This is a genomic window from Beduinella massiliensis, from assembly GCF_900199405.1.
In the GTDB taxonomy this organism is placed as follows: Bacteria; Bacillota; Clostridia; order Christensenellales; family Aristaeellaceae; genus Beduinella; species Beduinella massiliensis.
Genome location: NZ_LT963430.1, coordinates 863,490 through 1,324,862, shown reverse-complemented (window position 1 = coordinate 1,324,862; position 461,373 = coordinate 863,490). Strand labels below are relative to the sequence as shown.

The following is a 461,373-nucleotide window of genomic DNA, read 5'->3' as shown; positions in this document are numbered from 1 at the left end:
CCGAGCCGGTGATGACGTTGACGTTAAAGTCCGTGTCGATCTCAAGCGCCGCGAGGATCACGAAATCCAGCTTGTTGACGAACGCGCCCTTGTTGGCCGGGTTCGCGTACTGACTGGTCGAAATCTCGTAGTGGTTCGGGTTCGTGTGTACGCTCTGCACGCTGGGCACGTCAAAGTCCTGCGCATCCACGATGCAGCCGACGAGCCCCTTCTCGAGCAAGTCCACCGCAGGCTGCGTGATCCCTCCGATGATCCAGCTGAGCTTGATTCCCTTTTCCACGAGCAGCGGCTCGAGGAATCGGTTCGCTGCCAGCGAAGGGCCGCCCGCGCCGGTCTGGAAGGAAAAGCCGTCCTTGAAGTAGGGCGTCGCCGCCATGACCTTGACGCAGTTTTCCGCCATCATCAGGTCGCGCGGGTCCTGCGACAGGCGGGCCGCCTGCGAAGCGATCTTCTTGGGGTTGCCGATCTCGTCCACGACGACGACGCAGTCCACGTCCACCGCCTCGATAGACGGCGGAAAGTTCGGGAAATCGACCAGCGTGTCGGTAATCACGACGACCTTGTCCGCATACTTGGCGTCCACCATCGCGTAGGAGAGCACGCCGCAGTCGCTCTTGCCGCCCTTGCCGCGCGCGTTGCCGTAGCAGTCCGCCGTCGGCGCGCCGATGAAAGCGACGTCGATGTGCACCTCGCCCGACTCGATCGCGCGCACGCGCGCGCCGTGGCTGCGCAGGATCGCCGGTGTCTTCAGCTTCCCATGCGAGACCACCTCGCCCATGCGCCCGCGGATGCCGCTGGTCTGAAGGCCCGTTACGATGCCCTGCTCGATGTAATCCGCCACCGGGTCGTGGGCCGTGCCCATCGAGGAAGCGGCGATGGTGATGTCCCTGATGCCCAGCTTCACGATCTCTTCCATCACCAGGTTCACGATGTAATCGCCATCGCGGAAGTGATGGTGGAAGGAAATCGTCATGCCGTCGCAAAGACCACAGTTTACGATAGCCTCGCGGATGGAAGAGACGATCTTGCTCTCCTGCGGGCGCTCGTAGCTTCGAACCTTCGGGCCGACCTTTTGATATTCCCGGCCGCTTTTCACGTTTGCGCCCTGAAAGACCTCCCTGCCGCCCGCGAGCAGCTCGTCCGGGATGTCGCGTTTCACTTTATTCAGCATCTCACAGATCCCCCTCATACACGCCGGAGGCCTTCGCCAGCTTGATCGTGCGCTCGGCGCCCTCCAGGAATGCGATGTCGATCATCTTGCCGTCCACCGTGAACACGCCGATGCCCTTTGCCTTGTTCTCGTATACGGCGCGCACGATCTTCTCCGCGCGCAAAATCTCCTTCTGCGTCGGGGTGAAGATTTCGTGGACGATCTTGATCTGCTTAGGGCTGATGAGCGACTTGCCGTCAAAGCCCATTTCCTTGTTCTGAATGACCTCCTGACGGAAGCCCTCCATGTCGTCCAGGTCGGTGAAGACCGTGTCGAAGCACTGCACGCCTGCCGCGCGCGCGGAGATGATCATCTGCGCGCGCCCGCCGATCATTTCAATGCCGGTCTTGGAGACGCCCGTCTGCAGGCAGCGGCGGTAATCGCCGCCCGAGATGGCGACGCCCAGCATGCGATCCGGCGCGGCCTTGCAGATTTCATAGGAGTTGATGATGCCCAGCGGGCTTTCCAGCGCGGACATGACCAGCGTGGAGCCGGGCTCTTTGCCAAACTCCTTTTCCGCAAGTTCGATGCGCTCCACCACGTCCCACACGTCCTGCGCGCGCTCCGTCTTGGCGATGCGGATGCCGTCGCAGCCCGCCGCCACGCAAACGCGGATGTCTTCCTTCCAGTGGGGCGTGTCCAGACCGTTGATGCGCACGATGCGCTCGGTGGCGCCGTAGTCGATCGTCGTCAGCGTGTGGTAAAGCGAGAAGCGCGCCGCGTCCTTCTGGTTTTCCGCCACGGCGTCCTCCAGGTCGAACATCAGGCTGTCGCAGCCATAAATGTATGCGTCCTTGATGAGGCTTGGCTTCTGCGCGGAAAGGAACATCATCGTACGGCGAAGCCGCTTTAAATTCGGATTCGGTGCCATTACCTGATCGCACCTCCCCACGGATAGCCCTCGGTCACGCCCGCGGCGCGATACACGGCGCACTCCACGCGCGCCTTGATCGTGCAGTCCAGCGCGCCCTTGTCCACCACGTCCACGCGCGCGTCCTTCACGCCCAGGGTGTCCAGCGTTTGGAGCACGGTCGCCTTGATCTGGCGTCCGTATTGGTTGATTACGCTCGAGCGCAGCGTCAGCTCGATGCCCGCGTCGCCCGGTTCGATGGAAATCTGAACGTCGCTGGATTCGAGCGTGCCTGCGACTGCCGGTTTCAATACCTGCATTCCATCAGCCTTCTTTCTCTATCACGTTTCAGCCGGTGCCCCGGCCTGCATTCCCGTTTGCGCCCACAAAAGAACCCGCATGGCGCATGGCATCGTCCATTACCTATGCGCCATGCGGGCGAGGGAGGGAGTATATGGCTGAAAGGAGCGCTGCGGCGCTCCCTGGAGCCCCGGAGTTTACGCCTTTGCGTCCGTCTGGCCGTCCTTGGAAGCCCTGTGCTTTTTGATCATCGGCATGACGACCGGCCAGAGCAGCATCACGACGCAGAAGATCATGATCGGGCCCGCGATCGGGCGGACGAACATGTCCTTCAGGCTGCCGCGCATCATCGTATAAGCGCGGGAGAAGTTGGATTCGCACATGCCGCCCAGCACAAGGCCGAGCACCAGCGCGGCGCTGTTGAAGTGGCAAACCTTGACGACGATGCCCAGTATGCCCGCGATGACCATGATCTGAACGTCCGCGATGCTCATCTGGGTCGCGTAGGAACCGATGACCGCCAGCATGATGATGATCGGCCCCAGGAAGGAATACGGAATGGAGAGGATCTGCGCGAACACCTTCGCGATGCCGATCGCGACGACGACCATGACGATGTTGGTGATGATCATGGAAGCGAACGTCGCGGAAAGATAGGTCGGCTGGTTCACGAGGAGCAGCGGCCCCAGCTGCACGCCCTTGAGGACGAGCGCGGACATCATGACCGCCGCGGCGTTGCCGCCCGGGATGCCCAAAGAGAGCAGCGGAACCATCGCGCCGCCGGTCGCGGCGTTGTTCGCCGCCTCAGAGGCCGCGACGCCGTCGATGATGCCGGTACCGAACTTTTCAGGGTGCTTGGAGACCTTGTTCTCCATCGTATAACACAGGAAGGAAGCGATCGTCGCGCCCGCGCCCGGCAGGATGCCGACCACGGTGCCCACGACGGAGCAGCGCGCCATCAGCCACTTGATGCCCCACAGCTCCTTGAAGGAGGGCATCTTCGTGTTGACCTTGCCGCCGCCGACGCCGTCCTTGGCGTTCAGGCGATCCTTCTTGTTCGTCTGCTTGAGCACCTCGGTTACGGCGAAGAGGCCGATCAGCACGGGGATCATCTCGACGCCCGCGAGCAGCTGCTTGCTGCCGAACGTCATGCGCTGCACGGCGTACATCTTATCCTGGCCGATACAGGCCAGCAGCAGGCCCAGCAGGCCGGAGATGACGGTTTTCAGAACGTTATCGCCGTCCAGGCAGGTGAGGATCGAAAGGCCCATGAAGGTCACGGCGAACAGGTCGCTCGGCCCGAACTGCAGCGCGGCCGCGGTCAGCGGCTGGCTGAGCAGGAACATGCACAGCGCGGAGAACAGGCCGCCGATGGCGGACGCGATCAGCGCCACGCCCAGCGCCTTGCCGGCCTCGCCGCGCTGCGCCATGGGATATCCATCGAACGTCGTCGGCGCGGAGGACGGCACGCCCGGAATCTTGAACAGGATGGCCGTGATCGAACCGCCGGTGATGGAAGAGCAGTAAATAGCGACCAGGAAGACGATCGCCGGGATCGGATCCATGGTATAGGTAAAGGTCAGGCCCAGCGCGACCGCCATCGTAGCGCTGACGCCGGGCAGCGCGCCGAAGATCGTGCCCAAAATGACCGCCAGGATGACCATGATGAACATTTGAGGTTGAAAGACGACGCTAAAGCCGGAAGCCAGAAGTTCCATCGTACTCATTTTCCAATCGCCTCCTTATGGAATCAACCCTTCGAGGAAGAGCGCGAAGTTGCGCAGGAAGGGAACGGTGCCGCGCGGCAGGTTGACGCTCAGAAGGCCGCTGAACACGATGTACAGCACGAGCGTGATGAGCACCGACGCGATCACGAGGCGCGCGTACTTGCGCTCGCCCAGCAGCAGGCCGTAGAAGAAAAGCACCAGCGCGCTGGTCACCATGAAGCCCAGCAGCTCCAGCACGAGCGAGGCGATGACCAGGATCACGATGCCCAGGAACATCTTGCTCTTGAAGAAGCCGGGAACGGAGGCGAAGAAATACTTGAGGGTGAAATCTTCCTTCCCCCTGTTCTTCTTGATGATCTTGTACATGTTGACCACCAGGCAGATCATGAGCAGAACGATGATGGTCTTCGGCCACACGTCCGGTTGAAGGGCGTAGGGGTTGTTGGCCACCTTGGCGGGCACGGGGGCCTCCAGCACGTGGGTGAAGAACGTAAAGCCCAGGAATAAGAACAGAAGAATGTTGACGATGAGTTCAAACAATGCGCTTCAACTCCCTCTTACAGGGGAAAGAGGGGTAAAATGCCCCTCTTTCCCGCTTGTATCGCATACAGATTTTATAAAGGGAACCTTACTCAGCGTAGTAGTCCTTGGTCAGCACGCCCTGCTCCTTGAGGTAATCGGAGAGCGCCTTGTACTCGGACTCGACGAACGCATCCAGTTCTTCGCCTTCGGCCGGGATTTTGCGCTCGTCATACGCGGCGGTGTGCAGGAAATCCTTCCACTCCTGGGATTCGCGCGCCTGCTGAATCGCGGCGACGAGGGCGTCGCAGGCTTCCTGCGGGGTGCCGGTCTTCGCGAAGATGCCGCGCCACGGGCCCATGTAGGAGTTGATGCCCAGCTCGCCGGAGCACTGCATGTCCGGGAACACGCTCATGCGGTTCTCGCACAGCGCCAGCAGCGGAACGATGTCGCCAGACTCGATCAGGCCGGAAATTTCGTCGGTGCCGCAGATGGAGAGGGCGCAGTGGCCGCCGACCAGCGCGGAGTTGACCTCAGAACCGGACGCATAGGAGACTTCCAGCAGGTTCATGCCCTCGATCGCCTGCGCGAGCGATGCGCCGTCCACGCCGGTCGCCGTCAGCATGCCGACGGTAACATCGTAGGGATTCGCCTTCACGTACTCGGAGAGCTCCTGCCAGTTGGTCACGCCGAACTGGTCGAGGCTCTTCTTGGAAGCGGCGATGATGTTGATCGAGTGCACCAGCACGCTCAGCGGCTTGAACTCGGTCTTGAAGTCCATAGAGGTCGTGCCCTGCATGTCCTGCATGAACAGGCTCTGCGTGCCGAGCATGAAGGTGTAGCCGTCGGCCGGCTGCTTGTAGGTGTACTCGACGCCGTTGACGCCGCCCGCGCCTTCCACGTTCACGACTTCGACCGGAACGCCGAGGATGCCGCTGAGCAGCTGCGCCATCGGGCGGATGGTGGAGTCAGCGCCGCCGCCGACGCCCCACGGACACACGATGTCGATCTTGCGCTCGAACTTCCAGTCCTCCGCGGACGCGGCCAGGCACATGGAAGCCATCATGACGAGTGCCAGTACGAGACATACCAGTTTCTTCATTGTTTGAGCCCTCCCATAAAATGTTTTATCTGGAACCGGCCGCTTTCCCTCGGACGCGCCGGCTGCCAAAACGAATGAAAACAGAGGCATAAGAGCTTATGCACAGCTCACAAAGAATTCTTGTATTTTTTACAATCTCATGATAATATAGAATTAGCCATAAAGCAAATACTCTTTGCATTATGGTTTGCATAAGGCAAAAATTATGATCTGCCCGCACGCGGCCCCAGAGTGAGGTATCTATGAATCTAAAGCATGCGTCCTACGTATTGGCCGTGCTGCGCGAGGGCAGCATTACCGCGGCTGCCAAAAAGCTATACGTCTCTCAGCCCTCCCTCAGCCAGACGATCAAGCAGGTCGAGCAAAACCTCGGCGCGCCGATCTTCGACCGGGCGACCGAGCCGCTCGCCCTCACCTACGCGGGCGAGCTGTACGTCAAGGCCGTCCAGCAGGTGATGACCATTTCCACCAACCTACAAAATGAAATTGAGGAAATGAAAAAGGAGACGCACGGGCGATTGCGCCTGGGCATCTCCATTCAGCGCGGGCTGCAGCTGCTCCCGCTCGTCATCCCGCCGTTCACCCGCAAGTACCCGCACGTCAAGATCGAGCTGATCGAGCACGGCTCGGACACGCTGGAGCGCCTCACCACCGAGGGCGAGTGCGACATCGCGCTCATCACCACCAACGAAAAGCCCAGCGCGCTGGAATACATTCTGCTGGAAACCGAACAGCTGGTGCTGATGGCCGACCGCTCCACAGACATCGCCCAGCGCATCCCGGACGGCACGCCCATCGACATCACCGAGGCGGCTTCCGAGCGCTTCGTCTGCCTCTGCCCCGGTCACAGCGTGCGCACGATTCAGGACAGGCTTTTCCAGCTGCACCAGATGAAGCCCTCCATCCTACTCGAATCCAACAGCCTGGAGGCATGCAAGAACGTCGCCGCCCGCGCGGGCGCGGTGATGATCTGCCCGTACGTCTACATCGCGGGGTCCCGCGACCTGCTTTACCGCGTGCACTGCTACCCCATCAAGAACAACGATTACGAACGCCACTTTTACCTCTGCTACCGCAGGGGGCTCTACTTCACGCGCTTCATGGAGGACTTTCTTTCCATCGTCCGCCAGCAGCTCGGCAAGTCCGTTTAAACACCGCGGCGCTCCCCGCTTTTGCAGGGAGCGCCGCTCTTTTGATTTTGAAACCAGTTCCCGCCCTGACTGCGCGCCTTCGGGGCTCATTCCTCCAGCAGGAAGTACAGCAGGAAGGTCACCGCCAGCAGATCCGCGCAGCCGCCCGGGCTGATGTTTTCCTCGATCAGCCTGCGGTCCATTGCCTCCACATCCGGGACATGCGCCGTCTGCGCCTCGCGCATAAGCGCCCGCGCCCGCGCAAGCCCTCCGCGGCGGATGACGTTGGAGTCCTCGGCGTTCGCCATCAGGGCGAGCAGCGCCGCGACGCCCGCGTCGTTCACGCTTCTTCCCGCCGCGAGCGCCGCGCGAAAGGCGGGCAGCGACGCCCGCGCTACGGAGGGAAAGCCCGCCGCCGCCTCGCCCCGCACGCCCGCAAGCCCGTGCTCCACATACAGGCGTTCCCCGAACGTGCGCGCGTTCTCCAGGGTCAGAGAGGACAGCTTTTTGCAGACGGCCTCGTGCGTCATCTCGCCGCAGAGGGCGAGCACGTCGTCCGCTTCGGCCCCTTCCAACTCCCCGGACCGTCTGCCGTACAGCATGCCCAGCGCCCCGCAGACGACGCCGAGGGAAAAGATCGCGCCCTTGTGCGTGTTTACGCCGCCCGTCGCCGCGAGCATCGCCCGCTCCGCGCGCGCTCCGCGCCGCTGCAGCGCCTCGAACACCTCCGCCGGGCGGCGGCTGTGCAGGCGTATTCCCTCGCGCGCGCAATTTTCAAAATAGGAAGGCAGCACCGCCGCGCTGTCCAGAAATGTAAAGAAGTCCATGTCCCGGTGCGCGCCGCTGTTCGCGCGATCCACCAGACCGGGCTTAGGCGTCACCGCCGCCTCGTACAGCAGCGCCCGCTGCGCGCTTTGTCCAACCCGGCGCGCATAGCGTGCCGACAAATCCTCGCGAATGATCTCCTCCGCGCGCGAAAAGAGCGCCTCCGCGCTGTGCGCGCGGCTCCGGGCGCACAGTGGCGCTTCCTCTCCGCACAGCAGGCAGCGCCGAACCGGCAGGCCCACGTCCGTACGGGAGAGCTTTTCCCCATCCAGCCCGATCACGTCCGCGTCGAGCAGGCGCCCGACCCGCGACGCGTCTTCCACTTCGCACATCAGGCGCTTGAGCAGCTGCACGCCGACCCCCGCGACGACAAAAAACGCCTCGAGCCCCGTAACCGCCCGCACCTGCTCCCGCGCGCGCACGTACCCCTCGCGCAGGATCTGGGCCTCGATTTCCTCCAGGGCGTTTTCAAACGCCCGCTCGATCTCCCGCGTCACCTTCACGGGGCCCGCGATGTTCATCGTCAGGCACACGAGCGGTGCGCCGTGCGCCCGCACAAGCCGCCTTTGCGCAGCGGCGCGCCCCTCCCGCGCCTCCATCATGTCCGCGACGCCGACCGGGCATCCGTATAGCCTCTCCTCCATCGCGCCGCCCCCTTTCATCCGCTTCTATAGGGATTGTAGCAAACGACCGCCGGGTTTGCAAGGCGCGTGCCCATGGCTTTTTGCCTATGTGCCCGATAACCGCTTTCCTATTCGCCATCGGCGTCAAAGCATGGTATACTGAAATAAACCGGCTTGCTGCCGGTTGCATTCCCGACGAAGATCTGCAAATCCCATGGCTCTGTGTCAGAGGCTTGACAAGGGGATTTGCATAACAAATGTACGCAGAAAGGTTGGAGCGCCCATGTACGAGCTTTCCCGCATCTACGACAGCGACAGGCGCGCGCGCCGCGAGATGGACGCTTTGCTCGAGCGCGAGGGAATTTCGCGCGATCAACACCTCGATTACACCGTCGGGCTTTACGACGAGGACGGCGAATTGGCCGCGACCGGCTCGTGTTTTCAGCAGACGCTGCGCTGCATGGCGGTGGATGGACGCCATCGCGGAGAGGGCCTGCTCGCCCAGATCGTCACGCACCTGATCGAGGTCGAGCACGAACGCGGTTACGACCACCTCTTCCTCTACACCAAGTGCGATGCCGCGCGCTTCTTTTCTGATCTGGGTTTTTCCGAAATCGCCCGGGTGGACGGCCGCGTCGTCTTCATGGAAAACCGGCGCGGCGCGTTTGCGCGCCACCTCGCCTCTCTCGCCCCGATGAAAATGCCCGGGGCGGCGGCGGTCGTGATGAACGCCAACCCCTTCACCCTCGGCCATCAATACCTGGTCGAGCGCGCGGCGGCGGAAAACCCCCGCGTCTTCCTCTTCGTCCTGTCGGAGGACGCGTCGCTCGTGCCGTTCGACGCACGCCTGTCCCTGGTGCGTTCCGGCACAGCGCACCTGAAAAACGTGACGGTGCTGCCCTCCGGGGCATACATGATCTCCAGCGCGACCTTTCCCTCCTACTTTCTAAAGGAAGCGGATCTGGTGACCCGCGCGCACGCACGGCTTGACGCGGCGGTCTTCGCGCGGATCGCCGCCGCGCTGGGGGTGACGCGCCGCTACGTGGGCGAAGAGCCCTTCTCCCATACGACACAATTATATAATGAAGCGCTGTGCGAGACGCTGCCCCCGGCGGGCGTCGAGTGCGTCGTCGTGCCGCGAAAGTCAGGGCCCGAAGGACCGATCAGCGCTTCCGGGGTGCGGCGGCTGATTCAATCCCAAGGCGTCCCCGCCATCCGTCCCTTCGTGCCCGACAGCACGTACGCGTTCTTTCAAAGCGAGGCGGGCCAACGCGTCGTTTCAGCAATTTGCGCGGCGGGCGACGTGACGCACCATTGAACTGAAAAAAAGCAAAAATTCCGCTTGACCTTCTCGCTACGTAAAGGTGTATCCTGAACGTGCAGGAAACAGGAATGGCTGCCAAGCGATAAAGGAGGAAACGCGGATGGAACTGAGCATACAGGCTTTCAGCCGTTTAGCCGGCGTCAGCGCGCGCACGCTGCGCTATTACGACGAAATCGGGCTCTTCACACCCCTGCGCGTCAATTCCTCCGGCTATCGAATATACGGCGACCATCAGTTGGAAGCGCTGCGCCGAATCGCCCTTTACCGCTCCTACGGCATGAGCCTGGAGGCGATCGCGCGGCTGCTGAACGCGCCGGACGCGGCGCTACGCGAAGCGCTTTCCAGCCAGCATGCGGCGCTCCTTGCGGAGCGCGCACGCCTTGACCGGATGATCGGCAGCCTGGAACAAATGCTCCTGCAGGAAGAAGGAACCAGCATGAACCGTGAAAAGATGATCGAAGAGAACGAAGCGCGTTACGGCGCGGAAATCAGGGAAAAATACGGAGATAATGCCGTGAACGCCAGCAATAAACGGCTGAAGGGCCTATCCGACGCGGACATTCAGCGCATGGAGCATCTGTCTGTTCAAATCGTCGAGCGCCTTCAAAACGCCGTTCGCACGGGCGTTTTGCCCGGCGGAGAAGAGGGGCGGGCCATCGCCGCCCTGCACCGGGAATGGCTCGGTTTTACCTGGCCTTCCTATACGCCGCAGGCGCACCTGGGCCTCGCGCAGATGTACGTCTCCGACCCGCGCTTCACCGCCTACTACGACAGGGAAGTCCCCGGATGCGCGGCATTCCTGCTGGAAGCCGTCGCGGCCCTCACAGAAGAATGAACCGTTTGGACGGTCCGCCGCAAGGTTGGCCGTCCTTTTTTTGCGGATTTTTGTCCTTTTCATGCGGAAAATACGGTTTTCGCCCCGGGCAAAATATGGTACACTGTTTCTAGCCTATCCATAAAGAAAAGCGAGGGAGTTTTCTTGAAGACGATTGAGTTTCCTTTTCAGGCGGCGGACCCCTTTCTCCTGCGGGATACCGACGGACGGTTCTACCTCTACTGCACCCGCGAGGACGGCGAAGGGGTCAGCGTGCGCCGTTCGGAAAATCTGACCGTTTGGGAGGATTTAGGAATCGCCATGGGCCCTTCGCGGTCGCGCTGGGGCGTGAGCTGCTTCTGGGCTCCGGAGTGCTATCGCATCCGCGGCCGCTATTACCTCTTTTACAGCGCGAACTGGCGCGAAAACCCGAATGAAGAAGAGGAAAACTTCCGCATCGGCGTCGCCGTATCGGACAAGCCGGAGGGGCCGTTTGAAGACATCTCGGACAAGCCGGTCTTCGATCCGGGCTACCCGATCATCGACGCGAACGTGTACGAAGAGGACGGGCGCTATTATCTCTACTATTCGCGCTGCTGCTACAAGCACCGCGTGGGCGAATGGGAAGAAAGCTGGATCTACGGCGTCGAGCTGCGGCCGGACTTTTCGGGCGTCATCGGCGAACCGAAGGCGCTCCTCCTGCCGGAGCAGGAATGGGAAAACCGTTCCGCCGCCTCGACCGGCCGCCGCTGGAACGAGGGCTCCTACCTCTTTAAGCGCGGCGATACGTACTACATCACCTACTCGGCCAATTTCTTCGGCGGCCCGGATTACGCGGTGGGCTATGCCACAGCCCAATCGCCGCTGGGGCCGTTCGTCAAGGCGCCCGAAAACCCCATTCTGGCGCGCGGCGGGCACGTCACCGGCACGGGCCACAGCTGCATGGCGAAGCTGGACGGCGAAGAAATGTGCATCGTCTATCACGGCCGCACGGAACAGACAGGCGACGCGCGCGTTGGCTTCCTGTCCCCCGTTCGCTTCGACGAGGCAGGGCGGCTGGTCGTCGAGCGCTAAAAGCAGGTTATCGTATTTAAAGAGATTTCGTAATCGCCAACAAGAAATATTATAGAAGTGATTGCTTACGGGTAACAATAAGAGGCACGAATTTATTTTTTCGTGCCCCTTATATTTTTATCTTCATGATTTGACCTGAGGGGAAACGTCACTCTACATCGTCGCGTTCAAGTGCCGCAATGGCCTCACATAGTTGATACATGACCGCTTTATGCTTTGGTGAACAGCCACCAATCAAACGCGATATGCCCATCACCGTCATATCTGGCGGAAGAGGCTCGTCGAACTCTTTGGGATCATATGTACCACGAAACATTTCTTCTATGGGGGTCGATAAAATCACGCAAATCTCGTATAGACGGTTTAAACTAGGTCGAACCTCTCCCCGTTCATATCGGCCATAGTAGTTTTGGGTGAGTCCCATGCTCGTCGCAACAGTCTCCTGTGTCAAGCCGCGACGGAGCCGAGCTTTTTGAATATTAACGCCTAGCTTTCTATACGATAGCATATACCCACCCCCTAAGCTTTACATTCATATTGTACAGGTAAGAATTTTGTAGCTCAATAAACCTATAAGTTACAGAAACACTTATAAGAGCGTATTTCATTCATCTATACAAGCGTATTGCCATGTATTTAAACCATGCAGATAGACATGGTTCCGTTAAAAAAAAGAAACGCCCGGAAGCGCTTCTCTATTTGACATAATCCTACGCCTTAGTGAAACGAGTTACGGAATCCACAATCTCCATAAGCAAATCCAATGTTTTCGCATCACAGCCCTGCATCATATTAATTATCCCGGCGATTTGATGATCTGCCATTGTCTCTCCATTTATTTCTGCTAATGGCACGTCTACCAACGCACCTTTTACTAATGCTTCCAGCGGAATGGCATATAGAGCACAAAGCTGTCCCAACATATCTAAAGAAATCGGTCGAGCTCCACGTTCAATATGTCCGTAATGCTTTGCGGAAATATCAAGCCGTTCGGCCACCGTCGCTTGCGTTAGCCCCGCCTTCTTACGTACTTGCCTAAGATGACTTCCTATTACCTTGTAAGATATAGGCACTTTTATCAGCCCTCTTTCAACTCAAATTGTAGCTGATTCTTCCTTTTATTCATACGCCGTAAAATACACCATATTCCTTTTTACGTCACTTTATGATATAATGCATAGCATAAATACGCCTATATAAGTTAAAATGTGCTTCATATAGGCGTAAAAGAAAGGTGGATGTCTCGTAAAACTATGATCGGAATCCTGTGACGATGAAGCAACCGAAGCCATAATCCATGCGACATGGCCTTATTCACCTGAATCCGAGTTCATTTCAAATTAAACTTTATTGGAGGTAGACACTATGACAGATGAAGAATATAACCTAATTATCGTCACCATAGCTATTGAACATAAACAACCGATTGAACAAGTTCTTAAAGATATGCAGGATGCGATCTGTGATATGTTCACTAACCCCCACAGAAGCCCAGAAACACAAGTGATTTTAGATAATGTAAAACGAAAAGAAGAAATCCCAACCGTGCGAGAGTTTATTGAATTCCTAGAGGAAGCAAAAAGAAGTGGTATCTTATCTACATCCGATACACTTAATTAAAATGGATATTAGGACAATAAAATCCCCCTTCTAAAATAAAGTATGGGATGTTTCAATTTCCTGCGTCTTTGTTGGAACCCAAAATCACTAATACTTTGTTAAATATTCCATACGAAAAGCAACTTATAAAATTCAAAAAAAATCTGCTAGTTTCATTTTTAAAGCCAGCAGATTCCTATCTTGCCCACATTTCTATGCTGTCGCCAAAATACTTGCATGCCGTCGCTTCAATGCTCAGCAAAAATTTCGTTTTCGAGCCCTCCCCTTCCCTTCGCAAGCTCCTGTAAGGATAAAAAGGAAAAGGGGCCGGAGGCTGAATAGCTCTCCGGTTCCCCCTGATCTTACGCGTGCGCCCTATCACCGGGCGAAACGCTCCCTATAATCCCGTGCGTCCAGGGCTTTGAAGGCAAAAAAATAATCTACTAGCTTTGTATCAAAAGCTAGTAGATTTTCTGGCGGAGAAGCCGGGATTTGAACCCGGGCTGCGCTTTCGCACACTACTCCCTTAGCAGGGGAGCCCCTTCGGCCTCTTGGGTACTTCTCCATGTCAAAAGCACGTATGCGATTTTCGGAAATGGCGGAGAGAGAGGGATTCGAACCCCCGGTACATTGCTGTATCACTGGTTTTCAAGACCAGCGCCATAAACCGCTCGGCCATCTCTCCAAGAGAATTGGAACCAGCGGAAATTATTATACCCTTTTTCGATGCTTTTGTCAATGCCGTTGATAAAATTCCCTGCAATCTTCCCTTTCGTTCACGCAGGGCCGGCCCAGCCCATAGGATATCAGGGGCTGCTTCGCCCAAATCGCCTGTGGAGGGATTGCCATGCAGGACATTCAATGCGATATTCACTATCGGGAAGGCTATCAAGACCCCGCGCCCTATCCCGAAATAACCGTTTTACAGCCCGATCCCTGCGCCGCCCAGCTTTTGATGGCGGACTATGCCGGGGGAACCAGCGAATTCACGGCGGTCAACCAGTACCTGTACCACCATAGCACGCTGAGGCAATATCCGGACGTAGCGGAAATGCTCGAAAAGACCGCCATCGTGGAAATGATGCACATGGAAAAGCTGGCGCAGGCGATTCTGCTGCTCGGCGAAAAGCCGGTCTATGGAACGTCCACGCCCTGGTGCGCAGACCGTGTCGCCTATGGAGAAACCCTGTGCGAGCGGCTGCACATGGACATTGCGTCCGAATACGCGGCGATTGCGCAGTATCAAAGGCACATCGAGCAAATCGCAGATCCCAACGTAAAGGCGCTGCTTGCCAGGATCATTCAGGACGAGCGCGTGCACATCAAGCTCTTTCAGGAAGCGATCGGACGCCATTTCTGCTAGGCACGCATTTTCCCGGCCCGCCCTCCGCATTTATGGAGGGCGGGCCCTTTCTTTCCGCTTTTTGGATGGCAAATTCCAGCCACATCCCGGAAGAAAGGTGGAAGACCCGGCGTTATATATTTGAAAGCGCGAAAGGGGGCCTCATATTATGAAATATCGTTTTTTACAAAAGCCAATCGCGTGGATAAGCGCGTTTCTGATGCTTCTTACTGTAATGCCCGCGATGGCGGACGAATGCCTGCACGACGTCTGCAAGCCCTACGTACCCGACGTCAGCACAGGACTCACGGACACGCAAAAGCACATATGTGAAGATTGCGGCGCGACCCTGCCGCACCAGTATCAAAACGGCGTCTGCACGATATGCGAATACGTCTGCCAGCACGACGTCATGATCGATTTCGGCGAGCAACACAAGTGTGCCTGCGGAAATATCGCCCAGGCGCATAGCTACCACAGTCTAGACGCAGACCACCACGCATGCGTGTGCGGCAGGACGGAATCGCATGTCTGGGACGACGGGGTCATCACCACCCCCGCGACCTGCGACCAGACCGGCGTCAGGACCTTTACCTGCTCCGTCTGCAACGCGCAGCGCACCGAAACCATCGCCGCCATCGGCGAGCACACCTGGGACGACGGGGTCATCACCACCCCCGCGACCTGCGACCAGACCGGCGTGAAGACATTTACCTGCTCCGTATGCAACGCGCAGAGCACCGAAACCATCCCCGCCACCGGCGTGCATTCCTGGGACGACGGCGTCATCACCACCCCCGCGACCTGCGACCAGACCGGCGTGAAGACATTTACCTGCTCCGTATGCAACGCGCAGAGCACCGAAACCATCCCCGCCACCGGCGTGCATTCCTGGGACGAGGGCGTCATCACCACCCCCGCGACCTGCGGCCAGACCGGCGTGAAGACATTTACCTGCTCCGTCTGCAACGCGCAGAGCACCGAAATCATCCCCGCCACCGGCGTGCATTCCTGGGACGAGGGCGTCATCACCGCCACCGCGACCTGCGACCAAACCGGCGTGAAGACATTTACCTGCTCCGTCTGCGGCGAGCAGCGCACCGAAACCATCCCCGCCACGGGCGAGCACGCCTGGGACGGCGGCGTCATCACCACCCCCGCGACCTGCGTCCAGACCGGCGTGAAGACATTTACCTGCTCCGTCTGCAAGAGCACGATCGAGGAAACGATCCCCGCGCCCGGCCACAAGTGGGATGCGGGCACCGTCACCAAGGCCGCCACCTGCAAGGAGCCCGGCGTGCGCAAATACACCTGCGCGGTCTGCGGGAGCACCCGGGATGAAGCCATCGCAGCGCTGCCGCACCGTTGGACGGGCCGGGTTACCGTCGCGCCCACCTGCACAGACGAGGGCTATACGACCGACTATTGCGCCGTCTGCGGCGCGTGGCGAGAATACGATCAGACGGAGCCGTTCGGCCACGACTTTGAGGACTGGCGCCTTACCCGCATGCCCACCACCGCAAATACCGGCCTGTGGGAACGCACATGCCGCGAATGCGACTACGTGCAGACCGCGACGGCCGCGAAGCTCGAGGCCTACGTCGCCTCCACGGGCATGACGCTGGACACCACGGACGCCGACACGCCCGCCTTCGGCGTCGTGCTGAACGCATCCGCCGCTTCTCTGCCGGGCGATACGGGCACATTCACGCTCATCCTCGATCTCGCGAGCGGACGCTGGCGCGACGCGGACGTGACGCTGAACGGCTACGGCGCGCTTTCCGGCGCGAACGTGTTCGTTCAAAGCGCCGTCATCGACCAAACGCGCCCCTCCCGGCTGACCGTGCAGATCGGCCACATGAACGTCGCAGGCGGGCTGGGGCAGCTCGCGCTTTCGCTGCATCCCGAAAGGAGCGCGCGCGTGAACGTCACGCTGGATGCGGAGGGGCAGCGCACGAAGCTGGGCGCGATTCGCCTGGCCGCCGCCGACGATTCCGCCGCTTCCGCGGAGACGGCGCGTCCCTGGACGCCCGGTAACCTGCCCGCCAGCACACAGACGGTCTTCATGACCCCCGGCAGCTCCGTGCTTTCGACGGACGGCGGCGCGGTCTGCGTCACCACGACCCCGCCCTATCTGGACGCGGCGACCGGCCAGGTCATGATCGCCCCCGCCGACCTCGCGTCGCTGGACGCAGCCTACGACCTGTTCAGCGACGGGTACACGATGTACATTCAACACGGCGGCGTGCTCGCCGCGTTCGTCGCCGGTTCCAACGCGGCCACGCGCGCGGGCCAGTCCGAAGCGCTGTCGGCCGTCCCGTTCATCAAGGGCGGCAAGCTCTTCGTCGCGGCAAGCGACCTGACGCGCCTGACCGGCATCAGGCTTCAGTCCGGCGCGGCGGCGGACCCGCAGAGCATCGCCTTCCGCGAGGATGCCTACACCCTGCGCATCGGCGAGACGATGACGCCCATCGTGCTACCCGGCATTCCGACGACCGGGTTTGACTGGACGCTCTCGCTCGCGTCCGGGCAGGCGCAGGGCGTCGCGCAGGTCGAGGGCAAGACGGTCACCGCGCTGGGCGCGGGCACCGTCACGCTGCGGGCGGCCTCCTTAAGCGGCGGACGCACCGCGAGCGTGCAGCTCACGGTCTCCGGCTACGCGCCGGGCTTCTCCACCTACCGCGTCACCTCCGGCACGGTCAACGTGCGGGCGGGCGCGGGCACCAACTACGCCAAGCTGGACACCTTGCAGCGCGGCGACGAGGTCACGGTGGTCGGCAAGACCGGCAACTGGGCGCGCATCGCCTACGGCGGCGCGCAGGCATTCGTATCGCTCTCCTATCTCAAGGAAGTAAAATAGTGAACATCAAGGACGGGGCGGCGCCGAACAGCGCCGCCCCGTCCTTTTGGCCTCTTAAATTGCGCGCAGGATAAACGAGAAGGAAAGCGGTTTGTCCGAAGGAATCAGGTACGCATCGTGCACCGGCGCGCCCCAGCTGTCGTCGCCGCCCACGCCCATGCGGAAGCCCGCGACGTCCAGCACCGTGTAATGCACGGGCGGCAGTTCGTCGGGATGAAAAGCGCTGTCGAGCTCCTGCGCGGTGTAGGGGATGGCGCTGACCTGCAGCGGCGCGTCCACCCTCTCCACGCGCACGCCGCGCCCGGCCTCGTCCGTCGCCTCCAGCCAGCGCACGTCCGTGCGGTTGCCGCACTCCTGCGGGCGGATGTAGGGCGTGCAGTTCGCCCTCGCCGTCGTCTCATAAACGCCCAGATGCGCGCCGCTCTCGCGGTCGATGTAGCATTCCTCCGGCCCCCTGCCGTAATAGCGCAAACGGGAAAAGCGCGCGGGCAGGCGCATCTGCAGGCCAAACTGCGGCATTTCCGGCAGCCCCCTCGCGCCCGGATAGTCGAGCTGCACGCGCACGCCGCCATCCGCGAGCACCGCGTAGGCCACCGTCACGTCAAAGTCCAGCGGCGCGGGCATCCGATAGACGTAGCGCACCGAGAGCAGGCCGTCCTCCTCGCTCGCCGCGGCGTCGGCAAGGCGCATGCCGTGGCTCGCCATCGTCCAGGCCGCGCAGCGGAAGGGCATGCCGTTGCCCCGGTCGTTGTCCGTCGGCGCGCGGTCGAAGTTCGGGCGCGGCGCGCGCGCGATGCGCTCCAGCCCGTCCTTCTTCAGCGAGATCAGACCGCCGTCCTGATAGGAAAGGAGCACGTCAAAGCCGGCGCCGTGCGCGCCCGCGTTGACGTCGCCCAGCGCGATGCGGTAATCCACCCCGGAACGCTCCGGCGCCTTCACGCCCTCGACCACGAAGACATGCTCGCCCGTCATCTGCTCAAAGCCCGCTTCGGCCCAAGGCGTCGCCTCGCGCAGGCAAAGGCCGCAGCGCAGCGCGTACTCGCCCGGCGCGAGGCCATCCGGCAGCGGAAGGACGAAGTACGCCGCCTCGCCCGCAGGCACGTCCATATCAAGCGTCCCCTGCGCCGCGCAAACGCCCTCCCGCAGCAGCGACCAGCGGAGCTCATACGCAGCCGTGGAGACGAACAGGTTCTGGTTCACCACGCGCACGCCGCGCCTGTCCGGCAGCAGTTTCACGTTCTGATAGAGGAACTTGACCTCCTGCATCTTGGGCGAAAGCGTGCGGTCCGCGAAGACGATGCCGTTCGTGCAGAAGTGATAATCCGTAGGCCGGTCGCCAAAGTCGCCGCCGTAGCAGAGCCTGCGCGCGCCGTTTCCATCCGTCGCCTCGATGCCCTGATCGATGAAATCCCAGATAAAGCCGCCCTGATACTGCGGGTATTTGTCCTCCAGCGCGGTGTACAGGTGCATGCCGCCGCAGGAGTTGCCCATCGCGTGCGTGTACTCGCAGTTGATAAAGGGCTTCTTCGGATGGCTCGAAAGGTACGCTTCGATGTCCGCAGGCTTGGCGTACATGCGGCTCTCCATGTCGCTGGTTTCGTCGTAGCTGCGGTCGTTGAACACGCCCTCGTAGTGCACCAAGCGCGTGGGGTCCGCCGCGCGGAAGTATTCGGACATGTTGTAGATGTCCCTGCCGCCGAAGCTCTCGTTGCCGCAGGACCAGATGAGCACGCTCGGATGATTCTTATCCCGCTCCAGCATGGACTTCGCGCGGTCCAGCACCGCCGCCTGCCAGTCCGGCCGGTCGCCCGGCACGACCCAGGAGGGCTCGATCCGCCCCATCTTCTGCCAGGAGCCGTGGCTTTCCAGGTTCGTTTCGTCGATCACGTACAGGCCGTAGCGGTCACACAAATCGTAGAAGCGGCTGTCGTTGGGGTAATGGCTGGTTCGCACGGCGTTGATGTTGTGCCGCTTCATGCAGCGCACGTCCCAGAGCATGTCCTCCATGGAAACGGCGCGGCCCGTGCGGCAGCTGAACTCGTGGCGGTCCACGCCCTTGAAGACGATCCGCTTCCCGTTCAGGCACATGAGGCCGTCCCTCATCTCAAAGCGCCTGAAGCCCGTGTTCGTCTCGCAGACCTCCGTCACCTCACCGCCGCGCGTCAGCGTGACGCGCACGCGGTACGTGTTCGGCTCCTCCGCGCTCCAGAGCTTCGGGCTTTCGACCGGGATGGCAAGCTCCATCTCCTCCGCGCAGTCCGCCTCGGCGGCGGGGCCGTCCAGCAGCTCCACGCGCGCGCGGGTACCGGCGGCTCCGTCGATCTTCATGCGAACGCGAAGGCTCGCCGCGCGATAATCCGCCGAAAGCTCGGAGGTCACGAACAGATCGCGCACGTGCGACGCGGGCTCAAGGCGCAGCCACACGTCGCGGAACAGCCCCGAGAAGCGCCAGAAATCCTGATCCTCCAGGTAGCTGCCCGTGCAGCGCTTGTACACCTCGACGCACACGCGGTTGACGCCCGCGCGCAGGCAATCGGTCACGTCGAAGGTGGCGGGCGTGAAGCTGTCCTCGCTGTAGCCCAGGAACGTGCCGTTCATCCAGGCGTACAGCGCGGATTCCGCCCCGTCGAAGCGCAGCACCACGCGTCCGTCCCGCGGCCAATCCTCAGGCACGGTGAAGTCGAGCGCGTAGCAGCCCACGGGGTTGTATTCCCTGTTGATTTCAGGCGGACGCAAAAACTCGTGCCCATCCCAGGGGTACTGGGTGTTGACGTAGTGCGGCCGGTCGTAGCCCTGAAGCTGAATGTGCGCGGGCACGGCGATGTCGTTCCAGCCGCTCACGTCGTACCCCGCCTCGTAAAAGCCCAACGGGCGAAGCTCCGGCCGCTCCGCGTAGCAGAACTTCCACGTGCCCGAGAGGCACTTTTGCAGGCTCGATTGCCCGCTGCGCGCCTCCTCCTCGCTCGCAAACACGGCATGATCGCTGCACGCCGCAAGGCGCCCGACGGCGAACGCCTCCGGATCGGCCAGATACGAAAGCGTATAGACGGGTCTATCCATCGCTCTTCCTCCTCGCAGATTTTTCCTGATACCAAGAGCATAGAGGATTTGCGATTTTCTGTCAAGAGCCGAACGCACGCGGGGCACAGGGTGCGGTGCGCCGTCCTGCAAACGACGGCGCAGAAGGCGAAAAGAAGGGAGCGCTTCGCCCCCTTCCAAGTATCGTCCTCTACTCCGCGCCGAGGGTTTCAACGACCGTGAGCCCACGGATGCGCCGTGCCGGGCCCCTCACCGCGAGCAGCGCGCTGAAGGTGACGAACGCCGCGATCAGGCCCAGCGGCCCCAGTGGCAAAGCCCATGGGGTTCCCCACTGGGCGGTGACCAGGTGCCTGTACAGAAACGCATGCACGGGCACCCCCAGCGCGCAGCCTGCTGCGCACCCGAAGAACGCGTAGACCGCTGCCTCCATGGTGACCATGCGGACGAGCTGCCCGACGCTCATGCCGACCGCGCGCATGACGCCGTAGGAGCGGATGCGGCCAGAAACGCTCATGGCGACGCTGTTGACGATGCCGATGACCGTGATCAGCGCGATGATGAAGAGGAAGCCGTACATGAACAGCGTCATCGCGTAATAAGCGCCCCGATTCTCCGCGTTGCTCGCCCGCCGGTCGGAGAACGTCCGGTTCGGCCCGGCGAGCGCGCGCAGGGCTTCGACGTCCGCGTCCGTCGCCCCGTGCCTCAGCTGCACGTCGATGATGGTATAATCCCGCTCCCCCGTGAGATTTTGAAATGCCCGTTCCGAACAGATGAGCTGATCGACGCCCTGCTCCCTGCCGAATGGGCTGTCGGAGAGCACGCCCGCCACCTTCACCCGCCGGTCGCCGCCGGGGAGCCGCAGCGTGAGCGAATCGCCCGCATGCGGGCCGCCCTCGCCGCTGTAGACGAAGAGCACCGCGTCCTCCGCCGCCCTTGCGGCCTCGACGCTGCCCTCCAGCAGCGAGTTCTCCGCCCAGGCGAACTGCGTATCTTCATAGGAGATCAAATGAACCTCCCCGTCGCCCCGCGCGCCGGTCGTCGGGATGTGATAAGCAAACTGGCGGCCGTAGGCGCGCCGCACAGCAGGGTTTTCCCGAATCCTCTCCGCCAGGCCCGCGGGGACGTCGCAGGCCTCGTCCGCGCTGACCACGGATACGTCGGGCGTCCAGGGCTGCAGCGGCCTGATCGCGTGGCGCATGAAGTCCATCGCCGCCGAAAAGGCGAGGAACAGCACGATGCTGAGCGCAAACGAGCCGGTCATCAGGATGAAATTCTTGCGGCTGGCGCGCGCGTGGTGCAATCCGAGCGCCAGATCGACCTTCAGAAAGCGCGTGTTCGCCGCGCGCCGCACGGGCTGCTCCTCGCTCGCGCCGCCGCTGACCGCGGTTCGCGGCGACACGCTGGCCGCGCGCCTGGCCGGCGCCCGCGCCGCGATCAATACCGAGAGCAGGCCCGACAGCACGCCGCAGACGATGCCGATGACGCTCACGTCCAGCACCGGCAGCTCCGCGAAGTAAAAGGGGCTGATGGCGCGAAGCGCAGCGCACAGCGCCCACACGACCAGCACGCTGCAAAGCGCGCCCGCGGGCACCGCCCGCGCGCACCAGCCCAGCGCCTCCCGCCGCACAAAGCGCATGATCTGCTTGGGCGTCGCGCCCAGGCAGCGCATCATGCCGAAGAATTCCGCGCGCTGGGCCACGTTGCTGTTCAAGCTGCTGGCGATCATCAGGACGCCGGCGAGGAGCACGAGCACGAAGAGGACCCCCGCCGCGACGTACAGACTCGTCATGTAGCTGTGCCCGCTCTGACCGTAAAGGCCCATGAGCTTTACGTTCTGCGCGCAGCGCTCGTCTTCAAGCTGGAACTGCTCCGTGATGTCCGCGATGGCCGAGCGCATGTTGCAATAAGGTAAAAACTGAACGAAGAACTGATCGGTGTATTCGCTCCCCGGGATGGCCTGACGGAGACCCTCCGTCGTTAAAATGAGGCCGACCTCGTCCGTCATGAGCAAACTGGAGGCATTTTCGATAAACCCGGTCACGGTGAAGACCGACTCTCCGCCCGGATGCGAAAGGCGCGCCTCGTCGCCGAGCGAAAAGCCCAGTACCTCCTTCGCGCTTTCGGTGAGCGCGACCTCGTCCTGATCCGCCGGGTACGCGCCCTCGACCACGCGCAGGCCGAGGATTTCCTGAAAGGGCGCTTCGTCCATGCCGACGATAGCCGCCCGCTTCCCCTTAACGACGTATGCCTCGCCGTCCACGACGGCGTAGCGTCCCGCGGCCGCGACCTCTGGGCGCGCGGCGATCATTCGCGCTTCCTCGTCCGAAATGCCCTCAAACGCGGCATGCCAGTTGCCATTGTCCTTGATCGCCTGCATCCGCTGGCTGCGCACCTCCATGTCCGCCATGCCGAAGATCGCGCTCACCAGAAACACGGACAGCGCGATGCACAGCAGCGTCATGCGGTTTTGCTTGCGGTGCACGCGCGCGGAAATGGGAATCAGGTCGAGGTAGCTCTTCATGCCCGCTCCCCTCCCAAATCCGTAAGCCTGCCGTCCGACACGCGCAGCACGCGGTCTACGCAGGAGGTCAGGTTCATGTTGTGGGTGATCATCAGGATGGTCTGCTGAAAGCGCCGTGACGCCTGGGTGAGCAGGTCGAGCACGTCCCGGCTGCTGCCCGTATCCAGGTTGCCCGTGGGCTCGTCCGCAAGGATCAGCGCCGGGCGGGTGATGAGCGCGCGCCCGATGGCCACGCGCTGCTGCTGCCCGCCGGAAAGCTGGCCCGGCAGGTGGCTGCGTCGATCCGTCAGCCCCAGCACGTCCAGCATTTCCTGCACCTGCCCCGCCTGCGCGCGCCTGCCGTCCAGCAGGAGCGGGAAGACGATGTTCTGTTCCACCGTCAGTTCCTGCACCAGATGGAACGACTGAAATACGAAGCCGATATGCCTGCGCCGGAAGATCGTGCGCTCCTGCTCCTTCATCGAAAACAGATCCTTGCCGTCCAGAAGAACCTTTCCCGCGGACGGCGCGTCCAGCGCGCCGATGCAGTTGAGCAGCGTGCTCTTGCCGGAGCCCGACTCGCCGACGACCGCCGCGAACTCGCCCTTTTGAAGGCTGAATGAAACGTCCTTCAGCGCGTCTACGTGCGCCTCCCCGCTGCCATACGTCTTGCACAGGTTTTGTACCTTTAAGATTTCCATGACCTCTGCCTCCTTACGCACAGCAGCTTACCATTTCCAGATGACGGACGCGTGAATTTCATCTTACGGATTCGTCAGGAAGGAGATCGTGAAGGCGCTGCCCCGCCCAGGCTCGCTTTCGACCGAGAGCAAACCGCCCTGCCCCTCCACGATCGCCCTGCACAGCGGCAGGCCCAGGCCTACGCCCTGCGCATCGATCCCGCTGCGGCTTCGGTAAAAGCGCTTGAAGATGTGGGGCAGCTCCTCCGGCGCAATCCCCTCGCCGTCGTCCAATACGCGGATGCGCAGCATTACCGGCGAGCGCTCCCACACGACGCGCACCGTGCCCCCCGGCCCCATGTGGTCGAGGGCGTTTTTGATCAGATTGCCGATGGCTTCGGCCGTCCACTGCGCGTCGCACAGCACCGTCTCGTCCGCCGGGCCGCTCAGCTCGATGCGCTTTTTCTCGTGCACGGCGCGCTGCATGAGTTCCTCCGCCGCGCGCCGCGCGAGCGATTCCACCCGGCAGACGGCGCGCTCAAAGGCGATGCCGCCCGCGTCGATGCGGGCGATCTTGAGCAGGGAAAGGATCAGTTCCTCCATGCGCGTAAGCGAAACCTGCGTCTTTACGCAGAAGGCCGTCACCGTTTCGGGGTCGTCGGGCTCCGCTTCGATGATCTCGCTGTACAGCCGCGCGGCGGCGAGCGGCGTCTTGATCTGGTGTGAAATGTCCGAAATGGTGCGCTGCAAAAACTCCTTGTTCCTCCGCTCCGTCTCCCCCTGCGCCTGAAGCGCCGTCGCCAGGGCGTCCACCGCCGCCATCAACCTGCCCAGCGCCCCTTCCTCCGCCTGCGGCAGACGGAGGGAAAAATCCGCGTCCGCATAACGGGCGACGATGCGCGCCGCGTCGCCCAGGCGGCGTTCCCTTCTCTGAAGCCAGGCCGCGCAAAGCGTCAGCAGCGCGGCGGAAAAGCCAGCAGCCAGCAGGAAAGCGCGCAGGGCGCCGCTCCGCGCGAGCGCTCGGACGTAAGGAATCAGGCACGCAGGCGTTTGAGGCGTGCGCCCGGCGCGCGACAGCAGCGCCTCGCCCGCCGCCGTCCCGCCCGTGTCCGCGAGGCTTACGGCGATCACGTCCGCCGGCACGCCCTGTTTCAGCAGCGCGCCCGCGATCTCCGCCTCGCGCTTGAAAAGCAGCGTCTGCGCCCGGCGCGCACCCCAAACGGCCGAAAGGCACGAAAGGGCCGTGAGCAGCGCGCATAAAAGTACCGTCAGCAAAAAGAAACGCCGAGCGGTTCTGTCCTCCCCCCAAATCATGCGTCCACCGCCTTAAACCGGTAACCCAGCCCGCGCTCGGTCAGCAGCCGCCGCGGGTGGGACGGGTCCTCCTCCAGCTTTTCGCGCAGCCTGCGCACGTAGACGGAGAGCGTGTTGTCGTCCACGAAGTCGCCGCCGCTGTCCCACAAGGCGCTTAAAATCGCCTGCCGCGAAACCACGCGGCCCGCCTCGCGCAGGAGCAGGCAGAGAAGCCGGTATTCGGCCACCGTGAGCTCCAGCGGCCTTCCGCGCACCGCCGCGCGGCAGGATGCGAGGTTCACGCTCACGTCGCCGCAGACGAGGCGGTCGCCCGCCGCGTACCCGCCGTCCGCGCGGCGCAGCAGCGCACGGATGCGCGCGCACAGCTCGCCAAATCGAAAGGGCTTTGTGACGTAGTCGTCGCCTCCGCAGTCCAGCCCGCGCATGACGCTGACCTCCTCGTCCGCGGCGGTCAAAAAGAGGATGGGCACGCCGTCGCCCCGGCCGCGCACCCACTCGCAGACGTCGAAGCCCGTGCCGTCCGGCAGCGACACGTCGAGCAGCAGCAGGCCATATTCCCCCTCTTTCAGCAGGCAAAGCGCCTGCGCGGCCGTTCGGGCGCAGGTCACCTCAAACCCGTCCTTTTTCAGCGCGTAGCACAGCCCGTCCAAAAGCGCCGCGTCGTCCTCCAGCAGCAGAATCGGCTTCAATCGGGATTCTCCTCTCCCCATGTAATGCCCCCATTATACCACCATTTTGACGTAAACAGCCACGCGGTTGCCCAGCTTACGAAAGTGTAAGAAAAAGGCGGACGCGCGCCGCGGCTGTCCGCTCGCATCGCCCGTCCGCCGGGAAAGCCTATTTCTTTCAGCAGGCGCTCCCTGTCAGCTCCGATTCCAGCACGTCGGCGAAGCGCTGCACGGCGGGCCCCAGCGACGAAAGCCACGCCTTCGTTCCCTCGTCGTCCCGATAACGTGCGGGCGCCTTCCTGATCTGAAGGGTTCGCAGCATTTCCTCCCGCACGGGGCACAATCCCTGCGCCAGCGACCATTCACCCGCCTCCGTCTTGGCGATGACGCGGCCAGTCCGCAGCGTATACAGTCCCCGTGCGATGTCCAGCAGCCAGCCGCAGGCGTAAAGGCTGTCGTTCGTCTGCACCGCGTACCGCCGAATCGTGCGCAGGTGCTCCGCTACCGCCTCTTTTAGCTGCGAATCGTCAGGCGCTTCAAGTACGTCCCGTACGTCCGTGCCGCAAACGAGCAGACCGTCGTGCAAAAGCTCATAGCGCGAAAAGGCATCGAAGCAATACCTGTCGGTCACGCGCTGCCCGCTCGTCCCCCAGTAGACCACCCGAGTGTATTTCTCGCTGCAAAACTCCTTCAGCGAAACGATAGCGCCTTCAAATAGCCTGTAGTACGGGTTTTGGGGCTCCTCCGCGAGCATCGTCTGGCGAAGGTTCACCAGCGCCAGCGCCTGTGCCTCCCCAACCGGCTCTTTCGTGAAGCACAGCATGTCGATATCGCTCCAGCCTGGCTTGAAGTCGCCCAGGACGACCGAACCGTACAGGTAAAATGCCGTAAGCTCGTCCCCCAGCAGGAGCAGAAGCCTGCGCTTCATCTCTTCGATTGCCTGATGCATGTTTTTCTCCTTTTTGCATCTCGTTTCAGCGCCCCAACTAAAGCTCGGCTTGCTGAACTGGAGCGCATGCGTCTTGATTTTTCTTCCATGGGCCCCTCGTCGGGCGCACGCGCAAAGCCGGGGAAGCCGCAGCCTCCCCGGACGCATGGTTACTTTAAGGGGTGCGCCTTGATGTACGCGAGCAGGTCGTCCACCGTCGTAAACGCGAGGCCCGTCACGGTGTCCGCGCAGCCGTAGTAGATCGCGATGCGGCCGGTCGCGGCGTCCTGCAGCGTCGCGCAGGGGAAGGTCACGTTGGGCACGTCGCCCACGCACTCGTAAAGCTCGCGCGGCCCCAGGATGTAATACGCGCCGCGCTCCTTCACGATCCAGGGCTTTTCGATATCCAGCAGCGCCGCGCCCACGCGGTACACGAAGCCGTTGCAGGTGTTGATGACGCCGTGATAGATGAGCAGCCAGCCCTCGTCCGTCTCGATGGGGATGGGGCCGGGGCCGATCTTTTTGGACTGCCACGCGGAGCGGTCGTCGCCGATGGTGCCCATCACGTAGCGATGCTTGCCCCAGAACGTGAGATCCGGGCTGAAGCTGACGAAGATGTCTCCGAACGGCGTATGCCCCGTGTCGGATGGGCGGCTGAGCATGGCGTACATGCCGCCGATCTTCCGCGGGAAGAGCACGCCGTTGCGGTTATAGGGCAGGAAGGCGTTCTCAAGCTGGTGGAACGTCTTAAAGTCCTCCGTCCAGGCGACGCCGATCGTCGGGCCGTGATAGCCGTTGCACCAGGTGACGTAATACCTGCCGTCCATGAAGCACACGCGCGGGTCGTAGCGGTATTCGCGCGCCGTCACGGCGGGGTCGCCCTCAAAGCGGATGGGCTCGTGGTCGATGTTCCAGTGCAGGCCATCCTTTGAAAAGCCCGCGAAGATGTCCATGCTGACCGACTTGGAATCGCAGCGGAACACGCCCGCGAAGCCTTCCCCAAAGGGAACGACGGCGCTGTTGAACACGCTGTTGCTGGACGGGATCGCGTCGCGCCCAATGATGGGGTTCCCGCTGTAGCGCCACACGGGATCCTGACAGCCCGCGGTACGCTCCTGCCATGGAATGTTCGGCAGGGCTGCGCCAATGATTTTCGCCATGGAATCACTCCTCTTTACATGCTGTTGTGACTCTATTATGACGCATCCGCGCGCCAAAATCGAGTGTTTTTTGCATTCTCTGCTTTTTTCCCCTCCCCTTTCATGCTACAATGGGAAAAGCAAAGGAAGGATGGGGACCCGCATGTTGAACAGCCAGAAGATTCGCGCCCTCGCGCCGGAGATGGACCCGCTGCGCATGGGCATGGGATGGACGGAGGACGACCTCGAAAAGCCCCAGGTGCTCGTGGAAAGCACGTTTGGCGACAGCCACCCGGGCAGCGCGCACCTGATGGAGCTGGTTCAGGAGGCGGCGCGCGGCATCGCGGACGGCGGCGCAAAGGCCGCGCGCTACTTTGCCACCGACATATGCGACGGCATGGCGCAGGGGCACGACGGCATCAACTACTCGCTCGCCCACCGCGACATGATCGCGAACATGATCGAAATCCACGCAAACGCCACGACGTTCGACGCGGGCGTTTTCATCGCCAGCTGCGACAAAGCCGTGCCCGCGCAGCTCATGGGCATCGGCCGGGTGAACATCCCCTCCGTCGTCGTCACGGGCGGCGTAATGGACGCGGGCCCCGACCTTTTGACGCTGGAGCAGATCGGCATGTACAGCGCCATGCGTCAGCGCGGCGAGATCACGGAGGAACAGCTCACGTACTACAAGCGCCATGCCTGCCCCAGCTGCGGCGCGTGCAGCTTCATGGGCACGGCCTCCACGATGCAGATCATGGCGGAGGCGCTGGGCCTGATGCTGCCCGGCACCGCGCTGATGCCCGCGACCTGCGGGGAACTGCGCGAGGCCGCGTATCAGGCGGGACGCCTCGCGGCGGACATGGCGCGGCGCGGCGTCACGGCGCGCCAGATCGTGACGCGCGAAAGCTTTGAAAACGCGATCATGGTGCACGCGGCCATCTCCGGCTCGACCAACAGCCTGCTGCACATCCCCGCCATCGCCCACGAGTTCGGCATCGACCTGGACGCAGAGGCCTTCGACCGCCTGCACCGCGGCGCGCACTACCTGCTGGACATCCGCCCTGCGGGCCGCTGGCCCGCGCAGTTTTTCTATTACGCGGGCGGCGTCCCCGCCGTGATGGAGGAGATTCGCTCCATGCTGCACCTGGACGTCATGACCGTTACCGGCAAGACGCTGGGCGAAAACCTGGAGGCGCTGCGCGCCAGCGGCTTCTACGGCCAATGCGAACGGTATTTGGCCCCCTGGAATCTGAAGCGAACGGACGTAATCCGTCCGTTCGACGACCCCATCGGCCGGGACGGCACCATCGCCATCCTACGGGGCAATCTCGCGCCCGAGGGCGCGGTCGTCAAGCACAGCGCCGTGCCCAGGGAGATGTTTCAGGCGACGCTGCGCGCGCGGCCCTTTGACAGCGAGGAAGAGGCCATCGCGGCGGTGCTTCGCCACGACATCCGCCCCGGCGACGCGGTCTTCATCCGCTACGAAGGGCCCAAGGGCAGCGGCATGCCGGAAATGTTTTACACCACGGAGGCGATTTCCTCCGATCCGGAGCTGGGCAGGTCCATCGCGCTCATCACCGACGGGCGCTTCTCCGGCGCGTCGAAGGGCCCCGCCATCGGCCACGTCAGCCCGGAGGCCGCCGCCGGCGGCCCCATCGCGCTCGTGGAGGAGGGCGACCTCATCCGTATCGACATCCCGAAGCGCGCGCTTTCCATCGTGGGCGCGCGGGGCGAGGCGCGCACGCCCGATGAAATGGAGCAGATTCTGGCGGAGCGCCGCGCGCGCTGGCAGCCGCGCGCGGCGAAGTATCAATCCGGCGTGCTGAAGCTCTTCTGCGAGCGCGCCGTGTCGCCCATGAAGGGCGGCTATATGGAATGAGTACGCCCCCGAACCCACGCGACGACCTCATCTTCGGTTCGATCTTCGGCGCCATCGGGCTCGCGCTGGCGATCACTCTTTATTCCGCTACGAAGGGCATTTCGAGGAGAGTATCGAGGACCGGCAACCCCGTCGCCGCCGCCATCCTCGCGCTCCCCCTCCTGGCCATCATCGTCCACTGGATTTCTTCCTATCGGAAAAAGCGTAACGCCTCGCTCGAATGGGTACAGCCCCCAAGCATGCCGGATGAAGAGCCGGAGGAAAGGCCGCCGATGCCATCGCTCGGCGTGCTGATCGAGAACATCGTCTTGCTCCTGCTCGCGTACGCCATACTGTTTCTCACCTGCCTGCCCGCTCAGCCAAACTGATAAATCCCCCGCGTTTTGGGCCCAGCCCGAAACGCGGGGGATTTTCATGCGCTTAAAAGACCAGATCCCCGGGCCGATAGCCCTCCGGCAGCTCTTCCTCGCTGACGAACCGGAAGCGCCCGTCGCGCAGCACCGGCAAAAAGACCTCGCAGGGGATTTTGGAAAACTCGCAGCCATAGCTGCTCGCGCCGAACCAGCCGCCCTCTTTTCCGCGCAGGTTCAGGTCGCGCGCGAACTTCGTGCGGTTCGAGCAGTCGTGCACCGCCAGATTCCAGCCCTCTTCGTCCGCGAGCCGCATGAGTTTAAGCGTCAGCTCCCGGCTCCAGATGGGCGAAATGTAGCCCAGCCGCGTGCAGTACAGGTTTTCGCCGTAGTAATTGTCGATGTTGTTTTCGTTCAGGTGCAGCTCCGCGCAGTTGATGAAGTCCAGCCCTGTGGCCAGGATCGCCTGCTTTTTTTGCAGGAAGGCGTCGAAGAATTCCGGCGTCATGGGCGTTTCGATGCCCACCTGCGGAATGTAGCGCTTGGCGGCGGCGATGCTTTCGATCACCCTGTCCGCACAGCCGGACGCGCCCAGGTTGAAGCGCAGCTCGTCCAGGCCCGCCTCGCCCAGCGCGCGCAGGTTCTCCTCGGTCGCAAGGGTACCGTTCGTATACAGGTGCTGGTGCACCCCCGCCGCCCTGAACCGGGAGATGATGCCGTAATACTTTTCAATCTCCATAAACGGCTCCAGGTAGACGTAGGAAATGCCGGTGGGCTTTGGGTGCACAGAGAGAAGCAGGTCGATGTCCTGCTCGTAAAACTTCGTGCCGCCGATCTCCCAGAGCCCCTCGCCGATCGGGGGCTGGCAGTCCATCTGGCCGTAGTCGTAGCAGAATTTGCAGGCAAGGTTGCATCGGTTTGTCTTGCGAATCGCGCTCAGTCCCGTGCCGAACAGGCACGAGCGGCAGCCCATCGGGAACCTGCGGTCGTCGCCCACGTAATACGTCCGGTTGCCGAGCGTCTTGAGGCCCTTGATCTCCCCCATCAGCTCCGCATGCCGGCGCTCGACCGCCGCCTCGATCTGCGCGAGGACTGCGTAGATGATTTCCTGCTGGCGCGTCAGGATTTCTTCCTCTTCCGGAAGCGCAGCAAAGAATTCAAACCACATCAGCGCGTCCTTCTTGGATATCTTCATGTCGTATCCTCCATCGGACGGACGAAAACCGTCCGCCTACAATTCTTTTATAGATATTGCATCGCCTGTACCGCTTTATAAAGGCTGTTCCTACAAGTTAAAAGCCATCTTCTTCGCGCCATCACTTTTTCTGCGCACGCCTTTCCGCGCGCCACGCCTGAATTTCGGCGAGCCGCTCGCCAAGGCGCGCCTCGTTCCCCTGCGCCGTGGGCACGTAGTAGCGCTTGCCCTCGAGGCTTTCGGGCAGGCACTGCATGAGAGCGATCTTTTCCTCGGTGTCGTGCGCGTAGACGTAGCCCTCACCGTAGTGCAGGTCTGCCATGAGCTGCGTCGGGGCGTTGCGGATCACCAGGGGCACGGGCTCCGCGAGCATATTCTGCGCGTCCTGTTTCGCGGTCTCGTAAGCCACGTAGCAGGCGTTGCTCTTGGGCGCGAGCGAGAGGTAGACCACCGCCTGCGTCAGGGCGAGCGTGCATTCCGGCATGCCGATCATGTGGCACGCCTGATAGGCGTCCACAGCGAGCGCGAGCGCGCGGCTGTCCGCAAGGCCTACGTCCTCGCTGGCGAAACGGATGACGCGCCGGGCGACGTAGAGCGGGTCCTCCCCCGCCTCCAGCATGCGCGACAGCCAGTAGACCGCCGCGTCCGGATCGCTGTTTCGCATGGATTTATGCAGCGCGGAAATCAGGTTGTAGTGTTCCTCGCCGTTCTTGTCGTAGAGCAGGGACTTGCGGCTGACGCACTGGGAAAGCGTCTCCTTCGTCACGAGGGTGGAGCCGTCGGCGCGCAGTTCGCCGTTGAGCACCGCCATCTCCAGCGTGCTCAGCGCGGCGCGCGCGTCGCCGTTTGCAAAAGCGGCGATGGCCGCGAGCTGCTCGTCCGAAATCTCCACGCGCTGGTTGCCAAACCCGCGCGGGTCGCGAAGCGCGCGGCGCAGCAGCTGCGCCAGGTCCGGGGCGGAAAGCGCCTGCAGCACGAACACCTTGCAGCGGGAAAGCAGCGCCGCGTTCACCTCAAAGGACGGATTTTCCGTCGTCGCGCCGATGAGGGTGATGCTGCCCTTTTCCACAAAGGGCAGGAAGGCGTCCTGCTGCGCCTTGTTGAAGCGATGAATCTCGTCCACGAAGAGCAGCGTGCGCAGGCCCATCGCGCGCGCGTTTTCCGCGCGCTGCATGACCTCCTTGATCTCCTTGATGCCGCTGGTGACCGCGCTGAAGTCCACGAAGTTTGCCTTCGTGCGCCCGGCGATAATGCGCGCCAGCGTCGTCTTGCCTACGCCCGGCGGCCCCCAGAAGATCATGGAAGAGACCTGATCCTGCTCGATCAGCTGGCGCAGCACGCGCCCCTTTCCGATCAGGTGCTGCTGGCCGACGAATTCGTCCAGCGTCTGCGGCCGCAGGCGGCTCGCGAGCGGCGCGCTGCTCTTGCGGTCGTCAAAAAAGGACTGCTGCTCCATCTCCGTCCCTCCATCCCTTCATCTTAACCACTTAAAGAGCGGGTTTCTGTACACGTTCACGTCCGTCTTCGGGCAGAGCTCCTGGCAGCAAAAGCAGCGGATGCACCTTTGCATGTCCACGCGCGGGCGCCGGTTCTCATCCATCGAGATGGCGTGCGCCGGGCAGGCGCGAAGGCATGTACCGCAGCCGTCGCAGCTTTTATGGGTAAAGACGGGCCGCGGTTTTAAAAATGCCGGTATGTGCCCAAGCCACCACGCGCCGGAGAGCACGCCGCGCTTTTGCATGGGGATATCGAAGTCCGAAACCGCCAGCTCCTCCACCCGCGCGCCGACGACCTCCGCCGCCCCCAAAAGGCCCCGCCGCCTCGCCGCGCGCAGGGTCGTCACCTGTTCTGGAGCGATGCCGATCAGTTCAGCCGCCACCGCATCCGCCGCGTGCGGGTCGGGCGATGCGAGGATCGCGCCCACATGGCGCGGCCTGCCGCCGGACGGCCCCTCGCCCTCCATGGCCTCCACCGCGTCCAGCACGGCGAGCGCAGGGCGCGCGCAGGCGCACAGATCCAAGAGCATGTCCGAAAAATCGTCCACGTCCGGGTATCGGGCATGGTATTCCGCCTTGATCGTGCCGGGCACGAGGCCGAACAGGTTTTTCACGCAGCCGGTCATACCCGTGAGCCCGTGCGTCTTGAGCTTGCCGACGGTGATGATCGCGTCCGCGCGCGCCGCGCAGGCGAGCAACTCCAGCGAACGCGCGGCGTGCCCCTCGGGATAAGCCCGCGTGACGCTCGAAAAATCGTCGTTCAGCTCCGCCAGCCCCTCGTCCGCGATCGCGCGCATGCCGCAGGCGTCGTATACGCCGCGCAGAGCCCCGAGCGTGAAGGGGCCGCCCGGACTGTCCGCGATGACGGGCTGCGCGCCCGCCGCCCGGATTTCGCGGCAAAGGGCGCGCACGACCTCCGGGTGCGTGGTAGTTGCGCGCTCGGGCGCGCGTTTCATCAGCAGGTTCGCCTTGACCAGCACGCGCATGCCGGGGGAAGCGAACGCAGCCATGCCGCCGAGGGAGGAAAGCGCCTCGCGCACCGCGCGCTCCACCCGCTCCCGCTCGTAGCTCTCACAGGGAATGAGCGAAACCTTCGTCATAGCGTCTCCCCCAGCGCCCAGCGGCGCACGGCGTAGGCCACGCCCGCCTCGTCGTTCGAAAGCGTCCGGTGTACGCAGAGCGCCTTGATGGCCTCCGTCGCGTTGCCCATGGCCGTGGAATGGCCCGCGAAGGCGAGCATCGGGCGGTCGTTTTCCTGATCTCCGATGGCCATCACCTCGTCCGCCGTCAGGTGCAGGTAGGCGCTGATCTCCGCGAGCGCGCTGCCCTTGTCGATGCCCGCGGGCATGATCTCTATGTTGTTGGCCCAGGAGCTGGTGACGTCTACGCCCGCGATGCGGGCGATCTGCGCGCCGGCCTCCACAAGGCGTTCGGGCCGCCGCTCCTCGATGGCGACGAGCTTGATGACGCCCTCGTCCGCCGCGCGGCGAAGGGCCTCCTCGCCGTAATCGATGCGCACGATGCCGCGCCGGGCGAGCTGGTGGCTCCACTGCTCCTGCCAGCCCTCGTTCTGCGCCGGGCGCACGGTGACGAGGTGCCCGTCCTGAAAGCCGTTGATGATGAGGTTATGCGCCATCAGCACGTCGATCACGCGCTGGGTGGTCTTCCCCGCAGGCAGGCCATGGCGGGCGATGACCTGTCCCTGCGGCAGCGGGGCGCTGAGCAGGCGCGCGCCGTTGCAGCCCGCGATCCAGCAGTTCAGCCCCGCACTGCGCGCGAACTGGCTGCCATCCTCCATCATGCGCCCCGAGCAAATGACGACGGCGATGCCCGCGCGCTCCGCCTCGCGAAGGGCCTCCGCATTCTCCTCCGGCAGTTCCTGTCTGCTGTTCAGCAGCGTGCCGTCCATATCGACGGCCACCATGCGTATCGGTTTCATGAAACAACCCTTTCATACGTGTAAGGAATCAATACAGAAAAACGGGAACACAGCTTCTGCATTCCCGTTTATTATAGGCGCTTTACCGCACAGATTCAACACCGTAAATTCACGCGCACCCGAAAATAAGCCGGCGTCCGCGCCGCAGGCGGCGCCTAAAACGGCGCGTCAACCTCAAACGCCCGTCCGTCCAGGTAGGAAAGCGCTCCCCCTGCGTGCAGCTCCATTCGCGTCGCCCAAAGCTGCTGGCCGCGAACGCGCGCGCTGCGGTTGACTTCCCGCAGACCGTACTTGTCGTCGCCCACGATCGGGCAGCCGATGAACGCGAGGTGCGCGCGTATCTGGTGCGTGCGGCCGGTGATCAGTTCGACCGAAAGGCGCGAAAAGCCCCCCTCCGTCTCGATCACCCGGTATCCCGTCACGATCTTCTGCGCGCCGGGAAGCGGGCGCTCCACGACGCGCACCCGCGCGCGCTCCGCATCCTTTAAAAGATAAGCCGTGAGCACCGCCTCGCGCGGCTTGGGGCAGCCTACGACGCGGCAGGTGTACGTCTTGCGAATCGTTCGCAGGCGAAACGCTTCCTCCGCCGCCTCCAGCGCCTGGACGTCCTTGGCGAGCAGCAGCAGGCCGCCGGTCTTGTTGTCCAGGCGGTGGCAGAGCGAGAGCGCCGCTCCATCCCCGCCTTGCGCCGCAAGGTACCGGCGCGCGCGCAAAAGCAGCGTATCCCCGCCGCCCTCATCCGCGTCCACGCTGAGGCCCTGCGGCTTGTTCACGAGCAGTACGCGCGCGTCCTCGTAAACGACGTCAAGCTGCGGCGCGGACGTCTTCAGCGCGGCCTTAGGCAGGTAGACGCGCAGCAAATCGCCGCCCGAAACCGCATCCTCCGCCCCCAGGCGCACGCCGAGGCGCTTCACGTCGCGGCGCTTTAAGCACTCCTTCAACGCCCAGGCGGGCACGTCCGGCAGCGCCCGTGTCAGGAAGGCCGCCAGCGGCACGGACGCCTGTCCCTTAGGTACCTCGATCTCCATCGCATGCTCCTTTTCAGGGGCCGATATCCCGCCCCCGCTGCCTCTTCGTCCACTGTTTGGGCGTTCACAAGGCGCGTCCGGTCACTGCAGCATCGCGGCCATCTGCGGCGCCTCGCATACCCAGCGCGGCACGGTGTCGAGCATCGTGTGCAGCGCGCGCATCATCGTGCCGCCCGGCATGACCGTCACCCTGCCCGCGAGCACTGCGCGCAGCGCCTCGATGTCCGCGCCCTGCTTGATGAGCATGCGCAGCTCCTGCGCGCACTCCTCCGCGTCCTCTCCCGGGCGCAGCGCGCCGGACAGCGCCTGCGCCATCGCCCGCTGGGCGCACTCCTCCTCCGGCAAAATGCCCTGCATGCCGCCTACGATCTGCTCCGCCGTGAACGTGCCCAGCTCTGGGCGCATCCCGCACAGCACGGGCCTGGGATCGTAGAGCGCGGGATGCAGCAGCAGCACGCCGTCCTCGTAGTCCATGCAGTCAAAGCTCGCCCACAAGTACTGCTGGGCGAGGTGCTGCGCCTCCTCGTCGTGCTCGTCCGCGAGCAGCACCTGCGTGCAGAAAAGGCGCTGGGGCGTGCGGTCGTCCAGCGCGCCCGCGATGTACAGCGCCGCCGATACCGTCGCCTCAAACGAGAAGAGCCGCATGCGCACACCCGCGTGCTCCGGCCTCGCCATCGCCGCCGCAAGCGGGGCCGCCAGCGTGTCGTCCAGGCGGCAGACGGGTCTGCCCTCCTGCGTGCCCACGTCCGCCCACAGCCGCAGCGAAAGCGCCTGCGCGGCGCAAAGCTCCTCGTAATCCGAAAGGAGCACGCAGCCGTCCAGGATGAGCAGGCGTTCCACCAGTGCGTGCTCGCCCGCGGAGAGGCAGTCCGCCTGCCGCTCCAGCGCGCGCAGCACCGCGCAGCGCGCCTCCTGCTCCTGCTGGGCGCGCAGCGGCTTTTTGTTAACGGCCTGCCAGCACTGCTCGATGGTGCGCCAAAGCTCCTGCGCGCTTCGCCCCTCAAATGCATCCCGGCGCACGGGCCGCATCGATGCGACCGCCCGCTCAAAGCGGCTCTTCTGCGCTCTTTCCAAGGTTCGCTCCGACCACTCCGCGTCGGGCATGTCTCCATTCCTGAACAAACAGCTTTCCCCCATTCCGCCCCGCCGCCCGTGAAGGAAGCGGCGTACGCCATATCCCTCCATGGGAAGTTTCGGCAGTTTTCCCCCCAGCGCGCGAAGGGGCTGCCCTGCGCCTCACGCAAAGCAGCCTCTTCCAATCTCTTTCGTGCTTACTCGACCGGTACGACCCAGCCCAGGGTATCCGGCTCCGTGCCGTACTGGATGCCCGTCAGGCGGTCGTAGAACTTCTGTGTGAGCGTGCCGATTTCGCCGCCGGAAATCTCGATCTCGCGGTCGTTCCACATCAGACGGCCAACCGGCGATACGACGGCCGCCGTGCCGGTGCCAAACGCCTCTTCCAGCTCGCCCCGTGCGGCTGCGTCGAAGACGTCCTGCACCGTGATGCGCCGCTCCTGCGTGGGCACGCCCATCTCCTGCGCGAGCTTGAGGATGCTGTCGCGCGTGATGCCGCCGAGGATGCTGCCGTTCAGCGGCGGTGTGACCAGCGCGTCCTTGAACTTAAAGAACATGTTCATGGAGCCGACCTCTTCGATGTACTTGTTCTCGCGACCGTCCAGCCAGAGCACCTGCGAATAACCCTTCTTTTCAGCCAGGTCGCCCGCGAGAATCGAGGCCGCGTAGTTGCCGCCCGTCTTTGTAAAGCCCACGCCGCCGCGCACCGCGCGCACGAGCTCGCTTTCCACGTAAATGCCGACCGGCGCGAGGCCGTTTTCGTAGTACGCGCCGCTGGGCGAACAGATGATGAAAAAACGGTAGGTGCGCGACGCGTGCACGCCGAGCATGATGTCGGTGGCGATCATCGTCGGGCGAATGTACAGCGAAGTGCCGGGCGTGGAAGGAACCCAGTCCGCGTCCGCCTTGAGCAGCTCCATCAAGCCCGCCATGGCCTGCTCGATCTCGATCTGAGGCATGCACAGGCGCTCCGCCGAACGGTTCATGCGCGCGAAGTTGTCGCGCGGGCGGAAGAGCTGCAGGCCGCCGTCCTTACGCCGGTAACACTTCATGCCCTCGAAAATCTCCTGGGAATAGTGGAACACGACCGTACCGGGATCCATCACGAACGGGCCGTAGGGCTTGACTTCCGGGTCGTGCCAGCCCTGCTCGGGGTTATAATCCATGACGAACATGTGATCCGTAAAGATCACACCAAAGCCGAGCTTCGATTCGTCCTGCGGTTTTTCCTTGGGGTGCTGCGTCAGCGTCACGCGTACCGGTACCATGACCATCCCTCCATGCTTCTTTGGCAGTGACAGCGCTTTATTGTTATCGCCGTCTATTGTACGCTCACCGCGCCCGCGCTGTCAAGTCGCAAAGCCTTCCAAATCGGCGCTCAGCCGATGCGCTCCATGCTGCGGGGCACGCACACGAGCAGGATGACGCCGCCTACGACGAACATCGCCATCACCGCGAGCACGCCGTAGTTGGCCACCCCCGTCGCCTGCGCCACGACGCCGAAGAGCGCCGGGCCCACCACGGCGGAAAACTTGCCGAACACGTCGAAGAAGCCGAAGAACTCATTGGAGCGCTCCTGCGGGATGATCTTGCCGAAAAAGCTCCTGGAAAGCGCCTGAATACCGCCCTGCGCCGTGCCCACCAGCACCGCGAGCACGAGAAAATCGCGAAGCGTCGCGAGCCTGAAGCCCACCACGCACACCAGCAGATAGGTCGCGATGCCCACCAGAATCATCGTGCGCGCGCCCAGGCGGCTCGCGAGCTTTCCATAGAGGATGGCGAACGGAAACGCGACGATCTGCACGATGAGCAGCACCAGCATCATGTCCATGCTGCCCAGATGGCACGAATCTCCAAACACCGTCGCCATGTGGATGATCGTACCCACGCCGTCGATGTAAAAGAAGTAGGCGATCAGGAACATCAGCACCGCGCGGTGGCCCGCGATGTCCCGAAGCGTGCGGCCCATTCGCTCAAACGTCTGATGAAAAAGATTGCCTTCCCGCTCGACGTAGAACCTCTGCTGCACGTTTTTCAGCATCGGCACGGTGAACCCCAGCCACCAGACGGCCGTCAGCAGAAACGAGAAGCGTGTGGCCAGCTCCGCCGAAATGCCGATTTTTTCTCCAAACTGGATGAGCAGCAGCGCTGCGACCAGCGGGATGGTCGAACCGCCGATGTAGCCCAGGCCATAGCCATAGGTGGAAACCTTGTCCATGCGCTCCGCGGTCGTCACGTCGTTCAGGAAGCCGTCGTAAAACACGCACGAGCCGTTAAAGCCCAGCGTGCTCAAGATGTAGAAGGCGAGCATCAGCTTCCAGTTTCCCGTAAATGCGAGCAGCGCCGTGCCCGCGACGCCCACCAGCAGAAAGAAGGTAAACAGCTTTTTCTTATATCCGCGCAGGTCGCCCAGCGCGCCTAAGAACGGCGCGCATACGGCACAAAGGAGCGTGCCGATGCTGGTGGCGTATCCCCAATACGCCGTCGCATCCACGTCCGCGACCCCGCTGCCCTTGGCGACGGTCTTGAAAAAGATCGGCAGAATGATGGCCGCGATGATGGCCGACTGTGCGGAGTTCGCCCAGTCGTAAAAAATCCAGCTTTTTTCCTCCCGGGTAAAGTGCTTCAACATGTGTTTTCTCTCCCCTTCTGTTCGTTAACCCCTTTCATTATACGGGATAAACGGACGGGGAGGAAGGAAATTTTGACAAAATCCGTGTAAAATCTACTCCGAACAGACAAAACGCGCGCGGAACGTTCCCGTTCCGCGCGCGCCCTCACAGCGCCCTGATAAACTTATAGGAGGTCCTTTGAAAGCCTTCCCGCTCGTAAAAGCGGTGCGCGCCTTCCCGCGCAAAATTCGAGGTGAGCTCCGCCAGGCAGGCGCCGTGCTCCCCCGCAAAGCGCAAGGCGTATGACAGCAGCGCCTTTCCGAACCCGCGGCCGCGGCAGGACGGGGCGACCACCAATTCCTGAATTTCTGCGATCAAGGCCGCATGGTGCAGTTGCGGTGCGATTCGAAGGTGGACATACCCCAGCGCTTCTTCGTCAAAGAGCAGAAAAATGTGATCGCCCCGTGCGCCCAGCAGGGAGCGGTATGTCTCGCAAAAGGTCTCTCTGGGAAGCGTCGCTTCTTCCAGCTCGCAGGTCAGGCGCCAGACCGCCTCTTCATCCTTTAAATGCGCCGGTTCGATTCTCATCCGCGTATACCCCTTCCGCCATTCGGCATCGCGTGGCTACAGCTCGAGCCGCTCCACCCGCTCCATCCCCAGCGCGCACAGCGCATCGACCGCCTCCTGCCAAAGGTCCGTCTCCGTAAGCCTTTTGGGGGCGTGGGCATCCACGCCGATGATCGCCCGGCACCCCATAGCGGCGGCGATTTCCCAGAACCTTTCGTGCGGATAGCCCTCGATGCCGCGCCTGCGCTGGGCCCGAAGCCCCGCAAGGTTATACTCGAGCGGCAGGCGCAGGGCGTTTGCCGCCTCGCACAGCGCGCGGGCGGCCGCGGCGCAGGTTCGGTCGAACGCGCCGTAGCCCAGCATGAACAGGTCCGGGTGCGCAAGGTAGGCAAAGAGCCCCGTCTCCATGCCCGCGACGGTTCGCTTGACGTACCTGCGAACGTCGCCTGCGTCGCGCGGGTAGCCGAAGTAGATGCCCGTCTCGTCGCTCAGGTCGTAGTGGCTGCCGAGAATCGCGTAGTCGACGCCCTTTGCCTGCATCGTATCGCGCAGCCAGGGAATGTAATCCGGGAAATACTCGCACTCCAAACCGAGCAGCACGTCGATTTGACCCACGTATGCCGCCCGCAGCGCGCGCACGCTCCTTACATACCCATCCAGTTCGCGCACGGTCATGCGCATGCCGGAGACAAAGTCCGTGCGGTACGGCCAGGGCGTATGATCGGCAAAGCCCAGGACGTCAAAGCCGCCCTCGATTGCCGCGCGCACGTAATCGTCGTCCCGCCCGCTCGCGTGCATACAGCGCGCGGTGTGGGTGTGATAGTTCGCCTTCATACCTTCCTCCCGGTCAGTTCCTCGAAAAGACGCACGCACCGTCCTTGTACGTCGAAAGCACCTGTATGCGGCGCATCTGCTCGCGCGGCGTCTTCAGAGGGTTTTCCGAAAGCACGACGAGGTCTGCGCGCTTGCCCGCCTCGATCGTGCCCTTCGTGTCCTCTTCAAAGTACTGGTATGCGGCGTTTCGCGTAAGCCCCAGCATCGCTTCCCAGGCGTCGAGCCGCTGATCCGCCCCCAGCGTGACGCCGCTGCGGGTTACGCGGTTCATGGCGCAGTAGAGCACGTCCACCATGTCCGGGGGCAGCACGGGCGTATCCATGTGCAGAGTAAACGGCAGTCCCGCCTCAAGCGCGGACTTTGCAGGGCTGATGCGCGCGGCGCGCTCCATGCCGAAGTTTTCGACGTGCGTATCGCCCCAATAGTACGTGTGCGCCACGAAAAAGCTGGGCAGGATACCCTTTTCTTTCATCCGGGGCAGTTGATCCACGCGCACGAGCTGCGCGTGGATCATCACGTCGCGGCAGTCCGTCGGCTCTTCGTGCGCCCGGATAAACTGCTCCGCCGCCGCGTCTCCGTTGCAGTGGCAGAGCAGCTGCGCGTGCGCGGCGTGCGCGCCCCTGACGAATGCCTTGACCTGCGCGTCATCGTAAATCGGATAGCCCGTGTATCCCGCCTCGCCAACGCTATAAGGTTTCGTCATCCAGGCCGTTCTTCCCTGCGGGGAGCCGTCCAAAAAAATCTTGTATCCGCCGATCTTGAGGCCATTTTGGTAGGTTCCAAAATACTCGGCGTTCCGGTGCAGCAGCTCAGGGCATTCCTTCATGTCTATGTACGCCACCACGTCCATCTTGAGCTTTGCGGCCTCCAGCACGTCCATCTCCTGCTCCTTGGCGATCCCCTCCTGCGCGGTGGTGATGCCATAGGACAGGTAGATTTCCTGCGCGCGAACCATCAGGCGCTCCATCTCCGCGCGGGACGCGCCCGGAATCCTGCCGCCAGCCGCCATGAAAGCCTTTTCCTCCAGATACCCGTCGGGCGTACACCCGTCTTCCTCGCGCCCGATGACGCCCCCGGGCGGGTTCGGCGTCTCCGGCCCCAGGCCCAACGCCTTGAGGGCCTGCGTGTTCGCCACGCCCATATGCCCGCTCGCGTGCGAGATGAGCACCGGGTTGTCCGGCAGCGCCGCGTCCAGCACCTTCCGGTTCGGATGCGCGTGTTCCTCCAGAAAATTGTGGTCATAGCTGAACCCGATAACCCAGGCGCCGGGCGCCGTGTTCATGCGCGTCTTGTAATCCAGCAGCATTTTCTGAATCTCCGCGAAGGAACGCGCCTGCGTCAGATTTACAAAGCGCAGGGAATTGGCGAAGTTGACGATGTGGCTATGGGAATCGATAAACGCCGGAATCAGGCAGCGCCCTTTCAGGTCGACCTCCTGCGCGCCCGGCGCGGCCTTTTCGCGCGCCTCCCGAAGCGTACCGACATGAGCAATATTTCCGCCGCGCACGAGCACAGCCTGCGGCGTCTCTCTCTCCGGTCCGCCGCCTGCCATGGTTACGATATCGCCGCCATAAAAAAGGACGTCCTGCATCCAAATAACCCCTTTCTTCGTCCTCGGATTTTTACCTATTGTAACACGGTTTATTCGCCTTTGCTGCAGGAAAGCGCCAAAATCAGAGCCGTGCGCGTCTCAAAACCGTGCTGTCCGCGTCTAAACCGCAGTGGACGCTCGAAAGAAAAAGCAGGCGAAGCGGCGGCTTGCGCCGCCCTTTCGCCTGCTCACAAAAACATGGCCTGCAGATACGTCTTGCCGCGCTCTGTCCTGAAGACGTTTGCCCCGGCCTTTTCCACCGCTTCCCGGCTCATGTTTTCTTCCAGTGCGTTCACGAGAAAGTCCGCTTCCACGAGGATCTGCAAATCTTCGTCCCGCTGCTCGCCGTAGGTATGGTGGTGCGCGATCAGGTAGCACACCCGCTCCACGAGCTCTGGGTCGTAATCCAGCCGGCCGAGGATTTTACGGGCCGCATCGGGGCCCTCTTCTTCCTGATATTCGCCCGCGCTGGAGCCGTACTTTTCAAGGCTGGGCCGGATTCCCACGTCGTGCATGATCGCGGCGATCTGCAAGATCTCCTGATCGCGCTCGTTTAGGCCCTCCGCCTCACCGATGACCTTGGCAAAGGCGTACACCTTCAGGAAATGGTGCACGCGGTGCGGCACGCCCCGCTCGTAATCCACCATTTGGGATACGATCGTTCCAATCGGATGTTTCATGCGCTCTCCTTTCCCCGCCCAGGGCGGTTCGAGCTGCCAACAGAAAGCCAAATGCATCCACTTCGGCTTTCGGGCGCAGTATAGCACAGGTTTGCAGATTTGAAAAGGGCATTCCTGCATTCTCGTCATCAAAGCGCCCGAACCGCCCGCATATTTAGGCAATTTTTCGGTTTTCTCCGCATCCTTTCCCTTATTTCCGGTCGAAATTTTTCTTTCCTTTTCCGCCCGCGCCCATTATAATAGAAAGAAATCCCGCCGCATAAGCATCAAAAGGAGGCAGCTTTATGGCCTTTTCCTTGCCCGTATACCGCGCGCCGGACTTTTCCGCGCCCGTGCTTTCTTCCGCGCCTGACGTTCAGACCGCCCCCGCCCCACGGGACGGCGTCGTGCCCGAGGGCTACCACGCGACGACGATCTTCCCCGAATACTTCCGCGTGGGCGGCGTCTTTACCCTCGCCCGGGAAAGCCGCATGGACTGCGTGGCCGTACTCGAGTCCGACGGCTCCATCGCGGTGCGCGAATTCCGCAACGTAAAGGCCGGGGACGCGGTCGTCCTGGGACGCACGGAGGACGGCAGCGAGGGCATTTTCGTGCACACGGACGGCTTTGCGGGCCCGCAGACGGGCGCTGCGGAGCCCTTCTCGTTTCGTCAAAACCGTTCGCGCGAGACGGCCTATTCCTGCGATTACGACCGCCTGTACGAGCTGCTGCGCTACGAGCGCGACCACGGAAGGATCCTCTGGGTGCTGGGGCCCGCCTGTTCGTTTGACTCCGACGCCAGAAACGCCATGGCCTCCCTGATCGATCGGGGGCTGTGCCATGGCCTGCTCGCGGGCAACGCCCTGGCCACGCACGACCTGGAGGGCGCGCTGCTCCGCACAGCCCTGGGGCAGGACATCTACACGCAGGTCGCCGCGCCCGGCGGGCACTATCACCACATCGATGTGCTCAACAAGGTGCGCGCCTGCGGTTCGATTCCCGCCTTTATTAAAACCTACGGCATCCGGGACGGCATCATGAACGCCTGCGTGCAGCGTGACGTCCCCTTCGTGCTGGCCGGCTCCATTCGAGACGACGGCCCCCTGCCTGAGGTATATGGCGACGTCTACCGCGCGCAGGACGCGATGCGCGCGCTGCTGCGCGAGGCCACGACCGTCATCTGCCTGGCGACGCAGCTTCACTCCATCGCTGCCGGCAACATGACGCCCTCCTTCCGCGTGGTGGACGGCGCGGTGCGGCCCGTATACCTCTACTGCGTGGACATTTCGGAATTCGTCGTGGGCAAGCTGCGCGACCGCGGCAGCCTGGCCGTCAAGACGTTCGTCGCCAACGCGCAGGACTTCCTCGTCAACGTCGAACGCGGCACGCGATGAACGGCCGTAAGGACAGTATATGCGATTCCCCGCACCCGGATGCCGGATGCGGGGAATTTCGTATCGCCGGGCGCTTACGCCTTCTTCCGTACGACGGGAATCCAGATTTCGCTCACGTAATCGTCCGCGTCCATGTCGCCCATCGAGTACCACTCGATGTTGACGCCCTCCGCCAGGTCGTACTCCGGATTATTCGGCAGCCATTCGGTGAAGATCTGCCGGTTCAGGCGCTGCAGCGAATCGGGCAGCGCGCCCACGCCCTTGAACTTCACCCAGGTGTGCGGCGCGATGGTGCGAAGCACGAACCCGTCCGGCACAGGCGTGCCCGGCTCGTAGAAGTTCCCGATCAGGTACGCAAAGTCGGTCTTGCCCGCCTCGTCGAGGCAGACGCCGAGGCAGCCCGGCACAACGCCATGCAACCCCCGCTTGCAGTACTCATCCCAATATTCAGGAATCTGCCCGAACGCGCTGTCGTAGGCAAAGCGCCGCTCCATGCCGACGACCGTGATCTCTCCCAGGTTTTCGATGCTGTAATCCATGATTTTACCTCCCGTCAACGTGACCTGTATTTGAAGGGGATTCAAATAGCGCAGCTGCGCCCGCGTCCGCTTCGCCGCCGAGGGCGTGATGCCGTGAAACCTGCGGAACGCCTTTTGAAAGCTCTCCGGCGTCTCGTAGCCATACCGCAGCGCCACGTCGAGCACCTTCGCGTTCGTGGCCTGAAGCTCCTGTCCCGCGGCCGAGAGGCGGCGCTGACGGACGTACTCCGATACGGTCATGTCCGTCATCATCGTAAACATCCGCTGCAGGTAAAACGGCGAGAAGGAGACCTGCCGGGCGATGACCGCGATGTCCAGGTCGTCCTGCAAATGCGCCTCCACGTAGCGAAGCATTTGATTGATACAGCGTATCCACTCCATTTGTTTCCCTCCCTTCACCGGTATCTTAACAGATGCCGACAGGCGTTTCCGGTCTTTCTCTGCGGCGTTTTGTCCGATCCCTCATATCAGGCTTCTTTCATAATCCCGAACGTAATAGCGGATGTTCGTCCGGCCGCGCGTGACGATCTCATGCCCTTCCTCCATGAGCAGCTTTCTCTGGCGCTCGATGCCGCCGGGGTACTTGGGGTTGAGTTCGCCGTTCGCCTTCAGCGTGCGCCAGTAGGGCGTCTTGTCCGCCGTCCTCTGCTCGCTCGCCCATGCGGCGATGGCGACGAATGCGCCTGCGGTGATGGGCTCCGTGAAGTCCGCGCCGTTTTCCCGGGCAAAGCGCTCACGGATGCGCCCCACGGTCGTCACCCTGCCGAACGGCACCTCGCGCATCGCCCGGTCGTAGGCCATGGGCGGCGCGAAGTACATGCGTTCTCCCCCATACCTTTGTATCGTCTTTTCGTCGGTCACGATCTGCATCCTGGGCATGCCCTTGTCCTCCCGGAGCATGGCGTTAAAGTCCTTTTGATCCTCGTTTGCCATTTGCTTTTCCCTCCTTGACGCAAGAATAGCGGTTTTTGCGCCGGGATGCAATGAGACGGTTCGGATTTCTTTTTGCACTCAGGAATCCTGCATCACCACAAACGAATCGAAGTAACGCTCCTGAAAGCAGACCTGCCTGAGAATTTCCGCTTCTTCAAACGACGAGCCCTCCGGCGCGACGACCCACTTGTCCTCCACGTCGTCCCTTCGGCAAATGACCGCGATCACGGGCCCTGTGAAGACCGCCACCGGCTCGCTTACGCCAAGGATGTACGCGTCCTGCCAATCCCCGTCCGGTGCCATGGTGCCCTCTACGTACCCGTAATTCACCGGATAGTACAGATCCGGGTGCTCCGGATGATACGTGCCCATGGGCCGGTCTACCGTCACGGTGACGATGCGTCCCAGCGCGCCCTTAACGGCATCGACCTGCATTTGACTCCCCCTTACCCGTATTTTCTATGCCCGCTCTGCGAGCGTCACGTGCACCGTGTCGCCCGGCTGCTTGCCGATGGCGGCGCGGATGTCCTTGCGAAGCCCGATGATATGCCCGTGCGTACCCATGCGCACCACGCTTCCGTCGTATGGGACGCCGTCAAACGTCGCGCGCACCTTGACACGCCCCCTTCCAAACGCCTCGCGCACGTCGAAGGGAATCTCCACATAAGCTCCGTCGATGCCCTCTACCTTTTGAATCACCGCGTCGAACACATAGGTCCGTCCGTTCATGAAAGCCCCGCCTCTTCATAAATTTCCGACGCATCCCTTGAAAGCGCGCGCACGTGCGCAAGATGCTCCCGCGCCGCGCGCGCCTCCCCCGCGTCGTAAGGATAGCCTGTCCGTCCGGCGATCTCCTCAGCCATACCGTCCACGAGATCGCACATCGTGAACGTCGCATTCCAGAGCGCCTGTTCTTCCGCCGCGGCGTAGGTTGAAAGATATGCCCGCCAGGTCTCTTCCGGCAAAAAGCGGCTCAGGTACTTGCCGGACTTGCCGGGGCTCACGGAAAAGCGCGTGTCCAGCCCCACCTTCCACGTGAGCAGCCGGGCGAGCATCGGGCGCACGTGCAGATTCAGCATGTCCATGACGTAGGACAGTTCGCCGCGCCACAGGCCCTTGGCTACGTTGTTCGTGCACCACCAGAATTCATTGCAGCAGCAGGCGAACTGCTCCGCCGTAAAGGGACGCACCCAGAAGGCCGCGTCCGTCTCGCGGCTTTGCTGCGGCAGGCATCCGTCCTTGTCCAGCAGGACGCGGAACGCCCCATCCCCTGCGATTTCCGCAAGCGCGCCCTTCCAGGTGCATACGTGCAAATCCAGCCGATTGCCGTCCGCAAGCTGCATCAGCCAGCCGTAGCAGTTTTCCACGTCCGACGGCGCGTCCGGGTTCTCCTCGGGATACTGCATGTATAGCCGCTCGCCGAAACGGTCGATCCAGCGCCGGTCCTCGCGAAAGGAGCGCGTCTCCCCCACGACGTAAATCACGTCGTAATCCTGAAATAGGTCGCGCGGCGCGTTGGGGTTCGTGCGCGAACCCTGCAAAAACGCAGCCCGAATGCGCGCATCCTCCTGTGCGGTCCGAACGATCAGGTCTAGCATCTGCTCCTCGTTTCGCATGGAAGCGCCTCCTTAGTCCATCCACTGTACAGGCTGCTCCCGCATGATCTCCGCATACCGAAAGCATGCCGGGTCGTGATCGTTGATCATGCCGCAGGCCTGCAGGTGAGAATAGACGGTGATGGAGCCCATGTACTTAAAGCCTCTGCGCTTCAGATCCTTGCTGATCGCGTCCGAAAGCTCGTTTCGCGCGGGCACGCCCTCCAGCCTGTGCGCGGGATATACCCGCATTTTCCCCTCCGTGAATCCCCAGAGGTAGCGGTCGAATGTGCCGAACTCCTGCGCAATGTGCGAAAAGCAACGCGCATTTCCGATTACCGCGCGAATTTTGGAGGCTGATCGGATCATACCCGGCTCCTCGAGGATGCGCAAGACGTCCTCTTCGTCAAAAGCAGCCACGCGCTCGAAGTCAAAATTCGCAAAGCACCTGGCGAAGACGGCGCGTTTTTTCAGCATCATCAGCCAGTTCAGCCCGCACTGCATGGATTCCATGAGCAAAAATTCAAAATGCTTGCGGTCGTCGTGTACGGGCGCGCCCCATTCCGCGTCGTGGTAAGCCTCCAGAATATCCCCATCGCGGCACCAGCCGCATTTTTCCCTCTTCTCCACCGCATATTCCTCCCGTCGTCTTTAAAAGCATTGTAGCATACCGCGCGCTTTTACGAAAGAACTTTCGCGCGCCGCATGGAGCAGCGCAAAATTGCTCGAATTTTTCTTTATACAAAAAATCCTGTCACAATCGGCGCATTCGCGCGTCTAATTCTTATGGAGGTGAAAAAAATGAACGATTTCCATCAAGACCTAACCCTCGCGGAGCAGGCAGCCTCGGGCGATCGTGAGGCGCTGGAGGTTCTGCTCTCCGGCGTGCAGGACCTGATCTTTAACCTTTCCCTGCGCATGCTGGGCACCGTGCAGGACGCGCAGGACGCCTCGCAGGAGATTCTGCTCAAGGTCATGACGCACCTGTCTTCCTACCGGGGGGAAAGCGCCTTTTCGACCTGGACCTTCCGCATCGCGGCCAATCACCTGCAAAGCTATCGCCGGTCGATGTTTTCGCAGCGCCCGCTCAGCTTTGAGGTGTACGGCTACGACATCGCCAACGGCCGCGCGCAGGACGTGCCCGACCTGACGCAGGGCGTGGATCACGCGCTGCTGGAGCGCGAGCTCAAGCTCTCCTGCACCAACGTCATGCTGCAATGCCTGGACGCGCCGAGCCGCCTCGTCTTCATTTTGGGCACGATGTTCCGGCTCGACAGCCGCGTCGCGGGCGAGGTCCTCGGCATGACGCCGGAGGCGTACCGGCAGAAGCTTTCTCGCGTACGCAGGAAGATGTCCGAATTTCTCGCAGGCTACTGCGGCCTTTCCGGCACGGGCATGTGCTCCTGTGCGCGCCGCGTAAACTACGCCATCGCCAGCCATCGCATCCGTCCGGACGCGCCGGAATACACCCAGATGGACGAACGCGGCGCGCTCATCGATTCCTTCACCGACGCCATGGAAGAGCTGGACGACGCTTCGCGCGTGTTTGCCTCGCTCCCCTGTTACCGCAGTGCTCCGCAGGTGCAAAAGTGGATCGAGGACCTGCTGCGCGGCGGGCAGTTTGAGACGATCCTAGACGCAAAAGCCTGAACCGTTTCTCGAAAGGATGACATGTATGTGCGATCATCAGATCCTTCCCTTTTTAATTGCCCTTAAGGAAAACAACAGCCTCGAATGGATGCATCAAAACAAGGCGTGGCAGCGCGAGGCCGCTTCGCAATTTGAGGCGCTGCTCCAAGGCATCGTCAGCGATCTCGCGAAGAGCGAACCGGCCCTTGCCTCGCTGAACGCCAAGGATCTCGTCTTCCGCATGAACCGCGATACCCGCTTTGGGCGCGACAAGTCGCCCTACACGCCCGCCTTTCGGGCGCATATCTCCCCCGCGGGCCGCGCGCCGGTGCCGGTCGGGTATTACCTGTGCATTGCGCCCGGCGCGAGCTTTCTGGGCGGCGGGCTCTTCGCCTCCATGTTTCAGGACGCGACGCGGCGCATCCGGGACGCCATCTGCGCAGACGGGGCCGAATTCGAGGCGATTTTGAAAACGCCCGATTTTGCGCGGCGCTTCACGCTTTCGGGCGAGCGGCTGAAGAACGTGCCGCGCGGCTACGACGCCGCGCACCCGCAGGCCGAGTACCTGAAGTTTAAAAGCTGGTACATCGAAGCTCCCATAAGCGACGAAGCCCTGTGCGACCTACACGCCTTCCGGGAACAGGCGGTGCAGGGTTTCCTCTGCATGCGCCCCTTTAACGCCTTTTTGAACGGCGCGCTGGACGGTTTTCAAATGCCGGAGCGCCCCTCCAGATAACCTCAGGTCCACAGAAGCTGTGGGCCTTCTGGTCATCGGCAAAGCCGACGGGGCTCGTGCAAAATGAAGGTTCATTCTGTACGGCGGTCACAAGGAATATTTTCCTCCGAAGATGCTGCACACTTGACTGCGGAAAACGCCCCGTCCGCCCTTTAAAGCCGGTCGATATGATTTTATATGAAGGGGAAGGTTCCCCTTTATGCATCTCCTCTCACACGACGATGCTTTACTGGTCGTCATCAGGTCCACAAAAGCTGTGGGCCTTGCTTTTTTCTATCTATTTTTTGTTGTTTTGGTTTTTCACTCTATCCTTTCTCTCAAAAATCAGTATAATAGGAGGCGTATTTTAAAGGCGGCCCGTTCGCCGCCCGGAAACAGCGATGGAGAGGAAGATGGAGGTAAAGAAAGGTGTACCAATGCAAATGGCTCTTCGGAATCATGGACAAGCGGTACCACAAGCGGCATCTGCTCGCGCTTCTGATCTCGGCCGTGACGAGCGTCATGTTGCTCATCAATCCCGCGCTGACCTCGAAGCTCGTGGACCAGGTCATCGTAGCCCAAAATCCGGAGCCGCTGCTGGGGCTGCTCATGGCAATGCTGGGCTTCAAGGTCCTTCGGGAGTGCCTGCGCTATTACATGGTCGTATCGCTTGAGACGACCTCGCAGAACACGCTGTTCAACCTGCGCCAAAGGCTGTTTGAAAAGCTGCAGTATCAAGACATGCATTTCTTCGGCCGCTACCGCACCGGCGACCTGATGACCCGCCTCACCGCGGACATGGACTGGTGCCGTCACTTTCTTTCCTTCATGGACTATCAGGTCGTGGACTGCGTCTTCATGTTCGTCTCCACCCTGATCTATTTCTTCATCGTGAGCTGGAAGCTGACGCTCGCGCTCTTTCTCGTCACGCCCCTGCTCATGCTCATCACCAAGCTGTACTCCAGCCGCGTGCGGCCGAAGTTCATGGACATGCGCGAGCGCCTTTCCGAGATGAACACCGCCGCGCAGGAGAACATCGCCGGCACGCGCGTCGTCAAGGCCTTCGCCCGCGAGGACTATGAAAGGGAGCGCTTTGACGCGCGCAGCAGCGCTTTTCGCGACGCGAACCTCGACATCAACAAGATGTGGCTCTCCTTTTACCCGTTCATCGAACTGCTCGCCAACCTCATGACGCTCATCACGCTGTTTCTGGGCGGATTCTTCATCATCCAGGGAGAGCTGACGCCCGGCGAGCTCACGATCTTCACCAGCCTGAGCTGGGCGCTCTCCAACCCCATGCGCAACCTGGGCAACCTCATCAACGACCTGCAGCGCTTCACCACCAGCGCGGACAAGGTCATGGAGGTTTACTTCTCAAAACCCGGCATTCAGAATAAGCCCGCCGTTCAAGACCGCCCTGCGGTGCAGGGGGGCGTGACGTTTAACCACGTCGGCCTCTCCTTTGGCAAGGTACCGGTCTTAAGGGACGTCAGCTTTCACGTAGACCCTGGCCAGACGCTGGCGATCATGGGGCCCACGGGCTCCGGCAAGACGACGCTCATACAGCTCCTGAGCCGCTTTTACGACGCGAGCAGCGGAAGCGTGCTCGTGGATGGGGTGAACGTAAAGGACTGGAAGCTCGACCAGCTCCGCCGGGCCATCGGCACCGCCACGCAGGACGTCTTCCTCTTTTCCGACACGGTGGAAGGCAACGTCGCCTTTGGCAATCAGGAGCTCACGCTGGACGAGGTCAAGGCCTTCGCCCGCTATGCCGACGCGGACGGGTTCGTGGAAAAAATGCCCGAAGGCTATGACACGATCGTCGGCGAGCGCGGTGTGGGGCTGTCGGGCGGCCAGCGTCAGCGCATTGCGCTGGCCCGCGCGCTGGCGATGCGGCCCGCGATCCTCGTCATGGACGACACCACCTCCGCCGTGGACATGGAGACGGAGCGCTATATTCAGGAGCAGCTGCGAAACCTCCCCTATGCCTGTACCAAGATCATCATCGCACAGCGCATCTCCTCTGTGCGTGACGCCGATTTGATTCTCGTCCTCAAGGACGGCGAAATCGTGCAGCGCGGCACGCACGAGGAGCTCTCGCGACAGCCAGGCTACTACTACGAAACCTACGCGCTGCAAAACGACCTGCCGGCGGACGCGCTGGCCCAGGAAAGGGGGATCTGCTGATGGCGCGCAATAAGTTTGACGTCGACGAAAATCTGGAATCGCCGTTCAGTTTTTCCCATCTGAAGCGCGCGATGAAGTACATCGGCAAGCACCGCGCCTACATGCTGCTCGCGCTCCTGCTCAGCGCCCTGGCCAGCGTATCCAGCCTTTTTGTGCCCAAGCTGATGGAATGGGTGCTGGACGACGCGGTGCCCAACAAGGACGTCGGGCTGCTGCTTCGCCTTGCGGGCGCGTTTACCGGCATCATCGCCGTCGTCATCCTCTTCACGACCGTGCGCTCGCGCATCATGGCGCACGTGAGCCAGGAGATCATCTACGACATCCGCAAGGACCTGTTCAGCCACCTGCAAAAGCTGCCCTTCAGCTATTACGACAGCCGCCCGGCAGGTAAAATTCTGGTGCGCGTCATCAACTACGTAAACTCGGTGAGCGACATCCTCTCCAACGGCATCATCAACGTGATCCTGGAGATCATCAACATCGTGTTTATCATCTGCTTCATGTACGCGACCAACGCCTTGCTCGCCACCATCATCGTAGCCGGACTGCCCTTCTTCGCCGCGGTCATCCTCTACCTCAAGCCGCGCCAGCGCCGGGCCTGGCAAAACCAGTCCAACAAGAACTCGAACTACAACGCCTACCTCGCAGAGAGCATCGACGGCGTCAAGGTTTCCCAGCTCTTCGTCCGCCAGGAGGAAAACATGTCCATCATGCGCAGGCTTTCCGAGGCCTGCCGCGCGGCCTGGATGAAGGCGATGTACATCAGCAACGCCGTATGGTTTTCCTCCGAGATCATCACGCAGATCGTCTTCACCGTGATGTACATCGCGGGCGTCTACTGGATGGGCGGGGCGATGGTTTCCTTCGGCGTCATCCTGGCGATGGGCCAGTACGTCAGCCGCTTCTGGCAGCCGATCACGAACCTGGCGAACATCTACAACTCCTTTATCAACAACATCGCCTATCTGGAGCGCATCTTTGAGACGATGGACGAACCCGTCACCGTGGACGACGCACCGGATGCTGAGCCCCTGCCGCCCATCACCGGCGAGGTGCGCTACGAGGACGTCACCTTCGGTTATGAGCCCGGCGTCAACGTGCTGGAAGACGTCAGCTTCCACATCCGCCCCGGCGAATCCATCGCTTTGGTGGGCCCGACCGGCGCGGGCAAAAGCACCGTCGTCAGCCTGCTCTGCCGCTTTTACAACCTCAGCGGCGGCAAAATCCTGCTCGCAGATCAGGAAGGCGCAGAGCACGACATCGCGCGCTGTACGCTGCATTCGCTGCGCAGTCAGCTCGGCATCATGCTGCAGGACAGCTTCATCTTCAGCGGCACGATTCTGGACAACATCCGCTACGGCAGGCTGGACGCGACGGACGAGGAGGTCGAGGCCGCGGCGAAGGCCGTGCGCGCGCACGACTTCATCGTGCAGATGGATCAAGGCTATCATACGGTGGTCGGAGAACGCGGCGGCAGCCTCAGCCAGGGACAAAAGCAGCTCATCGCCTTTGCGCGGACGCTCCTGTGTGACCCGCGCATCCTGATTCTGGACGAGGCGACCTCTTCCATCGACACGAAGACCGAGCGCCTGCTGCAGGAGGGCATTCAGACCCTTTTGAAGGGCCGCACCTCCTTCATCATCGCGCACCGTCTGTCCACGATCAAAAACTGCGACAAGATTTTCTACATCAGCGACAAGGGCATCCTGGAAGCTGGAAGTCACGACGAGCTCATGGCGCGCGGCGGGCTCTATTACGCGCTCTATACCGCGCAGATTCAGCAGCCCGCTTAAAACAGCAGGGGCCCGCGGAGAAACGAAATGTTTCCCGCGGGCCCCTTTGTAATCCCCTTTAGAGCTTAAAGCGCAGCTTCAGGCAGGCCTCGATCATGTCCACGCCCGTCTCAAAGGAAACCTTGCCGGTGTTGAGGCACAGGTCGTAGTGCTTGGCATCCTGCCAGTCAAGGCCGGTAAAAAAACGGTAGTATTCAGCGCGCCGCTTGTCGGTTCGGCGGATGCGCCGCTCCGCCTCCGTGGCGTCGATGCCCTCCACCTCCATGATGGAGGCGATGCGCTGATCCAGCGGCGCGTGCACGAAGACGTTGAGCACGTTGGGATGGTTGCGCAGGATGTAGTCCCCGCAGCGCCCGACGATGACGCAATTCTCGTCGTCCGCGATCTGCCGGATGACGCGCGCCTGATAGCGGAACAGGTTTTCATCGGAAATCTGGTCCTCCTGATCGGGCGGCGACGGCACAAATTTACCGTCATTAGCCATGCGCACGGCGCGGAACAGGTTAAAGCGGGTCATCTGCTCATCCCCACGGCTGAACACTTCTTCCCCGATGCCGCTGTCGATCGCGGCCAGCCTCAATATTTCCCGATCGTAAAGGCCGAAACCGAGGCGCTGGGCAAGCATCCGCCCGATACGGCTGCCGCCGCTGCCCAGTTCGCGCGCGATCGTGATTGCATACGTTTCCATAGAACCACCCTTCCTTTGGCATTTCCTGATTTCAGTATACACGATTTCAGCACAAGATACAACATACTTGCGCAGATTTTGTCCAATAAACACTGAAATTGCAGAACAAACCGCATCTCACGCGCTGTTATATCGCACGCGCTCCAGCTCGCCTTTCATCACGAACCCATGACCTTGAAGAAGCCGATGAACGGAAATACCGGCTCGAACGGCAAAGCAAAAGCCCGGCCGCAATAGCCGATGGGTCTGAAAGGAACAGCCCGCCGGTGGGCGGGCTGATGGGAGGGATACGGAGGAGCGGACGAGAGAGTACAGAGAGGTCGTCCTGAAGAACATCGCCTAGAACGTACTGACGGAACGGGTAGACCGGGATCGTCTGGACGAGGTAGTGGACCTCCTGGCGGAAACGGTGTGCTGCCTCAAGAAGGAAATCCGCATCGGCGGCGAGGACTTCCCCGCCACGACCTGTACGGTGACGGTTCTTCCCCTGGCCCGATTCCTCCCTTCCCAGGAACCAGACTGCTCAGTGTGGGGGAATGATATGTCCCCCTCAACTTGGCCGCTGTTAGGATAGGGCATTCCATCCGCAGAGGCTCAGAAGGTACTCTGGAGGGCAACTTCTACCTATTGTCGCCATTGAAGCGGTAGCCGACGCCCCACACGGTTTCTACGTAGCCGTCGCCGTCCGTGGCACCCAGCTTCTTGCGGAGCCGTTTTACCTGGTAGCGGACCGCCTCCTCGGTATCACAGCCGGCCTCTCTGGGCCACACGTTGTTGTAGAGCTGCTCCCGCGTCAGGACCTGTCCGGCATGTCTCATCAGGAAGGACAGCAGATCGAACTCCCGCCGGGTCAGATCCAGGCAAGGTACTCCATGGCCTCCACTGCGGAGAGCGTGTAGCGTGCCTCCAGTTCGCCACTCTGCTCCTGAAGCGCGTATTTGATGCGCTCGCAGTTGTGCAGATCGGCTCAATGATTAAAACTCGTACCATTCCTGGGTCCCCTTTTCTTGGTGTGTGCAACGGAAGGACTCCCCATCGCCTAGTCTAATACCAATCATGCTTTTCGCCCCGATCAAGGGCTTTGATCTGTGCCATCTCCTCGCCAGTGAGCGAGAAGTGATATAACTCCGTATTTTCCTGGATGTGGTCTGGATTGCTGGAGCCGGGAATGACCACCACACCTTTCTGTAAGTTCCACCGAAGGATAACTTGAGCCGAAGATACCCCGTGGACCTCAGCAATCGCGGAAATTACCGGGTCCCTCAACAGTTCCGTCGTATGACCCCGTCCACCCAGCGGATACCACCCCTGGACTACGATGCCCAAATCTTGAATAAACGGGATCACATCGTTTTCCTGATAATACGGGTGAATCTCATTCTGCACCAAGGCGGGAACGGTGTCCAATCGAGGAAGAAACTCGGTGAGTTCCTCTACATACCAGTTAGAAAGACCAATGGAACGAATCTTTCCGTCCGCTACAAACCGTTCCATTGTTTTATATGCCTTTACATCGTTGCCGTCAGGATGGTGAAGCAGCATCATATCTACATAACCGATGTTCAGTCTATCCAAACACGCCTGGATGGAAGTCTCCGGGTCGGCCATCTCGCTACCGGGATAGATTTTTGTGATGACGAAAACCTCTCCCCGCTGGATGATGCCTTCCTCTATGGATTCTCGAATCGCTTGCCCCACTTCTTCCTCGTTACCATAGGCAGAGGCAGTGTCAATCAGCCGCACACCGCTTTTGAGCGCAGACTTCACTGAATTAATGCAAGTTTCCCCATGGAGACTGTAAGTCCCCAACCCATTGATGGGCATTTCATACCCGCTGTTCAGCGTCACTGTTTTTGTGCTGAAGTCAAACGTACGGATATTTTCCGCACCCGCTTCTGCTTTTGGCAAGTCAAGCCCTCCGATCCATTCCTCTATCATACTACGCGAAGTACCGCCCGCAAATCGTCTGCCGGAGAGCCAATTTGCATCGGAGGCCAAGCCGTGGAGATTGGTATCGCTGGAACCGATTCCACTGGAATGGGAAGTGCAGAATGGCACAATGGTTTTCCCAGAGAAATCATAGCTTTCCAAAAAAGTGCTGATGATTTTGGGGGCTTGCCCATGCCAAATCGGATAGCCCAGCAGCACGACATCGTATTGCTCCATATCCTCGACACCGCCAGCAATCGCGGGACGGGCCGCTGAGTCCTCTTGCTCTTGGTCTGCACGTCCATTGGTGTAATATGCCAAGTCAGCGTCCGTATAAGGGATTTCCGGCACGATCTCATAGAGGTCTGAGTTCAAAGCCTCTGCGGCATACTTTGCCAAGGGCCGGGTGGTGCCGGTGGCAGAAAAGTAAGCCACCAACACACGGGATTTGCTGGAAACATCACCGTCCAGCCAGCGATATAACATCATAGCCGCCTCCGCACGGGTCACGTTTGTCTTGGGGTCAAAGCGATTTCCGGATTTTCCACGAATGATGCCGGATGCTCCGGCCCAGCTTACCGCTTCCTGCGCCCACTCCGAAATCGTGTTGGCATCAGAAAATTCCACTGTCTTTTTGATCGTGGATGGTGAGTTTTCATACCGCCATAGGATCGTCGCCATCTGTTCCCGCGTGACCGCATCGTTCACACCAAAAACACCGTTGTCATAGCCAGAGATAATGCCACTTTCAGATGCCCATACCACGGCATCGCTGTACCAGGTGTCGGCGGCAGTGTCGGTAAAGCCGGGAGCACTTCCAATTTCTGGGCTGTCCGCCATGCGATAAAGAACGACAGCCAGCATTGCCCGTGTCATTGGAGAATCCGGAGAAAATGTGGTGTCAGACGTGCCGCCCATGATACCGTGTTTACAGCAGTATGCAATGGCCTGCGCATACCCAGCATCATCTGTCACATCGGAAAATTCAGCCTTGCCGCCGGCACTTGATGTTGCAGCAAGTTTGACCGCCGAATTATCCTGCGGTTCCGTTTCTGATGCAGCTCCGCAAGCGATGGTTGTCGCCAGCACGATTGCCAGCAGGATAGTCCATAATCGTTTCAAGAATACTCCTCCTTACAGTGGATTTGTTTAAGTACCTGCGCTGGAACGCCTCCCACAACAGTCATTTCCGGCACGTTCTTCGTCGCCACCGCCCCGGCAGCCACCACTGCTCCGTCCCCAATCGTCACACCGGGGAGGACGACGGCTCCAGCCCCAATCCAAACGTTTTTCCCAATGCGAATGGGCGCCGGGAAGTTGTTGCCCCGCCGGGCGGGGTCAAGATCGTGATTGATGGTAGCCAGCACCACATTATGTCCGATCAAAACGCCATAACCAATGACGATTCCACCCTGATCTTGAAAGCGGCAGCCTGAATTGAAAAACACGTTCTTTCCTATAAAAGGGTTCTTGCCGCAATCCGTATAAAATGACGGGAACAGGCTGAAGCCGGGATCGATCGGCCTGCCGGTCAGCCGAGCCATGATGTCTCGTATTTCAGCGGGAGTTCGGTAACTGTTATTCAACTCGGCGGTGAGCCGCAGGGTCTCTTGAGAACGCTGGCACATCTGAGTTGGCGACGGCAGCCCGTCCGCTGTTCATATAGTCCAAAAAGGTTTGAAGATTCATGTCAACTTCCCCCACCTACGGAGCGTTCTCACTTTCATCGTGAATAACCTCCCAGATCAGTTTATCTCAACTTTTCGCAAAAGTCTTTCATAGCGTCCGAGATTTTGATTTGCTGCGGGCATACAGCCTCACAACTCCGACAACCGATACATGCAGCGGGGCGCTTTTCTTCCGGCACCGCCATAAGCGCCATCGGCGCGATAAAGCCGCCGCCGGTAAAGCAATGTTCATTGTATAGTCCCAGCAACGACGGTATATCCAGCCCTTTTGGACAATGGCTCACACAGTAATGGCAGGCGGTGCAAGGAAGTACAATCTTTCGTGTCAGATCTTTGGCAATGGAGAGCAGCGCAGCCATCTCGGATTCGTTCAGGGGCTTCTCCGCGGCAAAGGTCTGAACGTTCTGCTGGACCTGCGCAAAGTCCGACATACCCGAAAGAACCATAGTTACGCCGGGAATGGATTGCAGGAAACGAAAAGCCCAGGCGGGAATGCACTCTTGCGGGCGCAGGGTCTTGAGAATTGCTTCGGCCTGAGCATCCAGTGCAGCCAGTTTTCCGCCACGCAACGGCTCCATGACCCATATGGGAATGTGGTGCGTATTTAGCAGTTCGGCCTTTTCTTTTGCCCCTTGAAAATTCCAGTCCAAATAGTTCAGTTGCAGTTGCCCAAACTCCATGTGTGCTCCATACTGTTTTAAAAATCTTTGGATGACTGCGGTGCTGCCGTGTGCGGAAAAGCCCAGGTGCCGGATGCGTCCATTTTCTTTCTGCCGTAGTAAATACTCCATGATTTCATGCCGGGGATTCAAATAGGCATCGATGTTCATTTCACAGACATTGTGTAATAGGTAGAAGTCAAAGCACGAAACGCAACATTTTTCCAACTGCTTTTCAAAGATTGATTCCACTTTGTCCATGTTGGAAAGGTCATATCCGGGGAATTTAGTCGCGAGGTAAAACGATTCTCTTGGATATTTTCCAAGGAGCTTTCCCATAACAGTTTCGGAGTTCCCATCGTGGTAACTCCATGCGGTGTCGTAATAGTTGATACCCTGCTCCATCGCGTAAGCGACCATCTCACCGGCGGCCGTCTCGTCAATCACGGCCTCATCCTCGTTAATAACTGGCAATCGCATAGCCCCCAAACCCAAGGCGGAAAGACGCTTTTCTTGAAACTGTTTATAAATCATATATCCATCTCCTATTGCTTCTTTAAGGTATAAATCACGCAATCAAGACAGGCTCTCTCTCCTTATGACCACTTCTTCAAAAGACTGCCTTTGTGTATCCAAAGCGCCTGCAACAGTTTATCGGTTTCTTTCTGCTCGATAAATTTCATGCAATTTGCTATCATGTCGTCTCGTCGCTACATTCAGCAGCTCACAGATTTTGGAGCGAAATACCTCGTTTGTCCGATGCTTCTACCATATTTTCACCTCCAGTTCTAGCTTACAATGAACGAAGAGAAATGTAAAATACTTAGATTTGATTTCTAGTTATTCTTGTATCAAATATCTTCGTGTGATATACTGCTGCTTGGAGGTGTCATACAAACATGGAAATTCGCGTATTACGTTATTTTTTAGAAGTTGCAAGAGAAGGTAATATTACAAAAGCAGCCGCATTCCTTCACATTTCACAGCCGACCCTTTCCCGTCAGCTTAAGGATTTGGAGGATGAGTTGGGAAAAAAGCTCTTTGTGCGAAGCAATTACAGTATCAGGCTCACGGATGAGGGGATGCTGCTTCGCAAACGCGCAGAGGATATTTTGGATATGGTCGATAAAACGACCGATGAATTTAAGTCTCTAGACGAAATCACAGGGGGCGATATTCGGATTGGCTGTGCGGAATCTGAGAACTTCAAATACTTCGTCTACGCGGCGAAGTCTTTAAACGCGAAATACCCAAATATTCGTTATCATCTGTATAGTAGCGCCACTGACAGCGTGACTGATCGTCTGGAACGGGGACTTTTAGATTTTGCAATCATTGTGCAAAGCGTGGATCTGTCAAAATACAACTATCTTTCCGTTCCGTCTAATGATATATGGGGTGTTCTAATGAGGAAAGATGATCCTATGGCGGAAAGAGCACATATCCGGCTAGACGATCTGATCGGCAAACCTCTCATCTGCTCCCGGCAAAGCCTGACGGAAGAAATGCCAAAGTGGTTGGGGGAGGATTTGGATAAGCTCAATATCGTAGCCACCTATGACTTGTTGTTTAATGCATCCGTCATGGCAAGAGAGGGATTGGGGTATGTTCTGGGATTTAGCAACCTGATTTACACAGGCAAGGACAGCACCCTTTGCTTTAGGCCATTGGAACCACCTCTGGAATCTCCAATGCACATTATCTGGAAAAAATATCAGGTTTTTTCGCCAGTGGCCTCTCTTTTTCTAGAAGCAATACAGAAGCAATTTGGAATTGGAAAGTTCGACATAAAATAGATGCTTTCTAAATCAAATATGAGTGATAGATATTGATAGGTAATGTAATTATGAACAAACTGTAAATGAGAGCCGTGATGGGGTAATCTACTCACCCGCGTGGGCGAGCTTGCCACCTCCCACGAAATCGTGGAACGGCAGCGAAAAGCAGCGTGACAGTATCTACCATCACGCTGCTCGTCTTAAATTTTAAAAAAGTGGGTTACGGGCCCCCGGCTATAACCGCCGGGCTTCTAGTCCGCCTGCCTCGGGTGCGCTGCGCACAGCACGCCCACCCACGCCGCACCAGCCGTCTTGAGCGCGCGCACGCACTCCGCAGCTGTCGATCCCGTCGTCACCACGTCGTCCACGACAACCAGCCGCAGACCCGTGACGTCCATACAGGCACGAATGCTGCCCCTTACGTTTTCAGCGCGCTCGCTGGCGTCCAATTTGGCCTGTTCGTGCGTGCTGCGTTTTCGCTCCAGGGCGTCCACCACCTGTACACCGCGCGACTGCGCGATGCGCTCGCAGAGCAGCCGCGCCTGATTAAAGCCGCGCCAGCGTTCCCGCCGCTTATGCAGCGGTACGGGCACAAGCCCATCCACATCCCCCGGCAGCAGCCGGATCATCGGGTCGGCCAGCGCCACCGAAGCCGCGCGCACGCATTCAAACTTGTAGCGATGAATCGCGCCGCGCACAACCGGTTCATAGGGAAGCCCGCACGCCGTCCAGTCGGCGCCCTCGACCTGCGGGGCCTGCGCCGCAGGAAGCGCCGCCTCCCACGCATGCGCGCAGAGCGGGCACATTTCACCCCGCTCGATCGGATTTCCGCAGGCGATGCAGCGCGTCTCCATCGGAAACAGAAGGGAGAACAGCGCCGTCTTCCAATCCCGCAGCACGGCTCACTCCCCCTTCAGATCAGGCGAATCCCTACAGTTTTTCGCACACGCGCAGCTTCGCGCTGCGTGCGCGCGGATTGCGCGCCACTTCCTCCGGCGAGGGTTTTATGCCGCCGCCCGCCAACACGCGCACCAGCGGCTTCTTTCCGCAGGTACAGATCGGCGCCTTAGGCGGGCAGATGCAGGGATTCTGCAGCCTGCGCATCGTGTGCTTGACGATGCGGTCCTCAAGCGAGTGAAAGGTGATGACGCAAAGCCGCCCGCCGGGTACGAGCAGCGAGACGGCGTCCTCGATCACCCGTTCCAACGGGGCGAGCTCGTCGTTCACCGCGATGCGCAGCGCCTGAAAGGTGCGCCTGGCGCTGTGTCCCTCGTCCTGCATGCGAACCTTCTTGGGAATAGCCGCATCCACGCAGCGCACCAGATCGGCGGTGGTTTCAATCTGCGCCTGCGCGCGGTGCTCACAGATGATCTTTGCGATGCGCGCCGCCCATTTCTCCTCGCCGTAGTCCGAGATGATGCGGGACAGCTCCTGCTCCGTGCAGGAGTTCACGATGTCCCGCGCGGTGAGTTGCTGGCTTCTGTCCATGCGCATGTCCAGCGGCGCATTCTCGTGGTATGAGAATCCGCGCTCCGCCGTGTCCAGCTGATAGCTGCTCACGCCGAGATCCAGCAGCATGCCGTCGATTCCTCCGACGCCCCGCTCCTCGAGCAGTGCTTTCACGTCGTGGAAGTTTCCGCGAATCGCCGTAAAACAGGGCGACGCGCCCAAACGCTCCGTCGCCGCGGCGATGGCGTCCGCGTCCCTGTCGATGCCGTATAGATGCCCGTTCGGAGCGCAGGCGGCAAGGATGTGCCGCGAGTGCCCGCCGCCGCCCAGCGTTCCATCCACGTATACGCCGCCGTCCCGGGGCGAAAGCCATTCGAGCGTCTCGTCGAGCAGGACGCTCACGTGTTCAAAGGCCATGTTTTTCCTCCCCGCACAGCAGCGTGCGCAGCGTTCCGATCAGGTAAAGCGAGCCGGCGCAGACGATCACGTCGTCCGGCCCCGCAAGGCTTCGAGCGCTTTTCAGTGCGGTTTCAGCGTCCGTGCAAGCGGTTACTTCCCGTGCGCCTGCCTTTGCAAAGCAATCGGCCAGTTCCTGCGGCGGCATGGCGCGCGGCACGGGCGGCGGCGCGGTCACCACCGCGCGGGCGCGATCTCTGAGCAGGGCGCACATGCCGCTTACGTCCTTGTCCGCCAGCATCCCCGTCAGCAGCACCGTGTGCGCAGGGTCGAGATGGCGTCGCAGGTACGCGCACAGCACGCCCACGCCCTGCGGATTGTGAGCGCCGTCGAGCAGCACGTTTCCGATCCACTCCAGCCTGCCGGGCCAGCGCACGCAGGCCAGCCCCGCGCGCATAGCCGCTTCAGAAAGATCAAATCCAAGCGTCCGTAGCTTCAGCGCACACGAGAGCGCGCAGGCGGCGTTGTCCAACTGGTGCGCGCCCGGCAAAGCGAATTCCGCACCGTTCAGACAGAAGTCTCCCAGCGCAAAGCGGATGCGCTGCCCGTGCGCGCTCTCCAGCAGGCAAACGGCTTCCTTTCCGTCGAGAAACAGCGCGGGAGCGCCCACCCTCTCCGCAGTCGCCGCGATGACCCGCCGCGCGGATTCCTCCATATGAGAAACGACGACCGGCACGCCGGGCTTGAGGATACCCGCCTTTTCGCCGGCGATCGCCTCCAGCGTGTCCCCCAGGTACTGCATGTGATCCATGCCGATGGCGGTAATCGCGCAGAGCAGCGGCGTGATGACGTTCGTAGGGTCGAGCCTGCCGCCGAGTCCAACCTCGATCACCGCGATGTCCACGCGCGCCTGCGCAAACGCGCACAGCGCCAACGCCGTGCCGTATTCAAACTCGGTGACATGCACGCCTTCGCACGCAAGCTGCTCCACCACGGGCGCGGTACGCCGGACGAGGTCGGTCAGCGCAGCCTCCCCGATGGGCATGCCGCTCAGGCGGATGCGCTCGTTGTACGTCTGCAGATAGGGCGAGGTGTAAAGTCCCGTCCTGTAACCCGCCGCGCGCAGAATGGCTTCGAGCGTCGCGCAGGTCGAGCCCTTGCCGTTGGTACCCGCGACGTGCACCATTTTTAATTTATTTTGAGGAGGCCCTATTCTCGCAAGCAGCAGGTCCATGTTAGAAAGTCCCTGCTTTCTCGAATGCATAGAGAGACTGTGAATATATGCGACGGCATCTTCCATGCACACATCCTCATTTTTCATCGCTTTTGTTCCTTGTACCAGTCGTCATATGGGATCGGCTCAAGCACCACGTCCGAAGGCAGGTCGTAGAAATTTCTAAACCATACGTGCGAGAAATGATCAGGTGTCGATGCCCAATCATAGGTCGGATAGGGCAATTCTGGGTACCTTATCGTCTTTTCTCCTTGCGCGAGCTCTTGGCGTATAAATTCCACGCGCTCCTTTGAAATCATCGCATTGCGACCATAGAGTGAAAGCCAGAAAAAACATAACACACCTGCAACGGCCACCACCGGCAGTGCGAAATGCCTACACTGATGATCCAATTCGCTAGCACGCATGATTTCCAAAACAAAGGCGACTTCTAAGACAAGCATGGGGTAAAAACATCGCGCTCCAATCGGTGAAACAAAAAATAACGGTGCGCTCAAGCTAGCGATTGCAAGCAAAATCACCCCCATACGTAATTTATGTACGCGGTCTACTGGCAGCACAAAGGGCAATAGGAAAATCACGATTAAGCACAACGACCCCATCCAGTCCTGTACCAGCAGCGTATAAGAAAGAAATGGCTCCCACTCCGGGTATCTCGCACGCACCATTAGGTATGCCGGATAGGCAAAAAGAATGAGCAAAATAGACTTGCTCACCCATCTATGCGCTACCGTCATAGAGGTATAGCTGCGGCGTATGCTCATATCTACAATAATCGCTAACACGAAGAGCAAGGGCGCATTTTCATCCACCAAAAAACGCAGGTGATAATCATGATAAATCCATCTTACTTGATAGAAAACCTTACTCCATCCAGATGAAATCCCAAATATTGTGGTCCGATAAAAATCTTGATTCCCTGCAACCTTCGCGTATGCTCCATTCAAAAACATGAGCACCGCGCCAATCGTGCTTCCTACAAAAAAGCATAAAAGACTCCCGTCTACATGACGGAACTTTGCTTTTGTATAAATACACGCTATAAAGGAAAGCATGCATAGTGCAATTGTAATATTTTCCACCAGAAGTGCCCCAGCGACCCCACAAAGAGCATATGCTAAATGTGCATATCGTGTGTTTTTCTGTTCCTCCCTCAAGCAAAGAAATATCCGGTTTATCAACACAAGTAAAACCAACGCACCTGTGCCATAATTGCAAAAAGCGCTAACCCAACCGATGGATTGCTCCGCCATGGCCTGTGGCATAAGGAAAAAAAGAAGCGCGGAAATAATCGCCAAATACGTCTCCCCTCCTAAGAGCATGAAAGTCGCAAATAACACGCCTCCTATTACGAGTGTTTTTAAAAGCACGCTCCGAGTGAGTGCCAATACCAGCAGGTTACCTGCATAGCGTCCGTTGTATTCCTTGAAAAAGGTCAAAAACCGCTCTGCGCCGCCGCTCGATCCCCAATCCCAGTCATCATGAACATAAGGCACGAAGAAAGCGAGCAACAAGCATGCACCGAGTAATGCCAGAAGGAGCAATTTGCTCCTTCTGGCATGCGGTAGATCGTGCACTTCCACACCATTCACCTCACATGTTCCTGAGCCCCTCGATGCGCTCCTTGAGCGATTCGAGCATGCCCAGATTTACCTCGAGCTTGGCCTTTTCCTGTTCCACGAGCGCTGCGGGCGCCTTGCTTACGAAGCCGGGGTTTTGCAGCTTGCCCTGCGCGCGGGCGATCTCGCCCTCCAGGCCCTTGAGCTCCTTTTCCAAGCGGGCGATTTCTTTTTCGATGTCCACCAGATCGCCCAGCGGGATGTACAGCTCTGCCGCCGCGCTGACTGCCGATACGGTCTTTTCCGGCGCGGACCCGCCCGCCTCCAGGAGCGACAGCTCGCTCACCCAGGCCAGGCGCTTGAAGTACGGCTCCGCGTCCCGCAGCGCTTCTCGCCAGCCCTCGCGCGGGCTGAGGATGAGATGTGCGCGGCGACCGACGGCCACGTTCATCTCTGCGCGCAGGTTGCGCACCGCGCGGATGATATCCATGATGCCCTCCATCTGCGCGGCCTCTTCAGGATAGGTCTTCTCCTCGGGCTTGGGCCAGTCGGAGAGCATGATCGTCCCCTCGGTACCCGGCAGATAGCGATATACCGCGTCCGTCAAGAACGGCATAAAGGGATGCAGCAGCTTCAAAATGCCTGTCAGCACGTGAATCAGCACCGCGCAGGCCGTCTGCTTACCCTCGCCCTGCAGCCGCGCCTTCGCCAATTCGATGTACCAGTCGCAGAACTCCGCCCAGGCGAAGTCGTAGATTTTCTGCGCCGCAAGTCCCAGGTCGTAATCGTTCAGGTGCGCCGTTACTTCCTTCACGGTTTCGTCAAAACGCGTGAGAATCCACTTGTCGGGGAGCTCCAACGCCTTGCCGGAAAGCGATTCGTAACCGTCCAGGTTCATCATCACGAAGCGCGAGGCGTTCCAGATCTTATTGGCGAAATTGCGCGCGCTTTCCACCTTGTCCGTGGAAAAGCGCATGTCGTTTCCGGGCGACACGCCCATCACCAGTGAAAAGCGCAGCGCGTCCGCGCCGTATTGGTCGATGACCTCCAGCGGATCCACGCCGTTGCCCAGAGACTTTGACATCTTGCGGCCCTGCGCGTCTCGAACCAGCCCGTGAATCAGCACCGTGTGGAACGGCGTCTCCCCCATTTGCTCGATGCCGGAGAAGATCATGCGCGCCACCCAGAAGAAGATGATGTCATAGCCCGTCACCAGCACGTCCGTCGGATAGAAGTACTTGAGATCTTCCGTCTCATCCGGCCAGCCGAGCGTGGAAAACGGCCACAGCGCCGAGGAAAACCAGGTGTCGAGCACGTCCTCGTCCTGATGAAGGTGCGTGCAGCCGCACTTGGGGCAGACTGTGGGCGTCTCACGCGCCACGATGGTTTCGCCGCATTCATCGCAGTACCAGGCTGGGATGCGGTGTCCCCACCAAAGCTGACGCGAAATGCACCAGTCGCGGATGTTTTCCATCCAGTTGAAGTAGGTCTTATCAAACCGCTCAGGCACGAATTTCGTCTTTCCCTCGCGCACGGCGGCGATGGCGGGCTCTGCGAGTGGCTTCATCTTCACGAACCACTGGCGGCTCACCAGCGGCTCCACCGTCGTGTGGCAGCGGTAACAGGTACCCACGTTGTGGCTGTAATCCTCGACCTTGACGAGCAGCCCCAGCGCCTTCAGCTCTTCCACCACGGCCTTGCGGCAGTCCAGCGCCTTCATGCCCTGATACTTGCCAGCGTTCTCGTTCATGGTGCCGTCGTCGTTCATCACGCGAAGAATCTGCAGGTTGTGGCGCTGCGCCACCTCAAAGTCGTTCGGGTCGTGCGCCGGGGTCATCTTGACGGCGCCGGTTCCGAATTCCAAATCTACGTATTCGTCCGCCACGATCGGAATTTCGCGGTTCACGAGGGGAAGCGTCACGGTCTTGCCCACCATGTGCGTATAGCGGGGGTCGCTTGGGTTCACGGCCACGCCGGTATCGCCCAACATGGTTTCCGGACGGGTCGTCGCCACGACCACGTCACCGCTCGCGCCCGGATAGCGGATGTGCCAGATGTGCGACGCCTGTTCCTCAAACTCCACCTCCGCGTCCGAAAGCGCGGTTCTACACACCGGGCACCAGTTGATGATGCGCTCCCCGCGGTAGATGAGTCCCTTTTCGTACAGGCGGTTGAACACCTCCACCACGGCGCGGTTGCAGCCCTCGTCCATGGTAAAGCGCTCGCGCGACCAGTCGCACGACGCGCCCAACCGGCGGGTCTGGCGGGCAATGCGTCCGCCGTACTCGCGCTTCCAATCCCACACCTGCTCCAGGAACTTCTCCCGCCCCAGTTCTTCCTTGCTGATGCCCTGCTTACGCAGCTTTTCAACCACCTTCACCTCGGTCGCGATGGAGGCATGGTCGGTGCCGGGCAGCCACAGCGTCGCGTCGCCCAGCATGCGATGGTAGCGGGTCAGCGTATCCTGCATCACGCCGTCCATGGCGTGGCCCATGTGCAGCTGGCCGGTGATGTTGGGCGGGGGCATGACGATCGTAAACGGCTTTTTATCCGGATTTCTGTGCGCGGTAAAGCAGCCGTTTTCCTCCCACTCCTGATAGAGCCTGCCCTCGATCTCCTGCGGGCTGAACACCTTGTCCATTTCGATTTTCTTTTCCGTCTCCATAGAGATTGCTCCTTTTTATTTCATTTCGTGTTTCCCTGTCTGCGGGAAGCGACCGTAGCCCGGGCAGACCGTCTGCCAAAGCGCATATGCATCCCCCTTTCAGGCATCAAAAAAGTCCCTGCGTCCAAAGGACGGAGGGACTCCGTGGTACCACCTTATTTCGCGGCACACGCCGCCTCAAAGCTGTATCGGGCAGACCCGTGCAAGGTTACTTTTCTTCACCCCACAGCCCTCGGAAGCGACCTTCTGCGTTCGCATCCCCAAGCGGTCTTGCAGCCGGTGAACCGCTCTCTCTTCGGGGCCTCTGCGCGTACTCCTCTTCTTCGACGGGACATATGATGTATCGTCATTATAATGCCCGAAAGCGGGAATGTCAAGCGTTAAAGCGAGGCGATATACGCGTCTAGCGCGATCAAACGCTGCGAAAGCCATGATTCAATCCGTTCGATATGAAAAAAAGGTTTCTCGTGCGACCAGCGCTCCGCATCCCGAATGCCCGCGCCGCTTTCATCGAGCAACGCTCTTTTCTCTTCAATATAGCCCATGATCGAATCATTCGACCACGCGCCTAAGCGCAACTGACGCCAACGCGACTTAAGCATTTCCCTGCCCTCCGGGCACTCCGGCTCCGTTAGATAATCTAAAAGGCCCATGGGAAGAATCATGTCCGGCGTCACATCCACTGTGCAAACCTTGCCGTCATAACGGTGATCCTGCTGAAGCATCCCGGAATCATGTACGCAGAAGTTTAGCTGCATCGTCAGGTCAATATCCCAAGGCGTCATCCAGAGCCGTTCATCGACATCCTTCCAGTTTCGTTTTGAATAGTAAACATTTTTTGCATGCTCTGACGTATCTTTCGAATACAACAATTGATTAAAAAGCCACATATCTGCCGCATTTTGCACATCCCACATGTCGCTCACGTCGCCTTCTTCGAGATAGAGCTTATCCAGCATGCGTTTAATGCTTTGTGCTGCAAAAGGCCAATAACCGTTATAATCTTCCATCCCCGTCGGATAATTGATGCTCATGTAATGAAGAGTCTGCCTGCCCACGGCATACTTGGAAAAGGATGCAGGCGCAAGGTGATTAACTTGAAGGGCAAGCCGGATAAAATCAGGCATAAAGTCAGCATATTTAACTTCCAGGAGAGACCCCTCTACAGGAATGGAAAGCCCGTCACAATCAAAAGGGGCTTCGAAGCCATTTCCGCAGCGAATCTGCCGGTCGAGGGTAATGCGCACGTTTCCGGCAGGGTAGATGAATGGAACCCGCTGATAATCGATGATCACGCGTGGCCTGTAGCCACGCGCCGCCTGTGCGGCTGAAAACGAGCGGAGCAGCGCATCTCCACCACGCGGACTGCGTCCTTCCATCAGGGCTTCCAAGTCCGCCCTGCTGATTGCACAGCTTTCCTTTAATGTCATCGCGTTTCGTTTGCGCTTTCTTTCAAGGGAAATATAGCGATCGCTTCGGTTGTAAAACCGGATGCGCCATTTGCTACGATCACTGAGCCCATCCTGCACTTCTTTCAGGTGTGTATCGCCCGCATCGTCGAAATAAATACTTCGCACCTCATAGCTTCCGTCCCGTGTATGCGTGTCATATGCCAACAGGCCGGATAATCTCGCCTCCAGCACGAGCGCGTCCGCCGGGGACACGAGATATTTGAGTTCATAGCGGCGCACAGCCTTGCCCGCATCCGTCCGTACCGTCATATCGCTGCCTTCATTCCCGATTTCATATATATTTTATAATTATACCATATGCGCATGGAATTTTCAAATATCCATACCCCTTTTGACTTGAACTGGAATCAAGAAGCGCGCCCTTCCGCAATCAGGGCGCGCCAATCCCTCGAATTCTTTATCCCGCGACGATCGTCGCGACCGCCTGCGCGCTGATGCCCAGCCCCTCGCCCTCGAACCCGAGGCGCTCAGTCGTAGTCGCCTTGACGTTGACCGCGTCCTCCCCGACGCCAAGCACCTGCGAAAGGCGCAAACGCATCTGCGGGATGAAGTCCTTGAGCTTAGGGCGCTGCGCGACGATCGTGACGTCTACATTACCGGGACGGTAGCCGCGCTCCCCCACAAGGCGCACCACGTGCGAGAGCAGCTTCATCGAATCCGCGCCTGCGTAGGCGGGGTCTGTATCCGGAAAGTGACGGCCGATGTCGCCCAACGCCGCCGCGCCCAGCAGCGCGTCCATCAAGGCATGCGCCGCCACGTCCGCGTCGCTGTGGCCCAGCAAACCGCGCTCGTAGGGTACCTCCACGCCGCACAGGATGAGCCTGCGCCCCTCCACGAGCCGGTGCACGTCGTATCCCTGCCCTACGCGCACCGGCAGCGTTCCTTCGCCCCGCCTGCGCAGGATGGCCTCGCCCACATGCATGTCTTCCGGGGTCGTGAGCTTGATGTTCTCCACATCGCCCTCCACCAGATGCACCGCCTTTCCCATCTTTTCCAGCAGCGCCGCGTCGTCCGTCGCGCGGATTCCCCGCGAGCGGGCGGCCTCGTGCGCCGCTCGGATGTCCGCAAGCGGAAACGTCTGCGGCGTCTGCACCGCGCGAAGGTCCTCCCGCGGCGGCGTCTCCAACACGCAGCCCGAATTGTCCACGCGCTTGACCGTATCCTTGAGCATCACGGCGGCAACGCCGCTGCCGCACTCCCTGGCGCTCCTGATCGTCCTTTCAATTACATCCGGCGTCACAAACGGGCGCGCGCCGTCGTGGATGAGCACGATCTCTCCCTGCGCCCATTCGAGTCCGCGGCGCACGGATTCCTGTCGATCCATCCCGCCCGCCGTCACGTACGCGACGCGTTCCTCTAGGGAAAACGCAGAAAGCAGGCGATGGACGCTCGCCAGGTCTTCCTCCGCCGCCACGATGCCGATGCGCCCGATTTGCGGGCAGTCGGCAAACGCGCGCACCGTGCGCACGAGCACCGGCACGCCGAAAAGCGGCGCCAGCACCTTGTTGCGCCCAAGGCCCATGCGGACGCCCTTGCCCGCCGCGACGATGATCGCTTCATTCATACGCCATCACTCCGAAAGGATTTTGTACATGCCGCCCGCCTCAGCCTTGAGCGCGTGCTCGCTGACGGCCAGCACCTCATACCGCCCCAGCTTGTCGCCGAAGCGCACCTCCAGCACGTCCCCGACCTTGACCTCCGAGGAGGGCTTGGCGGGTTTTCCGTTGATCGTGACGCGCCCGCCATCGCCCGCTTCCTTCGCGACGGAGCGGCGCTTGATGATGCGCGAAACCTTTAAAAACTTATCCAGGCGCATAGGGTTTCCTCCTTTTCCCACGCAATGCGCGGCCCTTAAAAAAGGGGCTGCCGGTCTGGCAGCCCCTGCCGGTCGCCCGGCTCACGGTTTTGTTTACATGCTGACGATATCCTTGAGCGCTTTGCCCGCCTTGAAAGCCGGCGCCTTAGAGGCCGCGATCTCAATTTCCTCGCCGGTGCGCGGGTTGCGCGCCTTGCGGGCCGGACGCTCCTTGACTTCAAAAGAGCCAAAGCCGACGATGGCTACCTTCTCGCCGTCCTTCAGCGTCTCGCCGATCACGTCGATCACAGCGCTCACAGCAGCTTCCGCATCCTTGCGGGTCATGCCGGCCTTGGCCGCGACAGCCGCGCACAGTTCCGTCTTATTCATACAACAAAATCCTCCTTAAAATGCGAATCGTTGATTGGGGTTTAGGTTTCGAGAGCAAACGTTACTATATTCTCCGAAAATTCAGAAATCCCTTCCAGCTTTCCTTCTTTTTTCGAGGAAATATCACGTTTTCGGGCCAAAAAATCTCACTTTTCGCTTTCCTGCATCCAGCGTCTGTGCAGCTCGCCCCTTGAGAGCTCCTCCAGCCTGATCCCTTCCGTCTGCGCCTCCCGCTCCATCCGCTCAAAACGCGCAATAAAGCGCTCCGTTTCCGCGCGCAGGAGCAGTTCCGGCTGGCTTACGCATCCGCGCGCCGCCCCGGCCGCCGCAAAGAGCAGCCTGCCAAGCGCCTCGGAAGCGTCCTTGCCCTCGTCAAGCGCCTCCTGCGCATCCTCCAGTGCCCCGCGCAGGGCCCGAATTGCCTCCGCACCGCTGAGCGGGTCTACGCCCGCGCTGGCGGCCTTTCTGAGCACCTTATAGGCGTGCATCAGGGCAGGCAGATATCCGGGCACGTCGCGCAGGCTGTCGGTCAGCGTCTGCTGTCCTTTTTCGCGCCGCTTGACGGCCTCCCAGCCCGCGTCGCCTGAAGCGTCCTCTCCACCCTTTCCAAACAGCCGTTCATGGCGCGAAATCATCTTATTGCAGATGGCGGTCGCCACGTCGCCGAGGCCGAATTCCGCGTGCTCCGAGGCGATCTGCGCGTGAAAGACGACCTGCAGCAGGACGTCTCCCAGCTCGTCTGAGACGCGGTCAGGGTCGCCGCCGTCGATCGCGTCCACCGCCTCGTAGGCCTCCTCGATCAGGTATTGGCGCAGGCTCTCATGGGTCTGCGCGCGATCCCACGGACAGCCGTCGGGCGCGCGCAGGCGGCACATCACCTGCTCAAGATCGCGCACCGTATGCCGCGATCGTTCGGCATAGGGTACGGGCGGCACCAGCAACACGCAGGTATGGTCGTAAGCCGCCTGCCGGTCCAGCTCGCAAAGCGGAATGACGCTTATGCGCGCCGTATTCTCCTCGCCGGGCTGCGCAAAGAAAATCCTCTGCTCCGCCTCGTACAGCTCCATCAGCCAGAGTTTGACCTCGCTGGCAAGCACGCGTCCATCGATCTCGGTCACCATCAGGGGACGTTCCGGATCCGGCTCCAACGTCTCGATGGAAAGCGCCGTCGCCACGCAGAGGTTTTCCGTCTGCGCGCCCAGCGCCGCGCAGGAGGCCGCCGCATAAGACGCCAGCGTCACCCCCGGGACGATCTCAACGGCGATGTCGCCCTTGCAGGCCTGCGCGAGCGCGCGCACCGTCTGATCGCTGATGGGGTCGCTCACGCCGTAGACGAGACGGCCGCTTTCGCGCACCGCGTCCGCCAATCTGGCCGCCGCCCGCGCGCACAGCTCGTCGAAATCCTCGCATTCCTCGTACAGCGCATCGAGCGTCTCAAAGGCTACGTCCTTTTGCCGAAGCGCCTCCGCCACGCCGTGGCGCGCCGTGCGCAGAACTACGCGCTGTCCGCCCGTGAGCGCCTCCCATGCGGCAAGGGTTATCAGCCCGGCGCCGCCGGGGCCCAGCCCCACGACCGTGATGCGGTGCTTTTCCATAGGATCAATCCGCCTCTCTTCATTCGTCCAGATAATCGTCGATGAATCCGCGCCAGCTCGCCCCGGTCGCTTCCTGCATCGTGACCGTGAAGTCCTCGCGCGTGGCGATGCCGAATGCGTACTTGTCGATATACGTGCGCAGCGCCTCCAAAAAGCGCGCTTCGCCAAGCGCCTCGCGGATGCCGTGCAGCATGCCCGCCCCCTTCTGATAGACCAGCTGTACGTACTCCGCGCCCGAGGTGAAGCTCGTGATCGCGCTGCCTGCGGTGACGCCGATGGGATGTGTAATGCGCAGCGCAGGCTCGATGCGCTGCGCGTAGAGCGCGTCGAAAGCCTGCCTCCCGTACTCCTTGTCGTAATACATCAGCGTCATGTACTCGCAAAATGCCTCGTCCATCCAGGGCTCCTCGACCTGGTCCGAGCCGACGAGCATACCGAAGTACTGATGCGCCGTCTCGTGCGCCACCACACGCTCCAGAAGCTGCCGGTCTCCGCTGTACAGTGAATCGTCCAGCAGCATAAAGCCCGAATATTCCATGCCGCCGTAGCCGCCGATGTCCTTCTGAGCAAGGGTCAGCGTCGGGAAGGGATACGCGCCCAGCATCGCCTGAAGCTGTTCGAGCGCCGATATCGCGTATTCGAGCGCCGCTTCCGCATCCTTAGGCCGCAGGGCATACGAGGAGATCAGCACGTCCCCCACCCTCTGCTGCGCCAGGGCGTAACGCCTGCTCATGGAAAACGCCATGTCGCGCGCCGCAAGCGCCTCCGCCAGAACCCGCGTCTGCCCGTCCTTCGTCTCCGCCTCGCGCACCGCCCCGCCGGCCGATACCACAAAGCCCTCGGGCACGGTAAGGCTTAGCGTCCAGTTCGCGCACGCGCTGTAAAAGGGGTCGCCGACGGGCCCGTACTCGTCCAGCCGCCAGGCGCCGCGTTCGTAAATCGCCGCGATGGGGAAAGCGTTCGCGACGCTGACGACGCCGTTCGCCTCTCCCCAGCGATAGGCGAGCTTCGGAATTTCGACGCGATATTGCAGTTCAATCTGAGCCTGCCCGCCCGGAGCGAGCGCCGCCGGCACGCGCAGCGCGCTCTCATCCTCGCCCGCCACGGCCCACGCACAGGCCGCGCCGTTTACCTGTACGTCCTCGATAAAGATTTCACCGGGTTCAAATTCGTCCTTTCCGCCGGAGAGCACCGCCGGGGAGGTCTCTTCGCGTTTAAACGCGTTTGGGTACAGGTGAAAATAAACGCTGTCCAAATCGTCCTGCGAGCGGTTTTGGTACACGATGCGCTGCGTGCAAAGAAGCGTCCTCGCCTTTTCGTCGTAGACGGCCTCTACCTCGTAAACGTCCAAGCCGCGGGAGGCCTGCAGCAGCGCCTGCGACGCCTCCGGTGCCGCAAGCTCAGTCTTGGAGCGCACCATGCTTTTTCCGATCAGGACGCCCGCCACGCAGCCGGCCGCCGCCAGCGCCACAGCTAAGAGAAAAAATGCCCTTTTTCGCAATCGATCACCTCATTCGCGAGCCGCGCGGAAATTCCTCGCGCCCTTTTTCAAAGAACGCTGTAGCCTGCCGCATTCGTCCCGCGGGCCCTCGTCTCCTTATTATACACGACCCAGTGGCGATAAAACAGCCGACAAATTTTTTTCGCCGGATCGGGAACAAAACGCGACACGGTACGTCAAAAAGAATACCGGGACAAAAATCCCGCTCAATTCAAAAAGACATCAGGAGGTAACCCCTAATGAAAAAGTTTCTTGCAAAGCTCGCCGTTCTTTCCCTGCTCGTCGTGCCCGCGCTCAGCCTGGCCGCCGACGAACCCGCCGCGCCGCCCCTGCAGACGCAGCAGACCGCGCCCGTTTCCGAGGGGGCCGAGGTTCCGGAAACCGAGCTGACCGGCTCCGTCGTCTCCTTCGACGCGGGAAACGGCGAATTTCTGATCCTGACCGAGGCGCACGGCGAAGTGCTCGTTCGCTTCGAAGAGGGTGTCCTGCCCGTGGACAAGCTCTATCCCGGCCTCTCCGTCGTCGTGCAGACGAACGGCGTCATGACGATGAGCCTGCCGGGGCAGGTAAACGCGCTGGCCGTCGAGGTCGTGTACACCGAAGGCGTCTTCACGGGCTACGACGAAGCGGGGCGCATGCTGGTCGAAACCGAAGATGGCCCGCACGCCTTCGTCTTCGGGGATGACGGCGTCCTCGTAGACGGACTGCCGCTCCTGACCGAGGGCGCGCTCGTTCAGGTCTTCCACAGCGCCGCCTCCACCCGTTCGATTCCCCCGCAGAGCGCGGCGACCCTCGTGCGCGTGCTGGGCGAGGCGCAGGGCTGATTTATACTCCGCATTTAAAGGCCGGGCGGCCCGCACGAGGGTGCGGGCCGCCCGGCCTTTATGCGCGCTATACCTCCTGCTCACTCCGGCAGACGACCATGCTTTCCAGGCTCTTTTGTACGTCGACCTGCCAGATTTTCCGTTCCCCGCAAGCGTAAAGCGCCTTGATGCGCCAGTGGGGGTAGGAGACGTCCGCACCCTGCCCTTTCAGACGCATGCCTTCGTCCACCTCCAAAATCAGGGGTTCCCGCTGGGTGAGCACGCCGCAATCATACGCCCCGCAGCGAAGCATCACGGTCACCCCGTGCTCCGGCTTTTCCTCCCCGCCGCACAGCCGCGCGAGCGACACGACGGGCGTGATGCTGCCCATGCGATTGCACACCCCGCAATAATATTCCGGCAAAAAGGGCAGCGATGCGATGCGCACGTTTCTGACGCTCTCGATGACGTAGGGAAGCTCAACGCCGTAGAGCACGCCGTCAAACGGCAGGCAGAGCAGTCCCGTCTTTTTCAAGCTCTCCGTCATGCTTCTCCCCTTTCCATTGCCGCGCGAATCAGGTCCTCCGCGTCCATCAGCATGCAGATCGTACCGTCGCCCAGCACGCTCCCGCTCACGATGCCCTGCTGCTGCCGAAAACGCGGCCCGAAGAGCCTGGGCAGCGGCTTGCCGACGATGCGTTGCTTGCCGATCACGCGGTCCACCAGCAGACATGCCTCGCGCGACGCGCCCCGCATCGCGATCAGAATGTTCTCCTTCTCCCCGGCGGGCAGGCCGTAAAACGCAGCCGCCTCGACGACCGGCAGGCATTTGCCGTCCGTTAACCACAGCTTTCGCTTCCCCCGTACGTCGAGACGGCCGTCTTCCGGGTCGTATGCGTAAAACCGATCCACCTGATAGGCGGGCAGCGCAAATACGCAGGGGCCCACGGTGAACAGAAAGCTCTCGAGGATGGTCAGGCAAAGCGGCATGTGGATCGTAAAGCGCGTGCCCCTGCCCGCCTCGCTCTGCACGCGCAGGTGACCGCCCAAGGCCTCTATGCTTCGGCGGACGATGTCCAGCCCCACGCCCCGGCCGGAATATTCCGTGGGGTTTTCCTGCGTGGAAAATCCGGGAAGGAAGCAAAACTCGAGAATCTGCTCGTGTGTGTACTCGTCCTCCGGCCGGGTGAGCAGGCCCTTTTTGCGCGCCTTTTGGAGGATTCTTTCCTCGTCCATGCCGCGCCCGTCGTCACTCACCTCGATGAGAATTTTTCCGGAGTCGTTCTTCAGCCGGACGCTCACACTGCCCGCACGTGCCTTTCCCGCCGCCTCGCGTTCCAGCGGGGACTCGATCCCGTGGTCGATCGCGTTGCGCAGGAGATGCATCAACGGTTCAAACAAGCCGTCGATGACCTTTTTATCGACCTCAGCCTGCTGCCCCTCGATGCTGAAGGAAAGCTCCTTCTTTTCCTTCTTGCACATATCCCGAACAACTCGCCGCAGCTTCCCCTCCAACGTGCCGAAGGCGACCATCCGAATCGAAATGACCACCCGTTCAAGCTCCTTGAGGATGCGCTCCGCGTACAGGGTGTTTCCGTCCGTCTTAAAGGTGCCGTCGCGGTTGTCCCCCTCGTCCGTGAGCGCGGACGCGAGGATCATCAGCTCCTCGGTCAGGTTTTGCAGCGCGTCCAGTTTTTCCACGCGCACGCTGATGAAATTTCCCGTGGGCTGCGCGAGCCCGGGCTCCGCCGCGCGCGCACGCGCCTCCTCCGGAAAGTCCGCGACCGCCTCGCACGACTCCACGAAGAGCGCGCCCTGAAGCTGACGAATCACCGCATCCCGGTTCGCGGAGACAAAACGGATATAAAACCCCTCGCGCCGGATAAAGTCCGCCGTCGCCGTGTTTTTCTCTACGTCCGAAGGGTAGGTCTGTATGTCCGTGCAAAGCTGGCGAATCTGCCGCGCCGCCATGAACGCGCGGACGTTCTCCATCTTGCAGTCCTTTTCAAAGCGCAGGCGTACGGTGATCCGCTCGCCGCTGTTTACCTTTTCCAGCAGGGATGCGATGCGCGCGCGCAGTGCATCCCCCTCCCTGGGACGGTAATCCGCCTCCGGCATGCGCGCAAGCTCGGCCTTGATGAAGTCGCTCGCGTCAAAGAGCAGGGCGAACGTCTCCCTTTCTACCCCCTGCAAGCGTTTTTCATCCTCGCGGAAGATCGAGAAGAGGTCTTCCAGCCTGTGCGTCAATTCCGACAGCTCCGTAAGCCCCATCATGGCCGACGAGCTTTTCGTCGTATGCATGACCCGAAATATGCTGTTGATCTCCTCCCTGGAAAAGCGGCCCTTTTTCTCCGCCGCCATCAGGATGTTGTCCAGCTGCTCTAAAAGCTGGCTGGTCTCCAGCAGATAGACCTCCAGCATCGCGCCCATCTCTTCGTCAAAAAACGCCATGTCCGGTCCACCGCCTCCTCATGCTTTCTCCGGTTCGTAAAAGATGCAGCAGTTCTTTCCGCCGCGCTTTCCCCGGTAAAGCGCGCGGTCCGTATCCTCGACGTTCTGGCGGAGGCTTTCGCCCTTCCGGTACTCGCTGACCCCGAGCGTGACCGTGCAAAAGAACGTCACGTCGTGATGGGAAAAGGGGAATTCCCGAATTTCGCCGCGAATCCGTTCCGCGATGCGCATGGCCTCCGCCCGATCGGCATCGAGCAGCACGATGAGGAACTCCTCGCCGCCCCAGCGGACGACCTTGTGCTTTCGGCAGATGCTTTCCATGATGCTGGCGATGCATACCAGCACGGTGTCCCCCGCTTCATGCCCATACGTATCGTTGATCTGCTTGAAGTCGTCTACGTCGACCATGATGAGCGCGTCCCGGCGGGTGCTCTCGTGCAGCTCATTTTCCAGCTTTTCCACGACATAGTGGCGGTTGTAAAGCCCCGTCAGTTCGTCGCGGAACACCATGGAATTGAGCCGCTCCATCGTCGCGCGGAGCTCCTCGTTGAGCAGCTTGAGCTCATCCTTCTGCTTCTTGGTGTCCAGATGCGCCAGAACGCGGGACTTCATCTCCTCCGGCCGAAAAGGCTTCTTGATGTAGTCGCACGCGCCCATGGAAAATCCCCGAATGACGTCCGTCTCGCTGTCCTTGGAGGTAATAAAGACGATCGAGGCGTTGTTGTGATCCAGCTCTTTGATCCGCTCGAACAGCTCATACCCTTCCATGTCGGGCAGGATGATGTCCAGCAGGATCAAGTCGGGCTCGCAGCGCTTCATCATGTCCAGCGCCTCCCGGCCCGTATGGGACGTATGGACGACGACGCTCTTTTCTCCACGGAGCGCCGTCTCAATCTGCTGACAGATCAGCAGGCTGTCGTCCACCGCCAAAATCGTCCGCTTGCCGTCTTTGTCCATGCTTCAAACTGCTCCTTCTTCCCGCCGGCATTAAATGATCCGCTCGCCATGGCGCGCGGCCTTGACCTTCAAGAGTCCTGTTTCAGCAGAAAAAAATATGGTTCTACCGTAGTCCGCGCCGATATCCACCGCCACCACCGGGATGTTCAGCCGCAGCAGCTCCGCCAGGGCGGCGTCGCTATTTTTCTTCCCAATGCCTTCGCCCTTTGCGTAAAGCGTGCCGAACATCTCCGCGCCGCCGGCGAGCTTGGCCTGCAGCCGGCCCCGCATCGCGCCGCCGCGCTCCATCCGCTCGACCAGCGCAGCCAGGCCACTATCTGCAAATTTAAAGGGATTCTCGCAGCTTTTCGCCTTTCCGCTCGCAGGCAGCAGGACGTGCGCCATGCCGGCAATCCGCTTCCTGGCGTCGTACAGGCAAATCGCCACGCATGAGCCGAGCGCATAGGCGGCGAGGCTTTGCGGCGGCCCCGCCACGGCCGCCTGCGCGATGCCTACCGGTATGATTTCAGCGTCCATCTTCCACCCCGAGCGCCTTTAAGATGAACCGAACCGAATCGACGTCCGGCAGGAAGAGCACGTGGCTGACGATGGAATGCGCCCCCATGCGAAACCGGTTTTCGATGAACAGCAGTTCATCGCTGAGCGCCGCGAAGCGAATCATAGGCACGCTGAGGAGCGCCCCCGCCATGTCGCTGCACATGTCCGGCACAGAAACGTTCACCTTGACGTTCATCATCCCGGAAAGCGCGTTGATGTACGCGCAGCACATGATGTTGCCGATTTCGCATACGGCCGAACGCTCCATCTCGCTCAGGTGCATCACGTCCTCCGGCGCATCGCCCAAAACGCTCTTCAGCATCAGGCGGGTAAATTCCTCGCTCAGCAGGAACATGAAGACCCCGTTTAAGTCGCCTTCGATTTCGAGCAGGATGCCCGCCTGTACCGTCTCCGCGCCGCCCAGCAACGGGGGGATGTCGTGAAAGGGAAGAATTTGAATGGACGGAACGTCCGTATCGATCCGCTTGCCGGTCATCGCGGATAGGGCGGTCATGGCGTTGCCGGTTCCGATGTTGCCGATTTCCGCCAGCGCGTCCAGCGCAGCGGCACCGAGCGCCCACGCGTTCATGACGCACCCCCGCTTCTGCGATGAGGGAACGCCATTTCTACCGCCTTCAAAATCTGATCCGGCTTGAAGGGCTTGACGATGAAGCTCACCGCCCCTGCGGCGACGGCCTCCGCGATCATGTTCTCCTGTCCGATGGCGGAGCACATCACCACGCAGGCGTCCTCGTCGATCCCGCGTATCTCCTTGAGCGCCTCAATGCCGTTCATGCCCGGCATCGAGATGTCCATCAGAACCAGGCCGGGCCGCCCTTCCCGGTATTTCTCGACGGCCTCCGCCCCGCTTGCCGCCTCGATCACGTCCAGGTCCTGGGCGCCCTCAAGCGCCCTTCGGAGCATCGAGCGCATGAAAAGGGCGTCGTCTACGATCATGACGGTATCGTTTTTCATCGTTCAAACTCCTCCACCAATTTCTTCAACAGCTGCGCCTGCGCGGAAAGCTCCTCGCTCGCAGCGGCGCTTTCCTCGCTCGTCGCGGAATTTCCCTGCACGATCTCGGAGATCAGTTCGATGCTCCTGCGAATCTGGATGATCGAGTCCGCCTGATGTATCGAGGCGTCGGAGATGCGTTCGAGCATCGCGTTCATATCCCGTACGCCCTCCACGACCTTTTTGAGCGATTCGGTGGTCCGCGCCGCCGCCTGCGCGCCCTCGTCGACCGTGCGCGTCGTCTCCATGGCCAGCTCTGTCGTCATCTTGGAAGCCTCCGTCGTCTTGGAGGCGAGGTGACGCACCTCGCTCGCCACGACGGCGAACCCGCGTCCCGCATCGCCCGCGCGCGCCGCCTCCACAGCCGCGTTGAGCGCGAGGATGTTCGTCTGGAAGGCGATGTCCTCGATCTCTCTGACGATTTCCGTGATCCTGTTGGAGTCCGTCTTGATGCGCCCTATGATGACGTTCATATGCTCCATCTGTTCGTCGCTTTCGCCTACCCGTACGCCGACGCCGTCCGCCTTCTTGCTCGCGTTCACGGCGTCATCCGCGTTGGCACGCACGCCAGCCGAGATTTCGTTGATGCTTGCCGCCAGCTCTTCGACGGAGCTCGCCTGCTCCACAGCCCCCTGCGAGAGCACCTGCGCGCCGCTCGCCACCTGGTCCGCGCCGCTCGCCACCTGATCCGCGCTGCTCGCGATCTGCTCGATGGCGCTGCCAAGAAGCGAGGAAATGCGCTCGAGCGATTCGCCCAGGATGCGGAAATCCCCCTTGAACTCGCCACGGTAGCGGTATGTCAGCTTGCCGCTGCCCAGCGCCAGCATCCCCTCTGTGACCGCGGAGGTGTACTGCTTCAGCGTCGCGGCGGTCTTTCTGAGGCTGTCTGCCAAATCGCCCAGCTCGTCCTGGGATTCGTAGGAGATGTCGACCTCGAGGTTTCCGTTTTCCATTTCCTTGGACGCCGCCTTGAGCTCGCGGATCGGCTTCGTGATCATGCGGGTCAGCGTATACCAAAGCAGCGTCGTCGCCGCAACGACCAGGAGCGCAAGCGCCACCATCAGGCCGGTAGTCCGATAGGTGGACGCCCGGCTGTTTTCCCAGTATTTCGCGGCCGACTCCTTTGCATAGTCCTCCACCGCCTTGAGCGCCGTGCGCGCGGTCTTCGCGAGCGGCTCGTACTCCTTGCCGTACAGGACGATCGCTTCGTCCTTCTTTCCGTCCGCCAAAAGATTCAGCAGCTTATCGCGCACCGGAACGACCGCTTCCAGCGAAGCAATCGCCTGATTCAAAACCTCCTCGTTGGAAAATGTCCGTTGGAGATTTTTCACGCCGCTGTCGATCAGCTCCGCGTATTCTTTCGCCTCTTCCAAATACGCCTGTTCGTCCTGAATATAGACCGCCGAAGAAATGCTCAGGATATCCCGGCCAATTCCCTGAATAGCGGCCCGCATTCCCTGCGCGGAGCTGGTCGACTGATACGAATGCTGATAAAAGGTATCCATCGATTGCCAAATCTGATGAATGCCCCAGAGCGCGGCCGAAACCGTAAGCACATACAGCACGACGATCGCAAGAAAAGAAGTCAGCAGCTTCTTCCCGATCTTCATGTTTTTCATCCATTCCCGCTTCATTGCCACAATCTCCTTCAATTATGATTCCGTTTTCCGCATCTCTGACGGGAGGGCGAGCGCGTCAAATCTCCACTCTGCCGGTGCGGGAGAAATGAAGGATCGCCTGCGTCATCTGCGCGGGCGCAAGAGCGCCGAGCGCGCCGCCGGCCCGCAGCGCCTCGCTGGGCATGCTCTGCGCTGGGCAGCTTCGCGCCTCCTGTACGTATCCGATCCCGCCTGCCCGGCGAAGCAAAAGCAGCCCCGCAGCGCCGTCTCGGCCCATGCCCGTGAGCACCAGTCCCATCGCATCCTTCCCCGCCTGCGAGGCGAGGGAGGCGAACAGGCAGTCGGCCGCAGGGCACACGCCGTTGATCCGCGGGCCCGGGGCGCACCGCGCATAGTACCCGTCCGGCCGCCTTTCGACCGTCGTGTGCCGTTCGTCCGGCGCAAGATAGATCGTGCCGTCTACAATTTTTTCCGCGTCCCGCGCTTCCTTCACCCGCATGGCGCACAGCCCATCCAGGTAGTCCGCAAAGCGCGCGGGAAAACCGCGCGTCAGATGCTGCACCACCAGAATGCCGCAAGTGTCCGGCCCAAGGCCGTGCAGCACCGACAGCAACGCCGCCGGCCCGCCCATCGAAGCCGCGATGCCCACCAGCCTGCCGCTCGCGCGCTCAGGCCTGCCCATCCCCGGCCGTTCCGCAGGCCTTCCGCAGCCCATCTTGAGGCGGATGACCAGCGCCTTGCGAAAGAGCGCCGCGTCGTGCGCCGATTTTTCCGGCAGCGAAAGTCCTTCGCAGGCGACTTCGCCGAGCCATTCCGGCGCCTGTGAAAAGGTGCAGACCACCAGCGCTCCCGCCTGTGCAAGGCGCTGAACCTCTGCGCGCCGATCGGCCCAGAAGGCTTGCCCGCGCCCAGCGAAGATCCAGGCGTCGAATGCGCCTGCGGCCTCCGCGCTGCGCCGAAGCAACGGCTCCCCGATTCCGGGCTCCGGAGCGAGCGCAGCCCGGATCTCCCTTTCCAGCGCAGCCGATTCCGCAATCAGCGCACATCTAAGCTCCGACATCTTTTTCAGGCCTTTCTGTAGATCGCAGGGCAGATGTACGCAAAACGCTGCTCATCACGCGTGAGCAGCTCCGTATGGCCCACGAAGAGATAGCCGCCGTGCTTCAGGCTGGCATAGAGCCTTTCGGCGAGACGCCTGCGGGCCCCTTCTCCAAAGTAGATCATGACGTTACGGCAGAGAATCAGGTCGTACCGCTCCTGTCCTGCGCAAGGCGTCATCAGGTTCATCTTCTGAAAGGTTACGAGGCGCTTCACCTGTTCGCGGAGGTAAAACATCTCTCCCTCCTGCCTGCAATAGCTCTGCCGCCAACGTTCCGGCAGCCGTTCCAGCGCTCTGATCGGGTACTTCGCGGCCTTCGCCTTCTCAAGCGCCGCTTCCGAGATGTCCGTCGCCAATATTTCGCAGCGCGGAAGCGGCTGCCTCTGCGCCGCATCCAGCAGCGTCATGGCGAGGGTATAAGCCTCTTCCCCGCTGGCGCAGCCCGCGCTCCACGCGCGGAAGCAATCCGCCCCGCCCGAAACCTCCGGGAGAATTTGGTCTGTTAGAAACGTAAAATGACTGTCCTCTCGCATGAAGAACGTATAATTCGTCGTCAGGCGGTTCATCAGCGCCGCCTCCAGCCTGTCGGTTCTGTCCGCCCCGATGCCGTCCAGAAATGCGCTCAGCGTATCGATGCCCTGCTTGGCCATCTCCAGACCCAGGCGGCATTCGGCAAGCGTACGCTTTTTTCGCAGGTCGATGCCGTACCTTGTTTCCACGTACGATACGAGCCGATCAAATTCTCCATCAGTGAAATGCACCAAGCACCTCTTCCTCCGCCTCGCCGTCCATGTCGACTTCCTGCCCCAAATAACCGCAGAGCCCGCCTTTCGGGTTTTTGACCAGCACGGCGCAGCGGCACGGTTCTTCCGTCCGCTCCCCCGGCCAAAGCGCGGCGACCGGAAAGCCTTCGTAGATCAGCACGCCCGCGACGTCCGCCGGGGCTTTGGGCACCGGGGTCACGTCCGGATCCGGAAGGATCGTGACCAGACGCGATAGGTCGATCGGATACCAGGTACGCTCAACGCGTATGCGCAATGCCTTCCCCCTCCTCCTGTCGTAACACGGCGCCTTGCAGCAGCACTTCCATGTCCAGCAAAAAGACGGGCCGCCGATCCTCCGCAAGCCAGATTCCCGTCAAAAAGGTATTTTCCGCTCCGATTACCTCCGGCGGCATGCGCAGCATTTCATCTGCGCGGAGCGTCATGGGGTTCATTGCCTCCTCGACGAGCACACCGAAACGTCCCTGCGGCAAACGCAGCATGAGCGCGTATGCCTCCTCCGCCTTCGCCGGTATGCCCAGCAGGTCGCACAGCCTGTATACGCGCATTCCTTCCTTTTCCGGCGCATCGAAGAGCCGCCGCGCGGAGACGATGGATTCGATGGAGCCCACAGGCACTAAAAAAAGCCGGGGGGCTATCCGGACGCATAAAAACACCTGCCCGGCCTCTTCCGCCACGGCGCCCGACATCGCAATCAGCTCCATTTCCTGTTAACACCAGTATACATCAAAAGCAGTCCGTTCTCAAGTGTAACCGAACAATTCTATTTCCGAACACACGACGCTTGCGCACGCTGCCGCTTTGTGCATACAAAAAGCCGGATGGATCAAACCATCCGACTCCCGGCCATCGGCTTTCGCGATGGCCTCATGCAGAATGAAAGCTCCTTTTGCGCGAATGTGACGGGATCTGTTTTCTCCCGAAAAATTCTGTGGATTTTTCGGAGGAAAACGCCCCGCCCGGCTCGATTTACGACGCCCCTTGCGTTCCGATCACGAGAACTTCGCCAAGCGCCCCCGGCGCGTCCAGTTCGATTCGCAGGCTCTGTACGGCGGTCTTCTCAAAGTAAAGCGCCGCGCTCTCCCCCGGCTGGACGTCCTCGCCCAGCGTAAAGGGGGCTTCGTAAGCGCCGTTTACGACGACGCGCCCGCTGAGCGCACCGCCCGCCGGATAGAGCACGATCATGTCCGCGTCGACCGGCGTATCCCAGACGAGTTCCGCCTCAGCGCCCTTCCAGGCATAGGCTGCCGAGGCGGCGGAGACGCAGGTATCGCCGTCAATAAGCAGGCTGATGTCCTCCCCCTTCGCCTGCGGCGCGTGATTCACGAGCCCCAGCTGCGAAAGCGGCAACAGCTGCGGCGCGAGCGTCGGGCCGTTTATAAAAGCCGTGCCGTCCGCGTGGAAGCCCGCGCGGTCGACGCAGAGCTGGCGGTTGCCGGAAGGCGCAAGTGGGTAGGTGTGCGTGTGATAGGCTGTAAACAGTTCATCTCCCGACTCGAAGAAGCTGTTATGGCCGGGGCCTGAGACCAGCACCCGACCGTCCTCCTCCACATAGTCCAGAATCGGGTTGTTTTCCTGCTTCACATACGGCCCCAGCGGATGATCCGCGACCGCGACGCCCACGGAATACTCCTTGCCCGCAAAGTAGTTGGCGCTGTAATAGAGGTAATACCTTCCGTCCCGGCGCACGACCGCCGGGCCCTCGTTCCAGCGATAATCGCCGGACTGCGTCTCCCACTGTGCATCGGGCGCCGTCAGCGCCACCGGCTCGCCGACGGTAGAGAGCAGATCCTTGGCGAGCTCTACGCCATACAGGTGGCTCTCGTGGCGATCCTCCACCACATTTTCCGAACAGTCGCGCGAGTAGATCAGGTAGGGTATGCCCGCGTCGTCCACGATAAGCGTGGCGTCAATCGCCGCGTAGCCGAAGTCAAAGAGCGGCCGCTCCAGCGGGTCGGTATAAGGGCCCTGCGGCTCGTCCGCGAAGGCAATGCCGACGCGCAGGCTCTGGTTTTCCGCCCAGCGCGCGGTGTAAAGCATCACGTAGCGGCCGTCATAGGCATAAACCTCCGGCGCCCAGTAATCTCCCGCGGCCCAGGAGAGCTTTTTGAGCGCCTTTTCTTTCTCAAACGTCCTGAGGCCTTCGCTCCGCCAGACGTTAAAACCCATCACGCCGCCCGTCGCAAAGACGCAATATCCGTCCTGCGTGGGCAGTACGAATGGATCTCCGATGTCCTTTACGGGCAGCGGGTTTTGATAAAACCGCTCCGATGCCTCCGATACGTCCTTGAGGGGCAGCGGCTCATACGCCTCCGCGCGGACCGACGGTGCGAGCAGGCAGAGGGAAAGCGCTAGCAGCGAGGCGTTTCGTTTCACGTTCATGTTCATCACCTTCCACAATTTTTCAATGCGTTAAATTTTTCCGATCAAAGCGCAGAGCTTCCGCTTACTCCACGCCCGAAGGGCCGTGCGTTCCGCCCTGCCCCCTTTTTGTGCCTCGCCCGGCGAGCGACGCCACGAACGATAGCGCCAGCAGCAGCACCGCCGTCCAGCACAGCGCGCCCAGGGGCGACTGGATGGGCAGCGTAAAAGGGAGCACGCTCTTTCTGGAGAGCTGCGGCACGATGCCCCGCCCCGCCATCGCGAAGAGCACCAGGTTGCTCGAAACGAGGTAATAAAGCGAGCGGCCGCCGACGCCCGAAAGCGCGCCGCGCAGCACCTCGAGCGCGCGCGACAGCGCAGGCGCGCGCAGGGCGCAAAGCCCATACGAAAGCGCGCACAGCGCCGCTGTCCCCAGCGCGGGAAGCAATATCCAAGCCCAATGCGGTGGAAACCGGCTGGGCAGCCCCCCCAGCATGGCCGCGTAGGCCGCACCCGCAGCGCTCGCCGCTGCCGACAACGCGAGCAGCGCCATCCGTACGGCGCGCGAGGCGCCCGTAAACACGATGCCCGCCAGAAAGTACGGCGCGTACTGGACCACGGGGAAAAACGAAAACTGCGTGCCGCCTATCAGGAGCGCCGCCTGCGTGCTCGTCACGCGTTCATAAGGAATCAGGCAGCAGGCCACGCAAGCCGCGCCGGCCGCGAGCGCCAGGAGCGGCCGGCGCGCAAGGGCGCGCAGCCCGCCGAAGAGCACCGCCGTCAGCAGCATGAAGAGCGCAAAAGAAATCAGAAATTCAGACCAGCCGGGGATATCCGAGAGCGTCAGCACGCGCCGCACCGTACCCGCGGAAAACGCCTTGTTTTCGCGAAGCACCCGGTAGCCGATGCCGGAAAGGTAAAAGGCGCAGAGCGTGCGCGCGAACGTGCGCAGCATACCGGGCAGGGCCTTTAAATACGGCTTTTTGAGGTAGGCCAGCGCGACAGTCCGCCCGAAGAAAAAGACGAACGACGGGAACGCCAGCAGGTTGACGGCGTCGATCAGGCGGGACGCCAGCGCAAAGAGCTGCGTATCCGCAAAGAATTGCAGCACGTGGCAATAGACCATCAGGAGAACGAGCAGTCCCCTCCCCACGTCGATGGAGCGTTCGCGCATGCGTTCACCCCTTTACCGCCGCCTGCACGGAGATGCCCTGCAGGAAGTAACGCTGCGCCACGAGGTAGAGCAGCAGCGGCGGAACCATCGACACGATGCACGAGGCGATCATGTGCGCCCAATAGCCGTCGTATTGTCCCTGCAGCAGACGAAGGCCGGCGGTCAGCGTCTGATTGCGCACGTCGGTCATGACGATCGAGGGCCAGAGGAAGTCGTTCCACGCGCCGTTGAACGCGAACAGGCCCACCACGATCAGCACCGGCGCGATCGAAGGCACGATCACATGGAAAAACACCTTGAGGCTGCCCGCGCCGTCGATGGTCGCCGCCTCGTCCAGGTCCTTAGGCACGCCCTTGAGGAAATTGCGGATGAGGAAGATGTTGAACACGCCCGCAAGTCCCGGCCAGATCAGCGCATGCAGGTTGTTCACCCAGCCCAGCGCGTTGGCGATGCGGAACATCGGCAGTACCGACACGACGTTAGGGAACATGCTCATGTACATCAGCGTCCAGAAGATGGCGTTGCCGCCCTTAAAGGGCAGGCGCTCGTACGCATAGGCGGAAAGCGTGGTGACGATCAGCACGCCCGCCGTCTGCGCGATGGCGACGACGAACGAGTTCCTGAACATCGTGGTAATGCCCGAATACGTATTGATATGCCCCTGACCCGTGAAAAGCTCGATGTAGTTCTCCGTCGTCCACGTCTTGGGCCACAGGCGGGTCAAATAATCCCACGGCCCTTTGAGATTCGAAAACGAGGTGATAAACCCCGCATCCGTCTTGAAAGAGCTGAGAAGCGCGAACACCAGCGGAACGCACCACACGACGCCCAGCACAAGGAGAAAGCAGAACGCACCTGTCTTCGCCGCACGCGACTTCGGCATCGGAATTCACCGTCCTTCTAAAAAAGCGGCCCGCAGGCCGCCATGGGTTTCGCGGAGCGTCCGCTCCGCAGGGAAAACCGGGGGAAACATCCTGTCTCCCCCGATTGGCGCGCGCTGTTCCGGCGGGGTTCAGCCCTTGACGCCCGCCTGCACGGAAATGCCCTGCAGGAAGTACTTCTGCGCCACGAGGTAGAGCAGGAACGGCGGCATCATCGAAACCAGGCAGGAGGCGATCATGTGCGCCCACTTCTGCTCGTACTGGCCCATCAGCAGGCGAAGACCGGCGGTCAGCGTCTGGTTGTTGACGTCCGTCATGACGATGGTCGGCCACAGGAAGTCGTTCCACGCGCCGTTGAACGCGAACAGGCCGACGACGATCATGACCGGCAGGATGGAAGGCAGGATGATCTTTGTATAGACCTGAAGGCTGTTCGCGCCGTCGATGGTGGCGGCCTCGTCCAAAGCCTTGGGGATGCCCTTCATGAAGTTGCGGATGAGGAAGATGTTGAATACGCCCGCAAGTCCCGGCCAGATCAGCGCGTTCAGGTTGTTCACCCAGCCCAGCGCGTTCGCGATACGGAACATCGGCAGCAGGTTCACGACGTTGGGGAACATGCTCATGTACATCAGCGCCCAGAAGATGGCGTTGCCGCCCTTAAAATTGAGGCGCTCGTACGCATAGGCCGAAAGCGAAGTGATGATGAGCACGCCCGCCGTCTGCGCGATGGCGACGATGAACGAATTCTTGAACATCGCCAGCAGGTTCGCGGTCGTGTTGGTGCCCGCGCCGCCCACGAACATCTCGATGTAGTTGGCGACGGTCCACTGCCTCGGCCACAGGCGGGTGAGGTAATCGACCGGCCCCTTGACGTTGGCAAACGAGGTAATGAAGTCGGAATCGTACTTGAAGGAGTTGATGATCAGCCAGAAGATCGGCACGATCCACACGATGCCCAGCAGGAACAGGAAGATAAACGCGATCCGCTTTGCCAGTTTGTTTGCAGCCATGGTTTTCTCTCCCCTCCCTTATTCCGGCGCGTTCGCGCGCATGACGCGCATCTGTACGAAGGAGACCGCCATAATGCACACGCCCAGAATCAGCGCCATCGCTGCGGACATGCCGGCGACCTGCTTCTTGACGGCGTTTTCGTACACGTACATCAGCAGCACGGCGTTCGCCTCCTGGTTGTTAAAGCCCGTCAGGATGAGCGGCTGGCCGTAAATATTGAACTGCGCGACGACCGCCATGACGAAGGTGTACATCATCGGGTAGCGCATGCCAGGCAGCGTGACGTTCACGAACTTCTGCCATGCGTTCGCACCGTCCACCGCCGCCGCCTCGTACTGGTCGGTGGGGATGGAGGCCAGGGCGCTTTGATAGATGACCATCGTGCCGCCCGTACACCACCACACCGTAACCACGACGAGGACGATCCACGTGTAGGGCGGCGTAAACCAGTTTGCGGTGGAGCCAAGGAACTTGTTGACGATGCCGTAATCCACGTTGAACACGTACCGCCAAGTCAGGGTGACGGTCGTAATGGACATCAGGCTGGGCAGGTAGTACATCGCCTGATAAAACTTGTTGCCCCGGCAGCGCGTGTGCAGCGCCACAGCCAGCGACAGCGGCACGAGGATGCAGAAGGGCACGCAGTAAATGACGAACTTAATGGTGTTCCAAAGGCCGTTGCGAAGCTGCTTGTAGTAGGTGTTGCCCGAGTCAAACAGCAGCGTCCTGAAGTTGGAAAGACCCGTGAAGACCGGCTCGTTGAACAGATCCCACTTGGTAAAAGCGGCGTATACGCCGTAGATTGCGGGGGTGATGAAGAAGATGACGAAGAAGAACAGGTGCGGCCCGATGTAAGCGTAGGGCAGCAGGTCGCGCTTGAGCGCGCGGCGGGCGCTGTCCGTCTTGTAGGAGGGCTTGGCCACGATGGCGGTCAGGGCCGCGCAGGCGAGCGCGAAGTACGTCATCGGGTGAAAGTTCACGAAGATGCGCTCGACCTCGCGCTTTTTAAATTTGACGCCCAGCTCTTTCAGTTGTTCACTGATCGGCGTGTAGAGGGAAGGGTTGACCTTTTCCAGGGAAAAGAAGACCATAAAAAGGGCAAAGCATACACAGGAAATTCCGGCGAAGAGCATTCCGACGTTGTCCTGCTTGCGAAGCAGCGCGATCAACGCGCCGATCATGGCGCACAGGGAAAGCGGAATAAAAAGGATGCTCGCGCTCGACAGGGAAAAGAGCACCTTCGGCATCGACATTTCGACCGCAGCTGCCGTTTCCTTGACGGTCGTCGTCGCCGTCACGCCGGAAAAACAGAATAACACGATGAAAGCCAGCGCCAGCAGCGCCGCCACCTTGGAACGTGTCATCACGACACCTCTTTTCTGCTGAGTTCAAACAGGCACGTCATTTTCTGACCAGCGCAAGGCAGGGGCGAAACCCCTGCCTTGCGCGTGCTATAGCCTGAAATCGGTTTTACTGAGCCGCGATCGCGTCGTTGATCTCCTGCTCGACCTGCGCAAGCGCGTCGTCGATGGAGATGGTGTCGTCTACGAAGTCCCAGCCGACGCGGGAGATCGCCGTATCGAACAGGCCCCAGTACTGGTAGGAGTAGATCGCCAGCTCATCGGCGCGCTCCGGATCCGCGAGGAACGCCTGCGGCATATCCTTGAACTCGGCAACGTCGTTGATGGACAGGTGCGCCGGGCACTGGCCGGCATCCTTCGCCCAGGTCAGGGAGTTCTCGCCCATCCAGTTGATGAACTTGGCAACCGCCGCATCCTCTTCCTCGGTGCGGTTCTCGTCGACGAACTGCACGAAGTTGTGAGAGGAGGTCCAGCTCTTCGCGTTGGCCGGATCGTAGCAGACGCCCGGCAGCATGCCGAAGTTGATGCCCGCATCGACCGCCGCAGCCTTCATCCAGATGCCCTCGGTCCAGACCAGCAGCTCGCCGCCGTAGAACTTGGAGGAGTAGTCGGTGTTCTTGACGGTGGTGTAGCCGCCTTCCCACAGATCCTTCATGGTCTCAAAGACCTTCTTCATGTCGGCGTTGTTGATCGCGGGGGCGACGCCGTCCTCGGTCAGGCTGCCGTTGAGCTGCGCATAGTAGCCCAGCACCTGCGCACGCATCCAGCCCAGGTTGAAGATGTCGCCTTCCCAGCCGGCCGCACGGGCCTTGTCGCCCAGCGCCTTGATCTCGTCAAAGGTCAGGTAGCCGTCCTCGACGAACTCGTTGAGGTCGTACTTGTCGAACAGGTCCTTGTTGTAGTAGGTCACGTAGGAGTGCACGTCGAGCGGGATGCCGTAGTGCTCGCCGTCGATGTCGGAGCGCGCCCACGCCGCCGCGTTGTAGTTCTCCTGCTTCACGCCGTTCTCAGCCAGCATGTCCAGGTCGTAGGAGTAGAGCATTTCCTGCTCCACGAAGTTCGGGATGCGCTCGATGTGCACGATGGTCACATCCGGCACGCCGGTGCCCGTCTGCACGGTCATCGGGATCTTCTGATACAGGTCGTCCGCCGTCATCGGCGTGTGGTTGACGTGCACCTCGTCCTGCGAAGCGTTGAACGCATCGACCATGCCCTGCATCGTCGCGCCGTCAGCGCCTGTGAACACGGACCAGTAGTCGATTTCGACGGGCGCCGCCTGCGCGACGGGCGCCAGGCAGAGCACCATCAGCATCATGGACAGTGCGATTGCCAAAGACTTTTTCATTTGGGGTACCTCCTTTTATTTTCACCGCTCACCCGAGCGGCAGGGAGCTTCACAACGTGTACGATTTATGTCTACCGCCTGTCGGAACCATCTGGCGCATCCACGCGCCCGATGCTTCCGGCGGGCTTTTTCTTTTGGATGGCACAAATCGTACACTTTTTAGGTCTTCAGATGACCTGATTGGTGCGGCCCAACGGATTTCTGTTGAGCGAAGCGAAGCGCTTCACATCGACCTTGGGCCTGCGATCCGGGGTCAGCAGGCCGTTGATCTCCTGCATGACGTCGGTGAGCTGCGTGTAGCAGTAGCCCTGGCAGTAGGGAATCTCGCGGATGGCGTCGGTTACGCCCTTGAAGCGCTCGAAGAACTTCTCTTCGTCCGTCACCTTGCCGTGATACCCCCAGGTCTCCATTCCGCCCATCTCGCCCTGCAGGCCCACGTTCGTAAAGGCGATGCCGCCGTACTCCGTGACCATGAAGGCTTCCCGTCCGGTGGGCTGTTCGCCCTTCGCGTAGCAGGGGCGCCAGTCGCAGGCGTGGCGTTCGACCTCCTCGCGGTTCGCGAAGTGATCGGCCATGACCTCTTTTTCGGCCGCATAGTCGTGCAGCGCGCAGATGTCGGTTTCCACCTGCTCCCAGCCGTCGTTGGAGGAGCACAGGCGCGTGCCGTCGGCCGACTTGGTCATGTGATAGAGCATGCGCGCCGTGGCCTGCTGGCGCTTATCGTTGTAGATCAGGCGCACGCCCCAGCTCTCGTTGAGCGGAACCCACGCGATGATCGAGGGATGGTTGAAGTCGCGATCGATGAAATCGAGCAGCGTGTCCGCGAGGTTGTGCACCGTCTCATCCGTGAAGTCGTACGCGCTGGGCACCTCGCCCCAGACGAGCACGCCCATCTTGTCCGCCCAGTAGTAATAGCGCGGGTCTTCCAGCTTTTGATGCTTGCGCGCGCCGTTGTAGCCGAACTCCCTGGTATAGCGAAGATCCTGCTGAATCGCCTCGTCGCTGGGCGGGGTAATCAGCGAATCCGGCCAGTAGCCCTGATCGAGGATCAGCCGCTGATAGATGGGGCAGTTGTTGAGGTAGACCTTGCCGTCCCGCACCTCGATTTTACGCATGCCGAAGTAGGTGTCCACGCAGTCTACCGCTTCGCCGTCCTTCAAAACGCGCACCTTCAGGTCGTACAGCGCAGGGCTATTCGGGGCCCACAGGTGTACGGGATCCAGGTCGCCGCGCACGATCATGTCCACCGGCACGCGGGTGATGCGGTCGCTGGTATTCAGCCGGACGACGCGGCACACGCTGCCCTCGAAGGAGATCGTGAGCTCGAGCTCGAGCTCCCCGGCGGGAATCCTGTCCAGCGCGATTTCGGCCGTCATCATGTGCTGGTCGATATCCGGCGTCACATGAATCTGGCGCAGCGCGTATTCGCCCACCGCCTCCAGATAGACCGTCTGCCAGATGCCGCTCACCGGGGTATACCAGCAGCCCATCAGCCCCTCGCGCCAATACTGCTTGCCGCGCGGCTGCGTGCAGTCGGGGGCATCCTCGACCCGCACGCACAGGTCGTTTTCTCCGTCCTTCAGGGCGTTCGTGATGTCGATGGCAAACGGCGTGTAGCCGCCCTTATGCGCGCCGACCTGCTGGCCGTTTACGTATACCGCCGCCTCAAAGTCCACGGCGCCGAAGCGCAGCAGCACGCGGCGTCCCTTCATGTCTTGCGGAACCGTGAACGCGCGCCGGTACCAGAGGATCGGATGAATCGCGTCCGTCGGGCCGATGCCGCTCAGCTTGCTCTGATAGCAGAAGGGAACGACGATTTCCCCCTCAAGCTTTGTGCCGGGCTGCTGCCAGCCCGCGCGCACGCCTTCGTCGGCGTCGTCAAACGCAAACTGCCAGACGCCGTTCAGGTTCAGAAAGGTATCGCGCATGAAATCGGGCCTGGGATGCTCCGGGCGGGGGATATTGGGGTTGTGCTCTAAGGACATGATGCTTTCCTCCCACATATCGATTATGGAGAGCGAAGTCTTTGCTCCATAATTTTCAAAGTTAATAAATGATAGATTCGCTCACAAATCGCCATCAAATATGCTTTATCGGCAAAATCGCTCTAAAAAAAGCAGGTCGATTCCATGCACAAAGCATAGCATCGTCCCGCCCAGCTTGTCAATAGGTTTAATTTATTCCATTAAATTTGTATCAAATCGCAATTTCCATTCGTTTTTTTTGCTCTATTCGTCTTCAATGGAGCGCATGCGATAACCGACGCGCAGGACGATCGGCTGCTCAAAATCGCCAAAATGTTCACCGAACAGATTCATTCCGCCAATGTTTTGCGCGTCCTTCGGCACCTCTATACGGACAGAAACGTGGTCTGTCTCGTTCATCCGCAGGTCTTCCAGCGCAGTGCTTCCTATAGGTATGTTTTCCAGGTAGCTTCCTTCCTTGTCCACCCGCCACGTCTTGAGAAACCCATATTGCGTGGACAGCTCCGACCACCACGAGGGGGTCAGCCTGCCGTGGCGGCCTCCGCAGTCGCAGGGGCAGGTCCAGACGCCCAGACGCCGTCCGTTGATCGAGACGGCGATGTCCGACTTCCACGGGTCGCGGTACATGGGAGCCTCCGAACAGGCCTCAAAGGAGATCTCCATCCACTCCACGTCCATGGCGCCGATGCCCAGCACCGAAAAGCGGTATTCCAGATATCCCTGACGAAACCAGATGAGCTGCGCCCCAAAACGGTCGGGAAGGTAAAACGACGCGGGGTTATCCATCTCCCCGATATGCGTCTTCTCTCCCGCAAGCCCGCAGGTCGGCACGATGCCGCCCGCGACGCTGTAACCGCCGATGGGCATTTGCAGGGTGATGACGCTGATGTGCTGCTCCCCGACGGGATCGAGGTTGATGGAGATGGAGTCCAGCCTGCGGCTGCAAAGCTTCATCGACCCGCGAACGCCCGGCTGTACCTCGGACATGACGATGCCGGCCTCCTCCAGCGTCTTAACCGCGAGCGCCGCGGTGGACATTGGAATGCCGAGGGATTCCGCCAGCTCCCCCACGTTCATGCTGCGCTTGCTCAGCGCCTGCATGATCTGCAGGCGCACGGGCGAGGAGAGCGCGTGCGCGATCCTGCACAGCGCGTCCGGCCGGTCGATCGTCAGCTCCGCGTGCTTTCCCTGAAATTCCTCCATACCCGTCCCCCCAATCCTTCGATGGAACTGAGGTTCTCCAAATCCCGGCCAAAGTCCTGCTTTTACCTCGCCACACGCCTGCGCAGCCACGCGCAGAACGGCCCCAGCGGGATGCACAGCAGGAACCAGAGCATGCTGTACAGCGCACAAATCTGCCCGCGATAGTTAAAGCGGCGGCGCGAGTAGTCCCAGACGTTCATGTGCCAGCGCTCGTTCACGAGCAGGCCCACGAGCAGTTCCATGCCGGTAATCACCGCCGCGCCCAGCGCGCAGCGCAGCAGCATCGGCCTGTGGCGCAGCCTGCGGTTGATTTCGTAAATGACGCTGAAGCACACGCCCCCCGTAAGCGCCATCGACCAGTGCGTATGCCCGCGCCAGAGAATTTCCAGCATGCTGTATCCTGCGGCCCCCACCCCGAAGACGAGCAGGCGCTCGCGCGCTTTTTTTATGTTCATGAAAACCCCTCCCGCGCACAGTCTGCGCGGGAGGGCAAATTCACATGTGTGCCACTTTGATGCAGCGCCTCCGTATTTTACGCCCCGACCTCCGCATTTTTTCCACCCAGGCTGTCCCCTGCCAGCAGCGCGACCTCAACGCCGGCGGCGCAAGCACAAGGACAGCCATCGTGCGCTCTGGAACAATAGGCTCAAAGGGCGTCCGCCAGGAAAAAAACGTCCGTGCATGTGGATTTTTTCCATAGGTCGTGCAAAAAGAGTTTGCGCTAGCCGAGCACGCTTATCCTTTGCCTATTCTTTCCGCCTTTAGATGTTTCCTATTATAATAAATCGATGGTTTTTATGTCCATCCGTGGCAGATTTCGCACATCTATTAAAAACTGTAGGTTTGTCAAACATCTTGGACAGTGAAAGCAAGAAGGAACTCTCTAGGCGAAGCCCAAAGGAGAGGGCGCATCGGTCTGTTGTTGGTGCGAGCTTGGTGGGCAGCTAGCTGCCCACCAAAGTCATCGAGCGAGAAGAAAGAATGGGTATTGTAGAATAGCTTTTGGTCTTCTCTGTGACTGCGTTCAACCTTACCGTTGTGGCGAGGTGTGTATGGTTTTATGAGCTTATGCCGAATTCCCAGATCAGCAGCCGTTTTCTCAAACAGCGTTACCTGATTGCGTTTGCTGTTGGAAAAGCGGTTGGTGAATTCAAAGCCGTTGTCGGTCTGGACACACTCTACCCGGATACCCCGGCGGGCATACCACTTGAACAGCCTTTTGAGAAAGTCAGCGGAAGAATAGGTGGACTGCTCAGGGTAAGCGGCCAGGAAGCGCAGTCGGGTAAACTCATCCATGGCAGTGTACTGAAACAGGCGCAGCTCCGGGTCCGCGATACAGCGGCGGGGCACCACCTTCACATCCACCTGAACGCGCTGTCCAGGATAGGTCATCTGCTCATAAGGCTTGGGCCTATAAGCCGGCTTCTTCTCTACTTGTGGGAATAACCCTAGTTTCCGCATTACGCGGAAGAGGCTCTCCGGGCGGCGGGTATATCCCCGCCGACGTAAGCGGTGCCACAGTTCCACCATACCTAGTTTGGGATCTCTGCGGCGCATATCCCGGATCAGCTTCAGCTCTGCTTCGGTATGCTGGTTGGGATGACTGTGGGGACGTCGGGACTGGCAGGCCAGGGAGGCCATGCTCCCATCCCAGCGAGCTTTCCAGAAGTAGATATACGACCGGCTCTTGTTGTATTTCCGGCTGGCCCGGCTCACGCCGTATTTCACCGCATACTTCATCAGGGATTGCCGATATGCCATGTCCTGTGTTATACTCTTGCTCATGAAGGATGTGGCCCCCTCTCGTATAGTTGTTGTCCGCAACTCCAACTATAACCGATGAGGCCATATCCTTCATCCTTTTTTTCTTCTACTGTCCAATATGTATTGTACTCCTACAGGCAGATTTCGCACATCTATTAAAAACGGTCTTGCAATGGCAAGGAAAAAATGCTATAATAATTTCCGTTCGATGGCATGGGTCACTAGCTCAGCTGGTTAGAGCACTCGCCTGATAAGCGAGAGGTCGGTGGTTCGAGTCCACTGTGTCCCACCAAGAAAAGGGCGATCCGTCAGGGTCGCCTTTTTTGTCCTATCCGTTTTGGAAAATCGTGCCGGCGCAGGATAAAAGGGGCGCGCTTACGGGTACAGTATGCCTGATCGATATGGCAGGCAGAAAGCGAGGAAGAAAATTGGCAACGCGTGAAATCTATCTGGCCGGCGGATGCTTTTGGGGGCTTGAAAAGCTCATGCGTTCCCTGCCGGGCGTTACAGACGCCGTAAGCGGCTACGCAAACGGCCACACGGAAAACCCCACTTATCAAGATGTATGCGGCGGAACGACCGGGCACCGTGAAACGGTTCGCGTGGTTTACGATCCGGAAAAGACGAGCCTCGACGCCCTCCTCTTTGCCTACTTTTCCGTGATCGACCCAACCACCCCCAACAGGCAGGGCAACGACATAGGCACGCAGTATCAGACCGGCGTTTACACCGCCGACGAGGATTCCCACAGGACGGTAGAGCGCATCGTGGAGATCGAAAGGCAAAACCATGAAAGCTTTTGCGTGGAAATCGCACCGCTCTCGCGTTTCTATCCGGCGGAGGAATATCATCAGCGTTATCTGGAAAAGAACCCGAGCGGTTACTGCCACATCCTTCCCGGCGAAATAAGCTCCCTGTCAAAGAGCCGCGTAGATCCCGGCCGGTATGTCCGCCCGCCCCGCGAGGCGCTGAAGAAAAAGCTCACGCCCGAGCAATTCGCCGTGACGCAGCAGGGCGCTACCGAAGCGCCCTATCAAAACGCCTATTGGTCGCATCATGCCCGTGGGATCTACGTGGATGCAGCAACGGGCGAGCCGCTCTTTTCCTCTACGGACAAGTTCGACAGCGCCTGCGGCTGGCCTGCCTTTTCCGCACCCATCGATCCCGGCGTCGTCAGATACAAGGAAGACCGTTCTCACGGCATGCATCGGATCGAGGTGCGAAGCCGCGCGGGCGGCAGCCATCTGGGCCACGTGTTTAAGGGAGAAAGCGAGGCGCCGGGCGGCGTGCGTTTCTGCATCAACAGCGCCGCCCTGCGGTTCATCCCCTATGAAGAGATGGACGCGGCCGGCTATGGAAACCTGAAGGATCTGGTAAAATAGATGGAAAAGCAGCATTCCCCGCCCGATGGGCGGGGAAAATGTGTGTCCCGGCTCCCTATCCCCTTTTTCCAAGGTGGTGGATCAAAAAGTCGAGGCAGTCGATCCGTCTCTGGTTTTCATGCACCGCCTCCAGTAGCGCAGCCCGATGCCTTGAAAGAAGCGCCGTCAGTTCAGCCGTCCGCCGCTCACAGATCAGGTCCATGCACTGAGCGGCCGTCTCCTGGCAACACCCTGCGTCCACCAGATTTTGATATAGCTTCTCCCGGATGTCGGAAGCTTCCGCCATGCGCGTCCCTCTCTTTCGCTCATGCTGCACAGCCCATGCGAAAGGCCGCTCGCAGCGCGGGCTGGTCGTAATCACGAGAACCCGACTTTTCACCCGCAAAATTCCTTCCTTTCTTCAAACACCGGGCTCGCTTCCGTCCTGGCAGCCATTTCGCTCCAGAGCACGACTTGTCCGCGGGCGTTTGGATCGTCCAGGATGACCTGACCGACCGCCGGTGCGAAGATCGTGCCGCAAAGCGGGTTTTTGACGCTCTGAACCGGCGCCGTGAGGGTCGCTGAAACCTCGGACTTTTCAAAACAAAGGTCCGCATCTACCATCTCGCAGTCGATCAGCCTGAGATTCGTGCAGTAGCAAAACGGCTGCGTGCCGATGATCTTACAGTTGACGAGGGTGAGGCTGTCGGAGTACCAAGCCAGGTATTCTCCCCGGACTACGCTGTTTCGTACCGTCACGTTTTTCGCGTGCCAGAATGCGTCCTTCGTGTCCAGTTCGCAGTCTTCAAAGGTCGCATTTTGAACGTACTGAAAGGAGTACTTCCCGCGCAGACGCACGTCAACGAAGCGCATGTCCTCCGCGCGCATCATGAAATACTCGCTCTCCGCGGTGCAGCGGCGCATTTCTATTCCCCGCACCGACCAGCCGAATTCGGCGGAGCGGATGTCGCAGTCCGCCATGGCGACGTCGCTGCATTCGCGCAGCGCCTTGATTCCATGCAGCCTGCTCCCCTCGATGCGCACGCGTTCGGAATACCACAGCGCGGCGCGACAAAGAGGTGTCAGCTCCGTGCCGCTGATGTGAAGATCCCGGTCGTGCCAAAAGGGGTAGCGCAGGTTACAATAGCAATCTTCCGCGCGAATGCCGGTGCACTCCTTCAGCGCGCTTTCGCCGTCAGCCGGGCCGTCAAAGGCGCAATGCATAAGGTGAAGCTCCCGCTCGCCGTAGAGCGCCCGCTCCCCGTCAAATTTTTGATGCTCTATTCGCTTCAAGTCTCTTTCTCCTCCTTCTCTTTCCGCGTCCTGCTCCGAATCACCCCACTGCCGAAATTTCTACGGCTCCGTCGAGCGTCATGATCTCCTCCATCCCGCTGACGGCCTCGCCCAGCGCATACAGACCGGCGTTCCTTTCGAAATGCCCGTAGAACATCACCACGTCCCCCCACGGCGCGTAATACGCCAGCGTACCCTCCTGCCCCTCCGCCTGCGGCGTGTCTTCGGTGGAGAGCGCTTCCGGCGGATAAAAGATCTTTTCGTTGGTTCCGAAATCCTCCACCTGTACCGTCACCGGCAGCTGCGCATACAGCTCACGCGCGGCACGACCGTCGTTCAGCGCAAACACGATCACCGTGTCATCCTTTTTTACCTGAACCTTCATGGGAACCGCATCTATCCTTTCGGCTTCCTTTTCGGGGATTTCCGCCGCGCCGGCCGACGGACGCCGGGCGCCATCGCTTTCAGCGCAGCCGCACATAAAAACCAGCAGCGCGGCGATGCCGAAAAGCTTTACGACTCTTTTCAGTGCATTCATCTCGTAAAACCTCCTGTTTGCTTCTCGGGTTCAGTATAGCGCCGCCGCCATTAGATAGCAAATACTTATAGCAAATATCTATCTATGCTTTACAGTTATGAATTCCCCGTGCTATACTCGTCTGAACAGGAGGCGATGAGATGGAACTGCGCGTGTTGCAATACTTTCTCGCCGTGGCGAGGGAACAGAGCGTTTCTGGGGCGGCGGCATATCTGCACCTTTCCCAGCCGACGCTCTCGCGCCAGCTCAAGAATCTGGAGGACGAGCTCGGCAAGCAGCTCTTCCTTCGGGGAAACCGGAAAATCACGCTCACGGAGGAGGGCATGCTCCTGCGCAAGCGGGCGGAGGAGATCATGGATCTGGTTTGGAAGACGGAACGGGAGATCACCCTGAACGACGAGAGGGTCGCCGGCGACATCTACATCGGCGCGGGCGAAACGGACGCCATCCGCATCCTCGCGCGGGCCGCGGGCGCATTGCAGCGGGAGCACCCGCAAATTCGCGTCCACATCGCAAGCGGCGATTCCGCCGACGTGACCGAGGAGCTGGATAAGGGCCTGATCGACTTCGGCATCCTCCTTGATCCCAAAGATCTGTCCAAATACGACTACCTGCGCATCCCGGAAAAGGACGTCTGGGGCGTGCTCATGCGGCGGGATGCTCCGCTCGCCCAAAAGGATGCCATCCGGCCGGAGGACCTATGGGACAAGCCGCTCATCCTTTCCCGTCAGCACCGGGAGGGCAGCGCCCTTTCCCTCTGGCTGAACAGAAACGAGGCCGACCTGCGCATCGTGGCGACGTACAGCCTGCTGTACAACGGATCCATCCTGGTGGACGAGGGCATCGGCTACGCCATCACGCTGGACAAAATCCTCAACACCCAAGGGAGCAATCTGTGCTTCAGGCCGCTGACCCCCGCCCTGCAGGCGGAGCTTTGCATCGTCTGGAAAAAGTATCAGGTGTTCACCAAGGCAGCGGAGCTGTTTCTGCATGCGGTGCGCAAGAGCCTCCTGTCCTCCTGATCCGGACGAATTTGAGCTGCCCCCCGCGGCAATCCGACAAAAGCACGCCGCTGTATAAAGTTTTTACAATCGCGCTCCGGTGTTTAAAGTTTGAACACCGCCGATTTTCTGTCTATGGTGAAAGCCGTCCGCACGCTGTATCATACAGCCATACAAGGACTTCAACCAAAGATTCAAACCATAGACGGAGGGAAACATCATGTATTACAGCAATGGCAACTACGAAGCGTTCGCTCGTCCGGAGAAGCCGGAGGGCGTGGATCACAAGTCCGCCTATCTCGTCGGTTCGGGCCTCGCCGCTCTCTCGGCGGCGTGCTTCCTCGTGCGCGACGGCCAGATGAAGGGCGATCACATCCACATTCTGGAGGAGCTCGACCTGCCCGGCGGCGCCTGCGACGGCATCAACGATCCGCAGAAAGGCTTCATCATCCGCGGCGGCCGCGAGATGGAAAACCACTTTGAATGCCTGTGGGATCTCTTCCACTCGATTCCTTCCATCGAGAACCCTGAAAACTCCGTACTGGACGAGTATTACTGGCTCAACAAACACGATCCGAACTATTCCCTGCAGCGCGCGACGGTGAAGCGCGGACAGGACGCGCATACCGACGGCAAGTTCGGTCTGAGCGAAAAGGCTTCGATGGAAATCGTCCGTCTCTTCCTCACCAAAGACGAGGACCTGTACGACAAGAAGATCGAGGACGTGTTCACGGAAGAATTCTTCTCCTCCAACTTCTGGCTCTACTGGCGCACGATGTTCGCCTTCGAGGAGTGGCACAGCGCGCTGGAAATGAAGCTTTATATTCAGCGCTTCATCCATCACATCGGGGGCTTGCCCGACTTCTCCGCGCTCAAATTTACCAAGTACAATCAGTACGAATCCCTGATCCTTCCGATGGTGAAGTATCTGGAGGCGCACGACGTCGATTTCCAGTACGGCACGCAGGTAACGAACGTCCGGTTCGACATCGCACAGGGGCGGAAGGCCGCGCGGGAAATCGTCTGCGTAAGGAACGGAAAGGAGATGCGCATTCCGCTCACAGACGACGACCTCGTCTTCGTGACCAACGGCAGCTGCACGGAGAACTCCTCGCTGGGCGACAACGACCACGCGCCAGAACTGAAGACGCAGCCCGGCGAAGGCGGCTGCTGGCAGCTCTGGCGCAACATCGCCGCGCAGGATCCGTCGTTCGGCCACCCCGACAAGTTCTGCACGAACATCGAGGCGACCAACTGGGAATCCGCCACCGTCACAACGCTGGACGACCGCATCCCGCCCTATCTCGAAAAAATCTGTAAGCGCGATCCGTTCAGCGGCAAGGTCGTCACCGGCGGCATCGTCACGGCGAAGGACTCCTCCTGGCTGATGAGCTGGACGATCAACCGCCAGCCGCACTTCAAGGCGCAGCCCAAGGATCAGCTCGTCGTGTGGGTCTACGGCCTGTTCACCGACCGTCCGGGCGATTATATCAGGAAGCCCATGCGCGAGTGCACGGGCACGGAGATCACCGAGGAGTGGCTTTACCATGTCGGCGTGCCGGAGGACCAGATTCACGACATGGCCGTAAGCTCCGCCCGCTGCATCCCCTGCATGATGCCTTATATCACCGCGTTCTTCATGCCCCGCACTCAGGGCGACCGCCCGAAGGTCGTGCCGGAAGGCTGCGTGAACTTCGCCTTCATCGGACAGTTCGCGGATACCGTGCGCGACACCGTCTTCACCACCGAGTACTCCGTGCGCACGGCGATGGAGGCCGTCTACACGCTGCTGAACGTAGACCGCGGCGTGCCGGAGGTCTTCAACTCCTGCTACGACGTGCGCGTGCTGCTCGACTCCACAGCCAAGATGATGGACGGCAAAAAGCTGACCGACATGAAGCTGCCCTTTTTCACGGAGCTGGTGGGCAAGGCGGCGCTGCACAAGGTCAGCGGCACGGCCGTCGAGGACCTCATGCACCGGTATCACCTAATCTGACCGTCTCCCGTTTTTGCCCCGCACCGGACGCCGCAGGCCGTCCGATGCGGGGGCTTTTTGTCAATCCCGTACAATCTTCTCTTTATTTTGAAAAAATGGGCGGAAGATCTGCCCAGGTTGATTTTCATTTGATATAATAGGGGTATCCTGCATACAGTAAGATGATACCGAAAGGGTGGACTATGTGGGATTCCTGTTTAAGCTCGTTCGCGCATTTTTAAATACCGTCAAAAGGCCGCTCACACTCCGCTGCGCGCAGAGCCTTCCGCCCTGCGCTGCCTACGTGGTGCACCACCAGAACCTGCGCGGCCCCGTGCAGGTGATGCGCTCGTTGCCCGTGCCGCCTCGCCCCTGGGTGCTGCACGTGTTTTTTTCGTACGCGGAATGCTATCGCCAATACGCGGGCTACACCTTTTCAAAGCGCCTGCACTGGCCCCGGCTGCTCGCACGCGCCGTCTCCATACCGCTCTCCCTGTTCGTGTCGGCGCTGGTGAGGAGCTGCCGTGCCGTGCCCGTCTACCGCAGCCTTACCCACCTTCGCGATACGTTTCGTGACTCGCTCGATTCGCTGCTTCGAGGCGAAAGCGTGCTGATCGCGCCGGACGTCCACTACGAGGACGACGGCCCCCTGATGCGTGAAATGTACGAGGGTTTCCTGCAGCTCGCTCCGCTGTACCGAAAGCGCACGGGAAAACCGCTGCCCTTCGTGCCGCTCTATTGCAGCCCCGCGCGCGGGGAGCTGTTCGTGGGCGAGCCCATCTACTTCCAAGCGGACGCCCCCTTCAGCGAAGAGCGCGTGCGCGTAGCCAGGCAGCTGACCGACGCCATCAACAGCATGGCGATGGCCTGCGGGGACGTCAAGGAGTCCGCTGTGCGCGCAGCGCAATAAGGCGTGCGGCGTCCTTTCCCGGCTCCGAACGTCATCGTCCCTGACACATAAAAATCCAGGTCCCAGCATCGCGCAAGGGCCTGGTTTTTAAATTCGTCGTTTAGCGGCTGTCCGGAGCCTCCTCATCTTCAGGCGCAAAGAGCGTACAGCCCATCTCCCGAAATTGGACGATCTTTTCGCGCAGCACCTCTTCGCTCACGTCAAAGCGCGCCGAAAGGCACGTGAGGCAGTAAAAGACGCGCGCGCCGCGGTTGACGAGCTTTCGGGTGAGCGCAGCCTCGTCCCGGGTCAGCAACCGCCCGCAGCCGGCGCACCTATCCATCGCAGCGCGAAAGCCGACAGCGATAGAGGCGGCAGTCGTGGCCCGGCACGCGGACGCTGAATTCGTCGCGCTTCACGCCGAGCCGTTCGCCCGTAAAGACGTCGCGCGGCACGATGCCGATCCCCGACGGATAGGGCAAGCCGATATCCGAAAGCAGACAGGACAGCCGGGTCTCGTGCTCGGAGAGATTGAAGAACGCGAGCACGAACTCGCCCTTTGACAGGTGGCGGATAAACGTATAGGTGCACTCGTCCTCGCTGCGCCAGGGATATTCGCCGGGCTTCGCATCGGGATTGGGCAGCGTCACCCCGCCACAGCGCACCAGATACGGCGGGCGGCATTCCTCATCCTGATCGATGGCGATCAGCGCTTCGCTCTGCAGCAGCGCCCGGCACTCGCCGCTGAGCGTGCGCAGGTCGCACCCCATCATCAGCGGCACGCCGAAGAGGCACCAGAGCGAAAACTGCATGCGGTATTCCTCAAAGGTACAGGGAGCGCCCAGGCTGACGTTGCCCTTGCCGTACATGCCGACGGTGAGCATGTCCAGGTCGTTAAACCCGCCCGGAGCGCTCATGCACAGGTTCCCGATCTGCGACTTCGCGATGTCGGTAAAGGAGCGGAAGTTGTCCATGATGTCGCCCGTGGAGCGGTACATGTGCGCCCCGATGGAGCGCATCCAGCGCCAGGGTTCCTGCTGACCCCAGTTGCAGGCGGAATAGAGGATTTCGCGCCCGCTGGCCTTGAGCGCCATGCTCATGGTGTGGTAGCGCATCCTGCAATCGCCGTTCTGCGGAAAGTTGCAGAAGTCGTACTTCAGGAAGTCCACGCCCCACTGCGCGAACGTGCGCGCGTCCACGAACTCATGGTCAAAGCTGGAAGGATAGCCCGCGCAGGTGCGCACGCCCGCGCAGGAGTACATGCCGAACTTCAGCCCCTTTTGGTGCACGTAGTCCGCCACGGCCTTCATGCCGTGCGGAAACTTCGCCGGATCGGGCACGAGCAGGCCTTGTTCGCTCCGTTCGCGCAGGCTCCAGCAGTCGTCGATGACCAGGTATTCATATCCGGCTGCGCGGTATCCCTGCTCCACCAGGATGTCGGCGGTCCTGCAGATCAGCTCCTCGCTGATCTCCTCGCCAAATGTGTTCCACGAGTTCCAGCCCATAGGCGGCGTTTTTGCGAGCATCTCATTTCCTCCTCAAGACCTGTCGTATTCGTTTACCCGGCGCGGTACTGCTGGGGCGTCACCCCAGTCAGCGACTTGAAGACCTTGGCAAAGTACCTGCTGTCCGTAAAGCCGACGTCCGCGGCGATGTCGCTGACCTTGCGGCGGGTCGTGTGCAGCAGCGTCTTGGCTCTTTCGATCCTGAGCCGCTGCAGGTAGTGGGAAAAGCCGCACTGCATATTGCGCGCAAAGAGGGCCGACAGGTAGTTTGGATGCAGCTCCACCTGCTCCGCGACGCTTTGCAGCGAAATGGGTTCGCCGTAGTGCCTGCTCACGTACATCAGCGCCTGACGGATCGCTCCGTCCAGGCCGCCGTCCTCACGCTCCCGCCAGCGCTGCGCGAGCGCGAGCAGGGCGTGCGACAATTCCGCGCCCTTTTCGACGCGCACCTGCTCCGTCACGACGCCTTCGCTGCGCCGCTCCTGCGCGTATTCGCCGCAGGCCACAAAGAGCGCCGTATCCTCATTGAGCTCCGCGAGCCTTCTGCAAAGCAGGTAGCCGGTTTCCGCCGCGAGCGGGCAGGCGCCCGCGGCGGATCTGGCGACGATCAGCCAGCCTTCCGTCCGGCTCTTCATGCCGGTGAGCTCGTCGCGCAGCCTCTCTGACTCTCCGGCAAGGCCCGCGTTCCAAGCCGCCGAAAAGAGCTTGTCGTCGCGTTCGCGGCGCTGGTCGTACTCGGCCTTCCGCGCGCTTATCACCGACAGGATCTTGTCGCGCCGCATGGGCTTGAGCAAATAATCGCGCACGCCCTGCGCCATGGCCCGGCGCGCGTATTCAAACCGGTCGTACCCGCTGATGACCACCGCGGCGCAGGCGTCGTCGACCGCGCGGATGCGTTCGATCAGCTCCAGTCCGTCCATGTCCGGCATGACGATGTCCGTGACGATGAGATCCGCCGGGCAGACACGGTACTGCGCCCAGGCCGCCGCGCCGTCCGCCGCCGCGTCCACCTCCACGCCGGGAATCTCCCCGATGATCTTTGCAAGCCCCTGCCGTATGACGTTTTGGTCTTCCGCTATCAACACCCGCATGCGTCATTCCTCCCCGCCGTAGGGTATCTCAATCAGTACTTCCGTTCCGTACAGCCCGGAGAGGACGTTGACCGTCGCGCGGGCGTCGTAGAGCAGCTTGAGCCGCCGGCTGATGTTCGTCAGCGCGAGGCAGTCCTCGAAGGTAGCGAGCGGGTCAGCCGTATCCCGGCTAAGCGTCTGCGTGATCTCCCGCAGGCGCGATGGCGCGATAGGCTTTCCGTCGTTGCGCACACGGATGCAAACCCCGCATTCCACCCGGCGGACGCCCAAGTAGATGCGCAGCGGACGCCTCGGATCCATCCCGTGCAGGATCGCATTTTCCACCAGCGGCTGTAAAAGGAGCTTGGGCATGGGCATGCTGTTCAGCTCGGGGTCGGAATCGACGGTGAGCTGGATGCGCTCGTTGTTGACGAGGTTTTGCAGCTCCGCGTAAAGCCGGACGTTGTGCAGCTCCGCCTGCAGGGTGGTCTCGTGCTTGCCGGACAGGTTGTAGCGCATCAGCTCGCCCATCGCGGCGATCCCCTCGCTCAGCCGCTCGTTGTCGCCAAGCTCCGCCATCATGCAGAACGTCTCCAGCGTATTGTAGATGAAGTGGGGATTGATCTGCGATTGCAAGGCGCTCAGCTCCGCGTCCTTCTCCGCCATCTCCGCGAGCAGCACCTTGTTGAGCAGGGTATCGATGCGCCCCGCCATTTCGTTCATATGCCACGCCAGCGCGCCCAGCTCGTCGCGCGAATCCACCGGCAGGTCGATGTCGTAGCGGCCATGATACATGGCTTCCACCGCCTCCGTGATGCGCCGCACGCGCCTGGACATGCTGCCCGAAAGCACCCAAGTGAGCGCGAACAGCAACACGGTCAGCGGCGCCAGAATGCCGAAAAAGATGCGCAGGGCCGCCCCGCTTTCCGCCGTCAGCTCGGTGCGGTCCATCCACCGCAGGATCAGCACGTCCAATTCTTCCAGCGCAAGCGCCCGCAGCAATACCGCCTGACCGCCGATCTGCGTCTCGACGGTTCCTTCCTGCGCGGACCGCAGCCGCAAGACGTCCGGCGTTACCGAAAGCGGCGCACCGGCAAGGTCGATCGGCTCAAGGGTATCCGCACGCAGGCAGATGAAGCGTTCCTCCTCGCCCAACAGGTCACGCGCGTCGACCTCGAGCTCCATGACCGCGTCCTTCAAGAGCGGCGAAGAGAGGAACAGCGAAAATACGCTGGCCTCCCTGCCCCTGGAATACCGGTAATCCCGCGCGGCGTGCGCCCCTTCCCAACAGCTTGACGCCTCCGAAAGCCGCGCGCAGGCCTGCCGGTACCATTCCTCCTGCTCATACGCCCGTTTGGCGTGAAAGTGGCTGTCCTCCGTCACCGCCTCGCTGCCGATGAAAAAGCTGATGCGCATGGGGTTGGCAAACGCGTTGTCAAACCAGGAGAATGCGGCCTGCACGCGCTGGTTGTAGGCGATGATCAATTCGCTTTCGTCGAAGTACAGGCCGCTCACGTACTGGGTGATCTCGCTCAGCGTGATAAAGTTCCGGGCCGCCTCCTCCGTCTGCGCCGCGCGCCGGCGAATCTGCGCCGCATGCTCCTCGATTCTGTCGTTCAGCTCGTCGTCGATCTGCCTGCGGATGTTGCCGACCGTATAGGTGTACAGGAGGACGCCCGCCAGAAGGGTGGGCAGCAGCACGAGCGCCATGTACGAACAGCATAGCTTAAAGCGAATGCCCAGCGTCGGTGTCCGCGCCATGCTCCCCCTCCTGTCACGGATGCGATTTTCTATGGCCTTCAGTATAGCACGCAGGAGCGTTCAATGCAATTTGCGCCTACAGCGCGTTTCGGACGATATATTCGCGCCAAATGGAGCGCAGGTAATCGCTCTGCGCGCGCGTCATCCGCTCGTGCGACGATTCGGTTTCCGTGAGGAAGTACAGGGAGGGCACCCCCAAGTACGGCTGCAGCTGCGTGTATCGGATCCACTCGTCGATGACCGTCGGCGACGCGTTGTCGCAGTCGAGCAGCTCCCAGCCCGCGATGCGGGCGATACGGGCGCGCTCGCGCATCATTTCGGGCAGATCGCGCGTCGCGAACCAGATGTCGTTGAGCCGCAGCATGTCGGAGGACTCGCGGAAGAGCGGGTTGGGCGTCTGCGTCTCCAGCAGCGCGTCCGGCTTGACGGCGTGCAGCGCGTCGTGCACGACGTACTGAAACCGGCGCACCAGCTCGATGCCGTGCAGGACGCCGTAGTTTTCGATGCCGGGGCGGTCGCCGGTGCGCCCGATCCAGTCCTCCTTGAAGCCGTCGATGTCCGTCTCCCGCACCAGCCGCATGACGCCCTCGCGCACGAAGGCGTCGTACCCCTCGATGCCCGGCACCGCGAACAGGGAATTGCCCTCCGCGTCCTTCGCGCAGAACTCCTCCGGCACGCCCTCCGCCTGATAAGCCGGGATCCACAGCAGCACGCGGCGTCCCTTTTCGTGCTGGCGGCGCACGAAGCCGGGCATGTCCGGCCATTTTTCTTTGTCGACCTCAAACGTACCGTATTCCTTCTGCCACTTGTCGTCCACCACGATCGTGCCGTACGGCACGCCGCGCGCGTCCAGCTCCTTTGCCCAGGCTTCATAATTTTCCTGCGTCGCGCGATCGCAGGGTTCCTCCCCCGCCGGACACAGCGCCGTCTGCTCGGCCCAGCCGCAGAAGATCGGCCGCCTGTGCCAGGGGGCCTCCGGGAAGCGGAAATCCGTGCCGTAGCCGCGCTCATCGACCCAGCCGACGTAGCGTTCCAGGCAGGCAAAGGGGCTGTAACCGAAGACCAGCACAGCCTCGGGCGAGGCAAAGGTTCCCTCCGCGCGCGTATAGCCCATGTATTGCACGTGAAAGGAAGCGCCGAACTTCAGGCAGCCCGAGTATTCCAGGCCGCCAAACCTGTATGCGCCGGGCTTCGCGCCGATGCCCAGGCCCATCGCCGCTTCGTCCTGGTGAAACGCAAAGCACAGCGGCGCGGGCGAAAACAGGCCGTAATACCGCTCGATGTTGACGTAATCCGCGTGGCCGACATTTTCGCTGCGGCCTACGCCCACAAAGCCGGGCTGGGAAATGTCAAACTCCGTAACATTGGCGAGGTTCGGATTGAACGTGTGGTAGTGCGGCACGAGGAAGGCGGCGTTCGTATGGTACCCGTCGGAATCGCCGGCATCGTACAAACCGGGCCGCCCGCTGGAAAAGAAGTAGCAGCGCCCCAGCGCCTCGTTCCCCTCCGCCTCGTGATGATAGGTGACGCGCCCCGGTTCAAAGCGCCAGACAAAGCGCCGCGCCTTCCAGACGTTGCTTTCTGCCGTGAGTTCTACGCGCAGCGCGCCGCCCTCCCGCTCCAGCGAAGAGATTCGCACCCGCGACAGCTTTTCCTTGACCTGCGGCGTGTCGAGCGTGCTCACCATCGCCAGCTCCGCCATGGGGCGTCCGTCGAACGAAAACGCAGCTACCGGCACAGCGGCTCGGACGATGCGCGCCCCGTACGTGGCGCCCCTTAGCACAAACCCTTCCTCATTCTCGATAAAGCGCATGGCATTTCCTCCAAAAGAGCCGCCGCCCCGAGGCGTTTGGGGGCGGCGGCCGTCGATTGTACGTTACTTCCCCATCTTTTTCAGGTTTGCCTGGTACTTCTCGGTGAGCGCGGCCTCGTACGTGGCAAGCCCAAGCTCTTCCGCCTTCTTGACGTATTCCTGGTACTCCGCCTCCGCGGCTTCGACGTCCTGCGCAAAGACGATCTTCACGCAGCTCGTCTTGAAGAGCGTGTCGAGCTTGCTCTTGATGACGCCCGCGTCCGAATCCACCGCCGGCGTGATGCTGGCGAATTCCGGCTTGTAGACGATGTGGTCCGCGTACATTTCGTTGTAGGACGCGTACTCCTCGTCGCCGGGAATCCAGAAGTTGATGCCGTTCCACAGGCCGGACGCAGCGAACCAATAGGTGCTCAGGCCGTTCGACTTCTCAATGCCGTCCCAGTCCGCCTGTTTGGCGGCGTAGTACTCGGCGAACGCGGTGGGCTTTCCGTTCTCCTCAAGGAAGTAGTGCGGTCCCTTGCTCGTATCTCCGCTGTAGGTCTCGCCGTCCTCCGCCTTGTTGCCCCAGAAGAGCGCGGCGTGTCCGTCGTAGCTGGCCAGGTAGGAGAGGAACTGCGCGCGGCGCGCCAGCCCCTTGGGCTCGGCGGAGACAAAGGTGGCGTTCCAGCCGTTGCCCGTGCGCGTCTGCTGATAGGAGTCAAAGGGCGGCAGGATTTCGTAGACGGTATCGGGGTTGTCGTCGGGCACCTTCTTGCCGTCGCCGATCGTCCAGGTGTAAAGGACGCAATCGCCGGAGGCTACCTTGGTCTGGTTCACGTCCTTGGTATCGATGAAGGAATCGCGCGTAAGCAGACCTTTGGCGGCCAGCTCGTGCAGGAACATCAGCGCGTCGTGGAACTGAGGCGAGCGCAGCTTGTGCGAAAGCGTGCCGTCCTCATTTTCAACGTAGCTGGGGATGCCGAACTGGTAACCCGTCACGCTGAGCGACTCGCTTAAACTGCTGGACAGGCCGCAGTCCCCCGCGTAAAAGCCGATCTTGTCCGGGTGCAGCGCCTGAATTTTTTCCAGCGCTTCGATAAACGCCTCCGGCGTGGTCATGTCGGGGCTTCCGATCTCCTCGTAGTAGTCCTTGCGGATCGTCCAAACCGGCTGGTTGGAACCGACGAGCGCGTTGTATGCCTTCGCCCATTCCTGATACTTCGCGCCCTCGATGGAGGTCGTAAAGGCGTAGGTCTTGCCGTCCTGCCAGCGATAGTTGGTAAACACCTCCGCGTCGGCGTTCGCAATCAGTTCCGGCGCGTACTGCTCGGCCAGCGTCTCCAGATCGATCACCAGGCCGGACTCGATCAGCGTGTCGTACAGCGGGCAGTTCATGTCCATGCAGATGAAATCCGGAATGTCGCCGGATGCGATCATCAGCATGAGCTTCTGGTTGTCGTCCGCGACAGGCTTGGTGATCTTGAGCGTGACGCCGGTTTCGTCCGTCACGCGCCGCGCGGCGTCGTCGTTCCAGGAGCTTCCGTACCAGGAGTAGTTGACGAAGATTTCCAGCTCCGTCGCGGACCTGTCGGCCTCCCAGCTCTTGGGGTTCCCGTTTTCAAGCCATTCGTCCGTCGGTTCCGCGGCGCAAAGGGTCGCGGCCGAAAGCGCCATGACCAGCGCGAGCACCAGGGTCAGCAGTTTCTTCATGAGTTCTTTCCTCCTTGTCCAATTTTCACGGGCATCACACCGCCCGCAGGATGCTGGCTCACTCCTTGACCGACCCGATCATCATGCCCTTAATGAAGTACTTCTGCACAAACGGGTAGAGGATGGTGATCGGCATGACCGATACGATCAGCGTCGCATAACGCACGGATTCCAGCGTGACGGAGGGACGCACCTGCAGCTGGCTGTAAAGCCGCGCCAGCTTCTGCTGTGCCTCCGCCTCGTTCATCAGCCGCAGCAGCGTCGCGGGCATGGTCATGAGTTCCTCGTCCAGGATGTAATAGGCGGGCGCGTACCAGTCGTTCCAGTAATTGACGCCGACGAACAGCGCGACGGTGGCGATGATGGGCGGCGAAAGCGGAAGGATGACCTTCCTAAAGACCGTGAAGTGCGAGGCGCCGTCGATGCGCGCCGACTCCACCAGCGATTCGGGCAGCTGCCTGAAAAACGACATCATCAGGATCATGTTGTAAAACGAGAACATGCCCGGCAGAATGTAGACCCAGAACGTGTTGATCAGCTTCAGGTTCTTGTAAAGCAGGTATGTCGGAATGATGCCGCCGCCTACGTACATGGTGATGATGCCCAGCGCGACGTACAATTTCCGAAACATCAGTTCGCGCCGTGAAAGCGCGTAGGCGGTCATGGCGGTGAAGAGCACGTGCAGAACCGAGCCGCAGAGGGTGCGGGCGACCGTCATGAAAAAGGCGCGCAGCAGGGTATCCTCCCGAAAGACGATCCTGTAGTTTTCCAGCGAGAACACGCGCGGCCAAAGATAAATGCCGCCCTTCATGGCATCCTTTCCGTCATTGAGCGAGTTGATCAGGCAGTAGTAGATCGGATAGAGCGACACGATCGTCACGACGACGCACACCACCAGCGCGGCGGTATTGATGACGTGATCTTCCGCGGTTTTATGGATGGCATTCTTGTTTTTCATGGCGCGCTCCCTCTCAGAACAGGCTGGCATCCGTGAGCTTGCCCACGACGGTATTCGCCGTCACCAGCAGCACGACGGAAATCAGCGATTGAAACATGTTGATCGCGGTCGAGAACGAGAAGCGCATGAGGCTCATGCCCATGTCGAGCACGTAGTGGTTGAGCACGTAGCTCGTCTCGTGGTTAAAGCCGTTGCCCAGCATGTAGGACTGGTCGAAGTTGGAGCCGACCGGCCCGCCAGAAAGCAGGCTGCCGAAGTTCAGGATGAACAGCATCAGCATCGTCCAGGAGATGGATGGAAACGTGATGTGCAGGATGCGCTGCAGCCGCGTAGCTCCGTCGATCGTCGCCGCCTCGTACAGCTCCGGGTTGATGCCGGAAATCGCCGCCAGGTAGATGATGGCGTTCCAGCCCGTCTCCTTCCACAGGTCCAGGCAGACGGCGACGCTCCAAAACAGCTTCGGGTTGTCCAGAAAACCGATTCGCTCCATGCTGTGCAGGGCGAGCTCGCGGTTGACCACGCCCGAGGGGCCCAGCAGGATCAGCGCCATGGAAGCGACGATGACGTAGGAAAGAAAGTGCGGCAGATAGCTCGCCGTCTGCGTCAGCTTCTTAAAGCGCGCGAACGGCAATTCGTTGAGCAGGATGGCGAAGAGGATCGGCGCGAAGTACGTAAAGGCAAACTTGTAGCCGCTCATGCACAGCGTATTTTTGAGCGACATCCAGAACGTCTCGTCCGCCCAGAATTCGCGGAAGTGCTTGAGCCCAACCCACGCGCTTCCCGAGACGCCCTTGAGAATCTTGTAATCCTGAAAGGCAATGACGTTGCCCAGAATCGGCACATAGCAGAAGAGCAGCAGGAACAGCATTGCCGGGATCGCCATGATCTGCAGTTCCCATTGGCGGCAAAAGCGCTTGAAGCCCGATTTCCTGCGTACCGCCTCTTTCACCACCATATCTCTCATTCCCCCGTCCTTTTTGCACATTATAACAACATACGCCCGCATTTTCTATGCCATAAAACTAATAATTGGTGCACATTCTTAAGATCTCCGCCAAAGCAAAAAGTCGGACCGCCAAAGCGGCCCGACCCAGACTATAACCCGATTTCGCGCCGGGGTCATCCCTTGACCGATCCCAGCGAAATGCCCGACACGAAGAAGCGCTGCATGAAGGGGTAGAAGATCGCGATGGGCAGCGCGGCCACGACGATCTTCGCGGCGTTGAACGTCTTCAGCGAGGTCAGCGCCGCCAGCTCTTCCTCTGTCATGGAGGAGGAGGTGATGACGATGTTCGTGTTCGTCAGCGTCTGTATGTAGGTCTGCAGCGGAATTTTGCTCGGGGAATTGATGAGCAGCAGGCCGTCGAAAAAGTTGTTCCAATGGCCCACGATGCTGAACACCGTCACGGTCGCGATGGCGGGCATCGCCAGCGGCACGTAGATGCGCGTCATCATTTGGAACTGCCCCACGCCGTCGATCGTCGCGGCCTCCTTGATGGCGGCCGGCTCGTTTCTAAAGAAGTTCATGAGCAGGATCATGTTGTAGACGGGCAGCCCGCCGGGAAGGACGAGCGCCCAAATGCTGTCGATCAGGCCGGTAGACTTGATGACAAAGTACCAGGGAACGATGCCCGCCCCGAAGAGCATCGCAAAGACAAAGACCCAGATATACACGCGGCGTGCCGGGAACTGCTTCGTCTCCAGCGACAGCGGGTAAGCACAGCAGATCGTCAGGGCGAAGTTGATCAGGCCGCCCAGCACCACGCGCTGCACGGAAATCCACATGGCCTGCATGAACTTCGCATCCTGAAGGAGCGTCTTGTAGGGCGTGACCGTCAGCTCTACCGGCCAGATGTAGACGCGCCCCGCCAGCGCGGCCGTCTTGCTGCTCAGGGACAGGGAGATGATGTGCAGCAGCGGCAGAAGACACAGCAGCCCCATGAGCACCATGAGCAGGAGCACCGCCGTATCGAACACCGTATTTTCCAGCGACTTATACCTTCTCGTCATTCAGGCCCATTCCTTTCGCCGCCGCGTCAGAACAGCCGGTACCCGGCCACGCGGTCCGCAATGAAGTAGGAGAACGTAATCATGATGAAGCTTACGGCGGACTTGAGCAGGCCCACCGCCGTGGCCATCGAGTACTGCGCGTTGATGAAGCTCATCCGGTATACGTACGTATCGATAATGTCGCCCGATTCGTAGACGACCGGGCTGTACATGTTATAGACCTGATCAAAGCCTGCGTTCAGGATATTGGAAAGGTTCAGCGTCGCCACCAGCACGATGGTCACCAGAATGCCGGGCAGCGTGATGTGCCATATCTTAGCCAGGCGGCTCGCCCCGTCGATGTCCGCCGCCTCGTACAGCTCGGGATTGATGCCGGCGAGCGCCGCGATGAAGATGATCGAGCCGTAGCCGAATTCTTTCCAGACGTCCGTGCCGATCAGCAGCGCGCGAAACCACGCGTTGGAGCCCAGAAAATTGACGTTCTCGGACGCGATGCCCAGCCTGATCAGCACGGTATTGACGAGCCCGCTGTCGCCGAAGATGTTCTTAAAAATTGTCGCCAGGATTACCCAGGACAGGAAGTGCGGCAGAAAGCAGATCGTCTGCACGCCCTTTTTAATCCCATTGCCGCGCGCCTCGTGCAGCAGGATCGCAAAGAAGATGGAAACGGCGAGCGAAAGCACCAGCTTGAGCGAAGCGATGATGAGAGAATTGCGGAAGATCTTATAGGTATCCTTGAGCTTAAACATGTACTGAAAATTTTCAAGCCCGATCCACTTGGAGCGCGAAAAGCCGAGGATCGGCTTGAAATCCTGAAAAGCGATGACGTTTCCAAAAAACGGAATAATCGTATAGATGACGACGACGAGCAGCCCCGGAAGGATGAGCAGGTGATACGGCCACGTTTCGCGCAGCGTGACCCTCCGGCGCCTTGGTTGAAGATTCAGCATTCTACGTCCCCCTGTCAGGCAAGGTTGTCCCCCGGGCGCATGGGTCCGCCCGCGCCCCGCCGAAAGGCGCGGGGCGCGGCGCGGACATTCCGTCTAATTCCGTTTACTTGGAGGCGATGTATTCCTCCACCTCGGCCGTGATCGTGTCGCCGCCGATGCTCTTCCACTCGCTGACGAAGGAATCCCATTCGTCCAGGCTCGCCTCGCCGATCATGACCTTGAGGAAGTATTCCTCCTCCAGCGTCTCCATCGCGGTCCACAGGCGTTCCATCGAGGGCGTATCCGCGTAGCACGCCTCCGGGAAGCGTTCGATCATATCGCTGTTGCGCTGCACTTCCCAGGCGCCCGTCGCCCAGCCCCAGGCGTTCGCGGTCGCGAGGTTCGTCTCAAACGCGGCGCGCAGGCCCTTGTCCATGACCGTCGTGTAGCCGTTGTACCAGGTCTTGCCGTCGCCGCACTGGTCGTCGTAATCCATTTCGCCCGCGATGACCTTCATCACGTCCGCGATCTGGTTCTCCTTGGCGTCGAAGTCACAGTGCAGCACGTTGATCGGATAGTAATGCCAGGAGAAATTGGAGTCCATGCCGTTCGGACGCACGCCCTCGGCCTGGGCCTGATCCAGGTCGTACTGATAGTTGATCGTCTTGACGACGGCTTCCTTGACAGCCTCCGAGCAGCCCTTTTTGACGACGACGTAGGTGTTCGTCGGGTTCTTGTCGCAGACCGTCAGCTTGCCCTCCGCGTTCAGCGGGGCCAGCATCGGGATGAGGGAGACGGAATCGGGCATGCCCTCCAGAATGCTCACGACCGGCCACTGGCCGCACCACCAGGCGCCGAAGAACATGCCGCACTGGCCGTTCGCTATCAGTTCATAGCACTGGTCGCCATCCGTCACGGCCAGGGAAGCGTTGAGCACGCCATCCTGAACCAGCCCGTTGATCGCGGCGAGCGCGTCGCGGCACGCGTCCGTAACGGAGCCGTAGACGACGTTGCCCGCTTCATCCTTAATCCACTGCTTGGGGTACGCGCCGAAGTAATTGAACAGCGCGTTGACCTGCCATGCGCCGCCGTTCGGCTGATAGTAATCCGAGCTCACCGCGATGCCGGTGGTCACGTTGCCGCCGGGGTTCTTCTCGCGGAACGTCTTGGCGACGTTCACCACGTCATCCCAGGTCTGCGGCTGGGAGAGGCCGCACTCCTCCAGCCAGTCTCCGCGAACCCATAGGACGGGAATCGCGTCCATGCCGGGGCAGATATCGCCGATGCCCATGAGCTTCCCGTCAAAGGTGCCCAGCGCCTCGGTCAGTCCGTTCGTCGAATCGAAGCACTTGCGAAGGCTCGGCGAGGCGTAGGTTGCGAAGGCCTCGGTCATATCCTCGAGCGCATCCGCTTCCACCAGCTGAACGAGCTGGGTGTAGGAGACGTTCATCACGTCCGGGATGTCGCCGGAGGCGATCGCCATGTTCACCTTCGTCGTGTAGGTGGACGTGTCCACGGAGAAGGCGTACTGATAATCGACGTTCAGGTTCTTCTCCAGATAGCGCACGATGTAGTTATCCTCTGAGTTCTCGCCCGCGTCGTAAACCACGTTCGCGCTTTCCTCACGCCCAATGGTGATGACGACCGGGTCCCCCTCGGCCACCGGTCCATAAGGATCGACCGGAGTCTCCGCCGTGCCGAAGGCCGCCGCAGACAGCAGGAGCGCGAGGGAGAGGAAGCATGCCAATGCCTTTTTCATATCTTTTCCTCCTTGATGATCGTAAGACGCTTTTCGCGTTCAAGCGCCGCGCGGGCCCGCCGCAGCGCTTGAGTACCATGTTTTCATTGTATCCGCCGTCCGACGCGTTTTAAATATCAAGTTCTTAACCTTCGTGTCGCATTCTTATTCACCTTGCATAGGATCCCGCCGTCGTTTTGGAAAATAGGTTATAATAAAGCACGCCATTCCACCTGCAAGAGAGGAGGCCGTGCATGTATACAATCCTGATCGTAGATGACTGCCCCGCCGAAATCGAATGCATTCTCTATCTCATCCGCCGCTACGCCCTGCCGCTGGAAGCGGCGACGGCGTCGGACGGGCAGACGGCCTACGCACTGCTGCGCCGGCGGCACTTCGACATCCTGTTTACCGACATCAAAATGCCGCTGATGGACGGCATCTCGCTTTCCGGGAAGGCCAAGGAGCTCTATCCAGACCTGCGCGTCATCCTCTTCAGCGGGTACAACGACTTTATCGACGCGAAAAACGCGATCTCGATCGGGGTGACGGAGTACCTCATGAAGCCCGTAGACCCCGAGGAGTTCAACAGAACCCTGCAGACGACGATCGACACGATTGCCTCCGCCCGCGCGCGCAGCCGCGACGCGCTGTTCGTCCGCCGCCACATGCTCTACCTCGCCCTGAGCCGCGACGCGGAAACGCCGCCGCCCGCGCAGGAGCGCGCCTTCGTCGAGCCGTACGGGCTCATGCTGATGCTTAAGTTCGACACGGACTTCTTTAGCGGCGAGGGCGAAAATTTTGAATCCAGGCTCGGCCGCTTTCTCTCCTCCCCCTGCGACTTCATCAGCCTGTATCCGGAGCAGGGGCTGATCCTCCTCCGCCGTCCGCTGACTGAACCCGACGCGCAGGGGACGGACGCGCTCGCCGAGCGCGCGAAGCGGTTCGTCCGTGAGGCATACGGCAGGGAGTGCGTCGCCGCCTGTGAACGCATAGACGGCGCAGGCGACTTTTTGCCCGCCTATCAGCGCCTGGAGGCGCGGACGGAGCGCAGCCTTTCCGCGCCCCCGGAGAGCGCGAGCCCGGAGCTGCCCATGGAGCAAATGCTGGAATCCATCCGTCAGGGCGACATCCTGCTGTTCCGAGACCTGTTCGACGGGTTCCTCTCCCGTTTTTCCGGAGCAAACGCCCCTTCGAACCTGTACACGAAGTTCTGTGTGACGCAGCTCATTACGGAGCTGCACCGTCAAAAGGGTGACAGCTTTCGGGAGAGCGAGCTGGTCGAGCGCGTCTTTGCCTGCGCCGACGTGGAGACGCTCCGCTCGCTCGTCTACGACGCGCTGCGAACGGCCGAGGCGAACGCGGACATGCTCTCCAACCAGAAGGTGGAGGCCATCAAACGCTACATCTATCAGCACTTCTGCGAGGATATCAGCCTGGACGCGCTGGCCTCCGCCTTTTATTTCAGCCCGAATTACCTCTGCCGTCTCTTTAAGCAGGAGACGGGCTGCTCGCCCGGCAAGTTTCTGCATGACTACCGCATGAAAAAGGCGCAGGAGCTTTTGGAAAGCTCACAGATGAAGGTCAGCCACGTCTCGCACGCCGTGGGCTATAAGAGCACCTCGTATTTTTGCCAGCGCTTCCGCGACCGCTTCGGCGTCAGCCCGGAGCTCTACCGGCAAAACGCCCTGCGCCTTCAAAACGCACGGGGACAGGAAGGGAAAAACGAACCATGAAACGCCTTTTTCAATCGCTCGGCCGCCGGTTTCGCCGCCTGCGCATCAAGCGGAAGGTCCTGCTCGTCTACCTCACCGTCGGCTTCCTGCCCTTCGCGCTCTTCACGATCTTCCTGTACGGCCATACGCGGCACCTCATCATCGACAGCGAATACGGCGTGCGCCAAAGCGCGCTCAACCAGGCGGTGCAGGCGGTTGACGCCACGCTGGAGATGTACAACACCATGTCCAACTACATGTTCAACGAGCCCAGCGTGCTTTCCGCGCTCAACCGAACCTATGGGGACGACTACTACGCCATGTACGAAAGCTATCGCGATGTCATCACGCCCGTCTTCAACACACACGCCGCCCTCTATCCCGACCTGAAGCGCATCACCATCTACACGAGCTGCGACATCCTGCCCTACAATACCTACGTGCGCGATAAATCGCTGCTCGAAAGCGCCGGCTGGTTCATGCCGCTTACCGTCGACTATTCCCCGCAGTGGATCACGCTCACACAAGACACACAGACGCGGCTGGTCTGTATCCGCAGGATCGGCATGCCCTCACGCTACCAGTACGTCAACTATCTGTACCTGGAAGTCGACTATGAGCGCACATTCGAACCGCTCATCAACCTTTTGCAAAACGGCGCGGACATCCTGATCGCGGACGAAGACGGCCGCCTGCTCTTTTCGCATCCCTCGCAGGACGGGTCGCTCTCCTACGACACTTCCGCCCTGCTCGCGAGCGGCGCGGACGACGGGCGCGACGTCATCCGCGCCCCGCTGAACGCGACCGGCTGGACGCTGTACTACGTCAGCGGTTCCGACGCGCTGTTCCGTACGGTCACGAGCGCGACGGGGACGATGTACCTCGTCACGTGGATACTGATGATCTTCCTTGGGTGTGCGGCCCTCGCGTTCATCTCCTCGCTGCTCAACCCCATTGAAAAACTGACACAGACCATCCGCGAGATCGACCAGGGTAACATGCAGATCAGCGTATCGACCACGCGCACGGACGAGATCGGGCTGCTGGTGCATTCCTTCAACGACATGATGGCCCGTATCCGCCAGTTGGTGGAAATCACGTACAAAAATGAGCTGGAGAACAAGGAATACGCGCAGCGGTTGCTGCGCGCGCAGATCAATCCCCACTTCCTGTACAACTCGCTCTCGCTCATCAACAGCAAGGCGATCATGGCGCAGCAGCGGGAAATCAGCGAGATGGCCATGCTGCTGGGCAAGTTCTACCGTTCGGCGCTCAACCAGGGGCGCGAGGTGACGACCGTGCGCAACGAACTGGAAAACATCCGCTCCTACATCAGCCTGCAGCAGATGCTCTCCAACGGCTTTTTCAGGGCACAGGTCGACGTGGACGACGTGCTGCTCACCCTTAAAATTCCCAACTTTATTTTACAGCCCATCGTGGAAAACGCGATCGACCACGGCCTGCGCAACAGCCCAAAGGACGACCGCCTGCTGAGGCTTCGCATTACGCTCATGGAAGACATGCTCTGCTTCATCGTCGAGGACAACGGGATCGGCATGGACTCGCAGACGTTGAAGGCGCTGTTCGACCGGCATACGAACGGCTACGGCCTGCGCAACGTCGACGACCGCCTGCGCCTGATCTACGGCGAGCGATATGAAATGCGGATTGAAAGCGTGCAGGACTGCGGCACGACCGCGACGCTGACGATGCCTGCCTACTTCTTTCCCTGAACCGGGCACGTAAAAAGCGCCCCGATCCTGCCGGGGCGCCCAGAGCATCGACAAAATAACGGAATATCAGAGAGGATGCATGAAGGGGAGACTTCCCCTTCATATGGAATCGTATCGACCGGCTTTGCCGGTCGGGCGGGGCGTTGCGCTGATCAACGGCTGAGCTGAATGCGCACGCGCGCGACGCTCGCCGCAGGGAGCGTGAGCGCCGTGCCCTCCGCGATCTCCATCCGCTCCGTGCGCGGGACGACCGCCTCGGGCTCCTCAAACGTGTTGCAGGAAGCGGGCGTCCTGCCCGAAAGCACGCTCACGTCTGCGCTTCCGGCGACACTGCCGTAGAGGCCGTGCAGGCTGACCTGCTGCGACCGCGCCACGTCGAGGTTTGCCAGCGTCAGCGTGAGATACCCGTCCTTCAAAGACGCGGAAACGGACAGCGTTTCCAGCGGGCGGAAGCCCTCGCGCTCGAGGCAGGGCAGATCCGTATGCACACAAAGCTGCCGCGCATCCTGGTGATCCTTAAAAAGGTCGAACACATGGTAGTTCGGCGTCTCCACGAAATGCTCCCCGCCCGCCAGATAAAGCGAATGCAGGTTGTTGCAAAGCTGCGCGACGTTCGCCATGTCCACCACGTCGCAGCGGTTGTTGAAAATGTTGAGCGTAACGGCCGCCACCAGTGCGTCGCGCATCGTGCTCTGCTGCTCGAATAGGTTGTAGCCCCTGCTCGGCCCGGAGCCGTCGCGGTGCCAGCTTCCCCACTCATCCACGACCAGCTTGACCTTCCGCTCAGGGTCGAACTCGTCCATCGCCGCCCGGTGGTCGTCGATGATCTGCTGCATGAACGCGGCTTTAAAAAGCTGCTCGTACCACTCGTCCTCCGTAAAGTGCAGCGGATCGGTGCGGCTGCCCTGGTTCGTGTAGTAGTGGATGCTCATGCCGTACGTCTCCACCTCGTGCCAGCGCCGCGCGCTCCACTCACGCATGAGCCTGCGCGTCCATTCCACGTCGTGTCCGTTCGCGCCGCAGAGGATGAAGCGCAGGTTCTCCGTGCCCAGGCTGCGCAGGATCGTGGTGTAGCGGATGTACTCCCGCGCGCACATCTCCGGCGTCATCTGCCCGCCGCCGCCCCAGTTCTCGTTGCCGATGCCCCAGAAGCGCACGTCGAAGGGCTCCGGCGCGCCGTTTTGCGCGCGTTCGTCGGCGAGCGTCGTTTCTCCCTGGGGAAAATTGCAGTATTCGATCCAGTCGCGGATGTGTAGGGGCGTGGTGGACGTCATGTTCGCCGCGAAGTAGGGCTCCGCGCCCGTCAGGCGGCAGAAGTCCATGAATTCGTGCGTGCCCACCTGATTCGTCTCTACCCGTTTGTCGCAGTAATACCACCAGTTCACGCGCCGCGGACGCTGCGCGCGCGGGCCGACGCCGTCGCGCCAGTCGTAGGTTTCCGCGAAGCATCCGCCCGGCCAGCGCAGCACCGGCGGGTTGAGCTTCTTAAAGCTATCCACGAGCGCCTTGCGAAAACCGCGTACGTTCTCTATGCCGCTGTCCTCTCCGACCCAGAGCCCGTCGTAAAAGACGCCGCCGATGTGCTCGGAAAAGTGTCCGTAAAGATTTCTGTTGATTTTTCCGCGTGATTCCTTAAAATTAATCGTGATGCGGTTCATAATGTTCCTCCTTCGTTCCGCTTGAAATCGTCGGCTTTATTATAACGACACGGGCCGCCGGGAGGAAAGCAAAAATCCGCGGCGCACCGGACAAAACATGCCCTTTTGATCCCGAACCGGAGGTGATCCCATGCCCCTGTATCAGCTCGACAATTCCACCGCGCCCGGCCACGTGCGCGTCGATCTGTACGATAATTTTTCCTTTGTGCCGCACCTGCACAAGGACTTCGAGTTCGTCTACGTCCTGGAGGGGACGCTGGACGTGTGTCTGCGGGCGCGCACGGAGACGGCGGCTGCGGGCGATTTGGCGCTCATCTTCCCCAACGAAATCCACGCCTACGCGACGCCGGAGCGCTCCCGATCGCTGGTATGCGTCTTCTCCGGGGACTACGTGGGGGCCTTTGTGCGCGAGGTCGCGGGCAAGCAGGGAGAGCGCAGCGTGTTTCAGACCACGCCCGGCCTTCGCGCCTTCCTGGAAGAATGCTATCTGGGGCCGAATGCGGCGGACAAATTCAGCCTGAAAGCGTCCTTTTACGCCATCTGTGCGCAGTACCTCAGGCAGGTCCCCCTCGCAACCGGTGCCGGGCGCCACGACGGCCTGCTCTGCCAGCTGCTCGCCTACGTCGAGGAGCGCTTTCGGGACGACATCTCCCTGGGCAGCGCAGCCGCCGCCATCGGCTACAGCCCCAACTACCTCTCCCGCTTCTTTCACGCGGCGGTCGGCATGCACTTTCGCCGCTATCTCAACCAGTACCGCGTGCAGTACGCCTGCCAGCTTCTGGAGGAGAACGCGTACAGCGTCACGCAGATCGCCCTGGAATGCGGCTTTCAGAACATCCGCAGCTTCAACCGAGCCTTTTTGGAGATCATGGGCTATCCGCCGACGCGCCACGCCCGCCAGGCGGCGCCCGAGCGCTGAAGCACCCCGCGCTTTCGTGCCTTTTTTATCATTCCCCTTCCGTTTTTGGGCGTTTATCTTGCTTTCATGCCGTATTCAGGATATAATAATGTATTATTTTAAGCCAATCGCCCCGCCATCCGCGGATTAGAGGAGGAACCCCCATGCCGGAAGAAGCAAAGGAACGCTCCAATTTTATCTGGGATCTGGTCGAAGAAGACCTCGCCGCCGGGAAAAACGGCGGCCGCGTGAAGACGCGCTTCCCGCCTGAACCGAACGGCTACCTGCATATCGGCCACGTGAAGGCGCTGTGCGTCGACTTCATGACGGCCGAGCGCTTCGGCGGCAAGTGCAACCTGCGCTTTGACGACACCAACCCCACCAAGGAAGACGTCGAATACGTCGACGCCATCATGGACGACATCCACTGGCTCGGCTTCGATTGGGACGAGCTGCACTACGCTTCCGAGCAGTATCAGCAGATCTACGAGCTCGCGCTCGACCTCATCCGCCGCGGCATCGCCTACGTGGACGATCTGTCGCAGGAGGAGATGCGCGCCTACCGCGGCACGCTGACCGAGCCAGGCAAAAATTCGCCGTACCGCGACCGCAGCGTCGAGGAGAACATGGACCTGTTCCTGCGCATGAAGGCGGGCGAGTTCCCGGAGGGCTCCCGCGTGCTGCGCGCGAAGATCGACATGGCCTCCCCCAACATCATCATGCGCGACCCGACGCTCTATCGCATCCTGTACAAGAAGCACCACCGCACGGGCAATGAATGGTGCATCTACCCGATGTACGACTTCGCGCATCCCATCGGCGACGCGCTGGAGGGCATCACGCACTCCCTCTGCTCGCTCGAATATGAAATCCACCGTCCGCTGTACGACTGGGTTGTGAACGTCTGCGGCTTTAAGAATCCGCCGCGTCAGATCGAGTTTGCCCGCCTGAACCTGACGGATACCGTCATGAGCAAGCGCTACCTGCGCAAGCTGGTCGAGGAAGGCTACGTCTCCGGCTGGGACGACCCGCGCATGCCCACCCTGCACGCGATGCGCCGCCGCGGCTACACCCGCAGCGCGGTGCGCGACTTCATCGACCGCGTCGGCGTGAGCAAGGCGGATTCCACCGTGGATGTGGCGCTGCTCGAGCACTGCGTGCGCGAGGACCTGAACGAACACGCGCGCCGCGCGATGGCGGTCGTGCGCCCGCTGAAGGTCGTGCTCGACAACTGGCCCGAAGACAGGGTGGACGCGCTGACCATGGAAAATCACCCGCAGCACCCGGAGATGGGTTCGCATACGGTGGACTTCACGCGCGAGCTGTACATCGAGCAGGAGGACTTCATGGAAAATCCCCCCAAGAAGTTCTTCCGCCTCTTCCCCGGCGGCGAGGTGCGCCTCAAGGGGGCCTACATCGTGAAGTGCGAGTCCTTTGAAAAGGACGCGGAAGGCAACGTCACCTGCGTGCACTGCTCCGTCGATATGGACAGCCGTTCCGGCTGCGAGGGCGCGAACCGCAAGGTCAAGGGCACGCTGCACTGGGTCAGCGCGGCGAAGGGCCTCCCGTTCGAGGCCCGGCTGTACGACACGCTGCTCAGCAGCGAGGAAGGCATCGGCGAGGACGCAGAAGGCGCGGAGGATACGGCGGTGGACAAGAAGGACTTCATCTCCCGCCTGAATCCCCGTTCGCTGGAGGTGCTTAACGGCTTCATGGAGCCTTCCCTGAAGGACGCCGCAGTCGGCGACACGTTCCAGTTCCTGCGCGTCGGCTACTTCTGCAAGGACAAGGATTCCACGGACGAGATGCCGGTCTTTAACCGCGTCGTCGGCCTCAAGGACAGCTTTAAAATTACAAAATGATATTGGGGGCTGCGCGCGCCCAAACTCCTGCGTTTCAGGGCATTGCCCTTCCAAAATCCCTTCCCCGCGCCCCGGCGCGGAGAGGGGATTTTGAAGGGATGTATCCCTACCGCAGAGGGATTGGGGAGGCAGTATCCCCCAAGGAGGTTTTTTGCGATGGAAGTCAGAACGCGATTTGCGCCCAGCCCCACGGGCTATCTGCACCTGGGCGGCCTGCGCACGGCGCTTTACACCTACCTGTTCGCCAAGAAGTACGGCGGCAAGTTCATCCTGCGCATCGAGGATACGGATCAGGAGCGCGAGGTGCCCGGCGCGGTCGACCTCATTTACAAGTCCCTGCGCTCGGCGGGCCTTGACTACGACGAGGGCCCGGACGTCGGCGGCGATTACGGCCCCTATATCCAGACCCAGCGGCGCGACCTCTACCCCAAGTACGCTTGGGAGCTGGTCGAACGCGGCGGCGCATACCCGTGCTTTTGTACCAGGGAAGACATCGACGCTGCACGCAAGGAGGCCGAGGCCAAGGGGGAAACCTACAAGTACGACAAGCGCTGCATGCACATCCCGCTGGAGGAGGCCAAGCGCCGCATCGCGGCGGGCGAGCCCTATGTCATTCGCCAGAACGTGCCCACGACCGGCAAGGCTTCCTTTGACGACATCCTCTACGGTCACGTGGAGGTCGATTGCGACACGCTGGACGACAACGTGCTCATCAAGGCGGACGGCCTGCCGACCTACAACTTTGCCAACGTCATCGACGATCACCTGATGCACATCACGCACGTCATGCGCGGCACGGAATACCTCTCCTCCGCGCCCAAATACAACCTGCTTTACGAGGCGTTTGGCTGGACGCCGCCGATTTACGTGCACCTGCCCGTCGTCATGAAGGACGCCTCGCGCAAGCTGTCCAAGCGCTACGGCGACCCGTCGTTTGAGGATCTGCTTGAAATGGGCTATTTGAAGGACGCGATCATCAACTTCATCGCCCTGCTCGGCTGGAGCCCCAAGGACACGGACAACGAATTCTTCACGCTGGACGAGTTGGTGAAGGCCTTCGACGAGCACGGCCTCAACAAGAGCCCCTCGATCTTCGACATGACCAAGCTCACCTGGTTCAACGCCGAGTACATGCGAAAGCTCCCCTTTGAGACGTACTACGAAAAGGCGCTGCCCTGGCTCTGCAAGGCGCTCGACCCCGAAAAGTTCGACCTGCGCCGCCTCGCAGAGCTGCTCCAGAGCCGCACCGAGGTGCTGAACCGCCTGCCGGAGATGGTGGATTTCCTCGCCGCGATGCCGGATTACGACGTCGCCCTTTACACGCACAAAAAGATGAAGACCAACCCCGAGGTCGCCGTGAAGGCGCTGGAGCTGGCAAAGCCTGTGCTGGAAGGCATCTCTGATTGGAGCGAGGCCTCGCTGCACGACGCCGTGATGGCCGCTATACCCGAAAGCGGCATGAAGAACGGCCAGGTGCTCTGGCCGCTGCGCATCGCGATCACGGGCCGCGAATCCACCCCCGGCGGCGCGTTCGAGATGGCCTATCTGCTAGGCAAGGACGAAACGCTGCGCCGGCTGGACGCTTCGCTGGAAAAACTGAAAAACGCGTAAAGCACGCCATGGGGCTGCTGCGCAAGCAGTGGACTGTATCCGGTTGAACGGACAGGAAAATAAAAGGATATTGTAGAATTACGCAACCTTACGCGGCGTTGCTCCTGATTTCATAGGGAGTAAGGCCGTATTTCAGGTTAATGCGTTCGAAGTTGTAGAAGTGGACATATTGTGCAACCAACTCCTCTACCTCTGCGCGAGTAGAATAATGGGCACGATAAAGGCATTCCGATTTAAGCGTTCCGAAGAAATTCTCCATAGCAGCATTGTCGTATGGACAACCGGGACTGGACATAGAGGGTTGAAAGTGATATTCTTTGCTTAGGTCGAAGTATGCTTCGGAGGTGTATTGAGACCCTTGGTCACTGTGGAGCGCGAGTCCATCAGTGACCTTCTCTGTTATCATAGCGTCTCGGATCGTCTGAGTAACCAGCGATGCGGCCATGTCGCCACCAATGCGATAGGCCAACACCATTCGACCACAAAGGTCAATCACCGCACACATATACAGCATTCCCTGTGGTGTGGGGATATAGGTGATATCTGTTGACCAGAAACGATTGGGCCGTTGCTGTTCAAAGGCACGCTGCAATAGGTTTGGGTATTTGTACACGTTTTGCTGATGTTGAGTATATCTTCTTTGCCGCCGAATCTGTGCAAGCAGATTGGTCTTGCGCATGACGCGCAGAAGTGCTTTAAGATTTACATTTTTTCTTTTCTTCCGCTGGATCCAGAGACGAACACGGCGGATGCCGTAGGTCTGGTTGCACTGCTGTTGACATTCCACAATCAGATCGACCAACCACTGATCTTTCGGCGTCTTTTCTTGCTTTTTACGCCAAGCATAATACCCACTTCGGGAAACTTCAAATACTTCACACATTGTGACGATAGGATAAATGTTGCGAAAACGTTCTATAACTCGATATTTCAATTTCACCTTCTTCCAACTTCTAACAGAAAATTTCGCAGCAGTTCCACCTGCATACGCAGTTTTACCAATTCATTATTCTGCTGGATTTCCTCGTTCTCCGGCATTTTACGCGGACGGCCTTTAGGGCGAGGTACATCGCCCTTTGCGATTAATCGTTCTCTACGGTTTTCTCGATTGACTAGTTGCTCAACCTGTTTCTTCGTTAGCCCAAGGCTGGCTCCGATTTCACGATTCGTTTCGCCCGTGATTTTCCGCTCGCGTATTGTTTCAATAAGGCCTTGTACCTTCGTGTATTTTTGCCTCATACAATAAACCTCCTGTCGTAGTTTGCTTCTTACATTCTACAACAGGAGGTCTCTTATTTCATTGTCCGTTTATCGGGATACAGTCCATTTTCTGTATTATACCTCCCTAAGACCCTCTTCAGGCGCAGCATCCCCGCTTATTCGACCCGCATCTGAATTCGATTTTCTTCCCGAGGACGTACTGTTGCGAAGCGGGCAAATTTGCGGTACAATGACCAAAACAAACCGGCATGCTGCCGGTTGCATCATCGACGAAGATCCGCAAATCCCATGGCTCTCTGCCCGAGGCCGATGCTTGTCAAGGGGATTTACATAACAAAGAACGGGAGGTCTTTACATGCTCTTTGAAAAGGGAGACAAAATCGTCTTCATCGGCGATTCCATCTCCGACTTCGACCGCAAGCGCCCTGTCGGCGAGGGGCTCTTCAACGCCTGGGGCACCAGCTACGTGGCGGATGTCGGCGCGACGCTCACCTGCATGTACCCGGAGCTGCATATTCGCGTGGTCAACATGGGCGTCAGCGGCAATCAGGTGCGCGACCTTGAGGCGAGATGGCAGACGGATGTGCTGGACCTTGCGCCCGATTGGGTCAGCGTGCTCATCGGCATCAACGACGTCTGGCGTCAATTCGATTCCCCCCTGCAGGCGGAAGAGCACGTATCGCCCGAGGAATACGAGCGCGCCTATGAACGCCTGATCGAGCGCACCCTGCCCCACGTCAAGGGCATGATCCTGATGACGCCTTACTTCATGGAGCCAAACCGCGCCGACCCCATGCGCGCGCGGATGGACGCGTACGGCGAGATCGTACGGCGTCTCGCGCAGCGGCACGGGCTCGTCTTCGTCGACCTGCAGAGCGCCTGGGACGCGCTCTTTGCCCACATGCATCCCTGCGCCATCGCCTGGGATCGCATCCATCCCAACCAGACGGGGCATATGTACATCGCCAGGCAGTTTCTGAAGGCGGTCGGCGCGGAGCGATAGCGCCCACGGCCTTGCTTTATAATTCAATCCAGTACCGCTGAATAATAATCCTACTGTATCAGTAATTTCTTTTTCCAATATGCCACCATTCTTTATAATCGTTTTTTGCGACGCTTCATTATTTTTATCACAGGTTAATAAAATGCTGTTTTCGCCAAACTTACGGCAGATAGGCAAAATCAATTTAAGCATTTCAGATGCATACCCTTTCTGGCGTTCTGATGGACGGACACTATACCCAATATTCCCCCCATATATTGAAAAGAAAGTCAGATAAAGGGTGGCGAAAATCAATTATACCGGCAACATGGCTATCGTGCTGTCTTACAGCTAAAAACACTTCAGAAGGGACATATTCGTCTCTATATTTCGCTTTTAATCTATCTTCAAAATCTATCCATTCCTCAAACGAATCTTGACCTGCCGGAGCAGAGATTTTTGCTTGTCGGGACTTCCCAAATCCTTGTTTTTGGCTTCGCTAATCATACGTTTGAAAGGATGGAAACTGCCCGCTCGACACAAGATTTCTCTGAAAAAGCGAAAAAATAAGAGAGCCTTCGATTTTAAAAAAGTTCTTGAAAATCATTTTAATTCGGGTTACCATTTGTATAGGCATCGATGTACTTTATACGAATGGAGATACTATTTTGAAGTTTTATATCAGTACAACGCAAGAAAACATACTGTCCTTAAAAGTGATCTATATGAGAAGAACCGGCGCGTATGGTATCGAGAATTATAAATTGATGGACACATTTAAGAAATGGGTCCAAGAGAATAATTTATACAACGAAGATACAGTAATTTATGCAATACCTATGGACGACCCTGAAAAAGTAATGCCTTGTCATTGCCGTTACGATGTTTGTATCAACAAACCCAAAAATCAAACCTTTATACAAAATCAAATCGAATGCAGAGATTTAGAAAGCGGCAAATATTTAATTTTTCTAATTCCCCACACAGCAGATATAGTCCAAACTGCGTGGCAAATGTGTTTTTCTGAATTGGAGAAACTGGGGTACTCGTTGGATGAAGGCAGGCCCATAATGGAACGCTATAAGAAAAGGCTTGTAGATAAACATTATTGTGAATTGTGCATGCCCATTCTATAATCTAATATTTTTTGAAAAATTTGCTGAACGACGGTAAAAGAAAAAAGCCGCCGTTCAGCAGCCATATCTTACGCTACTTTAAAATGGCGGCTTTGGCTTCAAAGCCGTTCAGTCTGTCAAAGAAGGCGGTGCCGCAGTTTTTTTTTAATCTGCAACACCGCCTTCATTTTTAGCAACACCTGTTTGTCAGTTGTTCAGTTTAATTTGTTTCGGATACTTCCTTATCGGCGTTCATCAGAACCGCGCCCTTATCTTTCTTCCGCTCTGTTTGACGGCTTTAAATCGCCCTCGCGACCAGCTCGCCCATCCGCCTGCAGCCAACCTTTTCGCAGCCCTCGGACCAGATGTCGCCGGTGCGATAGCCCGCGTCGAGCACCTTTTCGACCGCCGCCTCGACCGCCGCCGCCTCTTCCTCCAGGCCGAGGGAATGGCGCAGCAGCATCGCCGCAGAGAGGATCGTGCCCAGCGGGTTGGCGATGTCCTTGCCCGCAATGTCGGGCGCGGAGCCGTGAATGGGCTCGTACAGCCCGCGCGTGCCCTCGCCCAGGCTGGCGGAGGGCATCATGCCCAGGCTGCCGGCGATGGCGGCGCTCTCGTCGGAAAGGATGTCGCCGAACAGGTTGCCCGTTATCATCACGTCAAACTGCGCGGGACGCAATATCAGCTGCATCGCCGCATTGTCCACGTACATGTAGGTCACCTCGACCTGCGGATATTCCTTCGCCATCTCCTGCACGGTCTCGCGCCACAGGCGGGAGCACTCGAGCACGTTCGCCTTATCGACGCTGCAAAGGCGGCGCTTGCGCTTCATGGCGTTTTCAAATCCGATGCGCGCAAGGCGGCTGATTTCCTGCTTGGAATAGGCCATCTCATCCGTCGCGTAGGCCCTGTCCTCCGAGCGGTGGCGCTTGCCGAAGTAGATGTCGCCGGTGAGCTCGCGCAGCATCAGGATGTCGATCGGCTCGCTGACGATGTCGGGCCTGAGCGGGCAGGCGGCCGCAAGCTGGCGATGGATCGTGCAGGGGCGCAGGTTTGCGAAAACGCCCATTCCCTTGCGCAGCGCGAGCAGGCCCTTTTCCGGCCTGCGGGCAGGCTCCACGCCGTCCCACTTCGGGCCGCCGACCGCGCCCATGAGCACCGCATCCGCTGTGTTACAGGCGCTGAGCGCCTCGTCGGTCAGCGGCACGCCGCACGCGTCGATGGATGCGCCGCCCAACAACTGGGGATTGAAGACAAAGCCGTGGTGATACTTTGCCGCGACGGCTTGCAGCACGCTTACGGCCTGATCCACGATCTCCGGTCCGATGCCGTCGCCCTTGAGCAACACGATTTTTGCCTGCATTTTACTTCTCCTCCAGCTGACGGCGCACGAACGGCACGAGGCCGCCCGCTTCGATGATGCCCTGCATGAAGGGCGGGAAGGGCGCGGCGGTGAACGTCCGGCCGCTCGCGACGTCGGTCATGACGCCCGTGTCGAGGTCTACGCTCACCTCGCTGCCGTCGGCAATAGCCGCGGCAGCCTCCGGGCATTCGACGATGGGAAGGCCGATGTTGATCGCGTTGCGGTAGAAGATGCGCGCGAAGGAATCCGCGATGACGCATTGAATGCCCGCCGCCTTGATCGCCAGCGGCGCGTGCTCGCGCGAGGAGCCGCAGCCGAAATTCCGGCCCGCGACCATAATCCTGCGCGTCTTCGCTTTCTGATGGAAGTCCGCGTCGATGTCCTCCATGCAGTGCCTGGCCAGCTCCGTGGGGTCGGTGGTGTTGAGGTAGCGCGCGGGAATGATGACGTCGGTATCGACGTGATCGCCGTACTTGATGACGGCGGATTGCATTTTCATGTTGAGCCCCTCCTTACTTCACTTCATCCGGCGTGGCGACGCGGCCCATGATGGCCGAAGCGGCGGCGACGGCGGGCGACGCGAGGATGACCTCGCTGCCCGTGTGTCCCATGCGGCCCACGAAGTTGCGGTTCGTCGTGGAAACGCAGCGCTCTCCATCCGCGAGCACGCCGCAGTGGCCGCCCAGACACGGGCCGCAGGTCGGCATGGTGAAGATCGCGCCCGCGTCCACGAAGACGTCGACCAACCCCTCCCCAATCGCCTGCTTGACGACCTGCTGCGTGCCGGGAATCACGATGCAGCGCACGCGGTCGGAAACCTGCCGGCCCTTGAGGATGGAAGCGGCGACGCGCAGATCCTCGATGCGGCCGTTGGTGCAGGAACCGATGACCGCCTGATCGATCATGAGCGCCGCGCATTCCGCAGCGGGCTTCGTGTTGGAGGGGAGGTGCGGCAGCGCGACGGTCAGCGGCACCTGCGAAAGGTCGATGACGACCTCCTTCGCGTACTCCGCGTCCGGGTCCGCTTCTACTGCGTGCCACGTGCGCGTCACGCGGTCCTGGAGATAGGCGCGCGTCAGGTCGTCGACCGGGAAGATGCCGTTCTTCGCGCCCGCCTCGATCGCCATGTTCGAAATGGTGAGGCGGCCCTCCATGGAGATCTCGTGCACGCCCTCGCCGGCGAATTCCAGCGACATGTAGCGCGCGCCGTCCACGCCGATCTCGCCGATCAGGTAGAGGATGACATCCTTGCCGCTGACGTAGGGGTTGAGCTTGCCGGTGAGCGTCACCTTTACGGCCTCCGGCACCTTGAACCATGCCTCGCCGGTCGCCATGCCGGCCGCCATGTCCGTGGAGCCGACGCCCGTGGACATGCAGCCCAGCGCGCCGTAGGTGCAGGTATGGCTGTCCGCGCCGATGATGACCTCGCCCGGCGCGCAAAGGCCCTGCTCCGGCAGCAGCGCGTGCTCGATGCCGGCCTTGCCGACCTCGAAGTAATGGACGATCTGCTGTTCGCGCGCAAAGGCGCGCATGTCCTTCGCCATCTGGGCGGACTTGATGTCCTTGTTCGGCGCGAAGTGATCCGGCACCAGCGCGATCTTCGCGGGGTCAAAGACCTTCTTGGCGCCCATCTTCTTAAATTCGTTGATGGCGACCGGCGCCGTGATGTCGTTGCCGAGCACGAGATCGAGCTTGCACATCAGCAGCTCGCCCGCCTTGCAGCTCTCGACGCCCGCGGCGCGCGCAAGGATTTTCTGTGTCATGGTCATGCCCATGAGGAAATCGCCTCCTGCTTCGTGTATTGATGATAACAAAAAATCCCTGCCTCTGCATGCGCAGGGGCAAGGATTGTCATCGCTTACGGTACCACCCTGATTCGGTTCATCGCGCGGAACACGTCCGTTTGGTAAAACCCTCGACGCCTTCACGCGGCCATTCGTCCCGCCTTACTTCGTTCACGCGGGCAGCTCGGGAGTGAGTTATGCGCGCAGCCTCCGCACCGGCTCGCAGCCCCGCCGGCTCTCTGAAGCGTTTTCGCCGCGCCTTGTCTCCTTCATCGCCTTTAAAATATCGGATTGGTGCCTATTGTACACCACCGCAGCGGCTCTGTCAAGCGCGGATTACGCGCGGCAGGCGTATTTTGCGCCCCGCTCACGTGTCCTTTCGCGCACTGTGCTGGATACCGCCCGCAGCTTGCGGATTCCATTTGGGGATGTACCACGCAGGCACGACCCTGCGCATGTGATCGTACCACCCCAGCACATCCTGCGCCTGCCTCCGCATCACGTCGATCTCGCCCTGACCGAAGGGGATCGCCCAATAGATGGAGCCAAGCGTGTTGTTCGCGATGTAAAGCGCGAGCAGCCGCCAAAACAGCTCCGGCGGCTCCCCGCCAAAATACCCCTCCACCATGCCGCTGGCGAAGAGCGGGCTGCGCTGCGCGCACCAGACGATGCGGATGAATTCCTCCCATGGGTCTCCGAAATCAGAACGGTTGAAGTCGATGATTTGAAGCCGCCCCTGGCGGTCGATCATCATGTTGCCGATGTGGTAATCTCCGTGCTGATAGCACTGCGGCCTGCCCGATAGCAGCGGGCGATTGGCTTCGATGTACGCGAGCATCTGTGCGTCTCCCTCAATGCGCAGCCCGCAGGCCCAATAGCCCTCGATCTTCCGGTCGATCTTCCGGTTAAATCGGAGGCTCCATTCCGGCTGACCTGTCGGCGCTGGGATCGTGTGAATGATCCTCAATATTTCGCCCGCCTGCAGCCCGTATGCGTACTGCTGCGTCTGCGAAAGGCGCGGGATCGTCTCTTCCGCCTCGTCGCCGTCGATCCAGCTTTGCACGGAGTACACGGCATCGCCGAAGCGCCCAAAGGCGATCGGCTGGCACATGGGCACCCCCAGCGCGGCGATCCGCTGCATCAGCTCAAATTCATTCCTTTTCGCCTCAAACTGTCCCCCATCCGACAGTTTGAGCAAAACATGCGTGCCGTCGGCGCGGCTCGCGCGGTATTTCCTGTCGCTCGACCAGCCTTTTAAGATCGGCTGCACTTCAACGATCGCGAATGCATCCCGAAAGCGCGCCTTGAGCTTCTCGTCCATGTTCCCCTCCTTATGCAAAACGGTACAAAGCAAAGACGGTACGGTCTTTCGGCCATACCATCTTTTATCTCGATTTACGGCGTCCGCGCTTACAGGATGTAGCGCTTCAAATCCTGCGCCACCGCGGCTTCGCCCAGGTGTTCGCGCACGTAATCGCCGTTGATGTAGACGTCCACGTCCGGCATGTCGCCGCCCGCGTTGAAGGAGATGTCCTCCAGCAGCTGCTCAAAGATCGTATGCAGCCTGCGCGCGCCGATGTCCTCGTTCGTCTCGTTGGCGACGAAGGCTGCCAGCGCCAGCGCCTCCAGCGCGCTCTCGTCGAAGTGCAGGTGCACGTGATCGACCGCGAGCAGCGCCTCGTACTGCTTGGTGAGCGCGTTGTCCGTCTGTGTCAGGATGCGCTTCATGTCGTCCTGTGAAAGCGACCTGAGCGAAACGCGCACGGGGAAGCGGCCCTGCAGCTCAGGGATGAGATCGGTAACCTTCGCCACGTGGAACGCGCCCGCCGCGATGAAGAGCATGAAGTCGGTCTTGACCGGCCCATATTTGGTGTTGACGGTGGAGCCCTCCACGATGGGCAGAATGTCGCGCTGCACGCCCTCGCGCGAGACGTCCGGGCCGTGCCCGCCCGCCGAGCGTCCGGCGATCTTGTCGATCTCATCGATGAAGACGATGCCGTCCTGCTCCGCACGGCGCAGCGCTTCCTCGGTGACAGCATCCATGTCGATGAGGTTCTGTTCCTCCTCGGCGGTCAAAATGCGGCGCGCCTCGGAGACCTTCATGCGGCGCATCTTGGTCTTCTTGGGCATAAAGCCGCCCATCATATCCCCGATGTTGACGCTCGCGCCGTTGATCTCCACGTTCTGCGGCGCGTCCTCGACCTCGACCTCGATTTCGAGATTTTCCAGCTCGCCGCGCATGAGCTGCCCGCGCAGGTCGTCGCGCTGGGTGGCGATGCGCTGCTGCTCCTCCGGAGGCACTTCCGGCTCCTTCGGCTTGTTGCCCAGCAGCAGGTCGATGGGGTTGGTCGGCTTCTTCTTGGGGTGGAGGATGATGTTCAGAATGCGGTCCTCCGCCAGAACGGTCGCCCGCGTCTTCACCTTCTCCGCCGCCTGATCCTTGACGATGCGGATGGACGCCTCCACCAGGTCGCGCACGATGGATTCCACGTCGCGGCCCACGTAGCCCACCTCGGTGAATTTGGTCGCCTCCACCTTGACGAACGGCGCGTCCACCAGCTTGGCCAGGCGGCGGGCGATTTCGGTCTTGCCTACGCCCGTCGGGCCGATCATCAGGATGTTCTTAGGGGTGACCTCCTCGCGCATCTCCTCCGGGAGCTGCGCACGGCGGTAACGGTTGCGCAGCGCGACCGCCACGGCGCGCTTGGCCTCGTCCTGGCCGATGATGAATCGATCGAGCTCGCGCACGATCTCCTTGGGTGTAAGCTGCATATGCTCCTCCTCTGCGGGATCGAGGCGCGATGCGGCGCTCCGCCTCTCACGCCCCGCGCAAAAGCCGTAGCCCTGCGCCTCTCCGCTTCAACGTTTCAAATAAAGTCAGACGTCCTCGACGATGACGTTGTGGTTCGTGTACACGCAGATGTCCGCCGCGATGTGCAGCGCCTTTTCCGCGATGTCGTGCGCGGAAAGCTCCGTGTTCTCGCACAGCGCGCGCGCCGCCGCCATCGCAAAGTTTCCACCGGAGCCGACCGCCGCCACGCCGTCGTCGGGCACGATCACCTCGCCCGTGCCGGAAACGATCATCAGGTCGTCCCCGCCCGCGACGATCAGCATCGCGTCCAGCTTTCGCATCGCCTTGTCGCTGCGCCACTCCTGCGCCAGCTCCACCGCCGCGCGCTCCAGGTTGCCGCCGAACTGCGTCAGCTTTTCCTCAAAGCGCTCGCAAAGCGAAAAAGCGTCGGCCACCGAGCCCGCAAAGCCCGTGACGACCTTGCCGCCGAAGATACGGCGCACCTTATGCGCTGTCGCCTTAAAAATCGTATGTTCGCCCATCGTCACCTGACCGTCGCCCGCGATGGCGATGTGCCCGTTCTTCTTGACGGCGCAGATGGTGGTGCCTCTCATCTCTACCAATTTCGTAACCTCCTGTCGCGGTCCGTACGGGGCCGCTTCCCTTATTATAACGGAATGCGCCGGTCAGCGCAATGTGCTTGCGGCTGACCGGCGCGTTTTTCCTGATCTGGATGCCCTGAGCCTTAGACCGGACCGGACGGTTCTGCGTAAAAATCGCCCCGCAGCGGGTTGGAACGCAGCGCCTCGATCACGTTCAGCGCGCGGACGGCCACCTGCGCGTAGCGCTCCTGCTTGCCCTTCACGCGCCGCTCCAGCGGGTCGATCAGCCCGAAGTTCGCGTTCATCGGCTGAAAGCCGCCGCCAGCAGCGGAGACATAATGCGCCATCGCCCCGATCGCGGTCAGGCGCGTGAAGTCCACGGGCGCCTCCCCCCGAAGCTTTCTCGCCAGCGACAGGCCCGCAACCAGTCCCGAGGCCGCGCTCTCCACGTAGCCCTCCACGCCGGTCATCTGGCCCGCGAAGTAGACGCCGGGCCTTTGAAGCATTTCGTAATGGTCATCCAAAAAACCCGGCGAGTGCAGGAAGGTGTTGCGGTGCATTACGCCGTAGCGTGCGAATTCCGCGTGCTCCAGCCCCGGAATCATCGAAAAGACGCGGCGCTGCTCGCCCCACTTGAGGCGCGTCTGGAAACCGACGATGTTGTACAGCGTCGCCGCCGCGTCGTCCTGACGCAGCTGCACCACCGCGAAGGGCTCCCGCCCCGTGCGCGGGTCTGGAAGGCCCACGGGCTTCATCGGGCCGAAGGCCATCACCATGCGTCCGCGTCGGGCCATCGTCTCGATGGGCATGCAGCCCTCGAACACCTTGGCGTCGTCAAACCCGTGCACGTCGGCGCCCTCGGCGGCGATCAGCGCTTCGTAAAAGGCGTCGTATTCCTCGCGCGTCATGGGGCAGTTGAGGTAATCGTCCCCGCGCCCGTACCGGCTGGCACGGTATATCCGGTCCATGTCGAGCGATTCCTGCATCACGATGGGGGCGGCCGCGTCAAAAAAGTTGAGCGTCTCAAGTCCAGGCAAAGCGGCGATTTTTTCCGAGAGCGCGTCCGAGGTCAGCGGGCCCGTGGCGACGATACAGGGCGGCTGCGGGATGTCGGTCACCTCGCGGCAGACGATCTCTACCCGCTCGCATGCGGCGAGCGCCTTGGTGACGAAGCCGGAAAAGGCTTCGCGGTCCACCGCGAGCGCGCCGCCCGCAGGCACGCGCGAGGCGTCCGCCGCGCGCAGGATGAGGGAATCGAGCTGACGCATTTCCTCCTTGAGCAGCCCCACCGCGTTGGTGAGCGCGTCGCCGCGCAGGGAGTTGGAGCACACCAGCTCCGCAAAGCCCGCCGCGTGGTGGGCGGGCGTGTACTTTTCGGGCTTCATCTCCACGAGGGTGACCGCGACGCCCCGTTTTTGCAGCTGCCAGGCCGCCTCGCAGCCCGCCAGGCCCGCGCCTACGACCGTTGCCCTCATTCGTCCGTCTCCTGCCCCTCTTCCGGCGCCTGCACCTCGACGCGGTGGCGGCAGGTCTCGCTCGCGCAGATGTGCCACATCTCGCCTTTGCGTCCGCGCTTGAGCGTCATATAGCTGCCGCAGACCGGGCATTTCTCCTTGACCGGCATATCCCAGGAGACGAAGTCGCACTCCGGGTAGTGCTCGCAGCCGTAGAACTTGCGCCCCCGCCGCGATGTCTTTTCCAGCAGCTTGCCGCCGCACTTGGGACAAGGCGCCTCGATCTCGATCTGAAGGGCTTTGGTGTTGCGGCAGTCCGGGAAGTTGGGGCAGGCGAGGAACTTGCCGTAGCGCCCGAGCTTATAGACCATCATCGCGCCGCATTTGTCGCACACGACGTCGGAAACCTCGTCCTTGACCTTGACCTTCTCGATCTTCTGCTCGGCGTTTTCGAGCGTCTTTTCAAAGGGGCCGTAGAAGCGCTCGATGACCTCTTTCCAGGGCATCTCGCCCTCCTCCACCTCGTCGAGCTGTTCCTCCATACCCGCGGTGAACTGGATGTCCACGATGTCCTTAAAGTATTCCTTCATCATCTCGGTGACCATCGTGCCCAGCTCCGTCGGGTACAATCGCTTTTTTTCGCGCGTGACGTAGCCCCGGGCGATGATCGTGGAGATCGTCGGCGCGTAGGTCGACGGACGGCCGATGCCCTTTTCCTCCAGTGCGCGCACGAGCGAGGCTTCGGTGTAGCGCGCGGGCGGCTGCGTGAAGTGCTGCTCCGCGTCCGTCTCCACGATCTCCACCGGATCGCCCACGCTGGCCGCGATCTGGGTATTGTCCACAGCCTCCTGCGCCTCGTCCTGTCCCTCTTCATAGACGGCGGTAAAGCCAGCGAACTTGAGGTGCTCGCCGTAAAAGCGCAGGCCCACGCCCTCGCTTTCCATCTCCATCGTCAGCGTCTCATAGACGGCGGGCGCCATCTGGCTGGCGACGAAGCGCAGGTAGACGAGCCGGTACAGGTTGTACTGATCCTTGGAAAGCGAGGCCTTGACCTCCTCCGGATGGCGGGAGACCAGCGTCGGGCGGATGGCCTCGTGCGCGTCCTGAGCGCCCGCGCGTCCCTTGTAGACGTTGGGCTTCTCCGGCAGGTACGTATCGCCCCAGCGGCCCGCGATCATCTCGCGGACGTCCGCGATGGCCTCCTCCGACACGCGCACGGAATCCGTACGGATGTAGGAAATAAGGCCCTGCGTGCCTTCGCCCTCCAGGTCTACGCCCTCGTAAAGCTGCTGGGCGATCTGCATGGTCTTAGCGGTGGTGAAGCCCAGCTTGCGCGAGGCCTCCTGCTGCAGGTTCGAGGTGGTGAACGGCGCGGCGGGGTTCTTGCGCCGCTCGCTGGCGCGGACGCTCTTCACCTCAAAGCGCGCATGCTCCACGCGCGCCTTCGCGGCGGCGGCCTCCTGCTCGCTGTGCAGCTCCGCCTTTTTGCCGTCCAGCGACGTAAGACGCACGTGAAACTTCTGCCGTCCGAGCTGAGCCTTCGCGTTCACGTCCCAGTATTCCTCGGGGATGAACGAATCGATCTCCTGCTCGCGGTCCACGATCATGCGCGTGGCAACGGACTGCACGCGGCCCGCCGAAAGTCCCTTTTTGATCTTCATCCAAAGGAGCGGGCTGATCTTGTAGCCGACCAGCCGATCCAGCACGCGGCGCGCCTGCTGAGCGTTCACCAGCTCCATGTTGATCGGCCTCGGGGACTTCATGGCATTTTTGACCGCCTTGTCCGTAATTTCATGAAATTCCACGCGGCAGGGCTCGGACGGATCGATGCCCAGCACGTTTGAAAGGTGCCACGAGATCGCTTCTCCCTCGCGGTCAGGGTCAGTCGCGAGGTAAATTCGAGTCGCGTTCTTCGCTTCCTTGCGGATTTTATCCAAAATTTCACCGCGCCCGCGGATGGTGATGTACTTGGGCTCGAAGTCATTTTCCACATCCACGCCCATCTGCGACTTGGGCAGGTCGCGCACGTGGCCCTGGGACGCCTCCACCTTGTACGTGCGTCCCAGGAACTTGCCGATGGTGCGCGCCTTCGCGGGCGATTCGACGATGACGAGTTTATAGTTCAAATCGAGAACCCTCCAGTGGGATTGTTATTTATCGGTCCAGGGCGTACATGCACCCCGGCAACTGCTTCATTATTTCCTTTATTTCCATCGTTGTCAAGAGCATATTTAATTTATCCGGCGCAAAACCGGTCTGCAGGAGCAGTTCGTCGAACGAAAGCGGCTCGTTTTTGAGCAGCTCTACGACCTTCTGCTCGTCCACGTCCAGCGTAGGCGTGAGCTTCCCGCCGAAGGTATCGGTGAGGAAGGAAAGCTGCGTATCCGGCATCTCCCAGCGCTGGCGGCTGAGGATGTCCTGCGCGCTGCGCGCCATCGACGCGCCCTCCGTCAGCATCTGCAGGGGCATCTCGCTCATCGGCGCGTCCACCGGCCCCGGCATCGCGTACACATCTCGCCCCTGTTCGAGCGCGAGGTGCGCCGTGATCATCGCGCCGGACCCGCGCGCCGCCTCCGTCACCAGCACCGCCGCGCTGATGCCGCTGATGATGCGGTTGCGCCGCGGGAAATTCTGAGGGATCGGCTCCGTACCCGGCGCAAACTCGGAGACGATCGACCCGCCGTTCTCGATCACGCGCGCAAAGAGCGCGGCGTTCTCCGGCGGGTAGACGATGTCCGCCCCGCAGCCGAGCACTGCGATCGTGCGCCCGCCGCCCGCAAGGCAGCCCACGTGCGCCGCCGTGTCCGTGCCGCGCGCCATGCCGGATACGACCGTGACGCCCGCCTGCGAAAGCTCCCGGCCAAAACGCTCCGCCTGCCGGAGGCCATAGCGCGTGGCCCGGCGCGAACCGACGACCGCGACCGTGCGCATGTCGGACAGGTCGGCCCTGCCGCGCACGAAGAGCACCGGCGGCGGATCCCCGATGTGCGAAAGCAGCGGCGGGTATTCCGCCTCGCCCAGGCACACGATCTGCATGCCGCTACGCTGCATTTTTTCCATCATTGCAGAAAAATACGCGCGGTTGCGCGCGGCGGCCATCTCGGGATAAGCGCGGTCCCCCAAAATGCCGCGGGCTCTCTCGTCGAACTCGCCGTATACGCGCTCCGCGCTGCCGTACAGCGCGAGCAGCCTGCGAAAACGCGTGGGCGTCACGCCCGGCACGCACGCCATCCAAGCCCAAAATGCCTTTTCCCGCTGCTCCATATCATCCGCCCCAATACTCTTCGTCGATGCTGCGATAGCGCACGGCCCTGCGAAGCTGACCCGCTTTCATTGATCGTAACATATTATCATATGTCCCTTTAAAAGACAAGGCCGACGGAAGGCTGTTCTGCGTGGGGTATCGTAAACGTTTTATTTTATGGACTATGCCTCACGCGAGGCAATGCTCCTGGCCGAAACGCTTGCGTTTGCCGTCTGGCTGAAACCAGACTATGTAAACGTTTCGGCCATAATCTCGATCAGCTTTTCTTCCGCACGGTTCATAGCGTGATCACGGCGAAACAAAACGCCAACCTTCTGTACGGTCTGGCTGGTATCCAAGGAAAGGTAAGTAATCGCCTGTTCCAGATTCATGTGGCGTAAAGGCAAAGAGGGCAAAATTGCGATGCCCGCGCCGGACGCTACGGCCTGATACAGCGGGCTGGTAAGCTGTGTGTGCAAAAGAACCGGCGGATGAATTCTGTTTGCGGCAAAATAATTTTTCGCATATCTACCGCTATAGGATGTGTTGCGCGGCATTAAAAAGCATTCCGCGGCGAGATAGTTTGCCGAAATAACCGGATACGTACTGTCCGTTCTCGTCTGGGCGAAGCGTTCGAGCGAATGGCCCTTCGGCACCGCCAGTACCATCTCCTGTTTGCCAATAACGCGATACCCCAACAATGACGCGTATTCTTCCGTCACGATACCAAGCGCGAGGGGCCAGCGCTCATCGAGAAGCCCGTTTAAAATGCTATGTTGGGATGTAGGCTGTGAAATCACCGAAATGGGATAAGCCCGCCTGGAGAGCTCCGGTACAACCTGCCCTGTCACGAAACCCGAATAAATCATCGGATAAGCCAACAAAATTTCCTGTGCCCCGGAGCTTCGATGCAGCGTGTTATAGAAATCTTCGTTCATGCGTACAAGCCTTTTTGCATTTTCTAAATACAATTCGCCTGCCGGAGTGGGAACCATACCTTTCCCTCCGCGTTCAAAAAGCGTAACGCCCAGCTCCATCTCGACATTTTGCAGCAAACGGCTGAGAGCTGGCTGAGAGATATAGAGGCTCTGCGCCGCTCGAACGATGCTTTTTTCTTTCGCGATGGCAAGCAAATATTCATACTCTCGAAGCCTAATGGGAATCCCCTCCAGTTTACACCGCAAAATGAAACCGTTACCTTTATGATAATAAAAAGAATTTGTGAAGTCAACCCGAACCATGCGCTTTCCGGCATTGCTTTTTCCTTATACACGCCATAACAAATACACCGTTCCATTTTGCACAGTTATAACAAATTTGCATAGATGCAATGTCTTTTTGATATTTGCTCTTTGTGCCGCTGCATGGTAAGATGCCTGTAAACAGGAAACCTGAAAAACGGCACAAAAAGAAGTACAGGAGGTTTCAAAATGAGCGAAAAAATGACAAGAAGAACTTTTTTAAAGGCTTCTGCAGCAGGGGCGCTGGGCATGGCGGCGTTGGGCGCATCTACAGCGCTCACCGCCGAAGACAAGGCGGCGGCTCCGGAATCCCCGGTCACTCCGGGCGATGAATCCAGCAAGAAAATTTCCGTACCCGGAACAGCCGGTGTTTTAAACCGCAAACTGCTGGGAAAGAAGTCCTGGAACGACCCCAACCTGCAGATGAAAGTCCGCTGGAGCGGCGTAAACTTTTATGAGTTCGTTTTACCCAACGGAAAGACCATCGTCATGGATCCGTACTTTGACGATCCCGACAACGATCATAACGAGTTTAAGTACACGCCAACCCATTTGCCCGGCGGTGAATGGGTACACGGAGCAGATTACGTTCTTTTGACTCATGGTCACTTCGACCACACGGGAGAATTGCCGTCTGTCCTGGAAAAATACCCGCAGGCACACGTAGTAGCGCCGGAGAACGGCCTGCCCTCCATCATCTGGGCGCACCAAAATAAAATCAACTACTCCGGCCACTACTTTGATGCAGCTGGCGCACATGATAAGTTTGTTTTTAATGGTTTCACACTGGAAACTTGTCGCTCCAACCACAATGTCAGCAAAAAACCGGTTTCCGATACGCTGGAACCGGAAAAGTATTTGAAGCAAGACGGTACGATGGATTTTTATGAGCTCTATCGCTGGATTTATGAACGCGAAATTATGAACATGAAGATCACCACAGACGAAGGTTTCACAATCCTGATCTGGAACTCTGAAATGCAAGCGGACGGCCTTGGCTTTGAATCTCGTTCCTATTTCTATAAAGACGTCAATCCCGACCTTTTCATGTATCAGGTTGCGGGTGCGAGCTTTGACTATGACCGGCGAAATCCGAACTGCAAACACATGGGCGAATGGATTGCCTCCGTTAAGTGCAGGACCGCAATCCCAGAGCATCAACAGCATTTCTCCTACGACGAATTAGACGCCATTGCCAGCGAATTCAGCGACATCTGCAACGCGCAGAGCGTCGGCACATCATTCCTGACGCCCGAAACAGGCGTCTGGTACGGGTTCAGCAAGGATATGGATGGAAACGTAAGCATCTGTCTGGTCGAAGAGGCCTAGTACAGCGAGGCCCTCCGGGCTGCCACACAAAAACAAAACCCTTTCCTCGCAATATGGCCGCAAGCCATGAAGCGTTGAAAGGGTTTTAACGATTCGCTCGGAACGCACTTTAAAGGAGGTTATGCATGGGGTCATGCGAATGAAGCGCGTCATCCACCCCAATACTTTTCGTCGATGCTGCGATAGCGCACGGCCTCCGCGATGTGCGAGGCGGCGATGTCGGTGCCCGCAAGGTCCGCGATGGTGCGCGCGACCTTGAGCACGCGGCTGTAGGCGCGCATGGACAGCTTGTACTTCTGCACCGCGCTGTGCAGGAGTGCCTTTGCGTCCGCGCTAAGCGGGCAGTAACGTTCGAGCTGCCCGGCGGACAGCTGCGCGTTGCAGCCGATCCCCTCGTCCGCATACCGCTCGCCCTGCCGCTTTCTCGCCGCCTCCACCCGCACGCGCACAGCGGCTGAGCTTTCCTCCGCCGCACCGCCCGCGATGTCCGATACGGGCACGGAGGTGATCTCCAGCTGCATGTCGATGCGATCCAGCAGCGGCCCGGACACGCGGTCCAGATACCTGCGAATCTCGTGCTGCGTGCAGCGGCACTGCTGATCCTCCGAACCGTAGTGCCCGCAGGGACAGGGATTCATCGCCGCCACCAGCATCACCCGCGCTGGGTAACGCGCCTGGGCCGCCACGCGCACCACGGAGACAAAGCCGTCCTCCAGCGGCTGACGCATCGCCTCCAGCGCGGCGCGGTTGTACTCCGGAAGCTCGTCCAGAAAAAGCACGCCGCCCGAGGCCAGGCTGATTTCGCCCGGGCGCGCCTTGGGGCCTCCGCCCACCAGCGCGGCGGCGGAGGCGGTGTGATGCGGCGCGCGGAACGGGCGCTCGCGCAGCAGTCCCTCGCCCGGCGCAAGCTGGCCCGCGGCCGAATGGATGCGCGTAGCCTCCAGCGCCTCTTCAAACGTCATGTCCGGCAAAATGCCCGGCAGGCAGCGCGCGAGCATCGTCTTGCCCGCGCCCGGCGGCCCGACCATCAGCACGTTGTGCCCGCCCGCCGCAGCGATTTCCAGGGCGCGCTTGGCGCTGCGCTGGCCGCGCACGGCGGACAGATCCTGCGCGGGCCTGCGCTCCGTGAGCAGCCGCTCGTAGGGCACAGGCACGATCGGCTCGATCCGCTTCGCGTCCGTCACGTGATCGACCGCCTGACGCAGCGACTCCACCGGGACGATGCGGATGCCGTCCACGCAGGCGACCTCCTGCGCGTTCTGCGCGGGGATCATCGCCTCTCGGTAACCCAAGGCCCGCGCGCCGATCACCATCGGCAGCACGCCGCGTACCTGCGTCACCTGCCCGCCCAGCGCGAGCTCACCCAGCACCACGCGCCCCGAAAGGCCCGCGCCGTCGATCTGGCCGGAAGCGGCGAGCAGCGCAAGCGCGATGGACAGATCATAAGCCGGCCCCTCCTTCTTCACGTCCGCCGGAGCCAGGTTGACCGTCGTGCGCGCGACGGGGAACGTAAAAGCCGACTGCTGCATCGCCGCGCGCACGCGCTCCCGCGCCTCGCGCACGGCGGCGTCCGGCAGGCCGACCAGCTCGAACATTGGCAGTCCGTCCGCGACGTAGGCCTCCACCGTCACGGGAAAGCCGTCGATGCCGCTCAGACCAAAGCTCTGTACTTGCGATAGCACGCGCGTCCCTCCCCCCGCCCCTGACGGGACGTCTTCATCTTCGGACATTGTACATCATGCCCGCGCCTTTCCGCAAGGGGAACGCACTCCTGCCCGCTTATCGAAACGCAAAACGTTTACTCCTCAGCCATTCGGGAAAGAAATCCTCGGCGTATCTTACAGCTCCTTTCGCTTATTTCCCATATATTTACCGTTCTTTTTTCAATCGCTCAGTTAGTGCATGAATCAGCGATAGAAAACTATAATCTTTAAAGATGCCAAATCTATGAAAAGAAATGGACAGTGCTGATATCTACCTCTGTGGTGGAACCCATATACGATTCGATAGTTAATATTTCACAATGTGCTCGCGTGATATGCACGAATCGAGAATACCGCGAACCAATTCATCTTTGAATAACTCATATATATTCCCATTATATAATTTGTCAAAATACTCCTTCAATGCGTAGAAAGCTTTCCATTTATCCACTGTATATTCGTTGAAACCATGCCGCAATGCAACGTCAACAAGACGAATATCCATTAGTACTACACCTGTAGGTAGCGAAATTGCATCACACAGTTGGATCAGTTTATCAAATTGATCATACTCAGCTGTCTTTAGATATGAATCAATAAAGCCCAGCTCTTCCTCGGTACAGTCTCGCTTTCCTGAAAACGATTTTACTTCTTTGATTGGATATGAATGTGTTAAACAAATTCGCGCTATGTCATCATATCCTTTTTCCATCATTAAACTATATCCAGCTACTGCATGATGGAGAGCGCGGACACCTTCAAATCGCCCTATATCATGTAATAAACCGCACACATATGCTTTGTCAGAATCCATATTGCAAGCAATAGCAATTCGTTCAGCTGCAGCAGCGACAGTTTTACAATGCTGCACCCACCGACCAGGGTTCAACGCACTGGCCCACTTGACCAATTCTATAGCCTCAACGCGCGACGGATACTTTTTTCTACCGATCATTATACTCACCCTTTCTCATCGTATAACCAAAGCATACCTATCTTTTCTCTCTTGAGAATTATCACCCCTCTTACTATGTTTAAATAGACATCTCAAAAGTATGGATAGCAGGAAGTCTGCTGAGGTCGTATACTGGTGGATCGATCGTAAATAACGCTCCGCCGCCTGCATGCGCAGCACCCCCACGGCCAAAGCCGAGGGGGGTGCATTTTTAGTACCAGAGCCAGTTTTTAAACCAGGCGGCAGCCTCCATCCAGGTACGGGAAACGGTGAGGCCGGAAATCGCCGGGTAGAAGAGCACGAACAGCGCCGCCGCGAGGGCCAGATGCAGACCGATCACCGCGTAGCCCGTCTCTTTTTGCTTCCACTTTATCGTCCGCCATACCTGCGCGGTACACAGGATGATGAACGGCACGCTCGGGAAGTAATGGTAGATGAACGTCGAGCGCGGCACCAGCACCCAAGGCAGGTATTGCGACAGAAAGCCGACGGCGAGGAAGGGCAGCGCCCGATCCACCGGGCGATCGTCCCCGTAGCCGATGAGCGGCGAGATGCCCTTCTTTAAGAACGTGCGCGCGAGCACGAACAGCACCGCCGCCAGGCCCGCCCACCAGACGGCGGGGTTGCCCATCGCGTAGATGACCGAGGCCGTGCCCGGCGCCTTGAAGGGCGCGTCGTAGTACCACATCGGCTTCATGATGAGCGGCCACTGCCACCACGGGGACTTGAAGAAGTGGTCGTCCACCAGCTTGCTGTGGTAGCTGTACATCGACACCTGCGTATCCCAGATGCGCTTTAAGGTCACCGGGCCATCCGGAGAGAGCTGCGGGATGTAGCACAGGCAGTACACCAAAAGCGGCAGCGCGATGAAGAAGACGAAGCACAGGGCGACGGTGATGAGCGCATAGCGCGGGAAGGCGTCCGCCGCCTGTTTCAGGCGCTCATCCTCCCTTTCATGCGCGCGCGCCCACCGCGCCTGACGCCAGAGCTGATAGAGCCGAATGAAGAACAGCAGCGCCAGCCCTGCCGCCGCGTACATGCCGGTCCACTTGCTGGAGACGGCCAGCGCCATGAAGACGCCCGAAAGCCCCAGCGGTATGAGCGTGCGCGTGAACCGCTGATGGTAAAAGCTCATCTGCGTCCAGCGCAGCATGCAAAGGTACATCGCCATGATGAACAGCACCACGAAGGTGTCGATGGTCGCAATGCGCGTCTGCGTGAAGTGCATGCAGTCCAGCGCCAGAAGGGCCGTCGCGTAAAACGCCGGGGCGGTGCGCCGGAAGAGCTGCTTGCCCAGCAGGTACATCACCGGCAGCATCAGGATGCCCGACACCGTGCCCGCAAAGCGCCAGCCGAAGGGCGTCATGCCGAAAAGATGGATGCACAGCGCCATCAGCAGCTTGCCCAGCGGCGGATGCGTCCATTCGAACGTATGCAGCCCGTTCAGATGCTCGTAGCCCGTGCGCGCGTGATAAATCTCGTCGAAGTACGTGCCGTTCAGGTAAGAGGGCAGATCCGGCACGGTATCCTGCTCGTCGATGAGCAGGGCCGCGTCCTGCGCGCGCCCCTCCACCCCGCCGGTGTGGCTCACGCCTGACACGGGCAGCACCGCGTGATCCGCAGCATTCAGGAATCCGACCTCCCCCATCACCGCGCCCGCCGCCTGCAGGGTCAGCCGTACGTATCGGCCCGTAAAGGTCTGCATCTCGCCCGTCCACTTCGTCTCGTCTTCCGAGTTGACGTAGGGCTTGCAGTGGGCGATCCACAGGAAGCATTCGCCCTCGTTCATGAGTTCCTCGTCCGTCCAGTTCTCGCCGTCCTCGCTCACGCTGATCGTGTAAGACGGATCGGAGATGCCCACGTAGACGTAGACGTTAAAGTCCTCACGCCTTTCGCCCAGGTCGAAGACGACCTGCTCGCCCGCCGCGCTGGAACGCCACATCGTCTGCGGCGCTTTGGTGGAGCCGAGGTTCACAAAGGCCACCGCCGCGTAGGCCAGCGTGACGCCGAGCATCAGCGCCCAGTCACGCCTGCGCATGTGCAGCCTCGCGTCGGGCGCCTTGAGCAGCGCGTCCCGCATGCGCGCATCCTCGGGCGATTCCTCCGGAGGCTCCTCGCCCTCCTCCAGCTCGCCGTCTTTCCCTGCATCCTCCAAAGGAGCGGGTTCCATCGCCCGATCCCGCACGCAGTGATCCCAGGCTGTCCATACTTGCACGCACAGCGCCGCCAGATTGACCGCGCCCAGCAGATAGCCCACCCACTCGTTAGGGGCAATCAAGTGCTCAAAGGCGAGCACCATGCCGGCATTGACCGCAAGCGCCGCGGAATACGCGCCGAACACCAGCAGCGTGCGTTTGTCGGGACGCAGGGCGTAGGCCATCAGCAGCAGAATCAGCACCGGCATGAGGTAGCGCTCGTGCATCTTCGGCCCCAGCACGTACAGCGCCGAGAGCAGCAGCGCGCTCACCTCGAACAAGCCGTCGCCGCGCCGATCCTTGAGATACAGAAAGACGGATAAGAGTATGGAGAACGCCATCAGCGCCCAGCCCAGCGCGCTGTAGGACAGGCCCAGGGGCGAGGCCGCCGCCGCGTCCTTCCAGTTTCCGCCGAGCAGGAACATCAGATTGCCCGTGGAGAGCGTCGCATAATTGTAGGAGCCCAACGTCCCCGCGTACTTCTGAATCAGCCAGTCCGCCGGCTGGTTCAGGGAAAACGGCAGGACGATCGCCGCGAAGCACACGAGCGAAAGCAGCGCGCCCATGCCCAGAGAGCGCAGCGTCCGCCGGTCTCCCTCTTTGCAGGCGACAGCGATCGCCTTTACGATCACCACGACGCCCAGAGGCGCCAGCATCAGCGCCTGCGGCTTGGTGAGACAGGCGGCGATATAGACCGGCAGCGACGCATGCCACTTGCGCTCCGCCGCGAAGAAGAGCGTGAGCAGCAGCAGCAGCGCCAGCACGGAATCCACCTGTCCCCAGCACGCGCTGACGATCACCGTCGCAGGGTTAAAGGCGTACAGGCCCGAGAGGATCAGCGCGGCGCGGCTGTCCACGCTGCGGCGCACGCGGAAGGTCGCCGTGGGGCCATCCGCCCCCTCCACCTGCACGACGGTCTTGACGCCCTGCGCCAGCCGGTAGAGCACCGCCGCGCCCGCGATGTCGCAGGCGACCGGCACGAATTTGAGCAGCATTTCCGTCGCCGCGCTGCTGTAGGGCAGGTGAAACACCTTCATCAGCAGGCCGTTTACGAGCAGCACGAGCAGGTATCCCGGCGGATAGTCGCAGAAGTAGTCCGGCGAATAGAAGTTTGCCGGACCCAGCTCCGCCATGCGCAGCGACCACGCGGAAAAGCAGCCCATATCCACGCCGTAGCCGGGCACCAGGCCCGAAAGCACGAGCCGAATCAGGGCCGCCATCGCGAGCAGGACGACGAGCGCGTTCAGCGTCTGCCCCCCTCCACGCTTTCTGCGAAGCGAGCGCATCGATAGGGCGAGCGCCAGGACGTAGAGGAGCGAAACGACAAACAACATGGCGATCATGAAGCCCGCCGGTACCGACGAATCCTCTATCTCTGTTTCGGGCTCAGGCGTCGCCAAATCGACGTATCCGGCCCCGGCGGGCACGCTGTCTACCTCGATCAGCGAGACGTCGTCAAACCAGGCCCGGCCCGTGTTTTCCGAGCCGTAGCCGCCCACGCGCGCCATGACGGTGACTTCCTTTTGCCCCTTGCCCGTGCGCGCGTACAGTTCCAGCAGCACCCATTCGCCATCCGTGTCGTGGACGTCGGGCGACGTGCCGTACACGTCCGCAAACGACACGTTCGCGCCCTTACGCCCCTCGCCGCACTCCTCCGCCTTGACCCAGGCGGAAAGCCTGTAATACGTCTGCGGCTTCACCTTCACGGTCTGTTCCAGGCGGGCGTCGTTTGCCTGCACGTTTTCAACCAACGCAGAGCGCTCGCCCGTATGCGCGTCCGCAGAGGACTCGATGTACGTCGCGCCCGCGCTCGTCACCCACATGCCTTTGATCCACCCGGCGGGCAGCGCGCCGCTCATCTGTTCAAAGCCGCCGTTTGAAAGGAGGTTGTCTTCCGCGAGCGCGCCCGCCCCGATGCAAAGCAGGAGCAGGCACGTTAAGAAGAACACCCCGAGACGGTCTATCGCTTTTCGCATGGTTCAACCTCCCAATGCTGCGGTTATACCCGTATATGAACGCAAAGCAATCCCAAAAACATCCCGATCAGGGCGCGAAATCGAACGCCGCCGGGATGTGATGGACGGCTCCTGCCTGGATTTCCACCACGTCGAAGCGCACGGGCACGTCCACGCTGCCCCTGGAGACAAGGTATGAAAGCGCGGCCCGCGAGATGTGCGCGCGCTTTCGCGCGTCCACCGCCTCCCGCCCCAATCCCATGTGCGCGTCCGTGCGCAGCTTGACCTCCACGAAGACGAGGTAGCGCCCGTCGCGCATGACGAGGTCGATCTCCGCGCCAGCGGCACGTACGTTGCGCGCGACCTCGGTCATGCCGTGCGCCACGAGATAGGCGAGGGCCTGTTCCTCGCCGAGCGTTCCCTGCGCGCGGCGGTTCATGCCTGCGCCTCCCCGCGCGCGCAGCGGCTGACGTCCACGAAGTGGCCGATAAAGCTGCGCCGGTGCTCCGGACAGGGGCCGAACGCCTTCAGCGCCTCGATGTGCGCCTTTGTGCCATAGCCCTTGTGCTTCTGAAATCCGTACTGCGGGTAGCGCTCGTCCAGCTCGCGCATCATACGGTCGCGCGTCACCTTGGCGACGATCGACGCCGCCGCGATGGAATAGCACAGCGCGTCTCCGTGCACGATGCCGCGCACCTCGCCCGAAAGGTCGATCTGATCCACCGCGTCGATCAGGAACAGGTCGCACGGCGCTCCCTGCGCCGCGCGCTGCATCGCGCGCTTCGTCGCCCGCAAGATGTTCATTTCGTCGATCTCCTCCGCCGTAGCGATGCCTACGCCGACGAAGAGCGCCGTCTCCCGAATGCTTTCAAAGAGCGCCTCGCGCTTTTTTTCCGAAAGCTTCTTGGAATCGTCCACGCCCAGCAGCAGGGGCGCCCCCGGCATCACCACGCAGGCCGTCGCCACCGGACCGGCCAGCGGCCCGCGCCCAGCCTCGTCGATGCCCGCGAAGGCGCGGCCTGCCTGCCAGAGCTGCGCGTCAATCTGCGTGATCTCCTGAAGGCGTTCCTTCGGGTCCTTTCGCATCCGCCGTATCCTCCTTCGCCTGCTCTTTCGCACGGTCCGTCGGGCCTGCCTTGGCGCGCGGCGGACGCTCCAGCGTCATGCGGCCGAGCTTGCCCGCGCGGAACTCATCCAATATGACCGACGCGCCGCGGTCCGTATCCAGCACGCCGCCCGGCAGCAGCCAGCCGCGCCCGCGGCAGGCGTTTTCCAGCAGCGCGAGCCCGCCCTCGCAGGGTTCCTTCAGGCGAAAGCGCTGCATCGCAGCCTCCGGCGCGCTGTCCATCAGGTCCTCCAGCAGGTGGATCGCCAGCATCTGGTGATCCACCACCTGGTCGCGGATGGTGCCGATGTAGCAAAGCCTGCGCGCCGCCGTCTGGTCGTCCAGACGCGGCCAGAGCAGGCCGGGCGTGTCGAGCAACTCCAGATAAGGCGTAACGCGAACCCACTGGTTGGCCCTCGTCACGCCGGGGCGATCCCCCGTCTTGGCGATGGCGCCGCCGTGCAAGCGGTTGATGAACGTGGACTTGCCGACGTTGGGCACGCCCACGACCATCACGCGCACCGTCTTCTTGACGCCGCGCGCCGCCTGGCGCTCGACCTCCGGGCGCACGGCGCGCTCGATGCGGGCAAATACGTCCTTAGCCCTGCCCGACACGGAGGAATAGGCCATGGCCTCTACGCCCTGTCGCGCAAAATAGGAAAGCCAGGCGCTGGTGAGCCCCGGCTCCGCCAGATCGGACTTATTCAGTATCAGAATGCGCTTTTTGCTCCTGCAAAGCGCGTCCAGATCCGGGTTGCGGCTGGCGTGCGGCATGCGCGCGTCGCACAGCTCCACCACCGCGTCCACGCGGGACAGTTGCTCGCTCAGCAGCCGCCGGGCGCGCGCCATGTGCCCCGGATACCAGTTGATGGGCATGGGTCTGCCTCCTTTCACGCCCCGCTTTGGAGGCGATCCCCATAATAATCACAAAAGGCCGCAAGCACACATGCCTGCAGCCCCTTGAATGCGGAGTCTTATCTTTCCTTGATCTTCGCCGCCTTGCCGGACAGACCACGCAGATAGTACAGCTTGGCACGACGAACCTTGCCGCGGCGGATGACCTCGATGCGGTCGACGCGCGGCGAATGCAGCGGGAAGGTACGCTCCACGCCGATGCCGTAAGAAACGCGGCGGACGGTGAAGGTCTCGCGGACGCTGCCGTTGCGCTTGGCCATGACCGTTCCTTCAAACGCCTGAAGGCGCTCGCGGCTTCCTTCCACGACCTTGACGTACACGCGGACGGTGTCGCCAACGCGGAAGTCAGGCCGATCGGTACGGAGCTGCTCACGCTCAATCGAACGGATGATTTCGCTCATTGTCAGTTCTCCTTTCCTCATAGACGTTCGTGTTCGCACAAAAAAGCAGGCGAACAGAGGACCGCCCGTTTAGCACTCGGTCATTATACCATACGCCCCGGCCGTTGACAAGCCTTTTTTGCGGGCAATGCCCGCATTCGCTTCCGAACAGCCGTCTTCCCATCACAGCCTGCTCACGCAGCCTTACGGGCGCTGGCCCATGCCGCCCTCCAGCGTCAGGGTCTCGCCCGACATGTACTTGAAATCCGGTGATCCCAGCAGCACGCAGACGCGGCCGATGTCCTTCTCCGGGTCGCCGAAGCGCCCCATCGGCACGGCCTTCAGGTTCTTTTCATAGGCCTCGGGATAGGCCTCCCTGAAGTTCTCGAGCTGTGAGGTCATGGCCAGCGGGCAGACGACGTTGACGTTGATGTTGTCCTTTCCCCACTCCGTCGCCGCCACGCGCGACATGCCGCGGATGCCCTCCTTTGCCGCCGCATAGGAGCTCTGCCCCTGATTGCCGAACAGGCCCGCGCCGGACGCGAAGTTGATGACCGAGCCCTGCGTCTCCTTGAGATAGGGGTAGCACTCCCGCATGTAATAGAAGGTCGCGTACAGGCCCGAATAGATGCCCAGGTCGAAGTGATCCTTCGACTGGATCGCCAGCGGGATGCCAGAGGCGGAGGCCTGCGCGTTGTTGATGAGCACGTCGATCCGCCCGAAGGTCTCGGCGGTCTGCTTGACCACCTGCTTGACCTTGTCCTCGGAATCGTCGTCCGGGGTGACGTCCGCCTGCAGCGCCAGCACCTTGATGTCATACAGGCGTTCGAGCTCCTCCTTGGCGTCCAGCAGCTTCTGCTCGTTGCGCCCGGTGAGCGTGAGGTTCGCGCCCTCCTTGGCGTAGGCCACGGCGATGCCGTAACCGATGGACTTCGCCTTGCCGCCGCCGGTGATGATGGCGACCTTGCCGTCAAAAATACCCATTTCAAAACATCTCCTTTGCTTGGTGCAGTGATTATTGGAAACAGCGTCTTTCCTTATACATCGCTATATTCTAACCCGCCGACAAGACGGGAGGAAAAAGGAATTTTCATCCCGCGCGTCGAAGGGAGGACAGCATCGAAAACAACAGGAGGAAAAAAGCATGCTCTCCCTACGTCTGCGCACCGTCCCCTACGCCGCCGTCGGCGACCTCTACGCGCGCATTGCACGCGACTTTCCCATCCCCGCGGAGCGTCCGCCGCTCTCCACATTCCGCCGCTACCTCAGGACCGGCGCGGCGGAGGCGTTCGACGTGCTGCAAGAGGGCAGGAGCGTCGCCTACGCCGTATGCACGTGGGGCGAAGACAGCGTGCTCTGCTCGTTTCTGGCGGTGGAGCCCGAATGCCGCGCCATGGGCGTGGGAAGCGCGGTGCTTGCGCGCCTGTGCGCCTTTTACGAGGGCTCGGACGCGCTCATCGTGGAGGTAGAACAGCCCCAGCTTGCCGAGAGCGAGGAGGACCGGCGGCAGCGCGAAAAGCGCATCGCCTTTTATGAGCGCGCGGGGTTCTCGCTCGCGCAGGGGATCGATTACACCATCTGGGGGATTCCCATGTACCTGATGGCGCGGCCGCTGCGCCCGGACGCAGAGCCGGAGGAGGCGCTTCCCCGGGAGATGCGCTCCGTCTATCAAAAGCTCTTTCCTCCAAAGCTCATGTACAAGATGGCGATCTCGCCCAAGAGCTGATCCTCACAAAAGCCCCAGCCAGCGCAGCAGGTAGATACAGTCCAGAAACCCCTGATGGTAGATGTGCTCGTCGTCGAACGTCATCACGTGCACCTTGGCCGCGTCGTAGCGGTCGATGAGCTGCGCGTCCTCGCCCAGCCTTTGGCCGATCCTGCGGTAAAGCTCCTCGCATTCGCGTTGGGCGCGCAGATAGCGGGGGGTTTTTGCGGTTGTTTCGATACGCCATGCGGGTACAGGCGTTCAGGCAGCAGGACCTGAAATAATCCTCGAAGGAGCGGTAATAGTCCGACATTTCGCATCCCCCTCAATTTCATGTCACCATCATACACGTTAGTCCGTACATTTAACGGTGCATTATTTTAGAAATATGAACGGTATTACGTGTGCGTTTTATACAGGTTTATATTTTTAGGAGGAAGTCACCATGCCAGTTTCAGATGCCCGTAAGCGTGCCAACGCAAAATATGACGCGAAAACCTATGACCGGCTTACCTGCAAGATCAAAAAAAGCGATACGCTCCTGCTTCGGGAGCATGTCGCAAAGCGCGGCGAAACCATCAACGGCTTTCTGCTTCGCGCCATCAAGGAAACGATGGCGCGTGACGACAAAGCGCAGCGCGGCGAATAGGTCGCTTTATTTTGCCGTCAGACAGACCGGCGCGGGCACGGCGAGGCGGGAGGCGACCCTCCACCCCGCCGCCGTCCGCCGCAGGCAGGTCACCTCGTTTGACCTCTGACAAGCGCAGAGCAGGCAATCTTCGCCGACCGCCAGCAGGTCGCGGGGATACGCGCCGCCGCAGGAATAGACGCCTTCGCGCACGGGCAAGCCCTGCGCGTCGAGCCGAAACACGGATACGCTGTCGTGACCCCGATTGGAGACGAAGAGCCGGCCATCCGGCCCCTGCCGCAGGGCGGCGGCCCAGCTCTCCCCCGCGTCCTCTGGCAGGCAGGGCTGCGCATCCGCGAGCGAATAGCCGCCCCTGCCGTCCGGCAGGAGCGTGAACAGCTCGCTCGTCAGCTCGCTCACCACGAACAAGCCGCCGTCCGGGCGAAACAGAAGATGACGCGGGCCGCTGCCCGAGGGCAGCGGGACGGGCGAGCGCTCGATCCACGTGCGCGCGTCGTAACGGCGCACCCGGTCGGCCCCCAAGTCGCAGCAAAAGAGCGCATCCCCGTCAAACGCGCAAAAATGCGCGTGCGCGCACTCCTGCCGCGCTTCGTTCGGCCCCTTCGCCGCATAGCGCAGCGACGCCACGGGCGCATGCAGCGCGCCGTCCACCGCGAGCGCATAGACGCTTACCGTGCCGTCCCCATAATTGGCCACGGCCAGGAAGCGCCCGTCTTCGCTTCGTGCGAGGTGACAGGGCGCGCCGCCGCCGGAGGGAAGCGCCTCCCGCCGGAGAAGGCGGCCGCTCTTGTCAATGGAAAAGCGCGCCACGCCGCCGCCCGGCACGCCCGCAAACGTCGGGCATTCGCAGACCGCGTAAAGGCTTTCCCCATCGGGCGCGCGCAGCAGATAGGAGGGATCCGGCGCCGCCCCCGCCGCCCGCAGCCCGGTGAGCGCGCCGGTGGATGGATCGAGCGCCGCCTGGTAAATGCCCTGCGAGGCGGTGCCCGACGTGTACGTACCGATCCAAATCTTCATGCGTTCACCACGTTCTGCGGCCTGCCCGCGATAAAGGCGCGCAGGTTTTCCGCGCAAACGTTCATGAGGCGGCGGCGCGCCTCGATCGGCGCCCAGGCGAAGTGGGGCGTGATGACGCAGTTCGGCGCGCCCAGCAGCGGACAGTCCGGCGCCATGGGCTCCCGGCAGAGCACGTCCAGCCCCGCGCCCGCCATCTTGCCGCTGTCCAGCGCGTCGCGCAAATCCTGCTCGACGATGAGCGGCCCGCGCGCCGTGTTGAGCAGCAGCACGCCGTCCTTCATGCGCGCGATGCTCTCCCGATTGATGATTCCCTTCGTCTCCGGAAACAGCGGGCAGTGCAGCGAAATCACGTCGCTCCTTTCAAGCAGCGCCTCAAAGGACACGCATTCAGGCTCCCGGGGCGTGCGCGTATAGGCGATCACGTCCATCCCCATCGCCCGGGCGATGCCTGCGACGGCTCGGCCGATGCTGCCATAGCCGACAATGCCCATCGTCTTGCCCGCAAGCTCTATCAGCGGCGTATCCCAGAACGTGAAGCAATCGCTTCTGACCCAGCGCCCCGCGTGCACCGCGTCGCTGTGGCTGCCCACGTGATGGCACAGCTCCAGCAGCAGCGCGAACGTAAACTGCGCGACCGACTGCGTGCTGTAGGCGGGCACGTTGCACACGTCGATGCCGCGCTCCCGTGCGGCCTGAACGTCCACGACGTTGTAGCCCGTCGCGATGACGCCGATGAACCGAAGCTTCGGCGCCTGCGAGATGATTTCGCGATCCAGGATCACCTTATTGGTAAAGACCGCCTCCGCGTCCCCGATGCGGGCGAGCGCCTCCGACTGCGGGGTGGCGTCGTAGACCGTCAGCTCCCCCTGGGACGTAAAGGCGTCCCAGCTCAGGTCGCCGGGGTTGGCCGCGTAGCCGTCCAAAACGACGATTTTCATGGTGGGTTCCTCCCTGTCTTTTGATTGAACCCATTGTAGCACGATCGTCCCTTTGCGGGAAGGGGCTTCTTCGCCCGCAGAGCAGGACACCGCCGCATGGTATCCCGGTACTGTCCGGCGATTCACCGGCCCGCGCTAAGCGTTTCAGGGAGAAAACCCAGTTGGAAGGAAAGGTAGGTATGAAAATGGAAAACAGGATCCTGCTGGTTGACGATGAAAAGGACATCGCGAACCTGCTGGAAAAGGTGCTGCGAAGAGAAGGTTTCTGCTCCGTTCAAAAGGCGTTCACCGGCGCGGAGGCTCTGGCTGCTTGCCGGACGTTTCAGCCGGACGTAGTCGTGCTGGACATCATGCTGCCCGACGTCGACGGGCTCGAAGTTTGCAGGCAAATACGCACCTTTTCCTATTGCTCCATCTTATTCCTTTCCTCCAAAAACGACGATGTAGATAAGATCCTGGGCCTTTCGTGCGGCGGCGACGACTACATCACCAAACCTTTCAGCCCGCGCGAGGTTGTATTCCGCATCAAGGCTCAGCTCCGCCGTCAGCAATATCCGGCTGCCGCCTCCGGGGAGGCTCGAACCCTTTTGACCGCCGGGCCGCTTTCGGTGGATCGGGATAGCTGCCGCGCCTATAAAGACGGAGCAGAACTCGCCCTGACCGGACGCGAGTTCCTGCTGCTCTCCTACCTCATGGAGAACGCGGACAAAATCATCAGCAAGGAGCGGATATACGAGCAGGTATGGGGCGAATACGCCGTCGTCTGCGATAACACCATCATGGTTCATATTCGGCATTTGCGGGAAAAAATCGAGGACACGCCCTCCAGCCCGCGGCAGCTTATCACGGTGAAGGGCCTGGGTTACAAGCTCAAAAGGCGGGTTGATTAAATGAAGCGGTCGGGCTACCTGAGCATATTCCACATCTACCTGATCTTCTTTGTGTCCTCGCTCTGCGTCCTCCTACTGGCAGGTTGGCTGCTCTTTGGAACGTTCGCGGTGGAATTGCCCGATGGTCGGGTCGTACGGAGCGATTGGCCCAGGGTGTTCGCAGAGGACTTTAAGGGACAGATTCTCTTTGTCGATGAGGTGCCGCAGATTAAGCCGGAAGGAATAGACCTGCTGCAAGCCTCTAAAGCCGGCATTCAGATTCTGGACGCTTCCGGCAGCGAGGTGTTCCGTTACCAGACGCCGGAGGGAGCCCCCAGCGCATATACCGGCCCGGAGCTGTTGCGGCTTTGTAAGGATGGGCGGCTGAACGGCGATCCGCTATCCGCCTTTTCCGGTTCGGTTTGCGCCGGGGAAAAGGAATTTGTGTACCTGATGTTTTTCCCCATAGGGGTATCCGGCGTCACGATGTACGTCAACGAGAGCCGTTTTTCCGGCGGAAAGGCCATTGTTTTACCCATCGTTTCCGTGTTGGTCGCAGCGGTTCTTTTGTCGGGCGTCCTGTACGGCTTTTTTATAACCGGGACCATGAAGCGCCTGGTGAGCGCCATTGAAGACATCGCCTCCCGGCGCTACACGCCTGTTCAGCGGCACGGTGTCTTTCAGGACCTGTACGGCAGCTTCAATGCGCTGGACGAAAAAATCAGGGCCAGCGAACATCTACGGGAGCAGACTGAAAAGCTGCGCAATGAATGGATCGCCAACATAACGCACGACCTGAAAACGCCGCTCTCCCCGATCAAAGGGTATGCGGAGATCCTAAAGGAAAACGGCGGCGAAGACCAGAAACAGCGCATCCGTTATGGGGAGATCGTCCTGAAAAACGTTTCCTATATGGAAAGGCTGATCGACGACCTGAAGCTGACCTATCAGCTGAAGAACGGCATGCTTCCGCTGAATCGGGAAAAAAGAAATATCGTGCGCTTTCTCAGGGAGCTGGCGATCGACATATTGAACTCCCCGGATTATGAAAAGCGCACCATTCACTTTGAAAGCAACGCAGAGGACATTCCCTTTTCTTTCGACCAGACGCTTTTGACCAGAGCCTTCCGCAATTTAATCATCAATGCCTTTGTACACGGAGACGAGGCCACAGAAGTGATCCTGCGCGTATCTGCAACGGAAACCGCGCTCACCCTTCAGGTCGCTGACAACGGAAAAGGCATCGACGCCGAAACCCTCGACCATCTCTTTGACCGTTACTATCGGGGCGCGGACACCCGGCAAAAGCCGGAAGGAACCGGGTTGGGGTTGGCGATCGCCAGGGATATCCTCGAGCTTCACGGCGGCACGCTCTGTGTTTTCAGCACGCCTGCGGTCGGGACTACGTTTGAGATCCATTTTCCAGGCGTTAAGGTTCATTAAGGTTACCTGAAAGCTGAATTAAGGTCGACAGTCTATCATGAACATCGTGATAGCTGTCGACCTTTTTTTGATATGAGGAGGTGATATCCATGAAAGCGAGGTTAAAAAAGGCACTCCCCTGCTTCATTGCAGCGGCGGCCGCGTTCATACTCGAATTTGTTCTCGTAGCGTTTCTGCTGCGGCCGCAGCCTTTACAGGTTGGAACCGCCGATCTGGGCACGGCAGCCGACGGCGAATACATCGGTGTATGCCAAAACAAAATTCTCTTCGCCGTCGTACAAGTCGAGATTCACGACCACAAAATATCCGGCATTGAGGTCATGGAGCATAAGGCATCGTACAGGAAGCAGGCCGAACAAATAGCCGAAGCGGTTCGCGCAAAGCAATCGCTTCAGGTCGATTCGGTCTCCGGCGCGACGCTCACCAGCCGCACCGTGCTAAAGGCAATCGAAAACGCATTGCATGGGGCTGAAAGGCCCGACGACGGAAAGCAGGTGTCTGATTGAAAATCCTTTTCAAGTACATTTTTACGAACATTCGGGAAAAAAAGACGAGAACCGCCGTGATGCTGCTGTCTATCGTCCTCTCGGCGTCCCTGCTGTTGGTATCGTTCTCCATTGGCGCGTCGTACGAAAGCGCCCAGCGGAAAATGGCGCGCGGCATGGCCGGAAGCGCTACGCTTTCCATCACCGCCGCCGAAGGACGGATCGACGCCGGCGTCCTCCCGGAATTGCCCCAGATTCACACCAGCGCCGGCATCCTGAAGGAATCCGCGCTCTACCATGAAAACGGCTACTATGAAACCATCGATCTGGTCGCATGCGACCTGTCCCAGCTCGCCAGGATCAACCCGCCCCGCCTGGCAAACGGCGAAGAAATCACAGATTTTTCCGGCTATCAGGTGATCCTGCCCGACCGCTTTGCGTCCAAGTACGGCATTCAGCAGGGGGATACCGTTATCCTGCAAGTCGGCGGAGAACCCGTATCCCTAGAGGTTGCCGGTATCGCCGCGTATGATACGGTTTTCCTTCGTCATACAAGAGGCGCGACGGTTCTGATCCCTCTCTCCACGCTCTTTGAGCTGTCAGGTGAAACGGAAGGATACACGGAAATTCTGGTCGAACCCACCAAAGGAACCACAACCGCCGCGCTAAAGGAAACGTTGACGTCGGCGCTGCCGGCCTACGCATACCACGTAGCCGAGGTGGTAAACGAAGCGCAGATCGCTTCAGACGCCCGGCAAAAATCCATGCCCTTCTTCCTGATCAGTTTTTTCTCGCTGACCATGAGCGTCTTTATCATTTACAGCAGCTACAAGGTCATCACCTTAGACCGTCTGCCGGCCATCGGCACATTCCGAAGCGTCGGCGCGACGCAAAAGGCGGTCACCCGTATTCTGCTGTCGGAAAGCATGCTCTACGGCATTCTGGGCAGCCTTCTTGGCCTTCCAGCGGGCGCATGGGCTTTAAAGCTGATCCTTCGAGGCATGGGACAATCCCTCTCGCAGGGAATTGAAATTCCCATCATCCTCTCCCCGCTCGGGGTAGCCCTCTCGGTTACCGTCGCGGTGAGCGTATCCCTGCTTTCCGCCTGGCTGCCGGTGCGCAGGGCGAGCCGCTTGCCGGTAAAAGACGTTGTTTTGGGCCATGTTGAAGAAAGGTCCGTTCCCAGACCTATTATCATCGGCGCCGGAGCGATGCTTTTCGGGCTTTCCATCGCGCTTCCGAAGCTGGCGTCCGAAAAAGCGCTGTACCCGGCAGGCGGTCTTTCCCTGCTCGGACTGATCGCCGCCACCCTGTTCATCGTTCCTTCCCTGACAAACCTGGCTTCCAAAGGGTTGGAAAGGCTTTATGGCGCGCTTCTGGGAAACGAGGGGCGGCTGGCCGCCCGAAACATGCGCGACAACAAAAACACCGCCCAAAACATTACGCTGCTGTTCATCAGCATTTCCGCCGTGATCGCCATCACCGTGGTGGGAAACTTCGTAACCACGTATATCACCGACGTGTTTCAAGGCGCGGAACTGCAGGGCTTTGCGGACGGGCACATGGAGCCGGACTTTGTAAAGCAGGTTCAGGAGATAGACGGAATTGAAACGGTGCTTCCCCTCCATGTGTATAAAAACCAGATGCAGGCAAATGGGAAGACCCTGAGCCGGTTGGAGGCGACCGACAACCTTGCCGCGTACTGTTCTATGCTGGCGCTCAACTTTACGGAAAGGAACATGAAAGAAGAGGCGATCGCGGCCTTTTCCAATGAGCGCGCCCTCCTGTTAAGCGAGGATTGCATGAAGCGCATGCAATTCTCCGTGGGAGATACGCTGGCGCTGACCTGTGGCGGCGGACAATACGCCTACCGGATCGTAGGCAGCTTCAAGTCGAGAGCTACAGACGTAGAGGCGGTGATCGCCGCCTCTTACGCGGTCTCCGACTTCGGCGCAAGCGCTTACGACTTTCTTGCCTATACCGCGGCAGACGCGGACGCGGTCATGGTACAGATTCGCGCTTTGTTTGGCGACACCTCAAACTGGAGCCGGACGGTGGCGGAGTTTAACGCGGACGCGCTTTCTACCGTAGGGGCGTTTTTACAACCCATGCACAGCATGACCTACTTCATTTTGCTTCTGGCGGCCGTGGGCGTCGTCAACAACCTGCTTATCCAATACCTGCAAAGGCGGCGCAGCATCGCCATGTACAAGTCGGTAGGCCTTTCCGACCGGCAAAATATCAAGATCAGCCTGATCGAAGGCTTCTCGTCGGGCCTGATCGGCGCAGTTCTTGCCATCTTCGTTTCGTATATGGAGATTCAGACGATTTTCCTCGTGGCGGGCCCCAAAGTTTCCATGGTGCCAAAGCTTGACGGGGCCGTATTCCTAAAAGCGGGCGTCATGGGCGTCTTCGTTACGCTGCTCGGCTCAATGGTTCCTATTATGAAGAGCCGCCGTATGAAACTGGCGGAGGAAATCAAGTTTGAATGACGTAAATTGAGGAGGAGCTCAAATGAAACAGGAAATCGGTCCGGCCGCCGTCGAGGCCAAACACATCGTCAAGGACTTTCATCTGGGCGGCGCTACGACAAAGGTACTCAAGGATATTTCGCTTAAAATCATGCAGGGGGAATTCGTCTCGATCATGGGGCCATCCGGTTCTGGAAAGAGCACTCTGCTCTATATCCTCGGCGGGCTGGATGTCCCCACCTGCGGGCACGTCCTCCTAAACGGAATGGACATATCCCGGCTCGACGACGAAAGGATGAGCCGTATCAGGCGCCAAAAGATCGGTTTTGTCTTTCAGTTTTACAATCTCATTCCGAATCTGAACGTCGAAGAAAACGTCCTGCTGCCGCTGCTGTTGGACGGCAAAAAGATGGGGGGATACCAAAAGCGGCTCAACGACATTTTAGAGGTCGTCGGCCTGTCCGATCGCCGAAAGCATACGCCCCGCGAACTATCCGGCGGTCAGCAGCAACGCGTGGCCATCGCCCGCGCCCTGATCGCGGGGCCGGAAATCCTCTTTGCCGACGAACCCACCGGAAACCTAGACAGCAGGACCGGCGCTGAGATCATGCGCCTGCTGCGGGAAATTCATCAAAGCGGCGGCCAGACGATCCTCATGGTCACGCATTCCCCGGAGGCCGCAAAGAGCAGCAGCCGCGTCATCACGGTACAGGACGGCGTCCTCCTCTAAGCATCGCCCTTCCGTTTTGCCGCTTAAAGAAATCCCGCTTTTCGCATCCACGATTACGCAAGCGGCCCGCCGCGAGCTTTTGCTCGCGGCGGGCCTTGCTATTTTACTTCCACAGCATCGGGTCGGTGCCGCGCAGCTTGGCGATGGCCTCCACGAAGAAGTAATCGCCGTAGGTGATGTTCGTCTCCTGCCCCGCGCCGTCCTCGTGATAGGCGGCGGTGCAGCGCGTCAGGATGCCCTGGCACCGATCCGACCAGTCGGCGCAGCTCTCGCAAAGCGCGCGGAGCATGCGCACGGCGGCGTCCCGGTACATCGCCTGCTCGTGTTCGCCTACGCAGTCCGCCAACTCCAGCAGGCCGCAGGCAGCGCAGGCGCTGGCGATGTTGTCGAGCTTTTGCGGTTCCTTGGGCTGACGGAAATCGCAGTCGATCAGTCCGTCCGCGCGGATGTTGGAGATGAAGTAGTGCGCCACGCGCTTGGCCGTATCCAGATAGCGCGCGTCTCCCGTGTGCAGGTAGCTGATGACGAACCCGTAAAGCGCCCAAGACTGGCCACGCGACCACGAGGAGCCCGCACAGTAGCCCTGGCCGCCCGGCGCGTCGAGCATCTCGCCCGTCTCCGGGTCGAAGATGACGATGTGGTTGCACGAACCGTCGGGCCGCACAAAGCAGCGCATGGTCGTGTCGGCGTGCGTGCGCGCGATCTTGAGAAAACGCGGATCGCCCGTCTGCTCGTGCGCCCAGTAAAGCAGCGCCAAATTCATCATACAGTCCACGATCGCCCAGCCCTCGCGTCCCTTCTGCCCCCAGGCGCGGATAAAGCCCGTGGGGTTAAAGCGCCCGGCGAGAATCGTCGCCGCGTGCAGCGTATCGCGCCGCGCCTCGTCGCTGCCGGTCAGCTTATAGTCCGCGCCGGACGAGAGCAAGTACATGAAGCCCACGTCGTGGTTGAGCAGCTCGAAGCTCATCAGCTCCTTCTGCAGCAGCTTTTCCACCCGGCGCGCCTCCCGCAGGAAACGTTCGTCCTTCGTACCCGCGTAGAGCTGCCACATGAGCGCGGGCCAGAAGCCGTTCGTCCACCAGCTGTCGCCGTCAAAGGGCGAGGCGATCCAGGTTCCGTTTTCGCTCTTATAGGGGATCAGCTCCATGCGCGCCGCCAGCTCGCTGGAAGCCGTAAACTTTCCGACGATCTTCTCCCAGGCCTCGTCAATCCACTGCTGCATACGTCAAAACCTCCTGTGGCATGTCCGCCCACTTTTGTTCTCCATCGACCACCGCGCCGAGCACGGCGCTCACCAGCACCGTCTCCCCCGCCGGAACGTCCGCCGCAAGCGAAGGAAGCAGCGTGCGCGGGTAGAGCAGGTTGGTGTTGGGCTCCGGCTGGGTGACCTGCGCCGCCCCAAAGCCGCGCAGCGCGCGCACGCCGCTCACGCCCCAGGGGGCCTTCACGACCGCAAAATCCTTCCCCGTCTCTTCCTGCGGGCGCACCCTGCCGTCCTCGCGGCGAATGGCGAAGCCACCCTCCGCCACCTTCAGCGGCCGGTCGGTCACGATGCGCTGCACGCGCACGTGCCAGTCGCCCATCGGGATCACCCTCGTGGAAACCGTGACGCCCGCAAACGGACGCCAGGTCGAGCGCACCTCCGTCTCCGTCAGCTCGAAAGCATCGCAGCCGTAGCGCGCGTGGTAGCTCACGCCGTCCTCGCTGACCGCCAGCATGCTGTCAAACGCGCCGCACTTGTAGAGCTTGGCGCTCTTGGGCACGCTGAACGCGAAGGCCGTGGAGTAAACGAACTTCTCGTACTTGGCCTCGTCGTGCGCGTGCTCCTTGCAGTGCTGCCCCGCGGTAAACGCCTGCACGTGCAGGTTTTGCTCGTCGCGCACGATCAGCATGCGCGCCATCTCCTCCAGAAGCTTCCGGGGCGGCGTGTAGGGCCGCTCCTCGCTTTTCCAGAAAGGATGATCCCCCGGCAGCATCAGCGGGGCGAACGACTTCATCGCCCAATAGGCCGAGCCGAAGGCGTTGTATCCCTCGCCCATGATGAGGTTCGGGTAACCGTAGCCGATGGTCAGCACGCCGTCGCGCGTGAAGATCGGCCGCTTCAGCCACCAGCGCATATTTTGCAGCAGGATGTGCTTGATCTCGCCCATACCAAGCCCCGGCGCCTCCACGCCCGCGGCGGCCATGGCCGCGAAGAATGCGCTTTGCGCGAAGCGGTAGGTCAGGCTGCGGCCGAACGGCAGCGCCGCGCCGTCGGCTGAAAACCAGGCCGCAAACTGCGGAGCGAACAGGCGCGCGCGATCCTTAAAGCGCTCCGCGCGCTCGGGGTCGCGATCCTTCATCGCGATGGCATAGATCAGCCCGTAGTAATGAAACGCCCAGGGCGTGTAGTAGTCGCGCTGCGTCTCGTAATCGTAGTACCAGCCCTGTCCCTCGTAATGGCTTTCCACCAGGGCGAGGTCCTCGTCCAGCCGCGCCCGATCGTAGGGCCTGCCGCAGAGCATGAAGCCGCAGTTCACCAGCACGCGGAAGAAGCGCCAGTTGTTCTTCGGCATGTCGTGCGCGTTGATCTGCCCAAGCCAGCGGCAGACGTCGTCCTGCGCCTTCGGGGGCAGATCGCCCAGGAAGCGCTCCGGCACGAGGCAGAGCGCCATGCCCATGACCGCCATCTCGACCATGCGCTGGTCGAAGGGGCCGATGTCGCCCCAGTATTCTGGGTGCGCGGGATCGGTGCCGTTCTTCAGCCCCTCGCGCCACCGCTTCCACAGCGGCTCAGCCGCCGGGCTTTTCGAAACGAGCATGGGCACGATCGCCCAAAGCGGGCGCGAGAACGCCTCCATCTCCGCGATGTCCGCGGGATAGACGGCGCCCGTCTCGCCCAGGTTCAGCCGCGCGCAGCCCTCGCTCAGCAGCGGCTCGAGCGGGGCGAGCATGTCAAGCGCAGCGCGTTCAAAGTCCGAACGCGTAATCAGCGGGTTGTTTTGAATGTCCATCTTCAGGGCCTCCTCGAAAAAGTGAACGACGCCTCGTGACGCGGCGCGGCCGCCGAACGGACGGTCAGCCGGTAAAAGCTTCCGGGGAAGTTTCCCGCCATGCGCGCGTCCGTCACGGGGATTTCTTCATATTGTATGTCGCAGCCCGACGGAACCGAGAGCGCGAGCTTTCCGAAGGCCACGGCGTCCTTTGAAACCCTGGGCTCCTGGCGCAGCATGAAAACCCAGGTGACGGCCTGCGCGCTCGACAGCTCCATGGCGTCGGTCAGCGTGAACGCATCCTCCGTAAGGGTACAACGGCGATGCAGGCGCAAAGCCCCCGCCTCCTCCGGGTAGGCGGCCGCGATGTCCATCTCCATGCCGCCCTGCAAAAAGCGGACGTCCCGCGCGCAATGCGTCCGGCCCGCCGCCTGCTCGTATTCTCCGATCAGCGGCAGGTTGTGGTTCTTGCTGCGCGTGTTGAAGAGCGTGTAGCGCTCCAGCCCGAACGTCTGCGCCGTGTAGACCATGTTGCCCACGTCCACGACCGCCGGTTCTCCGTCCACGTAGAGCAGGAACGCGCCCACGTCGTTGTGGTTGTGGTTTTCTGCGTTGTGGCCGCCCTTCATCGCGCCAAACAGGCCGCCGCGCCGCCCGGCCCAGACCTGAAGGTCCGGCAGGCACACGTCCGCCTCCGCCTCCGGGGGCTTCGCCTCCCCCACAGGGCGGAACAGCTTGCACAGCACGCGGTAGGTTTCCGGCGTGTCCACGGGCAGCACACGCGGATCCTCATGGGCGATCTGGGCGCCCAGCGCCCTGAGCGCCTCGTCCTTCGTGTACTCGCCGTAGCGGTAGACGCGCTCTCCGTCCAGCATGGGCCGCGCGTCGCAGTCCGCGAAGTTCAGGTAGTACGGCCCGGCGATGTGCGCCCTGAGCGGGAACGCGCCGATGGCGTGAATGTGGGCGTCGTCAAAGAAGCTTACGCGCCCGCCCGTCGCGTCCATCACGTGCTCCAGGCAGCAAAGCAGCGCCCCGCCCGCCATGTTCCAATAGCCCGCGCCCTCGTCGCACCCGCCGTCCGGCGGCATCACGCGAAGGTAGCTGTCCAGCATGCGCAGTCCGCGCGAAAGCCCCTCGGCCAGCCGACGGTCGTCCGTCTCCCAAAGGCGCATCGCATCCATGACGTTGGAAACGATCCACGGCGTCCAGTTGTTCACGTCGCTGCGGATCATGCCCATCCACCAGAAGTCGTCCCTATACATAAAGGGCTCAAAGATGCGCCGCTCCGTCTCGTCCTGCGCGCGGCGGACGAGCAGGGGCGACACGCCGTCCAGCGCGTCCCTAAGCAGAAAGCAGACCCACGCGACCGTGGAGGCCGTCTGCGCGGCAAACAGGTCGATGTAGGGGTTCTTCGCGTCCGGCAGGGGGCGCTCCTTCTGCGGGCGCATGCCCGGGTGATCCGAGCCGTTGTGCGCGCTGATGCCCCAGAACGTCTCCTCGCAGATACAGAAGAGGCCGTCCACCACGTCGTCCAGGTAGCGCCCCTCCCGCGTCAGGCACTCGGCCAGCGCGCAGCAGAGCAGGTGGCGCCGGCGCTCGAAGTACGGGCGCTCGTACGCCTGACGCGAACCGTCGCGCACAAAGGCGAGGAACTGCGTGGCGGTAAGCATCGGATAGCCCGCGCCCAGAAACGCGTCCGCCGCCGCGAGAATCTCTTCTCGCGCAGCCGGCGAGACGCGCGCCCACGCCGCCCGGTCGGCGGCCGCGGGAAAGGAAATGCGCTCCCCCCGGGAGGCAAGGAGCGCATGCAGAGGATGAAGTTTTAGATATTCGTCAAACATGGCATCAGCCCTTCAGGCCGGTCGTCGCGATACCCTCGATGAAGTAGCGCTGCAGGAACAGGAAGACGACGGTGACCGGGACCAGGGAGCACAGCGACGCGGCCATGATCAGGTTGTAATCGGCCGTGTACGCCTGGATGAAGCGGCGCAGGCCGACCTGGATGGTCTTGTTGAGATCGCTGGTCAGGTAGATCAGGGGGCCCATGTAGTCGTTCCAGGTGTTGACGAACGTAAAGATGCACAGCGTCGCGATGGCGGGCTTGGCCAGCGGCAGCACGATGCGCGCCCAGATGCCGTACTCGCTCAGGCCGTCGATACGGGCCGCCTCGCTCAGCTCGTTGGGAATGCCCAGGTAGAACTGGCGCATCAGGAACACGCCGAACGCGGAAAACGACTGGAGCACCACCAGCGACCACAGCGTGTCGTACAGGCCGATGTTGCGCATCATGATGAACTGCGGCACCATGTAGACCTGCCACGGCACCGCGATGGTGCCGATGTAGCACATGAACAGCAGGTCGCGTCCCTTGAACTGCATCTTCGCAAAGGCGTACGCCGCGAAGGAGGAGGTCAGAATCTGCATGAAGGTGACGACAATCGCGACGACGGCGGTGTTCTTAAAGTACGTGAGCAGCGGCACCTTCTGCCAGATTTCCACGTAGTTTTCGAAGCGGAAGGTTTCGGGAATCCAGTGCATGGGGATGGTGAACACGTCCGTACTCGTCTTGAGCGAGGAGGAAATCATCCACACGAACGGAACCAGGGCGACGATCAGGAAAAAGATCAGGAACGCGTAGAGCACGATGCGGCCGACGACCTTTCCGGCCGTCAGCGGAGCGGAAGACTTTTTCTTGGCAGCTACAGCAGTCATGTGAGCTTCCTCCTTTCTTACATGTAATTGACCCATTTTTTCTCAGCCCGGAACTGAACGAACGTGACCAGCAGCACGATGGCCAGCAGCACCATGGAGACCGCGCTGGCGACGCCGTACTGCGCGGTGGTCGCGATGTTCGGCCCGCCGAAGCTGAGCTCGTAGATGTAGGTGACCAGCATCTTCGTCGCACGCCCAGGACCGCCCTCGGTCATGATAGCGACGACGTCGTAAATCTTGAAGCAGGAGATGACCATCATGATGGACACGAAGAACGTGGTCGGGGTCAGCATCGGCATGGTCACCTTCCAGAACTTCTGCCAGCCGTTCGCGCCGTCCATCGTAGCGGCCTCGTACAGCTCGCCCGGCACGCCCTGCAGGCCCGCCAGGTACATGACCATGTAGTAGCCCGCGTTGCGCCAGACGCTGACGATGATGATCGACCAGATCGCCAGGTCGCGGCTCTGCGTCCAGCTCTTGCCGACGTTGATGCCGATCGCGCCGAGAATCTGGTTGACGGGGCCGGTCTTCATGAGCAGGAAGTTCCAGCACACGCAGATCGCGACCAGGGAGGCGACGTACGGGAAGAAGAACGCCGCGCGGAAGAAGTTCGCGCCCTTGACCGCCTTGTTGAGCACCAGCGCGAGGCCCAGCGCAAACGCGATGGTCAGCGGCACGGTGGCGAGGGTGTAGCACACCGTGTTCTTGAGCGCGATGCCGAGGTTCGAGCGCGTGAAGCTGAAATTCTTGAAGATGGTGCGGAAGTTATCCAGCCCCGCGAAGGTGATCTGATCCACCGCGCCGCCGTTCCAGTTCAGGAAGGCGAGGATGATCGAGAAGATGACCGGAATGAACGTGAAGACCAGGAATCCGATGAAGTTGGGCGCCAGGAATGAATAGGCGATCAACGTGTTGCGTTTTTCAAGCCTGCTCATCTTGTGCTGTTTGGGCGCTGCGCTCTGTGCCATCTCGTTTGCCTCCTTGTCCTTTTTGATAGGATGTTCAAGACGGGTGCCTTTCGGCCCGTTCGTCTCAAAATAGGCGCGCCGCGCGTACCCATTTTCAGGCGAACGGACGCAAAGAGAGGGGGAGGGACGACATTCGCCCTCCCCCTTCATGCCGGATTACTCGCCCAGCACTTCCGCGACGCGGTCTTCCATCTCCTGGATGCCCTCGTCCACGGACAGTTCACGGGACATGATGAGCGTATGCTCTTCGTTGACGATCGTCTTGATCTCGCTGACGCCGTCGCCGATCGGCCACTCGAGCGCGATGTTGGTCGGCAGCAGCGCGGCCTTGCTGGCGTCGTCCTGCGGGAAGCCGTCGGCGGAAGCCATGACCTCCGCAACCGCGTCGCTCACGTAAGCGGGGCGGGTGCCGGTGGCGGCGACGACCTTCGCGCCTTCCTCAGAGCACAGCCAGGAGATGAAGTCCCACGCGGCATCCTGGTTCGCGCTCTTGGCGTTGATGGCAACGCCCGTCGGGGAACCGAAGGAAGAACCGGCGGCCACGCCGTCCAGGTGCGGAACAGCGGTGATGCCGAAGTCAAAGTTCGCGGTGCCGTCCTTCTGATAGCCGATCAGCGTGGAGACGTACCAGTAGCCCATGGGCAGCATGGCGATGTTGCCCTTGGCGAAGGCGCCGGAGTAGTGCAGGTTGGCAGCCTTCACTTCGTCGTAAGGCATGCAGGCGCCCGCGTCTTCCAGATCCATGTACAGGTTGTAGAAGTACTTGAGGTCTTCGTAGTCGCCGTCGGCCAGCGTGTTCACGCCGTCGCACACCGCCCAGTTCGCGACCGCGGAAAGCCAGGTGTGGTAGTGCGTGCCGTAGTTGCCCTTGTCGGCGTCGGTCATCTTCTTGGCGAGCTCAGCGTACTCGTCCCACGTCATGTCGTTGGTGGGATAGGCGACGCCAGCCTCGTCGAAGAGGTTCTTGTTGTAGAACATGACCCAGAAGTCCGCGCGGAACGGCAGCGCGTAGTAGGCGCCCGTCGCCGGATCCGTGTAGCACTTGTCCATGCCGGCATACTTGGTCATGTCGTAGCCGGTAGAAGCGATCTTCTCGTCGAGGTTGACCGCGAAGCCGGCGTTGAGCCAGTTCTGCAGGTCGGACAGTTCCTTGACGATCATGATGTCCGAATCGTCGCCGCCGGACAGCATCGTGGAAACCTTGGTGTTGTAGTCCTGCGAAGCGATGTCGATCCACTCGATCTTCACGTTCGGGTTCGCGGCCTCATAGCCGGTCTTGATCGCCTCGTAGTACGGGGTCGTCGCCACGTCCCAGCAGGTGACCTTCAGGGTGACGGTGTCGTCCGCCAGCACCATGGAAGGCACCAGAGATGCCACCATCATCAGGGACATGAGCAGAGCAAGAAGCTTTTTCATGGTTGAGTTCCTCCTATTATTATTTCACGGATGCTCCCATCCGTTGGGCACAAAACGTAAAGGTTTTATGACAGGCCTTCGCCACGCATTCAGACCGCCTTCGAGCGGTTTTTTTTGCTTTCCGCACTGCCCGCAGGCGCCTTGGTTCCTCCTGCGCAAAACCTTTGCCATTTGCGTCAAAATCCGGAATTTCTGTAAGCCCTTACTATTTTATCAAAAGCAATTATCGTTTCTCGATCTGATAGAATTATAGGCATTGTCCCATTCCATGTCAAGTATGTGCTGCAAATTTTCCTCAATTTCTATAAAAAATTTTAAAAGCTGGCTATTTTTCTGTTTTTCGGTTGCCTAAGTTTTTTAAAATGACAAAACTTTCAGCGCGCCATTGTAAGCGCTTACGGATTGTGATATACTCTATATAGCGTATTGGTTTCCCCACAAAAGAGAAGGGGCAGGATGCATCCGCCGCCCTTTCGGTACGGGTACACGCAAGAAGGAGGCGGTCATTATGGCAGGCGAACAGGCGACCATTTACGACATCGCGCAGGAAGCGGGCGTATCCATCGCTACCGTTTCCCGCGTGCTGAGCGGGGCGAAGGGGGTCAGCGCCAGAACGAAGGAGCGCGTGACCGAGGTCATGTTACGGCGAAACTACCGCCCCAGTTCCATCGCCCGCGGGCTGTATCAGCGCAAGTCGCGCCTGCTGGGCATCGTCATCCCCAGCGTCGGCCATCCCTATTATGCGGAGCTGTTCGACGCGGCGACGCAGGAGGCCTCGCGCGGCGGCTACGCGCTGGTAACGTACTATACGCCCCTGGGCGCAGGCATCCCGGACGGCCTCGTCGACCGGCTGATCGAGCAGCGGCTCGACGGCGCGCTGCTGGTAGGCGGCATCGTCGAGGGCGCGCCGAGCGAGGGCGTCGTGCGCGAGCTGTCGCGCCTGCAAAGCGCCATGCCCATCGTCACAATCTGTCCGCCCATCGAGGGGCTGCACTGTATCACCATCAGCAGCGACCTCTCCTCCAGCGTGCGGCTGAGCCTGAGCCACCTGTACGGCCTGGGCCACCGGCGCATCGCCTTTCTGGGCGGTTCGCACGAGGTGCGCTCCTCCGGCGAGCGCGAGCGAAGCTTTCTTTGCGAAATGGCGCGCCTGGGCCTTTCGGTCGTCAGCGAATACCGCCACGAGGCGGGCTACGCCCCGGAAGACGGCGAGCTGGGCGTGCTCAAGCTGCTCTCCCGCCTGCCCAAGGAGCAGTGGCCGACCGCGCTGATCGCGATCAACGACCTGGTCGCGCTGGGGGCGCTGCGCCAGCTTCGGCGCATGGGCCTTCGCGTGCCGGAGGACATGGCCCTCATCGGATGCGACAACCAGTTCTTCACGCCCTATACCGATCCGCCGCTCACCACGGTGGATCTGCACCCCGCCGACCACGGCCGCAGCGCCATTCAGGAGCTGATCGGTGCGCAGGGCGGCGAGCCCATCGTCTTTTCGCAGATTCGGGAGGCTTCCCTCGTCGTGCGCGAAAGCTGCGGCGCGCGCCTCGGGCCGCGCGCGCTCGGCTGATACAGCCTCATCTTAACGCAAAAGCGCGCAGAATTCCTTGCATTGTTTTATTGAAATATTGCATCTCTTTACTTTCTTTGTCTGTTTTTCATGGTATAATGGAGCAAAGCAAAGGAGGGTTGCACATGGATATCCGCGCCACCCTCTCTGCCCGCGCGTCCGCGCCGCAGCTGGAGCGCTTTACGGAGCCCATCCGCAGCCACCACATGCTGACGGCGGGCGGGCAGTCCATCGCCTACCACATGCACGACGTCTACGAATGTCACCTCTTTCTCGGCGGAGACGCCGACTTTTACGTGGAGGATCGAAAGTTTCACCTCGTCCGCGGCAACCTGATCGTGCTCAACAGCTTTCAGCTCCACCGCTACGTCGTCTCCGGCGGCGAACCTTACGAGCGCGTCGCTACCCACTTTCAGCCCGAGTTGGTGCGCAGCGTCTGCACGCAGGAAACGGACCTGCTCGCCTGCTTTTCGCGCGACCTCAACGCCGAGGGCAACATCCTCTGCCTCAAAGGGCGCGCGCTGGACGACTACCTCTCCCTCACGGACCAGCTGCACACCGCCCTCGCTTCCTCGGACTACGGCGGCGACGTGCTCGCGTTCACCTACCTCGTGCAGATGCTGGTGCTCATCAACCATGCCTTCAGCGCCTCCACCTACGAAGGGCGCAGCACGATGCCGGAGCTCTCACAGGGCGTAATGCAGTACATCAATCAGAACCTTACCCGCGCGCTCACGCTCGACGAAATCGCGGGGCACTTCTTTCTCAACAAATCGTACCTCAGCCGCCGTTTCAAGGAAGAAACCCACTGTTCCTTGCAGAACTACATCATCTTAAAGCGCATCGCGCTGGCCAAATCGCTGCTGTGCGACGGGCGCAGCGTATCGGAAGCCTGCACGCTTTCGGGCTTCAACGACTATGCAAACTTCATCCGCTGCTTCAAAAAGCACACGCAGATGCCGCCAGGACGGTATAAGGCCGCGATGGCAAAAAAATAGCGCCGCCGGCGCAACGCAAAAGAGGGATTTATCGTCCATGCAGAAAGTCGCCGCTTTTTTTCGACGCGAGGCAGTCTTGGCGATCGCGCTCTCGCTCGCCCTGCTCTCCCTGTTCATCACGCCCCCGGACGCGCTCTACGCAGGTTACGTCGATCTGAACGTCCTGATGATGCTCTTTTGCCTGATGACCGTCGTCTCCGGCCTTCAGCGCTGCGGAGCGTTCCGCGCCCTGGCCGGGCGCATCGTGAAACGCGCGCGCGGCACGCGCGGCCTTTGTCTGATGCTGGTGCTTGCGTGCTTCTTTTCCAGCATGCTGGTCACGAACGACGTAGCGCTCATCACATTCGTGCCGCTGACGCTGCTTTTGCTCTCCTTTTCCGGTGAGCGCTGCCTGCTGCGCGCCGTCGTCCTGGAGACGGTCGCCGCGAACCTGGGCAGCATGGCCACGCCCATCGGCAACCCGCAAAACCTCTTTCTTTATACGCGTTACAGCCTGCGCGCGAGCGAGTTCTTCCGCACCGTGCTGCCGCTGGCCCTTTTGAGCCTGCTGTCGTGCGCTCTTCTCTGTCTCCTCGTGCCCGACCGCCGCGTGTCGTTTTCGCAGGGCGGGGAAGAGACGCCTCTGAACCGAAAGCTTCTTTTGTTTCACGGCGCCCTCTTCGCGCTCTGTCTGCTCTGCGTGCTCAAGCTCCTGCCGGTAGCCGCCTGTTTCGCCGCCGTCGCCCTGCTGACGCTGCTGTTCGACCGGCAGGCGCTTTTCGGGGTGGATTACGCGCTGCTGATGACGTTTGTCTGCTTTTTCGTGTTCGTGGGCAACGTGGGGCGCGTGCCCGCCGTGTCGCAGGCGCTTTCCGGGGCCATGGCCGGGCGCGAGACGACCGTTTCCGCGCTCTGCTCGCAGGTCGTCAGCAACGTACCGGCCGCCATCCTGCTCGCTCCGTTCACCGAGGACGCGGCGGCGCTGCTGCGCGGTGTCAACATCGGCGGGCTCGGCACGCCCATCGCCTCGCTCGCCAGCCTGATTTCCCTGAAATTCTACCTGCGAAGGACGGAACGGCAGACCGGGCGCTACCTTCTGTTCTTTTCCGCCGTCAACTTCGGCTTGCTCCTGTTTCTGCTCCTGCTCTGCGGCGCGCTTTACCCCGCCGCATGACCCTGCGGCCGCGTCAGCGCCGCGATAAATTCCGCCGCCACGCGCGAAGGCGCGCGCTCCTGAGGCCAGACCACGCAAATCTGGGTTCTGAGCGCCGCCTCCGCAAACGGGCGGCTTTTGATATCCGTGCTGTCGACCAGCGAAAGCGCGCAGCGCGGGACGACCGCCACCCCCAGCCCCGCATGCGCCCATTGCAGGGCCGTGCGCGCGTCGTCGCTGTAGCAGCGCACATTGAGCAGCGCGCCCTCCGCCCGGCTCGTCTCCTCCAGCAGGCGCTCAAACCGCCGGTAGATCGTGAGCGGCCACCGCTGTGCGTCCAGCAGCGTCACCGTCTCGCCCGCGGGGATGCCAAAATCCTCCGCGGCGAGCCACGCGGCGATCATGGGCTCCTCCTCGAAGGCGACGACGGAAAGCCCCTCGCGCGCAAACGGCGTGCGCACGACGCCCACGTCGACCAGCCCCTGACGCAGCAGCTCCATGACGCCGAACGTGTTCTGCTCATAGATCTTAAAACGGACGTCCGGGCTCTCCTCGATAAAGCGGCGCATGCCCCCGCGCATGAGCAGCCCGCCGGAGGAGGAGATCATCCCGATGCGAAGCTCCGGACCGCTTTCTCCCGCAAGCGTGCAAAGCTCGCCGCGCGTCGTCTCCGTCAGCTCCAGAATCTGCCGCGCCCGCTCGTACAAGTGCCTGCCCGCCTCGGTCAGGGTGCACCTTCGCGGGCCGCGCTGCACGAGCCGCACCCCTAGTTCCTCCTCCAGCGCGCGAAGCTGATGGCTGAGCGGGGGTTGGGCGATGTGGAGCTGCGCCGCCGCCCCGGTGATGCTGCCCGCCTCGGCGATGGCGGTGAAGTATTCGAGCTGCTTGAGGTTCATACCGCGCCTCCCATATTTTATCCGTATAGTTCGCATATGAATTGTATATTTTTATTATAGCAGGCTTTGTGCTACAATACCACCGGAGCTGAAAATCCCGCTGCTCCGCCGCGGGCGCGCTCCCCCTAAAGCATTATCATAAGGAAGAAGGGCTTTCGTGAATCTCATCCGGCGTTATTTTCCCCGTTACCGGCGGGACATCCTGCTGGGCCAGTCGTTTAAGCTGGTCGAGGCGGTATTGGAGCTGTTCCTGCCGCTGGTGATGGCCAGCCTCATCGACGAGGGCGTGAAGACCGGCGAGCGGTCCGTGATCTTCGCGCGCGGCGCGCAGATGCTGCTGATCGCCCTGATCGGCCTCGCGACGGCGCTCGTGTGCCAGGTCGTGGCCTCCCGCGCCTCGCAGAACTTCGGCACGGAGCTGCGCGGCGACGTATTCCGTCACCTGAATACGCTCTCGCACGCGGACGTCGACCGGTTCGGCACGGCCTCGCTCATCACGCGCATCACAGCGGACGTGAACCAGCTGCAATACGCGCTGGCGATGCTCATCCGCCTCGTCGTGCGCGCGCCGTTTTTGTGCGTGGGGTCCATCGTGATGGCGATGTGCCTGAACCTTCAGCTCTCCGCGGTCTTTCTCGTCATCACGCCGTTGATCGCGCTGACGCTCTACCTCGTGATGAAGCGGAGCATTCCGTTCTTTTCGCAGATGCAAAGGAAGCTGGACAGGATCGCCCGCATCAGCCGCGAGAATCTGGAGGGCGCTCGCGTCGTGCGCGCCTTTTCCCGGCAGGAGCACGAGCGCGCGCGCTTTGCCGAGGCCGCCGACGACTACACGGACACGGCGGTGCGCGTCGGGCGTCTCTCCGCGCTGCTCAACCCTGCCACCTCCGTGGTGATGAACTTCGGCATCCTCGCGATTTTATGGCTCGGCGGCGCGCAGGTGCAGCGGGGCATCCTATCGCAGGGCGTGGTCATCGCCTTTATCAGCTACGTGACGCAAATCGCCCTGCAAATCGTCGTCGTCGCGAACCTCGTGACGACGTTCACCAAGGCGGGCGCGTCCCTTGCGCGCGTGCAGGAGGTGCTTTCCGCTGAGCCGTCCCTGCAGGATGCGGGCAGCGACGGCGAGACAGCGGGCGCGGACGCGGTCGAATTCGACGGCGTCTCCTTCCGCTATCCCGGCGGCGGGGAGGACGCGCTGTGCGGCGTCTGTCTTCGCGTGCCCTCCGGATGGACGGTCGGCGTCATCGGCGGCACGGGCTCCGGCAAGTCCACGCTCGCCTCGCTCATCCCCCGCTTTTATGACGCGACCGCGGGGAGCGTGCGCGTCTTCGGCACGGACGTCTCGCGCTATCCCCTCCCGAGGCTCCGCGGGATGATCGGCTTCGTGCCGCAGGCGGCGGCGCTGATCGGCGGCAGCGTGCGCAAGAACCTGCTGATGGGCAAGCAGGATGCCACGGACGAGGAAATCTGGCATGCCCTCGACATCGCGCAGTCCCGCGCCTTCGTGGAACGCCTGCCGGGCCGACTCGATTACCTCGTCGAGGAGGGCGGCAAGAACCTGTCCGGCGGACAGAAGCAGCGCCTCACCATCGCCCGCGCGCTTTTGCGCCGCCCGCGCATCCTGATCCTCGACGACAGCGCCAGCGCGCTCGACTTTCAGACGGACGCAGCGCTCCGCCGCGCCATTCACGAGGACACGCAAGACATGACCGTCTTCATCGTCTCGCAGCGGGCGAGCGCGATTCGCCAGGCGGATCTGATCGTCGTGCTCGACGACGGGCGCGTCGCCGGCCAGGGCACGCACGCCGCGCTCATGGAAAGCTGCGAAATCTACCGTGAAATCTGCCTGTCCCAGCTAAGCTCCGACGAGGCGGCGGGATAAGCGCCCCGCAATTTACCGGCACATCGCGAAAAGGAGTAAATCGATCCAATGAAAAAAGCTGTGCTTTTGCGCCTCTGGCGCTACATCCAGGGCAGCCGGGGCCTGCTCGCCGCCGCGCTCGTAAGCGCCGCCGTCAGCGTCGCCCTATCCCTCGCGGGCCCGCTGCTCGTGGGCCGGGGCGTAGATCTGCTGACCGGCGCGGGGCAGGTGGACTTCGGCGCACTTGGCAGGCTCACGCTCGCCCTCGTCGGGCTTTACGTGCTCGCTGCGGCGGCCACGTGGCTGCTGGGCTACTTCAACAACGCCGTCAGCTACCGCACGGTGCGCGCGTTGCGCACCGACGCCTTTGAAAAGCTGCACCGCCTGCCGCTGTCCTACATCGACCGCACGGCGCACGGCGATACCGTGGCGCGCATCGTCGCGGACGCGGAATCCGTCTCCGACGGGCTGCTGCAGGGCATGACGAATCTGTTTACCGGCGTCGCCACCATTCTGGGTACGCTGATCTTCATGCTCTCCCTGAACCCCTGGGTCACGCTCGCGGTCATCCTCATCACGCCCCTTTCCATCGCCGTCGCAGCGCTGATCACCCGCCGCTCGCACAGGCTGTTCCGCGAACAGGCGCAGACGCAGGGCGAGCTCAGCGGCTACGTAAACGAGATGATCGGCAATCAGAAGCTCGTGCGAACCTTCGGCTACGAGGCGCGCGCGCAGGAGGAGTTCGGGGAGATCAACGAGCGGCTCCGCAGGTGCGGCTTCCAGGCGCAGGTGTTCTCCGCGCTCATCAACCCCTGCACCCGCTTTGTCAATAACGGCGTCTACGTCGCGGTCGGCGTGGCGGGCGGGCTGATCTCGCTCGCGGCCGGCGGCCTCACGATCGGCGGGCTCTCGGCCTTCCTCACCTACGCGAACCAGTACACCAAGCCCTTTAACGAGATCAGCGGCGTGCTTGCGCAGATTCAGACGGCGATCTCCGCGGCGCAACGCCTCTTTAACCTGCTGGACGAGGAAGAGCAAAGCCCGGATGCGCAGGGACTGCCCGCCGTCCGAGGCGCGCGGGGCGAGGTCGCGTTTCAGGATGTCACGTTCGGCTACGTGCCGGAGCGCACGCTCATCCGCGGCATGAACCTCACGGTGCACGCCGGGCAGCACGTCGCCATCGTCGGGCCGACGGGCGCGGGCAAGACCACCCTGGTGAACCTGCTCATGCGCTTTTACGAGCTGAGCGGCGGCACGATCCGCATCGACGGACGCGACATACGCGACATGACGCGCGGAGATCTGCGCGGCCTCTTCGGCATGGTGCTGCAGGAAAGCTGGCTGTTCGGCGGTACGATCCGCGAAAACATCGCCTACGGCAAGCCCGACGCGACGATGGAGGAAGTCGTCACGGCCGCCAAGGCCGCGCACGCGCACAGCTTCATCAAGCGCCTGCCGCAGGGCTACGACACCCCCGTCACCGAGAGCGGCGCGAACCTGTCGCAGGGGCAGCGCCAGCTGCTGTGCATCGCGCGCGTGATGCTCTGCGACCCGCCGCTGCTCATCCTCGACGAGGCGACGAGCTCCATCGACACGCGCACCGAACAGCGCATCCAGAAGGCCTTCGACGCGATGACGCAGGGCCGCACCAGCTTCATCGTAGCCCACCGCCTCTCCACCATCCGCGACGCGGACGTGATCCTCGTGATGAACGAGGGCGACATCGTGGAGCAGGGCCGCCACGACGAGCTGCTGCAAGAGGGCGGCTTCTACGCGAAGCTTTACAACAGCCAATTCGCCAAGACGGCGTGAGGCGCCCCATTCAAAAGAACGAAGAAGGGTGCATCCCGATGCGGCGGATACCCGCAAAAACGCGGCTTCGGTAAGCGGGCGTATTGTCAACGAGACGGTACGCCCGTTTTGCTGCGTGCCTTTAAGTAAGACACTGCATTATGTAAATGAAAACGAATCGCTTACCAGCCAGGACTTCGCCGCTTCCATATCCGTGCTGAAACAGAGCTGTTCCGCCTTCAGGAAAGCTGCCCGATTCAGGGCTTTGCGCAGTTGACGCAGGCTCTTCTCGTCGCTGGATATCGCCAGTTTAACGATACGGGGGCTCAGCCTTTGAAGATGCTCCGCGACTTTTTGCGCCAAATCCTGCGTCAGATTCGTTTCGTACAGGTCGATGAGAATTCTGCGCCGTTCCGGCGATTTGAGAAGAAAGGCCTCTTCTTCGTTCATCATCGACAGCAGGGCGTCCGTTTTGTCCAGATATCCGCCATAATGGATTCCATGAAAGTAACCGCCCTTATCGTAATACGGGCTCAGCGCGCCGCTCGGAGATTTTGTCAGCATATCGTTACCTCTCGGCTCGTCAAACAAGCCATTCCTTCGCCCTTTCGGCGTCTTGAAAGTACGCCCGGGGAAGGGTTGTGCGTGCAAGGTTCCGCCCCAAAATACGGTCAAATCTTCGTCTCGTCAGCCCATGCACTCCGACAAACGCAATTTTATCGATGCGTTCCTCGAATTTGGAAATGCTTTCGCCTATCGATTCCATCGTACGCCCATCGAGATCGTTTTCGTCCAGGTTATACCAAACTTTAAACTTTGCATGGGTGGGTCTTTGTAAAAAGAACGTTTCAATCTCCGACAGACGCTTCAGCAAAGCCTGCATGTTCGCCTGATATCCATCCAGATGACAGCAGCAAATTTCGCAGTTGCGACAGGAAAGAAGGACGATCGGCCTTGGGGATTCAATAACCTTCACCGTTTTCCTCCCCCTCGATCAAATTGGGCAGCGGTCTTTGCATACGGATATGCCGGCACCATTGGATCGTTTTCTGCGTAATGCAGATTCCGTAGTATAGGGTCGAGAGCTTATCGTAAAAGCAGCCGCGGTTTTCCATTCTGCTGTATTGTCTTTCCAAATCCTTCAGCCTTACCAGGTAATTCCTGTTGTTGATTTCGTATTCGAGGAGCTGCCGCTCCCGCACTTCCGGCGGGAGCCTATCAAAAAAATAGACCTTTGCCAAATGGGTATTCGTACCCTCGAATAGATCCATCGGGGCGGAGAGCCAATCAAAGAATCGGTGCCGTCCCTCCGGCGTAATATGATAAAATATCTTTCGCCTGCCGCCCTGCGGTTTTTCCGATGTCGTGAATAGCCCTTTTTCCGTCAGCCTTTTGAGAGCGGGGTACAGACTGCCAAAGCTCGCCTTATAAAAAACCCCGATACCGTTTTCTATCGCCTTTTTGATGTCGTATCCGGTCAAATCCTCTTCCAGCGCCATGCCTAAGGCAATGAATTCAAGCATGCAACCCGTGATACGGCAAAACGGCATGGCCGAAGCGGCCATGCCCACCAAAGAATATGGATTTGCCTTCGCAGGGGCGCGCCTAACGCGCGCCCAGCCGTTCGATCACCAGCTCGTCGTACCCTGTCTGCGGGTCAAACGCAGCGGAAAAGCGCAGGTCCTCCAGCTCCAGCAGAACGATCTCCGCCGTGGTGTTGACGAGGCACCCCTCTACCAGATGACCGCCCAGGGTAGCAAGGTCTTCCCGGCTGAACGAAGCGTGCAGGTGCGTGCGCTCTGCCGAAACCGTGCCCGTCAGAGAGACGATCTCCAGGTCCGCGTCAACCTCGCGGATCGTGACGCCGCTGGCGTCGCGCAGCCGCGCGCGGGTCACGCAGCCGACGCCGCTGAGCACGCAGCCCGCGCGGATTTGACGCGCGCGGGCATAGTCCGCGATGCCGCAAAGCAGATCCTGTCCGCGTTTTAAGCGAAAAGCGTGGGTCTTCAAGCTTCCATGCCCCCTCAATCCAAAGACTGCGTCCATTGTACCACGAAACCCGGCGCGCGTCCCTGTGCTTTTCACGCGCCGTATGCTATAATAAGGCAGAACTTTGCAGGAGGTAACCGCATGTATCAGACCCTGCTCGACGTTTTCAGGGAGCTGCCCCCGCCCTATGCGACGAACGGCCTCCCCTTTTGGGACGACGACCACATTTCAAAGAGCATGCTCGAAGCGCACCTGAACCCCGATACGGACGGCGCCTCCCGCAGGCCCGGCTTTATCGAAAAATCCGTCCGCTGGATCGCCGCGCTCTGCCCGCCCGAAGGCGGGAAACGGCTGATCGATCTGGGCTGCGGGCCGGGACTGTACGCGGAGCGCTTCTGCCGCGCGGGCTTTCGCGTCACAGGGGTGGATTTTTCGCGCCGCTCCATCGCCTACGCAGTCGCGAGCGCGGCGAGGAATTGTCTGCCGGTCCGCTACCTCTGCCAAAGCTATCTGAACCTCGAATTTGATACCTGCTTCGACGTGGCGACGCTCATCTACTGCGACTACGGCGTGCTGGCGCCGGACTGCCGCAGCGCGCTGCTGCAAAGGGTGCGCCGTGCGCTGCGGGCCGGGGGCACTCTGATTCTGGACGGCTTTACCCCTCGGGAAGCCTCGTTTTTCAAGGAAGGCCAGCAAATCACGTATGAGCCGGGCGGATTTTGGAGCCCTGAGCCCTACGCCTGCCTTCGCCGGAACGTCCTCTACCCCGAGACGGGCAATTCTCTGGAGCAGTACGTCGTCGTCACGGCGGAGGATCTGCGCTGCTATAACCTCTGGAATCAGTATTTCAGCCCGGCCTCGCTCCTACGGGAGCTGCATGACGCCGGCTTCACCCAGGTCGAGCTCTACGGAGACGTGTGCGGCACGCCGCTGTCCCAGGAATCGCGCACGCTCTGCGCGGTGGCGCGATGAGGTGCAGGGGTCAGCCCCGCAAAGCCGTGGCCTCTTTGTTGCGCTTGCTCTCGCCGACGGCTTGCCAGCTGTCTTTCTTTTCATCTTGATCCGCTTTCTTGTCCTTGTTGCGGGCATACTCTTTCTCTTCTCAATATCATACAAAAAAGACTACACTGAACGAATTTCTCAGAAAGGTCATGCGCTCCCCCTTAGCTCATTTCCCCGTCATTCTTTTCGTTCATTGTAGTCTTTTCCCGATCCTTTAACCCCATGACAATGTCGTCGCAGGCCCCATGCCCGCTTTTTATCTTGCAGTTCTTTCCCGCATCATCCCTTGACAGCGCCCATTACAAGACCCTTAACAAAATACTTTTGTAACCAAGGATAGAGAATCAAAACGGGAATCGTTGCAACTACAACTTTAGCGCAGTTGAACGTCAGACTGGAAATTCTCATCTTGGCTTCAATTGCCTCTGGCGACAATCCAACCAAAGCCGCAGTGTTCATTTCCGCAGACAATGCATAAATATAGGTTTGCAGCGGAAGCTTTGAAGACGTATTAATATAAATTCGTCCGGAAAAATAATCATTCCAATGGCCAACGATGCACAGAAGCGAAATTGTTGCAATAGAAGGCGTTGAAAGCGGAATGATAATCCGCATCAACGTATTGAAGGGGTTGGATCCATCAATCAACGCTGCCTCTTCAATCTCATGCGGTAGGCCCTTCATATAATTCATCAATACAATGATGTTATATGCCTGAACGGCCCACGGAAGGGTTAGCGCCCATATGGTATCCAGCAATCCTAAGGTCTTAATCCAAATATATGTTGCCACCATGCCACCGTTAAACAACATAGTGAATACCAAAAGCCACATATAAATATCATGTGCGCGAAAGACCGCTTTCTGTCTAGAAAGAGCATAAGCCATCGGTACGCTAAACGTGAGATGAAGGCTGATTCCTATCAAAACACGAACGACGGATACGCCAAAGGAGACAAAAAACTGGCGGTCATTCAACATTTCCTTATAAGCCGCCAATGTGAAATTCACCGGCCAAAAATACACATGTCCTGCTGCCGCGCTCGTTTTATCGCTGAAGGAAACAGCCACGGTATTGAGCAGGGGAATCAAGCAGAGCAGCGAAAAGAGCGCAAGCAAAATATATACGCTTACATCAAAGGTAGATATACGCTTCTTCATTGCTGTTGCCCCCTAAAAGATCTTATATCCGGAGAATTTATTTGCCAACTGGTAGCTCAGCACAATCAGCACAAAGCTCACGGCAGATTTTGCCAGACTGACAGCAGCAGACATGCTGTATTTTAAATCAACGAGACCTATACGGTATATATACGTGTCGATGATATCACCCGTTGAATATACCAATTCAGAATACATATTAAAAACTTGATCAAATCCTCCATCCAAAACGCCTTTCAACGAAAGCGTTGTCATCAGAATCACAGTTGGCGTAATGCTTGGCAACGTCAGATAGCGAATTTTCTGAAACCTGTTTGCACCATCAATATCTGCCGCTTCGTACATATTCTGACTGATGTTGGTCATTGCCGACAGATAAATGATGGCTGTATAGCCAAAGTTTTTCCAGGTGTCTGTCAGAATCAGCAAGATACGAAACGACGATGCTTTGACCATCCAGATTTCCGCTTCTGCGCCAAGGAGACCGATGAACTGATTGAAAAGTCCATTTAAGGAAAAGAAATTTGTAAAAATCACACCCAAGATAACCCATGAAAGAAAATTCGGCAGGTAACAAATCGTTTGAACCGACCTTTTGATTCGGCGGTTTCCACATTCATTGAGTATCACAGCAAAGAAAACCGGTACGATGATTCCCAGAATAATTTTTAAAACGGCAATAATCAGCGTATTGACAACAGCCTGGCGGAACCCCGACATCATCATCAATTTGCGGAAATTCTGCATTCCTACCCACTGCGATCCAAATATGCCCTTCGATGGTTTGAAATTCTGAAAAGCCATCACAGCACCGTACATTGGAATAAAATTAAACAATATCAGCATGATCAATCCGGGCAAGACCATCGCGTGATAGAAGCGCTCATATTTTCGTATAAGCATCCCATATCCTTCTTTCTAATGCTAGTAATGAAACAAAGGCGCCACGCAAGTCACATGGCGCCTTGGCAGCCCATATTATTCCATCATAGCACGAACCTCAGCCGTGATTAAGTCGCCACCTTCGTTCTTCCATCTCTTGATAAACTCATCGTAGGCGTCAACTGCCTTCTCACCGATGATGATCTGTTGCAGGTAGGTGGATTCTAACGTCTCAAGGTTCGACCAGAAGTCAGCCATGGACTCAGTACGCGCAGTGAATGCCTGATCAACCTCTACAACATTTTCGCCAGCAATCTGCTCGCAGACATAATAGTATGCGTAGGTATACCAGAAAACACTGCTGGGCTCAGCGTCGTAGGGCTCATCCTTCAGGAATGCGTCCACCAAATAGATCAGCCAATCCAGATCGTAGGGCTTCGACAGCTCGCCGGTCTCCTGATATTCCAAAATACCATAATAGGTATCGATGATCTCGTCGGCAGCAATCAAATTAAACAGGCCAAAGGGATAGTACGCTTCCCACTGAACGCCCTGTACGTTATAGGCAGAATAGATCTCCTTGCCAAACTCTCCGTGCTTATCCGCAACATAGTTCACAACTTCCATGACTGCCGCTAGGTTTTCGCAATCCTTGCTGACACACAGGATAGAGTTCCAGATGGGATTCATCACGAGATTGAAATGACCCTCTTCATTCAACGGCGCTGCCAGAATTCTCACGTCTGCGCCTTCCACATTCATCAGCTCGGAGATACCGATGGAGAACCACGCGTTGGCGATTGCGGTGCCGCTCTCTCCGGAAGCGAACATCGCCTTGTTTGAATCGCTGTCAGAGGTCATAAACTCAGGATTGATGAGACCTTCCGCATACCAGCGCTGAAGAACCGTCAGAAGTTCCTTCATTTTCGGATTCACGGAACCATAGGAAATCTCGCCATCCTCGCCCTTCATCCAGTAGCCGGGATAAAGATCAAAGGCAGCTGCAAGATTGGAGATATCGTTAAAGGTGCCAGACATAACATTGCCAATCAGTAGTCCCTTGCTACTCTTCTTGTCGCGGAAGGCAATCAGTACATTCTCCAACTCCTCAATGGTCTTCGGCTGCTCAAGACCCAGTTCATCCAGCCAATCCTGGCGAATCCATAGATAGGATTCACTGCCATAGTAGTTGCTTCCCTGTGGGAGACCGAACATCTGACCGTCCTCATTGGTCAGTGCCGTCAGGGGCTTATCGTTAAAGGTCTCGTACAGGTGACGTACGTAGTCGCTGGCGTACTCCTCATACACTCCGCGCAGATCGGCGAGCATGTCATTGTCGACCAGCTCCAGATAGAGATTGTAGTGGGAGCTGTCAATAACAAACACGTCTGGCAGATCTCCGGCGCTGATGCTCAAGGCCAACTTCGTATAGTAGTCATCAGAAACCCAATCTGCTTGAACATCGATATTAAATTTCTCCAGAATGGTGCGGGTCGCCAAATTGTTCTCGGTAGAATCCTGCGGATCCGGCCAATTCGCGGTACTCTGTTCTTTGCCCACGGTGATTGTCACGGTATCCTCAAATCGAAAATAGCCCTCATCAAGCTCCTGTGTGGCCGACTCTGCAGATGCTACAACGCCCAGCATCATCATCAGCGCCAAAACTACAGATATGATCTTCCTCAGGTGTTTCATGGTAAACCCTCCTTTTTGTTTTTTACTAACAGCAATAGCTGCCAATAAATCCATTATGCGAATACGACGTCCGTCCTCCGAGCAGCAACTGTCATGATCTCGCGAATGGAGCGTTCCGAATTCCACAGCATTTCGCCGCCCAGCACAACCACATACCACAGCGCTTCCTCAAACATACCATCCTCCACGAGGAAGGTCACGCTGGCCTGGCCATTGCAGCCATCTGCCAGCTGTTTGACGATCCTGCGGCAATAGTCACCGTTGACCAGCCAATCGCTCTGGCGGAAATGCCAGAAGCGTCTCTGTGTCGCAGTTCTTCCATCCCGAAAGCCCTTGTCTGCGCAGCCCAGCATAAAAGGCCCCGTTTTGTATTCAAACTTCGTCCAGTCCAGATTCATCATGCCCTTTAGCACAGCGCCATACTCGCCGCTGGTGCGATGATGGATGATCTCATCGGTAAATGCCTGAGTTTCCTCATAACCGTCGATTTTACCTGCAGAATAGGCATAGGGGAACGCTCCGCAGTCCTCCCAGATAATATCAACTCGGGGATCTGTTTTTGCGATGACGTCCATGCGATGACAGACAGAGGTCGCGTGCAGGCCAAACTGAATCTTTAGATGCGGATATAGCTTTAGAAGCGCGTCGGAAATATAGTTCACCCATTTAACCGCTTCCTCTGCGATCACCAGGCCATCCTTCATGTCTTCCGTAGTTTCGGTAAATGTTTGGAAATAAACCCCATCCCCCCCCATATCTGCATAGTGATCCCGATATTCAGAAATGACAACGTCCTTCCAGTGCTCCATCGCACCATCTGCCGAAATATCAATATCCACGCCCCACGCCCATGAGAAGCCCCAAATTACCTCAACACAGTTTCGATGTGCGTATTCTACGAATGCCTGACCATTAACTGGCGGTTCATCATTCCAGATAATCGCCTGATTCATTTTCAGCTTCAACATATTGTCCAAATAGCCACGATAATTATAGATCGGATGTCCCCACGTCCACAATCCACGCTTGCTCAGCTTCGGCGCATCCGTCTCATCGATTTCCGGGAGATGCATCACCCTTTCGTTACCGCACGTCGCGTCCAGAATCCGGAGAAAATCCAAGCCCGACTGTTGCGTCAGATCATAATCCGCTTTTGCCAGATACTGATAGATGAAATCAACGCAGCCATACAAAAGGCCGGAAGCATCGCCGCCAACAATGACTGCAACCTGCTTGCCCGGTTGCCACGGACTATCCTTTACACAGAGACGATATCCCTGCTCCGGAATCTTCTGTTCGCCAAGCAGTTGAACGATCAGAGGGTTATCATTGCCCACGCCAATCAAAATCGAATTGCCTACAACGGACTTCTGCCCTGCCCGCACAAATTCAGGCGTATATTCATTGATATAACAGGAAAGACCTTCTGCCAGAAGCTCCAATGCGCGAGCCGGCATTTCTCCCGTGCCCCCATAGTAAACCGACCAGCGATCTTCAACCTGTACAACCTTCTTTTCAAACATAGAACCGCCCACTTTCTCTTAAATATGCGTCGCAATCCAGGATGCTTCCGGCGTTCTTTTTTGCTCACGCCTTAAAAGGTTCACGTTCTGCTCTTAACGAGCGGGCTTTATGGCGTCGGCGAAGCGGCGGGTAATCTCGCGCGGGCGTGTGATGGCCGTGCCCACGACGCAGGCGAAGACGCCCTGCTCCATCGCTTTCTTCAATTCATCCGGAGACCAGATGCCGCCTTCCCCGATCACGGGAATCGAAAGCGCCAGGGACAGCCTGCGCATCAATTCAAAGTCCGGCAGAACCCGGTCCTTCGTATCCGCCGTATAGCCGGACAGCGTGGTGCTCACCAGGTCGAAGCCGAGCCTCTGCGCGTTCAGCCCCTCCTCGAAGGTGGCGATGTCCGCCATGAAGAGCTGCTCCGGATACTTCGCGCGCACCTGCGGAAAGAGCGCCTCTATGGTGAGCCCGCCTGTATGCGGACGATCCGTCGCGTCCATGGCGATGATTTCACAGCCCGCCTCGCAAAGGGCGTCCACCTCGCAAAGCGTCGGCGTAATGTATACCGGACTGTCCGGCGAAACGCACTTCGTAAGCCCGATGATGGGCAGGTCCACCTCACGCCGGATCTGCAGGATGTCTTCCGGCGTATTCGCCCGGATGCCGCACGCGCCGCCCAGCATCGCCGCATAGGCCATGCGGCCCATGATTATAGAACTGTGCAGCGGCTCATCCGAAAGAGCCTGACAGGAAACCACCAATCCCCCCTTGATTTGGGAAAGGACGGCCTGTTTTTTGTCCATACTGCTCATTTTTATCACGCCTTTCCCCCTCATTATACCAAATCGTTTTTCTTTTTCAAGTAGTTTTAAAAAATATTTTTACTTTTTTAAAATAAAAAGAAAATCCCGTCCTTTTATAGATACGGAATTTTCTTTTTGTCCAAACGGATGATGTGTATTCAGATTAATATAGCTTGCTCGTGATCGCGTCGGCCGTGGCGGCCTTGCTCTGCGTGGAGGTTTCATAGGTGCGCTTGAAGTACTCGACGTAGAGCACATCGAGCAAAAAGAGCTGCGACATCTTCGCGGACATCGAGCCGCCCTGCAGCGGCCCCTCGTTCGCGCCGCACAGAAGCCTGAGGTCGCACAGGGCGCTCAGGGGCGAACGGGTAAAGCGGGTGATGCCGATGACCTTTGCCCCGCCCGCCCGGGCCTTGCTGACCACGTCGAGCGTGTCCTTCGTCGCCCCGGAATAGGAAAAGGCGATCGCCAGATCCTCCGGGCCCATCAATGCGGCGCTCATTGCCTGCAAATGCAGGTCGATGGTCATGTGCGCCTTGCTGGTAATGCGCATGAAGCGGCTCTGCGCCTCCAGCGCCGCGACCATCGAACCGCCCACGCCGAAGAAGTAGATGCTCTTGGCCTGGATCATCCAGTCGACCGCCGTGCTGATGTCCTCCTTGCGGATCAGGCGGTAGGTTTCGTTGAGCGCGCCGACGTTGGTGGAAAGCACCTTCTGCACCACCACGTCCAGCGAATCCTTAAAGCCAACCGCGCCGGTCATCTGGGTTGCCGCGGCGTCCTCCGAGCCGGAGGCCAGCGCCTGCGCCAGCGCCATCTTGAAGTCCTGATAGCCCTTCTTGTCCAGGTCGCGGCAGAAGCGGAAGACGCTCGTGTCCCCTACGCCGCAGGCATCCGCCAGATCGGTGATCGACATATACACCACCTGATCCGGCTTCTCCAGCACCAAATCCGCCACGCGTTTTTCCGCCTTGGTAAACTGATTGTAGCGCGTATGAATTTCCGTAAAAATATCGTTCGTCATTTGCTGCCCTCCAGCGCGCTCAGCGCCAACACAAACGCCCCGTACACCCCCGCCTGATTGCCGAGCTGCGCGCCCGCCAGCTTGACGCCGCGGTAGCTCTCCATCAGGCGCGGGTACAGCAGGCTCTCCACCGCGCGCAGGACGGCGCGCTGGCTCATCACGCCGCCGCCCAGCACGATCAGCGCGGGATTGAAGATGTGCGTCAGCGAGACGAGCCCGAAGACCACCTCGTGCACCCACGCGGACACCGCATCCGCCAGGTCCGGACGGCTGGAGACCCGCGCGAAAAGATCGCGCCCGTCCTCGATTTCCGGCTCGACCGCGCGCGCCGCGCGCAGCAGCGCCGTGGTAGAGGCGTATTGCTCGTAGCAGCCGCGCTGCCCACAGGCGCAGGGCAGGCCCTCCGGGTGCGTCAGGATGTGCCCCACCTCGCCCGCGACGCCGTCTGCACCGCCGTAAATTCGTCCATCCAGGACGATCGCGCCGCCCACGCCTGTGCCGTAGGTCAGGCATAAAAAGTCGCGCGTCCCCCGGCCCGCGCCGAAGTGCGCCTCGCCCAGCGCGGCGGCGTTTACGTCGTTTTCGACCGCCACCGGCACCCCTGTGTAGGCATGGAGGCGTTCGCCCACGGGCGTGCCGGTGAAGTTCGGCACATTGTCGTTGGCGAAGACGATGCGCCCCGTCCGTGCGTCCACCTGCCCGGTGGTGGAGACGCCCAGCGCGTCGTATCCGTCGTATCCATCGATGACAGCCTGGGCGCGCGCCATCAGGTACGGACCGCCCCGTTTGCCCTCGGAGGGCGCCTCCGCCTCCCGAAGGATATGCCCCGCCCCGTCCAGCAGGGCGGACTTGATGGCCGTCCCGCCGATATCGAGCGCCAAAATACGCATATCGCCGCCTCCTGTCGCTTTTCTGTCCCCATTATATCCGTTTTGCTCTTGCCAATCAAGAAAAAATTTCTTTTTGTGATTATCAAAAGAAAAAGTCCTTCCGGAACAAGACCGGAAGGACGGACACGCCCTCTTAAAATTCCTTTTTCTCGATAAAGCGCACGGAAATCCGATAGGAGGCGATGCCGATGACAACGAGTACCGCGACCGCCAGCACGCAAATCAGAGCCCATGGGGCGCTCGAAACCGCCTCCGCCTGCGGCATTGACGGCAGCACGCCCGCCAGGCCGACCACGAGAATCGTGGGAATCAGCATCGCCAGCGTCATAAAGACGCGCGCCCTTTCCACCGGAAAGCGGAACATCAGCGGCAGCGTCAGGCAGATCATGAATCCCATGATGAGCCCGCACCCCAGCGCCGCGCCCAGTACCTCCGCTACCTGCGAACCGCCGGTCAGAGCCGTCACGATCAGCGCGACCGCCGCCGAAAGCAGCACGCCCAGCGCCAAAAGGCCGAAGCTGAGCAGGTACTTCGCCCGCACGAGCGCGCGACGCGGCATCGGCAGCGCGGCCGCATAAGCAGGCCATTTCACCGCTTCGTCGTAGCTGAAGCTGGAAATCGCCGTCATCAGGCAGAGCATCGAAACCAGCCCCACCAATACCGGCGCGTTGTTCCGAAAGAGCACCAGGTAGAGCAGCACGATCACCAGCGAGGACTTCGCCTGTCTGCCCGCCACGATCATATCCTTCAGCAAGAGCCCCTTCATACCGCTTCCCCCCTTACGATCAGCAGCATCATTTCCTCGATGCTCACGCCCTCCACAACCCAGTTCGGATGCCGCCGCGCCACCGACCTGCGGTCTTTTACCAGCACCGTGCAGCCGTGCTTCTCCCGGCGCACGCGAAGCGCCTCGCCGCCCTGCAGCTCCGTCAGCTGCGAGGCGCTCACGCGCGCTACGCCCATGGCGTCCATCAGGTCGTCGCGCGTCGCGGAAAGGACGATATGCCCCTCGTGCAGAAAGGTGACCGCATCCGCGATCTTGTCCAGGTCGCTGGTGATGTGCGTCGAGAAGAGCACCGCGTTTTCCTCATCCTCCACGTACTGCTGCAGGATGTCCAGCAGCTCGTCGCGCGCCACAGGATCGAGACCGCCGGTCGGCTCGTCCAGAACGAGCAGCCGGGGGCGTCGTGCCATCGCCGCGGCGATGGAAAGCTTCATGCGCATGCCCTTGGAAAAATCCTTAATCTGCTTTTTCGGGTCGATGCCAAACTGCCCGATCAGCGCGCCGAACAGCGCGCTATCCCACTGCGGGCAGAGCGCCGCCATCGTTCGCCGCACGTCCCCCGCGCTCATGCCCGTATGAAAGCAGCATTCGTCGGGCACGTAGCCCACCTGCGCCCGCGCCTGATACGCGCCGAAGGACGCCTCCCTCCCCAGGATCTCGATGCGGCCCCCGTCCGGGCGCACGAGCCCCAAAATCGCCTTGATCGTCGTCGTCTTGCCCGCGCCGTTTTCCCCGACCAATCCCATGATCGTTCCGGACTCCATCCTGAACCCTACGTCCTTCAGGGAAAACGTGCCGTATCGCTTGCACAGGCCCTCGATGCGAAGTGCATCCGCCATGGCTTCATTCCTCCTCGCTACGCGGCTTTTCAGCCTTCCTCTTCATATAAGATATTGAGCAGCTCCTCGACCTCCCGGCGGGTGATGCCGCCCATGCGCGCCGTTTCTACGGCGCAGCTGAGGGATTCCTCCACCAGGCGCAGGTGCTCCTCGCGGATGAGCTCGGCGTTCTTGCCCGCGACAAAGCTGCCCTTTCCGGCGACTGTTTCGATGAATCCGTCGCGCTCCAGGTCCTGATACGCGCGCTTGGTCGTGATTACGCTGATGCGGAGATCTCTTGCCAGCACGCGCATGCTGGGCAGCAGCTCCCCCGGTGGCAGTTCGCCCGACGCGATCATCCGCTTGATCTGCGAGGTGATCTGCTCGTAGATCGGCTTGTCGCTCGAGTGCGAAAGGATGATCTCCATTTACGCTCCTCCGTTCGTATCTATCGTATATATCGTGTATGCACAGTATACTTGAAGTATACGCAGATGTCAAGGCACACACACAATTTTCTTTGCTTCCAACTTATAACAATTCAAACCGCGTTTTTTGTAGGAAAATCAAGGATTTTTTCATGTGAGGTTTCATGAAAATAGCAGATTATTTTACAAAAGTGATGCATCCCGCTTAGGTTTACCGAATATTTTGCACATAGATTATTGATTTTTTTACGCCATTGTGCTAATATCAATCTATCGTAGCAAGGCGGGCAGGTGAAATGCCCGCAAGAAGGAGGAATGATGCGCGCATCCAAGCCGCACTGATACCGTACCTTTTGCGCCGGACGCAAAAAAAGAACCGGCGGAAGCACTGGTCGCCATGAAAGCGTCCAGGGGGCCCGCCGGGTATGGTGTCAACTATTCTACATCTTTTGTGCCCAACGGGTTGGAAAATCCGTTGAATAAAAAAGGAGGTAACCTTATGCGCAAAATCCTCTCTATCGTCCTCACGCTCGCGATGGTGTTCTCCCTGAGCTCCTTCGCATTTGCAGAGGAAATGACCGACGTCGGCACGCCCCGCGCTGAGACGCTCATCGTCGAAATGCAGAGCCCGACCGACACTCCCGGCCAATTCAACCCCTACATGCAGGGCACCCAGATGGGTTCCGGCATCCATCAGCTCATGATGAGCCATCTTTGGGAAATGGACACCGTTAAAGGCGAGCAGTTCGGCGAGATCGCCGAAGGCATGCCCGTCTCCAACGAAGACTTCACCGAGCACACCGTGAAGATCCGCCAGGGCATCAAGTGGTCCGACGGCGTCGACCTCACCGCGAAGGACGTCGCCTTCACCGTCAACATGATCCTGACGAACCCCGGTATCGCTCAGAGCGCGTACTTCAACACCGTGTTCGCGTCCTGCGAGGCGGTCGATGATTACACCGTGAAGTTCGTGACGAAGGAATCCTTCCCCCGCCTGACGCTCAAGTTCGGCGTCACGATCTGGGGCACCGACCTTCGTATCGTTCCCGAGCACGTCTATTCCAAGGTGGACGACGTCACCACGTTCAAGGACGAAGCGCCCGTCGTCGCTGGCCCGTACACCGTGAATTCCTACGACCCGCTGGGCAAGTGGATTCTGTACGAAAAGCGCGCTGACTGGCAAAGCAGCACCGTCGGCGTCGTGACCGGCATGGAGCCCACGGCCAAGTACGTGCTCTTCAAGGCGCTGGGCGACTCCACCACCAAGCAGATGATGATGATCAACAACGAAGTCGACATCCTCTGCGAAGTCACCCCCGAAGAGCTCGAGGTCATGACCAGCGCGAACGACAAGATCGCCTGCTGGTACAAGGACTTCCCGTACGCTACGTCTGACGACCCGTGCTCCAAGGGCCTGTCCTTCTCCATCGGCAAGGGCGCGCCGTACGACAGCGCCGACTTCCGCTGGGGCATCGCGATGGCCATGAACTTCGACGAAATCTCCATGAACATCTTCGACGGCGTCGGCCGCGCGAGCTGCCTGCCGATCCTGACGGCCACCAGCGCCATGCAGGAACTGTACTACAAGCCCCTGCAGTCCTGGCTCGAGGAGTTTGAACTCGACCTGGGCGACGGCACGACCGTGAAGCCGTTTGACAGCGGATACGCCGAGCGCATGGCCGCTACGCTGACCGCGCAGGGCTATGACATCCCCACCGACAAGGACGCGCTGGTCGACATGTTCGGCATCGGCTGCTGGAAGTACGATCCGGAAGCCGCCACCAAGCTGCTGACCAAGGCCGGCCTTGAGAAGAAGGACGACGGCTGGTACTTCGGCGGCGCTCCCTTCTCCATCGAGCTGTCCTACATCGCCGACAGCGAAGCGCAGGCTGGCCGCGGCACGCAGGCCGCGTACGACCAGCTGACCAAGTTCGGCCTCAACTGCACGCTGACGAGCAAGAGCTCCGCCGTGTGGAGCGCCGACGGCGAGACCGGCAACTACGAAATCGGCGGCTACTGGCCGACCGGCGGTATCACCAAGGACATCTACTCCCAGATCAACGGCTGGGACGCCGACCTGATCGTGCCGCTGGGCGAGCGCGGATCCGGCCAGGGCACCCGCTGGAACAACCAGGTAGCGACGGACGCGATCCACGAGATGGCGAAGCTGTCTCCGGACGACGAGAAGACCTATGAGCTGGCCATGACCTTCCTGAAGGAAGCTGTCAAGGATATGCCGTTCATCGGCTTCCACTCCGGCGTCAAGTTCGTTCCCACCAACAGCACCAACTGGGAAGGCTACCCCTGCGCCGAGGATCCCTACAATGGTCCGTGGTGGTGGTGGAGCTGCTTCAAGTACATCGTGCCGCACATCACGCCGGTCGCGAAGTAAGCTTGAAGTCCCCTGTCTGAAGGTTTAAAGCCTTGACGGCACGCGCCGCCCGACGCGGCGGCGCGTGCTTTCTTCTATCCAAATTCCTCTACCCTGCTATTCTGCGCGCAGTCACCTCCCCTTCGGAGTATCTGCGCCGATCTCTACGGCAGATTCCCCATGAACCGCCTAAAATTCGTGTAAGCGAAGGGGTGTGACCCTGTGAAATTTTGGAAGTATTTAGGCCTTCGTCTCCTGACGTGGGCGCTGACCATCTGGATTGGCGTTACTTTCATCTTTTTTATCCCGCGCATGTTCCCCTCCGACCCGGTTGAGAACATGATCGGCCAGATGCAGGCGCGTTCCGGCCAGATGGACCCTGAGCAAAAGGAAGCGCTGAGAAAATCCCTGCGCGTGCAGTTCGGCCTGGAAGGCTCGCTGCTCGAGCAGTACGGCTCGTTTTTATGGAAGGGCCTTCTGCACTTTGACTTCGGCCCCAGCCTGATGAGCTATCCGACAGATACGGGTACGATCATCTGGCAATACCTCCCCTATACCGTCGGCCTATCGCTGACATCCACGCTATTGGCGTGGATCATCGGCAATATCATAGGCCTTCTGGCTGGCTTTAGAAAGAACAAGCGTTCCTCCAAGATTCTGGAGGGCATCGCGATTTGTATTTACCCCATTCCTTACTTCATCGTCGCTCTGGTGCTGCAGATCTTCTTCGCCTTCATCCTGAAATGGTTCCCCCTGCAGTCTACGTTCAACATGGGAGGCAGCTTCGGCACGTTCTTCGCCTCGCTCATCAAGGCCTCCACGTTGCCCGCGGTTTCCCTGCTGCTGGTCGGCACCGGTTGGTGGATCATTTCCATGAAGTCGCTCGCCGGCACCACCGCGGAGGAAGATTTCGTCCTCTACGCGCGCTACCGCGGCCTGTCTGAAGGAAAGATCGGCAAGAGTTATGTCTTCCGCAACTCGATCCTGACGCAGATCACCGCGCTGGCCATGAGCCTGGGCGGCGTGTTCAACGGCTCGATCATGACCGAGATCATCTTCGGCTATCCGGGCGTCGGCAAGCTGATCCAGAACGCGATTTTACAGTCCGACTACAACATGATCCTGGGTTGTATCACCATCTCGATTGTCGCCATTTCCACGGCTACGCTGATCGCTGACCTCGTCTATCCGTTCATCGATCCGCGCATCCGTTATAGCTGAGAAAGGAGGAACGGCAAACATGAAAAAATTCTGGAAAAATGCGAATCTAAGCCTAAAAGCCGGGTTGATCATGACCGCGTTCTTCTTCTTCATCGGCTTTGTCGTCTACTTCATTCCCCATACCAGCCCCTTCGCCTTTAATACATACCCCAAGAAGCTCCTGCCCAGCGCGGAGCACTGGCTGGGCACCACCTCTCTGGGACAGGACGTCCTGTGGCTGCTGATCGAGTCCATCCATAACTCGCTGGTCATCGGCCTGATCGTCGCCACCATCGGCACGGTCGTCGGCGTGTTCGTCGGCCTCATCGCCGGCTTCTCCGGCGGCACGCTCGACCGCGTGCTCATGGTCGTCACCGATACCTTCGTCGTCATCCCCTCCCTGCCGATCCTGATCCTCATGACCTCGCTCATGAAGGGCTCGGCCACCGTGGTGATGATGGCCCTGGTGCTGGCGATGTTCGCCTGGGCCTGGCCGAGCCGCCAGATCCGCTCGATGGCGCTGACGCTCAAGGAGCGCGATTTCATCCACACCGCGAAGTTTTCCGGCGAAAGCTCGGTACAGATCGTCGCGACGGAGATTCTGCCCTACGCGCTGAGCTGGTCGCTTTCCAACTTCATGAACGCAACGCTTTCCGCCATCGCCTCCGAGTCCAGCCTGGCGGTTCTGGGCCTCTCGCCCGCGAACCTGATTTCCCTGGGCAACATGATTCAGTGGGCCCGCGACCGCAACGCCATCATGGCCCGGCAGTGGTTCTGGATCGGCTCTCCGATCGTCGCGACCGTGCTGCTCTTCATCGGCCTGTTCCTGCTGATCACCGGCTACAACGACTATATGTCCATGAAGAGAGGTAGATAAAGATGCTGAAAATCGATCATCTTTCCGCCTCCTATAAGACCATCGACGGCAACGTACACGTCGTCAAAGACGTGAACTTCGAAATTTACGACAACGAAATTTTCGGCATCGCCGGCGAATCGGGATGCGGCAAGTCCACCCTGCTCAAAACCCTGTACGACATCATCGAGTTCCCGCTGGAGATCGACTCCGGCAAGGTCGTCCTCAGCGGCGAGAAGAACGGCAGGCCCTTCTCCTACGAGTCGGGCGAGATCCGCAAGTCCTGGTGGAACAACATCTCTTATGTGCCCCAGGCCGCGCAGAGCGTTCTGAACCCGATCACCCGCCTCAAGAGCCAGTTCCTCGATTCCATCCCCAAGGAAGACCGCAAGAACGAGACCGAGGAGCAGACTCTGAAGCGCGTGGGCAAGTACCTCGAAGAGCTGGGGCTCTCGTCCGACATTCTGGAGGCCTTCCCCTTCCAGCTTTCCGGCGGCATGCGCCAGCGCGTCATCATCGCGCTCGCGACGTTCATGTCTCCGAACGTGGTGCTCGCGGACGAGCCGACCACAGCGCTGGACGTCGTGGTGCAGCGCGGCATCCTGATGATGCTCATGCGATTGCAGCGCCAGTTCAAGAACACGCTGGTGCTCGTCAGCCACGACATGGGCGTGCATTACCAGATCACGAACCGCATGGGCATCATGTACTCCGGCAGCTTCGTGGAGCTGGGCAAGACGGACGACATCTTCAACGACCCGATCCACCCCTACACGCAAATGCTGATCGGCGCGCTCCCGCGCGTGGGCGACAAGAGCCAGAAGGTCGGCATTCCCGGCCGTCCGCCGGCCCTGAAGAACCCGCCGCCCGGATGCCGCTTCGCGCCCCGCTGCCCCAAGGCGACGGACAAGTGCCGCGAATTGGTACCCGAGTTCCGCGAGATCAAACCCGGCCGCTATGCGGCCTGCCATTTGCTCAATCCGGAGGTGAAATGACATGGCCGAAAAGCTGCTGGAAATCAACAACGTCAGCAAAATCTTCCGCATCGGCGGCATGCTGATGGGCAAAAAGCTCGTCGCGATCGACGACGTCTCGCTCGACATCGAAGCGGGCGAGCCGGTCATCCTCTCCATCGTCGGCGAGTCCGGCTGCGGCAAGTCCACGCTCTGCAAGATGATCCTGCGCCTGTACCAGCCGGACATGGGCGACATCAAGCTTTTGGGCAACTCCTACGCCGACAAGAAGGCGTACCATCCCAAGCAGTTTAAGCTGGACGTTCAGCCGATCTTCCAAAACCCCTATGAGTCCTTTTCCGCCCGCAAGACGGTGGACACCTACCTGTTCAACACCGCGCTTCGCCTGGGCATCAGCAAAAACCACGAGGAAGCTGAAAAGCTGGTCGACGAAACGCTGCGCAGCGTCGGCATGTCGCTGGCGGTCGTCAAGGGCAAGTACCCGACGCAGTTCTCCGGCGGCGAGCTTCAGCGCGTCTCCATCGCGCGCGCGCTCATCACCCGTCCGAAGCTGATTATCGCCGACGAGCCCGTCGCCGCGATCGACGCGTCGATGAAGATGAACATCGTCAACCTCTTTAAGGAGCTCAAGGACAAATACAAGGTTTCCTTCATCTACATCACGCACGACCTCTCGACCGCTTACTACGTGTCGGACTACATTGCCACGCTCTACCGTGGCGGTCTGATCGAATACGGACCGGCCAAAGAGATCATGGACGATCCGGCGCACCCGTACACGGAGCTGCTGATGAACGCGGTGCCGCGCGTGGGCGACAAGTGGAGCGAAGAGCTCGTCATGCCGGACATGGAAGACAAGGAGTATTCGATCACCTACTGCAAGTTCGCGCCCCGCTGCCCCTACGCGACGGACGAATGCCGCCAGAAGCGGCCCGACATGGTGCACTTGAATGCGCGGCGCAAGGTGCTGTGCTTCCATCCGCTGGTCAAGCCGGATTAACCGGAATCTCCTGGGCGTCCGCCCCTTGAACGACGAGGCCCTGAACGGCCTGCCTAAAGCTATCGGGAACAGGCTCGCCTGTCCCCGATTTTCTTTTCACAGCCGCCTTTTTTCCGAAGGAAAACGCATAGAAAGAACGAACCTATTAAAGGATTCACGGTGCGTTTCACAAACAATCCGTACGCCCCCTTCCGTTTGAAGGGAGAGACACAGAAAGGATGATCGTTTTGGTACCGCATTATGACATTTCCCAGATTCGCATCGGCACCTGCCTGCCCGGCCCGTTCGCGGAGCAATGGGGGCCGCATATGGCGGACATCGGCTTTGAAACGCTGTCGGTAAACTTCCACATGGAGTATAACGGCGTAAACATCGAGGAGCAGGGACCGCGCATGAAGGCGATGGCCGAGGAAAAGGGCATCGAAATCACCACGCTTGGCTATTACTGCAACGCCATTCAGTACGAGGAGCACAAGAAGAACCTGGAACGCGCGATCGACGCGGCGCATCTCTACGGCGCGAAGACCGTCTCCACCTTCGCGGGCGCTTACGAGGGCAAGCCCGTGGACGAATCCTTCAAGAAGTTCGGCGAGGTCTTCCGCGATCTGGCCAAGCGCGCAGAGGATCGCGGCGTTCGCCTGGCGATCGAGAACTGCCCCATGGGCGGCACCTGGGACCGCCCGACCTGCAACATCGGATTTAACCCCCGCGCGTGGGAGCGCATGTTCGACGAGGTCAAGAGCGACGCGCTCGGCCTCGAGTGGGAGCCCGCGCACCAGATGATTCAGCTGATCGACCCTATCGCCCAGCTTCGCAAGTGGGTGAAGAAGGTCTACCACGTGCATGGTAAGGACGCGAGCGTCGACCGCCGCGCCGTCGCCGATTACGGCGTGCTGTGCGACACCGACTGGTACGCCCCCGAGCGCACGCCCGGCTTTGGCGACAGCGACTGGCGCGATATCATCTACATCCTGCACGTGGGCGGCTACGCCGGCGACATCTGCGTGGAGGGCTACCATGACCCGATCTACAAGAAGGATTGGGAGATGACCGCGCAGAAGCACTCGCTCGCTTATCTCAAATGGTGCCGCGGCGGCGACTTTACCCCGAATCCCTGGGAAAAGTAACGCATTACGGGGGGATTCCAGGGAACCTCAACCCTTTGAACGCCCCTGTGAATCCCCTTCCAACCCATATGACGGACGGAGGAATTACCCACCATGAAATACATGCACTCCGAATGGAAAGGACGCCTGAACCATTGGCTGGAAACGCTGCGCCAGGATCTTTACCTGCCGCTCGGCCCCATCGAGGTCGAATCCTTCCTCACGATGGATCACCTGACGCCTGAGGAAGCCGCCAAAGGCACCTTCTCCCCCATGCCCCACGGGACGAGGTGGGGCCATACCTACGAGTACTGCTGGATGCACAGCCGCATCACCCTGCCCGAAGAGGCGGCGGGCAAGCGCGTCCTCATGAACCTCACGACCGGCGGCGAGACGACCGTCTTCGTAGACGGGCGCTCCTTCGGCACCTACCGCGCCGACTGGGTATCGACCCCGCACCACTTCATGGTCGATAACTTTCTGACGCCCTGCGGTGAGGCGGGCCGCACCTATGACCTGCTGCTCGAAGCCTACGCGGGCCACTTCTGGCCGCAAAGCCCGCTCGGTGGCTGCGCGACCGGTCCCGTGCTCCCCGGCGCCTATCAGGATCCAAAGGTCGAGGGCCAGCGCGCGACGCTGGGCGACATGACCTACGGCATCTGGAACGAAGACGCCTATCAGCTCTACATGGACGTGGACACGCTCTATCAGCTCGTGGATCAGCTCGATCCCGAGAGCCTGCGCGCGGACAAGGTCGCGCACGCACTGGAGCAGTTTACGCTCATCGTGGACTTTGAGCAGCCGCTGGAAGGCCGCATTGCGAGCTATAAGGCCGCGCGCGAAGCGATTCGTCCCGCGCTTGAGGCGGAAAACGGTTCCACCGCGCCCGTCTTCTACGCGATCGGCAACGCGCACCTGGACCTCGCGTGGCTGTGGCCCATGGCCGAAACCCACCGCAAGACATCGCGCACATTCGCCGCGCAGCTTCGCCTGATTGAGGAATATCCGGAATACAAGTTCCTGCAAAGCCAGCCCGCCAGCTACGTGATGTGCCGCGAGCACTACCCGGAGCTCTACGCGCGCATCAAGGAGGCCATCAAGGGCGGCCAGTGGATCGCGGAGGGCGCGATGTGGGTCGAGCCCGACACCAACATGACCAGCGGCGAATCGCTCGTGCGCCAGGTGCTGCACGGCAAGCGCTTCTTCAAGGAAGAGTTCGGCATCGACAGCGTCATCCTGTGGCTGCCCGATACCTTCGGCTACTCCGCAGCGCTGCCGCAGATTCTGAAAAACTGCGGCGTCAAGTACCTCGTAACGCAGAAGATCTTCTGGTCCTACAACGAGGGCGACCAGTTCCCCTACCACTACTTCACCTGGCAGGGCGCGGACGGCTCCGAAATCGACACCTTCCTGCCCACCAGCTACACCTACCGCACCGATCCCAAGGAGCTGTGCGAAACTTGGGGCAAGCGCGTTCAAAAGCGCGGCCTCGATGCCTTCCTGCTGCCCTACGGCTACGGCGACGGCGGCGGCGGCCCCTGCCGCGACCACATCGAGTACGCCCTGCGCGAAAAGAATCTGGAGGGTATGCCCAAGGTTCGCATGGAGACGCCCACCAAGTTCTTCGAGGACATGGAAGCGGACGGCGGCCCGCAGCACACCTACGTAGGCGAGCTGTACTTCTCCGCGCACCGCGGCGTATTCACCTCTCAGGCGGCCATCAAGCGCGGCAACCGCAAGTGTGAAATCGCGCTGCGGGAGGCCGAGATGTGGGCGACCATGGCGATGCTGGCGGGCGGCGAATACCCGCTTGCGCGCATGGACGCCGCCTGGAAGCGCCTGCTGCTCAACCAGTTCCACGACATCCTGCCCGGCTCCTCCATCGCCCGCGTGTACGTCGAGGCGCGCAAGGATCACGCCTGGATACAGGAGGAAGCCGCGGCCGTGCAGCAGGACGCGCTCACCGCGCTTGCCAAGGGCGAAGGCGTAACCGTCTTCAACTCCCTGTCGTTCGCGCGCGAGGGCCTGGTCCGTCTGCCCGATGCCTTTGCAACCGGCGCGCAGACCGCCGATGGCGAAGCCGTGCCCGTCCAGAAGGACGCAGAGGGCGTTCTGGCGCTCGTTGCGGTGCCCGCCTGCGGCTGCGTATCTCTGCTGCCCGCGAAGGCTGAAAAGGCCGCGCAGGCCGTCACCGCGCAGCTCACGCAAGACGGCGCGGTTCTGGAAAACGAACAGGTACGCGCGGAGTTGAACGCGCGCGGCGAGGTCGTGTCCTTCGTGGACAAGCAGACCGGCCGCGAATTCGCCTCCGGCGCGATGAACCGCCTGCTCATGTACAAGGACGTGCCGCGCCTGTTCGACGCGTGGGACATCGACTCCAACTACATCCTCCAGCCCGTCGAAATCGACGAGCCGGTGACGCTGACGGTCAAGGAAGCGGGCGGCCTGCGAGCGGTGATTCACCTCGAGCGCAAGGTGCTCTCCTCCAGCTTTGCGCAGGACATCGTGCTGGATGCGGGCAGCCGCCGCCTGGACTTCGTGACGGACGTAGACTGGAACGAGCTGCATCGTCTGCTCAAGGTCGCGTTCCCGGTGGCCGTACAGGCGACGGAGGCGATCAACGAAATCCAGTTCGGCTACATGACGCACCCGACGCACCGTTCCCGTCTGTACGACAGCGACCGCTTCGAGGTCTGCAACCAGCGCTACAGCGCCCTGTGCGACCAGAGCCACGGCGCTGCGGTGCTCAACGACTGCAAGTACGGCATCAGCCAGAGCGGGAACGAGCTGCAGCTCACGCTGCTGCGCGCCGCAGCCTGCCCGGAGATGCGCGCTGACAACGGCAGGCACACCTTCACCTACTCCTTCACCGGCTGGGAGGGCAGCTTCCTGACTTCCCCGGTCGTGCAGGAGGCCTACGACCTGAACGTGCCCATGCAGGTGGCTGCGGGTACGTGCCCGGCCTTCAGCGCCTTCGTGCTGGACGAGCCGAACGTCTTCATCGACACCGTAAAGCCTGCCGAGGACGGCAGCGGCGACGTCATCGTCCGCCTGTACGAGGCCAAGAAGGCTGACACCTCCTGCGTGCTGGGCGTGAACATCCCCGCGGCGAAGGTCTGGGCCTGCGACATGCTGGAAAACAAGCAAAGCGAGCTCCCGCTGGAAAGCGGCTGCGTGAAGCTGCACTTTAACACGTTCGAGGTGAAGACCCTCAGGCTCTCGAAGTAATCCGGCGTGACGTACGCCGCGCAAACCCAACAAAAAAACGGCGCTCCCATGGGGAGTACCGTTTTTTTGATTACGGGTTTTCGTATTCCTCGACCTCGATGGATTCCAGCAGCGCGCGCGCGTAGCGCTCGCTTAGGTACTTCGAGGAGTAAAAGGCTTTGGCGCCATTCGAGGCCTGCACCACGCCGATGTCCTCGTACTCCTTCTCAAACGTCATGCGCGCGGCCGCGCCGAGCAGCTCGTCGCGCGTAAAGCGGAAGGGCGTATCCTCCAGCTTGGAAAACTGCGTGGGCCGGGGATACAGCTTGCAGTCAGAACGGGTGATGCTCGCGATGGTGTAGAGGAGATCCTTCTCCTGAATCATCGTGTCCAGCTCCGCGTAATGCCGGGTCATCAGAGTGGCCTCGTAGTAATACGTATCCTTTTTCCCCTGAATATCGGCGATGTTCTGCAGCTCCGCCGGCATTTCTTCGGTGCCCAGCTTGGCAAGAAGAGCGCTCATTTCTTCCTTGCCGACGCCTTCGGGCGGCTGAAGCAGAAGCTGCTTTTTCGCCGTGACCTGCGACTGTATGGTACGCGCGCGCAGGTGCTCATAAAGCGCCTGCGCGCCGTTTGTTCCCTCTTCCTGAGCGGGGGATTCCTCGGAAACCGCCTGTTCTTCGGAAGAGGACTGCTTTTCGTCCATTACGGAAGCAGATTGAGCGCAGCCAGATCGTCCGCCACGTCGCTAAGCTCGAACTTTTCAAGCGTCTCACGCGTAGGCGCGCCGGTCTTCGGATCCCAGCCAAACTGCTCGTAGAACATCGTCAGAGCGTTCTGCCAGTCCTCGCGCTCCAGCTTCACGGTGCCCTCGGTGAAGGGCTCAAAGTCCGGATCCATGTCGAAGATGAAGGAGGCCACCACGTCGTGGTTGTTGCGCATGTCGGTGGTGCCCGCCGTCTTGACGGTCATGGCGCGGTGCAGCTGGATGCAGCGCTCAACGGCGTGATCCAACGACTCCTCGGTCCAATTCTCGCCCGTGATGGCGCTCATGTACTGCGCCTCCACGCTCAGGTCACCCTTGTAGCCGCGCTCCTTGCGGGGCGAGAAGGTCATCGGCCATACCCAGTTGCACAGGGTAAAGCTGTCATGCAGCACCTGGCGCATGATGCCGAACTTGGCAAAGCGCGCCTTGTTCTCATTCATGGGCGTATACTTCTTGGGCGCATCCAGACAGCCCTCGCCGAAGATATCCTCGACGATGTTCTTCTGAATTTGATAGGGCAGGCCGGACCCGGTGATATTCACGATGGTATGGCACATGCCGTCGCGGTTGTAGATGACGTTCGTCAGCAGGCCGACCTGCGCCGCGCACTCGTTGCCATGGTGGCGCTTCGCGCCGATGACGCCCCACAGGCCGATCTCCTGAGAGTTCAGGTAGTCGTCGCCCAGGATGTCGTGGTACTTCTGATCGACGTAGTACGCGCCCTGCGCCAGGTTGTACATGGAATGGTTCGGATCGAGCAGGCAGGCCACGATGTCGTTGAGGAAGGTCAGGTCGCCCGTATCGCGCTTAGACCAATCGATCGCGTTAAACTCTTCCTCGGTGACGATCTGGCGAAGCAGCTTGTAGTCGTCCTTGAAGAAGTAGCCCAGCGTCGCGGCCAGTTCTCCGTAGTTGTCCCACAGGCCCATGTCGTCAGACAGGATCGCCGCGTAGACGTTGCCCATCAGCTTTCCGTCGCCCTCACGCTCCATGTCGGGCACGTTGCTGACCAGGCCCGCAAAGCCGCTGCCGCGGTTGCCCAGGCAGGTGTTGGCGTGGTTGCCCACGACGCCCGTCATCTCTTCCATCTTGGGCAGGTACAGCCCGCCGTAGCAGCGAATCGGGCACATCGTGCAGCCGGACATTTTCACCGTGTAGGGTTCGGCGATCGCGCCGTGATCCTTGACGGCCTTCTGGCAGCGATAGCCGACCAGCGTCGGCTGGCCGGGCGCGGATTCGCCGGTGTCGACGGGGCCGCCCTCCGCCGCGCCCCAGGTCAGGCCCGGATGGCCCGTCCAGCGGGTGGAGGAATTCTCGTATTCGGACCAGGACTGCGCGACGGTCGGCACCACGTGGTTGTTATTGGAGCCGATCAGATCGCTCATCACGTAGTTGTTCAGCTCAAGCACCTTCTTGGGCTCGGCGACCTGGATGCCCTTCGTGCCGTAGAAGGCGATGGCCTTGAGCTTCTTGGAGCCAAAGATCTTGCCCAGTCCGCCGCCGCCGCAGTGGCCGATGCCCGTCATGACGCAGGAGAGGTTCACCATCGCCTCGCCCGCCGGGCCGATGGATACGACGTTCGTCCCCTGCTCGGTCTCGGAGACGATCGTCGCGGTGGTGTCCTCCGTACCCTTGCCCCACAGGTGGGCAGCGTCGCGCACCTCGATCTTGTCGTCGTTCACGTAGATGTAGACGGGCTTGTCGCTCGCGCCTTCGATGATCACGGCGTCATAGCCGCAAACCTTCATCGCCACGGCGGTGTCGCCGCCCATGTGCGCGTCGACGATCGCGTTGTACTTGGTGAAGGGGGAAAGGGTCGAAATGGTCGTGCGGCCGCTGCACGGAGCGCTGGAGCCCGTGTTCGGGCCAACCGCAAAGACGATCTTGTTTTCAGGCGAGACGGGATCCGTACCGGCCGGAACCTCGTCGTAAATAATGCGGTTGGCCATGCCCTTGCCGCCGATATAAGCAAAGTATTTCTCGCTGCTTTCGATCGCGTAAGAACCGTCCGTCAGGTTCACGCGCAGCAGATTACCCATCCATCCGTTCATGAATTAAACCTCCTCTATCGATTACAGCGCAGCGGCTACGTCTTCCCACGGGATCATGCGCAGCGCGCTGGTCGGACACCCGGCGACGCAGGCGCCGCAGCTGATGCACTTGGTGGACTTTTTCTTTTCCACGTCGATGCGGGGCATGTGCCACGGGCAGGCTTCCACGCAGGCGCCGCAGCCCACGCACTTTTCCTCGTCGATGACGCGCGCACCGGTGTCGGGGTCCGCGGAAATCGCCTGCATCGGGCAGACCTTTACGCAGGCGGGGTCTGCGCACTGCTTGCAGGTGTCGGGCGCAAAGCCCCACGTGCCGAACACGCCGTCGCCGTGCTTGTAATCCTCGCCCGGGCCCTTTGCGCCAAAGTTGACGTTCTGGCGCACACGGATGCGGGCCATGTAGGGATGGATGTCTCCGTCATTGGCCAGGGTGCAGTTCGCCTCGCAGCGCTGGCAGCCCGTGCACTTTGCGCGGTTGGCAACCAGCAGGAAGTCCGGCGTGGCGATGGTTTCGACCATCCCCGCGTCCGCCTGCGCCTGCGTGCAGCCCAGCACGGAGAGCATGCTGCTGGAAAGAGCGACGCCAGCCAACCCCTTGCCGGAGAGCTTCAGGAACTGACGGCGGGTAAACGCGCGATCCAACAGTGTCTTCTTGTTTTCAGACATAACCTTGTTCCTCCTTACCGTATCTGGTCAACAAAAAACGCCCGAAAAACCCACTCCGCACGCTAACGCGGGGTCGCGATTTTTCAGGCTCCTTCGCAAAGGCAGGCAGGGGGATCGCTCCCCGCACCCAATGGCCTGTGAAGCCGCAGGGGTTTCGCAGGCTCGGAGCGTTTTATGTCCTGTTCATTATATCACGAAGTTCGTTTGGATTCAACGCATCTCCAATCGGTTATTCTCCACAAATGCACATTTTTCGCCTAATCATGCGATATACCCGGCGCATAATCCCTCCGTTTTCCGCATTGCTGTGCAATTCCTGTTCGATATTTGACAATCACCCCTGCCCGCTGCCGCCCGATATAAAAATCTCCGCACCCTTTCGGATGCGGAGATTCGAGAAAAGGACTTACTTCGTCACGACCACGTCGGTCAGGATCACCTTACCGTTCGCGTTGAAGCGTACGTTGGTGCAGACGCTGTCGCTGAACAGCGTCACGCTGTTGGCGTGATACAGCGGAATGATGCCGCAGTCGTCGAGTACCAGCGTCTTTTCCGCGTCGTGCAGCAGCTGCATGCGCTCCGCGCGGTCGATGGTCGTCAAAGACTTCGTGTACGCGGTGTCAAACGCCTCGGAACTGTAGCGGCCCGCGTTGATGAAGTTGCCCGTCACGAAGATCGAGAGCATGTTGCTCGCGTCCATGTAGTCGGCGCCCCACGCCTGCGGGGTGATGTCGAAGTCACCATTGTCGCGCAGGGTGGTCATCGTCGCCTTCTCGATGGGCGACAGGGTGACCGTCAGGCCCAGTTCCTCTTCCCAGGTCGCCTGCAGATACTCGAAGATCGTGGTGTAGTCCGCGCTGTTGTTGGCGTAGCTGCATTCGATAACCGGGAAGCCCGCGCCGTCCGGATAGCCGGCCTCCGCCAGCAGCGCCTTGGCCTGCTCCACGTCCGTGGCAAACAGGTCGCCGCCCTCGGAGCGGAAGTCCGCCTCATCCGTGCTGCCCGGGAAGCCCGAACCCACGTAAGAGACCGCAGGCGTCTTGGTGCCCAGCAGCAGGACGTTCGCGAGGAAGTCGCGGTCGATGACCAGCGAGAGCGCCTTGCGCACGCGCGGATCGCTCAGGCCATCCTTCTGGGTGTTGACCAGCAGGAAGTTGGTGGACAGCGCCGGGACGGAGTGATAGTAGCCGTCGGTCATCAGGCGCTCGGTTTCCTCGGAAGGATAGGTCATGATCATGTCCACCTCGCCGCTCTCCAGGAGCTGCAGGGTGGTGTTGCTGTCGTCGATCAGCTTGACGACCAGCTTGTCCAGCTTCACGCCGTCCTTGCCATAGTAGGTGGGGTTCTTTTCGAGCACGATCTCCTGATCCTCATCGCAGGCGGTCATGATCATCGGTCCATTGGTGATGGAGCGCGAAACGTCCCACGCCCAGTAGCCGGTGCCGTCCTCCACCACCATGTCCGCGCGGAGCGGGAAGAAGGTGGTGTAGCAGAGGATCGCGTCAAAGAACGTGCAGACGTCCTCGAGTTGAATCTCCAGCGTGTAGTCGTCCACGGCCTTCACGCCCAGCTCGGAAACGTCCATCTCCTTGTTGGCGATTTTAGTGCCGTTTTTGAGGAACTGGCCGTAGTCGAACATGTAGATGCTGGAAACCTCCGGGTTCACCAGGCGCTGCATGCTGTACACGTAGTCAGCCGCGGTGACCGGCTTGCCGTCGGACCAGACCGCGTCCTCGCGCAGGTGGTAGGTCCAGGTGAGGCCGTCTTCGGACTTGTCCACACTCGTGGCGCCCGCCAGCTCAAAGCCGGTCTCCGTCACGCGGTAGAGCCCCTCGTACATCTGGTTTTGCAGCAGCGCGCCGGTAGAGCCGGCATTCCAGTGGAGGTCCAGGTTGGGTTGGGTTTCCATGGCGAGGGTCAGCACGTTTTCGCCCTCCGCGAGCGCGGCCGCGGGCATCAGCGAAAACAGGAGCATGGCTGCCACGACGAGGCTGAGTAGTCTACGCATACGATTTCCTCCTGTAATTGTTTTTATTTTACGCGGCAACGCCGCATAAAATCAGTCGATCTGCGCGAAACGGTGACAAGCGACCTTGTGGCCGTCTCCCACGTCCTGCACCCTGGGCGCCTCCATGCGGCATTGCTCGGTCGCGTAGCGGCAGCGGGTGGAAAACACGCAGCCCGCGGGCGGGTTGATGGGACTCGGCACGTCGCCCTGCAAGATCTCGCGCTTTCTCGCGCGGCTCACCTTGGGATCGGGCACGGGAATCGCGCTGAGCAGCGCGCGGGTATAGGGATGCAGCGGGTGCGCGTACAGGTCCTCCGACCTGTTGATCTCCATCACGTGGCCCAGGTACATGACCACCACGTGCTGGGAGATGTGGCGCACTACGGAAAGATCGTGTGCGATGAACAGATACGCCATGCCGAGCTGCTGCTGCAGGTCCATCAGCATGTTGATGATCTGCGCCTGGATGGAGATGTCCAGCGCGGAGACGGGCTCGTCGAGCACCATGAACTCCGGCTTGATGACCATCGCGCGGGCGATGGAGATGCGCTGGCGCTGGCCGCCCGAAAACTCATGCGGGAATCGGGTGAGCTGCTCGCTGTTGAGCCCGACGAGGCGAATCTGCTCGTGAATGCGCTCGGAGCGCTCCTTTCGGTTCATCTTGGGGAACTGAATGTCCAGCGGCTCCCCCACGATGTCCCCCACGCTCATGCGCGGGTCGAGCGAGGAATAGGGATCCTGAAACACCATCTGCATGCGGCTGCGGTAAGGCGCCATGTCGCAGGTCGTGATGTCGTCGCTGTCAAAGAAAATTTTACCGCCGCTCGGGTCATGAAAGCGCATGATCGTGCGTCCAATGGTGGACTTGCCGCAGCCCGACTCGCCCACCAGACCCACGGTTTCCCCCTTGAGGACGTGCAGGCTGACGCCGTCCACCGCCTTGACGAACTGCGTCCTGCCGCCCTCCTTGACTTCAAAGTACGTCTTCAAGTCCTGAAGCTCGAGGATGGCATCGCTCACAGGGCCTCCCTCCTCTCTTCCGTCTTCGCCAGCGCCGACAGCCAGCAGCGGGAGACGTGCCCCGCGCCCACGTCGAACAGCTCCGGCCGCCGCGTCAGGCAAAGCTTCATGCACTTGTCACAGCGCGACGCGAAAGCGCAGCCCGCGGGCAGCATCATCAGATCCACTGGCGAGCCTGTGATGGGCTCAAGCCGCTTCATGCCCATGTTCTGCGCGGCCTCCGGCAGACAGCGCAGCAGCCCTTGCGTGTAAGGGTGCGCCGTCTCGTAAAACAGGTCGTCCACGGGCGCGGACTCCATCACCTGACTGCCGTACATCACGTTGACGCGGTCGCAAAGGTCCGAGACGATGCCGAGGTCGTGCGTAATCATGATGATGGCCGTCTTGACCTCTTTTTGCAGGTCGCGCATGAGCTCCAGAATCTGCGCCTGTATGGTCACGTCCAGCGCCGTGGTCGGCTCGTCCGCAATCAGGATCGAGGGGTTGCAGGCGAGCGCCATGGCAATCATCACGCGTTGGCGCATGCCGCCGGAAAATTCGTGCGGATACTGCTTGACGCGGGTAGCGGGCTGCGGAATGCTGACCATGTCGAGCAGCTCGATCGCGCGTCTGCGCGCGTCCTCCCCCTTGAGCCCCATGTGCAGCGTCAGCGTCTCTTCCAGCTGGTTGCCCACCGTGTACAGCGGATTCAGGGAGGTCATAGGATCCTGAAAGATCATGGCGATGTCCTTGCCCCGAATTTTGTTGAACTCCTTGGTTCTGATCTTCATGATGTCGCGGCCCTTGAGCCGGATGGTGCCCGTCACGCGCGCGGTATCGGGCAAAAGGCGCATGATGGCGTTCGCCGTTACCGACTTGCCGGAGCCGGACTCGCCCACAATGCCGAGGATTTCTCCCTCGCGAAGCGTAAAAGATACATGGCTGACCGCGTGCACGATGCCCGAGGGCGTATGGAACTCCACGCTCATGTCCTCCACCTGAAGGAGATATTCGGAATCTCGCATATCTGCATCCTCCTGTTCTATGGCGTTTTCCGGTGATCACTTGCGCATCCGCGGGTCCAGCGCGTCGCGCAGGGCGTCGCCCAGCACGTTAAAGCACAGGATGATGAGGCTGATGAGCACGGCGGGATATACCATGTTCATGGGATAGCTGATGATGCCGTTGAGCGCATCGTTCGCCATGGAACCCAGCGAGGGAACCGGCGCGGAGACGCCCAGACCGATGAAGCTCAGGAAGGATTCGGTCATGATCGCGCTGGGCACCACGCCCGTGGCGCTGATGATGATGACGCCGATGGAATTGGGCAGCAGATGCTTGGCGATGACCCACCTGGACCTCGCGCCCATGGCCTCGGCCGCGAGCACGTATTCCTGCGTACGGTTCATCAACAGCGCGCCGCGAACCGAACGCGCCATGCCCAGCCAATTAAAGAGGGCCAATACGATGAAGATCGAGATAAGCCCCGAACCCAGCGAAGCCAGCGCGACGAATTTGCCGCTGCCCAGCATGGCCTTGAGGGGGTCGCGCATCACGACGGAAAGCAGGATGATGATGAGCATGGAAGGAATCGTCATCATCAGGTCGACGAAGCGCATCATCAAGTTGTCGCACCAGCCGCCCACGTAGGCCGCGATGCCGCCGTAAGTGATGCCGATCAGGCAGACCAGCAGCATCGTCACCACGCCGACGAGCAAGGAGATGCGCGTGCCGTACATGACGCGCACGAAGATGTCGCGCCCCAGCTTATCCGTGCCGAGGGGATGGGAAAAGGAAGGGCCCTGGCGCACGTCGCGAGACTGCGCTTTGTAGGTATAGGGCGAGACAATGGGGCCGAACACGGCGAGCAGCACGATGACGATCAGCAAAAACAGCATGAACATCGCCAGCTTGTTGCGCGCGAAGCGGCGCATCGCGTCCTTCCAGTAGGAGACGGACGGGCGCATCTGGTCGATGGATTCCTTCTCCTCCGCGGTCGCGGGCTGAATCTCCTCTGCGGAGATGTTGTACTTCTTCATCATTTCCGGGTTTAGTTGCATATCGCTTGCATCTCCTCTCTTGCGCGGGCGCTTACATCTTGATGCGGGGATCGATGACACCGTAAAGCAGGTCCACCACGTAGTTGCAGGCGATCAGCAGCGCCGCGAAAAAGATCGTGGTGCCCATGATGAGCGGATAATCGCGCGCGGTGATCGAGGAGATGAAGTACTTGCCGATGCCGTTGATCGCGAACACCTTCTCCACCACGAACGAACCGGTCAGGATGCCCGCGATGATCGGCCCCAGCGCGGTGACCACGGGGATGATGGCGTTGCGCAGCGCGTGCTTGAACATGATCTTGAACGTCGACAGGCCCTTGGCGCGCGCAGTCTTGATGTAATCCTGCCCGATGACGTCCAGCATGGTCGTGCGCGTCAGGCGGCCGAGGTTGAACATCGGGTAGATCGCCATGCCGAAGACGGGCATGATGTAGGACTTCCACCCCTCCAGATACGCCAGAGGCAGCAGCTTGAGCCAGACGCCGAAGATCAGCATCAGCGCGATCGTCATGATGAAGCTGGGCACCGACACGAACAGGGACGAGGTGAAGATGAAGATGCGGTCGAAGACGGAGCCGTGCTTCATCGACGCCAGCACACCCAGCGGAATGCCCAGCAGCACCGCGATGAGCAGGGCGATCAGCCCGATCCGGCAGGAGAGCGGGAAGTGGCTGGCGATGACAGAGGTGACCGACTCGCCCGACTTCACCACCATGGAAAAGCCCATGTCCCCAACGAAAAGATCCCGCAGGTAATGGACGTACTGCGTCAGCAGCGGCTGGTCGTAGCCGTACTTGGCGAGCAGGCGGGCCGTGATCTCCGGGTTGACGTTTTCACCCAGAAACGGACCGCCAGGCACCGTCTGCATCAGGAAAAATGTGAGCGTGATGACGAGGAACAACGTCACCAGCGAGGTAATGAGGCGCCGTAAGGCGTATCGGAGCATAACCCATCCCACCTTCTGTCTGAAATATAAAAGCTGGCCGAACGCCCGCGCACGCGGTCGTTCGGGCTTCTTTTTATCCTTTTCGGCGCGCCTTGCGCTGCTGCCTTGAATGGGATACGATTTGAGCCTCTCGCTCCGTCGGAACCATTGGGCGTATCCATTGCGCCTGTTGCTTCCGGCGGTGCTTTCTTTATGGATGGCAAAAAACGTATATTTTTTATGTCCTGATGTTTTTCTGCGCGAACTTCCGTTTGAATCCCGGGAGCGGGCCAGTCCCGCTTGAGGCGGTTCTCAGTTCTGATTCAAATGCTTTTCTACATTCTAACGAAAAGTCATCAAAAAATCAATGCAATTCGTCCACATAAGTTGATAAAAAGCAAAATTCATCGTAAAAGTTGCACATTTTGGGCTCATTTTGCGCTTGGGCACCCCATTGTATCCCATTTTTATCCTTTCTGAGCAGGCCGTCCGTCCAAAACGAAAAAGGCACAGAACGCTCGGTTCTGTGCCTTTTTCGTTTCAGCGCGCGTGTCGATTACTCGCCCGCGAGCTTCTTGTACATCGCCAGACGCTGTGCAGCGTCCTTCTCGTTCTGCTCGAACAGAGCTTCCGCCTTGTCCGGGAACAGCTTGGCCAGGGAGGCGTAGCGCACCTCGCCCTTCAGGAAGTCCTGATAGGACTCCGTCGGGTCCTTGCTGTCCACGGTCATCGGGTTCTTGCCCTCTTCCGCCAGAGCGGGGTTGTAGCGGTACAGCGGCCAGTAGCCGGCCTTGACCGCCTTCTTGATTTCCTCCTGCGCATGGCCCATGTTGATGCCATGGTTGATGCAGGGCGCGTAGGCGATGACCAGGGACGGGCCATGATAGGCTTCCGCCTCGTTCAGCGCCTTGACCAGCTGCGCCGGGTCCGCGCTCATGGCGACGGTCGCGACGTAGACATAGCCGTAGGACATGGCCATCATGCCCAGGTCCTTCTTACGGGTCTTCTTGCCGGACGCCGCGAACTTCGCGATCGAGCCGGTCGGCGTGGACTTGGAGGACTGTCCGCCGGTGTTGGAGTACACCTCGGTGTCCAGCACGAGGATGTTGACGTCCTCGCCCTGCGCCAGCACGTGATCGACTCCGCCGTATCCGATGTCGTAAGCCCAGCCGTCGCCGCCGAAGATCCACTGGCTCTTCTTGGTCAGCATGTCGGCGCTGTCGATGACCTCGCGCGCCAGCTTGCAGGCGTCGCAGTCGCAGATCTTGCCGTTCTCGATCCACTTGGCCTCATACTCGGTGCCGGTCAGGTCGATGCCGGCCTTGCAGGCCGCCAGCAGCTTGTCGCCGGCCTTGCGGGAGCCTTCGGCGTCGTCCATGTTCTCCAGCCACTCGGCGCCCGCTTCCTTGATGTCGGCGGCGCACCACTCGACGGCGATCAGCTTGCGGACGGTATCCGCCAGCTTCGCGCGGCGCTGGTTGGTGGCGAGGTTCATGCCAAAGCCGAACTCGGCGTTGTCCTCAAAGAGGCTGTTCGCCCAGGCCGGGCCCTGGCCCTTGTCGTTCACGGTGTAGGGGCAGGTCGGAGCGCTGCCGCCGTAGATGGAGGAGCAGCCCGTGGCGTTGGCGATCAGCATGCGGTCGCCGAACAGCTGGGTCACCAGCTTGACGTACGGCGTCTCGCCGCAGCCCGCGCACGCGCCGGAGAACTCGAATAGGGGCTTGAGGAACTGGCTGCCCTTGACGGTCTTCTTGTTGACGCTCGCCGGATCCACTTCGGGCAGCGTCTGCGCGAACTCCCAATTCGCCTCTTCCGCGATCTGGGTGTGCAGCGGCACCATTTCAAGCGCCTTTTCCTTGGCCGGGCAAACGTCCACGCAGTTGCCGCAGCCGGTGCAGTCCATCGGGGAAATCTGAATGCGGAAGAGCTTGCCTGCGAATTCCTTGCCGATCGCCTTCTTGGCGGCGAAGGAGTCGGGGCGCTCGGCGTTCTCGTCCACCAGGTACGGACGGATGACGGCGTGCGGGCAGACCAGCGAGCACTGGTTGCACTGGATGCACTTGTCGATGTTCCACTTCGGAACCTTCACGGCGATGCCGCGCTTCTCGTACTTGGTCGTACCGGTCGGTACGACGCCAGCCGGGTTGAACGCGGAGACGGGTAGCTTGTCGCCCTCCTGCGCGAGGATCGGAGCGATGACTTCGTCGAAGTGCTGCGTCGTGTTCTTGATCTTGATGGCCTCGGCACCGGTCGCGGCGTTCGCCCACTCGGCGGGCACCTTGACTTCCTTCAGGCCCGAGATCGCGATGTCGATCGCGTCCCAGTTCTTCTGGACGATCGCGTCGCCCTTCTTGCCGTAGGTCTTCTTGGCGTACTGCTTCATGTACTTGTCGGCGTCCTCGTAGGGGATGACGTCGGCCAGCTTGAAGAACGCGGCCTGCATGATCGTGTTGATGCGGTTGCCCATGCCCACCTTCGCGGCCAGGTCGATCGCGTCGATCGTGTAAAGCTTGATGTTCTTCTTGGCGAGCAGCTGCTTCATGGAAGCGGGCAGCTCGGCGTCGAGCTCCTCCGCGGACCACGGGCAGTTGAGCAGGAACGTGCCGCCGTCCTTCAGGGAGGACACCATGTCGTACTTCGTCACGTAGGACGGGTTATGGCAGGCGGTGAAGTCCGCAGCGTCGATGAGGTACGGGGACTGAATCGGCTTCTTGCCAAAGCGCAGATGGGAAACCGTCAGGCCGCCCGACTTCTTGGAGTCGTATGCGAAATACGCCTGCGCGTACAGATCGGTGTGGTCGCCGATGATCTTGATGGAGTTCTTGTTCGCGCCGACGGTGCCGTCAGAACCCAGGCCGTAGAACTTGCAGCAGATGGAGCCTTCCGGCGCCGCGTTGAACTGCTCGCCCACCGGCAGGGAGGTGCCCGTCACGTCGTCCACGATGCCGACGGTGAAGTGGTTCTTGCACTCGCCGGACAGGTTGTCGAAGACCGCCTTGACATGGGTCGGCGTGAACTCCTTGGAGCCCAGGCCGTAACGGCCGCCGACGACTTCGATGTCCTTCTTGCCCGCCTCGGCCAGCGCGGCGCACACGTCCAGGTAGAGCGGCTCGCCCAGGGAGCCGGACTCCTTCGTGCGGTCCAGCACGGCGATCTTCTTACAGGTCGCGGGGATCGCCTTCACGAAGTGCTCGACGGAGAACGGACGGTAGAGGTGAACCTTGATGAGGCCGACCTTCTGGCCCATGGAGCACAGCTTGGTGACCGCCTCGTCCGCGACGTCGCAGCCGGAGCCCATCGCCACGGTGACGTACTCCGCGTCGGGCGCGCCCACATAGTCGAACAGGTTGTAATGACGGCCGGTCAGTTCGCCGACCTGCTTCATGACTTCCTCGACGATGGCGGGGGTGGCGTTGTAGTACTTGTTCGCAGCCTCACGGCCCTGGAAGTAGATGTCGGGGTTCTGCGCGGTGCCCGCCTGATGCGGATGCTCCGGATTCAGCGCGCGGGCGCGGAACTCGGCCACCTTGTCCCACGGCATGAGCTTCGCCATCTCGTCGTAGTCGATTCCGTCGATCTTCTGGATCTCGTGAGAGGTGCGGAAGCCGTCGAAGAAGTGCAGGAACGGCACGGAGGACTTCAGCGTGGCCACGTGCGCGACCAGCGCCATGTCCATAGCCTCCTGAACGGAGTTGGACGCAAGCATCGCAAAACCGGTCTGGCGGCAGCTCATGACGTCGCTGTGATCGCCGAAGATGGACAGCGCATGGTAAGCCAACGCGCGCGCGCTCACGTGGAACACGGCCGGCAGCAGCTCACCGGAGATCTTGTACATATTCGGGATCATCAGCAGCAGGCCCTGGGACGCGGTAAACGTCGTCGTCAGCGCGCCAGCCGCCAAAGAGCCGTGAACAGCGCCCGCGGCGCCCGCCTCAGACTGCATCTCCGCCACGTGGACGGTCTGCCCGAAGAGGTTTTCGCGATCGTGCGCCGCCCACTCATCCGCAACTTCCGCCATAGGGGAAGAAGGGGTAATCGGGTAGATCGCTGCCACGTCGCTGAACGCATAAGCGACATGGCTGACGGCGGTATTGCCGTCAACGGTCATTTTTGTGGCCATGGGAATTACCTCCTTATGTAAGTCAAGGATACGCAACTTGGCAGGGGTATACGTCTCCGCATACCCTCATCGGTTATATTATAAGGGTGTAAAAAAGCCCTGTCAACCGATTCCGGGGAGAATCCTCCTTCTATTTGTCTTTTTTTAAGCAAAATCTTTTAGCGCGTCAGATATATTTCATAAAGCTGCGGGAAAGCGGCTGAGGACGCTGTGCCCCCGCTGCGCCCAGCGTTTCCCCTCATTTCCGCAAGCCTCGGCGCTGCCGCAAAAAACGCGCAAAAAAAGACGGAGCATTTTCTCCGTCCCCGGCCATCGGCAAAGCTGATGGCCTCGTGCAAAATGAATGACCATTTCGCACGAATGCCACGGGAGGTTTTTCTCCGCAAATGCTGCGCATTTGCGTGCAGCGAGCGAAGCGAGTAGGGCCGAGGACAGCGCGAAGCGCTCCGCAGACCCGTACCCTGCGTCCGAAGGGGGCAGGGCGCAGCAGGCAAAGCCGGTCGATACGATTCCATAGGAAGGGGAAGTCTCCCCTTCATGCATCCCTTCCCGCATAACGGTGCTTTGTCGATGATCTGAGATTCCCCGTTCTTTTTTCTTTACCACGCCGGCGGCTCCCAGCGAACCGCCTCGCCCGTCGTCAGGCTCTTCCTTACGTCGATCAGCCGCTGGTTGCGGCTGCCGCAAAAGCGCAGCTCCAGCGAACGCTCCCGGAGGATGAACGGCCCGTCCACGAGCACGTCCGTCTCCGAAAGCAGCGCCATCCGGTCCGGGTCGCCCTCCGCGAGCAGCTTTTCAAAGACGTACCCCGTATACGTCCACACGTTCTTGCCCAGCGCGTGCGCGGCGCGCGCGATTTCATGGCAGGCGGCCGCCTGCAAAAAGGGCTCGCCGCCCGAAAGGGTGAGCCCCGATTCCAGCGGGTTTTCGCGCAGCCCGGCTATGATCTTTTCCGTATCCACGACGCGCCCGCCCGCCGGGTCGTGCGTCTCCGGATTGTGGCACCCGGCGCAGCCGTGCGGGCAGCCCTGGGTGAACACGGTCAGGCGGATGCCCGGCCCGTCCACGATCGAATCGGACGTGGTACCCGCGATGCGAATCTCCATGCAGCATTCCCCCTCTAATCCGTCCAGCCAAACGCGAGGGGCGAAGGCCTGCGCCCCCGCCCCCTGCGAATCCTCAAATGCCGTGCTTTACGCGGTCGCGTTCCTCGGCGCGCTTGCCGTTGTTGAAGCGCTCCAGCGTGCCCACCAGGTAACCCGTGATGCGGCGGATGCGTTCAAAGTGCACCTCTTCCTCCGCGCGGCCGCAGCAGGGGCAGGTATCGCCGATGATGCCGTTAAAGCCGCAGACCGGATCGCGGTCTATCGGGTGGTTGATCGAGCCGTAGCCGATGCCCGCGTCGTGCATACAGCGCACGACCGCCTCGAAGGCGTCCAGGTTCTGCGTGGGGTCGCCGTCCATCTCGACGTAGCTGATATGGCCCGCGTTGGTGAGCTCGTGATAGGGCGCTTCCAGGCGGATCTTGTCAAAGGCGCTGATCGGGTAGTAAACCGGAATGTGGAAGCTGTTGGTGTAGTATTCGCGGTCCGTGACGCCGGGGATGGAGCCGTAGCGCTCGCGGTCCATCTTGACGAAGCGGCCGGAAAGCCCCTCCGCGGGGGTGGCGATCAGGGTGTAATTCATGTGGGTCTTCTGGCTCTCGTCGTCCATGCGCCTGCGCATGTGGCCGATGATTTCAAGGCCCAGGTTCTGCGCCGCCATGCTCTCGCCGTGGTGCTTGCCCAGCAGCGCCTTGAGCGTCTCCGCCAGACCAATAAAGCCGATAGAAAGGGTGCCGTGCTTCAAAACCTCGCGCACCTCGTCGTCCCAGCCGAGCTTTTCGCTGTCCATCCAGACGTGTTCGCCCATCAGGAAAGGAAAGTTCTTCACGCGCTTGCGCGCCTGAATCTCAAAGCGCTCGTTGAGCTGGCCGATCACCAGGTCGATGCGCTCGTCCAGCAGCTTGAAGAAGCGCTCGACGTCCCCGTGCGTCTCGATCGCCAGGCGCGGCAGGTTGATCGATGTGAACGACAGGTTGCCGCGGCGGTTGCACACCTCACGCGTCGGGTCGTAGACGTTGCCGATCACGCGCGTGCGGCAGCCCATGTAGGCGATTTCCGTCTCCGGATGGCCGGGCTTGTAATATTTGAGGTTGAAGGGCGCGTCCACAAACGAAAAATTCGGGAACAGCCGCTTGGCGCTCGTCTTGATCGCCTGGCGGTACAGGTCGTAGTTGGGCTCGCCAGGGTTGTAGTTGACGCCCTCCTTCACGCGGAAGATCTGGATCGGGAAGATCGGCGTCTCGCCGCCGCCCAGGCCGTTTTCCGTCGCGGTCAGCAGATTTCGGATGGCCATGCGCGCCTCTGGGGACGTATCCATGCCGTAGTTGATGGAGGAGAAGGGCGTCTGCGCGCCCGCGCGGGAATGCATGGTGTTCAGGTTATGGATGAACGCCTCCATCGCCTGGAAGGTGCGGCGGTCGGTATCCTCCCATGCGCGGTGCTGCGCGAAGTCCGCGATGCGGCGGGCGGTCGCCTCGTCGGTCTTCTGCAGCAGCAGCGCGTGCTCCGCCGTGTCGTACGCCTCCGTGCGCTCCAGGGTGGGCTCAAGCCCCTGCTCCTTGAGCGCCTTCAGCATCGCGCGCGCGGTGTCGTCCCCGTTCGCGTCGTCCGCGAGCAGCTCCAGCGCGCCGGACAGGCGCGCGCGGTAGGTCTTGACGAACGTCTTGTGGACGCCCGGCGCCATGCCGTAATCGAAGTTGACGATCGACTGGCCGCCGTGCTGGTCGTTCTGATTGGACTGGATCGCGATGCAGGCGAGCGCGGAATAGCTCTGAATGTCCTGCGGCTCGCGCAGGACGCCGTGTCCGGTGGAGAAGCCGCCCTTGAACAGCTCGACGATGTCGATCTGCGTGCAGGTGGTCGTCAGCGTCAGAAAGTCCAGATCGTGGATGTGGATGTCGCCCTCGCGGTGCGCCTTCGCGTGCTCGGGGTTGAGCACGTACATGTCGTAGAACATCTTCGCGCCTTCGGAGCCGTACTTGAGCATCGTACCCATCGCGGTGTCGCCGTTGACGTTCGCGTTTTCGCGCTTGATGTCCGACTCCGAGGCGTCCTTAAACGTGATGTCCTCGAAGATCTTCATCAGGCGCGTGTTCATTTCGCGCGCGCGGCTGCGCTCCGCGCGGTAGAGGATGTACGCCTTGGCCGTTCGCACGTAGCCGTTTTCGATCAGCTTCTTTTCGACCATGTCCTGTACGTCCTCTACGGTCGGCACGTCGATGTCCTCGTCGCGGTCGAGCTCCGCGACGACCTGGCGCGTCAATTCCTGCGCCGTATCGCGCCCTTTCGCGCTCCCCGTCGCCGCAAACGCCTTCAGGATCGCATCCTCGATCTTCTCCGCTTCAAAAGGAACCTGCCGCCCGTCGCGCTTCTTGATGGTATCCGTCATTGCCCGCATCCTCCTTATGGTCTATCCCCCAGTGCCCGATAGCACAATTTGTATTCTCAAGCAAAAGCAGCACAACATCTTGTATATTCCGCCGTTTCGCAACGCTCCCCATTATATCAGCACGGCGCGGGATATTCAAGGGGAACACACAGAGAAAACGCGCTTTTTTCCTTTGCATGAAACTCCATCCAGATTGGCAGACTGAAGAAAGCGAGGCAAGGGAGGCGGGGACGATGGCGCAAAACGCCTATAAATGGAAGATCGGCGCGTATTATGCAGCGGAGTACGCCGCCTCAAGCGCGTGGAACGGCTTTGTGACGCTCTACTACGCCGCGCGCGGCATGGACGTGGGCCAGGTGAGCCTGCTCATGGCGTCCGGCCCGCTGGTGGCGCTCGCCGCCCTGCCGCTCACCGGCTACGCAGCCGACCGCGCCCCCAGCCGCAACGCCGTGCACCGGCTGCTGTTCGCCTGCTGCGCCGCGTGCAGCCTGCTCTTTCTGCGGGCGGAAGGTTTCTGGACGCTGCTGCTGTACACCTGCCTGTTCTCCTTCTTTTCCACCTGCATCGCGCCCATGGGCGAAACGGTGACGCTCAGCTACCTGCATCGGGAAGGACTGCCCTTCGGCCGTCTGCGCATGGCGGGCACGCTCTCCTACGCGCTTTGCAGCTATGCGCTGGGCGCGCTGCTGGATGGAAGCATCGAGCGCTTCGTCCCCATCGTGTGCGCCGCCTACGCGCTGGGTGGGCTCTGCAGCCTGCTGCTGCCCTCCGTGCCCACGGGGGAGCACAAAAAGCGCCCGCGCTTTCTTTCCCTTCTCAAAAAGAAGGAGCTGCGGACGCTGCTCGCCTTCGCGCTCTGCCTTCAGGCGGCGCAGGGGGTGTTTTATACGCTGTACGGCCTGCTCATGACACAGACGCTCGGCGGCTCGCGGGCGGACGTGGGGCTGGGCACGCTCGTGGGCACGCTCGCGGAGGTTCCCTTCCTGCTCTTCGCGGACAGACTGCTCCGCCGCTTCGGGGCGCCCCGTCTGCTGATCGCCTCCGCCGCAGGGCTTAGCCTGCGCTTTCTCGTGATGGGCCTCATCCCCTCCCGCGGCGCGGCCATCGCCTCGCAGGCCCTTTGCGCGTGCGGCATCATCGTCTGCGCGTTCGCCATGGCGCAATACGTGAGCCTCTCCGTGCCCCGCGACAGCGCTGCCTCCGGCCAGATGCTGCTCTACGTCGCCACCTACGCCGTGGCCCGGGCGCTGGGCAGCCTGATTTCCTTTGCGCTCAGCCGCTTTGTGTCGCTGCCCGCGTCCTTTCTTTGCTGCGCGGGGCTGTGCGCGCTTGCGCTCGCCCTCTTTTTTCGCGCGCTGCTGCGCCTGCCGGGGCTGCCAAACGAAGAAGCGTAGAAGCGCAAAAACCGCCCGCCGCTGCGCGGTGGACGGTTCGTTTCGCGGTGTTAAACCAGACGCAGGCCGTTTTGCGCCTGCTCATTGTGGTAGCGCTCCAGCAGTGCCTTGATGCGGTTCCAGGGGTTGAGCAGACCGGAAAGCGTGCGGTCGTGGTTGAGGGTCGCGATGATGTAGGCGATGTACTTGGACATGTCCGCCTCCACGAACCAGGGCGCCTTCAGCAGCTCCGGCGTGCGGTAGGTCAGGTTCGTCGCCATGATCTTGGTGATGATTCCCTCTTCATAGGCACGGTTGAACGCGTCGATGCCGTTGGTGAACAGCGCAAAGGTGCCCGCGGCGTAAATGCGCCTTGCCCTGCGGGCTTTGAGCTCGTGCGCGAGGTCGAGGATCGACTCGCCGCTGGAGATGATGTCGTCGGCCACGAAGACGTCCTTGCCCTCGACCGACTCGCCCAGGTACTCGTGCGCGATGATCGGGTTGCGCCCGTCCACCACGCGCGTATAGTCGCGCCGCTTGTAGAACATGCCCAGGTTCAGCCCCAGCGCGGAGGAATAGTAAATGTTTCGCTGGATCGCGCCCTCGTCCGGGGAGATGACGATCATGTGATCCTTGTCCAGCTGCAGGTCCTTTTCGCTGCGCAGCAGCGCCTTGAGCATCTGGTAGGTGGGCATCACGCTCTCAAAGCCGGAGAGCGGAATCGCGTTTTGCACGCGGGGATCGTGCGCGTCAAAGGTGATGATGTTTTCCACGCCCATGTGCGTCAGCTCCTGCAGCATCAGCGCGCAGTCCATCGACTCGCGCGAGGAGCGCCGGTGCTGGCGTCCTTCGTACAGCATGGGCATGATGACGTTGATGCGCTTGGCCTTGCCGCCCGCCGCCGCGATGATGCGCTTGAGGTCGGCAAAGTGCTCGTCGGGCGTCATCGGCACTTCGCGCCCGTACATCTTGTAGGTGCAGTTGTAGGCGCCCATGTCCATCAGGATGTACAGGTCATAGCCGCGCACGCTGCTCTTGAGCATGCCCTTGCCCTCGCCGGTGCCAAAGCGCGGGCAGTTCGCCTCGATTAAGAATCCGCTGTTTTCGTATCCGGGGAAGCTGTGAAGCAGTTCGCTCTCGTCGTCGGCCTGCTGCCAACGCATCAGGTAGTCGTTCACGACGGCGCCCATCTCTTCTGTGCCGCGCATGGCGATGATGCCGAGCGGCGCGATCGGGCGGGTGGGAAATCTCTCGGTAGCGACATCGCGAAGCGATTCTGTCATGCTAGTATACCATCCTCTTCGGCGCTGGAAGGCCAGCGCAATGCTTTTAGAACCGTAACCCCGTTTATTATACAGCATTCGACATTTTTTTTAAATGGGTATTTGCCGCAAAACTGTACATTAATGAAATCTTGCTCTTTTTGCAGCGGCGGTTTTAGGATGGCTATACGAAGCCCTTTTTTATGCCTGCGGTTTTTTACAAATTCCGTTCAAACTTTCGAGGCCATCATGGTATAATAGAAGGAGAGCCGGCCCGCGCCATCAAGGCTCCGCGCATTCGTCGCCCCGCCTCGGCGGAACGCAAACGCGCCATCCATCACCCGACAAGGAGGGCTTCTTCTTTGAAACGCATCGTGCTTACCGGCGGCGGCACGGCCGGTCACGTGACGCCCAACCTCGCGCTCATCCCCTTCCTGCAAAAGGACGGATGGGATGTTCACTACATCGGCACAAAGGAAGGCATCGAGCGCTCGCTCGTAGAACCCCTTGCGGGCGTTACCTATCACGCGGTAAAGAGCGGCAAACTGCGCCGCTACTTCGACGTGAAAAACCTCACCGATCCGTTCCGCGTCGTCGCCGGTGCTTTTCAGGCCCAGAGCCTCCTGGGCAGGCTGCGCCCGAACATCGTGTTCGCCAAAGGCGGTTTCGTGAGCGTGCCCGTCGTCTACGGTGCGGCGCTGCACCGCATCCCCGTGCTCATCCACGAGAGCGACATCACGCCCGGGCTTGCCAACAAGCTCTCCGCGCCGTTTGCCAGCGCGGTGCTCACCACCTTTCCGGAAGCGGCAAAGGCCATGGGCGAAAAGGGCGTCTGCACCGGCACGCCGCTGCGCCGCCAGCTCTTCGAGGGCAGACGCGAACGCGGGCTCTCGCTGTGCGGCTTCAGCGCCTCCCGCCCCGTGCTGATGATGGTCGGCGGCAGCCTGGGCGCGCAGAGCGTCAACAAGGTGCTCCGCGAGGCCCTTCCAAAGCTGCTTGCGCATTATCAGGTGCTGCACGTATGCGGCAAGGGCAATCTCGCCCCGGAGCTCGAGGGCAGGGCGGGCTACCGCCAGTTTGAATACCTGCAAGGCGAGCTGCCCGACGCGTTTGCCTGCGCGGACATGGTGCTCTCGCGCGCCGGTTCCAACTCGCTTTCGGAGATTCTCGCGCTGGGCAAGCCCGCGCTGCTCGTCCCCTATCCGGCCACCGCCAGCCGCGGCGACCAGATTCTCAACGCCCATTCCCTCGCGGCGCGCGGTCTGGCACACGTCATCGCGCAGGAAGATCTGAACGCCGAAAGCCTCGTGCGCGAGCTCTCCGCGCTGTGGGCGGATCGCGCCGCGCTCACGAAAGCGATGCGCGCGCTGCCCGACGCCGACGGTACGGCGCAGGTGCTTGCCCAAATCGAACGCTTCGCACGCCCCTCCACGGAGGGCTGATCGCCTCTGCATTTTCAAAAGAAGGGAGCCGGTATTCATGGTACAAAAGACCGAATGGGCGCTGTCCTCCACGGATGGCGTCAGCACCCTGCACGCCATCACCTGGCGTCCGGAAGGCCCCGTCCGCGCCATCCTCCTGATCGCGCACGGCATGGTCGAATACATCGACCGCTACGACGATTTCGCCCGTTATCTCTGCATGAGGGGCTTTCTCGTCAGCGGCCACGACCACCTCGGCCATGGCAAGAGCGTCGCCAGCGAGGCGGATCTCGGCTATTTCGCGGACAAAAACGGCTTTAACTGCCTGATCGAGGACGTGCACCGCCATCGCGAGCGCGTCGCGTCAGAACATCCGGGCGTGCCCGTCTTCGTGCTGGGGCACTCCATGGGCTCGTTCGTGATCCGCAACTACATCCAACGCCACGCGGAGGGATTGAGCGGCGCCGTCGTAATGGGGACGGGCAACCAGCCGCGCATTGCCGCGCTCGCGGGGCGCGCCGTCTCCGGCTTCCTGATGAAGACGAAGGGGCCGCGCTACCGCAGCCCCTTCGTAGACAGCCTGGCCCTCGGCGGCCTCAACAAGCCCTTTAAGCCCGCGCGCACCAAGAACGACTTCATCAGCAGCGACCCGCAGGTGGTGGACCGCTACTGCGCGGATCCCCTCTGCTCCTTCACGTTCACCGTCAGCGCCTACCACGACATGTTCGGCGGCATGCTGAACCTCAGCGACCGGAGCCGCCTGGCGGGCATGCCTCGCACGCTGCCTGTGCTGCTCGCCTCCGGCGGACAGGATCCTTTGGGCGACATGGGCAAGGGCATCGAAAAGCTCTGCGGCGCCTACAGGGAGCTGGGCATGCAGGACGTGACGCTGCGCCTGTACCCCGGAGACCGCCACGAAATCCTCAACGAGCGCGACCGCGAAACTGTGTATGCGGACGTGGCCGCCTGGCTCGAAAGCAAGCTCGTCCCCCAGGCGTCCATTTCATGACGTACAGCGCCCCCGTCAACGGCACATGCTGCGCCGCTGACGGGGGCGCTGTTCTTTGCGGGCGATGCCGTGGGCCGCGTCAGGCCTTTGCCATGTCCGCCGCCATTTCCTCGACCAGGGCGGCGCTCCGCTTGGCCGCCGCGCGTTCAAACGTGGGATAATCCATCTGCGCGCTGTCGTCCGCCTTGTCCGAAATCGCGCGGATGACGACGAAGGGCAGGCCGTTGACCCTCGCCGCGTGCGCGATGGCCGCGCCCTCCATCTCCGTGCACAGGCCCTCAAACGCCTGCGCAATGAACGCCTTGCGCTCCTTGTCCGCGATGAACTGGTCGCCGCTGACGACGCGCCCCGTCTTCACCCGCACGTCCGCCGCCGCGCGCAGGCAGGCCGCCCGCGCGCAGGCGATCATCCCTTCGTCCGCCTCGAATGAAAGCGTGCCCATCCCGGGCATGACGCCGATCGGATACCCCAGCGCCGTCACGTCCACGTCGTGATAGAGCGCGTCGGTGGAAATCACGAGATCGCCGATGTCAAGCTCCGCGTCGAGCGAACCGGCCACGCCCGTGTTGATCACGTGGGTCACGCCAAAAAGATCGCAGAGAACCTGCACGCACAGCCCCGCGTTGACCTTGCCGATGCCGCACTGCACCACCACCGCGGGCAGGCCCCGCAGCTTCCCCTCATAAAACGTCATGGCGGCGCGCCGCACCGCGCGGACGTCCGAAAGCGCCTCCCGCAATGTATCGATTTCCAGCTCCATCGCGCCGATGATGCCCAGCTTAATCATTTGTCAAACCTCACTTCGCGTCCGCACGCGGACACTTCAATTTTACAGGGTCGATTCGCTTCTCGCGCAGGCGCGCGCGCATTGCGCGCTGCACCAGCGTGTAAATGACGGAGGTCGTGGGCACCGCGATCAGCATGCCCAGAATGCCCATCAGGCTGCCGCCGAGCGTCACGGCGAGCAGCACCCAGATCGCGGGCAGGCCGACCGCCGAGGCCGAAACCACGCGCGGATAAATCAGGTTGCCCTCGATCTGCTGGAGCACGAGGATAAAGAGCACGAACCAGACCGCCTGCATGGGGTTGACCACCAGGATCAGGAACGCGCCCACGACCGTGGACAGCAGCGCGCCGAAGATCGGAATCAGCGCGGTAATCCACAGCATGACCGAAATCGGCAGCGCGTATGGGAAGCGGAAGATCGTCATGCCGACGAAGCACAGGCCGCCCAGAATGGTCGCTTCCGTGCACTGCACGGTGACGAAGCTGAAGAACGTGTCGTGCGTGAGCGAGGCCACGGAGATGATCTGATCCACGCGGCGCTCCGGCAAAAAGGCGTAGAGCATCTGCTTGCACTGGCGGCCGAGCTTTTCCTTCTGCACCGAGACGTAAATCGCGAACACCGCCGTGAGGAACGCGCTGAACACGCCGTTGAAAATCGTCGTCGCCGCGCCCACCGACGAGGAAAGCGCCACCCCCGCGATGCCCTTCAGCCAGGCGACGAGCGTGTTGACGATGTTGTTCCAGCTGGGAAGCACGCTGTTTACGATCTCCTGGTACTCCGGGTAGCCCGCGAGGTAGACGTTCAGCTGTTCAAACCATTCCTGCGTCTTGGGCAGGTAGGTCATGATGCTGTCCGCGAGCAGGCCCACCGCGTTGATGAGCTGCGGAATGACCATCAGCAGCACGAAGACGATCAGGGCCACGATCAGGGCGATGGAAGCGATCAGGCTCACGGGGCGCACCCAGCGCGCGCCGGGCCTCACCAGCGGCCGCCCCTTGATGCGAACGCGCTTTAAAAAGCGCTCGATCAGCTCGATGGGCACGCTGAGGACGAACGCGACCGCAAGCCCGATCAGGAAGGGCGAGGCCAGGTTCATCAGGTACTGCCCCGCGCGCACGACGGCGGGCAGATTCTGCACGCCCCAGAACAGCACGATCGCAAACGACGAGAGCAACAGGATCTTTTTGATGTTCTTTGAGTTCAGCTCCAAACCGGCATCCTCCTCAAACCCCTTTTGCAGGGCACGCGCCCTTGGCGGCGCGACAATCTATTGTACGGGCGCGTTCCGGACTCATGACAGCATCCCCCACGCCCTGAGCACGTCCAGCTTTTGCTGCATCAGCAGCCTTGCGTCCACCATGCCTTCCTCGTAGGCGGCCCGCAGCTTTCCCTTGTCCTTTTCAAACCGGTCGATGGCCAGCGGCTGCCCCGGCGCCACGACCAGTGCCGTGCCCGCCCTCTCCAGCTCGAACAGCCGCGCCCGCTGGCCGTTGTAGACCTCGCTGCGCCGGTCGAGCGCGCCGATCATCTCCGGCATGGAGCGCAGCAGCTTCTGATACGCCGCGCGCATGGGCTCGGGCTTCTTTTCGTAGCCTCGGTCGCGCGTGAGCACCACGACGACCCGCTCACACCCATCCGCGAGCGCCTTTTCAAAGGGAATCGGGTCGGTCGTGCCCCCGTCCAGATACGCACCGCCGAGATAATGCACCACGGGCGAGAACATGGGGATGGAAGACGACGCGCGGAGCACCGTGGAATCGTGGTTGATGTACGACTTGTTGAAATAGGCGGGGCGCCCGGTCTTCACGTCCGTGACGCCCGCGACAAACTCCGTGGGCGAGCGCAGGAACGCCTCGTAATCGAACGGATCCAGCCTATTGGCGATTTCCTCGAACAGAAACTTCATGCCGAAAAGCGAGCGTTCCCGGATAAAATTCTGAAAGCTCAGGTAGCGCTTGTCGTCGATGTAATTCAGGTTGATACGGACCGAACGCCCGCGCTGCCCGGATACGAACGACACCCCGTTGTTCGCCCCCGCTGAAACGCCGACGACGTAATCCACGCGCAGGCCCGCGTCCATCATCGCGTCGAGCACGCCGCTGGTGTACACGCCACGCATGCCGCCGCCTTCGAGCACAAGCCCCGTCTTCATTTTCAATACCTTCCTCTCTTTTGCGCAAAGCCGCAAAATGCATTCCCTGTTATTATACACGCTCTCTGCGCTAAAATGCGAGGGGGTTACGCATAAAAAGTCGTTTATACGGTTCTAAAATGACGCGTTATCGGTTGATTCGCGCGCGCGCGTGCGGTATGATGGGGGCAGACACAAATGCCGGAGGGATACGAATGCGAGAAATACACGTTCAGCAAATCGAGGATACCCTGTACGCCCTGTGCCGCAGCGCCTGCTGCGAAATCGGAGACGACGTACTCGCCCTGCTAGAGGATGGGCTGCGCCGCGAGCGCTCGCCTTTTGGGCGGGACATCCTGCGCCAGCTCATCGAAAACGACCGTCTGGCCTGCGAAAGGCAGATGCCCATCTGTCAGGACACGGGCATGGCCGTCGTCTTTCTGGACGTCGGTCAGGACGTGCACCTGACCGGCGGCGACCTGACGGAGGCGGTGAACGCGGGCGTTCGGCGCGCCTACCGGGACGGCTGCTTTCGCAATTCCGTGCTGACCCCGCTCGAGCGCGTGAACACCGGCGACAACACGCCCGCCGTGCTGCACGTGCGCATTCTCCCGGGGGAACAGGTGCACATCACCGTCGCGCCCAAGGGATTCGGCAGCGAAAACATGAGCCGTCTGGGCATGCTGACCCCCTCGCAGGGACGGGAAGGCGTCCTGGACTTCGTCGTGGAGACGGTGCGCCTCGCGGGCGCGAACCCCTGTCCGCCGGTGGTGGTGGGCGTGGGCATCGGCGGCACGGCGGAAAGCTGCATGCTGCTGGCGAAGCGCCAGCTCACGCGAAGTGTCGGCGCGCCGAGCCTAGATCCGAACCTCGCGGAAATGGAGCGGGAGCTGCTCGCGCGCATCAACCGGCTGGGCATCGGTCCGCAGGGGCTGGGCGGCGACGTGACGGCGCTGGCCGTGCACGTCGCCCAGACGCCCACGCACATCGCGGGGCTGCCGGTCGCGGTCAACATGCAATGCCACGCGGCGCGTCACAAGGAAGCTACGCTTTAAACGCGCCGTCCTCATCCTCACGCAGAAAGGAAGTCTTTTCATGCCCATTTCCATCACCGCGCCTTTCGACCGGAAGGCCCTGAAAGCCCTGCGGGCGGGCGACAGCGTGCTGCTTTCGGGGACGATCCTTACCGGACGCGACGCCGCGCACAAGCGCCTCATCGCCCTTTTGGACGAGGGAAAGCCCCTGCCCGTCGATCTGGCGGATCAAGCGATCTACTATGCGGGCCCCTGCCCGCCCAAGCCCGGCGACGTCATCGGTTCGTGCGGGCCCACCACAAGCGGGCGCATGGACGCCTACGCCCCCCGCCTGCTCGACCTGGGGCTGGCGGCGATGATCGGTAAGGGCTTTCGCAGGCCCCAGGTCGTGGAAGCCATCAAACGAAACGGAGCGGTGTACTTCGCCGCGACGGGCGGGGCGGGCGCGCTCATCGCGCAGTGCGTAAAGGAAGCGCGCGTGCTCGCCTTTGAGGATCTGGGCACGGAGGCCGTCCGCGCGCTCAGCGTTGAAAACCTGCCGCTCATCGTCGCCATCGACAGCGAAGGAACCGATCTGTATCAGGCGGGCCCCGCCAAATACGCCGCGCCGTAAGCTTTTTATCATCACATAAGGGTCCCGCGGAGAGGATAAACCTGCCGCGGGGCCCGTTTTCAGCCAGAAATTCCGGGAAGTTCTTCCTATCTAAAATAGGCGCTTTCCTGAAACTGTTCAAACGGCATGAAGGGGCCCCGGCATCTTTGTCGTTTTATTTTTCTTTATGCGCTTGACGCGGCCTTACCCGCGGCAGTACAATAGGTCGAACAATCATAAGGGAGGCATCATCAATGTTCGTTGTGTTCTTTATGATGTGGGTGATCTTCAACGGACAGTGGACCACCGAAATTGCCCTTCTGGGGCTTTTTCTTTGCGCCGCGCTGTACCTGTTCACGTGGAAGTTCATGGGCTACGGCCCCCGGCAGGAGTGGCGCGCGCTGAGGCGCATGCCGCGTGTGCTTTCCTACGCGTGGACGCTTCTCGTTGAGATTTTCAAGGCGAACATCCACGTCATGCACTTCATCCTCACCCCCAAGTACGAGGTGGAGCCGGAGCTCGTGGGCTTCAGGACGAAGCTTCAGTCCGACACCTCGCGCGCGGCTCTGGCGGATTCCATCACCCTGACCCCGGGCACGATCACCGTGCAGGTCGAAGGGGACAGGTTCCTCGTGCACTGCCTGGACAAGTCGCTGGGAGAAGGGCTTGAAGACTCGGACTTCGAGCGCCGCCTGCTTGAATTGGAGGGGAAGCGCTGATGGAAAGCTGTTATCAGATTCTGTATAACGCCGCCTTCGTGGTGCTGGGCATCCTGCTGTTCCTGTGCCTGATCCGGTCCATACGCGGGCCGCGCATCGCGGACCGCATCGTCGCGGTCAACATGATCTGCACCATCGTCACGATCATCATCTGCGTGCTGGCCCTGGCGATGGGCGAGGGATATCTGGTGGACGTCGCGCTGATTTACACGATGCTGGGCTTCCTGGCCGTCGTGCTGCTCACCAAGGTCTACATGGGCGTCTACCTCGAAAAGAAGCAGAAAGAGGCAAAGGAGGCGAAGGGCGATGCTTGAGGTGCTGCGCTTTTCCGTTTCCGCCGCCCTGATGACCTGCGGGCTGCTGGTGCTGTGCGTGGGCGTCTTCGGCGTGTTCCGCTTTCAATACGTGCTCAACCGCATGCACGCCGCCGCCATGAACGACACGATGGGCATTCTCTTCGTGCTGCTCTCCCTCATCGTGGCCGAGGGCGCGACCTTCACGTCGCTCAAGCTCGTGCTCGTCATCCTGATGCTGTGGATCACGAGCCCCGTGTCCAGCCACCTGGTCTGCCGCCTGGAGGTCACCACCAACGAAAAGCTCGAAAAGGAAATGGAGGTGCACAGGTAATGGAATTTCTAAACATCCTTCTTCTCGTGTTCATCATCGTGTGCGCCGTTTCGGTGAGCCTGACGAAGAACCTGCTCACCTCGCTTATCATCTTCATGTCACAGAGCCTGGCGATGTCCATCATCTGGATCCTGCTGCAATCCCCGGACCTGGCCATCACCGAGGCGGCGGTCGGCGCGGGCGTCACCAGCCTGCTGATGTTCGTCACGCTCAAGAAAATTCACGCCATCGACACCGAAAAGGAAGCGGAAGGGGGCGAGCATCGTGGCGAAGCTGAGAAATGATTACGAAAACACGCCGTTCGCCCGCTTCATGCGCTGGGTTCGCCGGGGCGGTTCGCGCCTTGAAAGCGAAATGGAGCAGGATCTGACCGAGGCCGCGCCGGACAACTCGCTGCTCTCCAGCGAATCCATCGCCGAGATGGAAAACGCCTACGACGCGCGCCAGGACGCCGCGCGTGAAAAGGAACGGGCGATGCTGGAGCAGATGCACGGCTGGACCCGCACGCGGGGCCGCAAGCTGGTGAACACGCTGTACGCGCTGCTCTCCGTCGTCATCTGCCTTTCCATCATCTACGTGCTGCTGGGCACGGTCGCCGACCTGCCGCACTTCGGCGACGAGCACAACCCCATCAACAATGAAGTTTCCGGGCGCTACATCGAGCGCGGCATTCAGGAAACGGGCGCCGTCAACATCGTGACGGGCATGATCCTCGACTACCGCGCCTTCGATACCCTGGGCGAGAGCCACGTGCTCTTCATCGCCGCCTGCAGCGTGCTGATCCTTCTGCGCGTGACGCAGGAAAAGAAGCGCGACGGCAGCATGTCGCAGGAAAAGCAGGACGCCGAAATCGACGACCGCGTCTACGAGCCCAAGAACGACATCATCCTGCAAAAGGCAGCGACGATCCTCGTGCCTCTGATCCTGCTCTTCGGCATTTACATCATCTTAAACGGCCATTTGTCGCCGGGCGGCGGCTTCTCCGGCGGCGCCGTCATGGGCGCCGGCCTGATCCTGTACCTGAATGCATTTGGATTTGAGAAGACGGAGCGCTTCTTCACGTTCAAAACCTTTAAGACCGTCTCTTTCTGCGCGCTGGCATTCTACGCGCTGGCCAAGAGCTACTCCTTCTTCACCGGCGCCAATCACCTTGAAAGCGGCATCCCGCTGGGCACGCCCGGCGCCATCCTCTCCTCCGGCCTGATTCTGCCTCTGAACATCGCGGTGGGCATGGTCGTATGCTGCACCATGTATGCGTTCTACACGCTCTTCCGGAAGGGGGATATGTGATGCTTCAAAACCTTCTGACCAACTACGAAGAGGCCGCGGCCATCATCCTGTTCGGCATCGGCATCACGACGCTGCTGCTGCAGCGCAACATGATCAAGAAGATCATCGGCTTTTCCATGATGGACAGCGCCATCTACCTGTTCCTGGCCGCCAAGGGCTTCATCGCGGGCCGCGGCGCGCCCATCATGGTGGACGGCGTGCAGTCCGTCGAGGCGTACATCAACCCCATCCCCAGCGGCCTGGTGCTGACCGGCATCGTCGTTTCCGTCTCCGTCAGCGCGCTCATGCTCGCGCTCACCGTGCGCCTGTACCGCCGCTATCACTCGCTGGACATCGACGAAATTACCAGCATGATGCGAAAGGAGGAACCGTAACGTGGCGTTTTGGCAGAACATCCCCTTCTTCAGCATCCTGATCGCGCTGGCTTCGGCCTCCTTTACCTCGATCATGCCCGCAAAGGCGGCGCGCCGCACGGCCATCGCCGTCACGAGCGTCGTCCTCGGCCTCTCCGGCCTGCTGATCGGCTTCATGTACGTGAACGGCGGAAGCTACACGTTCATGATGGGCCACTTTCCCGCGCCGTGGGGCAATGAAATCCGCGCGGGCCTTCTGGAGGCTGTGACGGCCTTCGTCTTTGCGCTCATCATGCTCATCTCCCTGCTCGGCGGCCTTTCCAAGGTCGAGGAGCACGTGGAGGAATCCAAGCAGAACCTGTACTTCATCATGTGCGAGCTGCTGCTCACCGCGCTGCTCGCCCAGATCTACACCAACGACCTTTTCACCGCCTACGTCTTCGTCGAAATCATGACCATCGCCGCGTGCTCGCTGATCACCGCCCGCACCAAGGGGCGCACGCTCGTCGCCGCCACGCGCTACATGGTCATGAACCTGCTGGGCAGCGGCCTCTTCCTGCTGGGGCTGACGCTGCTTTACGACCTGACGGGGCATCTGCTCATGGAAAACATCCACGAGCAGGTGGTGATCCTCTCCGAGACGGGCCTTTACCACCAGCCGCTCACCGTCGTGATCGCCCTGATGTGCCTGGGCCTTGCGATCAAGAGCGCGCTGTTCCCGTTCCACACCTGGCTGCCGGACGCCTACGGCTACACCACGCCCGCCTCCAGCGCGATGCTCTCCAGTCTCGTGAGCAAGGGCTACATCTTCCTGCTCATCAAGGTCATGTACCGCGTCATCGGGCTGGACGTCATCCGCGAGTCGGGGATCGACAACATCCTGCTCGTCTTCGCGCTGGTCGGCGTGGTGATGGGCTCGGTTTCCGCGATCAAGGAAAAGGACATCCGCCGCATGATCTCCTACTCCTCCGTCGCGCAGATCGGCTACATCTTCATGGGCATCGGCCTGGGGTCCGAGGCGGGCATCGTCGCCGCCATCTTCCACATCTTTGCGCACGCCGCCGCGAAATCCATGCTCTTCCTCTCCGCCGGCGGCCTGTGCGAGGTTTCCGGCGAACGCCGCATGTTCCGCGACCTGCGCGGCAGCGCGTATCGCAACCCCATCGCGGGCGTCGCCTTTGTCGTAGGCGCGTTCTCCATGGTCGGCATCCCGTTCTTCGGCGGCTTCATGTCCAAGCTTTGCTTCGCCTCCGCGGCGATGCAGGCGGGCGGCATGCGCATGATTCTGGTGCTGCTCGTGCTGGCCATCAGCACGGCGCTCAACACCCTGTACTTCCTGCGCACCGTCATTACGATCTACCGCCCGGCGATCCGCGAATACCCGGAGGCCAAGGACTTCAGGCCCCGCACCTCGTTCGCCTTCGCGATGGTCGTCTCCATCGGCGTGAACATCGCGCTGGGCGTTTGCTCGCAGCCGGTGCTGAACGCGATCACCCAGGGGCTTGCCCATTTCGGCTGATAGGGCCGCTGAAGAAGGAGTGTTATCCCATGCAAGGCGATCTTACGCTGCTGCTTCCCGTGGCGGTTCCGCTCGCCGCAGGGCTCATCGTGTGCTTTTTCAAGGCGCTCGATACCCGGCGCGCGCGAAACCTCTTTACGGGCGCGGCGCTCGCTGCGACGATGCTGTGCACGCTGCCGGCCTTATTCCGGGGCGAGACGCAGTTGACGCTGTTTTACCTGACCGACACCATCCCCGTCCTCCTGAAGGCGGACGGCATCGCCAAGCTGTTCACGGCGCTGATCGCGTTCGTGTGGGCGATGGTCGGCTTCTACTCGTTTGAATACATGGCGCACGAGCAAAACGAGCGCCGGTTCTACGCCTTTTACCTGCTCACGCTCGCGGCGCTGATGGGGCTTTCGCTTTCGGGCACGATCGTGACGCTGTACATGTTCTACGAGGCGATGACCCTGCTTTCCCTTCCGCTGGTGCTGCACACGCAGACCAAGGAAGCTATCGCAGCGGGCATTAAGTACCTCATCTACTCCGTGTTCGGCGCCTCGCTGGCGCTGCTGGGCATCTTCTTTTTGCAGTTTTACTGCACCGGCCTCACCTTTACCCCCGGCGGGGCGCTGGACATGGCGAGGGTCGCCGGCCACGAGCCGCTGCTGCTGCTCGTCGTGATGCTCATGATCCTGGGATTTGGCGTCAAGGCGGGCATGTTCCCGATGCACGCGTGGCTTCCGACCGCGCACCCGGTCGCCCCCTCCCCCGCGAGCGCCGTGCTCTCGGGCGTCATCACCAAGGCGGGCGTGCTGGGCATCCTGCGCGTCGTCTTCTTCCTGGTGGGCCCGGATTTCCTGCGCGGCACCTGGGTGCAGGGCCTGTCGATGGGTCTCGCCCTCGTCACCGTCTTTCTGGGCTCGATGCTCGCCTTCAAGGAGAGCCTGCTCAAAAAGCGGCTGGCCTACTCCACGGTCAGCCAGGTTTCCTACGTGCTCTTCGGCCTCTTCACGCTCACCCCGCTGGGCTTCGTAGGCGCGCTGCTGCACGTGGTGTGCCATTCGCTGATCAAGAACACGCTGTTCATGGGCGCGGGCGCGATCATCGAAAAGACCGGCAAGACGAGCGCGGACGAGCTGACCGGCATCGGCAAGCAGATGCCCATCGTCATCTGGTGCTTCACGCTGGTCTCCGTCGCGCTCATCGGCATCCCGCCGACGGGCGGCTTCGTAAGCAAGTGGTACCTGGCGAACGGTTCTCTCTCGATGGGCGCGGGCGTGTACGCCTGGCTCGGCCCGGTCGTGCTGCTGGTCAGCGCCCTGCTCACCGCGGGCTATCTGCTGCCCATCTCGACCCGCGGATTCTTTCCGGGCGACAAGGCTGACCTGGCGGCGCTTCCCAAGGCTGAGCCGACCGCGCTCATGACGGTTCCGATGATCGCGCTCACGGCGCTCGCCGTACTGATCGGCATGTTCCCGGGCACGTTCATCTCCTTCTTCCTGTCCATCGCGGGCAGCGTCCTGTAAGCGAAAGAGAGGAAGTAAACGTATGACATTGATGCTTTGCACCTTTTTGCTGCCGCTGATCGGCGGCGCGGTTCTTCCCCTGCTTCACCTGGAGGATCGAAAGCGCCGCTCCATCTACGTGCAGGTCGTGACCACCCTCACCTCGCTGATGGCGCTTGGACTGCTCCTTCGCCGCCCGGAGGGAACGCTCACGCTCTTTCACATGACCGACGAGCTCTCCCTCGCCCTGCGTCTTGACGGCGCGGGCAGCGTGTTCATGGGCCTGATCGCCTTTCTCTGGCCGCTGGCGACGCTTTACGCGTTCGAGTACATGGCCCATGAGGAGCACGAGACGTCCTTTTTCGCCTTCTACACCATGACCTACGGGGTGACGCTGTGCATCACCATGGCGGCGAACCTCTTTTCCCTCTACGTGTTCTACGAGTGCCTGACACTCATCACCCTGCCGCTGGTCACGCACAAGATGGACGCCAAGTCCGCGCTCGCAGGCCGGCGCTATCTGGTCTATTCCATCAGCGGCGCGGCGCTCGCCTTCATCGGCCTGGTGTTCATCATGACGTTCGGCACGAGCACGGCCTTCCAGTACGGCGGCGTGCTGACAGCGGAGGCCATCGCGGGCCGCGAGCAGCTGCTGCGCCTGGTGTTCCTGCTCGCCTTCATCGGTTTCGGCACCAAGGCCGCCATGTTCCCGATGCACGCCTGGCTCCCCCTCGCCTCCGTCGCGCCCACGCCGGTCACGGCGCTGCTGCACGCGGTCGCGGTCGTCAATACCGGCGCGTTCGCCTGCATCCGCCTGATCTACTACAGCTTCGGCACGGAGCTGCTCTTCGGCACCTGGGCGCAGGCGGTCGCGATCCTGCTGGCCGCGTTCACCATCGTCTACGGCTCCGCCATGGCCGTGCGCGAGCAGCACTTCAAGCGCCGCCTCGCCTTCTCCACGGTCAGCAACCTCAGCTACATCCTGCTGGGCGCGGCGCTGATGACCCCAGCAGGCCTCGTCGGCAGCCTCACGCACCTTTGCTTCCACGGCCTGATGAAGATCACCCTCTTCTACTGCGCAGGCGCGGTGCTGGTGAAGACCGGCAAGGAATACGTACAGGACCTGCGCGGCTATTACAAAGTCATGCCCTTCACCATGGGCGTGTACACCCTCGCGGCGCTGGCGCTGGTGGGCGTGCCGCCGATGGTCGGCTTCATCAGCAAGTGGAACCTGCTGACGGCCTCTGTGACCAGCGGCCTCACGCCCGGCTACATCGGCGCGGCTGCGCTGATCGTCTCCGCGGTGCTGACGGCGGTTTACCTGCTCTACGTGGTCGTAACCGCGGCCTTTTCCCCGCTCGCGGAGGGCAGCATGGCCCTCGCCGGGGAGCGCCGCGACCCCAGCTGGCTCATGAAGGGACCGCTGCTCGTGCTGTGCGCGGCCATCGTGCTGCTGGGCCTGTTCTCTACGCCGCTCGTCCACTACTTTGAGGCCGTCGCCGGCGGCCTGCTGTAAGGAGGAGGATCGATCATGAACCTGCTTTTACCCGTGCTCGTCTTCTTCCCGATGGCGGGCGCCTTGGCCTCCTACCTCGCGGGACGGCGCGACAAGCACCTGCGCGACGTGCTCTGCTGCGCCTTCACGGTGGCGGAGTTCGCCGCGGCGGCGCTGCTTCTGCTCAGCGTCCTGCGCGGGGCTTCCTACGCTTTTCGTTGGGAGGGCTTCTGCGCGATGGGCCTCACCTTCCGCCTGGACGGATTCCGCGCGCTTTACGGCGCCATCGCCGCCTTCATGTGGATGATGACGACGCTGTTCTCGCCGGAGTACTTCAAGCACTACCATAACCGCAACCGCTACTATCTGTTCACCTTGCTCACGCTGGGCGCGACGATGGGCGTGTTCCTCTCCGACGACCTGTTCACCACCTTCGTGTTCTTCGAGGTGATGTCGCTCACCTCCTATGCCTGGGTCGCGCACGACGAGCGCGCGGAGTCCCTGCGCGCGGCGGAGACGTACCTGTACATCGCGGTCATCGGCGGCCTGGTGACGCTGATGGGCCTGTTCCTGCTCTACAGCAAGCTCGGCACGCTCGCCTTTGACGGCATGCGCGCTGAGGCCGCTGCGATGCAGGACCGCTCCCCGCTCTACCTCGCGGGCGCGCTCACGTTCTTCGGCTTCGCGGCCAAGGCCGGCATGTTCCCGCTGCACATCTGGCTGCCCAAGGCGCACGCCGTGGCCCCGGCCCCGGCCAGCGCCCTGCTTTCCGGCATCCTGACGAAGACGGGCCTGTTCGGCATCCTCGCGGTGAGCTGCAACCTCTTCCTGCACGACGCCCCCTGGGGCGACGCCGTCCTCTTCTTTGGCTGCGTCACCATGTTCCTGGGCGCGCTGCTGGCGCTGTTCTCCGTAAACCTCAAGCGCACGCTGGCCTGCTCCTCGATGTCGCAGATCGGGTTTATCCTCGTGGGCGTGGGCATGCAGGGGTTGTTGGGCCCGCATAACGCCCTTGCCGTGCAGGGTACGGTGCTGCACATGGTGAATCACTCGCTCATCAAGCTGACGCTCTTCCTGTGCGCAGGCGTGGTCTTCATGAACCTGCACAAGCTGGAGCTGAACGACATCCGCGGCTTCGGGCGCGGCAAGCCCCTGCTGCACGCGGCGTTCCTGCTGGGCGCGCTGGGGATCGCGGGCGTCCCGCTCTTCAACGGCTACATCAGCAAGTCCCTGCTGCACGAGAGCATCCTCGAGTACGTCGCTCTGCTCGGCGAGGCTGGGGCGGCCGCGGGCCTGTACCGCTTCGTGGAAATCCTCTTCGTCGTCACCGGCGGTATGACGCTCGCGTACATGACCAAGCTGTACGTCGCCCTCTTCTGGGAGAAGAACGACACGAGCCAGGCCCAGTTCGACGCGCTGAACGGCAAGTACATGAACCGGCTGTCCGCGTTCGCGCTGTGCGGCTCCGCCGTGCTGCTGCCGCTGCTGGGCATGCTGCCGGACGTGTTCATGACCCGCATCGCGGTCCTCGCGCAGGGATTCCTGGGCGGCGTATCGCCGGAGCACGCGGTCGCCTACTTCTCCTCCGAAAACCTCATGGGCGCGCTCAAGTCCATCGTCATCGGCGCTGTCCTGTACGCGCTCATCCGCGCCTTCCTGATGCAAAAGGAAAAACGCTCGCGCGCCTACGTCAACCGCTGGCCCGCGAAGCTCGACCTGGAGGAAGCCGTGTACCGGCCTCTGCTGACCAAGGTGCTGCCGAACCCCGTGCTGGTCGCCCTGACCCGCGCGCTGGACGAGCTCACCGACTCCGTCATCATCGCCCTGCGCCATACGTTCCTGGGCAAGACGAAGAAGCACAAGCCCGTACCCGTCGGCACGCATCTCACCTACGCCCTGGGCTCCCTCCTCAACGGCTTTGTCTGGGTGCTCAACCGCACGGTCTACCATCGCCGCCCGATCAGGACGGACTTCACCGTCGCCCTGGCGGCCGGGTTGGAAGAGGTGCAAAGCGGCGGGCGGCTCATCACCCGCAGCGTCTCCTTCGGCCTGCTGCTGCTTTGCATCGGCATGTACCTGACGTTCACCTACCTGATGACGCTTTAAGGCAAGGCGCCCGCGTGCGCCTTCCGCCCAGCGATCCGGTTCCGCGCCTGCTCCGGCAGGCCGGGGCCGGATTGCTTTTTTTATCCAAAAACGCCGCCGGTTTTTTCATTTCCTTCGTCTTTGGTTCTTTCAAAGCGCTCTATGCCATATATTTCGTCGCATAACGGCGGATTTCTTGCAAAACGTCCACCATGGTGCTATAATGCGTTTGATTTGAAGTGTTGGAAAAGAGGTATCGTATGAAGCAAAAAAAGGGAAAAGTCCGTTTCTGCGTGGCGGTCGCCCTTCTGCTGACGGCCCTGCTTGCATCCAGCCTGCTCACCGGCTCCGGGGGCGGACAGACTGAATCCATCAAGACGGTCATGCGGGACGCAGTGCTGCACGAGGAGAACCGCATCGGCCTCTTCGGCGTTCTGGAGGTCAACCCCGCGGTCATCTCCGATTTCGTGCTGACGGGCCTGTTGCTGGGCGTGGCGGCGCTGCTGCGTCTCTTCGCGATTCCACGCTTTCGCTACGTACCGGGCAGGCTGCAGGTCGTCCTGGAAGAGCTGGTGTCGTTCTTTCATCGCCTCGCCAAGGGCAACAGCCCGCATCGCTACCGCTTCCTCGGCGCGTACATCTTCGGGGCGGGCGTATACATCTTCTTCGGCACGCTGTTTGAGCTGTTCGGCATCCAGGCCGTCACCACGGCCGGACGCTCGATCTCGCTGCCCGCCCCCCTGTCCGACATCAACGCCGCGATCGCGCTCGGTTTTTTGTCCTACGCCGTGATCCTGACCGGCGGACTGATCAGCAACGGCCTGCGCGGCGTCGGGCAGACGCTCAAGGACTTCTCGCTGCCCATCTCCATGAGCTTCCGCCTTTTCGGCGCGCTGCTCAGCGGACTGCTCGTGTCGGAGCTCGTGTACTACTCCATCTCGCTCAGCTTCGTGCTGCCCGTGGTGGTGGCCGTGCTCTTCACCCTTCTGCACGCGCTCATTCAGACCTACGTGCTGACGATGCTGACGTCTCTCTTCTATGGCGAGGTCACCGAGCCTCACGTCCCCAAGGCCAACAAAGCCGGAAGCGCAGCCAAGCCCGCGCCTGCGGCGGCACAATCATAAACGGAGGAATGATACGATGAAAAAGTCCATTCAAAAGCCCCTTTGCAGGATCATGCTCTGCCTGACGGTAGCCCTTCTTCTGACGATGCTCGTGTGCCCGGCCCTGGCCGAGGACGTTCTTCCCGCCGGCGCGCAGGATATGCTCTCCTCCGCCAAGGCGCTCAGCGCCGCGATCGCCATCGGCCTTGCGGCGGGCGCGGGCGCCATCGCCATGGGCATATCGATCGGCAAGTCGGTGGACGCGATCTCCCGCCAGCCCGAAGCCGAGGGCAGCATCCGCACGAACCTGATGCTGGGACTCGTCTTCGTGGAAACGGCGATCATCTACGCCCTGATCGTCGCCATCCTCATCATCTTCGTTCTGTAAGCGCGGCCGGTCCGCCGCGCGCCCCGAATACCGGCGGGCGCATCGGGCGATCGAAGCCCGATAGAGCGCCCGCGCGCAGTCTGCCCGGCCGACACGATTCCCGATTGTGGAGAAAGGGAATGGGCGCTTTCGGACGCCCATTGTACAAGGTGAACCTATGCCCCTTAACATCAATTTTCAGCAGATTCTGCTGCATCTGTTCAACTTCGTCCTTCTCGCCTCCGGGCTCTACCTGCTGCTCTATAAGCCCGTGCTCGCCTTCATGCAAAAGCGGCAGGATCACTACGCGGAGCTAGACCGCCAGAGCGCGGAAAAGGAGGCCGCCGCCCAGGCGGTCCTCAGCGAATACGAAAAACGGCTTGAGACGGCGGACGAAGAAATCAAGCAGCGCGCCGCGGCCGCAAACCAGCAGCTCGACGCAAGCAGGCAGGAAAGCCTGCTCCGCGCGAAGGAGCAGGCCGACAGGCTGCTTTCCGACGCCCGCGCGGCCGCTCAGCAGGAGCGGGCGGCCATCCTGAAGGGCGCCCAGAAGGACATCGCCGAGCTGGTCGTCTCCGCGGCGGAAAAGCTCTCCCAAAAGGAGCTCGATCTCGAAAGCGAGCGGGCGCTGTACGACCGCTTCTTGGAAGCGGCACAGGAGGATGAGCAGTTATGACGGACAAAACCCCGGTTGAACGGCTCACCGCGCGGCTCCTGTGCGTCACCCCGCCCGACGCCGCGCAGGAAGAGCGGATGCGCCGGTTTCTTTCGCAGAAGTACGGCGCGGAGGTCGCCCTCTCGATCGAGATCGACCCCTCCCTGCGAAGCGGCTTCCGCCTCAGCGCCGGCGGCGAGGTCTACGACTGGAGCGCCGAAGGACGCCTTCAGCAATTCAGGGAAAGCGTGGAGCAGCGCGCGCTTCACGGCCTGCAAGACGGCAGCATCATCCCGCTGCTCAAATCCGGCATTCAGGAGTTCAAGCTGCTCGCCACCAGCAGCGAAATCGGCACGGTGCTCTCCGTGGGCGACGGCATCGCCGTGGTGGAAGGGCTGGAGCACGCCGCCTACGGCGAAATTCTGCTCTTCGAGTGCGGCGTGAAGGGCATGGTGCAAGACCTGCGCCGGCACGAAACCGGCTGCATCCTGTTCGGCGACGACGAGGAGATCGAGGCCGGCAGCCGCGTCGCCCGAACGGGCAAGACCGCGGGCGTCCCCGTCGGCGAAGGCTTTCTCGGCCGCGTGGTGGACGCGCTGGGCCGCCCCATCGACGGCGGGCCGGAAGTAAAGCCCAGCGGCTACCGCCCCATCGAGGAACCCGCGCCGGGCATCATCGAAAGAAAGAGCGTCGATACGCCGCTGGAAACGGGCCTGCTCGCCATCGACGCGATGTTCCCCATCGGCCGCGGTCAGCGCGAGCTCATCATCGGCGACCGGCAGACGGGCAAGACGGCCATCGCGCTGGACGCCATCCTCAACCAAAAGGGCAAGAACGTCCTGTGCATCTACGTCGCCATCGGCCAGAAAGCCAGCTCCGTCGCCCAGCTCGTGGAAAACCTACGCAAGCGCGGCGCGCTCGATTACTGCATCGTCGTCAGCGCCACGGCGGGCGAGGAAGACACTATGCAGTACATCGCGCCCTATGCGGGCTGCGCGATGGCGGAATACTTCATGCACGAGGGCCGCGACGTGCTGATCGTCTACGACGATCTGTCCAAGCACGCCATCGCCTACCGCGCGATGAGCCTGCTGCTCGAGCGCGCCCCCGGCCGCGAGGCTTATCCCGGCGACGTCTTCTACCTGCATTCCCGCCTGCTGGAGCGCTCGGCCCACCTGAGCGACGCGCTGGGCGGCGGCAGCATGACCGCGCTGCCGATCGTGGAGACGCAGGCAGGCGACGTGTCGGCCTACATCCCCACGAACATCATCTCCATCACGGACGGCCAGATCTTCCTGGAAAGCGACCTGTTCTTCGCGGGCCAGCGTCCGGCGGTCAACGTGGGCCTTTCCGTATCGCGCGTGGGCGGCGCGGCGCAGACAAAGGCCATGAAGCGGGCGACGGGCGCGCTGCGTCTGGACCTCGCGCAATACCGGGAGATGGAGGTCTTCACCCAGTTTTCCAGCGACCTGGACGAGAACACCCGGGAACAGCTGCGCTACGGCCAGGGGCTGATGCGCATGCTGCGCCAGAAGCAGTACCATCCGCTGAGCCAGCATGCGCAGGTCATCGTGCTGGTCTGCGCCATGGAGCGCCTGTTCCTGAACGTGCCCGACGCCCGCATCGCCGCCTTCAGGGACGCGATGCTGGAGCACTTCGAGCAGGAGCACCCCAGCCTGTGCACGGGGCTGGAGGAGGACAGGACGCTGACGGACGAGAGAAAGCAGCAGATCCTCAGCATCGCGGGCGACTTCCTCGACAAGAACGCCGCCCGCTTCGGGAGGAATTAAAATGCCCAGCGCCAAGGAGATAAAGACCCGTATCGCCAGCATTCAGGATACGCAGAAGATCACCAACGCCATGTACCTGATTTCCTCCACCAAGCTGCGCAAGGCGCGGAACGAGCTGAGCCGCACGCGCCCCTATTTCGAGGCGCTGCAGGGCGAGATCAAGCGCATCTTCCGCACGGTTCCGGACGTGGTCAGCCCCTACTTCTACCCGCCTGCTGGCGCGCCAAAGCTGGAAGGGACCTACGCCTGCCTCGTCATCACGGCGGATCGCGGCATGGCGGGCGCCTACAACCACAACGTCATCAAGGCGGCGCAGGCGATGCTCTCCGCCCACCCCGATACCAAGCTCTTCGTGGTGGGCGAATACGGCCGCCAGCACTTTCTGCAAAGCCATACGCCCATCGAGCAAAGCTTCCTCTACCCCGCGCAGAACCCCACGCTGCACAGAGCGCGCGAAATCTGCGACGTCCTGCTCGAGCGCTACGAAAGCGGCGAGTTTCAAAAGCTCTACATCCTCTTCACGGACATGAAAAGCAGCCTTGCCGCCGAACCCATCAGCACGCGCCTTCTGCCCTTTCACCGGGGGGATTTCTCCTCCGCGGACGGCGCGCCGGGCGTCAGCTTTGAGTTTACCCCCAGCATCGGCGTTGTGCTCAGCCACGTGATTCAAAGCTACGTCACGGGATTCATCTACAGCGCCTTGGTGGACAGCTTCTGCGCCGAGCAGAACGCCCGCATGACGGCCATGAGCTCGGCGGGTGAAAACGCGGACAAGATGCTCTCCGCGCTTTCGATTCAGTACAACCGCGTTCGCCAGGCCTCCATCACGCAGGAGATCACCGAGGTGGCCGCCGGGGCGAAGGCCCAGAAAAGAAAGAGGGTGCAAAAGTGCTAGGCACTGGAAAGATCGTGCAGGTCTCCGGCCCCGTCGTGGACGCGGAGTTTGAGACGGGCCGCTTGCCCAGGATCCGCGAGGCGCTGCGCGTCACGGTAGGCGGCGAAAAGCGGGTCATGGAAGTGGCCCAGCATCTGGATGAAACGACGGTCCGCTGCATCATGCTGGCCCCGAGCGAGGGGCTGACGCGCGGCATGGACGTGGAGGCGCTGGGGCAGGGCATCAGCGTACCCGTGGGCGATCAGACCCTGGGACGCATGTTCAACGTGCTGGGCGATCCCATCGACGGCGGCGCGCCGGTTCCGGCGGACGCGGAGCGCTGGTGCATCCATCGCAAGGCTCCCTCCTTTGAAGAGCAGAGCCCGGTGGTCAGCATCCTGGAAACCGGCATCAAGGTCATCGACCTGCTGGAGCCCTACGCCAAGGGCGGCAAAATCGGCCTGTTTGGCGGCGCGGGCGTCGGCAAGACGGTGCTCATTCAGGAGCTCATCCGCAACGTCGCCTCCGAGCACGGCGGCTACTCCATCTTCACCGGCGTCGGCGAGCGCAGCCGCGAGGGAAACGACCTTTGGAACGAAATGCTGGAAAGCGGCGTCATCGAGAAGACCGCCCTCGTGTTCGGACAGATGAACGAAGCGCCCGGCGTGCGCATGCGGGTGGCCCTCTCCGGCCTCACCATGTCCGAGTACTTCCGGGACGTGCAGCACAAGGACGTGCTGCTCTTCATCGACAACATCTTCCGCTTCGTGCAGGCCGGATCGGAGGTCTCCACGCTGCTGGGCCGCATGCCCTCCGCCGTGGGCTACCAGCCGACGCTGGCGACCGAGATGGGCCAACTGCAGGAGCGCATCGCCTCCACCAAGGAGGGCTCGGTCACTTCCGTGCAGGCGGTCTACGTGCCCGCCGACGACCTGACCGACCCCGCGCCCGCGCAGACGTTCACCCACCTGGACGCAACCACCGTGCTCAGCCGCAAAATCTCCGAGCAGGGCATCTACCCGGCGGTGGACCCGCTCGCCTCCACCTCGCGCATTCTGGAGGCGGACGTCGTCGGCCAGGAGCACTACGACACCGCGCGCGCCGTGCAGGAGATCTTGCAGAAGTACAGCGACCTGCAGGACATCATCGCCATCCTCGGCATCGAGGAATTGAGCGAGGAGGACCGCCTGACGGTCGCCCGCGCCCGCAAGATTCAGCGCTTCCTCTCCCAGCCCTTCCACGTGGCGGAAAAGTTCACCGGCATCAAGGGCGTCTACGTGCCGCTGAAGGATACCATCCGCAGCTTTCAGGCGATCCTCTCCGGCGACATGGACGCATACCCCGAGCAGGCGTTCTACAACGTCGGCGCGATCGAGGACGTGATCGAGAAAGCAGGCAAGGAGCGTTAAGATGGAGAGCTTTCACGTAGACATTCTCGCCGCCGCCTGCTCGTTTTACGCGGGCCCCTGCGTTTCGCTGGTCGTGCCCACGCCTGACGGCAAGCGCGGCGTTCAGGCGAACCACTGCAACATGATCGCCGCCATCACGCCCGGCGAGCTGAGCTACACGCTGCCCGGCGAGCGCCCACGCCTCGCTGCCGTGTCCTCCGGCCTCATCAAGATCGAGGACGGCCGGGTGCTGGTGCTGGTGGAGACCGCGGAGCGCCCCGAGGACATCGACAAAAACCGGGCCCAGCGGGTCGCGGACGTCGCGCGCGAAGCCATGCTTCAAAAGATGAGCCGCCGCGAATACCTGGAGACGCAGGCGCAGCTCGCCCGTTCGATCAACCGCCTGCGCGTCAAGCACCACGCGGAACAGCTGAACGACTGACGGCAGAGCCGCCCCTTCTCCCCAAATACGACAGGCCCGCCTGCGAATGCGCTCGCAGGCGGGCCTCTTTATTTGCGTTGACCTTTTCAGCTCCCGCTGCTGTTGTAGCGGCGAAGGCCCCGTTTCCACATGCGGCCCGACAGGAACACGAGCAGCAGCGCCACGGCCGGCGAGAGCATGCACAGCCACTGGGGCGCGTCGGGCTTTCTGAGCAGCATGGCCGCGGGATAGAAGTTCAGGAACGCGACGGGCAGGACGGCGGTGACCAGCACGCGGAAGGCCGTCCCGAAGATCGTAATCGGGTACTTTTGAATGAGCAGGTAAATGTGCGTCACGATGGAGCGAAGCGCGCTCGCCTTCGTCGACCAGAACGCGACGCAGGCGACGATGAACTGGATGCACACGATGATGACGCCGCCGGAGACGATGAAGACAAAGAGCCACAGGAAGTCGAGCGGCGTCCAGCGCAGCCCCAGCGCCGCAAGCCCGCTCGCCACGAGCAGCGCGCCCATGATCGTATCGCACAGGCCCGTATAACGGATTTCCCCGCCGACGAGCTGCACAAAGGGGCTCACGGGCCGAAGCAGATACTTGTCAAACGCGCCGGTGACGATCTCCGTCTGCAAATTGCTCAGGTTCTTGAAGAAGATCGAGTAGAGGCTCCAGCAGATCATACACAGGCCGTAGAGCACCATCAGATCTCCCACGCCCCAGTTGCCGATGGTTTCAAAGCGCCAGGAAAGGACGCCAAGCTGCACGAGGTTCGCGCTGTTGAGGATGACCACGCCCACCAGGCTCATCCAGAAGTCGGCGCGGTACTGCATCATGCTGCGCAGGGTCATGCGAATCAGCGAAAGATAAATTCTCAAATTGAACCGCTTGCTCTTCATGGCTCAACCTCCCTGCACGCTCAGGCGCCTGTAAACCCGGCTCCACGCCGCGCGGCCGAGCGCCAGCAGCAGCGCGACCCAAAATGCCTGCAGCAGCACGCTCCCCAGCGCCGCTTGCCGGCCGCAGGCGCCGGTGTAGATGTTGAGCGGCGTTTCAAAGATGCAGCGGAAGGGAAGCGCTTCGCAGACCGCCTGCATCCAGGTTGGGTAGAGCCAGATGGGGATCAGCTTGCCCGACAGCAGGCCGAGCAGCCCGCCGTAGGCCATCGTGATGTTTCGGATGTCCGTCGTGAGAAAGCAGATCATTCCGAGCAGAAAGTTGAGCGAAAACAGGATGAGATAGCTGAGAACGCAGCTTAAAAGGAACGCAAGCGCGTGAAAGGCGCTGACCGGAAGCTGCATGCCGAAAAACACGACCGCGATCCCCCAGCCCGGCAGCACGAGGCCGAGCATGCCGAAGAGGGTGGCGCTGGCGTCGCGGAGGAGAATCTGGCTTTGAAAGTGCACGGGGCGCAGCAGGTCGGTATCGATCCTGCCCGTCCTGATCTGCTGGGCGATATAAAGGTGCGGGGCGCTTTCCATGGCGGAGGGGTAGAAGACCATGTCGAGCGCCACGGCCATCATCGCATAGGTGACCATCGAGGGAAGGTCGCGGCCGACGATCGCCGGGTTCTGGGCGTACAGCGCGGCCCACAGGCAGCGGATGCCGTACATGGCGATCAGTCCGTAGCAAAGCTTGAGCAGGAAGTCCGTCCGATAAAGAGCCCCTGCGCGCGCCTCTTTTTTGAGGAATGCGGCGAAGCATCTCATGCGCTCTCACCGCTTTTCCCCGCTCCCTCGGCGTAGATGTCGCGCACGATCTGCTCGATGTCCGCCTCCACGATCGTGAGGTCGCGGATCGTCGCCGCGCTTTCGTTTACCCGCGCGATGATCTCGCCCACGGAAAGGTCCTGCTGGTTGAACGTGACGGCGAGCTGCGAGGGCCCGAGGGGCTCGACGCGGGTGCCCGGCAGCGTCAGGCTGGGTCGCTCCCCCGCAAACTGAATTTTTACGGTTCTCTCCTGCCCGTACCGCCTGCGCAGGCCGTCTATGTCCCCATCGTAGATGATTCGGCCGCTGCTGATGACGATGACCCGGTTGACCAGCTTTTCCATGTCCACCATGTCGTGCGTGGTCAGCAGCGTGGTGACGCCGCTCTCCCTGTTGATCTTCAGGATGAACTCGCGCAGGCGCTCCTTGGCGACGACGTCCACGCCGATCGTCGGCTCATCCAGAAAGAGCGTCTGCGGGTTGTGCATCAGCGCGGCGGCGAGGTCGGCCCGCATGCGCTGCCCCAGGCTGAGCTGGCGCACCGGCTGGTTGAGGAAGGAAGCGAGGTCGAGCAGGTCTACAAATGTGTCCAGGTTCTTTTTAAAGCGCTGGTCGTCCACCTGGTACATCTCCTTCAAGATGCGCAGGCTGTCGATGACCGGCACGTCCCACCAAAGCGACGTCTTCTGGCCAAACACGACCCCGATGTTCTTCAAGTGTGCCTCGCGGTCGACGTGCGGTATCAGCCCGTTCACCCGAACCTCGCCCGACGTCGGCACGAGAATGCCCGAAAGCATCTTGATGGTCGTCGACTTGCCCGCGCCGTTCTGGCCGATGTAGCCGACGATCTCGCCGTCCTCGATGGAAAAGTCGATCGCGTCCACAGCGCGCTTTTCCTCGTATTCGGTGTGAAAAAGCGACCGGATCGCGGAAAATCTTCCTTCCGCCGGCCGCGCGATGCGGTAGGTCTTCGTCAGCGCCGTGGCCTGAATCATCTGCTTTTCCTCTCCCGCGCGGCCCCCAAGCGCGCGCAGGCTTCCCTTTCTTTTCTTTTGCGATCAGCCGATATGAAACATGCCTTGGGGAACGTCATTTGCAGCAGCTGTCGCAGCGCTCCAGCTTATTGAACGGCGCTTCCCGGCGCAGCGCGCCCGGCAGCGTCCGCAGCGGCAGGTAGGCCTTGTCCACGGTCGGGCAGGCCGGGTCCTCGTGATAGCGCCTGCCGCCCTTCGGGTTGTAATACACCGTCGGCAGCGAGGCGTCCTCGTCCCGCCTGCGGCAAAGCTCACAGGCCGTAAGGCCGCTGTAGGGCTTCTTCTTCAGGTCGCTCAGGGAAAACTTCGTCAACGGCAGGTACCGCTCGTCCACAGCCGAGCACGCCGCCGCGGTATGAAAGCACCGTCCGCCGTTGGCGTTGTAGTACAGGGTCACGTTCTTTTTCCCCGCGCAGCGCGCGCAGGGCGTAAGCGACGCGTACTTCTTCTGCCCTATGTCGATCGCCGGAAAGGACGAGAGCGGCAGGTAAGCCTTGTCCACGTTCCCGCAGTTCGCAGTCGTGTGATAGTTCTTGCCGCCCTCCGCGTTGTAGTACAGCGTGGGCGCCGCGCCTTCCAGGACGCACCGGCACGGCTCGAGCTGGTTATAGGGCGCCGCATTCAGCTTGGACGCGCCAAATGAACGCATGGGCAGGTACCTATCCTCCACGGTTTCGCACTGCGGGTCCGCGTGATAGCGCTTGCCGCCCTTGGAATTGTAGTACAGCGTCGTCTCCGCCCGCGCAAACGCGGGGATCAGCAGTGCGAGCATCATCAAAAGCGCCGTCCATCTCTTCATCCGTCATCCTCCGTCCGTGTTTCGTCCATCGCCGCCCGAAAACCCCATCGGGGAAAGAGGCGGAAAAAGCATGCGCTTTTTCCGCGCGGGAGAAATTTACTTCTGCTTAGACCAGCGTTCCTTCAGCAGGGGCATGAAGAGGCCCCCCTGCACGGCGCGGGCGATGAAGGCGCAGAAGCGCCCCGTCTTCGTGTCGTACCAGTCGCTGAAGGGGACGCGCGTGGACGTCGTGGCGAGATAATGCGCAATCGGTGTGCTGAACGTCTCGACCGCCCGCTCGTCATCCGCCATCGCCGCCGCCCAGAGAATCCAGTCGGACTTGGTGTAGTCCGCGCGCGAATCCAGGGGCACGCCGTACTCGTTCTGCTCCTTTAAGTAGCGGGCGGTCTCCGCCCTGTAGAAGTCCGCGCCGAACAGGCCGAAGCCGAACAGCACGTCCCACACGGCGTTGTACTTGAGGCTCCAGCCCCTGCCGTCGAGCGTGAGGGCGGTTCCCTCCGGCGTGCGGGCGCGCGCGAGCACGCTCTGCGCCATCTCACGGCTCGCCCGCCGGTACCTTTCGGCCTTTTCGCCGTCGCCCAGGCGCTCCATCATGTACCCATAGGCCGCCAGCCCGCACACCGCCTTGATCGCGAGGTTCACGTTGTGCGCCAGATGTCCGGCGAAGTCGTCCGTGCAAAGCTGCTCGCCCGGGTCCGCGCCGTAGCGTTCCAGGTAGCTCACCCATTTTTCCAACGTGGGCAGGTACGCACGCACCAGCGCGCTGTCCCCGTCCGCGCGCATCGCCGCCGCCAGCATGAGGATCATGTTGCCGCATTCCTCGACCGGCATCTGATAGCGCAGGTCGTACAGGTTCTCTTCGCCGTCGTCCAGGTACAGCGGCGGGTAGACGTCGCCGTTTTGGATCGGGTCGGTGAGCCCCATGCCGAACGCATCCTGCCGCAGGCCGTACACCTGGCCCGTCGCATACGGATAACGCCCGACGTCGTGCGGCGCAAAGTCGTCCTTCCACGCGGGCAGGGTGGCAAAGCGCAGGATCGGCCTGCACAGCGCGCGCACGAGCTCCGGCGCGTACAGCAGAAAGAGCGGGCACGAGGGATAGCTGATGTCCACCGTCCCGATGCAGCCGTTGGAATCGTTCTCCTTGGAAAGGAGCACGAGGTTGCCCTCGCGGTCCGCGATCAGCTTGTGCGCGGCGATGCTCTGGCGGTAAGCGGCCGCGACGAGCGTGGCGTATGCCTCGCCGCCGACGCGGCGCGCGTCCGCCAGCAGCTGCGCGTCTAGCGCGCCGCAGCGCGCGCCGATCGCATCCCAATCCTGCCAGCACGCGTGCAGCGCCTGAAGGATCGTCCTGCCGCTTCGCGCGTAGTATGCCTTGGCGGTGAAGTCGAAGTAGCGGATGGCGTCCACGTCGTCGTAGCCGAGCAGCAGCCGCGCTGTCTGCTCTGCCCCCTCCACCCGCATCGTGCGCGTGAAGGTGAGGGCCCAGTGGCCGCCGATGCGCGCAAAGGCCGTGCCCTCGTCGGCGGCGAGGTAGGCGTAGCCCCAGTCGATCGTGATGTGGTCGCCCGAGTGACACAGGACGTTCTGGCGCTTCTTGCCCATATAGGCCACGTGCAAATCGTCGCTCCGATAGTCCTTGCCGACCATGGGCTCGGGCGCTTCGCCCTCGCGGCAGATTTCGTCGTGCAGCTCAAAGCGCACGGAAACCTCGTGCGCTCCGCCGTCCCTGCTCTCGGCGGCGAGCGTGACGAACGTGACCGGCGTGCTCATCAGATCCGGATCGTCCAGCAGCAGCGGCGCGCAAAACTCCGCGCGAATGCCGGCGCCGCCGGCCTCAAAGGCGTAGCGCGTCCGCGTGGGGGTGACCTCGATGGCCTCGACCCGCGCTTCCTCCGCGTCCGTGCGCCCGATCAGGGCGTAGCTCGCGCCGTCCACGCTGGCGCTCAGCACCAGGCGCTTGCGCTGACCCGCCCAGTGCCGGGTGTCCTCCCGCGCGGGCTGGTCCGTGCAGCTCCAGATGGAGACGTATGGGTCGCTCGTCACCAACGGGTAGGCGGGCAAATGCGTCCCTTGTTGCATGAATAAGTCCTCCTCTTTTATCAGCCTGAAAAGATGGCCGCACAATACATTCGCCGTAGCCCCGGCATTTCCTGCCGGAGCAGGCTTTACAGGAACGCGCTCCTTTCAGGAGAGCCATTTGCGCAGCATGCCGCTCAGCGCGTCCGGGTCGATGGGCTTCGACATGTGTCCGTTCATCCCTGCGCGCAGCGCGGCCTGCACGTCCTCGGCAAAGGCGTTCGCGGTCATGGCGATGATCGGAATGTCCGCGGCGTCCGGCCGGTCCAGCGCCCGGATGCGGCGGACCGCCTCGTAGCCGTCCATCCGGGGCATTTGAATGTCCATCAGGATCAGGTCGTACGTCCCCACCGGGGAGGACGCCACCCGCTCGACCGCCTCCACGCCGTCGTGCGCGCAGTCGATGCTGACGCCCAGCACGCCGATCATCTCCAGCGCGATCTCCCGGTTCAGCTCGTTGTCCTCCACCAGCAGAATCCGCTTGTCCAAAAGCTTCGCATTCCCGCCTTCCGCCGCCTGGGCGGGGTCATCCCCCGCTTTCAGCGCGCGCAGCACGCGGCACAGCCTGCCCCGGTACAAGGGAGCGGGCACGAACGGGGTAAGCCCCTGCGTTCCTTCCCCGGCCTCAACGTCCTCCGAAAAGAAGATCACCTGCGGCGCGTCCGCTCCCGACGCTTCCCTGACCCGGCGTGCGGCCCCCCCCCCCTCCCGGGGCCGCCCGGCCCCCCGCCCAAGCCGGTAGCCCTTCCCCCCCCGCCCCGCACGCAGCGCCCTCCCCCCCCCCTCCCCCCCCCCGCCCGCGCCGTCCCGCCCCCTCCCCCCCGCCCACACTCACTCCCCGCCCCCTGGACCCCCCGCCCGCGCGCAGCACGCGCCCCAGCCTGCCCCGGTACAAGGGAGCGGGCACAACCGGGGTAACCCCCTGCGTCCCTCCCCCGGCCTCAACGCCCCCCAAAAAGAAGATCCCCGGCGGCGCGCCCGCCCCCGACGCTTCCCTGCCCCGGCGTGCGGCTCCCCCCGCGCCCGGGGGCCGCCGGTCCACGAGCGCAAGCCGGTAGCCATTGCCCGCGCGCCGCGCGCGAAGCGCCATCGCCTCCGCCTCCCCGGCGCTGCCGGCGCTGTCCGGCCGCATGCCCAGCGACGATAACACCTGCACGACGTCGGCAAGCTCCTCCTTTTCCCCGCTGACGGCCAGCGCGCGGGCCAGATGCCACGCTTCGGGCAGCGCCTTTTCCCGCTCCTGCTGAAGCGGAAAATCCAGCGTTACCGTGAACACCGAACCCGCGCCGGGCGCGCTCTTCACGTCGATGCTGCCCGCCATGCCGTCCACGATGTTCTTGGTGATCGCCATGCCCAGCCCGGTTCCCATGATTTTGCGGGATGCCTGATCCTGCCCGCGCTCAAAGGGCAGGAAAAGACGCCTGAGCAGCTCCTCGTCCATGCCCAGGCCCGTATCCCGGCAGGAAAAGCGATAGCTGCCGTATCCCGCCTTTTGCGCGGGGAGCTGCGTCACCTCCACGCGAACGCTGCCGCCCTTCGGGGTGTACTTGACGGCGTTGCTGAGGACGTTGAGATAGACCTGGCGCACGCGCAGCGGGTCGCCCTCGACGCCTTCATCCAGCAGGCCGTGCATAGACGCCCTGAGGTCGACGCCTGCCTCCCGCGCCTGCGGGTACATCAGCTCCATGCATTCACAGAAGAGCTCCGCGATGTCGAACGGCTCCGAACGGAGCGCCAGCTTGCCGCTTTCGATCTTGGACATATCCAGCACGTCGTTGATGAGCCTGAGCAGATGGCTGCTGGATAGTTCGATCTTGCGCAGGCAGTCCAGCAGGCGTTCCGGCTCCCCGATGTGCTCCTTGGCGATCGACGTCATGCCGACGATGGCGTTCATGGGCGTGCGGATGTCGTGGGACATGTTGCTGAGAAATTCGCTCTTCGCCGCGTTGGCCGCATTCGCGCTGTCCAGCGCGCTTTGCAGCAGGCGGCGGTTTTGCTCCTCGTCGCGCTTTCGCTCTTCGATGTCGCGCAGCAGCAGGATGGCGAGCCGCTCCTCCGTGAACGGATCCTCCACGTGCACGGCCTGCTGCAGGATCCAGTGGTACTGTCCGTCGCCCAGCAGCGCGCGCGCCTCCAGAAAGACCTCGCTGCGCCCGCCGCCGAGCGCCGCCTTTAACGTATCCGGCGCAAAGCGGCCGCAGAATTCCTCCCGGTAGTCCGCGTGCAGGCGAGAAAGCAGCTCTTCGTAGACCTGTGAATACCGCTTGTCCTCCGGCAGATGGAGGGAAAGGGAACCGTCGTCGTACAGGACGCTGACCGTGTCGCGCGTCAGGTTGACGCTCATGATCAGCGGGTACGCGCTGGAGATGGCGCTGATGAGAAAGCGGCGCTCCAGCAGCCGCCCGCGCTTTTCCTCCTCCTCCGCCAGCTTTTCCTTGGTCACGTCGTGGAACGTGGCGATCATCGCCGGGTTGCCGTCCTCGTCGCGGACGCTCTCCACGATGACGGCGGACCAGAAGCAGCTCCCATCCGGGCGGAGCATCCGATTGGTAAACGTGGCCTTGCGCGCCCTTTTCGCGGCGTCGGCAAAGGCGTCCTCCGTCATCCGCACGTCGTCCGGGTGCAGCACCTCCGAGAGGGCGCGCCCTCTGACGGCGTCGTTCGCGGCCTCCGGCGGATAGCCCAGCAGGCGGAGGCCCTCGGCGTTGAGCTGCAAAAACCGATACGGCGCTTCGGGGGTCAGCAGCGCGATGCCCTCGGGGATCGAGTTGTACAGGTGGCCGATATAGCTGGTCCTGCTGGCGATCTTGCGCTGGGAAAGGCTGCTGCTGTACAGGTAAATACCCGCCAGCAGCCCAATGCCCGCGATGACGCAAAGCATCAGCAGCAGCGTGCGCAGGAGAATGTTGCGCGTCTGCGCCAGCACGACATCCCTGGGAATGATGGAAATCACGTACCAGTCCGAATTCAGGCCGATGGGCGCATAGCAGAAGACCGTGGGCTCGCCGTTGTAGGTAAAAACTGCCCAGCCCGTCTCGCCCGCCGCCAGGGATTCTCGGAACTGCGAAAGAAGCTGCCCGTCGTTCTCCCGCGCAGGGAGCATGTCGAACAGGTTCTGCACCGTCTTATTGCTGTTCGGGTGCGCGGAGCGCATCAGCACCTCGCCGTGCTGATCGACGATGTAGGAAAAGCCCGCCGCGTCGTAAAAGGAGAGGGAGAACGTGTCGGCCACGTCCTTTACCTCGTATTCGCGCAGGAGGAATCCTCCCTTGCCGTCCCCAAGGCGGACGCGCTGAAAAATCTGAAACACGTTTACCCCGGTGACGCTGCTGATGTGCGGGTTCAGAATGCCGGACTGCCTGCCCGCCTTCAGGAGCATTTCACGGGCCGCCTCGTCCGGCCCGGGCTCCGCCGGCAGGCAGGTGCCGTCCGCCATGTACAGCGACGCGTTCCCGCCCGTCTCGCCGTAGGCGCGCAGGGATTGGGTGATGATTTCCTCCTCATCAGAGGACACGGAGCGCAGGTAGCGCGAAATCGTGCCCAGCGACTGAAAGTCCGCCTGAAGCTGAATCTTGAGCGCGTCACGGCCCTGACGGGTGCTCTCCTTGATCGTCTCGATGGACTGGTTCCAAAGCTGTTCCTGCACGCTCGCCACGAACGCATAGGTGACGAGCGAAAGCAGCGCGGCGACCATCAGCGCCGCCAACAGCATCTTTCTACCTCTCGGCCCCATCACCGCGCCCCCTCTTCCGCCTGATACGCATCCAGAAAGTCCATGATCTCCTCCACCGTTTCACCGGAAAGGAGCCTTTGCGACGCCTCGGCCGTGAGGTTCCAGATCGGAATGTCCAGCAGGCTGTCCGAGCCGATCACCGTGCGGCCTGCCCAGTACGCCTCCAGCAGCGGCTGAATCTCCTTCAGCGCGGCGGGGCTTCCGCTCTTCAGCGGGCTGAGCGACGACTGGTTTTCCGCGAACTTCGTGATGTTCTCGCTGCGGGTGAAGTATTCGACAAAGCGAAGCGCGGCCTCCCGGTTCGGGCTGTGCGCGTTCACGCTCAGGCGCGTATCCGCGTTGACGACCAGCACGACGCCATCCGTCAGCGCCGGATAGGGGATCACCGTGAATTCAAACGGGGGATTCATGCTCTTCACGCGTCCCGCCGCCCAGCCGCCGGTCAGCATGAAGGGCGACTCGCCCTTTGCGAATTCCGCGAGATCGTCCGACGTCTTTTGGGTCACGAGCGCCTTCTGCGCGTCCACGTATCCCTTTTCAATGAGCTGCGACGCAAGGGCGAAGCCCGGCCGCAGATAGCTGCTCAGGCGCTCCTCCCCGCTGTTGATCCGCCCAAACGCCTCCGCCTGCCGCCCCGCCGCGTAGACGTCCCAAAATCCCAGGCCGATCGCCAGGGTCTTGAGCGAGATGTCGTCGTTGATGATCAAGGGCAGGATGCCCGCCCGGCGGAACCGCTCGCAGGCGTCGAGCCATTCTGCAAGCGTCCGCGGAACCTCCAGCTGCTGCGCCTTCAAAAGGTCCAGATTGCAGTAAAGGCCGAACGCGGAAACCGTCGTCGGCACCCAGTAAATCGCTCCGTCCTCCCCGCGCATCTGACCGAGGACGCTGTCCGAAAAGCGATCGATCGATTCAAGCCCCGACAGGTCCGCGAGCTGCCCCGCCTCCGAGAGCAGGAGCACCGCGTCGTGGTTGACCATCATCACGTCGTCGCCTCGCCCGGAGGCCATCCGCTTGCTCAGCGCCTCAAAATAGCCGTTTCCCTTGAGGCTTTCATAGGTCACCTGCACGTCCGGGTTCTCCCGCATGAATCCGCTCAGGATTTCTTCGACGACGGCGACGTTCTCCGGCTCGTACTTGTTGCCGAAAAAGGTGATCCTCGCCTTTGGCCGCTCGTCCTCCCGGTAGCGGACGAGGCTGTTCTTCTCTCGCGCGCAGCCGCAGAGGACGGCCGCCATGCACAGCAGGAGCGCGCACAGCGCGCGCGCCTTCGGAGCTTTCATTCTCGCCTCATCCTCTCTTGCGGAAACGTGCGCCCGCACAAAGCTCCGTTTATTTTAGCATCTATGTTATCGGAATGCAAGAAAGGGACGTCATCGATCTAGATAAATAAATCTGTTTCGCGGCAGGAGAAAGCGCGCGCCGCGTTGAATGGTACAGATTCCCCCGATTATCATGGACAAGGAGGCCGTATGAAGGACATCGTCATTCGCGGTGCGCGCGAGGGCAACTTGAAAAACATCGACCTGACCCTGCCGCGCGGCAAGTTCATCGCGCTCACGGGGCTTTCGGGCTCCGGGAAGTCGACGCTCGCCATCGACCTGCTCTTCAACGAATGCCAGCGCCAGTATCTGGAGGCCATGGGCATGCAGGGCATCCGCAGGCCGGACGTGGACAGCGTCAGCGGCGCGTCGCCCGCCCTCTGCATCGCGCAGGGCGCCTATGCCCAAAATCCCCGTTCCTCCGTGGGCACGGTGACGGGCATCTACACCGAGCTGCGCATGCTCTTTGAAAAGCTGCACCGGCGCGCCTGCCCCCTATGCGGGGCCGAAATCGACGCCGACGCCTGCCGGGAAGAGACGCTGGGTCATGGCGAGGACTTTCAGGACTTCATGTACTGCTCCGTCTGCGGCGGACGGATGGACAAGCTCACCCGCACCGACTTCTCCTTCAACACGCGCAGAGGGGCCTGCCCCGCCTGCCAGGGGCTGGGCAAGACGCTGCGCATCGACGAAGCGCTCGTGCTGCACGCGGAGCGCTCGCTGGAAGAGGGGGCGATCGACTTCTGGCGTCAGCGCTACGGCGACTTCGAGCGGGAAGCCTACTACCACGCCCTGCAGTGCCGCGGCCTTCCCGTCCCCCGGAACAGGCCGGTCGAAACCTTCACGCCCGCGCAGCGCGCGCTGCTGCTTTACGGCAGCGACAGCGAACCCTTCCGCGCTTTCTTCCCGGGGGAAAAGCCGCCTAAGACCGCGGCGGAGGGCAAGTTCCCGGGCGCGTTCACCACGCTGACGCGAAGGCTGAGCGAACAGGGTGGCGACGGCGGCACGGCGGGCGCCTACTTTCAGCAGGCCCCCTGCCCCGAATGCGACGGCGAACGGCTCGCCCCGCTGCCCCGCAGCGTGACGGTCGCGGGCCGCCGGCTTGCGGAGCTTTCCGCGATGCAGCTGTGCGACCTCGCGGATTGGCTGCGCCGTCTGGAGGCCTCGCTCACGCCCGCGCAGCGCGCGTTGGTCGCGCCGTACCTGCCGGATCTGCAGACGAAGATCGCGCGCATCGTCCGCCTGGGGCTGGGCTATCTCACGTCCGACCGCCAAACGCTGACGCTCTCCGGCGGCGAAGCCCAGCGCATCCGCCTGGCCGCGACGCTGGACAGCACCATGACCGGCCTGATCTACGTGCTCGACGAGCCCACCGTCGGCCTGCATCCGCGCGACACGGACGGCCTGCTTCAAATTCTGCGGAGCCTGCGCGATCAGGAAAACACCCTGCTCGTCATCGAGCACGACCCGGACGTCGTCCGCGCGGCGGACTGGGTGATCGACATCGGCCCCGGCAGCGGCCGCTTTGGCGGGCGCATCGTCGGTCAGGGCACGCCCGAAGCGCTGAAGGGCCAGAGCGCGTCTGTCACCGGGCGCTATCTCGCCGCCCCCGCCCCGATCCCATCGGCCGAGCGAAGCGCCGGAACGGGAGAAATCCGCATCCGCGGCGCGGGCCTTCACAACCTGAAGCGCGTGGACGTCCGCATCCCCACCGGCTGCCTCACGAGCGTCACGGGCGTCTCCGGCTCGGGCAAGTCCTCGCTCGTCTTCGGCGTGCTGGGGCGAGGCGAGGACGAACGCGCGCAGGTAGAGGGCCTTTCGGCCTTTTCGCGCGTCGTCACAATCGACCAGGCGCAGGCTCCGCGCATGCGCCGCTCCAACGTCGCGACGTTCACCGGGCTCTACGACGCGCTGCGCAGGCGTTTCGCCGCCCTGCCGGAGGCGCGGGCGCTGGGCCTTCACGCGGGCTCGTTCTCGTTCAACGCGAAGGGCGGGCGCTGCGAACGGTGCGAGGGCATGGGGACGGTCACGAGCAACCTGCTCTTCTTCGAGGACGCGGAAGTTCCCTGTCCGGAATGCCACGGCCGCCGGTTTCAGGAATCCGTGCTCTCCGTCAGGCTAGACGGGCGCAGCATCGACGACGCGCTGAACCTCTCCGTAGAGGAAGCGGCGGCGGCCTTTTCGGACGTCCCGGCCATGCAAAAGACCCTGGCGCTCCTGGCGGACGTAGGGCTCGGCTACCTCACGCTCGGTCAGGCGCTGCCCACGCTCTCCGGCGGCGAGGCGCAGCGCCTGAAGCTGGCGCGAGACCTGCTTTCGGGCGCCGGAAAGCAGAGCCTTTACCTGATCGACGAGCCCACGACGGGGCTGCATCCGCTGGACGTCGAAAACTTTCTGCGGCTGCTGCGCCGCCTTGCAGACGCGGGGAATACCCTCGTCGTGGTGGAGCACAACCTGCAGGTCATCGCCGCCTCCGACTATGTGATCGACCTGGGGCCGGACGGAGGCGACGCGGGCGGCGAGGTGATCGCCTGCGGCACGCCGGAAGAAATCTGCTCCTGCCCGCGTTCCTTTACCGGGCGCTATCTGAAGAGCTACCTGGCGGGCTGATGCGCCGCCAAATGAACGGAGGAAACGACATGTACCAGAACCGATACGACGACCCGGAATTCTTTGAAAAGTATAGCCAGATGGGCCGCTCCCGGCAGGGGCTTGCGGGCGCAGGCGAATGGGAGACCCTGCGCCCCCTGCTGCCTGACTTTGCGGACAAGCGCGTGCTCGATCTGGGCTGCGGCTACGGCTGGCACTGCATCTACGCGATGGAGCACGGCGCCAGGCGCTGCGTGGGCGTGGACATTTCCGAAAAAATGCTCGCCGTCGCGCGGGAGAAGACGCCTTTTCCGGCGGTCGAATACGTGCGCATGCCCATCGAGGAGATCGACTTTCCCCCGGAAAGCTTTGACGTGGCGCTCAGCTCGCTCGCGCTGCACTACGTGGCGGACTTTCATCAGGTAGCGCGAAGGGTGAACGCCTGCCTTGCGCCGGGCGCGAGCTTCGTCTTTTCCTGCGAGCACCCCATCTTCACCGCGCAGGGCCCGCAGGACTGGGCTTACGACGAGGCGGGAAACATCCAGCACTTCCCGGTGGACGATTACTTTTACGAGGGCGCGCGCGACGCCGTCTTTCTGGGCGAGCACGTGCGCAAGTACCACAAGACGCTGACGACCTATCTGGACGGGCTGCTCACGAACGGCTTTGAAGTCACGCGGGTCGTGGAGCCCAAGCCGCCGGAGCAAATGCTGGATCTCCCCGGCATGAAGGACGAAATGCGCCGTCCGATGATGCTGATCGTCTGCGCGCGCAGGAAATGACCGCAGGGGGCTCCGCCGCAGACACGGCATATCGCGGGCAGAAGGCCCTGCTGCACGCGCTTCTCCGCTTTTCAGGAGGAAACAGTCAGCAAACAAAAGACGAGGTTCAGGAACCCTTCCGGGCGCCTACCCTCGTCTTTTTTATGCTCTTTTGCGGCGGTGCCCTGATTTTTCCGTATCCGGCATGACGTCAAGGGCGAAACACCCGCTTCAGTTTCCGCGATACTGGCTCAGCTTCACGCGGTAGTTGTACAGGTCGCTCGAGTGATGGGCAAAGCAGTCGTCCAGGTCCTTGAGCATCTTCTCCGCCTCGTCCAGGGTGTTGAGGAACATGTCGCGCGCCTGCGCGTCCGCGCGCTCCACCGTCTCCCGCGCGCGCTGGTTGGCCTGGCGCATGATCTCCGTGTTCTCCACGAGCTCGCGCGCGTGCTGCTCGGCCTCCGCGATGCGGGCGCTGGCCTCCTGCTCGGAATCCGCGCGCGTCTTGGCGGCGTAGGCGTCGGCGTCGGCATGCGCCTGCTGCGCATAGGCGTCGGCCTCGGCGCGCACGCGCTCGTCGTAGCGGTCGGCGTCGTCCGACTTCTGCTGGGCCAGCGCGTCCGCGTCGGCCACGCGGGCGTGCGCCTTGTTTTCCGCCTCGGTGATGATGTTGTTCGCCTTGCGGTTGGCCTCGGTGAGGATGCGCTGTTCCTCGCGCAGCAGGTTCTGACAGTTCTTGATGTCGTCCGGCACGTCCGACCGAATCTTTGCGCACAGGTCGAGCAGGTAGTCCTTGTCCACCAGGAAAAGGTTGGACAAAAGGCCCTTCTTGCTGCTGGATATCTCCTGCTCCAGTTCGTCGATCGCGTCATAAATCTTGAGTTCAGCGTCCATCGGATTCCCTCCTCTTTGCGGCAAGCGCTGCTTGCACGTCCTTAAGGATGCATGGCGGCAAAAACGCGCTTACATCGCCGCCAAACGTCGCTATCTCGCGCACACCGCTCGAGCTGATGTACGCGTGCTCCGGCTTCGTCATCATGAAGAGCGTCTCCACGCCGGGGCAGAGCTGCCCATTCATCTGCGCCATCTGAAACTCGTACTCGAAGTCGCTGACCGCGCGAAGCCCCCGGATGATGACCGACGCGCCCACCTGCCGCGCGTAATCCACCAGCAGACCGTAAAACTGCTCCACGCGCACGCCCGGAATGTGCGCGCACGCGCGCTCGATAAATTCCAGCCGTTTTTCCACCGGGAACGCGCCCTGCTTGCTCGGGTTGTGCAGCACCGCCACCACGACGGTGTCGTACAGCCGTGCCGCGCGCTCGATGATATCCAGATGACCGACCGTCAGCGGATCAAAGCTGCCGGGGTAAAGCGCGATGCTCATGGCGTTTCTTCCTCCTGCCGCCTTCGCACGAAGGTGACCTCCGTGTCGCCGTAGCGGCGCGTGTCCGCCGCCTCAAGTCCGTCCGCAAGCGCCGGCGGAAGGCCGCGCCGGTGCTCCACCACGATCAGGCCGTCCTCCGCAAGCGCCCCCGCCGCAAGCAGCGCGGCGCACATCTCGCCCGTGTTTTCCATGCGGTAGGGCGGGTCCATGAACACCAGGTCGAACGCCCGATCCGAAAGGCGCGCAATCGCCGCGCGCCAGTCGCAGGAAAGCACCTCGCACTGCGTCTCCATGCGGAGCGCGGCGACGTTTTTTTTGACGCACTGTACCGCGGCGCGGCCGCTGTCTACGAATACCGCGCCCTGCGCACCCCGGCTGACCGCCTCCAGCCCCAGCGCGCCCGACCCCGCGAAGAGATCGAGCACACGGGCCTCCGGCACCCGCGCGCGCAGGATGTTAAAGAGCGATTCGCGCACGTAATCCTGCGTGGGGCGCGTATCCATGCCCTGCGGCGCGCAAATCGTGCGCCCGCGGGCGCTGCCGCTGATGATCCGCAAAGCTTCCTCCTGTGCAGTTCCCGAAAAGATCGGGCTCGATTGAGGAGCACAATCCTCTTTCTTTATTATATCAGGATTTCCGAGTTTTAACAACGCGTCAGATTAATTGTTCCGGGCCCTTGCGTTCCTTCGCCCGGCGCGCGGCCTGCTCGCGCTTCTTGTTGCGCTTGATCTTCTTGAGCTGTGCCTTCTTCGCCTGCTCGTTGTAGGCAATGCGCTTTTTGTGCAGCGCCGGGCCGCGCAGGTAGCCCAGCACATAGCCCAGCGGGAAGACCAGCAGCAGCGCCGGGCCCAGCCGGTCGATCAGGTAGCCGTAATACGTGACCGCGTCACCCAGCGGCAGCAGGTAGAGCATGTTGCAGGCCCTGACCAGAATGCGCAGGTAATCTGCGAGGCCCGCTCCCGCGCTCTGTCCATAGTAGCTGAGCGGCGCGTAGATGTCCGCACGGTAGGCGTAGGCGCTCGCCCAGGAGGGCAGGTCCTGCAGCGTATACGTGTAGGGCTCCGCGGCCGCCGCGACGACCAGCGCGCACAAAACGAAGGGCGCCGCGCCCAGCGCCGCCGCCGCCAGGCCCTTGAGCGGGGTAAAGCACTTTGTTTTTTCTTCCTTCGTCGGCTGATAGCCCTCCAGCGTGCGCTTGCCGAGCATCGCCCCGAAGGTCACGTCGCGCTCGCCCTGCCCGCCGCCGCTCGAAAACTGCATCAGGAAGCAGCCCACGATGACGGCGCAGGAGATCAGCATGCGCAGGTAGAAGTTGCCGATCATCGAGAGCACCTGCAGCAGCAGCCCCAGCACCGCGACGAGCACGATCGACCCCGCCACGCGTCCCGCCATCGACAGGAGGTTTTTGCCTCCGATGCGCCCCCGAACCTTCGTCTCTTTTTCGTTCACCTTTGGTTCCTCCGTTATCTTTCATTGTCCCGCCGGCATCGAACGATTCCGCCGGGATGTACCACATATGCCATCGGCGCGTCATGCGCGAGCGCCGGAAGCGCATCCATCAACTGAAAATCATAGCCAATGCCCGCCGCAGCGCCGCGAAGCGCCGGCAGATAGCGGTCGTAATACCCGCCGCCCTGACCCACGCGGTCGCCCGCCGGGCTGAACGCGACGCCCGGCACCAGCGCGAGATCAATCGCCCCCGGCGCGAAGACGGACGCGTCCTCCCCCGGCTCGGGGATGCCGTAACCGCTTTGGAGAAGCCCGCTAAGCGACGTGACGCGGCGCGCCGTCATCACGCCGCCCGCTTCGCAGCGGGGAAGCAGCAGCGTCTTGCCCGACGAAAGCGCGTCCCCGATCAGCTCCGCGAGGTCCAGTTCTCCGCGCACCGCCGCGTAGGCGAGCACGGTCCCCGCCCGCCTGTAGACGTCCCACGCGCAAAGGAGGCGGCAGACCTCGCGCGAGGCCCGCTCCCGCTCCTGCGCTGTCATCGTTTCGCGCCGGGCCTTGACAGCGCGGCGGATCGACTGCTTGTCCATCATCTGTACACGCGCGGCACGCGTCCTGACGGCGCGAGCAGGATTTCATAGCTGATCGTATCGGCCCATGCGGCCAGCTCGTCCGCGGTGATGCACGCTTCACCCTGCGCGCCCATCAGCACCACCTCGTCGCCCGCCGCGCAGCCGGGGATGTCCGTCACGTCCACCATGATTTGATCCATGCACACGCGCCCCACGACCTGCGCGCGCCGGCCGCGCACGAGCACCTGCGCCTTGCCGGAAAACGCCCGGCGATAGCCGTCCGCATAGCCGACAGGCACGGTCATCACGCGCATGGGCCGCTCCGCCGTGAACGTGCCGCCGTAGCTGATGCGCGCGCCCGCGGGCAGGTCCTTCACGTACACCGCGCGCGTCACCCAGCGCATCGCCTGCCTGACGCCCGCGATGTCCGGCGAGGGAACGCAGCCGTAGAGCGTGATGCCCCCGCGCACCATGTCGTAGTGCGCCTGCGGGTAGCGGAAGATGCCCGCGCTGTTGCATGCGTGGCGCACGATGGGATCCGGGTGCACCGCCGCGATGGCCGCGGTCATCTCCTCAAAGCGGGCGATCTGCGAAAGCGTGTCCGTAGCGTCCGGCTCGTCCGCCGTAGCGAAATGGGTAAACGCCCCCGTGAGCTGCACGCCCGGGGCTGCGTCCGCCGCAAGGGCCAGGCGCGCCGCGTCCGCCGCGCTCCTTACGCCGATGCGCGACATGCCCGTATCGAGCTTCACGTGCACCTGTGCGGGAACGCCCAGCCGGCAGGCCGCCTGGGACAGCGCGTCGATCGTTCCGGCGTCAAAGACCGTCTGCGTCAAGCGATTGCGAACCACCGCCTCCGCCGCCTCCGGCTCGATGCCGCCCAGCACCAGGATGGGCGCCGCGATGCCCGCGGAGCGAAGCTGTTCTCCCTCCTCCGGAATCGCCACGGCCAGCATGGAAGCGCCCGCTTCCAGCGCCGCGCGGGAAACCGCCAGCGCGCCGTGTCCATAGGCGTCCGCCTTTACGACCGCCAGCAGGCGCGTACCGCCCGAAAGCCTGGCGCGCATCACGCCTGCGTTATGACGGATCGCGCCCAGATCTATTTCCACATAGTTCGTTCTGTACATCTTCGCTTACGCCTCTGTCCTGTATGGGTTGCCCTTTATTATACCCTATCGCGCCTTAATTGAAAAGGCCCGCTTTCCTTTTCCAGCGCCGTCCCCGTCCGCCCGGAGCCCTGCTTTCTCGTCCCGGTCAGTCGCCGCGCGCACCAGCAGCGCGCACAGGAACACCGCGCAGGCCCCTCCGAGCAGCGGATACCCCCGGCCGATCAGCCGATCGAAGCCCAGCGCCCCGCACAGCACGCAGCAGGCGGCGCACACAGCGTCGCATGCGCGCGCGGGCAGGCGCAGGCTGCCCCGCAGCGCGCGCATGGCCGCCGTCAGCGTGGAAAGCACCGCCAGCCCCAGCACCGCGGCGCACAGCGCGTAGCCCACCCTGCCCAGCCGCATCGAAAGGGCGACGAAGGGCAGCGCGCTTCGCTCGACCGAAGCGCCATGGCGCAGGAGCACGGCGTTGGCGAGCCCCGTCAAAAGCGCCAGCAGCGCCGTCAGCAGCGCGGCCTCCCGCCTGCACGCGGCAGGGCTCAGGCGCTTTCCCGCCTCGCACAATATGCCCGCCGTCATCCCCATGTTGAGCGCGCCGTAAAGCAGGCCCAGCGCGGGCGCGGCGGCGTGTCCGCTGCGAAGGCGCAGGGCCTCCTCCTGCGCGGGCAGGGGAAGCAGCAAGATCAGCATCGTGAGGAAGAGCGGCAGCAGCAGGCGGCCCATCAGCTCCAGCAGCTTCAGGTCGCGGTGCGAACACAGGACGCCCAGCAGCACGGCGGCGGCAAAGCCGAGGGGGTACGCGCCGCGCACCGGCAGGACGAGCGCCGTCAGCTCCGCAAATGCGGCGGTCATCGCCCCGCCGGTCAGCGCCATCAGCACGCCGTACAGAAAGCCCGCCGCGCGTCCCGCCAGCGGCCCGCCATAAGCCCGGCAGAGCCCCGAAAACGAATCCGCCCGGCAGCGGCCCGCCGCGCGCATCACGAAATACGCGCAGACGCCCATAAACGCGCAGGCGACGGCAGCGCCCGCCCAGCCCATGGCGCCGTAGCGCGTAAAAAAGCGCAGCACCTCGCGTCCGGACGCAAACCCCGCCCCGACGATCGCCCCCAGCAGCGCCAGCGCCGTACCGCCCTTTTGCATGGCAATTCACCTCGGGCCAGCCTATGCCGGGGAAGGGCCAAATAGAAGCCGCGAGCGGGGCCTGCGGCGGATATCCGCGCCGCGCGGCTTCACGCGGCCCGCTGCACGCGCGGTCTCCCGAAACAAAACAGGCCGCGCCAGGACGCATCCCGGCGCGGCAGGCTGTCATCTGATGAAGTTCGTGCGCAGCTTCGGTTCCTGCTCCGGCTCGGGCACGCCCGCGGCGCGGCCCGCCTCGATGCACCGCAGAAGCCAGGCCATGTTGCGCCCCAGGGTGCGCAGGGTCTGAAGCCCCTCCAGGTCCTGCTTCACCTCCTCCGGCGTGTTGCCGTGTACCATGTTCCAGTACTGCGAGGAGACGATGGGCATCTGCGAGATGGTGAAGTACTTGTTCAGCTGGTCAAACGCCGCGCTCGCGCCGCCCCTGCGGCAGCTCACGACCGCCGCGCCGGGCTTGCGCGCAAAGCCCCTGCCCGCGTAAAAGAAGCGGTCGAGGAACGACGTCGCCATGCCGGAGGCCGCCGCGTAATGCACGGGCGACCCGAAGACGAAGCCGTCCGCCTCCTCTGCGAGGGCGAGCGCCTCGTTTACGCGGTCGTCGCCGAACACGCAGCGTCCCCCGCCCGCCCGCGCGCAGCCGCCGCAGCCGATACAGCCGCGAACCGGCTGTTTGCCGACGTGGAAGATCTGCGTGTCCACGCCCGCCCGGTTCAGCTCGCCCGCCACCTCGCACAGCGCCGTATAGGTGCAGCCCTTTTCATTGGGGCTGCCGTTGATGAGCAATACCTTCATCTTTTTCAACCTCCTGCCTGGTCTTCTGAGGATGTTATGTGCGCCCGACCGCAGGCATGCGCGCCCGGCGGCCCTTCTTCTTTTCATTATACCACGTCCCTGCCTCCGGCGCATACAAAAAGGCGGCAGGACCTTGCCCCGCCGCCCGGTTTCATCCCTGCAGTCCTCTGGACTGGCGCTCCATGTCCTCGACGACGATGTCGTAAATCTCGCCCAGCGAGGCGCAGTACTCCAGCACCTTCCACGGCTCGTTCGTGTGATAATGAACCTTGATGAGCTCCTCGTCGCCCACGGCGAGCAGGCAGTCCCCCCGAAAGTTCTCGTCGAAATAGGCGCCGATCGCCTCTTCGCTGAGCCCCTTTCCTTCGATCAGGAGCTGCGTGTCGTATCGAAATTCCAGCATGACGTTCTCCCTCTTGCAAAACAGATTTCGCCCGCTTTAAGCAAGCCCCGCAGGCGACGCCAGCAAACGGCGCCGGCGTTCACTGCGGCTGCTTTAGTATACCACAAACCCCGGGCGGGGAGTACATTCTTTTGCCGCGCGTCCCCTTTCGTCAGACAGCGCCCAGGAACGCCCGCATCTGGGGGCATGCGCCCGACCCCATCACCCGCTCCGGCGCGCCCTCGTCCACGACCACGCCGCCCTCCATGAAGATCACGCGGTCCGCCACCTCGCGCGCGAAGCTCATCTCGTGGGTGACGACGATCATCGTGCGGTGCTCGCGCGCCAGGTCGCGCATGACACCCAGCACCTCCTGCGTGAGGCGCGGGTCGAGCGCGCTGGTGGGCTCGTCGAAGCAGAGGATGTCCGGCTCCAGCGCGAGCGCGCGGGCGATGGCCACGCGCTGCTGCTGCCCGCCGGAGAGCTGGCAGGGGTATTGATCCACCTTTTCGGAGAGGCCGACCTTCTCCAAAAGCGCCCGCGCGTTCTCCTGCGCCTCGCGGCGGCTGCGGCCCAGCACGTGCACCTGCGCCTCGGTGAGGTTGCGCAGCACCGAAAAGTGCGGGAAGAGGTTGAACTGCTGAAAAACCATGCCCATCCTGCGCAGGATGCGGCGAATCTCACGCTCGGGCGGATACTGCGCGCGCCCGTTCGCGGCGCTTCGCACCAGCGCGTCCCCGGCGATGGTGATGTTTCCGCCGTCCACCACCTCCAGATGGTTCAGGCAGCGCAAAAAGGTGGACTTGCCGCTGCCCGACGGGCCCACGATCGCCACGACCTCGCCCTTTTCCACGCGGGCGTCGATCCCCTTCAGCACCGCCTGCCCGTTAAAACCCTTCCATACGCCCTCGGCGCGAAGCATGTGCAAGCCCCCTTTAACGGTAATAGTCGAGCTTCTTTTCCGTCCACTGAAAGAAGCAGGTGACCAGAAAGTTCATCAGCAGGTAAAAGGCGCCCGCCACGAAGAGCGGCTCGATGGACGCCGTGCGCGACGCCTCGTTCTTCGCCGCGCGGAACAGCTCGCCCACCGCGATGACCGTCGCCAGCGACGTGTCCTTCACCAAGGTGATGACCTCGTTGCTGACCGGCTGCAAAATACGCTTGACCGCCTGCGGCAGGATGATGCGCAGGAACGTCTGCGCGCGGGTGAAGCCCAGCACCTTGCCCGCCTCGTACTGCCCCTGCGGGATGGACTGAATGCCCCCGCGGTAAATCTCCGCGAAGTAGGCCGCGTAGTTGAGCGAGAACGCGACGATGGTGGAGACGAACCGGTCGATGTTGACGCCCAGCAGCCCCGGCAGGATGAAGTGCACGGTGATGATTTGCAGCATCAGAGGCGTTCCGCGCATCACGAGGATGTAAAACGCCACCGGTCCGGAGAGCACGCGCCGCCTGGACATGCGCCCCAGCGCCACGAGCAGCCCCAGCGGCAGGGAGAAGAGCAGCGTCCAAAAGAAGATGGAAAGCGTCGTGCCCATGCCGTCCGTCAGCACGGCGAGCAGCTTTTGCAGCTTCTGCGGGTCGGTGAAATAGACCAAGTGAAGAAACCCCTTTCGTCCGGACGCGGGAAATGGGGGCTCGCAGCCCCCATCCCCTGAAAACGCGCCTTACTTTCCGACCAGCGTGATGTCCTCGCCGAACCATTCGGTGGAAATCGCGGCCAGCGAACCGTCCGCCGCCATCTCCTCCAGCGCGCCGTTGACCGCCGCCACCAGCGCGGCGTCGCCCTTGCGCATGCCGATGGCGAACTGCTCCGCCGCCAGCGTCTCGTCGAGCAGGCGATAAGCGCCTTCCTTCTGGCCCATGTAGTAGCCCGCCACGATCACGTCGATGAGCACGCAGTCGCACCCGCCGCCGTCCAAATCCATCATCGCCATCATGAAGTCGTCAAACTCCAGCACGTCGCCCAGCGTATCCGCGAAGCTCTGGTTCGCGCTCAGCGCGTCCACGCCGGAGGAGCCCGCCTGTACGGCCAGCGTCTTGCCCGCGAGGTCCGCAAGCGTCTTAACCGGCGAATCCGCCTTCACGACGATCACCTGCGTGTTGTTCAGGTACGGCTCCGAAAAGTCCATCTGCGCGATGCGCTCCTCCGTCATCGTAAGCCCGTTCCAGATGCAGTCGATCGCGCCGGAGGAAAGCTCCACTTCCTTCGTGCTCCAATCGACCGGCTGCACCTTGAGCTCAACGCCCAGGCGCTTTGAAACCTCCGCCGCCACGTCGATGTCGAAGCCCACGATCTCGCCGTTCTCGTCGCGGTAGCCCATCGGGGGGAAGGCGTCGTCCAGCCCCAGCACGAACTCGCCCTTGTCCAGCACCTTTTGCAGCGAGGCGTCCTCCGCCAGCGCGGCGGTGCAGGCGACGATCATCGTCAGGCTCATCAGCAGGGCAATCCACTTTTTCATTGCGTTCAATCCCCTTTATTAATTTAGCGTAGTAAAGTGTTATTAGTATACCGCTGTCCTCCGCTCCTGTCAAGGGGGATTTCGGGCCTAAAAACATCCAAGATTCCCCGGAAAAGCTGTGCGTTTTGCGCAAAGGAAAAGAGGCCGCAAGGCGCGGCCCCTTTCACATGTCGCGGTTTAATTTCCGTCCTGCGTTTCGACCGTCAGGCCGAACGCCTCCTGCAGGAAGAGCGCGGGCACGAACAGCGTGCCGCCGTCCACGATGGGCTCCGCCTCCTGCGAGGGCACGTACAGCTTGCCCTCCACGAGCACCATCACCGGCGAACCGCCGTCCAGCGAGTAGGAGATAGCCGTTTCGCGGGGCGGGTCGCCCGGCACGGTGAAGGACATGCCCTCCGGCGTCTTCTCAACCTGCCACCCGGCCTGACGGGCGAGCTCCTCCGCCGGTAGGTACCAGTTGCCGTCCGCGTCGCGCGCGGGCGTCACCTCGATCGCGCCGCCGCTGAGCGACACCTTCGCGTCCATATCCAGCGTCAAGAGCTTTAACTCCGGAACCGCCGTAGGCATCGGCGTGGGGCTCGGCGTCGGCTCCGGCGTCGGGCTCGGTGTCGGCGTCGCCGTAGGCTTCGGCGTCGCCGTGGGTTTGGGCGTCGCCGTAGGCTTCGGCGTCGGGCTCGGCGTCGAGGTCGGCACGACAATCGCCGCCTGCGAGAACACCCAGGTCAGCGTGTCCTTGCCCGCGATGCCGTCGTCCTTGAGGTCGTGCTTGCGCTGAAACTTCTTTACCGCGCGCAGCGTGTTGATGCCGAACTTGCCGTCCGCCTTGTCCTCCAGATAGCCCAGCTCTCTGAGCCGCTCCTGCAGGCGCTGCACGTCCTCGCCCTCGTCGCCGCGCCGAAGCGAGCGCGTCATGCCGCCGGGCAGCAGCGTCGCCTCCGGAACGGGCGTCGTCTCCGAGGCGCGCGTCGCCCCCGGGACGAACGTCGTCTCCGGGACGAGCGTCGTCCCCGGGACGGGCGTCGCCGCCGTCTGTGGCGCCGCCTCCGGCGTTGCGGTCATGGCGGCCGCCGTCGGGATCGCGTCCCCTTCCCCAAGGTTGGGCTCGGCAGAGGCTGCCGGCAGGCCGGTCACCGCCATCGCCGCCGTCAGCAGATAAGCAGCCAATGTGCGTACAGGTTCCATCGTATCCCCTCCCCTATCGGGTTTTCTCTTTTTAATGGTAACGCAGGAAGAGGCGATTTTCATCCATTCCCCTGCTCAGGCAAAAAATTCCGTCATCTTTTCCGGCTTCTCCACCCAGAAGCCCTGAATGCCCGCCTCCATCGCCGCCTCCACGTTCACGCGCGTGTCGTCCAGGAACAGCGAGCGCGCCGGGTCGAGGCTGCACCGTTCGATCAGCTCGCGGTAGATTTCCGGCTCCGGCTTGAGCAGGTGCAGGTAGCACGATACCACGTAGCCGTCGAAGAGCGAAAAGAAGTCGTGGTTCTGCAGCAGCCATTCAAAACCCGGCTGATGGTAGTTGGAAAGGACGTAGGTGCGCTTGCCCTTTTCCCTGCAGCGGCGCAGCGCCGCCACGCCCTCGGGGATCGGGGTCTTGAGCTCCATCCATCGCGCAAAGATCAGCTCGATCTTCGGGCGCAAATCCGCCCGGCCCTGCGACATGCGCTCCACCGCCTGTTCGTAGGTCGCGGTGCCCCGGTCCAGGTCCAGCCAGTGCGAAGACTCGAACACCCTGCGCAGCAGCTCCGCCTTGAGCGGCTCGTCCTCCCCAAAGAGCACGTCCAGCACGTGATGGGGGCTGAAGTACATCAGCACGTTGCCGATGTCGAACACCACGCTGTCGATCTCGTCCCACGGCATGGTCTGAAAGCTTTCGTCTATAAACCGCATTTTCTTCCTCCTTACGCGCGCAGCTCGTCTTCGATCTTGCGCCAGGTTTCTTCGTGGACCGGCACGCCATGGGCGCTGTTGCGCTCGATCGTGCTTTGCATGTTCTGGCCCGGATAGCGCACCGGCGCGCCGCCCGGCACCGGCGTGGAGGACTGGATGTCCGCAATGGCCGCGTCCAGCAGCGCGTCCACCTCGTCCTTCGCCAGCAGCTCCCGGAAATTTACGGCGATGAAGACCTGCGACAGCCCGCGCTCGTCGGAAGGGTCCCTGCTGATCGCGCTCACCGTGCGGCCCATCGACAGCGCGCCCGCCATCAGGTCGAGCGCGATGGACATCGCGGAGCCCTTCCAATAGCCGGTCGGCAGGATGCGGCGCGTGCGCAGGATCGCCTGCGGGTCGCGGGTCAGGTTGCCCGCCTCGTCAAAGCCGCCGTCGATGGGCAGCTCCTCGCCGGAAAGGGCCGCGACCTCCAGCTTGCCGTAGGCGAACTGGCTCATCGCCATGTCCACCACGACCGGGCCCTTCTCCCGCGGGATGGCGAGCACGATGGGGTTGTTGCCCAGGTGCGCGTCCACGGCGCCCCAGGCGGGCATATTCGCCGTCGTATTGGTGAAGAGGATGCCCGCGACGCCCGCGCGCGCGGCCTGCCAGCCGTAGCGGCCGGGCCGCATCCAGTGGTTGCTGCGGCGCACCGACACGCAGGCGATGCCGTGCGTACGGCTCAGCTCGATGGCCCGCGCCATCGCGTCCTCCGCGATGAGCGGCCCCGCGCCGAAGTGGCCGTCCCATACCTCCATGCCCCCCAGGCTCGCCACGCACTCCGGCACGGCGTCCCTGTCCACGGTGCCCTCCCGCACGTTTTTCAAAAAGCGCGGGAAGCGGTTGACGCCGTGCGAATAGACGCCCTCCAGCGAATTGCGCGCGAACACGTCCGCCAGGCGCGCCGCGCGCGCGCCGTCAAAGCCCGCCTTTTCCAGCGCAAGCCGCAGCGTCGTCAGGATCTCGTCAAAAGGGATGTACAGCATAGAACCCCTCCGCAGTTTTTTACAATTATAGCACGCGCGGACGCGAATGCGCAAACAATCGCGCGAAATACGCCGTTTGCGGCGACGGCGCTTTATCGCTCCCCGCCTGCTTCTTTCAGAACGTGATGACGGCGGATAAACGCACACATACGCAAGAAAAATGTCCGTTCTTTTTTCAATTTTCGCGTTTTTTCCACGCCTATGACAAAATTCAGCCACAATTCAGCGGTACAATAACACCATCGAAAGCGAGAGCTTCCCCATATCCTCCCGCTTCGATACCCCCAAACCCGCCAGCGGCCCGCACACACCGCCGGCAGGGTGCATACCCTTTTCTTCTCCCCCTCCTCATCACACAACCCCAAAACGAAAACGCCCCGCATCTGCTGCACACCAGATGCGGGGGTTTTCGTTTTTTTCATGCCGCGCAGGGGTCAGCCGCCAAAGAACAGCGCGTCAAAGTCCTGCCCCGCCGCGACCGCGTCCAGCAGCGAAAGCAGCCCCTCCCTGCCGTTTCGTTCGATAAACGCGGACACCTCGTGCCCGGCGAGGCAGTATCGGGCCCGCCGGTCGTCCGTCGTTCCTGAAAAGAAGGTCTCGGCGCCGCCGTATTCAGAAAGCTGCGGCACGTTCCTGCCGCCGTCGGTGAGCGCGAGCCACGCCGCCTCGGTATACGGCTCCCGATAGTCGTTTTGCACGGCGAGCCCCTCGTCAAACCAGACGGGCACCCGCGCCTCGGAGGAACGCCCGCCCGCGTAGAGGCGCCAGTGCGTCTCCGCATGGGTCATCTCGTGCGCCAGCACGTCCACGTTCAAAAACTCCGAGGAGACCGCCGTGTAGGAGCGCACGCCGCCCAGCACGACGGTCATCGTGTCGTGGTCGCCGCCCAGCCGCCCGATCTTGGCCGGGTCGTCGCAGACGATCAGCACGGGCGCGCTCCTGACCTCCCCGAAGAAGTCCTGAACGCGCTCCTGCGCTTCCGCTATCTGAGATAAAAGCTGCTGCGTGTCCCCCGTCCAGCCCCTGTCCACGTACGTCCGCTCCCCGACCTTTGAAAAGCCGTGGATCGGGACGGACATGCGATATCCGGTCGGCGTGAACCAGAAGAGGTAAACCGCAAGCGCAGCCGTCAGCAAGACGAGCAGCCCCGCCGCGCACAGCGCGATCCTTTTGCCCTTTTTCATCGTGTTCCCACTCCCTCCAGCCGCGCGGTAATCTCGCCCGCCTCGAGCGGGCGGCCAAAGTAATAGCCCTGAATGCAATCCAGATGCATGTCCTTGAGGAACTCGACCTCCGCCGCTTCCTCCACGCCCTCCAGGCACACCCGGATGTTCGCCTCGTGGCAGATCGCCACCACGAAGGAAATGAACGTCGCGTCGAACCGGCTGTTCAGGATGCCCTTCACGAAGCCCCGGTCGATCTTCACGATGTCCACCGGCGTGCGCTTGAGGATTTCGAGCGAGGAATACCCGGTGCCGAAGTCGTCCATCGCCACGCGGATGCCCATGGCGCGCATCTGTTTGAAGGCGCTTTCAAAGATATTGAGGTTTTGCACGGTGCAGCTCTCGGTCAGCTCCAGAATCAGGTTTTCGCAGGGGAAGTCCTCCGTCCGGACGATCTCCGTCAGGTCGCGCAAGAAGCGCTTCTCCATCATCTGCAGCGCGGAGATGTTCACGCTCACCGTGAAATCGCTTTTCAGGGTGACCCACCCCCGGGCCGCGCGCAGGGCGGTTCTCAGCGCCCACAGGCCCGCGCCGTAGATCATGCCCTGTTCCTCCAGAATGGGGATGAACTCCACGGGCGAGACGTTCTCGCCGGTGACGTCCTGCCAGCGCATCAGCGCCTCCACGCCGACGATTTCGCCCGTGCTCCCGTCCACCTGGGGCTGATAGGCCAGGCGGAAGCCCCGGTAGCTCTGCGAGATGGCTTCGCGCAGCCTGCGCATGAGCTCCAGCGCGCGCACCTTGCCCCGGAGAATCTCGTCGGAGAAGATTTCCAGGCGGTTGCGTCCGTGGCTCTTCGCGTATTGCAGGGCGTAGTCCGCGTATTGATACAGTTCGTCCGCCGCCGCGCCGTCGCCGGGGTATTCCGCGTATCCGGCGGAGACCTCCACGGCCAGCTTGCTCTGCTTCCACTCCTGCATCAGCACCAGGCGCTCCTGCACCCTGCGGAACAGCCGCGCCGCGCCCGTCCGCGAATCGTTGTCCATCAGGATGCCCAGGCGGTCGTTGTCCAGCCGGTAGAGGCTCGCGTTGTCCGGCAGCAGCGCCTGAACGCTCTGCGCCAGCGTGCGCAGCACGCGGTCGCCGAAGGCGCGTCCGTACATCTCGTTGATGTTGCGAAAGCCGTCCACGTCCAGCACGAGGATGCCGAGCTGCTCGATGCTTTCCTCCTGCACGCCCCGCTGCACCGCCGCGAGAAATTCGCTGTGGTTGAGCAGCTGGGTCAGCGGGTCGATCTTGTTTTGCCGGCCGAGCTGGGTCATGATGCCCGCGAAGAGGCAGGGCTCCCCGTATTCGTCCCGCATGAGCTGGCCCCGGCACCGCAGCCAGACGTATTCGCCGCCGCGGTTGCGCGCGCGGAACTCCACGGAGTGCGAATCCCGCTTGTTCTCCCCGATTTCCATGTTGGATTTATAAAAGCGATCCCAGTCGTCCGGGTGGACGATCCGCTTCCAGCAGGGCAGCGGGTTTTCCACAAATTCTCCCGGCAGGTCGAATTGCCGCACCTGCGCGGGCGAGTAGCGGAACACCCCCGTCTTCATGTCGCACAGGTAGACGTAATCGTCCGTGCTGCGCTCCAGCGCCTCGTAAAGCATGCCGGTCGGGTAGTTCATCGTGCGCCCGGCGGTCTTGTCCGTGCGGAAGACGTTCTCGTCCCTGTCCAGCAGCACGGTCTTGCGCCTGCGCAGCTTTTCCTCGTACATCCGCTCGTCCGCGCGGGCAATCAGCTCGCTCGCGCGGCAGACGCCCTTGGCCCCGCAGCTCGAAACCCCAAAGGAAAAGGAGAAGTCGTAGGGCTTGCCGTGCATGGCGCGAAGCTGCTCCACCTCCCGGCGCCACGCGCGCATCAGGCGGGCGGCCTCCTTTTCGGGCATGTCCATCATCACCAGCACGAATTCGTCCCCGCTGAGGCGGAAGAGATAATCCTGCCCCTGCAGGTGGCCCTTGAGCACGGCGCAGGTCTGCCGCAGCAGGAAATCCCCCTCCGCATGGCCGTAGCGGTCGTTCACGGCCTTCAGGTTATCCACATCCAGCAGCGCGATCAGGCAGGTATGCGCCCCCGCGAGCCCCGCCAGGCGTTCGGAGAGCATGGCCTTGCCCCGGCTGCGGTTGAAGACGGCGCAGAGGGCGTCCTTCGTCGCGTACTCGCTCAGCTGCAGCAGGTTCGTGACATCGTACGCCTGCTGCATGTGCACGAAGCCGTCCTGCCAGGGCACCAGGCTGTCGTACCGGTCGAAGACCTTTCCGGCGACCGCGCTGTGATCCCGCCAACAGACGATGCGCGCCCGCTCCCCGCCTAGGCTGGGGATTTTGCAAAAGCTGCACGGCCCGGTCTGGCCCTCCTGCAAAACCTGCCAGCAGATTTTGCCTTCCGGGTTCTCAAGCCCATAGTCTTCCTTCATTTTCCGGTTCATGAACAGAATTTCATGGGTTTGTACGTCCGTCATGTAGACGCCCGCCTGCATCTGGTCGAGGATATCCCCGAATCTATCCTTCATATAAGGCCCTCCCGACGCCGGAAGGCGCGCCGCCCGTTGCCTTGAACGTCCCAGGCACGGGGGACGGCGCCCCAAACTGTGCTAAGTATAACATCTTCAAAACCGCTTGGCAACCACTTCCTAATTCCGCGGGAGGCATGAACCGCCCCGCCGCCGAAGCGAAAAAGGGCGGGGAAGCCTTAGCGCTCTCCCCCGCCCTCTGGCCATCGACACAGTCGATGGCCTCGTGCAAAATGAAGATTCATTTTGCACGAATGTCACGGGTGATGTTTTCCTCCGCAAATGCTACGCATTTGACTACGGAAAACGCCCCGCCCGACCGGCAAAGCCGGTCGATACGATTCCATATGAAGGGGAAGCTTCCCCTTCATGCATCCCCTTTTACAAGACGATACTTTGTTGATAGTCTGAGGGCGGGGAAGCCTTAGCGCTCTCCCCCGCCCTTTCGTTTCTACCGGTCGTTTACGCGCAGATGCAGCTGTCCTCACAGACGATGAAGAGCCGGGGCCTCGCCCCAAGCAGGGCCTCGATGCGCCGCAGGTTGCGGGCGTCGTCCTCGCTTGGGCTCAGGTTTCCTTCGGGATGGTTGGAGACGAGCACCGCGCTCGTGCCCTCGGGCGCCGAGAGCGCCTCCGGCAGGCCGGCAAACGAATCGAACTGCTCAAAGCCTGCGGGTACGCCCCGCGCGTCCACCCAGACCACGGCGGAAACCTGCGTATAGATCCGGCCAAACAGCCAGACCGCGAACGACTCCACGTCTTTTGCTTTTATCTCCATATTAGTTGATCGCCTTTGCGCTGCTGGAGTAGTAGACCTGCGTCTTATACCCTTTACTGTTTTCGCATACAAACGTCGCTTTTACCCGATAGATTTCGCCCGCAACACCCTGGCAGGTACGGGTAAAAGTGTGTTCAATAGTGCTATGACCTACGCTGCCCGACTGTTCGTCCCCGACATTCTGGAATACGCCGTCCACCTTCTTCTGAAGCTGATACGTAGTTACACCAAGTGTACTGGACGTTTCCACGCCCGTCGTGCTGAAGCGCACGGACAGCTTGCCGCCCGCCTTAGGCGTGATGCCCACGGAATAAGAGGAGAAGTATTCGCTGGCGCGCGGCATAATCTCCGCTTCGGCAACCGCGGCAAACGTGAATGCGCCGGTCAAAACCACGGCGAGCAAAAGAGCAAGAATTCTTTTCATGATGATTCTCCTAACATTATTTTCGCAATTTCCAGCAGTCGATCCTCCGGGGCTTTTCCCCAGATGTCTACGTGGACTTCGTCTTGGCTCCAACGGACGGTATTGACCTCAAAATTCGGAGCGACTGCCAGCCGGACGCCGCCGATCCACGTTTCGGTGACCTCCAGCTCGTCGCTTTCATACAGATAATCGATGGACGAATCCTTTGAGCGCTGCCGAATGCCGCGGACGTATACCGTGTCGGAAGCTTCGCCGCCCAATGTGACCGTGTAGCTGCAAAATACACCGTCGTCGTTCATCGTCGCCGTTTCAAAGGCATACCGCTGAAACAGCCGCGCATAGCCTTCCGGGTAGATGTCCACCGCTTGCAGAAACGCTTCTGCGCTGTCAAAGGAAGCCACCGTGTTTTCCTCCTCTTCCAGCCAGACGCCCTCCGCTACCGCGGCCATCTCCGCCCCCTTGGACATGGACAGCGAATCCCCGGCGTTGCGGCTCTCGTAGGAAAACAGCTCGCTGAAAGCGGAAAAGAACTGCAAGACCGATTCGATCTGAAAGGCACGCGCCGCGCCGAGCGAGGCCCCGCCCACGAGCAGCAGGCAGGCCGCCGCCGCCGCCGTCCGGGCAATCCAGCGTCGGGCAGGCACGGCGCGCTTGCCGCGCACCCTGCGCTTGATCCGCCGAAGCATCCGCGCGCAGTCCCTGTCGGGGTTCTCGGGATAAAAACCCTGAATGGCCGCCTCGATGACGGATACGTCCATCTCGCCGACGTCCTTTTCCAGTTCCTCGTAAAGCTTTCGATCAGCCTCCTTCGCCAGTTCGAACTCGTTGTGCACATCCGGGTTCGTACTCGTACTCATGATTGAGAGCTCCCTTCACTTATATTATGTCGAATTACGCCGTTTTCGGACAGCTTATTAATATTTCCCCGCAACTTTTGATTCAGTCGCGAAATTCGTCTGGCGATGGTGTCCGTGCGCTTGCCCTCTTTCGCCGCGATCTGCGCGGGCGACAGGCCGCGGGCGTATACGTCCTGATAGAGCTCGTAGTCCTTTTCGGGGAGCTTGTCCACCGCCCGGCACAGCATGTCCCGGCAGGCGACGATCTCGTCGATCACCAGGTCGTCCGCGATGTCCTCGTAGCTTTCCAGCGGGACGCCTGCCTTTTGCCGGCTCTCCTTGTGATGGTAGTTCAAGAACGTCAGGAACACGGTTCGATAAACCCATGCCGCCTGATTCGGGTGCGTTCGTACCGTCTCCGCCTTGCGATATGCGACGAGAAAGAACTCCTGCGCAATGTCTTCCGCGTCCCGCGTCGGTCTGGAGGCCGATTGCAGCAGCCTGGCTGCGAGTGCCTTGACGTACGGGTATTTCTGATAGGCAAACTCGTCGAACCAACGAAGCGTATCCTTGCCCTGATGCGGCTCCATTTCATCGTTCCCCTGCTTTCGTATAAGATATATGGGATTATACAGCAGGACACAAAGGTAGGGCAAATGTTTCCTTACAGCCGCAGAGCATCTTTTTTCTCCTCGGCAAAAAATACTTCTTTTGGTATAAAACTATCATGATTTTACGTCTTTTATGAGCATGCGCGGACGGAAGAAGGTCAATGCCGGGAAGCCTTACGGGGAGACCGGCAGCCGCCGCACGGGAAGGAGCCACGCTCCACGAAAAAATCCCTTGCCGACGCTGCGCACGTCGTCGCAAACGGATCATTTCCCCTGGATACGGGCGCGCAGAGCCCCGCTTGGAAGAGATAGGTGACTTATCAGGACATATATCGACATAAATTAGCGTATACAGGAATTTTTCGACTATGCTAATGGCAATAAAATACGAAAGAGGGTGCCATGCATATGAGAAACTCCTACGCAACCGCCGTATCGCTCGGCGGCAACACCTCGAAATGCGGCTACAGCTATCTCGCCTCATCCGGTGAAATCATCGTAGGCCTGGGATACTTTCCGCGCAACGAGCTGAACGAAAAAGTTTACAAGCCGGTGGCGGCCATATACCGCACGAAGCCGCACCTGGTTGCCCGAGAAATCGCACGCGCCGTGGAAGAGATATGGGAACACGGCGACCGCGAAAGGCTGCGGGATGTGCTGGGGCACAAAATCATCGACAAGCCCACGCCTGCCGAGGTCATGCAGGCGCTGGCGAACTACATTGCGGAGGGCGAGAGGGTCATCATGTGATTTAAGTGAAGTCTTTTTGGATTTGCTTTGCTGCTCCTCGCCGGCGAAATCGTGTTATTCATGAGCCGGCAATAAGAAAAAGGCGGTGTTGCAGATTAAAAAAATCTGCGGCACCGCCTTTGGACTGTATCCGGTTGAACGGACAGGAAAATAAAAGGATATTGTAGAATTACGCAACCTAACGCGGCCTTGCACCTGATTTCATAGGGAGTAAGGCCGTATTTCAGGTTAATGCGTTCGAAGTTGTAGAAGTGGACATATTGTGCAACCAACTCCTCTACCTCTGCGCGAGTAGAATAATGGGCACGATAAAGGCATTCCGATTTAAGCGTTCCGAAGAAATTCTCCATAGCGGCATTGTCGTATGGACATCCGGGACTGGACATAGAGGGTTGAAAGTGATATTCTTTGCTTAGGTCGAAGTATGCATCGGAGGTGTATTGAGACCCTTGGTCACTGGGGAGTGCGAGTCCATCGGTGACCTTCTCTGTTATCATAGCGTCTCGGATCGTCTGAGTAACCAGCGATGCGGCCATGTCGCCACCCATGCGATAGGCCAACACCATTCGACCACAAAGGTCAATCACCGCACACATATACAGCATTCCCTGTGGTGTGGGGATATAGGTGATATCTGTTGACCAGAAACGATTGGGTTGTTGCTGTTCAAAGGCACGCTGCAATAGGTTTGGGTATTTGTACACGTTTTGCTGATGTTGAGTATATCTTCTTTGCCGCCGAATCTGTGCAAGCAGATTGGTCTTGCGCATGACGCGCAGAAGTGCTTTCAGATTTACATTTTTTCTTTTCTTCCGCTGGATCCAGAGACGAACACGGCGGATGCCGTAGGTCTGGTTGCACTGCTGTTGACATTCCACAATCAGATCGACCAACCACTGATCTTTCGGCGTCTTTTCTTGCTTTTTACGCCAGGCATAATACCCACTTCGGGAAACTTCAAATACTTCACACATTGTGACGATAGGATAAATGTTGCGAAAACGTTCTATAACTCGATATTTCAATTTCACCTCCTTCCAACTTCTAACAGAAAATTTCGCAGCAGTTCCACCTGCATACGCAGTTTTACCAATTCATTATTCTGCTGGATTTCCCCGTTCTCCGGCATTTTACGCGGACGGCCTTTAAGGCGAGGTACATCGCCCTGTGCGATTAATCGTTCTCTACGGTTTTCTCGATTGACTAGTTGCTCAACCTGTTTCTTTGTTAGCCCAAGGCTGGCTCCGATTTCACGATTCGTTTCGCCCGTGATTTTCCGCTCGCGTATTGTTTCAATAAGGCCTTGTACCTTCGTGTATTTTTGCCTCATACAATAAACCTCCTGTCGTAGTTTGCTTCTTACATTCTACAACAGGAGGTCTCTTATTTCATTGTCCGTTTATCGGGATACAGTCCAACGGAGACTTGTGGACAAAAACCACAAATCCCCGTTTGCTTTCACAAGGGGCGGGAGGGTATATGAACCCCTCGTCCTACATCCTTAATTAGGATTTGCCCATTTTAGGTAAAAAGCAAAAAATGGGTCTGTAATAGTGAGTAAGTTATCTTCCTTTTGCCAGTCAATGACTGGGGTTGATGAACTATCAGAATAGGAAATCCTCGCAATCTTATCTAAAACCCTAGTGACTTCATTTTTCTGAGGTGGCGCTTCATCAAGTATATTTTTTATGTTATTTCGTAGTTCCTCATACCTAATGCTCTCAACGCCAGGTTTAATATTTTTCAAACTTTCCATTACCACTCCATATATATCTGTTTTAGTCCCTGTTTTCAATAATCTCTGCTTTCTATCTGATCTTGCTCTGGGACCACGTTTTAACTTATCAAACATTGGTCTTCCAGAATTATCCGCCAAGTTATGATAAATATTAACCATATCAAAGTCTACAGGAATTGACATTTCGGGGATGCAGGCTTCTAATATTTCAAAGTGTTTGCATAGCGTATTACAAAATTCTTGCATTAAAAAAGGGCTACCATAGGCGGCATCTGCCATCCCTGAAATAATTTCATCTGGCACAATAATATTAAGCTTCTCGAATCCTACTGTGGCAATATCCATAAGTTCGCGTTTTTCCCAAGTTGGCATACTTATTGTACTTATACGACCTGTCATTTCGCGTTCGACTTCAACAGTATCGTATTTCCTATTTGGTATTGCAATAAATATTACTGGAAGCCCATGCATAATAGGAGACTTGACAGCTCTTACTATATTTTTTTGTAGCCGCTTATCAAGATAGTGAAAATCATCCACAATGAGAGGTATTCTTTCCTGCTGTAAATCACGTAAAGCAACAATTTTATTGCTAGATGTTCTACGTTTTATATGTACTGTCTCATTTACAGATGTATGGTTAGTGTGAATATTGGACTTCCCTTTAACAACAGCAATGCTTCCCTCTATACCGCCATCCGCTCCGTTTTCAATAGCTGAACTTTCGCTTTCTTGATCTTCTAATTCGGTAAATTCTTTTAATTGCTCAACTATCAGTTCCCAAAATGAATTTTCGTCATTTACTGTCCCACAATCAATCCAAACAGAATTATCTCTTGGAAAGATTTTATCTACAAGAACCGTTTTCCCTGTTTTAGTCGGGCCAGTAATCACAAGTAGTTTCGATAAATTATCGTCCACTTCTCGAACCCGCTCTTCTAGCTTATGATTTTTACGAGGATTATAAGTTATGCGCGGAAACCCTCCAGCAACAAAGACATCATTAGTTCTTAAACGCTTTTTAATTTTTTTTAACATTACGCTGTCCCTCCTATTTTTCTATCGCTTTTTCTCCCGATTTTTTCCGGAACTTTTAGCTTCTTAGATTTTTGCAGCACCCGTATCAACACCTCAAATTCAACTTCGGTCAACTTGGTGTAGTCGATGCTCAACCGCCTGCAATATAAAATCGCTTGCCGCTTTTGAGAAGTACCCTCAATACTGGAAACGAACTCTATGTCTCTTTTCCATTCCTCAACAAAATCATCTTCCGGGGCGTTGGTGCTGTCACCTCTGTGGGCTTCCTTTATATCTGCAATAATGTCGTCTATATCGCTATGGACGATATTAGTAAAATACTCGTCCTTGTTGATGTGCGAATCGTTAAAAATACGCAAGTGACGGTCGTTATCGCCGGGATTGTATTTCTTCTCAAGCATACCTTTCGCCAGATTAACATATGCGTTTAGGTTTTTTAGCTGCATAGCGGCAATACCGTCCACATAAATTTCAATATCTGTCAGCAGCTTTACAAAATCCTTGTGTGCTGCCATCTCACAGAGCAAGCGGGTATTGATATGCCCGTTTTTTAAAGTTCAATCATATCGTCACTCAAATGCAGGTCTGCAAGATCGGCGTTTGAGTGACTTTTAATTTCCGTCATTCCCAGCCGGTAATCAGTAGACACACCATAGAATTTTGCCAGCGTCACAATGCTGGTGTGGCTAACATCTTTGTATTCATCTGTTTCGTACTGGCCTAAAGCGGAGCGGGATATGCCTGTCTGCTCCGCAAGCTGTTCAAGGTTCAGCCCCCGGCTTGTCCGCAAGTCCTTTAGTTTCTCCTGTATGGCCAAAGCCACATTCATTCGCACCACCTCTTTCCGTCCTTCATTATACCACAATCTTTTCCATAAACGTGGAAATTTTTATTTTTCAGCCCGATTTCCAACCTTATGGATATACGGGATAGGCGAGCAAAAAAGTATACACTTAATTTATCGGCCGATGGGAAACACCAACATGGAGGACAGGCAATGGCAAAACAAATGGCACCGGGGCAGCGGCGCAAAGCCAACGCCCTGATACGGAAAACCTGATTCAACTACGATAATGGCAACTGCATTGCCCTTGACGATGGGGAGGAATGTGTCTGCGTCCAGAGCATTTCCTATTCCCTTATCTGCAAGTGGTTTGTAAACACTGTACTTCCTGCGGACAAAGCGTTGCACGCCGAAATTATGGGCGAAGTAGTGAACCGCTGCGCCGTCTGCGGGGCGGCGGTTGTTCCCAACTCCAACCGGGCGAAATACTGCAAAAGCTGCGCCCGCAAGGTACATAGGTGGCAAAAGAACGAAAGTGATCGCCGTAAACGGACACAGTCGGACAAATTAGAATTCTTTGCCCGGTTCCTCGTACCGGAAATACGCAAGTTTTACGAGAGCGAACAGGGGCAAAAGGAATTTGCCGAGCGGCAGGAACAACAAAACGAACATAAGGCAGAATGACAAAAAGAGCGATTAAGGCACAAAACCTTGACCGCTCTTTTCTGTTGGTCTTACAGCCACACCGTTACGGCAAAGCCGCCTTTGAAAAAGTAGGTGTTCGTGTAATGTCCATTTGGTGGAGGTGAGGAGAATCGAACTCCTGTCCGAAAACCCTTCAAAGAGATTTTCTCCGAGCGCAGCCTATAATTTAGGATTCCCCCCGCCGCACGCCCATAGGCAGGCTTGCGGCCTCGGTAGCTTCATCATGTGAATCTCGCGGCAAAGCTTAGGCGGATTCATTGCCCGTCAATTGACGCCGGATTCCAAGGGGACGGGGCCCCTGGGCCGACGCGCGGCATTAAGCCGCGAAAGCGTATTCGCTATTGTCAGTTAATGTTTAATTCCCCGTTTTAACGTGGCCAGGGTCCACGGCTCGCTTACCTCATCTCCAGATCCCCGTCGAAACCAGTACACCCCCATGAAAAAGGATTTTGAATTTCACTCGCCGCGCCCGTTGTTTTTGAGCGCGCGGTCGATGTCGCGCTTCGCGTCGCGCTGCGCCATGTCGTCACGCTTGTCATGCAGCTTCTTGCCGCGGCAGAGCCCCAGCTCCATCTTCATGCGCCCGTCCTTGAGATAGACGGAAAGCGGCACCAGCGTGTAGCCCTGGCGCTGCACCAGCCCTGCCAGGCGGCGAATCTCCGCCCTGTGCATCAGCAGCTTCTTGGGCCTGAGCGGGTCGGTGTTGAAGATGTTCCCCTGCTCGTAGGGGCTGATGTGCATGCCGCTGACGATCATTTCCCCGTCCTTCACGGCGGCGAAGCTCTCCTTGAGATTGACGCGCCCCTGACGCATGGACTTGACCTCCGTGCCGTGCAGCGCGATGCCGCACTCGAAGGCCTCCTCCACGAAGTACTCGTGGCGCGCCTTGCGGTTCTGCGCGACGGGCTTGATGCCCTTCTGACGTGCCATCCGGGCACCTCCCTTCAAATCCGGTATCCATTATAACATACCCCGGCGGAAAAATGCACCCCTTTTTTGCATCCAGGCGGCATATCCGGCGTCGAATCCCCCGGGCGCTGCATTTTCCTAAAGGTTTTCGGGCATTTTTCTTCAAAGGTCTTGCGTTTTGGGACGGACGCGAATACAATGCTACATGTCTATTTTTAAGACCTGAAAGGAATTTTTCGCGATGTTTCGTTTCAAGCGACTCCAACTGAGCTATCAGCAGATGATCGCGCTGGGCTTTCTGGGGTTGATCCTGCTGGGCGCCGTGCTGCTCATGCTGCCGTTCTCCTCCCGCTCCTTCTCCTGGACCGATCCCCTCAGCGCGCTGTTCACGGCGACGAGCGCCGTGTGCGTCACGGGCCTCGTGGTTCTGGACACGGCGACGCACTGGTCCGTCTTCGGCCAGCTCGTGCTGTTGGTGCTCATCCAGATCGGCGGCCTCGGACTCATGACCGTGGCGACGCTCTTCTCCTTCGCCCTGCGGCGCAAGATCGGACTGGCGGAGCGCAGCCTCCTTCAGGAGAGCGTCGCGAGCCTTTCCATCGGCGGCGTGGTACGCCTTACCCGGCGCATCCTGCTGGGCACGCTGATCTTCGAGGGCGCGGGCGCGCTGCTGCTCTCCCTGCGCTTCGTGCCGCGCTACGGGCTGCTGTCCGGCGTGTACATGAGCATCTTCCACGCGATTTCCGCCTTTTGCAACGCGGGCTTCGACCTGCTGGGCCGCCCGGACGCGCTCTACATCTCCCTGACGGAGTACGTCTCCGACCCGCTCGTCACCCTTACGATCAGCGCGCTCATCCTCATCGGCGGCCTCGGCTTCATCGTCTGGGACGACCTGGCCAAGCATCGGCTGCACTGGCGGCGCTACTTCCTGCACACGAAGATCGTGCTGATCTCCACCGCCGCGCTGGTTCTTTTGCCGACCGTGCTCTTCCTCATCATGGAGCGCACGGACACCATGCAGGGCATGGGCGTGGGGGAAAGCCTGCTGGCCAGCCTGTTCTCCGCCATCACGCCGCGCACCGCGGGCTTTAACACGGTGGATACCGCGCTGCTGGGCGACGGGTCCAAGCTGCTGACGATGGTGCTCATGTTCATCGGCGGCAGTCCCGGGTCCACGGCGGGCGGCATCAAGACGACGACGATGGCCGTGCTGCTGCTTTCCGCCGCCGCGACGCTGCGCCATACGCACGACACCAGCGTGCTGGGCCGCAGGCTCGATCAGGACGTGGTGCACAGGGCGTCCTCGGTCGCGACGGTTTACCTGGGCATGGTCGTCGCGGCGACGCTGCTGATCTGCATGCTCCAGCCGGAGCTGCTGCTGCCGGACGTGCTCTTTGAGGTCTTCTCCGCGGTGGATACGGTCGGCATGTCGACCGGCATCACCCGCGCGCTCTCCCCCGTCTCCCGCCTGGTCGTCATGGTGCTGATGTACTGCGGGCGCGTCGGCAGCCTGACGTTCGCGCTCATCTTTACCGAGCGCAGGCGCCCCCCGGCGGTGCAGCAGCCGGTGGAAAAGATACTCGTGGGTTAACCCCGAAAGGATGAGGAAAAGATGAAATCGATATTGGTCATCGGCATGGGGCGCTTTGGGCGCCACCTGAGCCGTAAGCTGATGGAGCTTGGCAATGAAGTCATGGTCGTGGACGAGGACGAAGAGATCATCTCCGAGCTCATGCACGACGTCACCAGCGCGCAGATCGGCGACTGCACCAAGGAAGAGGTGCTCCGCTCGCTGGGCGTGACGAACTTCGACCTCTGCTTCGTCTGCATCGGGTCGGACTTTCAGGCGAGCCTGGAGGTCACCGCGCTGCTCAAGGAGCTGGGCGCGCGCCGCGTGCTCGCCAAGGCGAGCCGGGACATCCACGCGAAGTTCCTACTGCGAAACGGCGCGGACGAGGTCGTCTACCCGGAGCGCGACATGGCCGAACGCCTGGCGGTTCGGGTGAGCGCGAACAACGTGTTCGACTACATCGAGCTGACGCCCGAATTTTCCATCTACGAGATCCCGCCGATGGACGCGTGGCTGGGCAAGACCATCGTGCAGTGCAACGTGCGCACGAAGTACCACATCTCCATCCTCGCCGTCAAGCAAAACGGCGAGACGACCCTGCTTCCCCCCGCGGATCACCTGTTCACCCCCAGCGAGCATCTGATGGTGATCGGCAAGCACGAGGACATTCAGCGGGTATTGAAGAGGATATAACGAAAGCGCCCCCGGCGGTACGCAGGAACCGCCGGGGGTCATTTATGCCTTGGCCGCCGCGACGATGGGCTCCACCGCCGCCCTGTCCGTCCAGTCCATGCGCTTGCCGTACGTCTCCTGTATGAGGCGGAGCTCCTCCGTCGGCTCCTTCATCCTGCCGATTGCCGCGTGCATCCCTGCCATCATGAGGCGGTGCAGCGGGCTCAGGCGCGCGTAGTCCATCGCGCCGCGCAGGTGAAAAAAGGCGATGCGCCTTTGCATGTCCGGGCTGAAATTCTGCGCCCGTACCTGTTCGAGCGTGGGCGACTCCGGCGCGGCCATGCCCACCGTGAACACGATCAGCCGTTTCCCGTCCAGCAGCGTCTCGTGCTTCGTGAGCGCCTTCACGCCGCGAATGGCGCTCGCATACAGGGAGCCGCCGAAGATCACCGTGTCGTAGTCAGAAAAACGCTGCTGCTTCCACTGCTTTACGTTCACCGCCTCGCAGCCGAGCCTCTGCGCGATCTCCCTCGCGTAGCGCTCCGTCGTGCCATAGCGGCTTGCGTACAAAACCACCGTCCTGCCCATGTTCATTCCTCCTCCGCCTGCCTGTACGCCTGACGCAGCCGCAGGGCCTGCTCCCCCAGCCGCAGCAGGCCGCTGCGCATCGTCTCGATCTCCGCCTCCGTCAGCACGCCCATGAAGGCGCGCAGGAACGCGTCGTTCTTTTGCCCGTTCTGCCGCTCGTAGTCGTCCGCCTTCTTCAGCACCTCGATGCGAAGCGCCCGTGCGTCGCGCGCGTCGCGCTTGAGCGCGATGAAACCCTTCTTCGCCAGCTTTTCCGCGATCGCCTTCGCGTTCTGGCGCGACGTGCCCATCGCCTCTGCGAGCTGGGTCAGCGTCGGCGGCTCTTCAAAGAACATCCTCAGGTTCAGCAGCATGAACCACTGCCTCGTCGTGAGCTCCCCCAGGCACTGTCCGCTGTCCCCGATGGCCTCCAGCCGCGTCCCCACCAGAAATAGCAGCCCAAACACCTGATAGGCCGGCTCCACGCCGCAAAGGTGTTCTTCCATGTTCATGCGCAGCCCTCCAATACGTAATACATTGCGTTATTGCGCATTATATTACGTATTCTTCCGGATGTCAAGGTCTGAATTGAGGGTCGATTTTTAGGGCGCGATGGTTTATAATGAAAAAATCATCGAATACGAGGAGGGATTTCACTTGAAAACCCCTGAAATACTGGCCCGCGAGGCGCGCGCGGCGTCCATCCCGCTGGCGGCGCTGGACGCGAAGACGCGAGACGGCGCGCTGCTCGCGATGGCCGAGGCGCTCACCTGCCAGCGCGAGGAGATCTTCGCGGCCAACCGCGAGGACATGGCCCGCGCGAAAGAAGAGGGGCTCGCCGCGCCGCTGCTCGCCCGGCTGCGCTTCGACGAAAAGAAGCTTTCGGGCGTGGTCGAGGGCCTGCGTTCGCTGGCGTCGCTGCCCGACCCGCTGGGCGCGACGCAGATGGCGACGGAGCTCTCCCCCGGGCTGGAGCTCTACCGCGTCTCCTGCCCCATCGGCGTGATCGGGGTGATCTTTGAGTCGCGCCCCGACGCGCTGGTGCAGATCTCCGCGCTCTGCCTCAAGAGCGGAAACGCGGCGCTGCTCAAGGGCGGGCGCGAAGCCCTGCGCACCAACCGCGCGCTCTTCGGGGCGCTGTACGGGGCGGCGGTCCGCGCGGGCGTGCCGGAGGGGGCGCTGGCGCTGCTGGAGACGCGCGAGGACGTGGGCGCGCTGCTCTCGCTGGACGAATCCATCGATCTCATCATTCCGCGCGGCTCGAACGCCTTCGTGCGCTACATCAAGGATCACAGCCGCATCCCCGTGATGGGCCACGCGGACGGCCTGTGCCACGTATACGTGGACGCCGCGGCAGACGTGCAGATGGCGGTGGACATCGCGGTCGATTCCAAGGCGCAGAGCGTGGCGGTCTGCAACGCCTGCGAGACGCTGCTGGTGCACCGGGACGTCGCGGGGGCTTTCCTGCCCAGGCTGGCCCCGGCGATGGCGGCAGCGGGCGTGCGGCTGCGCGGCTGCGCGCGCACGCAGGCGCTCATCGCCTGCGAGGCGGCGACGGAGGAGGACTGGCGGACGGAGTACCTCGATTACGAGCTCTCCGTGCGCGTGGTGGATTCGCTGGACGAGGCCATCGCGCACGTCAACACCTACGGCTCCGGCCACACGGACTGCATCGTGACCGGCGACGAAGCCGCCGCACGGCGATTCATGGCGCTGGTCGATTCGGCGGGCGTCTATCAGAACTGCTCCACGCGCTTTGCCGACGGCTTCCGCTACGGCTTCGGCGCGGAGGTGGGCATCGCCACCGGCAAGGTGCACGCGCGCGGCCCCATGGGGCTCGAGGGGCTCTGCATCTACAAGTACAAGCTGATCGGCAGCGGGCAGACCGTCCGCCCCTTTGCCGGGGGCGAGGCCGCCTTTACGCACCGCCCGCTTCTCAAGGACTGCCCGTACTGATAAGCCGCTGCGCGCGAAGTGGAGGGAAACAGCCATGAACATCGGCATGCCGACCCTTTTGGAGACGGAAAACCTTGCGGACTGCGTCGCCCTGTGCCGGGCGCTCGACCTGCAATTCATAGAACTGAACGGCAACTTTCCGTCCTACCTGCCCGCGCGGCTGGACGCGGCCGCGCTCCTGGCCGTGACGGAGGCGGGCGGCCCCTACTTTACCCTGCACGCGGACGGTTTTTTGAACCCGCTGGACTTCGACGCGGAGATCGCCGCCGCCTACCGCCGCTCCCTTTGCCACTCGCTGCGCCTGGCAAAGGCGATCGGCGCGCCGGTCGTCAACCTTCATCTGCCCCGGGGTGACTTCATCACCCTGCCCGACCGGCGCGTCTTCCTCTACGCGCGCTACGGAGCCGAATACCGCCGTGCGCTGCTGGAGACGCGGGCGCTTTGCGAGGACGAGCTCGCGGGCGGCCCGGTACGGGTCTGCATCGAAAACACGGAGGGCTGGCAGCCCCACGAGCAGGAGGCCGTAGCGCTGCTGCTGGAAAGCCCGTGCTTTGCGCTGACGATGGACACGGGGCACCTGCACGCCGCCGGCGGCGGGGACGAAGCCTTTTTCGCCGCGCACCGCGGACGCCTGATGCACATGCACCTGCACGACGCCCTGGGCCGCCGCAACCATCTGGCGCTCGGAGACGGCGAAATCGACCTGCCCGCGCGCGTCGCGCTGGCGCAGGACTGTGGCTGCCGCGTCGTGCTGGAGACGAAGACCGTCGCCGCGCTGCGGCATTCCGTCCCGGCGCTCCGCGCGCTGCTGAACGAGGAGGGGACGCGCCATGCTGCCGTCGATTGAACTGCGCACCGTCGTGCTGGACTGCCGGGACGCGCACGAGCTGGGCGCGTTTTACAGCCGTCTGCTCGGCTGGCCGGTCGCCTGTGAGGAAGCGGACTGGGTGCTCCTGCGCAGCCCCGTGCCCGGCGGCGCGGGCCTCGCCTTTCAAGCGGAGCCGGACTATGCGCCGCCCGTCTGGCCGGAGGTTTCCGGCAAGCCGCAGAAGATGGAGCATATCGACTTTCGTGTTCAGGATCTTGACGCGGCCTGCGCGCACGCGCTCGCCTGCGGGGCGCGCCTCTCACCGAACCAGTATCTCAAGGGTGTGCGCGTCTTCTTCGATCCCGCTGGACACCCCTTTTGCCTGTTCACGGACGCTTAGAACACCGCAAACAAAACGAGGCCGGGGAGCGCCGCCCCCGAACCTCGCTCAAGGAATTTCGCTTTCTAAGAATTCGCCGTTTAATTCGCTTCGGACGCCTGAAGAAGCATGTCGTAGAGCATGCCCTTTCGCAGCGGGGCTGCGTCGCCGCCCAGCGCGTCCACCAGCGCATACGCAAAGGCAAGCGCCGTCGCCGGGCCCCGGCTGGTAATCAGGTTCCCGTCGCGCACCACCAGCTCCTGCCGATAGTCGGCGTCTGCGAAGAGCGCTTCGTAGCCCGGATACGAGGTGAGCCTGCGGCCCTTTGAAACGCCCGCCCTTTGCAGCACCATCGGCGCGGCGCAGATGGCGGCGACGAACTTGCCCGCGCCATCAAAGCGGCGCACCAGCTCGATCACGCGCGCGTCGTCGCGCAGGTTCGTCGCGCCCGGCAGTCCGCCGGGCAGCACCACCATGTCGTAATCGTCCATGGCGCCTTCCAGCGTGCGATCCGCCAGCACGGCAATTCCGTGCGAACCGGTCACCTGCGCGCCCGTGACGCCCACCGCGTCGCATTCAAACCCCGCGCGCCGAAGCACGTCCACCGTGAGCAGCGCCTCGCCCTCTTCAAACCCCTCCGCCAGCAAAACGGCGATCCTTTTCATGTAGATTCCCTCCCTGTCAGGTCGTCAGTTTCCGTATGATTCCGTTATAACGCATTTTGGGCGCGTTGTAAATTTAAAATTCAACTCAGATTCAGTCGGAGGACGAACCGATGAAAAAATGGCTCCAGGAAGACTGGCGGTTTGAAATCACCGTGGTCGCCGGCCGGGCGGAGGATTGCCGCATGGGCCTTGAAAAGGGCGACCATTTTGCGTGCGGATACGAATGTCCCGCCGGTTTTTGCCCCAAGACGATGGCCCTGCTGCACACCTATTGCGAGATCGCGCGGTGCGGGGGCGATTACCGGCTGCGCGGCAGCGGGACGCGCGGCGAAATCGATTTTCCCTGCGCGGATCACTGTATCACCTTTCACCTCAAGGCGATTCCGCTGCGCGGCCAAACGAAATAGGCGCGGCCGCCCACCCATTTCCAGCCCCGCGCCGTCCCGAGATATGGTATCATGAACCCCATGGAGGTTGAAAGCATGCGAATCGACATCCCGGACTTCGACATTCGAAAGACCGCCGAAAGCGGCCAGTGCTTCCGCATCCGCCCGCTTGGGCAGGATAGCGCCTACAGCATCGTCGCGGGCGGGCGCTATCTGGAGGTGCGGCCCCTCGGCGGGGAGGCGTTCGACCTCTCCTGCACGCCCCGCGAGTGGGAGGCTTTCTGGCGCGCCTACTTCGACATGGACACGGATTACGCCGGGGTGCTTCGCCGCATCGACCCGGACGACGCCTTTCTCTGCGCGGCGGCGCGCTACGGGCGCGGCATCCGCATTCTGCGTCAGGACGCCTTTGAGACGACCGTCTGCTTCATCATCTCCCAGCGCAAGAACATCAAGGCCATCGAAAAGTCGGTGGACGCGCTGTGCGAACGCTTCGGGGAGCCGCTGCCCGCTCCGCACGGCGGTCTGCGCGCCTTCCCCGCGCCGGAGCGGCTCGCGTGCCTCACGGAGGCGGACCTTGCGGACTGCTCGCTGGGCTATCGCGACAAGTACGTGCTTTCCGCCGCGCGGGCGTTCACAGACGGCGGCCTCTCGCACCGCCGCCTCGCCGCCATGGGGTTTGAAAAGGCGCGGGAGGCGCTCCTTTCCATCAACGGGGTCGGCGTAAAGGTCGCAAACTGCATCCTGCTCTTCGCGCTGCACGACGTGGATGCCTTCCCGGTGGACGTGTGGATCGCGCGCGTGCTGGAGCGCGAATACGGCGGCGCCTTCCCGCTGGGCCGCTATGAAGGCTGCGCGGGGATCGTGCAGCAGTACATGTTTTATTACGCGCGGGGCGAAAAGTATGCGCGCGCCGCCGGAGAGGGCGCAGCGCGAAAAGAAAAGCTATAAACTGTGTTCAAACGGTTCTTTCCCGCGTGGGTTTGCTTTATGATGGGAGGCAGATGCTCGCGGGCGATGTCGGGGGAGACATGCGGCGTATGCCTGCGTGTCTCCCCCTTCTCTATGATCGCGTGAACGTTCTCCCAAACACTGAAACGGAGGTGTACTCCCCATGCTCTGGCCCATTCTCTCCATCGCCGTCTCCCTCGCCGCGCTCCTCGTCGCCGCCTTTTTCTATCGCTGGGTCAAGGCGCTGCCGGTCGAAGGCGGCCGCCTTCACCAGGCCGGCAGGCTCATTCAGGACGGCGCGTTTACGTTCCTGCGCCGGGAATACCGCATCCTCGCAGGCTTTTGCCTGGGTGTGGCACTGCTGATCTTCCTCGTCTTCCCTGTACCGCTCTGGCAGGGCGGCAGCCCGATGCCGAACCTTTCGATGGCCCTTGCGTACCTGCTGGGGTCTGCCCTCTCCGCCTGCGCGGGGGCCGTGGGCATCAGCATCGCCTCGCTGGCCAACGTGCGCGCGGCCACCGCCGCCCGCAAGGGGCTCGCCCCCGCGTTCATGGCGGGCTTTCGCGGCGGCGCGGTGATGGGCCTCGCGGTCGTGGCCACTTCTCTGCTGGGCGCGGCGGCGCTCTACCTCGTCACGCGCAGCACCGACGCGGTGATGGCCTTCAGCTTCGGCGCAAGCTCCCTGGCGCTGTTCGCCAAGGCGGGCGGCGGCATCTTCACCAAGACCGCCGACATCGCGGCCGACCTCACCGGCAAGGTGGAGCTGGGCATTCCGGAGGATGACCCGCGCAACCCCGCCGTCATTGCGGACAACGTCGGAGACAACGTGGGCGACGTCGCGGGCATGGGCGCGGACCTCTTCGACAGCAACGTCGCCTCCATGGCCGCGGCGATGATCATCGCGCTGCCGCTGGGACGCATCGACCTGATCTTCTGCTACGGCGCGCTGGGCCTGCTCGCCTCCATCTTCGGCGTGCTGCTCTGCCGCGTCAGGGAGGGCGGGAACCCCAGCCGCGCGCTGAATGGCGGCACCTACGTCACCTGCGGCACGTTCGCGCTGCTGACCGGCTTCGCCTCGCTGCTGTGCGGCTACAGCCTGCGCATCTGGGGCGCGGCGATCGTGGGCATGGCGGCGGGCGTGCTGATCGGTCTCACCAGCGAGTTCTTCACGGGGGACGACAAGAAGCCCGTGGCCCGCGTGGCGGAGTCGTGCAAGAGCGGCCCGGCGTTTACCATCCTCTCCGGCTTTTCCTACGGCCTGATCAGCACGCTCCCCTCCATGGCAGGCATCGGGCTGGCGGCACTCGCGGCCTATAAGCTGTGCGAGCCGCTCGGCGGCAATTACCCCATGCTCGGCATCGCCATGGCGGCCATCGGCATGCTGGCCATCGTCGGCATGATCATCTCCAGCGACGCCTACGGCCCGATCGTGGACAATGCGCGCGGCGTCGCGGAGATGGGCGGCCTGGGCGACGACGTGCTCGCGATCACCGACAAGCTGGACGCCGCCGGGAATACCTCCAAGGCCATCACCAAGGGCTTTGCCATCGGCGCGGCGGGTCTCACGGTCATCGCGCTGCTGGGCGCTTTCAAGGAGACGGTCGAGGCGGCGGGCGCGCAGGTGACGTTCAATCTGATGAACCCGCTGGTCTTCTTCGGCGCGCTGGTGGGCGCGGCGATTCCGGCGCTGTTTTCCGCAATGCTGATTCTGGGGGTCAACCGCAATTCGCAGAAGATGGTCGCGGAAATCCATCGCCAGTTTCGCACCATCCCCGGCCTGCGCGAGGGGCGGGCGCAGCCGGATTACGGCCGGTGCATCGACATCGCGACCGTCGGAGCGATCGGGGAGCTGATTCCTGCGGGCATGATGGCGATCTTCGCGACGCTGGCGGTCGGTTTCATCGGCGGCGTGGAGGCCGTCGGCGGCTACCTCACCGGCAACATCGTGACCGGCTTGCTGCTGGCGATGCTGATGAGCAACGCGGGCGGGCTTTGGGACAACGCGAAGAAGTACATCGAAGCCGGGCACTGCGGCGGCAAGGGCAGCGACGCGCACAAGGCCGCCGTCATCGGAGACACGGTGGGCGATCCCTTCAAGGACACCGCCGGCCCCTCGCTCAACACGCAGATCACGGTCGTCTCGCTGGTTTCCTCGTTGGCCGCGGCACTCTTCGCCGCCTCGTCCCTGATTCGCTGACGCGCAGACCGAAGAGACCTCCCGAACCGGCGCATCCCATAGGCCGAGCGCGGCCCCGGACAGGCGATGTCCGGGGCCGCTGCTTTCTGCGCAATGTAAGATCGTGCTGTGCGTATTGTTTCCGTCATTGCCCGGCGTTTGCGCGTTCCCGCCACATCAGCGCCATCTCACGGTTCTTTGGAACGCCCAATCCGCTTTCGTAGAGGATGGCGAGATTTTCCATCGCGTTCGTATTGCCCAGCTCCGCCGCCTGCTCGTATAATTCCGCGGCTTTGGCGTAATCCTGCGCCACGCCTTTGCCCTGGTGATAAAAATAACCTAAATTGTTGATCGCAGACGCATGACCCAGCTCTGCCGCCTGTTCATACCAGCTTTTCGCCGTCTCATAGCTCTGCTCTACGCCCAGTCCCTCTTCATAAAACCATCCCAGACGGAACATTGCGCTATCAATCCCCTGCTCTGCCGCCTGCTCGTACCAGCTCCGTGCTGTTTCATAGTTCTGTTCTGCGCCCCGTCCGTCTTCATAGAACCCCCCAAGGTAGTACATGGCCAGGCCGTACCCCTGCCCGGCCGCCTGCTCATACCAGCTTCGCGCCATCTCGTAGCTCTGCGCTACGCCCTGCCCCTCTTCATAAAACAGGCCCATACAGATCATCGCATAGCCGCTCCCCTGCTGAGCCGCCTGCTCATACCAGCTTCGCGCCGTCTCGTAGCTCTGCTCCACGCCCTGCCCGGCTTCGTAAAACCATCCGATATTCTCCATCGCGCCCACATTCCCCAGCTCCGCCGCGCGTTCATACAACTCGGCCGCGGTCGCGTAATCCTGCGTTACGCCCAGCCCGTCTTCATAAAGCCGGGCCAAATTGAACATTCCGTATGTGTTCCCCAGCGCCGCGGCCTTTTCATACCATGTACGCGCCGCGGCAAAGTCCGTCTCCACGCCGTGGCCATCCTCATAAACAACTCCCAGGTTATTCATTGCGTCGTCGTGGCCCAGCGCCGCGGCCTTTTCATACCATGTGCGCGCCGTCTCGTAGTTTTGTTCGACGTATTTGCCCGCTTCGTACATCCAGCCCAGATTGTACATCGCGTGGGTGCTTCCCTGTGCTGCGGCGCATTCATACCAGTACGTTCCCGCCTCGACGTTCTGCTCGACGCGGGAGTCGTACACATACGCCCACCCCAATGCCTCCATCGCGTCGATATCGCCCAACTTCGCCCCCTCTTCGTACCAGCGAAGTGCCTGGGCCACATCCGTCTCTACCCCATAGCCTTTTTCATAGATTCGTCCAAGCTCGTACATCGCGCCCGCATGTCCCTGCGCCGCCGCAATTTCAAAGCATTCCTTCGCCTTGACGTGGTTCACCGTCACGCCGACGCCGTATTCATAGCTGTATCCCTGTTCGTACAGCTTCTGCGCCGATTCCGCTTCGGCCGTCTGCTCCCCGGGCGTGGCATCCCCCGCCGCATGCTCCTGCTCGTACGCCTCAAGCGCCCTCTCAAGGCGCATTCCCAGATCGCCGACCTGCTCCAGAAAGTCCCCGGCTCCGCGCTCCGCGTGCGCGGCGAAGCCGGGCGCGGCGCACAGCGTGAGCGCCGCAAGGGCGGCTGCAAGCGTCCGCAGTTTTCGATTGTAACCCGTGCTTTTCTTCATGAGTTTTCCCTCCCCATGCCGGTCCGGCGCCGCGCTTATCGCGAACGTCAGCCTTATATAATTGTTATTTTTATTTTACCATGTGCTTCCGGCAAAGGCAAGCGCGCCCTGGCCGTATAAGGGCTTCCCTCTCCGAGGCGCGTTTCATTTGGGGGCTTGACAAATAGTCAGTGCTGAGTATAATATAGTCAGCACTGACTACGAGGGAGGGCGAGGTATGATTCCCCTGTACATCCTGGGCATGCTGCTGCGCTACGGCCCGCAGCACGGCTATCAGATCAAAAAGCTGCTCGCGGAACAGTTGGCGGACTTTACGGACATCAAGCTGCCGACAATTTACTATCATCTGGAAAAGATGGAGGCCTCCGGCCTCATCACCGCCGAGCAGGTGAAGGAGGGCGTGCGTCCGGAAAAACGGGTGTACGCCGTGAGCGGCGCGGGACAGGACGCCTTTGCGCGGCTGCTCGCGCAGACGCTGGACATGCGCTACCGCCCGACGTTCGAGGCGGATTCGGCCTTTTTCTTCTCGGACAGCCTCGATGGCGCCGCGCTCGTGCGCGCGCTGCGCGCGCACGCACAGCGGCTTGAGGCGTCGCTCGCGCGCATCGCTGCCCACCGGGCCGAGGTCGTATCGCCGCTGCCGCCGGACATGCGCACGGCAGCGGACCTCATCTTCGAGCACCACGCGCTGCACTATCAGGCGGAGCTGCGGTGGGCGCAGGAATCCATTCAAAGATTGGAGGAGACGGAGCATGACGAGACCCAGGGTCATTGAGACGAACGAGGGCATTCAAAGCGAGATCACGGCGGCCACATTCGACGTATTCGCGCGCTTCATGCGGGACAAGGGCTGGAACGGGGTGGACAGCATGGTCGCCTCGGGCATCGCGGGCGGCGACATCCTCGAAATCGGGCCCGGCCCCGGCTACGTCGGGCTGGAGCTGTGCAGGAAGGTGGATGCCCGCTCCCTCACCGGCTGTGAAATCAGCCCGGCCATGCTGCGCCTGGCGGAAAAGAACGCGGCGGATTGCGGCTTCCCCGCCTCCTACGTTCAGGCCAACGCCATGCAGATGCCCTTCGCGGACGCCTCCTTCGACTGCGTCATCTCCAACGGCTCCCTGCATGAATGGGAAGAACCGGAGCGCGTCCTCGACGAAATCCACCGCGTGCTGCGGCCCAGCGGACGCTTTTGCATCACCGACCTGCGCCGGGACGCGGCGCTGTGGAAGGTGGCGATGGTCTACCTGAGCACGCGGCCCAAAGAGATGCGCCCCGGACTGATGACCTCGCTGCACGCCGCCTACACGAAGGCGGAAATTGAGGGCATCCTGCGTCGTTCGGCGCTCGCGGGCGCCGCCGTGAAGGAGGAATTCTTTGGGCTGTGCATCAGCGGCGCGAAGAACCGGTAAGACAAGAAGAGGGCATGACGGCTTCAAAAGCTCCGTCATGCCCTCTTCCCTATCCCCGCAGCCGCGCGGCCAGGCGGCGCTTCCACCTGCACGCCGGGAAGTCCCCTCCGCCGTGCCCGCGCCGATAGAGGCCCGCGACCATCAGCACGATGTAAAGCCCCGCCGCCATGCCGTTGATGAAGCAGGCCGCGTCGCCCTTGATCTCCCGCGTCAGGAAGTACACGATGCTCAGCAGCGCGCCCGCGCGCAGAAAACCGTTCGTCTCCGTGCGATTGCACATGTTCACCCCTCCTAAAACCGGTTCCTGTAGTAGACCTTGAAACCCGCCTTGAGCAGCGCCATGCCGGCGAGCGTTAAGAGAAGCGTCGCAGAGACGGTCAGGTTGAAATAGCCCGCGATGCAGCCCGCCGCGCCGACGGCGCCCATGGCAAGGTTGTAAGCGAAGCCCCCCATCTTATCGAGGATGAAGCGGCGGCGCTCGTCCTTTTCCTGCACGTACAGCTTGCGGCGCGCTTCCTCGTTCCTCAGTGCGCGCAAGGCGAGGATCAGCTGCCGCAAAAGCAGGATGCTGAGCCCCGCGAAGATGCCGGATTGGAACCCGCGCACCATGCCCAGGGTGTGGTCGTCCACGCCCGGCATGTCGGCGCGAAACAGCGGCGCGACGACGGAGGCCGCAACGAAGAGTACGAGCAGCGCGGCGTAAAGCGCCACGCGGCGCCTGAGAATGCCCTTAAATGCTTCCATCTTTCATATCCTCCACTTCCGAAAAGTCGAATACCTCTTCGATCGTCAGCCCAAAGTAGCGCGCGATCTTATAGGCCAGCACCAGCGAGGCGGTGTACTTCCCGCACTCCAGCGAGGTGATGGTCTGCCTCGTGACGCCCACGATCTGGGCCAGCTCCTCCTGCGAAAGCTTTTTCTTCTTCCGCAGCTCGGGGATGCGCGTCTTCATCCGTTCCCCTCCTTTTTTGCAATGCATGCTTTGCATTTTTAGTATAGCTCGCTTTGCACATTATGTCAAGCAAACTTTGCAAAAAAGTCTCTAACAAAAGAACCCCGATAAAATTTTGCCCGTCATACGCCCAATTTTTGTCCTTCTCAGCTCTCAACAACGATAGGTTTTACACGTATTCTATATTCGTTTAGTGTATAATCTTCGCCGGCAACACCTATTTCACGTCGCATGAAACAAAAAAAGAATGAGCCGATGTGTTTATAGGAACTTTGTTCCAAAACACACCGGCCCGTTCTCAGAGTACCTTCTACACCTCTTTAAGCCATCACGAAACACATTTCAACCCACGAATTAGTTTCTCAAGACTAACTCGACTTGACTATTCTATTATACAATATAGGCGCAAATCTATTATACAATATAGTTGCAAATATTTCAATCATTTTTTCGTGTTACGTGAGAAGCTTCAAGAATGTTTAAGTTATAAAGAAATATATTTATTATACCGCTTGCATTCAGAATAAAAATATGATATTATTTCCACTAGGGGAAGCAGAGATACGAAAAAAGCCAAATTGGAATGTCAGTTCCAATTTGGCTCGCAGATTGCCCGACAAATTCGAGCCTAAAGACATATTAATTATAATAAAAATAGCACGTTTTGTCAAGCCTTCTGCAACAGCTGTACGGAAAGGTGGGATTATTTACGACAGTACAGTTCTGCTTCTCCTTATATTAATGAATAAGAAGGAGACAAAAACATGTATTATTCGACGAAAATCAAAATGATGCCCGGTTGTGGGAACTCAAACAACGCGCAGGAGATCGACCAAATCTACGTCGCGGGGAACGGCTGGAACGACTTTTATCCCAAGGGTCAGCTGCACGACTATCTCAAGCGAGCCCCCGGGACAATCTGCGTCGACATTTACCCCTACCCCGAGCTGCTTCCAGCGACCAGCTCGCGGGGCGAAAAATACGTCCGTTCGGAATCTAACGATTCCCCCTATGACAACCTTTTAAGATTGCCGCGCGTTTAACCCGTAAAAGCTGCAAGGCCGCTCGTGCCTTGCAGCCTTTTTCATGGACGTTTCGGTTTATCCTTCGGATTGTGAACTCTTTGTGTACTTTTTGCCCGCCCCTTGACGCGCCGAATGGATTGTGCTAAATTAGTTAGCGTGCTAATTAAAATTGCACGACAAGGAGAGGTCCCGATGGAACAATACCCCCACATCAGCCTGATGATTAAAATTCTGCACCACGCGTTCGCGCGCAGGCTGAACCACAACATGGAGGAAGTCGGCCTGACGAAGGCCCAGTGCGACGTGCTGGGCTATCTGCATCGGCATGCGGACGAACCCGTCTATCCCATCCATCTGGAGCGCGAGCTGCACCTCAAACGCCCGACGGTGACGGGGCTCGTCAAACGCCTGGAGGAAAAGGACTTCGTGCGCTGCGTGCCCAGCCCCACCGACAAGCGCTACAAGGAGCTGCACCTCACGGAAAAGAGCCATGCACACCACGAGCAGGTGCTGCGCTTCATCGAGGAGCAGGAAGAAATCCTGCTGCGCGGGCTGGACGGGGCCGACCGGGAGACGCTTCGTCACCTGCTCACCATCCTGCTGCATAACATGCAGGCGGAGTAATTTTTTCTTCAAATGATTAGCATGCTACGTATTTTTTTAGGAGGGTTCTATGGTCAAGACGCTGATGGCACAAGTCAAGGAATACAAGAAAGCCTCCCTTGTGACGCCGGTTTTCATGGTGCTCGAGGTGCTCATGGAAATTCTGATCCCAACGCTGATGGCGCTGCTGATCGACAACGGCGTAAGCACGGGGAACGTGCGCTACGTGTGCATCGTGGGCGGCATCATGGTCGTGATGGCCGTGCTGTCGCTCGTGTTCGGCGTGCTCGCGGGGCGCTACGCCGCCAAGGCGAGCTCGGGCTTTGCGCGAAACCTGCGCAAGGGCATGTTTGAAAACATCCAGTCCTTTTCCTTTCAGAACATCGACAAGTATTCGACCGCGGGCCTCGTCACCCGCATGACGACGGACGTGACGAACCTGCAAAATTCCTACCAGATGATCCTGCGCATGTGCTTTCGCGCGCCGATCACGATGATCCTCGCCTTCGTGATGTGCGTTCGCATCAGCCCGCGCCTTTCGATGATCTTCGTGGTGGCCATCGCCTTTCTGGCGGTCTGCCTGTACTTCATCATCGGGCGCTCGCACTCGCTCTTCCGTCAGATGTTCAAGAAGTACGACGCGCTCAACGCCAGCGTGCAGGAGAACGTCAGCGCCATCCGCGTGGTGAAGGCCTACGTGCGCGAGGATCACGAAAACAGGAAATTCGACCGCGCCTGCGGCGACGTGTACGACCTGTCGGTCGGCGCGGAGAAGCTGCTGGTGCTCAACAGCCCGCTGATGCAGTTCACGGTCTATACCTGCATCCTGCTCATCTCCTGGCTGGGCGCGCACATGATCGTCGGCGGCACGCTCACCACGGGCGAGCTGATGAGCCTTTTCACCTACACGATGAACATCCTGATGAGCCTGATGATGGTCTCGATGATCTTCGTCATGCTGGCGATGTCCCGCGCCTCCGGCGACCGCGTGGCGGAGGTGCTGACAGAACGTTCCAACCTCACGAACCCGCAGGAACCGGTCCTTGAGGTAAAGGACGGTTCCATCGACTTCGACCACGTCCGCTTTTCCTACAAGCAGGAGGGCAAGCCGATCTTTGACGACCTCTCGTTTTCCATACGCTCCGGCCAGACGGTGGGCATCCTGGGCGGCACGGGCAGCGCGAAGTCCACGCTGGTGCAGCTCATCCCCCGGCTCTACGACGTAAGCGCAGGCAGCGTCCGCGTCGGCGGGCTGGACGTGCGAAGGTACGACATCGAAACGCTGCGCGCAGAGGTGGCGATGGTGCTGCAAAAGAACGTGCTCTTTTCCGGCACAATCCGGGATAACCTGCGCTGGGGCGACAAGGATGCCTCCGACGAGGAGATCGAGCGGGTCTGCCGCCTCGCGCAGGCGGACGAGTTCATCCAGACCTTCCCGGACAAGTACGACACCCACATCGAGCAGGGCGGCACGAACGTCTCCGGCGGACAGAAGCAGCGCCTGTGCATCGCCCGCGCGCTGCTGATGAAGCCCAAAATTCTCATACTGGACGACTCCACCAGCGCCGTGGACACGCGCACCGACAGCCTCATCCGCGAGGCGCTGCGCACGGAGCTGCCGGGCACGACGAAGATCATCATCGCCCAGCGCATCGCCTCCGTGATGGACGCCGATCAGATTCTCGTGCTGAACGACGGACGCATCGAGGACATGGGCTCGCACGAGGAGCTCATGCGCACGAGCGAGATTTACCGCGACGTCTACGAATCGCAGATGAAGGGCATCGAGGCGGGCGCAGCCGGCAGCGAAGCGAAGGAAGGGGGCGATCTGCAATGATGGGACCTCGCAAGGGCCCGCGCGGGCCGCGTCCGAAGGTAGAAAACCCGGGCCGCATCCTGAAGCGCCTGTTCTCCATCCTCTTTGCGCATTACAAGCTGCAATGCTTCCTGGTGCTGCTGCTGATCGCCGCGGGCTCGCTGGCGAACGTGGCGGGCAACCTCTTCCTCAAGACGCTGATCGACAGCTATATCACCCCGTTCCTGTCGCAGGCCACGCCAAACTTTGCGCCGCTGCTGCGCGCGCTGCTCCTCATGGCCTGCATCTACTACCTGGGCGCGCTTTCGACCTACGGCTATAACCGCATCATGGTCAGCGTCACGCAGGGCACCATGCGCAACATCCGCGAGGACCTGTTCCGCCACATGGAGAGCCTGCCCATCCGCTACTTCGACACGCATTCCCACGGCGACATCATGTCCATCTACACCAACGACATCGACACCCTGCGCCAGATGATCAGCCAGAGCCTGCCGCAGCTCGTCTCCTCCGTCATCACGGTGGTGAGCGTTTTCATTTCGATGATCGCGCTGAACATCCCGCTGACGATCGTGATGCTGGTGATGGTGGCGATCATGATCCGCGTGACGGGCTTCGTCACGGGCAAATCCGGCCGCTACTTCGTCGATCAGCAGAAGAACCTCGGCGCGGTCAACGGCTACATCGAGGAGATGATGGAAGGTCAGAAGGTCGTCAAGGTCTTCTGCCACGAGGACGCGAGCATCGAGCAGTTCAATCAGCTCAACGACGCCCTCTTTGAAAGCGCGGACAACGCCAACCGCTACGCGAACATCCTCGGCCCGATCAACAACAACCTCGGCCACATCAGCTACGTCGTCACCGCCATGCTCGGCTCGGTGCTCGCCATTTTCGGCGTAGGCGGCTTTACGCTGGGCGGTCTGGCCGCGTTCCTGCAATTCAACCGCAGCTTTGTGCAGCCAATCTCGCAGATTTCCCAGCAGATCAACTCCGTGGTGATGGCGCTGGCGGGCGCGGACCGCATCTTCCGCGTGATGGACGAACCCTCCGAGACGGACGAGGGCTACGTCGAGCTCATCAACGCCACCAAGGACGCGGACGGCTCGCTGCACGAAGCAGACCGGCGCACGGGCCTATGGGCCTGGAAGCACTACCACAAGGCGGACGGCACGGTGACCTACGTGGAGCAGCGCGGCGACGTGGTGCTGGACGGCGTGGATTTCGGTTACACGCCGGACAAGATCGTGCTGCACGACATCCGGCTCTACGCGCGGCCCGGCCAGAAGATCGCCTTCGTCGGCGCGACGGGCGCGGGCAAGACCACGATCACCAACCTGCTGAACCGCTTTTACGACATTCAGGACGGCAAGATCCGCTACGACGGCATCAACATCGAAAAGATCAAAAAGCCGGACCTGCGCCGCTCGCTGGGCATCGTCCTTCAGGACACGCACCTTTTCACCGGCACGGTCGCGGACAACATCCGCTACGGCAAGCTGGACGCCACGGACGAGGAGGTCCGCGCGGCGGCGGAGCTGGCGGGCGCCTCCTTCTTCATCGAGCACCTGCCGGAGGGGTACAACACCCTGCTCACCGGCGACGGCGCAAACCTCTCGCAGGGCCAGCGCCAGCTCCTCGCCATCGCCCGGGCCGCGGTCGCCGACCCGCCCGTGCTCATTCTGGACGAGGCGACCAGCTCCATCGACACGCGCACCGAGCGCATCGTGCAGGAGGGCATGGACCGTCTGATGAAGGGCCGCACGGTCTTCGTCATCGCGCACCGGCTTTCCACCGTGCGCAATTCCGACGCGATCATGGTGCTCGACCAGGGCCGCATCATCGAGCGCGGCACGCATGACGAGCTGATCGCCAAAAAAGGCCGCTACTACCAGCTCTACACCGGCAAGTTCGAGCTCGACTGAGCGGGCGGTTAGGGAATGGGTTACCATAGATTCTCTTTCGATCCAGATATTATCATTCTTTGTGCGTATAAGAAACAGGTTACGCGCTGCGCTGGGCCCAGAGGGGTCAGGGGGGATTCCGATTTCCCCCCTTAGACCCCTCTGGACTCCCCTAACCTCCTTGAAACGGCCACTCTCGGGGGCCTCACGGCCCCCTGGCGTGGAGCCGCCCCCATGGGCCCCCGCGCACGGGGGAAGTGTCCTATGAGGGGCGAAGGGGCCCTCTATACCGCGGCATTTAGCGAAATCGGACCCTTGCCGATGATACGCCGCGAGGGACGGCGGACGATCAGTGCGCGTTCACGGAGGGATGCCGACCGCGTAGCGGTCATTCAGGGCATCCCGTAGTTTTAGCGCACCGCCCGACGTCCCCGCTTTAGCGGCAAGGGCCCGATTTCGCGCGCCGCGCGGCCTCTTTTGGTTCTTTTCAGCAGAGAAAAGAACCTCCGTACCCTGTTCCTCATACCCACACGGCAACGGTTAATAATAAAAGTCCGCAACGCGGAAACGAACCCCCCGTACCCCCTTCCTAATTTTCACAAGCAGTCAGGACATGCTTTCCTTAAAGCACGTCTCGGCTGCTTTCCACTTCTTCCGCTCATTCACTTTCCGCTTTTCCGATCAACCCGTCCCGTTCTGTAAAGACCTCGACGAGCATCAGCGCGCCCAACCGAAAGCCGATACAAAAAGAGTCCGTACTGGACAGGCTGCTAAGCTGATTTCGCGCACCATTGAGATCGTCGAGGTGTTTGCTCCCCTCCGCATTCAGCATTGCGCGGAGCGAGCGGTCCGCTTCTATCCAACGTTTAACAGCCTGATCGCAATTCGTTCCATCCTCAAAGTATTTTGTCGCGAACACAAGCTGATCGTTTGCGAGCGCCTCTAATATCTTTCCCATTCCTGTATCCCTCTTTCGCGTTTATGTCATTGTTATAGTAAACGCTAAGGACAGGTAAGCCAATCACCTGAAACCCTGTTTCTAACCTTAAACCTTATAAACATAAAAATTTATCTTGAAACGCATAAAGGAGAACAGGGGCCGTTAAAAGAATTTTACTCCATCCTTTAAACCAAAAATCCCCGTGTATAACAGGAGGCCCCATGCAGCGCATCACGTATCTGCTCGATTCCTTGAAAAGCCTGTACACCGACGCGCTCGGCGAAAACCTCGTCGGGCTCTACGTGCACGGCTCGCTCGCCTTCGGCTGCTTTGAATGGGCGCGCAGCGACGTGGACTTCATCGCCGTCGTCCGGCGGCCGCTGGCGGCCGAAACCAAGCTGCGCCTGCTGGACGCGCTCGTTGCGCTGCTGCCGGATTCCCCGCCGAAGGGGCTGGAGATGAGCGTCGTGCTCGAATGCGCCTGCCGCCCCTTCGTCTACCCCACGCCCTACGAGCTGCACTTTTCAAACGACTGGATCGGCCGCTGGCGGGCGGACCCGCTCGCGCTCTGCGACACGGAGGGCCGGACGGACAGGGATCTCGCGGCGCACTTCACCGTGCTCCGCGCGGCGGGCCTCGTGCTTTGCGGCGCGCCCATCGCGGAGGTCTTTTCGCCCGTGCCCCGCGCGGACTATCTGGACAGCGTCCTGCTGGACGTCGGAAGCGCCCGCGAGGACGTGCGGGAGAATTACGCCTACGTCGTGCTCAACCTCTGCCGCGCGCTGGCATACCTTCAGACGGGGGACGTCCTGTCCAAGCAGGCGGGCGGGCGATGGGCGCTTGACGCCCTGCCGCGCTGGCAGGGCGTCGTGCGCCCCGCGCTCTCGTGGTACGCGGGCGCGCCCCTGAATGCGCCCGAGGAAAAGGAAAGCGCCGCCTTCTGCGAGGAGATGCTCTCGCGGATTCAGGCGGCGTAAAGGGCGGGAACGTCAAAAGACCTCCCCTGCCAATGGCAGGGGAGGCAGCGCATCAACAAAGTAGCGGAATGTCAGAGAGGATGCATGAAGGGGAAACTTCCCCTTCATATGAAATCGTATCGACCGGCTTTGCCGGTCGGGCGGGGCGTTTTCCGTTGACGCCCTGCGCCCAAAGGGCGCAGGGTACGGTCCTGCGGAGCGCTCCGCGCTGTCCTCGGCCCTACTCGCTTCGCTCGCTGCACGTCAATGCCCAGCATTTGCGGAGGAAAACATCACCCGTGACATTCGTGCAAAATGAGCATTCATTTTGCACGAGGCCATAGACTTTGTCGATGGCCAGCCTCCCCTGCCAATGGCAGGGGAGGCTGTGGAGGTAGGGTTAAGCCTTACGGATTCTTCACCTGATAGACGATCTCCACCTGGGCGCTGACGGTCAGCTCGCCGCCCTGAATGCTCGTGCCCGCGTCCGCCGCCGCCTCGGTCACCATGTCCATGGCGTTCATGTAGCCGCGTCCCGAGCTCATGCCGATGCCGCCGACCTCGTTCACCTCGCGGATGACGTCCAGCCGCAGGCCGGAGGCGTCCGCGAGCAGCGCCGCCTTTTCCTTCGCGGCCTCGACGGCCTTCTTCAGCGCCTCGCGGTACAGCTCGCTGCGATTGCTCACGTCGAAGTTGATGCCATACATCTCGTTCGCGCCGGCCTTCACCGCCGCGTCGATCACGCTCTCCAGCAGGGAGAAGTCTTCCAGCGCGATGGTGACGGTGTTGGACACCTGATAGCCCACGAGCGTGGACTTGCCGCTGAGGGAGGAATACTCCGACTGGGGGTAGATCGAGTAGTTGCTGGTGACGATCTTGTTGTCCTGGACGCCCAGCGCCTTCACGGCGTCGAGGATCGCGTTCACCTTCGCGTTCGCGCTGCGCTGTGCCTCCGCGACGTCCTGCGCGGTTTCGCTCACGCCCACGGAGATGCTCGCGCGGTCGGGTACGGCCGTGACCGCCGCGCTGCCCGTGACGCTGAGCGTGCCCGTCGCCGCGGTCAGCTCATCCACGCTCTGCTTGGCACCGGCCAGCAGGGCGTCCCAGGGGTTTGTGGCCTCGGGCGTCGGGTCGGGCAGCGAAACGGGGGGCGTCGCGTCCTCCGCGCAGGCCGTCAGCGCGACGAAGAGCATGAGGGACAGGGCCAGTACCATCGAAAGCAGCTTTTTCATTGAAGTCATTCCTTTCTCTTGTTCCGCCTGATCAGGCGAAGGATCATCCCGGCAAGTCCTGCAAAGGCAAGCGCGCCCAGCGCCCAGGGAAGGACGATTCCCGCAAAGGCCGCGAGGTCCTGCACAAACGCGCGCGGCCTCGCCCCCTCCGCCTGTGCCTCCTCCGGTTCGGGGAGGGGCGCGCCCTGCGCCGCGTCGCCCGGCGCCATGCGCGAGAGCATCGGCATTTGGGGCACGGCGTCCTCGTCCGGCGCGTCTTTCAGCGCGGCGGCCTCGTTCGGCTGATCGCCCGCGTCCGGCAGGCTCTGCACCCGCTCCACGCCCTCCGGGGCGGCGGGGTAGGCGATGGGCAGGCGCCCCGCGCGCCACAGAGCCGTTCCGCCAAGGAGCACCATGACCGCCGCCGCCGCTGCCGCCGCGCCCTGAACGAGGGAGCGCGCGCGGCCCCGCTTTCGCCTGAAGGCATCGGCGCGCACCTGCCGCCGCCAGCCCTCCGCAAAGTCCGCGGGCACCTCGATCTCGTCGTTCATCCCCTGAAATTCCCGGTGCATCTCCTCCATCGCGAGAAGCATTTTGGCGCACGCGGGGCACTTGGCGGCGTGCTCGCGCATCGCCTGCTCCTCGCCGGGGCTGAGCTCGCCGTCCGGCCATCGGGAAAGCAGGGAAGTAAAGGCTTCACAGTCCACGCTTCTTTTCCCCCTTTCCTTCACTTCTTTGAACGCGCCCCGCGCCGAAAAGTTCCGGGCTTTGGGTCAAAAATTCACAAAGCTTTTCGCGCGCCCTGTGAATGCGCGACTTGACCGTGCCCACGTTCACGCCCAGCGCCTGCGCCACGTCCTCGTAGCGCTCGCCCTGCACGTCGCGCAATATCAGCGCGGCGCGTAAATCGTCCGGCAGGCGCTGCATCCCCTCGCGCACCTGTTCCGCCCGCGCGCGCCGCAGCAGCGCCTCCGACGGCTCGTCCACGCCGCTCGTAGGCGCAAAGCCGTCCTCCATCATCGCCTCCAGCGATTCCTGCGCGCGCACGCGGCGCTTGCGCAGCGCGTCCAGGCAGGCGCTGGTGGTAATTTTATAAATCCACGTGGAGAGGCTCGCGCGCTCGCGATAATCCGGCAGCGCGCGCCAGAGGCGCACCATCGCGTCCTGCGCCGCGTCGCGCGCGTCCTCCGCGTTTCCCATCATTCGCAGCGCCAGCGCGTAAACCCGCTTTTCGTAGGGCGTAATTAGCCGTTCAAATGCGTCCGGGTCTCCCCGCTGCGCCCGGCTCAGCAGCTTGCTTTCTTCCTGCATGCCGTTCCTCCCGCTCATCTGCTTCTATATCCGGCCATCGGCCAGGTCGATTGCCCCTCTGTTCTGTTCCGTATGAATTAACGCGCGCGAAGCGCCGCTTCATCCCGAACGCCCGATATTTGCACGGCGCGCCGGGGTATGCTATAATCGCTTACAAAGATTCACAGGAGGCATCATGCAAAAACAATCTCACACGCTGCGCTGCTTTTTCACCGGCATCGCCGCCTGCGTGCTGCCGTTCGCGCTGCTGCCGCCGCTGTGCGCCCTGCTGCCGCAGCCGCTGCTTGCCGCCTCGACGTTCGCGCTCTGCTATCTATTATGCCCCGTTTTGAGCGCCGTCGTTCCCTACCGCATCGCGCGGTGTGCCATAGCGCCCATCGCCGTCTGGCCCTGGCCGCTGCTCGGCTATCTGCTCCTGCCCCTTTACGGCCTGCGGCCTTCCTTCCCGATGCTCTTCGCCTGCGCGCTGATCGCGCTCGTCTCCGGCGTGTGCGGCGACGAGGTGCGCAGCCTTCGCGACAAAAAGAAAGGAAAAAAACGATGAAGCTCTCGTCCATTCTCCGGCGCATCCCGTCGGTTCTCGCCTGGACGCTGCTCGCCGCGGCGTGCGTCTGCACGTTCTACCTCGTCGTCGTCATGGGCGAGGCGCCGGAGCTGAGCCGCGCGGCGCAGGAGAACGCGCAGGCGACGGCGGCGCCTCGCTTCGACCCCCGCCCGCTGGACGGCGCCGTAAGCCCGCAGAACGCGGCCGCGTACTTCCCCGCCGAGCTGCTTTCGCTCCCGCTCGAGGAGCCGCTCGGCGCAAACGCCGAGGACGTAAAGGCGGGAACCGACACCTGCCGCGTGGTTACGCTCACCTACGAGGCGCGCGGCGGCGTGCCGGTGCGCTGCGTGAGCGCATGGCCCGCGGCCTACCTCACCACGCTCCCCCAGGCGGGCTATGCGCCCGACGCAGCCGCAGGCATGCGGCTTCGCGGGCTGGACGCCGTGCACCTTTCCGGCCAAAACGACGAGGGCGCGCTCGTCGTACGCACGGGCGACGTCGTCTACGCGCTCTTCGGCCCGGACGAGCAGACCGCCCTGTACGCGCTGGGCGAGGAGACCTTCGCGCGCTGACGCGCGCCCTTCGGCGGACGCGGGCCGCCTGCCGTCGGAAAACCGACAGGGAAGGCGTGATAAACGCATGCCCTTCAAGCGGGGGAAGACCGTTTTTCACAGCATTTTTTCCAGAATGCGGGGAGCGGGTTGCCGATCGCATTCAGCGCTTTCTCGCTATAGCGCAGTTCCCTTCAAGCAATGATTTTTTTGTCACGAGCGCCCGGCCCCAAAGCATCTTTGCCCGCCGTCCCGCCCGGCCCGTAAAAATCCGGGGGCTTTGTGCAAATTCCCTCTAAAAAGGATTGTACAGGATCCTCGGCCCGTTTTCAACTTCATTCAGAAAGGCGTCCATGGAGGCCCGCCGATAAAAAATATCGCAAAATGGAGACGTCTTCCTCGCAGGCGTGTTATAATGAAAGCAATCGCGCGGAGGGCCGCGCGTCACCTCACAGGAGGAATGCACATGAAGGAAAGCATCGCCTTTTTAAACGGAACGTTTTTGCCCATCGAGGAAGCCAAGGTCCCCATTCTGGATCGGGGCTTTTACTTTGGCGACGGCGTGTACGACGTCGTCATGGCCTTCAACCACGTGCCCTTCGCGCTGGGCGACCATCTGGATCGCTTTGAAAATTCCGCGCGCCAGCTTGAAATCGAGTGCCCCTATGACCGCGACGTGCTCGCCCGGCTCATCGAAGAGGGCATCTCGCAGGTGGAGGGGGACGAGCTGATCGTCTACTTCCAGCTCACGCGCGGCGCGGCTCCCCGCCGCCACGTCTTCCCGCCCAAGGGAACGCCCGCGACGTTCGTGATGACCGTGCGCCCGCACAGCTTTAGCGCGCGGGACTATCAGGAAGGGCTGCGCTCCGCGCTCTTCGAGGATTTCCGCTGGGGCCGGTGCGACATCAAGACGCTCAACCTGATTCCCAACACCTACTGCATGCAGAAGGCCGCGGAGGCGGGCTGCGACGACGCGATCTTCGCGCGCGACGGCCTCGTCACCGAATGCGCCGCCTCGACGATGTACGCCGTGCGCGGGGGAACGATCCTCACCCACCCGCTGACCTGCGAAATCCTGCCCGGCACGACGAGAAAGCACATTCTGGAGCTCGCGCGGGCGCTCTCCATCCCGGTGGAAGAACGCGCGTTTACGACGGAGGAGCTCTTTACGGCCGACGAGGCCTTCTGCTCCGACGTCACCCACCGCCCCGCGCCCGTCGTCAGCGTGGATGGACGCCCTATCGCGGACGGACGCCCCGGCCCCGTGACGCGCGCCCTGCAGCGGGCGTACCACGAGCGCCTCGTCGCGGCCTGCGGGCCCACCTATTTTGACGAGTACATTTTATGAGTGAAGGAGTCTCCTTATGGATCAGCAGTTTGTGCAGGCGGCGGTAGACGAAACCGTGCGCCTGCTTGAAATCGGAAGCCCCACGGGTTACACCCGAAACGTCACCGACCACCTGCTTGAATCGCTTACAGCGCTCGGTTTTTCGCCCGTGCGCACGCGCAAGGGCTGCGTCGTCTGCTGCCTCGGCGGCGAGGGCTCGCCCCTGACGCTCGCCGCGCACGTGGATACCTTGGGCCTCATGGTGCGCGAGATCAAGGCCGACGGACGCCTGCGCTTCACGCGCATCGGCGGCCCCTCGCTCAACGCCGTGGAGACGGAAAATGTCACCGTCGTCACGCGGGACGGGCGCCGCTACACCGGCGTCGTGCAGGCGGACAACGCCTCCACCCACGTCAACCACGAGCTGCCCGATCAGAAGCGCGACGACAAGAAGATGGAAATCCTGCTCGACGAGCTGGTCTCCACGGCGCAGGACGTGCGCGCGCTCGGCATCGAGGTGGGCGATTACGCGCTGCTCGACCCGCGCGTTCGGGTAACCCCCTCCGGCTTTATCCGCAGCCGCTTTCTGGACGACAAGCTCAGCGCGGGCATGCTGCTCGCCCTCGCGCACGCCGTCTCGGCGGGCGCGGTGCGTCCGGCGCGCAAGACCAGCATCTTCTTCTCCGTCTACGAGGAGGTCGGACACGGCGCCTCCAGCGGCATCCCGCAGGACACCGAGGACCTGCTCGTGGTCGACATGGGCTGCGTGGGCGACGGCCTTTCCTGCCGGGAGACGCAGGTCTCGATCTGCGCCAAGGACAGCGCGGGGCCCTACGACTACGAGATGACCGGCGAGCTCGTCGCGCTGGCCCGTGCAAACGGCCTGGACTACGCGGTGGACGTCTATCCCTTCTACTCCTCCGACGCGGCGACCTCGCTTTCCGCCGGGCACGACATGCGCTTCGCCCTCATCGGCGCGGGCGTGTACGCCTCGCACGGCTACGAGCGCAGCCACGTCCTGGGCGTTCAAAACACGCTGCGCCTCATCGAGGCATACATACAAAAGTAAACGGCTCCCCGCGGGATGCCCCGCATGGGCGGCAGAAGGAGGCCAGCGTCATGAATATTCGCAGCGGCGATGCCCTGCAAACGGTTCGGGCGTTTTTCGACGCCTATTTGAACCGGCGCGATCCCGACCTGACCGCCGGTTATCTCACGCAGGACGTCCAGTGGCTGGGCACCGGCGGCCACGAAATCGCCTGGAACCGCGACGATGCGATCCGCGCGCTGCGCGAGGAGGTGGCGCAGGCGCCGGATGCCTGCCGCTTTGTCTTCACGCGCGCGGAGGATCACGTGCTCGCCGCGCAGTGCGCCGTGTGCCTGTGCACGCTGGACGTGTGGCAGGGCGCCATGCTCGTATCCGTGCGCGTAAACGCCACCTGCGTCATGCAGGACGCCGACTGCCGCATCGCCTCGATCCACGCCTCCATGCCCTGCGACGACCAGGCGGACGGCGAATACTTCCCCGTCCGCGGCAAGGGCGAGGCCTATTCGGACTTTGAGGCGCGCGTAAGCCGCCGCGCCGTGGACCTGCTGGGACGCGGCATACCCGGCGGGCTCATCGGCGTGTACGTCTCCGAGGGCTATCCGCTTTACACCATCAACAACCGGATGCTCGGCTATCTGGGCTACAATTACGAGGAATTCGTGGCGGCGACGGACGGCCAGGTGCTTGCCAGCGTGCACCCGGACGACCGCGCGCTCTTCAGCCAGTGCGTTTCGGGCGCGGACGACCGCGACGTGCGTTACCGCATGCTGAAGAAGGACGGCTCCGCCATGTGGGTCAGCGGCATTAGCAAGATGGGCGTAGACGAGGATGGACGCCGGCTGTCGCTCAGCGTCATCCGCGACGTATCCGACGAGATGCTGTACGAGGAGCTCCTGCAGCGCGAGGTGCGCGAAAAGGAAGAACAGGCCCGCCGCTACAACCATCTGTTTGATTCGGTCCTCTGCGGCATCGTGCAATACAAGCTCCTGCCTGGCGGCCGGATGCTCTTTCGCGACGCCAACCAGGAGGCCATCCGTATTTTCGGCTACACCCCGGAATCCTTCTGGGCCAAGAAAGACTGGTACATGCCGGATCTTATCTCGCCGTCTGACCGCGAGCGCATCCTGCGTGAGGTGGAAGCGCTGAAGGAAATCGGCGACACCTTCCCGTTTGACTATCAGCTGCAGCGCAGGGATCACACCGCGCTGTGGATCATCGGCCAGGCGGAGCTCGTCGCGGACCCCAGCGGCGGCACGATGGTGCAAAGCGTATACATCGACATCAACGAGGGCCGCCGCGCGCAGGTACAGACCCGCCGCCTGGCGGGGCAGGTGCGCGAGGGGCGCGAGCTGCTGCGCCTTGCGCTGGAGCACACCTCCACCTTCGAGTTTTACTACGACCCCATGCGTTCGGAGCTGCGCATTCCCGCGCGCGCCTGCTCCCATTTCGGCTGCGGCGAAAGCTTCACGGGCCCCGCGCAGGCCTTTGCCGACGCCTATGTATCGCCCGGCTGCCGCGCCGGTTTTTTGCACATGCTGGAGCGCATCCGTTCCGGCGAACGGACGGCGGGCTGCGTCTATCAGTACGCGCCGGGCGGGCTCTGGTGCCGCGCGACGGTTTCCGCCGTGCGCTCGGACGGCAGCGCCTCCGCGGTGGGCATCTTCGAGGACATCACCCGCGAGCGCGAAATGGAGCTGCTGCTGGACGCCACGCGCTCGCACGACCCGCTGACCGGCGCTTTCCTGCGGGAGCCCGGGGTCAAGGCGATTCAGGAGGCGCTGCTCGCGCGCGACCCGGAGGAGCCCATGGCCCTGATGCTCGTGGACATGGACGACTTCGACGCGCTCAACGCCCGCGAGGGGCGCGTATTCGCAGACGCGATCCTGCAGGACGTCGCCTCCATCCTGCGCGACGAAGGCGGGGAGCGCGCGCTCATCGCCCGCATGGGCGGCGACGAATTCATGATGCTGGTGCCCGGCATCGGACGCACCCGTGCCAAGGTCGTCGGCCCGCGCATCGCCTCGCGCATCCAGATGCTCTACCCCGCGGCGGAGGGCGAGGCGCCCATCATCTCGGCCAGCATCGGCATGTGCTCTGCCGAGGTGACCGGCGAATACGGCGGCCTGTACCGCTGCGCCGAAAGCGCGCTGCTGTACGTGAAGGACCACTGCCGCGGGCGCGCCGTCTGCTACCTCGACTCCTCCAGCGAGATGGGCACCGCGCTCACCCACATCTATCCCAGCGAGCACCTATTCAACGAAATCGACGAGCGCCCCGCGCCGGACGACGGCAGCATGCTGGACTTCGCGCTGGAGCTGCTGGGCAAGGCCCGCCGTCTGGACGACGCGGTCTACCTGCTGCTCACGCGCCTGGGCACCCGTTACGGGCTGGACCGCGTCTCCGTCACGGAGGTCGACCCCGAATACCTGCGCGTGCTCGTGGCCTATCAGTGGGCGCGGCGCAGCGAGGACCTGCAAAGCGGCCAGACCTTCTACCTGTCGTCGGAAACCTACGCGGAGGTCGCCTCGCTCTACGTCAAGGACGGCGTGTGCACGGAATCCATCCGCGGCCGCCGCCCGCTCGCCTCGTGCCTGAGCGCTGCGATCTGGGACCGCGGCTCCTATGCGGGCGCGCTGTGCTTTGAAAGCAGCCAGGAGGACTACCCCTGGACGCAGGAACAGATCCGGCTCGTGCGCGAGCTGTCGCGCATCATCGCTTCCTTCGTGATGAAGGCGCGCGCGGACGCCGTCAGCCAGGCGAAGACGGACTTCCTCTCGCGCATGTCGCACGAGATCCGCACGCCGATGAACGCGATTTCCGGCATGACGACCATCGCCAAGGCGGTCGTAAACGACCCCGCGCAGACGCTCAAATGCCTGGAAAAGATCGAATCGGCCAACGCCTATCTGCTGACGCTCATCGGCGACGTGCTGGACATGTCCCGCATCGAGAGCGGCAAATTGCAGCTGAACCTCGAGCAGACCGACCTGGCCGCGCAGCTTTCGAGCCTGCGATCGCTCCTGGGCGCGCAGGCGCAGGTCAAGGGCGTCGCGCTCGAGTTCGTGGACGGCTTCTCGCCCCTCTCCCCCCTCTCGCTGGACGCGCTGCGCCTGAACCAGGTGCTCATCAACATCATCGGCAACGCGATCAAGTTTACGGACGCCGGCGGCCGCGTCACCGTGCACGTCTGTCGCGAGGGGCCGCAGACGGGGACGCGCGTGTTCCTGCGCTTTTCCGTGCGCGACACGGGCATCGGCATCAGCCCCGACGCGCAGGAGCGAATCTTCAACACCTTTGAACAGGGCGGCAAAAACACGGCCGCCCGCTACGGCGGCACGGGGCTCGGACTCGCTATTTCCAGCCAGCTCGTCAAGATGATGGGCGGGGAGCTGCGGGTCGTCAGCGAACTGGGCAAGGGCTCTGAATTCTTCTTTACGCTCGGCTTCGACCTCTGCCAGGGAGACGCCGCGCCCGCTTCCCATCCCGAAAAGGCGAAGAAGGAGCCGGTATCGCTCCAGGGCAAGCGCCTGCTCGTGGTCGAGGACAACGCGCTCAACCGCGAGATCGCGGTGACCCTGCTGGGCATGAACGGCTTTCTGACCGAGGAAGCGGTGGACGGCGCGCAGGCGGTGCGCGCCTTTGAGGCGAGCGCCCCGGGCTACTTTGACGCGGTGCTGATGGACATCCGCATGCCCGTCATGGACGGCCTGGAGGCCACCCGGCGCATCCGCACCCTGAACCGCCCGGACGCCCAGCAGGTGCCCATCATCGCCATGACGGCCAACGCCTTTGACGACGACAGCCGCAAGTCCCTTGAATCCGGCATGAACGGCCACCTCACCAAGCCCCTGGATCTGGACGCGCTGCTCGCCATGCTGCGCACGTGCCTTTCCTGAGACGGATGGCGCGAAGTCCCCTCACGAAGTCCCTTCATAGTAGAAGACGCCCGTTTGCCGATTCACCGGCATGCGGGCGTCTTCTATATGCCGCCAAGGCTCCCGCGCCGCGCATCCTGCCACGCCAGCGGTCTGACGCCCGGATGCTTCGACGTCCACTTTCCCCCTTTGCCGATATATATTTATCGATATTCCATAATTGCATTCTATACGCCGCGAGCCGCTCACGGGCCGGAATCGACCGCTCGCCCGCGAACGCTTGCGTTTGCCTGCCGTTCCGGTATACTGTAGGGGAAGACGAGGAGAGGCGGGGCGCTCATGAAAATAAGGCTGCACATCGACCCAAAGTATGACGAGCCGGAGGTCGTCATCTGCGCGGGCGAAAGGTCGCCCGACGTCCTTTGCCTGAAGGAATCGATCGAAAACACGCTGTCGGCCACGGTCACGGGCTACGCGGAGGGCGAAACGACCGTGATGCGCTGCGACGAGGTCGCGCGCTTTTACGCGGAGCGCGACCGGGTGTACGCCCAGCGTGGGGCAAGAGCCTACGCGCTGCGCGAAAAGCTCTACGAACTGGAGGAGCGGCTCGACCCGGCGCGCTTCGTGCGCATCTCCCGGTTTGAAATCGTCAACCTGCGGCGGATCGTCAAGCTGGATACGAGCCTGACCGGCACGATCCGCGTGCAGATGGAGGGCGGCATTCAGACCTACGTGTCGCGCCGCAACGTCGCCCGCATCAAGCGGACGCTGGGCATTTGAAGAAGGAGGGTTTCTCATGCTGAAAAAAGCGCTTGCGCGCGCGGGCTGCTCCATGGCGGTGACGAGCCTCTGCAGCGTCGTGACGCTCGTCGTCATCGAGCTTTGCGTGCAACGAGAAGGGTTTGTGCCGCTTCTGCCCGATTTTCTCGCTCATTTTTCCTCGCTCTCGCTCGCGCTGGGGGTCTATCACCTGCTCGTGGGGCTCATCGGCGCGGCCTTCGGCGGCTTTTCCGTGCTTTTCGAGGTGGAGCGCTGGAGTTTTTTGCGGCAGGGCGCGCTGCACTTCCTGCTGACGACGGCGGTATGGCTGCCCATCAGCGCGGCGCTCTGGGGCTTGGGACGCGCGCCGGGCGCGCTTCTTTCCATGCTGCTCAGCTTCACCGCGACCTACGGGGTAACGTGGTTTATGAACTACCGGCGCTGCCGGGAATCCGTGCGGCGCATCAACGAACGGCTCGCGGCGCTGCGCGCGCAGGATGGGGCCGAAAGAGACGAAGGGGTGTAGGAAGATGGACGTATTGCAGGTAGAGGGGCTTTGCAAGCGCTACGAGCGCTTTGCGCTGAGGGACGTCTCCTTTCGCGTGCCGGAGGGGCACATCATGGGATTCATCGGGCGCAACGGCGCGGGCAAGACCACGACGCTGAAGTGTCTGCTGGGGCAGGCGCGCCCGGATGCCGGCGCGGTGCGTTTCTTCGGGAAGGCGTACCCCGAGCACGAGCTTTTCATCAAGCAGCGCATCGCCTTCGTCTCGGGCGGTATCCGCTTTTACCCCCGCAGGACGCTTCGCACGCTGACGCAGGTGACGCGCCGGTTTTACCCCGCGTGGGACGTCGACGCTTACGCGCGGTTGATGGAGCGCTTCCGCCTGGACGAGTGCAAGCGGGCCGACGAGCTCTCGGAGGGCATGAAGGTCAAGTACCTGCTCGCCCTCGCGCTTTCGCACCGCGCGAGGCTGCTGCTGCTGGACGAACCCACCAGCGGCCTGGATCCCGTCTCCCGCGACGAGCTGCTGGACATCTTTCTGCGCCTCGCCGGGGAGGAGGGCGTGACGATCCTCTTTTCCACGCACATCACGTCCGACCTGGACAAGTGCGCGGATGACATCCTCTACATGCGGGAGGGCGAGGCCATCGCCTGCGAGCCGACAGCGTCGTTCACTTCGCGCTACCTGCGGGTTCAGGGGCCGCAGCACGTCCTCGCGTCCCCCTTCTCCGATTTGCTGATCGGCTGCCGCGCGCACGCCGGGCGCTTTCAGGCGCTGCTGCCCCGGCAGGGCGGGACGGCGCCGCTGCCCGAAGCCGTGCAGACCGCGCCCGCGACGCTGGAAGACATCATGGTCTGCCTGGAAAGGAGGGAGCGCGATGCTTAGCAATCTGCTGTACAAGGAATGGAAGCTGGTGGCGCTGCCCGTCGTCTACGTGTTCTTTTCGTTTTGCCTGATGCTGTTCATTCCCGGTTATCCGTACACGGTCTGCTTTTTTTACACCTGCCTTGCGATCTTTATGTCCGTGCAGACGGCGCGTGAAAACCGCGACGTGCTTTATACCATCGCCCTGCCGGTCCGAAAGCGGGATATCGTTCGGGCGCGCTATCTGCTGGTGATCTCCATCGAGCTTTTGCAGATTCTGCTATGCGTACCCATGGCAATCCTGCGCGGGACCGCGTTTCCCTATGAAAATCCGGTGGGCATCGAGCCGGACGTCGCCTTTTTCGGCCTCGCGTTTTTCATCTTTGCCGCGTTCAACGCCGTGTTCCTCTCTGCCTACTTCAGCGACGTGCAAAAGGTCGGTGTCGCCTTCGTCAAATCCGCCGTCGCCGTCTTCGCCGTCCTCCTGCTGGGGGAGGGCAGCGTGCACGCGGCGCGCGCCCTGACCGGCGGCTGCTTCTGGGATTCCATGCGCGCGGTCGACCAGCTGCGCCAAATCCCCATCCTCCTTGCGGGCATCGCGGTCTTTTCGCTGTGCGGCCTTTGGCGTTACCGCGTGGACGCGCGAAACTTCGAGGCGCAGGACCTGTAACCGCCCGCGCTTTACAAATGCCTGCCCGCGTGTTATCCTGTGCGTATCACGCGGAAAGGAGGACGTTCCATGATCCTGTGCATCGTTTTTGCTCCATGCAGAGCCTGATTCCGGACGAATCATGCATGGAGCCCTGAAACGCAGCCCTTCGTCCGACAGGCTTTGCATCCCCCGCCGTTTATCCAATGAAAAGGGAGGAGCAAAGTCTCATGAAATCAAATTCAACCCCGTCTGAAATGCGTCCGTTCCTGACGCTCTGGCTGACGCAGTCGCTCTCAACGCTCGGCAGCTCGATGACCGGCTTCGCGCTGGTGCTCTGGTCCTACCAGCAGCAGGGCTCGGCTCTCGGAACCGCCCTGCTGTCCGTCTGCACCTACGCCCCCTATGTGCTGGTCAGCATCTTCGCCGGGACGCTCAGCGACCGGCTGGACAAGAAGAAGACCCTGATCGTCTGCGACCTGCTCGCGGCGCTCTCCACGCTCTGCGTGCTGGCGCTCCTTTTGACCGGCAGGCTGCGCGTCGGCCACCTGTACGCGCTGAGCGCGCTCGGCGGCCTCATGAACACGGTGCAGCAGCCTGCCTCCGAGGTGACGGTCAGCCTGCTGACGCCCAGGCGGCACGTGCAGCGCGTCAGCTCCCTGCAGGCGCTTTCCAACTCCCTGGTCACGGTCGTGACGCCCATGGCGGCCACGGCGCTCTACACCCTGCTGGGGCTGAACGCGGTCATCGTCTTCGACCTTTGCACCTGTGCCGTCGCGGTGCTGACCCTTGCGCTGTTCATCCGCATCCCCCGCGCCCCGCGGGGAGAGGGAGCGGGAGAATCGCTGCTCGCATCCGCCAGAAGCGGCCTGTCGTACCTGCGAAGGAATCGCGGCATCCTCGACCTCATCCTGCTGCTATCCTGCATCAACTTGGCGGCCTCGATGTACAACGCGGCCCTGCCCGCCCTGATCCTGCCCCGCGCGGGCGAGGCGGCCCTGGGCGCCGTCAACACCGTCTCCGGCCTCGCCATGCTGGCGGGAAGCGCGCTCATGACGCTGCTGCCCGCGCCGAAGAGCCGCGTGCGCGTCATCTTCAATGCGCTGCTGTTTTCCATGAGCACGGAAAACCTGCTGCTCGCGCTGGGCCGCTCGCCCGCGCTGTGGTGCCTGGGCGCGGCGCTGGGGTGGGTCGTCATCCCCGCGATGAACGCGAACATGAACGCGCTGCTGCGCACGATCATCCCGCTGAACATGCAGGGGCGCGTATACGCCGCCCGCAACACGCTGCAGTTCTTCACCATTCCGCTGGGCTATCTGCTCGGCGGCTGGCTGGTCGACCGCGTGGCCGAGCCGCTGATGGCGTCGCTTGCCCCGGGTCATCCGCTTTACGCGCTGCTGGGCGCGGGCAAGGGCGCGGGCGCGTCGCTGGTCTTCCTCGCCCTGGCGATTTTCGGGATGCTGCCCTGCCTGCTTTTCCGGCGCGACCGGCACATCTGGGCGCTGGAGCCAAAGGACGGTGAAGCCTCCCCCTGAACGGACGTCCTGATATAGATACGGGCGCGCGCCGCAAATGCGGCGCGCGCCCTAGCTTGTCGAAGAACCCTGCTTTCTCGCTTCCTGAAAGCAGGGTTCTTCGGCAGGCTGAGGCCATCGACTTTGCCGATAGCCAGAAGGACTGCCGTGCGGCAGTCCTTCTTCGTACGTTCCAGAGGCCTGAACCGCTCCGTCAATATTGCAGGAAGTACGAGCTCACGTAGCCCGTGGATCCCCCGATGTTCACGCGCGTCCAGTCCACGCCGGATTCCACCACCGTCACCTGCGTGCCCACGGTATAGACCCCCAACACCTTCGCGTACAGGCTCGGCGCGGAGCGGAAGTTGACGATCGACCCGCCGTTGGGGTTCACCAGCGTCGCGGTGCGGCGGATGGCCTCCACCCCGGAATTGCCCGTGAGGCGGATGTACTTGGCCATCATGTACCCCCGCTGCGAGCCCACCAGCACCTCGTGCCAGGTCGTGCCCTTGGAGAGCACCTTCACCAGCGTGCCGTTCCCGTAATAGCCCAGCACCTTCGCGTCCAGCGAGGGCTGCTGGCGCAGGTTCAGCACCTGGGTGGACTTGGGATTGTTGACCACGCCGTAATAGACGGTCATGTTCTGCGTGCTGTCGTAGCTGGAGGAGCTGGTCAGGTACTGCGCGGACATGAAGCCGATCGTCCCGCCGATGCGCACCTTGTGCCAGTTTTTCCCCTTGACGAGGATTTCCACCGTCGTGCCCGGCTGCCAGGAGGAGAGCCAGGGCGCGTCCTTGCTCGGACCGCCGCGCAGGTTGACGCTGTTGCCGTTCGGCGTGGCGATGGTGGCGTAGGCGACCGGGGAAACGTCCCCCAGGCGCACCAGATCCGACACCATGAAGCCCGTAAGCCCGTCCACGCGCACCTGATACCAGCCCGTGTTCTGCGACAGGATGTCCACGCGCGTACCGCTGTTGTAGCGGGCGAGCACGTCCGCGCTCAGCGAGGGGGTCTTGCGCAGGTTGACGTAGCCGTCCGGATTGTCGACCGTGCCGTAGCTCCCGCCCGGCGTCGTGTCCTCGCTGATATAGCTGCCGCTCATGTAGCCCGTCGCGCCGTCCTCGACCTCCACGAAATACCAGGAACCGGTCTTGGAGATCAGCTCCACCCAGGTGCCGGGCGGATATTGCCCCAGCCGGTCCGAACCCGCGTGCGGCTCCGCGCGCAGGTTGAGCCGGCCGCCGCGGATGACGCCGTACGATTCGGCGAGGCCCGCCAGCGGCAGCAGGCAGCAGGCCGCCGTCAGTGCCGCCGCAAGCGTGTATTTCCATGTCCGCATGTTCTTTCCCCCATCATTCGATCGCCATGCCCGCCCGGGCGGCGTTTCCTTTGCATTCATTAAACGTGCGAGGGCGCTTCTTTGTTCCCTTGCAGCGTCTCGTTTTTTTCGTCCTGCCCGTCCGCCGCCGCGAGCGCCGGACGCAGCGCGAAGCGCCCCGTCGTCAGGCTGAACCAGGCGCCGGGGGCCGGTTCCTGCACCGCCCGTCCCTCCGCCTCGCGCCAGACGCATGCGCGCAGGCTGTCGACATGGCGCTGCACCATCGCGATGTAGGGCGGCACCGGCCGCCCCTCGCCCTGCGTGATGCCGTGGGGGCTGAGCGTCACCTCTCCGAAGGCCTTCGTAAAGGCCTCCGGCCCGATCTCGCCCACGAGGTCCATGATCTCCCGCTCCAGCGTTTGAACCCGCTCCTCGTCGAGGTTTTGATCCGTGACCCCCCGGTAGGAAAGCGTGAGCTGGCGCTCGAACAGGCGCATGATGTCCGTCGCGGTGAGGCCGAGGCTGGCCATCGCGGGGGTCAGGTACTTGAGCCCCGCGTTCAGCGCGCCGAGCGTCCGCTCGGCCATGCGCTGGTCGGGCATGTTCTGCATGGCGCGGCAAAGCGCCGTCACGCCCTCCATGATCGTGGGCGTATCGACCATGGCGCCCATCAGCCGCCGGGCGCGCTCGCGCGCGTAAGCCGCGTCCTCATCGGGCGAGCAGCCGTAGTAGGCGCTTCTGAACGCCTCGTCGGGCACGAAGACCATGTCTACGCCCAGGCGCATGTACGCCCCCATGCGCGGCACGAAGTCCTCCGCGTTCACGACGTTGTAGATGGGATAGGCATCCGGCGCGCCCGCGAAGCCAAGGCCCGCCACCGTCGGCGCTGCGAACGTGTAGCCCAGCAGGTTCTCCGCCATCGCCCCCTGCTCCTCCATCAGCAGGTGTACGTAAGCCTGCGCGGAGGCACCGCCCTGCGAGTGCCCGCACACGAGCAGGCGCACCGGGCTGTCCTCCGTCGCGCAAAGGTTCACCGCGTCCAGCAGCGTCAGCTTCTCCCGTCCCAGCGCGTGGGCCACCTGGGGGTAGGAGATGCGCTCCGCGTTCTCCATGAGCTGCCGGGCGACCTGCGAGAAGCCCTCGTGCAGGCCGTTTTTGCACGTCATCTTCAGGTTGGTGACCCAGTCGTAAAACTTTCTGCTGGTGCCCATGAAGCTGATGGCGATCACGAAGCGCCCGTCCGACGCCTCGTGCGCCATGGTGACGACCTTGCCCGTATCCGTCGCGACGAGCTGACGCACGCCGCGCAGCACGTCGCCCAGCGAAAAGCGCATCGCCCCGCGCGCCTTCTTCATGCGGATGCCCCGGCGGATGGCCTGCGCGGGACGCCATTCTCCATAGCGCCCGTCGATCGCGTCGAACAGGCGGTTTTCCGCCTGAAACGTGCAATCCATCCAGCCCGCGTCAAAAAAGCGTTCGACCTCCAGGTCGTACGTCGCGGCCGCCATCTCCGCGCTGAGGCGCAAAAGCACGGGATCGAAGGGCGGCATCGCGCGCCCCCAGGCGTTCTTTTGGGGCGGCGAGAAGACCCCTTCCACCGCCGCCAGATTAACGCGCGTCAATTTCCCGCGCACGATATGCCTGCGCCGCGTCATTGCATCATCCTCTTCACGCTTTATCCTCTGCCGCGGCTGTTGCCGAAGCCGCTTGTCGCATCTTCGCTTATTATAGCATATCGCGCGCCGCTTTACAAAGCACAGCGCATTGACAAACCCGGCCCGATTTTGTAGTATGTGTAAGATACTTTTTCCGGGGGAGGGAACCCTTTGTCCGCATTCGCGCTGCGCCTCGTCGCGCTTCTTTGCATGGCGCTGGACCAGCTGGGCCTCGTGCTGCTTCCGGGCGTCTCCCTCTTGCGCGCCGTGGGCCGCCTGGCCCTGCCGCTCTACTGCTTTCTGCTCTGTGAGGGATACCGCCATACCCGCAGCCTGCGCCGCTACGGCCTGCGCCTTTTCCTGCTTGCGCTCCTCAGCGAGGTGCCGTTTGACCTCGTGCACTTCGACGCGCTCTTTTCGCCCGCGGGGCAAAACGTGGTCTTTACATTATGCCTTTCCCTGCTTGCCCTATGCTGCTACGACGCGCTGATCGTGAAAAAGCCCCTGCTCTGCGCCGCCAGCGTGCTGCTCTGCTGCATGGCGGCCATGCTGCTGCGCTCGGATTACGCGGCCTACGGCGTGCTGCTGACGCTTTGCTTCCACGTCTTCGCGGACAGCCCCGTGCGCAGGGCGGCGGGCTTTGCGGCGCTGCTTTCGGCTTACCTGCTGCAGCTCTACGCCGCTGGCGCCCCGGCGTCCTTTTTGCTGCTCTCGCCCTGCGCGCTACTCGCCCTGCTGCCGATCTCGTTGTACAACGGCCGTCCCGGCGTAAAGCGGCTTCGCTTCGCTTTTTACGCCGCCTACCCGCTCGGCCTGCTCGCGCTCTACCTCATCCGCCACTTTCGGTTGATTCCGCCGTATTGGTACTTGTGACACGCCTGTCATCTTTCCGTATATATTACCAATATATGACGAAAGCTTTACTTTTTCGTATTCATTCGCTATAATGCCTCTCAAAAGCGCGCCCCGCGGGGGCGCGTGCAGGAGGGATAGCGAATTGAACCTGAAACAACAGACGGGCGCGGCGCTGCTCACGCTCACGATGCTGCTGGCATCGCCGGCCTCGGCGGCCCGCCTGCTCTATACCGGCACAAGGGGCGAAGACGTGCGCGCGGTGCAGCTCCAGCTCATCGACCTGGGCTACGCCCCGGGGACGGCGGACGGCATCTTCGGCAGCCGCACCAAGCAAGCCGTTTCCGCCTTTCAGCAAAAGGCCGGGCTCAAGGCCGACGGCGTGGTCGGCCCCAAGACATTTGACAAGCTGGAGAAGGCCGCGGGCGGTTCAGGCGGCGGCGAAGGGGACGCGCCCGCCGTCACCCCGGCGCCCACCCAGGCGCCATCCGGCGGCGGTCCCTCCTCCAGCGGGGCGTACCGCAACCTGAAGTACGGCAGCAAGGGCGAGGACGTGTCGCGCGTGCAGCGCCAGCTCAAGGCCCTGGGCTACTTCAGCGCCTCGGTCACGGGCGGGTATTACAGCGTCACGCGCGACGCCGTGCGCGCCTTTCAGCGCGACTACGGCCTCTCCGCGGACGGCGTGGCCGGGCGCAACACGCAGACAAAGCTCGATTCGCTCGTGCGCGCGGACGGCACGATCCTCGGCGGCTCAGGCGATGATACCGGTTCAGGCGGCGCGCCCGCGCCCACCCCGACGCCGGGCCCCACGCCCAAGCCGACGCAGAAGCCGTCCGCGAACGCCACGCCCTATCCGACGCTGCGCAAGGGCGCGACCGGCGACGACGTGCTGATGCTGCAAAGCAAACTCAAGGAGCTGGGCTACTACACGGGCGTGGTAAACGGCACCTACGACAGCGCGACGGTCACCGCGGTAAAGGCGTTCCAGAAGAACAACAACACCGGCGTGGACGGCGTGGCGGGCGCGGCGACGCTGCGCATCCTCTACGAGCGCGACCCCGTGCGCGCGGACGAAGCGCCCAAGCCCGTGCCCACCGTGGCCCCCGGCGTCGGGGAGATGCAGGGGCCCGCCTCCTCCTCCGTGGAGCTCGCCCACTGGTTTGACGACGTGAAGCAGAACTACAAAAACGGCCAGAGGCTGACGGTCTACGACCCGTCTACCGGCCTTGGCTGGAAGCTCAAAATTTACGCGATGGGCCGCCACGCGGACTGCGAGCCCCTGACCGCCGAGGACACGGCGATCATGTACAAGGCCTTCGGCAACCAGAACACCTGGACGCCCAAGCCGGTCTACGTGAACATGCCCGACGGCCGCTGGATTCTCGCCACGACGCACAACGTCGCGCATCTGACCGGCTCCATCCAGGATAACGACTTCGACGGGCACCTGTGCGTGCACTTCTACCGCGACATGGAGGAGTGCCAGCAAAACGACCCGAATTACGGCGTTACCCATCAAAAGGCGATCCGCGACGCCTGGTCCAGGCTGCACCCCTGACGCAGCCTGGCACGCGGGGGCCTGGAGCGGGCGGGCGCAAAGCCCGCCCGCTCTCCTCCCTCACACGGCATCGCGCCTCTTTAGCGGACCCCAAAAGGGACGGAAACCGGGCTTCACCCCGGTACCGTCCCTTTTCAGCATTCCGTTTTTCCTTCTAAACGCATCGGCCCCCGCTTCGCCGCCTACCGCCGGAGCTTTTCGAGAAAACCCTCGAGCTGATCCACTTCTTCCTGTGTGAAATCGGAAAGCAGCCGCTCGCAGTAGCTCCAGAACGCCGCGCGAATCTCCTGCGCCAGCGCGAGGCCGTGATCCGTCAGGAACACGCGTACACAGCGCCGGTTTTCCGGATCGGCGCGCCGCTCGATGAGGCCGCACGCTTCCATGTCGCTGAGCATTCCGCTCATGGTCGAGCGGGACGCGCCGTAAATTTCGGCCAGCTCCTGCTGGATCATGCCGGGGTGGTCGATAAGGTAATGCAGCATCGTGCAGTGCGTGGCGCGCACGCCCAGCTTTAAAAGCTGTTCGCTCTCCACCCGGTAAAACTGACGGATCTCGTCCGCAAAGGCGACAAAGCGCTGCGGCGAATGAACCTTCGGCATCGACGGTACCTCCTTTGTACGCGATCGCGGAGAGCGTCCTCCGGCAAGGAATACGCCGCACGCGGCGCTTCCCGTGGGCCCCCTTCACCTTGCCCGGCCGCGCCGGGACATCCTTCTCTCAGTATATCCTCTTTACCGCCCTTTTGCAAGCGCGTCCAGGCCTGCGCTTTCCCGCACCATCACGTGCTCGCCGTGTATATCGCGCTCGCCGTTTCGCGCAAAGCCGAAGCGTTCGTACAGCCGCTCTGCGATCCGGTTTCCCTCCACCACGCTCAGGTAGATGCGCTGGCAGCCGTACTCCGCCTCGATGCGCGAGAGCAGCGGCCCCAAGCACGCCTTCGCCAGCCCCTGCCCCTGCCGGGGCGCGTCGATGAGGAACCGGTCGAGCCACACGCGGTCTTCGCGCGCCCAATGGCCGTACATCGCAAAGCCCACAGCCTCGTCCTCGCAGCGCAGCAGCACGGGCCGCCAGCACGCGACCTGTTCCGCCTCGCGCAGGCACTCCGCCACAGGCTCCACCGTGCCCTCCTGTCCGGGGCCGACGCCCATCGCGAGCGCCTGCGCCCGATTTTGCGCCGTCACCGGCACGATTTCAATTTCCACCGTCTCGCTCCCTTTCTATATCGCCTGAGGATTCGGCCTAAAAGCGCGATTTCCTGCCGCGTACGCCGCTCCCGGTCAAATATGAACTTTCTGTGAATGCCTTGACACCAGATGACTACCGTGATAGTATATCCCTCGTAAGCTTACTATTCCAATAGTCTGAGAGGTGCTCTATGAAAACCAAATGCCTTTGCCTCCTTCTGTGCGTGCTCACGCTGTTTTCCACCGCCGCGCTGGCCGCGCCAGGCGACGCGCAGTTCTACTCCGATTCCTCCGATGGCGAGGCGCTGACCGGCTGGCAGGGCGGGGCCCTCGTGCTCACGTCCAAGGGGCTTGAACGGATCGGCGCCGACGGCAGCTCGGCCCTGCTCTTCCCCGCGCCGAAGGAACTGGGCGGCGGCTACGACGCGCTGATCTACGGCGACGGCACGACGCTTTACGCGCTCGATAAGACGACCGGCGCGCTCTACACCTGGGATCTGACGACCGGCGGTCTGACCCTCCTGTGCCAGCTCGACTGGGACGGCCTGGGCATGACGATGGACGGCTACACCTTCGCGGCAGAGGTTTCCTCGCTGCTCGTCGCGGACGGCAGCGCCACGCTGCTGCTGACGGGCGACGATTACCTGACCGCCTCGCTCCTGCGCTTCGACCTCGCAACCGGCGCGCGCACCGCGACCGGCGTGAAGCGCCTGGTCAGCGTGACGCCCTATCAGGACGGAAAGCTGCTCGGCTCCACCTACGACCCGTACGCGGCCGAGGGCAGCAGAAGCCGCCTGATGGTGATCGACCCCGCGGCCGGAAGGGCCGAGGACGTGGGCCCGCTGCCGGACAACGCCGCAGGCCTCATCTACGACGCGGCGAACGGCTATTTCTATTGTCTGAGCGCGAGCGAGCTGCATCGCGGCCGCGTCGGGGAGATGACGGAGTGCGTGGCCTACATTCCCTCCAACGCCCCCTACGTCAGCCTGACCTCCGCAGACCGCCAGCCGCAGACCGCGATTTTGGAGGGCGGCCTCTTCGCCTCTCTGGACTACGGCGTGCTGACGGTGCGCAACGCGGACCCGCAGTACAAGCCCAGCCGCACGCTGCGCATCAGCGGCGGCAGCTCGGACAGCGCCTACCGCGCGTTCGTCCGGGAGCATCCGGAGGTTCCTGTGCTCTTCACGCCGGTTCTCAGCTCCGCGGACGATGTGATGCGCGCGATGGTCGGCGGCGACGGTGCGGACCTGTACGTGCTGCCGGTCAGCAGCTCGCTGTACGCTCCGCTGATTGAGAAGGGCTATCTGGCCGACCTGACGCAGAACGAGACCGTCCGTTCGCTGGTGGAGCGGATGTATCCCGCCCTCGCCGAGGGCCTGATGCAGGACGGCAAGATCTACGCCATGCCCTCCACGATATACGCGCAGACCCTGGGCTACAGCCCTTATGTGCTCGAACAGCTCGGCCTCACAGAGGACGACCTGCCGAAGACGCTGCCGGAGTTCCTCGAATTCGTGGGCCGCTGGGACGACGAATTTGCGGAGGAGCACCCCTCGCTTTCCCTGTTCACGGACACGCTCGACATGTCTGAGGCCAAGCTGCTCTTCTTCGACCGGATGCTCTCGCAGTACGAGGCGATGCTCAGGCTCCGCGGCGAGGAAATCACATTCGATACCCCCCTCTTCCGCGAGCTGCTGGCCGCGCTGGAAAGCGCGAACCTGCCGGAGCTGGCCGAATCCATCTTCGACGTAACCTCGGGCGTGTCCCGCTCTTACACGATCTTCGACGATTCCGCCAAGCCCACCGCCCTGTTCGACTTCTACTACTCGGCCTACCTCATGGATTACAACCTCGACCAGGGCTACAAGCCGCTGCTGCTGCCCCTCGCAGAGGACGCGCCCGCGCTGCTGGAAGCGTACATGGAGGTGTACGTCGTGAACGCCTCCAGCAAAAACGCGGACCTCGCCCTCTCCTACCTGGAGACGGTCGCAGGCAACCTGGGCGACGGCCTCGAGCGCACGCTGCTGCCGGACGTGAACGACCCGGTTGAAAACCCGAACATGCTGGAAAACATCCGGGAGGGCGAGGCGTCCCTCAAGGAGGCGGAGGAGCGCGGCGACGAGGAAAGCGCGGCGGTGCTGCGCGAACAGCTCGCCTACACCCGGAAATATCGCTACGCCATCTCCCCTGAAGACATCGAAGCGTACCGCAGCATCGCGGATAAGCTGACGCTCTCCCCCGTCAGCGCGATCGGGAGCGATTACGCGCAGGATTTGCTCAAGCGCTACCTGACCGGCCAGATCGACGCGGACGGCTTTATCCGCCAGCTGCAGCAGAAGCTGCGCATGGCGCAGTTGGAACAGATCGGGTAACTCAAAAGGAGTTCCGGCAGGAAACCGCCGGAGCCCCTTTTTATCTCGCCCGTCATGCGTGCGACAGCGCCGGAAAACGCACGCCCTCAGGCAGCCGGAATCCGCGCACGAAAAGCGTCGTGTCCTCCTCCCGCAGCGGCCTTTGGGCCATCCCCTCCGCCGCATTGGGCGTAAAGCCGAGCCGCACCCGCTCGCCGTCCGCCCGCGCGAGACAGGCCGCCGCCTCCCGCACCGAAAGCCCCTCGCCGTAAAGGGCGCTGAGCTCGAGGGCGTCCTCCGCGAAGTCCGCGACCGCGATCTGCCCGCTCTCAAGCTCGTAGACGCAGTCGCGCATGAATCCGGCGGCGTAGAACATGCCCAGCGCGGCGGGATGTGAAAGCGACAGCCGCGCCTGCTCCCCGCCCGTGCGCATCGCCCATGCCACGCGCTGCACCTGCGCCGGGTCGTCCATGGAGAGCTTGCGCGCGCCGCCCGTGCGCCGCCCGGCCGCGAAGCTGTACGCCGTTTCCTGCGCGCGTTCAAAGCCGAACCTGGGATAAAAAGTCCAGCACGCTGTCGTTTGCAAAGAGGTAGACGCCGTCAAAGCGTCCCGCGCAGCGCTTTAGCGCCGCCTCCATCAGCGCGCGCGACAGCCCGCGTCCGCGCGCGCTGCGCGCCGTCATCACCGTGCCGATCTGCGCGAGGCGCAGCGCCCCGCCGTCCAGCCGAAACGTCAGCTCGCTCACGGAGACGTTCGCCACCGCTTCATCCCCTTCAAAGAACGTAAAGGGAATGTAGGTTCCGTCCGCGAACCCGCCGCGATACCAGGCTTCAAAGTCGAACCCGTAAATCGCCCGCGTCAGCGCGTTCAGGCCCGCGCGCAGGCGGCCGTCCTCAAGATACCCGATTTCAAGGCGCATGCGCTTTTCACTTCCGATCACAGGGCGTCCCGCCCTTTTTATGGCTCTCGTGGTAGGCGCGGCAGGCCGCGCAGTCGCCGAAGCGCGCGCAGGACAGCCGCCTGCACGGGCACGCGAGGTTAAGGCCGCGCTCCACGGCCGATTCGCCCAGCACGGGAATGCCGTTTTTCATCAGCAGCGCGGCGGTCACGCCGTCCCCCTCCGTCAGCGTGCCGGAAAACGCGCCGTCGTAGACGCGGCCCCGTCCGCAGGAGGGGCTTCGCTCCTTGAGCACCGCCAGCGTGCAGCCCAGCTGCCTGCAAAGCGCGAGCGCCTGCTCTGCGCCCGCGCGGTAGGCCTGCGTCACGTCCTGCCCATCCTTTGTCACCACGCCCTTCCCGCGCCGCTCGGCAGGCATGCGCGGGGTGCAAAGGCCGCCCAGCTGCTCAGGGCACACGGGAATCAGCGTGTGCTCCTTAGAAAGCGCGATGACCGCCTCGTTCGGGCAGGCCTTGCCGTCGTAGCGGCAGGGGACGCCCAACAGGCACATGCTGACGAGAATCTTCAAAGAAACTGCTCCTTTCCAGGGTGGTCTTCGATCATTATACCATCTTCCCGCCTTTTCAGCGCATGCCGAACGGATTTATTTCCGCCGGTCCGGCGCCTCCTGCTTTTTTAGAACGCCATTTAGATTTTTTACATCGCATTGGTAAGAATTGCGCATAGCTTCTTTATGGTCTTTTGCGGTATAATGCTAAGCGGTGGGAGTTGTTTTATTCTCATCGCAGGCCCCATCCCCCGGCCTGCGGAAAGAGGAGGTTTTAGCAGATGAACGATGAAAAAAACACGCGCCCCGATATCGCCGTATCCGGAAAGGAGAACGGCTCCGCGATCGACGACGCCCTGGAATATCATCCGGAGGACATCGACCTGATGATCGCGCGCATGGACGGCCGTGCCTCTTGACGCACAAAAGAATCCATCGGGGGAGGGCAAACGCCCTCCTTTCTCTTTTTGAAAAAGGTGCGGCCGCACGCTTCGGCTCGGAAGGCGGCGGCCTCCCGGGCCGCTTGCGTCAAATCCGGGCCACGCCGCTCTCCCGCGCCGCCTGGGCGACCGCCTCCGCGACCGCCTTGCCCACGCGCGGATCGAAAGCCTTGGGCAAAATGTACTCCGCCGTGCGCTCCGCGTCCGACACCAGCGCGGCGATGGCGTGCGACGCCGCCATCTTCATTTCGTCGTTGATGTCCCGCGCGCGCACGTCCAGCGCGCCGCGGAAGATGCCCGGGAACGCCAGCACGTTGTTGATCTGGTTCGGGTAGTCGCTGCGGCCCGTGCCCACGACCGCCGCGCCCGCGCGCTTCGCCTCGTCCGGGAAGATTTCCGGCACGGGGTTGGCCATCGGGAAGACGATGGCCCCCGCGTTCATCGAGGCGACCATCTCCGCGCTGACGACGCCCGGCGCGCTCACGCCGATGAACACGTCCGCGCCGCGCATCGCGTCCGCCAGCGTGCCGGTCAGGCGCGCGGGGTTCGTGATGCGGCTCATCTGCTCCTGCGCGGGATTCAGCCCTTCCATGCCCTCCGCGATCACGCCGCAGCGATCCACCATCGTGAGGTCTTTCACGCCCAGCTTCAGCAGGTGCCGCCCGATGGCGATGCCCGCCGAGCCCGCGCCGTTGATGACGGCGCGCACCTGGCCGATTTCCTTCTTCACGACCTTGAGCGCGTTCAGCAGCGCGGCGGCCACGACGATGCCCGTGCCGTGCTGGTCGTCGTGGAAAACCGGGATGTCGCAGATTTCCTTGAGCCTGCGCTCGATTTCAAAGCAGCGCGGCGCGGCGATGTCCTCCAGGTTGATGCCGCCGAAACTGCCGGAGATCAGGTAGACCGTGCGCACGATCTCGTCCACGTCCTTGGAGCGCACGCAGATGGGGAACGCGTCCACCCCCGCGAACGCCTTGAACAGCGCGCACTTGCCCTCCATGACGGGCATGCCCGCCTCGGGGCCGATATCCCCAAGGCCCAGCACCGCCGTGCCGTCCGTCACCACGGCGACCAGGTTGTGCCTGCCGGTGAGCGTGAAGGACTTGACGTAGTCGTCGCGGATCGCCAGGCAGGGCTCCGCCACGCCGGGGGTGTAGGCAAGAGACAGGTCTTCGCTGTTTTCAACCTTGCAGCGGGGCACGATTTCCAGCTTGCCCGCCCATTCGTAGTGCTTCTCAAGCGCGCGCGCTTTGATGTCCATGAGGGCGCATCTCCTTTGCATATCACGTTCGGAATCTGTTTCCGTATCAGTATACCGCATTTGATGCCGCATGCGCAAGGGATGCCGGGTCAGCGGAGGCGGACTGACCGCTCCGCTTCTTTTTTCCCGCAACCTTGACACCCCGCGTGCATATTGCTATAATCATCTAAACAAAATATCCCATGAGGGAGTAGTTCCGCGCCGAACTGGCGTGCGGCAGGTCAACATCGCGCTTGCGGGCATCCCCGTGGGCTGGCTTGTCGAAAGAATGAGACTCATGCCGGCTCTCAGCCGTGCAGGGGTCTTTTGTTTTTGCACCAGCTCACCTTTGAGAAAGGGGTATTACATCATGCGTTATGAAATCCAGGAAGCAAAGGACGTGCTCGCGGAGCTTTCCACCGGCCAGGACGGTCTTTCGCCGGATGAGGCCGCGCGCCGCTTTGCGCAAAACGGCCCCAACAAGCTGGCGGAACAGAAAAAGCCCTCGCTGCTCGTCCGCTTCCTCTCCCAGCTGCGGGATCCCATGACCCTCATCCTGCTCGCGGCGGCGGCCGTCTCCGGCTTTACCGCCGCCTACGCCCACGAATCGTTTGCGGACGTGGTCATCATCCTCGCGGTCGTCATCATCAACGCCCTGCTCGGCGTCATTCAGGAGAGCAAGGCCGAGCAGGCCATCGAAGCCCTGCAGGAGATGGCGGCCGCCCAGAGCCGCGTGCGCCGCGGCGGCGAGGTCGTGACCCTCGCCAGCAGCGAGCTGGTGTGCGGCGACATCGTGCTGCTCGAAGCGGGCGACGCCGTGCCCGCCGACGCGCGCATCCTCGAAAGCGCGAGCCTCAAGGTCGAGGAAGCCGCGCTGACAGGCGAATCGGTGCCCGTGGAAAAGCAGGAAGGCGCGCTTAAAGCGGAGGACGGGCGGGACATCCCGCTCGGCGACCGGCGCAACATGGCCTACATGGGCTCCACCGTCGTCTACGGCCGCGGCGTCGCGGTCGTCACCGGCACGGGCATGGGCACGGAGATGGGCAAAATCGCGGGCGCGCTGCAGGACGCGAAGGACGAACGCACGCCCCTTCAGCTGCGCCTTTCGCAGCTCAGCCGCATCCTCTCCCTCGCCGTGCTGGGCATCTGCGCGTTCATCTTCGGGCTGGGCGTGTGGCGCGCCTGGCCGATCGCGGAGGCCGCCGCCCTGATCGACACGTTCATGGTCGCCGTCAGCCTCGCCGTCGCCGCGATTCCGGAGGGCCTGGCGACGGTCGTGACGATCGTGCTCTCCATCGGCGTGACGCGCATGTCCAGGCGCAACGCCATCATCCGCCGCCTCACCGCCGTGGAAACGCTCGGCTGCGCGCAGGTCGTCTGTTCGGACAAGACGGGCACGCTCACGCAAAACCGCATGACCGTCGTGGAACACGCGGGCGCGGACGAGGACGCCACCGCGCGGGCGATGGCGCTCTGCTCCGACGCGCGGCTCGACGCGCACGGCGCCGCCCAGGGCGAGCCGACGGAGGCCGCGCTGGTTCAGTGGGCGGCGAACCGCGGCCTTCAAAAGCACGAGCTCGAAACCGCCGCCCCGCGCGTGATGGAAGCGCCCTTTGACTCCGGGCGCAAGATGATGTCCACCGTGCACGAGGCGGACGGCGCCTTCGTGCAGTACACCAAGGGCGCGCCGGACGCGCTGCTCTCCCGCTGCACGCATGCGATGCGCGGCGGCGAGCGCGTTCCCCTGACCGACGAACTGCGCGGCGAAATTCTTGCGCAGAACAAGGCCTTTGCCGACCGCGCCCTGCGCGTGCTGGCCGCCGCCGAGCGCCGCCACGAAAGCCGCCCGGACGACGCGTCGCCGGAGGCGCTGGAGCGGGAACTCACGTTTCTGGGCCTCGCGGGCATGATCGACCCCATCCGCCCGGAGGCGGCGGAGGCTGTCGCGCGCTGCCGGACGGCTGGCATCCGCCCCGTGATGATCACGGGCGACCACAAGGACACCGCCGTGGCCATCGCGCGGGAACTGGGCATCCTGCATTCGCCGGACGAGGCGATCACCGGCGCGCAGCTCGACGAGATCCCCGACGAACAGCTCTCAAAGGACATCGAGCGCTACAGCGTCTACGCGCGCGTGCAGCCGGAGCACAAGGTGCGCATCGTGAACGCCTGGCGCGCGCTCGGGCGCGTCACCGCCATGACGGGCGACGGCGTCAACGACGCGCCCTCCATCAAGGCGGCGGACATCGGCGTCGGCATGGGCATCACGGGCACGGACGTCACCAAGAACGTCGCGGATATGGTGCTGACGGACGACAACTTCGCCACCATCGTCACCGCGGTGGAAGAGGGGCGGCGCATCTACGACAACATCCGCAAGTCCATCCAGTTCCTGCTTTCCTCCAACCTCAGCGAGGTGGTGGGCATCTTCGTGGCGACGCTGCTGGGCTTCACGCTGCTGCGGCCCGTGCATTTGCTGTGGATCAACCTGATCACCGACACGTTCCCCGCGCTGGCGCTGGGCATGGAGCGCGCGGAGGACGACATCATGCAGCGCCCGCCGCGCGATCCGAAGGAGGGCGTCCTCGCCGGGGGACTTGGCATTGGCGCGCTCTATCAGGGCGTGCTCGTCGCCGCCATCACGCTTTCGGCTTACCTGATCGGCCACTTCATGGAGTCGGGCCAGTGGGCGTTCGTCAACAGCCCCGACGGCATGACCATGGCGTTCCTCACCCTGTCCATGGCGGAGATCTTCCACGCGTTCAACATGCGCTCGCAGCACAGGTCCGTCTTTGCCCTGAAGAGCCACAACCTCGTGCTCTGGGGGGCGATGGCGCTCTCCCTGCTGCTGACGACCGCCGTGATCTACGTGCCCTTCCTCTCGAACGCCTTCGGTTTTGAACACATCTCCCTCGCCGAATACGGCGTGGCGCTGGGCCTCGCGTTCCTCGTGATCCCGGTGGTGGAGCTCGTGAAGCTCGCGCAAAGAAAGCGGGCGGAAAAGAAAAACTGATCTTTTTATGAGACGAAATCAGGCCCGCAAAGTTTGTGGCTTTGCGGGCCTGATAAGGCTATGCTTTCATTTGGGGAGCATAGCCTTCGTTTTTTGCGCGCGATTACTCCGCGTTCAACCCCAGGTTGTAAACGGCCGTCATGATACTGGCCAGGTCGCCCAGCGCTTCGCCGGTCTGCGCGGGCACCACGCGGAGCACCCGGCGGCTGTGGCAGAGCGCTTCCCGCTCCAGCACGCGCTCCATCGACGGGCGCAGGAGCTCCTGCGCCCGCACGAAGATGCTGCCGATTACGACGCACTCCGGGTTCAGCAGGTCGCACAGCAGGGCGATTCCCTGCCCGAGGCGGGCGCCGACCTGCGCGTAAATCGCCCGGGCGGCCTCGCTTCCACCCTTTGCCGCCTCCGCGAGGCTCCTGGCCGTGATGGCCAAGATGCGCTCCTCGTCCGGCGCGAAGTCAAGCGGAGCCCCGCCCGCGGCGGCCTCTCTCGCCGCCGCCTGCGCCAGACGGGCGATGCCGCCGCCGCTGCAAAAGCCCTCAAATGATCCGGCCTTGCCAAAGCCGATGGGGCCGTCGTCCGAAAGCCGGATATGCCCGACCTCCCCCGCCATGTCGCTGGCGCCGATCAGCAGCCGTCCGCCGGCGATGATGCCCGCGCCCATGCCCGTGCCCATGGTGAGGAACACCATATCCTGCGTGCCGCGCCCCGCGCCGAGTTTCCACTCGGTGAGCGCGCAGGCGTTCGCGTCGTTCATGATGAAGGCCGGGAGGCCGTACCGCTCGCGCAGCATCCGCGGCAGATAGATTTCATCCCAGCCCGGCAGGTTGGGCGGCGAGAGAATGACCCCGCGACGGCTGTCGAGCGGTCCGCCGCAGCTCACGCCGATGCCCGCGGGTTCGACCTGCCGGTTGCGCGCGGCAAGCCGCTCGATTCCTTCGCAGAGCTTCTCGTACACCGCAGAAAACCCGCCCTTTTTCGGCGTGTCAAACTGCTCGCGCTCCAGGATTCGGATTTCGCCTTCTACGGATGCAATCAGCACCGCGCACTTCGTCCCGCCGATGTCCAGACCGATGATGCCTTTCATGCTTTACGACGCCCCTCCAAAGAATTCTTCCTCCAGCATCTGGCAGAGCAGATGATATACGACCTGATGGATCTCCTGCACCTTGTAGGTTTCCTCCTGCAGCGCGTGAATGACCGCGTCGCACAGCGCATCCGCCGGGCCCTCCCTGCTGCCCGTCAGGGCGACCGTCCGCACGCCCAGCGCCCGGGCTACGCGAAGCGCATGGAGCACGCTTCTGGAGCCGCCGGAGGTCGTAAGGCCCACGAGCACGTCCCCGGGCTTTCCGTAACCCAGCACCTGCTGGGCAAAGCAGAAGTCCGCCGATACGTCGTTGCAGTAGGCGGTAAAAAGCGCCGTCTGGCTCACGAGGGAGATCGCTTCGATCGGCGATTGCAGGTGCCTTTCCAGGTCCTCCGCCTCTTCCGGGCACAGCGCGGCCAGCCTCTCGCGCACGGGCGCGGGCAGCGGCCGCGGGAGGCGAAAGCTCTTCATCAGCTCCCCGACGATATGCTCGCTGTCCGCCGCGCTGCCGCCGTTTCCGCACACCAGGACCTTGCCGCCCCCGGCGACGCAATCGCTCAGCAGGCCATAGGCTGCGTCAATCGACGCGCGCAGGGGCGCGAGCTCCGGGCGTGCGGCGATGCGTTCTTCCACCAGGAGCGCGCACGCTTCATTCATCATGTGTCCTCATCCTTCCTGCCTCAGGCGCGCCATTCCATGAAGTCGACGCGCGCGCAGTCCTTCGACGGGTCGTCCGGCAGGAGGAGCGTGACGATCTCCCAGGGCTTCAGGCGCACGGGCACGCTCCTCGCGCCGACCTCCAGCGTCGTATCCTCTGCCCGGCCCTCCGCCTCGTAGAGCCGCACGATCATGCCATCCCCCTCCTCCGCGCGCTTCAGGGCCGTCAGGATCACGTGATCCGAGTGCAGCGCGGCAAACGAACGCGCGCGCGGCAGGTCCCCGGGGTGGAACGTCTCGATCAGGTGCTCGGCGGGCTGGTTCAGCTCCAGCGCCCGGCGCACGACGCCGCTCTCCCGCCAGGTCTGAAGGTGCGGCAGGAGGCGATACGTAAAGCTCTGCTCGCCCTGATCGACGACCTGCACGTCCTCCTCCGGCGAAAGCTGATAGGGATCGTGGTGCGCGTAGACCGGGCTTCTGAGCACGGTAAAGCCCACCTTGTTCAGCCGGACGGAGGCGCTGTACTTTCCGTCGTTCAGGATGCCCAGCCCGGCGATCCGCCGGTCGTCCCAGGAGACCTGGCCGCTCACGTCCAGCCACTTCTGATACGCCTCCTCCGACCCGTTCGCCTCGCGGCTCTTGACGCCGAAGGGCACCTCGTAGACCGCGCGCGGCTGCGCCTGGTTGAGCGTGAAGTACAGCTTGAGCGCCCGGCGCCGCTCCTGCCAGTTGACGCGGACGCGGACCTCGATGGTCTCCAGCCCCTCCGTCATCACGAAGTCCTGACGCACGGACGAGCGGCCGTAGCGCGACGTGACGCGCAGCACCCTGCGCACGGGCCCGTCCTCCACCAGGCGGATGCTCTCGGGCTCGAAGGCGCCGATCTCGCGGTCGAAGAAGAGGTTCCCGTGCGCCCAGGTGTCCGTGGGGTCATCCAGCACCGTGGGCACGGCGGACACCCCGCTCAGGAATTCCAGCCTGCTCTGCTTGTCGTAAAGCGAGGCGAGCCCGCCGGTCTTCTCGTCGAAGGCAAGCCGGTACCGGCTGTTTTCGATCTTCAGGCAGGGCGCGCCTTGGATCACCCTGGGGCTGCTCCCCTCCACCTTGCGCAGGCTGTACACGCGGTAGCCCATCGGCGGGAGCTCCGCCACGAACGTCACGCGGAAGACGCCGTTGACCTTGACGTCCGACGGGATCATCTGGCACTCGACTTTTGCGCCCGCGTCGTCCTCCACGCTGATCGTGTAAGGTGTCTGCTGACCGTGAAAACGCCCCTCGATCTCGACGTTCTCGCGCACGGGCCAGGGGTGCGGGTTCATCACGAATGCCGGCAGCGTGTCCTCGTCCTTCGGAATCTCCACACGCCAGCTCAGCGCCTGCATTCCCTGGTTCATCGCCCGGCCGGCGATCGACCGCGCCTCCCCGAACGCGTCCTGCGCGTCCGCGTAGGCCCGGCTGAGGGCCGTTCCGGCAAGGGTGTCGTGAAACTGGTTGAACAGCACGTCCTTCCAGCCGCGCTCAAACGCGCGGCATTCGGGCATCAGGCCCTGCATGAAGGCGATCGTGCTGATCTTTTCGGCCTTCAGCAGCAGGTTTTCCGCGCTGCGGTTCATGCGCTTCACGCCGGAGTGCACGCTGTAGCAGCCCGGTGCGTGGTGCTGCAGGTCGTCGTGCACCACCGGCAGCTCGACGCCGCCCGCCCGCACCTCGGCAAAGAAGGCCGCCGGGTCCGAAAAGGCGATTTCCTCCCCCGCCTCCTGACGCGCGAGGATCGTCCGGATGTTTTCGATGGTCGGCCCGCCGCCGTGGTTGCCCACCCCGTAAAAGCACATCATCCTGTCCGCGGACGCGGGCATTTCCAGCCTGCACGCGTCGATGTGCCCCTCCAGGTCGCGATACGCGCAGTATTCAAACGGAAGCTGAAACGCGGTCACGCGCGATCCGTCGTCGCTCTCCCAGGTGAACAGGCGGGAGGGCAGGTATTTTTCATGCGGCCCCGGCCGCATGAACACGTACGAATCCATCCCCGCGCAACGCAGCATCTGCGGCAGCGTGCCGCAATGGCCGAAGCTGTCGATGGTGTAGCCAACCGTGCAGGTCTTGCCGAACTTCTCCTGAAAGTACCGCTGCGAGATCAGCGCGTGGCGCGCGAACGACTCGTCGCAGGGGATGTTGCAGTCCGGCTCCACATACCACCCGCCGACGATGGCCCAGCGCCCCTCCCGCACCCTGCGGCGAATCTCCTCGAACATGGCGGGGTCGCTGTGCTCCACCCACTCGTACAGCGCCGCGGAGCTCGCGGTAAACACGAAGCCGTCAAATTCGTTCATGCGGTCGAGCGCCGAGCGGAACGTCGCCTTGACCTCCTGCAGGCCCTCGCGCCAGTCCCAGAGCCACACGGGATCGATATGTCCGTTTCCGATCATGTGCATGGTATTCATCGCGAAATCCTCCCTTATCCTTTATTCGCCCCGCTGAGCGCGAAGCCCTGCGACATGTAATTCTGCGCCAGGAAGTACAGCATGAACGAGGGCAGCATGTACAGGATGGAATACGCCGCGAGCGGGCCGAACTCGAGCTGCCCGTAGTAGCCGAAAAAGCTGTAGATCTTGACCGACGCCGGAATCTTCGACGGCGATTGCAGCAGGATGTACGGCGCAAAGAAGCTGCCCCAGCTGTTGATGAACGTGTAGATGCCCACCGTGCACAGCCCCGGAATCATCAGGGGCAGCACCACGCGGCGGATGCACTGGGGCGTGCTCGCCCCGTCCACGCGCGCCGCCTCCTCCAGCTCGACCGGCACGTTGTCCATGAAGTTCTTCATCATCCACACCGCGTAGGGCAGCGAGGTCGCGGCCATGAAAAGCATCGTGCCGGGCAGCGAATCGACGAGGTTCAGGCGGATGAAGAGGTGGTAGGTAGGCACCATGACCGCAGAGATCGGAAGCGAGGTCATGAACAGGAGCACCAGCAAAAAGTGCTGGTTGAATTTGAGGCTGTAGCGCGAAAGCGGGTAGGCCGCGCAGACCGCGCAGAAGACCACGATCAGCATCTGCCCGCCGGAGAGCAGCAGGCCGTTCAGGAACGCGCGCAGGATGCTGCCGTCCGTCAGGACCCGAACGAAGTTGTCCAGCGTAAGCCGATCCGGGATTTTGACCGCCTGCGTGGGCTTGGGCGTCACGGAGGCGAGCACCACCCACAGCAGCGGCAGCAGAAAGGCCGCCGCCACGACCGTCAGCGCGACGTAGCTCGCGGCGCCGGTGATCTGCGCCCTCTTCAATTTCTTCTTCATCACGACGCCCTCCTCCTTTCCCGCGGCTTTCTTTCGCCCTGCAGCAGCTTCAGGTAGCACAGGCTCAATACGATGCCGATGCCCAGGATGATCATGGAAATGGCCGTCCCATAGCCCAGCTGGTAGTTGATGAACGCTTCCTGATACATCAGGATGGAAAGCGTCGTCGTCTTGTTGGAGGGGCCGCCCGCCGTCATGGTGTAGATCAGCGAAAAGACGCCGAGCGTCGCTAGGGTGATGAGCACCAGATTCGTCGCGATCGTGTTCTTGATGAGCGGAATCTTGATGCGCACAAGCTGCGTCAGCGGCGAGGCGCCGTCCACGCGCGCGGCCTCCAGCAGCTCGTCCGGGATGTTGTCCAGCGCGGCCTGATACATCATCATCGAATACGCGCAGCCCTTCCAGATATTCGCGATGATCACGCTGGCCATCGGGAACGTGACCAGCCACGAGATGGGCTTGAAGCCGAGCGCCCTGATGATCGTGTTGAGCGTCCCCTTGTCCGCGAAGAAGGCGGAAAAGCAGATCGCGCAGATGACCTCCGGCGTCACCCAGCCGACGATCACGCTGAGCCCGGCAAAGCGCCTGAACCCGACGGGCTTGTGCTGCATCATGCTCGCGAGCAGGAAGCCGAAGACCATCTGCCCCAGGATCGCGGAAAAGAACAGGAAGATGAACGTGTTCTTCATCGCGATGATGAACTTCGGGTTCTGGAACATGTTGGCGAAGTTGCGGAATCCGACGAATTCAAACGCCTTGGACGCGGAGCCCGTCAGCGTCAGGTTGGTCATTGAATAGCCGACCGTCATAAAAATCGGGATGATGAAGAGCGTGCCGAGCAGCACGAGCGTCGGGAACAAAAAGAGCAGCGTCCGAAAGCCCTGCGATTGATACCACTTCGGCCTTGACGCCTTCCAGGTCTGCGTCATGCGGATTTCCCCCTTCTAGCAAGCGTCTCGTCCCTGCCGCAGGACTGCCATGAAAAGGGGGAGCGGAGGATCTCCGCTCCCCAAAGAGCGTCTCGCGTCAGGTCTTTCAGCGCACGATCACGTTTTCCTCGCCCACCACGCGCTGCATCTCGCTGATGTACTGGTTCAGCGCCTGTTCCACGTTCATGGAACCGGTCGCGATGCTCTCGCACATCTCCTGAATGAGCGTGGAAACCGCAGGATAGTTGTCGTACGTGGGGCGGAAGTGCGTGAACTCCAGGTACGTCGTCGTCAGGTCATAGATGCTGTGTTCCATGGAGGTGTAAGACGGGTCGGCCGCCACGTCCATGCGCGGGGTCATGTCGCCGCTGAGCTGGTTGTTTTCAAGCAGCCCTTCCTTGCTCGCGCAGAAGGCGATGAAGTCCCAGCCCAGATCCTTCTCGTCGCCGTTCTTGCACAGCGCGAGCGTCCAGCCGCCGGACATGGTCGTGTAGCCGGGCTCCTGCCCGAACTGTGTCGGCACCGCCGCGACGCCGATCTCCTCCATCGCCTCCGGCCAGGGGAAGTTGCCCGTCGCGCGCCAGTTGCCGGGCACCCAGCTGCCGTCGATGCCGAATCCCAGGTGCGCGTTCATGCGGATGTCGGAATTGAGGATGTCCTCCACGCGGGAGTTGCTCGCCAGGCTGAAGGGGGTGACCAGCTCCTCGTCCACCGCGGCCTTGAGGAACGTCAGCACGTCGCCGATCGCCTTCTTATCGACCAGCCACTTGCCCTCCTTCGCGTCGTAGAGCTCCACGCCCGTGCCGCTCATCAGGGTCTGGAACGTGCGCATGGAGGTCTGCTCGCCCGTCACCTTGCTCAGATAGAGGAACATGGGGTAGGTTTCCTCGTCCCCCAGCGCCTTGATGGCGCGGGCCGCGTCGAGCATTTCGGCCCAGTCCTTGGGCTGCCAGGGCAGCTCCTTGCCGATCTTCTGCATCAGGGTCTTGCTGTAGTAGAGCACCTGCACGTCCGTAGAGGTGGGAATGCCGTAGACGCTGCCGTCCTCGCCGTAGCCGCCGGCCTTGACCGCCTCTACAAACTGATCCCAATCCGCCCAGTTGGCCACGCGATCGTCCAGCTTCTCCAGATAGCCGGCGGCCGCGTCGGAATTGACCATGAACCCGTCCTCCGTGATGACGTCCGGGCTCGTCTCCGGAGACATCATCATCATGCTCATCTTGGTGTACATGTCGCCGGACGTCGAGGAAATCGGGATGAGCTCCACCTTCACGTCCGGGTGCTGCTCCATGTACTTTTCCGCCATGACCGGAATCCATCGGTTCGTCTCGGAACACGCGACCTGCAGGGTGCTGCCCTCCGCCTGCGCAAAAGAGACCATGCCGAGGCACAGCGCACATACGACGACCCACGTCAACAGTTTTTTCATCTTTCTTTCCTCCCTATCGGTTTGTTGTCTTATTTGGCATGTAACAAAAGAAGCTATCTCCGTCCCCCTTTCATCTGCGGATATTCTGATGATTTACAGGAGCCTCCGCTTGTGCACGTCGGCCAATTACCCCAAATTCTCCGCGTATTTTTGTCGTTTCCGTCCTTTTGTCGCTATTGTATCATGTCGCAAGAAAATAATCAATACATTTATTTCATTTCCGCAAATATTTTGCTCATTTGTATATATTGTCATGTCTTGCAGACGCAAAAAAACCGGACGCGCATCCGCACGTCCGGTTTCCTACCGTCTTCCTTACTGCGCATCCAGCCTGCGAACGGTTCCGCAATCGACGAGGTCCGCATCCACCAGTACGCGGTGCAGCTCCCGATCCCCCTCGCACATCCGCAGCACCAGCTCCATCGCGGTCGCGCAAAGCGCGTCCGCCCGCTGGCAGATGTGCGTAAACTGCCTCTTTCCCGGGTGGCACTGAATCGGGCGGTCGAAGCAGAGCATCGACATGTCCTGCGGAATCCGCATGCCCAGCCGCTCCAGCGCGGCCTTCGCGAGCAGCGCCAGGTTGTACCCAAAGCAATACAGCACGGTCATCCGCGGGTTTGCCCGCACAAAGGCGGCGATCTTTTCGACGTCCTGCTCATAGCCGCCCTGCATTCCGTCGAGCGAATTGACCGTATCCAGCCACGCCACGCCGCCCATCGACGCGTCGGAGCCCATGCAGGCGTCCATCACCCCCAGCGAGCGCTCCGAGGGCGCGGAAAGCTGGTCCCGGTTGGCGCAGATGATGCCGATGTCGCGGTGCCCCTGGGCGATCAGGTATTCCATGCCCTTCCGGGCCGCACGGCGGTGATCCGTGCACACGCTGGACACGGAAACCGCCTTGACCGTCGTGTCCAGCAGGACGACGGGGTAATTGTCGAGCACGAGCGAGAGCAGCTCGTTGCTGTAGGCCTTGTGATAGCTCGGCGATATGATCAGGCCGTCGAAACCGTTCTGGCGAAACTCCTGAATCAGCTTTCCTTCGTTGAGGTAGTTGCCGTCCGAAATCCGGCAGGAAAGGACCGTATGCCGGTTGCAGGTCTTTTCCATGCCCGCGAAGAGCAGCACGTTGAAGTCGTTGAGCAGGTTGGGCAAAATCAGGCCGATATGGCGCACCCGGGACGCCTCCGGGGGTTTTTTATCCTCGGGACGCGCCCGCACGAACGACCCCCGCCCGGCGATCCGCTCCACGATGCCCTCCTTGACCAGCATGTCCAGGCTCTTTTTGACCGTGATGCGGCTGACGCCGTAGCGCGCGACCAGCTCCATCTCCGTGGGCAATGCGTCTCCAATCCCGTAAAAGCCGCTGCGGATTTGTTCCGAAAGCTCCTCATATATCTTCTGATAGAGCGTCATGCTGCGCACCTCATTTGTTGTATTTGATATATCAAATACATTATATCGCATCCGGCGCTTTCTGTCCACCTCTTTCCCGCCGCGCGGGCATCCGCCATCACGCCAAATAGGCGTGGCAGACACCACGCCGAAAGACTCCCGCCGATAAGCCCCGTCAGAGCAGCGTCTCCCCCACCTCGAACAGCTCCGCGGGCACGTCCCTAGAGTAGCGCGCGACCTTTTTTAAAATCTCTTCCGCGCGCTCGCCCCGCACGGGCACGGGCTGAAAGTCCTGCTCGTCGCCCGTCGCGTCGGAAATGCGGCAGGGTATGAGCTTGATGGAGGTGAGGCGTGCGCCTTCCTCCGCCTTTTCCGCGGTGATCTGCACGATCATCGTATCCCAGTCCGGCGGGTCGATGTTTCCGCCGAAGCAGAAGTTCCCCAGGCTGTAAAAGATCGGCACGCCCTTGTAGATCTCGATCCCCTGCAGGATGTGCGGGTGGTGCCCCACGATCACGTCTGCGCCGCCCTGCACGAGCTTGTGCGCGATGCGCTTTTGCTCGATGTTCTGTTCCTTTTCGTACTCGATGCCCCAATGCAGGGAGACGATCACCAGGTCGCACCCGTCCTTCTTCGCCTGCCGGATTTCCCCAAGCAGCCCCGAGAGGCTGTCCAGCTTGGGGGCCGCGCGGCCGAACAGCGCGACGCGGAGCTCGCCGCCCACCTCTACGTAAGCGGGCCGTTTGGTGCCGCAGTAGACGATGTCCTGCGCGTCCAGCGCGCGCAGCGTGTCCTCATACCCCGCCACGCCGTAGTCGTGCGAGTGGTTGTTGGCGGTATTCACCGCCTCGACACCCCCCAGCGGCAAAATTTCCGCATATGACGGCGGCGCGGAGAACACGCACCGCTTGTCGGCCCCCCGCCGCCCGGTCGTAAAGGCGTTTTCCAGGTTCACCAGCGTCAGGTCGTCCGCCTCGAAGATGTCCTTCACGGCGAGAAAGGGCCAGTCGAAGCCCTCTTTTTCGACGCGCTTCACGAAGTGCTCCGCCCGCCCCTCCAGGCCGCGGTTCGTGCCCAGCGTGCAGTCTCCCGCAAACGAGATGCGCACCTGCGCCCGCGCCATGCAGGGCGCAAGCAGCAGGCAAAGCGCGAGCAGCAGCCCCCGCAGGGCGTCCTGCCGTCCCCTCCCCGTCCATCGCATGCGGCGATCCCTCCTCCGGCACTTTGCTTTCTACCCATAAGATGTAAAAGAAGGCCAAAAAGTTTCATCTTTCGCGCCTTTATTTTTATTTACACCGATGGACAGCCGCCCTCGGGTTTGTTATTATGAGCGATATCCTGCACGATGGGAGGAAAACCATGCGAAAGGAAACCTTTTCGACGGTGCTGAAAGGCGTCTGTGTCGGCGGCTCGATGACCGTACCGGGCGTCAGCGGCGGCTCCATGGCCATGATTCTGGGGATATACGACCGGCTGATCTCCTCGGTCAGCTCGCTTTCAAAGGATTTCAGGGGGAATCTTTCGTTTCTCCTGCGCTTCCTGCTGGGTAGCGCGCTGGGCATGGCGCTCTTCGCCCATCCCCTGCTCCTGCTCATCCAGCGTTACCCGCGTCCTATGCTCTTCTTCTTCATCGGCGCGGTGGCGGGCGGCGTGCCGATGATCCTTCAAAAAGCGCAGGTACGCTCGCCGGGTGCGCAGACCGTGCTCTGCCCGCTCGCAGGGGCCGCCTGTGTGCTGGCGCTCTCGCTCTTGCCGGAGGGCCTCTTTCAGGCGCAGGCAGGGCTCGCGGGGCTGCTGCTCGAGGTCGCGGCCGGCGCCGTCGCGCTGGTTCTGCCGGGCATCAGCGTGTCGTACATGCTGCTCATGATGGGGCTGTACGACCGGGTGCTCCAAAACATCGCGGCCTTTAACGTACCGGCGCTGCTGCCGCTGGCGGCTGGCCTCGTCCTCGGCATCCTCGCGACCACCCGCACGCTGGAGCGCGCGATGAACCAGGCCCCCCGGCCGACCTACCTGCTGATCCTCGGCTTCGTCCTGGGCTCCGTGGCAGAGGTCTTCCCGGGGCTTCCCGTGGGCGCCGCGGAGTGGGTGATCTGCCCGCTGATGGCTGCGGGCGGCTACTGCGCCATCGATTTGATCGCGCGCGGAAGCGAAGCGAGGGCGCAGGGCGGCGCGAAACGAGACCCCATCGCCTGACAGGGCGGCAGCCCACGACAGAAAACACCCCGAAGGCATGCGTCAGGCCTCCGGGGTGTTTTTCGTCCGTTCGCTTGGGGCGGCTGGGTTCAGCAGCTCTGAAGCAGGGCAGGTTCGGACCGATGCGCCGCGCGCACCGCCTCCCTGCAGCGCGCGAGCAGCTCCCCCACGCCCTCCCAGCGCAGCGCTTCGGCGTTCTGGCGCAGCTTTTCCTCCTGCAGATGCGCCAAAATGACCAGCCCATAGTAGAGCTGCGGGTCGGAATCCCGCTGCTTTAAGACCTTTTTGAGGAACTCGCTCGTCGCGACATACCCGCGAAGAAGCCGGCGTGTCGCCGCCTCGCGCCTGTACGGGAAGACCACGAGGTTAAAGAGCAGCGCCACCGCGATCCCCGCCAGGACGTAGCCCAGCCGGACGAGCGAAACCCAGCCCACCGGGCCCCAGCCAAAAGCGCCCACGAACACAGCGCCGCCCAACGCGCCCACGGTCGAGCAGGTAAAAGTGGCCGAATAGTCCGTAAAGTAGAACGAGAGGTAGCCGGAGGCCATCATCACCAGCGTTCGCCCCAGGGCCGAAGGCACCAGCGAGAAGACCGCCACGCTGAGCGCTCCGCCGGCGAGTGTGGCGAGCAGCCGCTTTTTCGCTTTGGCCCCCACGTCGTCCGCGTAGGGAAGGGACACGGACGCGACCGTAAAGAGCAGCCACTTTCCATGCGGAAGCGAAAGCTGCTGCACCAGCAGCGTGCAAAGCGCGAGCAGGCAGGAGACGCGCAGCGCGTACGCCACGCGCACCGGGCTGACGTGCAGCGCCGCCTTGAGGCGGACTGACAGGGAAAGCGGCGTCCCGGCATAGCGCCTGCGCCGCTCCGGCTGCGTCATGGCCAGCAGCTTTTCCCGTGCGTAGTCGAGACAGCGGCAAAGCCGCTCCGCCTCGGTGTTCCCCGGCGCGCCGAACGCCTCGCGGCGGACGGCGGGGATGTCCGCCGCCTCCCGCAGGAGGTAGGCCCGAAAGCGCGAAAGGGTGTCCGAGACGCCGGACAGAAGCTCCCTCCGTTCCGGCGTCGGCGGCCCCTGTAATTCGCAGAGCAGCAGGACGACGTTTTCAAGCCCCCGTCCGGCGTCGATCATCGCAAAATCGGCGTCGGAGATGCACAATGCCCGCTTGCGGCGGTCGTAGACGATCCGGCTGAGCCTGCACAGGCTGGCGCGCAGCCCCTCCGGGTCCCTGGGGACGTCCGCGCCGCTATGCAGCGCGTCGACGCAGGCCTGCGCCCGGTCGATCATGGAGACGAGCACGTCCTGCGCGGTCTCCGCCACGCGATGCCTTCCGTTGACCCACTGATAGAGGATGATGCTCACGGCCCCCACGAACACGCCCAGAAGGCGCTTGGGGAGCTGCACGGGCGCGACGGGCGAGATGAACACCAGAAAAAGATAGGATAGGATGTAGGGAAAGTACAGGTGGCTCACGTATTCGTAGGTAAAGGCATAGAGGATCAGGAAGAGAACGGCGAAGTTTAGCGGCAGCGCGAGCAGCGGCGGCGCGCTTGCGACAAAGCAGGCGGCCGCGGCCATCAAAAAGAGAACCGCCGTCTGGATGCACAGATGCCGCAGCGGCGTGGCGGTCAGGTCGCGCACCATCGAGGCGGACATCATGATCGTGAAGATGACGCCGACGATCGAGTTTTCCGCGCCGAAAACCTTCTGAAAGAGATTGACGAATACGAGGATGAAGATAAAGTTACACGTCGCATGCAGGAAATTCTTCTGAATGCTGCTTTTCATGCGGCCTATGATTTGCCGTGCCTTTTCCAAACGAAAACGCCCCTTTCTTTCCCTTCATTATAGCATGCGCAATCTGAAAATCAACAACGGTCTGTTTTACGGAATTTTGCAAAGGTTCCCCGACGCGATTTGACAGCACTTCTTCAAATCCTGCAAAGAAGGCGCGGCGTCGCTCCAGGGGCGCGTGGACGGCTTGACAAAGCCCGCATTTTCCATTAAAGTAGTGAAAAGCCGAACAGATAGCGAACACCGGCCAAAAGAGTGACGGGGAGGTCATTTCGCCATGGAGGACGAGCTCAAGATCAAGATGTACGCCTTTATGCTGGACTGCAGGGAACCACAGGAACTGGCAAAGTTCTACGCGGCGCTGCTTGGATGGGACATTCCGTTCTGCGACGGGGACTGGGCGTGCGTCGGCGCCCCGGGCGCGCAGCAGGGCGCGTACCCCGGCATCCTGTTTCAGCGAAACGACGCGTATCAGCCGCCCGTGTGGCCGGACGAAGCAGGCGCGCAACAGCAGATGGCGCACCTGGATCTCGCGGTCAACGACCTGGAAAAGGCCGTCGAGCACGCGCTCCGCTGCGGCGCGAGCGTCGCGCAGACGCAGTTTACCGACGACTGGCGGGTCATGCTCGACCCCGCCGGGCATCCCTTCTGCCTGTGCCCGATGAAAGCCGTCATCGAAAGCGAGCACTTCGCGCTGCTGTAACATTCATCCCATACGCAAAGAGACGGCCCGCATCCCGCGGGCCGTCTCTTTGCTGAAAGCTTTCGCGCGCTCAGTACTCCTTTCTTTCCAAAAGACGCGCGGACAAAAGGAAAGAGCCGCCGAACGCGAGCGCGGCGAGCACCGCGAAGAGCGCGATCAGCGCGTAAAAGCGCAGGTCGCTCATGTGGTCGGGCTCGCTGAGCGCATTGGCGAGAAGGCTGTAGGCGGCGATCAGACCGACCGCCGCCGCAAGCGAGATTAGGAGCGCCGCGTCGCTGCGCTCCGCGCCCAATGCGTAGTGCAGCGGAAAAAAGCACGCGCCCATGAGCAGGCAGCCGCAGAAACCGAACGCCGTCATGGACCAGAAGTCCCGCAGCCCCGGATAAAAGTACAGGTTGCCGTGCAGCAGCACCGTCGCCCCGGTAAATGCGACCGCGAGCGCCGTACCGCAAAGCGCGGACGCAAGGAAGCCCGCATAGTGCGAAAAGGCGATCTGCCGCCGACGGACGGGCAGCGTCAGCAGATAGCGGGCCCACTTGCCCTCCCGGCGCAGCGGGGCCACGTACGCGCTGGAAAGCGCCGTCGCCGAAAGGAGCAGCAACGCGCCCAGCAGCGTTTCGTTCCCGCTGACGCAAAGGCCTGCGCCCAGCGCGAGAAGCAGCGCCGCGATGATCTTTCCGTTTCCAAGGCACGCGTAAAAGTCGTTTTTCAAAAGACCGTTCATCGTTTTTCCCCCCTCGTGAGCAGCAGCAGAATTTCGTCGATGTCCGCCGCGTCCGCGACGACGCCCGGATACCTGCGCACGGCGGCCTCGCGATCGCGGACGAGCACGTCCGTCTGGTAGTCCCGTCTCCGGCTGGCGAGCACGTCTCCCGGGTCGAGCGCCGCGAACTGCTCCGCTCCGCAGCGAAGCACCCCATAGCGGTAGAGCAGCTCGTCCTTGCGCTCCGTGAGCAGCACCCGCCCGCCGTGAATGAACACGACGTAGTCCGCGATGCGCTCAAGGTCGCTGGTGATGTGCGAGGACATCAGGATGGCGTGCGTCTCGTCCTGCACGAAATCGAGCAGCGTATCCAGCATCTCGTCGCGCAGGATGGGATCGAGCCCGCCGGTCGCCTCGTCCAGAATCAGCAGCTCCGGGTGGTGCGACAGCGCCGCCGCGATCGAGAGCTTCATCGCCATGCCCCGGGAGTACGCGCCGATCCTGCGCTTCGGGGGAAGGCCCAGCGCCTGAAGCTGCGCGCGGTACAGGGCGTCGTCCCAGCGCGCATACGTGCCGCGCAGGATCTCGCCCAGCGTCTGCGCCGTGAGGTAGCCGGGCAGGGTGTCCCCGTCGTACACGACGCCGATGCGTTCGCGCAGCGCGGTGTCCGCGTCCGTCATCTCCTGCCCGAAGAGGCGCACCGTGCCGCCATCCCTTCGCAGCGTGCCGAGGATGCAGCCGATCGTCGTCGTCTTCCCCGCGCCGTTCGCCCCCACAAAACCCACGATCGCGCCGTAGGGCACCGAAAAGGACACGCCGTCCAGCAAAAAGCCGTCCCGGTAATGCTTGCGCACGCCCTCAAGTTCGAGTATGGAATCCATCTTAGTCCTCCTCATTGTAAAAAATGGTGAGCAGCTCGCAGAGCTTTTCAGGCTCAATGCCGCTCTCGCGCCCGATTTGGGCCGCCGCACGCAGGTGTTCCTCCGCCTGCCGCTGGCGCTCTTCCTGGTAGAAGTCCAGATTTTGTCTGGCGATGAAGCTGCCGCGCCCCACCGTCGTCTCGATAAAGCCGTCCCGCTGCAAGTCCTCGTACGCCCGCTGCACGGTGATGACGCTGATGTGCAGCGACTTAGCCAGCGCGCGCATGGAGGGAATCGCATCGCCCGCGCGCAGCTTGCCGCTCATGACCATCGCCTTGATCTGCGCTGCGATCTGCTCGTAGATGGGCTTTCCGCTGTTGCTGATGATGATGTCCAAAGCGCACCCGTCCCCCGCTCCATATTGTACTTATTGTACATGTACATTATAGTCATTCATTCGCGTCTGTCAACCCCTAAAGCGCGGCGGACGCCGTTTATTTTATTTGCCCTCCTCCGCGCGCGGTGCTATACTGAAAGCAACGGCGGTTCCAGAGCGGGCCGCGCGAAGGGCGGTGAATCCATGCTGGGGCACATCGGTTTTTCCTATGTGGGCCTCCTCTTCCTGCTCGCGCTGATCGTACCCAACCTGCTCTGGGCCAGGCACCCGCCGAAGGGCTACAGCCCTGCGGGCGAAAACCGGGGACTCCTGTGCTTCGAGCGGGCAGGCGAGGTGTCCGTGAGCTGCATCTGCGTGTGTTTTTCGGACTTCACCCCGCGCGTTCTCTCGCCCTGGACCGCCTGGCTCGCGGCCGCCATCCTGCTCATGCTCCTCTACGAGCTCTGGTGGGTTCGCTACTTTCGCGGCGGGTGCACGCTTTCGGACTTTTACGGCGGCTTTCTTCGCATCCCCGTCGCGGGCGCCACGCTTCCCGTCGCCGCATTCCTCCTGCTCGGCATCTACGGACGGGTGATCTGGCTGCTGCTCGCCACCGTCATTCTGGGCATCGGGCACATCGGAATCCATTTGCAGCATCGCAGGGAGCTGCTTTCGTGACGGAGCGAATGCCCCCGCGCTGCCGCAGGGCGTGCGCCTGCAGGACGCCGCGCGCCGCCCCGGCTTAAAACGCGCCTTCGAAGCGGGAAGCCCGCTTCGCCCTCCGGGGCGATTTCGGCCGCCCGCGCGGTCAAAGCCTGCACGACCTCTTTTACGACGAGATCCGGAAGGTCAGCTTCCGGTGAAACACAAACGACGGGAGGCATCTGTATGGAGCAATCCGACCTGTGTTACCTGGCCGTCCCCCTGCCGGAGGACATCGCCCGCCTCAAGGCCTACGGGGACCTGGAGCGCATGCGCCGCGTGATCGACATGCGGCTGTCGAAGGAGATCCCCGAGGCGCTGCGCAAGCGCCTGCTGCTCGAAAAGGAGGCCGTGCGCCTGCTGCCCGAGTGCTACCCCTACACGCAGCACCAGGCGGAGCTGCTGATGGATGCGACCTTCAGCGGCTTTCGGCCGGAGGAGCTCGACCGCCTGCGCGACGAGGACGCGGCGGACTGGGCTTACCTTAACGGCGAGCTGCGCTACAAGGACGACTTCGTCGACAACCTCATCAAGACGCGCCCGGAGCTCGCCGGCCGCGTGAAGGACGCGAAGTTTCAGCGCTCGCATCGGCGCGGCGTACAGCTTCTCGACGACACACTCTCCCGCATGAAGGCGCGCGGCGAGCTCCATTACCGCATCCATCTGCGCACCAGCCTGCACATCCTGCCCGCGTTCGAGCGTCCAGGCGAGCGCGTTCGCGTGCACATGCCCCTGCCCGTCGCCTATGCGCAGGTGAAAAACCTGCGTCTGCTCGCCCTCTCGCCCGATCCCGCCTACGTCGCGCCGGAGGACTACCCGCAGCGGACGGCCTGCTTTGAGGGCATCTACCCGGCGGGCCAGGTCTTCAGCGCCGAATACGTCTTTGAAAACCACGTGCGCTACGTGCGTCCCGACCCCGTCGCCGCGCTCTCGGCTCAGCCGACCTTTTACACCGAGGAACAGCCCCCGCACGTGCGTTTCACCCCCTACATCCGCGCGCTCACGCAGGAGGTCGTCGGCGGCGCGCAGAGCCCCATCGTCAAGGCGCGGCGCATCTACGACTTCATCACCATGAAGGTGATGTACTCCTTCATGCGTCCCTACATCACCATGGAAAACATTCCAGAGTTCGCCGCCTCCCGCCTCAAGGGGGATTGCGGCGTGCAGGCGCTGCTCTTCATCACGATGTGCCGGTGCGCCGGGGTGCCCGCACGCTGGCAGGCCGGGCTGTACGCGACGCCCCTCAGCGTGGGCAACCATGACTGGGCGCAGTTCTACGCCGCGCCCTACGGCTGGCTGTTTGCGGACTGCTCGTTCGGCGGCACCGCCTACCGCGCGGGCGACATGGAGCGCTGGAACTTCTACTTCGGCAACCTCGATCCCTTCCGCGTGCCGCTCAATTCGGACTTTCAGCATGCCTTTTATCCCCCGCGCACGCACCTTCGCGCCGACCCCTACGACAGCCAGAGCGGCGAGGTCGAATATGCGTGCGGCGGGCTCACCCATTCGCAGTTCGAGGCGAGGCGCGAAATGATCTCCATTCAGGAGGTGCCGCCGCAATCCTAAGCCGCCTAACCAATCGGGCCTGAAGACAAATCAGGCGGCCCGCCGTACATTTTAACCTGTATCTAATGACAGCAGCCTGCAAAGCGCGTATCATGTACCCATCCGGATGCAAGAGCATCCAGACGAGTTGGAAGGATGGAGAACATGACGAAAAAACTGCTTTGCATGCTGCTTTCTCTTATGCTGGCGCTCGGCACGGTGCCGGCGCTCGCCACCGGCATCGTGATCGGCGGCGGCGCGCCCGCGGCCGAGGAAACGTCCGCACCGCAGGCGGCGGTACCGCAGGCGGCGGAACCGCAAGCGTCGGAACCGCAGGCGGCGGAACCGCAAGCGTCGGAACCGCAGGCGGCCGGCGCCCCGCTCGCCGTAGAACCCGCCGAAAACGGCGACGTGCTGCTGCCGGGCGCCGCTTCGCCCGTCGCCGCGGGCGGCACGCTCTACTTCACCCTGGACGGGTTCGTCTATTCCTACGCCCCGGGCGAGGCGCAGGCGCAGCCCCTCTTCAAGCTGTCGTCGGAATCGACCCAGCTGCTCGGCGGTGACGAGCTGTGGGGCCTCGACATGCTGACCGGCGCCGCGGGCCCCCTCGCGGACGGCGCGATCGACCAGAAGGTGCAGCTCGACTGGAGCGCGATGGTCGCGGGCGGCCAGCTGCAGTACCTGGTCTACGGCGTGTGCAATACCGCGGACGCCGTCTACATGATCGCCTACAACCAGTCCAACCCCGTCAGCACGGATTCGCAGCTTCTGCGCTTCGACCTGACGACGGGCGAAATGACGATCAACAAGCTGATGTACGCGCTGGAGATCGCGCCCTATAAGGACGGCAAAATCCTGCTGATGTGGCAGGACATTCAGCGCGTCTCCGACAGCGGCGGAACGGACCTGGGCATCGTCATCGACGAGGTGGACGCGGAGGGAGCCCTCGGCGACACCGTCGCCGCTAACCTCGGCCAGCAGATGGGCGGCATCGCTTACGACGCCGTGAGCGATACCGTCTACCTCTCCGGCGCGGGCGAGGTGAAGCGCGTGGAGGCGGACGGCTCGCTTCAGACCGTTTCCTACGCGCCCGTGACCTCGAGCATGACGCGCCCTGCCGCCGTCGTAAACGGCCTGTACGCCGTCTCCTCCGAGGAAGGCGTGCTGCTGCGCGCGCCCGGCGAGACGCAGGACGGCCAGAAGCTGACCCTCCTCGGCGGCACGATGGACGATACCGCGCGCGCCTTCATGCAGGAGACGGGCGTGGCGCTCTCCTTCGACAGCTCCACAATGCTGACCGGCAGCGAGGCCGTGCGCAACGACATGCTCTCCGGCGCGTCGAACGTGGACATCTACGTGCTCAACGTGCTGCTGGGCGTGGACACGCTGATGAACAAGGGGTATCTCGCCCCCATCGAATCCGAAGCGCTGACGGCGGACGTGCAGAACATGTATCCGCAGATCGCCGAAGCGCTCATGCTGGACGGCAAGCTCTACGCCTACCCCCAGCAGTTCCAGCTCGTCTCCTGGGCGGTGAACGAGGACGCCTGGAAGGAAGTCGGCTGGGACGAAGAGGTGCCGGTGACGTTCAGCCAGCTGTTCTCTCAGCTCGACCTGTGGAACAGCGAATACGCCGAGAAGTTCCCGGATTACAACTACATGCAGCTCTACCTGGGCGGCGTGCAGCTGCTGTCCAACGCGCTGACGCAGTACGCCCTCATGTACGCCAAGGAGGGTGAGCCGCTCAAGTTCGACAGCCAGGAATTCATCGACATCCTCGATCAGATCGAGAGCATGGACATCGACATGAACTACACGGAGGAAATCACGCCTGAGCTCATGGAGGAGATCACCGCCGTGCTGATGCGCGAATCCCTGATCGAATCGCTGACGACCGACGTGCTGACCGTCTCGGACGACGCGGAACCGCTCAAGCGCCCGATCGCGCCGATGGTCTTCACCGAAGGGGAGACCCCGGCCATTCAGGCGAGCCTGGTGGTCTACGTGCTCAACCCGAACAGCCCGAATCTCGACCTCGCCGCGCAGTTCCTGGAGTACGCCGCCGCACACCCCTCCGACCGCATGCGCGTGTCCCTCTACCCGGGCAATGACGAACCCGCCCGCCCGAAGGACTACGAGAAGACCGTCGCGGAGATACAGAAGGAAATCGACGCGCTGACCGCGCAGCTTGAGACCGCAGAGGACGCGGACAAGGCCGACCTGACGGCGAAGATCGACCAGAACAAGGCGCAGCTCGACGCGCTCGACAAGACCTACTGGGCCGTAAGCCCGGACGGCATCCGCTACTACCGCGAGTTTGCGCCCTACATGACGCTGGGCCTGAACGCGTCCTTCATGTTCAACATGGAAAACCAGGCCGCGACCCAGGAGCTGAACACCCTGCTCGTGCGCTACATGGACGGCCAGCTTTCCGCCGACCAGCTCGTCAAGGAGCTGGATAAGAAGCTCGAAATGATGTACCTGGAGACGAACTGATCGAACTGTCTACATTGAACAGACGAAGCCGCGCTGCCGCTTATGCGGCGGCGCGGCGCTGTCATTTATAACGAAGAAAAGCTGCGCGCGGACACAACCCGCGCGCAGCTTTTCGATGGATTCAGAAAACTTCTTACTTGCTCTCTTCCGGGCGCTCTTCCTTGCCCTTGAGCGTGATGACGACGTGACGGTTGGGTTCCTCGCCCTCGCTGTGCGTCGTGACGTTCGGGTGGTTTTGCAGCGAGGCGTGCAGCACGCGCCGCTCGTAGGGGTTCATCGGCTCCAGGACGACCTTGCGGCCCGTCTTCACGGCGCGCTGCGCCATGCGCGCCGCCAGCCGGCGCAGGGATTCCTCGCGTTTGGCGCGGTAGTTCTCGGTGTCCAGCGTGACGCGGATGTAGCCCTCGCGGCCCTTGTTCACCTGCAGGCTCGCCAGATACTGCAGCGCGTCCAGCGTCTCGCCCCGCCTGCCGATCAAAATGCCCAGCGTGTCGCCCACCATGCGCACGTACAGGCTGCCGTCCTCGTTCTTGTCCACGTATACGCTGACGGGCACGCCCATCAGGTTCGTCACGTCCATCAGGAACTTCTGCGCGCGGCCCTCCGGCGTCTGCGGGTCGTGCATCACCGGCGGTTCGCTGGGCAGCTCGGCCTCCTTGCGCATGACCGGCTCGGGACGCTGCGCGGCCCCCTCCGGCCGGGGTGCGCGCGGGCCGCGTCCGCGCTGTCCGCGCGGCCTGTCCGCGCTGCGCGGCCGCTCTGCGGATTCGCTCCTTGCGGCGGGTTCCGCCTTCGCCGCAGACTCCGCCTTCGCGGCGGGTTCCGCCTTCGGCGCGGGCTCCGCCCTCGGTGCGGGTTCCGCCTTCGCCGCGGGTTCCGCCTTCGCGACGGACTCCGCCCTCGGTGCGGGTTCTGCCCTCGGTGCGGGCTCCGCCTTCGGCGCGGGCTCCGGACGAGCCGGACGCTGACGGCGCTGCTGCTGCGGGTTGAGCGTGAGGGAACTCAGGATGTCGGACATGCCGTCGTCCTCGTCCTCCTCGCGCTTCACCGTCAGGCGGACGCGGGCAGGCTTGGATCCGAACAGACCGAACAGGCCCTTGGCTCCCTCGTCGAGCACTTCCACTTTGACGTCCGACAGCGTACAGCCGAGCTGTTTTAAGCCCTCGCTGATCGCCTCCTCGGTGGTTTTGGCCGAGAACTCACGCGTGGTCATTTGATGCCGACCTCCTCAGCAATGGCGGCCTTGCGGTCCTGCCATTCAAAATACTTGGCAAAGGCAATCTGCTGAACCATGGCAAAGACGTTGGAGAACACCCAGTACAGCGCGAACGCGGCGCTGGACGTGGTACAGAAGATCAGCGACATGATCGCGAACATCCAGGTCATCATGTTCATGTTCGGCTGCCCCTGGGCCGCGGGCTGCGCGTTTTGCTGGCCGGTGATCTTCGTCATGCCGATCTGGGAGACGATGGCCAGCGCGGGCAGGATGAACAGGCCGTTGAAATCCTTGAACACCGTCAGGCGGAAGAGGATGAAGTTCAGGTTAGCCAGCGACGGCGAGAGGGCCGCGACGTGCGGGGCGTAATCGGCCGAGGCGATAAACGGCGCGACGACAGTTTTCATAAAAGTATCGAGCGCTTCTTTGTTGGCAAGGTTCAGCGCCTCCGGAATCACGCCCTGCGTGAACAGGCGCTGGCTGACCGCGTTCCACGTCTCCAGGGCGACGCCCTGCAGGCTGGTCATATCCGGCAGCACCGTGGCGAACGGCGTGTCGGGCATCCACAGGTTCTTGATCCACAGGAAGGGCTGCGCGAGCGCGCTCACGTCCATGGCGGGATTGGCCTTAAAGGTCAGGAACTGGCGCACCAGCTCCTCGTTGGCGATGGTGCGCATCGCGTAGAACATGGCGAACAGGATCGGCATGGAGATCAGCATCGGCAGACAGCCGGAGAGCGGGTTGATCTTCTCCTTGGCGTACAGCTCCTGCATCTTCTGGTTGTACTTTTCCTGGTCGGCTCCGTACTTCTTCTTGAGGGCCTCCAGCTTGGGGTTCAGGTCGGACATGCGCTTCATGGAGCGGCGGCTCTTGAGGTCAAGGGGCGTCAGGCACAGCTTTACCAGCAGCGTAAAGACGATGATCGACCATCCGTAGTCGGGGATGATCTTGTAAATCACCTGAATGATCGACAGCAGCAGACCGTTGAATACGTTCATGCGGGGGTAATCCTCCCTTAGTTCAATCTGTTCATCAAAAGTCCCGGGGCGCGGGAGCATCCCGCGCGCTCCGAGGGGAAAGCATTTTCAGGGGACGGGATCGTACCCGCCCGGATGGAAGGGGTGGCACTTGAGCAGCCTGCGCACCGCCAGGTACGTCCCCTTGAGCGCGCCGTACTTTTCGATCGCCTGGCGCGCATACTCGGAACACGTCGGCACGAAGCGGCACGACGGCGGCAACCCTGGGCTGATTCTCCGCTGGTAGAACCGGATCAGCCACAGCAGGATACGTTTCATTTTGCTTCCTCGCGATACAGGCCCTGCTTTCTGAGCAGGTAACACATCGAGCGCTGCAGATGCGCGAAGTCCGCCCTGGCGGCGGCTTCGCGGGCGACAAAGACGTACTGCCCGCACTTCAGGTTGGGAATCTGCGGGGAGAATGCCTCCCGCAGCCTGCGCTTTACGCGGTTGCGCACGACGGCTTTCCCGACCTTCTTGCTGACGGAAAAGCCGACCTGCAGCTTGGAACCGCGCACGAACAGCAGCACGAGCTCACGGCAGGCATAGGACTTCCCGCGCCGGTAGACGAACTGGAACTGGCTGTTCTTTCTCAGGCTGTACATTCGTTTCATAACAGCCCTCCCAGACGCCGCAAACGAGCGGCGCATTCGATTTCGCGGCGCCGACGACGCCGTTTGCATAATAAAAAGGGCCGCGCCGCTTGCGCAGATGTCAACGCTTGCGACGGGCCGGGCAGATGCGCCGGGTGAAACCGGCGCCGCCGCCCCATGCGCGTGGAGCGCACGGGGGCGGAATGCAAAGTTACCGGGCGCGCAAAATCAGACGGTGAGCTTCGCGCGGCCACGACGACGGCGGGCAGCGAGAACGCGGCGGCCGTTCTTCGTGGACATACGGGCGCGGAAACCATGCACCTTCGCGCGCTGGCGCGTCTTGGGCTGATACGTTCTGAACATAGGATCTTCCACTCCTTCTATCATAATCAGCGAATCTATATTTGGACTCGCGCCGCCGGTACGGCGCTCGAACCCACAATAAGCTATTTAAGTATACAGGTCTTGCGGCTCCCTGTCAAGCAAATCTCGCGTTCCTGTTGCGGAAAATTGATGAAAACGCGCAGATGCGTACATTTTCATTTCACCGCTCCACCTTGGGCATCGTCGTGATTCTTGACAAGCATTCGCCCTTGCCTTATGATGAATTGCAGTCCATACAAAAGGAAGGTGAACAGCCCATGCGCAAAAGCTTTTCCGCGCACGCCGCGCAGGCGCTCTTCGCAGTGCTGGGCGTTCTCTTTTTCTTTCTGGCGGCGGCGTCCCTTGCCGCCTCGTGCCGTCTCGATACGTCGGACCCGCTTCACTACCTCTACGAATACACCGTCTATCGCTGGGACCCCGTCTGGCTGAACGTGCTGTTCATCGGCGCCGTGGCGGGGATGCTTTATGGGCTGTACCCCCGCCTTGATCGCCTGCCGCGGCGGTTTCTGACCGCGCTGCTGTTCGCTTTTACCGCGGTCTTCGGAGCCGCGTGGGTGCTTCGCGTTCGCGCGATGCCGGCGTTCGACTCTCTTTCCCTGTACAGCGCGGCGCTGGCGTTCGCGCGCGGAAACCTGAGCGCGCTTTCGGACGCAAACAGCTATTTTCGCGCATACCCCTTTCAGCTCGGATACACCGCGCTGCTCGAGGCCGCCGCCCGCCTTTTTCGGGAGGATGCCGTGCTTTGGGCGATGCAGCTCTTCAACGTCCTTTGCCTCTTGGCGGCCTACGCGGCGCTTCTGCGCCTGAGCGCGCACTTATTTGAAGATAGCTCGGTGCGCGTGCTGCTCCTCCTTCTCCTCGCGGGGCTCGTGCAGCCGGCGTTCCTGTGTACGTTCGTCTACGGCACCCTGCCAGCGCTCGCGCTCATGCTCTGGGCGCTGGAACGGCTTTGCGCCTACCTGCGGGATGGGCGGCGCGCGGCGCTATGCCTCTCGCTCGTCCTGATCGTCCCTGCCGTGCTGCTCAAGTACAACTGCCTCATCGCCGCGGTCGCGATGGCGATCACGCTCGCGCTTTCGGCCGCACCTTCGGCCGCACCTTCGGCCGCGCGTCGGCGGCGCGCCTTGGCGCTTGCCGCAACGGCCATGCTGCTCCTGCCGCTGCTCGCCCAGGGCGCCGTCGTCGCGCTCTACGAGGCGCGGGCGCAAACGGACCTGGGGGCCGGCATGCCGCAGGTTGCCTGGCTGGCGATGGGGCTCAGTCAGGGAGACGGACGGTCCGCAGGCTGGCACACCGCTTCCTGGGTGGATACGTTCTACGCCTCCGGCTGCGACGCGCAGGCCACCCGGCGCGCTTCCCTGGAGGGCATTCGCAACAGCCTCTGGCGCTTTGCCCAAAATCCCGCCCGGGCGTTCGCCTTCCTGGGCGACAAGCTGCTCAGCCAATGGACCGAGCCGACCTTTGAAAGCATCTGGGTCAGCGAAGTCCGCGCGCACGCGCGCCCCATACCGCCCTGGGTGCGCGCCGTCTACGACGGCACGCCCGGCCGGGCGCTCACCGCCTTTATGAACGCCTTTCAATCGCTGATCTACCTTTTCGGCGCCGTGGGGCTCTGGCGTCTGCGCAGGCGCGGCACGCTCCTGCACCTGCCGCTCGCGCTCACGATCTTCGGCGGCGGCCTCTACCACATGCTCTTCGAGGCTAAGTCCATGTACATCCTGCCCTACTACGTCATGCTCTTCCCCTACGCGGCGTACGGGCTCGCGGAGACGCTCCTGTGGGCCCGCAACAAGTGCGCCCGTCCGCCCGCATGAGGCCGGCGGGACGCCATAGGGTTTGCTGAAACATTCGCGGCCCGCAAAACGCTTCTGCGTTCTGCGGGCCGCTTCTTTCATTCAGTTCCCTCTTTTACTTCAGCACCACGCAGGAGGCGCCCAGCCGCGCGCGCAGCGCGCGCACGAGCCCGTGATCCGGCGAAACGTACAGCTCGCGGGGCGCGCTGAGCGTCACGCGCCGGTCCGACAGGAAGAAGAGCACCGGCAGCTCGCCCGGGTACTGCGAGAGCAGCGGCGTAAGCCCCGCGATCGTCCCCTCGCCCGGCAGCTTCAGGAACAGCTTCTTGGGCGCGGGCGGGTCCGCGCGCTCCGCGGCGTCCAGCTCGTCGTTCCTGTAGACGCGCTCCTGCTGCTGCTCGTAGGCGGGCGGCGGCACGGGCATGCCCGCAAACTCGTCCTGCGCGGTCTCGGAGAGCACCGCCCCCTGCTGGCTGTCGGGCAGCAGCGGCGTCACGCTGTCCAGCAGCAGCTTGGGCTCCTCCTCCTCGCGCACGGACAGGCGGCCGGAAAGCACCACCGCCGTGTCCGGCACCAGCTCCGCCGCCGTGCGTTCGTAGACGCGCGGGAAGACCAGCGTCTCGATCTGGCCGGTCAAATCCTCCAGCGTCGCAAACGCCATCATGCCGCCGGACTTCGTCGCCTTTTGGCGCACCTCCGCCAGCAGGCCGCCCATCTTGACCGTCATGCCGTCCCACGAGAGCCCCTTGTCCGGGCTCTCCTTCATGTCCTCCAGCAGGCCGGTGTTCATCCTGAGCAGCGAGAGCGACTTGCGGTATTCGTCCAGCGGGTGCCCGCTGATGTATACGCCCGTCACTTCCTTCTCCATGGACAGCAGCATCCGCAGCGGGTACTCCGGCACGTTCGGCAGGGGCGGCGGCGCGTCGTCCAGCATCTCCCCGAAGAGCGATACCTGCCCGGCGATGTTCTGCCGCCGCGACCGGCCCGCGCCGTCCAGCGCGCGCTCGTACACGGCCATCACCTGCGCCCGGCGCGCGCCCGTCTGGTCGAACGCGCCCGCCTTGACGAGGCTTTCCACCACGCGCTTGTTCACCTGGTCGGTGTCCACCCGGCGGCAGAAGTCGTAAATATCCCGATAGGGCCCGCCCGCCTCGCGCTCGCGCACGATGGCGTCGATCGCCTTGTCCCCGCAGCTCTTGATCGCCCCCAGGCCGAAGCGGATGCCCGGGCGCCCGTCCGCGTCCTTCGAGGCGCTGAACTTGCGCACGGACAGGTTCACGTCCGGCGGCAGGAAGGCGATGCCGTGCTTGCGGCAATACTGGGTGTACATGGCGATCTTGGAGGCGTTGCCCGCGACAGAGTTCATCAGCGCCGCGAAGAACTCCACCGGGTAGTGCACCTTGAGATAGCCCGTCTGCACGGCGACCACGCCGTAAGCGGCCGCGTGCGGCTTGTTGAACGCGTAGGACGCGAACGCCGTCATCTCGTCGAAGATCTTGATCGCGATCTCCTCGCTGACGCCGCCGCGCACGCAGCCCGGCACGACCACCCTGCCGTCCTCCACGAGGCCGTGGATGAAGTATTCGCGCTCCTGCGCCATGACGTCGTGCTTCTTCTTGGCCATCGCGCGGCGCACCAGGTCGCTGCGCCCCAGCGAATAGCCCGCCAGGTCGCGCACGATCTGCATGACCTGCTCCTGATAGACCATGCAGCCGTAGGTCACGTCCAGGATGGGGCGCAGCTTTTCGTGCAGGTACACGATCTTCGAGGGGTCCTGCTTGCACTCGATGTAGCGCGGGATCGTGTCCATCGGGCCCGGGCGGTACAGCGAAATCGCGGCGATGATGTCCTCGAAGGTCTGCGGCTTCATGTTCTGCAGGAAGTTGCGCATGCCGCCGGATTCGAGCTGAAAGACGCCGTCCGTGTCGCCGTTTGAGATCATCTCGTACACCGCCGGGTCGTCCAGCGGGATGTCCTCCGGCCTCAGGTCTACGCCGCGCGCGCGCAGCATGTCCAGCGCGTCCCTGATGACCGTCAGCGTGCGCAGGCCCAGAAAGTCCATCTTGAGCAGGCCCAGCTTTTCGATGGTACCCATGGGGAACTGGGTCGTCACCACGTCGTCGTTCATCTGCAGGGGCACGTACTCCGTCACCGGCTGCCGGGTGATGAGCACGCCCGCCGCGTGCGTGGAGGCGTGGCGCGGCATGCCTTCCAGCGTCAGCGAGGTATCGACCAGCGCCTTCACGCGCGGCTCGTCCTCGTAGCGCCGCCGAAACTCCGGGTTCGCCTTCATCGCCTTGTCCAGCGTCATGTTCAGCTCCATGGGGATGAGCTTGGCGACCGCGTCCACCTCGGCGTAGGGATAGCCCATCGCGCGGCCCACGTCGCGCACGACCGCGCGCGCGGCCATGGTGCCGAACGTGATGATCTGGGAGACGTGATCCTGGCCGTAGCGGCGGGCGACGTAGTCGATGACCTCCTGCCTGCGCTCGTAGCAGAAGTCCACGTCGATGTCCGGCATGGAGATGCGCTCCGGGTTGAGGAAGCGCTCGAACAGCAGGTTGTAGCGCAGCGGGTCCAGCGTCGTGATGTCCAGCGTGTAGGCGACGATGGAGCCTGCGGCGCTGCCGCGGCCCGGGCCGACCATGATGCCGTTTTGCTTGGCGTAGTGGATGAAGTCCCAGACGATCAGGAAGTAATCGACGTAGCCCATGGACTCGATGACCGAAAGCTCGTATTCGAGCCGCTCGCGCGCGTCCTGCCTGTCGGGCGCGTATCGCTCCGCGAGCCCCTGCTCGCAAAGCTCGCGCAGCATGGAAAGCGCCGTCTTCCCCTCCGGCACGGGGTAGCTGGGCAGGTGAATGGTCTTAAAGTCGAACGTCACCTCGCAGCGCGCGGCGATCTCCACCGTGCGCGCGAGCGCCTGCGGCCACTGGGGGAAGACGCTGGCCATCTCCTCCGGCGACTTGACGTACAGCTCCTCCGTGTCGATGCGCATGCGGTTCTCGTCGTCCAGCGTCTTGCCGGTCTGGATGCACATGAGCACCTCCTGCGCGCGGGCGTCCTCGCGGCGCAGGTAGTGGCAGTCGTTGGTCGCGACGAGCGGGATGCCCGTGCGCTCCGACACCTGCACCAGCAGGGGCAGCACCTGGCGTTCCTCCGCGATGCCGTGATCCATGATCTCGATGAAGTAATTCCCCCTGCCGAACAGCTCCTGCATCTTGAGCGCATGGCGGCAGGCGTCGTCCATGCGCCCGTCCAGCAGCAGCTTGGGCAGGTCGCCCGACAGGCAGGCGGAGAGGGCGATGAGCCCCTCCGTATGCCCGCGCAGCAGCTTCATGTCGATACGCGGCTTGTAATAAAAGCCCCGCGTCCACCCCTCGCTCACCAGCTTCACGAGGTTTTTATAGCCCGTCTGGTTCTCGCACAGCAGGATGAGGTGGCTGTACTCGCGCGCGGCGGAGTGCTTTTCGTCCATGTCCTCGCAGGTGTAGACCTCGCAGCCGATGACCGGGTGAATGCCGCGCTTCTTCGCCTCTGCGTAAAAGTCCACCACGCCGTACATCACGCCGTGGTCCGTCACGGCGCAGTGCTCCATCCCCAGCTCCTTGACGCGGTCGAGCAGGGGGCCGATGCGGTTGGCTCCGTCCAGCAGGCTGTATTCGGTGTGCAGGTGAAGATGGGCAAATGGCGGCAAAGCGATTCCTCCTGTCGGCATGATCGTATTGAATGTATTATAGCACACCCGCGCGCGCGGCGGCAGCCCAAAAGGAAAAAGGCCGGGGTTGCGCATCCTCCCCTACGGCGTCACCCGCCCCGCGTCCCTCGGGAAGAGCGCGGCGCGGCGCACGTTTTCAAGCCCCAGCAGCCGGGCCGTCAACCGCTCCAGCCCCAGGCCCAGCCCGCCGTGCGGCGGCAGGCCGCAGCGGTGCGCCGCGAGGTAGTCCGCAAACTGCGAGGCGTCCATGCCCCGGCGCTCCAGCTTTTCCACCTGCTGGGCGTAGTCGTGAATGCGCTGCCCGCCGGTCGTGATTTCCATGCCGCGAAACAGCAGGTCAAAGCTCAGCGTCTCCGCCGGGTTTTCGGGGTCGTCCATCGCGTAAAACGGCCGCTTGGCGCTCGGGTAGCGCGTCACGAACACGAATTCGCTGCCCGTTTCCCGCTGCACGAGCTCGCACAGCGTCCGCTCCTCCTCCGGCTCCAGGTCCATGGGATCGCGCACGCCCCTGCCAAGGGCCCGGGCGACCCAGGCCTTGGCCTCCCCAAAGCGGACGGCGGGAATGCCCTCGATCTGGGGGATGCTGGCGCCCAGCAGCGAAATCTCTGGCCCGCAGGCCTCCGCGACGCTTTGCAGCGTGCCGGAAAGCATCGCGGTCTCCAGGCGCATCAGTTCCTCGAAGCCCTCGATGTAGCCCATCTCCAGGTCCACGCTGGTGTATTCGTTCAGGTGGCGCGAGGTGTCGTGCTTCTCCGCGCGGAAGACGGGCCCGATCTCGTACACCCGCCCGAAGACGCCGACCAGCATCTGCTTGTAAAGCTGCGGGCTCTGGGCCAGGCAGGCCGCGCGGCCGAAGTAGTCCAGATGAAAGATGTTCGCGCCGCCCTCCGCGCCGGAGGCCACGATCTTGGGCGTGTGTACCTCCGTGAAGCGCTCGCGCGAAAGAAACGCGCGCAGGCCCTCGCAGAGCCCCGCCTGCACGAGAAAGATCGCGCGCTCCCGCTCGTTGCGCAGGGTGGCCGCGCGCGCGTCCAGCAGATGATCGAGGGACGTGTCCACCCGCTTCTGGTTGATGACGACGGGCGGCGGCGCCGCGGGGGTGCAGAGCACCTCGATCTCCCGAATTTTCAGCTCGTAGCCCGCGCGGCTGCGCGGTTCGGCGGCGACGTCCGCCGTCACGGCCACGCAGCTTTCCTCCGCGAGCGCCTCCAGCGGGAAGGCGCAGTCCTCCTTGCAGTACACGCACTGCACCATGCTTCGCCCCGTTCGCAGCAACACGAACGCGAAACCGCTCATGCGCCGCAGCTTATAGACGCTGCCGCAGATCCTGACCTGCCGCCCGATGTGCTCCCCCAATGCCTCCGCCTCTACAAAGTTCCGGTTCAGGGCCGCGGGAATCGTTCTGATTTCCATGGTTTACATTCCTCCTGTCGTCGGTCGTCCGCGTGCTTTCGTTCGCAGCGCCGGCGTCCGCGAGGGCATCATCCCTATGCCCCATCCCATCACCCCCTCTCCCTCCTTGCGGGATGGATATAGAAAAAGGGCCGCACGGGCAACTTCCTGTCCATGCGGTCCTTCTGTAAATCTCTACCGGCTCCCGCACAGGCGCAAACGTCAAGCGCCTGCACCCGCGCGAAGCGGCTGCAAGCGCTATCGATCGTCGTCCCTGTTCAGGCAAACCGTCTGATAAAAGCGCTCCATCCTCGCCGCCCCCGTCCTGTATATTGGGGATCAGTCTAGCACAGTTTTTTGCCCGCGTCAAGCGCCAAGCCGTTCTTTTCGCAGAAATTCCCGGTCGCCGGGGCCCGTGCGCGTAAAGTCGAAGCCGCTGAAGGCCGGCGATTTGCCGTAGCCCGCGTCGATGCTTTTCACGCTCTGCGCAAAGGCCTGCCTTTGGCGGGCGAAGGCCGGGCATGCGCGCCAGACGGCGTTGACGAGGTCCTCCCGCGACGTGATCCACGCCCGCAGCCCCTCCCGGCCCTCATCGTACAGGAGATGATAGACGGCCGGCGCGCACGCCTCCAGGCGCCAGAAAACGCAGGGGGACGAAGGGCCCGCGTTCGGGCAGGCCAAGTCCAGCGCCTCGTCCTCCATAGATCGCAGCAGCGGCCGCATGACAGCGAAGAACCAATTTCCGCCCCCTTCGACGAACCAGACGCCCCGATCCGCCTGCCGGTAGCGGGCGCGTCCCCCGTCCGGCGTGCGCTCGGGCGGCGTCTATTCCCCGAAGTAGCCCGATTCGTCCTTCGCGCCCAGCAGGGCGCAGGCCATCGCCTCGCGTTCCAGCCTCGCGCGCTCCCGCCCGGACGCCGTGCGCTGCCGGTAGCGGCACAGCTCGTATTCCGCCGCGAAGGCGGAATGGATCGTGACAAACCAGAGCGCTCCTTCTTCCCTCCCCATGGCCAGCACCTCGCCCGAAAAGACCTCCCGCGCCCGCTGCGGGGAGGCAGCGTACAGGCGGCACCGATTCTCCGCGTCCACGCCGCTGAGCCGCGGGAAGAGATCGATGCGGTAGACGCCGGACACCGCCGTCTCGCGGACGGCCGGGGCGCCGCAGCGCTCCTCGTCCAGGGGGAAGGGCAGGGACGGCAGGGTCCTGAGCGCCCGCTCGATTCCTTCCTTATCCGTCGGCATCGAATCACCCTCCCATATTATCATCAATAGCAGTATAAACTATCTTTAGTTGATTTTCAATCTATAGCATAAAATTACGCTATAGTTTGTATCGTTTTTTCTATGCAATAGATATTCTATAGTGAAAGGAGGGAATGCTCATGGCAAGGGACGATAATCTGCCCATCGGGAAACGTATTCGCAGGCGCAGAGACGAGCTTGGGTTGTCTCGAGAAAAAGTGGCAGAAATGGCTGATATCTCTCCTCAATTCCTTGCCGAAGTAGAAAAAGGCAACAAGAGCATGACAATCCCTCCACTGGGCAGGCTGGCTTCCGCGCTCAATGTATCCACCGATTTTATCGTCTACGGCGTGAACAACAGCCGCGAGGCGAGCCCCATAGACAAACTGATTCAGGGGCTTTCCCAGTATCAAATCACCTGCGCGCACGAAATCCTCCGCCAGTACGCGGCGGCGATTCATGCCGGCGCGCCGTCGGACGACGGGGACGAATGAGCCCCGCCCCATCAAACGCCACGCAAAAGACCTCCCGCCGCAGCGTCTCGCTGAAGCGTGAGGTCTTTTTGTATTCGCCTTTTGAACGCGGCTTTGCCTGTTTCGGGCCGTCTCCCCGGCGAAAGCGTCCGCCTGTTGGGCGCGCCGCCCCGCGGCCCGCCCTTACGCCTCGCCGTCCTCCGGCCCGATCCGGTTGTCCGCCAGAATTTCCGGCAGATAGCGCATGCTGTCCTTTTCGGTGATTTCCCGAATGACCTTGCAGGGCACGCCCGCCGCAAAGCTGTTTGGCGGAATGTCCCGCGTGACGACGCTGCCCGCCCCGATCACGCAGCCATCCCCGATCGTGACCCCCGGACAGACCGTCACGTTCGCGCCGAACCAGCAGTCGCTGCCGATGTGCACGGGCTTCGCGTAGCAAAGGCGCTTGCGCTCGCCCTCCGCCGTGTACATTTCGCGTCGTTCGTCCGCGCGCATCGGGTGCACGGGCGTCACGATCGTCACATTCGGGCCGAAGTTGCAGTCATCCCCGATCGTGACCGGCGCGTCGTCCTGAATCGTCAGGTTGAAGTTCCCGAAAAAGTGCCTTCCCAACGTCGTGTGCTTCCCGTAATGGATGTAGATCGGCCCCTGCAAAAAGACGCCGTCGGCCACGTCCGCGAAAATGTCGCGGACGAGCTGCCGCCGCTTTTCCGTCTCGTCCTCAAAGGTTTGGTTGTACTCCGTGCACAGGTTGTGCGTCCTCAGCTTGATCGCCTTCAGCATCGGGTCGCCGGGCGAAAACAGCACCCCCGACAGAATCTTTTCCTCTTCGTTCATGTGTTTCATCCTCCCCATATCGGCAATGTCCAAAGCATGTTACCCCCATTATACGACATAAACGGGGTTTTGGCTGTAACAATCTCGCGCATTTCTACGATAGCCAGGTGAACGTGGACATGATCTGCCGGCACAGCGAGCGAAATTCCGCGCCCCCGGCGTCCGCGCTGAAGTCGAACGTGAGCTGCATGCCGTCCGCCCACGTCGTGTAGGTGATCCAGGGATACCCGTCCGCCCCCTGATAGCGGCAGGTCAGGAACGTCACGCCGCCCGCGCGGCTCGTCCCGGTCTGCTCGTAGCCCGCCTCCTGCCATTCCTTTACCAGCGCCGCGAGCTCCTCCTCCGTCCTGTCCGAAAGGCTCTCTCCCGTCGCCTCCTGCCGGGCGGAGATGCAGAGAAAGGCGGTCCCGTCCTCCGTGCCCGCCCAGCCCAGGAGCTGCCCGCCCGCCTCCGGCTCCTCCGCCTGAAAGCGCCATGCCTGCGGCACGCGCAAGGAAAAGCCCTGATCCGGGAAGGCCAGCCGCTGCGATTCCCCGCGCGAAAGCCGGTCCCCGAGCGCATAGACGCAAAGGCAGCAGAGCAGCCCCGCCAGATAGATCGCCGCGCGCTTCTTCATACCGATCTCCCCCCGCTCAAGCGTTTTCGTCCATCATAGCGCGCGCGGCGGGCAAAAAGATGGCCGGGATGTGAACGCGCGGCGAAAAAAGCCGGGCGCGCCTATTCGTTCATCTGCGCGCAGGCCATCCAATTTCATCCAATTTCCTAGTTTTAACACACTGTTTATGTTACAATCATTTTTAAAAGTGGGAAATGAGGGGTTCAATATGCGTGCAGGAAAAATTGCGGCGGCTCTTATTGTATGGTCGGTTGTCTTACTGGCGTCTGTCTGGTTTCAAAATGAGATGAGCGAAGCGATCACTCCGTTTTTGATGTTCATTCCTGTCCATTTGCTTCGCATCGCCTCGCTGCTCATGGGGATAAGCTGCCTGATCTTTGGCATAAAGCGCTGGAAAAAATGGAAGTACCGCTCCCTCTGGCCTCTGGCGACGTGGCTCGCCGTCGTCATCTTATGTACCTGCGCGCCGCTGAGCATGCTCAAGGTACGTGTAGAGCACGCCCTATACGCGTCTGCCCGCCTGCAAGCCGTTCAGGCCATCGAACAAGGAGACCTGGAACCGAATAAACTGGGCAGCGTTTCGCTCGCGGATTATGGCCGGCACCTCTCCGTGGACGGCACGGCGAACGTCCGCAGCGGCGAATCGGGCAACCTTATCGTAACGTTTTGGGTGTTTCGTGGGCCGGTTGTTATTCCTTATACTGCGGTCATCTACACCTCCAAGGGCGTTCCCCTCACGAACGCCGACCTGTTTCCCGAAGAGATATTGGAACAATACGCGCTCGATCCGAACTGGTATTTCGTAACCGCCAAATAAGAAGCTCCCGCTTATAAAAAGACACCCCCCGTCTCAAGAGGGAGGTGTCTCTGGCGCGTTAGCGAGTTTCAGGCACAGTGTCGCGCCTTACTTGCCCGCCGCCGCGTTCGTGCCCGCGATCTGGCCGAACACGCAGAAATCGACGATGGCGTTGCCGCCCAGGCGGTTGCCGCCGTGGATGTTGCCGGTGATCTCGCCCGCGCAGTAGAGGCCCGGAATCGGGGCGCCCTCGCCGCTCAGCGCGTGGGCCTCGCCGTCGATGCGCACGCCGCCCATCGTGTGGTGCACGGCAGGCTTGCGCGGGTAGGCGAAGAAGGGGCCGGTCGCGATCTTCGTGCCGTAGGAGACGCGGCCAAAGGGATCGGCCACGCCGGCCTCCACGTAGCCGTTGTAGTCCGCGACGGTCTTTTCCAGCGCGTCCGCGGGCACGCCGAGCTTCTCGGCCAGCTCCGCGACGGTGTCCGCCATCACGTAGCCCGCCATGTTGTGCTCCAGGTAGTAGCTCAGCGTCAGGCCGCCCAGCGCCTTGCTCTCAAGGCTCGCGCTGTCGCCGCTGAAGACGATGTACATCATCCCGTCCGTCTGGTCGATGATGGCCTTGGCCATCTCGTCGCGGCGGCCGTCCTCGCGCACGAAGCGCGTGCCTTCCTTGTTGACGAAGATACCCAGCGTGCTGCCGCTCATGATGTCGTAGGTCGCGCCCGTCTGCGGGTTGCAGTAGGGCAGAAGCTGAATCTGCTCCATGTTGACGAGCTGCGCGCCCGCCGCCTCGGCCATGAAGATGCCGTCGCCGGTGACCGCCGGCATGTTGCTGGTCGGCACCTTCGCGCTCAGGTCGGGCCACTTCTCGCCCTCGCAGTACTTCTGGCGCAGCTCCACGTTGCCCGCGAAGCCGCCGGTCGCGAGGATGACGCCCTTCGTCGCGTGCAGGGTGACGGCGTTGCCGTCCTTGCCCTCCGCGACGACGCCGACGACCTTGCCGTCCTCCACGATGAGGCTCTTGCCGGTCGTCTCCATCATCTGCGTGTAGCCCTCGCGGCTGGAAAGCGTCTGCGTAAAGGCGTCGATGTAGCCCACGCCGTTGGGCTTCACGGCCGCGTGCGTGCGCGGGTACAGCGAGCCCGCGCCGTGGGTGATCGTGTCGGTGAACTCCATGCCCATGCCTTCCAGCCACTTGAGGCTGGAGAGCGAATTGTCCGCCAGCTCCTGCACCATGCTCAGCTCGGCGACCTTGTCGCCGCCGTTCCAGGTCTGCAGCGCGAACCAGTTCGGGCTGTCGTAAATGGTCTTATCGGTCTGCCGGAAGGCCTCGTACTCCGCGCGCACCGCGTCCATCAGCGCCTTGTGCGCGTCGCTCACGGGTTCCTCCGCGATGGCCGCTTCCACCAGCGAGCCCAAGTCGCCGGAGACGTTGGTGGCATAGTCCTGCTTGGTCGGGTCGGGCGCGTTGTAGATGCCGCCCGCGACGATCGAGTTGCCGCCCAGGAAGCCGGACTTCTCGATCAGGATGACCGACGCGCCCGCGTCCGTCGCCGCGACCGCCGCCGCCAGGCCCGCGCCGCCTCCGCCCACGATGACGACGTCCGCCGTGGCCTCGACGTCGCCCGCCGGGGTCTTCTCAGGCGCGGCCTTCAGCGCGTCCACGTCCGCGCCCGCCTCCGCCAGGCACTTTTCCACCGCGGAGAGAATCGCGCGGCTGGAAATCGTGACGCCCGTGACCGCGTCCACCGCGAGGGACTGCGCGCCCACGACGCGCTCCGGAATGTCCTTCACCGCCTGGTCGCCGACGCCCGGCGTCTCCACGTGATCCGTCACCTCGACGGATTCAATCCTGTCCGCGCTGACGGTCACCTCCACCGTCAGCGGCCCGTGCATCGCGTTTACCGTCTGCGTGTACGTGCCCGGCGTCATGCCCTCGGCCGACGCGGCCGCACCAAGGCCCAGCAGCATCGCGAGCACCAGCAGCACGGACAGCGCTTTCCTTCCCAACATGTGTTTCTCCTCCTTTAATACAATCCGGGCGCACCGCCCGCTTCGTTTATTATACATCAATCTCTCACACAAAATCAACATATATTTGGACACAAAAAGAAAGTATTTGATATTTAAATATCAAATAACAGGGATCAAACGGCGCGGATGGGTGCGTGCCCCTCCGCGCCGTTCCTCACGCGAGGTACATCGACCTAAGCTTTGCAAGCCGCTCGTCCGTCAGGCCCATGCAGTCCGAAAGGTAGGCCTCCACCGAGCCGAAGCGCGCCTCGATGGCGGCGAAGACCGCCTCCAGATAGCTCGCTCGCACAGAGTTGAGCATCGCAAGCGCGTGCACCGCCGCCTCATCTTCGGTGCGGGTGGCCGCCGCGCGCATCATGCCCTCCGTCTCCTCCCGCAGGCAGGCGTTGGTAAAGAGGAAATCCTCGACGATCAGCTCCCTTGGGACGCCCAGCGCCGAAAGCAGCAGCGCCGTCGCCGTGCCCACGCGGTCCTTGCCCGCCGTGCAGTGGTAGAGCACCGCGCCTTCCTCCTGCTCCAGCAGCACGTCGAAGAAGCGGCGGAGCTGGCGCATGGCCCCCTCGCCCGTAGCGATGGCGGGGTAGGTCTTTTCAAAGTACGCGCCGATGTCCGTCCCGGCGGTCTTCACGTAAAAGAGCATCTGGCCCACGTAGTCCGTAAAATCGACCTTCGCCTCGCGGGTGACGCCGAGGTTCTCCTCGTCCAGCAGGGGCGCGGAGACGTAGCGCACGCCTTCGATGGCGGGGTCGGGCATCTGCGACGCCTCCGTGGGGGTGCGAAAGTCCACCACCGTCCTAAGCCCGTGCTCGGCCTTTAAGATTTCGATGTCCCGCCCCCTGGCGCGCGCGAGCATGCCGCTGCGCAGCAGCCGCCCGCTGCGGACGCGCAGCCCACCCGCCGCCGGGCAGCCGCCCAGGTCGCGCGTGTTGAGAAGCCCCTCCAGCGAGATGCGCGATGTATCTATCCAACGATTGTCCACCTGCATTCCTCCTTTGCTCCACACAGTATAGCATACTTCGCGGGCGCGCGCACCTAAAGCCAGGGACGGGTCAGCCTCTTTTCGCGCTGGTATTGCGCGCGCGTTTGTGTTATCATAACGCTATCAACGATACAGGAGAGAATGCCGCATGCCCTTTTGCACCTTTCAGGATCCGTACGCCCTCTTCGACTGCACGCCGCTGGAGAACCTCTACATTCAGGAATACATGCTGCGCGCGCCGGGCGATTTCGTCAAGGTCTACATCTACGGCCTGATGCAGTGCTACCATCCCGCCGAGCGCATGAGCCTTGCCGCCATGGCCAAGGATTTGGGGATGGAGGAAGACGCGGTGTTCCGCGCCTTTCAGTATTGGGAGCGCCAGGGCGCGGTGCGCCGCGTGGGCGACAACCCGCCCGCCTACGCCTACAAGAACCTCAAGCAGGCCCAGCTCACCGCGAGCACGGACCCTTCGCAGGACCTGTACCGCTACCGCGAGTTCAACGAGGAGCTGCGAAGCCTCTTTGACAAAAAGCGCCGCCTCTACGAGCAGGATTACCAGCGCATCTACGACTGGATGGAGATTCTGGAGCTGCCGCAGGAGGTGGTGCTGATGCTCATCCGCCACTGCATCGACCTGTACGGCATCCGCTTCTCCTTTGAAAAGGCGGACGCGCTCGCGCGCGAGTGGGCGCAGGGCGGCGTCACGACCATCGAAGACGTGGAGGAGATGACGCGTTCCTCCAAGCAGATGAAGCAGGACCTGCGGCGGGTGCTGCGCAGGCTCGGCCAGCGCCGCGAGCCCTCGCAGGACGAGGAGGCGCTCTTCAACAAGTGGGTGCGCGACTGGGGCTTCACGGCGGAGGCCGTGCTCGAGGCCTGCCGCGAGACGACGAAGGGCACGCCCACCATGGCCTACCTGGACGGCATCCTCAGCCGCCAGCACAAGCTGGGCACGCGGGACGCGGGCGAGATCGCCGCGCGCCTTACGCAGGAGCAGCAGGCCATGGCCCCGGCGCGCGAGCTGCTCGCCCAGCTCGGCCGGCGCAGCGTCTCCCCCACGGAGCACGACGTCTCGGTCATCGCGCTGTGGCAGCAGCAGGGCTTCGAGTGGGACGCGATCCTGCTCGCCGCGCAGGTCGCCCACCACAACGGCGGCAACAGCCTCGACTCCGTGGGCCAGCGGCTGGACGCGTGGCGCCAGCGCGGGCTGTTCACCCGCGCCGCGGCGGAGGACTATCTGCGCGCCGTCAAGCGGGACAACGGCCAGCTCCAGCAGATATACGAAGCCGCCGGCGTGGAGGCTCGCCCCTCTGCCGCCGATCGCAGGCTCCTGCACCGTTGGCAGGACGACCTGGGCATGCCGCAGGATGTATTGCTGCTGGCCGCCGCCTACGCGGTGGGCGCGAAGGCGCCCATGCCCTTCATCGACAAGATCTTGGGAAGCTGGAACGCAGCGGGCATCCACGACGCCGCAAGCGCGCGGGCCGAGCACGACCGCCGCGGCGCGGGCGGTGCGCCCGCCGCCGCCGGGGCAAAGCCGTCCGCTACGCGCCCCGTCAGGGAAGTGGCCAAGCACCGCTACGAACAGCGCACCTATTCGGAGGACGAGCTCGACGCGCTCTTCTTTGACATCATGAAGGACGAAGACGGAGGGAATGCATGATCAGCCGTGAAAACGTGCTGCGCGAGCAGCTCGCAGCGTACGAGAACCAGCGCGCGCTCAACCGGCGCGAGGAGCTGCGCCGCCGTGAGGAGGTCGCCGCCCGTTCCGGAGAGGCGGCGCGCCTGCTTGCGCGGCGCGAGGAAATCTTCTACGCGCGCATGCGCGCCGCCTTTGCCCGGCCGGAGGAGGCGCAGCGCATCGCCGCCGGGCTCGAGGCGGAGCTGGAGACGCTCAACCAAAGCCTGCGCGCGGAGCTCTCGCGCCTGGGCTTTTCGGAGGACTATCTGCAGCCCGTCTACCGCTGCCCCGTCTGCCGCGACACGGGCTACGTGGGCGAGCCCATCCACGAGCAGTGCGCCTGCCTGCGCCAGCGCGTGATGAACCGCCTGTATCAGGACGAGAACCTCGCGGGGCTCGACCGGGAAAACTTTGCGGCGTTCGACGAAGCCGTCTTTCCGGACGAGGTGATTCCGGGCACGGGCGTCACCCAGCGCGCCTACATGTCGCGCATGCGCGACATCTGCGAGCGCTACGCGGACGCGTTCCCGGACGTACCGGCGCGCGGGCTGCTGCTCAGCGGCAAGTCGGGCCTGGGCAAGACGTTCCTCATGAACTGCGTCGCCCAGCGCGTGCTCGAGCGGGGGTACACGGTGCTGCGCATGACGGCCTACCGCCTCGTCGAGGTCATGCGGCGTTATCACTGGAACGGGCAGGATGCGCAGACGGTGGACGAAATGCGCGGCTGCGACCTGCTGCTGCTGGACGACCTGGGCGCCGAACCGATGATCGAAAATGTGACCATCGAATCGATCTACCATATTCTGAACGAGCGCATCCTCGCGGAAAAGGGCACCGTGGTGAGCACGAATCTTTCGCCCGTCGAGCTGCAGGCCGCCTACACCGAGCGCGTGGCCTCGCGCCTGCTGGATACGCGGCACATGCGCCTGCTGCGGTTCGCCGGGCGCGACGTCCGTCTCACCGGCGGAAAGTGAGCGAGCGGCGAGACCGGCGCAGGCTGAAAACGGAGAAAAAAATATCGGCCGTCCCATCGCGGACAGCCGGTATTTTTTATGATTCCCCGTCGATTTTCTCCAGGATCCACTTCGTCCGCTCCAGCGGATAGGGCACGTCCTGCGCCGAAAAGCGCCCAACCGCCTCGACGACCCCCGCGCGCTCCTCCTCCCCGAACGGCACGCGCACGGCGTCGCCCGGCGCGATGCGCGGATCGTCCGTCCGGTAGTAATAGCTCCTCGGGCTGCCCCCGAAGGACACGCTGCAATAGAGGTAGGTTTCCCCCCGCAGGTCGCGCGCGTACACGCGCGGGAGCACCAGGCGTTCGCGGTAGCCGAATGCCGAGCGGAAGGCCTCGATGGCCTCCATGAGCCCGTGCCAGCACGCGGGCAGCCCCTGCCTGCCGTACAGCCCGCTGATCGTGAGCGGGCTCTGCTTGTGGCGCTCCAAGGTCAGCTTGTAGACCGGCAGGTCCTCCCCCTCTTCCGCCGCCTTCGCCGGCTGCTCAAAGGGGAGCGCGCCGATGCGGTCGAGCAGCAGGCTCACGTCCTCCGGCGCGTAGTAATCGCGCGAGGTGATGCGCCCCTCCGCGGTGGCGCATCCGAGCAGCAGCAGCCCCTTGGCGCGGTCGGCCACCAGAAATTCGCGGCTCGCGCCCTCCTCCGTCCACGCCTCCGCCGGGAAGTTTACCTCCAGCGAGATGCGGTCGACCTGGGCGGGGTTGAGCACCGGGGCCACGCAGTCCATGACCGAAAGGAAGTCCAGCCAGTTTTCCGGCCCGGCGTTCCTGCCGCTGATCGTCCGGCAGTGCTTGCCCGCCTGCTTGTACTCGATCGACCACGTCATGCCGTCCTGGGGGCCGTCCTCCGCGTAGGCGGAGCGCCAGCCGCTGATGCGCACGTTTTGCAGCGCCTGCAAAAACCGCTGCGCCGCCTCGCCCTCCAGCCAGGTGTCTCCGTTTTCGGCGGGATAATCCTCGCTCTTGACCGTCACCTGCACGCTGCCGTCGTACACGCGCACCTGCACGCGAAGCTCGCCCTGAAAGGGCGGATTTAAGGTAAAGATGAGATATTCCAACATGGCGCCCCCTTTCAGCGGCGTCCGCCGCGTCGCCAATTCTCGTCCCCATGCGTCAAATATCGCGCTTCAGGGATATTATAGGCGCTTTTGTCCGGGGCTGTCAACCGGGGCGCCCGCGCGCGCAGGGGCGCCGTAAACGTCAAAATCCGTCCCGCCGGTTGGATTCCGGCGGGACGGACAGATTGCCGATACAGCGTCGCACTGCGAGCGTGCCTTTCCTTTCTCCTTTGCAATCGCATCGACCGGCCTTGCCGCGGGGCTGACGTTTTCCTACTCCAGCCTGCACAGGTTTTCCGGCGCGCCCTTCAAGTAGGCGTACACGTTTGAAAAAGCGATCCGCGCGCGGCGCACCATGGATTCCTCCGAAGCGAAGGCGATGTGCGGCGTGAGCAGCGCGTTCTTCGCGTGCAGCAGCGGCTCGTCCGCCGGAATCGGCGGCTCCGCGTCGAACACGTCGATGCCCGCGCCCGCGATGCGCCCCTCGTTCAGCGCGTCGGCCAGCGCGCGGCTGTCCACGATGGGGCCGCGCGCGCAGTTGATGAAGAGGGCGTCCGGCTTCATCAGCGCGATCTGCTCCGCGCCGATCATGCCGCGCGTCGCCGCGTTGCTGGGCGTGTGCAGCGAAACGATGTCGCTTTCCCGCAGGAGCTCTTCCAGGGATACGTAGGTCATGCCCAGCGATTCCGCCTCCGGGTTGCGGCTGCGGGAATAAGCGATGAGCCTTGCGCCAAAGGCGTGAAAGAGCCGGGCTGTGAGCATGCCGATGCGCCCGGTGCCGATGATGCCCACCGTGCGCCCGGCGATCTCGCGGCCCATGAGGCCCGCCGCCGTGCCGCCCGTGCGCACGCGTTCGCCTGCCAGATCGATCTTTCGCAGCAGGCCGATCGTGAGCCCGATGACCAGCTCCGCGACGGTCTGGTTCGAGTAATTCGCCGCATTGCAGATTTGAACGCCCCGCTCACGGCAGGCCTCGTGGCCGATGTGGTCGATGCCGGTGAAGGCCACGTCGATCATCTTCAGGCCGGGGTTAGCGCGGATCACCTCGTTCGGGTAAGGCGTGTTCGCGATCATCACCACCTCGCTGCCCCGCGAACGCTCCGCCAGCTCGCCCGGATCGCAGGTGCGGTCCGCATAGCTGCAAAATTCGTGTCCCGCCGCCCGGATCGGCTCGGAGAGCTCCGAAAGCAACGCCTGCGAAATGCCGATCGGCTCCAGCAATGTAATCTTCATCTGAAATCTCACTCCTGTCCTCTTATAAAGACGCGATGGGCATCTTGGCCATCACGGCGCTTCGAACGTCCGTGGGTTCCTGAAGCGTGGCGGCCACGTACAGATAGCCGTCCTGCTCGCAGGCGCAGGGATAGAACCAGGTTCGTCCCCGGCCGAGCTGTTCGTCCTGACCCTCGAAAAGCTTGTACACCCGGCTGAACCGCCCCGTCTCCCGGTCCGCGACCGCGAGCACCAGCAGCGTGCGCACAAAATACCCGCGATCCTGATTATACACCAGATACGGCCGCCCGTCCGATAGAACGCCGGCAAAAATCTTGGAGTTTCCGATGGGCAGGGTGTTTTCCATGGGCGGCGACCAGGTTTCCCCGAAGTCGACGCTCTCAAAGACGAAGGAAGGGCCCTCGTCGTTTCGCACGTAGGCGACGGCCCTTTTCCCCTGCGCGACCACGGATATCTCCGCGCAGCGGATGCGCGGCGCGAGCGGGTGCAGGGGATCGAACAGGAAGACGCACCGCCACGGCGCTTCGATATGCTCCCCCTGGCTGATGAGCACCACCGGAAAGGCCGGGTCCTGCTCCTTCTTCGGCATCCAGCCGCCGACGATGAAGCGGCCGTTGTCCATGCGCTGGGGCGGGGTGTTGCAGATGAAGCCCTCCGCGACCTTGCCGATCCTTTCCCAGGGGGCCATGGGGTCCGTTCTCTGGCCGTACAGCTGTAGGTTCACCGTCATGTTCTTGCCGGTCATGGTCGTAATCAGCGCGTACAGCCTGCCCGCGTGCACGAACAGGTCCGCCGGCACGAAGTGTTCCTCCGCCTGCCCGGCCTCGCCGACCACGCGGAAGGGGGGCGACCACGTCTCCCCGCCGTCCCTGGAAAAGCGCCCGCGGATGAGCGAGGAACCGCAGATTTCCGCTGAGGTGGAGTTGTACCAGGCCTCGTAAATGCATCCCCCGTAGGAGGCGAGCGTCACGTCGTGCAAAAAGGGCAGCATGTCCTCGCGTCCGTCGTGCGTGATGCGCTTTATCATTCCCTCCGGGTACGGCATTTGCTCCGTCCGGGGATAGGGGGTCTGCGCGTCGAATGGATCGTACTTCTTCATGGCGCCGCTCCTCAATCAAAGACCGGCAGGGGCTCGCCCTCCGCGATGCACCGCCACGTCTCTTCGTAAGCCCTGTGCGCGTTCTCCATCCAGTGCCGCTTGATTTTTTCCGCGGTCGCCACGTCGTGTACGATCACGCTGATCTTAAAGAGCACCTTTTCGTTCTGCCGGATGGACAGGAATACGGGGATGATGCCGTTCGCCTGCTCGCTGTACTGGGCGAGATAATTCTGTTCCTGCGCAAAGAGTCTGCGGTATTCCTCCGCCTTTTCCGCGATGGACTGCTCAAGCTGTTTTGAAAGCGGCTCCGCGCGCAGCGCCTCCGCGCCCAGGGGCGAAAGCAGGTATTGAATGCCCGATTCTCCGACGGTCTGCGTGAGCAGGCCCGCTTCGCGCAGCTCCGCCAGCGTCCAGGCCATGTCAAACTCCGGGGAAAGGTCCGTCTCGAAGAGAAAACGCCGTAGCTGGGCGGCGTTCAGCGCCCCCATCGCCAGGGCTGCGCCGAGCACCAGGCGTTCGCGATCCTTCATCTTTACATCCTCCTTTGATCTGTCAGCCCGTCACGCTGACCCTGTCCGCGGGCCGGCCCTCAGGCAGCATCGCCGCGGCCCAGGGCGCCGCCTCGTCCACGATGCGCGCGGTGAGGACGACGCCCTCCGGGGTCAGGGAGACGGAATCCACAGGCAGCTCCAGGTTGTCCGCGCAAAGCTTCGCCCGCCCGGCCCCGCGCAGCGTGAGACGGACCCGCCGCCCCGACCGCCCGGCGTTCAGCGCGTAATCCACGAGCGGCAGGGCGAGCTCGTAGCTGCCGCCCGCCACCACCGTCAGGCGCCTTGCGCCGCCCGCGCAGGAAACCCGATAGTCGCCCGCGGGCAACCGCGCGTCGAGCCGGCCGTCCTCCGCCGCAAACGTGTAGGTTTTGTCGGTTCCCGCGTGCGTGAACGTGACCGTTTCCACGTCCAGGCGGCCCGTCACCCGCCCCGGCAGGTATTCGTCCGCCATCATCGCGAGCCACTTGCCCGGAGGGCCCATCCAGACTTCCTTGTACGTGCAGTTGTTGGCCTGCGGCCAGAAGGGCGCGTCCCGCTCCTCGTTTGACTGCATGCCCACGGGCAGCTCGCCCACGGCGTCGCCGTGAAGCACCGCGTACTGCGTGCCGTAGTCGTTGCCTACGCCGAACATCATCGATTCGCAGAAGGGGTTCTTGCCGATGATCCAGGCGAACTGCTCCTGCGCGATGTCGTAGAGCCGCCTATCGTTGAGGTAGACGGAGGCCGCGGACACCGCCTTGCCCAGCGAGAGCTGCACGTGGTAATTGCCCCGGAAGGAATACCACACCGGGAACCGGCGCAGAAAATGCCGGTCGTTCAGGCGGATGCCCGCCTCCAGCTGGTCCGTGTAGTGCAGGAACGTCTCCGCCTGCTGCCCCGCCTGATCCTTGCCCGCGAACATCGCGAAGATCGGGTGCATAAGGCTGAACGTGTCCCGGTCGTCGATTTCGTCCAGCGAGTAGATGCCGCTGGGCAGCATGCCGTAGGGCGCCACCGCGCGCATCGTCCATTTGACATAGTCCATGTAGTACAGCAGCGCGCTGTGCCAGTTCATCCAGTGCGGGTGCTCCGGCAGGAGGCGGCACAGGGCGATGAGCGCGAGGGCCGTCTTGTCCTCCTGGCTGCGGTGATTGTAGTGGATCACCGTCCTGTGGCGCGGGTCGCGGTAGAAAAAGCCCGCGATCTTCTCCTCGGCCCCTTCAAGGAACGTGCGCTGCTGGCAGGATACGACGTAATCCCCGTAGCCCGCGCCGCGGCAGGCATACGCCTGCTCGCCCGTGGCTTCGTAAAGCTCCATCGCCGCAAAGGCCGCGATGCTCGCCATCAGGCAGCGCGAGACCATCTTGTCGTGCCCGGGGGTGACCACCGCTGGATCGAACGCGGGGTCGTCCAGCATGTCCGCGCCGAAGCCGAAGTCCGCCTGCGCGCAGCGCAGCGCGTACGCGGCAAGCTCCGGGTCCTCCTCCCGCAGCGCGCGGCTGCCCATCACCTCGGCGCAAGCCGCGAGCAGATTGACGAACGGGGCGTTGACCGCCTCGAACGTCAGGTCGTCGCAGGTGCCACGGATGCCGTCCGTCCACACGGCGCTGGACGAGGGCCCCGTGCGGTAGCCGTCGCCAAACCGGCCCTTCAGCAGGTAGCAAAGGCCCCAGATTCCTTCGTCCAGCAGCCGCCTGTAAAGGAGGGGATCCTCCGCCTTCACCTGCATCGCCAGCTCGAAGAAGGCGTGCACCGCCTCGCAGGTCAGCTGAATCTGCTGGTTCGTGTCCGCCGCGTCGTGCCAGCCCCCGTTCGCCACGATCTCCTGGTCGCCGTGGCGCGTGCGCTGGTCCGCGTGGCAGGCGTCGTGCTTGCCCGGCACGCGGTAGCCGCAGCGCTGGCAAAACACGAAGTTGATCGTCTTCCACACCGAATCCATCCAGACGGTCTGCGAGATGTCGAAGGGCCGCGTGCAAAGCTCCCCCACGCGCAGGCGGTAAGCGCCTTCCTCCCGGAAGTCCGTAAAGTCGAGAACGCAGAACGTCCCCGTGGCGCCCGTCATCCGCCGCACCGGCCCCTCGTAGACGGCGCGCCCCGTGGCGGCGTCCTCCAGCGCGAAGGCTTCGGCGGCCACGCCGCTGCAGACGGCCGTCTTTTCCGCGCCGGGCTGATAGCCCAGGTGCGAATAGGCGATTCGGCCCGGAGCCGTTTCCCAGCCCTCAAAGGCGTCCGGCTCCTCCACCTCTTCCAGGCTCAGGGCCCCGATGTACCAGCACGCCTCTCCCAGCGCGCACGGCTCGTACCCCACCATGTCGTAGTCGAAGCTGACGCCCACCACCTCGTCGCGCGCCACGTAGGGAATCTCGAACTGAATGCGGTTCCAGGCGTGGTTCTTCAGGTTCAGGTTATGTCCGCCCTCCCGGTCGAACGCGTCCGGCACCTTGTGCTCCCCGTCGTTGTGCAGCTGCAGGCGCACGCAGACGTTGCGGTAGCCCGGCATGTCGGGGTAGACCCAGGCGGTCAGGCGGTTCCACGCTTCCCAGTTTTCCCGGTCTATGTGCAGGAAAGCCCTGGGCACCGCGTAGATGCGCCCGACGCGCCCCGTCCAGCGCTCCAGCCTGCAGGGCGCGGTAAAGCGGATCGAGCTTCCGCCCTCCGCAAGCGCGTGCGCGTCCGATACGCTCAGCGCTGCGTAGGGCGTCACGGCCTCCCAGCCCTCGAGGGAGCGCATGTCGTGCAGGCTGCGCGTCCGCCGCACCTTCTTCCCCGCGCAGCGCGCCTCCTTCGTCTCCTCCCAGTGGATGGGCATGGGCCGCGAGATGAAGAGGCTTTCCTCCAGATCCCTGCGCAGCTTCGGTTTCATCGCCGGATGGGGTGTATACATCTGAGCAATTCCCTCCATTTTGGATAGGGGACGGCCCGCCTCCGGACCGTCCCCGGGCTGTCCAGGTCGCGCAGACAGCCGTCTTCCCCTACGTCACTTGTTCTCCGCCACCCAGGCGTCAAGCTGCGCCTGCGCCTCTTCGATCACCGTGCGCACGCCCGCCGTCTCCAGCTCGGAAATCAACTTGGGCAGCACCACATCCGGGTCGGAGGTGCCGGTGCGCAGCTCGCTGGCATAGTTGTTCCACACCGCGAGGCAGGCGGCGACTTCCATTTCCACGTTTTCGTCGTTGAAGTTGAAGCCGATGGTGTTGGACACCTGCGCGTCCTCGTAGCTTTCAAACACCTTCTGCCACATCTCGTTGTCGGAGCCTTCGCCCTCCATCGGGCCGACCGCGTACGAGGCCTGCGAATAGGCCAGGGGGTTGTAGTTCTGGCTGCCCTGCTCGGTGCGGGTGACCGTGCCGTCCGCGTTATAGTTGTAGTGCACGCCCTCCAGCCCGTAGCGCAGCATCGTGCGGTAGGGAATGTTGGTGTTGCAGTATTCGATGTAGCGCAGCGCCTCGTCCACGTGCTTGGAGGCCGCGCTCACCGCCGTCATCGCGCCCTGCACCGAGGCGGTCGTGAGGTACGGGCCGACGTAGCGGCTGATGACCTGTCCGTGGCTCACCTGTCCCTCCCAGATCGATTCGGCGCCAAACCAGCCCTGGCCGGATCGCACGGGCGAGTACTGCGTATTGGGGATGCTGTTGGTCGTGGCGGCGTCCGGGTTGATGTAGCCCAAACCGTACCACTTGTGCATCAGCCGGTAGCGCTCGGTGACGTCGTCCACTTCCAGCGCAAGCTTCACCTTGTAGGCTTCCGGGTCGTCCGCGTCCACAAACTCGGTGCACAGCATGATGTCCTTCATGATCCAGTTGACCTGGTTTTCGTTGGAGTCGGGGCCGTTGCGCTTGCAATACATCGGGTAATCGTCCGGATGCGCGGCCTTGTAGGCGGCAAGGTATGGCTCAATGTCCGCGAAGGTCATCGTCTCCGGAACCGTCATGCCCAGCTCGTCCACGAACGCGGCGGGGTCCAGCCTCCAGAACACCTCTACCGCGTAGTCCTTGAGGATCGGCACGGCGTAGTTGCGCCCGCCCACGGCGGTGGCGTCCCAGAGCATTCCGGGGATGCTGTCAAAGAGCGCGGGCGTCTGCGAGCGCACCGAATCGGTGATGTCGCAGAAGATGCCGTTCGCCGCATTGGTGGCGAAGTCGTTGAACGTGCTGCTGGTGTAGCACAGGTCGAAATACTCCCCGGAGTTCACGATCAGGGAAACCTGGTCGCGCGTCACGTACTCAAACTTGACCGTGACGCCGATGTCCTGCGCGGACATTTCGTTGAGCTTTTGGGCGACCATGTCCAGATCCTTGGGCGCGTAGTCGGTCGTGTAGAGAATCCAGCGAAGCTGCACCGGCTCTTCCGCGTGCGATACCGCGGCCATCGAAAGCGCCAATGCCAGGGTCAGAACGAGGGAAAGAAGACGTTTCATGTGAGAACCTCCCGTTTTATTTTTCAACACGGCTTCGCGCCGTTTTGATTCTCTCGCGTCAGCCCTTTACCGCGCCGACGGTCAGGCCCGATACGAAATACTTCTGAAAGAACGGATAGGAACAGGCGATGGGCAGCACCGAGATGACCACAATGGCCATGCGGACCGTTTCGGAGGGCAGGTTGTTCGCCGTCGACACGATGTAGTCCTCCGAACGGGCGAGGAAGTCCACGCTCTTCTCGATGCTGACGAGCAAATATTGCAGCGGGTACTTGCTGCGCTCAGAGATGTACAGCATCGCCTGGTACCAGTCGTTCCAGAAGCCGAATGTGAGAAAGAGGCCGATCGTCGCCAGCGCCGGAAGGGAGATGGGCAGCACGATCCGCGCAAAGATCTTGAGCTGTGAAGCCCCGTCGATCTTGGCCGATTCGATGATGGAATCGGGCACCGTCGTCGTGAAGAACGTGCGGGCGATGATGATGTAAAACGTGGAGCAGGCAATCGGCAGGATCAACGCCCACAGGCTGTTCTTGAGGCCGTACAGCTGCGTCATGACCATGTAGTTTGCGACCATGCCGCCGTTGAACAGCATGGGGATGAAGACGATCACGGTGTACAGCCTGCGCAGGCGAAAGCTCCTGCGCGAGAGCGCGTAGCCCATCGTCGCGATCAGAAAAATGCCCACGAGGGTGCCCAGGACCGTCACGGTCACCGAGGTGAGAAAACTCGAAAAGATTTCGTCGCGCGTCTGCCAGAGGTAGCTGTAGGTGTAGGTGCTCCACTCGGCGGGCACGAAGCTGTACCCCCTGGTGACGATGGACTTTTCCGACGAAAACGAGATGATGATGACGAAGATGAACGGCACGATCGCCACCAGGGCCAGCAGCACGAACAGCCCGCTGATCGCGGCGTTCGTGCCCGGTCGCACCCGGTTGAAGCGCATCGTTTCCCCCGCTGCCGCCGTTTTTCTTCCGCCCATGACTCTTCCTCCTTTATCCCCGCGGCGAGGCCGCCGGGCCGTTTGATCCGGGGCTCAGAACAGCCCGCTCTCGGGATCGATCTTCTTGACGACCAGGTTGGACAGGACGATCGTAATACAGCCCAGCACGGACTGGAAGAGCGCCGCCGCTGACGAGTAGTTCACGTTGCTGTCGTTCATCAGCGCCTTATAGATGTACACGTCGATCGTCTGCGTCACCGACACCAGGGAACTGGAATCGCGCGGAATGCGGTAAAACAGGCCGAAATCGGAATTGAATATCTTGCCCATGGCCAGGATGAACATGATGGAGATGATGGGCCGCAGCAGCGGCAGGGTGATGTAGCGCGCCTGCTGGTACTTGCTCGCCCCATCGATCAGCGCGGCCTCGTACATCTCCTGGTCCAGGCCGCTGATCGCGGCCAGATAGACCACCATCGAGTAGCCCGTGCCCTTCCACAGGTTCATAAACACGAGGATGAACGGCCAGTATGCGGGCTCCTGATAGAACAGCACCTTGCTCTCGCCCATGCCCATCAGCAGGTTGTTGAAAAGGCCCCTGTCCGTCGCAAGGAACGCGTACACGAAGTAGCTGACCACCACCCAGGAGATGAAGTGCGGAAAGAACATCGCGGTCTGGCAGATCTTGGCCAGCCGCTTGGAATACATCTGCGAGATGAGCAGCGCCAGGGTAACCGGCACCACGACGCCCAGGACGATGAAGACGAGGTTGTAGCCCAGGGTGTTGGAAAAGACGTTCTTCCAGGTAGGCAGGCGAAAGAGAAATTCAAAGTTCTTCAAACCCACCCACTTGCTGTTGACGAACAGGCTGTATAAAAACCCCTGCCCCGGCGCCACCTTGTAATTTTTAAAGGCGATGACGATGCCGAACATGGGCACGTAGCAGATCGCGAGATACCAGATCAGCGTGGGCAGGGACAGCCCCATGAGCTGCCAGTCGTCGAGCGTCATGCGCCTCTTTCCCGCCCGGGCCAGTCTCTTGTTCATGCCGTTCCTTCCTTTCTCAGCGCCAGGCCCCGTTCACTGCAGGCTGGCAATGTAAGGGATCAACCCCTCCAGGTAGTCCAGGGCCATCAGCGCCGCGCTCTGCGCCTCCTCCTGACGCGAAAAGACGATGCGGCTGCGGGGGTATTGCGCCTGAAACAGGCGGGTGTATTCCGCAAGGTATTCCTCGCTCTTGGCGAACACGTCGCCCCACACGCCCGAAAGGAATTCCTCTTCCTCCCCAAAGCCCAGCTTTTTCACGCAGGTCTGCGCGACCTTGAACAGCGCGCCCGCCCCCCGCCGGACGATATCCAGGGCTGCGGCGTCCCCCTCGCGGGCGGAGTCGATCACCAGCTGCGACAGCATCGTGTCGATGGGGCGGCGGCGCAGAGCGCCCGCGCATTCGGTCAGCTTCTCGATGTCCAGCCCGCGAAAATGCCTGTCCAGTCTGGCGATCAGAGGCGTTCGCTCCACGCTCCCGTCCAGCCACTGAGAGGCCAGGTGCATGGCCTCCAGCGCGAGCCACTGCGCCGAGCCCTCGTTACCCAGGATGGTGACCGGGTAGCCGCCGGAGCGTGTGATCTGCCCCTGCGCGTTGCGTCCCACGGCGATCGATCCCTTGCCCGAAACCGCCAGCACGCCCAGGCCCTTCGTCGCCGTGTACAGCGCCACGTTGCCGTCGTTGAGGCAAAGCACCGGGCAGAGCATGTGCGAGGCGGCGAAGCACTCCGTAACCAGCTGCTTCGTCTTGGGCGAGTCGATGCCGGCGGCGCTCACCAGCAGGCACTGGCACCTTTCGCGGTCGCCGTGAAAGGAAAGCAGCAACTCGTCGATCATCTCCGACGCCCGCCGCTGCGCCACGCCGCGCCCCACGGTCACGTAGGAGCAGGACCGGGCTTTCACCCCGCCCAACACGCCGCCCTTCGGATCCATCGCCACCGCCAACGTCTCGTCCAGCTTGCTCGATACCCCGATCACAAATGTCTTCATCGTCTCTCTCCTTGCCGCCGCGGCGGGCACGTCCCCTTCGTTGCCCCTATTATACGTTCGCCCTTCTCCGCATGTCGAGGATGATCTTTCCTCCACTATTTCGCCCTTTTGGTCGATTATTTCCCTGAATTTGGGCACTATTTACCGCATATACACCCTTTTTTGTTTCTGTCAAGGATGATCTTTTCTCGTCGCCCCGCCCGTGGTTTCGGATGGACAAAACGCTGTTTGCGTGTAAAATGAAAAGCGCAAAGCGAGGGAGGTGCTCCATGAATCCGATAGATGTGCTCGTCGTCGACAGCGATGCCCACAGCCTGCAGGCCACCCTTGGCATGCTCGGCGCCAGGTTCCACATAGCGGACACGGCGCGCAGCGGATACGAGGCGGTCGCCAAGGCGTACATCTGCCATCCCCAGGTCGTGCTGACGGAGGTTGAGATGGAGTCTCCGCGCGCAGGCCTGCTGGCGCTGCGCGAGATTACCGGCTCGCTCCGGAACTGCCGGGTGATCCTCTACACGTCCGTACGCGAGGAGGAGACCATCTGCCGCGCCTTTGCGGACGGGGCGTCCGACTACCTGTTCAAGCCCGCCGCCGCGGCTGCGCTCGTCCGCGCAGTCGTCTCGGCCGGGACGGGCGCCTGCGCCGTCTCCGCCGACGGCGGGGAGGTCCTGCTGCGCGATTACCGTCGTCTGCGCCATCTTCACGAGAACCTCTCCGGCCTGCTGCGGATTGCGATGACCCTGACCAACAGCGAGCTGAACATCCTCCGTCTGCTGGTCGGCGGCATGCAGCCCGGGGAAATCGAGCGCGTGCGCTTCATCGAGCACAGCACGATGAAGACGCACCTTTCCCATATCATCCGCAAGTTCGACATGGACAGCCTCTCTCAGGTGGTCGAGACATTGCAGGCCTTCCAATTTTTCCAATTTCTTGACGAATGACAGAAAGGATGTACGATATGGCAGACAAAATGATGGCCTATTTGCGTTCGCAGCCGGAGATCTGGCGCGATCTTTGCGCGCACAGCGACGCGCTGCTCGAGGACTTCGACGAGGCGATGCGGGGCTTTTCGCCCGCAAGGGTGCTCGCCATCGGCTCGGGCAGCTCGTATAACGCGGCCTGCTGCGTGCAGCAGATGTACGCGAAGGAACTGGACATGCTCCTGTTCCCCTGCGTCCCGACGCAGGCAAAGACCTGGCTGAACCTCTTTTCCCCCGAGGACACGCTGGTACTGCTGCTCTCGCAGTCCGGCGAGAGCACCTCCACCATCGGCGTGCTTGGGGAAGTGGCCGCCCGCGGCTTCCGCAGCGTGGCGCTGACACAGGAGACCGGGTCCACCATCGCGAAAGGATGCGGCGTCACGGTCGCGATCGCCTGCGGCGAAGAAAGCGTCGGGCCCAAGACCAAGGGCTTTACGGCCACGGTGCTGATGCTGCAGCTCATGGCGCTGCACCTATTGAAGCGTCGCGGCAGGTCGGAGGCCGCGCGGACGATCGGCGGACAGCTCGCCCGCGCGTTTTCGCTCGCCGGGGAATCGATCGAGCGCAGCGCCGCCTGGGCGGGCGCCATGAGCCCGCGCCTTTGCGCCGCGCAGCATCTGCTCATCCTCGCAGAGGGCGCAAACCGGCCCGCCATGCTTGAGGGCGCGCTCAAGCTGCTCGAAACCCTGTACGTCCCGGCCGTCAGCTACGAATTCGAGGAATACCTCCACGGCGTGCACTGCACCATCGCCGAGGGCAGCCATCTCCTCCTGATCGTGCCCGAGGGGGAAAATCGCGAGCGGATGCTCCGCCTGGCCGCCTTCAACGAGGCGCACGGCGGGGTCAGCTATGTCATTTCCACGGGCCGCCCCACCGGGCTTGCGGACGAGCTCTTCCTCGAAACCGCGGGGGGCGACTACGACGCCTGCTACGGCGTGCTCCTGGCGCTGCAGGTTGTCAGCGCCCTGGTCTCAGCCGACAAGGGGATAAACTGCGACAGGCCCAAGTTTCCTGCCTTCAACCGCGAGCTGGGCACAAAAAACTGGTAACGAGGAAGGGTATATATATGGGGTATTTCATCGGGATGGACGTAGGGGGCACCTATGCCCGCCTGAAGATCGTCGACCGTGCCGGACGCACGCTGCACGAATCGGAGGGAAAGGGCGGCACCATCTCCTCCGCAGGCCTGGACAAGATGAAAGAACGGTTTGACAGGCTGCTCTCGCCCGCGCTTCACGCCAGTGCGCTTTCGCCGCGGGACTGCCTGGGCCTCTGCCTGGGCGCCTCCGGCATCGATTCGCCGGAGCTGCGCCTTTCATACGAGCGGATTTTGGAAGGGCTCGGCTTCGAGCCGCGCATCCTGCGAGCCTATAACGACTGCGAGCTGCTCCTCTCCCTCTTTTCCGGGCCCTGCGTCGTCCTCATCTCCGGCACGGGCTCCATCGCCATGGGCAGGACAGGTCCGGAGGCGCCGATCTGCCGCTGCGGCGGATGGAGCTATATCCTGAGCGACGAGGGCAGCGCGCCCTCCATCAGCTTCAGCGCGATGCGCGCGGTGCTGAAGCACTGGGACGGGCAGCTCTCCTGCCCGGCGCTTGCAGAGCTGTTCGTCCGCTCTACAGGGCTTGCGACGCCGCAGGCGCTGACTGCCTGGTGCCACCAAAACCTGCAGCGAAAGGATCTCCTGGCCCGTTTTGCGCCCATGGTGGAACAGGCGGCCCAAGCGGGCGACCCATACGCCGAGGGACTGCTCACAGACGCGGCGCGCCAGCTCTTCGCGCTCGTCGCGACGACCGCGCGCAAGACCGCCGCCCCGCAGGAGCGCTTCTCCGTGCTGCTTTGGGGCAGCGTGCTCACGGAAAATGCCCGCGTGCGCGGAGCGCTGTGCCGCCAGATCGAACAGGCGTATCCGAACGCGGACGTCTTCATGCTCCGCTCCAATGCGCTGGACTGTGCGGTGCAGCTCGCCATGGGGCGTCCGGCGCAGGGGCTGATGCAATCCCTCCTCGGCGAGGAGGCGGGTTGATTTGGCCGGCTATCTCTGTCTGCTGGCAACCGCCCTGCTGTGGAGCACGGCGGGCGCGCTGGGCAATGGGATCGCCCTGATGAGCGGCACCGCCCTCGCCGGTCAAGTCATCGCCTCGCGCAAGGCCGGGGCCGATCCCACAGACGGGCTCATCATCGGCAGCGCGGCCAGCTTCCTGCTCTTTTCGCCGCTGCTGCTCCTCGAGCCGCGCAGTTCGTTCACATTCGCCACGATCGCCGCGGGGCTCTTTCTGGGGCTCTTCCAGTACGGCCTGGCCAACGTGTGCTACGCGCGCGGCATCGCGCGCACGGATGAGGTCAGCGCTTCGCTTCTGTTGACGCTCGAGCCGGTGCTCACCCCGATATGGGTTTACCTCACCACGGGCGAGCGTCCGTCCGGGCTCGCGGTCGCGGGCTTCGTCTGCGTCGTGGGCGCAGCCATCGCGCAGTCCGTCCTGTCCGCGCGCGGCGGCAGCATGTACTCCATAGACGGATAAAGCCGTCGGTTCAACGACAAAGGCCCTGATTTCGCAGCGGAAATCAGGGCCTTTGTCGTTGGTCGGAAGATCATTTGAATTGATACAAAGCTACTTTACTTTGTCCCAGATCAGCAACTTTGGATGTACGCTGCGGTCATTTGACTCGTTGCATCGGTCAAGCAATTCACCATGTTGCCCTGAAACCACAAGCATCTTTGCGTACTCCATGTACGCGTCGGCGGCGGAGAGCCCGTCATCTACAGTAAGCGGTTCGTCATCAGCCTGGGTTAAGTAAGTCCCGAAGCAAGTCCACACAGGCATGAGCCAAAACACATCCCTATCCGTTGCATCACGGTAAGCATAGTATCCCAGTTCCACATGCCGCACATCACGCAAACGGCCTGCCTCTATTTCCTTTTCCCACAAGGCCCTTGCCGTTTCAAAAGAAACCAACGGTACGTCTTGTTCCACGACCTCTTGCTCCTGATAGAAGCGCATTCTCGCAAAGAAGTCCTCATCTGGAACTGCAAGGGTCATGTCTCCCCTGCCACCACCATGATATAGGTTTCCTTCTACTTTCTCATTCCGCAAGCCTTCGTTAAAGGCTTCATTTATGATCCCTAAGATGGGGACATTATGAAATATCTGTTCGAAGTTCAGATTGTATTGACCGCAAGGGGTAATCTTTTTATGATCTTTGGTGGAGTATATTACACCATCATACGATGAAAGATGCGTAGGGGATAAGCGAACAACAATATTCTCGCCTTCGAATATCGTATCAATTTTCTTTTGATAATACTCAATAGCTTCTCCCAATGTTACACTGCTGTTCTCTGGATATACAACAGAAAAATCAAGTGCATCAGGGAACAGCAGCGACGTTTCCCATGCGTATTTGTCACTTTTGTAGTAGGGAAGCATATACTCGCAGAATGCATCCTTGGAGCAAACAAATTCGCCAGGATCGTTCACAAACGCAAGGCGCTTCTTATGTGGACATACGTACTCCTCTAAAGCAGACCAATAGATAAGTCCTTCCGTCCATTCCGCTTCAACCGCTTCCGAACGCTTGGGCGACGCGATGACTTTAATAACAGGGAAAGCGTCTGCATCGGGTAGAACTATCTTACAATCGACTTTAACCGTTTCATTCCGTACTGTTTGGTATTCGTTTTGCCACCGATCAGGCGTTTGCTCCAAAAGCTCGCCTATGCTAAAGTAGCTACTTTGCGCGATACCCAAAGCTGGCAATATTGCAATCAGAAGCGTGGTGACTGCAAGAAATAATCGTTTCACGTTTGTCCCTCCTATACACGTCAATGTGGGCAAGGCGCGTCGCGCGCCTTGCTCATCAGTCTTTATCAGTGAATGCGTACCGCGTTCGCCATATCAGGCGTTCCATCGGCATTTACAATGGTCAAATACAATTCGTCGGGGTATTCGGATATTGCGGAATACTCAAACATCGCCTTATCCGTGCTTATTAACGCTGGACCGCTGAACCCCCGCATCATATCTTCCATAATTTCTCCGTTCTTATCTGTGACAATCGCTTCGTCAGCCCAAAGGCAATTTACGGAGACAGCGGAAGACTGCGGATCGCCGCCTAGTTCTGTAACGGCAGCCGCATCCGGCGAAAGCATGACTGTCACGTATACTTTAACAGGACTGAATACCGTCTCTACGCGAGTTGCAGAAGTATTGCCTAGAACAACGTTGCAATCCTGCCGCTCAACAACAATCTTATCCTTGATGGAAGTATCCAGATCGAACGTCAACCATCCGCCATCCGCGCCATTCCTGTCAGAGATGGGCAGGCCCAAGGTTTCCGCTTCGCCATAGCCGATCCCTGCCTGATCCAGCCGAATGGTCATGTAGTATTCCTGCAAGCCGGGTTCCTCACTGCCAAAGCACAGGCCATCCGTCAGCGGCATATCGTATTCCTTGCCGTTTACCAGGATACTATCTTTGAACCAGCCGATACTCTTGTCCGCAAAGTAAGCGTAATCATCGCCATTGATCAGGTAACGTCCCGTTTCACTGTCCAGCGTTCCCAACAACTCAGTGGTTTTTGTGTCCTTGAGCGTGTAGAAAACGAATGCGGTTACGCCGTCGTATGCGACTTCCTCAACCGTAACCACCGCGTCTCCGACCGTTGTGCTGGCAACATCCTTGTGAATGAGATCAGAAGTGCCTTCCTGCGTCATATTCCATTCGGTAAGCACATCGGCCTGCGCCGTGCAAGCACACAGTAGCATGAGAGAAGCCAGAATCAAACCAAACAACCGTTTCATAGAAGTAACTCCTTTCTTTGAGGGCTTTCATGACCCTACACACTTCTATGTCATTTGTATGCCTAAACGTTACATGGAGGTTTGAGCTTTTTTGATGAGCTTTAGTTCCAAGCAATGCTTCCTGTCCGGGCTTCCATCATAAAGAGTATGAGCAAAAAGCAACGCTTCAGGCCACTCCTCAAGAGGAATATATCGAATGGTTAATACCTTCCCGCCATCTTCGGTATCCCCATAGCTGCTGTACCACTCGTATTCTACTCTGTTGCCATCCAGCGTGAAAAGGGCCGGTGTATAAGCGTCATACGGCTTGCCTGAGTCGATGGAATGGAAAATGACCTTGATGTAGCCGTGCAACGGAGAAAACTCTGCTTGTTTCACAGTCACCTGCGTGTTCCCCCATGAAGTCGCCGCGCTCTCCACATACAGCGCGGAAGCCTGTGAAGCAGATGTATCCAGTGAAAAGGAGACATTCTCCAGCTTGCGTGGTAGCCCAACGCCTTGCGGCTGCCCTATAGGCATTTCTACCTGCATCGGATTTCCGAGCGTGGTTCCCTCCGGAATGTTTGCCGACAGATAGTAGAGCATCTCGCCCTCGCACTCTCCTATCATCTGAAAGGTATCATCCAAAAAAATGTCGTTACCATCCACAGTCAAATAATCGCAGATGCCAAGCCCATCCAGTCCTGCTGCTGCGATGCAACTATCCCGTTTTTCTTCGTCGGTCAGCACGGCATTGGGCCGCGTGTCGCGGAGCGAGTAGACGATCCGCAGCTGATGTCCGTCGTAGGCTGCCTCACGCACGCACAGCGCGCAATGGGGATAGATGACCGTTGCCAAATCCTCCTGCACGATTGCCTCTGCTTCTTTATCGGCCACCTGCGGCACCCACGGCAAAGCGAGCGACGGGAAGGAGAGCACCCCTGCCTTGATCGCCCATGCGATGCAGGTTCCAGCCAGTGCAAGCAAAAGCAGAATGACGGCAACCAGCATAGCAAACTTACACCGAGGCATCCTTGCCCTTGTTACAGGATGGATGCGTTGCTGTATTCTCACCCACACAATGGCGCGGCGCGGCGCGACCACCTCGTCGGGGCGGTCATCCAATGCCCGAAGTGCCTCTAACAGCAGCTTCGTGTCCATCCTTTTGCTGCTTGCAAACAACTCCTGTTCACATAAGGCAAACAGTTCATCGTGGGAATAACAATCTCCCAGCCCCGCACCGAGAGGTCGAAGGACCATCTTTCGCCTTTTCATCTTCCGCTTCCTCCCTTACTTCATTCCCATGCCTAGCGCCACAAGCGAAACGAGGCAGAAGAACAGCTCTTTGCTGTTCAGCAGCTTCTTTTTCAAACGTGACACGCGCACTCTAACGCTGGTTTCAGTCATATTGTACTTGACGGCGACTTGCAAAGCGCTTTCGCCGTGAACGCAGTAGCGCAGGAAAATATCTGCATCTTTCTCGCCCAGCAAACGCCTAAGCATAGCGAGTGCCTCTCTGCCATGCAGCAAATCTTCCACGGAAGGCGCGTCTTGATCCGCCACGTCAGGCGCTTCCTGATCGTCCAGCGAGAATGCGCAGCGGCTCCATTCGCGTCCCAATTTGCGGCATTGTGCTTTTATACAGCGGCGAAAGGTTTCCACCAGCCAGCCGCTCGGATTGGGGTGGCTCAGGAGCTTTTGGCGGCAAACCCATGCAAGGGCAAAGGTTTCTTGGATTTGATCTTCGATCATGTCCGCCTGTACGCTTGACGCGCCCAAAAACACGCGCCCGACGCGATAAAGAAGGACATAGTTTTCTTCAAACAAGCCCGAAAGCCATTCTTCATTGCTCATATCTGTATACCTCCCAAGGGTTCACCTCTATATGTCATCAGATGTTCAAAACGTTACATTAGTTTATAGTAACTCCTAAAGAAGAGTTACCACGGTTGGATAATATTGTTAAAACCTATTGTAAGGCACATAGCGAGAACGCAAACAAAATTGAAATAAAGTGCATGGCAGAGGAATCTTTATAAAACAAAAAAGAGCTAACTGACTAATCAAAATCAGTTGGCTCTCTCTTTATGAATAATGAAAAAATGTTGCCAAATCGTTGCTACAGAGGGCCTTAATCCCTCACAAATCCAGTCATATCACGCTTTTCCGGGCCTCGAAAATCATTCCCACTCAATCGTCCCGACAGGCTTGGGCGTAAGGTCGTACAGCACGCGGTTGACGCCTTGGACCTCGTGGGTGATGCGCTCCGTGACGCGGTGCAAAAGCGCCCAGTCGATCTCCTCGATGCTCGCGGTCATCGCGTCCACGGTGTTCACGGCGCGCAGGATGACCGGATATTCGAAGCAGCGCGCGTTCTCGCGCACGCCGACGGACTTGAAGTCCGGCACGACGGTGAAGTACTGCCAGACCTTGCCCGCAAGGCCCGCGCGCTCGAACTCTTCACGCAGGATGGCGTCGCTCTCGCGCACCGCCTCCAGGCGATCCCGCGTGATCGCGCCCAGGCAGCGCACGCCCAGGCCCGGGCCGGGGAACGGCTGACGGTAAACCATGGAGGCGGGCAGGCCCAGCGCCACGCCGCAGGCGCGCACCTCGTCCTTGAAGAGCATCTTGAGCGGCTCCACGAGCTCAAAGCGCATGTCCTCCGGCAGGCCGCCGACGTTGTGGTGGGACTTCACCATCTTCGCAGTCTTGGTGCCGCTCTCCACGATATCGGGATAAATCGTGCCCTGACCCAGGAATTCGATGCCGTCGAGCTTGCGCGCCTCCTCTTCAAAGACGCGGATGAACTCCGCGCCGATGATCTTGCGCTTCTGCTCGGGCTCGCTTACGCCCGCAAGCTTGCCCAGGAAGCGCTCGGACGCGTCCACGTACACCAGGTTCGCGCCCATCTGGCTGCGGAAGACATCGACGACCTGCTCCGGCTCGCCCTTGCGCAGCAGGCCGTGATTGACGTGTACGCAGGTGAGCTGGCCGCCGATCGCCTTGATGAGCAGCGCCGCCACGACCGAGGAATCCACGCCGCCGGAGAGCGCCAGCAGCACCTTCTTGTCTCCGACCTGCTTGCGGATGAGCGAAACCTGATCCGCGATAAAGTTCTCCATGTTCCAGTTTTTCGCCGCCCCGCAGGTGCCCAGCACAAAATCCGAAAGAACCCGGAGCCGCGCCGTCTCGTCCTCAGGCCATCCGGCCAGGTTCTGCGGCGCCCTGACCGCGTGGTCTACCGCAAAGAGCGGCAGGCCGCTTTGGTACACCGCGTCCGAAGCGTCGATCGCGGCGCCGTCCACCACGCGGTTCGGGCCGCCGTTCAGGATGACGCCCTTCACGTTCGGCAGCGCTCGCAGCTGCTCCGCGGTGATATCGTGGGGATGAATTTCCGTATACACGCCCAGCTTGCGAATATCGCGGGCGATCAATGTGTTTTGCTCGCTGCCAAGATCCAGGATGACGATCATATCCTGCTCCATGGGACTTCACACTCCTCTGTCGTAGTGGAAACAGTATACCGTATTTCCGCCCGTTTCACAAGAAAAAAAGCGCGGATGACCGCTCGGCGGCGCATTCCGTCCTGTTCCCCGAAGGCCGCACGCCTTCGCTGCGGACTTCCAGCCTGAACGCAGAGCCGGCCTCCATTCCCCGCAAACACCCGAGCCCCAACCCTCCCCCTGGAAATGCCGGTTGCTTTTTTCCATTTTGGCGTTATAATTATAAAGATCGTTAAATCAAAAATAAAAAAATAATATAATATGGACTGCTTGGGCTGGATGGCTCGGGGACAGCAGTGCTTCGCACGGAGGAAAAAAGCTTCATGAACGAACGGAAAAAACGCATTCGCCTCACTGAAATCGGCATGTTTCTGGTGTGCCTGCTGGCGGTCCTCCTGTCAGGATTCAGCATCTATTCGACGTACCAAATGCGACTGACGGCGTCGATGATCTACGCGCACCCCTACACCGTCTCCAGCGAGTCTCGGGCCATGCGTTCCAGGCTGCTGGATATGAAAAGCTTTCTCCTCAACATCATCGCCGAGCCCAGTTCAGACGTGGAGGGCATACAGCGGCTGCTAAGCGAGCGCTACGACATGCAGCACGCCGCCATCGAGGTCATCCAAAGTCAGTATCTGGGCCCTGCGGAGGATACGGCCGCGCTCGCCTCCGCGATGCAGGCTTTAGAGGAAGCGCAGACTGCCGCGCTCCCCCATGTCCTTCCCATGAACAGGGAGGAGACCGCCCAATACGTGATTGCGAACCTGTACCCGAAGTACGACGCGGTGAACGACGCCCTCGGCCGGATCATCGCCTTCGCGGACGATCGGGTTCAGGGGCTGGAACGCAGGTCGGCCGATACGGCGGACAGGGCCATCGCCTCCGCCGTGCTGCTCACGCTCTTTCTGCCCGCCTATTTCATCTTCGTTTTTTGGCGGGAACGCAAGAGCATCCGCGAGGTGCGCTACCGTGAGCACCTCTTCGACATCCTCTCCTCCAACGTGGACGAGGTCTTCCTGATCTACAACCAGGCCAAAGACGCGCTGGAATACGTCAGCTCCAACAGCATACGGGTGCTCGGCATCGAAGAGGACGCCTTCTCGCGCGACCCGGACGTGCTGCTCAAGCGGGTCACCGGGGAGGATCGGGACGCCCTGGCGGCGTTCATGCAGCCGACGGGCTCGACGAGCGCCAAGAGCTGCGAGGTGCGCATGCTTGTCCCGGGCGGCGAGGCGCGCTGGCTGCGGATCCAGAGCTTCCCCGAGCTCGCAAACCACAAGGCGGTCCGTCAGATCATCTCCATCAGCGACCAGACGCAGGAAATGCACAGGGAGCAGGCGCTGCGTGATGCGCTGGTCAACGCGCAGAACGCCAACGCGGCCAAGCAGAATTTTCTTTCCCGCATGAGCCACGAGATCCGCACCCCCATGAACGCAATCATCGGCATGACCACCATCGCCGCCGCCTACATCGAAGACCGCAAGCGCGTGGAAGACTGCCTGGAAAAGATCGGGTATTCCTCCAAGCACCTGATGTCTCTCATCAACGACGTGCTGGATATGTCCAAGATCGACGAGGGGAAGATGGCGATCGCCCATGAGACGTTTAACCTGGAAAGCGTCGTGGAATCCATCACCTCCATCATCTACCCGCAGGCCGTTGAAAAGGGCCTTTCCTTTACCATTCCGCTGTTCGACATCACCGATACGGTTCTGGTCGGAGACTCCCTGCGTCTAAGCCAGGTGCTGCTCAACCTGCTTTCCAACGCCCTCAAGTTCACGCCCGCCGGCGGCTCCATCCGCTTGGAGATCCGGCAGCTTCAAAAGAAAAACGGCCGGGTCCGCCTGCGTTTCACCGTCGCCGATACCGGCATCGGCATGAGCGAGGCGTTCATGAGCCGCCTCTTCCTGCCCTTTGAGCAGGAGAGCGCCTCCACCGGGCGCAGGTTTGGCGGCACGGGGCTGGGCATGTCCATTTCCAAGAACCTGGTTACCCTGATGGGCGGCACCCTCTCGGTCAGGAGCGAGCCGGAAAAGGGCAGCGCCTTTACCGCGGAGCTGGACTTCGACGTCGCCCAGACGTCCGGCCAGTCCCCGGCGCGAAACCATCAGGCGCTCGAAGCGCTGAAGGTGCTCGTCGCGGACGACGACCGGGACTGCTGCATCCACACCTCCCTGCTTCTTAAGAACCTGGGAATCCTGTCTTCCTGGGTCTTGACCGGCGCGGAGTGCGTCGATCAGGTGCTGACCGCCCACAGGACCGGCGAGGACTACGACGTCTGCCTCATCGACTGGAAGATGCCGGACATGGACGGCATCGAAGTGACCCGGCGCGTACGGGAATTCGTGGGGCCGGAAACCACCATCATCATCATCACAGCGTACGACTGGAGCGCCATCGAGCATCGTGCCCGCGAGGCGGGGGCTAATGCCTTCCTCTCCAAGCCGATCTTCGCCTCCACGCTGTACAATACCCTGCTGTCCGTGACCGGCATCGAAAAGGCGATTCATTCCTGCGGGACTCGGCCCGCGCGTCCGGCGCTGGCGGGGCGCCGGGTGCTGCTGGCGGAGGACAACGAGCTCAACCGCGAGATCGCCGTGGAGCTGCTGCGGATGACGGGCACACAGGTCGTCTGCGCGGGCAACGGTCAGGAAGCTGTGGAGATGTTCCTCTCGCAGGGGGACGCGTTCGACCTGATCCTGATGGACGTGCAGATGCCCCTGATGGATGGCTACGAAGCGACAGAGGCCATCCGCGGGTCCGACCATCCCCGGGCCAAGAGCATTCCCATCGTCGCCATGACCGCCGACGCCTTCCACGAGGACGTAGTCCGGGCGACCGAGGCGGGCATGAACGGACACCTGGCCAAGCCGATCGATCCGGAGCGTCTTTACCAGACGATCGAGGATCTGGTGCAGCGGGCGGCATCCGCGCCCGCCGGAGGAATGTCGGCCGCGGCGGAGGCGGACAGATAAGAGAAGACGGCCATGCTTTTCGCGCGAAAGCATGGCCGTCCTTTCTTCCCTCGCCGGAACACACAGGATTCCCCCGCCTTATGCCGGCGGCATTGCAGTCCGCCTGTCGGATTTCTCCGCGATGCGGGCCAGTCCGCGGAATACCCGCGTCCCTCCCGGCAGATACTTGCTACTGAAAAGGCGTCTTCGGCCGGATGAACCGCACGAACTGCCTGAAAGGAAGGAATTTTCGATGGAGCAAGCTATCTCGCGGCTTTTAGACGATCAGATCAACAAGGAGTTTTATTCCGCGTACCTGTATCTCGACATGGCGAGCTTTTATCAGGCCAAGGGCATGGACGGCTTCGCGAACTGGTTTGAGGTGCAGGCAAAGGAGGAGCAGGACCACGCGCTGCTGATTTACCGATACCTGCAAAATAACGGTCAGGCCGTCGTCCTGCAGCCCATCGCCAAGCCAGACCATGCGTCTGCCTCTCTGGCAGACCCGCTGCGCGCTTCGCTCGAACACGAGCGGTACATCACCTCGCGGATCGACGCCCTCTACGGCGCGGCGCAGGCGGCGGGCGACTACCGCACGCTGCAATTCCTGGACTGGTTCGTGAAGGAACAGGGCGAGGAGGAAAAGAACGCCGCCGACCTCATCACGAAGATGGAGCTCTTCGGCAGCGACGCCAGGGGCCTCTACCTGCTCAACGGCGAAATGAAGGCCCGCGTGTACGCGGCGCCCTCGCTGGTCCTCTGAGGACGCACGGTCGGCTGGCCGGTTCCGCACGGGCCGGCCTCTTTTTATAGGAGCAGCGCGGAGAGGATATAGAGAATGCCGATGTGGGCCGGGTAAAAGACGTAGAAAAACTTCTTCATGCCTTTGCCGCGCTCGCCGTTGTACAGCGCCATCGGGATCGCGGCGAGTCCCATGAGGCACTGAATCCCACCGCCGGAGAGATATACCCACGTCGATAAAAGGAGCAGGCCTGCCATTTGCAGCACCCTGTGTTTCCTGAAAATGTAGAAGAACAGGCCCAACACCACGAGCGAGAAACCGCCTTCGACGGTCAAAATATTGGGGATGAGCAGCGAGAGGGTCGCAAGAAGCCGTATTGTGGCGGCGGGGATATTTTCGTTGAACGAAAGCGTTGCCACAAGATAGACGGGAAGCGCACTTAAAATCGGAAGGAAGCAGCACAGAACCGCCTTCACGATTTTCCCGGGCGACTTTTTTTGAATGCCCTCCACGAACCAGTCCCAAAACAGCATGTACAGGCCCGTTATAAAAAAGGTGCTGAACGCATTGTTCATCAAAACCGCATTTTCATTTGGCACGATGCGCTGCAATAGGAAGGTAAAGGCCGTCATGCCCCAGCTGGCAAAAAGGAGCCGCTGCAAGTACTTCTTTTTACTGTGGGTATAGTGGAAGCTGTCGGCAGCGGCAAACAAAAACATCGGAAATACGGGCCTGCCGGCCATCGTCAGCCACATCGGCGCTCCTGCGGCCACGAACATCTGGTGGATATGATCCAGGAACATCAAGGCAGCCGCGATGTATTTCAGTGTTGTCGCATTCAAGCTCTGCCATCTGCGGCCGCTTCGTTCAATCTCCATCGCGCAAGCCCTCCTTTGCATCTGAATCGTCTTCTTTTTTCCCCTGACCACGATCGACGTTTTGCAGGAGTTCCTCCGCTGACATTCCATAGAGCTTTGCAACCGCCAACAGATTGGACGTGCTCGGGTCGACAATTCCATTTTCCCATTTGGACACGGCCTGCCGGCTGACGCCCAGCGTTTCCGCGACGAATTCCTGCGTCATCTTGCAGCGGAGCCGGTTTTCCTTCAATTCCTCCCCCAGGGATTTTTTAATCATTCTTTTTTCTTCGCGCGTCTCCTTGGAATTGATGTACTTTTTTAGCGCCTTGATGACCAGCACGAGAAGATACACCGCCACGCCCATTACCGCAAGCAAAAACAGCGTATACAGGATAGCCGCCATTTGATAAATCACCATCTGCCTGCTCCTTTCAACGTTTGATGGCCTTATTTTAGCGAAATACGCCGGTTGCGTCCACCGCTTATCGCGCACTTATCGGTTGATTTCCGGTTTACACCGCAAATGATTGCCCGCCTTGCACCTTTTCACCCTGTACCGCGAACAAAAAAGCCCGCCTTGCGGCTGGACTGCAACCCCTAAAACAGACAATGAAATACCCGAATCCGCTGCAGCGTGCCTTTGAGCCGTGCCAGCCCAATAGGTTCTGGGCAGCAGACATTACTTATATTGCCGCACCGCAAGGAATGCTGCGCAGTCATTGATCTTTGCGGGCGAATGGTTCTGGCCTGCCGCATTGGCGGCGACATGGCCGCATCGCGGGTTAGGCAGACGATCCGCGACGCCATGATAACAGAAAAGGTCACTGACGGACTCGCACTCCGCAGTGACCAAGGGTCTCAATACCCCTCCGAAGCATCCTTCGACCTAAGCAAAGAATCCCGCTTTCAGCCCTCCATGTCCAGCTCTGGATGTCCCTATGCCAATGCTGCTATGGAGAATTTCTGCGGGTGGTTTGCGCGTATTGTTAAATACAGCAGGCCCTAATGACAAGAGGTTAAGGACAAGCCCTAACCTCTTGTGTTCAGCCGGTGATTGTAGGTACTTAGAGGTCAAAACGCCCCGTGTTCATGCGCCCTTGCGGGCACAGTCAAGGGGGGCCTGTATAGTTTGAACTGAGCCCTCTAAAACAGGCGTCATGACCCACCCCTTCTACCGGTCGCGCTGTTACTTCAATAGTTCCTCTTTACCCTGAATCAGTTCAGCCATGAGCTGTGCGCCGAGGTGGAACGCATACCGGAACCTATCAAAGTTCATCATGCCCTCAATTTTGGTATCGGCGTCGAAATAGGCTTCCATGAGCTGCTTCTGCTCGTCCGTCATGCTGTCGTTGAGCATTTCCAAATTTTCGTTCTTGATACGCGCCGTTCTCACGAAAGGGGAATCCTGTCCGTTCGGAATCCCGCGCCAGTCGCCCGGCTGGTCATAAAATAGCTCCAAGATGTTCTTCATCTATTCAACCTCCCAGCGCGCCTTCTGCATCGGAAGCTTTTTTCGTTGCAAGGTCAAACGCGGTATTCCTTCTGTAATATCGGGAATTGGGGTGGAGGTTATCGTTGGCGAGTTCTTCCAAAATGTCAATCATTCGGTGATCCGTCCTTTCGGCATTGATTGCACACAACACCTTGCAAGAACGCGCCGCACAGTGTATAATATTTATGCAGTCTGCCCTTGTGGTAGCTGTGTGGGAGGGAAGCGGCGAGTTGCTTTGTGTGGGATCCGCCGCTTCCTTCTATTTTTTTTCGAGGCTATCAAACACCTTGTCGATACCTTTACGGACAACATCAGACGTTGTTGTTCCCAATGCTTTTTTGCATTGCTCCAGCTTGTCTTTTGTTTCATCATTGACTAAAACAAATATCCGTTCTTTCATCGGTTTATCGCCAGATGGTGGACGCCCCATCTTTTTTTGCGCCATATATTCGCCTCACTTTCATGCGCATATATATTATATACTAACATGCGCATGAAAGTCAATATAATGTGGAAATAAATTATCGGTTGTTCATCATATCGTAGATACTCTTTTTTTCTGGTGAATGAAGAAACCCAAGCTCACGAAGTATGACTTTATACTGTTCGTTTTGCTTGCGAAAAGTGACGTTTTCCTGTTGCACCGCCGCAACATTGATTTGTCCCTTGACAGATTTGTAGCCGTCAAGTTCCTTTTTTAGCGCCTGTAATGCTTTCTTTCGTTCGCCTATCGTCTTGTCGGCGGCGGGCACGAGTGATTTCACAAGGATTGAGCGATATGTTGACGGAAGATTTTCAAAAGCAACCCAACCCCAAAAATAACAAAAGGTCTTGCTAACTGCGAAAGCCGGCAAGACCTTTTGTCTTGGATAAGGATATACACCTGTAAACCACTCGTCCCACGGGCGTGAAAAAAGCAAGCGGTCAAATGGCGGCTTCTGTCAATCCGCTATCAAACGGCGGGTTTCGCCTCGGCAAAGCGCCTGTTTATGCGGCTTTGCGGGCGGCGTCTCTCATTCCCACTCCACCGATGCCGGGGGCTTGGTGGTGATGTCGAACACCACGCGGTTCACGTGGCCGACCTCGTTGACGATGCGCTCGGAGACGCGGGCCAGCAGGTCGTACGGCAGGCGCGCCCAGTCCACGGTCATGAAGTCGTCGGTGGTGACAGCGCGGATGGCCACGGTGTAGTCGTATGTGCGCTCGTCGCCCATGACGCCCACCGAGCGCACGCCCGTCAGCACCGTGAAGTACTGGTTGATCGAGCGCTCCAGCCCCGCCGCGCCGACCTCCGCGCGCAAAATCGCGTCGCTCTCGCGAACGATGCCAAGCTTTTCCTCCGTGATGTCCCCGACGATGCGGATCGCGAGGCCCGGCCCCGGGAACGGCTGACGCCAGACCATGTCCGCGGGCATGCCCAGCTCCTCCCCGACCTTGCGCACCTCGTCCTTGAAGAGCATGCGCAGCGGCTCCAGCAGCGCCTTGAACCGCAGGTTTTCGGGCAGGCCCCCGACGTTGTGGTGCGACTTGATGACCGCGCTGCCCTTGACCGAACCGGACTCGATCACGTCCGGGTAAATTGTGCCCTGCGCGAGGAAGTCCACCGCCCCGATCTTTTCGGCCTCCTGCGCAAAGACCGCGACGAACTCCGCCCCGATGATCTTGCGCTTCTGCTCCGGCTCGGCGACGCCCGCAACCGCCTGGAGGAAGCGATCGCGCGCGTCCACCGCGACGAGGTTTACCGGGAACAGGTTCGTAAACACGTCCTTCACCTGCTCCGTCTCGTCCTTTCGCATGAAGCCGTGATCCACGTACACGCAGGTCAGCCGCTCCCCGATGGCCTTTGAAATCAGCGCCGCCGCGACGGAGGAATCCACGCCGCCGGAGAGCCCCAGCAGCACGCGCCCGCCGCCCACGGTCCTTTGGATCGACGCGACCGCGTCCCGGACGAAGGCGGACATCGTCCAGTCCCCCCGGCAGCCGCAGATGTCCAGCACGAAGTTGCGCAGCACCCGCTGCCCCTCCTCGCTGTGGGTGACCTCCGGGTGGAACTGCACGCAGTAGATGCCGCGCGCCGCATCCTGCATCGCGCAGAAACCGCAGTTTGCGGACCGGGCGATCGAGACGAAGCCCTCCGGCGCGGCGGTCACGTGGTAGGTGTGGCTCATCCAGCACTGCGACACGGGCGAAAGCCCAGCCAACAGGCGGCTCTCCGTGTCCATCTCCACCTGCACGCGGCCGTACTCGCGCTGCGCCGCACGCTCCACGCGCCCGCCGAGCAGGTGCGCGGTGAGCTGCATGCCGTAGCAGATGCCCAGCACCGGCACGCCCAGCGCGTACAGACCCGGATCGACCGTCGGAGCGTCCGCGTCGAGCACCGAGGCGGGCCCTCCCGAGAGGATGACGCCTGCGGGACGCTTGGCCCGGATGTCCTCCAGGGACGTATGATATGGGACGACTTCGCAAAAGACGTTCGCCTCGCGAACGCGGCGCGCGATCAGCTGGGTATACTGTGCGCCGAAATCCAAAATGACGATGCGCTGTACCTCCTGCATGAGGTTCCTCCTTTTCGTCCGTGAAAATGCTTCTGAAACATCCCCTTATTTTACCCGCATACCCGAACGATTTCAAGGGGAAAGCCAAAAAATGTCGTCTTGCCCGCAAGGTGCGCGCAGAATTTGGCTGAGCGCGACAACGCGCGCAGGGATAATCCTGCCTCCCGCCGCATACACCAAAGGTACAAGCATCATTTTAACACGGAAAGGAATGCCTTAAAGATGAAGCGAACCCTCTGTATCCTGCTTTGCGCCTCTTTGGCGCTGGCCCTCGCCGCCTGCAGCGCCCAGCCGACCCCCACCACGACCGCCGCCCCGACGGCCGCCGCCACCGCTCAGCCGAGCCCGACCGCGCAGGCGACCGAGGCGCCCACGCAGCAACCGACGGAAAGTCCGACGTCGGAGCCGAGCGAGGCGCCCGCGGGCACGTCGCCCGACATGGAGAACGTGCCGCCTGTGACGGACGCCAAGGACGGGACGTACACCGCGCGCATGTCCGAGGCCTACGCCAAGGACAAGGGACAGGGCTGGCAGACGGCGCTGACGGTCGTCTTCGAGGGCGGCGCGGTGAAGGACGTCGACCTTGACGCCTTCAAGGACGGCGAGCGCAAGAGCACGCTGTCGCCGGAGGCCTATCCCATGAATCCGCCGCCCAGCGAGTGGCTGCCGCAGATCGCGGAGCAGATCAAGGCCGCCGCCGCCCCGGCGGACATCGACGGCGTGACCGGCGCGACGGTCACCTCCGGCGAGGCGAAGCTCTTGTACGCCGCCGTGCTCAAGGCCGCGTCGCAGGGCGACACCAGCGAGGTCACCGTCGATTGACGCCCCTCCCCCTTCCGTGCCTGCGCGGGAGGGGGCTTTTTGCCCCTTTTCACGCGCCGCAAATGCGGGTATAATGGAGCTTACCAAAGGAGGGGGACGGCATGATCTTGCGGACGGATACCATCGCGGCGCTCGCGACGCCCGAGGGGGAGGGCGGCATCGCCATCGTGCGCCTGAGCGGCGCGGACGCGCAGGGCGTGCTTTCGCGCGTCTTTCACGCGGCCTGCGGCAAGCCCGTGCGCGAATGGGCGCACGCCCGGCTCTACTACGGCTGGGCCATGCAGGGGGACGAGCGCGTGGACGAGTGCATGGCCGTCCTGATGCGCGCGCCGCGCAGCTACACGCGCGAGGACGTGGCGGAGATTCACTGTCACGGCGGGCGCATGCAGGTGCGGCGCGTGCTCTCGCTGCTGCTTGCAAGCGGCGCGCGCGCCGCGGAGCCGGGCGAGTTTACGCGCCGGGCCTTTTTAAACGGACGCATCGACCTTTCGCAGGCGGAGGCGGTCATGCGGCTCATCTCCTCCAGCAGCGAACGCGGCTCGCGCGAGGCGCTGCGTCAGCTCGAGGGGGGCGTATCGCACTTCGTCCGCGAGGCGCGCGAGCAGATCGTCGATCTGCTCGCGGGCGTATCGGCGGCGGTGGACTTCCCGGACGAGGTGGACGAGGCGGAGGCCGCGGGCGACCTGCGCGCGCGCGCGCTGGCGCTCTGCGAGACGCTGCGCCGGGCCTGCGACGAGCGCAGCGGCCGCGTCGCGCAGGACGGCCTCAACGTGGTCATCGCGGGACGGCCGAACGTGGGCAAGTCCTCGCTGCTCAACGCGCTGCTGCGCGAGGAGCGGGCGATCGTGACCGACCTGCCGGGCACCACGCGCGACGTGCTGACGGAATCCATCCTGCTGCGCGGGCTGCGCGTGAACCTCTCCGACACGGCGGGCCTGCGCGACACGCAGGACGTGGTCGAATCCATCGGGGTGACGCGCGCGCGCACCGCTATGGAGCGCGCAGACGTGCTGCTGCTGGTGCTCGACGGCTCGCAGGCGCTGACGCCCGAGGACGAAGCGCTGCTCCGCATGCAGGTGGACGCGCCGAAGGTCGTCGCGCTGAACAAGAGCGACCTTGCGCAGGCGCTGAGCGAGTCGGACGTGCGGGCCCTCTGCCCGGAGGCCTCGGTGCTCACCCTCTGCGCGCAGCGCGGCGAGGGGCTGGACGCGCTATGCGAATGCCTGGTTTCCTTCGCGCCCGCGGAGGGCGCGCAGAGCGCGACGCTGACGCAGGCGCGCCACGTGCAGGCGGCGCGCGAGGCCTGCGCGGCGCTTTCAGACGCGGTCGCGGCCATCGACGCGGGCATGCCGCTGGACGTGACCGCGGTGGACCTCACGCGCGCCCAGCACATCCTGGGCGAGATCACGGGCGAAACGCTCGACGAGGACGTCCTCGACCGGGTGTTTGAAACGTTCTGCGTGGGGAAATGAGGAGGGCGCGGAGGACAGCATCCGCCTTTCGCGGGCGCGAAACGGCTACGCGCCAAAGCCAATGATTTCCTCCGCCATTGAAACCATTTCATCGGCAGTAGCTGCACCCTCCATTTGTGTAAGTATATATTCTATTCCATCTTTTTCAAAATGTAAGACCTGAACGTTTGAAACCTCGCCAGCGGCTGTTCCATAGCTAAATACCAATTCGCCGTTCTCTTTGGCTTCTTTTTCCTCGTCGGTCATTTCATAGTCTTCCGGCACAGCCTTATGGAGGAAGCTTGTATAATAAAGCTGCACGTCGCCCGCCGTTTTAATGGCTTTATCCGCGTGTTCCGTTTCAGACATATGCTTTTGCGCGGATAGAATGATCACGTCTTTTCCTCGCGTATAGTAAAACGTGAGCGAACGATAGGTTTCTACGTAATTCCTCAGTTCATCTTTCAAGGTGTTGTTTTTAACGCTGGCCCCTTTGAAGGCATAGCCATTTTCAAATCCCTCCATCAGGACGGGCGCATAGCCAATACGCTCTATACATTCCTGCGCTGTCGGTATTCTCGTATATTCAGGGATGACAAAAGAGCTGCTCATCTTCACCATTCTGCCCATCACCAACCCAGCGGCCGCTGCCGTTACAGACAGCAGCATTGCGGCAAGCATCAGAACAAGGCCAATGGACAATTTGTTTTTTGCAATAGCTTTTTCTTCCTTATTGGCAGCGCGCAATACGTTCTGAACTCGATACGGGTCGGCAGGAAGATCCGCGCATTGACGTTCGATGCCCAAATACACCTGGTCACGCAATCTTTCCATGTTCACAAATCCCACTCCTTTCCTAACATTCCTTTCAGCTTGCTGCATGCCTGCTTGATTCGTTTTGAGACGGTCGGAACGGCAATATCAAGCGAGTAAGCTACTTCCTTCATGGTCATCCGCTGATAGAAGTACAGCAGGACGACCTCCTTATACTTGACCGGCAGTTTGCCGATCGCCTGTGCCAGCGCATCTATGTCACGATACGCAGCCTCTGATGCCGGTTCGGGCAGCATGTCCAAAGCCACACGGCGATCCACCCAACGAAACCACGAACCGCGCGTCATATCGCGGCAGGTATTCATAGCAATTTTCATCAGCCACGTTTTCTCGCTGCATTCTCCGCGGAAGGCCGGCATTGCCTTATATGCTTTCAGGAAGGTTTCTTGCGTCGCATCTTCGGCCAAGCCCCTGTCGCGGAGGTAAATATAGCACATGTGCAGCAGCATGCGTTCGTATTGCACCACCATTTGCGCAAGTTTTTCTTCGCGAGAGACGTCCGGGCCCCTGACATCCTCCATGCGTTTCCCTCCCTTTCATCTGTTTAGACGCAGATTCCGGCGAAAAATCTACATTTTTTCAAATTTTTTCTTGCTTTTTCCCGTGCGTTGTCTGATGACAGCTTGCAATGGCGCTGCGCGAAGGTCGCGGCGTCTATGCCGGGCCATCACACACAAAAGAAAAAGCAGTCCGGTGAAAACATCGGGCTGCCCGGCCTGTCGAAGAATCCTGCTTTCAGGGAGCGAGAAAGCAGGGTTCTTGCTTGTTCAAGGGAAAAGGGAAAGAGAAAGCAAAGGAAAGGAAGCGAAGAGGATACCGATCCCTCCACTTCCACGAAGCCAGTTTTTTGAGGTTCATAGCAGCAAATGTAAGCTTGACCCAGTTGGATGGCGTTAAATAGCCCGCTTGGTTTGCCTTCTACAATATCCAGCGAAACACCTTCTCAATGCTTTCCTCGTTGAACCGATTGCGGAAGTTATAGCTAATGGCCGAGAAATGCGGAAGCTCGTCATTGCCAGCATATCCGAGGAACCAGCGGTATGCGATGTTCATGTCAATCTCCGCCATGGCCCTGCGCAGCGAAGAAATTCCATACAGATGCTGAATCAGCACGCACATAAACAGCACTACGGGGTCAATGCTTGCGCGTCCATTGTCCTGGCAGTATAAATCCTCTGCCAAATCGTATATAGGGCTAAAATCGACCGCTTCATCATTAAATTGATCCCACGGTTCACCCCCACGCGAGTGGGGAAAACTCGCGCCAGCCAGCAGAACGTTACCGATCTGACGGTTCACCCCCACGCGGGTGGGGAAAACCTGTACCAGCATGAGCACCGCATCGGCAGCCGCGGTTCACCCCCACGCGAGTGGGGAAAACTCTATCATAGCTACAAAGAGGATCTGCTGGAGCGGTTCACCCCCACGCGGGTGGGGAAAACAATGTAAACACAAATTTCATGATTCCGTTGCACGGTTCACCCCCACGCGGGTGGGGAAAACCTCCTGCGCGATCGCTGGAGACAAAAACATCTCGGTTCACCCCCACGCGGGTGGGGAAAACTTGGGCGACAACTGCAAGTTCGCCATTTGCTGCGGTTCACCCCCACGCGTGTGGGGAAAACCCCCTCGGCTACTGCTGCGCGCTGTATAGTCGCGGTTCACCCCCACGCGGGTGGGGAAAACCGAATGATCCTCGCGCCCTCCTGCATGCCACCCGGTTCACCCCCACGCGTGTGGGGAAAACCGATACGCGCGATCATGGCCGTGCGTGATGATCGGTTCACCCCCACGCGGGTGGGGAAAACCATGTCGGTGCGTTGAGGCTTCCCGCCTCCTGCGGTTCACCCCCACGCGGGTGGGGAAAACTGTATCCCGCCGGATTATGAGCTGTACATGTACGGTTCACCCCCACGCGGGTGGGGAAAACTGAAAGGTGGCATGAAAAACAGCCGTCTCCTTCGGTTCACCCCCACGCGAGTGGGGAAAACTCGCGCCAGCCAGCAGAACGTTACCGATCTGACGGTTCACCCCCACGCGGGTGGGGAAAACTACTCCTTTGTAGATACCCAAATTTCTCACACCGGTTCACCCCCACGCGGGTGGGGAAAACGATCTCGATCTGCGGTACGCCGCCCATCCGTTCGGTTCACCCCCACGCGGGTGGGGAAAACGCGCTGGCCAGGCTGCCGAGCGTCGCCTTCAGCGGTTCACCCCCACGCGGGTGGGGAAAACTGCGCCGCGCAGCACGCGCCCCTCCTTATCCGCGGTTCACCCCCACGCGTGTGGGGAAAACCCCTCGTGGCCGCAGCTGTAAGTGCCTCTGTACGGTTCACCCCCACGCGTGTGGGGAAAACCGGGGATGCATACGATCTTTTCGTTCATCTTGCGGTTCACCCCCACGCGTGTGGGGAAAACCGCCGGTCACGGGTTGTCATACTTCACGCTTCCGGTTCACCCCCACGCGTGTGGGGAAAACTCCTTTTCGCGCATATCGCTCACCCCTCTACTCCGGTTCACCCCCACGCGTGTGGGGAAAACTCCTTTTCGCGCATATCGCTCACCCCTCTACTCCGGTTCACCCCCACGCGTGTGGGGAAAACTCCGTTGGGGCTTTGTCAAAACACAGCGCGAGCGGTTCACCCCCACGCGTGTGGGGAAAACTCCGTTGGGGCTTTGTCAAAACACAGCGCGAGCGGTTCACCCCCACGCGTGTGGGGAAAACATAGACGTCGAACAATCCTCATTCGATGTTGTACGGTTCACCCCCACGCGTGTGGGGAAAACAACGCCGCCTCCTTCTCTTTGCGTTCCTGCATCGGTTCACCCCCACGCGTGTGGGGAAAACCTGCTGCATCGCCTCGCGTAATAGCCCGTATGCGGTTCACCCCCACGCGTGTGGGGAAAACACTTCTTTTACAATAGATTCGCATTCCGTTCTCATTTTTGAACATTTCGGGCGATGAGTGTGATGCCCTCCATGTCCACGACGTATCGATCCGGCATGCGGCAAACCTCTATGCGAAAGCCCTGCTCGGTCTGCGCGCTGTAGATCATCATCGCAGCGCCGTCGTCCACGCGGCTTTTCACCTTGTCCCAGAGCCTTTCGCGCACAGCCGCGGAGATGCTGCCGACGAATACGCCGGCCTTGACCTCCAAAATCCACTGCGTGACCTCGCCGCGAAAGCCCTCAGCGACGTTCTCCATCACGATCACCGTCATCCGCATCCTCCGCGCGATTCACGCCGCCCACGACCGTGCCGCTGATGGGGTCCCATAGCTCGCCGACGTCGGAGCGGTTCGCATCGTCCTGTTCGTGCATGTTAAATAGGGCGTCAAGGTCGTCGGCGATGCGCTTGAGCACGCGCGCCTCGCGCAGGCACCTGCGCATCAGCACGCGCACCGCGCGCGGCAGGTCGTCCACGCGCGGGCCCGTCACCGCCTCAAAGGCCACGGGAACCGAGGTTTCCAGCTTGTACAGGTCCGCGATGTCGTAGACGAACGACAGCATCTTGCCCGTATGGATAAACCCCAGCCCCGGCGAATAGCCAAGCGAGACGATTGCCGCGTTGCACAGCCCGTACAGACAGGCGTTCGCGGCGGACAACGCCTGGTTCAGCTCGTCCGCGTCGTCCCAATCGTCCTGCCGGTAGCTGCGCCCGTGCCAGCGCATGCCGTAGCGGCTGGCGTACAGCTTGTAGGCCTCGCGCACGCGGACGCCCTCCATGCCGCGCAGCTGGCTGACGGTCTTCCCCTCCATCGGCATGTCCGCAAACCGGAGGGCGAACATGCGCCGCACGACCTCGATGTGCAGCGCCTCGTCCATGCAGCAACGCGCTTGGCGCAGCAGCCGCTCGGCAGAGCGCGTTTCGCCCATGCCGTAGCCGTAAAAGCGCAGCGCGCCCTCGCCGCACCAGACGACCATGCAGCCGCTGTCCGCCAGGGCGCAGACCGCCGCGTGGGTCAGGTGCGTGCCGGGGCCCAGCATCAGCACGGTCAGGGAAGAGATCGGTACGGGAATGCGCTCTCCCCTGCGCAGGATGACGATCGCGTTGTCGTCCCGCTCCGCGATCGCCTTGTCCACGTACAGGTAGCTCAGGCTGTCGCGCAGCTTGGCGAGCTCGTGCAGGTCCCGGGGCATCAGATCCCCGTCCTTCCCAGCATCATCATGCCCATGCCGTACGCCTTGCCCGCGCCGATGCCCGACGCGAACGCCTGCCAGAAGCGCTGTGGATCCTCCACGCACAGCTCGCCGCAGAAGCGCACGCCCGTATGCACCGCGGACTCACCGGCCCTGCGGACGTAGGCCCGCTCCTGCCCATCCTCGCGAAACCAGCGCAGCGCAAAGCCGTTTTGCTCCGCCTTTCGCTGCAGCCACGCCGCGCGCTCCTCGGGCGTCGTAAGCAGGCGGCGGCGCGAATTCTTCGTGCCGCACTTCACCTTTTTCGCCGGGATGCACAGCAGATTAAAGGAAAGCGCGAGGCCGGGGGACATCGCTTCCCGCAGGCCGCTCAAATCCTTAGGCGAGCCCGCCGCCGGGTGAAAGCCTGCCTTCAGGCCGCTCCAGTCCGGCAGGGCCTCGGAGAGGACGTACAGGCGAAGTCCCTCCCGCACCTCCTGCAGGCGATAGAGCACGCCCAGCTCGCAGCGCGCGGCGGCTGGCGGCACGTCCGCAAAGCCGGACATCACCGTGCGGTGCATGTCGTGCGCGTTTCGCAGGCACTGGCGGACGGACGGCGCGCTTCGATCCAGATAAAACAGGCTCAGGTACATGCCGCCACCTCCTCCGCATGTTTCGCCTCGGGCGGATTCACGCCGGTAAGGCGCACGTAGCGCACGTCATAACGAATGCCGCTTTCCCGCACCGCGTCGTAGCGCGCGGCTACGGCCCCGTCCAAATGGGCCGCGTCCGTCTCGATCTCGCAGGAGAGGGGGCCGGGCCGGGAGCGCTGTGCGCGCGCCTCGTCGGCGACGGCCTGCTCCAGCGAGTCAAAATCCCGCAGACCCAGCAGGACGGGCCGCGTGGGCACGCAGCTCTTGCGGCCCAGGTAGAGCTGCCACACGGGACGCCGAAGCGCCCCGGCACAGGTTTCGAGCAGCGCCTCGTCGCCCGCGAGCGCGACGGTAAAGCAGGCGTCCTCCAAATACTGCCGCGTGGTGACCAGCGTCGGCTCGCCATCGCGCTTTGTCCCCTGCGAACTGAGCAGGTAGCCGTTTTGTCCCGTCACCGTCTGAAAATCCACCGTCCGCGTGCCGGGTCGATCCGCGCGCACGGCCATGCGCAGGGAGCGGTCGAGCGCCGCGATGTGCGCGTCTCCCCGGGGCCAGCCCAGCGCGCAGGCGAGCAGCCCGACGACGCCCGACTTGGTGGGCATGGAGGCGCTGTCCCTGGAGTCGAAGCGTGAGTGTTCGCCCCAGGACTGCAGGACGCCCTCCAGCCGGAGCATCAGCATCTTCGCCATCGCCTCACGCCTCCGCCATCCAGGTCTGCACCCGCTCCAGCAGCTGCGGCAGCGTCTCCATCTTCACCGCCTCATCCGGGCTGGCGTCGCAGATCGGGCAGAACCAAAGCCGCTCGTCCGCCCGAACCCCGTAATTGTGCGCCACCTTGTCCACGTGCTTTGCGAGCGCCTCCACGCTCTTGGCCGCATAGCCGTCTCTGCTGAAGATCGGCTTTTCAAAGGCCGCGGCATAGCTCACGGGCACCTTCTCCGTCTTCCTCTCCACCGCGACGAGGGCGGGCAGGGTGTGCCCGGCGAACGTATTCTGCTTGCCGGAGGGGTTGGTGAAGGCCATCGCGCGCACGAGCTCGGACACGACCTGCGGCAGCGCCGAAAGCACCTCGGGCGAGCCCTGGGCGTTTTTCAGGAGCTGATCCGTATCGAGCGCGGCGTATAGGTAATAGCAGCAGGCGTCGTAGTCGCAGTCGCCCATCATGGCGGAGCCCGCATCGTCCCCATTCGCCGCGTCCTTCAGGTCGTCTACGGCGGTGAAGAAGTCCGTCTCCAGGTTGACGGCGTGCGTGGAGATGGCGTGCGCCACCTGTATGGACGCCTCCACGTTCCGGAAGGCGTCGTCCGTCACCATGCGGCCGAAGAGCGCCATGTCCAGCGAGATGGGGCGCGCGGCGGCCTTCAGCTTCTCCTGCCACGTCTTGACGCCGATCTTCTTCACGTCGCTCACGCTCTTGCAATCGTCCAGCGTTTCCTTGACCGTCTGGGCGATCGCTTCAACGTCCTCCTCGGAATAGAAGATGATCTGCGACGTCAGGCCGTCGCGGGACTCTTGCCCTTTCTTGTTGCCAAAGCCGGTCAGTTTGTGCTTCACGGCTTCGAGGTAGGCGGGATTGACCCCCATTTTGCTCAGCTTTTCACAGACCTGCTCCGGCATCCTGCGCGTGCGGATGCCCCGATATGTTTGGAAAAACGCGCTGTTCTCACGCCACGCGTGCTTGAGGCACTGGCTCGAAATGCGTCCGCGCTGCACGCCGCCGTAATAGCAGGTCTTCGGAGCGCCGCTCACGTCCCGGTTGAGGTTCGTCGGGGGGAAGCTCTTCATCATGTGTATCTCAATCAGCATCGTTTGTATCCTCCTCATCACTCGGCTGTTCGCCGGGTTCTTGCGCCTGATTCGATTCCGTTCCGCTCAGGTAATACGCGCGCATCCAGGCCTTTTGCACCCGGCCGTCAGGTGCGTCCCAGTTGCGCAGGTCGTACAGCAGATCCGCAAAATGCACGAGATAGCCCTCGACCGTCAGGTACCGCAGCGCGCCCGCCAGCTTCTCCGCAAAGTACGCCGGGGATTCGCGAAGCGGCGTGTCGGCCAGCTGCTTGAGCCTGTGCTCCAGGTCCGCCGTGCCCTTCTTTTGATCGAGCAGGTACAGGCACCGGGCAAACGCCTGCGCCTTCGGCCCATCCGGCGACTGTTCGTCGTCCGCCGCAGCTTCCTGCCGCTCCCGCAGGCGCTCCATCGCGCAAAAGCCGCAGGCGCAGAGAAACCACGGTTCCTCCGACTCCCACCGGGGCAGCGGCGCGGCCAGCGCGCGGCAGAACGCCGCGTACGCAGAGGACGGCGCGCTATCGGTCGTCTTGCCGAGCGCGCGCTTGAGCGCTGTGCGTTCGCCCTTCGTCAGCCTCTGCACGCGGCCTAGAAACGCCGTGATCCGCTCCTTTGTCTCCTGCTTTTTCTTCTGTCTTATCTCCATCCGGCTTCACCTCCTGAAGCAATCCCTGATCTTTTCGATACTTATACGTCATCGAGCGCAGCGCGCCGCATGCACGCGCCTGCCATTCCAGGCGTTCGGCCGTCGGGGAAAAGCGATCCATAAAGCTGTCGAGGATACAGACCGCGCGCTTTGCCATATTGAAAACCGCATCCCTCCGAACGGCGAGCGCATCCTCCGCCTTTTCAAGCTTCCCGGGCAGCTCCTCCAGCGCAAAGCGGCGGCTTTCCTCCAGAAACAACGCGCCCACCTCCTGCGAAAAGCAGGCGTAGCGTCCCTTCACCTGCCTGGCCTGCGCCTTCTTCTCTCGAAGCTGCCCAGTCGTCTTCCGCAAGACGTTCATGAGCATGCGGGCGATCTCCTCCATGTCCTTCAGGCAGCTATTGTAAGCCTGGGCCAGGTGTTCGTCCGCCAGCAGGCTCGCCCGCAGGGGCAGTTCTTCGCGCCACCAGGCGATCGGTGCACGCGTCGCGATTTTCTTCTGGGTGACAAGCGCGTAAGCGCGCAGCGGCACGACGGCCGGTGCCTCCTTCGGGCGCTTATCTTTAAGGTTGCCGCGCAGCGCGAGGCGGTTTTGGGGGGCCGTCATCGCGCCGACATCGCGCCAGACCGCCCGGCTCTCCTGGGCTTTGAGACTTTGAAGTTCGTCGTCCTTCTGAACATAGAGGGCATGCGGGTCCTGATAGACCACCTGCGCGTAATCATACCCCTTGTCAAACGCCATTTGGCGGACCACGATGTGCCCATCCTCCATCTGCGGCAGCAGGCGCACGCGGCGCGGCTGCGACGTGAGCCCGGACAGATAGGAAACGCCGGGCGGCGGGCCACCCGCGGACACGGGCATGGGGTCTCGCCAGGAGACAGGCGGCTGCGCATACAGGGATTCGTCCGGATACGCCCGGGCGTGAACCATGCTCAAGGCCAGCGTCTCAAAGAGAGTTTTTCCCGCGTACAGGAAGTAGACGGGCGGCAAGCCCACAGCAGAATAATGCGTAGAACGCCCGAGCATGATCGCGTAAGGCGCGAGCGTCGCCAGCCCCGCTAGGCATTCCATCGGCGAAAACGCCCTTTGTATCCTGTCTAAATGCGTCATAAAAACGTGGTTATTGCCCGTCGGGATTTGGAGGAAGAGCCTGCCCGCCTCGACGACAGGCTTCGTCAGTCCGGGCGTCTGCAAAAAGGGCCTGCTTTCGTCGAAGAGGTCGAACGTGACCCCCTCCTCGTGGCACGTTTTCTCATATTTGTCCACGTCTTCCGGCCTAAAACATTCCTGCGCTACTAAATCGCCGATATCCCGTGCGCTGTGGGGTCTGTAAAAATCACTGATGAAGGCGATGAGCAGCCGGTGCAGCGCGTATTCCTCCACCGGCGTATCCCCGCGGATGGTGCGCAGCTGGTGTGCCTGCCGCAACACGTCCGCGATGCCCAGAATATTCGTCTCCCCGCTTAGGTGTTCCACCCGTATGCAGGGTTCATACAGCACGTTAAAGTGCAATAGCGTTTCCTCCTTTGTATGTCTTCTCTGCCTGCGCTGGAGCCCACGTGAGTGAGGTAAACGCGTCCTACGCGGGCGCGTACCCCGCCGATACCGGTTCACCCCCACGCGCGTGGGGCAGACTCGTGACCGGCCTTGACTTTCTCGCCCTCATGCGGTTCACCCCCACGTGCATGGGGCAGACGACTTCAATCAAGCTCAAAATTATGGTACGTGCGGTTCACCCCCACGTGCGTGGGGCAGACGTGCAGCGCGCCGCGCGCTCGGCCTGGATGCGCGGTTCACCCCCACGTGCGTGGGGCAGACTTTGCCGCAGCAACCTGTGATTGAGTCGATGCCGGTTCACCCCCACGTGCGTGGGGCAGACGTTCCGGCGCGTTTGTCTACGCCTACAAGGCCCGGTTCACCCCCACGTGCGTGGGGCAGACGCCCAAACGCACGGCCTGCGCCCGACGGACATCCGGTTCACCCCCACGTGCGTGGGGCAGACACTTCTTTTACACTACATTCGCATTGCGTTCCCATTTCTTTTCCAATTCCAGCCGTTCCCTTAAGACGCTTGGGTGGTACAAACGTCCGGCAGGCAAGCCGTATAGCCCATAAGCCATTTACAGATTATAACACCCCGCCGCGTTTATGTCAAACATGAATAATTTTCTTTCTTTATTTATGTGATTTTTTATTCCTTTCGCTCATTTCTCCGCATACACGATGCCCATCTTCCCGTCGCTCCATAGCCGCCTGCCGTCCGCCAGCACGGTTCCCCCATCCGCCTGCGTGGGCAGGAACGTCACGCCAAAGAGGACGCCTTTTCCGCTGGCCGCATCCACCGGCGCACGGCAGCCGTAGGGCAATGGGAATGTGCGCTTGAGCCATTGCTGCGCCTGCTCGCGGCTGACCGCTCCGGGCGCACTTTCCCCCGGCGATAGCAGTACCGCGCGACCGCCCGACGCACCGTCGCGCGTCGCGACCCTGGCCGCTACCGCGTCGTCGCTGTCGGAATACGTGGCCATTTCGTCCATCTCGCACATGAAGAAATCGTCTTCGTAGGGATCGGGATACGCGGCGACCATCGCATTGCGCGAGCGGAGCAGATCCTGCATGAGCTTGCGCTGCCCCGCATCGCAGGCCGCGATCTGCACCGCATCGTACACCGCCTCCACCAGCGGCGCGATGTCCTCCGGCAGACGCAGCGTCTCGCGCCCATCCAGCGTCCGCAGCGTGCGCTCAATCAGCACTTTCTCGTAGACCTGCACGCCCGCGACGCGCTCTCCTGAAAGCGACGGCGGCGTCATCACGACCACGCGCGGCGCGGAAAGATGCGCAGGACGCGGCGTTCCCTCGTGCCGGTGCATGCGTCCCACGCGCTGAAGCAGCAGGTCGACGGGGCAAACCGCCGTGAGCAGCAGATCCAGGTCGATGTCGATGCTCTGCTCCACCACCTGCGTCGCCACCAGAATCGCCCGCTGCGGGCGCTCGCCGCCCCGGCCGAACAGGCGGATGCAGCGCCGCTCGATCTCCAGCCGCCTGGAAAGCTCGAAGCGCGCGTGAAAGAGCAGCGTTTCGCACCCGGCGACCTTCCGCAGCGCCGCATAGACGCGCTGGGCGTCGTCCACCGTGTTGACGATGACGCCGACGCAGCCTCCCCGCTCCGCCTCCTTGCAGGCGCGCTTGGCGATGGCGGCGGGGTCGCCCAGAATGGCCGCCTGCTCCACCTGCACGCGCCTTCGCATGTACGTCCCCTCTACGGGCGTCAGCGCCACGCGTCCGTCGGTGAAGACCTGCGTCACGCGCGGATAATGCGCGTCGGCCTCGAGGTTCGCATTGGGCGCGTAGGCGCAAAGCAGCTTTTTTCGCAGCGCGGAGGGCAGCGTCGCCGAAAGCAGCACCACCGGTATGCCGAGCACAGCGCACCAGGCGAGCAGCCTGCAGAGGATCTCCTGCATGTAGGCGTCGTAGGCGTGCACCTCGTCGAGCACGAGCACCTTGGAGGACAGGCCCAGCAGCCGCAGCACGCCCGCGCGCACGGGCATCACGCCCAGCATCGCCTGATCGACGGTGCCCACGCCGTACTGGGCGAGCAGCGCACGGCGCGACGGATGCAGCCACGCGCGAGCCTCCGATACCTCGCCCATTTCCGCCCGGACGGCCCACGCCTGCCCGTGCACGAGCATCGGATCCCCGGCGCCGCATGCGTGCAGCATGTCCTTCAACCGCAGGTACATGCTGTTGCTCGTCGCAGCCGTGGGCATTCCCATGTACACGCCGGCCTTATGAAAGGCGCGCATCAGGTGCGCAGCCAGGTACAGCGCAGCCTCTGTCTTCCCCTCGCCCATGGGGCCTTCGATCAGCACGAGCCCCGGCGCATCTCCGCCCCAGCCCTCCGCGAGCCGTGCGCACGCGCGCTGCAGCGGCCGCAGCATGTCCTCCCGCAGGAACGGAAAGAGGTCGCCGTAGCCGCCGCAGGGCAGCGCGTCCTGCGCGTTCAGGCCCGCCGCCTCCGCCGCGCGAAAGGCCGCGGAGCGTGCGCGCGCGGCGTACTCGGAAATCGGCAGCGCCTCGTCGATCTGCGAAAACGCCTCCATGCCGGAGGCCAGCCAGTCCGCCAGCACCGTAACGCCCCACACCAGGGCACCGGCAGCGCTCCAGTTCCCGCATTGCCGCACCGCCCCAAAATCCGGCGAAAAGACGGCCCGCAGCGCCGCAAACAGCTCCGCCTGCGCGGCCTGATACGCGGGCAGCGCGCGCGCATCCATCCTCGTATTGCCGACCGTGCCATGCTGGTGGTGCAGCCGCAGGGCTTTGGAAAACATCCGCAGGGCGGCCTCCCCCCGCTTCCAGGCGTGATCGCCCAAAATCGCGGGGTCGGTCATGAGACGCAGCAGCATCTCCTCGGTGCCGATCTCGTGGCGGTAGCTCATGCCGCCCTCCTGAAAAGCGGGGTGACACTTGCCCAGGTCGTGCAGCGCCGCAAAAAAGGAGACGGCGTTCAGGGCGGCGTACCCGCCGAAGAGCGAAGCGAGCTGCTCACCCACGCCGCCGCGAAAGGCCGCATCCAGCAGCGCACGCGCCATCATCCCTGCGTCCACGCAGTGGTGCAGCAGCGACTTTGTCACCCGGCCTGCCTCGTCCTTTTTCGCCCAGCATTCCACAGGCGTTTCCTCCTTCGCATACAGGTTTTCCTTGATTATAGCACAGAAAAAAGCCCGCGGGGCAATCGCTTCATCGATTGCCCCGCGGGCCCAGCTCATCAACAATGTACCGTCTTGCAAAAAGGGATGCATGAAGGGGCAGCTTCCCTTCGTGGGGAATCGTATCGACCGGCTTTGCCCGCCGCACGTCAATGCGCAGCATTTGCGGAGGAAAACATCCCCGTTACATTCGTGCAAAATGAACCTTCATTTTGCACGAGGCTGTCGACAAAGTCGATGTCCAGAGGCAGCCCGGTAAAAATTCCGGGCCCGATCGTTTTACGGGTCCCCTCCCGCCTGCCGCGGAAGGCTCAGCGTCACCCGTGCGCCGCCCTGCGGCCGGTTCTCCAAAAGAATGCGGTAACGGCTGCCGTAGAGGATGCGCAGCCGGTCGTCCACGCTGCCCAGGCCGTACCCCTGTGTCTTATGGTGGATGGCGCTTTGCGGGTCCTCCTGCACAAAGCCGGGGCCGTCGTCCTCCACCTGCCAGAGGATCGCGTCCCCCTCGAGCCGGCAGGAGAGACGAAGCGCGCCTTCCTTGCTCTTCTTTTTGTCCACGCCGTGCTCGATGGCGTTCTCGACGAGGGGCTGCACGATGAAATGCGGAATCAGGCACTCCTCCGCCTCCGGGCTGAGCGATGCCTCGATGCTGAGGCGATGGTTGTGAAACATCTGCTGGATGGCGAGGTATGCCTCGACGTTCATCCATTCCTCCCGCACGCGGATAAACGTCTGTCCGTGGTTGAGCATGGTGCGGTAGAACTGGCAGAGCATGAGCGCGATTTCAGAGATCTCCGCGTTGTCGATGCGGATGGCGTGCCAGTTGATGAGCGATAGGCTGTTGTAGAGGAAGTGCGGCTTGATCTGCGCCTGAAGCGCGGTCAGCTCCGCCTCGCGCAGCGCCAGCTTGCTCTCGTACATCTTCCTCGTCAGGCGGCGGCTTTCCTCCAGCATTGCGGCCACCGAGTTGGAGAGCTCGCCGATCTCGTCGCGCGCATCCGTGCGCAGCTCCAGGGCGGAGTCCGCGCAGGCCGCCCGCTTTACCTTCGCGTTCAGGCTCTCCATGCGGTGAATCAGCGTCCTGGAAAAGATGACGCCCGCACCGGCGAGCAGCACCGTCAGCGCCAGGAGCGCGGCCATCAGGACGACCAGCAGCGCGCTTCCGAAGCTGAGCTGGCTGCTGGGCACGAAGTAGCAAAGCCGCCAGCCCGCGGGCGCGAGGGAACGGGAAAAGACGGCAGTACGTTCGCCCTGCATGTCGATCTCCGTTCCCCGCATGTCCGGCTCCAGCGGGCCGCCGAAGCCGCCCTGTCCGTAGACGACCCGCCCTGCGGCGTCGCGCACCTGCAGCGCATGGTCGACGGCGCTCAGCTCCGTGTCCGCAAACATCGCCTCCAGGTCGAAACGAAACTGAATGACGTTGATCAGCCTGGGGTTGAAGACGCAGACCTGCCAGACGCTCGCGTTCATCAGCCCGTCCTGCACATGCCATACGGTGCCCTTGCGAGCCATGAGCGCCTGAAACCACGGCTCCTCCTCGACCCTTTCGACCGGCGTCACGAGCGCTCCATAGGCCGAAAGGGGGCCGTTCGTGTAAAGCCGCCAGCCGACCAGGTTGGGGTTGAGCTTGCTGCCGATCGTGAAGGCCGGGGCGATGCTGTCCGTATATTCCTCCACGAACGCGTAAAAACTCTCGTACTCGCGCTGCAGGGAGGAGATCATCCGCTTGTCGAGCGCGAAGGAGTAGAGCGCCTGCTCCGCCTGCTCGATGCGGCTGTCGATCTTGTCCGCCTGCTCGTCCACCTGAATGTTGACGTTCTGAATCGCCTGCTCCAGATAACGCGCGCGCGTCACCTCGTAGGCCGCGCCGCCGAAAATCGCCACCGGGATCAGCAGCACGATCAGGTAGGTGAGGATCAGCTTTCTGCGAAAGGAGAGGTTGACGAAAAAACGTGCGCGCGGTTCCCTGCTTGCTGCTTTCATCCCTGCTTCCCTCTTTCACGAAACGCGCCCGGCGTCGTGTTGAGCTCCCGCTTGAAGACCATGCCGAAATAGGAGGCGCTCTGAAATCCGGTCATGTGGGCGATCTCCTCGATCTTGAAATCCGTCTGCAGCAGCAGGTCCTTTGCCCGCTCCAGACGATAGAACGTCACGAACTGCATCAGGCTGACGCCCGTCTCCTTCTTAAACGAACGGCACAGGTGCCCGGCGGAAAGGTGAAGGGACTGCGCGATGTCGTCCACGCAAAGGTCCTGCGCGAAGCGCTCCTCCACGATCGCCCGCACGCCGTCCACCAGGCCGTCGCCGCCCCTTCCCGCCTTTCCCCGCAGACGGGAAGAGGCGATCAGCTCCATCAGCACGTCGCGGCTCTGCGGCTCGCTGATGACTTTCTTTTCCCACAGCTTCGCCACGCTGCTGATGAGCGCCTGCTCGCGCTCGCACTGCGCTGCGACGTCGGTAAGGGTCTTTACGAATTCCTCCACCCGCACGGGCCGCAGGAGGTAGCAGCTCGCCCGCAGCGAGACGGCCTTTTGCGCGTACTCGAACTCGCCGTAGGCCGAGCAGAAGATGATGTACAGCTCCGGATACAGCATGCGCGCGTTGGTGGCGAGCTGAATGCCGTCCATGCGCGGCATCTTGATGTCCGTAAAGAGGATGTCGATATGCGTGCGCCCGAGGATGCGCAGCGCTTCCTCCCCATCGCACGCCTCATAAAGCTGAAGGGGCATTTCGTACTTCTGAACGAGGAAGCGGATACCGCTGCGCTCCATGTCCGCGTCGTCCACGATCAGCATGCTCAGCACGGCCTCCGCCTCCCTCGCCTTTTCCGCTTTCGCCCCGCAGGGCGCTTCCTTACAGATCCCTGCCCCCGCTGAACCCCGGGCCGCCCGCGCCCATGTAGCCCAGGCTGTTTCCGCGCTCCGTCGGGCTCAACCAGAAGGCGTAAAGCGCCCCCCTGCTCATCGTAAAGCGCAACCTGAACGGCTTTCCGCCGAGCGCGCCGACGTGCTCCGCACCTGCCCAGGTGATCCGCTGGCGGCAGGAATCTGCGTGCACGGCGCGGCAGTTTTCGCGCGTAAAGGGTTCGACCACGCGCCCCGCCTCGTCCAGCACCTCGACCGCGAGCTCGCCCTGCGGGCAGTCCGCGTTGACAAACAGGTAGGGATGGGGCGTAACCAGCGCGCGGGTCGTCAGCGAGCAGGGCGTCTCCCCCGCCTCCATCGAGACGAAGCCGTCGCGGCGCATCGTCCCCAGGCCGACGCTTCCGCCTGCGTACATGTCCATGCCCAGCACGGGCGACACGCCCGACCAGGCGGAAAAGTGGAAGTACAGCCTGTCCCCCACGACCGTAAGCAGGCCGGAATGCGTGTGCAGGTACCCATAGTCCCACCGGCCCGTGACGCGAGAGGAGGTGAGAAACGGCAGGTTGTCGCTCCGGTCGAAGTGAAAGCCGTCGCGGCTGAAGCCGAACTTGACGTCCATGATCTTCGGACGCCTCGTCTGGCGGCAGACGCCGTTGGGCGGCCCCAGGAAGATGTGGTACGCGCCCAGCATGAGGCTCTCGTACGCCACCGCGTCCAGGTTGTAGAGCTGCGGTGGGTGCCCCAGCGCCGGGTCAGCCTCGTCCTGCAGGCTGCACCGATCCCAAAAGACCGGCTCCTCCTCGTCCCAATGCGCGCTGTAAAAATCTTCGTTCTCGTAATAATAGCGCGCCCGCACTCTCGGGTCAACCGGCGTATTCTTTCTGATGCTGAAGCAATACTTCTTACGGAAGGGATTGTAGAAGAAGTCCGTATTGTCCCCGCAGGGACCGGTTTCTCCCATTTCACGCCAGTCAATCCCGTTTTCGGAGGCGTAAAGCACCGGATGTTCGCCCGTCTGCGTACGCGACTTCATGGCGTAATAGAAGCGATCCTTTTCCTGATATTCCCGGTAAAAGACAAACATCTTAAATCGCTTGGTGCGATCGGTTTCGTCGTGATCGAGCCACACGCTCGCGCCATCCCGCTGCCAGCCGGGCCTTGCGGGAATCACGCGCCCGTCGCTTCCGGGCCTGAGCTCCGACAGGCGCGTCCAGTGAATGCCGTCCTCGCTCTGCGCGTAGGCGGTGCCGTCGAAGAAGCCCGCGTGATACCACATCTTGAAGAGGCGATCCTCCGGGTCGTAGACGATGCCGTCATTAAACGGGCAGGCCATGGGCGCGAAGCCGCCGTTCATCTCCAGCTCCGTCTGCGGAAAGAAGACGGGGCCATCCTGAACGTACTCCGCCCGGTGATATTCCCGGCGCATGTCGGTCTGCTCGATCAAAAAGTCGTCCACAAAGAGCTGCCGTCCGATGTCGATGCAGATGTGCCTGGGCGGCGCTTTCAAATACGGGACGGGCTGGGGCGTCACCATAGAGCTCTGCGCATAGCGCGGGGGCCACGCCTCCGGCAGCTCGATGCCGTTATAAAGCCGCATGAGTTTTCCCTCCTGAGATGGCGAGGACGCCGGAAGCCCGCTTCCGGCGCCGCGCCGTTTTACTTGCTGCTCCGCAGCTTCTCGTATTCCGCGTTCACCTGTTCCGTCATTTCCCTGCCGCCGGTGGCGTTCCACTTTTCGACGTATTCGTCCCAAACCGCCTTGGGGTCGATGTCCTTTTCGATGATCAGCTTGGTAAACACGCTGTTCGTCAGGTCGTTCTTGAGGGCCGTTCCCTTCTTGATCTCAATCTCGGTTGAATAGGGCATGGGGTTGCGCACGATATAAGGGTTGTACGTCTCGATGGCCTCCATGGCCAGCGGGTCGGTGTTGCGCAGGTAATAGCCCGGGCGGCACATCCAGGCGTACAGCCCGGCGCCCGACTTCTTGTAATCCTCCGTCGACATCTCGCGCATGACGACCTGGCCGTCCACCTCGTCCCAATGCTCGCCCTTGATGCCGAAGGCCGCCAGCTCGCTGCCCTCCTGCGTGGCCAGATAGTTCAGCAGCTGCACGCACTTTTCGGGGTGCTCGCTATCCGCGAAGATGATCTGATTGATAAACTGCAGGGAAGCCACGCCGGGGTATACGGGCGCTTTCACGCCCTCTGCGGCGATGGGCGGCAGCACCGCGATCTTCGCCTCCGGCACGCTCTGGGTAAACTCGCGCCAGAAGTCGCTGGTCGCGACCGTCATCTGCGTCGGCTGCCACCAATGCATGCCGTACTTGTTCTGGGACATGCCCGCGATCATCTCGGAACGCTGCATGAGCGGGTACTCAGGCTCGATGTAGCCCGCCTGATACAGCGCGCGCACGCGCAGAATGGCCTCAAACGCCTCCGGCATGACGCCCCACCAGACAAGGGAGCCGTCCTCGCGCACGTTCCATTGGCCGCGCGCCACGCCGTACGCGCCCAGCCAGAGCTTGTCCGTCTCGTAGCCGCCCGCCATGCCGACGCCGTAGGTGTCGTCCTTGCCGTTGCCGTCCGGGTCCGATACCGTAAACTGCCGGATGACCTCTTCGAGCTCATCCAGGGTCGTCGGCATTTGAAGCCCCAGGTTGTCCAGCCAGTCCTGGCGGATGAGGAACGTCTCGTCCGCCATCTCCGCGTAGCGCGCCGGTATGGCGTAAATCTTGCCGTCCTCCGCGTAGCGCCACCACGTTTCCTCCGGGCGCACCTTGAGGATTTCCTGCCCGTATTGCTCGATCAGGTCGTCCAGCGCGAGGATGCTGCCGCTGTAGGCGAAGTCGTCGAAGTCTCCCGGCGGGTTGGACCACCAGACCTCCATCATGTCCGGGTAATCGCCGGAAGCCAGGATCACCTGGCACTGCTGCCCATAATCGCTCGGCGCGCGCCAGTCGACCTCGATGTTGCATTCGATCGCCTGCTCCAGCAGGGGCAAAATGGGGTTGTCCGGATCGCCCTCGCCCAGCTTGCGGGCGATGATGTGCAGGGTCGGCCAATCGGGATTCGTCTCTGCCAGCGCGGCGGGCACGCACAGGGCAAGGCCCGCCAGCAGCGTCAGCGTCAGAACCGCTGCCAAATACTTTTTCATCTCGTTCTCTCCTTTTTGTCGCCGGGGAATGATTCGTCTGCGCGTCGCAGGCCGGCCTTCCGGCCGCCCTGCCTTCCGGCCGCTTCGGACCGGGGCGGTTACACCGAGATCCTTGACGCCTCCTTTCCGCTGGATTCAAAACCTGTCAGCTCTTGATCGCGCCGACCATCACGCCTTTGCTGAAGTACTTTTGCAGGAAGGGATAGACCGCCGCGATCGGCACGACGGACACGACCAGCAGCGCCATCTTCACGGTCTCCAGCGTGCGCGCGCTGGTCGTAGACTCGGAAGCGACCATCGCCCCGCCGCTGAGCTCCGGATTCTGGGCGAAGATGATGTTGCGGATGACGAGCTGGATCGTCCATCGCTCCGGCTTGCTGATGTAGATCAGCGCGTCGAAATAGGCGTTCCAGTAGCGCGCCGCGTAAAAGAGGGCGATGGAGGCCAGCATAGGCAGGCACAGCGGCACGATGATTTGCAGCAGGATGCGCGCCTGCGAGGCCCCGTCCAGCTGCGCGGACTCCGACAGGCTGTCCGGTATCTCCCGGATCGCCCCCCGCATGATGAACAGGAAGAAGGGGTTCACGAGCTGCGGTATGATGAGGGACCAGAGGGAGTTGATGAGCCCCGTGTCCTTGACGACGAGATAAGTCGGGATCATGCCGCCGCCGAACAGCAGCGTAAAGTACACCAGAAAGGAGACCGCGTGCATGCCGGGGATGCGCTTGCACATGGGATAGGCCATCAGCAGGGTTACGGCGAGCGAGAGCACGGTGCCCACGCCCGCGACGAAGATGCTGTTGAGCGCGCCGGTGTACATCGACTTGTCCGCGAATACGTATTGATAGTTTTCCAGCGTGAACCCGGCGGGCAGCACCAGGAATTTGACGTCGAGCACCTCGCGGTAGGTGCTCAGCGAGTACATGAGCACGTACCAGAACGGATAAAAGGTGACGAAGCCCGTCAGGAACAGCAGCGCATAGTTGAGCAGGGTCATGGGATGCGCGCGCCTGCGGGCGCGCCCGGGGGCGAGTATCGCCTTCTGCATGTTCATCCCTCCTTAAATGACGCCCTGGTCGAACCGTTCGGCGATCTTGTTGGTCGAAACCACCAGCACCAGCCCGATCAGCGACTTGAACAGCCCCGCCGCGGTGGACATGCCGTAATTGCCCTGCTGAAACGCTACCTTGTACACGTAGGTGTCGATGATCTCGCTGACCTCGTACACCATGTCGTTTTGAAGGATCAGCACCTGCTCAAAGCCCGCGTTCAGAATATGGCCGACGCGCAGGATCAGCATGGTCATGATGACGGGGACGATGCCCGGCAGGGTGATATAGCGCAGCTCCTGCGCCTTATTCGCCCCGTCGATACGGGCCGCCTCGTACAGCTCTTCGTTGATGCCGGCAAGCGCCGCGGTATAGATGATGGCGCTCCAGCCCGTCTCCTTCCAGATTTCGGTAAAGACCAGAAAGCCACGGAAGCTCTTGGGGTTCATCATGACGTTAAACGATTCGCCGGTGAGCGCCTGCGCAAGCATCGGCACTACGCCCGTCTTGGGCGCGAAGAAGACGAGGGCAATCGACCCCAGCACTACCCAGGAGATGAAATAAGGCAGGCACACGACCGTCTGCACCGTCTTCTGAAAGCGCCTGCGGCGCACCTCGTTGAGCATGAGCGAGAGCAGGATGGGCGCAGGGAAACAGAGGACCAGCTTATACAGGCTGATGAGGACGGTGTTCATCATCACCATGTCGAAGACGGGCGACGTAAAAAAGTCCATGAAGTTTTCCAGCCCCACCCACTTGCTGCCCCAGATGCCGCGGCCGATGGAAAACTTCTTGAAAGCGATGACGATGCCGTACATGGGGATATAGCGGTAGACCAGAAAGAAGATCAGGCCCGGCAAAAGCATGAAGTACAGCGCCTTATGTTTTCGCATTTCCCTTCCCACGCGCGCCGCCCTTTTGGGCCTGCGCACACCGCTTCCGTTCATATGAACCCCTCCATTTCGCGCCGCTTGTGTGTTTTTCTATTTACATTTTAGCAAAAGCACTCCGTAATTCAATCTTTCATTTGTGACATTCCTATCAATTTTCTGACAGATTGAAGCCGTCGTTTTCCGCGGACGCAAAAAAGCCCGCAGGGCAATCGCTTCATCGATTGCCCCGCGGGCCCCTTTCGTTCACGCGTCCTTAAAACCGCACTTCGCGCTTTTCCTCAAACGACCGGTAGATCGCCTCCAGGATGCGCGTGACGGCGAGCGCCTGCTCCGGGCGCACCAGCGGTTCCGTATCGTTCAGGATGCTTTGCAGCCACTGCCTGGCTTCCAGATAGCCCGGCTCCTTCGACTCGCCGCTGTAGTAGGAGACGAGCCCCTTGGGCGCGATCTCCTCGTCCATGAGCTGGCCGTACTTGGCGGTGTTGAACTTCACCGTGCGCTGCGCGCCGTCCACCAGCAGCTCCGCGCCGCCCTGCGTGCCGCAGAGCGTGCAGGCCGCCTCCTTGAAATCCGTGGTGTTGAGCGCCCAGGAGGACTCCAGGAAGATCGTCGCGCCGTCCTTCATCTTGATGTAGCCGAACGCGGAGTCCTCCACGTCGAACGTCTCCGGGTCCCAATCGCCGAACTTGTTGCCCTCCGGGTTCTTGCCCAGCTCGTAGTAGACGCTGCCGCTGACGGATTCGGGCTCGTAATTGTCCATGCACCAGAGCGTCAGATCCAGCGCGTGCGTGCCGATGTCGATGAGGCACCCGCCGCCCTGCAGCTCCTTGTTGGTGAACACGCCCCAGGTCGGCACCGCCTTGCGCCGCGTGGCGTGCGCCTTGGCGAAGTACACATGGCCCAGCGCGCCCTGGCGGCAGGCCTTGTACAGCGTCTGCGCGTCCTCGCGGAAGCGGTTCTGATAGCCGATGGTGAACTTCTTCCCCGCGCGGCGCGCGGCGTCGATCATGCGCTGCGCGTCCGCGGCGGTCGGGGCCATGGGCTTCTCGCACATCACGTGCTTGCCCGCTTCAAAGGCGTCGATCGTGATCTGGCAGTGCGCGACGTTCGGGGTCAGCACGTGCACCACGTCGATCTTCGGGTCCGCGAGCAGCCCGCGATAGTCCGTGTACGTCTTCGCGTCCGGCGCGCCGTACTTCTCGGCGGCCTCCTGCGCGCGCTGCGGGATCAGGTCGCAGAAGGCGACGATCTCGCACAGCTCCGGCAGCTTGGAAAGGGAAGGCAGGTGCTTGGCGTTCGCGATGCCGCCGCAGCCGATGACGCCGATCTTAAGCTTTTCCATCGTGTTCTTCCTCCGCTTACGCCCACTCGAGGCCCTTGTACTTCTTAAAGGCGTTCATGCTGATGGTGATGCTCTCCTCCTCGGTGAGCGCGGTGCGGTCCTGTTCGAGGATGACGCACTCCACGCCCGCCTCGTTCGCCGCGTCGAGGATGCCTTGGATGTCCATGCAGCCCGTGCCGACCTCCGCGAAGCCGTCCGGCTCGCTCACGCCGCGAAGGACGCTGCGGTCGAGGTTCGCGTGCGGATCGACGGCGTAGGTGTACAGGTTCGCGGGCGAGCGGAAGTTCTTGGGGAAGTCCTTCTGGTGGATGAAGAGGATGCGGCCCGCGTTCTCCCGCAGCACCTCCTTGGGGTCCATGCCCGCGCGCATCGCCCAGTAGGTGTCCAGCTCGAACCACACGAGGCTCGGATCGGTGTTTTCCATCAGGAGCTGGTAGACCGTGCGGTCCCCGAACTTCTGGAATTCGTGGTAGTGGTTGTGGTAGTAGAACTTCATGCCGTGCGCGCGGCAGCGCTCGCCGACGTGGTTGAAGTGCGCGCACTGGGCCTTCAGGGCCTCCATGTCCATGTAGGGGAAGTAGCTGGAGCCCAGGCCCGCCGCCTTGCAGCCGATCTCCTCCATGTAGGAGAGGTAACCCTCGAGGTACTGCTCGTCCTGCGTCTGCTCGTAGGTGAGGTGGCTGCCGACGACCGTGACGCCCAGGGACGCGACGAACGCCTTGGCCTCCTGCGGGGGCATCTGCAGGCCGTAGTTGTAGGCGATGTCCGTGCGGCCGTAGAGCTGGCAGACCTCCCAGCACTTATAGCCGATCTGCGCGACCTTTTCAAACGCCGCGACGGGGTCCCTGGCGATCATGTCCTTGACGGAATAGAGCTGAATGCCGACCTTCATGAGACTCATCCTTTCCTTATGGCGGAGCGATCAGCCCTTGACGGCGCCGATCGTGATGCCCTTGACGAAGAACTTCTGGAAGAAGGGGTAGATGATCATCACCGGCAGCGCGCCGACGACCGCGATGGCCATCTTGATGCCCGTGCTGGGCAGCGTCGCCGCGATCTCGCTGGCGTTGGCCCCGCCCGCGCCGCTCTTGAGGAACTGCACGTCCTGGAGCATGCGGTTGAGGATGTTCTGAATGGAGAACAGCTCGCTCTTGGTGAGGTAGTACAGGCCGTTCTTCCAGTCGTTCCAGTAGCTCAGGCCGATCAGCAGCGCGAGGGTGGCGATCATCGGCACGCTCATGGGCAGCACGATCTGGAACATCGTGCGCCACTCGCCCGCGCCGTCGATGCGCGCCGCCTCGACCACCGCGTCCGGGATGTTGGTGTTGAAGTACGTGCGCATCATGATGACGTAAAACGCGTTCACCAGCAGCGAGGGCACGATCAGCGCCCAGAGGGTGTTGCGCAGGTGGAAGTAGCGCGTGTACATGATGTAGGTGGGCACCAGGCCGCCGTTGAAGAGCATCGTAAAAAAGACGATGAACGCGAGGACGTTTCTGCCGAAGAACTCCTTGCGCGAGAGCGGGTAGGCCAGCAGCATCGTCATCAGCATGCCGCTGACCGTGCCGGCGACGGTGACGAACACCGTGACGCCGTAGGCCCGGGCGATGCTGGAGCCGCTCTTGAACATGTAGGCGTAGCTGTCCAGTCCGAACTTGGCCGGGAAGAGCGAGTAGCCGTTCTGGATCAGCGTCTTCTCCTCCGTCAGCGAGGACATGACCAGCAGCGCGAACGGGAAGATGCAGCACAGCGCCAGCAGCACCATGAAGATGTTGGCGACGATTTGAAAACTGCTTTTTCTTTCAACCATGCGTAAATCCTCCTCCCATCAAAACAGCGCGTTGTCCTTGTCCACGCGGCTGACGACCTTGTTCGCCGCGAGCACCAGGATGAAGCCGACGAGGCTCTGGTACACGCCCGCCGCGGAGGACATGCCCAGGTCGTTGAGCTGGATCAGGCCGCGGTAGACGTAGGTGTCGATGGTGTTCGTCACGTCCAGCAGGGGGCCGGAATTCATCGGCACCTGGTAGAAGAGGCCGAAGTCCGAATAGAAGATCTTGCCGACGGACAGCAGCGTCAGCGTGATGATCGTGGGCGTCAGGGCCGGCAGCGTCACGTGGCGAATCTGCTGCCAGCGGGTCGCGCCGTCGATGGCCGCGGCCTCGTAATAGCTGTGATCCACGCCCACCAGCGTCGCGTAGTAGATGATGCTGTTGTAGCCGAACGTCTTCCAAAGGTAGACGATGACCAATATGAAAGGCCAGTACTTGGGCTCGGTGTACCAGGCGATGGAGTCCCTGCCCAGCGCGGCCAGAACGCTCTTGTTGATGAAGCCGGAGTCGATGGAGAGCATCGCGAACACGAGATAGCTCACCACGACGATGGAGATGAGGTACGGCAGCAGGAAGACCGTCTGATAGACCTGCTTGAGCTTTTTGGAGCGAATCTCGTTGAGCAAAATCGCGATGGCGATGGCCATCACGGTGCCCAGCACGATGAACACCAGGTTGTAGCAGATGGTATTGCGCGTGATCGTCCAGGCGTCGCGCGTCTTGAAGAGGTACTCGAAGTTGGAAAAGCCCGCCCAGGGGCTCGCCAGAATGCCCTTGCGCCAGTTGACGTTCTTAAAGGCGATGATGATGCCGCTCATCGGGATGTAGTTGTTGATGATGAGGTACACGAGCCCCGGCAAGGCCATCAGGTACATCGGAATGCAGCGCTTGATCCGGTTGCCAACGGAGGCTTTCTTTTTGGCAGACGGTGCGGTTGCGGTCATATGCGTTCATCCTTTCTCTTGCTTCATACCCGGACGGCGCCGAGGCGGCGGCAGAAGGGGGCCCGGGGACGATCCCCGGAACCCCCGCTTTGCCCTGCGTCTTACTTGCCGTTTTCGGCGCGCCAGGCGTCGTACTGCGCCTGCTTGTCAGCGATGATGTCGTCGATGCCCGCGTCCTTCAGCTCCTGATTGAACTTCGGGAGCGTCTCCTCCGGGTCGACGGCGCCGCACATGAGCGCCTGATGGTACTTCTGCATGACGTTCGTGCAGGCGGTCACCTGGTTGCGCACGCTGGAGGAATCCCAGGTGAAGCCGAACGCGTTGGACTTGACGGCGGTATTGTTGAAATCGCGGGTCACGTCCCAGTAGTCGGCCGGGTTGCCTTCCCAGACGTGGCCGATGAACTGGTTGCACCACAGCCATCCGCCGGAGGGGCGGTAATCGCTGGTGGTGGCGTCGATGCCCTCGGGATAGCCGATGATCTTCTGGCCGTTGCTGGCGTCGCCCTTGGCGACGTAGTGCGTGCCCTCGATGCCGTAGATCATGAGGTTTTCGAGCACCGGGTCCGTGTACATGAGGTTGAGCAGCTTCATGCAGGCCTCGGGATGCTCGGTGGAGCTGGCGATCGCCCAGGTCGCCATGGAGACGTTGGAGGTGCAGGAGTAGGCAGGCACGATCTCGGAAACGACGATCTCGGTGCCGTAGTTGGTGGTCTCCTGTACGTTGAAGTAGGGCTTGAGGTTCATGAAGCCACCGAACGCGGTGCCCGCGCCCATCATGGTGCCGACGCTCTCGGTGTTGGAGACGGCGTCCGCCATGATGAGGCCTTCGTTGTACCACTGGCGCATGGTGGTGACGAATTCCTTGTAGAAGTCCGTCTCAAAGAGATTGACCACCGTGTCGCTCTGGCCCATGTCCATCAGCACGCCCAGCGGGGTGCTCGCGTCGCCCAGCGGATCCCAGCCCCAGTTGCGCACGAGCTCGCCGTTGGAGGGCACGACGCAGACCAGGGTCGGCTCGTTCTCGTGAACGATCGCCAGCGCGTCGTGCAGCTGCTCGAGCGTCGTGATGTTCTCGTAGTCGATGCCGTACTTGTCGCAGATGTCCTTGCGCATTTCAAAGCCGTAGGACGCGGCCAGGTCGCGGCCCGTGGTGAGGCCGAAGATTTCGTCGCCCACCTTGCCGCAGTCGATGAACTCCTGGCCGATCTGCTCGACGATGCCCTGGCCGTAGGCCTCAAGCAGGTCGTTGAGCGGGAGGATTTGGCCGTTGTTGGCCACCGTCGTCAGCGGGGTCATGTAGACGGGGAACACGTCGATTCCCTCGCCCGCGGAGAGCATCAGGTTGGTCTGCTGCGTGTAGTTGCCGTAGCTGATGAAGGTGAGGTTGATGTGAATGTTGAGCTTCTCCTCCAGATACGCGTTGATCGCGTCCACGACATCGCCGGAACCGTCCTTGCCGGCGGACGCCATCATCACGACCTCCAGCGTCACCAGGTCCTTTTCGCGCAGGTCGTCTTCCGCGAGCGCGGCGCCCGCAAAGGAAACCGCCGTCATGGAGACCGCCATCGCGAGCACGAGCAGGCGCGCAAGCAACTTTTTCATTGTAGCAAACACCCTTTCCAAATAAGATTGAAGTTTCAGGTCTGTCTGTATTGTAGCGCATGCGCGGACACATTTCTGTAAATATTCAGACCTCGATTATTCAAATTCCGACTTCTGCCTAAAAAAAGCGGCGGAATTGCGCCATATCCGACACAATTCCGCCCCTGATTATGCAGCTTTCGGCTATTTATACGGAAGAAAGCCGCCTACGCGCCTGTCCTGCCTGTGCAGCGATCGACAGCCGATCCTGTCAACCTCACAGCCCCTGACAGCGCGGGCAGTAGTAGACCGCGCCGCCGAGGTACGCCTCCTTCGTGATCGGGCCGCCGCAGGCGGGGCAGCCGCCCGCGAGCGTGCGCTTGCTCATGCGCGTTTGATAGCCGCCGGGATTCCCGAAGAGGTCCTTCTCCGTGTCGCGCCCGCCCAGGCGCGTCATCTCGCCCAGCACCGACGCGGTGCAGGCGGCGAGGCGCTCCCGCTCGTCCTCCGTGAGGCTCGCGATCTTCCGCTTGGGGTGAATGCGCGCGGCGAACAGGATGTCCTGCAGCGTCCCGTTGCCGATGCCCGGAAAGCGCTGCTCCGTCGCCAGGAACGCCTTGGCGCTGAGCGTCGGGCGACTCTCGGCGAGCACGGAACAAAAGTGCGCCGCAAACTCCGGCGAGAAGGGCGAAACCGCGCGCCTGCTCTTCTCGTAGTAGGGATTGTCCAGCCCGCCCTCGTGCAGCAGGATGCTGCCGTACATCGCGACCGTAAAGACGAGCGCGTCGCCGTCCTCAAAGCAAAGGAGAAGCTGATAGTCCCCCGGCGCGCGCGGGCGCGGCACGAGGCGCACGTTCACCCCGTCGTTCAGGCAAAGGCGCTTCCCCTCCGAAAACAGGAGCTCGACGAAGATGCCGAACCCCTCGGCGGAAACGACGCTGCGCCCGCGCAGGGCCGCGTCATAGGCCGCCGGGTCGCCGTCAAAAAAGCAGAACCTGTGCGGGCGCGTCGGCGGCAGCACGGCGGCGACGGTCTTCCCCGCCACGGCCGATTGAAGCTGCCGGGAGAGCGTCAGGGCCTCGGGCAATTCGATCATGGTTCTTTCCTCCTCTGATAACCGCCTTGGGCGCGGCCGTCCCCCTGGTGGCCCGGCGAAAGGCGCCTCTTCCTCCGCACCGCGCGCAAGGCATTGTCTTCGTTCTTGGCGTTTTACGTCTGGATGAACCCCGCGGCGCCCTTATCGCCCCGGTGCGCCTGGCGGTATTCGCCGGGGGCCATGCCCGTCTGCTTCTTAAAGACCTGCGAAAAGTAGGAAAAGTTGGAGTAGCCGACCTTGGAGGCGACGAGGCTCACCGGGATGTTCGTGCCCGACAGCAGGGAGGAGGCCACGCGCATCTTTTCCGAGACGATGAAGTCGCCCAGGGAAACGCCGCGCTCCTTCTTGAAGAGCCGGGCGAGGTAATCGCCGTTCAGGAAGATGGCGTCGGCCACGTCGCTGCGGCGCAGGTCCTTTTCGATGTTCTGCTGGACGTAGCGCACGGCCTGCTCCACGGGCGAATCGGCGCGCTGCGGCTGCTCGATGCGCCCGGCGAGGTAGTCCATCGCGAAGCGGACCAGCGAGACCATCTTTTCGTAGGAGGTGTAGGCCTGCAGGAAGTCCTTGAAGGGGTACGCCTCGTAGAAGATGTCGTGCGCGCGCTGCTTGGTCGCCTGCGCGGCGGTGAAGAACATCTGCAAAAAGTCCTGATGGAACTTGGCGAGGAACTCCGCGTTGACCTTGCCCTGGTCGCGCTGCTCGCGCAGGTAGGAAAGCGCCTCCTCGCGCACCTGGCCGCACGCGCCCGCCGCCAGGTCGCGCGCCCAGCGGCGCATGTCCGGGAAGGTGTAGACGTAATGGCGGATCTCCTCCTGCTGCGAGGGCGCGAACACCCCGCTGTAGCGCGCGACGTTGTCGCGCATGCGCGCGCTGAGCAGCTTCCACTGCGCGTAGAGCGCATCCGGCAGCACCACGCTGCCGACGTAGCACGCCGGGCAGGGGCCGCGCCCCTGCGCCTGCCAGCGCTCCGTGAGCTCGCCCAGGGGCTGCACGACCTCCGCCCACTCGACGTCGCCGCCGAAGAGCAGCGCGAGGATGCAGCCCTCGTCCATGCGCGTTAGCAGCAGCGTGCGCTCGCTGCGCCAGAGCAGCTCGAAAAACAGCGCGCGAAGCGCCTCCGCGTCGTCCTCGCGCACGGGCCTGTTGAGCTGCACGAGCACCGGGCAGAGCTCCGTCGTGCGCGAGAGCGCGACGCCCAGCCGCCGTATGTCCTCCAGAAAGACGTCCAGCCCCGCGCCGCCGCCGCGCAGGAACCGCGTGACGCAGGCGTCCGCCAGCATGCCGCGCTTTTCCTGCCAGTAGCGGCCGTACTGCGCGGCGTCGCGCGTGCGCCGCTTTTCCTCGATGCGCGAAAGCGCCCGGCGCACCGCGGCCTCGATGTCCTCGTAGCGCGCGGGCTGCAAAATGTAGTCGAAGCTGCCCATCTTCACCGCCGTCTGCGCGTACTCGAACTCCGCGTGCGACGAGAGGAAGATGCACTCCGTCTCCATGCCCCGCGCCCGCATCCATTCGAGCAGCTCAAAGCCGCTGCGCGGGGGCATCTCGATGTCGCACAGCAGCAGCTGCGCCTCGCATTGCGAAAGGATTTCCTGCGCCCCCTCCACGCTGTAGGCGCACAGCACCTGCTCGATGCCGAGGGACGCCCAGTTCACCCCCTGCGCGACGCCCTGGACGACCTCGTACAGGTCGTCCACGATCAGCACGTTCACGTCGCCGCCCCCTCTTCATCTCTTTCGTTTTCGCCCGTCGGGCAGATGACCTCGCAGACCGCGCCCTCCGCGTCGTTGTAGAACGCGAGCACCGCGCGCTCGCCGTAGATGAGGCTGAGCCGGTGGCGCAGGTTCGTCAAGCCCACGTGGTGCTCCTGATAGATGTCCCCCGGCAGCGTGTTGATCTGGCTGAGCACGTCCGGCGGGAAGCCGCCGCCGTTGTCGTGCACGGTGATGTCCAGGTAGCGGTCGTCCTCCGCCTCCAGCAGCACGGCGCGCACCGTGACCGCGAGCTGGCGGTCCGGCTTCCACTGGTGCTTGACCGCGTTTTCCACGAACGATTCCACCGAAAAGGGCGGGATGCGCAGCTCCAGCAGCGCCTCGTCCACGCAAAGCTCGCACTGGGGCGGCATCGCGCGGCTCATCTGCTGAATGCGCATGTAATCCTGCACGAAGCGCAGCTCCTCGCGCAGGGTCACGGTCTTGAGGTTGTCGCGAAAGAGGTAGCGGATGTAATCGGAGATGGAAAGGATCATCTCCTGCGCCTGCTGGTAGCGGCCGAGCTGCGTGCAGGCGTACACGCTCTTGAGGCAGTTGAGGAAGAAGTGCGGGCGGAGCTGCAAGTGCAGGTATTGCAGCTCGATGCGCTGGCGGTCGATCTCGCGCTCGTAGGCCTCGATCTTGAGCGTGCGAATCTGGGCCATCATGTCGTTGAACGTGTCCTTGACCTGCTCCAGCTCGCGCGTGGGGTAGTCGAGGGTGATCTGCGTCTGGAGCTCGCCGCGCTTGATGCGCCCCATGGCCTCGGAGAGGTCGTTCAGCGGCCGGCCCAGATAGCGGCGCACCCACCAGCGGGACAGCGGGATCACCCCCACCGCCAGCAGGGAAAGCGCCAGCAGGCCGACCTGCACGGGCGTGAGCCCGTCCCAATAGCCCGCGTTCGACACGGAGAGCACCACGCGCGCGGGCGCGCGGACGAGCCGCTCGGAGACGGTCAGGTAGCGCGCATCCCGCCCGGTGAAGGCGTAAGCCTCCTCCCCGGCCTCCACGCGCACGGCCTCGCGCGCCGCCCATTCGGCGTTCGTGAGGGCGTTTCCCGCTTCGTCCGCGAAAAAGACGTGGTAGGCGTCCTGCGTCACCGTGAGCAGGCGGCTAAAGTCGCATAGGGCGACCATGTAAGCCCCGGCGCGGCCGAAGCAGCAGGAGAGCATGGGGCGTCCCTCCACCGAGATCACCTGCCACCGGCCCGGGCTTTCCTTCCACGCGTCCCCCGCGCGCACGGCCCTGCGCATCTGCTCGCGCTGGGCGTAGGTGTAGCCGCCGTCCGCGAAGCGCTCCGCCCAGGCGCCGTCCTGTTCGCTCAGCAGGAAGACCGCCCCCAGGGGCGAAAAGGCGTTCATCGCCGTCTCCATCCGCTGGGTGATCGCGTAGGCGGCGAGGTGCACGGACAGCTCGCTCTCCCCGCCGCCCATGACGCTGAACTCCGGCTCGATGTAGACGATGCCGGAGAGGAAGCGTTCGATCATCTCCAGGTTTTCGTCGATCTGCTCCGCCCACTGCGAGACGACGCGCCGGTTGGACTCCGCCACCAGCTGGTTGGATACGCGGATCGAGTACAGGCTGCCAAAGAGCAGCAGGGCGATGAGCGGCAGCACCGTCGCGGCGAGCACCATCGACGCGCCGTCCACAAACGCCCTGTTCTTCCGTTCTTTCGTCCGCCGCATACGCCGACCCCCGCACATTTTGTCATCCTTTTGTTATTCGCGGCGAAACGTTGCATCTCCTTTTTCGCGGCCCGCGCAAGGCGCAAAAAGCGGGCAGCACCATCGCGATAGCGCGGCTCAGGGCGCCCGGTTTGCCGCATCCTCGCTGCCGCCCCACATCCGCGCCTTTGGAAAAAAGTTTTTGAACTGCTTGCGCGATTTGGGCCGCCTTCCCGTTTGTATCCTGCTTCACCTTTTTGTCCCCCAGCCCAAAACTGGAATCTATCCAAGCAAGACCGCAAACCGGTTAGAAAAGTTTGGCGTTCCGATGACGGAGGACCTCCTCGCCAAGATCGAGCCGGGACGCTGCAGCATACGCATCAGGGCTTTGTTGGCGATGAAAGAAATTTGCAACGCCGGCTCCTTCGACCCATTCTTTGAGGGACTGGCGCCTTAAGCGGGTTCCCCTGAACCGCGCCTGACGGCACGGCGCTCACTCCCGCAGAAGCGTCTCCAAATCCGCCACGGACACGTCCATGCGCCTGGAGGTTTCCTCCATCGACAGCCCGGACGCAAGGAAGCGCCCGATGACCCGCTTCATGCTCTCGCCAACCTCGACGATGTGGTCGTCCGGGTCGTAAAACCGCACGGAGCGCTGCCCCCACGCGGCCTCTTTGACGCCATCGCCTATGTATCGGATGTCGCCGCGCCGCGCCAGCTTCTCGAGAAAGCCGTCAAAATCCTCTTCCTCAAAGTACAGCTCCATGTTATGCGCTCTTTTGACGATGCTCTCACCGGGGATACCCAGCAGAGCGTCGAACTCCTGCTGGAGCGACAGGCTCCCAAAGGAGACGTTGATGCCATAATCCTGATACACCTCGAGCCCAAACAATTCCTGATAAAACCGCCTTGAAAGGTTCACGTCCTTCACGGCGATACATACGCCCTCGTATTTCATTGGTTTTGCCTCCATTCCATCGTCCGTTCACGGGTTTTGTGTTTTGAGCAGCTCGCCTGCGATGGCCTCCGTATCCCCAACAAGCCAATTTACCTCTGAAAGCCAGTAAAACGCGGACGTATTTTCGTCGCAGCGAAAGTACGTGCCGTCGCAGTGGCACAGGTACACCTTCTTGTTCAGCGCGACCGCCATGCCGAATTCCGTATGCGTTCCCCTGCCCTGCGGGGTCAACACGATGACGACGTCGGCCCGCTTCACCCCTTCGCATTCCTTTTCCGCAATGGACCTCAGCGTCTGCGCGTCCATTTCCCGAACCGGGCAATGCGCCGTCCAATCGTAGGTATGCTCCCATCCGGCCTCCTTGAGCAGACGCGATAGCTCCCGCACCTGCTCCACGTTTGAGAGGCTTGAGGCCACGTAAAACTTCATGCGCTTCCTCCAATACAAAAAAGCAGGAGGGCGAGCCGCATGCCGCGTCAAAGCATGCGGGCTGCCCTCCTGCTTTTCTATTCTACGGTTTCATCGCGATTTTGTCAAACCCCGCCCCGACGTTGCAAGGCCCTGGGCGCCCGTTTAGAGCTTCAAGTTCACCATGTCCTCCAGAAGGCGCACGTCCGGCGGCAGCGTCTCGCGCTGCTGCTCCGGCTTTTCGCCGTCCGGCGGCGTAAGCGCGCCGCCGCCCAATGTCACGTCCGCGAGCGCCCCGCGCTGCGCGTCCGTCAGGCGGCACATGCCGTCGTTTACGAGCAGCGTAATGCGCGCGCGCAGTTCCTCCGGGGGAATCTCCGGATCGACGCTCAGCATGCCGCCGTTCACGATCGCGACCTTGTCCGCCATCCGCGCAAGCGAGGCGGGCGTCAGCTCCATCTTTTCGCCGCACACGAGCAGCGCGCCCTCGTAGGGCAGCCACTCCGCGTCGCCCTCCACCCGCTCCAGCAGCGCGTCCATGAGGGAAAGCGGCACGATCAGCCGTCCCTCCACGCGCAGGGCCTCGAGCTTTGAAAGCATGTCCGCGCGCACGTCCTCGCGAATCGTGAGGCCGCCCTGCACGTAGAGCTTCCCGCGCAGCCGAAACGCCGTGCGCGCGCCGACGTCGAGGGCCGCCTGCTCCACCTTGAAGCCGTCGGGGACGAACAGGCAGCCGCTGAGGTCGCCCTCGTACAGGCCGCCCAGCGCCTCCGCGTCCTGCGCAAAGCAGAGCAGGCCCTTCGGAGCGCGCACGCGCACGCCCTTTGCGCAAAGCGCCTTCGCCGCGCCCACCTCCAGCAGCGCGCGTTGCGTGAAGTAGAGGCGCGCGCCCTGCGAGAGCGCCGCCGTTTCGGCGAGCGTCACCGGGCGCTTGGAGGCGCGCAGCGTCCACCCGTCGGGATACGACTCGGCGCTGCCGTTGATCTGAAGGCCCACCGCGCTCAGCGCGCCGAGCTGCGAGGCGCTGCAAAGGACGCTGCCGTTCACCGTGCCGCCCACGATCTGCGCGCGAATCTCCTCCGGCGTCATCGCGGGGTCCACGCGCACCTCGCCGTTGACCATCAGCATGCGCCGCGCGCCGCCCACGTCGGCGGCGAGCTCCATGCTGCCGTTGGTCGAAAGGAGGCTCGCGTCCTCCGGCACCACCCACATGCTCACCACGTCCTCGCACTTCACGTGCGAGAAGAGCGGCGCGGTGCGCTCCGAGAGCAGCAGCAGCACGACGTCCCTGACAGCCACGATATCCGCGATCGCCTCCGCGGAGGCATTCCTTGCGTCCAGCATGACGACGTCCTGAATCACCGTTTTCATATTTTTCCTTCCCCTTTCCACTTTTTGAGCAGCATCGCCGCCGCGCGCAGGCGCGTTCGCACCGTCGGGGCGGGCATGTCCAGCGCCCGCGCGATCTGCGCGCTGGTCATCCCCTCGAGGCAGCGCATGCGCAGCACCTGCGAGAGGTTCTCCGGAAGGCGCGAAAGCAGGTCGCGCACCTCAAGCCCCGTCAGGTCGTCCTCCCAGACGCCGTCCGCGTCCGAATCGGTCAGCACCTGGCGCCCACGGCGGCGGCACTGGTCGATGAAGGCGTTCTTCACCGTCCGAAACAGCCAGGCGCGGCAAAGTCCCTCGCCGCGTCCGCGCAGCATGCGCACGTTCTCCGCCGCGCGCAGGTAAGCGGTCTGCACCAGGTCCTCCGCGTCCGCGCGGCTGCCGGTCAGGCTCTCGGCGTAGCGCAGGAGCTCCCCGCGCACGCGCCACATCTCGATCAGCTCCATACATCCTCCCGGCCGCTCACGGGTGGCGCCTTCCTTTCCCCGTCTGCAGCCACTGGGCGTAGCCGTCGTGCAGCCAGACGCTTTCGTTCTCCCGGCGCGAAACCGCCGGGCGATTCAGCAGATCCTGAAACAGGAGTTCCAACCATCCATACAGCATCACTTTTGCCTCCCTGCTTTCCTGTGCAGCGCGCTTACACCAGGACAACGCACGAGCGGCTCAAAGTGTTTTGGAAAATGAAAAAATTTTTAATTTGTGAACGATGAATTGAAAAAACGGGCCCGGGAAGGGCCCTCAGCTCAGATGAAAAAAGCCGTCCGCCCCGCGCTCGGGCACGGATGAGAACACGTCCTCGCGCAGGCAAAAGTCGATGTCCGCCCGCTGGCCGCCCCGCAGCATCACGCCGTAATGGTGCGTACCGCGCAGCGCCGCGTCGAGATCCCCGCCGCAGGCGCGGTAGAGCGCGAGCGCCGCCTGCGCCGCGTCGTCCAGCTCCGCCCGCGCGCCCAGCGAGAGCAGGCGCGAAAGGATCGCCCCGCCCGCCAGCACGTCCTCCAGCGACAGGCGGTCGTCCGTGCCCGCGCACTGGATGACCGCCGCCTCCTCCCCAAGGAGGGCGCGCGCGACCGCCTGCGCATTGAGGAACGCGCCCAGCAGCACGCGCCGCGCGGGCGCGACGCCCGTGATCGCCCAGGTGCCGTTCGTGGTCGTCATCGCCACGCGCCGCCCGCCGACGCGCTGCGCCGTAAAGCTGCGCGGGGAGTTGTCCAGGTCGAAGCCGGCGATGAGCACGCCGCCCCGCTCGCCGCCCAGCAGCAGCGACGGGTCCGATGCGCGAAGGGCGCGGGCCTCCTCCACCTCGCGCACGGCCAGCATGCCCGCGCAGCCGTTTTCAAAGGCCGTGACGGCCGTGCTCGTCATGCGCAGCGCGTCGATCACCACCGCCGCCGCGCCCGCGAGCAGCGCGCCGCGCGTCTCCAGCGGCGTCATGAACAGCGAAATCCGCAAAGGTATCCCCTCTTTCCTCTCCTGTACGCACGATTATACCACTTCTTTCACGGGCAGACAAACCCCGCCGCGAGGCACCCCGCCGCCCAGGCCAGCAGCGCCGCGGGCACCGCGTAGCGCGAGCGCTTCGCCCCCGCCGCGCCCATGTACAGCGCCAGAATGTAGAAGATCGTGTCGTTTGCGCCCACGACGACGGAGGCCACCCGCCCGGCGCGGCTGTCCGGCCCGCAGGCGGAAAGCACGCCCTCCAGCATGCCCAGCGACCCCGAGCCCGAAAAGGGGCGCAGCAGCATCAGCGGCGCGACCTCCGCGGGCAGGCGCAGATGCGAAAGCGCGGGCGTGAGCAGCCGCGAGAGCGCGTCCATCGCGCCCGACGATTGCAGCATGGCCGCCGCGGGCAGGATGGCGATCAGGAACGGGGCGATGGAGGCGGCGGTTTTGAGCCCCTCCTTCGCGCCGCGCACGAACACGTCGTACACCGGCACGCGCCGCCACACGCCCAGCAGCACGACGACCGCCGCCAGCAGCGGCACCACCTTATCGCCCATGCGCCGCCCCTCCCCGCGCAAACAGCTTGCAAAAGAAAATGCCCGTGGCCGTGGACACGGCCGTCGCGATCAGCGTGGGCAGCACGATGGAGGCGGGCGCGGCGCTGCCCGCCGCCGAGCGCAGCGCGACCACGCTGGTGGGAAAGAGCTGCACGCTCGACGCGTTCAGCACCATGAACATGCACATCGCGTCCGTCGCCGCGTCGTCCGCGCGCGAGCGGCCCAGCGCCTCCATCGCGCGGATGCCCATGGGCGTGGCGGCGTTGCCCAGGCCCAGCATGTTCGCCGCGATGTTCACGCTCATCGCCTGCGCCGCCTCGCCCTGCGGATCGACGCCCGGGAAGAGGAAGGCGAGCGGACGCCTGAGCAGCCGCTGCAAAAGGCGCATGGCCCCGCTCTCGCGGACGATTTCGAGCAGCCCCGTGAACAGCGCGAAGCTGCCCGCCATGCGGATCGATAGCTGCACCGCCTCCACCGCCGAGCGCGTCATCGCGTCCCCGCCGTCCCCCGCGCCCAGCACGGCCGCGCAGCCGCCCACGACCAAAATAGCCCAAATCGCGTTCATCATCGAAGCAGCCCCCGATTTTTACTAAAATGAAAGGCAAAGTTAGAAAATGGCATAATTCACGGTTGACATTCTGCGTTCGTTCCTTTACAATATGGCTATAATGTGTTTGTTATACCACATTATCTATTTTTATTTTGTAAAGGGAGGAAGTACTCATGAAGTCTACCGGTGTCGTCCGCAAGGTGGATGAACTGGGTCGCATCGTGGTTCCCATCGAGCTGCGACGGACGATGGATATCGCCGTCAAGGACACGCTCGAAATCTTTGTGGAAGGCGACCAAATTGTCCTGAAAAAGTACCACCCAGCTTGCATATTCTGCGAGAATGTCAAGGATGTCATCTCCTACAAGGGCAAAATGGTCTGCAAGGATTGCCTGCGCGAGCTCAAGAACCAATCGATCTAAATCATACGCATCGATCGTCGCTTCGGCGGCGATTTTTCCTTTCCCCGCAACACCATTCAGATCATATGGTTCCCCCACATGATATATTCTTCTTTTTCGCCACCACAGGATGTGTTCATCCGCATTTTAGTAAAACTTTTCTTTATCGATTGCTTTTTTACTCCGTAATTGGTATAATTTCTGCAAACGGCGTTGTACGCATGCCGTGCGGCGCCGTGTTTGTCAAAAATAAAACAAAGCGCGCCTTTTGCCGTTCAGGCGCGTGCCAGGGGGATTTATTCCATGGCTACGCTCAAGCAGATCGCGGAAATCGCGGGCGTCTCGCTGTCCACGGTATCCCGCATTCTCAACGGCGACCCACGCCTGTCCGTTTCCGCCAGGACGCGCGAACGCGTGCAAAGCGCCGCCGACCAGCTTGGTTACCTGCCCAAGCACCCCTTTGCGCCCACGGGCCCCTGCATGATCGGGGTCGTCAAGGGGTTCAGCAGCTATGCCGCCATCGCGACGACGCACCATCTGGCGCTCGCCCGGACGATCGAGGGGGCGATGCAAAGGGCGGGGCTGCCCAAGCTGACCCTCAGCGGGGACAGCCCGGCGCAGCCGGTGGACGCGCTGATCGCCTTCGGCGCGTTTTCCCCGCAGCGCGTGAAGGTCATGCGCCAGTGGACGCCGCACATCCTCTTCATCGACAGCAACCCAGAGCCAAACGCCTTCGACGCGGTGATGCTGGGCTACGGATGGCTGGCGGAGGACGTGCTGGACTACCTGTTCGAGCTGGGGCACCGGCGCGTCGCCTACGTCGGCGCGCGGGACACGATGTGCGACTGCGTGCTGCCGGACCCGATGGTGCGCCCCTTCGTGTCCGGCATGACGCAGCGCGGCTGCTTCCGCCCGGAGTACGTGCACGAGGGCTCGTTCACGCCGGAGGCCGCCTACGAGCAGACGGCCGCGCTGCTGAGCCTCGAAAAGCCGCCCACCGCGATCCTCTACGCCAGCGACGCCATGGCGATCGGCGGCTACCGCGCCATCACGGAGCGCTCGCTCACCGTCGGCCGCGACGTGAGCGTGATCGGCCGGGGCGACGTCTCCACCGCCTCCTTCGTGACGCCCGCGCTCACGTCGGTGCACATCCCGCTCTCCTTTGCCGCGGACAGCGTCATCGCGCTGCTGCGCACGCGCCTGAGCGAGGGCCGCCGCTCGCCGCTCACGCTGTGCGTGCCCATGTCGCTCATCCGGCGCGACAGCTGCGGCCCGGCCCCCGCCGAGTAAGCAGGACATGAAATCCCCGCCGCCTCCGGCAAACAGTCGGAGACGGCGGGGATTTTTGCTGTGCCCTGCCTGAAGCGGGGCCTGTGGGTTATAAGATATTCTCCCGGCAAGGCATCGCCTGCTGGGCCCCCGGACGGGCGACCGCCCAGGCAGCGGCGCGCTGCGCGATAGCGATGGCCTCCTCCAGGGCGCGCCCCTCCGCGAGCATCGCGCACAGCGCGCCCAGGAAGGTGTCGCCCGCGCCCGTCGTATCCACCGCGCGCACCGGCGTGCAGGGGAAGCGGCGCACGCCCTCCGCCGTCGCCAGGCAGCAGCCCTTGTCGCCCAGCGTCATAAGGATGCGCCGCACGCCCTTTTCCCGCGCGTAGCCGGGCAGGGCGTCCAGGTCGAGCGCGCCGGGAAGCAGCGCCTCCATCTCCGTCTCGTTGGGCACGAGCAGGTCGAGCCCGCGCAGCACGCTATCCGGCACCGGGCAGGCGGGCGAGGGGTTCAGCACCGTGAAGACGCCGAGCTCGCGGCAGCGGCGCAGCGCCTGCCAGGCGGTCTCATGGGGAATCTCGAGCTGCACGACGCACATCTCCGCCGCGCGCAGGCAGGCGTCCGCCTCCGCGAGCGCCCGCGCGTCCACGCAGGCGTTCGCGCCCGCATGCACGACGATGTTGTTCTCGCCCGCGTCCGACACGCAGATGAAGGCCGTGCCCGTGGGCTCCCCGCAGCGCCCCACGAAGGCGGTATCGACGCCCGCGCCCGCCAGCGAGCGGCGCAGCGCCTCGCCGTCCGCGTCGTCGCCCGTCAGGCCGATCATGCTCACGCCGGCCCCCATCTTCGCCGCGGCCACCGCCTGGTTGCCGCCCTTGCCGCCGGGGTTCTTCGCGACGCCCTGCGCCAGGATCGTCTCGCCCGGGGCCGGGATATGCGCCACCCGGTAGCTCACGTCCATGTTGAGGCTTCCCACCACCGCTATCTTGCCCATCGTCTTTCCTTCCTTTTATGCGAGCCCGCGCACGCGCAGGCTGTGAAATGCGCAATGTCCCTTTAAGACGCCCACGCCCACCGCGCCCGTGAGGTAGGGCGCGTCCTCATCCGCAAAGGAGAAGAGCTCCCGCCCGCCCGAAAGCGCGGTCAGCCGGTTTCCCTTCGCGCGCAGCGTCAGGGTGTGCGTCTCGCCCGCGCGCCAGGGGTAGGCCGTCTCCGCCAGGCAGCGGTAGGCGCCGTCCTCGTTTTTCAGGAGGCAAAGCCTGTCCCCCTCGCAAAGGCGCAGCGCGTAGCATCGGCCCGCGCCCTGCACGCGCGCCATGAACTGGTGCGCGCCGCCCACGACCGGGGTGAGCGCCGCCGTGACCTCCACGTCCCGGAAGGCCGCGTCGCCGGTGTAGGCCTCAGCGCGGTCCGCGCCGGAACCGTGCAGCGCCCCGTCCTCCAGGTACCACAGGCCCTTGTAGCGCGTCATCTGGCTGATCTCTCTGTGCATGGCGTGCCAGAACTCCTCGCGCTCCCGCTCAAAGTCGAGCAGGTAGTCGGGCCCGCCCGAAAAGTCCACGTCGCAAAGGCTCGCGATCAGGTCGCCGCGCCCGCCGCCGGCCCGCTCGAAGAGCACGCCCGCGCGCTCGATGCACGCGCCCTCCAGGGCCGGGATGTCGAGCGAAAGCGCCTGCCACGCGCCCTTTTCGAGCCTGACCCGCTCGCCGCACACGCGCCGCCCCGTGTTGCCGTCGAGGACGTAGCAGCAGGCCGTGAAGGCGTCCGCCGCCTCGTCCAGCAGGACGCGCGCGCGCAGGTGCTGGCCCGGGTAGAGGATGGGCGAAAACGCCGGGTCGTAGCGGCTGTCCGTAAAGTCCTTCGGGCGGTAATACGTCTTGTGGTAGACCTCCACGTCCTCGCGCTCCAGACCGTCCGCCCAGACGCGCAGGCAGCCCTCGCCCCCCTCGAGGCGGCGGTTGTCCGCGCGGCAGGCGCGCGCGCCCTCCACGCGGAAGCTGTGGGTGGAGCCCGGCAGCGCGAAGTGAAAGCGCGCGGCCTCGCCCCGCAGGATCTTCGCGTAGCGCGCCGGGTACGGCTCGCCCGCCAGTCGGTAGGCGATGCGCGCCATGAAGAAGACCGCGTCCGGCACGTCCATGATGTTCAGGCTGCCCATGACGCTCGAGCAGGCGAGGAAGTCGTGGATGGGCCTGAGCCACTTCTCGTAGTCGATGCCTTCCAGCCCGCACAGCACGCCCATGATCGCCCCGACGTTGCCGGTGGTGCAGTCCGTATCCCAGCCGCACATGTTGCAGATGCCGATCGTCCGCGTGAAGTCGCCCCCGCCGTAGAGCATGGAGAGCACCATCACCGCGGAATTGGGAAGGATGTGGCAGTTGCCCGGGTAGCGGTCGTAGCCGTAGTTGGCAAAGACGAAGTCGAAGCACGCGCGCCAGTCCTCCGGGTGCGCATCGTAAAAGGCGATGACGTCCCGCGCCATGCGGGCGTATTCGCAGTCCTGCGCGATGACGGAAAGGCCGCGCTCGACGACGGCGCGAATGTCCCGCTCCGTGAACGCCGCCGCGATGCAGGCGGCCACGAACTGCCCGCCGTAGATGCCCTCGCCGTCGTGCGAGACGCTCGCGGCCTTGCGCGCAAAGCGCGCGGCGCGCTCCGGCTCGCCGGGGTTGACGAGGCCCCAGGTGTCGATGAAGATCTGCCCGCCGATCTGCTCCGCGACCGCCGCGCCGTTCTGGGCGATGGAGCCGGAGCGCGGCGCGGGGATGCCCGCGCACAGGTTCAGGAAGGCCGTGTGCTCGGTGGAAACGCCGTAGCCGCCCCACCAGTAAAAGCCGTGCTCGTAGGGCGTGTAGTTGAGCCAGGTCTTGCCGATCTGCTCGGCCGTGAGCTCCTCGGAGCAGCAGAAGTCCTCCATCGCCCGCAGGAAGAACATCGGGCCGTTGGTGTCGTCGTCCGCGGCGAAGTCGTCGTAATCGACGATGTAGTCATAGACCTCGTCGCCCAGAACGCGGCGAATCTTTTCGTAGCTCCAGCCCTCGATGGGCGCGCCCAGGCGCACGCCCGCGATCTTGCCCAGCCATCCGGCGTAGCAGCGCTCGACGTAATCAGACGGGATCGGCATACAGGTACCTCCTTTAAATCAGCCCTTCAGGCCGCTCGTGACGATGCCTTCGATGAAATACTTCTGTGCGAAGAAGAAGACGCACATGATCGGCAGGATCGTGATGACCGCGCCGCACATCATGCAGCTCCACAGCGAGGTATACTGCCCCTTGAACTTGGAAAGCCCCAGCGAGAGCGTCCACAGCGCCTTGTCGTTGAGGAAGAGCAGGGGGCGCAAAAAGTCGTTCCACGTGCCCATGAAGATAAAGAGCGTCAGGGTGACCAGCGCGGGCTTGGAATTCTTGATGACGACCTCCCAGAAGATGCGCGGATAGCCGCAGCCGTCGATCTTGGCCGCATCCTCCAACTCCGTGGGGATCGAAAGGAAAAACTGCCTGAGCATGAACACCCCGAAGACGCTGAACAGCCCGGGAACGATCAGGGAGATCAGCGAGTCCATCCAGCCCAGCGTCTTGACGATCTTGAACATCGGGATCATCGTCACCTGAAAGGGCAGCATCATCGTGCTCAGGTATACGACGAACATCACGTCGCGCCCCCGAAAGCGCAGGCGCGCGAAGGCGTAGGCCGCCATCGAGGCCACGACGAGCTGGCCGAGGATGGTCGCGGCCGTCACGAGCGTCGTGTTGAAAAAATACGTCCCCCACGGCGCGGTCTGCATCGTGGTCAGGTAGTTTTCCGGATGCCACGCCCGCGGTATCCAGGTGACGGGCACGGTCAGAATCTCCGCGTCGCTCTTAAACGAGCTGAGGATCATCCAGACGAAGGGCAGCAGCATCAGAAAGCTGAAGAAGAGCAGAAAGAGATGCGTGATCGTATGAACGGCAAGCCTGCGCGTCCTCGCGCTGCGCATACGCGCTTCTTTGGATACGGCGACGGTCATTTCTGTCTCCCCCCTCAGTTTTTCTCATCCCGGCTGACGCGCAGCTGCAGGATGCTGATGACCAGGATGATGGCGAACATGATGTAGGCGATCGCGGAGGCGTAGCCCAGCTTCCAGTACTGAAAGGCGTTCGCGTAGATCAGGTAGCTGAGCGTCTGCGTGGCCTTGGCCGGGCCGCCGCTGGTCAGCATGTAAATCTGATCGAACGCCTGAAACGAGGAAATCGTATTGTTGATGAGCACGAACGTCAGCGTCGCGCGCATCATGGGCAGGGTGATGCGGAAAAACTTCGTCGCGGCGCCCGCGCCGTCGATGTCCGCCGCCTCGTACAGCTGCGGATCCACGCCCGTCAGACCCGCCAGGAAGATGACGATGGTGACGCCGATGCCCTTCCAGACGGAGACGAAGATGACGCACGGCATCGCCTGCGCGGTGGAGGCAAAAAAGCCCTGCGCCGGCACGCCGAAGAAGCCCAGGATCTGGTTGACGACGCCGTAATCCTTGTTGAACATCTGCTGAAAGACGACGGCAATCGCCACCATGGAGACGATGGACGGAATAAAGAAGCACGCGCGGTAGATCACCTTGCCGCGGATCTTCTGGTTGAGCACGACCGCGACGAAGAGCGCCAGGAAGCACCCGACCGGCACCGTGCCGATCGCGAAGTACAGCGTATGCCAGAGCGACTCGATGAACTCCTTGTTGCCCAGCAGCTTCGTGTAGTTCTTCAGGCCGATGAACTTCATGGCGGTCACGCCGTCGTACTTGGTGAAGCTGTAGACCAGCGACATGACCACCGGGATCAGCGTAAATACCAGAAAGCCCACGAGGGTCGGCAGCAGGAAGACCGCCCCCCACAGGCCCTCGCCGCCCAGCGCCCTGCGGCCGCGGGAAAGACGTGCCGGCTTGACCATGCTTTACACTCCTTTTTCTTGGCGAAGGGGAAAGGAGCGCGCGCCGGACAGCGCGCGCCCTTCGGCATTGTGTCAAACAGCCGTCATCCCTCGATGGCTTCCTTTAAAATTTCCACCGCCTCTTCGTTAAAGTTGTCCAGCGCCTCCTGCGGCGTCTGCTCCCCGAGAATCATGGATTGCAGCTGCGCGGTCAGCAGGTTGTTGACCTCGTCCTCGCACAGGGAGAAGCTGTCCTGAATCTCGATAAACGGCACGGAATCGACGAAGTTCTTCACGCTTTCCGGGAACCTGCTGTCGATGATCATCTGGTTGGCCTCGTCGTCCTGCGCGCCCGGCAGCGCCATGTTGTACTTGGCGACGATCTTCTGCCCCTCGTGGCCCACGAAGAACTTGAGCACATCCCACGCCGCTTCCTTGTTCTTCGAGCCGGAGTAGATGCCCCAGTTCAGGATGCCCGCGCGCGTGGTGCGGCTGCCGTCCTGGCTCAGGGGGCTCATCACGACGTCCCAGCTAAAGGTCAGCGGGTCGTCCTTGTAGGGCGGAAGGCTCCACAGGCCGGAGGCTTCCATGGCGACCTGCTGGTTGCGGAACATCTCGCTGAAGCCCTTGCCCATGGCCGTCTGCTCGGCCGGGTCGGGGCAGATATGCTCCACGGCCACGGCGTTGTTCAGCCACTCGAACGCGGCCAGCGCCTTGTCGTAGTTTTCCGGCTGCGCGGTCCAGATGCCCTGCATGTCGTCGGTGTAGATTTCCACGCCCATGCGGCTGAGCTGCTGGAGGAACTTGTCCGCCCAGGCCATGATGTTTTCGGCGTAGACCAGCTCGTCCGGGTGCGCCAGCTTCCTGCACGTCTCGTACCACTGGTCGAACGTCCAGTCGTTGGTCGGGTATTCGACGCCATAGCGGTCGAACAGGTCCTTGTTGTAGTAGATGACGTACGGGGAAACCTCCTGCGGCAGGGCGTACAGCTCCCCTTCGTAGGTGAGCGGCGCGAGCAGGCTGTCGTAGAAGTAGTCCAGGTAGCCCTCGCCCTCCGCCTCGATGTACTGCGTCAGGGGCTCAAGCACGCCGCGCGTGGTGTAGGTGTAGATGTTTTCGTTCATGTAGAGGATGTCGGGCGCCTCGCCGGAGCTGATGAGCGCCATGGTCTTGACGACGCGGTCGTCGCCCAGGTCGATCCACTTGATTTCCACATCGGGGTGCAGTTCCATGTAAAGGTTCGCGGTTTCCTCGCGCAGCGCGATCTCGGATACGCTGCCGGAGACGGCCATTCTGACGACCGTCTTTTCCTCCGCCAGGCCCGTGGTCAGGCACAGGGTAAGCAAAATGCACAGCGCGGTCACACAACAAAGCAGCTTTTTCATCATCGTTAACCTCCATTTGTTTGTCTCGTCGAAACGGTTCGTACCAGCGGGGTCCTTTCGCCTGTCTGTCCCTCCTTCTGTACATTTCAGGACGAGCCTCCGCTGCGAGACAAAGGAAGTTAGCTGCCGCGTAAAATCCACTTATGGGAAACATCGTAAGATGTCCAAAAAAGTACCCTTTTCTAGTCAAAGGCGGGGCTGCCGGTCGAGGCGCGCACGACCAGCTCGTGCGCGATCTCCGACTCGCGCGCCGCGCCCGCATAGCTGCCGTCTATGCGCTCAAAGAGCATCCGCACGCCCTCGCGCGCAAACGCCGCGCTGTCGTTCGTCACCGTCGTAAGCCGCGGGCTCGCCGTGCGCGCATAGGGGATGTCGTCCATCCCGCTGACGGACACGTCCTGCGGGATGCGAAGGCCGCGCTCCTGCAGCGCATCCATCACGCCCAGGGCGATCAGGTCGTTTGCGCAGCAGATCGCGCTCGGGCGCTCCGCGAGCGCCGAAAAGTAGCACCCGGCCTTATAGCCGTCCGCCTGTGAAAAGCCCATCTCGAAGACGGCCTCCTCCGGGGCGGCCAGCCCCGCCTCACGCATCGCGCGCTCGTAGCCGCCGCGCCGGTTCAGGCCGATGACCGAACCGGGCAGGCCGCCCGCAAAGGCGATGCGCCGGTGCCCCAGATCGATCAGGTGGCGCGCCGCCAGGTAGGTTCCGCCGACGCGCGCGACGTGCACCGCGTCAAAGGGGCTCTCCACGTACGAGTTGAGGCCCACGACCGGGATGCCGCTTTCCGTCAGCGCGGCGGTCACGCGGGGCTTCGCGTCGATGGAGGCAAAGAGAATCCCGCCGGCGTACATCTGCCGCGCGAGCCGGATCGAGGCTTCCTCCTCCTCCGGGCGTTCGTTTGTGTTGTACAGCGCCATGGCGTAGCCCCTTTCCCCGCAGAGCCGCTGCACGTGCTGCGCCAGGCTCGAATAAAAGGGGTTGCAGATGTCGGGAACGACCAGCAGCACGATTTTGCCGCGGCGCGTCTTGAGGCTGCTGGCGGCCATGCTGGGCGTATAGCCCGTCTCCCGGACCGCCAGCGCGATGCGCCGCCCCGTTTCCTCCTCGACGTATCCCGAACGGTTCAAATACCGGGACACGGTAGCGATTGATACGCCCGCATGGCGGGCGACGTCCCGAATCGTGGTCTTCCTGTCCATCATGCTCATGGCGATCTCCCGACGATATAAAAACGTTTACATATCCGTTTTTTCCATTATATCCGCCAGCAGATCCATTGTCAATATATCCTCGAATTATTCTCCCTATTTTCGCCAAGTTGTCCTTCTTTCAAAACCCCACGGCGCATTTCAAGGTGTTTTTCCCAGGTTTATTTTTGAGGGCAATTGTGAAATCGTTTTCTTCCCGCTTCAAGCAGCCCGCCGCCGGGCGCAAAAAGCGGCGGAGGCCTTCGCCTCCGCCGCAGGGCCGGATCACGGCTGTTCTTCCGCGGGGTTTACATGCACCATGCAGTGCTTGACCTGGGCGAATGCCCGTTCCACCGCGTCATGAACGTGCTCGGCAATCTCGTGGGCCTGGGCCAGGGACAGATCGGCGTCCGTCGCGATTTCCAGTTCCACATAAAATTTGTCTCCAAAGATACGGGTGCTCAGCCGGTCGATGCGCAGCACCTGTTCGTCGGCGAGCACGATGTCGCGCAGCGCCTGCACGGTCGCGTCGTCGCAGGAGCGGTCCGTCATCTTGGAAACCGCATCCCGAAAAATATCCACCGCGGCCTTGACGATGAAGACGCAAATCACCACGCTGGCGACGGGGTCGAGAATGGGCAGGCCTATGCGGGCGCCCAATATCCCAATGAAGCTGCCGACGGAGGAAAGCGCGTCGGAACGATGGTGCCACGCGTCGGCCATAAGCGCGCCGGAGCCCGTTTCCTTGGCGGCGGCGCGGGTATACCAGTACATGGCCTCCTTCACGACGATGGAAACGACGGCGGCCACAAGCGCCAGCCCGCCGGGCGCCGCAAGCGCGGAGCCGCCCGCCCTGATCTTCTCCACCCCGGCCCAGCCAATGCCCAGGCCGGTGAGCCCCAGAAGAACCGACAGAAGGATCGCCGCCACACATTCCAGCCGTTCGTGGCCGTATGGATGCTCCTTGTCGGACGCCTTGTTCGCAAGCTTGACCCCCGCCATGACCACAAAGGTGGTCATCACGTCGGACGCCGAGTGCACGGCGTCCGAAACCATCGCCCCCGAATGGGAAAGCAGTCCGGCCGCCAGCTTGAAGACGCTCAGTGCGACGTTCTGGATCAGGGTGACGAGCGACACGTGCATAGCTACCTGTTCGCGGGTACGCTGCTTCATCGTTGTTACCTCCCTATTTAGAAATCGCTCTTCGGCGCCCCTTTCAAGCGTGTGCAGACCCGGCGAAGGGTAAAAAAATACACCCGCAGGACACACCGACTGTCCCGCGGATGCCGTACATCCGCTGCCGAAAACGGCCCGGCCTGCGGACCCGAAGCCCGCCGCCTGTTCAGTTTGTACCGCTATGATCGACTCCCCGAGGGGCGCGATGCAGTGCAAAGAGATGCGTGCATTTTAACATATGCGGCTCGGCCCGTCAAGGTTCACGCGCATTCAAATTCCCGCGCGGCGGACAGCAAATTTATTTTTACCATTATCAAAATGAATTTGATTTTTTGATGTCGCGGTAGTATAATCATTTTCAGGAACCCGTCCGCGCAATGCGCCCTGCACCTTTGCGGGCAAATCGCGCGCGCCGCCTCGGGGCAGGCGATGGGTCCTGAAAAAAAGAGGCGCCATACCCCGCCGTCCTTGCGGGGCATGGCGGGATCGGGGTGAAAACAGGATGGAAGCACAGCCGGAACGGCTCGCCGCGTGGCTGGACGATCAAATTGCCGCCTGCCAAGCGCGGCAAAAATCGCTGTTGTCGGACGACCGCGGCGACGAGGCGGTCTTTGAAAAGGTCCGGACAAACGTCTACGACATCTGCCGAACCCTCCTTGCGGTCGCGGCGAGGACCTGCGAGGGGGAGGCGGCGGGGCGCTTTTTCCTTCTCAAAACCGGACAAATCAGGGAGAGCTGGGCGGCGGCCCGCTACAAGGCGATGCGGCATGAGGACGCGGAGAAATTGCTGATCGAAAACATCAAGCTCGATACGCTTCGGGAAATCGAGTCGCAATTTTCAAATATTGAGGAGAGGACAAGATGAACGAGGCAGCGGCCCTCCGCCTGTTCAAGTGCCTGTCCGACAAATCGCGGCTGCAGATTTTAAAATCGCTCGCGATCGAGGACATGTACGTGGAACGACTGGCGGAGCGATTGGGCATTTCGGCCCCCACGGTGTCGTTCCATCTGAAAAAGCTCTCCGACGCCGGGGCCGTAACCGCGTATAAGCGCCAGTACTATACGATGTATTCGCTGAACAGGAACGTGTTTGAAACGCGCATCCTGGATATTTTGCAGGAGGAATCCGACGAGATCGGGTTGCAGCAGCAGCGGGACGCCGAATACAGGCAAAAGGTGATCGACGCGTTCTTCGAGTACGGAAAGCTGAAGTCGATCCCCGCCCAGCAGAAAAAGAAGCGCATCGTCTTGGAAGTGCTCGTACAGGCGTTTGAGCAGGACAGGCTCTACTCGGAGCGGGAGGTAAACCTCCTCCTCGCCGACTTTCACGACGACTTCTGCACCCTGCGCCGGGACATGGTAGGAGAACAGCTTTTAAACCGCAGCGCCAAAGGATATTGGCGCGCCAAAACAGACGGATCGGAGAAAGAAAGATGGTAATCGGAATAATCGGCGAAAGCTGCACCGGGAAATCCACCCTTGCGGACCAGCTAAAGCGGGCGCTTCAAGCGCAGGTCTTCACAGGCAAGGACTATCTGCGCCTCGCCAAAGGCGAGGCCCTCGCGCAAAACCTCTTCCGAAAGAAACTGGAGGAGGCCGCGCCGGACGAGCATATCCTCTATGTCGTCTCCGAAGCGGAGCATTTGCAGCTGCTTCCGGAAAACGCAATCCGCATCCTTGTGACCGCGGACCTGGAAACCATCAAGGAGCGCTTCGCCCGCCGCATGGGCGGGAACATGCCCGCCCCCGTCGCCGCGATGCTCGAAGGGAAGCACGGATGCTTTGACGGCGTGGCGCACGACCTTCACCTCGTCTCGGGGCAATTTGATCCGGACGAGGTGTGCGCCCGCGTCGAGCGGATGATCGCTGACGCGCTCGGGGCGCGCTGAGGCGTCCCGTCTGCCGATCGCGAAAAGGCCGTTCCCACGGAACGGCCTTCGCGAAGAGCTGTGTTATCTTCTGCCCCGGGGGCGCGTGGCGAACGTGGGCTGCGCGGGCTGGGCGGACTGGGCGCCGTTCTGCACGGTCTGCGGGCGCATGCCGGGCAGATAGAAGGTGACGAACTTGATCGAAAAGATGTCGCACACCACGTAGGTGCGGGAGGCCTCCTCGAACAGCACCAGAAAACCCGTGCCCACGGTATAGAGCACGCCGCTGCGCAACACCAGGTTCTGGGTGCCGATGAGAAACTCGCACACGACGAAGTTTCCGACGTTATCGGCCAGAATCTGCTGGATCGAGCCCTGCAGACCGGGCGCGTCGAAGTTTTCCTGCGCCGGCACGTTGAAGTCCATGTCGCTGGACAGGTCCGTGCGCGGCGCGTTTCCCGTTGTCGTTCCATTCTGCTGCATAACCATTCCTCCTCGTCATTTCAGGAAGCCCCGGCTTCCTCAGGTCTGGGCATAGGCGTCGGTCGGGCTGTAAAAGCAGTGGTCGCCGATGCGCAGCGTAAACGCGCCCACGCTCGACGGGAAGTTCGGCCGGCACGTGGCGGAGTATGGATTGAAAAACCACAGCGCGAAGCCCAGGCCCGCCAGCCGGTTGCCCGCGATGGCCCAGTTCGCGATGTCGTAGTGAATCTGCTCCGGGCGCATGTTGTAGATGTTCTGCAAATTCTGCCGTCCCCCGAGCGTCGTGCGCGCGCAGTTGAACTGTCCGGTCTGATAGACCGCGTCGCGGATCGTATTCACGAGCCGGCCGTACTCCCCATAGGTGATGTTCACGCGGTTCATGATGACGCCGGCGACGCCCTTCATGCCGTTTTCGCCCTCACCGCCCGCCTCGCACTGAATGGTACGCGCCAATAATTCCAGGTCCGTCATGCCTTTCCCGCCTTTCCCTCTCTTCACGGGGATTGTACGCGGGCGCGCGCCGCCGTAGTACGCCCAAAAAACAAAAGGACGGGCCTGCGCCCGTCCTTAAATTGCCGAAATTGCCGAAAATTCTTTACGCCGTCACGCGCCTGCCGTCGATGAACACGGCCACGACCTTCGTGGCGATCTCAAAGGGCGAGCCGTCCGTCACGACCACGTCCGCGTCCTTGCCCACCGAAAGAGAGCCCAGCCGGTCCGCCACGCCGATGTGGCGCGCGGGGTTGATCGTGATCGCGCGCAGCGCCTCGAACGGGTCCATGCCCGACTGCACCGCAAAGCCCGCGCACAGCGGCAGGTACTTTTGCGGGATGACCGGCGAATCGGTGATGATGGACACCTCGCAGCCCGCCCGGCTCAGGATGCCCGGCGTCTCCCAAGTCTTGTTGCGCAGCTCGAACTTCGTCGCGTGGCCGAGCGAGGGTCCGACCGCCAAGGGCACGTGCTCCGCCGCCAGCTCCTCCGCCACGAGGTGGCCCTCGGTGCAGTGCTCCAGCGTGATCTTGACCCCGAACTCCCGGGCGATGCGAAGCGCGGTGAACAGGTCGTCCGCCTGGTGCGCGTGCGCCTTGAGCGGCATTTCGCCCCGGATGACGGGCAGCAGCGCGTTGAGCTTCATGTCAAAGGGCGGCAGCTTGTCTTCGTCGTCCCCCGCCGCGCGGATTTTGCGGTCGTACTCGCGGGCCTTGAAGAGCATCTCGCGCAGCTTCGCCGCCGTGGACATGCGGCAGGAGTTGCCCTTATCCCGGTAGCAGCGCTTGGGGTTTTCACCGAAGGCGCACTTCATGGCAACCTCCGCCTTGACGAGCATGTTCTCCACGCGAAGGCCCCAGGGCTTGATCGCCGCGAAGGTGCCGCCCAGCACGTTGGCGCTGCCTGGGCCGACGCACATGCAGGTGACGCCCGCCTCGCGCGCTTCCTTCAGGGCGAAGTCCATGGGCTGAATGGCGTCGATGGCGCGAAGCTGCGGCGAGAGGATGTCGCCCATCTCGTTGTAGTCCTGGCCCTCGTAGCCGATGCCGTAGCCGTCCAGGCCGCTGTGGCCGTGCGCCTCCACGAAGCCGGGATACACCTGAAGGCCCGCGGCGTCGAAGACCTCCGCCCCCTCGCAGGAAATGCCGGGCGCGATGCGCTCGATCTTACCCGCCTGAATCAGCACGTCCGCAGCGTAGGGCTCGCGCCGCACCGCGTCGTGCACCATGCCTCCCCGAATCAGCAGCACAGAAGATCACATCCTTTGATTTCACGTTTTCGTCCATTGTAGCACGGCGCGCGCAGCCGCACAAGCGCGTTTTGCCCTCCGCCGCGCCGCGCGCGGACAGTTTCTCAAAAAAAGAAACCAAAAGGGCTTGACAATTTGTTGCCATGCCTGTATCCTAAGTTACGTTGGCTTCAAAAAGCCGCATAAGTTCTTTCAGAAAAGGAGGCGGATGAAATGTTCGGTTTTGCAAAGGTTCGTCTGTTCGCAATCGCAAATCGCACGCTCGAAATTTCCGTGCCTGCACGTGTTTCGTCCGCCATGAAAGCGCCGTAACGCCGTTTACGCGCATCTTTCGGGTTGTTCGGGGCACCTCTGCACGCGCAGAGGCGCCCCTTTTTTGTTCGATATACGCCGGGCGCGCAGGCGCTTTGGCGGGCTTCCGTGCCGGCGGCGCGGAGCTTGAAAGGAGGAGAAGACCATGGAACCTACCAAGTACCCCAAGGCCGCGTTCATCCTGCGCTTTTTGAAGGGGCAAAAGCGCCTGTTCGCGCTCGCGCTCGCCTGCTCGATGCTCTGCATCGTCCTAAACGCGCTGACCCCGCAGATCATCAAGATCGCGGTGGACTGCGTGCTGGGCGACGCACCCCTGCCGCAGGGCCTGGGCTTCCTGTCCGGGCTGCTGAAAAGCGGAACCGGCCGGGCGCTGTTGGCCGCCGCCGTGCTGCTGGGCGCGGTCGCGGCGGTCAGCGGGCTTTCCAACTACGTGAGCCGCATGTCGCTGGCCAAGGGCTCCGAAAACTTCATCAAGGGCATGCGCGACGCGCTCTTTGCCCACATCCAGCGCCTGCCCTTTGAATGGCACGTGCGCCATCAGACGGGCGAGATCATCCAGCGCTGCACCTCCGACGTGGAGGTCGTGCGTTCCTTCGTCGTGAACCAGCTCATCGAGGTGTTCCGAACGGTCTTCCTCGTCGGCTTCTCGCTGTGCCTGATGCTCTCCATGAACGTGAAGCTCTCGCTGATCGCGATCGTGTTCCTGCCCATCATCATGGCGTACTCGATGATCTTCTACACGCGCATCGCGCGCCGCTTCCGCACGGCGGACGAGGCGGAAGGCGAGCTGACGAGCGTGGTGCAGGAAAACCTGACGGGCGTGCGCGTGGTGCGCGCGTTCGGCCGCGAGCGCTACGAGGTGGAGCGCTTCGACGAGAAGAACAACAACTTCTCCTCGCTGTGGATCCGGCTCGGCCGCCTGCTCTCCTATTACTGGTGCATCGGGGACTTCATCACCGGGCTTCAGATCATCACGGTCGTGTGCGTGGGCACGTACCTGGCGGTGCAGGGCGAAATCACGCTGGGCACGTTCCTCGCCTTCGTCAGCTACAACCAGACGCTGGTCTGGCCGGTGCGCGGCCTGGGCCGCATCCTCTCGGAGATGAGCAAGGCGGGCGTCTCCATCGAGCGCGTGCAGTACATCCTCTCCGCCAAAAAGGAGGAGGAGCCGCAGACCGCCGTGAAAGCGCCGCTTTCCGGCGACATTCGCTTTGAAAACGTGAGCTTCCGCTACGCGGACGGGCAGGACGTGCTGCGGGACGTGTCCTTCACCGTGCCCGCGGGCACGACGCTGGGCATCCTGGGCGGCACGGGCAGCGGCAAGTCCACGCTGATGCACCTGGTCGACCGCCTGTACGACCTGCCCGAGGGCTGCGGGCGCATTACCATCGGCGGCGTAGACGTGAAGGACATCCGCCGCGACCACCTGCGCAAGAACGTCGGCCTGGTCCTGCAGGAGCCCTTCCTCTTCTCGCGCACGGTGGCGGAAAACGTCAAGTCCGCCGCGCCCGGCGCCGGGGACGAGGCCATGCACGAGGCCGCGCGCATCGCCTGCGTGGACGAGGCCATCGAGGGCTTCCCCGACGGCTACAAAACCGTGGTGGGCGAGCGCGGCGTGACGCTCTCCGGCGGGCAGAAGCAGCGCGTGGCCATCGCCCGCATGCTGATGCAGCGCGCCCCCATCATGATCTTCGACGACTCGCTCTCCGCCGTGGACGCGGAGACGGACCAGCGCATCCGCCGGCGCCTGCGCGAGCGCCTGTCCGACGCCACGGTGGTGCTGATCTCGCACCGCATCACCACGCTGATGCAGGCGGACCGCATCGTCGTGCTCGACGGCGGCCGCGTATCGCAGATGGGCACGCACGAGGAGCTGATCGCGCAGGACGGCATCTACCGGCGCATCTACGACATTCAGATGAGCGCGGACGACCGCGTGCTGCTCGAAGGGGCCGAGAACCCCGCCTAAAGGGCAGGCCCCCCTAAGGCAAAACGGGGCGCGCCCCCGAAAGGAGTGAAAAGGCCAATGGCTTTTGAAGAAACCGAATATACCGGCAAATCGTTCGAGCCGAAGATCTGGAAGCGGCTGTTTCCCTTCCTCAAGCGCTACCGCGCGCTGCTCGTGATGATCCTCGTGCTGAACCTCTACTGCGCGCTGGTGGACATCGTGAACCCCCTGCTCCAGCGCTACGCCATCGACACCTTCATCGCGGCGGGCACGACGAAGGGCCTCGCGCTGTACGCGGTCTGCTGCGTGCTCATCATCCTCTCGCAGACGCTGGCGGTGCTCGGCTTCACGCGCGGCTCGATGACGGTGGAAATGCGCCTGGGCCGCGACATGAAGCGCGAATGCTTCACGCACCTGCAGACGCTCTCCCTTTCCTATTACAACGTGACGCCCGTGGGCTACATCCTCTCGCGCGTGATGAACGACACCAACCGCATCGCGGGGCTGGTCGCCTGGAACTTCTTCGACATCGTCTGGGCGCTTTCGTACGTGCTGGGCGTCATGGCCGCCATGGCGCTGCTCAACGTGAAGCTCGCGCTGGTCGTGATGCTGATCGTGCCCGGCATCGCGGTGCTGACCGGCTTTTTCCAAAGCCGCATCCTCAAGTGGAACCGCAAGGTGCGCAAGGTGCACTCGCGCATCACCAGCGCCTACAACGAGGGCATCATGGGCGCGAAGACGAGCAAGACGCTCGTCATCGAGGACCAGAACATCGAGGAATTCAAGGAAGTGACGCAGGAGATGCGCGTGAGCGCGGTGCATGCCTCGCGCCTGTCCGCGATCTACATCCCGCTGGTGCTGTTCCTCTCCACCATGGCGACCGCCATCGTGCTGGTGCGCGGCGGACGCCTGACGATGGAAAACGGCATGATGCTGGGCACGCTCTCCGCCTTCCTCTCCTACGCCGTGGGCATCTTCGAGCCCATTCAGCAGCTCGCGCGCACGCTGTCCGACTTCATCAGCGTACAGGCGAACATCGAGCGCGTGACCGGGCTGCTCGACCAGCGTCCGCTGGTCGTGGATAAGCCGGAGGTCGTGCAAAAGTACGGCGACTGCTTTACCCCCAAGCCCGAGAACTGGGAGCCCATCCGCGGCGACATCGAATTTGAGGACGTGTCCTTCCGCTACCCGGACGGCAAGGAGGACGTGCTCTCCCACTTCAACCTCAAGATCCCGGCGGGCACCACCGTCGCCATCGTCGGGGAGACGGGCGCGGGCAAGTCCACGCTGGTCAACCTCGCCTGCCGCTTCTTCGAGCCGACCGGCGGGCGCATCCTGATCGACGGGCGCGACTACCGCGAGCGCTCGCAGCTCTGGCTGCACTCCTCCATCGGCTACGTGCTGCAAAACCCGCACCTGTTCACCGGCACGGTCATGGAGAACATCCGCTACGGGCGGCTCGACGCCACCGACGAGGAGGTCATCGCCGCCGCCAAGGCCGTGTCGGCAGACACGGTGGTCGAAAAGCTCGACAAGGGCTACCTCTCCGACGTCGGCGAGGGCGGCGACCGCCTCTCCACCGGCGAAAAGCAGCTCGTCTCCTTCGCGCGCGCCGTGCTGTGCGACCCGCGCATCTTCGTGCTGGACGAGGCGACCAGCTCCATCGACACGCAGACCGAGCAGCTCATCCAGAGCGCCAT

General features: G+C 61.9%; 416 protein-coding genes, 3 tRNA genes, 1 other RNA gene, 4 pseudogenes, 2 CRISPR repeat arrays and 1 riboswitch (2 of these 427 running past the window's edge). Of the genes and pseudogenes, 132 read left to right on the top strand and 292 right to left on the bottom strand.

What is annotated here, in order from left to right; genetic code table 11:
* From citF to C1725_RS06590, 6 genes are all read right to left on the bottom strand, one after another.
* Positions 1-1,171, bottom strand: partial view of a citrate lyase subunit alpha gene (gene citF / locus C1725_RS06615; RefSeq protein ID WP_102410859.1) — the 5' portion only. The gene continues 383 nt to the left of window position 1, outside the view; only the first 1,171 of its 1,554 coding nucleotides appear in the window; its start codon is at positions 1,169-1,171; its stop codon lies off the left edge, out of view.
* Between the two features lies 1 nt (position 1,172).
* Complete coding sequence (locus C1725_RS06610) at positions 1,173-2,081, bottom strand: aldolase/citrate lyase family protein (RefSeq protein ID WP_102410858.1); 909 nt, start codon at positions 2,079-2,081, stop codon at positions 1,173-1,175.
* Positions 2,081-2,380: a citrate lyase acyl carrier protein gene (gene citD / locus C1725_RS06605; protein WP_102410857.1), complete on the bottom strand. Its 300-nt coding sequence runs from the start codon at positions 2,378-2,380 to the stop codon at positions 2,081-2,083. Before citD ends, C1725_RS06610 begins: the two co-directional genes overlap by 1 nt.
* Before the next feature lie 177 nt (positions 2,381-2,557).
* A complete protein-coding gene (locus tag C1725_RS06600) occupies positions 2,558-4,087 on the bottom strand; it encodes a tripartite tricarboxylate transporter permease (protein WP_102410856.1) in 1,530 nt (509 codons plus the stop codon).
* 15 nt (positions 4,088-4,102) lie between these two features.
* Positions 4,103-4,627 (bottom strand): tripartite tricarboxylate transporter TctB family protein, encoded by a 525-nt coding sequence (locus C1725_RS06595; protein ID WP_102410855.1) that lies wholly within the window; start codon positions 4,625-4,627, stop codon positions 4,103-4,105.
* Positions 4,628-4,715: 88 nt separating this feature from the next.
* Entirely contained in the window at positions 4,716-5,708 is a 993-nt protein-coding gene (locus C1725_RS06590) for a Bug family tripartite tricarboxylate transporter substrate binding protein (RefSeq protein WP_346026416.1), read from the bottom strand.
* Between the two features lie 242 nt (positions 5,709-5,950).
* On the opposite strand from C1725_RS06590, the gene C1725_RS06585 reads away from it, so the two are divergent.
* Positions 5,951-6,859, top strand: a complete 909-nt coding sequence (locus C1725_RS06585; protein ID WP_102410853.1) for a LysR substrate-binding domain-containing protein — start codon at positions 5,951-5,953, stop codon at positions 6,857-6,859.
* A gap of 86 nt (positions 6,860-6,945) precedes the next feature.
* Here C1725_RS06585 and citX read toward each other — a convergent pair whose 3' ends face one another.
* The gene (gene citX / locus C1725_RS06580; protein WP_346026415.1) at positions 6,946-8,307 is read right to left on the bottom strand and encodes a citrate lyase holo-[acyl-carrier protein] synthase; all 1,362 of its coding nucleotides are present in this window, start codon (positions 8,305-8,307) and stop codon (positions 6,946-6,948) included.
* 262 nt (positions 8,308-8,569) lie between these two features.
* On the opposite strand from citX, the gene citC reads away from it, so the two are divergent.
* The 3 genes from citC to C1725_RS06565 all read left to right on the top strand — a co-directional run bounded on the left by citC (position 8,570) and on the right by C1725_RS06565 (position 11,498).
* A complete protein-coding gene (gene citC / locus C1725_RS06575) occupies positions 8,570-9,604 on the top strand; it encodes a [citrate (pro-3S)-lyase] ligase (protein ID WP_102410851.1) in 1,035 nt (344 codons plus the stop codon).
* 106 nt (positions 9,605-9,710) lie between these two features.
* On the top strand, positions 9,711-10,445 hold the full coding sequence (locus C1725_RS06570; protein ID WP_102410850.1) for a TipAS antibiotic-recognition domain-containing protein: 735 nt from the start codon (positions 9,711-9,713) through the stop codon (positions 10,443-10,445).
* A gap of 144 nt (positions 10,446-10,589) precedes the next feature.
* Positions 10,590-11,498 (top strand): glycoside hydrolase family 43 protein, encoded by a 909-nt coding sequence (locus C1725_RS06565; RefSeq protein WP_346026414.1) that lies wholly within the window; start codon positions 10,590-10,592, stop codon positions 11,496-11,498.
* A 148-nt stretch (positions 11,499-11,646) separates the two neighbouring features.
* Here C1725_RS06565 and C1725_RS06560 read toward each other — a convergent pair whose 3' ends face one another.
* Positions 11,647-12,006, bottom strand: a complete 360-nt coding sequence (locus tag C1725_RS06560) for a helix-turn-helix domain-containing protein (protein ID WP_102410848.1) — start codon at positions 12,004-12,006, stop codon at positions 11,647-11,649.
* A 202-nt stretch (positions 12,007-12,208) separates the two neighbouring features.
* The gene (locus C1725_RS06555; protein WP_346026413.1) at positions 12,209-12,571 is read right to left on the bottom strand and encodes a helix-turn-helix domain-containing protein; all 363 of its coding nucleotides are present in this window, start codon (positions 12,569-12,571) and stop codon (positions 12,209-12,211) included.
* Between the two features lie 292 nt (positions 12,572-12,863).
* Here C1725_RS06555 and C1725_RS06550 point away from each other — a divergent pair, with 292 nt between their 5' ends.
* Positions 12,864-13,118: a hypothetical protein gene (locus tag C1725_RS06550; protein WP_102410846.1), complete on the top strand. Its 255-nt coding sequence runs from the start codon at positions 12,864-12,866 to the stop codon at positions 13,116-13,118.
* Positions 13,119-13,571: 453 nt separating this feature from the next.
* On the opposite strand, the gene C1725_RS06545 is transcribed toward C1725_RS06550, so the two are convergent.
* Both C1725_RS06545 and C1725_RS06540 read right to left on the bottom strand, forming a co-directional pair.
* Positions 13,572-13,662 (bottom strand) — tRNA-Ser (locus C1725_RS06545).
* 31 nt (positions 13,663-13,693) lie between these two features.
* A tRNA-Ser gene (locus tag C1725_RS06540) sits at positions 13,694-13,782 on the bottom strand.
* Positions 13,783-13,944: 162 nt separating this feature from the next.
* On the opposite strand from C1725_RS06540, the gene C1725_RS06535 reads away from it, so the two are divergent.
* The gene (locus tag C1725_RS06535; protein ID WP_102410845.1) at positions 13,945-14,460 is read left to right on the top strand and encodes a manganese catalase family protein; all 516 of its coding nucleotides are present in this window, start codon (positions 13,945-13,947) and stop codon (positions 14,458-14,460) included.
* A gap of 148 nt (positions 14,461-14,608) precedes the next feature.
* On the top strand, positions 14,609-17,299 hold the full coding sequence (locus C1725_RS06530) for an SH3 domain-containing protein (protein ID WP_102410844.1): 2,691 nt from the start codon (positions 14,609-14,611) through the stop codon (positions 17,297-17,299).
* Between the two features lie 54 nt (positions 17,300-17,353).
* Here the strand turns inward: C1725_RS06530 and lacZ are convergent, their stop codons facing one another.
* The 7 genes from lacZ to C1725_RS06495 form a co-directional block, all read right to left on the bottom strand.
* Positions 17,354-20,359: a beta-galactosidase, LacZ type gene (gene lacZ, locus C1725_RS06525; RefSeq protein WP_102410843.1), complete on the bottom strand. Its 3,006-nt coding sequence runs from the start codon at positions 20,357-20,359 to the stop codon at positions 17,354-17,356.
* A gap of 169 nt (positions 20,360-20,528) precedes the next feature.
* Complete coding sequence (locus tag C1725_RS06520; RefSeq protein WP_102410842.1) at positions 20,529-22,859, bottom strand: FtsX-like permease family protein; 2,331 nt, start codon at positions 22,857-22,859, stop codon at positions 20,529-20,531.
* Positions 22,856-23,539: an ATP-binding cassette domain-containing protein gene (locus C1725_RS06515; RefSeq protein WP_102410841.1), complete on the bottom strand. Its 684-nt coding sequence runs from the start codon at positions 23,537-23,539 to the stop codon at positions 22,856-22,858. The genes C1725_RS06520 and C1725_RS06515 overlap by 4 nt, the downstream gene beginning before the upstream one ends.
* Positions 23,540-23,602: 63 nt before the next feature.
* Entirely contained in the window at positions 23,603-24,832 is a 1,230-nt protein-coding gene (locus tag C1725_RS06510) for an ATP-binding protein (protein WP_102410840.1), read from the bottom strand.
* On the bottom strand, positions 24,829-25,521 hold the full coding sequence (locus C1725_RS06505; protein WP_102410839.1) for a winged helix-turn-helix domain-containing protein: 693 nt from the start codon (positions 25,519-25,521) through the stop codon (positions 24,829-24,831). Before C1725_RS06505 ends, C1725_RS06510 begins: the two co-directional genes overlap by 4 nt.
* Positions 25,522-25,678: 157 nt before the next feature.
* Positions 25,679-26,449, bottom strand: a complete 771-nt coding sequence (locus tag C1725_RS06500) for a nucleotidyltransferase domain-containing protein (RefSeq protein WP_346026412.1) — start codon at positions 26,447-26,449, stop codon at positions 25,679-25,681.
* A 149-nt stretch (positions 26,450-26,598) separates the two neighbouring features.
* Positions 26,599-27,588: a glycoside hydrolase family 130 protein gene (locus C1725_RS06495; protein ID WP_102410837.1), complete on the bottom strand. Its 990-nt coding sequence runs from the start codon at positions 27,586-27,588 to the stop codon at positions 26,599-26,601.
* 145 nt (positions 27,589-27,733) lie between these two features.
* On the opposite strand from C1725_RS06495, the gene ilvD reads away from it, so the two are divergent.
* The gene (gene ilvD, locus C1725_RS06490; RefSeq protein WP_346026871.1) at positions 27,734-29,449 is read left to right on the top strand and encodes a dihydroxy-acid dehydratase; all 1,716 of its coding nucleotides are present in this window, start codon (positions 27,734-27,736) and stop codon (positions 29,447-29,449) included.
* Positions 29,446-29,817: a hypothetical protein gene (locus C1725_RS06485; protein WP_102410835.1), complete on the top strand. Its 372-nt coding sequence runs from the start codon at positions 29,446-29,448 to the stop codon at positions 29,815-29,817. The genes ilvD and C1725_RS06485 overlap by 4 nt, the downstream gene beginning before the upstream one ends.
* A 52-nt stretch (positions 29,818-29,869) precedes the next feature.
* Here C1725_RS06485 and C1725_RS06480 read toward each other — a convergent pair whose 3' ends face one another.
* From C1725_RS06480 to C1725_RS06425, 12 genes are all read right to left on the bottom strand, one after another.
* Entirely contained in the window at positions 29,870-30,994 is a 1,125-nt protein-coding gene (locus tag C1725_RS06480) for a radical SAM protein (protein ID WP_102410834.1), read from the bottom strand.
* A 121-nt stretch (positions 30,995-31,115) separates the two neighbouring features.
* A complete protein-coding gene (locus C1725_RS06475; protein WP_102410833.1) occupies positions 31,116-32,450 on the bottom strand; it encodes an AAA family ATPase in 1,335 nt (444 codons plus the stop codon).
* 18 nt (positions 32,451-32,468) lie between these two features.
* Positions 32,469-33,590: a DUF362 domain-containing protein gene (locus tag C1725_RS06470; RefSeq protein ID WP_102410832.1), complete on the bottom strand. Its 1,122-nt coding sequence runs from the start codon at positions 33,588-33,590 to the stop codon at positions 32,469-32,471.
* On the bottom strand, positions 33,587-34,429 hold the full coding sequence (locus C1725_RS06465; RefSeq protein WP_102410831.1) for a Cof-type HAD-IIB family hydrolase: 843 nt from the start codon (positions 34,427-34,429) through the stop codon (positions 33,587-33,589). The genes C1725_RS06470 and C1725_RS06465 overlap by 4 nt, the downstream gene beginning before the upstream one ends.
* Before the next feature lie 155 nt (positions 34,430-34,584).
* Entirely contained in the window at positions 34,585-35,457 is an 873-nt protein-coding gene (locus C1725_RS06460) for a pseudouridine synthase (protein ID WP_102410830.1), read from the bottom strand.
* 81 nt (positions 35,458-35,538) lie between these two features.
* Positions 35,539-36,579 (bottom strand): hypothetical protein, encoded by a 1,041-nt coding sequence (locus C1725_RS06455; RefSeq protein WP_146009171.1) that lies wholly within the window; start codon positions 36,577-36,579, stop codon positions 35,539-35,541.
* Between the two features lie 149 nt (positions 36,580-36,728).
* Positions 36,729-37,799, bottom strand: a complete 1,071-nt coding sequence (locus C1725_RS06450; protein WP_102410828.1) for a branched-chain amino acid aminotransferase — start codon at positions 37,797-37,799, stop codon at positions 36,729-36,731.
* Between the two features lie 110 nt (positions 37,800-37,909).
* Positions 37,910-39,163 (bottom strand): MFS transporter, encoded by a 1,254-nt coding sequence (locus tag C1725_RS06445; protein WP_346026411.1) that lies wholly within the window; start codon positions 39,161-39,163, stop codon positions 37,910-37,912.
* 145 nt (positions 39,164-39,308) lie between these two features.
* Positions 39,309-39,731 carry a GNAT family N-acetyltransferase gene (locus tag C1725_RS06440; protein WP_102410827.1) on the bottom strand — a complete coding sequence of 141 codons (423 nt, stop codon included), beginning with the start codon at positions 39,729-39,731 and terminating at the stop codon, positions 39,309-39,311.
* A 36-nt stretch (positions 39,732-39,767) separates the two neighbouring features.
* A complete protein-coding gene (locus C1725_RS06435) occupies positions 39,768-40,544 on the bottom strand; it encodes a PHP domain-containing protein (protein WP_102410826.1) in 777 nt (258 codons plus the stop codon).
* A 13-nt stretch (positions 40,545-40,557) separates the two neighbouring features.
* Positions 40,558-42,135, bottom strand: a complete 1,578-nt coding sequence (locus C1725_RS06430) for an amidohydrolase (RefSeq protein WP_346026410.1) — start codon at positions 42,133-42,135, stop codon at positions 40,558-40,560.
* A gap of 188 nt (positions 42,136-42,323) precedes the next feature.
* Positions 42,324-42,815: an HD domain-containing protein gene (locus C1725_RS06425; RefSeq protein WP_102410825.1), complete on the bottom strand. Its 492-nt coding sequence runs from the start codon at positions 42,813-42,815 to the stop codon at positions 42,324-42,326.
* A 284-nt stretch (positions 42,816-43,099) separates the two neighbouring features.
* Between C1725_RS06425 and C1725_RS06420 the strand changes: the two genes are divergently transcribed.
* On the top strand, positions 43,100-44,188 hold the full coding sequence (locus C1725_RS06420; protein ID WP_102410824.1) for a putative NPN-dependent ornithine cyclodeaminase: 1,089 nt from the start codon (positions 43,100-43,102) through the stop codon (positions 44,186-44,188).
* Positions 44,189-44,262: 74 nt separating this feature from the next.
* Here C1725_RS06420 and C1725_RS06415 read toward each other — a convergent pair whose 3' ends face one another.
* The 6 genes from C1725_RS06415 to C1725_RS06390 all read right to left on the bottom strand — a co-directional run bounded on the left by C1725_RS06415 (position 44,263) and on the right by C1725_RS06390 (position 47,885).
* Positions 44,263-45,108, bottom strand: a complete 846-nt coding sequence (locus C1725_RS06415; RefSeq protein WP_102410823.1) for a helix-turn-helix domain-containing protein — start codon at positions 45,106-45,108, stop codon at positions 44,263-44,265.
* An 81-nt stretch (positions 45,109-45,189) separates the two neighbouring features.
* Positions 45,190-45,660 carry an MGMT family protein gene (locus C1725_RS06410; protein ID WP_102410822.1) on the bottom strand — a complete coding sequence of 157 codons (471 nt, stop codon included), beginning with the start codon at positions 45,658-45,660 and terminating at the stop codon, positions 45,190-45,192.
* 78 nt (positions 45,661-45,738) lie between these two features.
* A complete protein-coding gene (locus C1725_RS06405; protein WP_102410821.1) occupies positions 45,739-46,095 on the bottom strand; it encodes an inorganic diphosphatase in 357 nt (118 codons plus the stop codon).
* A gap of 24 nt (positions 46,096-46,119) precedes the next feature.
* Positions 46,120-46,389: a DUF1905 domain-containing protein gene (locus tag C1725_RS06400; protein WP_102410820.1), complete on the bottom strand. Its 270-nt coding sequence runs from the start codon at positions 46,387-46,389 to the stop codon at positions 46,120-46,122.
* Positions 46,386-47,276 (bottom strand): aminoglycoside 6-adenylyltransferase, encoded by an 891-nt coding sequence (locus C1725_RS06395; RefSeq protein ID WP_102410819.1) that lies wholly within the window; start codon positions 47,274-47,276, stop codon positions 46,386-46,388. The genes C1725_RS06400 and C1725_RS06395 overlap by 4 nt, the downstream gene beginning before the upstream one ends.
* Before the next feature lie 12 nt (positions 47,277-47,288).
* Positions 47,289-47,885 (bottom strand): DNA-3-methyladenine glycosylase I, encoded by a 597-nt coding sequence (locus C1725_RS06390; RefSeq protein WP_102410818.1) that lies wholly within the window; start codon positions 47,883-47,885, stop codon positions 47,289-47,291.
* A gap of 171 nt (positions 47,886-48,056) precedes the next feature.
* Here C1725_RS06390 and C1725_RS06385 point away from each other — a divergent pair, with 171 nt between their 5' ends.
* The 4 genes from C1725_RS06385 to C1725_RS06370 all read left to right on the top strand — a co-directional run bounded on the left by C1725_RS06385 (position 48,057) and on the right by C1725_RS06370 (position 53,579).
* Positions 48,057-48,905, top strand: coding sequence for an RNA polymerase sigma factor (locus C1725_RS06385; protein WP_346026409.1), 849 nt, complete (start codon positions 48,057-48,059; stop codon positions 48,903-48,905).
* Positions 48,906-48,930: 25 nt separating this feature from the next.
* Entirely contained in the window at positions 48,931-49,620 is a 690-nt protein-coding gene (locus C1725_RS06380; RefSeq protein ID WP_102410817.1) for a TIGR02453 family protein, read from the top strand.
* Between the two features lie 408 nt (positions 49,621-50,028).
* Positions 50,029-51,786 carry an ABC transporter transmembrane domain-containing protein gene (locus C1725_RS06375; protein WP_102410816.1) on the top strand — a complete coding sequence of 586 codons (1,758 nt, stop codon included), beginning with the start codon at positions 50,029-50,031 and terminating at the stop codon, positions 51,784-51,786.
* Positions 51,786-53,579, top strand: coding sequence for an ABC transporter transmembrane domain-containing protein (locus tag C1725_RS06370; protein ID WP_102410815.1), 1,794 nt, complete (start codon positions 51,786-51,788; stop codon positions 53,577-53,579). Before C1725_RS06375 ends, C1725_RS06370 begins: the two co-directional genes overlap by 1 nt.
* 58 nt (positions 53,580-53,637) lie before the next feature.
* On the opposite strand, the gene C1725_RS06365 is transcribed toward C1725_RS06370, so the two are convergent.
* Positions 53,638-54,267: a cytidylate kinase family protein gene (locus C1725_RS06365; RefSeq protein ID WP_102410814.1), complete on the bottom strand. Its 630-nt coding sequence runs from the start codon at positions 54,265-54,267 to the stop codon at positions 53,638-53,640.
* Between the two features lie 349 nt (positions 54,268-54,616).
* On the opposite strand from C1725_RS06365, the gene C1725_RS19240 reads away from it, so the two are divergent.
* Entirely contained in the window at positions 54,617-54,841 is a 225-nt protein-coding gene (locus tag C1725_RS19240; protein ID WP_346026870.1) for a DUF6017 domain-containing protein, read from the top strand.
* Positions 54,842-54,887: 46 nt separating this feature from the next.
* On the opposite strand, the gene C1725_RS19235 is transcribed toward C1725_RS19240, so the two are convergent.
* The 4 genes from C1725_RS19235 to C1725_RS06345 form a co-directional block, all read right to left on the bottom strand.
* Positions 54,888-55,238 carry a winged helix-turn-helix domain-containing protein gene (locus tag C1725_RS19235; RefSeq protein ID WP_346026408.1) on the bottom strand — a complete coding sequence of 117 codons (351 nt, stop codon included), beginning with the start codon at positions 55,236-55,238 and terminating at the stop codon, positions 54,888-54,890.
* A gap of 73 nt (positions 55,239-55,311) precedes the next feature.
* Positions 55,312-57,318 (bottom strand): flavodoxin, encoded by a 2,007-nt coding sequence (locus tag C1725_RS06355; RefSeq protein ID WP_102410812.1) that lies wholly within the window; start codon positions 57,316-57,318, stop codon positions 55,312-55,314.
* Positions 57,315-57,740 (bottom strand): DapH/DapD/GlmU-related protein, encoded by a 426-nt coding sequence (locus tag C1725_RS06350; RefSeq protein ID WP_346026407.1) that lies wholly within the window; start codon positions 57,738-57,740, stop codon positions 57,315-57,317. The genes C1725_RS06355 and C1725_RS06350 overlap by 4 nt, the downstream gene beginning before the upstream one ends.
* Positions 57,741-57,946: 206 nt before the next feature.
* Positions 57,947-59,077 (bottom strand): aldo/keto reductase, encoded by a 1,131-nt coding sequence (locus C1725_RS06345; RefSeq protein ID WP_102410811.1) that lies wholly within the window; start codon positions 59,075-59,077, stop codon positions 57,947-57,949.
* 365 nt (positions 59,078-59,442) lie between these two features.
* Between C1725_RS06345 and C1725_RS06340 the strand changes: the two genes are divergently transcribed.
* Entirely contained in the window at positions 59,443-60,339 is an 897-nt protein-coding gene (locus C1725_RS06340) for a LysR family transcriptional regulator (protein ID WP_102410810.1), read from the top strand.
* Between the two features lie 233 nt (positions 60,340-60,572).
* Here the strand turns inward: C1725_RS06340 and C1725_RS06335 are convergent, their stop codons facing one another.
* The 11 genes from C1725_RS06335 to C1725_RS06285 form a co-directional block, all read right to left on the bottom strand.
* Positions 60,573-61,220: a phosphoribosyltransferase family protein gene (locus tag C1725_RS06335; RefSeq protein ID WP_102410809.1), complete on the bottom strand. Its 648-nt coding sequence runs from the start codon at positions 61,218-61,220 to the stop codon at positions 60,573-60,575.
* Between the two features lie 31 nt (positions 61,221-61,251).
* Positions 61,252-62,187, bottom strand: coding sequence for a 16S rRNA (cytosine(1402)-N(4))-methyltransferase RsmH (gene rsmH / locus C1725_RS06330; protein WP_102410808.1), 936 nt, complete (start codon positions 62,185-62,187; stop codon positions 61,252-61,254).
* Positions 62,177-63,400 carry a bifunctional folylpolyglutamate synthase/dihydrofolate synthase gene (locus C1725_RS06325; RefSeq protein WP_346026406.1) on the bottom strand — a complete coding sequence of 408 codons (1,224 nt, stop codon included), beginning with the start codon at positions 63,398-63,400 and terminating at the stop codon, positions 62,177-62,179. The genes rsmH and C1725_RS06325 overlap by 11 nt, the downstream gene beginning before the upstream one ends.
* 83 nt (positions 63,401-63,483) lie before the next feature.
* On the bottom strand, positions 63,484-64,992 hold the full coding sequence (locus C1725_RS06320) for a DUF6056 family protein (RefSeq protein WP_346026405.1): 1,509 nt from the start codon (positions 64,990-64,992) through the stop codon (positions 63,484-63,486).
* 1 nt (position 64,993) lies between these two features.
* Positions 64,994-67,624 carry a valine--tRNA ligase gene (locus tag C1725_RS06315; protein ID WP_102410805.1) on the bottom strand — a complete coding sequence of 877 codons (2,631 nt, stop codon included), beginning with the start codon at positions 67,622-67,624 and terminating at the stop codon, positions 64,994-64,996.
* A 380-nt stretch (positions 67,625-68,004) separates the two neighbouring features.
* Complete coding sequence (locus C1725_RS06310) at positions 68,005-69,345, bottom strand: VTC domain-containing protein (RefSeq protein WP_102410804.1); 1,341 nt, start codon at positions 69,343-69,345, stop codon at positions 68,005-68,007.
* A gap of 148 nt (positions 69,346-69,493) precedes the next feature.
* Entirely contained in the window at positions 69,494-70,660 is a 1,167-nt protein-coding gene (ispD, locus tag C1725_RS06305) for a 2-C-methyl-D-erythritol 4-phosphate cytidylyltransferase (RefSeq protein WP_102410803.1), read from the bottom strand.
* Positions 70,661-70,666: 6 nt separating this feature from the next.
* Positions 70,667-70,912, bottom strand: a complete 246-nt coding sequence (locus C1725_RS06300) for a S4 domain-containing protein (protein ID WP_102410802.1) — start codon at positions 70,910-70,912, stop codon at positions 70,667-70,669.
* A gap of 93 nt (positions 70,913-71,005) precedes the next feature.
* Positions 71,006-71,281, bottom strand: coding sequence for an HU family DNA-binding protein (locus C1725_RS06295; RefSeq protein ID WP_102410801.1), 276 nt, complete (start codon positions 71,279-71,281; stop codon positions 71,006-71,008).
* Between the two features lie 146 nt (positions 71,282-71,427).
* On the bottom strand, positions 71,428-72,876 hold the full coding sequence (mazG, locus tag C1725_RS06290; protein ID WP_102410800.1) for a nucleoside triphosphate pyrophosphohydrolase: 1,449 nt from the start codon (positions 72,874-72,876) through the stop codon (positions 71,428-71,430).
* Positions 72,877-72,895: 19 nt separating this feature from the next.
* The gene (locus tag C1725_RS06285) at positions 72,896-74,377 is read right to left on the bottom strand and encodes a M1 family metallopeptidase (protein WP_346026404.1); all 1,482 of its coding nucleotides are present in this window, start codon (positions 74,375-74,377) and stop codon (positions 72,896-72,898) included.
* A gap of 239 nt (positions 74,378-74,616) precedes the next feature.
* Here C1725_RS06285 and C1725_RS06280 point away from each other — a divergent pair, with 239 nt between their 5' ends.
* On the top strand, positions 74,617-75,201 hold the full coding sequence (locus C1725_RS06280) for a hypothetical protein (protein WP_102410798.1): 585 nt from the start codon (positions 74,617-74,619) through the stop codon (positions 75,199-75,201).
* A gap of 67 nt (positions 75,202-75,268) precedes the next feature.
* Here C1725_RS06280 and C1725_RS06275 read toward each other — a convergent pair whose 3' ends face one another.
* The 21 genes from C1725_RS06275 to C1725_RS06175 all read right to left on the bottom strand — a co-directional run bounded on the left by C1725_RS06275 (position 75,269) and on the right by C1725_RS06175 (position 96,745).
* Positions 75,269-75,727, bottom strand: a complete 459-nt coding sequence (locus C1725_RS06275) for a chemotaxis protein CheW (RefSeq protein ID WP_102410797.1) — start codon at positions 75,725-75,727, stop codon at positions 75,269-75,271.
* Positions 75,724-77,631, bottom strand: a complete 1,908-nt coding sequence (locus C1725_RS06270; RefSeq protein WP_102410796.1) for an ATP-binding protein — start codon at positions 77,629-77,631, stop codon at positions 75,724-75,726. The genes C1725_RS06275 and C1725_RS06270 overlap by 4 nt, the downstream gene beginning before the upstream one ends.
* Positions 77,632-77,649: 18 nt before the next feature.
* Positions 77,650-78,588, bottom strand: a complete 939-nt coding sequence (locus tag C1725_RS06265) for a diguanylate cyclase (RefSeq protein WP_102410795.1) — start codon at positions 78,586-78,588, stop codon at positions 77,650-77,652.
* A gap of 30 nt (positions 78,589-78,618) precedes the next feature.
* A complete protein-coding gene (locus C1725_RS06260) occupies positions 78,619-79,104 on the bottom strand; it encodes a chemotaxis protein CheD (RefSeq protein ID WP_102410794.1) in 486 nt (161 codons plus the stop codon).
* Positions 79,094-79,714, bottom strand: coding sequence for a chemotaxis protein CheC (locus C1725_RS06255; protein ID WP_102410793.1), 621 nt, complete (start codon positions 79,712-79,714; stop codon positions 79,094-79,096). Before C1725_RS06255 ends, C1725_RS06260 begins: the two co-directional genes overlap by 11 nt.
* Positions 79,711-80,100 carry a response regulator gene (locus C1725_RS06250; protein WP_102410792.1) on the bottom strand — a complete coding sequence of 130 codons (390 nt, stop codon included), beginning with the start codon at positions 80,098-80,100 and terminating at the stop codon, positions 79,711-79,713. Before C1725_RS06250 ends, C1725_RS06255 begins: the two co-directional genes overlap by 4 nt.
* Entirely contained in the window at positions 80,097-81,773 is a 1,677-nt protein-coding gene (locus C1725_RS06245; RefSeq protein WP_102410791.1) for a methyl-accepting chemotaxis protein, read from the bottom strand. The genes C1725_RS06250 and C1725_RS06245 overlap by 4 nt, the downstream gene beginning before the upstream one ends.
* A gap of 61 nt (positions 81,774-81,834) precedes the next feature.
* Positions 81,835-82,818, bottom strand: a complete 984-nt coding sequence (locus C1725_RS06240) for a chemotaxis protein CheB (protein WP_102410790.1) — start codon at positions 82,816-82,818, stop codon at positions 81,835-81,837.
* A gap of 5 nt (positions 82,819-82,823) precedes the next feature.
* Positions 82,824-83,618 (bottom strand): CheR family methyltransferase, encoded by a 795-nt coding sequence (locus C1725_RS06235; RefSeq protein WP_346026403.1) that lies wholly within the window; start codon positions 83,616-83,618, stop codon positions 82,824-82,826.
* Positions 83,605-83,895, bottom strand: a complete 291-nt coding sequence (locus tag C1725_RS06230) for a hypothetical protein (protein WP_102410788.1) — start codon at positions 83,893-83,895, stop codon at positions 83,605-83,607. The genes C1725_RS06235 and C1725_RS06230 overlap by 14 nt, the downstream gene beginning before the upstream one ends.
* Positions 83,879-84,343, bottom strand: coding sequence for a chemotaxis protein CheW (locus C1725_RS06225; RefSeq protein ID WP_102410787.1), 465 nt, complete (start codon positions 84,341-84,343; stop codon positions 83,879-83,881). The genes C1725_RS06230 and C1725_RS06225 overlap by 17 nt, the downstream gene beginning before the upstream one ends.
* Before the next feature lie 265 nt (positions 84,344-84,608).
* Positions 84,609-86,021 (bottom strand): family 43 glycosylhydrolase, encoded by a 1,413-nt coding sequence (locus C1725_RS06220; protein ID WP_102410786.1) that lies wholly within the window; start codon positions 86,019-86,021, stop codon positions 84,609-84,611.
* 64 nt (positions 86,022-86,085) lie between these two features.
* Positions 86,086-87,174 carry an acyltransferase family protein gene (locus tag C1725_RS06215; RefSeq protein WP_102410785.1) on the bottom strand — a complete coding sequence of 363 codons (1,089 nt, stop codon included), beginning with the start codon at positions 87,172-87,174 and terminating at the stop codon, positions 86,086-86,088.
* 4 nt (positions 87,175-87,178) lie between these two features.
* Positions 87,179-88,057, bottom strand: a complete 879-nt coding sequence (locus C1725_RS06210) for an ABC transporter permease subunit (RefSeq protein WP_102410784.1) — start codon at positions 88,055-88,057, stop codon at positions 87,179-87,181.
* 129 nt (positions 88,058-88,186) lie between these two features.
* Positions 88,187-89,065 (bottom strand): ABC transporter permease subunit, encoded by an 879-nt coding sequence (locus C1725_RS06205; protein WP_102410783.1) that lies wholly within the window; start codon positions 89,063-89,065, stop codon positions 88,187-88,189.
* Positions 89,066-89,083: 18 nt separating this feature from the next.
* On the bottom strand, positions 89,084-90,430 hold the full coding sequence (locus C1725_RS06200) for an ABC transporter permease subunit (RefSeq protein WP_102410782.1): 1,347 nt from the start codon (positions 90,428-90,430) through the stop codon (positions 89,084-89,086).
* Positions 90,431-90,536: 106 nt separating this feature from the next.
* Positions 90,537-91,772, bottom strand: coding sequence for an extracellular solute-binding protein (locus C1725_RS06195; protein ID WP_102410781.1), 1,236 nt, complete (start codon positions 91,770-91,772; stop codon positions 90,537-90,539).
* A gap of 167 nt (positions 91,773-91,939) precedes the next feature.
* Positions 91,940-93,757 carry a sugar-binding domain-containing protein gene (locus C1725_RS06190; protein WP_102410780.1) on the bottom strand — a complete coding sequence of 606 codons (1,818 nt, stop codon included), beginning with the start codon at positions 93,755-93,757 and terminating at the stop codon, positions 91,940-91,942.
* A gap of 243 nt (positions 93,758-94,000) precedes the next feature.
* On the bottom strand, positions 94,001-94,960 hold the full coding sequence (locus C1725_RS06185) for a helix-turn-helix domain-containing protein (RefSeq protein ID WP_102410779.1): 960 nt from the start codon (positions 94,958-94,960) through the stop codon (positions 94,001-94,003).
* A gap of 62 nt (positions 94,961-95,022) precedes the next feature.
* Positions 95,023-95,415: a putative ABC transporter permease gene (locus C1725_RS06180; protein WP_102410778.1), complete on the bottom strand. Its 393-nt coding sequence runs from the start codon at positions 95,413-95,415 to the stop codon at positions 95,023-95,025.
* Between the two features lie 391 nt (positions 95,416-95,806).
* Positions 95,807-96,745 (bottom strand): DDE-type integrase/transposase/recombinase, encoded by a 939-nt coding sequence (locus C1725_RS06175; protein ID WP_102410384.1) that lies wholly within the window; start codon positions 96,743-96,745, stop codon positions 95,807-95,809.
* Between the two features lie 194 nt (positions 96,746-96,939).
* Between C1725_RS06175 and C1725_RS06170 the strand changes: the two genes are divergently transcribed.
* Positions 96,940-97,016, top strand: a tRNA-Ile gene (locus C1725_RS06170).
* A gap of 136 nt (positions 97,017-97,152) precedes the next feature.
* On the top strand, positions 97,153-98,106 hold the full coding sequence (msrA, locus tag C1725_RS06165) for a peptide-methionine (S)-S-oxide reductase MsrA (RefSeq protein WP_346026402.1): 954 nt from the start codon (positions 97,153-97,155) through the stop codon (positions 98,104-98,106).
* 55 nt (positions 98,107-98,161) lie between these two features.
* On the opposite strand, the gene C1725_RS06160 is transcribed toward msrA, so the two are convergent.
* From C1725_RS06160 to C1725_RS06150, 3 genes are all read right to left on the bottom strand, one after another.
* Positions 98,162-98,392, bottom strand: coding sequence for a hypothetical protein (locus tag C1725_RS06160; RefSeq protein WP_102410777.1), 231 nt, complete (start codon positions 98,390-98,392; stop codon positions 98,162-98,164).
* Between the two features lie 89 nt (positions 98,393-98,481).
* A complete protein-coding gene (locus C1725_RS06155; protein ID WP_102410776.1) occupies positions 98,482-99,378 on the bottom strand; it encodes a DUF3737 family protein in 897 nt (298 codons plus the stop codon).
* Between the two features lie 40 nt (positions 99,379-99,418).
* Entirely contained in the window at positions 99,419-99,916 is a 498-nt protein-coding gene (locus tag C1725_RS06150; protein ID WP_346026401.1) for a cyclophilin-like fold protein, read from the bottom strand.
* Positions 99,917-100,056: 140 nt separating this feature from the next.
* Between C1725_RS06150 and C1725_RS06145 the strand changes: the two genes are divergently transcribed.
* From C1725_RS06145 to C1725_RS06135, 3 genes are all read left to right on the top strand, one after another.
* Positions 100,057-100,938 carry a LysR substrate-binding domain-containing protein gene (locus C1725_RS06145; RefSeq protein ID WP_102410775.1) on the top strand — a complete coding sequence of 294 codons (882 nt, stop codon included), beginning with the start codon at positions 100,057-100,059 and terminating at the stop codon, positions 100,936-100,938.
* Between the two features lie 199 nt (positions 100,939-101,137).
* Positions 101,138-102,913: an oleate hydratase gene (locus tag C1725_RS06140; RefSeq protein WP_102410774.1), complete on the top strand. Its 1,776-nt coding sequence runs from the start codon at positions 101,138-101,140 to the stop codon at positions 102,911-102,913.
* Positions 102,914-103,088: 175 nt separating this feature from the next.
* Positions 103,089-103,802 (top strand): hypothetical protein, encoded by a 714-nt coding sequence (locus C1725_RS06135; RefSeq protein WP_102410773.1) that lies wholly within the window; start codon positions 103,089-103,091, stop codon positions 103,800-103,802.
* 100 nt (positions 103,803-103,902) lie between these two features.
* On the opposite strand, the gene C1725_RS06130 is transcribed toward C1725_RS06135, so the two are convergent.
* The 11 genes from C1725_RS06130 to C1725_RS06080 form a co-directional block, all read right to left on the bottom strand.
* The gene (locus C1725_RS06130) at positions 103,903-104,097 is read right to left on the bottom strand and encodes a hypothetical protein (RefSeq protein ID WP_346026400.1); all 195 of its coding nucleotides are present in this window, start codon (positions 104,095-104,097) and stop codon (positions 103,903-103,905) included.
* Between the two features lie 19 nt (positions 104,098-104,116).
* Entirely contained in the window at positions 104,117-105,307 is a 1,191-nt protein-coding gene (locus C1725_RS06125) for a glycoside hydrolase family 27 protein (RefSeq protein WP_102410771.1), read from the bottom strand.
* A gap of 32 nt (positions 105,308-105,339) precedes the next feature.
* Positions 105,340-106,377 carry a response regulator gene (locus tag C1725_RS06120; RefSeq protein WP_102410770.1) on the bottom strand — a complete coding sequence of 346 codons (1,038 nt, stop codon included), beginning with the start codon at positions 106,375-106,377 and terminating at the stop codon, positions 105,340-105,342.
* A gap of 3 nt (positions 106,378-106,380) precedes the next feature.
* The gene (locus tag C1725_RS06115) at positions 106,381-108,117 is read right to left on the bottom strand and encodes a histidine kinase (RefSeq protein WP_102410769.1); all 1,737 of its coding nucleotides are present in this window, start codon (positions 108,115-108,117) and stop codon (positions 106,381-106,383) included.
* A gap of 76 nt (positions 108,118-108,193) precedes the next feature.
* Positions 108,194-109,930 (bottom strand): TIM-barrel domain-containing protein, encoded by a 1,737-nt coding sequence (locus tag C1725_RS06110; protein ID WP_102410768.1) that lies wholly within the window; start codon positions 109,928-109,930, stop codon positions 108,194-108,196.
* Positions 109,931-109,993: 63 nt separating this feature from the next.
* On the bottom strand, positions 109,994-111,619 hold the full coding sequence (locus C1725_RS06105) for an extracellular solute-binding protein (protein ID WP_102410767.1): 1,626 nt from the start codon (positions 111,617-111,619) through the stop codon (positions 109,994-109,996).
* A gap of 58 nt (positions 111,620-111,677) precedes the next feature.
* Complete coding sequence (locus C1725_RS06100; protein ID WP_102410766.1) at positions 111,678-112,577, bottom strand: ABC transporter permease subunit; 900 nt, start codon at positions 112,575-112,577, stop codon at positions 111,678-111,680.
* 13 nt (positions 112,578-112,590) lie between these two features.
* A complete protein-coding gene (locus C1725_RS06095) occupies positions 112,591-113,541 on the bottom strand; it encodes an ABC transporter permease (protein ID WP_346026399.1) in 951 nt (316 codons plus the stop codon).
* A gap of 155 nt (positions 113,542-113,696) precedes the next feature.
* Entirely contained in the window at positions 113,697-114,587 is an 891-nt protein-coding gene (locus C1725_RS06090) for an ABC transporter permease subunit (protein ID WP_102410765.1), read from the bottom strand.
* 26 nt (positions 114,588-114,613) lie between these two features.
* Positions 114,614-115,537, bottom strand: a complete 924-nt coding sequence (locus C1725_RS06085; protein WP_102410764.1) for an ABC transporter permease subunit — start codon at positions 115,535-115,537, stop codon at positions 114,614-114,616.
* Positions 115,538-115,640: 103 nt separating this feature from the next.
* On the bottom strand, positions 115,641-117,275 hold the full coding sequence (locus C1725_RS06080) for an extracellular solute-binding protein (protein WP_102410763.1): 1,635 nt from the start codon (positions 117,273-117,275) through the stop codon (positions 115,641-115,643).
* A gap of 233 nt (positions 117,276-117,508) precedes the next feature.
* Between C1725_RS06080 and C1725_RS06075 the strand changes: the two genes are divergently transcribed.
* Both C1725_RS06075 and C1725_RS06070 read left to right on the top strand, forming a co-directional pair.
* Positions 117,509-118,990 carry a helix-turn-helix domain-containing protein gene (locus C1725_RS06075; RefSeq protein WP_102410762.1) on the top strand — a complete coding sequence of 494 codons (1,482 nt, stop codon included), beginning with the start codon at positions 117,509-117,511 and terminating at the stop codon, positions 118,988-118,990.
* Positions 118,987-120,702 carry a histidine kinase gene (locus tag C1725_RS06070; protein ID WP_102410761.1) on the top strand — a complete coding sequence of 572 codons (1,716 nt, stop codon included), beginning with the start codon at positions 118,987-118,989 and terminating at the stop codon, positions 120,700-120,702. The genes C1725_RS06075 and C1725_RS06070 overlap by 4 nt, the downstream gene beginning before the upstream one ends.
* Before the next feature lie 152 nt (positions 120,703-120,854).
* Here the strand turns inward: C1725_RS06070 and C1725_RS06065 are convergent, their stop codons facing one another.
* Positions 120,855-122,360 (bottom strand): alpha-L-arabinofuranosidase C-terminal domain-containing protein, encoded by a 1,506-nt coding sequence (locus C1725_RS06065; protein ID WP_102410760.1) that lies wholly within the window; start codon positions 122,358-122,360, stop codon positions 120,855-120,857.
* Positions 122,361-122,490: 130 nt separating this feature from the next.
* Here C1725_RS06065 and C1725_RS06060 point away from each other — a divergent pair, with 130 nt between their 5' ends.
* The 3 genes from C1725_RS06060 to gltX all read left to right on the top strand — a co-directional run bounded on the left by C1725_RS06060 (position 122,491) and on the right by gltX (position 126,731).
* On the top strand, positions 122,491-123,279 hold the full coding sequence (locus C1725_RS06060; RefSeq protein ID WP_102410759.1) for a helix-turn-helix domain-containing protein: 789 nt from the start codon (positions 122,491-122,493) through the stop codon (positions 123,277-123,279).
* Between the two features lie 143 nt (positions 123,280-123,422).
* Positions 123,423-125,120 carry a glutamine--tRNA ligase/YqeY domain fusion protein gene (locus C1725_RS06055; protein ID WP_102410758.1) on the top strand — a complete coding sequence of 566 codons (1,698 nt, stop codon included), beginning with the start codon at positions 123,423-123,425 and terminating at the stop codon, positions 125,118-125,120.
* Positions 125,121-125,276: 156 nt separating this feature from the next.
* Positions 125,277-126,731 (top strand): glutamate--tRNA ligase, encoded by a 1,455-nt coding sequence (gltX, locus tag C1725_RS06050; RefSeq protein WP_102410757.1) that lies wholly within the window; start codon positions 125,277-125,279, stop codon positions 126,729-126,731.
* Between the two features lie 88 nt (positions 126,732-126,819).
* Here gltX and C1725_RS06045 read toward each other — a convergent pair whose 3' ends face one another.
* Entirely contained in the window at positions 126,820-127,665 is an 846-nt protein-coding gene (locus tag C1725_RS06045) for an IS3 family transposase (RefSeq protein WP_102410756.1), read from the bottom strand.
* Positions 127,666-127,667: 2 nt separating this feature from the next.
* A complete protein-coding gene (locus C1725_RS06040) occupies positions 127,668-127,970 on the bottom strand; it encodes a hypothetical protein (protein ID WP_102410455.1) in 303 nt (100 codons plus the stop codon).
* A gap of 337 nt (positions 127,971-128,307) precedes the next feature.
* Between C1725_RS06040 and C1725_RS06035 the strand changes: the two genes are divergently transcribed.
* Positions 128,308-128,955 carry a DUF459 domain-containing protein gene (locus C1725_RS06035; protein ID WP_102410755.1) on the top strand — a complete coding sequence of 216 codons (648 nt, stop codon included), beginning with the start codon at positions 128,308-128,310 and terminating at the stop codon, positions 128,953-128,955.
* A 96-nt stretch (positions 128,956-129,051) separates the two neighbouring features.
* On the opposite strand, the pseudogene C1725_RS19615 reads toward C1725_RS06035, so the two are convergent.
* Positions 129,052-129,249: pseudogene (locus tag C1725_RS19615) on the bottom strand (GNAT family N-acetyltransferase); the annotation flags it as partial.
* A 353-nt stretch (positions 129,250-129,602) separates the two neighbouring features.
* Between C1725_RS19615 and C1725_RS06025 the strand changes: the two are divergent.
* Complete coding sequence (locus C1725_RS06025; RefSeq protein WP_346026398.1) at positions 129,603-130,070, top strand: GyrI-like domain-containing protein; 468 nt, start codon at positions 129,603-129,605, stop codon at positions 130,068-130,070.
* 277 nt (positions 130,071-130,347) lie between these two features.
* Here C1725_RS06025 and leuB read toward each other — a convergent pair whose 3' ends face one another.
* From leuB to C1725_RS05975, 10 genes are all read right to left on the bottom strand, one after another.
* Positions 130,348-131,412: a 3-isopropylmalate dehydrogenase gene (leuB, locus tag C1725_RS06020; RefSeq protein WP_102410754.1), complete on the bottom strand. Its 1,065-nt coding sequence runs from the start codon at positions 131,410-131,412 to the stop codon at positions 130,348-130,350.
* Between the two features lies 1 nt (position 131,413).
* Positions 131,414-131,911, bottom strand: coding sequence for a 3-isopropylmalate dehydratase small subunit (leuD, locus tag C1725_RS06015; RefSeq protein WP_346026397.1), 498 nt, complete (start codon positions 131,909-131,911; stop codon positions 131,414-131,416).
* A 13-nt stretch (positions 131,912-131,924) separates the two neighbouring features.
* Positions 131,925-133,187, bottom strand: a complete 1,263-nt coding sequence (gene leuC, locus C1725_RS06010; protein WP_102410753.1) for a 3-isopropylmalate dehydratase large subunit — start codon at positions 133,185-133,187, stop codon at positions 131,925-131,927.
* A gap of 376 nt (positions 133,188-133,563) precedes the next feature.
* The gene (locus tag C1725_RS06005; protein ID WP_102410752.1) at positions 133,564-134,517 is read right to left on the bottom strand and encodes a phosphotransferase; all 954 of its coding nucleotides are present in this window, start codon (positions 134,515-134,517) and stop codon (positions 133,564-133,566) included.
* An 89-nt stretch (positions 134,518-134,606) separates the two neighbouring features.
* Positions 134,607-135,968: an ATP-dependent protease ATPase subunit HslU gene (gene hslU / locus C1725_RS06000; protein ID WP_102410751.1), complete on the bottom strand. Its 1,362-nt coding sequence runs from the start codon at positions 135,966-135,968 to the stop codon at positions 134,607-134,609.
* Between the two features lie 105 nt (positions 135,969-136,073).
* Positions 136,074-136,601: an ATP-dependent protease subunit HslV gene (hslV, locus tag C1725_RS05995; RefSeq protein WP_102413260.1), complete on the bottom strand. Its 528-nt coding sequence runs from the start codon at positions 136,599-136,601 to the stop codon at positions 136,074-136,076.
* Between the two features lie 131 nt (positions 136,602-136,732).
* A complete protein-coding gene (trmFO, locus tag C1725_RS05990; RefSeq protein ID WP_102410750.1) occupies positions 136,733-138,064 on the bottom strand; it encodes a methylenetetrahydrofolate--tRNA-(uracil(54)-C(5))-methyltransferase (FADH(2)-oxidizing) TrmFO in 1,332 nt (443 codons plus the stop codon).
* Positions 138,061-140,169, bottom strand: coding sequence for a type I DNA topoisomerase (gene topA, locus C1725_RS05985; RefSeq protein ID WP_102410749.1), 2,109 nt, complete (start codon positions 140,167-140,169; stop codon positions 138,061-138,063). Before topA ends, trmFO begins: the two co-directional genes overlap by 4 nt.
* Before the next feature lie 28 nt (positions 140,170-140,197).
* Entirely contained in the window at positions 140,198-141,307 is a 1,110-nt protein-coding gene (gene dprA / locus C1725_RS05980) for a DNA-processing protein DprA (RefSeq protein ID WP_102410748.1), read from the bottom strand.
* A gap of 228 nt (positions 141,308-141,535) precedes the next feature.
* Positions 141,536-142,528: a LysR family transcriptional regulator gene (locus C1725_RS05975; RefSeq protein WP_102410747.1), complete on the bottom strand. Its 993-nt coding sequence runs from the start codon at positions 142,526-142,528 to the stop codon at positions 141,536-141,538.
* 189 nt (positions 142,529-142,717) lie between these two features.
* Here C1725_RS05975 and C1725_RS05970 point away from each other — a divergent pair, with 189 nt between their 5' ends.
* On the top strand, positions 142,718-143,857 hold the full coding sequence (locus C1725_RS05970) for an MBL fold metallo-hydrolase (protein ID WP_102410746.1): 1,140 nt from the start codon (positions 142,718-142,720) through the stop codon (positions 143,855-143,857).
* 149 nt (positions 143,858-144,006) lie between these two features.
* On the opposite strand, the gene C1725_RS05965 is transcribed toward C1725_RS05970, so the two are convergent.
* The 8 genes from C1725_RS05965 to C1725_RS05930 form a co-directional block, all read right to left on the bottom strand.
* Positions 144,007-145,539: a YifB family Mg chelatase-like AAA ATPase gene (locus C1725_RS05965; protein ID WP_102410745.1), complete on the bottom strand. Its 1,533-nt coding sequence runs from the start codon at positions 145,537-145,539 to the stop codon at positions 144,007-144,009.
* A 328-nt stretch (positions 145,540-145,867) separates the two neighbouring features.
* Complete coding sequence (locus tag C1725_RS05960; protein ID WP_102410744.1) at positions 145,868-146,515, bottom strand: HD domain-containing protein; 648 nt, start codon at positions 146,513-146,515, stop codon at positions 145,868-145,870.
* Positions 146,516-146,726: 211 nt separating this feature from the next.
* Entirely contained in the window at positions 146,727-150,686 is a 3,960-nt protein-coding gene (locus C1725_RS05955) for a phospholipid carrier-dependent glycosyltransferase (RefSeq protein WP_102410743.1), read from the bottom strand.
* 67 nt (positions 150,687-150,753) lie between these two features.
* Positions 150,754-151,104 carry a YraN family protein gene (locus C1725_RS05950; protein ID WP_102410742.1) on the bottom strand — a complete coding sequence of 117 codons (351 nt, stop codon included), beginning with the start codon at positions 151,102-151,104 and terminating at the stop codon, positions 150,754-150,756.
* The gene (locus C1725_RS05945; protein ID WP_146009167.1) at positions 151,101-151,751 is read right to left on the bottom strand and encodes a ribonuclease HII; all 651 of its coding nucleotides are present in this window, start codon (positions 151,749-151,751) and stop codon (positions 151,101-151,103) included. The genes C1725_RS05950 and C1725_RS05945 overlap by 4 nt, the downstream gene beginning before the upstream one ends.
* Positions 151,705-152,646: a ribosome biogenesis GTPase YlqF gene (gene ylqF / locus C1725_RS05940; protein WP_102410740.1), complete on the bottom strand. Its 942-nt coding sequence runs from the start codon at positions 152,644-152,646 to the stop codon at positions 151,705-151,707. Before ylqF ends, C1725_RS05945 begins: the two co-directional genes overlap by 47 nt.
* A 98-nt stretch (positions 152,647-152,744) precedes the next feature.
* Positions 152,745-153,086 carry a 50S ribosomal protein L19 gene (gene rplS, locus C1725_RS05935; RefSeq protein WP_102410739.1) on the bottom strand — a complete coding sequence of 114 codons (342 nt, stop codon included), beginning with the start codon at positions 153,084-153,086 and terminating at the stop codon, positions 152,745-152,747.
* 183 nt (positions 153,087-153,269) lie between these two features.
* The gene (locus tag C1725_RS05930; protein ID WP_102410738.1) at positions 153,270-154,049 is read right to left on the bottom strand and encodes an SDR family oxidoreductase; all 780 of its coding nucleotides are present in this window, start codon (positions 154,047-154,049) and stop codon (positions 153,270-153,272) included.
* Positions 154,050-154,209: 160 nt separating this feature from the next.
* Here C1725_RS05930 and C1725_RS05925 point away from each other — a divergent pair, with 160 nt between their 5' ends.
* Complete coding sequence (locus C1725_RS05925) at positions 154,210-154,791, top strand: GNAT family N-acetyltransferase (RefSeq protein WP_102410737.1); 582 nt, start codon at positions 154,210-154,212, stop codon at positions 154,789-154,791.
* A 424-nt stretch (positions 154,792-155,215) separates the two neighbouring features.
* Positions 155,216-155,419 carry a hypothetical protein gene (locus C1725_RS05920; RefSeq protein ID WP_102410736.1) on the top strand — a complete coding sequence of 68 codons (204 nt, stop codon included), beginning with the start codon at positions 155,216-155,218 and terminating at the stop codon, positions 155,417-155,419.
* A 6-nt stretch (positions 155,420-155,425) separates the two neighbouring features.
* On the opposite strand, the gene C1725_RS05915 is transcribed toward C1725_RS05920, so the two are convergent.
* Both C1725_RS05915 and C1725_RS05910 read right to left on the bottom strand, forming a co-directional pair.
* A complete protein-coding gene (locus C1725_RS05915; protein WP_102410735.1) occupies positions 155,426-156,436 on the bottom strand; it encodes a beta-propeller fold lactonase family protein in 1,011 nt (336 codons plus the stop codon).
* Entirely contained in the window at positions 156,433-157,374 is a 942-nt protein-coding gene (locus tag C1725_RS05910; protein ID WP_102410734.1) for an NAD(P)-dependent oxidoreductase, read from the bottom strand. The genes C1725_RS05915 and C1725_RS05910 overlap by 4 nt, the downstream gene beginning before the upstream one ends.
* A 185-nt stretch (positions 157,375-157,559) precedes the next feature.
* Between C1725_RS05910 and C1725_RS05905 the strand changes: the two genes are divergently transcribed.
* The 5 genes from C1725_RS05905 (at position 157,560) to C1725_RS05885 (ending at position 163,372) form a co-directional block, all read left to right on the top strand.
* Entirely contained in the window at positions 157,560-158,264 is a 705-nt protein-coding gene (locus C1725_RS05905; protein ID WP_346026396.1) for a response regulator transcription factor, read from the top strand.
* Entirely contained in the window at positions 158,265-159,686 is a 1,422-nt protein-coding gene (locus C1725_RS05900; RefSeq protein ID WP_102410732.1) for an ATP-binding protein, read from the top strand. It abuts the gene before it with no gap.
* Positions 159,687-159,775: 89 nt separating this feature from the next.
* On the top strand, positions 159,776-160,192 hold the full coding sequence (locus C1725_RS05895) for an FMN-binding protein (RefSeq protein ID WP_102410731.1): 417 nt from the start codon (positions 159,776-159,778) through the stop codon (positions 160,190-160,192).
* Complete coding sequence (locus C1725_RS05890) at positions 160,189-162,663, top strand: ABC transporter permease (protein WP_346026395.1); 2,475 nt, start codon at positions 160,189-160,191, stop codon at positions 162,661-162,663. Before C1725_RS05895 ends, C1725_RS05890 begins: the two co-directional genes overlap by 4 nt.
* Before the next feature lie 22 nt (positions 162,664-162,685).
* On the top strand, positions 162,686-163,372 hold the full coding sequence (locus tag C1725_RS05885) for an ATP-binding cassette domain-containing protein (protein WP_102410730.1): 687 nt from the start codon (positions 162,686-162,688) through the stop codon (positions 163,370-163,372).
* A 103-nt stretch (positions 163,373-163,475) separates the two neighbouring features.
* Here the strand turns inward: C1725_RS05885 and C1725_RS05880 are convergent, their stop codons facing one another.
* The 6 genes from C1725_RS05880 to C1725_RS05855 form a co-directional block, all read right to left on the bottom strand.
* Entirely contained in the window at positions 163,476-164,594 is a 1,119-nt protein-coding gene (locus tag C1725_RS05880) for a glycoside hydrolase family 88 protein (RefSeq protein WP_102410729.1), read from the bottom strand.
* Positions 164,578-166,365: a DUF2264 domain-containing protein gene (locus C1725_RS05875; RefSeq protein WP_102410728.1), complete on the bottom strand. Its 1,788-nt coding sequence runs from the start codon at positions 166,363-166,365 to the stop codon at positions 164,578-164,580. Before C1725_RS05875 ends, C1725_RS05880 begins: the two co-directional genes overlap by 17 nt.
* A 2-nt stretch (positions 166,366-166,367) precedes the next feature.
* Positions 166,368-168,185 (bottom strand): heparinase II/III domain-containing protein, encoded by a 1,818-nt coding sequence (locus C1725_RS05870; protein ID WP_102410727.1) that lies wholly within the window; start codon positions 168,183-168,185, stop codon positions 166,368-166,370.
* Between the two features lie 4 nt (positions 168,186-168,189).
* A complete protein-coding gene (locus C1725_RS05865) occupies positions 168,190-169,056 on the bottom strand; it encodes an ABC transporter permease subunit (RefSeq protein WP_102410726.1) in 867 nt (288 codons plus the stop codon).
* A 17-nt stretch (positions 169,057-169,073) separates the two neighbouring features.
* On the bottom strand, positions 169,074-170,024 hold the full coding sequence (locus C1725_RS05860; RefSeq protein ID WP_346026394.1) for a carbohydrate ABC transporter permease: 951 nt from the start codon (positions 170,022-170,024) through the stop codon (positions 169,074-169,076).
* Positions 170,025-170,180: 156 nt separating this feature from the next.
* Positions 170,181-171,440, bottom strand: coding sequence for an extracellular solute-binding protein (locus C1725_RS05855; protein WP_102410725.1), 1,260 nt, complete (start codon positions 171,438-171,440; stop codon positions 170,181-170,183).
* 508 nt (positions 171,441-171,948) lie between these two features.
* Between C1725_RS05855 and C1725_RS05850 the strand changes: the two genes are divergently transcribed.
* From C1725_RS05850 to C1725_RS05840, 3 genes are all read left to right on the top strand, one after another.
* Complete coding sequence (locus C1725_RS05850) at positions 171,949-173,004, top strand: substrate-binding domain-containing protein (protein ID WP_102410724.1); 1,056 nt, start codon at positions 171,949-171,951, stop codon at positions 173,002-173,004.
* 125 nt (positions 173,005-173,129) lie between these two features.
* Complete coding sequence (locus C1725_RS05845; protein ID WP_346026393.1) at positions 173,130-174,002, top strand: helix-turn-helix domain-containing protein; 873 nt, start codon at positions 173,130-173,132, stop codon at positions 174,000-174,002.
* Positions 174,003-174,039: 37 nt separating this feature from the next.
* Entirely contained in the window at positions 174,040-175,155 is a 1,116-nt protein-coding gene (locus C1725_RS05840) for an SLC13 family permease (protein WP_102410723.1), read from the top strand.
* On the opposite strand, the gene C1725_RS05835 is transcribed toward C1725_RS05840, so the two are convergent.
* Positions 175,140-176,030 (bottom strand): LysR family transcriptional regulator, encoded by an 891-nt coding sequence (locus C1725_RS05835; RefSeq protein WP_346026392.1) that lies wholly within the window; start codon positions 176,028-176,030, stop codon positions 175,140-175,142. The genes C1725_RS05840 and C1725_RS05835 overlap by 16 nt on opposite strands.
* Before the next feature lie 157 nt (positions 176,031-176,187).
* Here C1725_RS05835 and C1725_RS05830 point away from each other — a divergent pair, with 157 nt between their 5' ends.
* Complete coding sequence (locus C1725_RS05830) at positions 176,188-177,915, top strand: ABC transporter transmembrane domain-containing protein (protein WP_102410721.1); 1,728 nt, start codon at positions 176,188-176,190, stop codon at positions 177,913-177,915.
* Between the two features lie 48 nt (positions 177,916-177,963).
* Entirely contained in the window at positions 177,964-179,706 is a 1,743-nt protein-coding gene (locus tag C1725_RS05825) for an ABC transporter transmembrane domain-containing protein (RefSeq protein ID WP_102410720.1), read from the top strand.
* 138 nt (positions 179,707-179,844) lie between these two features.
* Here C1725_RS05825 and C1725_RS05820 read toward each other — a convergent pair whose 3' ends face one another.
* Genes C1725_RS05820 through C1725_RS05805 form a run of 4 tightly spaced genes read right to left on the bottom strand, consistent with a single transcriptional unit; the run spans position 179,845 to position 181,695 of the window.
* Positions 179,845-180,249: a hypothetical protein gene (locus tag C1725_RS05820; RefSeq protein WP_102410719.1), complete on the bottom strand. Its 405-nt coding sequence runs from the start codon at positions 180,247-180,249 to the stop codon at positions 179,845-179,847.
* A 19-nt stretch (positions 180,250-180,268) separates the two neighbouring features.
* Positions 180,269-180,661 (bottom strand): hypothetical protein, encoded by a 393-nt coding sequence (locus C1725_RS05815; protein ID WP_146009166.1) that lies wholly within the window; start codon positions 180,659-180,661, stop codon positions 180,269-180,271.
* The gene (locus C1725_RS05810; RefSeq protein WP_346026391.1) at positions 180,648-181,250 is read right to left on the bottom strand and encodes a PadR family transcriptional regulator; all 603 of its coding nucleotides are present in this window, start codon (positions 181,248-181,250) and stop codon (positions 180,648-180,650) included. The genes C1725_RS05815 and C1725_RS05810 overlap by 14 nt, the downstream gene beginning before the upstream one ends.
* Before the next feature lie 40 nt (positions 181,251-181,290).
* Positions 181,291-181,695, bottom strand: coding sequence for a PCC domain-containing protein (locus C1725_RS05805; RefSeq protein ID WP_102410717.1), 405 nt, complete (start codon positions 181,693-181,695; stop codon positions 181,291-181,293).
* Positions 181,696-181,815: 120 nt separating this feature from the next.
* Here C1725_RS05805 and C1725_RS05800 point away from each other — a divergent pair, with 120 nt between their 5' ends.
* Positions 181,816-182,646 carry a methyltransferase domain-containing protein gene (locus tag C1725_RS05800; RefSeq protein ID WP_102410716.1) on the top strand — a complete coding sequence of 277 codons (831 nt, stop codon included), beginning with the start codon at positions 181,816-181,818 and terminating at the stop codon, positions 182,644-182,646.
* A gap of 309 nt (positions 182,647-182,955) precedes the next feature.
* Here C1725_RS05800 and C1725_RS05795 read toward each other — a convergent pair whose 3' ends face one another.
* The 10 genes from C1725_RS05795 to C1725_RS05750 all read right to left on the bottom strand — a co-directional run bounded on the left by C1725_RS05795 (position 182,956) and on the right by C1725_RS05750 (position 192,673).
* Positions 182,956-183,837, bottom strand: coding sequence for an ABC transporter permease subunit (locus C1725_RS05795; protein WP_102410715.1), 882 nt, complete (start codon positions 183,835-183,837; stop codon positions 182,956-182,958).
* Between the two features lie 12 nt (positions 183,838-183,849).
* A complete protein-coding gene (locus C1725_RS05790; RefSeq protein WP_102410714.1) occupies positions 183,850-184,740 on the bottom strand; it encodes an ABC transporter permease subunit in 891 nt (296 codons plus the stop codon).
* A gap of 75 nt (positions 184,741-184,815) precedes the next feature.
* The gene (locus C1725_RS05785) at positions 184,816-186,414 is read right to left on the bottom strand and encodes an extracellular solute-binding protein (RefSeq protein ID WP_346026390.1); all 1,599 of its coding nucleotides are present in this window, start codon (positions 186,412-186,414) and stop codon (positions 184,816-184,818) included.
* 53 nt (positions 186,415-186,467) lie between these two features.
* Positions 186,468-187,937, bottom strand: coding sequence for a beta-N-acetylhexosaminidase family protein (locus C1725_RS05780; RefSeq protein ID WP_102410712.1), 1,470 nt, complete (start codon positions 187,935-187,937; stop codon positions 186,468-186,470).
* A 93-nt stretch (positions 187,938-188,030) separates the two neighbouring features.
* Positions 188,031-188,738: an N-acetylmannosamine-6-phosphate 2-epimerase gene (locus C1725_RS05775; protein WP_428829574.1), complete on the bottom strand. Its 708-nt coding sequence runs from the start codon at positions 188,736-188,738 to the stop codon at positions 188,031-188,033.
* A 154-nt stretch (positions 188,739-188,892) separates the two neighbouring features.
* A complete protein-coding gene (locus C1725_RS05770; protein ID WP_102410710.1) occupies positions 188,893-189,753 on the bottom strand; it encodes an SIS domain-containing protein in 861 nt (286 codons plus the stop codon).
* Positions 189,750-190,643, bottom strand: a complete 894-nt coding sequence (locus C1725_RS05765; protein WP_102410709.1) for an ROK family protein — start codon at positions 190,641-190,643, stop codon at positions 189,750-189,752. Before C1725_RS05765 ends, C1725_RS05770 begins: the two co-directional genes overlap by 4 nt.
* Before the next feature lie 133 nt (positions 190,644-190,776).
* Positions 190,777-191,409 carry an ABC-2 transporter permease gene (locus C1725_RS05760; RefSeq protein ID WP_102410708.1) on the bottom strand — a complete coding sequence of 211 codons (633 nt, stop codon included), beginning with the start codon at positions 191,407-191,409 and terminating at the stop codon, positions 190,777-190,779.
* The gene (locus C1725_RS05755; RefSeq protein WP_102410707.1) at positions 191,406-192,266 is read right to left on the bottom strand and encodes an ATP-binding cassette domain-containing protein; all 861 of its coding nucleotides are present in this window, start codon (positions 192,264-192,266) and stop codon (positions 191,406-191,408) included. Before C1725_RS05755 ends, C1725_RS05760 begins: the two co-directional genes overlap by 4 nt.
* Before the next feature lie 29 nt (positions 192,267-192,295).
* Positions 192,296-192,673: a GntR family transcriptional regulator gene (locus C1725_RS05750; RefSeq protein ID WP_102410706.1), complete on the bottom strand. Its 378-nt coding sequence runs from the start codon at positions 192,671-192,673 to the stop codon at positions 192,296-192,298.
* A gap of 499 nt (positions 192,674-193,172) precedes the next feature.
* Here C1725_RS05750 and C1725_RS05745 point away from each other — a divergent pair, with 499 nt between their 5' ends.
* The 7 genes from C1725_RS05745 (at position 193,173) to C1725_RS05715 (ending at position 203,408) form a co-directional block, all read left to right on the top strand.
* Positions 193,173-195,065, top strand: a complete 1,893-nt coding sequence (locus tag C1725_RS05745; protein ID WP_346026389.1) for an ABC transporter substrate-binding protein — start codon at positions 193,173-193,175, stop codon at positions 195,063-195,065.
* A gap of 201 nt (positions 195,066-195,266) precedes the next feature.
* The gene (locus tag C1725_RS05740; RefSeq protein ID WP_102410704.1) at positions 195,267-196,265 is read left to right on the top strand and encodes an ABC transporter permease subunit; all 999 of its coding nucleotides are present in this window, start codon (positions 195,267-195,269) and stop codon (positions 196,263-196,265) included.
* A 19-nt stretch (positions 196,266-196,284) separates the two neighbouring features.
* On the top strand, positions 196,285-197,121 hold the full coding sequence (locus tag C1725_RS05735) for an ABC transporter permease subunit (RefSeq protein ID WP_102410703.1): 837 nt from the start codon (positions 196,285-196,287) through the stop codon (positions 197,119-197,121).
* 2 nt (positions 197,122-197,123) lie between these two features.
* Positions 197,124-198,095, top strand: a complete 972-nt coding sequence (locus tag C1725_RS05730; RefSeq protein ID WP_102410702.1) for an oligopeptide/dipeptide ABC transporter ATP-binding protein — start codon at positions 197,124-197,126, stop codon at positions 198,093-198,095.
* Position 198,096: 1 nt separating this feature from the next.
* Positions 198,097-199,074, top strand: coding sequence for an oligopeptide/dipeptide ABC transporter ATP-binding protein (locus tag C1725_RS05725; RefSeq protein WP_102410701.1), 978 nt, complete (start codon positions 198,097-198,099; stop codon positions 199,072-199,074).
* A 218-nt stretch (positions 199,075-199,292) separates the two neighbouring features.
* A complete protein-coding gene (locus C1725_RS05720) occupies positions 199,293-200,201 on the top strand; it encodes a TIM barrel protein (RefSeq protein WP_102410700.1) in 909 nt (302 codons plus the stop codon).
* Between the two features lie 93 nt (positions 200,202-200,294).
* Positions 200,295-203,408: a glycoside hydrolase family 38 N-terminal domain-containing protein gene (locus C1725_RS05715; RefSeq protein ID WP_102410699.1), complete on the top strand. Its 3,114-nt coding sequence runs from the start codon at positions 200,295-200,297 to the stop codon at positions 203,406-203,408.
* Between the two features lie 70 nt (positions 203,409-203,478).
* On the opposite strand, the gene C1725_RS05710 is transcribed toward C1725_RS05715, so the two are convergent.
* The 11 genes from C1725_RS05710 to C1725_RS05660 form a co-directional block, all read right to left on the bottom strand.
* Entirely contained in the window at positions 203,479-204,093 is a 615-nt protein-coding gene (locus tag C1725_RS05710; protein ID WP_102410698.1) for a hypothetical protein, read from the bottom strand.
* Complete coding sequence (locus C1725_RS05705) at positions 204,093-206,204, bottom strand: aldehyde ferredoxin oxidoreductase (protein ID WP_102410697.1); 2,112 nt, start codon at positions 206,202-206,204, stop codon at positions 204,093-204,095. The genes C1725_RS05710 and C1725_RS05705 overlap by 1 nt, the downstream gene beginning before the upstream one ends.
* Positions 206,205-206,225: 21 nt before the next feature.
* Positions 206,226-206,870 carry a ferredoxin-like protein gene (locus tag C1725_RS05700; protein WP_102410696.1) on the bottom strand — a complete coding sequence of 215 codons (645 nt, stop codon included), beginning with the start codon at positions 206,868-206,870 and terminating at the stop codon, positions 206,226-206,228.
* Between the two features lie 406 nt (positions 206,871-207,276).
* Positions 207,277-208,878: an ABC transporter substrate-binding protein gene (locus tag C1725_RS05695; RefSeq protein ID WP_102410695.1), complete on the bottom strand. Its 1,602-nt coding sequence runs from the start codon at positions 208,876-208,878 to the stop codon at positions 207,277-207,279.
* 51 nt (positions 208,879-208,929) lie between these two features.
* Positions 208,930-209,898 (bottom strand): oligopeptide/dipeptide ABC transporter ATP-binding protein, encoded by a 969-nt coding sequence (locus C1725_RS05690; RefSeq protein WP_102410694.1) that lies wholly within the window; start codon positions 209,896-209,898, stop codon positions 208,930-208,932.
* Entirely contained in the window at positions 209,895-210,902 is a 1,008-nt protein-coding gene (locus tag C1725_RS05685; protein WP_102410693.1) for an oligopeptide/dipeptide ABC transporter ATP-binding protein, read from the bottom strand. Before C1725_RS05685 ends, C1725_RS05690 begins: the two co-directional genes overlap by 4 nt.
* 36 nt (positions 210,903-210,938) lie before the next feature.
* On the bottom strand, positions 210,939-211,937 hold the full coding sequence (locus C1725_RS05680; RefSeq protein ID WP_346026388.1) for an ABC transporter permease: 999 nt from the start codon (positions 211,935-211,937) through the stop codon (positions 210,939-210,941).
* A gap of 31 nt (positions 211,938-211,968) precedes the next feature.
* A complete protein-coding gene (locus tag C1725_RS05675; RefSeq protein WP_102410692.1) occupies positions 211,969-212,883 on the bottom strand; it encodes an ABC transporter permease subunit in 915 nt (304 codons plus the stop codon).
* 535 nt (positions 212,884-213,418) lie between these two features.
* Positions 213,419-216,982 (bottom strand): pyruvate:ferredoxin (flavodoxin) oxidoreductase, encoded by a 3,564-nt coding sequence (gene nifJ / locus C1725_RS05670; protein WP_102410691.1) that lies wholly within the window; start codon positions 216,980-216,982, stop codon positions 213,419-213,421.
* Positions 216,983-217,581: 599 nt separating this feature from the next.
* Positions 217,582-218,088, bottom strand: coding sequence for an anaerobic ribonucleoside-triphosphate reductase activating protein (gene nrdG / locus C1725_RS05665; protein ID WP_102410690.1), 507 nt, complete (start codon positions 218,086-218,088; stop codon positions 217,582-217,584).
* A 73-nt stretch (positions 218,089-218,161) separates the two neighbouring features.
* Positions 218,162-220,474 (bottom strand): anaerobic ribonucleoside triphosphate reductase, encoded by a 2,313-nt coding sequence (locus C1725_RS05660; RefSeq protein ID WP_102410689.1) that lies wholly within the window; start codon positions 220,472-220,474, stop codon positions 218,162-218,164.
* Between the two features lie 233 nt (positions 220,475-220,707).
* On the opposite strand from C1725_RS05660, the gene C1725_RS05655 reads away from it, so the two are divergent.
* Positions 220,708-221,868: an MFS transporter gene (locus C1725_RS05655; protein ID WP_346026387.1), complete on the top strand. Its 1,161-nt coding sequence runs from the start codon at positions 220,708-220,710 to the stop codon at positions 221,866-221,868.
* A 50-nt stretch (positions 221,869-221,918) separates the two neighbouring features.
* On the opposite strand, the gene C1725_RS05650 is transcribed toward C1725_RS05655, so the two are convergent.
* Positions 221,919-223,130 carry a ribose-phosphate diphosphokinase gene (locus C1725_RS05650; protein ID WP_102410687.1) on the bottom strand — a complete coding sequence of 404 codons (1,212 nt, stop codon included), beginning with the start codon at positions 223,128-223,130 and terminating at the stop codon, positions 221,919-221,921.
* A 341-nt stretch (positions 223,131-223,471) separates the two neighbouring features.
* Between C1725_RS05650 and C1725_RS05645 the strand changes: the two genes are divergently transcribed.
* Both C1725_RS05645 and C1725_RS05640 read left to right on the top strand, forming a co-directional pair.
* The gene (locus C1725_RS05645) at positions 223,472-224,551 is read left to right on the top strand and encodes an undecaprenyldiphospho-muramoylpentapeptide beta-N-acetylglucosaminyltransferase (protein WP_102410686.1); all 1,080 of its coding nucleotides are present in this window, start codon (positions 223,472-223,474) and stop codon (positions 224,549-224,551) included.
* 37 nt (positions 224,552-224,588) lie between these two features.
* On the top strand, positions 224,589-225,539 hold the full coding sequence (locus C1725_RS05640; protein WP_102410685.1) for an alpha/beta fold hydrolase: 951 nt from the start codon (positions 224,589-224,591) through the stop codon (positions 225,537-225,539).
* A 79-nt stretch (positions 225,540-225,618) separates the two neighbouring features.
* On the opposite strand, the gene C1725_RS05635 is transcribed toward C1725_RS05640, so the two are convergent.
* From C1725_RS05635 to C1725_RS05625, 3 genes are all read right to left on the bottom strand, one after another.
* Positions 225,619-226,326, bottom strand: coding sequence for a 5'-methylthioadenosine/adenosylhomocysteine nucleosidase (locus C1725_RS05635; RefSeq protein ID WP_102410684.1), 708 nt, complete (start codon positions 226,324-226,326; stop codon positions 225,619-225,621).
* 10 nt (positions 226,327-226,336) lie between these two features.
* A complete protein-coding gene (locus tag C1725_RS05630; RefSeq protein WP_102410683.1) occupies positions 226,337-227,536 on the bottom strand; it encodes an AI-2E family transporter in 1,200 nt (399 codons plus the stop codon).
* Between the two features lie 81 nt (positions 227,537-227,617).
* Positions 227,618-228,478, bottom strand: a complete 861-nt coding sequence (locus C1725_RS05625) for a patatin-like phospholipase family protein (RefSeq protein ID WP_102410682.1) — start codon at positions 228,476-228,478, stop codon at positions 227,618-227,620.
* Positions 228,479-228,672: 194 nt separating this feature from the next.
* Between C1725_RS05625 and C1725_RS05620 the strand changes: the two genes are divergently transcribed.
* The 19 genes from C1725_RS05620 to atpC all read left to right on the top strand — a co-directional run bounded on the left by C1725_RS05620 (position 228,673) and on the right by atpC (position 246,277).
* Positions 228,673-229,512, top strand: coding sequence for a fumarate hydratase (locus C1725_RS05620; protein WP_102410681.1), 840 nt, complete (start codon positions 228,673-228,675; stop codon positions 229,510-229,512).
* 40 nt (positions 229,513-229,552) lie between these two features.
* On the top strand, positions 229,553-230,104 hold the full coding sequence (locus C1725_RS05615) for a Fe-S-containing hydro-lyase (protein ID WP_102410680.1): 552 nt from the start codon (positions 229,553-229,555) through the stop codon (positions 230,102-230,104).
* 233 nt (positions 230,105-230,337) lie between these two features.
* Positions 230,338-230,802, top strand: a complete 465-nt coding sequence (locus tag C1725_RS05610) for a Na+/H+ antiporter subunit E (protein ID WP_102410679.1) — start codon at positions 230,338-230,340, stop codon at positions 230,800-230,802.
* Positions 230,802-231,116 carry a monovalent cation/H+ antiporter complex subunit F gene (locus C1725_RS05605; protein WP_102410678.1) on the top strand — a complete coding sequence of 105 codons (315 nt, stop codon included), beginning with the start codon at positions 230,802-230,804 and terminating at the stop codon, positions 231,114-231,116. The genes C1725_RS05610 and C1725_RS05605 overlap by 1 nt, the downstream gene beginning before the upstream one ends.
* Entirely contained in the window at positions 231,109-231,429 is a 321-nt protein-coding gene (locus tag C1725_RS05600; protein WP_102410677.1) for a monovalent cation/H(+) antiporter subunit G, read from the top strand. Before C1725_RS05605 ends, C1725_RS05600 begins: the two co-directional genes overlap by 8 nt.
* A complete protein-coding gene (locus C1725_RS05595) occupies positions 231,429-231,713 on the top strand; it encodes a hydrogenase subunit MbhD domain-containing protein (protein WP_102410676.1) in 285 nt (94 codons plus the stop codon). The genes C1725_RS05600 and C1725_RS05595 overlap by 1 nt, the downstream gene beginning before the upstream one ends.
* Entirely contained in the window at positions 231,694-232,719 is a 1,026-nt protein-coding gene (gene mbhE / locus C1725_RS05590) for a hydrogen gas-evolving membrane-bound hydrogenase subunit E (protein ID WP_346026386.1), read from the top strand. The genes C1725_RS05595 and mbhE overlap by 20 nt, the downstream gene beginning before the upstream one ends.
* Positions 232,719-233,093 carry a sodium:proton antiporter gene (locus tag C1725_RS05585; protein WP_346026385.1) on the top strand — a complete coding sequence of 125 codons (375 nt, stop codon included), beginning with the start codon at positions 232,719-232,721 and terminating at the stop codon, positions 233,091-233,093. Before mbhE ends, C1725_RS05585 begins: the two co-directional genes overlap by 1 nt.
* Before the next feature lies 1 nt (position 233,094).
* Positions 233,095-234,591 (top strand): proton-conducting transporter transmembrane domain-containing protein, encoded by a 1,497-nt coding sequence (locus C1725_RS05580; RefSeq protein WP_102410674.1) that lies wholly within the window; start codon positions 233,095-233,097, stop codon positions 234,589-234,591.
* Positions 234,592-234,620: 29 nt separating this feature from the next.
* Positions 234,621-236,099, top strand: coding sequence for a proton-conducting transporter transmembrane domain-containing protein (locus C1725_RS05575; RefSeq protein ID WP_102410673.1), 1,479 nt, complete (start codon positions 234,621-234,623; stop codon positions 236,097-236,099).
* 22 nt (positions 236,100-236,121) lie between these two features.
* Positions 236,122-237,594 carry a proton-conducting transporter transmembrane domain-containing protein gene (locus tag C1725_RS05570; RefSeq protein WP_102410672.1) on the top strand — a complete coding sequence of 491 codons (1,473 nt, stop codon included), beginning with the start codon at positions 236,122-236,124 and terminating at the stop codon, positions 237,592-237,594.
* A gap of 15 nt (positions 237,595-237,609) precedes the next feature.
* On the top strand, positions 237,610-239,679 hold the full coding sequence (locus C1725_RS05565) for a complex I subunit 5 family protein (protein ID WP_346026384.1): 2,070 nt from the start codon (positions 237,610-237,612) through the stop codon (positions 239,677-239,679).
* A gap of 239 nt (positions 239,680-239,918) precedes the next feature.
* Positions 239,919-240,782, top strand: coding sequence for a F0F1 ATP synthase subunit A (locus C1725_RS05560; protein WP_102410671.1), 864 nt, complete (start codon positions 239,919-239,921; stop codon positions 240,780-240,782).
* A gap of 16 nt (positions 240,783-240,798) precedes the next feature.
* Complete coding sequence (locus tag C1725_RS05555; RefSeq protein WP_102410670.1) at positions 240,799-241,149, top strand: ATP synthase F0 subunit C; 351 nt, start codon at positions 240,799-240,801, stop codon at positions 241,147-241,149.
* A gap of 157 nt (positions 241,150-241,306) precedes the next feature.
* Positions 241,307-241,804, top strand: a complete 498-nt coding sequence (locus C1725_RS05550) for a F0F1 ATP synthase subunit B family protein (RefSeq protein ID WP_102410669.1) — start codon at positions 241,307-241,309, stop codon at positions 241,802-241,804.
* The gene (gene atpA / locus C1725_RS05545) at positions 241,801-243,573 is read left to right on the top strand and encodes a F0F1 ATP synthase subunit alpha (protein WP_102410668.1); all 1,773 of its coding nucleotides are present in this window, start codon (positions 241,801-241,803) and stop codon (positions 243,571-243,573) included. The genes C1725_RS05550 and atpA overlap by 4 nt, the downstream gene beginning before the upstream one ends.
* 1 nt (position 243,574) lies before the next feature.
* Positions 243,575-244,468 (top strand): ATP synthase F1 subunit gamma, encoded by an 894-nt coding sequence (gene atpG, locus C1725_RS05540; RefSeq protein WP_102410667.1) that lies wholly within the window; start codon positions 243,575-243,577, stop codon positions 244,466-244,468.
* A complete protein-coding gene (gene atpD / locus C1725_RS05535; protein WP_102410666.1) occupies positions 244,462-245,856 on the top strand; it encodes a F0F1 ATP synthase subunit beta in 1,395 nt (464 codons plus the stop codon). Before atpG ends, atpD begins: the two co-directional genes overlap by 7 nt.
* Position 245,857: 1 nt before the next feature.
* Complete coding sequence (gene atpC, locus C1725_RS05530) at positions 245,858-246,277, top strand: ATP synthase F1 subunit epsilon (protein ID WP_102410665.1); 420 nt, start codon at positions 245,858-245,860, stop codon at positions 246,275-246,277.
* A gap of 86 nt (positions 246,278-246,363) precedes the next feature.
* Here atpC and C1725_RS05525 read toward each other — a convergent pair whose 3' ends face one another.
* From C1725_RS05525 to C1725_RS05490, 8 genes are all read right to left on the bottom strand, one after another.
* Positions 246,364-247,167, bottom strand: coding sequence for an ABC-2 family transporter protein (locus C1725_RS05525; RefSeq protein ID WP_102410664.1), 804 nt, complete (start codon positions 247,165-247,167; stop codon positions 246,364-246,366).
* 3 nt (positions 247,168-247,170) lie between these two features.
* Positions 247,171-247,977, bottom strand: coding sequence for an ABC-2 family transporter protein (locus C1725_RS05520; protein ID WP_102410663.1), 807 nt, complete (start codon positions 247,975-247,977; stop codon positions 247,171-247,173).
* Entirely contained in the window at positions 247,974-248,972 is a 999-nt protein-coding gene (locus tag C1725_RS05515; RefSeq protein ID WP_102410662.1) for an ATP-binding cassette domain-containing protein, read from the bottom strand. Before C1725_RS05515 ends, C1725_RS05520 begins: the two co-directional genes overlap by 4 nt.
* A gap of 94 nt (positions 248,973-249,066) precedes the next feature.
* Positions 249,067-249,810 carry a hypothetical protein gene (locus C1725_RS05510; protein ID WP_102410661.1) on the bottom strand — a complete coding sequence of 248 codons (744 nt, stop codon included), beginning with the start codon at positions 249,808-249,810 and terminating at the stop codon, positions 249,067-249,069.
* A 96-nt stretch (positions 249,811-249,906) separates the two neighbouring features.
* Positions 249,907-251,892, bottom strand: a complete 1,986-nt coding sequence (locus tag C1725_RS05505) for a glutaminase domain-containing protein (protein WP_102410660.1) — start codon at positions 251,890-251,892, stop codon at positions 249,907-249,909.
* A 105-nt stretch (positions 251,893-251,997) separates the two neighbouring features.
* Positions 251,998-252,540 carry a response regulator gene (locus C1725_RS05500; protein WP_102410659.1) on the bottom strand — a complete coding sequence of 181 codons (543 nt, stop codon included), beginning with the start codon at positions 252,538-252,540 and terminating at the stop codon, positions 251,998-252,000.
* Positions 252,515-255,622: an ATP-binding protein gene (locus C1725_RS05495; RefSeq protein ID WP_102410658.1), complete on the bottom strand. Its 3,108-nt coding sequence runs from the start codon at positions 255,620-255,622 to the stop codon at positions 252,515-252,517. Before C1725_RS05495 ends, C1725_RS05500 begins: the two co-directional genes overlap by 26 nt.
* Positions 255,622-256,902, bottom strand: a complete 1,281-nt coding sequence (locus C1725_RS05490; protein WP_102410657.1) for an extracellular solute-binding protein — start codon at positions 256,900-256,902, stop codon at positions 255,622-255,624. The genes C1725_RS05495 and C1725_RS05490 overlap by 1 nt, the downstream gene beginning before the upstream one ends.
* 189 nt (positions 256,903-257,091) lie before the next feature.
* Between C1725_RS05490 and C1725_RS05485 the strand changes: the two genes are divergently transcribed.
* Both C1725_RS05485 and C1725_RS05480 read left to right on the top strand, forming a co-directional pair.
* On the top strand, positions 257,092-259,551 hold the full coding sequence (locus C1725_RS05485; RefSeq protein ID WP_102410656.1) for an ATP-binding cassette domain-containing protein: 2,460 nt from the start codon (positions 257,092-257,094) through the stop codon (positions 259,549-259,551).
* A 29-nt stretch (positions 259,552-259,580) separates the two neighbouring features.
* The gene (locus tag C1725_RS05480; RefSeq protein ID WP_102410655.1) at positions 259,581-260,312 is read left to right on the top strand and encodes a methyltransferase domain-containing protein; all 732 of its coding nucleotides are present in this window, start codon (positions 259,581-259,583) and stop codon (positions 260,310-260,312) included.
* A 210-nt stretch (positions 260,313-260,522) separates the two neighbouring features.
* Here C1725_RS05480 and C1725_RS05470 read toward each other — a convergent pair whose 3' ends face one another.
* The 21 genes from C1725_RS05470 to C1725_RS05370 form a co-directional block, all read right to left on the bottom strand.
* Entirely contained in the window at positions 260,523-261,185 is a 663-nt protein-coding gene (locus C1725_RS05470; protein ID WP_102410653.1) for a flotillin family protein, read from the bottom strand.
* Positions 261,175-261,678, bottom strand: coding sequence for a pantetheine-phosphate adenylyltransferase (coaD, locus tag C1725_RS05465; RefSeq protein ID WP_102410652.1), 504 nt, complete (start codon positions 261,676-261,678; stop codon positions 261,175-261,177). The genes C1725_RS05470 and coaD overlap by 11 nt, the downstream gene beginning before the upstream one ends.
* Positions 261,675-262,235 (bottom strand): 16S rRNA (guanine(966)-N(2))-methyltransferase RsmD, encoded by a 561-nt coding sequence (gene rsmD, locus C1725_RS05460; RefSeq protein ID WP_346026383.1) that lies wholly within the window; start codon positions 262,233-262,235, stop codon positions 261,675-261,677. The genes coaD and rsmD overlap by 4 nt, the downstream gene beginning before the upstream one ends.
* A gap of 97 nt (positions 262,236-262,332) precedes the next feature.
* Complete coding sequence (locus C1725_RS05455; RefSeq protein ID WP_102410650.1) at positions 262,333-263,127, bottom strand: hypothetical protein; 795 nt, start codon at positions 263,125-263,127, stop codon at positions 262,333-262,335.
* 14 nt (positions 263,128-263,141) lie between these two features.
* Positions 263,142-263,717: a 5-formyltetrahydrofolate cyclo-ligase gene (locus C1725_RS05450; RefSeq protein WP_102410649.1), complete on the bottom strand. Its 576-nt coding sequence runs from the start codon at positions 263,715-263,717 to the stop codon at positions 263,142-263,144.
* Entirely contained in the window at positions 263,714-264,820 is a 1,107-nt protein-coding gene (gene alr / locus C1725_RS05445; protein ID WP_102410648.1) for an alanine racemase, read from the bottom strand. The genes C1725_RS05450 and alr overlap by 4 nt, the downstream gene beginning before the upstream one ends.
* A 45-nt stretch (positions 264,821-264,865) precedes the next feature.
* Entirely contained in the window at positions 264,866-265,939 is a 1,074-nt protein-coding gene (locus C1725_RS05440; RefSeq protein ID WP_102410647.1) for a hypothetical protein, read from the bottom strand.
* Positions 265,940-266,104: 165 nt separating this feature from the next.
* Entirely contained in the window at positions 266,105-266,731 is a 627-nt protein-coding gene (locus C1725_RS05435) for an NAD(P)H-dependent oxidoreductase (RefSeq protein WP_102410646.1), read from the bottom strand.
* Between the two features lie 151 nt (positions 266,732-266,882).
* Positions 266,883-267,134 carry a kinase to dihydroxyacetone kinase gene (locus C1725_RS05430; RefSeq protein ID WP_102410645.1) on the bottom strand — a complete coding sequence of 84 codons (252 nt, stop codon included), beginning with the start codon at positions 267,132-267,134 and terminating at the stop codon, positions 266,883-266,885.
* Between the two features lie 151 nt (positions 267,135-267,285).
* Positions 267,286-268,041, bottom strand: coding sequence for an amino acid ABC transporter ATP-binding protein (locus C1725_RS05425; RefSeq protein ID WP_428829573.1), 756 nt, complete (start codon positions 268,039-268,041; stop codon positions 267,286-267,288).
* A 7-nt stretch (positions 268,042-268,048) separates the two neighbouring features.
* A complete protein-coding gene (locus C1725_RS05420; protein WP_346026382.1) occupies positions 268,049-268,711 on the bottom strand; it encodes an amino acid ABC transporter permease in 663 nt (220 codons plus the stop codon).
* A gap of 69 nt (positions 268,712-268,780) precedes the next feature.
* Positions 268,781-269,575, bottom strand: a complete 795-nt coding sequence (locus C1725_RS05415; RefSeq protein ID WP_102410643.1) for a transporter substrate-binding domain-containing protein — start codon at positions 269,573-269,575, stop codon at positions 268,781-268,783.
* A gap of 177 nt (positions 269,576-269,752) precedes the next feature.
* Positions 269,753-270,757 carry a peptidoglycan-binding protein gene (locus C1725_RS05410; RefSeq protein ID WP_346026381.1) on the bottom strand — a complete coding sequence of 335 codons (1,005 nt, stop codon included), beginning with the start codon at positions 270,755-270,757 and terminating at the stop codon, positions 269,753-269,755.
* Positions 270,758-270,832: 75 nt separating this feature from the next.
* On the bottom strand, positions 270,833-271,465 hold the full coding sequence (locus C1725_RS05405; RefSeq protein ID WP_102410641.1) for an HAD-IA family hydrolase: 633 nt from the start codon (positions 271,463-271,465) through the stop codon (positions 270,833-270,835).
* 11 nt (positions 271,466-271,476) lie between these two features.
* The gene (gene yiaK, locus C1725_RS05400) at positions 271,477-272,490 is read right to left on the bottom strand and encodes a 3-dehydro-L-gulonate 2-dehydrogenase (protein WP_102410640.1); all 1,014 of its coding nucleotides are present in this window, start codon (positions 272,488-272,490) and stop codon (positions 271,477-271,479) included.
* Positions 272,491-272,924: 434 nt separating this feature from the next.
* Positions 272,925-273,674, bottom strand: coding sequence for a hypothetical protein (locus tag C1725_RS05395; RefSeq protein WP_102410639.1), 750 nt, complete (start codon positions 273,672-273,674; stop codon positions 272,925-272,927).
* Positions 273,671-276,211 (bottom strand): EAL domain-containing protein, encoded by a 2,541-nt coding sequence (locus C1725_RS05390; RefSeq protein WP_102410638.1) that lies wholly within the window; start codon positions 276,209-276,211, stop codon positions 273,671-273,673. The genes C1725_RS05395 and C1725_RS05390 overlap by 4 nt, the downstream gene beginning before the upstream one ends.
* Positions 276,212-276,673: 462 nt before the next feature.
* Entirely contained in the window at positions 276,674-276,988 is a 315-nt protein-coding gene (locus tag C1725_RS05385; RefSeq protein ID WP_102410637.1) for a hypothetical protein, read from the bottom strand.
* A gap of 1 nt (position 276,989) precedes the next feature.
* Positions 276,990-277,412 (bottom strand): hypothetical protein, encoded by a 423-nt coding sequence (locus C1725_RS05380; protein WP_102410636.1) that lies wholly within the window; start codon positions 277,410-277,412, stop codon positions 276,990-276,992.
* Entirely contained in the window at positions 277,409-278,269 is an 861-nt protein-coding gene (locus C1725_RS05375; RefSeq protein WP_102410635.1) for a DUF4367 domain-containing protein, read from the bottom strand. Before C1725_RS05375 ends, C1725_RS05380 begins: the two co-directional genes overlap by 4 nt.
* On the bottom strand, positions 278,266-278,838 hold the full coding sequence (locus tag C1725_RS05370) for a sigma-70 family RNA polymerase sigma factor (RefSeq protein ID WP_102410634.1): 573 nt from the start codon (positions 278,836-278,838) through the stop codon (positions 278,266-278,268). Before C1725_RS05370 ends, C1725_RS05375 begins: the two co-directional genes overlap by 4 nt.
* Positions 278,839-279,261: 423 nt before the next feature.
* On the opposite strand from C1725_RS05370, the gene C1725_RS05365 reads away from it, so the two are divergent.
* Positions 279,262-279,609 (top strand): sporulation initiation factor Spo0A C-terminal domain-containing protein, encoded by a 348-nt coding sequence (locus C1725_RS05365; protein WP_102410633.1) that lies wholly within the window; start codon positions 279,262-279,264, stop codon positions 279,607-279,609.
* A 95-nt stretch (positions 279,610-279,704) separates the two neighbouring features.
* Here C1725_RS05365 and C1725_RS05360 read toward each other — a convergent pair whose 3' ends face one another.
* From C1725_RS05360 to C1725_RS19605, 5 genes are all read right to left on the bottom strand, one after another.
* Positions 279,705-280,634, bottom strand: coding sequence for an IS3 family transposase (locus C1725_RS05360; protein ID WP_102410632.1), 930 nt, complete (start codon positions 280,632-280,634; stop codon positions 279,705-279,707).
* 2 nt (positions 280,635-280,636) lie between these two features.
* Positions 280,637-280,939 carry a hypothetical protein gene (locus C1725_RS05355; protein WP_102410631.1) on the bottom strand — a complete coding sequence of 101 codons (303 nt, stop codon included), beginning with the start codon at positions 280,937-280,939 and terminating at the stop codon, positions 280,637-280,639.
* A gap of 171 nt (positions 280,940-281,110) precedes the next feature.
* Entirely contained in the window at positions 281,111-282,385 is a 1,275-nt protein-coding gene (locus C1725_RS18950) for a P-loop NTPase family protein (RefSeq protein WP_146009163.1), read from the bottom strand.
* Positions 282,385-282,900 (bottom strand): hypothetical protein, encoded by a 516-nt coding sequence (locus C1725_RS19610; protein WP_428829572.1) that lies wholly within the window; start codon positions 282,898-282,900, stop codon positions 282,385-282,387. The genes C1725_RS18950 and C1725_RS19610 overlap by 1 nt, the downstream gene beginning before the upstream one ends.
* 35 nt (positions 282,901-282,935) lie before the next feature.
* Positions 282,936-283,214, bottom strand: a complete 279-nt coding sequence (locus tag C1725_RS19605; protein ID WP_428829571.1) for a helix-turn-helix domain-containing protein — start codon at positions 283,212-283,214, stop codon at positions 282,936-282,938.
* Between the two features lie 180 nt (positions 283,215-283,394).
* Between C1725_RS19605 and C1725_RS19225 the strand changes: the two are divergent.
* Positions 283,395-283,739: pseudogene (locus C1725_RS19225) on the top strand (cysteine-rich VLP domain-containing protein); the annotation flags it as partial.
* A 227-nt stretch (positions 283,740-283,966) separates the two neighbouring features.
* Here C1725_RS19225 and ssrA read toward each other — a convergent pair.
* Together ssrA and smpB are read right to left on the bottom strand one after the other, a co-directional pair.
* Positions 283,967-284,310, bottom strand: a transfer-messenger RNA (tmRNA) gene (gene ssrA, locus C1725_RS05340).
* A 20-nt stretch (positions 284,311-284,330) separates the two neighbouring features.
* The gene (gene smpB, locus C1725_RS05335) at positions 284,331-284,804 is read right to left on the bottom strand and encodes an SsrA-binding protein SmpB (protein ID WP_102410629.1); all 474 of its coding nucleotides are present in this window, start codon (positions 284,802-284,804) and stop codon (positions 284,331-284,333) included.
* 220 nt (positions 284,805-285,024) lie between these two features.
* Here smpB and C1725_RS05330 point away from each other — a divergent pair, with 220 nt between their 5' ends.
* On the top strand, positions 285,025-286,374 hold the full coding sequence (locus C1725_RS05330) for a TrkH family potassium uptake protein (protein WP_102410628.1): 1,350 nt from the start codon (positions 285,025-285,027) through the stop codon (positions 286,372-286,374).
* 21 nt (positions 286,375-286,395) lie between these two features.
* The gene (locus tag C1725_RS05325) at positions 286,396-287,046 is read left to right on the top strand and encodes an NAD-binding protein (protein WP_102410627.1); all 651 of its coding nucleotides are present in this window, start codon (positions 286,396-286,398) and stop codon (positions 287,044-287,046) included.
* 42 nt (positions 287,047-287,088) lie between these two features.
* Here the strand turns inward: C1725_RS05325 and C1725_RS05320 are convergent, their stop codons facing one another.
* On the bottom strand, positions 287,089-287,613 hold the full coding sequence (locus tag C1725_RS05320; RefSeq protein ID WP_346026380.1) for a flavodoxin domain-containing protein: 525 nt from the start codon (positions 287,611-287,613) through the stop codon (positions 287,089-287,091).
* A 2-nt stretch (positions 287,614-287,615) separates the two neighbouring features.
* A complete protein-coding gene (locus C1725_RS05315) occupies positions 287,616-288,104 on the bottom strand; it encodes a MarR family transcriptional regulator (protein WP_102410625.1) in 489 nt (162 codons plus the stop codon).
* Between the two features lie 145 nt (positions 288,105-288,249).
* Here C1725_RS05315 and C1725_RS05310 point away from each other — a divergent pair, with 145 nt between their 5' ends.
* From C1725_RS05310 to C1725_RS05300, 3 genes are read left to right on the top strand one after another with little or no spacing between them, the layout of a single operon-like run.
* Positions 288,250-289,548 carry a glutamate-5-semialdehyde dehydrogenase gene (locus C1725_RS05310; protein ID WP_102413251.1) on the top strand — a complete coding sequence of 433 codons (1,299 nt, stop codon included), beginning with the start codon at positions 288,250-288,252 and terminating at the stop codon, positions 289,546-289,548.
* A 34-nt stretch (positions 289,549-289,582) separates the two neighbouring features.
* Entirely contained in the window at positions 289,583-290,395 is an 813-nt protein-coding gene (locus C1725_RS05305) for a TIM barrel protein (protein ID WP_102410624.1), read from the top strand.
* Entirely contained in the window at positions 290,379-290,756 is a 378-nt protein-coding gene (locus C1725_RS05300; protein WP_102410623.1) for a VOC family protein, read from the top strand. The genes C1725_RS05305 and C1725_RS05300 overlap by 17 nt, the downstream gene beginning before the upstream one ends.
* Before the next feature lie 80 nt (positions 290,757-290,836).
* On the opposite strand, the gene C1725_RS05295 is transcribed toward C1725_RS05300, so the two are convergent.
* Entirely contained in the window at positions 290,837-291,400 is a 564-nt protein-coding gene (locus C1725_RS05295; protein WP_102410622.1) for a DJ-1 family glyoxalase III, read from the bottom strand.
* Between the two features lie 110 nt (positions 291,401-291,510).
* On the opposite strand from C1725_RS05295, the gene C1725_RS05290 reads away from it, so the two are divergent.
* The 3 genes from C1725_RS05290 to C1725_RS05280 all read left to right on the top strand — a co-directional run bounded on the left by C1725_RS05290 (position 291,511) and on the right by C1725_RS05280 (position 294,934).
* Positions 291,511-291,807 carry a TIGR04076 family protein gene (locus C1725_RS05290; RefSeq protein ID WP_102410621.1) on the top strand — a complete coding sequence of 99 codons (297 nt, stop codon included), beginning with the start codon at positions 291,511-291,513 and terminating at the stop codon, positions 291,805-291,807.
* Positions 291,808-291,882: 75 nt separating this feature from the next.
* On the top strand, positions 291,883-292,737 hold the full coding sequence (locus C1725_RS05285; RefSeq protein WP_102410620.1) for a DNA glycosylase: 855 nt from the start codon (positions 291,883-291,885) through the stop codon (positions 292,735-292,737).
* A 163-nt stretch (positions 292,738-292,900) separates the two neighbouring features.
* Positions 292,901-294,934: a sodium-translocating pyrophosphatase gene (locus C1725_RS05280; protein WP_102410619.1), complete on the top strand. Its 2,034-nt coding sequence runs from the start codon at positions 292,901-292,903 to the stop codon at positions 294,932-294,934.
* A gap of 124 nt (positions 294,935-295,058) precedes the next feature.
* Here C1725_RS05280 and C1725_RS05275 read toward each other — a convergent pair whose 3' ends face one another.
* Complete coding sequence (locus tag C1725_RS05275) at positions 295,059-296,588, bottom strand: SEL1-like repeat protein (protein ID WP_102410618.1); 1,530 nt, start codon at positions 296,586-296,588, stop codon at positions 295,059-295,061.
* Between the two features lie 217 nt (positions 296,589-296,805).
* On the opposite strand from C1725_RS05275, the gene C1725_RS05270 reads away from it, so the two are divergent.
* Both C1725_RS05270 and C1725_RS05265 read left to right on the top strand, forming a co-directional pair.
* Complete coding sequence (locus tag C1725_RS05270) at positions 296,806-297,363, top strand: helix-turn-helix transcriptional regulator (protein ID WP_102410617.1); 558 nt, start codon at positions 296,806-296,808, stop codon at positions 297,361-297,363.
* Entirely contained in the window at positions 297,341-297,997 is a 657-nt protein-coding gene (locus tag C1725_RS05265) for a methyltransferase domain-containing protein (protein ID WP_102410616.1), read from the top strand. The genes C1725_RS05270 and C1725_RS05265 overlap by 23 nt, the downstream gene beginning before the upstream one ends.
* A 49-nt stretch (positions 297,998-298,046) precedes the next feature.
* Here C1725_RS05265 and C1725_RS05260 read toward each other — a convergent pair whose 3' ends face one another.
* Genes C1725_RS05260 through C1725_RS05250 form a run of 3 tightly spaced genes read right to left on the bottom strand, consistent with a single transcriptional unit; the run spans position 298,047 to position 298,949 of the window.
* Positions 298,047-298,277, bottom strand: a complete 231-nt coding sequence (locus tag C1725_RS05260; RefSeq protein WP_102410615.1) for a hypothetical protein — start codon at positions 298,275-298,277, stop codon at positions 298,047-298,049.
* Positions 298,278-298,288: 11 nt separating this feature from the next.
* Positions 298,289-298,741 (bottom strand): hypothetical protein, encoded by a 453-nt coding sequence (locus C1725_RS05255; protein WP_102410614.1) that lies wholly within the window; start codon positions 298,739-298,741, stop codon positions 298,289-298,291.
* Positions 298,728-298,949, bottom strand: a complete 222-nt coding sequence (locus C1725_RS05250) for a helix-turn-helix domain-containing protein (protein WP_102410613.1) — start codon at positions 298,947-298,949, stop codon at positions 298,728-298,730. Before C1725_RS05250 ends, C1725_RS05255 begins: the two co-directional genes overlap by 14 nt.
* A 764-nt stretch (positions 298,950-299,713) precedes the next feature.
* Here C1725_RS05250 and C1725_RS05245 point away from each other — a divergent pair.
* The 4 genes from C1725_RS05245 (at position 299,714) to C1725_RS05230 (ending at position 304,315) form a co-directional block, all read left to right on the top strand.
* Positions 299,714-299,992 (top strand): DUF3892 domain-containing protein, encoded by a 279-nt coding sequence (locus tag C1725_RS05245; RefSeq protein WP_102410612.1) that lies wholly within the window; start codon positions 299,714-299,716, stop codon positions 299,990-299,992.
* A 174-nt stretch (positions 299,993-300,166) separates the two neighbouring features.
* A complete protein-coding gene (locus tag C1725_RS05240; RefSeq protein WP_346026379.1) occupies positions 300,167-300,598 on the top strand; it encodes a MarR family winged helix-turn-helix transcriptional regulator in 432 nt (143 codons plus the stop codon).
* Positions 300,599-300,647: 49 nt separating this feature from the next.
* On the top strand, positions 300,648-302,414 hold the full coding sequence (locus tag C1725_RS05235; protein ID WP_102410610.1) for an ABC transporter transmembrane domain-containing protein: 1,767 nt from the start codon (positions 300,648-300,650) through the stop codon (positions 302,412-302,414).
* Positions 302,411-304,315 (top strand): ABC transporter ATP-binding protein, encoded by a 1,905-nt coding sequence (locus tag C1725_RS05230; RefSeq protein WP_102410609.1) that lies wholly within the window; start codon positions 302,411-302,413, stop codon positions 304,313-304,315. The genes C1725_RS05235 and C1725_RS05230 overlap by 4 nt, the downstream gene beginning before the upstream one ends.
* A 637-nt stretch (positions 304,316-304,952) precedes the next feature.
* Here the strand turns inward: C1725_RS05230 and C1725_RS05225 are convergent.
* Complete coding sequence (locus C1725_RS05225; protein ID WP_102410608.1) at positions 304,953-305,252, bottom strand: DUF6809 family protein; 300 nt, start codon at positions 305,250-305,252, stop codon at positions 304,953-304,955.
* Between the two features lie 203 nt (positions 305,253-305,455).
* Between C1725_RS05225 and C1725_RS05220 the strand changes: the two genes are divergently transcribed.
* Positions 305,456-306,211, top strand: a complete 756-nt coding sequence (locus C1725_RS05220) for an aminoglycoside adenylyltransferase domain-containing protein (protein ID WP_102410607.1) — start codon at positions 305,456-305,458, stop codon at positions 306,209-306,211.
* A gap of 386 nt (positions 306,212-306,597) precedes the next feature.
* Here C1725_RS05220 and C1725_RS19220 read toward each other — a convergent pair whose 3' ends face one another.
* Genes C1725_RS19220 through C1725_RS05200 form a run of 3 tightly spaced genes read right to left on the bottom strand, consistent with a single transcriptional unit; the run spans position 306,598 to position 308,712 of the window.
* Positions 306,598-307,422, bottom strand: a complete 825-nt coding sequence (locus C1725_RS19220) for an SIMPL domain-containing protein (protein WP_346026378.1) — start codon at positions 307,420-307,422, stop codon at positions 306,598-306,600.
* A 5-nt stretch (positions 307,423-307,427) separates the two neighbouring features.
* Positions 307,428-308,108, bottom strand: a complete 681-nt coding sequence (locus C1725_RS19215) for an anti-sigma factor family protein (protein ID WP_346026377.1) — start codon at positions 308,106-308,108, stop codon at positions 307,428-307,430.
* Positions 308,098-308,712, bottom strand: coding sequence for an RNA polymerase sigma factor (locus tag C1725_RS05200; RefSeq protein ID WP_346026376.1), 615 nt, complete (start codon positions 308,710-308,712; stop codon positions 308,098-308,100). Before C1725_RS05200 ends, C1725_RS19215 begins: the two co-directional genes overlap by 11 nt.
* Positions 308,713-308,887: 175 nt before the next feature.
* On the opposite strand from C1725_RS05200, the gene C1725_RS05195 reads away from it, so the two are divergent.
* The 10 genes from C1725_RS05195 (at position 308,888) to C1725_RS05150 (ending at position 320,370) form a co-directional block, all read left to right on the top strand.
* A complete protein-coding gene (locus tag C1725_RS05195; RefSeq protein ID WP_102410602.1) occupies positions 308,888-309,256 on the top strand; it encodes a hypothetical protein in 369 nt (122 codons plus the stop codon).
* Positions 309,253-309,828, top strand: coding sequence for a hypothetical protein (locus C1725_RS05190; RefSeq protein ID WP_102410601.1), 576 nt, complete (start codon positions 309,253-309,255; stop codon positions 309,826-309,828). Before C1725_RS05195 ends, C1725_RS05190 begins: the two co-directional genes overlap by 4 nt.
* A 445-nt stretch (positions 309,829-310,273) precedes the next feature.
* A complete protein-coding gene (locus C1725_RS05185; RefSeq protein ID WP_346026375.1) occupies positions 310,274-311,155 on the top strand; it encodes a D-amino acid aminotransferase in 882 nt (293 codons plus the stop codon).
* Positions 311,156-311,171: 16 nt separating this feature from the next.
* Positions 311,172-312,203, top strand: coding sequence for a zinc-binding metallopeptidase family protein (locus C1725_RS05180; protein WP_102410599.1), 1,032 nt, complete (start codon positions 311,172-311,174; stop codon positions 312,201-312,203).
* 50 nt (positions 312,204-312,253) lie between these two features.
* A complete protein-coding gene (locus C1725_RS05175; RefSeq protein WP_102410598.1) occupies positions 312,254-316,078 on the top strand; it encodes an ATP-binding protein in 3,825 nt (1,274 codons plus the stop codon).
* Between the two features lie 318 nt (positions 316,079-316,396).
* Complete coding sequence (locus C1725_RS19210; protein ID WP_346026374.1) at positions 316,397-316,837, top strand: LytTR family DNA-binding domain-containing protein; 441 nt, start codon at positions 316,397-316,399, stop codon at positions 316,835-316,837.
* A gap of 16 nt (positions 316,838-316,853) precedes the next feature.
* Entirely contained in the window at positions 316,854-317,342 is a 489-nt protein-coding gene (locus C1725_RS05165; RefSeq protein WP_102410597.1) for a DUF3021 family protein, read from the top strand.
* Positions 317,343-317,346: 4 nt separating this feature from the next.
* Positions 317,347-318,207: an ATP-binding cassette domain-containing protein gene (locus tag C1725_RS05160; RefSeq protein ID WP_102410596.1), complete on the top strand. Its 861-nt coding sequence runs from the start codon at positions 317,347-317,349 to the stop codon at positions 318,205-318,207.
* On the top strand, positions 318,200-318,856 hold the full coding sequence (locus C1725_RS05155) for an ABC-2 transporter permease (protein ID WP_102410595.1): 657 nt from the start codon (positions 318,200-318,202) through the stop codon (positions 318,854-318,856). The genes C1725_RS05160 and C1725_RS05155 overlap by 8 nt, the downstream gene beginning before the upstream one ends.
* Positions 318,857-319,065: 209 nt before the next feature.
* Complete coding sequence (locus C1725_RS05150; RefSeq protein WP_346026373.1) at positions 319,066-320,370, top strand: MFS transporter; 1,305 nt, start codon at positions 319,066-319,068, stop codon at positions 320,368-320,370.
* A 193-nt stretch (positions 320,371-320,563) separates the two neighbouring features.
* Here C1725_RS05150 and C1725_RS18940 read toward each other — a convergent pair whose 3' ends face one another.
* Entirely contained in the window at positions 320,564-321,688 is a 1,125-nt protein-coding gene (locus C1725_RS18940; protein WP_346026372.1) for an SH3 domain-containing protein, read from the bottom strand.
* Positions 321,689-321,747: 59 nt separating this feature from the next.
* Positions 321,748-323,322: a lipase family protein gene (locus tag C1725_RS05130; RefSeq protein WP_102410592.1), complete on the bottom strand. Its 1,575-nt coding sequence runs from the start codon at positions 323,320-323,322 to the stop codon at positions 321,748-321,750.
* A 171-nt stretch (positions 323,323-323,493) separates the two neighbouring features.
* On the opposite strand from C1725_RS05130, the gene C1725_RS05125 reads away from it, so the two are divergent.
* Together C1725_RS05125 and C1725_RS05120 are read left to right on the top strand one after the other, a co-directional pair.
* Positions 323,494-324,195 carry a TraX family protein gene (locus C1725_RS05125; RefSeq protein ID WP_102410591.1) on the top strand — a complete coding sequence of 234 codons (702 nt, stop codon included), beginning with the start codon at positions 323,494-323,496 and terminating at the stop codon, positions 324,193-324,195.
* Between the two features lie 124 nt (positions 324,196-324,319).
* On the top strand, positions 324,320-325,732 hold the full coding sequence (locus C1725_RS05120) for a peptidoglycan-binding domain-containing protein (protein ID WP_346026371.1): 1,413 nt from the start codon (positions 324,320-324,322) through the stop codon (positions 325,730-325,732).
* 182 nt (positions 325,733-325,914) lie between these two features.
* Here the strand turns inward: C1725_RS05120 and C1725_RS05115 are convergent, their stop codons facing one another.
* The gene (locus C1725_RS05115; protein WP_102410589.1) at positions 325,915-326,331 is read right to left on the bottom strand and encodes a MarR family transcriptional regulator; all 417 of its coding nucleotides are present in this window, start codon (positions 326,329-326,331) and stop codon (positions 325,915-325,917) included.
* Between the two features lie 132 nt (positions 326,332-326,463).
* Positions 326,464-326,934 carry a GNAT family N-acetyltransferase gene (locus C1725_RS05110; RefSeq protein WP_346026370.1) on the bottom strand — a complete coding sequence of 157 codons (471 nt, stop codon included), beginning with the start codon at positions 326,932-326,934 and terminating at the stop codon, positions 326,464-326,466.
* 173 nt (positions 326,935-327,107) lie between these two features.
* Here C1725_RS05110 and C1725_RS05105 point away from each other — a divergent pair, with 173 nt between their 5' ends.
* On the top strand, positions 327,108-329,288 hold the full coding sequence (locus C1725_RS05105; RefSeq protein ID WP_102410588.1) for an extracellular solute-binding protein: 2,181 nt from the start codon (positions 327,108-327,110) through the stop codon (positions 329,286-329,288).
* Positions 329,289-329,340: 52 nt separating this feature from the next.
* Here C1725_RS05105 and C1725_RS05100 read toward each other — a convergent pair whose 3' ends face one another.
* From C1725_RS05100 to C1725_RS05090, 3 genes and pseudogenes are all read right to left on the bottom strand, one after another.
* Positions 329,341-329,853: a hypothetical protein gene (locus C1725_RS05100; RefSeq protein WP_102410587.1), complete on the bottom strand. Its 513-nt coding sequence runs from the start codon at positions 329,851-329,853 to the stop codon at positions 329,341-329,343.
* Positions 329,807-330,208: a GNAT family N-acetyltransferase gene (locus C1725_RS05095; protein WP_102410586.1), complete on the bottom strand. Its 402-nt coding sequence runs from the start codon at positions 330,206-330,208 to the stop codon at positions 329,807-329,809. Before C1725_RS05095 ends, C1725_RS05100 begins: the two co-directional genes overlap by 47 nt.
* Before the next feature lie 109 nt (positions 330,209-330,317).
* A pseudogene (locus C1725_RS05090) lies at positions 330,318-330,734 on the bottom strand (2-thiouracil desulfurase family protein); the annotation flags it as partial.
* Between the two features lie 260 nt (positions 330,735-330,994).
* Between C1725_RS05090 and C1725_RS19205 the strand changes: the two are divergent.
* Positions 330,995-331,132: a hypothetical protein gene (locus C1725_RS19205; protein ID WP_346026369.1), complete on the top strand. Its 138-nt coding sequence runs from the start codon at positions 330,995-330,997 to the stop codon at positions 331,130-331,132.
* Positions 331,133-331,241: 109 nt separating this feature from the next.
* On the opposite strand, the gene C1725_RS05085 is transcribed toward C1725_RS19205, so the two are convergent.
* Entirely contained in the window at positions 331,242-332,414 is a 1,173-nt protein-coding gene (locus C1725_RS05085; RefSeq protein WP_102410584.1) for a malic enzyme-like NAD(P)-binding protein, read from the bottom strand.
* 349 nt (positions 332,415-332,763) lie between these two features.
* Here C1725_RS05085 and C1725_RS05080 point away from each other — a divergent pair, with 349 nt between their 5' ends.
* Entirely contained in the window at positions 332,764-335,406 is a 2,643-nt protein-coding gene (locus C1725_RS05080) for a cation-translocating P-type ATPase (RefSeq protein WP_346026368.1), read from the top strand.
* A 103-nt stretch (positions 335,407-335,509) separates the two neighbouring features.
* Here the strand turns inward: C1725_RS05080 and C1725_RS05075 are convergent, their stop codons facing one another.
* From C1725_RS05075 to C1725_RS05040, 8 genes are all read right to left on the bottom strand, one after another.
* On the bottom strand, positions 335,510-336,490 hold the full coding sequence (locus C1725_RS05075) for an ROK family protein (protein WP_102410583.1): 981 nt from the start codon (positions 336,488-336,490) through the stop codon (positions 335,510-335,512).
* Positions 336,491-336,493: 3 nt separating this feature from the next.
* Positions 336,494-337,150, bottom strand: a complete 657-nt coding sequence (locus tag C1725_RS05070) for a D-sedoheptulose-7-phosphate isomerase (protein WP_346026367.1) — start codon at positions 337,148-337,150, stop codon at positions 336,494-336,496.
* Between the two features lie 20 nt (positions 337,151-337,170).
* Positions 337,171-339,588 carry a glycoside hydrolase family 38 N-terminal domain-containing protein gene (locus C1725_RS05065; RefSeq protein ID WP_102410582.1) on the bottom strand — a complete coding sequence of 806 codons (2,418 nt, stop codon included), beginning with the start codon at positions 339,586-339,588 and terminating at the stop codon, positions 337,171-337,173.
* A gap of 14 nt (positions 339,589-339,602) precedes the next feature.
* On the bottom strand, positions 339,603-340,439 hold the full coding sequence (locus C1725_RS05060; protein ID WP_102410581.1) for an ABC transporter permease subunit: 837 nt from the start codon (positions 340,437-340,439) through the stop codon (positions 339,603-339,605).
* Positions 340,439-341,368 carry an ABC transporter permease subunit gene (locus C1725_RS05055; RefSeq protein WP_102410580.1) on the bottom strand — a complete coding sequence of 310 codons (930 nt, stop codon included), beginning with the start codon at positions 341,366-341,368 and terminating at the stop codon, positions 340,439-340,441. The genes C1725_RS05060 and C1725_RS05055 overlap by 1 nt, the downstream gene beginning before the upstream one ends.
* Before the next feature lie 106 nt (positions 341,369-341,474).
* The gene (locus C1725_RS05050) at positions 341,475-342,797 is read right to left on the bottom strand and encodes an extracellular solute-binding protein (protein ID WP_102410579.1); all 1,323 of its coding nucleotides are present in this window, start codon (positions 342,795-342,797) and stop codon (positions 341,475-341,477) included.
* 315 nt (positions 342,798-343,112) lie between these two features.
* The gene (locus C1725_RS05045) at positions 343,113-344,210 is read right to left on the bottom strand and encodes a GntR family transcriptional regulator (RefSeq protein ID WP_346026366.1); all 1,098 of its coding nucleotides are present in this window, start codon (positions 344,208-344,210) and stop codon (positions 343,113-343,115) included.
* A 154-nt stretch (positions 344,211-344,364) separates the two neighbouring features.
* Entirely contained in the window at positions 344,365-345,390 is a 1,026-nt protein-coding gene (locus C1725_RS05040) for a CapA family protein (protein ID WP_102410577.1), read from the bottom strand.
* A 158-nt stretch (positions 345,391-345,548) separates the two neighbouring features.
* Here C1725_RS05040 and C1725_RS05035 point away from each other — a divergent pair, with 158 nt between their 5' ends.
* Positions 345,549-346,385, top strand: a complete 837-nt coding sequence (locus C1725_RS05035) for an undecaprenyl phosphate translocase family protein (RefSeq protein ID WP_102410576.1) — start codon at positions 345,549-345,551, stop codon at positions 346,383-346,385.
* An 89-nt stretch (positions 346,386-346,474) separates the two neighbouring features.
* Here the strand turns inward: C1725_RS05035 and C1725_RS05030 are convergent, their stop codons facing one another.
* Positions 346,475-348,199 carry an FUSC family protein gene (locus tag C1725_RS05030; protein ID WP_346026365.1) on the bottom strand — a complete coding sequence of 575 codons (1,725 nt, stop codon included), beginning with the start codon at positions 348,197-348,199 and terminating at the stop codon, positions 346,475-346,477.
* Positions 348,200-348,452: 253 nt separating this feature from the next.
* Here C1725_RS05030 and C1725_RS05025 point away from each other — a divergent pair, with 253 nt between their 5' ends.
* Entirely contained in the window at positions 348,453-348,878 is a 426-nt protein-coding gene (locus tag C1725_RS05025; RefSeq protein WP_102410575.1) for a VOC family protein, read from the top strand.
* A gap of 70 nt (positions 348,879-348,948) precedes the next feature.
* Here C1725_RS05025 and C1725_RS05020 read toward each other — a convergent pair whose 3' ends face one another.
* Genes C1725_RS05020 through C1725_RS05010 form a run of 3 tightly spaced genes read right to left on the bottom strand, consistent with a single transcriptional unit; the run spans position 348,949 to position 350,838 of the window.
* Positions 348,949-349,602 (bottom strand): ABC-2 transporter permease, encoded by a 654-nt coding sequence (locus C1725_RS05020; protein ID WP_102410574.1) that lies wholly within the window; start codon positions 349,600-349,602, stop codon positions 348,949-348,951.
* Complete coding sequence (locus C1725_RS05015) at positions 349,599-350,462, bottom strand: ATP-binding cassette domain-containing protein (protein ID WP_102410573.1); 864 nt, start codon at positions 350,460-350,462, stop codon at positions 349,599-349,601. The genes C1725_RS05020 and C1725_RS05015 overlap by 4 nt, the downstream gene beginning before the upstream one ends.
* A gap of 1 nt (position 350,463) precedes the next feature.
* On the bottom strand, positions 350,464-350,838 hold the full coding sequence (locus C1725_RS05010; protein ID WP_102410572.1) for a GntR family transcriptional regulator: 375 nt from the start codon (positions 350,836-350,838) through the stop codon (positions 350,464-350,466).
* A 186-nt stretch (positions 350,839-351,024) separates the two neighbouring features.
* On the opposite strand from C1725_RS05010, the gene C1725_RS05005 reads away from it, so the two are divergent.
* From C1725_RS05005 to C1725_RS19200, 3 genes are all read left to right on the top strand, one after another.
* Positions 351,025-351,495 carry a hypothetical protein gene (locus C1725_RS05005; protein ID WP_102413245.1) on the top strand — a complete coding sequence of 157 codons (471 nt, stop codon included), beginning with the start codon at positions 351,025-351,027 and terminating at the stop codon, positions 351,493-351,495.
* A gap of 210 nt (positions 351,496-351,705) precedes the next feature.
* Positions 351,706-353,085, top strand: a complete 1,380-nt coding sequence (locus tag C1725_RS05000) for a transglutaminase domain-containing protein (protein WP_102410571.1) — start codon at positions 351,706-351,708, stop codon at positions 353,083-353,085.
* A gap of 144 nt (positions 353,086-353,229) precedes the next feature.
* On the top strand, positions 353,230-355,560 hold the full coding sequence (locus C1725_RS19200) for an ABC transporter substrate-binding protein (protein ID WP_346026364.1): 2,331 nt from the start codon (positions 353,230-353,232) through the stop codon (positions 355,558-355,560).
* Positions 355,561-355,693: 133 nt separating this feature from the next.
* Here C1725_RS19200 and jag read toward each other — a convergent pair whose 3' ends face one another.
* From jag to rpmH, 5 genes are all read right to left on the bottom strand, one after another.
* A complete protein-coding gene (jag, locus tag C1725_RS04990) occupies positions 355,694-356,773 on the bottom strand; it encodes an RNA-binding cell elongation regulator Jag/EloR (RefSeq protein WP_102410570.1) in 1,080 nt (359 codons plus the stop codon).
* Positions 356,770-357,774 carry a YidC/Oxa1 family membrane protein insertase gene (locus C1725_RS04985; protein ID WP_346026363.1) on the bottom strand — a complete coding sequence of 335 codons (1,005 nt, stop codon included), beginning with the start codon at positions 357,772-357,774 and terminating at the stop codon, positions 356,770-356,772. The genes jag and C1725_RS04985 overlap by 4 nt, the downstream gene beginning before the upstream one ends.
* A gap of 87 nt (positions 357,775-357,861) precedes the next feature.
* Positions 357,862-358,071: a membrane protein insertion efficiency factor YidD gene (gene yidD / locus C1725_RS04980; protein ID WP_102410568.1), complete on the bottom strand. Its 210-nt coding sequence runs from the start codon at positions 358,069-358,071 to the stop codon at positions 357,862-357,864.
* A complete protein-coding gene (gene rnpA, locus C1725_RS04975) occupies positions 358,068-358,406 on the bottom strand; it encodes a ribonuclease P protein component (RefSeq protein WP_346026362.1) in 339 nt (112 codons plus the stop codon). Before rnpA ends, yidD begins: the two co-directional genes overlap by 4 nt.
* A gap of 207 nt (positions 358,407-358,613) precedes the next feature.
* Entirely contained in the window at positions 358,614-358,748 is a 135-nt protein-coding gene (gene rpmH, locus C1725_RS04970) for a 50S ribosomal protein L34 (RefSeq protein WP_102410566.1), read from the bottom strand.
* A 278-nt stretch (positions 358,749-359,026) separates the two neighbouring features.
* Here rpmH and C1725_RS04965 point away from each other — a divergent pair, with 278 nt between their 5' ends.
* Positions 359,027-360,583 carry a glycosyltransferase family protein gene (locus tag C1725_RS04965; RefSeq protein ID WP_102410565.1) on the top strand — a complete coding sequence of 519 codons (1,557 nt, stop codon included), beginning with the start codon at positions 359,027-359,029 and terminating at the stop codon, positions 360,581-360,583.
* 94 nt (positions 360,584-360,677) lie between these two features.
* On the opposite strand, the gene C1725_RS04960 is transcribed toward C1725_RS04965, so the two are convergent.
* From C1725_RS04960 to C1725_RS04945, 4 genes are all read right to left on the bottom strand, one after another.
* Positions 360,678-364,259, bottom strand: a complete 3,582-nt coding sequence (locus C1725_RS04960) for a DNA polymerase III subunit alpha (protein WP_346026361.1) — start codon at positions 364,257-364,259, stop codon at positions 360,678-360,680.
* Between the two features lie 102 nt (positions 364,260-364,361).
* A complete protein-coding gene (gene aspS / locus C1725_RS04955; RefSeq protein WP_102410563.1) occupies positions 364,362-365,693 on the bottom strand; it encodes an aspartate--tRNA(Asn) ligase in 1,332 nt (443 codons plus the stop codon).
* Between the two features lie 345 nt (positions 365,694-366,038).
* Entirely contained in the window at positions 366,039-366,395 is a 357-nt protein-coding gene (locus tag C1725_RS04950) for a hypothetical protein (protein ID WP_102410562.1), read from the bottom strand.
* Positions 366,396-366,497: 102 nt separating this feature from the next.
* A complete protein-coding gene (locus C1725_RS04945) occupies positions 366,498-366,914 on the bottom strand; it encodes a hypothetical protein (RefSeq protein WP_102410561.1) in 417 nt (138 codons plus the stop codon).
* Positions 366,915-367,054: 140 nt separating this feature from the next.
* Between C1725_RS04945 and C1725_RS04940 the strand changes: the two genes are divergently transcribed.
* Positions 367,055-367,408 (top strand): helix-turn-helix domain-containing protein, encoded by a 354-nt coding sequence (locus C1725_RS04940; RefSeq protein ID WP_346026360.1) that lies wholly within the window; start codon positions 367,055-367,057, stop codon positions 367,406-367,408.
* 162 nt (positions 367,409-367,570) lie between these two features.
* On the opposite strand, the gene C1725_RS04935 is transcribed toward C1725_RS04940, so the two are convergent.
* Both C1725_RS04935 and C1725_RS04930 read right to left on the bottom strand, forming a co-directional pair.
* Entirely contained in the window at positions 367,571-368,224 is a 654-nt protein-coding gene (locus C1725_RS04935) for a DapH/DapD/GlmU-related protein (protein WP_102410559.1), read from the bottom strand.
* A gap of 94 nt (positions 368,225-368,318) precedes the next feature.
* Entirely contained in the window at positions 368,319-368,840 is a 522-nt protein-coding gene (locus tag C1725_RS04930) for a hypothetical protein (RefSeq protein WP_102410558.1), read from the bottom strand.
* A 70-nt stretch (positions 368,841-368,910) separates the two neighbouring features.
* On the opposite strand from C1725_RS04930, the gene C1725_RS04925 reads away from it, so the two are divergent.
* Entirely contained in the window at positions 368,911-369,657 is a 747-nt protein-coding gene (locus tag C1725_RS04925) for a hypothetical protein (RefSeq protein ID WP_146009159.1), read from the top strand.
* Between the two features lie 87 nt (positions 369,658-369,744).
* Here C1725_RS04925 and C1725_RS04920 read toward each other — a convergent pair whose 3' ends face one another.
* Together C1725_RS04920 and C1725_RS04915 are read right to left on the bottom strand one after the other, a co-directional pair.
* Positions 369,745-371,649 carry a flavocytochrome c gene (locus C1725_RS04920; protein ID WP_346026359.1) on the bottom strand — a complete coding sequence of 635 codons (1,905 nt, stop codon included), beginning with the start codon at positions 371,647-371,649 and terminating at the stop codon, positions 369,745-369,747.
* Positions 371,650-371,824: 175 nt separating this feature from the next.
* Positions 371,825-372,649 (bottom strand): tyrosine-protein phosphatase, encoded by an 825-nt coding sequence (locus C1725_RS04915; RefSeq protein WP_346026358.1) that lies wholly within the window; start codon positions 372,647-372,649, stop codon positions 371,825-371,827.
* Between the two features lie 148 nt (positions 372,650-372,797).
* Here C1725_RS04915 and C1725_RS04910 point away from each other — a divergent pair, with 148 nt between their 5' ends.
* Entirely contained in the window at positions 372,798-374,312 is a 1,515-nt protein-coding gene (locus C1725_RS04910; protein ID WP_102410554.1) for a DnaD domain protein, read from the top strand.
* A complete protein-coding gene (locus C1725_RS04905; protein WP_102410553.1) occupies positions 374,309-375,304 on the top strand; it encodes an ATP-binding protein in 996 nt (331 codons plus the stop codon). The genes C1725_RS04910 and C1725_RS04905 overlap by 4 nt, the downstream gene beginning before the upstream one ends.
* Before the next feature lie 76 nt (positions 375,305-375,380).
* Here C1725_RS04905 and C1725_RS04900 read toward each other — a convergent pair whose 3' ends face one another.
* The 9 genes from C1725_RS04900 to C1725_RS04860 all read right to left on the bottom strand — a co-directional run bounded on the left by C1725_RS04900 (position 375,381) and on the right by C1725_RS04860 (position 386,653).
* Positions 375,381-376,403: a hypothetical protein gene (locus tag C1725_RS04900; protein ID WP_102410552.1), complete on the bottom strand. Its 1,023-nt coding sequence runs from the start codon at positions 376,401-376,403 to the stop codon at positions 375,381-375,383.
* Positions 376,404-376,673: 270 nt separating this feature from the next.
* A complete protein-coding gene (locus tag C1725_RS04895) occupies positions 376,674-377,633 on the bottom strand; it encodes an NAD(P)-dependent oxidoreductase (protein ID WP_102413244.1) in 960 nt (319 codons plus the stop codon).
* Positions 377,634-377,655: 22 nt separating this feature from the next.
* The gene (locus C1725_RS04890; protein WP_102410551.1) at positions 377,656-378,732 is read right to left on the bottom strand and encodes an exo-alpha-sialidase; all 1,077 of its coding nucleotides are present in this window, start codon (positions 378,730-378,732) and stop codon (positions 377,656-377,658) included.
* Between the two features lie 11 nt (positions 378,733-378,743).
* On the bottom strand, positions 378,744-379,262 hold the full coding sequence (locus C1725_RS04885) for a DUF4364 family protein (protein WP_102410550.1): 519 nt from the start codon (positions 379,260-379,262) through the stop codon (positions 378,744-378,746).
* A 22-nt stretch (positions 379,263-379,284) separates the two neighbouring features.
* Complete coding sequence (locus tag C1725_RS04880) at positions 379,285-382,146, bottom strand: glycoside hydrolase family 9 protein (RefSeq protein WP_346026357.1); 2,862 nt, start codon at positions 382,144-382,146, stop codon at positions 379,285-379,287.
* A gap of 93 nt (positions 382,147-382,239) precedes the next feature.
* The gene (locus tag C1725_RS04875) at positions 382,240-383,679 is read right to left on the bottom strand and encodes a DUF3502 domain-containing protein (RefSeq protein WP_102410548.1); all 1,440 of its coding nucleotides are present in this window, start codon (positions 383,677-383,679) and stop codon (positions 382,240-382,242) included.
* Positions 383,680-383,737: 58 nt separating this feature from the next.
* Entirely contained in the window at positions 383,738-384,658 is a 921-nt protein-coding gene (locus C1725_RS04870) for an ABC transporter permease subunit (protein ID WP_102410547.1), read from the bottom strand.
* A gap of 54 nt (positions 384,659-384,712) precedes the next feature.
* Complete coding sequence (locus C1725_RS04865; protein WP_102410546.1) at positions 384,713-385,666, bottom strand: ABC transporter permease subunit; 954 nt, start codon at positions 385,664-385,666, stop codon at positions 384,713-384,715.
* Positions 385,667-385,699: 33 nt separating this feature from the next.
* On the bottom strand, positions 385,700-386,653 hold the full coding sequence (locus tag C1725_RS04860; RefSeq protein WP_102410545.1) for a BadF/BadG/BcrA/BcrD ATPase family protein: 954 nt from the start codon (positions 386,651-386,653) through the stop codon (positions 385,700-385,702).
* A gap of 269 nt (positions 386,654-386,922) precedes the next feature.
* On the opposite strand from C1725_RS04860, the gene C1725_RS04855 reads away from it, so the two are divergent.
* Genes C1725_RS04855 through C1725_RS04840 form a run of 4 tightly spaced genes read left to right on the top strand, consistent with a single transcriptional unit; the run spans position 386,923 to position 390,155 of the window.
* Positions 386,923-387,594 carry a response regulator gene (locus tag C1725_RS04855; protein WP_346026356.1) on the top strand — a complete coding sequence of 224 codons (672 nt, stop codon included), beginning with the start codon at positions 386,923-386,925 and terminating at the stop codon, positions 387,592-387,594.
* 17 nt (positions 387,595-387,611) lie between these two features.
* Positions 387,612-388,682 (top strand): SIS domain-containing protein, encoded by a 1,071-nt coding sequence (locus tag C1725_RS04850; RefSeq protein WP_346026355.1) that lies wholly within the window; start codon positions 387,612-387,614, stop codon positions 388,680-388,682.
* A gap of 17 nt (positions 388,683-388,699) precedes the next feature.
* A complete protein-coding gene (locus C1725_RS04845; RefSeq protein WP_102410542.1) occupies positions 388,700-389,659 on the top strand; it encodes a BadF/BadG/BcrA/BcrD ATPase family protein in 960 nt (319 codons plus the stop codon).
* Between the two features lies 1 nt (position 389,660).
* Positions 389,661-390,155, top strand: a complete 495-nt coding sequence (locus tag C1725_RS04840) for an EamA family transporter (RefSeq protein WP_102410541.1) — start codon at positions 389,661-389,663, stop codon at positions 390,153-390,155.
* 90 nt (positions 390,156-390,245) lie between these two features.
* Here C1725_RS04840 and C1725_RS04835 read toward each other — a convergent pair whose 3' ends face one another.
* The 5 genes from C1725_RS04835 to guaA (C1725_RS04815) form a co-directional block, all read right to left on the bottom strand.
* Positions 390,246-391,436 carry a hypothetical protein gene (locus tag C1725_RS04835; RefSeq protein WP_102410540.1) on the bottom strand — a complete coding sequence of 397 codons (1,191 nt, stop codon included), beginning with the start codon at positions 391,434-391,436 and terminating at the stop codon, positions 390,246-390,248.
* Between the two features lie 65 nt (positions 391,437-391,501).
* Positions 391,502-392,434, bottom strand: coding sequence for a hypothetical protein (locus C1725_RS04830; protein WP_102410539.1), 933 nt, complete (start codon positions 392,432-392,434; stop codon positions 391,502-391,504).
* Positions 392,435-392,503: 69 nt separating this feature from the next.
* Entirely contained in the window at positions 392,504-393,688 is a 1,185-nt protein-coding gene (locus C1725_RS04825; RefSeq protein ID WP_102410538.1) for a hypothetical protein, read from the bottom strand.
* 15 nt (positions 393,689-393,703) lie between these two features.
* Positions 393,704-394,267, bottom strand: a complete 564-nt coding sequence (locus C1725_RS04820; RefSeq protein ID WP_102410537.1) for a sigma-70 family RNA polymerase sigma factor — start codon at positions 394,265-394,267, stop codon at positions 393,704-393,706.
* Positions 394,268-394,593: 326 nt separating this feature from the next.
* Positions 394,594-395,898, bottom strand: coding sequence for a glutamine-hydrolyzing GMP synthase (gene guaA, locus C1725_RS04815; RefSeq protein WP_102410536.1), 1,305 nt, complete (start codon positions 395,896-395,898; stop codon positions 394,594-394,596).
* 341 nt (positions 395,899-396,239) lie between these two features.
* Between guaA (C1725_RS04815) and C1725_RS04810 the strand changes: the two genes are divergently transcribed.
* The gene (locus tag C1725_RS04810; protein ID WP_346026354.1) at positions 396,240-398,891 is read left to right on the top strand and encodes a response regulator; all 2,652 of its coding nucleotides are present in this window, start codon (positions 396,240-396,242) and stop codon (positions 398,889-398,891) included.
* 232 nt (positions 398,892-399,123) lie between these two features.
* Positions 399,124-399,633, top strand: coding sequence for a ferritin-like domain-containing protein (locus C1725_RS04805; protein ID WP_102410535.1), 510 nt, complete (start codon positions 399,124-399,126; stop codon positions 399,631-399,633).
* 44 nt (positions 399,634-399,677) lie between these two features.
* On the opposite strand, the gene C1725_RS04800 is transcribed toward C1725_RS04805, so the two are convergent.
* Positions 399,678-400,490 carry a TraX family protein gene (locus C1725_RS04800; RefSeq protein WP_102410534.1) on the bottom strand — a complete coding sequence of 271 codons (813 nt, stop codon included), beginning with the start codon at positions 400,488-400,490 and terminating at the stop codon, positions 399,678-399,680.
* A complete protein-coding gene (locus tag C1725_RS04795) occupies positions 400,480-400,965 on the bottom strand; it encodes a helix-turn-helix transcriptional regulator (protein ID WP_346026353.1) in 486 nt (161 codons plus the stop codon). Before C1725_RS04795 ends, C1725_RS04800 begins: the two co-directional genes overlap by 11 nt.
* A 141-nt stretch (positions 400,966-401,106) precedes the next feature.
* Between C1725_RS04795 and C1725_RS19600 the strand changes: the two genes are divergently transcribed.
* Entirely contained in the window at positions 401,107-401,478 is a 372-nt protein-coding gene (locus C1725_RS19600; protein ID WP_428829570.1) for a DDE-type integrase/transposase/recombinase, read from the top strand.
* A 180-nt stretch (positions 401,479-401,658) separates the two neighbouring features.
* On the opposite strand, the gene C1725_RS04785 is transcribed toward C1725_RS19600, so the two are convergent.
* From C1725_RS04785 to guaA (C1725_RS04770), 5 genes are all read right to left on the bottom strand, one after another.
* Positions 401,659-401,943 carry a DUF6809 family protein gene (locus C1725_RS04785; protein ID WP_102410531.1) on the bottom strand — a complete coding sequence of 95 codons (285 nt, stop codon included), beginning with the start codon at positions 401,941-401,943 and terminating at the stop codon, positions 401,659-401,661.
* A gap of 4 nt (positions 401,944-401,947) precedes the next feature.
* Complete coding sequence (locus tag C1725_RS19195; protein ID WP_346026352.1) at positions 401,948-402,076, bottom strand: hypothetical protein; 129 nt, start codon at positions 402,074-402,076, stop codon at positions 401,948-401,950.
* A gap of 147 nt (positions 402,077-402,223) precedes the next feature.
* Positions 402,224-402,409, bottom strand: coding sequence for a ribbon-helix-helix domain-containing protein (locus C1725_RS04780; RefSeq protein WP_102410530.1), 186 nt, complete (start codon positions 402,407-402,409; stop codon positions 402,224-402,226).
* Positions 402,410-402,485: 76 nt separating this feature from the next.
* Positions 402,486-402,818: a hypothetical protein gene (locus C1725_RS04775; protein WP_102410529.1), complete on the bottom strand. Its 333-nt coding sequence runs from the start codon at positions 402,816-402,818 to the stop codon at positions 402,486-402,488.
* Between the two features lie 159 nt (positions 402,819-402,977).
* A complete protein-coding gene (guaA, locus tag C1725_RS04770) occupies positions 402,978-404,519 on the bottom strand; it encodes a glutamine-hydrolyzing GMP synthase (RefSeq protein ID WP_102410528.1) in 1,542 nt (513 codons plus the stop codon).
* 222 nt (positions 404,520-404,741) lie between these two features.
* Here guaA (C1725_RS04770) and C1725_RS04765 point away from each other — a divergent pair, with 222 nt between their 5' ends.
* Both C1725_RS04765 and mnmE read left to right on the top strand, forming a co-directional pair.
* Positions 404,742-405,341, top strand: coding sequence for a hypothetical protein (locus tag C1725_RS04765; protein WP_102410527.1), 600 nt, complete (start codon positions 404,742-404,744; stop codon positions 405,339-405,341).
* Between the two features lie 101 nt (positions 405,342-405,442).
* The gene (gene mnmE, locus C1725_RS04760; protein WP_102410526.1) at positions 405,443-406,813 is read left to right on the top strand and encodes a tRNA uridine-5-carboxymethylaminomethyl(34) synthesis GTPase MnmE; all 1,371 of its coding nucleotides are present in this window, start codon (positions 405,443-405,445) and stop codon (positions 406,811-406,813) included.
* 45 nt (positions 406,814-406,858) lie between these two features.
* Here the strand turns inward: mnmE and C1725_RS04755 are convergent, their stop codons facing one another.
* The 33 genes and pseudogenes from C1725_RS04755 to C1725_RS04595 form a co-directional block, all read right to left on the bottom strand.
* Positions 406,859-407,632 (bottom strand): hypothetical protein, encoded by a 774-nt coding sequence (locus C1725_RS04755; protein WP_102410525.1) that lies wholly within the window; start codon positions 407,630-407,632, stop codon positions 406,859-406,861.
* Positions 407,629-408,147 (bottom strand): sigma-70 family RNA polymerase sigma factor, encoded by a 519-nt coding sequence (locus tag C1725_RS04750; RefSeq protein ID WP_102410524.1) that lies wholly within the window; start codon positions 408,145-408,147, stop codon positions 407,629-407,631. Before C1725_RS04750 ends, C1725_RS04755 begins: the two co-directional genes overlap by 4 nt.
* Positions 408,148-408,544: 397 nt before the next feature.
* Positions 408,545-408,829 (bottom strand): annotated as a pseudogene (locus C1725_RS04745) (transposase); the annotation flags it as partial.
* A gap of 27 nt (positions 408,830-408,856) precedes the next feature.
* A CRISPR array of direct repeats spans positions 408,857-410,535; the repeat unit is 29 nt; unit sequence CGGTTCACCCCCACGCGGGTGGGGAAAAC.
* A 31-nt stretch (positions 410,536-410,566) separates the two neighbouring features.
* On the bottom strand, positions 410,567-410,848 hold the full coding sequence (gene cas2e / locus C1725_RS04740; RefSeq protein ID WP_102410523.1) for a type I-E CRISPR-associated endoribonuclease Cas2e: 282 nt from the start codon (positions 410,846-410,848) through the stop codon (positions 410,567-410,569).
* Entirely contained in the window at positions 410,817-411,767 is a 951-nt protein-coding gene (gene cas1e, locus C1725_RS04735) for a type I-E CRISPR-associated endonuclease Cas1e (RefSeq protein ID WP_102410522.1), read from the bottom strand. Before cas1e ends, cas2e begins: the two co-directional genes overlap by 32 nt.
* Positions 411,767-412,399, bottom strand: coding sequence for a type I-E CRISPR-associated protein Cas6/Cse3/CasE (gene cas6e, locus C1725_RS04730; protein ID WP_102410521.1), 633 nt, complete (start codon positions 412,397-412,399; stop codon positions 411,767-411,769). The genes cas1e and cas6e overlap by 1 nt, the downstream gene beginning before the upstream one ends.
* The gene (cas5e, locus tag C1725_RS04725) at positions 412,390-413,088 is read right to left on the bottom strand and encodes a type I-E CRISPR-associated protein Cas5/CasD (protein WP_102410520.1); all 699 of its coding nucleotides are present in this window, start codon (positions 413,086-413,088) and stop codon (positions 412,390-412,392) included. Before cas5e ends, cas6e begins: the two co-directional genes overlap by 10 nt.
* Positions 413,089-413,092: 4 nt before the next feature.
* Positions 413,093-414,205: a type I-E CRISPR-associated protein Cas7/Cse4/CasC gene (gene cas7e, locus C1725_RS04720; RefSeq protein ID WP_346026351.1), complete on the bottom strand. Its 1,113-nt coding sequence runs from the start codon at positions 414,203-414,205 to the stop codon at positions 413,093-413,095.
* Positions 414,195-414,767: a type I-E CRISPR-associated protein Cse2/CasB gene (gene casB, locus C1725_RS04715; RefSeq protein ID WP_346026868.1), complete on the bottom strand. Its 573-nt coding sequence runs from the start codon at positions 414,765-414,767 to the stop codon at positions 414,195-414,197. The genes cas7e and casB overlap by 11 nt, the downstream gene beginning before the upstream one ends.
* Positions 414,703-416,343 (bottom strand): type I-E CRISPR-associated protein Cse1/CasA, encoded by a 1,641-nt coding sequence (gene casA, locus C1725_RS04710; RefSeq protein WP_102410517.1) that lies wholly within the window; start codon positions 416,341-416,343, stop codon positions 414,703-414,705. Before casA ends, casB begins: the two co-directional genes overlap by 65 nt.
* A gap of 94 nt (positions 416,344-416,437) precedes the next feature.
* Positions 416,438-416,833: a CRISPR direct-repeat array (repeat unit 29 nt; unit sequence CGGTTCACCCCCACGTGCGTGGGGCAGAC).
* A gap of 202 nt (positions 416,834-417,035) precedes the next feature.
* Entirely contained in the window at positions 417,036-419,495 is a 2,460-nt protein-coding gene (gene cas3 / locus C1725_RS04705) for a CRISPR-associated helicase Cas3' (RefSeq protein ID WP_346026350.1), read from the bottom strand.
* A gap of 318 nt (positions 419,496-419,813) precedes the next feature.
* Positions 419,814-421,517, bottom strand: a complete 1,704-nt coding sequence (locus C1725_RS04700; RefSeq protein WP_102410515.1) for a histidine kinase — start codon at positions 421,515-421,517, stop codon at positions 419,814-419,816.
* Positions 421,514-422,329: a helix-turn-helix domain-containing protein gene (locus C1725_RS04695; protein ID WP_346026867.1), complete on the bottom strand. Its 816-nt coding sequence runs from the start codon at positions 422,327-422,329 to the stop codon at positions 421,514-421,516. Before C1725_RS04695 ends, C1725_RS04700 begins: the two co-directional genes overlap by 4 nt.
* Before the next feature lie 58 nt (positions 422,330-422,387).
* A complete protein-coding gene (locus C1725_RS04690; RefSeq protein ID WP_102410513.1) occupies positions 422,388-423,995 on the bottom strand; it encodes a glycoside hydrolase family protein in 1,608 nt (535 codons plus the stop codon).
* Between the two features lie 59 nt (positions 423,996-424,054).
* The gene (locus tag C1725_RS04685) at positions 424,055-425,551 is read right to left on the bottom strand and encodes an extracellular solute-binding protein (protein ID WP_102410512.1); all 1,497 of its coding nucleotides are present in this window, start codon (positions 425,549-425,551) and stop codon (positions 424,055-424,057) included.
* Between the two features lie 145 nt (positions 425,552-425,696).
* Complete coding sequence (locus tag C1725_RS04680; protein ID WP_346026349.1) at positions 425,697-426,599, bottom strand: carbohydrate ABC transporter permease; 903 nt, start codon at positions 426,597-426,599, stop codon at positions 425,697-425,699.
* Between the two features lie 12 nt (positions 426,600-426,611).
* Entirely contained in the window at positions 426,612-427,547 is a 936-nt protein-coding gene (locus C1725_RS04675) for an ABC transporter permease subunit (RefSeq protein WP_102410510.1), read from the bottom strand.
* A gap of 199 nt (positions 427,548-427,746) precedes the next feature.
* Positions 427,747-428,835 carry a Gfo/Idh/MocA family oxidoreductase gene (locus C1725_RS04670; protein ID WP_102410509.1) on the bottom strand — a complete coding sequence of 363 codons (1,089 nt, stop codon included), beginning with the start codon at positions 428,833-428,835 and terminating at the stop codon, positions 427,747-427,749.
* Positions 428,836-428,851: 16 nt separating this feature from the next.
* Positions 428,852-429,727 (bottom strand): sugar phosphate isomerase/epimerase family protein, encoded by an 876-nt coding sequence (locus tag C1725_RS04665; RefSeq protein WP_346026348.1) that lies wholly within the window; start codon positions 429,725-429,727, stop codon positions 428,852-428,854.
* Between the two features lie 30 nt (positions 429,728-429,757).
* Positions 429,758-430,645: an ABC transporter permease subunit gene (locus C1725_RS04660; RefSeq protein ID WP_102410507.1), complete on the bottom strand. Its 888-nt coding sequence runs from the start codon at positions 430,643-430,645 to the stop codon at positions 429,758-429,760.
* 18 nt (positions 430,646-430,663) lie between these two features.
* Entirely contained in the window at positions 430,664-431,611 is a 948-nt protein-coding gene (locus C1725_RS04655) for an ABC transporter permease subunit (protein ID WP_102410506.1), read from the bottom strand.
* 101 nt (positions 431,612-431,712) lie between these two features.
* Entirely contained in the window at positions 431,713-433,215 is a 1,503-nt protein-coding gene (locus tag C1725_RS04650) for an extracellular solute-binding protein (RefSeq protein ID WP_102410505.1), read from the bottom strand.
* Positions 433,216-433,471: 256 nt separating this feature from the next.
* On the bottom strand, positions 433,472-434,290 hold the full coding sequence (locus C1725_RS04645; protein WP_102410504.1) for an endonuclease VIII: 819 nt from the start codon (positions 434,288-434,290) through the stop codon (positions 433,472-433,474).
* 113 nt (positions 434,291-434,403) lie between these two features.
* Entirely contained in the window at positions 434,404-435,999 is a 1,596-nt protein-coding gene (locus C1725_RS04640; RefSeq protein ID WP_102410503.1) for a response regulator, read from the bottom strand.
* The gene (locus C1725_RS04635) at positions 435,996-437,723 is read right to left on the bottom strand and encodes a sensor histidine kinase (RefSeq protein WP_346026347.1); all 1,728 of its coding nucleotides are present in this window, start codon (positions 437,721-437,723) and stop codon (positions 435,996-435,998) included. The genes C1725_RS04640 and C1725_RS04635 overlap by 4 nt, the downstream gene beginning before the upstream one ends.
* A 472-nt stretch (positions 437,724-438,195) precedes the next feature.
* The gene (locus tag C1725_RS04625; RefSeq protein WP_102410500.1) at positions 438,196-438,660 is read right to left on the bottom strand and encodes a VOC family protein; all 465 of its coding nucleotides are present in this window, start codon (positions 438,658-438,660) and stop codon (positions 438,196-438,198) included.
* A gap of 27 nt (positions 438,661-438,687) precedes the next feature.
* Positions 438,688-439,089, bottom strand: a complete 402-nt coding sequence (locus C1725_RS04620) for a nucleoside 2-deoxyribosyltransferase (protein ID WP_102410499.1) — start codon at positions 439,087-439,089, stop codon at positions 438,688-438,690.
* Positions 439,090-439,233: 144 nt separating this feature from the next.
* Positions 439,234-440,439 carry a hypothetical protein gene (locus tag C1725_RS04615; RefSeq protein ID WP_102410498.1) on the bottom strand — a complete coding sequence of 402 codons (1,206 nt, stop codon included), beginning with the start codon at positions 440,437-440,439 and terminating at the stop codon, positions 439,234-439,236.
* Complete coding sequence (locus tag C1725_RS04610; protein WP_102410497.1) at positions 440,436-440,900, bottom strand: sigma-70 family RNA polymerase sigma factor; 465 nt, start codon at positions 440,898-440,900, stop codon at positions 440,436-440,438. Before C1725_RS04610 ends, C1725_RS04615 begins: the two co-directional genes overlap by 4 nt.
* 16 nt (positions 440,901-440,916) lie before the next feature.
* Entirely contained in the window at positions 440,917-441,057 is a 141-nt protein-coding gene (locus C1725_RS19190) for a hypothetical protein (protein ID WP_346026346.1), read from the bottom strand.
* Between the two features lie 135 nt (positions 441,058-441,192).
* Entirely contained in the window at positions 441,193-441,906 is a 714-nt protein-coding gene (locus tag C1725_RS04605; RefSeq protein ID WP_102410496.1) for a 2-phosphosulfolactate phosphatase, read from the bottom strand.
* 47 nt (positions 441,907-441,953) lie between these two features.
* Positions 441,954-442,454 (bottom strand): nucleoside recognition domain-containing protein, encoded by a 501-nt coding sequence (locus C1725_RS04600; protein ID WP_102410495.1) that lies wholly within the window; start codon positions 442,452-442,454, stop codon positions 441,954-441,956.
* On the bottom strand, positions 442,444-443,022 hold the full coding sequence (locus C1725_RS04595; RefSeq protein WP_102410494.1) for a nucleoside recognition domain-containing protein: 579 nt from the start codon (positions 443,020-443,022) through the stop codon (positions 442,444-442,446). Before C1725_RS04595 ends, C1725_RS04600 begins: the two co-directional genes overlap by 11 nt.
* Positions 443,023-443,177: 155 nt before the next feature.
* Between C1725_RS04595 and C1725_RS04590 the strand changes: the two genes are divergently transcribed.
* A complete protein-coding gene (locus C1725_RS04590; RefSeq protein WP_102410493.1) occupies positions 443,178-443,426 on the top strand; it encodes an AbrB/MazE/SpoVT family DNA-binding domain-containing protein in 249 nt (82 codons plus the stop codon).
* Between the two features lie 282 nt (positions 443,427-443,708).
* Entirely contained in the window at positions 443,709-444,695 is a 987-nt protein-coding gene (locus C1725_RS04585; RefSeq protein ID WP_102410492.1) for a substrate-binding domain-containing protein, read from the top strand.
* An 88-nt stretch (positions 444,696-444,783) separates the two neighbouring features.
* Here the strand turns inward: C1725_RS04585 and rbsK are convergent, their stop codons facing one another.
* The 8 genes from rbsK to C1725_RS18930 all read right to left on the bottom strand — a co-directional run bounded on the left by rbsK (position 444,784) and on the right by C1725_RS18930 (position 453,777).
* A complete protein-coding gene (rbsK, locus tag C1725_RS04580) occupies positions 444,784-445,668 on the bottom strand; it encodes a ribokinase (RefSeq protein WP_102410491.1) in 885 nt (294 codons plus the stop codon).
* A gap of 15 nt (positions 445,669-445,683) precedes the next feature.
* On the bottom strand, positions 445,684-447,795 hold the full coding sequence (locus tag C1725_RS04575; RefSeq protein WP_102410490.1) for an ADP-ribosylglycohydrolase family protein: 2,112 nt from the start codon (positions 447,793-447,795) through the stop codon (positions 445,684-445,686).
* A gap of 18 nt (positions 447,796-447,813) precedes the next feature.
* On the bottom strand, positions 447,814-448,680 hold the full coding sequence (locus tag C1725_RS04570) for a carbohydrate ABC transporter permease (protein WP_346026345.1): 867 nt from the start codon (positions 448,678-448,680) through the stop codon (positions 447,814-447,816).
* Between the two features lie 14 nt (positions 448,681-448,694).
* Positions 448,695-449,594 carry an ABC transporter permease subunit gene (locus C1725_RS04565; protein ID WP_102410489.1) on the bottom strand — a complete coding sequence of 300 codons (900 nt, stop codon included), beginning with the start codon at positions 449,592-449,594 and terminating at the stop codon, positions 448,695-448,697.
* 83 nt (positions 449,595-449,677) lie between these two features.
* A complete protein-coding gene (locus tag C1725_RS04560) occupies positions 449,678-450,961 on the bottom strand; it encodes an extracellular solute-binding protein (protein ID WP_102410488.1) in 1,284 nt (427 codons plus the stop codon).
* Between the two features lie 179 nt (positions 450,962-451,140).
* A complete protein-coding gene (locus tag C1725_RS04555; protein WP_102410487.1) occupies positions 451,141-452,166 on the bottom strand; it encodes a substrate-binding domain-containing protein in 1,026 nt (341 codons plus the stop codon).
* 264 nt (positions 452,167-452,430) lie between these two features.
* Positions 452,431-453,318 (bottom strand): cation diffusion facilitator family transporter, encoded by an 888-nt coding sequence (locus C1725_RS04550; protein WP_102410486.1) that lies wholly within the window; start codon positions 453,316-453,318, stop codon positions 452,431-452,433.
* Between the two features lie 97 nt (positions 453,319-453,415).
* A riboswitch (NiCo riboswitch) is annotated at positions 453,416-453,501 on the bottom strand.
* 90 nt (positions 453,502-453,591) lie between these two features.
* Complete coding sequence (locus C1725_RS18930; protein ID WP_146009153.1) at positions 453,592-453,777, bottom strand: hypothetical protein; 186 nt, start codon at positions 453,775-453,777, stop codon at positions 453,592-453,594.
* A gap of 46 nt (positions 453,778-453,823) precedes the next feature.
* Between C1725_RS18930 and C1725_RS04545 the strand changes: the two genes are divergently transcribed.
* From C1725_RS04545 to C1725_RS04535, 3 genes are read left to right on the top strand one after another with little or no spacing between them, the layout of a single operon-like run.
* On the top strand, positions 453,824-454,186 hold the full coding sequence (locus C1725_RS04545; RefSeq protein ID WP_102410485.1) for a hypothetical protein: 363 nt from the start codon (positions 453,824-453,826) through the stop codon (positions 454,184-454,186).
* Positions 454,183-454,761 carry a metalloregulator ArsR/SmtB family transcription factor gene (locus C1725_RS04540; protein ID WP_102410484.1) on the top strand — a complete coding sequence of 193 codons (579 nt, stop codon included), beginning with the start codon at positions 454,183-454,185 and terminating at the stop codon, positions 454,759-454,761. Before C1725_RS04545 ends, C1725_RS04540 begins: the two co-directional genes overlap by 4 nt.
* Positions 454,755-455,210, top strand: coding sequence for a DEAD/DEAH box helicase family protein (locus tag C1725_RS04535; RefSeq protein ID WP_102410483.1), 456 nt, complete (start codon positions 454,755-454,757; stop codon positions 455,208-455,210). The genes C1725_RS04540 and C1725_RS04535 overlap by 7 nt, the downstream gene beginning before the upstream one ends.
* 63 nt (positions 455,211-455,273) lie before the next feature.
* Here the strand turns inward: C1725_RS04535 and C1725_RS04530 are convergent, their stop codons facing one another.
* From C1725_RS04530 to C1725_RS04520, 3 genes are all read right to left on the bottom strand, one after another.
* Positions 455,274-455,672, bottom strand: a complete 399-nt coding sequence (locus tag C1725_RS04530) for a hypothetical protein (protein ID WP_102410482.1) — start codon at positions 455,670-455,672, stop codon at positions 455,274-455,276.
* Between the two features lie 39 nt (positions 455,673-455,711).
* On the bottom strand, positions 455,712-456,143 hold the full coding sequence (locus tag C1725_RS04525; RefSeq protein WP_102410481.1) for a cell wall hydrolase: 432 nt from the start codon (positions 456,141-456,143) through the stop codon (positions 455,712-455,714).
* Positions 456,144-456,267: 124 nt separating this feature from the next.
* The gene (locus tag C1725_RS04520) at positions 456,268-457,413 is read right to left on the bottom strand and encodes an amidohydrolase (RefSeq protein WP_346026344.1); all 1,146 of its coding nucleotides are present in this window, start codon (positions 457,411-457,413) and stop codon (positions 456,268-456,270) included.
* Positions 457,414-457,870: 457 nt separating this feature from the next.
* Between C1725_RS04520 and C1725_RS04515 the strand changes: the two genes are divergently transcribed.
* The gene (locus tag C1725_RS04515; protein ID WP_102410480.1) at positions 457,871-459,694 is read left to right on the top strand and encodes an ABC transporter transmembrane domain-containing protein; all 1,824 of its coding nucleotides are present in this window, start codon (positions 457,871-457,873) and stop codon (positions 459,692-459,694) included.
* Positions 459,695-459,751: 57 nt separating this feature from the next.
* Positions 459,752-461,373: the 5' portion of an ABC transporter transmembrane domain-containing protein gene (locus C1725_RS04510; RefSeq protein WP_102410479.1), read on the top strand. 205 nt of this gene lie beyond the right edge of the window; only the first 1,622 of its 1,827 coding nucleotides appear in the window; its start codon is at positions 459,752-459,754; the stop codon falls past the right edge of the window.

Bases quoted from the DNA above. Each gene is read 5' to 3' on its own strand.
- C1725_RS06610 (WP_102410858.1), bottom strand. From the start codon at position 2,081: ATGGCACCGAATCCGAATTTAAAGCGGCTTCGCCGTACGATGATGTTC.
- citD (WP_102410857.1), bottom strand. From the start codon at position 2,380: ATGCAGGTATTGAAACCGGCAGTCGCAGGCACGCTCGAATCCAGCGAC.
- C1725_RS06600 (WP_102410856.1), bottom strand. From the start codon at position 4,087: ATGAGTACGATGGAACTTCTGGCTTCCGGCTTTAGCGTCGTCTTTCAA.
- C1725_RS06590 (WP_346026416.1), bottom strand. From the start codon at position 5,708: ATGAAGAAACTGGTATGTCTCGTACTGGCACTCGTCATGATGGCTTCC.
- C1725_RS06585 (WP_102410853.1), top strand. From the start codon at position 5,951: ATGAATCTAAAGCATGCGTCCTACGTATTGGCCGTGCTGCGCGAGGGC.
- citX (WP_346026415.1), bottom strand. From the start codon at position 8,307: ATGGAGGAGAGGCTATACGGATGCCCGGTCGGCGTCGCGGACATGATG.
- citC (WP_102410851.1), top strand. From the start codon at position 8,570: ATGTACGAGCTTTCCCGCATCTACGACAGCGACAGGCGCGCGCGCCGC.
- C1725_RS06570 (WP_102410850.1), top strand. From the start codon at position 9,711: ATGGAACTGAGCATACAGGCTTTCAGCCGTTTAGCCGGCGTCAGCGCG.
- C1725_RS06560 (WP_102410848.1), bottom strand. From the start codon at position 12,006: ATGCTATCGTATAGAAAGCTAGGCGTTAATATTCAAAAAGCTCGGCTC.
- C1725_RS06550 (WP_102410846.1), top strand. From the start codon at position 12,864: ATGACAGATGAAGAATATAACCTAATTATCGTCACCATAGCTATTGAA.
- C1725_RS06535 (WP_102410845.1), top strand. From the start codon at position 13,945: ATGCAGGACATTCAATGCGATATTCACTATCGGGAAGGCTATCAAGAC.
- C1725_RS06530 (WP_102410844.1), top strand. From the start codon at position 14,609: ATGAAATATCGTTTTTTACAAAAGCCAATCGCGTGGATAAGCGCGTTT.
- lacZ (WP_102410843.1), bottom strand. From the start codon at position 20,359: ATGGATAGACCCGTCTATACGCTTTCGTATCTGGCCGATCCGGAGGCG.
- C1725_RS06520 (WP_102410842.1), bottom strand. From the start codon at position 22,859: ATGAAGAGCTACCTCGACCTGATTCCCATTTCCGCGCGCGTGCACCGC.
- C1725_RS06515 (WP_102410841.1), bottom strand. From the start codon at position 23,539: ATGGAAATCTTAAAGGTACAAAACCTGTGCAAGACGTATGGCAGCGGG.
- C1725_RS06510 (WP_102410840.1), bottom strand. From the start codon at position 24,832: ATGATTTGGGGGGAGGACAGAACCGCTCGGCGTTTCTTTTTGCTGACG.
- C1725_RS06500 (WP_346026412.1), bottom strand. From the start codon at position 26,449: ATGCATCAGGCAATCGAAGAGATGAAGCGCAGGCTTCTGCTCCTGCTG.
- C1725_RS06495 (WP_102410837.1), bottom strand. From the start codon at position 27,588: ATGGCGAAAATCATTGGCGCAGCCCTGCCGAACATTCCATGGCAGGAG.
- C1725_RS06485 (WP_102410835.1), top strand. From the start codon at position 29,446: ATGAGTACGCCCCCGAACCCACGCGACGACCTCATCTTCGGTTCGATC.
- C1725_RS06480 (WP_102410834.1), bottom strand. From the start codon at position 30,994: ATGAAGATATCCAAGAAGGACGCGCTGATGTGGTTTGAATTCTTTGCT.
- C1725_RS06475 (WP_102410833.1), bottom strand. From the start codon at position 32,450: ATGGAGCAGCAGTCCTTTTTTGACGACCGCAAGAGCAGCGCGCCGCTC.
- C1725_RS06470 (WP_102410832.1), bottom strand. From the start codon at position 33,590: ATGACGAAGGTTTCGCTCATTCCCTGTGAGAGCTACGAGCGGGAGCGG.
- C1725_RS06465 (WP_102410831.1), bottom strand. From the start codon at position 34,429: ATGAAACCGATACGCATGGTGGCCGTCGATATGGACGGCACGCTGCTG.
- C1725_RS06460 (WP_102410830.1), bottom strand. From the start codon at position 35,457: ATGGAGATCGAGGTACCTAAGGGACAGGCGTCCGTGCCGCTGGCGGCC.
- C1725_RS06450 (WP_102410828.1), bottom strand. From the start codon at position 37,799: ATGGTACCGGTACGCGTGACGCTGACGCAGCACCCCAAGGAAAAACCG.
- C1725_RS06445 (WP_346026411.1), bottom strand. From the start codon at position 39,163: ATGTTGAAGCACTTTACCCGGGAGGAAAAAAGCTGGATTTTTTACGAC.
- C1725_RS06440 (WP_102410827.1), bottom strand. From the start codon at position 39,731: ATGAGAATCGAACCGGCGCATTTAAAGGATGAAGAGGCGGTCTGGCGC.
- C1725_RS06435 (WP_102410826.1), bottom strand. From the start codon at position 40,544: ATGAAGGCGAACTATCACACCCACACCGCGCGCTGTATGCACGCGAGC.
- C1725_RS06430 (WP_346026410.1), bottom strand. From the start codon at position 42,135: ATGCAGGACGTCCTTTTTTATGGCGGCGATATCGTAACCATGGCAGGC.
- C1725_RS06425 (WP_102410825.1), bottom strand. From the start codon at position 42,815: ATGAAACATCCGATTGGAACGATCGTATCCCAAATGGTGGATTACGAG.
- C1725_RS06420 (WP_102410824.1), top strand. From the start codon at position 43,100: ATGGCCTTTTCCTTGCCCGTATACCGCGCGCCGGACTTTTCCGCGCCC.
- C1725_RS06415 (WP_102410823.1), bottom strand. From the start codon at position 45,108: ATGGAGTGGATACGCTGTATCAATCAAATGCTTCGCTACGTGGAGGCG.
- C1725_RS06410 (WP_102410822.1), bottom strand. From the start codon at position 45,660: ATGGCAAACGAGGATCAAAAGGACTTTAACGCCATGCTCCGGGAGGAC.
- C1725_RS06405 (WP_102410821.1), bottom strand. From the start codon at position 46,095: ATGCAGGTCGATGCCGTTAAGGGCGCGCTGGGACGCATCGTCACCGTG.
- C1725_RS06400 (WP_102410820.1), bottom strand. From the start codon at position 46,389: ATGAACGGACGGACCTATGTGTTCGACGCGGTGATTCAAAAGGTAGAG.
- C1725_RS06395 (WP_102410819.1), bottom strand. From the start codon at position 47,276: ATGCGAAACGAGGAGCAGATGCTAGACCTGATCGTTCGGACCGCACAG.
- C1725_RS06385 (WP_346026409.1), top strand. From the start codon at position 48,057: ATGAACGATTTCCATCAAGACCTAACCCTCGCGGAGCAGGCAGCCTCG.
- C1725_RS06380 (WP_102410817.1), top strand. From the start codon at position 48,931: ATGTGCGATCATCAGATCCTTCCCTTTTTAATTGCCCTTAAGGAAAAC.
- C1725_RS06370 (WP_102410815.1), top strand. From the start codon at position 51,786: ATGGCGCGCAATAAGTTTGACGTCGACGAAAATCTGGAATCGCCGTTC.
- C1725_RS06365 (WP_102410814.1), bottom strand. From the start codon at position 54,267: ATGGAAACGTATGCAATCACGATCGCGCGCGAACTGGGCAGCGGCGGC.
- C1725_RS06350 (WP_346026407.1), bottom strand. From the start codon at position 57,740: ATGGCTCGGCTGACCGGCAGGCCGATCGATCCCGGCTTCAGCCTGTTC.
- C1725_RS06345 (WP_102410811.1), bottom strand. From the start codon at position 59,077: ATGATTTATAAACAGTTTCAAGAAAAGCGTCTTTCCGCCTTGGGTTTG.
- C1725_RS06340 (WP_102410810.1), top strand. From the start codon at position 59,443: ATGGAAATTCGCGTATTACGTTATTTTTTAGAAGTTGCAAGAGAAGGT.
- rsmH (WP_102410808.1), bottom strand. From the start codon at position 62,187: ATGGCCTTTGAACACGTGAGCGTCCTGCTCGACGAGACGCTCGAATGG.
- C1725_RS06325 (WP_346026406.1), bottom strand. From the start codon at position 63,400: ATGGACCTGCTGCTTGCGAGAATAGGGCCTCCTCAAAATAAATTAAAA.
- C1725_RS06315 (WP_102410805.1), bottom strand. From the start codon at position 67,624: ATGGAGACGGAAAAGAAAATCGAAATGGACAAGGTGTTCAGCCCGCAG.
- C1725_RS06310 (WP_102410804.1), bottom strand. From the start codon at position 69,345: ATGACGGTACGGACGGATGCGGGCAAGGCTGTGCGCCGCTATGAACTC.
- ispD (WP_102410803.1), bottom strand. From the start codon at position 70,660: ATGAATGAAGCGATCATCGTCGCGGCGGGCAAGGGCGTCCGCATGGGC.
- C1725_RS06300 (WP_102410802.1), bottom strand. From the start codon at position 70,912: ATGCGCCTGGATAAGTTTTTAAAGGTTTCGCGCATCATCAAGCGCCGC.
- C1725_RS06295 (WP_102410801.1), bottom strand. From the start codon at position 71,281: ATGAATAAGACGGAACTGTGCGCGGCTGTCGCGGCCAAGGCCGGCATG.
- mazG (WP_102410800.1), bottom strand. From the start codon at position 72,876: ATGGAAAAGCACCGCATCACGGTCGTGGGGCTGGGCCCCGGCGGCGCC.
- C1725_RS06280 (WP_102410798.1), top strand. From the start codon at position 74,617: ATGAAAAAGTTTCTTGCAAAGCTCGCCGTTCTTTCCCTGCTCGTCGTG.
- C1725_RS06275 (WP_102410797.1), bottom strand. From the start codon at position 75,727: ATGACGGAGAGCTTGAAAAAGACGGGACTGCTCTGCCTGCCGTTTGAC.
- C1725_RS06270 (WP_102410796.1), bottom strand. From the start codon at position 77,631: ATGGCGTTTTTTGACGAAGAGATGGGCGCGATGCTGGAGGTCTATCTG.
- C1725_RS06265 (WP_102410795.1), bottom strand. From the start codon at position 78,588: ATGGACAAAGACGGCAAGCGGACGATTTTGGCGGTGGACGACAGCCTG.
- C1725_RS06260 (WP_102410794.1), bottom strand. From the start codon at position 79,104: ATGGACGCTGAAATCATACCGGTAGGCATCGCGCAGGCGGCCGTGGCG.
- C1725_RS06255 (WP_102410793.1), bottom strand. From the start codon at position 79,714: ATGAACGCGTGGGCGCTCGGTGCCGCTGCGCTGGACGCGCTGGCGGAA.
- C1725_RS06250 (WP_102410792.1), bottom strand. From the start codon at position 80,100: ATGAAAAACGATACCGTCATGATCGTAGACGACGCCCTTTTCATGCGC.
- C1725_RS06245 (WP_102410791.1), bottom strand. From the start codon at position 81,773: ATGAAGCGGGAATGGATGAAAAACATGAAGATCGGGAAGAAGCTGCTG.
- C1725_RS06240 (WP_102410790.1), bottom strand. From the start codon at position 82,818: ATGTCGGAGCTTAGATGTGCGCTGATTGCGGAATCGGCTGCGCTGGAA.
- C1725_RS06225 (WP_102410787.1), bottom strand. From the start codon at position 84,343: ATGGAGCTGATTGCGATGTCGGGCGCCGTGGCGGAAGAGGCCGGGCAG.
- C1725_RS06220 (WP_102410786.1), bottom strand. From the start codon at position 86,021: ATGAACGTGAAACGAAACGCCTCGCTGCTAGCGCTTTCCCTCTGCCTG.
- C1725_RS06215 (WP_102410785.1), bottom strand. From the start codon at position 87,174: ATGCGCGAACGCTCCATCGACGTGGGGAGGGGACTGCTCGTTCTCCTG.
- C1725_RS06210 (WP_102410784.1), bottom strand. From the start codon at position 88,057: ATGCCGAAGTCGCGTGCGGCGAAGACAGGTGCGTTCTGCTTTCTCCTT.
- C1725_RS06205 (WP_102410783.1), bottom strand. From the start codon at position 89,065: ATGGCTGCAAACAAACTGGCAAAGCGGATCGCGTTTATCTTCCTGTTC.
- C1725_RS06200 (WP_102410782.1), bottom strand. From the start codon at position 90,430: ATGACACGTTCCAAGGTGGCGGCGCTGCTGGCGCTGGCTTTCATCGTG.
- C1725_RS06195 (WP_102410781.1), bottom strand. From the start codon at position 91,772: ATGAAAAAGTCTTTGGCAATCGCACTGTCCATGATGCTGATGGTGCTC.
- C1725_RS06190 (WP_102410780.1), bottom strand. From the start codon at position 93,757: ATGTCCTTAGAGCACAACCCCAATATCCCCCGCCCGGAGCATCCCAGG.
- C1725_RS06185 (WP_102410779.1), bottom strand. From the start codon at position 94,960: ATGGAGGAATTTCAGGGAAAGCACGCGGAGCTGACGATCGACCGGCCG.
- C1725_RS06180 (WP_102410778.1), bottom strand. From the start codon at position 95,415: ATGAACATAAAAAAAGCGCGCGAGCGCCTGCTCGTCTTCGGGGTGGGG.
- C1725_RS06175 (WP_102410384.1), bottom strand. From the start codon at position 96,745: ATGAGCAAGAGTATAACACAGGACATGGCATATCGGCAATCCCTGATG.
- C1725_RS06160 (WP_102410777.1), bottom strand. From the start codon at position 98,392: ATGGCGGAAGCTTCCGACATCCGGGAGAAGCTATATCAAAATCTGGTG.
- C1725_RS06150 (WP_346026401.1), bottom strand. From the start codon at position 99,916: ATGAATGCACTGAAAAGAGTCGTAAAGCTTTTCGGCATCGCCGCGCTG.
- C1725_RS06145 (WP_102410775.1), top strand. From the start codon at position 100,057: ATGGAACTGCGCGTGTTGCAATACTTTCTCGCCGTGGCGAGGGAACAG.
- C1725_RS06140 (WP_102410774.1), top strand. From the start codon at position 101,138: ATGTATTACAGCAATGGCAACTACGAAGCGTTCGCTCGTCCGGAGAAG.
- C1725_RS06125 (WP_102410771.1), bottom strand. From the start codon at position 105,307: ATGCTCGCAAAAACGCCGCCTATGGGCTGGAACTCGTGGAACACATTT.
- C1725_RS06120 (WP_102410770.1), bottom strand. From the start codon at position 106,377: ATGCGGGTGTTGATAGCGGAAGACCAAAACGTCATACGGCAGGGGCTT.
- C1725_RS06115 (WP_102410769.1), bottom strand. From the start codon at position 108,117: ATGGCGCGGACACCGACGCTGGGCATTCGCTTTAAGCTATGCTGTTCG.
- C1725_RS06110 (WP_102410768.1), bottom strand. From the start codon at position 109,930: ATGCGCTTTATCGAGAATGAGGAAGGGTTTGTGCTAAGGGGCGCCACG.
- C1725_RS06105 (WP_102410767.1), bottom strand. From the start codon at position 111,619: ATGAAGAAACTGCTGACCCTGGTGCTCGCGCTGGTCATGGCGCTTTCG.
- C1725_RS06100 (WP_102410766.1), bottom strand. From the start codon at position 112,577: ATGAAAAACAAGAATGCCATCCATAAAACCGCGGAAGATCACGTCATC.
- C1725_RS06095 (WP_346026399.1), bottom strand. From the start codon at position 113,541: ATGAGAGATATGGTGGTGAAAGAGGCGGTACGCAGGAAATCGGGCTTC.
- C1725_RS06090 (WP_102410765.1), bottom strand. From the start codon at position 114,587: ATGACGAGAAGGTATAAGTCGCTGGAAAATACGGTGTTCGATACGGCG.
- C1725_RS06085 (WP_102410764.1), bottom strand. From the start codon at position 115,537: ATGCTGAATCTTCAACCAAGGCGCCGGAGGGTCACGCTGCGCGAAACG.
- C1725_RS06080 (WP_102410763.1), bottom strand. From the start codon at position 117,275: ATGAAAAAGGCATTGGCATGCTTCCTCTCCCTCGCGCTCCTGCTGTCT.
- C1725_RS06075 (WP_102410762.1), top strand. From the start codon at position 117,509: ATGTATACAATCCTGATCGTAGATGACTGCCCCGCCGAAATCGAATGC.
- C1725_RS06070 (WP_102410761.1), top strand. From the start codon at position 118,987: ATGAAACGCCTTTTTCAATCGCTCGGCCGCCGGTTTCGCCGCCTGCGC.
- C1725_RS06065 (WP_102410760.1), bottom strand. From the start codon at position 122,360: ATGAACCGCATCACGATTAATTTTAAGGAATCACGCGGAAAAATCAAC.
- C1725_RS06060 (WP_102410759.1), top strand. From the start codon at position 122,491: ATGCCCCTGTATCAGCTCGACAATTCCACCGCGCCCGGCCACGTGCGC.
- C1725_RS06055 (WP_102410758.1), top strand. From the start codon at position 123,423: ATGCCGGAAGAAGCAAAGGAACGCTCCAATTTTATCTGGGATCTGGTC.
- gltX (WP_102410757.1), top strand. From the start codon at position 125,277: ATGGAAGTCAGAACGCGATTTGCGCCCAGCCCCACGGGCTATCTGCAC.
- C1725_RS06040 (WP_102410455.1), bottom strand. From the start codon at position 127,970: ATGAGGCAAAAATACACGAAGGTACAAGGCCTTATTGAAACAATACGC.
- C1725_RS06035 (WP_102410755.1), top strand. From the start codon at position 128,308: ATGCTCTTTGAAAAGGGAGACAAAATCGTCTTCATCGGCGATTCCATC.
- leuB (WP_102410754.1), bottom strand. From the start codon at position 131,412: ATGCAGGCAAAAATCGTGTTGCTCAAGGGCGACGGCATCGGACCGGAG.
- leuD (WP_346026397.1), bottom strand. From the start codon at position 131,911: ATGAAAATGCAATCCGCCGTCATCAAGTACGGCGATCACGTCGATACC.
- leuC (WP_102410753.1), bottom strand. From the start codon at position 133,187: ATGGGCATGACCATGACACAGAAAATCCTTGCGCGCGCCGCGGGCGTC.
- C1725_RS06005 (WP_102410752.1), bottom strand. From the start codon at position 134,517: ATGGACGAGAAGCTCAAGGCGCGCTTTCGGGATGCATTCGCGATCGTT.
- hslU (WP_102410751.1), bottom strand. From the start codon at position 135,968: ATGCAGCTTACACCCAAGGAGATCGTGCGCGAGCTCGATCGATTCATC.
- hslV (WP_102413260.1), bottom strand. From the start codon at position 136,601: ATGAGAGGCACCACCATCTGCGCCGTCAAGAAGAACGGGCACATCGCC.
- trmFO (WP_102410750.1), bottom strand. From the start codon at position 138,064: ATGAGGGCAACGGTCGTAGGCGCGGGCCTGGCGGGCTGCGAGGCGGCC.
- dprA (WP_102410748.1), bottom strand. From the start codon at position 141,307: ATGGAGCAGCGGGAAAAGGCATTTTGGGCTTGGATGGCGTGCGTGCCG.
- C1725_RS05975 (WP_102410747.1), bottom strand. From the start codon at position 142,528: ATGGTTCGGGTTGACTTCACAAATTCTTTTTATTATCATAAAGGTAAC.
- C1725_RS05970 (WP_102410746.1), top strand. From the start codon at position 142,718: ATGAGCGAAAAAATGACAAGAAGAACTTTTTTAAAGGCTTCTGCAGCA.
- C1725_RS05960 (WP_102410744.1), bottom strand. From the start codon at position 146,515: ATGATCGGTAGAAAAAAGTATCCGTCGCGCGTTGAGGCTATAGAATTG.
- C1725_RS05955 (WP_102410743.1), bottom strand. From the start codon at position 150,686: ATGCGAAAAGCGATAGACCGTCTCGGGGTGTTCTTCTTAACGTGCCTG.
- C1725_RS05950 (WP_102410742.1), bottom strand. From the start codon at position 151,104: ATGAACCGCCGCGCGCAGGGAACGCTCGGCGAGGAACAGGCCCTCGCC.
- C1725_RS05945 (WP_146009167.1), bottom strand. From the start codon at position 151,751: ATGCGAAAGGACCCGAAGGAACGCCTTCAGGAGATCACGCAGATTGAC.
- ylqF (WP_102410740.1), bottom strand. From the start codon at position 152,646: ATGCCCATCAACTGGTATCCGGGGCACATGGCGCGCGCCCGGCGGCTG.
- rplS (WP_102410739.1), bottom strand. From the start codon at position 153,086: ATGAGCGAAATCATCCGTTCGATTGAGCGTGAGCAGCTCCGTACCGAT.
- C1725_RS05930 (WP_102410738.1), bottom strand. From the start codon at position 154,049: ATGGGTATTTTTGACGGCAAGGTCGCCATCATCACCGGCGGCGGCAAG.
- C1725_RS05925 (WP_102410737.1), top strand. From the start codon at position 154,210: ATGCTCTCCCTACGTCTGCGCACCGTCCCCTACGCCGCCGTCGGCGAC.
- C1725_RS05920 (WP_102410736.1), top strand. From the start codon at position 155,216: ATGCCAGTTTCAGATGCCCGTAAGCGTGCCAACGCAAAATATGACGCG.
- C1725_RS05915 (WP_102410735.1), bottom strand. From the start codon at position 156,436: ATGAAGATTTGGATCGGTACGTACACGTCGGGCACCGCCTCGCAGGGC.
- C1725_RS05910 (WP_102410734.1), bottom strand. From the start codon at position 157,374: ATGAAAATCGTCGTTTTGGACGGCTACGCGGCCAACCCCGGCGACCTG.
- C1725_RS05905 (WP_346026396.1), top strand. From the start codon at position 157,560: ATGGAAAACAGGATCCTGCTGGTTGACGATGAAAAGGACATCGCGAAC.
- C1725_RS05900 (WP_102410732.1), top strand. From the start codon at position 158,265: ATGAAGCGGTCGGGCTACCTGAGCATATTCCACATCTACCTGATCTTC.
- C1725_RS05895 (WP_102410731.1), top strand. From the start codon at position 159,776: ATGAAAGCGAGGTTAAAAAAGGCACTCCCCTGCTTCATTGCAGCGGCG.
- C1725_RS05885 (WP_102410730.1), top strand. From the start codon at position 162,686: ATGAAACAGGAAATCGGTCCGGCCGCCGTCGAGGCCAAACACATCGTC.
- C1725_RS05880 (WP_102410729.1), bottom strand. From the start codon at position 164,594: ATGCAGCAGTGGATTGACGAGGCCTGGGAGAAGATCGTCGGAAAGTTT.
- C1725_RS05875 (WP_102410728.1), bottom strand. From the start codon at position 166,365: ATGGACATTCAAAACAACCCGCTGATTACGCGTTCGGACTTTGAACGC.
- C1725_RS05870 (WP_102410727.1), bottom strand. From the start codon at position 168,185: ATGTTTGACGAATATCTAAAACTTCATCCTCTGCATGCGCTCCTTGCC.
- C1725_RS05865 (WP_102410726.1), bottom strand. From the start codon at position 169,056: ATGACTGCTGTAGCTGCCAAGAAAAAGTCTTCCGCTCCGCTGACGGCC.
- C1725_RS05860 (WP_346026394.1), bottom strand. From the start codon at position 170,024: ATGGCACAGAGCGCAGCGCCCAAACAGCACAAGATGAGCAGGCTTGAA.
- C1725_RS05855 (WP_102410725.1), bottom strand. From the start codon at position 171,440: ATGAAAAAGCTTCTTGCTCTGCTCATGTCCCTGATGATGGTGGCATCT.
- C1725_RS05850 (WP_102410724.1), top strand. From the start codon at position 171,949: ATGGCAGGCGAACAGGCGACCATTTACGACATCGCGCAGGAAGCGGGC.
- C1725_RS05845 (WP_346026393.1), top strand. From the start codon at position 173,130: ATGGATATCCGCGCCACCCTCTCTGCCCGCGCGTCCGCGCCGCAGCTG.
- C1725_RS05840 (WP_102410723.1), top strand. From the start codon at position 174,040: ATGCAGAAAGTCGCCGCTTTTTTTCGACGCGAGGCAGTCTTGGCGATC.
- C1725_RS05835 (WP_346026392.1), bottom strand. From the start codon at position 176,030: ATGAACCTCAAGCAGCTCGAATACTTCACCGCCATCGCCGAGGCGGGC.
- C1725_RS05825 (WP_102410720.1), top strand. From the start codon at position 177,964: ATGAAAAAAGCTGTGCTTTTGCGCCTCTGGCGCTACATCCAGGGCAGC.
- C1725_RS05820 (WP_102410719.1), bottom strand. From the start codon at position 180,249: ATGCTGACAAAATCTCCGAGCGGCGCGCTGAGCCCGTATTACGATAAG.
- C1725_RS05810 (WP_346026391.1), bottom strand. From the start codon at position 181,250: ATGGCCGCTTCGGCCATGCCGTTTTGCCGTATCACGGGTTGCATGCTT.
- C1725_RS05800 (WP_102410716.1), top strand. From the start codon at position 181,816: ATGTATCAGACCCTGCTCGACGTTTTCAGGGAGCTGCCCCCGCCCTAT.
- C1725_RS05795 (WP_102410715.1), bottom strand. From the start codon at position 183,837: ATGAAGAAGCGTATATCTACCTTTGATGTAAGCGTATATATTTTGCTT.
- C1725_RS05790 (WP_102410714.1), bottom strand. From the start codon at position 184,740: ATGCTTATACGAAAATATGAGCGCTTCTATCACGCGATGGTCTTGCCC.
- C1725_RS05785 (WP_346026390.1), bottom strand. From the start codon at position 186,414: ATGAAACACCTGAGGAAGATCATATCTGTAGTTTTGGCGCTGATGATG.
- C1725_RS05780 (WP_102410712.1), bottom strand. From the start codon at position 187,937: ATGTTTGAAAAGAAGGTTGTACAGGTTGAAGATCGCTGGTCGGTTTAC.
- C1725_RS05775 (WP_428829574.1), bottom strand. From the start codon at position 188,738: ATGAGCAGTATGGACAAAAAACAGGCCGTCCTTTCCCAAATCAAGGGG.
- C1725_RS05770 (WP_102410710.1), bottom strand. From the start codon at position 189,753: ATGACGAACGATATTTTTACGGAAATTCATACGCGCTACAATCAGTTT.
- C1725_RS05765 (WP_102410709.1), bottom strand. From the start codon at position 190,643: ATGCGTATTTTGGCGCTCGATATCGGCGGGACGGCCATCAAGTCCGCC.
- C1725_RS05760 (WP_102410708.1), bottom strand. From the start codon at position 191,409: ATGAAGGGGCTCTTGCTGAAGGATATGATCGTGGCGGGCAGACAGGCG.
- C1725_RS05755 (WP_102410707.1), bottom strand. From the start codon at position 192,266: ATGGCGGATGCACTTCGCATCGAGGGCCTGTGCAAGCGATACGGCACG.
- C1725_RS05750 (WP_102410706.1), bottom strand. From the start codon at position 192,673: ATGGAGATCATCCTTTCGCACTCGAGCGACAAGCCGATCTACGAGCAG.
- C1725_RS05745 (WP_346026389.1), top strand. From the start codon at position 193,173: ATGCGCAAAATCCTCTCTATCGTCCTCACGCTCGCGATGGTGTTCTCC.
- C1725_RS05735 (WP_102410703.1), top strand. From the start codon at position 196,285: ATGAAAAAATTCTGGAAAAATGCGAATCTAAGCCTAAAAGCCGGGTTG.
- C1725_RS05730 (WP_102410702.1), top strand. From the start codon at position 197,124: ATGCTGAAAATCGATCATCTTTCCGCCTCCTATAAGACCATCGACGGC.
- C1725_RS05725 (WP_102410701.1), top strand. From the start codon at position 198,097: ATGGCCGAAAAGCTGCTGGAAATCAACAACGTCAGCAAAATCTTCCGC.
- C1725_RS05720 (WP_102410700.1), top strand. From the start codon at position 199,293: ATGATCGTTTTGGTACCGCATTATGACATTTCCCAGATTCGCATCGGC.
- C1725_RS05715 (WP_102410699.1), top strand. From the start codon at position 200,295: ATGAAATACATGCACTCCGAATGGAAAGGACGCCTGAACCATTGGCTG.
- C1725_RS05710 (WP_102410698.1), bottom strand. From the start codon at position 204,093: ATGGACGAAAAGCAGTCCTCTTCCGAAGAACAGGCGGTTTCCGAGGAA.
- C1725_RS05705 (WP_102410697.1), bottom strand. From the start codon at position 206,204: ATGAACGGATGGATGGGTAATCTGCTGCGCGTGAACCTGACGGACGGT.
- C1725_RS05700 (WP_102410696.1), bottom strand. From the start codon at position 206,870: ATGTCTGAAAACAAGAAGACACTGTTGGATCGCGCGTTTACCCGCCGT.
- C1725_RS05695 (WP_102410695.1), bottom strand. From the start codon at position 208,878: ATGCGTAGACTACTCAGCCTCGTCGTGGCAGCCATGCTCCTGTTTTCG.
- C1725_RS05685 (WP_102410693.1), bottom strand. From the start codon at position 210,902: ATGCGAGATTCCGAATATCTCCTTCAGGTGGAGGACATGAGCGTGGAG.
- C1725_RS05680 (WP_346026388.1), bottom strand. From the start codon at position 211,937: ATGCAACTAAACCCGGAAATGATGAAGAAGTACAACATCTCCGCAGAG.
- C1725_RS05675 (WP_102410692.1), bottom strand. From the start codon at position 212,883: ATGCTCCGATACGCCTTACGGCGCCTCATTACCTCGCTGGTGACGTTG.
- nifJ (WP_102410691.1), bottom strand. From the start codon at position 216,982: ATGGCCACAAAAATGACCGTTGACGGCAATACCGCCGTCAGCCATGTC.
- nrdG (WP_102410690.1), bottom strand. From the start codon at position 218,088: ATGGAGATTCGCATCGCGGGTACCACGTCCGATTCGATCGTGGACGGG.
- C1725_RS05660 (WP_102410689.1), bottom strand. From the start codon at position 220,474: ATGACGGATACCATCAAGAAGCGCGACGGGCGGCAGGTTCCTTTTGAA.
- C1725_RS05655 (WP_346026387.1), top strand. From the start codon at position 220,708: ATGGCGCAAAACGCCTATAAATGGAAGATCGGCGCGTATTATGCAGCG.
- C1725_RS05650 (WP_102410687.1), bottom strand. From the start codon at position 223,130: ATGACAGAATCGCTTCGCGATGTCGCTACCGAGAGATTTCCCACCCGC.
- C1725_RS05640 (WP_102410685.1), top strand. From the start codon at position 224,589: ATGGTACAAAAGACCGAATGGGCGCTGTCCTCCACGGATGGCGTCAGC.
- C1725_RS05635 (WP_102410684.1), bottom strand. From the start codon at position 226,326: ATGATTAAGCTGGGCATCATCGGCGCGATGGAGCTGGAAATCGATACA.
- C1725_RS05625 (WP_102410682.1), bottom strand. From the start codon at position 228,478: ATGAAGACGGGGCTTGTGCTCGAAGGCGGCGGCATGCGTGGCGTGTAC.
- C1725_RS05620 (WP_102410681.1), top strand. From the start codon at position 228,673: ATGCGAGAAATACACGTTCAGCAAATCGAGGATACCCTGTACGCCCTG.
- C1725_RS05615 (WP_102410680.1), top strand. From the start codon at position 229,553: ATGCCCATTTCCATCACCGCGCCTTTCGACCGGAAGGCCCTGAAAGCC.
- C1725_RS05610 (WP_102410679.1), top strand. From the start codon at position 230,338: ATGTTCGTTGTGTTCTTTATGATGTGGGTGATCTTCAACGGACAGTGG.
- C1725_RS05605 (WP_102410678.1), top strand. From the start codon at position 230,802: ATGGAAAGCTGTTATCAGATTCTGTATAACGCCGCCTTCGTGGTGCTG.
- C1725_RS05600 (WP_102410677.1), top strand. From the start codon at position 231,109: ATGCTTGAGGTGCTGCGCTTTTCCGTTTCCGCCGCCCTGATGACCTGC.
- C1725_RS05595 (WP_102410676.1), top strand. From the start codon at position 231,429: ATGGAATTTCTAAACATCCTTCTTCTCGTGTTCATCATCGTGTGCGCC.
- C1725_RS05585 (WP_346026385.1), top strand. From the start codon at position 232,719: ATGCTTCAAAACCTTCTGACCAACTACGAAGAGGCCGCGGCCATCATC.
- C1725_RS05575 (WP_102410673.1), top strand. From the start codon at position 234,621: ATGCAAGGCGATCTTACGCTGCTGCTTCCCGTGGCGGTTCCGCTCGCC.
- C1725_RS05570 (WP_102410672.1), top strand. From the start codon at position 236,122: ATGACATTGATGCTTTGCACCTTTTTGCTGCCGCTGATCGGCGGCGCG.
- C1725_RS05565 (WP_346026384.1), top strand. From the start codon at position 237,610: ATGAACCTGCTTTTACCCGTGCTCGTCTTCTTCCCGATGGCGGGCGCC.
- C1725_RS05560 (WP_102410671.1), top strand. From the start codon at position 239,919: ATGAAGCAAAAAAAGGGAAAAGTCCGTTTCTGCGTGGCGGTCGCCCTT.
- C1725_RS05555 (WP_102410670.1), top strand. From the start codon at position 240,799: ATGAAAAAGTCCATTCAAAAGCCCCTTTGCAGGATCATGCTCTGCCTG.
- C1725_RS05550 (WP_102410669.1), top strand. From the start codon at position 241,307: ATGCCCCTTAACATCAATTTTCAGCAGATTCTGCTGCATCTGTTCAAC.
- atpA (WP_102410668.1), top strand. From the start codon at position 241,801: ATGACGGACAAAACCCCGGTTGAACGGCTCACCGCGCGGCTCCTGTGC.
- atpG (WP_102410667.1), top strand. From the start codon at position 243,575: ATGCCCAGCGCCAAGGAGATAAAGACCCGTATCGCCAGCATTCAGGAT.
- atpC (WP_102410665.1), top strand. From the start codon at position 245,858: ATGGAGAGCTTTCACGTAGACATTCTCGCCGCCGCCTGCTCGTTTTAC.
- C1725_RS05525 (WP_102410664.1), bottom strand. From the start codon at position 247,167: ATGAAGAGCAAGCGGTTCAATTTGAGAATTTATCTTTCGCTGATTCGC.
- C1725_RS05520 (WP_102410663.1), bottom strand. From the start codon at position 247,977: ATGAGATGCTTCGCCGCATTCCTCAAAAAAGAGGCGCGCGCAGGGGCT.
- C1725_RS05515 (WP_102410662.1), bottom strand. From the start codon at position 248,972: ATGATTCAGGCCACGGCGCTGACGAAGACCTACCGCATCGCGCGGCCG.
- C1725_RS05510 (WP_102410661.1), bottom strand. From the start codon at position 249,810: ATGAAGAGATGGACGGCGCTTTTGATGATGCTCGCACTGCTGATCCCC.
- C1725_RS05505 (WP_102410660.1), bottom strand. From the start codon at position 251,892: ATGCAACAAGGGACGCATTTGCCCGCCTACCCGTTGGTGACGAGCGAC.
- C1725_RS05495 (WP_102410658.1), bottom strand. From the start codon at position 255,622: ATGGGGCCGAGAGGTAGAAAGATGCTGTTGGCGGCGCTGATGGTCGCC.
- C1725_RS05490 (WP_102410657.1), bottom strand. From the start codon at position 256,902: ATGAAAGCTCCGAAGGCGCGCGCGCTGTGCGCGCTCCTGCTGTGCATG.
- C1725_RS05485 (WP_102410656.1), top strand. From the start codon at position 257,092: ATGAAGGACATCGTCATTCGCGGTGCGCGCGAGGGCAACTTGAAAAAC.
- C1725_RS05480 (WP_102410655.1), top strand. From the start codon at position 259,581: ATGTACCAGAACCGATACGACGACCCGGAATTCTTTGAAAAGTATAGC.
- C1725_RS05470 (WP_102410653.1), bottom strand. From the start codon at position 261,185: ATGGACGCTGAACTCAAGATTTATGACGCGATCGACGAACTGGAGCAG.
- coaD (WP_102410652.1), bottom strand. From the start codon at position 261,678: ATGAGCATCGCGCTTTACCCCGGCAGCTTTGATCCGCTGACGGTCGGT.
- C1725_RS05450 (WP_102410649.1), bottom strand. From the start codon at position 263,717: ATGATGGACAAGCAGTCGATCCGCCGCGCTGTCAAGGCCCGGCGCGAA.
- alr (WP_102410648.1), bottom strand. From the start codon at position 264,820: ATGTACAGAACGAACTATGTGGAAATAGATCTGGGCGCGATCCGTCAT.
- C1725_RS05440 (WP_102410647.1), bottom strand. From the start codon at position 265,939: ATGCAAAAGGGCGGTACGGCGCTGGCGCTGCTGGGGGCGATCGTCGGG.
- C1725_RS05435 (WP_102410646.1), bottom strand. From the start codon at position 266,731: ATGAAGGTATTGCTCATCAACGGCAGCCCCAATGAAAAGGGCTGCACC.
- C1725_RS05430 (WP_102410645.1), bottom strand. From the start codon at position 267,134: ATGCTGGAATTTCGATACGACACGCAGCTCCTGATCGAAGGAAAGGGG.
- C1725_RS05415 (WP_102410643.1), bottom strand. From the start codon at position 269,575: ATGAAAAAGTGGATTGCCCTGCTGATGAGCCTGACGATGATCGTCGCC.
- C1725_RS05410 (WP_346026381.1), bottom strand. From the start codon at position 270,757: ATGGAACCTGTACGCACATTGGCTGCTTATCTGCTGACGGCGGCGATG.
- C1725_RS05405 (WP_102410641.1), bottom strand. From the start codon at position 271,465: ATGCGGTTTATAGACGAAAGCTTTCAGACCATGCCGTGGGACGAGATC.
- yiaK (WP_102410640.1), bottom strand. From the start codon at position 272,490: ATGCTGTACATCCCTTTTGACGAGATCCTGACGACGCTGCGGCTTGCG.
- C1725_RS05395 (WP_102410639.1), bottom strand. From the start codon at position 273,674: ATGAAAAAGGGCAAAAGGATCGCGCTGTGCGCGGCGGGGCTGCTCGTC.
- C1725_RS05390 (WP_102410638.1), bottom strand. From the start codon at position 276,211: ATGAAGGATAGATTCGGGGATATCCTCGACCAGATGCAGGCGGGCGTC.
- C1725_RS05385 (WP_102410637.1), bottom strand. From the start codon at position 276,988: ATGGAGATAAAAGCAAAAGACGTGGAGTCGTTCGCGGTCTGGCTGTTT.
- C1725_RS05380 (WP_102410636.1), bottom strand. From the start codon at position 277,412: ATGAAAAGAATTCTTGCTCTTTTGCTCGCCGTGGTTTTGACCGGCGCA.
- C1725_RS05375 (WP_102410635.1), bottom strand. From the start codon at position 278,269: ATGAGTACGAGTACGAACCCGGATGTGCACAACGAGTTCGAACTGGCG.
- C1725_RS05370 (WP_102410634.1), bottom strand. From the start codon at position 278,838: ATGGAGCCGCATCAGGGCAAGGATACGCTTCGTTGGTTCGACGAGTTT.
- C1725_RS05365 (WP_102410633.1), top strand. From the start codon at position 279,262: ATGCATATGAGAAACTCCTACGCAACCGCCGTATCGCTCGGCGGCAAC.
- C1725_RS05355 (WP_102410631.1), bottom strand. From the start codon at position 280,939: ATGAGGCAAAAATACACGAAGGTACAAGGCCTTATTGAAACAATACGC.
- C1725_RS18950 (WP_146009163.1), bottom strand. From the start codon at position 282,385: ATGTTAAAAAAAATTAAAAAGCGTTTAAGAACTAATGATGTCTTTGTT.
- C1725_RS19610 (WP_428829572.1), bottom strand. From the start codon at position 282,900: ATGGCAGCACACAAGGATTTTGTAAAGCTGCTGACAGATATTGAAATT.
- C1725_RS19605 (WP_428829571.1), bottom strand. From the start codon at position 283,214: ATGAATGTGGCTTTGGCCATACAGGAGAAACTAAAGGACTTGCGGACA.
- smpB (WP_102410629.1), bottom strand. From the start codon at position 284,804: ATGGCACGTCAGAAGGGCATCAAGCCCGTCGCGCAGAACCGCAAGGCG.
- C1725_RS05330 (WP_102410628.1), top strand. From the start codon at position 285,025: ATGTTTCGTTTCAAGCGACTCCAACTGAGCTATCAGCAGATGATCGCG.
- C1725_RS05325 (WP_102410627.1), top strand. From the start codon at position 286,396: ATGAAATCGATATTGGTCATCGGCATGGGGCGCTTTGGGCGCCACCTG.
- C1725_RS05320 (WP_346026380.1), bottom strand. From the start codon at position 287,613: ATGGGCAGGACGGTGGTTTTGTACGCAAGCCGCTATGGCACGACGGAG.
- C1725_RS05315 (WP_102410625.1), bottom strand. From the start codon at position 288,104: ATGAACATGGAAGAACACCTTTGCGGCGTGGAGCCGGCCTATCAGGTG.
- C1725_RS05305 (WP_102410624.1), top strand. From the start codon at position 289,583: ATGAACATCGGCATGCCGACCCTTTTGGAGACGGAAAACCTTGCGGAC.
- C1725_RS05300 (WP_102410623.1), top strand. From the start codon at position 290,379: ATGCTGCCGTCGATTGAACTGCGCACCGTCGTGCTGGACTGCCGGGAC.
- C1725_RS05295 (WP_102410622.1), bottom strand. From the start codon at position 291,400: ATGAAAAGGATCGCCGTTTTGCTGGCGGAGGGGTTTGAAGAGGGCGAG.
- C1725_RS05290 (WP_102410621.1), top strand. From the start codon at position 291,511: ATGAAAAAATGGCTCCAGGAAGACTGGCGGTTTGAAATCACCGTGGTC.
- C1725_RS05285 (WP_102410620.1), top strand. From the start codon at position 291,883: ATGCGAATCGACATCCCGGACTTCGACATTCGAAAGACCGCCGAAAGC.
- C1725_RS05280 (WP_102410619.1), top strand. From the start codon at position 292,901: ATGCTCTGGCCCATTCTCTCCATCGCCGTCTCCCTCGCCGCGCTCCTC.
- C1725_RS05275 (WP_102410618.1), bottom strand. From the start codon at position 296,588: ATGAAGAAAAGCACGGGTTACAATCGAAAACTGCGGACGCTTGCAGCC.
- C1725_RS05270 (WP_102410617.1), top strand. From the start codon at position 296,806: ATGATTCCCCTGTACATCCTGGGCATGCTGCTGCGCTACGGCCCGCAG.
- C1725_RS05265 (WP_102410616.1), top strand. From the start codon at position 297,341: ATGACGAGACCCAGGGTCATTGAGACGAACGAGGGCATTCAAAGCGAG.
- C1725_RS05260 (WP_102410615.1), bottom strand. From the start codon at position 298,277: ATGTGCAATCGCACGGAGACGAACGGTTTTCTGCGCGCGGGCGCGCTG.
- C1725_RS05255 (WP_102410614.1), bottom strand. From the start codon at position 298,741: ATGGAAGCATTTAAGGGCATTCTCAGGCGCCGCGTGGCGCTTTACGCC.
- C1725_RS05250 (WP_102410613.1), bottom strand. From the start codon at position 298,949: ATGAAGACGCGCATCCCCGAGCTGCGGAAGAAGAAAAAGCTTTCGCAG.
- C1725_RS05245 (WP_102410612.1), top strand. From the start codon at position 299,714: ATGTATTATTCGACGAAAATCAAAATGATGCCCGGTTGTGGGAACTCA.
- C1725_RS05240 (WP_346026379.1), top strand. From the start codon at position 300,167: ATGGAACAATACCCCCACATCAGCCTGATGATTAAAATTCTGCACCAC.
- C1725_RS05235 (WP_102410610.1), top strand. From the start codon at position 300,648: ATGGTCAAGACGCTGATGGCACAAGTCAAGGAATACAAGAAAGCCTCC.
- C1725_RS05230 (WP_102410609.1), top strand. From the start codon at position 302,411: ATGATGGGACCTCGCAAGGGCCCGCGCGGGCCGCGTCCGAAGGTAGAA.
- C1725_RS05225 (WP_102410608.1), bottom strand. From the start codon at position 305,252: ATGGGAAAGATATTAGAGGCGCTCGCAAACGATCAGCTTGTGTTCGCG.
- C1725_RS05220 (WP_102410607.1), top strand. From the start codon at position 305,456: ATGCAGCGCATCACGTATCTGCTCGATTCCTTGAAAAGCCTGTACACC.
- C1725_RS19220 (WP_346026378.1), bottom strand. From the start codon at position 307,422: ATGAAAAAGCTGCTTTCGATGGTACTGGCCCTGTCCCTCATGCTCTTC.
- C1725_RS05200 (WP_346026376.1), bottom strand. From the start codon at position 308,712: ATGCAGGAAGAAAGCAAGCTGCTGAGCCGGGCGCAGCGGGGAGACCCG.
- C1725_RS05195 (WP_102410602.1), top strand. From the start codon at position 308,888: ATGCAAAAACAATCTCACACGCTGCGCTGCTTTTTCACCGGCATCGCC.
- C1725_RS05190 (WP_102410601.1), top strand. From the start codon at position 309,253: ATGAAGCTCTCGTCCATTCTCCGGCGCATCCCGTCGGTTCTCGCCTGG.
- C1725_RS05185 (WP_346026375.1), top strand. From the start codon at position 310,274: ATGAAGGAAAGCATCGCCTTTTTAAACGGAACGTTTTTGCCCATCGAG.
- C1725_RS05180 (WP_102410599.1), top strand. From the start codon at position 311,172: ATGGATCAGCAGTTTGTGCAGGCGGCGGTAGACGAAACCGTGCGCCTG.
- C1725_RS05175 (WP_102410598.1), top strand. From the start codon at position 312,254: ATGAATATTCGCAGCGGCGATGCCCTGCAAACGGTTCGGGCGTTTTTC.
- C1725_RS19210 (WP_346026374.1), top strand. From the start codon at position 316,397: ATGAAAATAAGGCTGCACATCGACCCAAAGTATGACGAGCCGGAGGTC.
- C1725_RS05165 (WP_102410597.1), top strand. From the start codon at position 316,854: ATGCTGAAAAAAGCGCTTGCGCGCGCGGGCTGCTCCATGGCGGTGACG.
- C1725_RS05160 (WP_102410596.1), top strand. From the start codon at position 317,347: ATGGACGTATTGCAGGTAGAGGGGCTTTGCAAGCGCTACGAGCGCTTT.
- C1725_RS05155 (WP_102410595.1), top strand. From the start codon at position 318,200: ATGCTTAGCAATCTGCTGTACAAGGAATGGAAGCTGGTGGCGCTGCCC.
- C1725_RS05150 (WP_346026373.1), top strand. From the start codon at position 319,066: ATGAAATCAAATTCAACCCCGTCTGAAATGCGTCCGTTCCTGACGCTC.
- C1725_RS18940 (WP_346026372.1), bottom strand. From the start codon at position 321,688: ATGCGGACATGGAAATACACGCTTGCGGCGGCACTGACGGCGGCCTGC.
- C1725_RS05130 (WP_102410592.1), bottom strand. From the start codon at position 323,322: ATGACGCGGCGCAGGCATATCGTGCGCGGGAAATTGACGCGCGTTAAT.
- C1725_RS05115 (WP_102410589.1), bottom strand. From the start codon at position 326,331: ATGCCGAAGGTTCATTCGCCGCAGCGCTTTGTCGCCTTTGCGGACGAG.
- C1725_RS05105 (WP_102410588.1), top strand. From the start codon at position 327,108: ATGAAAACCAAATGCCTTTGCCTCCTTCTGTGCGTGCTCACGCTGTTT.
- C1725_RS19205 (WP_346026369.1), top strand. From the start codon at position 330,995: ATGAACGATGAAAAAAACACGCGCCCCGATATCGCCGTATCCGGAAAG.
- C1725_RS05085 (WP_102410584.1), bottom strand. From the start codon at position 332,414: ATGGACATCAAAGCGCGCGCGCTTGAGAAGCACTACGAATGGGCGGGC.
- C1725_RS05080 (WP_346026368.1), top strand. From the start codon at position 332,764: ATGCGTTATGAAATCCAGGAAGCAAAGGACGTGCTCGCGGAGCTTTCC.
- C1725_RS05075 (WP_102410583.1), bottom strand. From the start codon at position 336,490: ATGAAAGGCATCATCGGTCTGGACATCGGCGGGACGAAGTGCGCGGTG.
- C1725_RS05070 (WP_346026367.1), bottom strand. From the start codon at position 337,150: ATGATGAATGAAGCGTGCGCGCTCCTGGTGGAAGAACGCATCGCCGCA.
- C1725_RS05065 (WP_102410582.1), bottom strand. From the start codon at position 339,588: ATGAATACCATGCACATGATCGGAAACGGACATATCGATCCCGTGTGG.
- C1725_RS05060 (WP_102410581.1), bottom strand. From the start codon at position 340,439: ATGAAGAAGAAATTGAAGAGGGCGCAGATCACCGGCGCCGCGAGCTAC.
- C1725_RS05055 (WP_102410580.1), bottom strand. From the start codon at position 341,368: ATGACGCAGACCTGGAAGGCGTCAAGGCCGAAGTGGTATCAATCGCAG.
- C1725_RS05050 (WP_102410579.1), bottom strand. From the start codon at position 342,797: ATGAAAAAACTGTTGACGTGGGTCGTCGTATGTGCGCTGTGCCTCGGC.
- C1725_RS05045 (WP_346026366.1), bottom strand. From the start codon at position 344,210: ATGACGCTCTATCAGAAGATATATGAGGAGCTTTCGGAACAAATCCGC.
- C1725_RS05040 (WP_102410577.1), bottom strand. From the start codon at position 345,390: ATGCGATGGACGGGGAGGGGACGGCAGGACGCCCTGCGGGGGCTGCTG.
- C1725_RS05035 (WP_102410576.1), top strand. From the start codon at position 345,549: ATGCGAAAGGAAACCTTTTCGACGGTGCTGAAAGGCGTCTGTGTCGGC.
- C1725_RS05025 (WP_102410575.1), top strand. From the start codon at position 348,453: ATGGAGGACGAGCTCAAGATCAAGATGTACGCCTTTATGCTGGACTGC.
- C1725_RS05020 (WP_102410574.1), bottom strand. From the start codon at position 349,602: ATGAACGGTCTTTTGAAAAACGACTTTTACGCGTGCCTTGGAAACGGA.
- C1725_RS05015 (WP_102410573.1), bottom strand. From the start codon at position 350,462: ATGGATTCCATACTCGAACTTGAGGGCGTGCGCAAGCATTACCGGGAC.
- C1725_RS05000 (WP_102410571.1), top strand. From the start codon at position 351,706: ATGGAGCAATCCGACCTGTGTTACCTGGCCGTCCCCCTGCCGGAGGAC.
- C1725_RS19200 (WP_346026364.1), top strand. From the start codon at position 353,230: ATGACGAAAAAACTGCTTTGCATGCTGCTTTCTCTTATGCTGGCGCTC.
- jag (WP_102410570.1), bottom strand. From the start codon at position 356,773: ATGACCACGCGTGAGTTCTCGGCCAAAACCACCGAGGAGGCGATCAGC.
- C1725_RS04985 (WP_346026363.1), bottom strand. From the start codon at position 357,774: ATGAACGTATTCAACGGTCTGCTGCTGTCGATCATTCAGGTGATTTAC.
- yidD (WP_102410568.1), bottom strand. From the start codon at position 358,071: ATGAAACGTATCCTGCTGTGGCTGATCCGGTTCTACCAGCGGAGAATC.
- rnpA (WP_346026362.1), bottom strand. From the start codon at position 358,406: ATGAAACGAATGTACAGCCTGAGAAAGAACAGCCAGTTCCAGTTCGTC.
- rpmH (WP_102410566.1), bottom strand. From the start codon at position 358,748: ATGTTCAGAACGTATCAGCCCAAGACGCGCCAGCGCGCGAAGGTGCAT.
- C1725_RS04965 (WP_102410565.1), top strand. From the start codon at position 359,027: ATGCGCAAAAGCTTTTCCGCGCACGCCGCGCAGGCGCTCTTCGCAGTG.
- aspS (WP_102410563.1), bottom strand. From the start codon at position 365,693: ATGGAAATCAGAACGATTCCCGCGGCCCTGAACCGGAACTTTGTAGAG.
- C1725_RS04950 (WP_102410562.1), bottom strand. From the start codon at position 366,395: ATGCGGCCGCTGCTGCGATCTATGGAGGACGAGGCGCTGGACTTGGCC.
- C1725_RS04945 (WP_102410561.1), bottom strand. From the start codon at position 366,914: ATGCCGACGGATAAGGAAGGAATCGAGCGGGCGCTCAGGACCCTGCCG.
- C1725_RS04940 (WP_346026360.1), top strand. From the start codon at position 367,055: ATGGCAAGGGACGATAATCTGCCCATCGGGAAACGTATTCGCAGGCGC.
- C1725_RS04935 (WP_102410559.1), bottom strand. From the start codon at position 368,224: ATGAACGAAGAGGAAAAGATTCTGTCGGGGGTGCTGTTTTCGCCCGGC.
- C1725_RS04930 (WP_102410558.1), bottom strand. From the start codon at position 368,840: ATGAAGAAGCGCGCGGCGATCTATCTGGCGGGGCTGCTCTGCTGCCTT.
- C1725_RS04920 (WP_346026359.1), bottom strand. From the start codon at position 371,649: ATGTTGGGAAGGAAAGCGCTGTCCGTGCTGCTGGTGCTCGCGATGCTG.
- C1725_RS04910 (WP_102410554.1), top strand. From the start codon at position 372,798: ATGCCCTTTTGCACCTTTCAGGATCCGTACGCCCTCTTCGACTGCACG.
- C1725_RS04905 (WP_102410553.1), top strand. From the start codon at position 374,309: ATGATCAGCCGTGAAAACGTGCTGCGCGAGCAGCTCGCAGCGTACGAG.
- C1725_RS04900 (WP_102410552.1), bottom strand. From the start codon at position 376,403: ATGTTGGAATATCTCATCTTTACCTTAAATCCGCCCTTTCAGGGCGAG.
- C1725_RS04895 (WP_102413244.1), bottom strand. From the start codon at position 377,633: ATGAAGATTACATTGCTGGAGCCGATCGGCATTTCGCAGGCGTTGCTT.
- C1725_RS04890 (WP_102410551.1), bottom strand. From the start codon at position 378,732: ATGAAGAAGTACGATCCATTCGACGCGCAGACCCCCTATCCCCGGACG.
- C1725_RS04885 (WP_102410550.1), bottom strand. From the start codon at position 379,262: ATGAAGGATCGCGAACGCCTGGTGCTCGGCGCAGCCCTGGCGATGGGG.
- C1725_RS04880 (WP_346026357.1), bottom strand. From the start codon at position 382,146: ATGTATACACCCCATCCGGCGATGAAACCGAAGCTGCGCAGGGATCTG.
- C1725_RS04875 (WP_102410548.1), bottom strand. From the start codon at position 383,679: ATGAAACGTCTTCTTTCCCTCGTTCTGACCCTGGCATTGGCGCTTTCG.
- C1725_RS04870 (WP_102410547.1), bottom strand. From the start codon at position 384,658: ATGGGCGGAAGAAAAACGGCGGCAGCGGGGGAAACGATGCGCTTCAAC.
- C1725_RS04865 (WP_102410546.1), bottom strand. From the start codon at position 385,666: ATGAACAAGAGACTGGCCCGGGCGGGAAAGAGGCGCATGACGCTCGAC.
- C1725_RS04860 (WP_102410545.1), bottom strand. From the start codon at position 386,653: ATGAAGACATTTGTGATCGGGGTATCGAGCAAGCTGGACGAGACGTTG.
- C1725_RS04855 (WP_346026356.1), top strand. From the start codon at position 386,923: ATGAATCCGATAGATGTGCTCGTCGTCGACAGCGATGCCCACAGCCTG.
- C1725_RS04850 (WP_346026355.1), top strand. From the start codon at position 387,612: ATGGCAGACAAAATGATGGCCTATTTGCGTTCGCAGCCGGAGATCTGG.
- C1725_RS04845 (WP_102410542.1), top strand. From the start codon at position 388,700: ATGGGGTATTTCATCGGGATGGACGTAGGGGGCACCTATGCCCGCCTG.
- C1725_RS04830 (WP_102410539.1), bottom strand. From the start codon at position 392,434: ATGAAACGGTTGTTTGGTTTGATTCTGGCTTCTCTCATGCTACTGTGT.
- C1725_RS04825 (WP_102410538.1), bottom strand. From the start codon at position 393,688: ATGAAAAGGCGAAAGATGGTCCTTCGACCTCTCGGTGCGGGGCTGGGA.
- C1725_RS04820 (WP_102410537.1), bottom strand. From the start codon at position 394,267: ATGAGCAATGAAGAATGGCTTTCGGGCTTGTTTGAAGAAAACTATGTC.
- guaA (WP_102410536.1), bottom strand. From the start codon at position 395,898: ATGGAGCAGGATATGATCGTCATCCTGGATCTTGGCAGCGAGCAAAAC.
- C1725_RS04810 (WP_346026354.1), top strand. From the start codon at position 396,240: ATGAACGAACGGAAAAAACGCATTCGCCTCACTGAAATCGGCATGTTT.
- C1725_RS04805 (WP_102410535.1), top strand. From the start codon at position 399,124: ATGGAGCAAGCTATCTCGCGGCTTTTAGACGATCAGATCAACAAGGAG.
- C1725_RS04800 (WP_102410534.1), bottom strand. From the start codon at position 400,490: ATGGAGATTGAACGAAGCGGCCGCAGATGGCAGAGCTTGAATGCGACA.
- C1725_RS04785 (WP_102410531.1), bottom strand. From the start codon at position 401,943: ATGAAGAACATCTTGGAGCTATTTTATGACCAGCCGGGCGACTGGCGC.
- C1725_RS19195 (WP_346026352.1), bottom strand. From the start codon at position 402,076: ATGATTGACATTTTGGAAGAACTCGCCAACGATAACCTCCACCCCAAT.
- C1725_RS04780 (WP_102410530.1), bottom strand. From the start codon at position 402,409: ATGGCGCAAAAAAAGATGGGGCGTCCACCATCTGGCGATAAACCGATG.
- guaA (WP_102410528.1), bottom strand. From the start codon at position 404,519: ATGCAGGAGGTACAGCGCATCGTCATTTTGGATTTCGGCGCACAGTAT.
- C1725_RS04765 (WP_102410527.1), top strand. From the start codon at position 404,742: ATGAAGCGAACCCTCTGTATCCTGCTTTGCGCCTCTTTGGCGCTGGCC.
- mnmE (WP_102410526.1), top strand. From the start codon at position 405,443: ATGATCTTGCGGACGGATACCATCGCGGCGCTCGCGACGCCCGAGGGG.
- C1725_RS04750 (WP_102410524.1), bottom strand. From the start codon at position 408,147: ATGGAGGATGTCAGGGGCCCGGACGTCTCTCGCGAAGAAAAACTTGCG.
- cas2e (WP_102410523.1), bottom strand. From the start codon at position 410,848: ATGACGGTGATCGTGATGGAGAACGTCGCTGAGGGCTTTCGCGGCGAG.
- cas1e (WP_102410522.1), bottom strand. From the start codon at position 411,767: ATGCCCCGGGACCTGCACGAGCTCGCCAAGCTGCGCGACAGCCTGAGC.
- cas6e (WP_102410521.1), bottom strand. From the start codon at position 412,399: ATGTACCTGAGCCTGTTTTATCTGGATCGAAGCGCGCCGTCCGTCCGC.
- cas5e (WP_102410520.1), bottom strand. From the start codon at position 413,088: ATGGCGAAGATGCTGATGCTCCGGCTGGAGGGCGTCCTGCAGTCCTGG.
- cas7e (WP_346026351.1), bottom strand. From the start codon at position 414,205: ATGCTGATTGAGATACACATGATGAAGAGCTTCCCCCCGACGAACCTC.
- C1725_RS04700 (WP_102410515.1), bottom strand. From the start codon at position 421,517: ATGAAAGCAGCAAGCAGGGAACCGCGCGCACGTTTTTTCGTCAACCTC.
- C1725_RS04695 (WP_346026867.1), bottom strand. From the start codon at position 422,329: ATGCTGATCGTGGACGACGCGGACATGGAGCGCAGCGGTATCCGCTTC.
- C1725_RS04690 (WP_102410513.1), bottom strand. From the start codon at position 423,995: ATGCGGCTTTATAACGGCATCGAGCTGCCGGAGGCGTGGCCCCCGCGC.
- C1725_RS04685 (WP_102410512.1), bottom strand. From the start codon at position 425,551: ATGAAAAAGTATTTGGCAGCGGTTCTGACGCTGACGCTGCTGGCGGGC.
- C1725_RS04680 (WP_346026349.1), bottom strand. From the start codon at position 426,599: ATGCAGAAGGCGATACTCGCCCCCGGGCGCGCCCGCAGGCGCGCGCAT.
- C1725_RS04675 (WP_102410510.1), bottom strand. From the start codon at position 427,547: ATGAACGGAAGCGGTGTGCGCAGGCCCAAAAGGGCGGCGCGCGTGGGA.
- C1725_RS04670 (WP_102410509.1), bottom strand. From the start codon at position 428,835: ATGGAAAAGCTTAAGATCGGCGTCATCGGCTGCGGCGGCATCGCGAAC.
- C1725_RS04665 (WP_346026348.1), bottom strand. From the start codon at position 429,727: ATGAAGGTCGGCATTCAGCTCTATTCCGTCAAGGACATGATCGCCAGG.
- C1725_RS04660 (WP_102410507.1), bottom strand. From the start codon at position 430,645: ATGGTTGAAAGAAAAAGCAGTTTTCAAATCGTCGCCAACATCTTCATG.
- C1725_RS04655 (WP_102410506.1), bottom strand. From the start codon at position 431,611: ATGACCGCAACCGCACCGTCTGCCAAAAAGAAAGCCTCCGTTGGCAAC.
- C1725_RS04650 (WP_102410505.1), bottom strand. From the start codon at position 433,215: ATGAAAAAGTTGCTTGCGCGCCTGCTCGTGCTCGCGATGGCGGTCTCC.
- C1725_RS04645 (WP_102410504.1), bottom strand. From the start codon at position 434,290: ATGATCGAATTGCCCGAGGCCCTGACGCTCTCCCGGCAGCTTCAATCG.
- C1725_RS04635 (WP_346026347.1), bottom strand. From the start codon at position 437,723: ATGCGGCGGACGAAAGAACGGAAGAACAGGGCGTTTGTGGACGGCGCG.
- C1725_RS04625 (WP_102410500.1), bottom strand. From the start codon at position 438,660: ATGAAATACGAGGGCGTATGTATCGCCGTGAAGGACGTGAACCTTTCA.
- C1725_RS04620 (WP_102410499.1), bottom strand. From the start codon at position 439,089: ATGAAGTTTTACGTGGCCTCAAGCCTCTCAAACGTGGAGCAGGTGCGG.
- C1725_RS04615 (WP_102410498.1), bottom strand. From the start codon at position 440,439: ATGAAAACGGTGATTCAGGACGTCGTCATGCTGGACGCAAGGAATGCC.
- C1725_RS04610 (WP_102410497.1), bottom strand. From the start codon at position 440,900: ATGGAGCTGATCGAGATGTGGCGCGTGCGCGGGGAGCTCCTGCGCTAC.
- C1725_RS19190 (WP_346026346.1), bottom strand. From the start codon at position 441,057: ATGCTGTATGGATGGTTGGAACTCCTGTTTCAGGATCTGCTGAATCGC.
- C1725_RS04600 (WP_102410495.1), bottom strand. From the start codon at position 442,454: ATGGGCGATAAGGTGGTGCCGCTGCTGGCGGCGGTCGTCGTGCTGCTG.
- C1725_RS04595 (WP_102410494.1), bottom strand. From the start codon at position 443,022: ATGATGAACGCGATTTGGGCTATTTTGGTCGTGGGCGGCTGCGCGGCC.
- C1725_RS04590 (WP_102410493.1), top strand. From the start codon at position 443,178: ATGAAGTCTACCGGTGTCGTCCGCAAGGTGGATGAACTGGGTCGCATC.
- C1725_RS04585 (WP_102410492.1), top strand. From the start codon at position 443,709: ATGGCTACGCTCAAGCAGATCGCGGAAATCGCGGGCGTCTCGCTGTCC.
- rbsK (WP_102410491.1), bottom strand. From the start codon at position 445,668: ATGGGCAAGATAGCGGTGGTGGGAAGCCTCAACATGGACGTGAGCTAC.
- C1725_RS04575 (WP_102410490.1), bottom strand. From the start codon at position 447,795: ATGCCGATCCCGTCTGATTACGTCGAGCGCTGCTACGCCGGATGGCTG.
- C1725_RS04570 (WP_346026345.1), bottom strand. From the start codon at position 448,680: ATGACCGTCGCCGTATCCAAAGAAGCGCGTATGCGCAGCGCGAGGACG.
- C1725_RS04565 (WP_102410489.1), bottom strand. From the start codon at position 449,594: ATGGTCAAGCCGGCACGTCTTTCCCGCGGCCGCAGGGCGCTGGGCGGC.
- C1725_RS04560 (WP_102410488.1), bottom strand. From the start codon at position 450,961: ATGATGAAAAAGCTGCTTTGTTGTGTGACCGCGCTGTGCATTTTGCTT.
- C1725_RS04555 (WP_102410487.1), bottom strand. From the start codon at position 452,166: ATGAGCATGATGGACAGGAAGACCACGATTCGGGACGTCGCCCGCCAT.
- C1725_RS04550 (WP_102410486.1), bottom strand. From the start codon at position 453,318: ATGAAGCAGCGTACCCGCGAACAGGTAGCTATGCACGTGTCGCTCGTC.
- C1725_RS18930 (WP_146009153.1), bottom strand. From the start codon at position 453,777: ATGGCGCCTCTTTTTTTCAGGACCCATCGCCTGCCCCGAGGCGGCGCG.
- C1725_RS04545 (WP_102410485.1), top strand. From the start codon at position 453,824: ATGGAAGCACAGCCGGAACGGCTCGCCGCGTGGCTGGACGATCAAATT.
- C1725_RS04540 (WP_102410484.1), top strand. From the start codon at position 454,183: ATGAACGAGGCAGCGGCCCTCCGCCTGTTCAAGTGCCTGTCCGACAAA.
- C1725_RS04535 (WP_102410483.1), top strand. From the start codon at position 454,755: ATGGTAATCGGAATAATCGGCGAAAGCTGCACCGGGAAATCCACCCTT.
- C1725_RS04530 (WP_102410482.1), bottom strand. From the start codon at position 455,672: ATGCAGCAGAATGGAACGACAACGGGAAACGCGCCGCGCACGGACCTG.
- C1725_RS04525 (WP_102410481.1), bottom strand. From the start codon at position 456,143: ATGACGGACCTGGAATTATTGGCGCGTACCATTCAGTGCGAGGCGGGC.
- C1725_RS04515 (WP_102410480.1), top strand. From the start codon at position 457,871: ATGGAACCTACCAAGTACCCCAAGGCCGCGTTCATCCTGCGCTTTTTG.